General features: G+C 70.0%; 361 protein-coding genes and 9 pseudogenes. 213 read left to right on the top strand and 157 right to left on the bottom strand.

Features of this window, described 5'->3' with window-relative positions; genetic code table 11:
• Window positions 1-83: 83 nt before the first annotated feature.
• Together ACWFRJ_RS01850 and ACWFRJ_RS01845 are read right to left on the bottom strand one after the other, a co-directional pair.
• Complete coding sequence (locus ACWFRJ_RS01850) at window positions 84-722, bottom strand: SRPBCC family protein (RefSeq protein WP_453524066.1); 639 nt, start codon at window positions 720-722, stop codon at window positions 84-86.
• Between the two features lie 77 nt (window positions 723-799).
• Window positions 800-1,162, bottom strand: a complete 363-nt coding sequence (locus ACWFRJ_RS01845) for a hypothetical protein (protein ID WP_453524063.1) — start codon at window positions 1,160-1,162, stop codon at window positions 800-802.
• Between the two features lie 150 nt (window positions 1,163-1,312).
• Here ACWFRJ_RS01845 and ACWFRJ_RS01840 point away from each other — a divergent pair, with 150 nt between their 5' ends.
• The gene (locus ACWFRJ_RS01840) at window positions 1,313-2,011 is read left to right on the top strand and encodes a TetR/AcrR family transcriptional regulator (protein ID WP_453524056.1); all 699 of its coding nucleotides are present in this window, start codon (window positions 1,313-1,315) and stop codon (window positions 2,009-2,011) included.
• On the opposite strand, the gene ACWFRJ_RS01835 is transcribed toward ACWFRJ_RS01840, so the two are convergent.
• Window positions 2,008-2,880: a helix-turn-helix domain-containing protein gene (locus ACWFRJ_RS01835; protein ID WP_453524053.1), complete on the bottom strand. Its 873-nt coding sequence runs from the start codon at window positions 2,878-2,880 to the stop codon at window positions 2,008-2,010. The two genes, ACWFRJ_RS01840 and ACWFRJ_RS01835, sit on opposite strands and share 4 nt — an antisense overlap.
• Window positions 2,881-2,978: 98 nt before the next feature.
• Here ACWFRJ_RS01835 and ACWFRJ_RS01830 point away from each other — a divergent pair, with 98 nt between their 5' ends.
• Together ACWFRJ_RS01830 and ACWFRJ_RS01825 are read left to right on the top strand one after the other, a co-directional pair.
• On the top strand, window positions 2,979-3,749 hold the full coding sequence (locus tag ACWFRJ_RS01830) for an NAD(P)H-dependent oxidoreductase (protein WP_453524050.1): 771 nt from the start codon (window positions 2,979-2,981) through the stop codon (window positions 3,747-3,749).
• Window positions 3,750-3,887: 138 nt separating this feature from the next.
• Window positions 3,888-5,078 carry a D-alanyl-D-alanine carboxypeptidase family protein gene (locus tag ACWFRJ_RS01825; RefSeq protein WP_453524047.1) on the top strand — a complete coding sequence of 397 codons (1,191 nt, stop codon included), beginning with the start codon at window positions 3,888-3,890 and terminating at the stop codon, window positions 5,076-5,078.
• On the opposite strand, the gene ACWFRJ_RS01820 is transcribed toward ACWFRJ_RS01825, so the two are convergent.
• Together ACWFRJ_RS01820 and ACWFRJ_RS01815 are read right to left on the bottom strand one after the other, a co-directional pair.
• Window positions 5,054-5,788 (bottom strand): siderophore-interacting protein, encoded by a 735-nt coding sequence (locus tag ACWFRJ_RS01820; protein WP_453524044.1) that lies wholly within the window; start codon window positions 5,786-5,788, stop codon window positions 5,054-5,056. The two genes, ACWFRJ_RS01825 and ACWFRJ_RS01820, sit on opposite strands and share 25 nt — an antisense overlap.
• Before the next feature lie 99 nt (window positions 5,789-5,887).
• Window positions 5,888-6,301: an SsgA family sporulation/cell division regulator gene (locus tag ACWFRJ_RS01815; RefSeq protein ID WP_453524041.1), complete on the bottom strand. Its 414-nt coding sequence runs from the start codon at window positions 6,299-6,301 to the stop codon at window positions 5,888-5,890.
• A 221-nt stretch (window positions 6,302-6,522) separates the two neighbouring features.
• Here ACWFRJ_RS01815 and ACWFRJ_RS01810 point away from each other — a divergent pair, with 221 nt between their 5' ends.
• The 3 genes from ACWFRJ_RS01810 to ACWFRJ_RS01800 all read left to right on the top strand — a co-directional run bounded on the left by ACWFRJ_RS01810 (window position 6,523) and on the right by ACWFRJ_RS01800 (window position 9,970).
• Complete coding sequence (locus ACWFRJ_RS01810; protein ID WP_453524038.1) at window positions 6,523-8,064, top strand: ATP-dependent DNA ligase; 1,542 nt, start codon at window positions 6,523-6,525, stop codon at window positions 8,062-8,064.
• A 108-nt stretch (window positions 8,065-8,172) separates the two neighbouring features.
• Entirely contained in the window at window positions 8,173-8,658 is a 486-nt protein-coding gene (locus ACWFRJ_RS01805; RefSeq protein WP_453524036.1) for a cation:proton antiporter regulatory subunit, read from the top strand.
• A gap of 4 nt (window positions 8,659-8,662) precedes the next feature.
• On the top strand, window positions 8,663-9,970 hold the full coding sequence (locus ACWFRJ_RS01800) for a cation:proton antiporter (RefSeq protein ID WP_453524033.1): 1,308 nt from the start codon (window positions 8,663-8,665) through the stop codon (window positions 9,968-9,970).
• Window positions 9,971-10,040: 70 nt separating this feature from the next.
• Here ACWFRJ_RS01800 and ACWFRJ_RS01795 read toward each other — a convergent pair whose 3' ends face one another.
• The 6 genes from ACWFRJ_RS01795 to ACWFRJ_RS01770 form a co-directional block, all read right to left on the bottom strand.
• Entirely contained in the window at window positions 10,041-11,906 is a 1,866-nt protein-coding gene (locus ACWFRJ_RS01795) for a gamma-glutamyltransferase family protein (protein WP_453524030.1), read from the bottom strand.
• 11 nt (window positions 11,907-11,917) lie between these two features.
• Window positions 11,918-12,976 carry an ABC transporter ATP-binding protein gene (locus ACWFRJ_RS01790; protein ID WP_453524027.1) on the bottom strand — a complete coding sequence of 353 codons (1,059 nt, stop codon included), beginning with the start codon at window positions 12,974-12,976 and terminating at the stop codon, window positions 11,918-11,920.
• On the bottom strand, window positions 12,973-13,998 hold the full coding sequence (locus ACWFRJ_RS01785; RefSeq protein ID WP_453524024.1) for an ABC transporter ATP-binding protein: 1,026 nt from the start codon (window positions 13,996-13,998) through the stop codon (window positions 12,973-12,975). Before ACWFRJ_RS01785 ends, ACWFRJ_RS01790 begins: the two co-directional genes overlap by 4 nt.
• Window positions 13,995-14,867 (bottom strand): ABC transporter permease, encoded by an 873-nt coding sequence (locus ACWFRJ_RS01780; RefSeq protein ID WP_453525040.1) that lies wholly within the window; start codon window positions 14,865-14,867, stop codon window positions 13,995-13,997. The genes ACWFRJ_RS01785 and ACWFRJ_RS01780 overlap by 4 nt, the downstream gene beginning before the upstream one ends.
• An 8-nt stretch (window positions 14,868-14,875) precedes the next feature.
• A complete protein-coding gene (locus tag ACWFRJ_RS01775; RefSeq protein ID WP_453525039.1) occupies window positions 14,876-15,829 on the bottom strand; it encodes an ABC transporter permease in 954 nt (317 codons plus the stop codon).
• Between the two features lie 71 nt (window positions 15,830-15,900).
• Entirely contained in the window at window positions 15,901-17,511 is a 1,611-nt protein-coding gene (locus ACWFRJ_RS01770) for an ABC transporter substrate-binding protein (protein ID WP_453524022.1), read from the bottom strand.
• Window positions 17,512-17,781: 270 nt separating this feature from the next.
• Here ACWFRJ_RS01770 and ACWFRJ_RS01765 point away from each other — a divergent pair, with 270 nt between their 5' ends.
• The 3 genes from ACWFRJ_RS01765 to ACWFRJ_RS01755 all read left to right on the top strand — a co-directional run bounded on the left by ACWFRJ_RS01765 (window position 17,782) and on the right by ACWFRJ_RS01755 (window position 21,351).
• Window positions 17,782-18,195: a VOC family protein gene (locus ACWFRJ_RS01765; protein ID WP_453524019.1), complete on the top strand. Its 414-nt coding sequence runs from the start codon at window positions 17,782-17,784 to the stop codon at window positions 18,193-18,195.
• 93 nt (window positions 18,196-18,288) lie between these two features.
• Window positions 18,289-19,815 (top strand): MFS transporter, encoded by a 1,527-nt coding sequence (locus ACWFRJ_RS01760; protein WP_453524016.1) that lies wholly within the window; start codon window positions 18,289-18,291, stop codon window positions 19,813-19,815.
• A gap of 12 nt (window positions 19,816-19,827) precedes the next feature.
• Window positions 19,828-21,351 carry an MFS transporter gene (locus ACWFRJ_RS01755; RefSeq protein ID WP_453524013.1) on the top strand — a complete coding sequence of 508 codons (1,524 nt, stop codon included), beginning with the start codon at window positions 19,828-19,830 and terminating at the stop codon, window positions 21,349-21,351.
• Between the two features lie 8 nt (window positions 21,352-21,359).
• Here the strand turns inward: ACWFRJ_RS01755 and ACWFRJ_RS01750 are convergent, their stop codons facing one another.
• Window positions 21,360-21,836, bottom strand: a complete 477-nt coding sequence (locus ACWFRJ_RS01750; RefSeq protein ID WP_453524010.1) for a GNAT family N-acetyltransferase — start codon at window positions 21,834-21,836, stop codon at window positions 21,360-21,362.
• Window positions 21,837-22,013: 177 nt separating this feature from the next.
• Here ACWFRJ_RS01750 and hemC point away from each other — a divergent pair, with 177 nt between their 5' ends.
• A complete protein-coding gene (gene hemC, locus ACWFRJ_RS01745; RefSeq protein ID WP_453524007.1) occupies window positions 22,014-22,949 on the top strand; it encodes a hydroxymethylbilane synthase in 936 nt (311 codons plus the stop codon).
• Between the two features lie 42 nt (window positions 22,950-22,991).
• On the opposite strand, the gene ACWFRJ_RS01740 is transcribed toward hemC, so the two are convergent.
• Entirely contained in the window at window positions 22,992-23,750 is a 759-nt protein-coding gene (locus ACWFRJ_RS01740) for a DeoR/GlpR family DNA-binding transcription regulator (RefSeq protein ID WP_453524004.1), read from the bottom strand.
• Between the two features lie 270 nt (window positions 23,751-24,020).
• Between ACWFRJ_RS01740 and ACWFRJ_RS01735 the strand changes: the two genes are divergently transcribed.
• The 10 genes from ACWFRJ_RS01735 to ACWFRJ_RS01690 all read left to right on the top strand — a co-directional run bounded on the left by ACWFRJ_RS01735 (window position 24,021) and on the right by ACWFRJ_RS01690 (window position 33,901).
• Window positions 24,021-24,842: an endo alpha-1,4 polygalactosaminidase gene (locus ACWFRJ_RS01735; protein WP_453524001.1), complete on the top strand. Its 822-nt coding sequence runs from the start codon at window positions 24,021-24,023 to the stop codon at window positions 24,840-24,842.
• Between the two features lie 81 nt (window positions 24,843-24,923).
• Entirely contained in the window at window positions 24,924-26,252 is a 1,329-nt protein-coding gene (locus tag ACWFRJ_RS01730; protein ID WP_453523998.1) for an ABC transporter substrate-binding protein, read from the top strand.
• A 10-nt stretch (window positions 26,253-26,262) separates the two neighbouring features.
• A complete protein-coding gene (locus tag ACWFRJ_RS01725) occupies window positions 26,263-27,213 on the top strand; it encodes a carbohydrate ABC transporter permease (protein ID WP_453523995.1) in 951 nt (316 codons plus the stop codon).
• Window positions 27,213-28,103 (top strand): carbohydrate ABC transporter permease, encoded by an 891-nt coding sequence (locus ACWFRJ_RS01720; protein ID WP_453523992.1) that lies wholly within the window; start codon window positions 27,213-27,215, stop codon window positions 28,101-28,103. Before ACWFRJ_RS01725 ends, ACWFRJ_RS01720 begins: the two co-directional genes overlap by 1 nt.
• Before the next feature lie 51 nt (window positions 28,104-28,154).
• Window positions 28,155-29,111 (top strand): carbohydrate kinase family protein, encoded by a 957-nt coding sequence (locus ACWFRJ_RS01715; protein WP_453523989.1) that lies wholly within the window; start codon window positions 28,155-28,157, stop codon window positions 29,109-29,111.
• A complete protein-coding gene (melA, locus tag ACWFRJ_RS01710; protein ID WP_453523986.1) occupies window positions 29,108-30,418 on the top strand; it encodes an alpha-galactosidase in 1,311 nt (436 codons plus the stop codon). Before ACWFRJ_RS01715 ends, melA begins: the two co-directional genes overlap by 4 nt.
• Before the next feature lie 55 nt (window positions 30,419-30,473).
• Entirely contained in the window at window positions 30,474-31,340 is an 867-nt protein-coding gene (locus ACWFRJ_RS01705) for an SIS domain-containing protein (protein WP_453523983.1), read from the top strand.
• 224 nt (window positions 31,341-31,564) lie between these two features.
• Window positions 31,565-32,422: an endo alpha-1,4 polygalactosaminidase gene (locus ACWFRJ_RS01700; RefSeq protein WP_453523980.1), complete on the top strand. Its 858-nt coding sequence runs from the start codon at window positions 31,565-31,567 to the stop codon at window positions 32,420-32,422.
• 185 nt (window positions 32,423-32,607) lie between these two features.
• Window positions 32,608-33,213: a hypothetical protein gene (locus tag ACWFRJ_RS01695; RefSeq protein ID WP_453523977.1), complete on the top strand. Its 606-nt coding sequence runs from the start codon at window positions 32,608-32,610 to the stop codon at window positions 33,211-33,213.
• Between the two features lie 73 nt (window positions 33,214-33,286).
• Entirely contained in the window at window positions 33,287-33,901 is a 615-nt protein-coding gene (locus ACWFRJ_RS01690; RefSeq protein WP_453523974.1) for a hypothetical protein, read from the top strand.
• A 66-nt stretch (window positions 33,902-33,967) separates the two neighbouring features.
• On the opposite strand, the gene ACWFRJ_RS01685 is transcribed toward ACWFRJ_RS01690, so the two are convergent.
• The 5 genes from ACWFRJ_RS01685 to ACWFRJ_RS01665 form a co-directional block, all read right to left on the bottom strand.
• On the bottom strand, window positions 33,968-34,252 hold the full coding sequence (locus ACWFRJ_RS01685; protein ID WP_453523971.1) for a twin-arginine translocase TatA/TatE family subunit: 285 nt from the start codon (window positions 34,250-34,252) through the stop codon (window positions 33,968-33,970).
• Between the two features lie 157 nt (window positions 34,253-34,409).
• A complete protein-coding gene (locus ACWFRJ_RS01680; RefSeq protein ID WP_453523968.1) occupies window positions 34,410-34,988 on the bottom strand; it encodes a TerD family protein in 579 nt (192 codons plus the stop codon).
• 144 nt (window positions 34,989-35,132) lie between these two features.
• Window positions 35,133-35,399: a GlsB/YeaQ/YmgE family stress response membrane protein gene (locus ACWFRJ_RS01675; protein ID WP_383265814.1), complete on the bottom strand. Its 267-nt coding sequence runs from the start codon at window positions 35,397-35,399 to the stop codon at window positions 35,133-35,135.
• 143 nt (window positions 35,400-35,542) lie between these two features.
• Complete coding sequence (locus ACWFRJ_RS01670; RefSeq protein WP_453523965.1) at window positions 35,543-36,571, bottom strand: sporulation protein; 1,029 nt, start codon at window positions 36,569-36,571, stop codon at window positions 35,543-35,545.
• Between the two features lie 260 nt (window positions 36,572-36,831).
• A complete protein-coding gene (locus ACWFRJ_RS01665; RefSeq protein WP_453523962.1) occupies window positions 36,832-37,152 on the bottom strand; it encodes an L-rhamnose mutarotase in 321 nt (106 codons plus the stop codon).
• Window positions 37,153-37,334: 182 nt separating this feature from the next.
• On the opposite strand from ACWFRJ_RS01665, the gene ACWFRJ_RS01660 reads away from it, so the two are divergent.
• Complete coding sequence (locus tag ACWFRJ_RS01660; protein ID WP_453523959.1) at window positions 37,335-37,568, top strand: hypothetical protein; 234 nt, start codon at window positions 37,335-37,337, stop codon at window positions 37,566-37,568.
• A gap of 67 nt (window positions 37,569-37,635) precedes the next feature.
• Here ACWFRJ_RS01660 and ACWFRJ_RS01655 read toward each other — a convergent pair whose 3' ends face one another.
• From ACWFRJ_RS01655 to ACWFRJ_RS01630, 6 genes are all read right to left on the bottom strand, one after another.
• Window positions 37,636-37,794 (bottom strand): hypothetical protein, encoded by a 159-nt coding sequence (locus tag ACWFRJ_RS01655; protein WP_453523956.1) that lies wholly within the window; start codon window positions 37,792-37,794, stop codon window positions 37,636-37,638.
• 225 nt (window positions 37,795-38,019) lie between these two features.
• Window positions 38,020-40,452 (bottom strand): RICIN domain-containing protein, encoded by a 2,433-nt coding sequence (locus ACWFRJ_RS01650; protein WP_453523954.1) that lies wholly within the window; start codon window positions 40,450-40,452, stop codon window positions 38,020-38,022.
• Window positions 40,453-40,660: 208 nt separating this feature from the next.
• On the bottom strand, window positions 40,661-41,875 hold the full coding sequence (gene manD, locus ACWFRJ_RS01645; RefSeq protein WP_453523951.1) for a D-mannonate dehydratase ManD: 1,215 nt from the start codon (window positions 41,873-41,875) through the stop codon (window positions 40,661-40,663).
• Between the two features lie 53 nt (window positions 41,876-41,928).
• Window positions 41,929-42,822, bottom strand: coding sequence for a carbohydrate ABC transporter permease (locus tag ACWFRJ_RS01640; RefSeq protein WP_453523948.1), 894 nt, complete (start codon window positions 42,820-42,822; stop codon window positions 41,929-41,931).
• Window positions 42,819-43,781: a carbohydrate ABC transporter permease gene (locus ACWFRJ_RS01635; protein WP_453523945.1), complete on the bottom strand. Its 963-nt coding sequence runs from the start codon at window positions 43,779-43,781 to the stop codon at window positions 42,819-42,821. Before ACWFRJ_RS01635 ends, ACWFRJ_RS01640 begins: the two co-directional genes overlap by 4 nt.
• Entirely contained in the window at window positions 43,781-44,956 is a 1,176-nt protein-coding gene (locus tag ACWFRJ_RS01630; protein ID WP_453523942.1) for an ABC transporter substrate-binding protein, read from the bottom strand. Before ACWFRJ_RS01630 ends, ACWFRJ_RS01635 begins: the two co-directional genes overlap by 1 nt.
• Here ACWFRJ_RS01630 and ACWFRJ_RS01625 point away from each other — a divergent pair.
• The gene (locus ACWFRJ_RS01625) at window positions 44,955-45,197 is read left to right on the top strand and encodes a hypothetical protein (RefSeq protein WP_453523939.1); all 243 of its coding nucleotides are present in this window, start codon (window positions 44,955-44,957) and stop codon (window positions 45,195-45,197) included. The genes ACWFRJ_RS01630 and ACWFRJ_RS01625 overlap by 2 nt on opposite strands.
• A 122-nt stretch (window positions 45,198-45,319) precedes the next feature.
• On the opposite strand, the gene ACWFRJ_RS01620 is transcribed toward ACWFRJ_RS01625, so the two are convergent.
• The 3 genes from ACWFRJ_RS01620 to ACWFRJ_RS01610 all read right to left on the bottom strand — a co-directional run bounded on the left by ACWFRJ_RS01620 (window position 45,320) and on the right by ACWFRJ_RS01610 (window position 50,582).
• Complete coding sequence (locus ACWFRJ_RS01620) at window positions 45,320-46,144, bottom strand: FadR/GntR family transcriptional regulator (RefSeq protein ID WP_453523936.1); 825 nt, start codon at window positions 46,142-46,144, stop codon at window positions 45,320-45,322.
• Window positions 46,145-46,321: 177 nt separating this feature from the next.
• Window positions 46,322-47,455, bottom strand: coding sequence for an FAD-dependent oxidoreductase (locus ACWFRJ_RS01615; protein ID WP_453523934.1), 1,134 nt, complete (start codon window positions 47,453-47,455; stop codon window positions 46,322-46,324).
• A 166-nt stretch (window positions 47,456-47,621) separates the two neighbouring features.
• Window positions 47,622-50,582, bottom strand: coding sequence for a helix-turn-helix transcriptional regulator (locus ACWFRJ_RS01610; RefSeq protein WP_453523932.1), 2,961 nt, complete (start codon window positions 50,580-50,582; stop codon window positions 47,622-47,624).
• A gap of 97 nt (window positions 50,583-50,679) precedes the next feature.
• Between ACWFRJ_RS01610 and ACWFRJ_RS01605 the strand changes: the two genes are divergently transcribed.
• The 4 genes from ACWFRJ_RS01605 to ACWFRJ_RS01590 all read left to right on the top strand — a co-directional run bounded on the left by ACWFRJ_RS01605 (window position 50,680) and on the right by ACWFRJ_RS01590 (window position 57,322).
• Window positions 50,680-51,369: a HutD/Ves family protein gene (locus ACWFRJ_RS01605; protein WP_453523929.1), complete on the top strand. Its 690-nt coding sequence runs from the start codon at window positions 50,680-50,682 to the stop codon at window positions 51,367-51,369.
• 217 nt (window positions 51,370-51,586) lie between these two features.
• Window positions 51,587-53,959: a SpoIIE family protein phosphatase gene (locus ACWFRJ_RS01600; protein WP_453523926.1), complete on the top strand. Its 2,373-nt coding sequence runs from the start codon at window positions 51,587-51,589 to the stop codon at window positions 53,957-53,959.
• Between the two features lie 101 nt (window positions 53,960-54,060).
• Window positions 54,061-55,143: a polyprenyl synthetase family protein gene (locus ACWFRJ_RS01595; protein ID WP_453523923.1), complete on the top strand. Its 1,083-nt coding sequence runs from the start codon at window positions 54,061-54,063 to the stop codon at window positions 55,141-55,143.
• A gap of 121 nt (window positions 55,144-55,264) precedes the next feature.
• Window positions 55,265-57,322, top strand: coding sequence for a glycoside hydrolase (locus tag ACWFRJ_RS01590; protein WP_453523920.1), 2,058 nt, complete (start codon window positions 55,265-55,267; stop codon window positions 57,320-57,322).
• Window positions 57,323-57,380: 58 nt separating this feature from the next.
• On the opposite strand, the gene ACWFRJ_RS01585 is transcribed toward ACWFRJ_RS01590, so the two are convergent.
• Window positions 57,381-58,013 (bottom strand): TetR/AcrR family transcriptional regulator, encoded by a 633-nt coding sequence (locus ACWFRJ_RS01585; RefSeq protein WP_453523917.1) that lies wholly within the window; start codon window positions 58,011-58,013, stop codon window positions 57,381-57,383.
• Window positions 58,014-58,075: 62 nt separating this feature from the next.
• Here ACWFRJ_RS01585 and ACWFRJ_RS01580 point away from each other — a divergent pair, with 62 nt between their 5' ends.
• From ACWFRJ_RS01580 to ACWFRJ_RS01565, 4 genes are all read left to right on the top strand, one after another.
• Window positions 58,076-58,912: an SDR family oxidoreductase gene (locus tag ACWFRJ_RS01580; RefSeq protein ID WP_453523914.1), complete on the top strand. Its 837-nt coding sequence runs from the start codon at window positions 58,076-58,078 to the stop codon at window positions 58,910-58,912.
• A gap of 200 nt (window positions 58,913-59,112) precedes the next feature.
• Window positions 59,113-60,483, top strand: a complete 1,371-nt coding sequence (locus ACWFRJ_RS01575) for a sensor domain-containing protein (RefSeq protein WP_453523911.1) — start codon at window positions 59,113-59,115, stop codon at window positions 60,481-60,483.
• A gap of 12 nt (window positions 60,484-60,495) precedes the next feature.
• On the top strand, window positions 60,496-61,140 hold the full coding sequence (locus ACWFRJ_RS01570) for a response regulator (RefSeq protein ID WP_453523908.1): 645 nt from the start codon (window positions 60,496-60,498) through the stop codon (window positions 61,138-61,140).
• 169 nt (window positions 61,141-61,309) lie between these two features.
• A complete protein-coding gene (locus ACWFRJ_RS01565) occupies window positions 61,310-62,728 on the top strand; it encodes a PP2C family protein-serine/threonine phosphatase (RefSeq protein WP_453523906.1) in 1,419 nt (472 codons plus the stop codon).
• A 22-nt stretch (window positions 62,729-62,750) separates the two neighbouring features.
• Here ACWFRJ_RS01565 and ACWFRJ_RS01560 read toward each other — a convergent pair whose 3' ends face one another.
• Window positions 62,751-64,250, bottom strand: a complete 1,500-nt coding sequence (locus tag ACWFRJ_RS01560; RefSeq protein ID WP_453523903.1) for a DNA-binding protein NsdB — start codon at window positions 64,248-64,250, stop codon at window positions 62,751-62,753.
• Window positions 64,251-64,484: 234 nt separating this feature from the next.
• On the opposite strand from ACWFRJ_RS01560, the gene ACWFRJ_RS01555 reads away from it, so the two are divergent.
• Complete coding sequence (locus ACWFRJ_RS01555; RefSeq protein ID WP_453523900.1) at window positions 64,485-65,624, top strand: aminoglycoside phosphotransferase family protein; 1,140 nt, start codon at window positions 64,485-64,487, stop codon at window positions 65,622-65,624.
• Window positions 65,625-65,704: 80 nt separating this feature from the next.
• On the opposite strand, the gene ACWFRJ_RS01550 is transcribed toward ACWFRJ_RS01555, so the two are convergent.
• The 6 genes from ACWFRJ_RS01550 to ACWFRJ_RS01525 form a co-directional block, all read right to left on the bottom strand.
• Window positions 65,705-68,782: a ThuA domain-containing protein gene (locus tag ACWFRJ_RS01550; RefSeq protein WP_453525038.1), complete on the bottom strand. Its 3,078-nt coding sequence runs from the start codon at window positions 68,780-68,782 to the stop codon at window positions 65,705-65,707.
• Window positions 68,783-68,926: 144 nt separating this feature from the next.
• Entirely contained in the window at window positions 68,927-69,799 is an 873-nt protein-coding gene (locus tag ACWFRJ_RS01545) for a sugar phosphate isomerase/epimerase family protein (RefSeq protein WP_453523897.1), read from the bottom strand.
• On the bottom strand, window positions 69,796-70,986 hold the full coding sequence (locus tag ACWFRJ_RS01540; protein WP_453525037.1) for a substrate-binding domain-containing protein: 1,191 nt from the start codon (window positions 70,984-70,986) through the stop codon (window positions 69,796-69,798). Before ACWFRJ_RS01540 ends, ACWFRJ_RS01545 begins: the two co-directional genes overlap by 4 nt.
• A gap of 53 nt (window positions 70,987-71,039) precedes the next feature.
• Entirely contained in the window at window positions 71,040-72,050 is a 1,011-nt protein-coding gene (locus tag ACWFRJ_RS01535) for an ABC transporter permease (protein ID WP_453523894.1), read from the bottom strand.
• The gene (locus ACWFRJ_RS01530; protein WP_453525036.1) at window positions 72,047-73,015 is read right to left on the bottom strand and encodes an ABC transporter permease; all 969 of its coding nucleotides are present in this window, start codon (window positions 73,013-73,015) and stop codon (window positions 72,047-72,049) included. The genes ACWFRJ_RS01535 and ACWFRJ_RS01530 overlap by 4 nt, the downstream gene beginning before the upstream one ends.
• 56 nt (window positions 73,016-73,071) lie before the next feature.
• Window positions 73,072-74,568: a sugar ABC transporter ATP-binding protein gene (locus tag ACWFRJ_RS01525; RefSeq protein ID WP_453525035.1), complete on the bottom strand. Its 1,497-nt coding sequence runs from the start codon at window positions 74,566-74,568 to the stop codon at window positions 73,072-73,074.
• Window positions 74,569-74,759: 191 nt separating this feature from the next.
• On the opposite strand from ACWFRJ_RS01525, the gene ACWFRJ_RS01520 reads away from it, so the two are divergent.
• From ACWFRJ_RS01520 to ACWFRJ_RS01510, 3 genes are all read left to right on the top strand, one after another.
• Window positions 74,760-75,953 (top strand): ROK family protein, encoded by a 1,194-nt coding sequence (locus tag ACWFRJ_RS01520; RefSeq protein WP_453523890.1) that lies wholly within the window; start codon window positions 74,760-74,762, stop codon window positions 75,951-75,953.
• 119 nt (window positions 75,954-76,072) lie between these two features.
• Complete coding sequence (locus ACWFRJ_RS01515) at window positions 76,073-76,909, top strand: alpha/beta hydrolase (protein WP_453523887.1); 837 nt, start codon at window positions 76,073-76,075, stop codon at window positions 76,907-76,909.
• 216 nt (window positions 76,910-77,125) lie between these two features.
• Window positions 77,126-79,144, top strand: a complete 2,019-nt coding sequence (locus tag ACWFRJ_RS01510; RefSeq protein ID WP_453523885.1) for an N-acetylmuramoyl-L-alanine amidase — start codon at window positions 77,126-77,128, stop codon at window positions 79,142-79,144.
• A 94-nt stretch (window positions 79,145-79,238) separates the two neighbouring features.
• Here the strand turns inward: ACWFRJ_RS01510 and ACWFRJ_RS01505 are convergent, their stop codons facing one another.
• The 9 genes from ACWFRJ_RS01505 to ACWFRJ_RS01465 form a co-directional block, all read right to left on the bottom strand.
• Window positions 79,239-81,572, bottom strand: a complete 2,334-nt coding sequence (locus ACWFRJ_RS01505) for a glycoside hydrolase family 95 protein (protein WP_453525034.1) — start codon at window positions 81,570-81,572, stop codon at window positions 79,239-79,241.
• A gap of 147 nt (window positions 81,573-81,719) precedes the next feature.
• Window positions 81,720-82,220 carry a hypothetical protein gene (locus ACWFRJ_RS01500; RefSeq protein ID WP_453523883.1) on the bottom strand — a complete coding sequence of 167 codons (501 nt, stop codon included), beginning with the start codon at window positions 82,218-82,220 and terminating at the stop codon, window positions 81,720-81,722.
• Between the two features lie 95 nt (window positions 82,221-82,315).
• Complete coding sequence (locus ACWFRJ_RS01495; RefSeq protein WP_453523880.1) at window positions 82,316-85,207, bottom strand: ATP-binding protein; 2,892 nt, start codon at window positions 85,205-85,207, stop codon at window positions 82,316-82,318.
• A gap of 212 nt (window positions 85,208-85,419) precedes the next feature.
• Entirely contained in the window at window positions 85,420-86,310 is an 891-nt protein-coding gene (locus ACWFRJ_RS01490) for a universal stress protein (protein WP_453523878.1), read from the bottom strand.
• 168 nt (window positions 86,311-86,478) lie between these two features.
• Window positions 86,479-86,742, bottom strand: coding sequence for a DUF397 domain-containing protein (locus tag ACWFRJ_RS01485; RefSeq protein WP_453523875.1), 264 nt, complete (start codon window positions 86,740-86,742; stop codon window positions 86,479-86,481).
• 107 nt (window positions 86,743-86,849) lie between these two features.
• The gene (locus ACWFRJ_RS01480) at window positions 86,850-88,016 is read right to left on the bottom strand and encodes a thiolase domain-containing protein (protein WP_453525033.1); all 1,167 of its coding nucleotides are present in this window, start codon (window positions 88,014-88,016) and stop codon (window positions 86,850-86,852) included.
• Between the two features lie 8 nt (window positions 88,017-88,024).
• Window positions 88,025-89,101, bottom strand: a complete 1,077-nt coding sequence (locus ACWFRJ_RS01475; RefSeq protein ID WP_453523872.1) for a thiolase domain-containing protein — start codon at window positions 89,099-89,101, stop codon at window positions 88,025-88,027.
• Complete coding sequence (locus ACWFRJ_RS01470; protein WP_453523869.1) at window positions 89,102-90,061, bottom strand: Zn-ribbon domain-containing OB-fold protein; 960 nt, start codon at window positions 90,059-90,061, stop codon at window positions 89,102-89,104.
• 108 nt (window positions 90,062-90,169) lie between these two features.
• Window positions 90,170-90,970, bottom strand: coding sequence for a crotonase/enoyl-CoA hydratase family protein (locus tag ACWFRJ_RS01465; RefSeq protein ID WP_453523866.1), 801 nt, complete (start codon window positions 90,968-90,970; stop codon window positions 90,170-90,172).
• Window positions 90,971-91,155: 185 nt separating this feature from the next.
• Between ACWFRJ_RS01465 and ACWFRJ_RS01460 the strand changes: the two genes are divergently transcribed.
• Entirely contained in the window at window positions 91,156-92,772 is a 1,617-nt protein-coding gene (locus ACWFRJ_RS01460; RefSeq protein ID WP_453523863.1) for an acyl-CoA synthetase, read from the top strand.
• Window positions 92,773-92,834: 62 nt separating this feature from the next.
• Here ACWFRJ_RS01460 and ACWFRJ_RS01455 read toward each other — a convergent pair whose 3' ends face one another.
• Window positions 92,835-93,446, bottom strand: a complete 612-nt coding sequence (locus tag ACWFRJ_RS01455; RefSeq protein WP_453523860.1) for a chorismate mutase — start codon at window positions 93,444-93,446, stop codon at window positions 92,835-92,837.
• Window positions 93,447-93,532: 86 nt separating this feature from the next.
• A complete protein-coding gene (locus ACWFRJ_RS01450) occupies window positions 93,533-94,129 on the bottom strand; it encodes a TetR/AcrR family transcriptional regulator (protein WP_453523857.1) in 597 nt (198 codons plus the stop codon).
• A gap of 101 nt (window positions 94,130-94,230) precedes the next feature.
• On the opposite strand from ACWFRJ_RS01450, the gene ACWFRJ_RS01445 reads away from it, so the two are divergent.
• Window positions 94,231-94,941 (top strand): nitroreductase, encoded by a 711-nt coding sequence (locus tag ACWFRJ_RS01445; protein ID WP_453523854.1) that lies wholly within the window; start codon window positions 94,231-94,233, stop codon window positions 94,939-94,941.
• A 196-nt stretch (window positions 94,942-95,137) separates the two neighbouring features.
• The gene (gene paaK / locus ACWFRJ_RS01440) at window positions 95,138-96,424 is read left to right on the top strand and encodes a phenylacetate--CoA ligase PaaK (RefSeq protein WP_453523851.1); all 1,287 of its coding nucleotides are present in this window, start codon (window positions 95,138-95,140) and stop codon (window positions 96,422-96,424) included.
• 24 nt (window positions 96,425-96,448) lie between these two features.
• Here paaK and ACWFRJ_RS01435 read toward each other — a convergent pair whose 3' ends face one another.
• Window positions 96,449-97,951 (bottom strand): acyl-CoA synthetase, encoded by a 1,503-nt coding sequence (locus tag ACWFRJ_RS01435; protein ID WP_453523848.1) that lies wholly within the window; start codon window positions 97,949-97,951, stop codon window positions 96,449-96,451.
• A 151-nt stretch (window positions 97,952-98,102) separates the two neighbouring features.
• Between ACWFRJ_RS01435 and ACWFRJ_RS01430 the strand changes: the two genes are divergently transcribed.
• A complete protein-coding gene (locus ACWFRJ_RS01430) occupies window positions 98,103-100,535 on the top strand; it encodes a penicillin acylase family protein (protein ID WP_453523845.1) in 2,433 nt (810 codons plus the stop codon).
• A 109-nt stretch (window positions 100,536-100,644) separates the two neighbouring features.
• Here the strand turns inward: ACWFRJ_RS01430 and ACWFRJ_RS01425 are convergent, their stop codons facing one another.
• Window positions 100,645-102,210, bottom strand: a complete 1,566-nt coding sequence (locus tag ACWFRJ_RS01425; protein ID WP_453523842.1) for an acyl-CoA synthetase — start codon at window positions 102,208-102,210, stop codon at window positions 100,645-100,647.
• A 48-nt stretch (window positions 102,211-102,258) separates the two neighbouring features.
• On the bottom strand, window positions 102,259-103,362 hold the full coding sequence (locus ACWFRJ_RS01420) for an NAD(P)H-dependent flavin oxidoreductase (RefSeq protein WP_453523839.1): 1,104 nt from the start codon (window positions 103,360-103,362) through the stop codon (window positions 102,259-102,261).
• Between the two features lie 174 nt (window positions 103,363-103,536).
• On the opposite strand from ACWFRJ_RS01420, the gene ACWFRJ_RS01415 reads away from it, so the two are divergent.
• Entirely contained in the window at window positions 103,537-105,360 is a 1,824-nt protein-coding gene (locus ACWFRJ_RS01415) for a serine hydrolase (RefSeq protein ID WP_453523836.1), read from the top strand.
• A 6-nt stretch (window positions 105,361-105,366) separates the two neighbouring features.
• Here the strand turns inward: ACWFRJ_RS01415 and ACWFRJ_RS01410 are convergent, their stop codons facing one another.
• The 7 genes from ACWFRJ_RS01410 to ACWFRJ_RS01380 form a co-directional block, all read right to left on the bottom strand.
• The gene (locus tag ACWFRJ_RS01410; RefSeq protein ID WP_453523833.1) at window positions 105,367-106,917 is read right to left on the bottom strand and encodes a phytoene desaturase family protein; all 1,551 of its coding nucleotides are present in this window, start codon (window positions 106,915-106,917) and stop codon (window positions 105,367-105,369) included.
• Window positions 106,918-106,983: 66 nt separating this feature from the next.
• Window positions 106,984-109,221, bottom strand: a complete 2,238-nt coding sequence (locus ACWFRJ_RS01405; protein WP_453523830.1) for a tetratricopeptide repeat protein — start codon at window positions 109,219-109,221, stop codon at window positions 106,984-106,986.
• Window positions 109,203-110,078 (bottom strand): oxygenase MpaB family protein, encoded by an 876-nt coding sequence (locus tag ACWFRJ_RS01400; RefSeq protein ID WP_453525032.1) that lies wholly within the window; start codon window positions 110,076-110,078, stop codon window positions 109,203-109,205. The genes ACWFRJ_RS01405 and ACWFRJ_RS01400 overlap by 19 nt, the downstream gene beginning before the upstream one ends.
• A 157-nt stretch (window positions 110,079-110,235) precedes the next feature.
• Window positions 110,236-110,895, bottom strand: a complete 660-nt coding sequence (locus tag ACWFRJ_RS01395; protein WP_453523827.1) for a TetR/AcrR family transcriptional regulator — start codon at window positions 110,893-110,895, stop codon at window positions 110,236-110,238.
• Window positions 110,896-110,967: 72 nt separating this feature from the next.
• Window positions 110,968-112,773, bottom strand: coding sequence for a bifunctional sugar phosphate isomerase/epimerase/4-hydroxyphenylpyruvate dioxygenase family protein (locus ACWFRJ_RS01390; protein ID WP_453523824.1), 1,806 nt, complete (start codon window positions 112,771-112,773; stop codon window positions 110,968-110,970).
• A 29-nt stretch (window positions 112,774-112,802) separates the two neighbouring features.
• Entirely contained in the window at window positions 112,803-113,663 is an 861-nt protein-coding gene (locus tag ACWFRJ_RS01385; protein WP_453523821.1) for a shikimate dehydrogenase, read from the bottom strand.
• A 100-nt stretch (window positions 113,664-113,763) separates the two neighbouring features.
• Complete coding sequence (locus ACWFRJ_RS01380; protein ID WP_453523818.1) at window positions 113,764-115,140, bottom strand: MFS transporter; 1,377 nt, start codon at window positions 115,138-115,140, stop codon at window positions 113,764-113,766.
• A gap of 256 nt (window positions 115,141-115,396) precedes the next feature.
• Here ACWFRJ_RS01380 and ACWFRJ_RS01375 point away from each other — a divergent pair, with 256 nt between their 5' ends.
• The 6 genes from ACWFRJ_RS01375 to ACWFRJ_RS01350 all read left to right on the top strand — a co-directional run bounded on the left by ACWFRJ_RS01375 (window position 115,397) and on the right by ACWFRJ_RS01350 (window position 121,194).
• Complete coding sequence (locus tag ACWFRJ_RS01375) at window positions 115,397-116,248, top strand: STAS domain-containing protein (protein WP_453523815.1); 852 nt, start codon at window positions 115,397-115,399, stop codon at window positions 116,246-116,248.
• Window positions 116,245-116,616 carry an STAS domain-containing protein gene (locus tag ACWFRJ_RS01370; protein ID WP_453523812.1) on the top strand — a complete coding sequence of 124 codons (372 nt, stop codon included), beginning with the start codon at window positions 116,245-116,247 and terminating at the stop codon, window positions 116,614-116,616. Before ACWFRJ_RS01375 ends, ACWFRJ_RS01370 begins: the two co-directional genes overlap by 4 nt.
• The gene (locus tag ACWFRJ_RS01365) at window positions 116,613-117,035 is read left to right on the top strand and encodes an ATP-binding protein (RefSeq protein WP_453523809.1); all 423 of its coding nucleotides are present in this window, start codon (window positions 116,613-116,615) and stop codon (window positions 117,033-117,035) included. The genes ACWFRJ_RS01370 and ACWFRJ_RS01365 overlap by 4 nt, the downstream gene beginning before the upstream one ends.
• Window positions 117,023-118,135, top strand: coding sequence for an ATP-binding SpoIIE family protein phosphatase (locus ACWFRJ_RS01360; RefSeq protein ID WP_453523806.1), 1,113 nt, complete (start codon window positions 117,023-117,025; stop codon window positions 118,133-118,135). Before ACWFRJ_RS01365 ends, ACWFRJ_RS01360 begins: the two co-directional genes overlap by 13 nt.
• Before the next feature lie 75 nt (window positions 118,136-118,210).
• A complete protein-coding gene (locus ACWFRJ_RS01355) occupies window positions 118,211-119,587 on the top strand; it encodes a sensor histidine kinase (protein ID WP_453525031.1) in 1,377 nt (458 codons plus the stop codon).
• Complete coding sequence (locus tag ACWFRJ_RS01350; RefSeq protein ID WP_453523803.1) at window positions 119,584-121,194, top strand: SpoIIE family protein phosphatase; 1,611 nt, start codon at window positions 119,584-119,586, stop codon at window positions 121,192-121,194. Before ACWFRJ_RS01355 ends, ACWFRJ_RS01350 begins: the two co-directional genes overlap by 4 nt.
• 38 nt (window positions 121,195-121,232) lie before the next feature.
• On the opposite strand, the gene ACWFRJ_RS01345 is transcribed toward ACWFRJ_RS01350, so the two are convergent.
• On the bottom strand, window positions 121,233-121,550 hold the full coding sequence (locus tag ACWFRJ_RS01345; RefSeq protein ID WP_453523800.1) for an STAS domain-containing protein: 318 nt from the start codon (window positions 121,548-121,550) through the stop codon (window positions 121,233-121,235).
• A 160-nt stretch (window positions 121,551-121,710) separates the two neighbouring features.
• On the opposite strand from ACWFRJ_RS01345, the gene ACWFRJ_RS01340 reads away from it, so the two are divergent.
• The 7 genes from ACWFRJ_RS01340 to drmB all read left to right on the top strand — a co-directional run bounded on the left by ACWFRJ_RS01340 (window position 121,711) and on the right by drmB (window position 135,291).
• Window positions 121,711-122,163, top strand: coding sequence for an ATP-binding protein (locus ACWFRJ_RS01340; protein ID WP_453523798.1), 453 nt, complete (start codon window positions 121,711-121,713; stop codon window positions 122,161-122,163).
• Between the two features lie 382 nt (window positions 122,164-122,545).
• Window positions 122,546-122,617, top strand: a complete 72-nt coding sequence (locus ACWFRJ_RS01335) for a hypothetical protein (protein ID WP_453525030.1) — start codon at window positions 122,546-122,548, stop codon at window positions 122,615-122,617.
• Window positions 122,614-123,018: a hypothetical protein gene (locus tag ACWFRJ_RS01330; RefSeq protein ID WP_453523795.1), complete on the top strand. Its 405-nt coding sequence runs from the start codon at window positions 122,614-122,616 to the stop codon at window positions 123,016-123,018. The genes ACWFRJ_RS01335 and ACWFRJ_RS01330 overlap by 4 nt, the downstream gene beginning before the upstream one ends.
• 388 nt (window positions 123,019-123,406) lie before the next feature.
• A complete protein-coding gene (locus ACWFRJ_RS01325; protein ID WP_453523792.1) occupies window positions 123,407-128,299 on the top strand; it encodes a DEAD/DEAH box helicase in 4,893 nt (1,630 codons plus the stop codon).
• Window positions 128,278-130,203: a UvrD-helicase domain-containing protein gene (locus ACWFRJ_RS01320; protein ID WP_453523789.1), complete on the top strand. Its 1,926-nt coding sequence runs from the start codon at window positions 128,278-128,280 to the stop codon at window positions 130,201-130,203. The genes ACWFRJ_RS01325 and ACWFRJ_RS01320 overlap by 22 nt, the downstream gene beginning before the upstream one ends.
• On the top strand, window positions 130,200-133,451 hold the full coding sequence (locus tag ACWFRJ_RS01315; RefSeq protein ID WP_453523786.1) for a helicase-related protein: 3,252 nt from the start codon (window positions 130,200-130,202) through the stop codon (window positions 133,449-133,451). The genes ACWFRJ_RS01320 and ACWFRJ_RS01315 overlap by 4 nt, the downstream gene beginning before the upstream one ends.
• Window position 133,452: 1 nt before the next feature.
• Entirely contained in the window at window positions 133,453-135,291 is a 1,839-nt protein-coding gene (gene drmB / locus ACWFRJ_RS01310) for a DrmB family protein (protein WP_453523783.1), read from the top strand.
• 462 nt (window positions 135,292-135,753) lie between these two features.
• On the opposite strand, the gene ACWFRJ_RS01305 is transcribed toward drmB, so the two are convergent.
• The 4 genes from ACWFRJ_RS01305 to ACWFRJ_RS01290 form a co-directional block, all read right to left on the bottom strand.
• Window positions 135,754-136,932: an acyl-CoA dehydrogenase family protein gene (locus ACWFRJ_RS01305; protein WP_453523781.1), complete on the bottom strand. Its 1,179-nt coding sequence runs from the start codon at window positions 136,930-136,932 to the stop codon at window positions 135,754-135,756.
• 166 nt (window positions 136,933-137,098) lie between these two features.
• Window positions 137,099-139,318 carry an NADP-dependent isocitrate dehydrogenase gene (locus tag ACWFRJ_RS01300; protein WP_453523778.1) on the bottom strand — a complete coding sequence of 740 codons (2,220 nt, stop codon included), beginning with the start codon at window positions 139,316-139,318 and terminating at the stop codon, window positions 137,099-137,101.
• 142 nt (window positions 139,319-139,460) lie between these two features.
• Window positions 139,461-141,044: a phosphodiester glycosidase family protein gene (locus ACWFRJ_RS01295; RefSeq protein WP_453523776.1), complete on the bottom strand. Its 1,584-nt coding sequence runs from the start codon at window positions 141,042-141,044 to the stop codon at window positions 139,461-139,463.
• 126 nt (window positions 141,045-141,170) lie between these two features.
• Window positions 141,171-141,725 carry a CGNR zinc finger domain-containing protein gene (locus ACWFRJ_RS01290; RefSeq protein ID WP_453523773.1) on the bottom strand — a complete coding sequence of 185 codons (555 nt, stop codon included), beginning with the start codon at window positions 141,723-141,725 and terminating at the stop codon, window positions 141,171-141,173.
• Between the two features lie 26 nt (window positions 141,726-141,751).
• On the opposite strand from ACWFRJ_RS01290, the gene ACWFRJ_RS01285 reads away from it, so the two are divergent.
• The 3 genes from ACWFRJ_RS01285 to ACWFRJ_RS01275 all read left to right on the top strand — a co-directional run bounded on the left by ACWFRJ_RS01285 (window position 141,752) and on the right by ACWFRJ_RS01275 (window position 143,881).
• Entirely contained in the window at window positions 141,752-142,261 is a 510-nt protein-coding gene (locus ACWFRJ_RS01285) for a GNAT family N-acetyltransferase (protein ID WP_453523770.1), read from the top strand.
• The gene (locus tag ACWFRJ_RS01280; protein WP_453523767.1) at window positions 142,258-143,517 is read left to right on the top strand and encodes an MFS transporter; all 1,260 of its coding nucleotides are present in this window, start codon (window positions 142,258-142,260) and stop codon (window positions 143,515-143,517) included. Before ACWFRJ_RS01285 ends, ACWFRJ_RS01280 begins: the two co-directional genes overlap by 4 nt.
• 115 nt (window positions 143,518-143,632) lie before the next feature.
• Window positions 143,633-143,881: a hypothetical protein gene (locus ACWFRJ_RS01275; RefSeq protein WP_453523764.1), complete on the top strand. Its 249-nt coding sequence runs from the start codon at window positions 143,633-143,635 to the stop codon at window positions 143,879-143,881.
• 59 nt (window positions 143,882-143,940) lie between these two features.
• On the opposite strand, the gene ACWFRJ_RS01270 is transcribed toward ACWFRJ_RS01275, so the two are convergent.
• The gene (locus ACWFRJ_RS01270) at window positions 143,941-144,324 is read right to left on the bottom strand and encodes a VOC family protein (RefSeq protein WP_453523761.1); all 384 of its coding nucleotides are present in this window, start codon (window positions 144,322-144,324) and stop codon (window positions 143,941-143,943) included.
• A 418-nt stretch (window positions 144,325-144,742) separates the two neighbouring features.
• Between ACWFRJ_RS01270 and ACWFRJ_RS01265 the strand changes: the two genes are divergently transcribed.
• The 5 genes from ACWFRJ_RS01265 (at window position 144,743) to ACWFRJ_RS01245 (ending at window position 149,395) form a co-directional block, all read left to right on the top strand.
• Complete coding sequence (locus tag ACWFRJ_RS01265) at window positions 144,743-146,626, top strand: sensor histidine kinase (RefSeq protein ID WP_453523758.1); 1,884 nt, start codon at window positions 144,743-144,745, stop codon at window positions 146,624-146,626.
• Between the two features lie 115 nt (window positions 146,627-146,741).
• Complete coding sequence (locus ACWFRJ_RS01260; protein WP_383266029.1) at window positions 146,742-147,161, top strand: roadblock/LC7 domain-containing protein; 420 nt, start codon at window positions 146,742-146,744, stop codon at window positions 147,159-147,161.
• Window positions 147,158-147,520, top strand: a complete 363-nt coding sequence (locus tag ACWFRJ_RS01255; RefSeq protein ID WP_453523755.1) for a DUF742 domain-containing protein — start codon at window positions 147,158-147,160, stop codon at window positions 147,518-147,520. The genes ACWFRJ_RS01260 and ACWFRJ_RS01255 overlap by 4 nt, the downstream gene beginning before the upstream one ends.
• Window positions 147,501-148,115 carry a GTP-binding protein gene (locus ACWFRJ_RS01250; protein ID WP_383266034.1) on the top strand — a complete coding sequence of 205 codons (615 nt, stop codon included), beginning with the start codon at window positions 147,501-147,503 and terminating at the stop codon, window positions 148,113-148,115. Before ACWFRJ_RS01255 ends, ACWFRJ_RS01250 begins: the two co-directional genes overlap by 20 nt.
• Window positions 148,112-149,395, top strand: a complete 1,284-nt coding sequence (locus ACWFRJ_RS01245; RefSeq protein WP_453523752.1) for a cytochrome P450 — start codon at window positions 148,112-148,114, stop codon at window positions 149,393-149,395. Before ACWFRJ_RS01250 ends, ACWFRJ_RS01245 begins: the two co-directional genes overlap by 4 nt.
• A gap of 42 nt (window positions 149,396-149,437) precedes the next feature.
• Here ACWFRJ_RS01245 and ACWFRJ_RS01240 read toward each other — a convergent pair whose 3' ends face one another.
• From ACWFRJ_RS01240 to ACWFRJ_RS01230, 3 genes are all read right to left on the bottom strand, one after another.
• Window positions 149,438-150,664: a cytochrome P450 gene (locus ACWFRJ_RS01240; RefSeq protein WP_453523749.1), complete on the bottom strand. Its 1,227-nt coding sequence runs from the start codon at window positions 150,662-150,664 to the stop codon at window positions 149,438-149,440.
• 183 nt (window positions 150,665-150,847) lie between these two features.
• On the bottom strand, window positions 150,848-151,594 hold the full coding sequence (locus tag ACWFRJ_RS01235) for a chitinase (protein WP_453523746.1): 747 nt from the start codon (window positions 151,592-151,594) through the stop codon (window positions 150,848-150,850).
• A gap of 212 nt (window positions 151,595-151,806) precedes the next feature.
• The gene (locus ACWFRJ_RS01230; RefSeq protein ID WP_453523743.1) at window positions 151,807-152,580 is read right to left on the bottom strand and encodes an aminoglycoside adenylyltransferase family protein; all 774 of its coding nucleotides are present in this window, start codon (window positions 152,578-152,580) and stop codon (window positions 151,807-151,809) included.
• 440 nt (window positions 152,581-153,020) lie between these two features.
• Here ACWFRJ_RS01230 and ACWFRJ_RS01225 point away from each other — a divergent pair, with 440 nt between their 5' ends.
• Together ACWFRJ_RS01225 and ACWFRJ_RS01220 are read left to right on the top strand one after the other, a co-directional pair.
• On the top strand, window positions 153,021-154,493 hold the full coding sequence (locus tag ACWFRJ_RS01225; protein ID WP_453523740.1) for a UDP-N-acetylmuramoyl-L-alanyl-D-glutamate--2,6-diaminopimelate ligase: 1,473 nt from the start codon (window positions 153,021-153,023) through the stop codon (window positions 154,491-154,493).
• Between the two features lie 161 nt (window positions 154,494-154,654).
• Window positions 154,655-156,220, top strand: a complete 1,566-nt coding sequence (locus tag ACWFRJ_RS01220; RefSeq protein ID WP_453523737.1) for a purine-cytosine permease family protein — start codon at window positions 154,655-154,657, stop codon at window positions 156,218-156,220.
• Here ACWFRJ_RS01220 and ACWFRJ_RS01215 read toward each other — a convergent pair.
• Window positions 156,192-156,695 carry an SRPBCC family protein gene (locus ACWFRJ_RS01215; RefSeq protein ID WP_453523734.1) on the bottom strand — a complete coding sequence of 168 codons (504 nt, stop codon included), beginning with the start codon at window positions 156,693-156,695 and terminating at the stop codon, window positions 156,192-156,194. The two genes, ACWFRJ_RS01220 and ACWFRJ_RS01215, sit on opposite strands and share 29 nt — an antisense overlap.
• A 158-nt stretch (window positions 156,696-156,853) precedes the next feature.
• Between ACWFRJ_RS01215 and ACWFRJ_RS01210 the strand changes: the two genes are divergently transcribed.
• Window positions 156,854-158,902: an ATP-binding protein gene (locus tag ACWFRJ_RS01210; RefSeq protein ID WP_453523731.1), complete on the top strand. Its 2,049-nt coding sequence runs from the start codon at window positions 156,854-156,856 to the stop codon at window positions 158,900-158,902.
• Window positions 158,903-158,911: 9 nt separating this feature from the next.
• On the opposite strand, the gene ACWFRJ_RS01205 is transcribed toward ACWFRJ_RS01210, so the two are convergent.
• From ACWFRJ_RS01205 to ACWFRJ_RS01195, 3 genes are read right to left on the bottom strand one after another with little or no spacing between them, the layout of a single operon-like run.
• The gene (locus tag ACWFRJ_RS01205; protein WP_453523728.1) at window positions 158,912-159,262 is read right to left on the bottom strand and encodes an Asp23/Gls24 family envelope stress response protein; all 351 of its coding nucleotides are present in this window, start codon (window positions 159,260-159,262) and stop codon (window positions 158,912-158,914) included.
• Entirely contained in the window at window positions 159,259-159,879 is a 621-nt protein-coding gene (locus ACWFRJ_RS01200; protein ID WP_453523725.1) for an Asp23/Gls24 family envelope stress response protein, read from the bottom strand. Before ACWFRJ_RS01200 ends, ACWFRJ_RS01205 begins: the two co-directional genes overlap by 4 nt.
• A complete protein-coding gene (locus ACWFRJ_RS01195) occupies window positions 159,870-160,343 on the bottom strand; it encodes an RNA polymerase sigma factor (protein WP_453525029.1) in 474 nt (157 codons plus the stop codon). Before ACWFRJ_RS01195 ends, ACWFRJ_RS01200 begins: the two co-directional genes overlap by 10 nt.
• A 302-nt stretch (window positions 160,344-160,645) precedes the next feature.
• Between ACWFRJ_RS01195 and ACWFRJ_RS01190 the strand changes: the two genes are divergently transcribed.
• The 4 genes from ACWFRJ_RS01190 (at window position 160,646) to ACWFRJ_RS01175 (ending at window position 162,989) form a co-directional block, all read left to right on the top strand.
• Complete coding sequence (locus ACWFRJ_RS01190) at window positions 160,646-161,167, top strand: Asp23/Gls24 family envelope stress response protein (protein ID WP_453523722.1); 522 nt, start codon at window positions 160,646-160,648, stop codon at window positions 161,165-161,167.
• A 93-nt stretch (window positions 161,168-161,260) separates the two neighbouring features.
• The gene (locus ACWFRJ_RS01185) at window positions 161,261-161,446 is read left to right on the top strand and encodes a hypothetical protein (protein WP_453523719.1); all 186 of its coding nucleotides are present in this window, start codon (window positions 161,261-161,263) and stop codon (window positions 161,444-161,446) included.
• A complete protein-coding gene (locus tag ACWFRJ_RS01180) occupies window positions 161,443-162,405 on the top strand; it encodes a DUF6286 domain-containing Asp23/Gls24 family envelope stress response protein (RefSeq protein WP_453523716.1) in 963 nt (320 codons plus the stop codon). Before ACWFRJ_RS01185 ends, ACWFRJ_RS01180 begins: the two co-directional genes overlap by 4 nt.
• On the top strand, window positions 162,405-162,989 hold the full coding sequence (locus ACWFRJ_RS01175) for an alkaline shock response membrane anchor protein AmaP (protein WP_453523713.1): 585 nt from the start codon (window positions 162,405-162,407) through the stop codon (window positions 162,987-162,989). Before ACWFRJ_RS01180 ends, ACWFRJ_RS01175 begins: the two co-directional genes overlap by 1 nt.
• Window positions 162,990-163,006: 17 nt before the next feature.
• Here ACWFRJ_RS01175 and ACWFRJ_RS01170 read toward each other — a convergent pair whose 3' ends face one another.
• On the bottom strand, window positions 163,007-163,588 hold the full coding sequence (locus ACWFRJ_RS01170) for a rhodanese-like domain-containing protein (protein ID WP_453523710.1): 582 nt from the start codon (window positions 163,586-163,588) through the stop codon (window positions 163,007-163,009).
• An 81-nt stretch (window positions 163,589-163,669) separates the two neighbouring features.
• Here ACWFRJ_RS01170 and ACWFRJ_RS01165 point away from each other — a divergent pair, with 81 nt between their 5' ends.
• Complete coding sequence (locus ACWFRJ_RS01165) at window positions 163,670-163,948, top strand: metal-sensitive transcriptional regulator (protein WP_453523707.1); 279 nt, start codon at window positions 163,670-163,672, stop codon at window positions 163,946-163,948.
• A gap of 111 nt (window positions 163,949-164,059) precedes the next feature.
• On the opposite strand, the gene ACWFRJ_RS01160 is transcribed toward ACWFRJ_RS01165, so the two are convergent.
• The 6 genes from ACWFRJ_RS01160 to ACWFRJ_RS01135 form a co-directional block, all read right to left on the bottom strand.
• A complete protein-coding gene (locus ACWFRJ_RS01160; protein ID WP_453525028.1) occupies window positions 164,060-164,698 on the bottom strand; it encodes a fasciclin domain-containing protein in 639 nt (212 codons plus the stop codon).
• A gap of 232 nt (window positions 164,699-164,930) precedes the next feature.
• Window positions 164,931-166,298, bottom strand: coding sequence for a cryptochrome/photolyase family protein (locus tag ACWFRJ_RS01155; protein WP_453523704.1), 1,368 nt, complete (start codon window positions 166,296-166,298; stop codon window positions 164,931-164,933).
• A 63-nt stretch (window positions 166,299-166,361) separates the two neighbouring features.
• Complete coding sequence (locus ACWFRJ_RS01150; RefSeq protein WP_453523702.1) at window positions 166,362-167,117, bottom strand: anti-sigma factor; 756 nt, start codon at window positions 167,115-167,117, stop codon at window positions 166,362-166,364.
• Window positions 167,114-167,698, bottom strand: a complete 585-nt coding sequence (locus ACWFRJ_RS01145; RefSeq protein WP_453523699.1) for a sigma-70 family RNA polymerase sigma factor — start codon at window positions 167,696-167,698, stop codon at window positions 167,114-167,116. The genes ACWFRJ_RS01150 and ACWFRJ_RS01145 overlap by 4 nt, the downstream gene beginning before the upstream one ends.
• A 73-nt stretch (window positions 167,699-167,771) precedes the next feature.
• On the bottom strand, window positions 167,772-169,289 hold the full coding sequence (locus ACWFRJ_RS01140) for an SDR family oxidoreductase (RefSeq protein ID WP_453523697.1): 1,518 nt from the start codon (window positions 169,287-169,289) through the stop codon (window positions 167,772-167,774).
• Window positions 169,290-169,379: 90 nt separating this feature from the next.
• The gene (locus ACWFRJ_RS01135; RefSeq protein ID WP_453523694.1) at window positions 169,380-170,384 is read right to left on the bottom strand and encodes a LacI family DNA-binding transcriptional regulator; all 1,005 of its coding nucleotides are present in this window, start codon (window positions 170,382-170,384) and stop codon (window positions 169,380-169,382) included.
• 331 nt (window positions 170,385-170,715) lie between these two features.
• Between ACWFRJ_RS01135 and ACWFRJ_RS01130 the strand changes: the two genes are divergently transcribed.
• The 5 genes from ACWFRJ_RS01130 (at window position 170,716) to ACWFRJ_RS01110 (ending at window position 178,218) form a co-directional block, all read left to right on the top strand.
• Window positions 170,716-171,642 carry a carbohydrate ABC transporter permease gene (locus ACWFRJ_RS01130; protein ID WP_453523691.1) on the top strand — a complete coding sequence of 309 codons (927 nt, stop codon included), beginning with the start codon at window positions 170,716-170,718 and terminating at the stop codon, window positions 171,640-171,642.
• A gap of 4 nt (window positions 171,643-171,646) precedes the next feature.
• Window positions 171,647-172,615, top strand: a complete 969-nt coding sequence (locus tag ACWFRJ_RS01125) for a carbohydrate ABC transporter permease (RefSeq protein WP_453523689.1) — start codon at window positions 171,647-171,649, stop codon at window positions 172,613-172,615.
• Between the two features lie 57 nt (window positions 172,616-172,672).
• Window positions 172,673-174,013, top strand: coding sequence for an ABC transporter substrate-binding protein (locus ACWFRJ_RS01120; RefSeq protein ID WP_453523686.1), 1,341 nt, complete (start codon window positions 172,673-172,675; stop codon window positions 174,011-174,013).
• Between the two features lie 65 nt (window positions 174,014-174,078).
• The gene (locus tag ACWFRJ_RS01115) at window positions 174,079-176,136 is read left to right on the top strand and encodes a beta-galactosidase (protein WP_453523683.1); all 2,058 of its coding nucleotides are present in this window, start codon (window positions 174,079-174,081) and stop codon (window positions 176,134-176,136) included.
• A 54-nt stretch (window positions 176,137-176,190) separates the two neighbouring features.
• Complete coding sequence (locus tag ACWFRJ_RS01110) at window positions 176,191-178,218, top strand: RICIN domain-containing protein (RefSeq protein ID WP_453523681.1); 2,028 nt, start codon at window positions 176,191-176,193, stop codon at window positions 178,216-178,218.
• A gap of 30 nt (window positions 178,219-178,248) precedes the next feature.
• Here ACWFRJ_RS01110 and ACWFRJ_RS01105 read toward each other — a convergent pair whose 3' ends face one another.
• Window positions 178,249-178,695: a MarR family winged helix-turn-helix transcriptional regulator gene (locus tag ACWFRJ_RS01105; protein WP_453525027.1), complete on the bottom strand. Its 447-nt coding sequence runs from the start codon at window positions 178,693-178,695 to the stop codon at window positions 178,249-178,251.
• A 211-nt stretch (window positions 178,696-178,906) separates the two neighbouring features.
• On the opposite strand from ACWFRJ_RS01105, the gene ACWFRJ_RS01100 reads away from it, so the two are divergent.
• The 8 genes and pseudogenes from ACWFRJ_RS01100 to ACWFRJ_RS01065 all read left to right on the top strand — a co-directional run bounded on the left by ACWFRJ_RS01100 (window position 178,907) and on the right by ACWFRJ_RS01065 (window position 184,633).
• Entirely contained in the window at window positions 178,907-180,358 is a 1,452-nt protein-coding gene (locus tag ACWFRJ_RS01100) for an MFS transporter (RefSeq protein ID WP_453523677.1), read from the top strand.
• Between the two features lie 149 nt (window positions 180,359-180,507).
• Complete coding sequence (locus tag ACWFRJ_RS01095; protein ID WP_453523675.1) at window positions 180,508-181,068, top strand: dihydrofolate reductase family protein; 561 nt, start codon at window positions 180,508-180,510, stop codon at window positions 181,066-181,068.
• 94 nt (window positions 181,069-181,162) lie between these two features.
• Window positions 181,163-181,465: pseudogene (locus tag ACWFRJ_RS01090) on the top strand (ABC transporter permease); the annotation flags it as partial.
• Between the two features lie 71 nt (window positions 181,466-181,536).
• The gene (locus ACWFRJ_RS01085) at window positions 181,537-181,689 is read left to right on the top strand and encodes a hypothetical protein (RefSeq protein ID WP_453523672.1); all 153 of its coding nucleotides are present in this window, start codon (window positions 181,537-181,539) and stop codon (window positions 181,687-181,689) included.
• 118 nt (window positions 181,690-181,807) lie between these two features.
• Complete coding sequence (gene sigK, locus ACWFRJ_RS01080) at window positions 181,808-182,392, top strand: ECF RNA polymerase sigma factor SigK (protein ID WP_453525026.1); 585 nt, start codon at window positions 181,808-181,810, stop codon at window positions 182,390-182,392.
• Window positions 182,389-183,138, top strand: a complete 750-nt coding sequence (locus tag ACWFRJ_RS01075; RefSeq protein ID WP_453523670.1) for an anti-sigma factor — start codon at window positions 182,389-182,391, stop codon at window positions 183,136-183,138. Before sigK (ACWFRJ_RS01080) ends, ACWFRJ_RS01075 begins: the two co-directional genes overlap by 4 nt.
• Window positions 183,139-183,293: 155 nt before the next feature.
• Window positions 183,294-184,001 (top strand): M24 family metallopeptidase, encoded by a 708-nt coding sequence (locus ACWFRJ_RS01070; protein ID WP_453523667.1) that lies wholly within the window; start codon window positions 183,294-183,296, stop codon window positions 183,999-184,001.
• The gene (locus ACWFRJ_RS01065) at window positions 183,998-184,633 is read left to right on the top strand and encodes a LysE family translocator (RefSeq protein ID WP_453523665.1); all 636 of its coding nucleotides are present in this window, start codon (window positions 183,998-184,000) and stop codon (window positions 184,631-184,633) included. The genes ACWFRJ_RS01070 and ACWFRJ_RS01065 overlap by 4 nt, the downstream gene beginning before the upstream one ends.
• 41 nt (window positions 184,634-184,674) lie before the next feature.
• Here the strand turns inward: ACWFRJ_RS01065 and ACWFRJ_RS01060 are convergent, their stop codons facing one another.
• Both ACWFRJ_RS01060 and ACWFRJ_RS01055 read right to left on the bottom strand, forming a co-directional pair.
• On the bottom strand, window positions 184,675-184,779 hold the full coding sequence (locus ACWFRJ_RS01060) for a TOBE domain-containing protein (RefSeq protein ID WP_453525025.1): 105 nt from the start codon (window positions 184,777-184,779) through the stop codon (window positions 184,675-184,677).
• 342 nt (window positions 184,780-185,121) lie between these two features.
• Entirely contained in the window at window positions 185,122-185,460 is a 339-nt protein-coding gene (locus ACWFRJ_RS01055; protein WP_453523662.1) for a hypothetical protein, read from the bottom strand.
• 200 nt (window positions 185,461-185,660) lie between these two features.
• Here ACWFRJ_RS01055 and ACWFRJ_RS01050 point away from each other — a divergent pair, with 200 nt between their 5' ends.
• The 3 genes from ACWFRJ_RS01050 to ACWFRJ_RS01040 all read left to right on the top strand — a co-directional run bounded on the left by ACWFRJ_RS01050 (window position 185,661) and on the right by ACWFRJ_RS01040 (window position 191,322).
• Window positions 185,661-186,134 carry a carboxymuconolactone decarboxylase family protein gene (locus ACWFRJ_RS01050; protein WP_453523659.1) on the top strand — a complete coding sequence of 158 codons (474 nt, stop codon included), beginning with the start codon at window positions 185,661-185,663 and terminating at the stop codon, window positions 186,132-186,134.
• 72 nt (window positions 186,135-186,206) lie between these two features.
• Complete coding sequence (locus ACWFRJ_RS01045) at window positions 186,207-187,130, top strand: RNA polymerase sigma-70 factor (protein ID WP_453523657.1); 924 nt, start codon at window positions 186,207-186,209, stop codon at window positions 187,128-187,130.
• A gap of 601 nt (window positions 187,131-187,731) precedes the next feature.
• Window positions 187,732-191,322 carry an NB-ARC domain-containing protein gene (locus ACWFRJ_RS01040; protein ID WP_453523655.1) on the top strand — a complete coding sequence of 1,197 codons (3,591 nt, stop codon included), beginning with the start codon at window positions 187,732-187,734 and terminating at the stop codon, window positions 191,320-191,322.
• A 5-nt stretch (window positions 191,323-191,327) separates the two neighbouring features.
• Here ACWFRJ_RS01040 and ACWFRJ_RS01035 read toward each other — a convergent pair.
• From ACWFRJ_RS01035 to ACWFRJ_RS01025, 3 genes and pseudogenes are all read right to left on the bottom strand, one after another.
• Window positions 191,328-191,498: pseudogene (locus ACWFRJ_RS01035) on the bottom strand (transposase); the annotation flags it as partial.
• Between the two features lie 70 nt (window positions 191,499-191,568).
• On the bottom strand, window positions 191,569-192,309 hold the full coding sequence (locus ACWFRJ_RS01030; protein WP_453523652.1) for a class I SAM-dependent methyltransferase: 741 nt from the start codon (window positions 192,307-192,309) through the stop codon (window positions 191,569-191,571).
• Between the two features lie 300 nt (window positions 192,310-192,609).
• Window positions 192,610-192,717, bottom strand: a pseudogene (locus ACWFRJ_RS01025) (TOBE domain-containing protein); the annotation flags it as partial.
• 241 nt (window positions 192,718-192,958) lie between these two features.
• On the opposite strand from ACWFRJ_RS01025, the gene ACWFRJ_RS01020 reads away from it, so the two are divergent.
• Window positions 192,959-193,990, top strand: a complete 1,032-nt coding sequence (locus ACWFRJ_RS01020; RefSeq protein ID WP_453523649.1) for a DUF4241 domain-containing protein — start codon at window positions 192,959-192,961, stop codon at window positions 193,988-193,990.
• 46 nt (window positions 193,991-194,036) lie between these two features.
• Here ACWFRJ_RS01020 and ACWFRJ_RS01015 read toward each other — a convergent pair whose 3' ends face one another.
• From ACWFRJ_RS01015 to ACWFRJ_RS00975, 9 genes are all read right to left on the bottom strand, one after another.
• Window positions 194,037-194,270 (bottom strand): DUF4158 domain-containing protein, encoded by a 234-nt coding sequence (locus ACWFRJ_RS01015; RefSeq protein ID WP_453523646.1) that lies wholly within the window; start codon window positions 194,268-194,270, stop codon window positions 194,037-194,039.
• A 146-nt stretch (window positions 194,271-194,416) separates the two neighbouring features.
• Window positions 194,417-195,028 (bottom strand): DUF998 domain-containing protein, encoded by a 612-nt coding sequence (locus ACWFRJ_RS01010; RefSeq protein WP_453523644.1) that lies wholly within the window; start codon window positions 195,026-195,028, stop codon window positions 194,417-194,419.
• A 91-nt stretch (window positions 195,029-195,119) separates the two neighbouring features.
• The gene (gene cynS / locus ACWFRJ_RS01005; protein WP_453523638.1) at window positions 195,120-195,563 is read right to left on the bottom strand and encodes a cyanase; all 444 of its coding nucleotides are present in this window, start codon (window positions 195,561-195,563) and stop codon (window positions 195,120-195,122) included.
• 287 nt (window positions 195,564-195,850) lie between these two features.
• Complete coding sequence (locus ACWFRJ_RS01000) at window positions 195,851-196,573, bottom strand: class F sortase (RefSeq protein WP_453523636.1); 723 nt, start codon at window positions 196,571-196,573, stop codon at window positions 195,851-195,853.
• A 54-nt stretch (window positions 196,574-196,627) separates the two neighbouring features.
• The gene (locus ACWFRJ_RS00995) at window positions 196,628-197,458 is read right to left on the bottom strand and encodes a hypothetical protein (RefSeq protein ID WP_453523633.1); all 831 of its coding nucleotides are present in this window, start codon (window positions 197,456-197,458) and stop codon (window positions 196,628-196,630) included.
• Window positions 197,459-198,074: 616 nt separating this feature from the next.
• A complete protein-coding gene (locus ACWFRJ_RS00990; RefSeq protein ID WP_453523630.1) occupies window positions 198,075-198,875 on the bottom strand; it encodes an ABC transporter permease in 801 nt (266 codons plus the stop codon).
• A complete protein-coding gene (locus ACWFRJ_RS00985) occupies window positions 198,872-199,888 on the bottom strand; it encodes an ATP-binding cassette domain-containing protein (RefSeq protein ID WP_453523627.1) in 1,017 nt (338 codons plus the stop codon). Before ACWFRJ_RS00985 ends, ACWFRJ_RS00990 begins: the two co-directional genes overlap by 4 nt.
• A gap of 56 nt (window positions 199,889-199,944) precedes the next feature.
• Window positions 199,945-200,151 carry an MbtH family protein gene (locus ACWFRJ_RS00980; protein ID WP_453523624.1) on the bottom strand — a complete coding sequence of 69 codons (207 nt, stop codon included), beginning with the start codon at window positions 200,149-200,151 and terminating at the stop codon, window positions 199,945-199,947.
• On the bottom strand, window positions 200,148-210,545 hold the full coding sequence (locus tag ACWFRJ_RS00975) for an amino acid adenylation domain-containing protein (protein WP_453523621.1): 10,398 nt from the start codon (window positions 210,543-210,545) through the stop codon (window positions 200,148-200,150). The genes ACWFRJ_RS00980 and ACWFRJ_RS00975 overlap by 4 nt, the downstream gene beginning before the upstream one ends.
• A 329-nt stretch (window positions 210,546-210,874) precedes the next feature.
• Between ACWFRJ_RS00975 and ACWFRJ_RS00970 the strand changes: the two genes are divergently transcribed.
• Window positions 210,875-211,192: a hypothetical protein gene (locus ACWFRJ_RS00970; protein ID WP_453523619.1), complete on the top strand. Its 318-nt coding sequence runs from the start codon at window positions 210,875-210,877 to the stop codon at window positions 211,190-211,192.
• Window positions 211,193-211,267: 75 nt separating this feature from the next.
• Here ACWFRJ_RS00970 and ACWFRJ_RS00965 read toward each other — a convergent pair whose 3' ends face one another.
• Window positions 211,268-211,762, bottom strand: a complete 495-nt coding sequence (locus ACWFRJ_RS00965) for a DUF4383 domain-containing protein (RefSeq protein ID WP_453523617.1) — start codon at window positions 211,760-211,762, stop codon at window positions 211,268-211,270.
• Between the two features lie 350 nt (window positions 211,763-212,112).
• Between ACWFRJ_RS00965 and sigK (ACWFRJ_RS00960) the strand changes: the two genes are divergently transcribed.
• Both sigK (ACWFRJ_RS00960) and ACWFRJ_RS00955 read left to right on the top strand, forming a co-directional pair.
• Window positions 212,113-212,697, top strand: coding sequence for an ECF RNA polymerase sigma factor SigK (gene sigK / locus ACWFRJ_RS00960; protein WP_453523614.1), 585 nt, complete (start codon window positions 212,113-212,115; stop codon window positions 212,695-212,697).
• The gene (locus ACWFRJ_RS00955; RefSeq protein WP_453523611.1) at window positions 212,694-213,443 is read left to right on the top strand and encodes an anti-sigma factor; all 750 of its coding nucleotides are present in this window, start codon (window positions 212,694-212,696) and stop codon (window positions 213,441-213,443) included. Before sigK (ACWFRJ_RS00960) ends, ACWFRJ_RS00955 begins: the two co-directional genes overlap by 4 nt.
• A 71-nt stretch (window positions 213,444-213,514) precedes the next feature.
• On the opposite strand, the gene ACWFRJ_RS00950 is transcribed toward ACWFRJ_RS00955, so the two are convergent.
• Window positions 213,515-214,099, bottom strand: coding sequence for a fasciclin domain-containing protein (locus ACWFRJ_RS00950; RefSeq protein ID WP_453523608.1), 585 nt, complete (start codon window positions 214,097-214,099; stop codon window positions 213,515-213,517).
• A 500-nt stretch (window positions 214,100-214,599) separates the two neighbouring features.
• Here ACWFRJ_RS00950 and ACWFRJ_RS00945 point away from each other — a divergent pair, with 500 nt between their 5' ends.
• The 6 genes from ACWFRJ_RS00945 to ACWFRJ_RS00920 all read left to right on the top strand — a co-directional run bounded on the left by ACWFRJ_RS00945 (window position 214,600) and on the right by ACWFRJ_RS00920 (window position 220,114).
• Window positions 214,600-216,231 carry a molybdopterin-dependent oxidoreductase gene (locus ACWFRJ_RS00945; protein ID WP_453523606.1) on the top strand — a complete coding sequence of 544 codons (1,632 nt, stop codon included), beginning with the start codon at window positions 214,600-214,602 and terminating at the stop codon, window positions 216,229-216,231.
• Window positions 216,232-216,638: 407 nt separating this feature from the next.
• Entirely contained in the window at window positions 216,639-216,764 is a 126-nt protein-coding gene (locus ACWFRJ_RS00940; protein WP_453523604.1) for a hypothetical protein, read from the top strand.
• A gap of 111 nt (window positions 216,765-216,875) precedes the next feature.
• Complete coding sequence (locus tag ACWFRJ_RS00935) at window positions 216,876-217,007, top strand: hypothetical protein (protein ID WP_453523601.1); 132 nt, start codon at window positions 216,876-216,878, stop codon at window positions 217,005-217,007.
• Between the two features lie 1,005 nt (window positions 217,008-218,012).
• Window positions 218,013-219,005 (top strand): dihydroxyacetone kinase subunit DhaK, encoded by a 993-nt coding sequence (dhaK, locus tag ACWFRJ_RS00930; protein WP_453523599.1) that lies wholly within the window; start codon window positions 218,013-218,015, stop codon window positions 219,003-219,005.
• A gap of 97 nt (window positions 219,006-219,102) precedes the next feature.
• Window positions 219,103-219,711 (top strand): dihydroxyacetone kinase subunit DhaL, encoded by a 609-nt coding sequence (gene dhaL / locus ACWFRJ_RS00925; RefSeq protein ID WP_453523596.1) that lies wholly within the window; start codon window positions 219,103-219,105, stop codon window positions 219,709-219,711.
• Window positions 219,704-220,114 (top strand): PTS-dependent dihydroxyacetone kinase phosphotransferase subunit DhaM, encoded by a 411-nt coding sequence (locus tag ACWFRJ_RS00920; RefSeq protein ID WP_453523593.1) that lies wholly within the window; start codon window positions 219,704-219,706, stop codon window positions 220,112-220,114. The genes dhaL and ACWFRJ_RS00920 overlap by 8 nt, the downstream gene beginning before the upstream one ends.
• A 32-nt stretch (window positions 220,115-220,146) precedes the next feature.
• Here ACWFRJ_RS00920 and ACWFRJ_RS00915 read toward each other — a convergent pair whose 3' ends face one another.
• A complete protein-coding gene (locus tag ACWFRJ_RS00915; protein WP_453523591.1) occupies window positions 220,147-220,875 on the bottom strand; it encodes a glycoside hydrolase family 75 protein in 729 nt (242 codons plus the stop codon).
• A gap of 231 nt (window positions 220,876-221,106) precedes the next feature.
• Here ACWFRJ_RS00915 and ACWFRJ_RS00910 point away from each other — a divergent pair, with 231 nt between their 5' ends.
• Both ACWFRJ_RS00910 and ACWFRJ_RS00905 read left to right on the top strand, forming a co-directional pair.
• Complete coding sequence (locus ACWFRJ_RS00910) at window positions 221,107-222,096, top strand: fibronectin type III domain-containing protein (protein WP_453523589.1); 990 nt, start codon at window positions 221,107-221,109, stop codon at window positions 222,094-222,096.
• Between the two features lie 200 nt (window positions 222,097-222,296).
• A complete protein-coding gene (locus tag ACWFRJ_RS00905; protein WP_453523586.1) occupies window positions 222,297-222,806 on the top strand; it encodes a hypothetical protein in 510 nt (169 codons plus the stop codon).
• A 110-nt stretch (window positions 222,807-222,916) separates the two neighbouring features.
• Here the strand turns inward: ACWFRJ_RS00905 and ACWFRJ_RS00900 are convergent, their stop codons facing one another.
• On the bottom strand, window positions 222,917-223,459 hold the full coding sequence (locus ACWFRJ_RS00900) for a PadR family transcriptional regulator (RefSeq protein WP_453523584.1): 543 nt from the start codon (window positions 223,457-223,459) through the stop codon (window positions 222,917-222,919).
• 114 nt (window positions 223,460-223,573) lie between these two features.
• Window positions 223,574-225,595 (bottom strand): oxidoreductase, encoded by a 2,022-nt coding sequence (locus tag ACWFRJ_RS00895; protein ID WP_453523581.1) that lies wholly within the window; start codon window positions 225,593-225,595, stop codon window positions 223,574-223,576.
• 262 nt (window positions 225,596-225,857) lie between these two features.
• On the opposite strand from ACWFRJ_RS00895, the gene ACWFRJ_RS00890 reads away from it, so the two are divergent.
• From ACWFRJ_RS00890 to ACWFRJ_RS00860, 7 genes are all read left to right on the top strand, one after another.
• Window positions 225,858-227,150 (top strand): ABC transporter substrate-binding protein, encoded by a 1,293-nt coding sequence (locus ACWFRJ_RS00890; protein ID WP_453523578.1) that lies wholly within the window; start codon window positions 225,858-225,860, stop codon window positions 227,148-227,150.
• A 43-nt stretch (window positions 227,151-227,193) separates the two neighbouring features.
• The gene (locus ACWFRJ_RS00885; RefSeq protein ID WP_453523575.1) at window positions 227,194-228,126 is read left to right on the top strand and encodes a carbohydrate ABC transporter permease; all 933 of its coding nucleotides are present in this window, start codon (window positions 227,194-227,196) and stop codon (window positions 228,124-228,126) included.
• Between the two features lie 44 nt (window positions 228,127-228,170).
• Window positions 228,171-228,998 carry a carbohydrate ABC transporter permease gene (locus ACWFRJ_RS00880; RefSeq protein WP_383265368.1) on the top strand — a complete coding sequence of 276 codons (828 nt, stop codon included), beginning with the start codon at window positions 228,171-228,173 and terminating at the stop codon, window positions 228,996-228,998.
• Window positions 228,995-230,044 (top strand): LacI family DNA-binding transcriptional regulator, encoded by a 1,050-nt coding sequence (locus tag ACWFRJ_RS00875; protein WP_453523571.1) that lies wholly within the window; start codon window positions 228,995-228,997, stop codon window positions 230,042-230,044. Before ACWFRJ_RS00880 ends, ACWFRJ_RS00875 begins: the two co-directional genes overlap by 4 nt.
• 57 nt (window positions 230,045-230,101) lie before the next feature.
• On the top strand, window positions 230,102-232,036 hold the full coding sequence (locus ACWFRJ_RS00870; protein ID WP_453523568.1) for a glycoside hydrolase 5 family protein: 1,935 nt from the start codon (window positions 230,102-230,104) through the stop codon (window positions 232,034-232,036).
• Window positions 232,033-234,318: a glycoside hydrolase family 3 N-terminal domain-containing protein gene (locus ACWFRJ_RS00865; protein WP_453523565.1), complete on the top strand. Its 2,286-nt coding sequence runs from the start codon at window positions 232,033-232,035 to the stop codon at window positions 234,316-234,318. Before ACWFRJ_RS00870 ends, ACWFRJ_RS00865 begins: the two co-directional genes overlap by 4 nt.
• Before the next feature lie 103 nt (window positions 234,319-234,421).
• Complete coding sequence (locus ACWFRJ_RS00860) at window positions 234,422-234,952, top strand: methylated-DNA--[protein]-cysteine S-methyltransferase (RefSeq protein WP_453523563.1); 531 nt, start codon at window positions 234,422-234,424, stop codon at window positions 234,950-234,952.
• On the opposite strand, the gene ACWFRJ_RS00855 is transcribed toward ACWFRJ_RS00860, so the two are convergent.
• On the bottom strand, window positions 234,949-235,719 hold the full coding sequence (locus ACWFRJ_RS00855; protein ID WP_453523560.1) for an IclR family transcriptional regulator: 771 nt from the start codon (window positions 235,717-235,719) through the stop codon (window positions 234,949-234,951). The two genes, ACWFRJ_RS00860 and ACWFRJ_RS00855, sit on opposite strands and share 4 nt — an antisense overlap.
• A gap of 231 nt (window positions 235,720-235,950) precedes the next feature.
• Here ACWFRJ_RS00855 and ACWFRJ_RS00850 point away from each other — a divergent pair, with 231 nt between their 5' ends.
• The 8 genes and pseudogenes from ACWFRJ_RS00850 to ACWFRJ_RS00815 form a co-directional block, all read left to right on the top strand.
• On the top strand, window positions 235,951-237,111 hold the full coding sequence (locus ACWFRJ_RS00850) for a mandelate racemase/muconate lactonizing enzyme family protein (protein WP_453523558.1): 1,161 nt from the start codon (window positions 235,951-235,953) through the stop codon (window positions 237,109-237,111).
• Window positions 237,108-238,127 (top strand): zinc-dependent alcohol dehydrogenase, encoded by a 1,020-nt coding sequence (locus ACWFRJ_RS00845; RefSeq protein ID WP_453523555.1) that lies wholly within the window; start codon window positions 237,108-237,110, stop codon window positions 238,125-238,127. The genes ACWFRJ_RS00850 and ACWFRJ_RS00845 overlap by 4 nt, the downstream gene beginning before the upstream one ends.
• Window positions 238,128-238,231: 104 nt before the next feature.
• On the top strand, window positions 238,232-239,200 hold the full coding sequence (locus ACWFRJ_RS00840) for a hypothetical protein (RefSeq protein ID WP_453523553.1): 969 nt from the start codon (window positions 238,232-238,234) through the stop codon (window positions 239,198-239,200).
• A 3-nt stretch (window positions 239,201-239,203) separates the two neighbouring features.
• Entirely contained in the window at window positions 239,204-240,322 is a 1,119-nt protein-coding gene (chvE, locus tag ACWFRJ_RS00835; RefSeq protein WP_453523550.1) for a multiple monosaccharide ABC transporter substrate-binding protein, read from the top strand.
• A gap of 17 nt (window positions 240,323-240,339) precedes the next feature.
• Window positions 240,340-241,878, top strand: a complete 1,539-nt coding sequence (mmsA, locus tag ACWFRJ_RS00830) for a multiple monosaccharide ABC transporter ATP-binding protein (RefSeq protein WP_453525024.1) — start codon at window positions 240,340-240,342, stop codon at window positions 241,876-241,878.
• Between the two features lie 10 nt (window positions 241,879-241,888).
• Window positions 241,889-243,118: a multiple monosaccharide ABC transporter permease gene (gene mmsB / locus ACWFRJ_RS00825; RefSeq protein ID WP_453523548.1), complete on the top strand. Its 1,230-nt coding sequence runs from the start codon at window positions 241,889-241,891 to the stop codon at window positions 243,116-243,118.
• A gap of 33 nt (window positions 243,119-243,151) precedes the next feature.
• Window positions 243,152-244,318, top strand: coding sequence for an aldose epimerase family protein (locus tag ACWFRJ_RS00820; protein ID WP_453523545.1), 1,167 nt, complete (start codon window positions 243,152-243,154; stop codon window positions 244,316-244,318).
• Between the two features lie 75 nt (window positions 244,319-244,393).
• Window positions 244,394-245,398: pseudogene (locus ACWFRJ_RS00815) on the top strand (glycoside hydrolase family 43 protein); the annotation flags it as partial.
• 64 nt (window positions 245,399-245,462) lie between these two features.
• Here ACWFRJ_RS00815 and yicI read toward each other — a convergent pair.
• On the bottom strand, window positions 245,463-247,673 hold the full coding sequence (yicI, locus tag ACWFRJ_RS00810; protein ID WP_453523542.1) for an alpha-xylosidase: 2,211 nt from the start codon (window positions 247,671-247,673) through the stop codon (window positions 245,463-245,465).
• Entirely contained in the window at window positions 247,670-250,648 is a 2,979-nt protein-coding gene (locus ACWFRJ_RS00805; protein ID WP_453523540.1) for a beta-glucosidase, read from the bottom strand. The genes yicI and ACWFRJ_RS00805 overlap by 4 nt, the downstream gene beginning before the upstream one ends.
• Before the next feature lie 204 nt (window positions 250,649-250,852).
• Here ACWFRJ_RS00805 and ACWFRJ_RS00800 point away from each other — a divergent pair, with 204 nt between their 5' ends.
• The 5 genes from ACWFRJ_RS00800 to ACWFRJ_RS00780 are packed head-to-tail and all read left to right on the top strand — an operon-like array spanning window position 250,853 to window position 257,310.
• A complete protein-coding gene (locus ACWFRJ_RS00800; RefSeq protein ID WP_453523538.1) occupies window positions 250,853-252,583 on the top strand; it encodes an extracellular solute-binding protein in 1,731 nt (576 codons plus the stop codon).
• Window position 252,584: 1 nt separating this feature from the next.
• A complete protein-coding gene (locus ACWFRJ_RS00795; RefSeq protein WP_453523536.1) occupies window positions 252,585-253,607 on the top strand; it encodes an ABC transporter permease in 1,023 nt (340 codons plus the stop codon).
• Window positions 253,604-254,530, top strand: a complete 927-nt coding sequence (locus ACWFRJ_RS00790) for a carbohydrate ABC transporter permease (protein WP_453523534.1) — start codon at window positions 253,604-253,606, stop codon at window positions 254,528-254,530. Before ACWFRJ_RS00795 ends, ACWFRJ_RS00790 begins: the two co-directional genes overlap by 4 nt.
• 9 nt (window positions 254,531-254,539) lie before the next feature.
• Window positions 254,540-256,588, top strand: coding sequence for a beta-galactosidase (locus ACWFRJ_RS00785; protein ID WP_453523531.1), 2,049 nt, complete (start codon window positions 254,540-254,542; stop codon window positions 256,586-256,588).
• An 8-nt stretch (window positions 256,589-256,596) separates the two neighbouring features.
• On the top strand, window positions 256,597-257,310 hold the full coding sequence (locus ACWFRJ_RS00780; RefSeq protein ID WP_453523528.1) for a glycoside hydrolase family 12 protein: 714 nt from the start codon (window positions 256,597-256,599) through the stop codon (window positions 257,308-257,310).
• Window positions 257,311-257,450: 140 nt separating this feature from the next.
• Here ACWFRJ_RS00780 and ACWFRJ_RS00775 read toward each other — a convergent pair whose 3' ends face one another.
• The 3 genes from ACWFRJ_RS00775 to ACWFRJ_RS00765 all read right to left on the bottom strand — a co-directional run bounded on the left by ACWFRJ_RS00775 (window position 257,451) and on the right by ACWFRJ_RS00765 (window position 259,016).
• On the bottom strand, window positions 257,451-258,077 hold the full coding sequence (locus ACWFRJ_RS00775; RefSeq protein WP_453523526.1) for a hypothetical protein: 627 nt from the start codon (window positions 258,075-258,077) through the stop codon (window positions 257,451-257,453).
• Window positions 258,023-258,436: a DUF6192 family protein gene (locus tag ACWFRJ_RS00770; RefSeq protein ID WP_453523524.1), complete on the bottom strand. Its 414-nt coding sequence runs from the start codon at window positions 258,434-258,436 to the stop codon at window positions 258,023-258,025. Before ACWFRJ_RS00770 ends, ACWFRJ_RS00775 begins: the two co-directional genes overlap by 55 nt.
• Window positions 258,437-258,698: 262 nt before the next feature.
• The gene (locus tag ACWFRJ_RS00765; protein ID WP_453523521.1) at window positions 258,699-259,016 is read right to left on the bottom strand and encodes a hypothetical protein; all 318 of its coding nucleotides are present in this window, start codon (window positions 259,014-259,016) and stop codon (window positions 258,699-258,701) included.
• A gap of 364 nt (window positions 259,017-259,380) precedes the next feature.
• Here ACWFRJ_RS00765 and ACWFRJ_RS00760 point away from each other — a divergent pair, with 364 nt between their 5' ends.
• Window positions 259,381-262,065, top strand: a complete 2,685-nt coding sequence (locus ACWFRJ_RS00760; protein ID WP_453523519.1) for an nSTAND1 domain-containing NTPase — start codon at window positions 259,381-259,383, stop codon at window positions 262,063-262,065.
• Between the two features lie 181 nt (window positions 262,066-262,246).
• Here ACWFRJ_RS00760 and ACWFRJ_RS00755 read toward each other — a convergent pair.
• A pseudogene (locus ACWFRJ_RS00755) lies at window positions 262,247-262,361 on the bottom strand (exo-rhamnogalacturonan lyase family protein); the annotation flags it as partial.
• A gap of 83 nt (window positions 262,362-262,444) precedes the next feature.
• Here ACWFRJ_RS00755 and ACWFRJ_RS00750 point away from each other — a divergent pair.
• The 14 genes and pseudogenes from ACWFRJ_RS00750 to ACWFRJ_RS00685 form a co-directional block, all read left to right on the top strand.
• Window positions 262,445-262,972, top strand: a pseudogene (locus tag ACWFRJ_RS00750) (IS607 family transposase); the annotation flags it as partial.
• Window positions 262,965-263,133, top strand: a pseudogene (locus ACWFRJ_RS00745) (IS200/IS605 family accessory protein TnpB-related protein); the annotation flags it as partial. The pseudogenes ACWFRJ_RS00750 and ACWFRJ_RS00745, both read left to right, overlap by 8 nt.
• 368 nt (window positions 263,134-263,501) lie before the next feature.
• Window positions 263,502-264,146 (top strand): GntR family transcriptional regulator, encoded by a 645-nt coding sequence (locus ACWFRJ_RS00740; protein ID WP_453523517.1) that lies wholly within the window; start codon window positions 263,502-263,504, stop codon window positions 264,144-264,146.
• Entirely contained in the window at window positions 264,143-265,069 is a 927-nt protein-coding gene (locus tag ACWFRJ_RS00735; protein WP_453523514.1) for a dihydrodipicolinate synthase family protein, read from the top strand. The genes ACWFRJ_RS00740 and ACWFRJ_RS00735 overlap by 4 nt, the downstream gene beginning before the upstream one ends.
• Window positions 265,066-266,781, top strand: coding sequence for an L-arabinonate dehydratase (araD, locus tag ACWFRJ_RS00730; RefSeq protein ID WP_453523511.1), 1,716 nt, complete (start codon window positions 265,066-265,068; stop codon window positions 266,779-266,781). The genes ACWFRJ_RS00735 and araD overlap by 4 nt, the downstream gene beginning before the upstream one ends.
• Before the next feature lie 116 nt (window positions 266,782-266,897).
• Window positions 266,898-267,854, top strand: coding sequence for a carbohydrate ABC transporter permease (locus ACWFRJ_RS00725; protein WP_453523509.1), 957 nt, complete (start codon window positions 266,898-266,900; stop codon window positions 267,852-267,854).
• A 32-nt stretch (window positions 267,855-267,886) separates the two neighbouring features.
• Entirely contained in the window at window positions 267,887-268,762 is an 876-nt protein-coding gene (locus ACWFRJ_RS00720; protein ID WP_453525023.1) for a carbohydrate ABC transporter permease, read from the top strand.
• Window positions 268,759-270,030: a Gfo/Idh/MocA family protein gene (locus tag ACWFRJ_RS00715; protein ID WP_453523507.1), complete on the top strand. Its 1,272-nt coding sequence runs from the start codon at window positions 268,759-268,761 to the stop codon at window positions 270,028-270,030. Before ACWFRJ_RS00720 ends, ACWFRJ_RS00715 begins: the two co-directional genes overlap by 4 nt.
• A gap of 7 nt (window positions 270,031-270,037) precedes the next feature.
• Window positions 270,038-270,892, top strand: coding sequence for a DUF6807 domain-containing protein (locus ACWFRJ_RS00710; RefSeq protein WP_453523505.1), 855 nt, complete (start codon window positions 270,038-270,040; stop codon window positions 270,890-270,892).
• Window positions 270,889-272,439 (top strand): family 43 glycosylhydrolase, encoded by a 1,551-nt coding sequence (locus ACWFRJ_RS00705; RefSeq protein WP_453523502.1) that lies wholly within the window; start codon window positions 270,889-270,891, stop codon window positions 272,437-272,439. Before ACWFRJ_RS00710 ends, ACWFRJ_RS00705 begins: the two co-directional genes overlap by 4 nt.
• Window positions 272,440-272,540: 101 nt before the next feature.
• The gene (locus tag ACWFRJ_RS00700; RefSeq protein WP_453523500.1) at window positions 272,541-273,896 is read left to right on the top strand and encodes an ABC transporter substrate-binding protein; all 1,356 of its coding nucleotides are present in this window, start codon (window positions 272,541-272,543) and stop codon (window positions 273,894-273,896) included.
• A complete protein-coding gene (locus ACWFRJ_RS00695; RefSeq protein WP_453523498.1) occupies window positions 273,893-274,714 on the top strand; it encodes a rhamnogalacturonan acetylesterase in 822 nt (273 codons plus the stop codon). Before ACWFRJ_RS00700 ends, ACWFRJ_RS00695 begins: the two co-directional genes overlap by 4 nt.
• 25 nt (window positions 274,715-274,739) lie before the next feature.
• Entirely contained in the window at window positions 274,740-276,014 is a 1,275-nt protein-coding gene (locus ACWFRJ_RS00690; RefSeq protein ID WP_453523496.1) for a pectate lyase family protein, read from the top strand.
• On the top strand, window positions 276,014-277,114 hold the full coding sequence (locus ACWFRJ_RS00685; RefSeq protein WP_453523494.1) for a pectinesterase family protein: 1,101 nt from the start codon (window positions 276,014-276,016) through the stop codon (window positions 277,112-277,114). Before ACWFRJ_RS00690 ends, ACWFRJ_RS00685 begins: the two co-directional genes overlap by 1 nt.
• 66 nt (window positions 277,115-277,180) lie before the next feature.
• Here the strand turns inward: ACWFRJ_RS00685 and ACWFRJ_RS00680 are convergent, their stop codons facing one another.
• The 4 genes from ACWFRJ_RS00680 to ACWFRJ_RS00665 all read right to left on the bottom strand — a co-directional run bounded on the left by ACWFRJ_RS00680 (window position 277,181) and on the right by ACWFRJ_RS00665 (window position 281,428).
• Window positions 277,181-278,023 carry a pectate lyase gene (locus ACWFRJ_RS00680; RefSeq protein ID WP_453523491.1) on the bottom strand — a complete coding sequence of 281 codons (843 nt, stop codon included), beginning with the start codon at window positions 278,021-278,023 and terminating at the stop codon, window positions 277,181-277,183.
• A 116-nt stretch (window positions 278,024-278,139) separates the two neighbouring features.
• Window positions 278,140-279,015 carry a hypothetical protein gene (locus ACWFRJ_RS00675; protein ID WP_453523489.1) on the bottom strand — a complete coding sequence of 292 codons (876 nt, stop codon included), beginning with the start codon at window positions 279,013-279,015 and terminating at the stop codon, window positions 278,140-278,142.
• Window positions 279,015-279,548 carry a SigE family RNA polymerase sigma factor gene (locus ACWFRJ_RS00670; protein ID WP_453523486.1) on the bottom strand — a complete coding sequence of 178 codons (534 nt, stop codon included), beginning with the start codon at window positions 279,546-279,548 and terminating at the stop codon, window positions 279,015-279,017. The genes ACWFRJ_RS00675 and ACWFRJ_RS00670 overlap by 1 nt, the downstream gene beginning before the upstream one ends.
• A 161-nt stretch (window positions 279,549-279,709) precedes the next feature.
• On the bottom strand, window positions 279,710-281,428 hold the full coding sequence (locus tag ACWFRJ_RS00665; RefSeq protein WP_453523483.1) for an RNA polymerase sigma factor: 1,719 nt from the start codon (window positions 281,426-281,428) through the stop codon (window positions 279,710-279,712).
• Window positions 281,429-281,648: 220 nt separating this feature from the next.
• Here ACWFRJ_RS00665 and ACWFRJ_RS00660 point away from each other — a divergent pair, with 220 nt between their 5' ends.
• From ACWFRJ_RS00660 to ACWFRJ_RS00645, 4 genes are all read left to right on the top strand, one after another.
• Window positions 281,649-283,550: a rhamnogalacturonan lyase gene (locus ACWFRJ_RS00660; protein WP_453523481.1), complete on the top strand. Its 1,902-nt coding sequence runs from the start codon at window positions 281,649-281,651 to the stop codon at window positions 283,548-283,550.
• Window positions 283,551-284,219: 669 nt separating this feature from the next.
• Window positions 284,220-285,116, top strand: coding sequence for an alpha/beta hydrolase (locus ACWFRJ_RS00655; RefSeq protein ID WP_453523478.1), 897 nt, complete (start codon window positions 284,220-284,222; stop codon window positions 285,114-285,116).
• A gap of 32 nt (window positions 285,117-285,148) precedes the next feature.
• On the top strand, window positions 285,149-285,619 hold the full coding sequence (locus ACWFRJ_RS00650; RefSeq protein ID WP_453523475.1) for a nuclear transport factor 2 family protein: 471 nt from the start codon (window positions 285,149-285,151) through the stop codon (window positions 285,617-285,619).
• The gene (locus ACWFRJ_RS00645) at window positions 285,616-287,019 is read left to right on the top strand and encodes an MFS transporter (RefSeq protein ID WP_453523473.1); all 1,404 of its coding nucleotides are present in this window, start codon (window positions 285,616-285,618) and stop codon (window positions 287,017-287,019) included. Before ACWFRJ_RS00650 ends, ACWFRJ_RS00645 begins: the two co-directional genes overlap by 4 nt.
• On the opposite strand, the gene ACWFRJ_RS00640 is transcribed toward ACWFRJ_RS00645, so the two are convergent.
• The 5 genes and pseudogenes from ACWFRJ_RS00640 to ACWFRJ_RS00620 form a co-directional block, all read right to left on the bottom strand.
• On the bottom strand, window positions 286,984-287,916 hold the full coding sequence (locus ACWFRJ_RS00640; RefSeq protein ID WP_453523470.1) for a LysR family transcriptional regulator: 933 nt from the start codon (window positions 287,914-287,916) through the stop codon (window positions 286,984-286,986). The genes ACWFRJ_RS00645 and ACWFRJ_RS00640 overlap by 36 nt on opposite strands.
• 283 nt (window positions 287,917-288,199) lie before the next feature.
• Entirely contained in the window at window positions 288,200-289,432 is a 1,233-nt protein-coding gene (locus tag ACWFRJ_RS00635; RefSeq protein WP_453523468.1) for an alginate lyase family protein, read from the bottom strand.
• Window positions 289,433-289,527: 95 nt separating this feature from the next.
• On the bottom strand, window positions 289,528-290,547 hold the full coding sequence (locus ACWFRJ_RS00630) for a LacI family DNA-binding transcriptional regulator (RefSeq protein WP_453523465.1): 1,020 nt from the start codon (window positions 290,545-290,547) through the stop codon (window positions 289,528-289,530).
• Window positions 290,548-290,683: 136 nt separating this feature from the next.
• Window positions 290,684-293,008, bottom strand: coding sequence for a xyloglucanase (locus ACWFRJ_RS00625; protein ID WP_453523462.1), 2,325 nt, complete (start codon window positions 293,006-293,008; stop codon window positions 290,684-290,686).
• Window positions 293,005-294,888, bottom strand: a pseudogene (locus ACWFRJ_RS00620) (glycoside hydrolase family 48 protein); the annotation flags it as partial. The gene ACWFRJ_RS00625 and the pseudogene ACWFRJ_RS00620, both read right to left, overlap by 4 nt.
• A 488-nt stretch (window positions 294,889-295,376) precedes the next feature.
• Between ACWFRJ_RS00620 and ACWFRJ_RS00615 the strand changes: the two are divergent.
• From ACWFRJ_RS00615 to ACWFRJ_RS00605, 3 genes are all read left to right on the top strand, one after another.
• Complete coding sequence (locus ACWFRJ_RS00615) at window positions 295,377-296,513, top strand: glycoside hydrolase family 5 protein (protein ID WP_453523460.1); 1,137 nt, start codon at window positions 295,377-295,379, stop codon at window positions 296,511-296,513.
• 55 nt (window positions 296,514-296,568) lie between these two features.
• Window positions 296,569-297,948 carry a glycoside hydrolase family 6 protein gene (locus ACWFRJ_RS00610; protein WP_453523458.1) on the top strand — a complete coding sequence of 460 codons (1,380 nt, stop codon included), beginning with the start codon at window positions 296,569-296,571 and terminating at the stop codon, window positions 297,946-297,948.
• A 65-nt stretch (window positions 297,949-298,013) separates the two neighbouring features.
• A complete protein-coding gene (locus ACWFRJ_RS00605) occupies window positions 298,014-298,997 on the top strand; it encodes an arabinan endo-1,5-alpha-L-arabinosidase (protein ID WP_453523456.1) in 984 nt (327 codons plus the stop codon).
• 17 nt (window positions 298,998-299,014) lie between these two features.
• Here the strand turns inward: ACWFRJ_RS00605 and arfA are convergent, their stop codons facing one another.
• Genes arfA through ACWFRJ_RS00585 form a run of 4 tightly spaced genes read right to left on the bottom strand, consistent with a single transcriptional unit; the run spans window position 299,015 to window position 303,724 of the window.
• Window positions 299,015-300,532 carry an arabinosylfuranosidase ArfA gene (arfA, locus tag ACWFRJ_RS00600; RefSeq protein WP_453523453.1) on the bottom strand — a complete coding sequence of 506 codons (1,518 nt, stop codon included), beginning with the start codon at window positions 300,530-300,532 and terminating at the stop codon, window positions 299,015-299,017.
• Between the two features lie 35 nt (window positions 300,533-300,567).
• Complete coding sequence (locus ACWFRJ_RS00595) at window positions 300,568-301,431, bottom strand: carbohydrate ABC transporter permease (RefSeq protein WP_453523451.1); 864 nt, start codon at window positions 301,429-301,431, stop codon at window positions 300,568-300,570.
• Complete coding sequence (locus tag ACWFRJ_RS00590) at window positions 301,428-302,366, bottom strand: carbohydrate ABC transporter permease (protein ID WP_453525022.1); 939 nt, start codon at window positions 302,364-302,366, stop codon at window positions 301,428-301,430. Before ACWFRJ_RS00590 ends, ACWFRJ_RS00595 begins: the two co-directional genes overlap by 4 nt.
• 5 nt (window positions 302,367-302,371) lie before the next feature.
• Window positions 302,372-303,724: an extracellular solute-binding protein gene (locus ACWFRJ_RS00585; RefSeq protein ID WP_453523449.1), complete on the bottom strand. Its 1,353-nt coding sequence runs from the start codon at window positions 303,722-303,724 to the stop codon at window positions 302,372-302,374.
• 278 nt (window positions 303,725-304,002) lie between these two features.
• Here ACWFRJ_RS00585 and ACWFRJ_RS00580 point away from each other — a divergent pair, with 278 nt between their 5' ends.
• The 3 genes from ACWFRJ_RS00580 to ACWFRJ_RS00570 all read left to right on the top strand — a co-directional run bounded on the left by ACWFRJ_RS00580 (window position 304,003) and on the right by ACWFRJ_RS00570 (window position 308,436).
• Window positions 304,003-306,486: an alpha-L-arabinofuranosidase C-terminal domain-containing protein gene (locus ACWFRJ_RS00580; protein WP_453523447.1), complete on the top strand. Its 2,484-nt coding sequence runs from the start codon at window positions 304,003-304,005 to the stop codon at window positions 306,484-306,486.
• A gap of 169 nt (window positions 306,487-306,655) precedes the next feature.
• Window positions 306,656-307,810 (top strand): right-handed parallel beta-helix repeat-containing protein, encoded by a 1,155-nt coding sequence (locus tag ACWFRJ_RS00575; RefSeq protein ID WP_453523445.1) that lies wholly within the window; start codon window positions 306,656-306,658, stop codon window positions 307,808-307,810.
• Window positions 307,811-307,938: 128 nt separating this feature from the next.
• Complete coding sequence (locus tag ACWFRJ_RS00570; RefSeq protein WP_453523443.1) at window positions 307,939-308,436, top strand: peptidylprolyl isomerase; 498 nt, start codon at window positions 307,939-307,941, stop codon at window positions 308,434-308,436.
• An 81-nt stretch (window positions 308,437-308,517) separates the two neighbouring features.
• Here ACWFRJ_RS00570 and ACWFRJ_RS00565 read toward each other — a convergent pair whose 3' ends face one another.
• The 5 genes from ACWFRJ_RS00565 to ACWFRJ_RS00545 form a co-directional block, all read right to left on the bottom strand.
• Complete coding sequence (locus ACWFRJ_RS00565; protein WP_453523441.1) at window positions 308,518-309,174, bottom strand: ThuA domain-containing protein; 657 nt, start codon at window positions 309,172-309,174, stop codon at window positions 308,518-308,520.
• 53 nt (window positions 309,175-309,227) lie between these two features.
• Complete coding sequence (locus ACWFRJ_RS00560; RefSeq protein WP_453523439.1) at window positions 309,228-309,977, bottom strand: DUF2877 domain-containing protein; 750 nt, start codon at window positions 309,975-309,977, stop codon at window positions 309,228-309,230.
• Window positions 309,978-309,988: 11 nt separating this feature from the next.
• On the bottom strand, window positions 309,989-311,575 hold the full coding sequence (locus ACWFRJ_RS00555) for a DUF1116 domain-containing protein (protein ID WP_453523437.1): 1,587 nt from the start codon (window positions 311,573-311,575) through the stop codon (window positions 309,989-309,991).
• 50 nt (window positions 311,576-311,625) lie between these two features.
• Entirely contained in the window at window positions 311,626-313,191 is a 1,566-nt protein-coding gene (gene fdrA, locus ACWFRJ_RS00550) for an acyl-CoA synthetase FdrA (RefSeq protein WP_453523435.1), read from the bottom strand.
• Between the two features lie 107 nt (window positions 313,192-313,298).
• Entirely contained in the window at window positions 313,299-314,873 is a 1,575-nt protein-coding gene (locus ACWFRJ_RS00545; RefSeq protein WP_453523433.1) for a PucR family transcriptional regulator, read from the bottom strand.
• A 170-nt stretch (window positions 314,874-315,043) separates the two neighbouring features.
• On the opposite strand from ACWFRJ_RS00545, the gene ACWFRJ_RS00540 reads away from it, so the two are divergent.
• The 5 genes from ACWFRJ_RS00540 to ACWFRJ_RS00520 all read left to right on the top strand — a co-directional run bounded on the left by ACWFRJ_RS00540 (window position 315,044) and on the right by ACWFRJ_RS00520 (window position 320,300).
• Entirely contained in the window at window positions 315,044-316,069 is a 1,026-nt protein-coding gene (locus ACWFRJ_RS00540) for a carbamate kinase (RefSeq protein ID WP_453523431.1), read from the top strand.
• A complete protein-coding gene (locus ACWFRJ_RS00535) occupies window positions 316,011-317,069 on the top strand; it encodes an acetamidase/formamidase family protein (protein ID WP_453523429.1) in 1,059 nt (352 codons plus the stop codon). The genes ACWFRJ_RS00540 and ACWFRJ_RS00535 overlap by 59 nt, the downstream gene beginning before the upstream one ends.
• 16 nt (window positions 317,070-317,085) lie before the next feature.
• Window positions 317,086-318,339 (top strand): amidohydrolase family protein, encoded by a 1,254-nt coding sequence (locus ACWFRJ_RS00530; protein WP_453523427.1) that lies wholly within the window; start codon window positions 317,086-317,088, stop codon window positions 318,337-318,339.
• A 113-nt stretch (window positions 318,340-318,452) separates the two neighbouring features.
• Complete coding sequence (locus tag ACWFRJ_RS00525; RefSeq protein WP_453523425.1) at window positions 318,453-319,040, top strand: DUF1097 domain-containing protein; 588 nt, start codon at window positions 318,453-318,455, stop codon at window positions 319,038-319,040.
• A 63-nt stretch (window positions 319,041-319,103) separates the two neighbouring features.
• Window positions 319,104-320,300, top strand: coding sequence for a pyridoxal phosphate-dependent aminotransferase (locus tag ACWFRJ_RS00520; protein ID WP_453523423.1), 1,197 nt, complete (start codon window positions 319,104-319,106; stop codon window positions 320,298-320,300).
• Window positions 320,301-320,318: 18 nt separating this feature from the next.
• Here the strand turns inward: ACWFRJ_RS00520 and ACWFRJ_RS00515 are convergent, their stop codons facing one another.
• Window positions 320,319-321,896 carry a glycosyl hydrolase 53 family protein gene (locus ACWFRJ_RS00515; RefSeq protein ID WP_453523421.1) on the bottom strand — a complete coding sequence of 526 codons (1,578 nt, stop codon included), beginning with the start codon at window positions 321,894-321,896 and terminating at the stop codon, window positions 320,319-320,321.
• Window positions 321,897-322,042: 146 nt separating this feature from the next.
• Entirely contained in the window at window positions 322,043-324,064 is a 2,022-nt protein-coding gene (locus tag ACWFRJ_RS00510; protein ID WP_453523419.1) for a beta-galactosidase, read from the bottom strand.
• 226 nt (window positions 324,065-324,290) lie between these two features.
• Here ACWFRJ_RS00510 and ACWFRJ_RS00505 point away from each other — a divergent pair, with 226 nt between their 5' ends.
• From ACWFRJ_RS00505 to ACWFRJ_RS00485, 5 genes are all read left to right on the top strand, one after another.
• Window positions 324,291-325,610, top strand: coding sequence for an ABC transporter substrate-binding protein (locus ACWFRJ_RS00505; RefSeq protein WP_453523417.1), 1,320 nt, complete (start codon window positions 324,291-324,293; stop codon window positions 325,608-325,610).
• Window positions 325,611-325,630: 20 nt separating this feature from the next.
• Window positions 325,631-326,563 carry a carbohydrate ABC transporter permease gene (locus ACWFRJ_RS00500; RefSeq protein WP_453525021.1) on the top strand — a complete coding sequence of 311 codons (933 nt, stop codon included), beginning with the start codon at window positions 325,631-325,633 and terminating at the stop codon, window positions 326,561-326,563.
• On the top strand, window positions 326,560-327,474 hold the full coding sequence (locus tag ACWFRJ_RS00495; RefSeq protein WP_453523415.1) for a carbohydrate ABC transporter permease: 915 nt from the start codon (window positions 326,560-326,562) through the stop codon (window positions 327,472-327,474). Before ACWFRJ_RS00500 ends, ACWFRJ_RS00495 begins: the two co-directional genes overlap by 4 nt.
• Window positions 327,471-328,502: a LacI family DNA-binding transcriptional regulator gene (locus tag ACWFRJ_RS00490; RefSeq protein ID WP_453523413.1), complete on the top strand. Its 1,032-nt coding sequence runs from the start codon at window positions 327,471-327,473 to the stop codon at window positions 328,500-328,502. Before ACWFRJ_RS00495 ends, ACWFRJ_RS00490 begins: the two co-directional genes overlap by 4 nt.
• Before the next feature lie 87 nt (window positions 328,503-328,589).
• Window positions 328,590-329,891 carry an FAD-binding protein gene (locus ACWFRJ_RS00485; protein WP_453523411.1) on the top strand — a complete coding sequence of 434 codons (1,302 nt, stop codon included), beginning with the start codon at window positions 328,590-328,592 and terminating at the stop codon, window positions 329,889-329,891.
• 58 nt (window positions 329,892-329,949) lie between these two features.
• On the opposite strand, the gene ACWFRJ_RS00480 is transcribed toward ACWFRJ_RS00485, so the two are convergent.
• Entirely contained in the window at window positions 329,950-330,864 is a 915-nt protein-coding gene (locus ACWFRJ_RS00480) for a LysR family transcriptional regulator (RefSeq protein WP_453523409.1), read from the bottom strand.
• A 144-nt stretch (window positions 330,865-331,008) separates the two neighbouring features.
• On the opposite strand from ACWFRJ_RS00480, the gene ACWFRJ_RS00475 reads away from it, so the two are divergent.
• The gene (locus tag ACWFRJ_RS00475) at window positions 331,009-331,839 is read left to right on the top strand and encodes an oxidoreductase (protein ID WP_453523407.1); all 831 of its coding nucleotides are present in this window, start codon (window positions 331,009-331,011) and stop codon (window positions 331,837-331,839) included.
• Between the two features lie 31 nt (window positions 331,840-331,870).
• Here ACWFRJ_RS00475 and ACWFRJ_RS00470 read toward each other — a convergent pair whose 3' ends face one another.
• The gene (locus ACWFRJ_RS00470; RefSeq protein ID WP_453523405.1) at window positions 331,871-333,067 is read right to left on the bottom strand and encodes a methyltransferase; all 1,197 of its coding nucleotides are present in this window, start codon (window positions 333,065-333,067) and stop codon (window positions 331,871-331,873) included.
• A gap of 170 nt (window positions 333,068-333,237) precedes the next feature.
• On the opposite strand from ACWFRJ_RS00470, the gene ACWFRJ_RS00465 reads away from it, so the two are divergent.
• Genes ACWFRJ_RS00465 through ACWFRJ_RS00455 form a run of 3 tightly spaced genes read left to right on the top strand, consistent with a single transcriptional unit; the run spans window position 333,238 to window position 337,881 of the window.
• The gene (locus ACWFRJ_RS00465) at window positions 333,238-334,707 is read left to right on the top strand and encodes an aldehyde dehydrogenase family protein (RefSeq protein ID WP_453523403.1); all 1,470 of its coding nucleotides are present in this window, start codon (window positions 333,238-333,240) and stop codon (window positions 334,705-334,707) included.
• A complete protein-coding gene (locus ACWFRJ_RS00460; protein ID WP_453523401.1) occupies window positions 334,704-336,296 on the top strand; it encodes an APC family permease in 1,593 nt (530 codons plus the stop codon). Before ACWFRJ_RS00465 ends, ACWFRJ_RS00460 begins: the two co-directional genes overlap by 4 nt.
• A gap of 22 nt (window positions 336,297-336,318) precedes the next feature.
• Window positions 336,319-337,881 (top strand): GMC family oxidoreductase, encoded by a 1,563-nt coding sequence (locus ACWFRJ_RS00455; RefSeq protein WP_453523399.1) that lies wholly within the window; start codon window positions 336,319-336,321, stop codon window positions 337,879-337,881.
• A gap of 27 nt (window positions 337,882-337,908) precedes the next feature.
• Here ACWFRJ_RS00455 and ACWFRJ_RS00450 read toward each other — a convergent pair whose 3' ends face one another.
• Window positions 337,909-338,382, bottom strand: a complete 474-nt coding sequence (locus ACWFRJ_RS00450; protein WP_453523397.1) for an NUDIX hydrolase — start codon at window positions 338,380-338,382, stop codon at window positions 337,909-337,911.
• 10 nt (window positions 338,383-338,392) lie between these two features.
• Window positions 338,393-340,000 (bottom strand): apolipoprotein N-acyltransferase, encoded by a 1,608-nt coding sequence (lnt, locus tag ACWFRJ_RS00445; RefSeq protein WP_453523395.1) that lies wholly within the window; start codon window positions 339,998-340,000, stop codon window positions 338,393-338,395.
• A gap of 278 nt (window positions 340,001-340,278) precedes the next feature.
• Here lnt and ACWFRJ_RS00440 point away from each other — a divergent pair, with 278 nt between their 5' ends.
• A complete protein-coding gene (locus ACWFRJ_RS00440; RefSeq protein WP_453523394.1) occupies window positions 340,279-341,346 on the top strand; it encodes an O-antigen ligase family protein in 1,068 nt (355 codons plus the stop codon).
• Here the strand turns inward: ACWFRJ_RS00440 and ACWFRJ_RS00435 are convergent.
• Together ACWFRJ_RS00435 and ACWFRJ_RS00430 are read right to left on the bottom strand one after the other, a co-directional pair.
• Window positions 341,303-341,857: a hypothetical protein gene (locus ACWFRJ_RS00435; protein WP_453523392.1), complete on the bottom strand. Its 555-nt coding sequence runs from the start codon at window positions 341,855-341,857 to the stop codon at window positions 341,303-341,305. The genes ACWFRJ_RS00440 and ACWFRJ_RS00435 overlap by 44 nt on opposite strands.
• Before the next feature lie 66 nt (window positions 341,858-341,923).
• A complete protein-coding gene (locus tag ACWFRJ_RS00430) occupies window positions 341,924-342,709 on the bottom strand; it encodes a glutamate racemase (RefSeq protein ID WP_453523390.1) in 786 nt (261 codons plus the stop codon).
• A gap of 58 nt (window positions 342,710-342,767) precedes the next feature.
• On the opposite strand from ACWFRJ_RS00430, the gene ACWFRJ_RS00425 reads away from it, so the two are divergent.
• A complete protein-coding gene (locus ACWFRJ_RS00425) occupies window positions 342,768-343,943 on the top strand; it encodes a glycosyltransferase (protein ID WP_453523388.1) in 1,176 nt (391 codons plus the stop codon).
• A gap of 1 nt (window position 343,944) precedes the next feature.
• Here ACWFRJ_RS00425 and ACWFRJ_RS00420 read toward each other — a convergent pair whose 3' ends face one another.
• Window positions 343,945-345,261: a TerD family protein gene (locus ACWFRJ_RS00420; protein WP_453523387.1), complete on the bottom strand. Its 1,317-nt coding sequence runs from the start codon at window positions 345,259-345,261 to the stop codon at window positions 343,945-343,947.
• A gap of 292 nt (window positions 345,262-345,553) precedes the next feature.
• Here ACWFRJ_RS00420 and ACWFRJ_RS00415 point away from each other — a divergent pair, with 292 nt between their 5' ends.
• The 4 genes from ACWFRJ_RS00415 to ACWFRJ_RS00400 all read left to right on the top strand — a co-directional run bounded on the left by ACWFRJ_RS00415 (window position 345,554) and on the right by ACWFRJ_RS00400 (window position 350,211).
• Window positions 345,554-345,991 carry a DUF6643 family protein gene (locus ACWFRJ_RS00415; protein ID WP_453523385.1) on the top strand — a complete coding sequence of 146 codons (438 nt, stop codon included), beginning with the start codon at window positions 345,554-345,556 and terminating at the stop codon, window positions 345,989-345,991.
• Window positions 345,992-346,037: 46 nt separating this feature from the next.
• Window positions 346,038-346,862, top strand: coding sequence for an MOSC domain-containing protein (locus tag ACWFRJ_RS00410; protein ID WP_453523383.1), 825 nt, complete (start codon window positions 346,038-346,040; stop codon window positions 346,860-346,862).
• A gap of 151 nt (window positions 346,863-347,013) precedes the next feature.
• The gene (locus ACWFRJ_RS00405; RefSeq protein ID WP_453523381.1) at window positions 347,014-347,619 is read left to right on the top strand and encodes an Rv1733c family protein; all 606 of its coding nucleotides are present in this window, start codon (window positions 347,014-347,016) and stop codon (window positions 347,617-347,619) included.
• 174 nt (window positions 347,620-347,793) lie between these two features.
• Window positions 347,794-350,211: a right-handed parallel beta-helix repeat-containing protein gene (locus ACWFRJ_RS00400; RefSeq protein WP_453523379.1), complete on the top strand. Its 2,418-nt coding sequence runs from the start codon at window positions 347,794-347,796 to the stop codon at window positions 350,209-350,211.
• On the opposite strand, the gene ACWFRJ_RS00395 is transcribed toward ACWFRJ_RS00400, so the two are convergent.
• Entirely contained in the window at window positions 350,171-352,573 is a 2,403-nt protein-coding gene (locus tag ACWFRJ_RS00395; RefSeq protein ID WP_453523377.1) for a hypothetical protein, read from the bottom strand. The two genes, ACWFRJ_RS00400 and ACWFRJ_RS00395, sit on opposite strands and share 41 nt — an antisense overlap.
• 170 nt (window positions 352,574-352,743) lie before the next feature.
• Here ACWFRJ_RS00395 and ACWFRJ_RS00390 point away from each other — a divergent pair, with 170 nt between their 5' ends.
• Both ACWFRJ_RS00390 and ACWFRJ_RS00385 read left to right on the top strand, forming a co-directional pair.
• Window positions 352,744-353,637: a DeoR/GlpR family DNA-binding transcription regulator gene (locus ACWFRJ_RS00390; protein ID WP_453523375.1), complete on the top strand. Its 894-nt coding sequence runs from the start codon at window positions 352,744-352,746 to the stop codon at window positions 353,635-353,637.
• A 64-nt stretch (window positions 353,638-353,701) separates the two neighbouring features.
• Complete coding sequence (locus tag ACWFRJ_RS00385; RefSeq protein ID WP_453523374.1) at window positions 353,702-354,190, top strand: SRPBCC family protein; 489 nt, start codon at window positions 353,702-353,704, stop codon at window positions 354,188-354,190.
• A 24-nt stretch (window positions 354,191-354,214) separates the two neighbouring features.
• Here ACWFRJ_RS00385 and ACWFRJ_RS00380 read toward each other — a convergent pair whose 3' ends face one another.
• Window positions 354,215-355,309, bottom strand: coding sequence for a PLP-dependent cysteine synthase family protein (locus tag ACWFRJ_RS00380; RefSeq protein WP_453525020.1), 1,095 nt, complete (start codon window positions 355,307-355,309; stop codon window positions 354,215-354,217).
• Between the two features lie 330 nt (window positions 355,310-355,639).
• On the opposite strand from ACWFRJ_RS00380, the gene ACWFRJ_RS00375 reads away from it, so the two are divergent.
• Together ACWFRJ_RS00375 and ACWFRJ_RS00370 are read left to right on the top strand one after the other, a co-directional pair.
• Entirely contained in the window at window positions 355,640-355,969 is a 330-nt protein-coding gene (locus ACWFRJ_RS00375) for a hypothetical protein (protein ID WP_383265589.1), read from the top strand.
• 202 nt (window positions 355,970-356,171) lie between these two features.
• Window positions 356,172-356,711 carry an ATP-binding protein gene (locus ACWFRJ_RS00370; RefSeq protein ID WP_453523372.1) on the top strand — a complete coding sequence of 180 codons (540 nt, stop codon included), beginning with the start codon at window positions 356,172-356,174 and terminating at the stop codon, window positions 356,709-356,711.
• Between the two features lie 65 nt (window positions 356,712-356,776).
• Here the strand turns inward: ACWFRJ_RS00370 and ACWFRJ_RS00365 are convergent, their stop codons facing one another.
• From ACWFRJ_RS00365 to ACWFRJ_RS00355, 3 genes are read right to left on the bottom strand one after another with little or no spacing between them, the layout of a single operon-like run.
• Window positions 356,777-359,338: an ABC transporter permease gene (locus ACWFRJ_RS00365; RefSeq protein WP_453525019.1), complete on the bottom strand. Its 2,562-nt coding sequence runs from the start codon at window positions 359,336-359,338 to the stop codon at window positions 356,777-356,779.
• 23 nt (window positions 359,339-359,361) lie between these two features.
• A complete protein-coding gene (locus tag ACWFRJ_RS00360) occupies window positions 359,362-360,174 on the bottom strand; it encodes an ABC transporter ATP-binding protein (RefSeq protein ID WP_453523370.1) in 813 nt (270 codons plus the stop codon).
• Window positions 360,171-360,488: an SHOCT domain-containing protein gene (locus ACWFRJ_RS00355; protein ID WP_453523368.1), complete on the bottom strand. Its 318-nt coding sequence runs from the start codon at window positions 360,486-360,488 to the stop codon at window positions 360,171-360,173. The genes ACWFRJ_RS00360 and ACWFRJ_RS00355 overlap by 4 nt, the downstream gene beginning before the upstream one ends.
• A gap of 239 nt (window positions 360,489-360,727) precedes the next feature.
• Here ACWFRJ_RS00355 and ACWFRJ_RS00350 point away from each other — a divergent pair, with 239 nt between their 5' ends.
• The 4 genes from ACWFRJ_RS00350 to ACWFRJ_RS00335 all read left to right on the top strand — a co-directional run bounded on the left by ACWFRJ_RS00350 (window position 360,728) and on the right by ACWFRJ_RS00335 (window position 363,359).
• Window positions 360,728-361,315, top strand: coding sequence for a TetR/AcrR family transcriptional regulator (locus ACWFRJ_RS00350; protein ID WP_453523366.1), 588 nt, complete (start codon window positions 360,728-360,730; stop codon window positions 361,313-361,315).
• A 61-nt stretch (window positions 361,316-361,376) separates the two neighbouring features.
• The gene (locus ACWFRJ_RS00345; RefSeq protein ID WP_453523364.1) at window positions 361,377-361,775 is read left to right on the top strand and encodes a (R)-mandelonitrile lyase; all 399 of its coding nucleotides are present in this window, start codon (window positions 361,377-361,379) and stop codon (window positions 361,773-361,775) included.
• Between the two features lie 19 nt (window positions 361,776-361,794).
• A complete protein-coding gene (locus ACWFRJ_RS00340; protein WP_453523362.1) occupies window positions 361,795-362,397 on the top strand; it encodes a DUF4865 family protein in 603 nt (200 codons plus the stop codon).
• 5 nt (window positions 362,398-362,402) lie between these two features.
• Window positions 362,403-363,359, top strand: coding sequence for a phosphotriesterase family protein (locus ACWFRJ_RS00335; protein ID WP_453525018.1), 957 nt, complete (start codon window positions 362,403-362,405; stop codon window positions 363,357-363,359).
• Between the two features lie 51 nt (window positions 363,360-363,410).
• On the opposite strand, the gene ACWFRJ_RS00330 is transcribed toward ACWFRJ_RS00335, so the two are convergent.
• Window positions 363,411-364,013 carry a TetR/AcrR family transcriptional regulator gene (locus ACWFRJ_RS00330; RefSeq protein WP_453523360.1) on the bottom strand — a complete coding sequence of 201 codons (603 nt, stop codon included), beginning with the start codon at window positions 364,011-364,013 and terminating at the stop codon, window positions 363,411-363,413.
• Window positions 364,014-364,125: 112 nt separating this feature from the next.
• Here ACWFRJ_RS00330 and ACWFRJ_RS00325 point away from each other — a divergent pair, with 112 nt between their 5' ends.
• The 3 genes from ACWFRJ_RS00325 (at window position 364,126) to ACWFRJ_RS00315 (ending at window position 367,500) form a co-directional block, all read left to right on the top strand.
• Complete coding sequence (locus ACWFRJ_RS00325; RefSeq protein ID WP_453523358.1) at window positions 364,126-365,295, top strand: alpha/beta hydrolase family protein; 1,170 nt, start codon at window positions 364,126-364,128, stop codon at window positions 365,293-365,295.
• 234 nt (window positions 365,296-365,529) lie between these two features.
• Window positions 365,530-366,126, top strand: a complete 597-nt coding sequence (locus tag ACWFRJ_RS00320; RefSeq protein WP_453523356.1) for a TetR/AcrR family transcriptional regulator — start codon at window positions 365,530-365,532, stop codon at window positions 366,124-366,126.
• A 159-nt stretch (window positions 366,127-366,285) separates the two neighbouring features.
• Window positions 366,286-367,500, top strand: coding sequence for an MFS transporter (locus tag ACWFRJ_RS00315; protein ID WP_453523354.1), 1,215 nt, complete (start codon window positions 366,286-366,288; stop codon window positions 367,498-367,500).
• Between the two features lie 4 nt (window positions 367,501-367,504).
• Here ACWFRJ_RS00315 and ACWFRJ_RS00310 read toward each other — a convergent pair whose 3' ends face one another.
• Window positions 367,505-368,737 (bottom strand): ROK family protein, encoded by a 1,233-nt coding sequence (locus ACWFRJ_RS00310; protein WP_453523352.1) that lies wholly within the window; start codon window positions 368,735-368,737, stop codon window positions 367,505-367,507.
• Window positions 368,738-368,913: 176 nt separating this feature from the next.
• Here ACWFRJ_RS00310 and ACWFRJ_RS00305 point away from each other — a divergent pair, with 176 nt between their 5' ends.
• The gene (locus ACWFRJ_RS00305; protein WP_453523350.1) at window positions 368,914-370,104 is read left to right on the top strand and encodes an MFS transporter; all 1,191 of its coding nucleotides are present in this window, start codon (window positions 368,914-368,916) and stop codon (window positions 370,102-370,104) included.
• 35 nt (window positions 370,105-370,139) lie between these two features.
• On the opposite strand, the gene ACWFRJ_RS00300 is transcribed toward ACWFRJ_RS00305, so the two are convergent.
• The 3 genes from ACWFRJ_RS00300 to ACWFRJ_RS00290 all read right to left on the bottom strand — a co-directional run bounded on the left by ACWFRJ_RS00300 (window position 370,140) and on the right by ACWFRJ_RS00290 (window position 373,515).
• A complete protein-coding gene (locus ACWFRJ_RS00300; RefSeq protein ID WP_453523348.1) occupies window positions 370,140-371,204 on the bottom strand; it encodes an LLM class flavin-dependent oxidoreductase in 1,065 nt (354 codons plus the stop codon).
• A gap of 121 nt (window positions 371,205-371,325) precedes the next feature.
• Entirely contained in the window at window positions 371,326-372,690 is a 1,365-nt protein-coding gene (locus tag ACWFRJ_RS00295; protein ID WP_453523346.1) for an MFS transporter, read from the bottom strand.
• Window positions 372,691-373,515 (bottom strand): TauD/TfdA dioxygenase family protein, encoded by an 825-nt coding sequence (locus ACWFRJ_RS00290; protein ID WP_453523344.1) that lies wholly within the window; start codon window positions 373,513-373,515, stop codon window positions 372,691-372,693.
• 588 nt (window positions 373,516-374,103) lie between these two features.
• On the opposite strand from ACWFRJ_RS00290, the gene ACWFRJ_RS00285 reads away from it, so the two are divergent.
• The 22 genes from ACWFRJ_RS00285 (at window position 374,104) to ACWFRJ_RS00180 (ending at window position 404,077) form a co-directional block, all read left to right on the top strand.
• Window positions 374,104-375,633, top strand: coding sequence for a CoA transferase (locus tag ACWFRJ_RS00285; protein WP_453523342.1), 1,530 nt, complete (start codon window positions 374,104-374,106; stop codon window positions 375,631-375,633).
• A gap of 697 nt (window positions 375,634-376,330) precedes the next feature.
• The gene (locus ACWFRJ_RS00280) at window positions 376,331-377,809 is read left to right on the top strand and encodes a sugar transferase (protein WP_453523340.1); all 1,479 of its coding nucleotides are present in this window, start codon (window positions 376,331-376,333) and stop codon (window positions 377,807-377,809) included.
• Window positions 377,810-377,882: 73 nt separating this feature from the next.
• Window positions 377,883-379,199, top strand: coding sequence for a nucleotide sugar dehydrogenase (locus tag ACWFRJ_RS00275; RefSeq protein ID WP_453523338.1), 1,317 nt, complete (start codon window positions 377,883-377,885; stop codon window positions 379,197-379,199).
• Window positions 379,189-380,454: a glycosyltransferase family 4 protein gene (locus ACWFRJ_RS00270; RefSeq protein ID WP_453523336.1), complete on the top strand. Its 1,266-nt coding sequence runs from the start codon at window positions 379,189-379,191 to the stop codon at window positions 380,452-380,454. Before ACWFRJ_RS00275 ends, ACWFRJ_RS00270 begins: the two co-directional genes overlap by 11 nt.
• The gene (locus ACWFRJ_RS00265) at window positions 380,451-381,845 is read left to right on the top strand and encodes a Wzz/FepE/Etk N-terminal domain-containing protein (RefSeq protein ID WP_453523334.1); all 1,395 of its coding nucleotides are present in this window, start codon (window positions 380,451-380,453) and stop codon (window positions 381,843-381,845) included. The genes ACWFRJ_RS00270 and ACWFRJ_RS00265 overlap by 4 nt, the downstream gene beginning before the upstream one ends.
• The gene (locus tag ACWFRJ_RS00260) at window positions 381,842-383,368 is read left to right on the top strand and encodes a Wzz/FepE/Etk N-terminal domain-containing protein (RefSeq protein WP_453523332.1); all 1,527 of its coding nucleotides are present in this window, start codon (window positions 381,842-381,844) and stop codon (window positions 383,366-383,368) included. Before ACWFRJ_RS00265 ends, ACWFRJ_RS00260 begins: the two co-directional genes overlap by 4 nt.
• Before the next feature lie 3 nt (window positions 383,369-383,371).
• Window positions 383,372-385,300: an asparagine synthase (glutamine-hydrolyzing) gene (asnB, locus tag ACWFRJ_RS00255; RefSeq protein WP_453523330.1), complete on the top strand. Its 1,929-nt coding sequence runs from the start codon at window positions 383,372-383,374 to the stop codon at window positions 385,298-385,300.
• Between the two features lie 61 nt (window positions 385,301-385,361).
• Window positions 385,362-387,563, top strand: a complete 2,202-nt coding sequence (locus ACWFRJ_RS00250) for a bi-domain-containing oxidoreductase (protein ID WP_453523328.1) — start codon at window positions 385,362-385,364, stop codon at window positions 387,561-387,563.
• Window positions 387,563-389,533, top strand: a complete 1,971-nt coding sequence (locus ACWFRJ_RS00245) for an alginate lyase family protein (RefSeq protein WP_453523326.1) — start codon at window positions 387,563-387,565, stop codon at window positions 389,531-389,533. The genes ACWFRJ_RS00250 and ACWFRJ_RS00245 overlap by 1 nt, the downstream gene beginning before the upstream one ends.
• A gap of 11 nt (window positions 389,534-389,544) precedes the next feature.
• Entirely contained in the window at window positions 389,545-391,068 is a 1,524-nt protein-coding gene (locus tag ACWFRJ_RS00240; protein WP_453523324.1) for a right-handed parallel beta-helix repeat-containing protein, read from the top strand.
• A gap of 1 nt (window position 391,069) precedes the next feature.
• Complete coding sequence (locus ACWFRJ_RS00235; RefSeq protein WP_453523322.1) at window positions 391,070-392,368, top strand: O-antigen ligase family protein; 1,299 nt, start codon at window positions 391,070-391,072, stop codon at window positions 392,366-392,368.
• Between the two features lie 7 nt (window positions 392,369-392,375).
• Entirely contained in the window at window positions 392,376-393,653 is a 1,278-nt protein-coding gene (locus ACWFRJ_RS00230; protein WP_453523320.1) for a glycosyltransferase, read from the top strand.
• Complete coding sequence (locus ACWFRJ_RS00225) at window positions 393,650-394,900, top strand: methyltransferase domain-containing protein (RefSeq protein WP_453523318.1); 1,251 nt, start codon at window positions 393,650-393,652, stop codon at window positions 394,898-394,900. Before ACWFRJ_RS00230 ends, ACWFRJ_RS00225 begins: the two co-directional genes overlap by 4 nt.
• Window positions 394,897-395,691: a glucose-1-phosphate cytidylyltransferase gene (locus ACWFRJ_RS00220; RefSeq protein ID WP_453523316.1), complete on the top strand. Its 795-nt coding sequence runs from the start codon at window positions 394,897-394,899 to the stop codon at window positions 395,689-395,691. The genes ACWFRJ_RS00225 and ACWFRJ_RS00220 overlap by 4 nt, the downstream gene beginning before the upstream one ends.
• Window positions 395,688-396,350, top strand: coding sequence for a PIG-L deacetylase family protein (locus ACWFRJ_RS00215; RefSeq protein ID WP_453523314.1), 663 nt, complete (start codon window positions 395,688-395,690; stop codon window positions 396,348-396,350). The genes ACWFRJ_RS00220 and ACWFRJ_RS00215 overlap by 4 nt, the downstream gene beginning before the upstream one ends.
• Before the next feature lie 3 nt (window positions 396,351-396,353).
• A complete protein-coding gene (locus tag ACWFRJ_RS00210) occupies window positions 396,354-397,379 on the top strand; it encodes an NAD-dependent epimerase/dehydratase family protein (RefSeq protein WP_453523313.1) in 1,026 nt (341 codons plus the stop codon).
• Complete coding sequence (locus tag ACWFRJ_RS00205) at window positions 397,367-398,650, top strand: DUF4910 domain-containing protein (RefSeq protein WP_453523311.1); 1,284 nt, start codon at window positions 397,367-397,369, stop codon at window positions 398,648-398,650. The genes ACWFRJ_RS00210 and ACWFRJ_RS00205 overlap by 13 nt, the downstream gene beginning before the upstream one ends.
• Window positions 398,647-399,930: a hypothetical protein gene (locus ACWFRJ_RS00200; RefSeq protein WP_453523309.1), complete on the top strand. Its 1,284-nt coding sequence runs from the start codon at window positions 398,647-398,649 to the stop codon at window positions 399,928-399,930. The genes ACWFRJ_RS00205 and ACWFRJ_RS00200 overlap by 4 nt, the downstream gene beginning before the upstream one ends.
• Window positions 399,927-400,928, top strand: coding sequence for a glycosyltransferase family 2 protein (locus tag ACWFRJ_RS00195; protein ID WP_453523307.1), 1,002 nt, complete (start codon window positions 399,927-399,929; stop codon window positions 400,926-400,928). The genes ACWFRJ_RS00200 and ACWFRJ_RS00195 overlap by 4 nt, the downstream gene beginning before the upstream one ends.
• Complete coding sequence (locus ACWFRJ_RS00190; protein WP_453523305.1) at window positions 400,925-402,178, top strand: polysaccharide pyruvyl transferase family protein; 1,254 nt, start codon at window positions 400,925-400,927, stop codon at window positions 402,176-402,178. Before ACWFRJ_RS00195 ends, ACWFRJ_RS00190 begins: the two co-directional genes overlap by 4 nt.
• A complete protein-coding gene (rfbC, locus tag ACWFRJ_RS00185; protein WP_453523303.1) occupies window positions 402,175-402,726 on the top strand; it encodes a dTDP-4-dehydrorhamnose 3,5-epimerase in 552 nt (183 codons plus the stop codon). Before ACWFRJ_RS00190 ends, rfbC begins: the two co-directional genes overlap by 4 nt.
• A 7-nt stretch (window positions 402,727-402,733) precedes the next feature.
• Window positions 402,734-404,077, top strand: coding sequence for a glutamate-1-semialdehyde 2,1-aminomutase (locus ACWFRJ_RS00180; protein WP_453523301.1), 1,344 nt, complete (start codon window positions 402,734-402,736; stop codon window positions 404,075-404,077).
• 7 nt (window positions 404,078-404,084) lie between these two features.
• On the opposite strand, the gene ACWFRJ_RS00175 is transcribed toward ACWFRJ_RS00180, so the two are convergent.
• Complete coding sequence (locus ACWFRJ_RS00175) at window positions 404,085-404,783, bottom strand: phosphatase PAP2 family protein (RefSeq protein ID WP_453523300.1); 699 nt, start codon at window positions 404,781-404,783, stop codon at window positions 404,085-404,087.
• Window positions 404,784-405,674: 891 nt separating this feature from the next.
• Between ACWFRJ_RS00175 and ACWFRJ_RS00170 the strand changes: the two genes are divergently transcribed.
• The 7 genes and pseudogenes from ACWFRJ_RS00170 to ACWFRJ_RS00140 all read left to right on the top strand — a co-directional run bounded on the left by ACWFRJ_RS00170 (window position 405,675) and on the right by ACWFRJ_RS00140 (window position 417,160).
• Window positions 405,675-409,754 (top strand): amino acid adenylation domain-containing protein, encoded by a 4,080-nt coding sequence (locus tag ACWFRJ_RS00170; protein WP_453523298.1) that lies wholly within the window; start codon window positions 405,675-405,677, stop codon window positions 409,752-409,754.
• Window positions 409,755-409,767: 13 nt separating this feature from the next.
• Window positions 409,768-410,376 (top strand): serine O-acetyltransferase EpsC, encoded by a 609-nt coding sequence (gene epsC / locus ACWFRJ_RS00165; protein WP_453523296.1) that lies wholly within the window; start codon window positions 409,768-409,770, stop codon window positions 410,374-410,376.
• A gap of 103 nt (window positions 410,377-410,479) precedes the next feature.
• Window positions 410,480-411,364: pseudogene (locus tag ACWFRJ_RS00160) on the top strand (ATP-grasp domain-containing protein); the annotation flags it as partial.
• Window positions 411,365-411,421: 57 nt separating this feature from the next.
• A complete protein-coding gene (locus ACWFRJ_RS00155; RefSeq protein ID WP_453525017.1) occupies window positions 411,422-412,711 on the top strand; it encodes a pyridoxal-phosphate dependent enzyme in 1,290 nt (429 codons plus the stop codon).
• On the top strand, window positions 412,708-415,320 hold the full coding sequence (locus ACWFRJ_RS00150) for an ATP-grasp domain-containing protein (RefSeq protein WP_453523294.1): 2,613 nt from the start codon (window positions 412,708-412,710) through the stop codon (window positions 415,318-415,320). Before ACWFRJ_RS00155 ends, ACWFRJ_RS00150 begins: the two co-directional genes overlap by 4 nt.
• Window positions 415,321-415,328: 8 nt before the next feature.
• On the top strand, window positions 415,329-416,594 hold the full coding sequence (locus ACWFRJ_RS00145) for an MFS transporter (RefSeq protein WP_453523292.1): 1,266 nt from the start codon (window positions 415,329-415,331) through the stop codon (window positions 416,592-416,594).
• 113 nt (window positions 416,595-416,707) lie between these two features.
• Window positions 416,708-417,160, top strand: coding sequence for a cupin domain-containing protein (locus tag ACWFRJ_RS00140; protein ID WP_356253883.1), 453 nt, complete (start codon window positions 416,708-416,710; stop codon window positions 417,158-417,160).
• A gap of 72 nt (window positions 417,161-417,232) precedes the next feature.
• Here ACWFRJ_RS00140 and ACWFRJ_RS00135 read toward each other — a convergent pair whose 3' ends face one another.
• The 3 genes from ACWFRJ_RS00135 to ACWFRJ_RS00125 form a co-directional block, all read right to left on the bottom strand.
• Window positions 417,233-417,724 (bottom strand): nucleoside deaminase, encoded by a 492-nt coding sequence (locus tag ACWFRJ_RS00135; protein ID WP_453525016.1) that lies wholly within the window; start codon window positions 417,722-417,724, stop codon window positions 417,233-417,235.
• A 122-nt stretch (window positions 417,725-417,846) separates the two neighbouring features.
• Window positions 417,847-418,683, bottom strand: a complete 837-nt coding sequence (locus ACWFRJ_RS00130) for a TIGR03619 family F420-dependent LLM class oxidoreductase (RefSeq protein ID WP_453523290.1) — start codon at window positions 418,681-418,683, stop codon at window positions 417,847-417,849.
• A 5-nt stretch (window positions 418,684-418,688) separates the two neighbouring features.
• Window positions 418,689-418,988, bottom strand: coding sequence for a hypothetical protein (locus tag ACWFRJ_RS00125; RefSeq protein WP_453523288.1), 300 nt, complete (start codon window positions 418,986-418,988; stop codon window positions 418,689-418,691).
• 61 nt (window positions 418,989-419,049) lie between these two features.
• Between ACWFRJ_RS00125 and ACWFRJ_RS00120 the strand changes: the two genes are divergently transcribed.
• Entirely contained in the window at window positions 419,050-419,778 is a 729-nt protein-coding gene (locus ACWFRJ_RS00120; protein ID WP_453523286.1) for a maleylpyruvate isomerase family mycothiol-dependent enzyme, read from the top strand.
• A gap of 9 nt (window positions 419,779-419,787) precedes the next feature.
• Here the strand turns inward: ACWFRJ_RS00120 and ACWFRJ_RS00115 are convergent, their stop codons facing one another.
• The 4 genes from ACWFRJ_RS00115 to ACWFRJ_RS00100 form a co-directional block, all read right to left on the bottom strand.
• A complete protein-coding gene (locus ACWFRJ_RS00115; protein ID WP_453523284.1) occupies window positions 419,788-420,198 on the bottom strand; it encodes a MarR family winged helix-turn-helix transcriptional regulator in 411 nt (136 codons plus the stop codon).
• Window positions 420,199-420,291: 93 nt separating this feature from the next.
• Window positions 420,292-420,957, bottom strand: a complete 666-nt coding sequence (locus ACWFRJ_RS00110; RefSeq protein WP_453523282.1) for a response regulator — start codon at window positions 420,955-420,957, stop codon at window positions 420,292-420,294.
• Entirely contained in the window at window positions 420,954-422,219 is a 1,266-nt protein-coding gene (locus ACWFRJ_RS00105) for a sensor histidine kinase (RefSeq protein ID WP_453523280.1), read from the bottom strand. Before ACWFRJ_RS00105 ends, ACWFRJ_RS00110 begins: the two co-directional genes overlap by 4 nt.
• A gap of 53 nt (window positions 422,220-422,272) precedes the next feature.
• Window positions 422,273-422,698, bottom strand: coding sequence for an MMPL family transporter (locus tag ACWFRJ_RS00100; RefSeq protein WP_453523278.1), 426 nt, complete (start codon window positions 422,696-422,698; stop codon window positions 422,273-422,275).
• A gap of 10 nt (window positions 422,699-422,708) precedes the next feature.
• Here ACWFRJ_RS00100 and ACWFRJ_RS00095 point away from each other — a divergent pair, with 10 nt between their 5' ends.
• Window positions 422,709-423,563 (top strand): AfsR/SARP family transcriptional regulator, encoded by an 855-nt coding sequence (locus tag ACWFRJ_RS00095; RefSeq protein WP_453523276.1) that lies wholly within the window; start codon window positions 422,709-422,711, stop codon window positions 423,561-423,563.
• A 9-nt stretch (window positions 423,564-423,572) separates the two neighbouring features.
• Here ACWFRJ_RS00095 and ACWFRJ_RS00090 read toward each other — a convergent pair whose 3' ends face one another.
• A complete protein-coding gene (locus tag ACWFRJ_RS00090) occupies window positions 423,573-424,274 on the bottom strand; it encodes a TetR/AcrR family transcriptional regulator (protein ID WP_453523274.1) in 702 nt (233 codons plus the stop codon).
• A 212-nt stretch (window positions 424,275-424,486) separates the two neighbouring features.
• Here ACWFRJ_RS00090 and ACWFRJ_RS00085 point away from each other — a divergent pair, with 212 nt between their 5' ends.
• On the top strand, window positions 424,487-424,978 hold the full coding sequence (locus ACWFRJ_RS00085; RefSeq protein ID WP_453523272.1) for a nitroreductase family deazaflavin-dependent oxidoreductase: 492 nt from the start codon (window positions 424,487-424,489) through the stop codon (window positions 424,976-424,978).
• Window positions 424,979-425,054: 76 nt separating this feature from the next.
• Here the strand turns inward: ACWFRJ_RS00085 and ACWFRJ_RS00080 are convergent, their stop codons facing one another.
• Complete coding sequence (locus ACWFRJ_RS00080; protein ID WP_453523270.1) at window positions 425,055-426,281, bottom strand: geranylgeranyl reductase family protein; 1,227 nt, start codon at window positions 426,279-426,281, stop codon at window positions 425,055-425,057.
• Between the two features lie 135 nt (window positions 426,282-426,416).
• Here ACWFRJ_RS00080 and ACWFRJ_RS00075 point away from each other — a divergent pair, with 135 nt between their 5' ends.
• Window positions 426,417-427,772 carry a M20/M25/M40 family metallo-hydrolase gene (locus ACWFRJ_RS00075; RefSeq protein WP_453523268.1) on the top strand — a complete coding sequence of 452 codons (1,356 nt, stop codon included), beginning with the start codon at window positions 426,417-426,419 and terminating at the stop codon, window positions 427,770-427,772.
• A gap of 33 nt (window positions 427,773-427,805) precedes the next feature.
• Here the strand turns inward: ACWFRJ_RS00075 and ACWFRJ_RS00070 are convergent, their stop codons facing one another.
• Window positions 427,806-428,849, bottom strand: a complete 1,044-nt coding sequence (locus tag ACWFRJ_RS00070; protein ID WP_453523266.1) for an NUDIX hydrolase — start codon at window positions 428,847-428,849, stop codon at window positions 427,806-427,808.
• Between the two features lie 304 nt (window positions 428,850-429,153).
• Here ACWFRJ_RS00070 and ACWFRJ_RS00065 point away from each other — a divergent pair, with 304 nt between their 5' ends.
• Complete coding sequence (locus tag ACWFRJ_RS00065; protein WP_453523265.1) at window positions 429,154-429,531, top strand: STAS domain-containing protein; 378 nt, start codon at window positions 429,154-429,156, stop codon at window positions 429,529-429,531.
• A 495-nt stretch (window positions 429,532-430,026) separates the two neighbouring features.
• On the opposite strand, the gene ACWFRJ_RS00060 is transcribed toward ACWFRJ_RS00065, so the two are convergent.
• Window positions 430,027-430,377, bottom strand: a complete 351-nt coding sequence (locus ACWFRJ_RS00060; protein ID WP_453523263.1) for a DUF6415 family natural product biosynthesis protein — start codon at window positions 430,375-430,377, stop codon at window positions 430,027-430,029.
• A gap of 429 nt (window positions 430,378-430,806) precedes the next feature.
• Here ACWFRJ_RS00060 and ACWFRJ_RS00055 point away from each other — a divergent pair, with 429 nt between their 5' ends.
• Entirely contained in the window at window positions 430,807-431,001 is a 195-nt protein-coding gene (locus ACWFRJ_RS00055; protein WP_453523261.1) for a hypothetical protein, read from the top strand.
• Between the two features lie 330 nt (window positions 431,002-431,331).
• Here ACWFRJ_RS00055 and ACWFRJ_RS00050 read toward each other — a convergent pair whose 3' ends face one another.
• On the bottom strand, window positions 431,332-432,258 hold the full coding sequence (locus tag ACWFRJ_RS00050) for an NmrA/HSCARG family protein (protein WP_453523259.1): 927 nt from the start codon (window positions 432,256-432,258) through the stop codon (window positions 431,332-431,334).
• A 116-nt stretch (window positions 432,259-432,374) separates the two neighbouring features.
• Between ACWFRJ_RS00050 and ACWFRJ_RS00045 the strand changes: the two genes are divergently transcribed.
• Window positions 432,375-432,932, top strand: a complete 558-nt coding sequence (locus ACWFRJ_RS00045; protein ID WP_453523257.1) for a TetR/AcrR family transcriptional regulator — start codon at window positions 432,375-432,377, stop codon at window positions 432,930-432,932.
• Between the two features lie 240 nt (window positions 432,933-433,172).
• Complete coding sequence (locus ACWFRJ_RS00040) at window positions 433,173-433,298, top strand: hypothetical protein (protein ID WP_453523255.1); 126 nt, start codon at window positions 433,173-433,175, stop codon at window positions 433,296-433,298.
• Window positions 433,299-433,396: 98 nt separating this feature from the next.
• On the opposite strand, the gene ACWFRJ_RS00035 is transcribed toward ACWFRJ_RS00040, so the two are convergent.
• On the bottom strand, window positions 433,397-433,561 hold the full coding sequence (locus ACWFRJ_RS00035; protein ID WP_453523254.1) for a twin-arginine translocation signal domain-containing protein: 165 nt from the start codon (window positions 433,559-433,561) through the stop codon (window positions 433,397-433,399).
• Between the two features lie 265 nt (window positions 433,562-433,826).
• Here ACWFRJ_RS00035 and ACWFRJ_RS00030 point away from each other — a divergent pair, with 265 nt between their 5' ends.
• On the top strand, window positions 433,827-435,878 hold the full coding sequence (locus tag ACWFRJ_RS00030; RefSeq protein ID WP_453523252.1) for an NPCBM/NEW2 domain-containing protein: 2,052 nt from the start codon (window positions 433,827-433,829) through the stop codon (window positions 435,876-435,878).
• A 157-nt stretch (window positions 435,879-436,035) separates the two neighbouring features.
• Here the strand turns inward: ACWFRJ_RS00030 and ACWFRJ_RS00025 are convergent, their stop codons facing one another.
• Window positions 436,036-437,001, bottom strand: coding sequence for an ROK family protein (locus tag ACWFRJ_RS00025; RefSeq protein ID WP_453523250.1), 966 nt, complete (start codon window positions 436,999-437,001; stop codon window positions 436,036-436,038).
• Between the two features lie 229 nt (window positions 437,002-437,230).
• On the opposite strand from ACWFRJ_RS00025, the gene ACWFRJ_RS00020 reads away from it, so the two are divergent.
• The gene (locus tag ACWFRJ_RS00020) at window positions 437,231-438,217 is read left to right on the top strand and encodes a LacI family DNA-binding transcriptional regulator (RefSeq protein WP_453525015.1); all 987 of its coding nucleotides are present in this window, start codon (window positions 437,231-437,233) and stop codon (window positions 438,215-438,217) included.
• A 30-nt stretch (window positions 438,218-438,247) separates the two neighbouring features.
• On the opposite strand, the gene ACWFRJ_RS00015 is transcribed toward ACWFRJ_RS00020, so the two are convergent.
• Window positions 438,248-439,540, bottom strand: a complete 1,293-nt coding sequence (locus ACWFRJ_RS00015) for a DUF6986 family protein (RefSeq protein ID WP_453523248.1) — start codon at window positions 439,538-439,540, stop codon at window positions 438,248-438,250.
• A gap of 230 nt (window positions 439,541-439,770) precedes the next feature.
• On the opposite strand from ACWFRJ_RS00015, the gene ACWFRJ_RS00010 reads away from it, so the two are divergent.
• Window positions 439,771-440,667: an endonuclease/exonuclease/phosphatase family protein gene (locus ACWFRJ_RS00010; RefSeq protein WP_453523246.1), complete on the top strand. Its 897-nt coding sequence runs from the start codon at window positions 439,771-439,773 to the stop codon at window positions 440,665-440,667.
• Between the two features lie 71 nt (window positions 440,668-440,738).
• Here the strand turns inward: ACWFRJ_RS00010 and ACWFRJ_RS00005 are convergent.
• Window positions 440,739-441,104 (bottom strand): electron transfer flavoprotein subunit alpha/FixB family protein (locus tag ACWFRJ_RS00005; RefSeq protein ID WP_453523244.1); only part of this gene is annotated, 366 nt, incomplete at its 5' end.

The following is a 441,104-nucleotide window of genomic DNA, read 5'->3' as shown; positions in this document are numbered from 1 at the left end:
GCTTCTTTCTTAACTCCGGCCGCCCCCCACTCGCGGCGCCACCCGGGGGTGTGCGGGGGGCCCGCGCCTTTGCTGTCCTGCTGTCAGGGGCGAACCCCCGCGCGGGCTTCCGCCGTGGTCTTCAGGGCAGCCAGCCACCCTTCGAGGCCCTCACTGAGGATCTCGGTCGCGGCGGGAACGTTCGCCTCGACCTGCTCTCCGGCGTGGGTCTCCTCGGTGCGCACGAGGACCCCTCCCTTGACCTTGATGAAGTTCCACACGTGGACGCCGTCGATGCGCAGCCCCTCGCCGATCGCGGGGCCCGTCCAGCGGATGCAGGAACCGCGCTCGAGCTGCTTGACGGTCGAGGTGATGTCCAGGCTCGTGGCGGGAGTCGCCGGGTTGGGGGGTATCGGAGTCGTCCACCGGAACGCGGAACCCTTCCGGAAGGGGCCGTGGTCGAGGCGGTCGACGGTCGTGACCGGCTCCTGCCAGGACGGCCAGCGCTCCACGTCGGTCTGCAGCTTCCAGACGGTGCTCAGCGGCGCGTGGATCACGGTCTCGGTCCTGTGGCGCACCAGGGCCTTGCGGTCGACGCCCTCTCCGCGGCAGGTGAGGGACTTGCCGTTGCCGGGGTGCGGGGTGGCTGCGGCGGGAGCGACGGCGGTGCCGAGGATTCCGGCGACGGCGAGCGGGACGGTGAACAGGGCGGCGCGGACGCTGGTGCTGCGGATCCCGGACATGGGGGTTCTCCTGGTCAAATGGGGTGCGGGCGTGGTGGGTCGAGCTTGCCTACGTCGCTGTCGGGTGAGCGGTGGCGTCACCGCGCCGGACGGCTCCGGCGGGCCCGGTGGAGGGTCACGAGCAGCACTGCGGACGCCGCGACGATCAGGCCGACGAAACCGGGGTGCATGTCCTTGGACAGGCTCTGCGCCCCGTCGGGCCGCGTCAGCCAGACGGCGAGCGGGATCGCGAACGTGACGGCGACGAGCGCGGCAGCCCCGCGCACCGCCCGGTCGGGGACGCGACGGAGCGCACCGACCAGCGCGATCACCACCGGCACGCCCGCGACCAGCGCGAACTGACCGACGACCATGACGGGGACCGCCCAGGCGGAGACGGTCACCGACAGCGGGATGTACCGGTCTGTGCGGGTGGGGCGTGACTCGATCGTGATGGCCATCAGGTTCTCCTCGTCCGGCGATGAAAGCTAGATACTCACGCGTTCGTTAGAAGGTATAACGCATCTCGGATCGGGGGGTCAATAGGCTGCGTGATAACCTCTAACGAAACCTTGAAGGTGTAGCCGCATGCATGGGAGAGGTGGCCGACCGTGGCGAAGACGGACGCGAAGTCGGGCGCGACGCCGGGCGCGGAAACGGGCGCGGAAACGGGCGCGAAGACCCCGCGCGAGCGCTATCGCAGCCAGGTGCGCGCGGAGGTCAAGGAGCGCGCGTGGGAGCAGATCGCCACGGCGGGAGCGTCCGCGCTCTCGCTCAACGCGATCGCCAAACAGATGGGCATGAGCGGTCCCGCGCTCTACCGCTACTTCGCCGGTCGCGACGAGCTGATCACCGAACTCATCCGTGACGCCTACCGAAGCCTCGCCGACACCGTCCGCGCGGCCTTCACCGATGGTGCCGACCTCGCCGGACTGGCCCATGTCGTGCGTGCCTGGGCCCTGGAAGACCCGCAGCGGTACTTCCTCATCTACGGCACCCCCGTCCCCGGCTATCACGCGCCCGAGGACATCACCGGCATCTCCAACGAGATCATGACGACGCTGCTCGACGCCTCCACGGCGCTCGCCCCGGACAGCGCCGCGTCACCGTTCGCCGCCCACCTGGAGGACCACCGGGACTGGGCCGCCAGTCACCCCGCCCAAGGCGCGGCCCTCCACCGGGCCCTGTCCTTCTGGACCCGGGTGCACGGCGTCCTGTCCCTGGAACTCTCGGGCCACTTCAGCGGAATGGGCTTCGATCCGGCGCTTCTCTTCGCGGCCGAAGTGGAAGACCTGCTGGCCGGCCTCTAGGCCAACAGGCCACGGGCCAGACCCGCGAGGGCGTCCGCCTCCGCGCTGCCCTCCGCGGCGCTGAACACATGCACCACGAGCCCCGTCTCACCGGGCGCCGCCGGCACGTGCAAGGTCTCGAAGTCCAGGGTGAGCCGTCCGGCCACCGGGTGCCGCAGCTGCTTGCGGCCCGCCGCGCACATCACGACCTCGCCGCTGTCCCAGATCTTCCTGAACTCTGCGCTGTGCGCGGCCAGTTCGGCGATGAGCGCGGCAAGCTCCGCGTCCTCGGGGTAACGCCCCGCCGCCACCCGAAGCTGGCCCACGGCCTCCGCCGCCCTGTCCTCCCATTCGGGGAACACGGCGCGCGACGCGGGGTCGAGGAAGAGGAACCTGGCGTTGTTCCGGTCGCGGCGCCGCGGTTCACCCAGGCCGCCCATCAGCTCGGCGCCGAGGCTGTTCCAGGCCACCACGTCGAGGCGGTGGTCCGTCGCGAACGCCGGAAAGTCGACCATGGAGTCCAGCATCCGCCGCAGCAGGGGACTGACCCGGGCCGTGGGCGCGGGGTCTCGCCGGGCTGCGGCCAGGGTCGCCAGATGACCCCGCTCCGCCGCGTCGAGGCCGAGCGCCCCGGCGAGCGCGTCGAGCACCTCGGGGGACGGCTGGGTGGCCCGGCCCTGTTCGAGGCGTACGTAGTAGTCCACGCTGATCCCGGCGAGCTGGGCCAACTCCTCGCGGCGCAGCCCGCGCACCCGTCGGCGACGGCCGCCTGCGATCCCGACGTGCTCCGGCGCGACGCGCCCCCGGCGGGCACGCAGAAAACCGCCGAGTGCCCGCCTGGTGTCGCCGATCCCGTCGGCGTGCGTCGGTTGGTCCGTACCGTCGTCCATGGGGTCAATTATGCGTGGCCCCGCCAGTACCAGGATTGCCGTTCCGACGGTTGAACAGGGTTCTGGCTACCCTCCCCGGCCTGGGAGAACGTGGCGTCATGAAGAAGATCCTCGTTGTCAGCGCCCATCCGGAACCCCGTTCGCTCAACGCCTCGCTGGCCGCCTTCGCCGTGGAGGAGCTGCGCGCGGCCGGTCACGCGGTACAGGTCTCCGACCTCTACGCGATGAAGTGGAAGGCGACGGTGGACGCCGACGACTTCTCCGGCCACACCGCGGACCGGCGACTGCACGTGATGGCCGCCTCCGAGCAGGACACCCTTGCGGAGCGCCTCTCGCCGGACATCGCGGCGGAGCAGGAGAAAGTGCGCTGGGCGGACGCGGTGATCCTGCAGTTCCCGATGTGGTGGTTCTCGGCGCCCGCGATCCTGAAGGGCTGGATCGACCGGGTGTTCACCGCGGGGTTCGGCTACGGCCCCGCGGTCCCGCCGCCCTACAGCGAGGGCGCCTTGGCGGGACGGCGCGCGCTGGTGTCGGTGACCGTCGGCGCCCGGGAGTCCTCGTTCACCGACCGGGGCATCCACGGCCGCATCGCGGACGTCCTGCACCCCGTGCAGCACGGCCTGTTCTGGTTCACCGGCATGGCGCCGCTCGAACCGTTCGTCGTGTACGAGTCGAACGATCTGCCGGAGGAGCGGTTCGCGGCGGCCGAGCGGGCGTACGGGCGTCGGCTCGACGGGCTCTTCACGGATGAGCCGGTGCCGTTCCGGTCGCTGGTCGGCGGTGACTACGACCACGACATGCGACTCCTTCCGGGCGTGGAGGCGCCGGGGACGAGCGGCGCCGATCTCCACGTCCTGCCGCGCGGCTGATCGGCGGGGCCACTGGGGGTGCTGGGGTCACTTGAAGGCGGACGGCGTACCCAGGCTCGTCCCTCCCCCCGGCGCCCGGTACATCCAGCCGGACCAAGCTGACCTGCGGGCTTCGGGCCGCGCTCATACCGTGGCTGAATGGTCATCAGGTACCTCCCGCGCTCCTCATCCGTCCGCACCGCGGCCCTCGTGGTCGCCGCCCTGGTCCTCCTGCCCACACCCTTCTCGGCCGCGGCAGCCGCGGCCGAGCCCACGCCGCCCAAGCCGGGCCCCGCGTACTCCTCGGACCTCCTCGACCGGCAGGGAGTCCAGGCCCGTCCGGACGCCGGAGCCCCGGCCGTGCCCGGCGACGTCTCCGCGCTCTCCTGGCTGGTGGCCGACGCCCGTTCGGGCGAAGTCCTCGCCGCCCACAACGCGCACCGCCAGCTGCCGCCCGCCTCCACCCTGAAGTCCCTCTTCGCCCTCACCGCGCTGCCGCACCTGGACGCCGTCGCCCGGCACAAGGTCACCCAGAGCGACCTCTCCGGCATCGGTGACGGCAGCAGCCTGGTGGGAGTCGAGGCGGGGCACAGTTACCGCGTCGCCGATCTGTGGCGCGGCGTGTTCCTCAGCTCCGGCAACGACGCCGTGCACGTGCTCGCCAAGCTCAACGGCGGCTGGCAGCAGACCGTCCGTCAGATGCGTGCCAAGGCCCGCACCCTTGGCGCACGCGACACGCATGTGGTCTCTCCGGACGGCTACGACGCGCCGGGGCAGGTCTCATCGGCGTACGACCTCGCGGTCTTCGGCCGGGCGGGGCTCGCGGATCCGGAGTTCGCCCGCTACTGCTCGACCCCGGTCGCCAAGTTCCCGGACGGCGGCTGGTCCCACGCCATCCAGAACACCAACCGGCTGCTCACCGGAGCCGACGGCGTGGCCGGTTACCCCGGTCTGCTCGGCATCAAGAACGGCTACACGAGCAACGCGGGCAACACCCTCATCAGCGCCGCCCAGCGCGGCGGCCGCACCCTCGTCGTGTCGGTGATGAACCCTCAGGCGAGCGGCGGATACCGCGTGTACGAGGAGACCAGGTCGCTCCTCGACTGGGGGTTCAAGGCCGCGGGGCACGTCAGGCCGGTGGGTTCGCTGATCCCCGTGAGTGAGAAGAAGAGCGCGGCGCGGGGTCCCGCGCCCGCCGCCGAGCTCGCCGCCCACGCGGTCGAGACGGACGGCTCGGACTGGACCGCGATCCTTCTCGTCGCCGCGGGTTCGGCGGCCCTGGTGGCCGGTGCGGTGGTGGTGATCCGGCGGCGGGCGGCCCGCGCCTACCGCTTCTCGGGGCGCCAGTAGCCGAGTGCGTGCACGCGGTGCTTCGGGATCGAGAGCTCCTTGCGTACGTACGAGGCGATGGCCCGGGTCGTCGTCGTGTCGCAGGTGATCCATACGTACACGTCGGCAGAGTCCTCGATCAGCGCGGGCAGCGCCGCCTTCACCTCGTCGACGAGGTGGCCGCCCGCGTCACGCCGCTCCACCCGGTGCAGGTCGTGAAGGGCCGGGTCGAAGCTGAGGCCGAGGTCGTGGTCCGAGGCGTGCTGCGTCTCGAGCCAGATCGTCGCCGGTACGTCGGGCATGGCGGTCAGGAGCGAGGTGACGGCCGGGACCGCTGCCGTGTCCCCGATCACCAGGAGCCGTGCGGGCAGCGGATCGGGCACGTCGAAGCCGGTGCCCTGCAGGGTGGCGTCGATCCTGTCCCCCGGCCCCGCCTTGCGCGCCCAGTCGCTCGCGCGGCCGTCGTGCAGGGCGAACTCGAGGCTGAACGTCCCGGCGGCGGGATCGGGGTCGACCAGGGTGTACGCGCGCTGATGATGACTGCCGTCGGCCTGGTCGAACCACAGGCGCACCCACATCGTCGGATGCACCCCGGTCAGCGCGAGCATGCCGCCGTCCGTGAGATGCAGGCGCCTGTAGTGCTCGGTGACGTCCTCGGCCCCGGTCACGGTGAACGCGAAGTCCTTGCCGCGGAACAGCTTGAGGACGACTCCCTCCCAGCCATGACCCATCGGACTCCCCTCCCCTGAGCGGCCGGAAGCCGCTCAACACGATTAAGTTAGGGCAGCCTAACCTAATATCGTGCGGGCGAGTGCCTGCGTGCGCCCCAGTCAGACTCCGCGCAGCAGACGGGCGAGATCCTGATCCAGGTCGAGCCCCGCCTCCTCACGCCCCGCGCCCACGACGGCGTACGCACGGAGCAGGAATCTCCGCAGCACGGCTCTGTCGAACTGCACCAGGGCGAGCCCCTGCGGCGCGCGGAACTCGAGAACCGTGCGCGCCCGCCCGCAGGGCCAGATGTGCACGTCCCCGGTGCCCACAGGGGTGCGCAGACCCTCTTCGAGCAGCTGACGGGCGAAGATCCAGGTGACCTCCGCACCGTCGAGCGAGGCCTCGGACGGGAAGGCGATCTGGACGGCGAGCGGGTCGTCCGACGCGTAGCGCAGGGTCACGGACAGCGCACGCTCGCGTCCTTCGGGGGTGATCAGGCAGGCGCGAGCAGGCTGCTCAAGGGTGACGGCCATGATCGGACTCCTCTTCTGCCGCAGCTGCCGCTGCTCGCTCTGCTTTCTTCCGTGCCTGTACGAGTCCGCGGCGAGGGGTTTCATTACGCGACACGCGGGCCGAATTCTGTGACCTGCGCCACTCCGGCCTCCGATGGGCAGAGTCCGGGGTGGATTCTCCCGTGCGGCGAAGCCGCTAATAGAGCAGCCAGGAAGAGGCGGGATCGGGGAAGGAAGAACTCATGCTCCTAGCCCGCCTGGCCCACGTGTCCGCCACCGTGGCCACCACCCCCGCCCGCTCCCAGAAGATCACCCTCCTCGCCGACCTCTTCCGCTCGGCCACCCCTGCCGACGCCCCCATCGTCATCCCCTACCTCGCGGGTCGCCTCCCTCAGGGGAGGCTGGGTATCGGGTGGAGCCTCCTGAAGGATCCGCCCCCGGCCGCCGTAGAGCCCACCCTCACCGTCCAGGCCACGGACGCCGCTCTCACCGCCGTCGGCGCTCTCTCCGGCCAGGGATCGCAGGGCGAACGGAGGCGGCTCGTAGGTGAGTTGATGGGCGCGGCCACCGCCGAAGAGCAGCGGTTCCTCATCGGCCTGCTCACCGGCGAAGTACGGCAGGGCGCACTCGACGCCATCGCCGTGGAAGGCCTCGCCCGGGCCACCGAGGCCCCGCCGGCCGCCGTGCGGCGCGCGGTGATGCTGGCAGGGGCGGTGACTCCCGTCGCCGAGGCCCTTCTCGCGAGGGGAGCCGGCGCCGTGGAGGAGTTCCGGCTCAGCGTCGGGCGGCCCGTACTCCCGATGCTCGCGCACGGCGCGGGCTCCGTCACCGAAGGAGTCGGCAAATTGGACGGCCCGTGCGCCGTCGAGGAGAAGCTGGACGGCATCCGCGTCCAGGTGCACCGCGACGGGGACGAGGTCCGCGTCTACACCCGCACCCTCGACGACATCACCGATCGGCTTCCCGAACTCACCGCCGCCGCACGCGAACTGGACGGTGAGGCCTTCATTCTCGACGGGGAAGTCATCGCGCTCGACGACGACGGCAGACCCCGCCCCTTCCAGGAGATCGCCGGACGCGTCGGATCCCGGGTGGATGTCGCCACCGCCGCCGCCGGGCTCCCCGTCTCCCCCGTCTTCTTCGACGTCCTGTACGACGGCGGGCAGGACCTCCTCGACCTGCCCCTCACCGAGCGGCACGGTCACCTGGCGCGACTCGTGCCCGAGCCGATGCGGGTGCGGCGCACCGTCGTCACCGACCCCGCCGACGAGACGGAGCTCCGCGCCGCCGAGGAGTTCTTCGCCGACACACTGCGCCGCGGCCACGAGGGGGTCGTGCTCAAGGCCCTCGACGCGCCGTACATCGCCGGTCGCCGTGGGGCGAGCTGGCTGAAGGTCAAGCCCGTGCACACCCTGGACCTCGTGGTCCTTGCCGCCGAGTGGGGGCACGGGCGGCGCACCGGCAAGCTCTCCAACCTCCACCTGGGCGCCCGGCGCGCTGATGGGACGTACGCCATGCTCGGGAAGACCTTCAAGGGCATGACCGATGTGATGCTCGCCTGGCAGACCGAGCGACTGCGTGAGCTCGCAGTCAGCGACGACGGCTTCCTGGTGACCGTACGCCCGGAGCTCGTCGTCGAGATCGCCTACGACGGGCTGCAGAAGTCCACCCGCTACCCGGCCGGCGTCACACTCCGCTTCGCCCGTGTCGTCCGCTACCGCGAGGACAAATCGCCCGAGGAGGCCGATTCCGTCGAGACGGTGCTGGCGGAACGTCAACTCTGATCTCGACGCAGCACCTCTACCACCAAGTTCAGGCAAAGGACGGGCCGATAGGGTGACCTTAACGCCGTATTGACGCCCATCAGCCAATCAGCAACTAGGGGAAGAGCTGTGTCCGCTTCACGTCTCAGCCAGACGCCACTCCCAGGCATCGGTATCCGGTACGACCTGACCACCCGGGAACAACGCCAGATCTCGGTCGTCGCGCACCGGGACGGCGCGCGCACCCTCAGCGCCTACCGCGCCGACGACCCCGACGAGTGCGCGCTCTCGCTGCGTCTGAGTTCCGGTGAGGCTGACGCGCTGATCGACGCGCTGATGCCCTCGCACCACAGCCCGAACCTCCTGCACACCACCGATCTCGGTCTCGTCGCCGAACGCATCGAAGTCTCCGGCACCTCGCACTGGAACGGGCGGGTGCTCGGTGAGACCCAGATGCGTACCGAGACCGGCGCCTCGATCGTCGCGGTCCTTCGCCGGGCCGAAGCCATTCCTTCGCCCACGCCGGCCTTCCGGCTCGCGGGCGGGGACACGCTCATCGTGATCGGCACCCGCGAGGGTGTGGAGAGCGCCGCCGCGATACTCGGGCGGGAGTGATTCGATGCACTCCGCAGTCCTTCTGATCGAATTCGGCGCGATCATCCTCGCGCTCGGGCTGCTCGGCAGGTTCGCCGGGCGGTTCCGTTTCTCCCCGATCCCCCTCTACCTTCTCGCCGGACTCGCGTTCGGCGAGGGCGGCCTTCTGCCGCTCGGCGCCAGTGAGGAGTTCGTCGCGATCGGCGCCGAGATCGGCGTCATCATGCTGCTCCTCATGCTGGGGCTCGAATACACCGCGAGCGATCTGGTCAGCAACCTCAAGACCCAGTACCCGGCCGGTCTCGTCGACATGGGGCTCAACGCCGTGCCGGGCGCGATCGCCGCGCTGCTCATGGGATGGGGGCCTGTGGCGGCGGTGGTCCTCGCGGGTGTCACCTGGATCTCGTCGTCCGGGGTCATCGCGAAGGTCCTCGGCGACCTGGGCCGCCTCGGCAACCGCGAGACGCCCGTCATCCTCAGCATCCTGGTCCTCGAAGACCTGGCCATGGCGGTGTATCTGCCCATCATCACCGCCCTGTTGGCCGGTGTCGGCTGGGCCGCGGGCGGCCTCACCCTGGCCATCGCGCTCGGGGCCGCCGGTCTCGTGCTGTTCCTCGCCGTGCGCTACGGCCGCGTGATCTCGCGCTTCGTGTCGAGCGACGACCCCGAGAAGCTGCTCCTGGTCGTCCTCGGTCTGACCATCCTGGTCGCGGGCATCGCGCAGCAGCTCCAGGTCTCCGCCGCCGTGGGAGCGTTCCTGGTCGGTATCGCCCTGTCCGGCGAGGCCGCCGAGGGGGCGCACAGCCTCCTCGCGCCGCTGCGGGACCTGTTCGCTGCCATCTTCTTCGTCTTCTTCGGCCTGCACACGGATCCCGCGAGCATCCCGCCGGTGCTCCTTCCCGCGCTCCTGCTAGCCGTCGTGACGGCGTGCACGAAGATCGCCACCGGGTACTTCGCGGCTCGACGCGCCAAGGTCTCCGTCAAGGGACGGTGGCGGGCTGGTGGTGCGCTTGTGGCACGCGGTGAGTTCTCCATCGTCATCGCGGGTCTGGCCGTCACCGCGGGCATCGAGCCGCGGCTCGGCCCGCTGGCCACGGCGTACGTCCTGATCCTCGTGATCGTCGGCCCGCTGACCGCACGCTTCGTGCAGCCGGTGGCCGCGATGGTGAGCGGCGCCGCGGCGCGCCGCAAGGAGGCCGCCGCCGCGGTGGCACTGCCTGCCCCGCGGGAGCCGGAGCGGTCCTCGGAGGAGCGGTCCTCGGAGGAGCGGTCCTCGGAGGAGCGGTCCTCCCAGGAGTCGCTCGACGAACAGAACACCAGCGGCCGCTCCTGACCGCTGCCGCCCGTGGCGCACAGCGCCGCCCGGCGCGCCCGCCCCGCAGGATCTGCGGGGCGGGCGAGGCTCAGCGCCCCACCGCGTACCCCTGCATCCCGCGTGGATTGGCCGCCGCCGAGAGCACCCCGGTGCGCGGATCGCGCGCCACCGCGCACAGCCGCCCCTCCGACCAGGGCTCGCCGACCGTCACGTCGTGCCCGCGCCGCATCAGCTCCTCGATGACGGCCTCGTCCATGCGGGACTCGACGGTGACGCTCCCGGGGCGCATGCCGCGTGGGTAGAAGGAGCCGGGGAAGCTGTCGTTGTGCCAGTTCGGGGCGTCGATGGCGCCCTGGAGGTCGAGTCCTCCGCGTACGGAGCCGCGCAGCGCGACCGCCAGGAAGAAGTGCACCTGCCACTGGTCCTGCTGGTCGCCGCCGGGTGTACCGAACGCCATCACCGGTACGCCGTCCTTGAGCGCGAGCGACGGGGTGAGAGTGGTGCGCGGACGGCGGCCCGGCGTGAGGGAGTTGGGCAGGCCCTCCTCCAGCCACGCCATCTGGAGGCGGGTGCCGAGCGGGAAGCCCAGTTCGGGGACGACGGGGTTGGACTGCAGCCAGCCGCCGCTCGGCGTGGCCGCGACCATGTTGCCCCAGCGGTCGACGATGTCCAGGTGACAGGTGTCGCCGCGGGTGGCGCCGTCCGCGGAGACGGCCGGTTCGCCGGGCACGGGTGAGGTGCCGCTCTTGGCGACGGTCGGCTCGCCCGCGCCCGCTCCGGGCAGGCCGAGGGCGTCGAAGCCGGGCTCTCCGTCGGCCACGGCGCGGGCGTGGGCGGAGATCTTCGCGGTGCGCCCGCCGGGGCTTCCGGGGCGCAGCTCGTGCGACGCCTTCTCGCCGATGAGCGTGCGCCGCTCCTCGTTGTACGCCGAGGAAAGCAGGTCGGCGACAGGGACCGTGCCGTCGCCTTCCGCATCCCCGTACCAGGCCTCACGGTCGGCCATGGCGAGCTTGCAGCCCTCGATCAGCAGGTGCACATAGTCTGCCGAGCCGTACGCGGGCAGGTCGGCGAGCGCGGAGGGGAGCAGGGACAGCTGCTGGAGGAAGGCGGGCCCCTGACTCCAGCCGCCCGCCTTGCACAGCGTCCAGCCGTTCCAGTCGTACGTCGCCGGGGCCTCGTAGCTCGCCTCCCAACCGGCCAGGTCGGCGGCCGTCAGCGTGCCGGTGTGCCGGGATCCGCTGGTGTCCATCGTGGGGACGGCAGTCTGGCGTATCAGGGCCTCGGCGATGAACCCTTCGCTCCAGATCTTCCGCGCTGCCTCGATCTGTTCGACGCGCGAGCCGTTCCCTGCCGCATCGGCCTCATCGATCACGCGACGCCAGGTCGCGGCGAGCGCCGGGTTGCGCAGGAGTTCGCCGGGGCGCGGCGAGTTGCCGCCGGGCAGGTAGACCTCGGCCGACGACGGCCATTCGGTCTCGAAGAGTTCGCGTACGGTCTCGACGGTCTCGCCGACGCGCTCCACGGGCGCGTGGCCGTCAGCGGCGTACCCGATGGCGTACTTGAGGACGTCGGCGAGGGACTTGGTCCCGTGATCGCGCAGGAGCACCATCCACGCGTCGAAGGCGCCAGGTACGGCGGCCGCGAGCGGTCCTGTGCCCGGAACCAGTTCGAGGCCGAGCGAGCGGTAGTGGTCCACGGTCGCCCCTGCGGGCGCACCGCCCTGCCCGCACAGGACCCGCACCTGGCCGTCGGCGGGCGCCAGGATGATCGGCACCTCGCCCGCCGGGCCGTTGAGGTGCGGCTCGACGACGTGCAGGACGAAGCCCGCGGCGACGGCCGCGTCGTAGGCGTTGCCGCCGTCCTCCAGGACGGCCATCGCCGACTGCGAGGCGAGCCAGTGGGTGGAGGACACCATGCCGAAGGTGCCTTGGAGGGTCGGCCTAGTGGTGAACACGAGAGCTGCTCCTAGCGTGCGGTGCGGGTACTGGGGATCGTACGGAGGGTCTGGGCGGCTGCCGCGTCCGGAGCCGTTCCGTCGGCGGCGACCAGGTGGCAGGAGACTTCGCGCCCGCCGTCACCGTCGCCCTCTCCGCCTACGTCGCCGGGAAGCACGCGCAGCTCGGGCACCTCGACCCGGCAGCGGTCGACGGCCAGCGGGCAGCGCGTGTGGAAACGGCACCCCGGCGGCGGTGCGAGCGGGCTCGGCAGTTCGCCGCTGAGGACGATGCGCTCGCGGGTGCGCTGCACCGCCGGGTCGGGCACGGGGGCGGCGGACAGGAGTGCCTGCGTATAGGGGTGTTTGGGGTCGGCGAACAGCTCGACGGTCGGCGCCTGTTCGACGATCTGTCCCAGGTACATGACCGCGATGCGATCGGCGAGGAACTCCACTGCGGCCAGATCGTGCGTGATGAACAAGCAGCCGAAGCCGCGGTCCCGCTGCAGATCGGCGAGGAGGTTGAGGACCGAGGCCTGGACGGAGACGTCGAGGGCGGAGGTGGGCTCGTCGGCCACCAGGAGATCCGGGTCGACGGAGAGCGCGCGGGCGATGGAGATGCGTTGCCGCTGCCCGCCGGAGAGTTCGTGCGGATGCCGGTCGGCGTGCTCGGGCCGCAGGCCGACCTGGGCGAGGAGTTCCGCCACGCGCGCGCGTGCCGCGTCCCCCTTGGCGATGCCGTGCAGGCGCAGGGGTTCGGCGATGATCTGCCCTACGGTCATGCGCGGGTCGAGCGAGGACGAGGGGTCCTGGAAGACGAGGTGGAAGTCCTTGCGCAGGGGCCGCAGGGCACGCCGCGAAAGGCGGGTCACATCCGTGCCGTTGATGCGGACGGTGCCCCCGGTGGGTTCGTCCAGCCGTACGGCGCACCGCCCCACCGTCGACTTGCCGCTCCCCGACTCCCCCACGAGGCCTACGACTTCGCCCTTGCCGACAGTGAGCGTGACACCGTCGGCTGCGCGCACGATACCGCCGTGGCCCGCGAAGTGCCGCGCCAAGCCGGTCAGTTCAAGAACGGGCGTCGGGGTCACTTTCCGGCCTCCTGGGTGGTGGGCGTGAGCGCGGGGGTGTCCTGCGGGTGCCAGCAGGCCGCCCGGTGCGCGGCATCGGCTCCGGCGCTCAGGGAGACGGCCTTGAAGCCTGGCCTGCTCGTCGTGCACCGGTCGTCGGCGTGGGCGCAGCGCGGCGCGAAGGTGCAGGCGTCCGGCTGCGCGTCGAGGCTCGGCACCAGGCCGGGGATCTCGGGCAGGCGCCGCTTGCCCTCACCTCCCGGGCGAAGGACCGCGCTCAGCAGACCCCGGGTGTAGGGGTGGCGCGGCTCGGCGAACAGCTCGTGCACGGGGGCCTGCTCGACGGGGCGTCCCGCGTACATGACCAGGACGCGGTCGGCGGCGTCGGCGACCACGCCGAGGTCGTGGGTGATCAGCACGATCGCGGTGCCGAGCCGTTCGCGCAGGGACTGCAGGACTTCGAGGATGCCCGCCTGGACGGTGACGTCGAGCGCGGTGGTCGGCTCGTCGGCGATCAGTACGGACGGGTCGCAGGCGACCGCGATGGCGATCATGACGCGCTGCCGCATGCCGCCACTGAGCTGATGCGGGTATTCGTCGACGCGCTGGGCGGGGGCAGGGATGCCCACCAGGTCGAGGAGTTCGACGGCACGCGCGCGTGCCTGCTTCTTGGACAGGCCCTGGTGGCGGCGGACCACCTCGCCTATCTGCCGACCGATGGTCAGGACCGGGTTCAGTGAGGTCATCGGCTCCTGGAAGATCATGGCGATGTCCTTGCCACGGACCTTCCCGAGCTCCTTCTCGCTCGCGCCCGCGATCTCGGCGCCTCCGAGCCTGATCGACCCGTCGATGTGCGCGGTGGGCGGCAGGAGTCCCATCACGGCCATCGCCGTGACGGACTTGCCGCACCCCGACTCGCCGACCACCGCGAGCACTTCGCCCGGTGCGACGTCGTACGAGAGGTGGTCGACGGCGTGCACGGTGCGGGTGTCGGAGCGGAAGGAGACCGACAGGTCGCGCACGCTCAGTACCGGCTCGGTCATCGGGTGGCTCCTCGGGGGTCGAGGACGTCCCGCAGGCCGTCGCCGAGCAGATTGAACGCCAGGGTGGCCGCGACGACGGCGAGTCCGGGGAAGACCGCCATCCACGGCGCGGGTGCGAGGAAGGACTGGGCACCGGAGAGCATCACGCCGAGCGACGCGTCCGGTGGCTGCACGCCGAGGCCGAGGAAGCTGAGCAGCGCCTCACCGATGATCGCGGCCGGGATGCCGACGGTCGCCTGGACGGTCAGCGCGGAGGTGGCGTTGGGCAGGATGTGCCGGAAGAGCACGGTGGCGTCGCCGCCTCCGTTGGCGACGGCGGCGGCCACGTAGTCGACGTGTCTCAGCCGCAGGGTCTCCGCGCGGGTGATGCGGATGACGGCCGGGATCTGCGAGATCCCGATCGCGATGGTCGCGTTGGTGAGCGAGGGGCCGAGCACCGCGGCGAGCCCGACGGCGAGCACCAGGAACGGGAACGCGAGCATGGTGTCGGTGAGCCGCGAGACCACGCTGTCGGTGAACTTGCCGTAGTACCCCGCGAGAAGCCCGAGCGGTACGCCGACGACGAAGGCGAGGGCCACCGCCACCACACCGACCTGCATGGACGCCCGCGCCCCGTACACGACGCGGGAGAGCTGGTCGCGGCCGAGGTCGTCGGTGCCGAGCCAGTGCGACCAGCCGGGCGCGGCAAGGGCGTTGGCGAAGTCGGGGCGCGCGGGATCGTAGGGAGCGACCAGCGGCGCGAAGAGCGCCGCGAGGACGAACACGGCGGCGATGATGCCACCGGTCATGGCGAGCCGGTTCTTGCGCAGGGCGCGCAGCTTGCCACTGCCCGCGCTCGCGGAACGTATCCGCCCCAGCGTTGTGAGCACCGCTGTCGTCACCGGGCACCTCCGAGCCGGATGCGCGGGTCGATGACCGAATACGCCACGTCGACCAGCAGATTGATGAGGATGTACGCGGCGGACGTGCAGAGCACCACGCCTTGCAGGGTCGCGTAGTCGCGGGTGAAGACGGCGTCGATGGTGAGCTTGCCGAAGCCCGGCAGGACGAAGATCTGCTCGGTGACGACAGCCCCGGAGATGAGGTGGCCGAGCTGGAGACCGAGCACGGTCACGACGGTGACCAGGGAGTTGCGCAACGCGTGCCCGCCGATGACCTCGCGCCGCGAGAGGCCCTTGGCCCGCGCGGTGCGCACGTAGTCGGCGGAGAGCGAGTCGAGCATCGCCGCCCGCGTCTGGCGCATCACGACGGCCGCGAGACCCGAGCCGAGGACGATCGAGGGCAGCACCATGCGGCGCAGGTTGTCGAGCGGGTCGGTGGCGAACGGCACGTATCCGGAGGCCGAGAAGACCGGCACGGCGATGGCGAATCCGAGGACGAGGACGATGCCGAGCCAGAAGGTGGGGATGGAGAGCCCGAGGAGGGCGAGGGCGTTGGCAAGCCATTCCTCCGGCTTGCCGCGCCGCACAGCGGCGACGATGCCCGCGCCGATGCCGACCACGACCGCGAGGAGCAGGGAGAGGGCGGCCAGTTCGAGGGTGATGGGCAGGGCGGCGGTGATCGCGTCGGCGACGGGCAGGCCGGTGCGTGAGGAGGTGCCGAGGTCGCCGGTGACGGCGTGCCCGATGAACCGCCCGTACTGGACGACGATGTTGTCGTCCAGGCCGTAGCTCGCACGGATCGCGGCGAGCGCCTCAGGGGTGCGCTCCTCACCGGCGAGCGCGAGCGCCGGGTCGCCGGGCAGGGCGCGGATACCGGCGAAGACGACCATGCTGACCAGGACGAGTGTGATGAGGGACTGGCGGACCCGGGTCACCAGATAGGACGCCATGGGGCTGAGGCGCACCGGGCTCGGCCGTGCGGCGCGCAGGCGCAGCGGGTTCATCCGTGAAGAGTTCAGGCTCATCGGGTGTACCCCGCAGTCGTGACGCGGACCAGGCCGTCGCTGTAGACGCGGACGCCTGCGACGTCCTTGCCCGCGACGACGTAGTTCTTCTGCCGGTAGAGGTAGATGAGCCCACGCCGTTCACGGGCGCGCTGGGTCAACTCGGCATAGATCTCGGCGCGTTCCTTCGGGTCGGCCTCGGTGCGACCACGCTCGACGAGCCGGTCGATCGCCGGGTCCGAGAGGCCGTAGGCGTTCATCGCGCCGCGTGTCTGGAGGAAGCTGGCGATGTTGCCGTCCGGGTCGAGCCGCCCCGACCAGCCGCTGAGGAAGGCGTCGTAGTGGCCGGAGTCGGTCTCCTCCAGCATCGTCGCGTACTCGGTGGGGCGGAGCGTGACGGCGAACCCCGCTTCCTTGGCCATGGCCTGGATGACCTGGCCGAGCCGGCTGAACTCCGGCGCCGTGGACACCTTCAACTCGATGCGGACGGGGGTCTTCACCCCGGCCTCCTTGAGGAGTTGCCTGGCCTTGGCGACGTCGCGCTCGGGACAGGCCGACGCCTTGACGCCGGGGGCGATGGCGGACTCGGGCGATACGGGACCGCAGGCGGGCTCGTACATGCCCTGGAAGACGACCTTGTTGATGACATCCCGGTCGATGGCGAGCTCGAAGGCCTCCCGGACCCGCGGTTCACGCGCGAGAGGCGTGTCGATGCGCCCCGGCTTCTCCCCGAGGCCCTTGACGTTGCCGACGTTGAGGCCGATGCCCTGGTAGCCGAGCGAGGGTGAGCTGAAGAGCTGGAGCCCCGGCTCGGTCAGGGCGCTGCGTACGTCGACGGGTGTCATCTGGTCGCCGACCTGGATGTCGCCGGAACGCAGGTTGGCCAGGCGGACGTTGCCGTCGGGTATCGGCTTGTAGATCACCTTGTCGAGGTGGACCTGGTCGGCCGCGTAGTAGTTCGGGTCCTTGGCGAGCACGATGCGGTCGCCGCCGACGCGCTCCACGTACTTGAACGGGCCCACGCAGGACGGGTGGTTGGTGAAGTTCTTGCCGTACTTCTTGAGCGCGGCCGGTGACATCACCATGCCGGAGCGGTCCGCGAGGACGGCCGGGAGGGGGACGTAGGCCTGCTTGAGCGTGAGCTTCACCGTGTACGGCCCGGTCGCCTCCGCGTCGGCGAGCGGCGCGAGTTCGGTGGCGCGCGCCGAGCCCGCGAGGTCGCGGTGTCTCAGCAGCGAGGTGACGGCGGCGGCCGCGTCCAGCTTCGTGCCGTCGCTGAACTTCACGCCCTTACGTACGCCGAAGGTGACGGTGCGGCCGTCCTTCGACGTCTTGGGCAGGGCGGTGGCCAGCTGCGGGATCACGGTCCCGTGCTCGTCGATGTCGTAGAGCTTCTCGCACATCCCGGCGAAGACGGTGCGGCCCACGAGGGTCTGCGCGAGGGTCGGATCGAGCTTGTCCGGGTCGGAGAGGAGGGCGACGGTCAGGGTTCCACCGTCGCGCACGGGACGGTCGTCGGTCATGCGCTCGGCGCCGACCTCGGTGGCCGATGACTGCAAGGAGCCGCAGCCCGCCGTTGTGGACATCACCAGGGCAACTGCCGCCAGGGCAACCGTTTTTCGGCGCACGGGTAGGTACCTCCGCCAGGGTGGTTCCGGGCTGATCGTGGACGATCAAGGAATACGGCAGAACGTATTTCGCATACAGTCCGCACACAAGAGGTCCGTCCGGATGCCGGACCGGATTCGATGAAGATTGAATAACCGGATGCGACAAATGGCATGACGTGCCCCATGCCCGCACCCCTCGCCCGACGCGGCCCAGCTCGCCGGGCCGTTGTCAGTGCGCCGCGCTACTCTCCGCGCAACTGACCGTTCACCCCGTTCTGGGAGGTTTTCATGGCCTCGCGCCTCAACCCGTATCTCAGCTTCGGCGGCGATGCCCGCCAGGCTCTGGAGTTCTACAGGGAGGTCTTCGGCGGCGAGCTTGCCCTCAACACCTTCGGCGAAGCCGGCCAGCAGGGCACGCCGGTCGCCGACAAGATCATGCACGGCATGCTGGAAGCGCCGAACGGCTTCACCCTGATGGGCGCCGACACCCCGCCGGGTATGGAGCACGACCCGGGCAACAACTTCTCGGTGAGCATCAGCGGGGACGACGAAGCCGAGCTGCGCGGCTACTGGGAGAAGCTCTCCGCCGACGGCTCGGTGGCCGTGGCGCTGGAGAAGCAGATGTGGGGCGACGTCTTCGGCATGTGTACGGACCGCTTCGGCATCCCCTGGATGGTCAACATCAGCGAGCCGCAGAGCTGACCGCCGGGCACCGGGCTCCGGTCGCGGGCTCCGAGCAGCGCATCTACGGTGTGACAGGGATGTCTTGTGTGATGGGGGCGTCTGGAGGCACCGATGGACCGCTCGCCCGCGCCGGACCCCTTCGATGCGGTGGATACCGCAGGATCCAGCGCCTCCGCTCCCCCACAGCCGAGCGGCGGGCGCCACGAGCACCGCTGGCTGATCCTCGGTGTCGTGGGCATCGCCCAGCTCATGGTGGTCCTCGACGCCACGATCGTGAACATCGCACTGCCATCGGCCCAGCGGGACCTCGGGTTCAGCGACGGCAACCGCCAGTGGATCGTCACCGCGTACGCACTCGCCTTCGGCAGCCTGCTGCTCCTCGGCGGCCGCATCGCCGACCTGGTGGGCCGCAAAGTGGTCTTCCTCGCCGGTCTCGCCGGCTTCGCGCTCGCCTCGGCCCTCGGCGGCGCGGCGACGAGCTTCACCATGCTGGTGGTGGCCCGCGCCCTCCAGGGCGTCTTCGGCGCCCTCCTCGCGCCCGCCGCGCTCTCCCTGCTCACCACGACGTTCACCGACCCCAAGGAACGGGCCAAGGCGTTCGGCATCTACGGCGCCATCGCGGGCGCGGGCGGCGCGGTCGGCCTTCTCCTTGGCGGCGTACTGACCGAGTATCTGGACTGGCGCTGGTGCCTGTACGTGAACCTGATCTTCGCGGTGCTCGCCATGCTCGGCGGCGCCCGGCTGCTCCAGGGCGGCAGGCCCGCCGACCGGCCCAAGCTCGATGTCCCGGGCACCGTGCTGGTCTCCGCGGGCCTCTTCTGCATCGTCTACGGCTTCTCCAACGCCGAATCGCACGCCTGGGGCGACGTACAGACCTGGGGATTCCTGGTGGTCGGCGCCGTCCTGGTGGCCGCCTTCGCCTGGTGGCAGACGCGGGCCGCGCATCCGCTGCTTCCGCTGCGGGTGGTGCTCGACCGTGACCGTGCCGCGTCGTTCCTCGCCATGTTCATCTCGGGCGCCGGCATGTTCGGTGTCTTCCTGTTCCTGACGTACTACCTCCAGCAGATCCTCGGCTACACGCCGGTCAAGACAGGGCTCGCGTTCCTGCCGATGGTCGCCGTGATGGTGGTCATCTCGGTCGTCACGACCAACTCGCTCGTGCCGCGGTTCGGCGCGCGGCCGATCGTGCCCCTCGGCATGGGCCTCGCGGCGGCCTCGATGGCCTGGCTCACCGCCCTCGACGTGCACAGCACCTACGCGGCGCACGTACTGCCGCCGCTGCTCGTCGCCGGTCTCGGCCTCGGTCTGGTCTTCGCCCCGGCGATGAGCATGGCGACCGCGGGCGTCGCCGCGCATGACGCGGGTGTGGCGTCGGCGATGGTCAACACCAGCCAGCAGGTGGGTGGTTCGATCGGCACGGCCCTGCTCAACTCCCTCGCGACCAGCGCCGCGGCCAACTACCTCGTGGGCAAGCAGCCGACGCCGGAGGTACAGGCCCAGTCGGCGATGGAGAGCTACTCGACCGCGTACTGGTGGTCGGCGGTCTTCTTCGCGGTCGGACTCCTCGTTACGGTCGTGCTGTACCGCCGGGGAGCTCCGGTCCACTCGGACGCGGACGGTGGAGCGGTGCACATGTAGGACGGTGGGGCGATGACATCGGTATCGGAGGCGGCCGAGAAGGACAGCGGCGACGGCGGTGTCGCGCTGGCGTCCGTGCGGGGCCGCTGGGTGCTCGCCTGTGCCGTACTCGCGTCCGGCATGGCGATGCTGGACGGCACGGTGGTCAACGTCGCCCTGCCCACGCTCGGCCGTGACCTGGACACCTCGATCGCGTCCCTCCAGTGGGTCGTCAGCGCCTACATGCTCACGCTCTCGGCCCTGCTGCTGCTCGGCGGGGCGCTCGGCGACCGCATCGGGCGGCGGCGCACCCTGGTCATCGGCGTCGTGTGGTTCGCCGTCGCCTCCGCCCTGTGCGGGCTCGCGCAGAACGTGGGGATGCTCATCGCGGCACGGGCCTTGCAGGGCATCGGCGGTGCGCTGCTCACGCCGGGTTCGCTCGCCCTGGTGCGTACGTCGTTCCGGCCGCAGGACCAGGCGCGTGCGGTGGGCGCGTGGTCGGGGCTCGGCGGGGTCGCGGGCGCGATCGGGCCCTTCCTGGGCGGCTGGCTGATCGACGGTCCCGGCTGGCGGTGGATCTTCCTGATCAATGTGCCGCTGGCCGCGCTCGTGCTCTTCGCCGTCCGTCATGTGCCGGAGAGCCGGGCCGAGGGCGCCACGGAGAAGCCGTTCGACGTGACGGGGGCGTGCCTGGCGGCGCTGTTCCTGGCGGGCATCAGCTTCTCGCTCATCGGTGCGTCGGGCGACTCGTCGAAGGCGGCGGCACTCCTGCCGGGGCTCGGCGGACTCGCGGCGGGCATCGCCTTCGTCATGGTCGAGCACCGCCGCCGCAACCCGATGCTGCCGCTCTCCCTCTTCCGCTCCCGCCTGTTCAGCGCGGCCAACGTCATGACGCTGTGCCTGTACGCGGCCATCGGCGGGCTTCTGTTCATGCTGCCGGTGCAGTTGCAGACGACGCTCGGCTACGACGCACTGCAGGCGGGCACGGCGACGCTGCCGATCACGGTCCTGATGCTGCTGCTCTCGGCCGCCGCGGGCGACCTCTCGCGGCGGATCGGGCCCACGCTGCCGCTGGTCGCGGGCCCGTTGATCGCGGGCGCAGGAGCGCTCCTGATGCTGCGGATCGAGCCCGGTGCCTCGTACGTCACGGCGGTCCTGCCCGCGGTCGTGGTCCTCGGCCTGGGGATGGCCGTTTTCGTGGCTCCGCTGACGGCGACGGTCCTCGCCTCGGTCGACGCCGGGCGCGCGGGCCTGGCGAGCGGCGTCAACAACACCGCGGCGCGGGTCGCGCAGATGCTCGTCGTCGCCGCGCTGCCGCTTGCGGTGGGCCTCTCCGGGACGGCGTACGCGGATCCGGACGCGCTGAACACGGCGTTCGGCAAGGCGGCGCTGGGCTGCGCGGGCCTGTTCGTCCTGGCGGCGGCGACGGCGGCGGTCTTCATCCGCCCGCGTCCGGACTCCTGGCACGAGGAAACGGGGAACAGGCCGCGCTGCAAGTCTCACCTGGGCGTCAACGCACCGCCGTTGGAGCCGGGGAAGGACTGTGCCGGGGGATAAGACACCTGTCAGACCATGGCGTCGGGCGCGTCACGCACGAAGAGAGTCACCGACACGCTCTCCTTGAAGCCGTTGCGCCGCATCAGCGCCGCGGACGCGGTGTTGCGTGACTCGACGTCCGTCACGACGGCGGTGGCACCGGCGGCCGTCAGCGTCGCGCAACAGGCCTGCACCAGATGGCTCGCGACCCCCTGCCCCTGGTAGGCGGGGGCGCTGGCGATCCACTCCAGGTTCCCCCAGTCCGTACGCTGATCGAATCCCATCGAGCCGAGGACGAACCCGGCGAGAGAGTCACCGTCGAGCGCCACCCAGCAGGAGGACGCGTCGGCGTCCATGTGCCCGGCGATCGCCGAGAGGGACCAGGACGTGTACGGCTTCACCGAGGTGTCGTACAGCTCGCGGCCCAGAGCGAGGACGTCGGCCAGATGGGTGGCAGCCATCCGTTCGAGGACGATCGGGGACTGCTGGTGGACGGCGGCGGACATGGGACCTCCCAGGGGACTGACGCCGGGACCTGCGCAGACGCGGGCACGGTGGCCGACTGCCTCTCACGCTATGAGGGCCGGGGGCATGGCGCACGCCGGGACCGACCGTTACCAGAGGCAGGGCCGACCGAGGAGCCCTTTACCAGGCTTCTGTTGCGAGCGCCTATCGTGGGGCGCATGTCCGCTCCTGAGCTGATCCGCATCGTCTCCCGTTCCTCCCCCATGGCACTTGCCCAGGTGGAGCGCGTACGCGCCGAACTCGCCGCACTGCACCCCGGTATCCGCACCGAGGTCGTGCCGGTCACGACCTCCGGCGACCGCTGGATGGGGGACCTCGCGAAGCTCGGCGGCAAGGGCGCGTTCACCAAGGAGGTCGACGCGGCGCTGCTCGCGGGCGAGGCCGATCTCGCGGTGCACTGCGTCAAGGACGTACCGGCGGACCGGCCGCTTCCCGCGGGCACCACCTTCGCCGCGTTCCTCAAGCGGGACGACATCCGCGACGCGCTCATCCACCCCGGCGGGCTCACCCTGGACGAGCTGCCCGCGGGAACCCGCATCGGTACGTCCTCGGTGCGCCGCATCGCCCAGCTCGCCATTTCGCACCCGGAGTTGGAGTGCGTGCCGATGCGCGGGAACGCCGGGCGCCGGATGGAGAAGCTGGCCGCGGGCGACGCGGACGCACTGCTGCTCGCGGTGTCGGGGCTCGAACGCATCGACCGTATGGACGTGGCCACCGAGGTCCTGTCGGTGGAGACGATGTGCCCGCCGATCGGCGCGGGAATCCTGGCGCTCCAGTGCCGCGAGGACGACACCGAGACCATCGACGCCGTGTCGGGGCTCGGCGACCCCGAGGCCTGGCGTGAGGCGACCGCCGAGCGCATGTTCCTGCATGTGCTGCAGGGGCACTGCAACTCCCCCATTGCCGGGTACGCGCGCTGCGAGCGGGGCGGCGATCTCTCGCTGCGCGCCCGCGTCTTCACCCCGGACGGCAAGACGGTCCTCAACGCCCACGAGTGGGCGGGTCCGCTCGATCCGGCGACGCTCGGCACGTCCGTGGCGGTGACGCTGCTTCGCCAGGGCGCCCGCGAACTGATCGACTCCATCGCGCACTGACGGCGCCCGTAAGGCGACTCGCACGACGACTCACCCAGCGGCTCATACGACCGTGACCTGCACGCCGACAGCGGCGATCGCGTCGAGTTCGTCCCCGGGCGCCCCGGCGTCGGTGACAAGGGTGTGCACCCCGACCGTCGGGCAGATCTTGGCGAACGTCGCCCTGCCGATCTTGGTGTGGTCGGCGACGACGACGGTGCGGCTGCTGTGCCCCGCGAAGGCGCGGTCGGTGGCCGCCTCCAACTGGTCGTGCGTGGTGCACCCGTGGGCGGCGCTGATGCCGTCCACGCCGAGGAACGCGATGTCCGTGTGGTGGTCGGCGAGGGTCTTCTCGGCGATGGGCCCGACCAGTTCGTAGCTCTCGCTGCGGGCGGTGCCGCCGACCACGATCAGGGTGACCGTCGGGCGCAGGACGAGGGCCGCCGCGATGTTGACGGCGTTGGTGACGATCGTGACGGGCCCGCGGTCGGCGAGCAGCCGGGCCACCTCCGTGGTGGTGCTGCCGCCGGTGAGACCGACCACGGCACCGGCGGGGACCAGGTCGGCGGCGGCCTGGGCGATGGCCTGTTTCTGCGGGGAGCGCTGGTCGACCCGGTGCTGAAGCGGCACCTCGATGCTCAGACCGCCGAGGACCGCGCCGCCGTGCGTGCGCTCGAGCAGCCGCTGCTCGCTCAGCTGCGCCAGGTCACGGCGCACGGTGGCCTGCGAGACCCCGAGCAGCCCTGCCAACTGCTGCACGTCCGCGCTGCCCTGGGCAGAGACGTGCTCAAGTATCCGCGCATGGCGGTCGCTTCTCAGCACGGGGCGAGCATAGTCCCCCATCTGCGTTCCGAGCAGAGTCTCGCAGAATTACTGCGCGTTTCTGCGCGATTTCACCAAGTGCTCCTCAGTCCGCTTCTCTTGACATGACTGAAGCTGCTCGATTAACTCCCTGGCACGCCGATGTCGAGCACTCGGCGCAGAGGTACGCCTAGCCGGTAGTTGGCCTCGGCCATGAGCCCGGACTAAGTCGCCAGGACCCTTTCGCGTGTCCGAGGCGGGGACGTGCCCTCAGATATCTGGAGCTCTGAGATGAGCCTCAACCGTGTTACGCGCAGGGGTATCGCCGCGTCAGCGGCCCTCACCGCCACCGCTGCCGCCTGCCTCCTCGCCCTCCCTTCGACGGCGTCCGCAGGCCCGTCCGATGTCGCGCTGCCGCCGGCTCATGCCGGGTTCGACTACCAGATAGGCGGCGCGTACACGCCTCCTTCAGGGGTCAAGGTCGTCAGCCGGGACCGTTCGGACGCCCCCGCGTCCGGCCTCTACAACATCTGTTACCTCAACGCCTTCCAGGCCCAGCCCGGGGCCGAGGGGGACTGGGACGACGATCTGCTGCTTCGGGACGCCGGCGGCGACGTCGTGTACGACGGCGACTGGGGCGAGGCCGTCCTGGACATCCGCACCGCCGACAAGCGCAAGCGGATCGCCGCCAAGGTCGGCGGCTGGATCGACGGCTGCGCCGACAAGGGCTTCCAGGCGATCGAGCCGGACAACTACGACACCTTCACCCGCTTCCCGGACCTGCTTACGGCCTCCCAGGCCAAGTCTTTCGTCAAGCTGCTCTCCGCACGCGCCCACGAGCAGGGCCTGGCCGCCGCGCAGAAGAACACCCCGCAGCTGGCCGACGCGCGCGACGAGACCGGTCTCGACTTCGCCGTCGCCGAGGAGTGCGGCGTGTACGACGAGTGCGGGGACTACACCTCCGCGTTCGGCGACGACGTCGTGGTCATCGAGTACTCGGCCGACGGTCTGCGCAAGGCCTGCGCGGGCTGGGGCGACAAGCTGAGCATCGTGCGCCGCGACGTCGACGTGTCGCCCGCGGGCAGCAGCGGATACGTCCGCAAGACCTGCTGACCCACGCCCTCCCCGCCGTGTGACGTCCCGTCCCACGGCCTTCCCGCGCCGCGGGCGCACCGATCCCCCCTGGAGGTAGTGATGGCTGCAGTACCCCGAGCGCCGGGAGAACCGTCGCGGCGCAGTCTGCTGCGTGCGGGTGGCGCGGCGGCGTTCGTGGCGGGGGGAGGTGCGCTCGCGGGCTGCGGCACGGGGTCCGCGGACGGGGTCGGCCCCGACGGGCGGGTGACCATTCAGCTGTGGCACGGCCAGACGGACTCCGCCGCCAAGGTCCTCAAGGGCCTTGTCGAGCGGTTCCACCGCTCCCATCCGGACATCAACGTCGACATGGGCGGCGGCGTGCTCGCCGACGCCATGCTGCAGAAGATCACGGCGGCGCTCGCCTCCGGCTCGTACCCCGATATCGCCTACGTCTTCGGCTCCGACCTGGCCAGCGTCGCCCGCAGCCCCGAGGTCGTCGACCTGACCTCGCAGGTGAGCGAGGGCCCGACGCCGTGGCGCAATTTCTGGGCGCCGGCCCGGCAGGCCGTCACCATCAACGGCCGGGTCAGGGCGGTGCCCGCGGTTCTTGACTGTCTCGCCGTGGTCTGCAATAAGAAGCTGTTCGCCGAGGCCGGGATCGATCTGCCCGAGGCGGGCTGGACCTGGGAGGAGTTCACCGAGACCGCGCGCCGCCTGACCGATGCCTCCAAGGGACGGTTCGGCACCGGCTGGCCCGGCACCGGGGACGAGGACACCGTGTGGCGCATGTGGCCGATGGTGTGGGACCTGGGTGGCGACGTGATCGGCGACGACGGGCACAGCATCGGCTTCGCGAAGGAGGGCGTGCGCGCCCTTGAGGTCGTACGGGACCTGGTGCGCGACAAGAGCGTCTACGTCGACCCCAAGCCGGGCAGCGAGCAGATGTACCGGGTCTTCCTGTCGGGCCGGATGGGCATGGTGGCGACCGGGCCCTGGCAGCTGCCGGACATCACCCAGGCCAAGGTCGACTACCACGTGGTGCCCCTGCCCAGCTTCAGCCGTCGCCCCGCGACCATCTCGGGCCCCGACACCTGGACGGTGTTCGACAACGGTACGGCCCGCAAGGCCGCGGCCCGCACCTTCGTCACCTGGCTCAACCAGCCCGGCCAGGACAGCCGGTGGGCCGTCGAGGCGGGCAGCCTTCCGCTGAGCCGCCGCAGCCAGGACCGCCCGGCCTGGCGCGAGCACACCGAGCAGATGCCGGGGCTTCCGGTGTGGACCAAGGCGCTCGCCTCCGCGCGCGTACGTCCGGTGCACCCGGCCTACCCCCGTATCTCCCAGTCCCTCGGGCAGGCGGTCGTCTCCGTGCTGCTCGGCCGCAAGAGCCCCGCCGACGCGGTGCGTTCCTGCGCGAGCGAGGCCAACGCCGCCCTCTTGATACCGCGTTGAGGACACCGACATGCCATCAGTTCCCCGCCCACTGACCCTGCCCCCGGACCCGGAAGGCCAACGCGCCCTGCGCCGCAGGCGCCGCGGTGAGACCGCCACCGCCTGGGCGTTCATCTCCCCTTCGGTGCTCGTCATCCTCGGCCTGAGCGTCCTGCCGGTCGTGTGGTCCCTGCTCCTTTCCTTCCAGGCCAACGACCTGGTGACGCCTAGCCGTTGGGTGGGCCTCGACAACTACCGGGCCCTCGCCCAGGACCCGAACTTCAGCCAGGCCGTGCGCAATACCCTGCTCTACACGGTCCTGTACGTGCCCCTGAGCATCGTCATCGGACTCGCCCTCGCCCTCGCCCTGAACCGGCGGATCCGTTTCGTCGGCCTGTACCGCACCCTGTTCTTCGTGCCGTTCGTCATCTCGGCCACCGCCCAGGGCGTGCTGTTCTCGTTCATCCTCGACCCGGACTTCGGGGCGGCCAACTCCGTGCTCCACCGCCTGGGGCTCTCGCCCCAGGGCTTCCTCACCGACTCCTCGCAGGCGCTGTTCGTGCTGGTGGCCATCACCCTGTGGAGCGGCACCGGCCTGTGCACCGTCATCTACCTGGCCGCGCTGCAGGACGTCGACCAGTCACTGGTCGAGGCGGGCCGCCTGGACGGCGCGGGGCGGTGGCAGCTGCTGCGGCACGTGACGCTGCCGACGCTCGCCCCGGTCAGCACGTTCCTGCTCCTGTGGCAGACCATCCAGGCCCTTCAGGTCTTCGACCTGGTCTATGTGACCACCAAGGGCGGCCCTCTCGGCTCCACGACGGTGATCGTCTACTTCATCTGGGAGCAGGCCTTCAAGAACTTCACCGCCGGGTACGGGGCGGCATCGGCCTACGTCCTCGCGCTCGCCCTGTTCGTCGTGGCCGCCGTGCTGCGCGTGGCCCGCGGCCGTGAGCGCACCCCTCGTACGAAAGCAGCCGCCTGATGACCGCGACCACCACCGCGCCCGAGGCCACCGCGCGCCGGGCCGCCGAACCCGCCGCTCTGCCGCACCGCAGATTCCGCCTGCCCTTCAACGGCTGGCACATGGTGCTCGCGCCGCTTGCGCTGCTCTTCGCGGTGCCGCTGATCTGGCTGCTTCTCAGCTCGGTGATGAGCGACGCGGAGATCAACAGGTTCCCGCCCGCGCTGTGGCCCTCGCGCATCGACTTCGGCGGCTACAGCTATGTGCTCGGCAACGCCATGTTCCCGCGCTGGCTGCTGAACTCGGCGATCGTCTCCGGCATCGCGGTCACATCGAACCTCGTCTTCGGCGCCCTTGGCGGGTACGCGTTCGCCCGGATGCGCTTTCGTGGTTCGCGGGCCCTGCTCGTCCTGATGCTGGCCACGATGGCGGTGCCCTTCCAGCTGACGATGATCCCCACCTTCCTGGTGATGAAGAAGCTGGGCCTCATCGACACCCTCGGCGCTCTGATCGTGCCGTCCCTCGTCACGCCGTTCGCGGTGTTCCTGCTGCGGCAGTTCTTCCTCTCCCTGCCAAGGGAGCTGGAGGAGGCCGCCTGGATCGACGGGTGTTCGAGGCTGCGGGTCCTCTGGTCGATCGTGCTGCCGCTCGCACGGCCCGCGCTCGCCACGGTGGCCGTACTGACCTTCCTCACCACGTGGAACGACCTGACCTGGCCGCTGATCGCGATCAACCACGACACCCAGTACACGCTGCAGCTGGGTCTCACCACCTTCCAGGGGCAGCACCACACCCGCTGGTCCGCGGTGATGGCGGGCAACGTGATCACCGTGCTTCCGGTCCTGATCGCGTTCCTCTTCGCACAGAAGGCCTTCATCCGCTCCGTCACCTCCAGCGGCCTCAAGGGCTGACCGGCCTCCGCCCCTCTCCCCCGCACGATCCGAAGGAACTCAAGGAACTCGATGCCGTACTCGTACGACCTCCTCGTCATCGGGGACGCCAACCCCGATGTGATTCTGGGCCCGCTGAGTGGCCCGCTCGCCTTCGGCCAGCACGAGCAACTCGTCGACGCCGGGTCCCTCACCCTCGGCGGCTCGGCCGCGATCATGGCCTGCGGGGCCGCGCGCCTGGGACTGAAGGTGGCCTTCGCGGGGCGCGTCGGCGACGACGACGCCGGGCGCTACATGCGCGACGCGCTCACCGCCCGAGGAGTCGACACCCGCCACCTGAAGGTGGACGCCTCCCTGCCGACCCCGCTCACCGTCGTGCTCACCCAGGACGACGACCGCGCCATCCTCACCTCCCCGGGCACCCTGAACGCCGTCAGCGGCGACGACGTACCCGCGGAGCTCCTCACCGACGCCCGGCACGTGCACGCCGCCTCGTACTTCCTGCAGCCCCGTCTCGCCGCCGATCTGCCCCAGCTCCTGAGCACCGCGCGCCACAACGGCGCGAGCACGTCCCTGGACACCCAGGACGACCCGTCGGGGCGGTGGGACCCGGCTGCGCTCGCAGCCGTCCTCGCCCAGACCGACGTCCTGCTGCCCAACGCCCAGGAAGCCCTCCAACTCGCCAAAACGCCGTCCGGCAGTCCGGAGCAGGCGGCCGAACTGCTCGCCGCCCAGGTCCCCCTGGTGGTCGTCAAGAACGGTGCCGCGGGCGCCCTGTGCCACAACGGCCAGTCGCTCCTTACCGCTCCGGGCCTCCCCATGACTCCCAAGGACACCGTCGGCGCCGGAGACAGCTTCGACGCCGGTTTTGTCGCCGCCCTCCTCGACGGGCAGACCCCGCAGGAGGCACTGCGGTTCGCCGTCGTATGCGGGTCCCTGTCGACCCGCGCCCACGGCGGCACCCGAGCCCAGCCCACACGGGACGAAGTCCTCGCCCACACCACTCACAGCGGAGCGCACGCCTCATGAACCACCCCAAGATCACCTTCATCGGCGCAGGCAGCGTCGTCTTCACCCAAGGCCTGCTCGCCGACCTGTTCGCCTTCCCCGAGCTCAAGGGCGCCCACATCGCCCTGCACGACATCGACTCCGAACGCCTTGCCACCGCGCAGGCCGCGGCCGAGTACATCGCCGACCACCTGGGCGCGCACGCCACCATCTCCAGCCACTCGGACCGCCGCCAGGCCCTCGCGGGCTCGGACTTCGTCATCAACATCGTGCAGGTCGGCATGGGCGAGGCCACCCGTACCGACTTCGACGTCCCCGCCGCCCACGGGGTGCGTCAGACCATCGGCGACACCCTCGGCGTCGGCGGCATCTTCCGCGCCCTTCGCACCTTCCCGCTCCTGAAGGCGCTCGGCGAGGACATCGCCGAGGTGTGCCCCGACGCCTGGCTCCTGAACTACACCAACCCCATGGCCATGAACATCCAGTACCTCACCGAGGCCACAGGACTGACCAAGGTGGTGGGCCTGTGCCACTCGGTGTACTGGACCATGCGTGACCTGGCCGAGCTGGTGGGCGTCCCGTACGAGGAGGTCACCTACCGGGCGGCGGGCGTCAACCACCAGGCGTGGGTCCTTCGCTTCGAGCACCAGGGCAAGGACCTCTACCCCCGGCTCGACGAACTGATCGCCAAGGACGAGCAGTTGCGGCGCCGGGTCCGCGTCGACATGTACCGGCGGCTCGGCTACTACCCCACCGAGACCAGCGAGCACTCCTCCGAGTACGTCCCCTGGTACCTGCACCACGACAGCGAGATCGAGCGCCTGCGCCTGCCGATCGGCGCCTACCTCGGCATCGTCGACGAGAACGTCGCCGCCTACCACCAGACCCGGGACGCCCTTGCCGCGGGCGAACCGCTCACCGTCGAGGGCACCATGGAGTACGCCCCTCAGATCATCCACAGCATCGTGACCGGCACCCCGCGCACCGTCTACGGCAACGTGCCCAACCACGGCCTGATCGACAACCTGCCGAGCCACGGGGTGGTAGAAGTCCCCTGCCTCGTCGACGCCTCCGGCATCCAGCCCACCCGCGCGGGTTCCCTGCCCCCGCAGCTCGCCGCGCTCAACCGCACCTACCTGAGCATGAACGACCTGGTCGTCCGCGCCGCCATCGACGACGAGCCGCGCCACATCAGGCACGCGGCGATGACCGACCCGGCCACCGCGGCGGCGCTTCCCGTGGAGCAGATCTGGCGGCTGTGCGACGCCATGGTCCTCGCCCACGGGGACCGGCTCCAGCCCTCCCTGCGCCAGCTGCTCGGCGACTGACCGGCCGTCGGCGACCTCCACTCATTCCATCCCCCGGATCGAGAAAGCACCCTCAATGTCACTGACAAGCCGGGAAATCGACACACAGCCGCAGTGCTGGGAGTCCGCGCTGGAGCAACTCCCCGAATACGCGCAGGCGCTGCCCGCCAAGGGCGAGCGGGTCGCCGTGATCGGCTGCGGTACGTCGCTGTTCATGGCGCAGGCCTACGCCCATCTGCGGGAGAGCCTGGGGCACGGCCCCACCGACGCGTTCCCCGCATCCGCGGCCTGGCTGCACCGCCCCTACGACCGCATCCTGGCCCTGACCCGGTCCGGCACCACCACCGAGATCCTCACCGCCCTCGCGGCGGCACCCTCCGCCACGCGGGTCACCACCCTCACCGCGGTACCCCGGTCACCTGCCGCGCTCGCCGCCGACGACGTGATCATCCTCGACCACGCCGACGAGCAGTCCGTCGTACAGACCCGCTATCCGACCACGCAACTGGCGCTCATGATGGCCCACCTCGGCCACGACCTCGGTCAGGCGCTGACCGACGTGACCACGGCCCTGAGCACACCGCTGGATCCGCGGCTGCTCGCCGCTGAGCAGATCACCTTCCTCGGCGAGGGCTGGCACACCGGGCTCGCGCACGAGGCGGCGCTCAAGGTGCGGGAGGCCGCCGCCCATTGGACCGAGTCCTACTCCCTCATGGAGTACCGCCACGGCCCCATCGCTGTGGCCGGTCCCGGGCGGGCCGTGTGGAGCCTGTCCCCGCTGCCCGCGGAGCTCACCGCGCAGATCGAGGCCACCGGCGCGTATCTGCGTGCCCCGGAGCTCGACCCGCTCGCGGAACTGGTGCTCGCCCAGCGTCTTGCCGAGGACTCGGGACGCAACCCCGACCAGCCGGCCCACCTGACCCGCTCCGTCGTCCTGGCCTGACTGGCCTGACTGGCCTGACCTGCGGCCCATGACCCCGTGAGCGGTCACTCGCGGCGGCCGGCCTCCCCGGGCCGACCGCCGCGACCTCGGTATCCGGTTCGGCCGATATACGACGTAAGATCGACATCGCAACACATTTCCGCACGGTCTTCCCGAACGAAGGCCGCGCGCACCGTGCTCAAGGGCGACAGCCCTGCCGTTGCCGCCCCGAACGAAAGCCCTCCATGCGCCGCCCGTACCGCCCGCACCGCCCGCACCCCGGCCTCCTCGCCGCCTGCGCCGCCGCCCTCTTCCTGACCGGCGCCTGCGCCACCGACGACGGCAAGGACACCTCGGCCGCCGCCACGGACCGGGCGGACCACGTACGCCCGCCCAAGGCCGACGCCGTCTTCGACTACCAACTCGGCGGCCCCTACGCGCCCGACGACGCCGTACAGGCGGTCTCCCGCGACCGCTCGGCCAAGCCCGCCAAGGGCCTGTACAACGTGTGCTACGTCAACGCCTTCCAGACCCAGCCGGGCGAAGCCATCGACTGGTGGAAGAAGAAGCACCCCGAGCTGCTCCTCAAGGACGACGACGGCTCCCTGGTGATCGACGACGACTGGGAGGAGCCGCTCCTTGACATCTCCACGCCCGGCAAGCGCCGGGAGTTGATGAACATCGTCGGGCCGTGGATCGACGGCTGCGCGAAGTCGGGCTACGACGCCGTCGAGCCCGACAACCTCGACTCCTACGAGCGTTCCGACGATCTCCTCACGACGAAACACGCCGCCGCCTTCGCCAAGTTGCTCGCCGAGCGGGCCCACGGCCGCGGCCTGGCGATCGCGCAGAAGAACACCACCGACCTCCTTCCTGAGCGCGGCCGCATCGGGTTCGACTTCGCCGTCGTCGAGGAGTGCGCGGCGTACAAGGAGTGCGGCGACTTCGCCGACGCCTACGACGACAAGGTCTTCGCCGTCGAGTACACGCGGGGGGACTTCCGCACCGCCTGCGACGGCTGGGGCTCCGACCTGTCCATCACGCTGCGCGACCGCGACGTCCGCCCCGAGGGCACGAAGGGCTACGTCTTCGATCAGTGCTGACGGCGCTTCTCCGCTCCTGCCCGTTTCCCCCTTCGGCGTGCCCGAAGGGGGCATTCGGCGTGCCCGAGTTGGCTCAAACTGCCTTATAGGCCACGGAATTCGGGATTCCAGCCGCAGACGCGGACCGGAGCCACTATCCAGGAAGGTGATGTGCTCACGCCAAGCTAGAAGAAAGGGGTAACCGTATGGCGATACGGACCACGCATCGCACCCGTCTAGCGGGGGCCACGCTCGCCGTCACCACCGGACTGATCTGCACCCTGTCGGCGCAGCCGGCCGGGGCGGCCGATGAACCGGCCGCGCGCCACTGCGTCCTGGACGCGACCACCGGAGAGCAGCGCTGCTTCGGCACGTTCGACGAAGCCATCGACCGCGCCACCGACGGACGCGTCACCGACGCACCGGCCACCCCACGGGCCGCCGTCACCTCGTCCGCGTTCCGCGCGGCCATGTCAAAGGCAGCCATGTCAAAGACCGCGGCGAAGAAGGACACCGCGGCGGCCGGGGACGTCGTCCAGGGCACGTTCTTCAGCGATCCCGGCTACTCGGGTGACACGCTCACCATCAGCGGCCCCTCGCTGTGCGAGAAGGACGGCTGGGTCAACTGGCAGTACGACCTCGGCGACGACTGGAAGAACCGCATCTCCTCCGTACAGCCCTGGGGCAACTGCGCGATCTGGCTCTACCCGGAGCCCAACCTCGGCGGCGACCGCGACGGACCGTTCGACGAGAACACCGCCGACGTCGGCCAGCTGATGAACGACCGCACCCAGTCCATCGGCTTCAGCTAGAGCGGGCGCTGCCACGCTCTGGCGCACGCCGTACCCCCCACCAGCATCACCTTCCCCCCACTGGAGATCACACATGATCACCCGTACCCGTCTCACCGTCCTGTTCGCGGCGATGGCCACCGCGGGCGGCATGGCCCTCGCGCCCGCCGCGCAGGCCGACGAAGAGGCCCCCACCATCCGCGAGCTGCTCGACAAGTGCGACAACGGCACCGACTCGTGCGTCTTCCACCCCGACGGACCCGGCACCGACTCGATGGGCGAGGCGCACCAGGTGGGTGACAGTGCCTACAACTGCACCCCTGACCTGCAGCGCTCCAGCATCTCCTGGGCCGACACGACCGGCGAGTCCAACAGTGTCGGGGTCTCGCTCAGCGCGGAGTACGGCTTCGCCGAGGTCTTCAAGGTGAGCATCGAGACCTCCTACGGACACACCTGGGAGAGCTCGCACACCGAGACCGACACCACCAACGTCGATGTCCGCCCCGGCGAGGTCGGCTGGGTCACGCGCGAGTCCCAGCTGCAGCGTGTCAAGGGCACCTACGAGCTGCACTTCGAGGACAAGTTCCACGGGCACTACATCTGGTACGCCCCCTTCGACGCGACGGGCCCCAAGCCTGACGCGCCGAGCACCAAGACACAGCACACCCGCCAGATGACGGACCAGGAGAAGGCCGAGCACTGCGGCTGACGCACCACTCCAGAGCCTCTCCCGGCCCGGACCGGGAGAGGCTCCCGTCGTGAGCGCCGGGAACGCCTAGCGCTGCTGGTCCTGCGAGTGAGGCCGTACGGAGTCCGGCTTCGGCACCGTGTGGGCGGTGGGCGCGATGACCTCACCGTGAATGACATGGGGTTCAGATGCCGACTCCCCGGCGGCCTTCCCCTCCTTCTCCTTCTCCTCCTCGCCCTTCATCGCCTTGGCCTCGGCCTTGAGGATGCGGGCCGACTTGCCTGCGGAACGGGCCAGTTCAGGGAGCTTCTTGGCGCCGAGGACGAGTATGACGACGATGAGGATGATGGCGATTTCGCTCAGTCCGAACACTTCGGTCCTGTCTGCGTCTGGGCCCGTGCCGGGTGCGGCGCGAGCAAGGAGGAACCCCGCCGCCCGCATGCGATTGGGTGGTCATGCGGGCGACGGGGGTCTGTGGACGTCGCCGGACGGCTGGGTCCGCGACGTCAGGTGCCGGAGGCGGGCACGGTCAGACGTCGACGCCGAAGTCGGAGGCGATGCCCGACAGGCCGGACGCGTAGCCCTGGCCCACGGCACGGAACTTCCACTCCTCCGCGCCGTTGCGGTAGAGCTCGCCGAAGATCATTGCCGTCTCGGTGGCAGCGTCCTCGGACAGGTCGTAGCGGGCGAGTTCCGCTCCGCCGTCCTGGTTGACCACGCGGATGAAGGCGTTGCGGACCTGGCCGAAGCTCTGGCCGCGGTTCTCGGCGTCGTGAATGGACACCGGGAAGACGATTTTCGCGACCTCGGCGGGCACTGCCGCGAGGTTCACCTTGACGGCCTCGTCGTCGCCCTCGCCCTCACCGGTGAGGTTGTCACCGGTGTGCTCGACCGAACCGTCCGGGCTCTTGAGGTTGTTGTAGAAGATGAAGTGCCCGCTGGAGGGCACCTTCCCGGACTCGTCCACCAACAGGGCGGAGGCATCGAGGTCGTAATCGGTGCCCGTGGTGGTCCGCACGTCCCAGCCCAGGCCGACCACTACGGCCGTGAGGCCCGGGGCCTCCTTGCTGAGCGAGACGTTGCCACCCTTGGCCAGGGAAACTCCCACTGCTCTCCTCCTCGAGGTCTCCGGTCCGCGCCCGCGACGCCGATCCGCCTTGAAACTACAGCACTGTAGAGACAACGGGGGCGGGCTCCGCGAGTCCGCCGTACCGAATCAGCCACGCGCGACGTCGGGAACGCCGACCGTGCGTCACTTGCGCGAGTTGCCGAACAGGAGCCGGTAGCCGATGAGCAGCACGAGCGCTCCGGCGATGGCAGATCCCCACGTGGTGAGGTCGAAGAACTGCCGCTCCACCGGCCGGTCGAGGAACCGCGCCGACAGCCAGCCCCCGACGAAGGCACCGGCGATTCCGATGACCGTCGTGCCGATGAGTCCGCCCGGATCACGGCCGGGCAGCACGGCCTTGGCTATCGCGCCGGCCAGCAGCCCGAGAATGATCCACCCGATGACACCCATGGGTCTTGTCTCCTTCTTGTCTCCGTCGTTCCTCGCCCGTTGCGCAGGGAGGTGTGCCGGAGCAGCGTAACTTCTACGCGTCTGTAGAAGATGTGAACGTGGTGGAGTTCGCAGGCCGCGGACCAGGCGGCTTCCCGACGCGCCTACCCCTCGTCCCCCTCTTCCTCTTCCTCGTCACCCTCGAAGAAGTCGCCTACCTCGTCGACGACTTCGGCCGCGACCATCCCGCCGACCACACCGACCGCGAGCCCCGCCGCACCCGCGGCGACGACGGTGCCCATACCGGGGCCCGAGCGACGGTGACCGTCGTGGTCGTGATGGTCGTTGTGGTGGCCGCCCTGGCCGTGAGCCGAGTCGTAGGGGCCCCCGTGTCCGTACGAGGAGTGCGCGGCGCGGGACCCCCGATGCTCGACCAGCTGTTTGATCCAGCCGTCGACCAGCGCGTTCCAGTCCTGGTGCCCGACCCCGTCCTGACCGACGGTGAAGCGGGTGACGGCGTCGTGGCCGCCCGAGAAGAGACCGCCTCGCTTGTCAGCCTCCAGGATCACGTCCATGCCGCCCGGGTAGCTCAGGAAGGTCAACTCGATCTCGTTGACCGCGTGGGCGTACTGGGAGGACGGGGTGAGTTCGATCTCCTGGTAGAAGGGGAGTTGCTGTCCGGTCCCTGCGATGTGGCCGTACTCGAGGTCGGCGGACCTGAAGCCGAAACCGAGCTGTCCCAGCGCCTCCAGGATCGCCTCCTGCACGGGCAGAGGACCCACCGCGAGCGCGTCCAGGTCACCCTTGTCCTTCGCGCCCGCGACCGACAGCTCCGTGCGCACCCCGAGGACGATGCCGAGCCCCTGGCCGTACAGCTCCGTGATCGGCGTCTCCCACGGCAGCGTCACGCTGAACGGGACGCCGCGCTCCTCGCCTTCAGCGAGACGGAACCCGCCGCCCACGGTGAACCGGTCGAAGACGACGGTGCCTTCACTCTCCCCGTCCTCCTGCTCGACCTCGGCCCGGGCAACCAGCTCCAGGGTGATGTGCTCGATGTCGAAGTCGGCGCTGCCACCCTTGAGTTGGACGTGCCCGTTGAGGTCGCCGCCGGGCAGGACCGAACCCGGATCGAGGACCGTATCGACCGTGGGCCCGCCCACGCCGAGCGAGCCGAGCAGCCGTTTGAACACCATCGTGGCGTTCACCCCTTACGTGCGTGTGATTCTCGTACTGAGGAAGTACCGAGGAATGCCGATGAAGTGCTGAGCAATGCGGGAGGCACACGGCAGGGGACGCGGAAGCGCTCGAAGCAGCCGCGAACACCCTCGCATTTCTACAAGCGAGTAGAAGCATAGGGCTGCCGGGCCTGCTCCAGGCGGCATCGCGGGAGGTGTGGCGGGAAAGCTCAGGAAGAGGCGGAAAGCCTTCCGCTCGAATCGCCCCATACGGGCAGCTAGGCGAGGTGGAAGACCTCGGTGAGGGAGCGCATCGACTCGTCGGGGCCGCGCCCGTCAAGGCCCTCGAAGTAGCCCGCCATCTCGGCCTGCCAGCGGGCGTTGACGTCGGTCCGTGCCATGGCTTCCTGCGCGGCGGCGAAGTCCGGGGTTTCCAGGTACCCGACGAGGAGGCCGTCCTCGCGCAGGAACAGCGAGTAGTTGTGCCATCCGGCGGCGGAGAGCGCTTCGCGCATTTCCGGCCACACGTGTTCGTGGCGCTCTCGGTACTCGTCCAGCCGGTCCGGGCGAACCTTCAGCAGGAAACAGACCCGTTGCACGAGCGATGGCCCCTCTCAGCCCACGCGGCACGACCAGCGCGACAGGCCCTCGCACTGAAAGGATTCACTCCAATGCGCCGCAAGCTACGGTCGTCCCGCGGCGGATGTCAATCGCGTTCGGCGCCGATCGGCCCTGTGACATCGGGCCTAAGGTGGGGCGCATGAGGGATCAGGGGGCGGAAATGACGCGTGGAGTGTGTCCCGGCTGCGGGGGCGGCGAGGTGTACGAGGGGCAGGCCCACTACGGCCAGGCCAACCCGAACGTGCGCCTGAAGTTCGGGGCGATCCGCGGACGGACCGTCCCGGTGTCGGCGCTGGTCTGCGCGGACTGCGGGCACCTGGAGTGGCGTCTCGCCCTCGACGCGGACGCCAGGGACGACGTACGACGGCACTTCACCCGCGTACAGCCTGAGTAGCCCCCGGTGCCGCGCCACCCACCTGTCGGCGGCGCGGCACCGAAGGGCTCAGTACCTGTCGTACTGGTCAGTCCAGGACCAGGTCGCCGAAGTGCACCACGGTGGCTTCCTCGTGGACGACGTTCAGAGCGTCGTCCACGGGTCCGTCGGCGGCGGCGATCCCTGAGCCGCCGAGGACGGCGATGGCGGCCAGGACCGTGGCGATGACAGCTGTGCGCAAGCGCATGGGGCAATCCTTTGCTCGTGGTTACGGAGATCGAAAGAAGGCCTATCCAGCCCGCTCGGACCGCACACGGGCTCCGGACCAAGCCCACTCGTCTGCAGGTGTCTCATGCCGCCGGTCGTGTTCGAGCGCGCGGAAGGGGAACCCGTATGGACGACAACACTCTCCTGGCAGAGCAGATGGCCTACGCGAAGCCCCCGCCGCGTGCCCGGATGTGAGCTTCTGAACTCACACCAACCGCCACAGATGATCCGCCGTGCCGTTGTCCTCGAACTGCACGACCTGCGCGCTGTTGGCCGTCGACATGCCGTCCACCCCGAGGACCTTGCCGCTGTGCCGGTTGCGGAGCAGGAACCAGCCGTCCCCCTTGTCGACCTTCTCCCAGCGCAGATGCTCGGCGCCGCTGTCGGTGAACTGAACGGACCTGGCAGAGTTGGCCGTTGACGCTCCTTCGATGCCGAGTGCCTTGCCGCTGTACCCGTTGCGCAGGGTGTACCGGCCCTCGCCCCGGTCGATGAGCTGCCACGCGTGGTCGCCCGTACCGGAGTTGTCGAACTGGACCACGCGGCCGCCGTCGTCCAGGGACATGCCGTCGACCGCGAGGACCTTGCCGCTGTGCCGGTTCTCGATCCGGCGGTAGGGCGGCTCGGGCGTCCAGGGGCGGCCGTCCGGGGTCGCCGTGGGGAACGCGGTGACGCGCAGGCGTGCCGCGCCCATCGGGATGAGCGTCACCTCCTCCTTCGCGCCGGTGGCACGGGCCGGGCTCGCCTGGAGCGGGGCCACCACGTGCTCGTCGTCCGCGACCCATTCCGCCAGGCGCCGGGCGCGGGCACGGATGCGTACCGGGACGCCCTCGTGCGTGAACGGGTCGCCGGTCAGCGGTCCGGAGTCGGCGGTGAAGGAGAGGTCGTTCCCGGGGGCGGGGGCGAGCGCGTAGTTCCACGGGGTGGTCGCGTGCACCGCTTGGTGGGGGAAGGCGTCCGTGCCCGCGTACCGCTCGTAGGACTCGCCGATGCGCAGGGAGTACGTGAGGGGGCCGCGGTCGATGCTGATCGCCCCGCTCTTCCAGGTGCGTACCTTCGTGCTCTGCGGCAGCTTCAACGTGACGCGGTCCCCGCCCCGCCAAGTCCGCTCGACCTCGGCGAAGGCCGGTCCGTGCGGGGCCTTCAACCTGGCACCATTGACGGAGAGTTGGGGGCTCTCGCACCAGCCGGGTATACGCAGCCGCAGCGGGAAGCGCACCGGCTTGTCCATGGTGAGAGTGAGGGTGACCGTCTCCTTGAAGGGGTAGTCGGTGTCCTCCGTGACCGTGACGGAGGTGGCGTCGGCCCCGACTTTCGCCGTGACCCGGCACGGCGCGTACATCGCCGCCGCCAGGCCGCGGTCCGGGGTTGCGAGCCACAGCTCCTCGGTGAAGTACGGCCAGCCCATGCCGTAGTTGTGCGGGCAGCAGCGGTACTGGTCGACGCCGGTCTGGAACGACTGCATCGCGAAGCCGTTCTGGAACTGCCCCTGCGTCTTACGGGTGTTGTCGAGGTCGACGCTGTTGGCGCCGGTGACGTAGTGGATGCCCTTTCCGGCGGGGTCGGTCGCCGCGGGCAGCATGTTGAAGGCAAGCTCCTCGCACAGGTCGGCCCAGACCGGGTCTCCGGTGATGCGGGTGAGGAGCTCATGGCTGGCCATGAACTCGACGGTGCCGCAGGTCTCGAAACCCTGACGGGGGTCGCCGAAGCCGGGGCGCGCGTTCTCGTCCCCCGCGAAGCCGCCGCCGGGGAACTGTCCGTACGTCCCGATCGCGGTCGCGTAGTTGCGGTACGTCGCCCGGGTGTGGGCCGCATCGCCGGAGCGCAGGGCGTACTGGGCGGGCTCGCGGAAGCCCTGGGCCACATTGACGTTGTGCCAGTCGGCGACGCCGCCTGCCCAGTCCACGCCGTGCTTGTGCATCTTGTCGGCGAGGTCGAGCAGGAAGCTCTCCCGGGTGCGGTTGTAGGCCCAGAAGGCGACGTCGAGCCCGTCGCCCCAGCGCTTGGAGACCCAGCTGGAGTCGAAGGCCCCGGGGCCCTGCGCGTTCATGAAGCGCATGAAACGCAGGACGAACGGCATGATCCGTTGGTCGCCGGTGAACTCCTCGTGCGAGCGCAGCGCCTGAAGGAGCGGCAGATAGGGCCAGAAGTCCGGGCCGCCGTTCAGTTGGGTGCGCAGTCTTCTCGGGCCGAAGAACCCGTCCGCTTCCTGGGTGGCGATGATCGCGTCGATCCACCGGCGGCTCTCCGCGAGGGCGGTGCGGTCCCCGGTGAGGGCGGCGAGGTCGACGTATCCCCGCAGCCAGTACGTCACTTCCTCCCACCCTTCCTTGTCCGGATGGACCCAGCCGGAGTCGTCGAAGGCGAGGAAGTGCGAGATCTCCGCGTACCGCCCGAACAGGCCGCCGAGCAGGAGGTCGAGCTGTCCGCGCAGCCAGCCGCGCGCGGTGACGCTGCCCACCGGAAGCTTCTGGAACGCGGTGGGGGCCAGCGGCGCGGCGTTCGGGCCGTACAGACCGCCGCGCGCCGGGGTCGCCGCCCATGCGGCGGGGCCGGTGACGGCGGTCAGGCCACCGGCCGCGCCGAGGGTGATCGCGCCGGATCGCTGGAGGAAGTGGCGTCGGCCGAGCTGCGTCATGAGTAGGTACCGTCCCGTCGTCGTCCGTGTGCGCTGGTGGCTGCCGTGCAGGGCGCTTTACAACGTTGGAAAACTGAGGCGTACGAAATCCCTGTCGCGCGCTAAATGACACGCGGCAACAGGGCAGTTGGCATCTCAGCACCGAGTGACGGGATTGTCCAGAGGGAGGGGAGGGAGGGACGGGGTCAGCCGTCCCTCCCCCGTGTGCTCACCAGTCGTGGACGGTTCCGTCCTGCAGTCGGTTGACCGGCAGATAGGCCGCTTCGTAGGGGTGGGCGGCGGCGAGCTCCTCGTCCAGTTCCACGCCGATGCCGGGAGCCTCGCCCGGGTGCAGGTGGCCGTCCGTGAACGTGTAGGCGTGCCGGAAGACCTCATCGGTGAGGCGGGTGTGGCCCGAGTACTCCTGGATCCCGAAGTTGTGCACGGCCAGGTCCAGGTGCAGGGCCGCGGCCATCCCCACCGGGGAGATGTCCTCGGGGCCGTGCACCGCGCTCTTGATCTGGTACTGCGCCGCGAAGTCGAAGAGCTTGCGCAGCGGCGTGACACCTCCGAAGTGAGTGACCGCGGAACGTACGTAGTCGATCAACTGCTCGGTGATCAGGGCCTGGTAGTCGTGCACGGTGTTGAAGACCTCGCCGATGGCCAGCGGCGTCGAGGTGCGCCGGCGCACCAGTCGAAGGGCCTCCTGGTTCTCGGCCGGAGTGCAGTCCTCCAGCCAGAACGGCCGGTACGGTTCCAGGTCCTTGCCGAGCCTGGCGGCCTGGATCGGGCTCAGCCGGTGGTGTGCGTCGTGGAGCAGCGGGAGCTCGGGGCCGAACTCCGCGCGGACCGCCTCGAAGACGGTGGGCGTGTGGCGCAGGTAGGCGTCGGTGTCCCAGTCCTCCACGAGGGGGTGGGCCTGCTGGTGCAGGACGGGTTCGCCGCCGTCGTCGGTGCTGTGCACGCCGTACACGGCCTTCAGACCGGGGATCCCTGACTGGATGCGCACCGCGGGGTACCCCTCGGCGAGCCTCGCCCGCACGGAGTCGAGCAGTTCGGGGATGTCGCGGCCGTTCGCGTGCCCGTAGGTGCGGATGCGCTCGCGGCTCGCGCCGCCGAGGAGCTGGTAGAGCGGCAGGCCCGCGGCCTTCGCCTTGATGTCCCACAGGGCGACGTCGACGGCGGCGATCGCGGCCATGGTGACGGGGCCGCGCCGCCAGTAGGCCCCCCGGTACAGGTACTGCCAGGTGTCCTCGATCCGGTGCGGGTCACGGCCGATGAGCAGGGGCGCGACGTGGTCGGTCAGATAGCTGACCACGGCGAGTTCCCGGCCGTTGAGGGTGGCGTCGCCGAGTCCGGTGAGGCCGTCGTCGGTCGTCAGCTTCAGGGTGACGAAGTTGCGGCCCGGGCTTGTGACGACGACCTTCGCGTCGACGATCTTCATACAGGTGCTCTTTCCGGTGCGATGCGGATATGTGGGCTGGCGGGGCTTGCTGCTCAGCCCTTGGTGGCACCCGAGGTCAGGCCTGCCACCAGGTACTTCTGTCCGACGACGGCGGCGATGACGACGGGGACGGTGATGAGGGTCGCGGCGGCCATGAGGCCGCCCCAGTCGGTGCTGGCGTACGAGATGAAGTTGAAGAGGGTCACCGGCACGGTCTGCGTGCGGTCGTCGGCGAAGACCAGCGCGAACATGAAGTTGTTCCAGCTGAAGACGAACGCGAGGAGCGAGGCGGTTGCGGTGCCGGGTGCGGCCAGGGGCAGAGAGATGCGCCAGAAGGCGCCGAACGCGCTCAGGCCGTCGGTGCGGGCGGCTTCTTCTAGTTCGACCGGAAGCCCGGCGAAGAAGCTGATCATGATCCACATGATCAGCGGCACGGAGACGAACATGTGGCTGAGCACGAGGACCGTGTAGGAGCCGACGAGCCCCATCTGCGCGAACAGGTAGTACCAGGGCACGAGCAGCGAGATCGCGGGAACGATGCGTGCGACGAGGATGAGCGAACCGGTGCGGTGCATGCCGAACCGGCCCACGGCCCACGCTGCGGGCACGGCGATGACGGCGGAGAGCACCGTGGACACCACACCCACAAGCAGGGAGTTGCCCATCGAGCGGACGATCTGCCCGGCTTCGACGATGCTGCGGAAGTTGTCGAGGGTGGGTTTGAACCACAGGCCCACGCTCGGGTCGGTCACCTGCACATTGGTCTTGAACGCGGCGGCGAACATCCATACGAGGGGCAGCGCGAAGATCAGGGTGACAAGGGCGATGGCCGTGCCGCGCAGCCATGTCCACTTCCTGCGCCCGCGGGCGGCGGGCGTGCCGGGCGGCCGGGTCGCGGAGGTGCTCGGCGGGCTGGTCGCGGGGGTGGGGGTGACGGTGGAACTCATGCGTTCTTCCTTCCGCCGCGGCGGCGCAGCAGGACCACGACACCGATGATGAACAGCGTGAACAGGACCAGGACGGCGGCGGCAAGGCCGTACTCCTGGTAGTCGAAGGTGAGTCCGTAGGCGTAGACGTTGAGGGTCTCCGCCTCGAAGTCGGAGCCGCCGCCCGCGCCCTTGGTGGCGTAGAGGATGTCGAAGGTCTTGAGCGCGTCGACGGCGCGCAGGACGAGGGCCGTGGCGAGGGTGGGGCCGAGCATCGGCAGGATGACGTAGCGGAAGCGCTGCCAGGCACTCGCGCCGTCGACGAGCGCGGCCTCCTCGGGCTCCTCGGGAAGAGTGGTCAGGCCCGCGAGCAGGAGAAGCGTCATCATCGGCGTCCACTGCCACACGTCGATGAGCATCAGCATCGGCAGTGACTGGCTCACCGAGCCGAGGAACTCCTGGCGGGGCAGTCCGATGCCCTCCAGCAGGTGGTTGGCGATGCCGTTGGTGGGGTCGAGGATCAGCAGCCACAGGACGCCGATCGCGACGGGGGTGGCGAGCAGCGGGATGATCAGGACGGTGCGCACAAGGCGCATGCCCCGGAACGGCTTGCGCATGAGCATCGCGAGCGCGAGGCCCAGGACCGTCTCAAGGACCACGGCGCCGACGGTGAAGACGAGGGTGCGGCGCGCGGCGGGCCAGAAACGGCGGGAGTCGCCAAGGGCGTCGATGAAGTTCTGCAGGCCGATATGGCGCTTGTCGGCGTTCACCGCGCCGAACGCGTCGGTCAGGCTCAGGTCGAGCGTGAAGGCGAGGGGGAAGACGATCATCAGGCCGACGAAGAGCAGTGCCGGGGCGAGCATCGCCCATTTCAGCCGCCGGTTGGCCTGCTCGAAGGTGCGCGGCGGCCGGGTGCGGCGCGCGTCCTTTCCCGGGGGCGGGGTGTCGGCGCGGGCCGGGGAGACCTCGGTGGCGGCCATCAGGACTCCTTGTGGCGGTTGTCGCGTACGAGGAAATCGGCGAACTCCGCGTCCGCGTCGCGCATGACGGGCCGCACGGACTCGCCGAGGATCGACGCGACCAGCGGACGGCCGACGATGTCCCTGGCCCGGCCGACCTGGAGGACCCGCGGCCGGTCGTAGCCGAGGCCGCGTTCGGCGTTGAGCCGCATCGACTCGGCGAGATCCTTCGGGAAGGCGGCGAGGGTCCGGGGGTCGGCCCATACGGAGCTGCGGGCGCCCGGGATGCCGTCGGACTGGAGAGCCGCGGACATCTCAGGGCCCGCGGCCCACTTGAGGAACTCCCAGGCGTCGTCGCGCAGGAGGGAGAACTTGTTGATGCCCAGGCTCCAGGAGGGGATGTTGTGCGGCTTGGCACCGGCCGGGCCCGCGGGGAAGGGGGCGAAGCCGACGGACTCGCGTACGCCCTTGGTCGCGACCTTCGGATCGAGGAAGCTGCTGTAGATCGCGTCGGCGTCTATGTAGAACGCGGCCTTGCCCTGCGCGAAGATCGGCATGGCCTGTTCGAGGCTCATGTTGGTCGCTCCCGGCGGTCCCGCTCTGTTCAGGAGCCCGCCGTAGTACTCGTAGGCGGCCAGGGCCTGACGGCTGCCGATGCCCGACTTGCCGTCGACGAGGAAATCGCCGCCGTGCGAGTACAGGAAGCTGGACCACTGGGACACGGCGCCGCTGCGCTGACCGCGGCCGACGTAGCCGTAGAACCCCTTCTTCTTCTGAGTGAGTTCCAGTGCGGACGACATCAGGGCGTCCAGGGTGCGCGGCGGGCCCTCGACGAGGTCCTTCCGGTAGTAGAGCGTGGGGCGTTCGGTCACCACCGGGACGCTCAGCACCTTGCCCTGCGCCACGGAGGCCTCGCGCGGCGCCTTCTGGAAGTCCGCCCAGGCGAACTCCTTGTCGCCCTCGACCAGGTCGGTGAGATCGGCGAGCCAGTCGTTGTGCGCGAAGACCAGCTGCTCCTGGAGCGCGCGCACCATCATGACGTCCACGTCGGTGCCCGACGCGTTGAGCTTGACGTTGTAACTGCTCGACAGCTGGTCGGCGGTGAGCAGGGTCATCGAGACCCGGCGTCCGATCCGCTCCTCGAACTCCTTCGTCCGCTGCTTGATCGCCTGCGACCACACGTGGTTGATCGCCATGATCCGCAAGGGGCTGCTCGCCGAGGGTGTGCCGCTCTGCGGCGAACAGGCGCTCGCCGCGCCCACACCGACGGCTCCCGCCGCCCCTGCGGTCAGCCTGCCGAAGGAGCGCCTGCTCAACAGCTGGCTGCTCGTGGACATCGTTGTCCTCGTCTCTGTGATGGGCGTTTCGGTGTGCGCCCCGATGGGTTTCTACGTCTCCCGAACCACTGGTCCAACTGGTAGGACCAGTTGGATCTGACGGGACCGTAGCAGGATGCGATCGCTCCCGAACAGCCCCTGAGGCAAAGATCCACACAACAGAACGGTCACGCCGGACCGGGCCTCACCCGGGGCGCCGATCCGCTCACTACGAGGGGGCTGCTACTCCCCCGCCCTGCCGCCCGCCCGCCGGACCTCCGCCTGCCCGAGCAGCGTCTCGATGTGGTTGCGCGCCATGATGTCCACCTGCACATCGAGGTCCGCCCCGTACGTACGCAGGCCGAGCCTCAGGTGCTCCCGCATCCGCACGGCCGCGAGTTCCTCGTCCCGCGCCTCGATCGCCTCGAAGATCTCCGGGTGATGCGGCACCCCGGGCTCCCCGATCGAGGGGTCCGAGTTCGAGCGGAGCATCATCTCGAACATCATCCCGCTGATCGACGACAGCATGATCCGCAGTACGGGATTCTTGCTCGCCACCGCGATCGCGTCATGGAACTCCATGTCCGCCTGCGCCTTGACCACGACGTCCGTGGCCGACTCCAGGGCGTCGCACGCGCCGCGCATCACCGCGATGTCCTCGTCCGTGGCCCGCCTGGTCGCCAGTTGGACCATCTCGACCTCCAACGGAAGCCGCGCCTCGATGAGTTGACGGACGGTGGGGCGCCCGGCGCGGTACAGCGCGTCGTACCCCCTAGCCTGCCCCGAGCTCTGCTCACGCACGAAGGAACCACGCCCCGGCGCGACCTCGATGAGGTGCTGTGCCTCAAGGCGCCGCAGCACCTCCCGCACGACATTGCGGCTGGAGCCGAACTGGGCCGCCAGCTCGCGCTCGGAAGGCAGCTTGGCCCCGACCGCGATCTCACCGGTACGGATCTCGTGTTCCAGCTGGCGTGCGATCCGCTCCGTCAGCAGGCCGCGCTCGGCGGGATCGGAAAGACGACCCGGCTGGGCGGAATCCGGCGACGGCGAGGGAGCGGACGGCTGCATGGTCGCAGCGTACAACCCGGCCCAAAGCCTTGATCACCGCGCGGGGTCGCCGGGGGTACGGCCCTCCACACGCCGCCGGGGTACGCACATCGGGGGTACGGCCCTCGTCACACCGGAGGTACGGCCCTCGCGCGCGTCGCGTGCGGCTGAGGGCCGTGCCGATGTCGCCGGACCGACCTACTGCCCCAGCTCCGTGAGCATCTTGAGCATGGCCTGGGATGTGCCGTCCTCGGGGTCGATCCCCTGGTCCATCTCCATGCCTTCGAAAGTGACGGGTTCGGCGCTGCGGGCGTACATGGCCTCCTCGTGCTCGGCGAGCGCGGCCTCGATGTCGTCGGGGCGCGCGGCCAGGATCCTGCCGAGTTCGGCGCCGTCGAACATCGCCAGGTTGGCGCCTTCGCCGTTCGGGGCCACCAGGTGGGCGGCGTCACCGAGCAGGGTCACCCCCGCCACCCGGTCCCACCGATGCCCGTGCGGCAGAGCGAAGAGGGGGCGCAGGACCGGCGCGATGTCGCCGTCGGTGATCAGCGCGGTGAGCTCCGGCGCCCAGCCGTCGAACTCCTGCGCGATCCGCGCCGACGCGGCGGAGGCATCGGCGAAATCGATGTCGGCGAACCATTCCAGCGGCTCGACAAGACCCACGTAGGCGTGCAGAGTGTCACCCCTCTCCCGGTGGGCGAAGAGCTCCCTGCCCGACGCGGTCGCGACCATCGCCCCGCCGCCGACCACCTTCGCGGCGGCGGGGTGCCGGGTGTCTGCCTCGAACAGGTAGGTCTCGACGACCGACTTGCCCGTGTACTCGGGTATGGCGGTGGAGAGCAACGGGCGGACCCTTGACCACGCGCCGTCCGCGCCGACCAACAAACCGGTGACGACGGTGCTGCCGTCGGCGAACGTCACCTCGTGGCGCCCTTCGCCGACGGTACGGGTGCCGCTGGCCTTGCACCCGAACCGCACGGTACCGGCGGGAAGCGAGTCGAGCAGGACCTGTCGCAGCTCGCCGCGCTGCACCTCGGGGCGTTCCCCCGTGCCGTCGTCGGCCTTGTCGAACAGGAGGGTCCCGTCCGGGTCGAGCACCCGCAGGGCTTGGCGGCCCTCCAGAACGAGGCCACGGAACTCGTCCATCACGTCGGCGGCTTCGAGGGCGAGTTGTCCGTTGTAGTCGTGGATGTCGAGCATGCCGCCCTGCGAACGCGCCGCCGGGGAGGGCTCCGCCTCGTAGACCGTGACCGGGATTCCGTGGAGGTGCAGGACCCGGGCCAGGGTGAGTCCGCCGAGCCCGGCACCGATGATCGTGACGGGGGTGTGCATGGTGGCTCCTCGGGGTCGAGGCCGCCGGTGATCTCCGGCGGCCGTTTCCGCGAAGGTGCCAGGACCCACCGACAGGCCACCGACAGCGGAGCTACAGCTCTCGACAGGCGACCGACACCCACCGTCATGGCTCCGGCGACGGGAACGGGAACAGGAACGGGCGGAGTCAGTCCGAAGGCGTCGGCTCCGCAGTGATCAGTCCCTGCCGGTAGGCGACACCCACCGCCTCCGTACGGCTCGCCGCCCCCAGTTTGGCAAGGATGTTGGAGACGTGGACGCTGGCCGTCTTGGGGCTGATGAACAGCCCCTCGCCGATCTGCCGGTTGCTGCGGCCGAGGGCGAGCAGGCGCAACACGTCCTGCTCACGCGCCGTAAGGACCGCGGCACGGTCCCTGGCCGGTACCGCCAACCTGCCACGGCGCACCAGAGCGTCAAGACGCTCGCGCAAGAGGGTGGCGCCGAGCCGGTCGGCCTCCTGGCGCACCGCGTCGACCTCGGCAGTCGCCTCATCGCGACGGTCGGCCGCGAGGAGGGCCTCAGCGAGACGCAGTCGGCACCGCGCACGTTCATAGGCGTCGCCGTACGCGAAGGCGGTCAGCGCCTTCTCCCAGGCCGCCACATCAGGACCGGACACGGCTCGTGTCCATTCGGCCTCGAGACGAGCCAACCACGCCTGTCCCTCCGGCCCTTGTGGCATGCCGTCCTCGCCGCGCGCGGCCGAGGCCCGCGCCTGTTCCACGAGTTCGGCAGCGGTGTCCGCCCTGCGCTTCGCCCCCTCCTCGTCACCGCGCATACGCAGCTCGGCCGCCGAGTCGGCGACCGCGGACAGCGCCAGAGCGGCGAGCCGGACCGTGGCGTCGGGCAACGTGCCCGTCTCGTCGGAGAGGGACTCGATGGTGTGGCGCATCGCCCGCACCGCCTCGTCCGGGTCCCCGCGCAGCGCGGCGGCGTCGATCCGCACGATGCCGGCGACCAGCGCGTTCTTCCAGTCGAAGTGCCCCTCGAGCAACGCTCGGGCGCGCTCGACCGCGCTGAAATCGCCGCGCGCCAGTGCCACGTAAAGGCCGGGCCCCGCCGTGAAGCCGCCCGCGCCGGAGTACGCCGCGGCGTCCTCGGCCGCGCCGCGCGCGCACTCGTCCCAGTGGCCGAGCGTGTACTGCACAAGGAGCCGCAGATACCGCATCTCCAGCGAATACGGCGAGGACAGCAGCCCGGAACGGCGGGCCCGGTCAAGACCCTCCGCCAACCACGGCAGGCCTTCCTCCAGCTCACCGGATTCGACGCTGCCCATGGCCAAGTTGAACAAGGCGCGCATTTCCACATGTGCGTTGCCCGCCCGCAGCGCCAGCTCCCGCGCCTCTTTCAGCTGCTCCCTGCCCCCCGGGGTGCGACGGTTGCTGTCCGCGTGGACCATCATGGAGATCAGGAGGTCGGCCCGCGCGTCGTCGACCCCCAGTTCAGTGGCGACACGCAGAGCCTGGTGGCCGACCCGTCGCGCGGTCTCGTCCTCTTCGCTCTGGCGCGCGGTGACCATCATGTACGTGGCCGCCGCCCACACCCATGTCGCCGAAGGGGGTTCGGCGGGGATCAGGGCGAGAGCCTCACTGCTGTGCGCGATGGCGGCCGACAGGTTGTCGACGCTCAGCAGGTTCCCGGCGAGCGTGTAGCGGACGCGGGCCGCGAGCTCCAAGTCGGCGTCCTGACCGAGACCGGCAAGCGCGGACCGCGTGAGCGAGACGGCGCGGTGCAGTTCCCCGGCGTGGGCGGCCGCCGCCGACGCACGCAGCGTGAGCGTCACGGAGTCGGTACCGGCGGGCCGACCGGAGGCACTGACCGTCGACCACAGGTCGAGGGCCGCTTCGATGTGCCGCAGCTCCTCGGCGGGGGCGCCTACGCGCTGGGCGTGGTCGGCGGCCTCAAGGGAGGCGGCGAGCGCCTCGGGCAGGTCGTGGTTCTCGCGGAAGTGGTGGGCGCGCTCGGCCGCGCTGCCGGACTGGCGGCCACGCTCTGCGAGCAGACGCGCGAACACGCCGTGCAACCGGGCCCGTTCACCCGGCAGGAGATCGGCGTAGACCGCCTCCCGCGCGAGCGCGTGCCGGAAGGAGTACGTGTCACCGTCACCGGGGACGAGCAACTGCCGCTCCGCCACCTCGCGAAGGACCGCCTCAAGCTCCTTCTCGGGCAGCCCGACGGCGTCCCGCAGCAGATCGTGACTGACCCGGCGCCCGGCGACGGCCGCGGTACGCAGCACCTGCTGGGCGGTCTCGGACAGCTGCTCGACCCGGATGAGCAGGACGTCGGCCAGACCGCTGGGCACGCCACCGGCCGGAGTGTCCGTGGCCGCGACCAGCTCCTCCGCGTAGAAGGCATTGCCCTCGGCGCGCTCGACGATCCGGCGGATGGTGGCGTCCGGCAGAGAATCGTCCCGCAGGGAGCGCACGAGGCGGGCCACATCCGTGTCGGGCAGCGGTTGAAGTTCAAGCCGCTCCACGGCGGGCAGCCGCACCAGCTCGGCAAGCAGGGGACGCAGCGGGTGGCGGCGGTGCAGGTCGTCCGCACGGTACGAGGCGAACACCGCGAGCCGGTGGTCGTTCGAGCCGCCGGTCGGCCGCTTGAGCACACCTCGGCTGAGCAGGAACCGCAGCAGGTCGCGGGATGACTGGTCGGCCCAGTGCAGGTCCTCGATGACCAGCAACAGCGGGGCGATGTCCGTGAGATCGGCCAGCAGAGCGGCGATGTCCTCGAAGAGCCTCAGCCGCCTGTTCACGTCCCCCACGGCGTCCGTACCGCCGCCGAGCAGCCGCTCCGTCACCGGATGACCGCTGAGGACCGGGGCGAACCGCTCGTCCGCGGCCAGTGCGCCGAGGATCTCGGTGAACGGCAGATACGGCAGGCCCACGTCGCCGAGGTCGACACAGTGTCCGATGAGCACGCTCATCCCGGCCGCGGCGGCTCGTCCGGCGACCTCGTCGAGCGCCCTCGTCTTGCCGACCCCGGCGTCCCCGGAGATCAGCACCGCGCGTGCCTCGCCGGCGCGGGCTCGCTCCAGTACGTCAGCGAGACGGTCGAGTTCGTCTTCCCGACCGATGAGTTGGCTGGTGAACTGGGTATGCGACACGTTCCACATCCTGGCACACGAGTTCGGTACGCCTCCGTGGCCGACAGTCGCTGCACGTAGGCTGGCCCGGACTCGATGATCACGTGCCTGAAGGAGGCTGCGTCGGATGGGCCGGGATGTTCTGCCCTGGAGTGTTCTGCCCTGGAGCGAGTACCGCAGCATGCCGTGGAAGAACGGCGGCGGTACGACCCGGGAGGTCGCGTCGGGCACCGTGGAGGTCTCGGGCACCGTGGAGAGCGCGTCGGGCACCGTGCGGGCGTCCCCTTCTTCCTCTTCGTCCCCCTCCTCGGCAGAGCCCGTGGACGGCTTCGACTGGCGGGTGAGTGTCGCGGACGTGAACGCGGGAGGCGCCTTCTCCCTCTTTCCCGGGATCGACCGCGTGATCACGCCGGTCGAGGGCGAAGGCATGGTGCTGACCGTGGACGGGGCATCGCAGCCGGTCGAGCCGCTCAGCCCCTTCGCCTTCTCCGGCGACGCGGCGACGGACTGCCGTCTTGAGGCGGGCGCGGTGCGCAACATGAACGTGATGACCCGCAGGGGCCGGGCGACGGCACAGGTACGGATCGTCACCGTCTCCGCAGCCAGGGAGACGGAGATGACGTGCGCCCCGGGCGAGACCCTGCTCGTCATGGCCACCACCGAGGGAATCACCGTCGGTGGACCTGACGGACCGGAGACCGCGCTCGGCCGTCTCGACTGCGTACGTCTCGACTGCGTACGCCATGAGGGCCCGGGGGCCCTGACGCTGCGGGGCGACGGTGCGGTGGCCGGGATCAGGATCGCCTCGGCGCTCTGACGGCGGGGCCCTTGGAGCCTGCTGGTGGAGCCTTTCGGCGAGGTCTTCCGGTCGGTGAGGTCTTCCGGGAGGCCGCCCCAGCGGCGTCGGGGCGGCCCGAAGGGCTTGTTATTAGCGGTGGCGACGACGCCACGCTTCCGTTGCGTGGTGTACCGCGGTTGTGCCTCCCCCGGGGACGGCGGATTCTGTAGAGGATGAACGGGGCTGATGTGGCGCCATGACTGCATGGAACGCGGAGCAGAGCACCGACTTTCGTGGTCCCCTCCACGTCACCAGGGCGGCCACGGCGGTCGTCGACGCCCAGGACACGGTCATCGGATGGAGCCTCGCGGCGGAGCGGCTCCTCGGCTACCGGCCGCAGGAGATCGTCGGCCGACCCGTGACCACGTTCCTGTCACCCGGCCCGACGCACTCCGCTCTCCCCCTCCCTCCCCAGCTCCAGGGGAACGAGATCCGAGTGGCCCGGCACCGGGACGGGCGTGAGCTGATCGTCGCCACCGCCACATGTCCCCTGCCTGGCGTCGGCACGGCGACGCGTGTCCTCGTCGCGGCGGAGCTGAAGGATCTCCGGCTGTGGGAGTCCCGCCTCGCCCTGTTGCACGGCCTGGCCACCCAGTCACCCCTCGGCCTAGCCATCTACGACACCGAACTGCGCCTGACCTGGTGCAACGCGGCGTACGAACGGGAGATCGGACGCCCTTTCGCCGAGTTCCGCGGCTATCGGGCAGATCAGCTGTACTCCGAGGGAAAGTTCGTGACCAAGGGGCATCCGCCCACGCTCGACGCGGTCATGCACCACGTACTGGATACCGGAGAGCCATTCCTGGACCTGCACTTCCAGGGTCGGCCGCCCAGCGACCCGGAGACGGACCACATCTGGTCCTGCGCCTACTACCGGCTCCAGGACGCCGACGGACACGTGTTCGGAGTGTGCGAGGACGCGTTCGACATCTCCGATCGCTACAAGGCCCAGCGGCGCCTCGCCCTGCTCGTCGAGGCGGGACGCGGAATCGGGAACACCCTCGATGTGGTGGTCACGGCCGAGAAGATCACCGAGGTGGCGGTACCGGAGTTCGCCGCCACGGTGACGGTCGACCTCGCGGGGGCGGTACTGGACGGCGGGGTCCCGGCCACCGGCGGCTCGGCGGCGATGTCTCTCGTACGGGTCGCCCGCTCCTCGGCCGAGGAGCCTCCCCCGCCCCTCGTGCACCAACCGCCCGTGGAGTACCCGTCCGGTTCACCACAGGATCGCAGCCTCTCCTCGGGCGGGCTCGTGCTCGACGACAAGACCTTGGTCGTGCCGCTGCGGGCCGGGAACAGCACCCTGGGAATCGTCACCTTCATTCGCGGCGCCGGTTCGGCCGCCTTCGACAGCGGCGAGGTGGCACTGGCCGACGAGTTGGTCGCCCGTACGGCCGTGTCCATCGACAACGCCCGCCGCTTCACCCGTGAGCGCACCGCGTCGCTGGCCCTCCAGCGCCAACTCCTCCCGCAGCACGTGCCGGAGCAGTCGGCGGTCGACCTGGCCCACCGCTACCTGCCCACGGACGACGTGACAGGGGTCGGCGGCGACTGGTTCGACGTCATCCCGCTGTCCGGGACCCGGGTCGGACTCGTGGTCGGGGACGTGGTCGGCCACGGCCTGCAGGCCGCCGCCACCATGGGCCGGCTGCGTACGACGGTGCGTGCGTTCGCCCAGTTGGACATGGATCCCGTCGAACTCCTCTCCCGGGTCGACGACCTGGTGGCGCAGTCGGCGGAGGAGCAACGGGGCGAGCCGGGATCACCCGAAGGCACCTACGCCGATGTGACCACGGGGGCGACCTGTCTCTACGCGGTCTACGACCCGGTCTCACGGCGCTGCGTCATGGCCAGGGCCGGGCACCTGCCGCCTGCGGTCGTCGACCCGGACGGCGTTCTCTCCTTCCCGGACCTGCCCGCGGGACCGCCCCTGGGCCTGGGCGGTCTGCCGTTCGAGTCGATGGAGATCGAGCTGCCGGTGGGCAGCCTCCTCGCGCTCTTCACCGACGGCCTGGTGGAGGCCCGCGACCGCGACATCGACCACGGGCTGGACACTCTGGGACGCGTACTCAGCGACCGGCAGGCGTCGCTCGAAGAACTCTGCGACCGGGCCGTGGCGGAACTCCTGCCGGGCGGATCGACCGCCGACGACACCGCCCTGCTGCTCGTCCGTACCCGCGAACTCGACCCGTCGCAGGTCACCGAGTGGGAGCTGCCCGCTGAACCGGTCACCGCGGGCCGTGCACGGGACCTTGCCACCGGGCAGCTGCACCACTGGGGCCTCGATGAGCTGGCGTTCGCGACCGAGCTCGTCGTCAGCGAGCTGGTGACCAACGCGGTCAGGTACGCCGAAGGGCCGATCCAGGTACGCCTCATCCGTGACCGTACTCTCCTGTGCGAGGTCGCGGACACGGGCCACACCTCACCGCACCTGCGCCACAGCGGCGAGGACGACGAAGGCGGGCGCGGCCTGTTCATCGTCGCGCAGCTCGTCCAGAGATGGGGAACGCGCTACACCCGCTCCGGCAAGACCATCTGGACCGAACAGGCCTTCCCTACGACGGGTTGAGACGGCCGGTCCGCACCCCGGCCCGGCCCGTCAGTGGGACCTCCCCCGTCGAATGGGAAGCTGGCCCTCGCGACCCTGAGGAAAGGCCGGCCCGACCGACCATGAACAGCAGCAGCACTGTCAGCGCCCTGGAGCGTGCCGCCGGTCATCGAAAGCGCTTCGATGCGGCCTTCGAGAAGTATTTCGCCGAACTGGCCGGTGACCTGGGCGGCGCACAGCTGGGACGCTTCGCGCCCCGGTGTCTGGAACTCCTCGCCCAGTTGTCGCTGCGCGGCGGTAAACGGATCCGGATCGCCCTCCTCTACGAGGCGGCAGGGCTCGTCGACGCGGACGAGCCGGTGGGGTTGGCAGAGGCCGCGCTGAGTCTTGAGCTGCTCCACAGCCACGCGCTCATCCTCGACGACATCATGGACGACTCGCCGATGCGCCGCGGTGGCCCATCGACGTACCACGCCTGCCGCCAGGACCTGCCGGACAATCCGCAGGCCGCGCTGGGTCTTGCCATGATGACCGGTGATCTCGCCGGTTTCCTGGCCCTGCGCGTCCTGGTGCGCGCCGACCTGCCCGCCGAGCGCAAGCAGGCCATGCTCGACGTCCAGCTCGGCGTGACGACCGACACCGTCATCGGGCAGGTCCTCGACCTCGAGCGCGACGTGCATCCCACAGCCGATGACGGGATGTTGGAGACAGTGTGCGAGTACAAGACCTCGCGCTACACCGTTCTGGCTCCCCTGCGTCTGGGCCTGCTGGCCGCGGGGCAGGACCTGGCACCGTACGAGGAGAGCCTTCACCGTTACGCCCGGCTCACCGGTCTCAGCGGCCAGATACGCGACGACTACCTCGACCTCTTCGGCGATCCCGCCCTCACCGGCAAACCCAGGGGCGCCGATCTGCGGGCCGGCCGCCTCACCTACCTGACCCGCGAGCTTCTCGCCGCCACCGGCGAAGACGAACACGACACGGTCAAAGCCGCTCTGGGCGACCCCCACTGCACACCACAGACCATCGACCGCATCCGTGACATCGCCCACCGCCGCCACGTCCACACCCGCCTGCAGGCCACCATCGACCAGTACGCCGACGCCGCCACAGCCGAAGCCACCTCCTGGCACCGGCACTGGAACGAAGAAGCCGTCACCTTCTTCGAACAACTCCCCCTGTGGAACACCCGCCGAACCCGATGACCCCTCAGTGCGCTGCCGCCGGCACAGCGGCGCACCGAGCAGGGCGGTGGCGGTGCCCACATGGGCACCGCCCGGCGCGACTCTTAGAACCTTCTTACACGCACCCCCGATGCTCTCCCCCGTGAACTACGTGAAGAGGAACAGCAGTCAGACCCAGCAGGCCCGGCACGGTGACGTCGCGGGCGCGCGGCGTCGGCGCCGTGTCCGTACGTACGGCATCGCCGTGGCCGTCGTGCTGACCGCCACCTCGGCGTCGGCCGGATACCTGGCCATGGCCGAGCCGCCCGCAGCTTCGGGTACGCCGGACAAGCCGCCCCGGGTGCACGGCAGCACGGTCGACCTCAGCGTGCGTGGCGGCGTCGCACGCGTGGACACCGCGTCCCTGCGCGTCACGGGACGCACCGGCGACGGGGCCTCGCTCCCGGTCTCCGGCGCGGCGGGGCAGCGGCTCGGCAAGCCGGGCAAGGTGACCGTGAACGGCGACACGGCCCGCTGGTCGTACCCGGGCAAAAAACTCACCGTCACGGCGCGGAGCGATCACGGCCGACTGCGCATGACGGTGCACTCCGACGCCGACCAGAAGCTGTCCTGGCCCAGCACCGCGCCGAGCGCCGGTGGAGCCCTTCAGATCCCGCGCGGCGAGGGGCTGAACGTCCCGGTCGACGACACCTTCTGGAACTCCGCCGATGCGGGTCTGGGGGACACGGAGGCCGAACTCGCCGGCGGCCTCACCCTTCCGGCCTGGGGCTACACCCAGGGCAGGCACGGCGTCAGCTACATCGTGCCGGAGGAGGTCGGCACTTCCCTCGGCTTCGCCTCGAAGGACGGCCGGATCGGCTCCACGGCGCGGCACGAGTTCTCGCAGCGGGAGCAGACCCGCGACTACACGGTGCACTTCTCCCTCACGGGCCCCTCCCCCGTCTCCTCCGCCACCAACTACCGTGCCTATCTCGACGAGCACGGCAAGGTGCGCTCCTTGAAGCAGAAGATCAAGGAGAACCCCGAGGTCGAGCGGCTGCTCGGGGCCGTGCACGCCTACACCTGGGGCGACGCCCGCAGCGCGAAGGGCGTGAACGAGCTGCACAAGCTCGGCGTCTCCCGGCTCTGGCTCGGTTACGACGCCGACGAGCAGCCGATGGACAAGCAGGCCGTGCGGGCCGCGCAACGGCACGGCTATCTGGTCGGCCCGTACGACTCCTACGCCAACGGCCAGCCCTCCGGGAGCGCCGACAACCCCTCCTCGAAGTGGCCCGGCTCGGTCTACCCGGACTTCTGCGTACGGAACTGGAAGGGCGAGATCAAGGAAGGCTTCGGTGGCCGGGGCTGCTACCTCAGCTCCCAGGCGTTCAAGCAGGCCGAGCGTGGCAAGCACTACTTGGCTGACCGGGCGGAGAAGATGACGGCCAACGGCGCCGACAGCTACTTCCTGGACGTCGACGCGGCGGGCGAACTGTTCACCGACAGCAGTATGAGCCACCGCATGAACAAGAAGCAGGACCGCGCCAACCGCCTGGAGCGCATGCGGAAGCTCGCCTCCGACGACAAGTTCGTCCTCGGCTCCGAGTCCGCCGGTGCCTGGGCCGCCCCCGTGCTCGCGTTCAACCATGGCGGGCAGACGCCGGTCGCGGACGGCTTGTGGAAGCTGGAGAAGGACAAGGAGAAGTGGGGCGGCTACGTCCCGCAGGGCGAGCCTGCGGTCTTCTTCAAGGAGGTCGAGCTGCCGTCCGCGCTGGCGAAAGCGATGTACGACCCGCGCTACCGCGTCCCCCTGTACGAAACCGCGCTGCACGGCTCCGTCATCAACACCGACCGCTGGGAGCTGCCGTACAACAAGCTCCCGGACCAGAAGACCGACCGGGCGTTGATGTCCGCCCTCTACAACACCCCGCTCAACTTCACGCTCGGAAAGACGAACCTGCGGTCCACGGGCAAGGAGATGGCAGCGCTCCAGCGGTACTTGGCACCCCTGCACAAGGCCGTCGGCACCGAACGGATGACCGGCTACCAGCGGCTCACCGGTGACGGGACGGTGCAGCGGACGGAGTTCGGCGACGGAGACCTGACCGTGACCGCCAACTTCGGTAAGAAGACATACGGTTCGCTGCCCGGCGGTTGTGTGGATGCCGAGCTCGACGGCGAGACGAAGGCGCAGCGCCTGTGCCCCGCAGGGCTGAACTGAGGGGTTCGCGGACGAGGGGCGAGCCCCATCGATTACTGCGTGGGATCGCGGCGCAACGCTACCGGTGGGCGTCCTTGCCCCGTGGAAGGCCAAGCGGGGCGAGTCCGTTCATGAGAACGGTCAAGAGTCCCTCGGCTCGCTCCGGCGCCTGCGCGGACCTGCCTGTGAGCAGGAGGTAGAGGGCAGATCCGATCATGGCGTCGACCACCGCGTCGATGTCGGTGTCAGCACGGAACTCGCCCGATTCCACGCCGGTGCGCAGCAGGTCCGCGATGGCGGCGTGCTGGTCGCGGGTGTGGTGGCGGTACAGGGACTCGGCGTCCTGGGGACTCTCCGCGGCCGCCGCGGTCAGGGCGAGGACGAGGGCGGCGCTGCGCGAGTCGGTGCAGGCCTGCGCGTGGGACCGGAACCACCTGCTGATCGTCGAGCGGGCCTCGCCCGGCCGGGCCGTCGGTACGCAGCTGTCCGGGGCGGCGGCGAGGTAGCTGTGCCGGGTGACTTCGCCGACCAGAGCGGCTTTGGAGGACCAGCGTCGATACACGGTGGGTTTGCCGACGCCGGCTTCCGCGGCGACCTTCTCCATCGACAGACCCGCGTAACCGTCTTGAAGGAGCAGCTTCTCCGCGGCGTTCAGGATGCTCCGATCCGTGTCCGTCTTCCGGGGCCGTCCTCGGCGCTGCGTCTCGCTCACATCCTCAGCTTACAAGCGCTACGGTAGTTTACGTAACGACACGTAACGTAATTGGAGGAACCATGAACGCGAACGTGGTGGTCGTCATCGGCGTGGGCGGGATGGGTCGGGCCATCGCACAGCGCCAGGGCAACGGGAACACGTTGGTCCTGGCCGACTTCGACGAGAAGACCCTTTCCGCCGTCGCGGACGATCTGCGGGGACACGGCCATGCCGTGGTCGCCCACACCGTGGACGTGTCCTCGCGCGACTCGGTGGCGGAGCTGGCACAGGCCGCGGCCCGGACCGGCCGCGTCACCCAGGTCGCACACACGGCAGGGCTCTCCCCCGTCCAGTCGTCCGCCGAGGCGATCCTCAAGGTGGATCTGCTCGGCACAGCACTGGTCCTGGAGGAATTCGGCCAGGTCATAGCCCACGGCGGCGCGGGAGTGGCCATCGCCAGCATGGCCGGCCACATGCTGGCACCCGGCACCCTGTCCTCGGAACAGGTTCAGGCCCTGACGCACACACCTGCCGACGAACTGCTGGACCTGCCCTTCCTGGACCTGCAGGCCCTGGGCCCGCAAGGCGCCTACACCCTTTCCAAGTACGCCAACCAGCTCCGGGTCCGGGCCGCGAGCGCCGGCTGGGGTGCACAGGGAGCACGGGTCAACTCCATCAGCCCCGGCGTCATCTCCACGCCGATGGGGCGGCAGGAGCTCGCCGGGGAGAGCGGGCAGATCATGCGGGCCATGATCGAGGCATCCGGAACCGGCCGTGTGGGCACGGCCGATGACATCGCGGCCGCCGCAGCCTTCCTCCTGGGCCCCGACGCCGCGTTCATCACCGGCAACGACCTGCTCGTCGACGGCGGGGTCATTGCCGCACTCAGCTCCGGGCGCCTCACCCCCAAGGCATAGGGCGAGCCCGATACAGGCTCTCGGGCCGGGTGCTGAAGTGCCTCCCACGGCCGGGGCTTGGCGAACGCCCGGCTTCTGGGGGAAAACCCCCAGGCCAGACGGAGGAAATCCGCGTTCCGGTGTGCCCTCGCGGAGACCTAATGTGGCGTTGTCCGACCCCACCAGGTCTGCGACAGGACGGCATGACGGCAGGAGACGTGATGATCGAGGCCCAAGGGCTCACCGGGCGAGGCGCGCAAGGAGGAGGCACGCCAGGAGCGCGTGCCCTCGTGCGGGCCGTGGGGCGTGCCCCGTTCGCCCGGCGGGCCTGGGCCGAGGCCGTGTACTGCTTGATCGGGTTCCCGCTGGGCCTCGCGGGCGGGGTGCTGCTCGCGGTGGCGCTCGCCCTGGGGGCGGGGTTCACGGTGACGGTCGTCCTCGTCGTGGTCGGGGCGCTCCTGCTCATCGCGGGGCTCCAGTTGGCCCGGGCGCTGGGGGCACTGCACCGTCGCCTCGCCGACCGGCTCCTGGGAGATCGGACACCCGCGCCGCCGCCACTGCGTCCGAGCGGTCGGCTGGTCAGCCGCCTCGACGCCCGCCTGTGGGACGAGACCGGCTGGCGCTCGGCGGCCTACGTCCTGGCGAAGCTGCCGGTCAGCTGTCTGGGGGCGTACGCCGTCTTCTGGTGGCTCGCCGGTCTCGTCAACCTCACCGCGCCACTGCGGTGGGCGGTTTTCGGGCAGCAACCCGAGCCGGGTTCCCCGGAGGGCATGCCGGTACTCACGCCGATGCCCTTCGGCGGACTGGAGGCGGACACGTTCGCCGGTACGTTCCTCGCGGTCGCCATCGGTGTCGGCATCCTGCTGTGCGCGCCCTGGGTCACCCACCTGGTGACCGAGGCCGACCGCTGGCTGATCGGCGCCCTGCTCGGACCCGGCAAACTGACCGATCGGGTACGCGACTTGGAGGAGACGCGGGCGCTCGCTGTGGACGACTCGGTGGCGCTGCTCAGACGCGTCGAGCGCGATCTGCACGACGGGGCCCAGGTCCGCCTCGTCGCGGTGGCGATGAGCCTCGACATGATCAGACAGCGGCTTGACGAGAGCGAGGGCGAGGGCGACGCCGCCCGGCTCCGTCAGCTCGTCGACGTCGCACACCACAACGCCACCGAGGCCCTCACCGAACTGCGCGATCTGGCGCGAGGGATCCACCCCCCGGTCCTCGACGACGGTCTGCCGGACGCGCTCGCCACGCTGACCGCGCGCAGCAGCGTCCCCGTCGACCTGGTGACGGAGATACCCGAGCGTCCGACCCCGGCGATCGAGACCATCGCGTACTTCTGCGCCGCCGAACTGCTCGCGAACGTCATCAAGCACAGCGGGGCCCGGCGGGCGGCCATCACGGTGGCCCAGTTGGACGACCGGCTTCTCCTCCAGGTCGGGGACGACGGGTGCGGCGGTGCGGACGCCGGCGCGGGCAGCGGCCTGACGGGACTCATACAGCGCGTACGTACGGTCGATGGGCGGATGAATGTCGAAAGTCCCGATGGCGGTCCCACAGCGGTCACCGTCGAGCTGCCGCTGCACGCGTGAGAGCATGCCGCCATGCGCGTCGTGATCGCCGAGGATGCCGCTGTACTGCGGGAGTTGCTGGGCCAGATGCTCGCGGAGCGCGGGCATGAGATCTGTGCGTCCGTGAGCGACGCGGACGCCCTGCGCGCCGCCGTCGCCGAGCACCGTCCGGACGTCACGGTGACCGACATCCGGATGCCGCCGACGCACACGGACGAAGGGCTCCGCGCGGCCATCGACATCCGCCGTGACCATCCGGGCACGGGAGTGCTGCTCTTCTCCCAGTATGTGGAGACGAAGTACGCCACGCGCCTGCTCGCCGCGGGTTCGGCGGGTGTCGGTTACCTGCTCAAGGACCGGGTCGCGAACATCGCGGAGTTCACCGACGCCCTGGAGCGGGTGGCCGCGGGCGGTACGGCGCTCGACCCCGAGGTCGTCACGCAGCTGGCCGGGGCCGGTCGCCGTGCGGAGGAGCTCGCGCCTCTCACCGAGCGTGAGCGGCAGGTCCTCTCACTGATGGCCGAAGGGCGCTCCAACGCGGCGATCGCGCAGAGTCTCGTCGTCTCCGCGGGCACCGTCGAGAAGCACGTGGCCGCCGTCTTCGACAAGCTCGGACTGCCCGCGTCACATGACCACAACCGCCGTGTTCTGGCTGTTGTCCGCTACTTGCGCGGGTGATCGGGACCGCGTTTCCGGAACGAACGCCTCCGAAGGACATAGGCATATGTCAGAAGCACCACCGCGTCGTGTGTTGCCAAATCCCTTACGGGGCACCCCCGGCTGTGCGAAAGTCATTACCGGTCCATCCCGCCCGTTTGGTCGCACCGCATCCTCAACGGAGCACCTCATGCCGTCCCATGTCTTCGCGGACCGCCCTTCCGCCCAGCCGCCCGAGCGCGGCTCGGTCGAAGCGCTGATCACGCAGACGCGTCGGCTCCGCGGTGAGGTCGACGCCGTGCGCCGTGACGCCGGGGCCGACCGCGGCGACCGGGGCCGCTGGCAGCGTGCCCTGTGTGACCTGGCTGTTCATCAGCTCAACGACCTGGACGACCACCTCGCGCAGTTGAGGGACGGCCCCGTGCAGGCGGACGTGGCGCCCACGGCTCCCGCCGTGCCCGCGCCGCTCGAACCGCAGCACGGCTCACTGCTCAGCCGCGTCGGCAGCGCGGAGTGGAACCTCCTGAACGACGAGGCGAGTTGGTCGGGCGAGCTGTACCACATCCTCGGGCGGGACTCGGGAGCTCCCCCACTCTCCCTCGACGAGCTGCCCTCCCTGGTGCACGTCGACGACCAGCCGATGCTGACGGCCATGGTCACGGACTGCCTGATCGACGGCAAGCCGATCGACGGCGAGTTCCGTATCGTGCGCCCCGACAGCGACGTACGACAGGTGCACATGATGGGCGAGCCCGTGCTCGCCGCTGACGGCAGCACCGCCTCGATGTGGGCGGTGCTGCGGGACGTCAGCGAACTGCGCCGCAGCCAGCGAGTGGTGCGCGAGACCCGTGACTCGTTGCAGCGCCAGCGGCACATCGCGCAGACGGAGCACCGGCTCGCGGTCGAACTGCAGGAGGCTGTGCTGCCGCCGTGGCGCGGCTCCCTGCGGTTCCCGCACGGCGGACCCGCGGCCCTCGATCTCGCCGCGCACTACCTCCCTTCCTCGACGAGCTCACTGATCGGCGGCGACTGGTACGACGCGATGGAGCTGCCCGACGGCCAGTTCCTCCTCAGCGTCGGCGACCTCACGGGCCACGGCGTGACCGTCACGTCCGGCATGGCGATGCTCCTCGGCGCGGTGCGCGGCATGGCGGTGGCCGGAGTCCGGCCGGGCCAACTGATGGGCTGGCTCAACCAGTTACTGGACACCACCACGCAACCCGCCCTCGGCAGCGCCGTCTGCTGCCAGTACACCCCCACCACCCGCACCCTCACCTGGGCGCAGGCGGGACACCCCGCCCCGCTGCTGTTCCGCGACGGGACGGGGCGCGCGCTGACCCCACCGGGCGGCGTGATCCTCGGGGCGACCTCCGGAGCCACCTACGAGCAGACCGAAGTGCAACTCGAGCCCGGCGACCTGCTGTTGCTGCACACCGATGGTCTGGTTCCCCGGCGCGCCAGGGACGCGGCCACGAGCCGGCTGCTCGCGCTCGCGCCTCGCTTCTCGGAGACGCGGGGTGCGCAGGACTGTGTGCGGTTGGTCGTCGAAGAGTTCGGCGTGGCCCCGCGCGAGGACGACGCCTGCCTGCTGATCGCTCGGATCAACTGAGCCTGTACGAATACGACTACGACTAGGCCTGTGCCCGGCTGCCACCTCCGGTCTTGGCCGCCGCCTTCGGCAGGGCCATCTTGATCTCTTCACGCAGGTCCTGGATCTTCGGATAGCCCGAGTACTGAGCCGTCAGGCGGTACATCTCGCGCAGCCGGTCCCAGGTGCGGTGCGAGGAGTTCGACCCCATCGACACCAGCGCCAACCGTGCGTACCGATCGGCCTGTTCAGGATCGTCGGCGATGAAGCAGGCCGATGCCAGCGAGATGTAGTCGAAGATCTGCGAGCGGTCGCGGCCCTTGGACCGCAGTTCGATCGCTTCCCTCGCGTGGCGCTGGGCGGTGTTGGCGGCGGTCGCGTCGTGATCGGCGAGGGTGCGGTAGGCCAGGGCCTGCATGCCGTGCATGTCCGCCTCGTCGAACATCTGCATCCAACTGGGCGGTGGCACGTCTCCCTTGTCGGAGACGAACAGGTCCTCCGCGATGCCGAGCGTGCGGCGCATCGCCTGGCCCTTGCCCATCGACGCCTGTGCCCAGGCCTCGATGGTGTAGAGCATGGCCTGCGTGCGCGGCAGCATCTCCTCGCCCGAGCCCGACTGGGCGAGCTTCATCAGGTCGAGGGCGTCGTCGGGCCGCCCCAGGTGCACCATCTGGCGCGCCGCCCGGGACAGGGCCTCGCCCGCACGCGGCCGGTCGCCTCCTTCGCGGGCCGCGTGCGTGGCGATCACGAAGTACTTCTGTGCCGTGGGTTCCAGGCCGACGTCGTGCGACATCCAGCCCGCGAGGACGGCGAGGTTGGCAGCGACGCCCCACAGGCGGCGCTGGAGATGGTCGGGGTGTCGGTAGGCGAGCATGCCGCCCACTTCGTTGAGCTGGCCCACCACAGCCTTGCGCTGCAGCCCGCCACCGCGGGACGCGTCCCAGGCCCGGAACACCTCGACGGAGGTTTCCAGTTCCTCGATCTCCTGTGACCCGATGGGGGCGGCCTCATAGCGGTCGAACCCAGCGGGGTCGGCGTGCAGGGGATGGTCGGTTCGGGGAGCGTCGGCAACGAGGGCAGGGTCGGTGCGCAGCCAGTCGTGCATGGCGCTGCTGAGTGCGGAGCCGGCGGCGAGCGCGGCACCCGCGCCCACCAAGCCGCGTCGGTTGAGCATGAGGTCCATTCCCGTGAATTCGGTGAGGACCGCGGCTGTCCGTTCGGGCGCCCACGGCACGCCGTCGGGGTGCTCCACACTCCCGTCGCCACGCCGTTTCCCCATGCGCCCGTGCCGGACCAGACCAAGATCCTCAATGGTCACGACACGGCCGAGACGCTCGGTGAACAGAGCCGCCAAAACTCGGGGTACGGGATCGCGGGGGATTTCTCCCATATCGATCCAACGCCGGACCCGCGAGGTATCGGTGGCCAGCTGCGGGTGGCCCATGGCCGCCGCCTGCCGGTTCACCAGTCTCGCGAGTTCCCCCTTGGACCAGCCTGCCAGGCCGAAATGGTCCGACAGTCGGGTGTTGGGTTGTCCGTTCACGTCAAGCCCCCAGGTTCTCGGCTGAGTTGACAGTAACCCTCTGTCAGTTGCGGGGCGACTATTCGCCAGGGTTCGCCAGGGTGCGCCACATGGTGTGCCAGGGGACGGCGGGTGTCAGGTAGGAATGCGCCACCCCGACCCGGCCCACCGCGGGACATTCCCCAGGGTGCTTCCAAGGAAGCCGGGGCGGGAGGCGCAGCAATTCGCAGGCACACGAAGGGATCTGTATCGCCCATGTACACAGCATCGTCCTCCGTGTCCGCCCCGCCCCGGCCGCTGCACAGCCGACAGCCGGGCAGCGGCCCGTATCTGGAGCCCGCGCGCCCCGCGGCCGGGTCGCTCGGCACCGGCCGAACGCGACGCGTTCCGGGGCCCGGCACGCAACCGCTCAGCGGGAGACTCGACTTGTCCGGCCCCCAAGGGGCGCAACTGCGCACCGCGATCGCCTCGGTGCACCGCATCTGTCCGGAGTTCAATCCGGTCCAGGTGCTCCGCCGCAGCGGACGGACCGTCCTGCTCGTCGGAACGACAGGACGCAGCACCGCGATCGCCAAATGTTTACTCGACCACTCGCCGGTGTGGACCGAGCGGATCCAGCACGAGATAGCGGCCTACCGCTCGTTCGTCCGGCACCGTCCTCCGGTCAGGGCCCCGCGTCTGATCGCCGCGGACCCCGAGGACTGCACGCTGGTGATCGAGCGTATGCAGGGACGCGTCGCCGCGCTGTCCCGCCATCCCGTGGAGCCACCGCCGCGCGCCGACGTTCGCCTTGCGCTCAACGCGATCCGCCACCTCAACCGGTGGCGTCCGCCGCAGGAGCTGTTCGGCAGGCCCATGGACTACGGCAAGCGGATCTCCCGCTTCCATGAGCTCGGTCTGCTCACCGACCGGGACATGGGCGACCTTCAGAAGCTTCTGCACGGCATCGCGCACTCGGCCGGGCAGCACGGCACCTGGCAGTTCTGTCACGGCGACGCGCTGCTTTCGAACATCCTCCTCTCCCCCGCGGGCCCGGTGTTCGTGGACTGGGAGCACGCCGGCTGGTATCTCCCGGGCTATGACCTGGCGACGCTGTGGTCGGTGCTCGGTGACGCGCCGGTGGCGCGGCGCGAGATCAGCCAGCTGGCGCAGGAGCAGGGACCGGCGGCGCGTGACGCGTTCCTGGTCAACCTGATGCTGGTGCTCACGCGAGAGATCCGTACGTACGAGATGGCCGTGCAGCGAACGATGCACGACTCGGCTCCGATGGCACCGGGTCCGGCCCACCCCGGTGCCGCGCCGTCCGGCGAGGAACAGCGGCTGCTGCTGAGGCGGCTGCACGACGACTGCCAGCTGGCCCGTCGGGCCGTGCGCGCGGCGGTCGGTACTCGCTGACGGGGGAAGAAGGTCCGCAGTGCGCCAATGGACAGCAGCGCACTGCGGACCTTCACATGCCTCCGGCGACTTCCAGGTGACTATGACGTAGTGAACTGCACCGCGTCTACGTCAAAGGAATTGTCCTGCGGCGACTTGAAGACCAGATACAGCTTGTGGGTGCCTGCAAGGGCTTCGACCGGCACGTCCGGCGTGGCCTGGTAGGTGTCCCAGCCTCCGGTGTTGGGGACGGGTGTCGTGGCGAGCAGCTTGCCGTCGGGGGCGCCCGCGCGCAGTTCGATGGAGCCGACGCCGTAGGGCGAGGACAGCTTGTAGCTGACCTTGCTGACGCCTTCGACGCTCATCGGGCTGTACGCGATCCAGTCGCCGTTGCTGATGTCGCCGATGCGCTTGCCGTTCTCGGCGCCCTCCTGGGAGACGATGCGGGTTCCTGACTGGTCGTCGTGGTACTCGGCCTGCTTGTGCTTGGGGTGCATGACGGAGCGGCCGTAGCCGGTGAGGGCGCTGACGCCGTCGCCGCCCTTGTCGGTGTACTTCGCGTTGAGGACGTAGGTGAGGTCGGCGCCCTCGGGGTGGCCGCCCAGGTCACCGGTGTCCACGGTCCCCTCGCAGCCGGGGATGTCGGTGGTGGGGTGCTCGTGGTCGTCGTGCCCGAGTGCCGGGTTGACGGTGACCTTGGAGCAGTCGATCGTGCCGTCCTCGGGGTCGGTGACCGTGACCTTGTAGGGGATCTTGTCTCCGAACTCGATGAGCTTGCCGTCGACCGGGGTCTCGATCTTCACCTTGGGTGCCGTGTTGCCCGCCGTGACGGGCAAGTTGGCGTAGCCGGACTTGCCGGTGGAGTCGGTGATCTTCAGCTGGGCGTTGAAGTCGCCCTTGGTGTCGTACGTGTGGGAGGGGTTGGCCTCGGTCGAGTCATAGGTGCCGTCCCCGTCGAAGTCCCAGGCGAAGGTGAGCGGATCGCCGTCCGGGTCCTTGCTGCCCTCGCTGGAGAAGTCGACCTTCAGCGGGACCGGGCCGTTGGTGGCGGACGCCTTGGCCTGGGCGAGCGGGGTGCGCTGGCCCTGGGCGTAGTCGATGCGGTAGAGCCCGGAGTCGTTGTTGCCGCCGCCGAACTCGCTGCCCCACTCCAGGACGTACAGCGATCCGTCGGGCCCGAAGGTCATGTCCATGGGCTTGGCGAACTTCGCCGACTTCAGGAAGTCGTTGATCTTGAGGAGCTTCCCGTCCTTGTCGAAGCGGATCTCCTTGACCGAGTCGCGAGCCCACTCGTAGAAGAAGCTCGCGCCCTCGAAGTAGGCGGGGAACTTGGTCTTGGAGGGGTTCTTGGGGTCGTAGTGGTAGACGGGGCCGCTCATCGGCGCCGAGCCGCCCGCGCCCATCTCCGGGAACTCCTTGGACTCGCCGTATCCGTACCAGATCTCGGGCTGCTGGAGACCAGGCAGGTCCTTCAGGCCGGTGTTGTTCGGCGAGGGGTTGGTCGGCTTGGCGCAGTCGAACTTGGCGCCGACTTCCTTGGTGTCGGGGTCGTAAGGGGCGTACGCCTGGTTGTTGCCGTGGCAGAACGGCCAGCCGAAGTTGCCCGCCTTCTTGATGACGTTGTACTCGACGAGGCCTTCCGGGCCGCGGTTGGTCTCGGGGGCGCCACGGTCGGGGCCGTAGTCGGAGGCGTGCACGTAGCCCGTCTTGGGGTCGACGGTGAAGCGGAAGGGGTTGCGGAAGCCCATCGCGTAGATCTCGGGGCGGGTCTTGGCCTTGCCCTTGGCGAAGAGGTTGCCCTTGGGGATGGTGTAGCCGCCCTTGTCCGTGGGCTTGATGCGCAGGATCTTGCCGCGCAGGTCATTGGTGTTGCCCGCGGTGCGGGCGGCGTCCAGCATCTGCTTGCCCGGGCGCCAGTCGAGGGGGGCGTACCCCTGCCAGTTGGGGTCGAGGTTGGGCGGGGTGTCGTCGCCGACGCCGAGGTAGAGCGTGCCGTTCGGGCCGAACTCGACGGCGCCGCCGGTGTGGCCGGGCTCGGGGAAGGTGCGGTCGCGGTAGGCGGGGACGTCGAGGAGCTTCTTCTCGCTGGCGAGGTCGAGGGTGTTGTCCTTCTTGACCGTGAAGCGGGAGAGGCGGTTGACGTCGTCCTTCGCGCCCGCCGGGGCGTAGTAGAGGTAGATCCAGCGGTTGGTGGCGAACTTCGGGTCGAGTTCCATGCCGACGAGGCCGTCCTCGCCGCCGGTGTAGACGTCGAGCTTGCCGGCCGTGGAGGTGGAGTGGCTCTTCGGGTCGAAGATCTTCACCTCGCCGCTGCGCTGGACGTAGAAGACCTTGCCGTCCTTGGCGACGTCCAGTTCCATCGGGTCGGCGGTGTTGTCGTCGAGCGCGGTCTTCTCGTAGCCGGACCAGACCGTGCCGCCGCAGTCTCCCGGCTGGTTGCCCGCGGCCCACTTGATGCCGCCGAGCACGTGCTCGCGGAAGGCGGGCTCGGTGTAGGAGGCCTTGTCGTGGCCCATGGCGGTGGCCCAGACCTTGCCGCCCTCGGCGTTGCGGCACCAGGAGATGGGGTGGTCGGCGCCCATCTTGGAGCCGCCGGGGTCGTACGTCGTCTCGTCGGCGGTGACCAGGACGTGCACGTCACCGCGCGGGTTCTTGTCGAAGTTGTACCACTCCTCCGGGCGCTCCCAGCGCTCGGGAAGACCCTTGGTGGAGGGGTGCGCACGGTCGGCGACCTTGGCGGTGCCCTTCAGGACGCCCGGTGAGTGGGCGGGCATGTGGGCACCCGCGTTGATCAGGTCGTCCCACCAGGGGAAGGAGTCCTCGACGCCCATGTCCAGGGTGTTGTGCAGCGCGACGACGCCCTTGCCGCTCTTCACGTACTTCTTCATGGCGTCGCGCTGGGCTTCGGTGTCCCAGACCATGCCGGAGTTCTGCAGCATGATGATGACGTCGAAGTCCTTGAGCTTCTCGTCGTCGAAGACCGTCGCGTCGGCGGTCTCGACGACCTCGAAGTTGTTCGCGGCTGCCTGCTCCTTGACCATCTGGACGCCGGCCGGGATGGAGTCGTGGACGTAGCCGACGGCTTTGGTGAAGAGCAGCGCGCGGAAGGCGGGTGCCTTGTCGGCGGCGCTCGACGTGGCGGGCAGGAACCCGACGGCGAGCAGCAGCGCCGCCACCATGGCGATCACCGCTCTTCGTAAGCCTCTCGCGTCACGCAGCCTTCTGTCACGCGCATGACAGTCCATGGGGTGGTCCTCTCTCTGCGGGTCTGCTGGGAAGGACGGACGGACGTGCGGGATTGCCGGATGTCGGAGGGTCGGACGTCAGAGGGCGGCCAGGGTTCGGCGCAGGAAGCCGAGCCCGTCGGTCGCGAGCGCGTCCTGGGTGGGCGCGAGGGGCCGCCAGACGGAGGCGGCGACGGCGATGGCGTCGTTGTGGGCCGTGAACGACTCGATGCAGAGCGCGCCCCGGTAGCCGGACTCACCCAGGGCACGCAGGAAGCCGGGCCAGTCGAGGTGGTCGGCGCCGGGGGCGCCGCGGTCGTTGGCGCACACCTGGACGTGCGCGATGCGGCCAGCCGCCGTACGGACCGCTTCGGGCAGGGAGTGCTCCTCGATGTTCTGGTGGTACGTGTCCAGGGCGATGCCGATCGACTCCTCGGGCAGGCCCGCAAGGCCCTCCAGGGTCTGGGCGACGGTGTTGAAGAGGCTCGTCTCGTAGCGGTTGAGGGGCTCGACGGCGATGCGGACTCCGGCGCGTGCCGCGTACGCGACGACCGGGGCGATGTGCTCGCGCCACTCCTCGTACGCCGCCGCCCGCGCCGCCGGGTCCATCCGCCAGGTCCGGCCGACCGCCGCGTACACGGGGCCCGCGACCACGGGGGCGCCGATCGCGTGGGCCGCGTCGACACAGCGGCGGAGGTAGTCCTGGGTGGTGCGCAGCGTGCCCTCGTCCGCACGGACCAGGTCGCGCCCGTCGGCCATGACGGCGACGACGGCCGCGGGCGTCAGACCGGAGGCGTCGAGGTGCTTGGCCGCGGCGGCGGGGTCCCAGTCGTCGGCCTGCTCCAGGGGCAGTTCCACGGCGTCGAAGCCCCAGGCCGCCAGGCGCGGCAGCGTCTCGCCGAGCACCTCGGTGGTGACCGGCGAGTGCCAGATCCACGGGTTCGCGCCCAACTGCCAGTCCGTGTACGTCACTTCTTGCCTCCCCAGTCTCCCGGGAAGCCCGGCATCTTCTGGCAGCCGCACATCGCGTAGTGCAGCGGCGGCATGCCCTCCTGGAGGTACTCGTCGAGGTTGTCCTGCGTGACCGTGGGCTGGGGCAGCTTCCACTCCTTGGGGACTTCCTTGCCGTCCAGGATGCGCAGGGCCGCGATGACCGGCGTGCGCCACTGGAAGGTCGGATAGGTGGGCGCGATCGCGGTGAGCTTCTTGTCCTTCCACGCCTGGAGGAAGTCCTGCTGGTCCTCGCCGGTGATCGGCGGTACGTCGACGCCCGCGTCCTCGAAGGCCTCGACGGCGGCGACGGCCGTGGCCCCCGAGTCCATCCAGACTCCGTCGATGGAGCCGTGCCGGGAGATCGCGTCGGCGACGATCGACTTGGTCTTGGCGGGGTCGCCGTCGGTGAACTTGGCGTCCACGACGTCGAGTTCGCTCTTGTCGAAGGCGAGCTTCGCCGCGGACCAGCGGGTCTCAAGGACGTCCACGCCGGGCGAGATGCGCAGGGCGAGGATCTTGCCCTTGGGCTTGACCTTGTCGACGAGGAAGTCGGCGGCGACCGCGCCGTAGCCGTATCCGCCGATGGGGTTGACGAAGGTGACCGCGCAGTCGCTCTCCACACCGCGGTCGAAGACGATCACGGGAAGCTTGCCGCAGGCCTCCTTGACCGCGGGGGTGAGGGTGGCGGTGGTGTTCGGCGAGACGATGAGCGCGTCGCAGTCCTTGTTGCCCGCGAGCTCCTGGATGTCGGAGATCTGCTTGTCGTCCTTGCCCTGGGCGTCAAGAACGGTGAAGTCGCTGATCTCCTTGTGGAGCTTCACCTCGGCCTTCATGTTCTTCAGGCCTACCTGGCGCCAGGGGTTGAAGACACCGGCATTGGAGAAGCAGAGGTGGGTGCCGCCCGAGCCCTTCTTCTTGTACTGGGCGGTGTCGGTCATCTCCGGTTCGAGCATCTGCTCCCAGGGCTTGGCTTCCGGGCCCTGCGCCGTCTCCTTGCCGAGCTTCAACTGGCGCTCGTACTCCGCCTGTTCGAAGAACTTCGAAGGCTTGTCGCCGTCCTTGTCGGACCCGGCGGTCTGCGAGGCCCCTGCGGGTGAGTCCGGCGGTGTGTCGCTGGAACAGGAGGTGAGCAGGGCGCCCGCGAGGAGTGCGGCGGCAGCGGGCACGAGCGTGCGACCGCGCCGCTGCCGCGTGCGTCCGCGGTTCGGCTTGATGTGCGTCACGAGGGTCTGCCTCCTGAGGAGTGGGTACGACGGCGGCGCAGCCGGGACCAGTCGGCGGCCCCGAGCCCGACCGCGGCGATGACGATGACGCCCTGGACGGTGGACTCCAGGGCGCCGGATACGCCCTGCAGGTTGAGCAGCGTGAACAGTGCCTGCAGCGAGAAGGCGCCCGCCATCGCGGCGACCACGCTGCCCCGGCCTCCGCCGAGGGCGACCCCGCCGAGGACCACGGCGGTGATCGCCTCGAACTCGTAGCCGCGGCCCGCCTGCGCGGAGACCCCGGAGAAGCCGCCGACGAGCACCGCGGCGAGCGCCGCCGCCGCCCCTGACAGGACGAAGGCGATGACGCGGGCGCGGTGCACGCGGACTCCCGCGAGGGCGGCGGCGCGTTCGCTGTCGCCGGTCGCGATCAACGTACGGCCGAAGTCGGAGCGCATGAGCAGCACGGCGACACAGCCCGCGACGAGGCAGGCGAGGACCGCCCAGGGCAGCCAGCCCATGGCGGTGCCGCGCCCCATCTGGCGGAACCCTTGCGAGAGTTGCCCGTGCGGGGAGCCGCCCGTCCAGAAGAAGACGGCACCCTCCAGGATCAGCATCATGCCGAGCGTGGTGATGAACGAAGGCACTCTGAGGCGCGTGGTGATCAGTCCGCTGATGAGGCCGGTGACCGCCCCGGCGAGCAGCAGTCCCGCCGCGATGAGCGGCCAGGGAGCCTCCGGGAACGAGCCGTAGACCTCTGCCGCCGCGACGACGCCCGCGGTGACGATCGCCCCGACGGACAGGTCGAACTCCCCGCAGACGATGACCAGATACTGCCCGGCGGCCAGGATCACCAGGGGCGCGGCGCGTTTGACGAAGGCGAGGAAGCGGTCGGGCTCGTAGAAACCGGGGTCGGTGGCGGCGAGCGCGACGAGCAAAACGATGAGCAGGACATAGACGGGGGCGCCGGTACCGAGGGAACGTACGACTCGCTTGTAGGGAGCGGCGATCGCCGTACTGCTGCTCATGCGGGCCTCCTGCTGCCGCGTCGGGCGTAGATCGCGACGGCGGCGATGATGACGACGCCGCGTACGACGTTCTTGAAGAACGGGTCGACGCCGAGCTGGTTGAAGACGGAGTCGAGCACGGCCAGCACGAGGACCCCGCCGAGCGTGCCCGCCACTCCCCCGCGCCCGCCCGCGAGGACGGTGCCGCCGAGCACGACGGCGGCGATCGACTCCAGGTCGTAGCGGGCCTCGGTACCGGCCCAGGGGGCGCCCGCGCCAAGCCGTGAGGCGAGGAAGAGAGCAGCGGCGCCTACGCACAGCGAGCACAGGACGTGGGCGGCGATGATCGTGCGCCGGGTGCGCACGCCCGAGAGCCGGGCCGCGTGTTCGTCGCCGCCCGTCGCGTACAGGTGGTGCCCGAAGCGGGTGCGGCGGGTGATCAGCCACATCGCGGCCGCGACGGCGGCGAGCAGGAACAGCGAGACGGGGATCGGGCCCATCCGGTCGTAGCCCAGATGCTGGAAGGAGGCGGGGACCTTGCCCGCCGGGCCGGTGTAGTTGTCCTCGATCCAGCCGCGCAGGATGAACGCGGTGCCCAGCGTCGCGATGAACGCGTTGACCTTGAGCCCGGTGACGATGAGGCCGTTGGCGAGCCCGACGGCCGCCGAAAGGGCGAGGACGGCGAGCACCGCCGTGACGACGCTGCCGTCCTCCATGGTGGTGGCGGCGACGAGCGTGCCGAGGCTGATCAGGTACGCCACGGACAGGTCGAGGGAGCCGGTGAGGATGACGGCGGTCTGCCCCACGGCGACCAGGCCGAGGGCGACGCAGTTCTGCAGGATGCCGACGACGTTCGAGAGTGTGAGAAAGTCGCCGCCGCGTGCGGCGACCACGATCCAGCCGAGGGCGGTGACGGCCCCGGCCGCCAGCCAGACGCCGACGGCGGGGTCGGTGAGCCTGCCGCGGCTCGGGACACGGGTCTTCACGGCGGGCGGTGGGGCGACGGTGGTACCGGTAGTGCCGGTGGTGCCTGTAGTACCGCTCACGCGGCGGGCTCCTCTCCGGACGGTTCGCTGGGGACACTGGTGGCGAGCCGCATCACGTCCTCCTCGGCCGCGCCCGCCGGCAGTTCACCGGCGATGCGGCCTTCGGACATGACGAGGATCCGGTCGCTCATGCCGATGAGTTCGGGCAGTTCGGAGGAGACGATCAGGACGGCGATGCCCTCGCGGGCCAGCTCGCGGACGAGGGTGTGGATGGCGGCCTTGGCGCCCACGTCGACGCCCCGGGTCGGCTCGTCGAAGAGCAGGACGCGGGGGCGGGCGGCCAGCCACTTGGCGATGACGACCTTCTGCTGGTTGCCGCCGGAGAGGTAGCGGGCCTCCTGGTCCTCGCCGCGTGACTGGAGGCGTACCCGCTCCAGGAGCGCGGTGAGTTCCCGGGCGGCGGGCGGTTCGCCCCGGGCCGGTACGGCGCGCGTCACGAGGAGGGCGTTGTCGCGCACGGACTGGCGCAGGGCGAGCCCTTCGGCCTTGCGGTCCTCGGTCACCAGGGCGATTCCGGCGCGGATGGCCTGGCGCGGCCCGGTGGGTCGCAGGGCTTCGCCGCTCACCGTCATGGTCCCGCGGGTGAACGGTGCCGCTCCGAACAGGGCCCGCGCCAGGGACGTACGGCCTGAGCCCTCCAGGCCCGCGATGCCGGTGACTTCTCCGGCGCGCAGGGTCAGGCCGATGCCGTGGAGCCGGTCGTTGCCGCCGTCGGCGACCGTGAGGCGTACCTCGCCGATGTCGTCGGGGTCGGCGCGCGGCGGGTAGTAGGCGCTGAGCTCCCGGCCCACCATGGCGCGTACGACCTGGTCGGTGTCCGTGTCGGTGGTGCGCACGGTCGTGACGTGGCGGCCGTCCTTCAGGACCGTGATCCGCTGCGAGAGTTCGAAGACCTCACGCAGGCGGTGCGAGATGTACAGAATGCCGAGGCCACGGGCCGCGAGGCGGCGTACGAGGTCGTGCAGGAGGCCCGCCTCGTGGTCGGCGAGCGGCGCCGTCGGTTCGTCCATGACCAGGACGCGCACGTCGGACGCGAGCGCCTTGACGATCTCGACGGTCTGCTGCCTGGCGACGGACAGATCGCGGATGTACGTGCGTGGCGTGATGCCCGATACGCCGACCTCGGCGAGGAGTTCCGCCGTGCGGGTCTCCATCGCGCGGCGGTCGACGAGGCCGTAGCGCGTCGGCTCGCGGCCGAGGAAGACGTTCTCGGCGACGGTGCGGTGCGCGAGCAGCGCGAACTCCTGGTGGATGATGCCGATCCCGGCGGCCTGGGCCTGCGCGGGGTGGCTGAAGGAATGCTCCGTTCCGTCGAGCACGATGCTGCCCTCGTCCGGGACGTGTTCGCCCGCGAGGACCTTCATCAACGTGGACTTGCCCGCGCCGTTCTCGCCGACGAGGGCGTGCACCTCGCCCGCGGCCAGGTCGAGTGATACGCCGTGCAGCACACGCACTCCGAGAAAGCTCTTGGAAACCCCGCGCATCGCCAACATCTCTTGCGTCGCCTTCATCGCCTGCACCCTCGGCTCCCTCGGCAGCGGTCTGCAGAGCAATGTGATGAGGGAACTTTGACCTGTCAAGGGCTCAAGCAGCTTTCACTGCAAGCAAGTTGACGGTCAGTTATGTCGATTGCCGAACACCATCAGCCTTGTGAGCAGCGAAAGTCGTCCCTATGGTGGCTGCCATGTCTGGAGCGCCGGATCACCCGGTTTCCCTGCCGTCCTCACCCGGCGAAGTCCTCGCCCTGCTCCGTACGGGGGCGGTGGAGACGCGTGCCGACATCGCCCGTGTGACCGGGCTCGCGCGGTCGACGGTGTCTCAGCGGGTGGACGCGCTGATCGCGCACGGCTTCCTCACCGAGGAGGCGGACGGCGGATCGACGGGCGGCCGGCCACCGCGCCGCCTCCGCCTGCGTACACGTGAACACGCCGTGGTGGGAGTCGACTTGGGCGCCTCGCACTGCCGGGTCGCCCTGATGGACATCGGCGGCGAGATGCTCGCCCTGCGCGAGGACCCCCTGTCCATCGCGGACGGCCCGCGGGAGGTGCTCGGCCACGTCGAGCGGACGCTGCACGCCCTGCTCGACGAGGCCGGGCGCGAGACCGCGTCGCTGCAGTCCATCGGGGTCGGGGTGCCGGGGCCCGTGGAGTTCTCGACGGGCCGCCCGGTGGATCCGCCGATCATGCCGGGCTGGCACCAGTTCCCCATCCCGGAGTTCTTCGCCGAGCGGTTCGGCCCGCGGGCCCTCGTCGACAACGACGTGAACGTGATGGCGCTCGCCGAGCAGCGCCGCGCCTTCCCAGACACGCGCTATCTGCTCTACATCAAGGTGGGCACGGGCATCGGCTGCGGCATCGTCGCCGACGGCCGGCTGCACCGGGGCGCGCAGGGCAGCGCGGGCGACATCGGGCACATCCGGGTCGGCGACATCGAGGAGCCCTGCCGGTGCGGCAACTCGGGCTGCCTGGAGGCGGTCGCGGGCGGTGCGGCCATCGCCCGCAAACTGTCCGGTCTCGGTCTCGACGCGACTTCGGGCAGCGATGTGGTGCGCCTGGTGAAGTCCGGCAACCGCGACGCCGTACGCATGGTGCGCGAGGCGGGCCGCGCGGTGGGCGAAGTCCTCGCGGGCCTGGTCAACTTCTTCAACCCGGACACGGTGGTGGTCGGCGGCGCGCTGGCCGCCGTCCACGACCAACTCCTCGCGGGCGTACGGGAAGCGGTGTACCGCCGCTCGCATCCGCTGGCCACCCATGTGCTCCGGATCGAGCCGAGCCGCACCGGCGAGAACGCGGCGGCGATCGGTGCGGGCATCCTCGCGGTGGAGCACGCGCTGTCTCCGCGACAGGTGGACCGGGCCTTGGCGGGCGCTGCGCGCTGAAGGGCGCCGGCCACGGCGCGCACATCCCGGTCCATGGAGACCGGACAAGCACCGCGCAACACCGGCCATACCGCCGACTACGCTATGCGTCACGGCACTTGCGCCCATAACTTCAGGCTATGTCCCTCAATGACACCGAGCAGATCGACCGCGCCAACGCCGCCACCGAGCGCGTTCCTGTCGTGTTCGTGCACGGTCTGTGGATGCTGCCCAGCAGCTGGGACCTGTGGACGGCCCACTTCGACGCGGCCGGATATGTGTCCATCGCCCTGTCCTGGCCCGGCGATCCGGAAACGGTCGCCGAGGCGAGGCAGCGTCCCGACGCCCTCGCGGGCAAGACCGTCGGGATGGTCGCGGATCACCTGGCGGGACTGATCGACGGCCTGGAGCGCAAACCGGCCGTCATCGGGCACTCCGTCGGAGGGCTGCTCACGCAGATCCTCGCGGGGCGCGGTCTCTCGGCCGCCTCGGTGGCCATCGACCCCGTGCCGTTCCGCGGCATCATGGCACTGCCCCTGTCGACGCTGCGCTCCCTGCGCCCGATCATCGGCAACCCGGCCAACCGCAAGCGCGCGCTGCCGCTGACCTTCGAGCAGTTCCGCTACGCCTACGCCAACGCCGTCAGCGAGCAGGAAGCCAAGGAGCTCTACGAGAGGTACGCGGTCCCTGCCCCGTGCGCGCCGCCGTTCCAGGCGGCCATGGCCAACATCAACCCCCGGACGGAGATGAAGGTCGACTGCCACAACCCCCGGCGCGGCCCCCTCCTGATCATCTCGGGCGAGAAGGACAACGCCGTGCCCTGGGCGCTCGCCAACGGCGCCTACAAGAAGCAGCGGGAGAATTCCGGCGTCACCGAGATCACGGAGATGGCCGATCGCGACCACGCACTGACGATCGACAGTCGCTGGGAGGAGGTCGCGGACACCGCACTGACCTTCGTACGCCGCTTCGTCTGAACCCCAGGTCGGCGTGGTGCTCGCGGCGCTCATTGGTCCAATCCAGTGACGCGTCGCAGGCCGTACGGCCTCCCGGGGCGAAACCCGCCGGTAGCGGCGCTGACATGCGAAGACCCGTCTCCTGGGCATGATTGACGGATCGTCGGGGAGCCGGTACCACTGACGCACGCCCGGCCCCGCACGCCCCATCACGCTTCATCGTCCCAGGAGGCTGCATTGCGAGGATCCGCCACCGCCCGCACCCCTGCCGCGCGCAGACGCGCCGCCAGGACCGCGGGTGCCCTTGTCTCCGCCGGTCTGCTGCTTCCGCTGCTCGGTGCCGCCCCGTCCGCCTCACCCTCCTCGTCGCCGGGTGCACCCGCCCGGGCGTCGTCGGGCGGGCTGCAGGGTGCCTTCGCGGACGCCGCCGCCGAATATCGCGTACCGCAGAGCGTGCTGCTCGGAGTGTCCTATCTGCAGTCCCGCTGGGACGCGCACGGCGGCGCGCCGAGCGTCACCGGCGGCTACGGCCCGATGCACCTGACCGACGCACGCACCGCAATCGCCGGAGCCCCGCACCACAGTGAGGGCGTGGAGGACCCGCGCGGCGACGCGTCGCGGGGCGTCCTCAAGCCGAAGGAGTTCACGGCCAAGGTGCCGAAGGACTCCCAACTGCCCGCCAGGCTCAAGACGTTGCCCCGGGCCGCCGAGCTCAGCGGACTCTCCGCCGAGCGTCTTCGCACCGATCCGGCCGACAACGTACGCGGTGGCGCCGCCCTGCTCGCCGCCGCGCAGAAGAAGCTCGGCAAGCCGCTGAGCGAGAACCCCGCCGACTGGTACGGCGCGATCGCCCGCTTCTCCGGCGCCGACGACCAGGCCACCGCGGCGACGTACGCCAATGACGTCTTCGCCGTCATCCACGACGGCCAGGAGCGCACCACCGACGCCGGGCAGCACATGGCTCTCCCCGCGGTCAGCGGGCTGAAGCCGGATGCCGCGCAGGTGCGGAGCATGGGCCTTCGGAAGGCCCCCAAGCGCGAGACCGAGTGCCCCTCCACCGTGTCGTGCGAGTGGATCCCGGCGCCGTACGAGGAGTTCAAGGACCCGAACGGCAACGACGACTACGGCAACCACGACCTGGGGAACCGGCCCAAGACCCAGAGCATCGACACCATCGTCATCCACGACACCGAGGGACGCTGGGAAGGCGTCCTCAACCTGGTGCAGGACCCGACGTACGTGTCCTGGCAGTACACCCTGCGCTCCACCGACGGCCACATCGCCCAGCACGTGAAGGCCAAGGACGTCGCCTGGCACGCCGGCAACTGGTACGTGAACTCCAAGTCGATCGGCCTGGAGCACGAGGGCTTCCTGACGGCGCCCGACACCTGGTACACGGAGGCGATGTACCGCTCGTCGGCGCGCCTGGTGAAGTACCTGTCGAAGAAGTACGGCATTCCGCTGGACCGCCAGCACATCATCGGCCACGACAACGTCCCGGGCACGCTGCCGTCGACGATCTCGGGCATGCACACCGACCCCGGCCCCTACTGGGACTGGCAGCACTACTTCACGCTGATGGGCAAGCCGTTCAAGCGGACGGCGGGCCCGAACGGCGGTCTGGTGACGGTGGCGCCCACGTACTCCAAGAACCGTCCTGAGTACACGGGCTGCGTCAAGGCGGGCGAGAAGTGCGTGCCGCACGGTTCGGCCGCGGTACGTGTCCACACCGAGCCGCGTGACGACGCGCCGCTCATCAAGGACATCGGCCTGCGGCCCGGTGGCGGCGATTCGACGATCGACGTGAACGACGTCGGCGCCCGCCTGTCCACCGGCCAGCAGTACGCGGTGGCCGACCGCGAGGGCGACTGGACCGCCGTCTGGTACCTGGGCCAGAAGGCCTGGTTCAAGAACCCGAAGAAGCAGCCGACCGCCGTCGACGCGAAGGGGCTCGTGGTGACGCCGAAGGGCGACGCCAAGGAGGTCCCGGTGTACGGGCGCGCCTACCCGGAGAAGGAGGCGTACCCGGCGGGCGTCCCCGTACAGGCGGTCACGCCGCTGCCGTACAAGCTCCTCGCGGGCCAGAAGTACGCGATCGGCGACAAGGTGCCGGGGGAGTACTTCTACTCACCGACGTTCGACACCACGCCGCACAAGGTGGTGCGCGGCAAGGACACGTACTACGAGGTCCAGTTCGGGCACCGTGTGGCGTATGTCCGGGCGGCCGATGTGCAGGTCGTGAGGTCGGGCTCCTAGAGCTCTTGGAGCTCCTGTAGCCGCCGAGTACGGTCGGGGCCGGGTCCGCGTGGGTGCGGGCCCGGCCCTGGCACGTGTGCCGGCACAGAAGAACTCAGTCGAAGACGTACCGCTGCCCCGCCCGCGCCTTGAAGGTCTTCTCGCCGCCCTTCAACAGCGCGCTGCGCACGGTGAGTTCACGCGTGCGCGACGCGGTGAGCACGATGCGTGTGGCGCGTCCGCCCGACCACGCGATGTCGAGCCGTGCCCCGCCGCGCGCCCGCAGGCCGCTCACCGACCCCTCGGGCCAGCTCGCGGGCAGCGCGGGCAGCACCTCGATGACGTCGAACTGGCTCTGCAGGAGCATCTCCACAATGCCTGAGGTCGCGCCGAAGTTGCCGTCGATCTGGAACGGCGGGTGAGTGTCCCAGAGGTTGGGCAGCGTCGAGGACTTGAGCTGCTCGCCGAGCATCTTGTGCGCGTGGTCTCCGTCGCGCAGACGCGCCCAGAAGTTGACCTTCCATGCCTTGGACCAGCCGGTTCCGCCGTCGCCGCGCGCGGTCAGGGACACTTTCGCGGCGTCGGCCCACTTGCTGCCCGGCTTGATCTGGCGTCCGGGGTGCAGGGCGTAGAGGTGGGAGACGTGCCGGTGGTCGTCGGCCTTGTCGTCCAGGTCGGCCTTCCACTCCTGGAGCTGTCCCCAGGAACCGACGCGCAGGCCGGGGTCGAGCTTGCCGAGGGTCTTCTCGAGATCGGCGCGGAACGCGGCCGAGTCACCGAGGACGCGGGCGGCTTCCAGGGTGTTGGTGAGCAGGTCGTGGACGATCTGCTGGGCCATGGAATCACCCGCGGTGAAGTCGCCGTGCTCGGGCGAGTAGCTGGGGGTGACGACGAGGGTGCCGTCGCGCGGGTCGGTGCGGAGGTTGTCGAGCCAGAACTCTGCGGCCTCCTTCATCGCCGGGTAGGCGGTGGAGCGGAGGTACTCGGTGGAGCCGCCGAAGCGGTAGTGCTCGTAGAGCTGCGCGGTGAGCCAGGCGGCGGCCTCGGGGAACCAGAAGGCGGTCGACCAGTCGTGCACGCCGGTGAAGCCGTAGGGGTTGGTCTCGTTGTGCACCACCCAGCCGCGCGATCCGAACATTTCCTTCGCGGTGCGTCGCCCCGGCGCGCGCAGTGCCTCGACGAAGCGGTCGTACGGCGCCGTGGTCTCGGCGAGGTTGGCTGCCTCGGCGAGCCAGTAGTTCATCTGGAGGTTGATGTTGGTGTGGTAGTCGGCCGACCAGGGCGGGGTGGTGCTGTTGTTCCACACGCCCTGGAGGTTGGCGGGCAGCGAGCCCGCGCGGGACGAGGCGATGAGGAGGTAGCGCCCGTACTGGAAGAAGAGGGCTTCGAGGGCGCGGTCGGCGGCGCTCGCCCCTCCCCCGTACCCCTTGAGCAGCTGGTCGGTCGGGACGTCGGCGGGTGCGCTCTGGCCGATGTCGAGGGCGACCCGGCCGAACAGGTCGCCGTGGTCGCGCAGATGGCGGGCGCGGAGCGCGCCGTGGCCGCGAGCGACGGCTTCGTCCACGGTGCGGGTGACGAGCGTGTGCGGGTCCTCGCCCCGGTAGTCGGGGTAGGTGTCGGCGTAGTCGGTTCCCGCGGCGAGCGCGAACCAGAGGTGGTCGGCGCCGCTGACGGTGATGCTGCCGTCCGCGTTCGCCGTGCGTGTGCCGCCTTGGTGCACGACGCGCAGCTGTGTCTCGAACTTCAGCCCGTTGTCGGCGAGTTCGCCGCGTACGACGATCCGGTCGCCGTCGGCCTTCGCGGTGAAGTCGGTACGGGGCGAGGTGTGGCGCAGGGTGCAGGTGACGCTCGCGGGGCGGTCGGCGCCGATGCGCCCGACGAGCACACCGTCGGGGAACGAGGCGAAGAACTCCCGCTCGTGGCGGACCTGTTGGTGGGTGTACGTGACGGTCGCGAGGCCTCTGCGGAGGTCGAGGGCGCGGCGGTACGTGGCGTCGGGCGCGTCCGGAGCGCCTGCCATGTCGAGGTGCAGATCGCCGAAGGTCTGGTGGGCGCCGTAGCCGCGGCGGGGCTGGCCGAGCTCGGCCGCTACCGCATCGGGCGCGAGGCTGCCCTTCTCGTCCAGTTCCTTGCGGACCGCGTCGAGGGTGCCGGGCCTGGCCTCGCGCCAGTCGCCGTGGTCGTAGCCCTCTTGGGAGCCCGGGCCGCCGGTCCACAGCGTCTTCTCGTTGAACTGGAGCCGCTCGGAGGCGAGGGTTCCGAAGACCATGGCGCCCAGGGCGCCATTGCCGATGGGGAGGGCCTCGCGCTCCCAGTCGGCGGCGGGCGCCGCGTACCAGAGCAGCGATTCATCGGATGTATCGCGTGGCCGCTCGGCGGCGGCCGAGACACCGGCGAGCGCGCCTCCGCCCGATGCAAGGGCGGCTGCGCCACCGACGGCGGACTTCATCGTGGTTCTTCGCGAGATCCCGGGAGTCATGACCGGTCACGTTAAAAGTCCGATGACTGACCTGGCAAGGCACATGACAAAACCCACCCCCTCAGCAGAGCGTCAGCAGAGGAGGTGGGTACGTGGCCCGCAGCAGTCCCGGGTGGGTCAGCCCTGCTGGAAGAGCTCGGCGGGCAGCGGCTTCAGCAGGGCGTACAGATCGTCGGTGATCGGCCGGTCCCAGGCGGCGATGGTCACCAGGACGCCGTCGCTGCGGTCGAACTGCACGCAGGAGATGCGGCTTTCGGAGAGCTTGAGGCGGCGCACGATGAGGAGGTTGTCGCCCTGCATCACCGGCATGTCCTCGGTGGTGACGACCGTGACTTCTTCGTCGTTCTCCAGCGCGAGCAGCAGCTGGGCCACCTCGAAGGGCACCTCGTCGTCGGCGATCTCACGCGCCGGGGAACCCTCGGGCAGATTGCCGATGATCATCGCGGGGCCGCGCCCGCCGAAGAGGTCGTAGCGCAGGAAGACGCCCTGGCAGCTGCCGTCGGGGGCGGGCAGCAGACCCGCGCCGAGGTTGCCGGGCCAGTCACCCGGGTCCATGGCGAGGACATCGAAGTCCGGGCCGGCGGGGGTGGCGGCGCTGCGGCGGCGGAGGAAGGACATGCGCCAATGGTACGTGGCCCGCGGTGCTTGTCGGCGCGGGGGCGGCGCCGGTCCGCGCGCGCGGGTCGCGCGGCGGGCCGGTGTTCAGCGCGAGGTCAGCGGGGGTGGTGGGGCGTGAGTGCGGCGGCGAGACCGGAGTGATCCGTTCCGACTTTCCGGTACACGGCGGACAGCAGCCGGACGACGGCCGGCTCGTCGGTGTGCAGTTCCTCGGCGATACGGACGGCCGACTCGCCGCGGACGGCGAGCCCCGCGGCGACACGCTCACGCGCGGTGAGCTCGTCCGTCTCGGTGCTGTGCAGCAGACGGGGGCGCAGGCCGGCCGCAGCCAGCTCGTCGCGGGCCCGCTCGACCAGGCCGTCGGCACCGCACTGGACGGCCGCTTCGAGCCCCCTGTAGAGGGGATCGGCGGCATCCTTGGGGCGGCCGACACGGCGCAGTTCGGCGCCGAGACAGACCAGCGCGCAGGCGAGTTCGTACGCCGCCGGTGACCGCTCCAGGTGGCTGACGGACTCCTCCAGGAGCTTGATCCGTACGGAGCCCGACGCGACGTCGGCGGTGATCCGCAGCGCCTGCCCGATCGCCGACGCGGTGGCGAACCTGCGGGCGCGCCGGACCGCCTCGTACGCGGTGGCGAGCGCGCGCTCGGGGGCGTCGTCGGCCTCGGCGAGCGCGAGGTGGAGCTGCCAGGGGCACCAGGCGGGGTTGCGCATGCCGCGCGGGTCGAGTCGGCGGCCCGCCGCGGCGAGCTCGGCCGCCGCGTCCTTGGTGAGTCCGCGGGCCAGGAGCAGTTCGCCGTGCACGGCCTGCGCGTCGGGGAAGACGACGGCCGCGGGGAACGGCGCTCCGAAGCCGTACTCATCGGCGGTGCGTGCGGCCTCGGCGACGCGGCCACGGGCCAGCAGGATCTCGACGAGGATGCCGACGGCGTACCAGTGCGCGGGTGTTCCCGGCCCGACCCGCTCGGCGATCCGCAGCCCGGCCCGTACGAAGTCCTCGGCTTCGGCGAGGCGTCCGCGGCGGAAACGGATGTACGCGAGAAGCGTGTATCCGAACGAGAGATGGGCGCCGCGCCAGCCCTGGCTCTCGAAGTCGGCGATCCCGGCGGAGAACAGTTCCTCCGCCCGCCCGGGCCGGTCGGCGTAGAGGAAGGTGAGCGCGACCAGGACGGGGACTTCGAAGCCCCTGCCTTCCTCCGCCCAGCCGAGCCCGCCGACCAGGGCGCGCTCGGCGTGCCGGACGGCAATCTCGGCGGGTTCGGCGCGCAGCATCGCGTCCCAGGCGCGGAGCCCGATGATGTACCGCTCGGTGAGATCGCGTCCTGGCAGCCGCTCGGCGAGCCGGGCCAGGCGCCGTGAACGGGCGGGCGAGTCCGGCTCGTCGGCCCGGAAGGCGTCCCACATGAACTGCTCGGCCTGCATCCGGATCCGTACCCGTGGCTCGGTGGTCACGCGGATCTCGCGGGCGAGGGTGTCGGAGGCCTCGCCCAGGCGGTCGGAGTGGGCGAGGACCTGGGAGAGGCGGTAGACGATGCCGTGGCGCAGGGCGGGGTCGGTGATGGGCTCCTCGAGTGCGGCGCGCAGGTGGTTGACGGTCGTCGCCGGTTCGGTGAGGAGGGACGCGCAGCCGAGTTCGTAGAGGACCGCGGCCCGGTCCTCCCAGGGCGGGGGTTCGCGCAGGGCGCGGGCGAGATAGCGGCGGGCGGCGTCGGGGGCGCCCGCGCGGACGGTCTCGCGGGCCGCGGCGCGCAGTTGCTGCACGGCCCAGGTGTCGCCGTCGGGATGGACTTCGAGGAGGTGGCGTGCGGCGGCGGAAGCGCCGAGCCCCGCGTTGACCACGGACCAGGCGGCCTGGCCGTGCAGGGCGACGCGTACGCCGCAGGGGATGGCGCGGTAGACGGCGGTGGCGATCAGCGGGTGCACGAACTCCAGGGTGTGGACGCCGGTCAGGACGCGGGCGCGGCGCAGCCGGTCGGTGCAGTCGGCGGTCTCCCGCTCGCCGATGCCCGCGACGGACGCGGCCAGTGCCGGGGAGATCGAGGTGCCCAGGACGGCGCAGGCCCAGGCGAACCGGACGGTCGAGGTGCCGAGCCGCTCCATACGGGCGACGAGTCCGCTGCCCTTGACGGCGGCGGCGAGGTCGCGCAGCAGATGGGCTCCGGCCTCGTCGGGGGTCAGACCGCGGTCGCTCACCTTCGCGGTCAGTTCCACGGCCTCGAACGGGTTGCCCGCGGTGACCGCCCAGCATTCACGGCAGAACGCGTCGTCGGCGCGGGCGCCGAGTTCGTCGCGCACGAGGCGGGCGACGGCGGTGGCGCTGAGCGGTTCGAGTCCGATGGGGCGCTGCCCGGCGCGGCCGGGCAGGCCTCTGAACTCCTCTGCCTGGGCAGGTAGTTCCTCGGGTCGGTAGGCGACGACGAGCAGCAGCGGCAGGGCTTCCGCGCGGGGAGCGAAGGCGGAGAGCCAGCTCAGCGACTCGGCGTCGGCCCAGTGCGCGTCATCGATCACGACCACCAACGGGGCGCGCTGCACGGCGAGATGGGTGAGCACCCAGTCGAGCCCGTCGCGCAGCCCCTGCGGGTCGGGCGGTGCGTCGTCCGGCGGGGCGCAGAGGCCGAGGGCGGGGCCGACGATGGCGTACCAGCTGCCCAGTACCTCGCGCAGTTCCGCGTCGGGGACGGAGGCGAGCAGTGGCTGCACCAGCTGCCGGGCCACGTGGAAGGCGACCCGCTGCTCCTGGTCGCTGCCGCGCGCCGGCGCCACGGTGCAGCCTTTGGCGGCGGCACGGCGTCGCGTCTCGGCCAGGAGAGAGGTCTTGCCGAGGCCCGCGGGCCCCGCGAAGGCGATGAGCGCGCCTCGGGGCCTGTCAGCGGATTCGGAGCCGTCGCGGGTCAGACCGCACAGCTCGCTCAACGCCTCGTCGACAGCGGCGAGTTCACTCTCGCGCTCGAAGAGGGTCCGCTTACCGTTGGTGCCCTGATGCACCATGGGACACCCCCCGCCCAGGTGGTGCGCCGAGCGTTTCCTGCGGCGCATGCCTTGGCCTTCAGCCACTTCAGATTACGCCCGTGGGAACCACCGGGAGCCGATTCGGCCACAGCGGTGCGGTTGGCTGGTGCATCTTGACGCACCCGCGCAGGCACCCACGCAGGCACTCACGCACGCGCGCACTTCAGCCTCCGCCAACTCGAAGCCGCGGGTCAAACGGCTGGCGGCACCACCGCCACCGCGCCCTTCGCGTGCAGCAGCACCGCATTGGTCACCGACCCCAGCAGCCTCCCCAGCAACCTCCGGTTCCGGTGCCGTCCCACCACCACGAGCTCCGCGTCCCGCGACGCCTCGACCAGGAGCGCCGCCGCGTCCCCCGGCAGGATCTCCCGCTCGACGTTCACCTTCGGATACCGCTCCTGGAAGGGCGCCAGCTGCTCCGCCGCGAGCTCTGTGTACTGTGCCGCGCTCGCCGCGTCCGCTTCCGCCGAGGTCACGAAGTCGCCGGTGGCCGTGTAGACGAGTACGGGCCCGGGATAGGCACAGACGACACGGAGCTTCGCGCCCCGCAGCGCCGCTTCCGCGAAGGCGAGACCGATGGTGTCCTCGTGCGGCGAGAGCGCGTCGAGCCCCAGCACCACGCACGGTTCGGCGCCCGCCGTGAGCTCATCGCCCGGCCTCACCACCACCACGGGGCACGCCGCATCCCGCGCGCACGCAAGCCCGTTCGACCCGAGCAGCAGACTCGCGAAGCCGCCCCGTCCGCGCGAACCGACGACCAGGAGCTGCGCCTCGTCGCCGAGCCGTGGGATGTCGGGACCGGGGGCGCCGTCCACGACCTCGATCGTCAGCGGATGCAGCTCCGCCCGCCCCTCCAGGGCCGCGCGCACACGGTCGGCCACCGGGTCGGCGTCGAGGCCGTGCCCGACGGATGGCATGTACGGACCGTCGGCCAACGGCATCGCGTACTGCCGCACATGCACGATCCGCAGGGGCGCCTGCCGCAGCCGGGCCGCGGTCAGTGCCCATTCCAGAGCGTGGTCGCTGCCCGCCGATCCGTCGACGGCCACCACCACAGGCCGGGCGGGCGCTTGGGAACTCATGGCTTCCTCGTCTCCGGCGCATGGCCAGGGTCGACCGGCTCTGCTGTCGGCCCCAGTCTCGTTCAGGAGACGAGCCGCGAGCAGAGTCCAAAGTCACCAGGTCAGCACGGATCACGTCGCGAGCGGCCGCGACAGCCGGAGACGAGGGTCCACAACGCCCCGCACGGCCTACGTCAGATCGAACTCCCCGGCACGCGCGCCGTGCACGAACGCTCCCCACTCCGCCGGGGTGAAGATCAGGGACGGGCTCTCGGGTCGCCCGGAGTTGCGCATCGCGATGAATCCCTCGACAAAGGCGATCTCCACATCACCCCGCCCCTCGCTGCCCGATTGCCAGTCCGCTGTGCTGAGGTCGAGCTCCGGCTTGTCCCAGCCCGCGAGCGGGCTCTGCTGACCTGCGAGCGGATGTTGCTGAATGGTGCCTTCGGCCACGTCCGTGCTCCTCCCGATGCGTCGTCCGGCCGACAGCCTAGCTTTCGGTTCCGGTGCCGGACAGGGCGCGGAAGGAGTACTGCCGCCTGTCCGGCACGGGGAATCCGTCAGGTTGTGGGCGGTTCTGCTCCGACCAGCCACATGGAGAAGAACTGCGAGCCGCCTCCGTAAGCGTGTCCGAGCGCCCTGCGGGCCCCGTCGATCTGGTGCTCGCCCGCTTGGCCGCGCACCTGAAGTGCCGCTTCGGCGAAGCGGATCATGCCCGAGGCGCCGATGGGATTGGTGGAGAGAACACCGCCCGACATGTTGACGGGCAGGTCGCCGTCCAGCTCGGTGACGCCCGACTCGGTCAGCTTCCAGCCCTCGCCCTCCTCGGCGAAGCCCAGGTTTTCCAGCCACATCGGCTCGTACCAGGAGAACGGCACGTACATCTCGACGGCGTCGATGTCGCGCCGCGGATCCGTGACGCCCGCCTGCCGGTAGACGTCGGCCGCGCAGTCCTTGCCCGCCTGCGGCGACACGAAGTCCTTGCCCGCGAAGAGCGTCGGCTCACTGCGCATGGCGCCGCCGTGCATCCAGGCGGGCGGCCGAGGCGAACGGGCCGCGCCCGTACGGTCGGTGAGGATCATCGCGCAGGCCCCGTCGGACGACGGGCAGGTCTCGGAGTAGCGGATCGGGTCCCAGAGCATGGGCGATGCCTGGACCTTCTCCAGGGTGATGTCCTGCTCGTGCAGGTGGGCGTACGGATTCTTCAAGGCATTCCGGCGGTCCTTGTACGCAACGAGCGAGCCGACCGCGTCGGGGGCGCCGGTGCGCCGCATGTACGCACGCACGTGCGGGGCGAAGAAACCGCCCGCGCCCGCGAGGAGCGGCTGCTGGAAGGGGATGGGGAGCGAGAGCCCCCACATCGCGTTGGATTCCGACTGCTTTTCGAAGGCGAGGGTCAGGACGGTGCCGTGGACGCGGCCCGCGACCAGGTTCGCGGCGACAAGGGCCGTGGAGCCTCCGACGGAGCCCGCCGTGTGGACGCGCAGCATGGGCTTGCCCACCGCGCCGAGCGCGTCGGCGAGGTACAGCTCGGGCATCATGACGCCCTCGAAGAAGTCCGGCGCCTTGCCGATGACGACCGCGTCGATGTCGGCCCAGGTCAACTCGGCGTCGGACAGGGCGGCTTGGGCGGCCTCGCGGACGAGCCCTGCGATCGAGACGTCACGCCGGGCGGCGACGTGCTTGGTCTGGCCGATTCCGACGACGGCCACGGGCTCCTTGCCCACCTCACTCATCACGCATCTCCTTCAAGGACGGCGACCAGGTTCTGCTGGAGGCAGGGACCGGACGTGGCGTGTGCGAGTGCCCGGTCCGACTCGCCCCGGTGGATGCGCGCCGCGGCCTCACCGAGCCGGATCAGACCGGCGGCCATGACGGGGTTCGCGGCGAGCGCGCCCCCTGACGGGTTCACCGTGACGTCGTCGCCCAGCTTGAGCGCCTTGCGCAGGACGACCTCCTGGGAGGTGAACGGCGCGTGCAACTCGGCGGTGTCCACAGGCCGTTCGAAGGCGCCTGCCCGCTCCGCTGCCAGACGGCTCGACGGCGAGTCGGTGAGGTCGCGCACGCCGAGGCTGTGCGCCTCGATGCGGTGGTCGATCCCGCGGATCCACGCGGGCCGCTCGCACAGCTCGCGCGCCCGGTCCCCCGCAGCGAGGATCACGGCGGCGGCCCCGTCACCGATGGGCGGGCAGTCTGCGGTACGCAGGGGACGTACGACGTAATCCCCCTGCGGAACCGAACCCCTCAGCTGCGCATGGGAGTTGGCGGAGGCGTCCTGACGGCTGCGCGACGCCACCCCGGCCAGCGCGGGTTCGTCGGTGTCCCCCGCGTCGATCAGGGCCTGCGCCTGGAGGGCGGCCAGGGCGACCGAGTCCGGCCACAGGGGCGCCACGTAGTACGGGTCGAGCTGCCGGGTCAGGACGTCACGCACCGAGCCGGGGGACGACTTTCCGTAGGAGTACACGAGCGCGGTGTCGGCGTCGCCGGTGAGCAGCTTCGTCCACGCCTCGTACAGCGCCCAGGCCCCGTCCATCTCGACGTGCGACTCGGAGATCGGCGGCCAGGCACCGACCCCGTCGAGCGCCATGGTGAAGGAGAAGGCGCGCCCCGCGAGATAGTCCGAGGACCCGGAGCAGGTGAAGCCGATGTCGCTGGTCTTCAGGCCGGTGGCGGCGAGGACCTCGTGCAGCACCGGCATGAGCATCTCCACCTCGGAGAGCTCGTCGGTGGAGCGCAAATGATCGGTCTGCCCGAAGGCCACGATGGCGATGTCCCGGACGGGCCGCATCACGGACGGCTTCGCGGAGGGCATTTACACCATCTCCTTGTACGTGTCGTAGTCGGCGTCCGGCTCACCCGTGGGCCGGTAGTGATCGGGGAAGCGGGCGCCCTCGGTCCACACCGGTTCGACGCGCAGGCCCATCCGCACCTGGTCGTAGGGGATGCCCGCGATACGGGCGTGCAGGGCGAGGTCGGCGCCGTCGAGGGCGATGTGCGCGTAGACGTAGGGCACTTCGATGTCGAGGTTCTTCGCCTTGATGTTGACGATGCAGTACGTGGTGACGGTGCCGCGCGGCCCGACCTCCACGCGCTCGGCGGTGGCGACGCCGCAGGTGGGGCAGGCGCCGCGGGGCGGGACGTAGACCTTGCGGCAGGAGGGGCAGCGCTCGCCGACGGTCTTCCGGTCGGAGAGCGCCTTGATGTACGCGGTCTGGGCGCGGCCCGGCGCGTAGGAGTAGTCGAGGCGGGCCGCGGCGACGATGCCGGTGACCGGGTCGCTGAACTCACCGCCGTGCGGACCGAATTCGCTCCCCTCCGGTCCGTCGTACGCTTCGAAGCAGGCGATGTCGGTGATGGCGCCGGTGCGTTCGGCGGCCCAGCGGATCCGGACGCGCATGCCGGTCCTGACGGCGTCGGGATCCGGCGCGTCCAGGGCGTGCAGCAGGGCGGTGTCGGCGCCGTCGAGCTTCACCAGGACCCAGGCGAAGGGCGTCTCCAGGGGCTGCCCCCTGCGGGGTTCGTGGTTCCAGGCCCAGGTGGTGACGGTTCCGGTGGCGCCGACCTCGACCAGGTCACGTATCTCTTCGGCGGTCACGGGGTCGTACTCGACGGGCGGCACGAGTGTCCTGCCGTCCTCGGCCTTCACACCGAGCACGGTGCGTTCACGCAGCCCGGTCAGAAACGCGCTCTGCACGGGCCCGAGGGACCGGGTGAAGGGAAACTCAAGAACCAGGGGCGCACGCAGCACTTCGGGGGAGGGAGCGGATGCCATGAGCAGAACTCCGTTTCTGAGCGAGAGGAGGGCGCCCCGAGGGGGCGCCCCAAAGGGGCGCGGGGAACTGCGCGACCAGCCCCCACCGGCCGGCAGGCGGATGTCGGCCTAGGCCCGCCGGAACTCGGGGTCACGTTTCTCCGCAAAGGCTCTGGAGCCCTCCTTCGCATCGGCGGTGTCAAAGATCGGCCACCCCCGCTTCAGCTCCGCCGCGAGCCCGTCCGTCTCGGACATCTCCGCGGCCTCGTACACGGACGCCTTCACCGCCTCGACGGCGAGTGGCCCGCAGGCGTTGATCTGCTCGGCGATGGAGAGGGCCTTCTCCAGGGCGGTGCCGTCCGGGACGACATGGCCGACGAGGCCGATCGACGCGGCCTCGGCCGCCGAGTAGGGGCGCCCGGTGAGCAGCATCTCCAGGGCGTGCGTACGGGGGATCTGGCGCGGGAGGCGCACGGTCGAGCCGCCGATCGGGAACAGGCCGCGCTTGACCTCGAAGAGGCCGAAGGTCGCGGACTCGCCCGCGACGCGGATGTCCGTGCCCTGGAGGATCTCCGTGCCACCGGCGACGCAGTACCCCTCGACGGCGGCGATGACGGGTTTGCGCGGGCGGTGGTGGCGCAGCATCGCCTTCCAGTGCAGATCGGGGTCGGCCTTCATCCGGTCCCGGTACTGCTCACCGTCCATCCCCTTGCCCGCGAGGGCCTTGAGATCCATGCCCGCGCAGAACGCGCCGCCCGCTCCGGTGAGCACGACGGAGCGGATCGCGTCGTCCTCGTCGGCGGCCACCCATCCGTCGTAGAGGCCCACCAGCATCGGCAGCGAGAGCGCGTTCTTCGCCTCCGGCCTGTTGAGCGTGAGTATCAGTGTGGCGCCTTCGCGCTGCACAGCGAGATGTTCCGTCCCACCCATAGCCGTGCTACCTCCCTGACCGCCTGCTGTCGGCTTCGGACCTGGAACAGGTTGCAGTAGGCGGGGAGCCAGTTCAATAGTTTTCTGACAGTCAGTCAGATTTCTTGAACGAGGACCCTTCACACTTGTGGGTGCCTCTGCTCTGATGACCGCCAGAAGAGATGACGCCGGGGTCAGGAGGAGCGGTGGAGTACAACCTTGCCGACCTGTTCGAATCGGTCGTCGACGTGGTCCCCGACCGCGAGGCGCTCGTGTACATCGATCACCCCGGAACCGGGGCGGAAAGCAGGCTGACGTACGCCGAGCTCGACCGGGCCGCCAACCGCCTCGCGCACCACCTGATCGACAGCGGTCTGAAGCCCGGCGAACATCTGGGGCTCCATCTCTACAACGGCGTCGAGTACTTGCAGACGGTGCTCGCCTGCCTGAAGGCACGCATCGTCCCGGTCAACGTCAACTACCGCTACGTGGAAGAGGAGTTGGTCTACCTCTACCGTGACGCGGACCTCGCCGCGCTCGTCTTCGACGCGGAGTTCACCGAGCGGGTCGCCGCCGCGCAGCCGCGCACCCAGAAGCTCCGGCATCTGGTGCGGGTGGGAACTCCGCCCGCCGACGCCCCCGCCCTTGACGTGGTCGCCTTCGCCCGGGCGGAGGCTGCGGGTTCACCGGATCGCGGGTTCGCGGCGCGCTCGGCCGACGACCTGTTCATCATCTACACCGGCGGCACCACGGGTATGCCCAAAGGCGTCATGTGGCGTCAGGAGGACCTGTTCTTCGCCGGGCTCTTCGGCGGCGAGCCCGCGGGTGAGCCGGTCAAGCGGCCCCAGGAACTGGCGGAGCGCGTCGCCGCGGGCGGCCCCGGCATCACGTTCTTCCCCACTCCCCCGCTGATGCACGGCACGTCGACGCTGACGTCGTTCATCGCCTTCAACTACGGCCAGCGGGTGGCCATTCACCGCAAGTACGTCCCTGAAGAGGTGCTCCGCACGATCGAACGGGAGAAGGTCTCCAGCGTCTCGCTGGTCGGCGACGCGATGCTCAGGCCCCTCATCGACGCCCTGCACGGACCGCTCAAGGGCACCGACCTGTCCTCGCTCTTCAGCGTCTCGTCCTCCGGGGCGATCATGTCGGAGACGGTGCGTGCCCAGTTCCAGGAGCTCGCGCCGAGCGTGCTCCTCCTGAACAACTTCGGCTCGTCCGAGTCCGGCTCCAACGGCAAGGCGACGGAGGACTCGGGCCCGGAGAAGGGCTTCCGTCTGGAGGTCAACGAACGTACGCAGGTGGTGGATCAGGTCACGCACGAGCCGGTGGCGGTGGGCGAGATCGGCCGTCTGGCCCAGCGCGGCCATGTGCCGCTCGGCTACTACAACGACCCGGCGAAGACCGCCGAGACCTTCTTCCAGAAGGGCGACGAGCGGTGGGTGCTGCTCGGGGACATGGCCACCGTCGACGAGGGCGGCATCGTCACCGTCCTCGGCCGGGGCTCGCAGTGCATCAACACCGGGGGCGAGAAGGTGTATCCGGAGGAGGTCGAGCAGGCTCTGAAGTCGCATCCGGACGTGTACGACGCGCTGGTCACCGGCGTCCCCGACGAGCGCTGGGGCAACCGCGTCGCCGCGGTCGTCCAACTCCGTGACGGGGCGGCTCCGTTGGACCTCGAAGCCATCCAGACCCACTGCCGTACCCGCCTTGCCGGTTACAAGATCCCGCGTGCCGCGGTCTTCACCCCGGAGATCCAGCGCTCACCGAGCGGCAAGGCGGACTACAGGTGGGCGAAGTCGGTGGCGGCGAAGGGCAACTGAGAGGCGGTAACGGGTGGGCGGGCGGGAAGAGTCCGCCGCGAAGCGGCGACCGGAAGAGACCGTCACCCCGCACAAACAGACGGCAACGCCCGCCCCAAAGCCACGGTGTGCACCACATCAAGCTGCCGCTCATGGCGAACCCGCAGACCGGCCACGGCCAACAGCCCACGGCAAGAGGGTGCGGAGCGCGCCGACGGAGAGTCGGCGATCCCCCGCACCAACTCCCCGTTCACCCGGTTGATCTCCTTGCGCACCTCCGCGAGGTCAGGCCGCTCCTCCGGCGTCGGCGCCTGCGCCGGATCCGCGTCCCACCGCCGGTGCAGCTCCCGCTGCACGACCTTGTTGGCCTCGATCTGGTCCCGGAAGATCCGCACGGTCGCCTCGGGATCGGCACCCAACTCCCGCGCCTGCCGGGCGACATCGTCCAGAACCTGCTGCTCACGGGCAGGGTCGTCGATGGGGCTTTCGGTACCGTACTTCGCGGCGGCGACAAGGTCGGCGGTGGCCAGGCGCTGGGCGGCGAGGTCGACCAACGGGTGGAGCCGGGCGTACGGCCCCGCGGAGGCGACGGACGCCGGGGCAGCGGCAACGGCACCGGCCGCTGCCCCGGCGAGCAGAGCCACCGCCACGGCTCCAGTGGTGAGCAGACGCCCTGCGGACGAAGTAATTCGCACAGTGATTCCCCTGATCGACCTGGCGCACGGCAGCGGCCGGCGACCGCCGCCCATCGTACGATCACCCGCCGGAGAGGCCCTGTTCCTCAGCTCGCGGCCGGGAGAGCACGGTCGAGCAGGACCTCTGCCGCAGCTCGCGCGTACCGGCCGTAGTCCGCTTCGTTCAGCACCATCGCGCGGCTGGCCGCCCCGTCCGCGAGGGTGACCAGTTGTTCGGCGAGTGCGGCGGGTTCCCGGCAGCCAAGCTCCTTCACCGATGCGGTGACCAGCTGAACCATCCGCAGCTTCTGTTCGCGTGCGTACGAGTGGACCGCGCTCTCGGGGTCGGGGAACTCCGCGGCGGCATCGATGAACGGGCATCCGCGCACCGGAGCCATGTCCGCCGCAGGCTGGTCGAACAGTCCGAGGATCCGTTCCCGCGGCGAAATGTCCTCGCAGGTCAGCACGCTCTCCAGAGTGGCGCCCGACGACGCGAGTTCCTGGAGGTGGGCGACGACCAGGTCGCTCTTGGTCCGAAAGTGCGCGTAGAGCGTGCGCTTGGAGACAGGGGCCTGCTCGGCGATCTGTTCCATACCGGTCGCGTTGATCCCCTGGACCGCGAACAGCTGGGCGGCGGCGACCAGGATGCGCTCCCGTCCCCCACGTCCTCCCCGCTTTCGAGGTGCGGTAGCCGTCGTGTCCATGAGGCAAGTATACGTGCGCGTTTACTTCGGCGGGATCGACGGGCTAAGGTCATCTCATGTAAACGATCCCGTTTACTTAAGCCGTCACCGAGGAGCACTCCATGAGCAGGCCGACCCCCACCACCCTCACCACCCCCACCGAGCTGAGCGGCTGCGCGGAGAAGCTGATACGCGGCCGTCACGCGACACGCGCGTTCCGTCCGGACGCCGTGCCCGCGGACACGATGCGGGCGATCTTCTCGCTGGCCGGCACCGCGCCGTCCAACTCCAACGCCCAGCCGTGGCAGGTGGAGGTGGTGAGCGGCGCGGCGCGCGAGCGCCTGGCGAACGCCCTGGAGGCGGCCCACGCCGAGAAGCGCGTCTCGGCGGACCTTCCGTACTCCGAGGACATGTACGCGCAGGTGCACAAGGCGCGCCGTGCCACATTCGGAGCCGAGCTGTACGGAGCGCTGGACATAGGCCCTGAAGACCACGCCGCACGTGCGGCCTACGACGCGGAGAGCCTGCGCTTCTACGGCGCGCCGCACGCGGCGTTCCTGTTCGTCGACGGAGACGGCGCGACACGCCTTGCCGCCGACGTCGGCGCCTACATGCAGACCCTGCTCCTGGCGATGACCGCGTACGGCGTGGACACTTGCCCGCAGGGACTCCTGAGCTTCTACGCCGACACGGTGCGAGGCGAGCTCGGCGTCACCGGAGGCAAGCTGCTCGTGGGCATCTCCTTCGGCTATGCCGATGAGACCGCGCCGGTGAACCGCGTGACGACCGAACGCGCCGCGCTGGAGGCGACCACGACCTTCCACGACCGGTGACGAGCACGAAGCGGAATCACGGCCGGGTCGCCACGCGGCCCGCACGGCACAGGACAATGTCGTTCGACCGTAGCGCCCCAGCTCAAGCGGCCGTGCGCGATCTCTTGACGGCCGCTCCCAGGGCTGGATTACTGAGCTCGACAGAAGATCCACGACCGAATGATCGGTCGCCCGTTTGGGACGGGAGAAACTCCATATGACGGCGATGCTGGACCCCGCGGAGCGCCTCGGGCGCGAGGAGCTGGAAGCGCTGCAGTTGGAGCGCCTGCAAGACACCCTGCTGCACGCTTACGAGAACGTGCCCTTCTACCGGGCGGCGTTCGACAAAGCGGGCCTGCGCCCCGAGGACTGCCGGACGCTCGGCGACCTGGCTCGCTTCCCGTTCACGGCCAAGACCGATCTGCGGGACAACTACCCCTTCGGGATGTTCGCTGTCGAGCAGTCGGAGGTACGGCGCCTGCACGCGTCCAGCGGCACGACGGGCCGGCCCACGGTCGTCGGTTACACCGAGCAGGACCTGTCGATGTGGGCGGACGTCGTGGCCCGCTCGATCCGCGCGGCAGGGGGACGCCCCGGGCACAAGGTCCATGTGGCGTACGGCTACGGCCTGTTCACCGGCGGCCTCGGCGCGCACTACGGGGCCGAGCGTCTTGGCTGCACGGTGATTCCCGCATCCGGCGGCATGACGGCGCGCCAGGTCCAGCTGATCCAGGACTTCCGCCCCGAGATCATCATGGTGACCCCCTCGTACATGCTGACGCTCCTGGAGGAGTTCGAGCGCCAGGGAGTCGACCCGCGCACCACGTCCCTCAAGGTCGGCATCTTCGGCGCCGAGCCGTGGACGGAGGAGATGCGCCGCGAGATCGAGGAGCGGTTCGCGATCGACGCCGTCGACATCTACGGGCTCTCCGAGGTCATCGGCCCCGGAGTCGCCCAGGAGTGCGTGGAGACCAAGGACGGCCTGCACATCTGGGAGGACCACTTCTATCCGGAGGTGGTGGACCCGATCACCGGCGAGGTGCTCCCGGACGGCGAGCGCGGCGAGCTGGTCTTCACCTCCCTCACCAAGGAGGCCATGCCCGTCATCCGCTACCGCACCCGCGACCTGACCCGCCTCCTGCCCGGCACCGCACGGACCTTCCGCCGGATGGAGAAGATCACGGGCCGCTCGGACGACATGGTGATCCTGCGCGGCGTGAACCTCTTTCCCACGCAAGTGGAGGAGATCGTCCTGCGGACCCCGGGAGTCGCGCCGTACTTCCAGCTGCGCCTGACCCGCGAGGGCCGCATGGACGCGCTGACGGTCCGGGCCGAGTCCCGCGCGGACACGACTCCCGAGCGGCGCGCTGCGGCGGCCCGGGAGATCGCGTCGGCGGTGAAGGACGGCATCGGCGTCTCGGTGGCGGTCGAGATCGTCGATCCGGAGACGATCGAGCGGTCGGTGGGCAAGTTCAAGCGGATCGTGGACCTGCGCGAGAAGTAACTCCTACGACGCGGGAACTTGGAGCTACGACGCGCTGAACCGGTCCCGCAGCTCGCGCTTGAGGATCTTCCCGCTCGCGTTGCGCGGCAGCTCGTCCACGAAGAGGACCCGTTTGGGCGCCTTGAAGTGGGCGAGCTTCTCGCGCGCGTGGTCGATGAGTTCGGCTTCGGTGACGTCTCCGCTGCGTACGACGACGGCGGTGACCGCCTCGATCCAGCGCTCGTCCGGCAGGCCGATCACTGCCGTCTCCGCGACCCGCTCGTGGGTGTAGAGCGCGTCCTCGACCTGGCGCGACGCGACGAGGACACCGCCGGAGTTGATGACGTCCTTCACCCGGTCGACGACCGTGAAGTAGCCGTCCTCGTCCCGCACGGCGAGGTCCCCGGAGTGGAACCAGCCGCCACGGAACGCCTCCTCGGTCTCCTCGGGCTTGTCCCAGTAGCCCTCGCACAACTGCGGTGACCGGTAGACGACCTCGCCCTGCGTGCCGTCGGGCACCTCGAGGCCGCGCTCGTCGACGATCCGCGCCTCGACGAACAGGACGGGGCGTCCGCAGGAGTCCATCCGCCCCTCGTGCTCGTCGGGCCCGAGGACCGTGGCGAGGGGGCCGATCTCGCTCTGCCCGAAGCAGTTGTAGAAGCCGAGCGACGGCAGCCGTGCGCGCAGCCGCTCCAGGACGGGCACGGGCATGATCGACGCGCCGTAGTAGGCCTTGCGCAGGGCGCCGAGGTCACGGGTCGCGAAGCCGGGGTGGTTCGAGAGGCCGATCCATACGGTCGGCGGCGCGAAGAGGCTGTCGGCGCGGCCCGCCTCGACAAGGTCGAAGATGCGTTCGGCGTCGGGTGCGTCGATGATCGTGTTCTCGGCGCCCACAGCCAAGTACGGCAGCAGGAAGACGTGCATCTGCGCCGAGTGGTAGAGCGGCAGCGCGTGGACGGGCTTGTCCGTCTCCTTGAGGTCGAGGGCGGTGATGGCACTGACGTACTCGTGCACGAGGGCGCGGTGCGTCATCATCGCGCCCTTGGGGAGGGCGGTGGTGCCGGAGGTGTAGAGCAGCTGGGCCAGGTCGTCCGCACCCGGCTCCGCACCGTCGTCGTACGCCGGTGCGGCCGAGAGCCGCGCGAGCAGTGAGTCGTCCGCGTCGCGCAGGGCGAGAACGCGTACGTCGCCGGGGAGGCGCGGGGCGAGATCCGGATCGGCGAGTACCAGGGAGCTGCCCGACTGGCCCACGATGTACGCCAGGTCGTCGCCGACGAGGTTCTGGTTGACCGGCACATGGACCAGGCCCGCCCGCGAGCAGGCCAGGAAGCCGATGAGATAGGCGTCCGAGTTGTGGGCGTAGGCGCCGACACGGTCGCCGTGGCCGAGACCCGCCTCGCGCAGCACCTGGGCCCCGCGCGAAACGGCCGAGTCCAGTTCCGCGTAAGTCCAAGCCCGCTCGCCGTAGCGCAGAGCCACTCGCCCCGGCACGCGCCGCGCGCTCCGCCGAAGGACCCCGTCGACCGTATTGCTGCGTACACCTGTCATGGCGTGATCCTGAGCCGCACGCGTCACGCCGGTCAAGGCTCCGGACGGGGCACGAACCGGACACGAACTGGGCCCGTTCCGGTACTCGATCAAGTGACATACCGGTTGGTACGCTCAACCGCCCCTTCGATCACACCAGTTGGGAGGCACCATGCGTACCCGTATCAGACGCCTGACGGCCCTGGGAATCAGTCTGTTGACCGCCGCGGCGTTTCTGCCGTCGTCCGCCGCCACGGCGGGCGCGGCACAAGCGCGCGGCGACGCCCGCCCGTCGGGCGGCGGCCTGTCCGCCACCGTCCGCTACACCCAGTACGGCATTCCGCACATCCTCGCCAAGGACTACGAGAACCTCGGCTTCGGCACCGGCTGGGCGCAGGCCACCGACCAGGTGTGCACCCTCGCCGAGGGCTACGCCACCGTGCGCGGCGAGCGCTCACGCTACTTCGGCGCCGACGGCAAGCCCGACGGCTCGCTGTCATCGGCGACCACGAACCTCTCCAGCGACCTCTACTTCGGCGGCGTCCGCGACACGCACACGGTGGAGAAGCTTCTCGAGCAGCCCGCCCCCGCAGGGCCGAGCGCCACGTCGAAGAAGCTGATGCGCGGCTTCGCGGCCGGCTACAACGCCTGGCTGAAGCAGAACCGCGTCACCGACCCGGCCTGCGAGGGCGCCAAGTGGCTGCGCCCGATCACCGCTCTGGACGTGGCCCGGCAGGGCTTCGCCGTCCAGGTTCTGGGCGGTCAGGGGCGCGGCATAGACGGCATCACCGCGGCGCGGCCGCCGAGCGCGACCGCCCCGGACCGCGCACCTGACCCCGAGCGCACCGCGAAGGAGGCGCGCAAGCTCTTCTCGGCCGACGAGGCCGTCATGGGTTCCAACGCCGTCGCGTTCAGCGGGAGGACCACCGCGAACGGCAAGGGCCTGCTGCTCGGCAATCCGCACTACCCCTGGCAGGGTGGCCGCCGCTTCTGGCAGTCGCAGCAGACCATCCCCGGTGAGCTGAACGTCTCGGGCGGTTCCCTGGTCGGTACGAGCGTCGTCAACATCGGCTTCAACGGCGATGTGGCGTGGAGTCACACGGTGGCGTCCGGCGTGACCCTCAACCTGCATCAGCTCACACTGGATCCGGCCGACCCCACCACCTACCTGGTGGACGGCAAGCCGGAGAAGATGACGAAGCGGACGGTCGAGGTGCCGGTCAAGAACGGCGCTCCGGTGACCCGCACGCAGTGGTGGACGCGGTACGGTCCGGTCACCACCGACCTCGGCGCCCAGCTCCCGCTGCCCTGGTCGGCGAAGACCGCGTACGCCCTGAACGACCCCAACGCCACGAACATGCGCGGCAGCGACACCGACCTCGGCTTCGGCAAGGCCCGCTCCACCGACGGCATCCTGAAGGCCCTGCGCGACACCCAGGGCCTCCCCTGGGTCAACACCGTGGCCGCCGACCGCAAGGGCCACTCGCTCCTCAGCCAGTCCCAGGTCCTTCCCCGCATCACCGACGACCTGGCCGAGCGCTGCTCCACCGGTCTGGGCAAGGTGACGTACCCGGCGTCGGGCGTGGCCGTGCTCGACGGCTCGCGGAGCGACTGCGCGCTCGGCTCGGACAAGGACGCTGTCCAGCCCGGCGTCTTCGGCCCGTCGAAGATGCCCACCCTCAGAGACGCCCCGTACGCGGAGAACTCCAACGACAGCGCCTGGCTCACCAACGCCGAGCAGCCGATCACGGGCTACGAGCGGGTCTTCGGCACGATCGGCACGCAGCGCTCCATGCGGACGCGCGGCGCCGTCGAGGATGTCGCCAAGATGGCGAAGAAGGGCGGCCTGACGGTCAAGGACCTCCAGAAGCAGCAGTTCGCGAACAGGGCGCCCGCGGGCGACCTGGCCGCCGCCGACGCGGCACGCGCGTGTGCCGCGCTGCCCGGCGGCGCCGCGACCGGCAGCGACGGGCGGTCCGTCGACGTACGCAAGGCCTGTGCCGTCCTCAAGGCCTGGGATCGCAGCATGAACACGGACAGCAGGGGGGCGCTGCTCTTCGACCGGTTCTGGCGCAAGCTCGTCGTCGCCGTGCCGAACGCCCAGCTGTGGAAGGTGCCGTTCTCCGCCACGGACCCGGTGCGTACCCCGAACACCCTCAACACGGCCGCGCCGGGCTTCGCGACCGCGCTCGCCGACGCGGTGACCGAGCTGAGCGGGGCGGGCATCGCGCTCGACGCGCCGCTGGGCAGGAACCAGTTCGTCGTACGCGGCTCGGAGCGGCTGCCGGTCTCCGGCGGCACGGAGTCGATCGGCGTGTGGAACAAGGTCGAGCCGGTCTGGGACGCGAAGGGCGGCGGCTACACCGAGGTCGCGCACGGGTCGAGCCACATCCAGGCGGTCGGCTGGGACAAGGGGCGCTGCCCGCAGGCGCGCACGCTTCTCACCTACTCGCAGTCGTCGAATCCGAACTCGCCGCACTATCGCGATCAGACGCGGTTGTACTCCGATGAACGCTGGGTCACTTCTCGGTTCTGCGAGGCGGATATTCTGCGTGATCCTGGGCTGAAGGTGGTCAAGGTGCGGGGGGCTGCCGTGCCGCGTTGACTGACACAGGGCCACCCGCGTCGAGCTCGACGCGGGTGGCCCTGCTTCGTGTTGTTCCTGCGGGCCGGTGGGGGCTTGTCGCGCAGTTCCCCGCGCCCCTGAGGGCGCTTTACAGCGTCCGCTCCCGTCCCTCCCAGTAAGGCTCCCGCAGCCGTCGCTTGTAGAGCTTTCCGTTCGGGTCGCGTGGCATGGTCTCGATGAAGTCGACGCTCTTGGGGCGCTTGTAGCCCGCGAGTTGGCGCTCGCAGTGGTCGAGGATGTCGGCGGCGAGCGCGTCGCCCGCCGTGTGGCCGTCCGCCACCTCCACGACCGCCTTGACCTGCTCGCCCCACTCGTCGTGCGGGATGCCGAACGCGGCGGCGTCCGCGACGGCGGGGTGGGTGAGCAGCGCGGACTCGATCTCCGCGGGGTAGATGTTGACACCGCCCGAGATGATCATGTCGATCTTGCGGTCGCGGAGGTAGAGGTAGCCGTCCTCGTCGAGGTAGCCGAGGTCGCCGACCGTGAAGAAGTCGCCGATGCGGTTCTTCTTCGTCTTGGACTCGTCCTTGTGGTACGAGAACCCGCCGGTGCTCATCTTCATGTAGACGGTGCCGAGTTCACCCGGAGCCAGCCGATTGCCGTCGTCGTCGAAGACGGCGAGTTCGCTGATGGGCCACGCCTTGCCGACGGTGCCGGGCCGCTTCAGCCAGTCCTGCGCGGTGGCGAAGGAGCCGCCGCCCTCGCTGGCCGCGTAGTACTCCTCGACGCACTCGCCCCACCACTCGATCATCGCCCGTTTGACGTGGTCGGGGCAGGGCGCGGCGCCGTGGATGGCGTGGCGCATCGACGACACGTCGTACGCCGCCTTCGTCGCGTCCGACAGCGCGAGGAGGCGGTGGAACTGGGTGGGCACCATGTGGGTGTGCGTGCACTTGTACGTGTCGATGAGGCGGAGCATCTCCTCGGGCGTCCACTTGTCCATCAGGACCAGGGGGTGGCCGATGTGCAGGGCGGCGCCCGCGAACTGGAGGACCGCGGTGTGGTAGAGCGGCGAGCAGACGAGGTGCACGTTGCCGTCGAAGGGCTTGACGCCGAAGATGCCGAGGAAGCCGCCTAGGTAGGACTCCTCGGGGAGCTTCCCCGACAGCGGGCGCCGGATGCCGCGCGGGCGTCCCGTGGTGCCCGAGGTGTAGTTCATGACCCAGCCGAGGGTGCGTTGGCCGGGCGCGGACTCCGGTTGTCCGGCGAGGAGTTCGGCGTACGGGCGGAAGCCGGAAACCTCACCCACCGAGTAACGGTGGGTGGCCGGGAGCTTCGCCTCGTCGGCGGCGTGGGTCGCCGCCTGCGCGAACCGCTCGTGCGCGATGAGCACCTTGGCCCCGGAGTCGGCGACGATCCAGGCGATCTCGGGTCCGACCAGGTGGTGGTTGACCGGGACGAGATAGAGACCGGCCTGCGAGGCCGCCAGATACGCGGTGAGGAGCTCGACGCCGTTGGGCAGCACGACGGCGAAGGCGTCACCGCGTTCGAGGCCCGCGGCGCGCAGCCCGTGGACGAGCTGGTTGGTCGCCGCGTGCAGGCGCCGCGCGGTCCACTCCTCGCCGTCAGGTGCGATCAGTACCGTGCGGTCCGGGTCCGCTTCGGCCTGCGCCCAGAAACCGTTGGGGGGCGTACTGCCCGGCGTACTGCTCATAAGGACCTCTCCTCCGTCGTCTCGTCAGTCGCGACCGGCGTCGTCTCGTCAGTCGCGTCCGGCTATGCGGTTCACACGGTCGATGGCGCGCTCGAAACCGCGGGTCAGCTCGTCGAAGACCACCTGGACGCTGCGTTCGCTGTTCATCCGGCCGACGATCTGCCCGACCGGCGTGCCGAGCAGCGCCTGGACCTCGTACTTCTGGATGCGCGAGACCGCCTCGGCGACCAGAAGCCCTTGCAGCGGCATGGGCAGCGTGCCGGGTCCGTCCGGGTCGTCCCAGGCGTCGGTCCATTCGGTGCGCAGCTGGCGTGCGGGTTTGCCCGTGAGGGCGCGCGAGCGGACCGTGTCGCCCGAGCCCGCCGCCAGGAGCTTCTCGGTGAGCGCCCGCGAGTGCATGTCGGCCTCTGTCGTGGTGAGCCAGAGAGAGCCGAGCCACACGCCCTGCGCGCCGAGCGCGAACGCCGCCGCGATCTGGTCGCCGCTCCCGATGCCGCCCGCCGCGAGCACCGGCAGCGGCGCCACGGCCTCGACGGCTTCCGGTGTCAGGACCATGGAGGCGATCTCGCCGGTGTGGCCGCCCGCCTCGTAGCCCTGCGCGACGACGATGTCGATGCCCGCGTCCGCGTGCTTCTGCGCATGCCGGGCGCTGCCCGCGAGCGCGGCGACCAGTACGTCGTGGTCGTGGGCGCGCTGGATGACGTCGGCGGGCGGTGAACCGAGCGCGTTGGCGAGCAGCTTGATCGGATATCCGAAGGCGACGTCGAGCTGGTTGCGGGCGACCTGCTCCATCCATCCGGTGATGCGCCAGCCGGAAGCTTCGCCTTCGGCCAGTTCGGGTACGCCGTACTTACCGAGGGTGTCCTTGACGAACTGCCGGTGGCCTTCGGGGATCATCGCCTCGACATCGGACTCGCTCACCCCCTCGACCTTCTTCGCGGGCATCACGACATCGAGTCCGTAGGGCCGGTCATCGACGTGCTCCTGCATCCAGTCGAGATCCCGGGCCAGCTCTTCGGGCGCCGTGTAGCGGACCGCGCCGAGCACACCGAATCCGCCCGCCCTGCTGATGGCGGCCGCCACCGCCGGGAAGGGCGTGAAGCCGAAGATGGCGTGCTCGATCCCCAGTTTCCTGCTCAGGTCTGTCTGCATGGCCGCAGGATGCCGCAGCCGTCCGGACGACGGAAGAGATTTTCTGATGCAGTGTCAGATCTTTGCCGGGCGCCCGTGGTTGACAGGACTCTGCGCTGACATGAAAGTTTCAGCAGTTTCTTGTGATCCCGAAAGATAATTTCAGTGCGGGAGAGTTTCAGGAGGGGAACGGTCATGGCCGAGGACAGCGGGGCGGCGGACAGAGCGGGCGGCGGTCTCAGCCGACGCCAACTGGGCGCGCGGGTAGTGGCATTGGGCGGCGCGCTGGCCCTTGTCCCGTTCCCGGCGGGTCCTGCCGCAGCGGCGGCGGGCTCTGCCGCGACGGGCTCCGCGACCGGCGCCGGGCGTCCGACGCTGCGTCCCGGCACCCCCGAGCGTGCCGGGCTGCTCGCCGGGCATCTGCGGCAACTGGTCGCCGACGCCGAGAAGTTCCTCGACCCCTCGCCCAAGCACCCCTGGTACGCGGGCGCCGTCCTGCTCGCGGGCCGCGGCGGCACGGTCGCGCTGCACCAGCCCATCGGCAAGGCGGTGCGCTATGCGGCGTACGACGAGAAGACCGACACCGGAACCGAGCTGCCGGCCGACCGGCAGATCGCGATGGCCAAGGACACCGTCTTCGATCTCGCCTCGGTCTCCAAGCTGTTCACCTCACTGCTCGCGGTGCAGCAGATCGAGCGCGGCAAGCTGGAGCTCGAGGCGAAGGTCGCCACGTACCTCCCCGACTTCGGGGGCGCCGGCAAACAGGACGTCACCGTCCGCCAGCTCCTCACCCACACCTCGGGATTCCGCGCCTGGATCCCCCTGTACAAGGAGCCCACGCGCGAGGGCCAACTGCGCCTCATCTGGCAGGAGGCGCTCCTCAACCCGCCGGGCACCAAGTATCTGTACTCCGACCTGAACCTGATCTCCCTCCAGCTGGTCCTCGAAGAAATCACGGGCCGCCGTCTGGACGCACTGCTCCACGACGAGATCACCGCTCCGCTCGGAATGCACCGCACCCGCTACAACCCGCCCGCCGCCTGGCAGCCGAAGATCGCCGCCACCGAGGACGCCCGGCTGCCCTGGTCGGGCCTTGACCGCGGCATGGTGTGGGGCGAGGTGCACGACGAGAACGCCTTCGGCCTCGGCGGGATCGCGGGGCACGCGGGCGTCTTCTCCTGCGCCTGGGACCTCGCGATCCTCGGGCGCACGCTGCTCAACGGCGGGGTCTACGGCCACGCCCGCATCCTCTCCGAGAAGTCCGTGAAGCTGATGTTCACCGACTTCAACACCGCCTTCCCCGGCGACGAGCACGGCCTGGGCTTCGAGCTCTACCAGCACTGGTACATGGGCGCGATGGCGACGCCGCGCACCGCGGGCCACACGGGATTCACCGGCACGTCCCTCGTCCTGGACCCGACGACCGACTCCTTCCTCGTCGTCCTCGGCAACTCCGTCCACCCGGTGCGCAGTTGGCGCTCCGGCTCGGCGCCCCGGGTGGCGACGGCGAACCGTATGGCACGCGCCGTTCCGGTACGTCCCACGCACGGGCGCACCGCGTGGTTCTCCGGCATGGCGAACGCGGCATCCGCCACCCTCACCCTGCCGCCGCTCACCCTCACCACGGACCGGGCGACGCTGCGGTGCGAGCTGTGGTGGGACACAGAGCCTGGCTCCGACCAGCTGTCCCTGGAGGCCTCGCGCGACGACGGCGCGACGTGGCAGCCGGTGCCTTTCACGACGCGGCACAGGGGCTCGGATCCTCGCCCGCACCCCGACGGCACCGCTTCCGGCTGGTCGGGGCGCGTCTGGCACCGGCTCACCGCGGACCTCTCGCAGCTGCGGGGCGAGCGGGTGCGCCTTCGCTGGCGGTACGCGACGGATCAGCTCTACGTGGGGCGTGGCGCGTACGCCGACGGGCTGCGGGTCGAGGACGGCCGCCGTACGGTCTTCGACGAGGCGCGGCCCGCCGACGCGGCGCGCATCGAGGCGGTGGGGTGGGCTCCCTCGGCCGACTGAGGCCCGCTACTCCCCCAGCGCGGCCATCGCCGCGTTGTGCCCGGGGATGCCGCTGACCCCGCCGCCGCGCACGGCGCCCGCCCCGCACAGCAGAACGTTCGCGTGCCGCGTCTCCACGCCCCAGCGCCCGGTGTCGTCCTGGGCGTAGGGGAAGGCGAGGTCGCGGTGGAAGATGTTGCCGCCGGGCAGACGCAGGTCGCGTTCCAGGTCGAGCGGGGTCTTGGCCTCGATGCAGGGGCTGCCGTCCGCGTCGGTGGCCAGGCAGTCGGCGAGGGGCTCGGCCAGGTGGGCGTCCAGCTGCGCCAGGGTCGACTTGAGCAGTTCGGCCCGTACGGCGTCGTTGTCGTGGGCGAAGAGACGCGCGGGCGTGTGCAGTCCGAAGAGCGTGAGGGTCTGGAAGCCGCGCTCGACGAGGTCGGGGGCGAGGATGCTGGGGTCCGTGAGGGAGTGGCAGTAGATCTCGGACGGTGGTGCGGAGGGCAGCTCTCCGGCCGCGGCCTGGACGTACGCGGTTGCCAGCTCCCCGTATCCCTCGCCGATGTGGAAGGTCCCGGCGAAGGCCTCGTGCGGGTCCACCGAGGTGTCGCGCAGTCTCGGCAGGCGTTCGAGCAGCATGTTGACCTTGAGCTGGGCGCCCTCGGCAGGGTCGGGGGGCGTGTCGCCGACGAGGGCGGCGAGCTCCTGCGGCGAGGCGTTGACCAGGACGTGCCGTGCGGCGACGGTGGCTTCGCGCTCGGGCGTGCGGTACGTGACCTCGGCGCTCTGTCCGTCCGACTCGATGTGGATGACCTCGTGGTCGGTGGCGAGTTCGGCGCCCGCCGCGCGGGCAGCCTGGGCGAGGGCGCCGGTGAGCGCGCCCATGCCGCCGACGGGCACGTTCCAGTCGCCGGTGCCGCCGCCGATGACGTGGTAGAGGAAGCAGCGGTTCTGGCGCAGGGACAAGTCGTGGGCGTCGGCGAACGTGCCGATGAGGGCGTCGGTGAGCACCACTCCGCGCACCAGGTCGTCCTGAAACCGCTCCTCGATGGCGGCGCCGATGGGCTCTTCGAACAGCGTCCGCCAGGCGGTCTCGTCACCGACCCGCTCGCGCAGTGCGTCGCGCGTGGGCAGGGGTTCGGTGAGCGTGGGGAACACCCGCCCCGCGACCTCACCCGTCATGGCGTAGAACTCCCGCCAGGCCTCGTACTCCCGCGGGCCGCCGGTGAGCCGTTCGAACGCGTCCCTGGTGCGCGCTTCGCCGCCGCCCACGAGCAGTCCGGCCGGACGCCCGTCGCGCTCGGTCGGGGTGTAGGAGGAGACCGTGCGGGTGCGCACTCTGAAGTCCAGGTCGAGGTCCCTGACGATCTTCCGCGGCAGGAGGCTGACCAGGTACGAGTAGCGCGAGAGCCGGGCGTCGACACCGGCGAAGGGGCGGCTGGAGACGGCGGCGCCACCGGTGCCCGAGAGACGCTCCAGGAGCAGGACGGAGCGTCCGGCGCGGGCGAGATAGGCGGCGGCGACGAGTCCGTTGTGACCACCGCCGACGATGACGGCGTCGTATCGATCGCGAGGAGTCATAGCCCTTACTAACACGAGCCCCCGCCGCGTGGTGCGATTGTCGGACCCCCGGCCCCTTCGGCGCCGTCAGCGCCCGCCGGACGCCCGCTGCTGGCGCAGCGCCGCAACCCGCCGGTAGAGCTCGACCGCCTCGGTGCCGCGGCCCAGCTGCTCCAGGCAGTGCGCCTCGTCGTTGCGGCTGGCCAGGGCGTCGGGGTGATCGGCGCCGAGTACCTGTTCGCGGGCTGCGGCGACGCGGCGGTACTCGGTGAGGGCGTCGGCCCAGCGGCCGAGCCAGCCCAGGCCCACGGCCACCTCGCGGCGGCTGACCAGGGTGTCCGGGTGGTCGCCGCCCAGGACGCGTTCGCGGATCGCGCAGACGTCACGGGCCTCGGCGAGGGCTTCCTCCCAGCGGCCCTGGCGGCCGAGGTTGACGCCGAGGCCGTGCCGGGCGCGCAGGGTCTCGGGGTCGGAGGGGCCGTTCACACGGGTGCGGTCGTCGATCAGGTCGCGGTACAGCTCCAGGGCCTCACCGCTGCGGCCGAGGCGGCCGAGGCTGATCCCCACCTCGTAGCGCGCGGCGAGGGTGTCGGGGTGGTCGCCGCCGAGCGCCCGGCCGCGCGCGTCGGCGACCTCGCGATACGTCTGGAGCGCCTCGGGCCAGCGCCCCAACTGGCCGAGGGCGTAGGCGACTTCGTAGCGCGTGACGAGGGTGTCGGGGTGGGTGGCGCCCAGGACGCGCGCGCGGGCCGTCGCCACCTCGCGGGCCAGTTGGTAGGAGTCCTCCAGGCGGCCGAGCCTGCTGAGGTTGTACGCCAGGTTGTGGCGGCAGCGCAGGGTGTCGGGGTGATCGGCGCCCGCGGTGCGCTCCCGCACGGCGAGAACCGCCGTGTACGTCTGGTGGGCCTCGAAGTGCCGCCCCAACTGCCCCAGTACGTACGCCATTTCCTGGCGGGCGGCGAGCGTGTCGGGGTGCTCGGTGCCGAGCGTGCGTTCCCTGCCCTGCGCGACGCGCCCGTACTCCCGCAGGGCGTCGGCCGCCCGTCCGGTGCGGCTGAGGGTGAACCCCACTTCGTAACGGCTTGCGAGCGTGTCCGGATGATCGGGGCCAAGGGCGTGCTCCCGCTCGGCGGCCACCGCGCGGTGCACCTCGCCCGCCTCGGCCCAACGGCCCAGGCGCCCCAGGCTCAGGCCCGCGTTGTGCCTGCTGACGAGGGTGGCGACCACCTCTGGTGACGGCGTGGGCCGTTCGGGCTGGCGCGGCGCCGCGGCCCGGCGTGCGTCGGTGCGCGGGATCCACTCGCCGGTCAGGCCCGCCGCCGCGTCGGGCGGTGTCGTGCGCAGCGCGGGCGCGCCGTTCGCCTTGTGCCCGGTCGTCATGCCGCGGGTCCACGAGGGGAGGCGCGGCTCGCGCGAGGGCGGCTGCTCCGGGCGGCGCGCGGGCGGGGTGACGACGGTCGGGACGTACGAGGGGACGGTGCGGCCCGCGACGATGCGGCGCCCCAGCTCGCGGGCGTCGTCGGGACGCTCGTCGGGTTCCTTGGCGAGCAGGTCGAGGACGATCTTCTCGAAGTACTCGGGGAGTTCGTCGCGGTGCGTGCGCGGCGGCTCGGGCTGCGTGTCGCGGTGGCCGACGAGTACGGCCCAGGCGTCCTCCAGATCGAAGGGCGGCGCCCCCGTGGCGATCTCGTACAGGACGCACCCGAAGGAGTAGAGGTCACTGCGCTGGTCGACCTGGGCGCCGCTGATCTGCTCGGGCGACATGTAGTGCGGTGTGCCCATCGCGATGCCCGTGCCGGTCAGGCGCGAGGTGAAGCCGATGTCGTGGCCGAGCCGTGCGATGCCGAAGTCGCAGATCTTCACCGTGCCGTCGTTGAGCCGCATGATGTTCGCGGGCTTCAGGTCCCGGTGCACGATGCCCTGTTCATGGGTGTATGCGAGCGCGGCGGCGACCTGGTCGGCGATCTCCACGACGTCCGGAACGGGCAGCGGATGCTGTTTGTTGTCCTCGAGGAGCTGACTGAGGTTGCGCCCTTCGAGCAGTTCCATGACCAGATACAGGACGCCGTCGTGCTCCCCGAAGTCGTGTACGACGGTGACGCCGCGGTGCTGCAGCGCCGCCGCCACGCGCGCCTCGCGCCGGAACCTCTCGCGCAGGACGCGCGTGAAGGACTGATCGTGCTGCGGTCCCATCGGCTTGAGGCACTTCACGGCGACCCTGCGCCCGAGGGACTCGTCGCGCGCACGCCACACCTCGCCCATGCCGCCGCGCCCGATCAGGTCCAGCAGCCGGTACCGGCCCTGGATCAGCCTGGTGTCCGCCATCTCCCGCCGTCGCCCCCGTTGCCTCGCTTCGCCCTCCCCGGCCTGTCCAGTATGGCTGCCCGTCTGTCGAGTTTGTACGGGGCAGGCCGCGCGCCGGGGCCGAGCCTGGCCATGGCCCGCAGAATGTGTTTCGGGGGAAGTTGCCAGCGTATACGCGCGGGGACGGTGCGCAGGATGGTGCCCGTGGTGACAAGGCGCCGGGTCACGGTGGCGGGCGGCGGGGCCGTCCTGCCGTACAGCTCGTGGGCGTAGGGCGGCAGCGAGGCGTACGCCAGATTCGCCACGCGCCGCCACAGCAGGGCGCGCGCCGGAACCAACAGGGGGTGGGTCGGGGGGCGTTGGAGGAAGTCGTCGACATCGCGCGCCTCGGGCCCGGCGGCCAGTTCGGGCCGCACCCGCTCGAAGTACGCGGCGAGTTCGGCGCCCGACGCCGGTACGTCGGCGGGGTCGAGGCCGACGAGGCGGGCGCTCTCCCGGTGTTCGTCGACATACCGGTCGGCGAGCTCGTCGGTCAGGCGGAATCCGGACCGGCGTGCGACGTGGAGATAGGAGTCGATCTCGGCGCAGTGCACCCAGAGCAGCAGCTCGGGCTCGTCTACGCCGTACCGCTCCCCCGTGTCGGGGTCGGTGGCCTTGAGCATCGTGTGGATCTTCCGCACCCGCGCGCCCGCCTGCTCGGCGACTTCGGTCGTGCCGTACGTGGTGGTGCCCACGAAGCTCGCGGTACGCATGAGGCGGCCCCAGGCGTCTTTTCGGAAGTCGGAGTTCTGCATGACGCCGCGGACCGCGCGGGGGTGCAGGGCCTGGAGATACAGGGCGCGGATCCCCGCGACCCACATCATCGGGTCGCCGTGCATCTGCCAGGTCACGGACGAGGGACCGAAGAGCCCCGGGTCCCCGGCCACCGGCTCTCCCGCAACCGGGTCTCCCGCCGCCGGATGCCCCGATGAGGATGTCTCGCGCATACAACCACCTCCTCATCGCAGGCTACGCCGCAGCCGCCGGCCCCGACGGTCAGCGAACGGTGGTCAGGTACGAGATGACCATGTCCCCCAGCATCGTCCGGTAGTGCTCGCGGCGAGGTGCCTCGGTGAGGTCGCGGCCGAAGAGCGCGTGGAACGTGTGCCGGTTGGAGACCCGGAAGAAGCAGAACGAGCTGATCATCGCGTGCAGGTCCACGGCGTCCACCTCGGCGGTGAACACGCCCTGCTCGCGCCCGGCTTCGAGGATCGAGGCGATGATGTCGATCGCGGGAGAGCTGAGGGAGGCCAGAATCGGCGAGGCACCGATGTGCTTCGCCTCGTGGATGTTCTCGATGCTGACGAGGCGGATGAAGTCCGGGTGTGCCTCGTGGTGGTCGAAGGTGACCTCGGCGAGGCGGCGGATGGCGGACACCGGGTCGAGATGCCCGACGTCGAGCTGCTGCTCCTCCTGCCGGATGACCGTGTACGCCCGCTCGAGGACCGCGGTGAACAGCTGGTCCTTGCTGCCGAAGTAGTAGTAGATCATCCGCTTCGTGGTCCGCATACGGGCGGCGATCTCGTCCACCCTGGCCCCCGCGTATCCCATGCGGGCGAACTCCTCGGTCGCCACATCGAGGATCTCCCCCTGGGTACGGGCCGCGTCCCGGGTTCGCTTGGCGGGCGGGGACGACGGGGGGACGGCGGCGGCCATGCGGCTCCTCAGGGCGGACTTTCCGGCGCCGGTCAGTCTAATGCTGGTGAAGATGACGGCTGGAGATGACGGCTAATGCTGGTGAAGGTGCTGGGCGGCGAGCCGTACGGCGGCGTTCTGGGCCCCGTATCCCCGGTAGCCGTCCGTGCGCTGCACCAACTCGAAGAAGACCCGGCCGACGGTGGCGGTGTAGCAGTGCAGGAACTCGCCGTTCTCGTCACGGTCGTAGAGGATGCCGAGCTCCGCCAGCGTGGCCAGGCGCTCCGGATCCAGCTCGTGGCGGGCGTCGAGGTCGTCGTAGTAGTTGGCGGGGATCGGCAGCAGGCCCGCGCCGCCTTCCCGTACGCGCCGGGCGACTCCGACGATGTCGTCCGTCGCGAGGGCGATGTGCTGGAGGCGGGCGGCGTCGGCGTCCGGCGCCGGAGCGATGTTGAGGACGATGCGCACACCGCCGTCGGGCGACGCCACGGCCCGGCTGCGTACGAGTCCGTAGGGGTCCGCCAGGTCGAGGCTGTCGTCCGCCTCCAGGCCGAGGACCCCCCGATGGAACAGCGATGCCTCGTCGAACTGGTGCCAGGGCTGGGTGAGGGCGATGTGGTCGATGCGGCGGATGGCCTCGGACGGTTCTTTCCGCTCCCGCGACGGGGCGCGCGACGGTACGTCGGTGAAGTCACCGGTCCAGCTGGGGTGGTCGGGCTGCTCCGTGCGGCAGAAGAAGACCTCCGTGCCGTCGGGTGCGGCAACCGCGTCGAGCGGTGCGTCGAGCGACGCCCTGCGGCGCGGCACCACGGGTGCGAGCACCGCCTCGGCGCGCCGTGCGGCTCGGTCCGGGTCGGGGGTCTCCACGCCGATGGCAGTCAGTTCCGGACCCTGACGACGGCTGCTGACACCGGTGTTGAGCAGAATCCGGGCCTCCCCCTGCTGCCACAGCTCGACCGGCTTCCAGGTGTGCCGTGCGGTGTGGGCGAAGCCGAGAGCCCCGAGCACTCCGCGCAGCGGTTCGGTGTCGGCCGCGGTCAACTCGGCGAAGGCGAAGCCGGAGGGCACCGCCGCGGTGGGGAGCGCGGACAGACCGGCCGACTCCTCCAGCAGGAGCAGCGAGCGGAGCGCGTCGACGGCGGTGGAGGCCGCCCCCGCCTGCCGGAAGACGTCGTTGAACACTTCGAGCGACAGGGGCCCTTGGTACCCGGCCCGTACCGTCGCGGCCACCAGAGGGGCGAGATCGAAGCCGCCCTGGCCGGGGAAGCAGCGGTAGTGCCTGCTCCACTGCAGGACGTCCATGGCCATGAGCGGCGCGTCCGCCAGTTGCAGGAAGAAGATCTTCTCGCCGGGGATGTCCGCGATGCCCTTGGGGTCGGAATCACGGGAGAGGATGTGGAAGCTGTCGAGGCAGGTGCCGAGGGCAGGATGGTCCGCCTGTTCGACGATGCGCCAGGCATGGTCGTACGTGCTGACATGCCGGCCCCAGGCAAGCGCCTCGTAGGCGATACGGATGCCGTGGTCCGCCGCTCGGTCGGCGAGGAGTCGTAGCTGCTCGGCGGCGAGCGCGTCGTCGTCGACCGCGTCGGGGGCGACGCTGGAGCAGACGAGGAGCAGGTCAGCACCGAGGCGCTCCATCACGGCGAACTTGCGTTCCGCGCGCCGCAGATTGCGGGCGAGGATATCGGCGGGGACGGCCTCGAAGTCTCGGAACGGCTGGTAGAGGTCGATGCCCAGGCCAAGATCCGCGCAGCGCAGCCGTACCTCCTCGGGGCTGAGCGGGCCGCCGAGCAGATCGTTCTCGAAGATCTCCACACCGTCGAATCCGGCGGTGGCGATGGCGGTGAGCTTCTCGGACAGCGGACCGCTGAGCGAGACAGTGGCGATCGATTTACGCATGGTGTCCTCCTGTCGGGCCGACAGCTGTGTCAGGCCGGGGAAGCGGCCAGATCGCCGAAGTCGGCGAGCATCGGTCCGGTGTGCGGTTCGAGTCCGGTGAAGAGCCGGAAGGCGTCGGCCGCCTGGAAGACGGCCATGCCGCCGCCGTCGAGGGTGCGGCAGCCGATGGCGCGGGCCTCGCGCAACAGCTCGGTCTCCAGCGGCCGGTAGACGACTTCGGCCACCCAGAGGCCGGGCCTGAGCAGATCGACCGGCAGGGGCAGGCCCGGGTGGGCGACCATGCCGGTCGGTGTGGCGTGGACCAGGCCGTCCGCGACGGCGAGGAGCTCGGGCGTCGCACCGCTCGGCGCGGACACCGCACGGCCGGGCCCGAAGCGCGCGGTGAGCGCGGTGGCGAGAGCGGCGGCACGGGCCGGGTCGGTGTCGACCAGGGTGACCCGGTCGACACCGAGGTTGAGCAGGGCGTGCGCCACGGCGGCGCCCGCCCCGCCCGCGCCGAGCTGTACGACGTCACCGGTCGGTGCGTCGGCAAGGCCCCGGGCGAAGGACTGGGCGAATCCGGTGGCATCGGTGTTGTGCCCGACGGCGCGTCCGCCCCTGAAGACGACGGTGTTCACGGCGCCGAGCTCGGCGGCCTCGGGGGCGAGCTCGTCCAGGTGCTCGATGACCAGCTGCTTGCAGGGGTGGGTGATGTTCAGCCCGTCGAAGCCGAGTCGGTGGGCGGCGTGCACCAGTTCGCCGACGGCCTCGGGCGCGACGCCGAGCACGTCGATGTCGAGCGTGCGGTAGACGAGGCGCACTCCGTGCCGGTCCGCCTCGCGTTCGTGCAGGGCGGGGCTCAGGGAGGGGCCGATACCGGAGCCGATCAGGCCGGTGAGGTAAGAGGTCATCACGAGTTCCTGTAGGTCAGCCAGGGCAGCTTGGCACGGTTGATCACGATGTCGCGGTGGGCGCGACGGGCGCGACGGGTGCGGAGGGCTCCGCAGGGCTTCAGAGGGCGGCGGCTTCGGGCTCCGCCGTCGGCGTCTTCGTGTCCCCGGTGCGCACGCCAAGATCGGCCGTGGGTACCCGGTGTGTCTCACGCCCGGTGGCCACGGCGATCGCGCAGATCGCGCAGAAGGCGGCGGTGAACATCGCGACGCCGAGCCAGTTGTCACCGTCGGGGCCCGCGATCTGTGCCGCGAAGGTCACCGCGAAACCGGCGACGGCGAACCCGATCTGGGTGCCGACGGCCATGCCCGAGAGGCGGACCCTGGCGGGGAACATCTCGCCGTAGAACGAGGGCCAGATGCCGTTGGCCGCGCTGTAGACGACTCCGAAGAGGAGCAGTCCCGTCGCGAAGACCAGCGGGTAGCTGCCGGTCGAGATCGCCCACAGGTAGGCGAAGATCATCACCCCGCTGCCGAGTGCCCCGATGAGGAAGACGGGCTTGCGGCCGATCCGGTCCGAGAGCCTGGCCCAGAGCGGGATGGCGAGCAGGGCCACCGCGTTGGCGCTGCCCGCGACCCAGAGCATGCCCGTCTTGTCGAGGCCGACCGCGTCGCTCGTGGCGTACGAGAGGGCCCAGACGGAGAAGATCGTGCTGACCGTCGCGATCAGTGCCGCCGCGACCACCCGCAGCACGTCGGCCCAGTGGTTGCTGAGCAGTTCCGCCAGCGGCATCTTGGCCACGTTCCTGTCGGCCGAGACCTGCTGGAAGACGGGGGTCTCCTCCAGGGTGCGGCGGATGACGTATCCGGCGACGGCGACGACGGCGCTCAGCAGGAACGGAATGCGCCAACCCCAGCTGTACAGCTGGTCGTCCGGCAGTGCGGCTACCGGCAGGAACACCAGGGTCGCGAGGAGCTGACCGGCCTGGGTCCCGTTGAGGGTGAAGCTCGTGTAGTAGCCGCGCCGGTCCTCCGGCGCGTGTTCGAGGGTCATCGCGTTCGCGCTTGCCTGCTCTCCGGCCGCGGACAGGCCCTGGAACACCCGCATCAGCACGAGCAGCACCGGAGCGACGGTGCCGACCTGCGCGTACGTGGGCAGACAGCCGATGAGGAAGGTGGAGAGGCCCATCAGGATCAGCGTCCAGACCATGATCTTGCGACGGCCGAGCCGGTCACCGAAGTGGCCGAGAACCAGGGCCCCGAGGGGGCGGGCCGCGTACGCGACGCCGAAGGTCGCGAGGGAGATCAGGGTGGCGGTGGCCGGGTCGTCCGGGTCGAAGAAGACCTTGGGGAAGACCAGGGCCGCGGCGCTGCCGTAGATGAAGAAGTCGTAGTACTCGAGCGCGCTGCCGATCCAGGCGGCGAAGGCGGCCTTGCGTGGCCTGCCCTGGGGCGGTGGCGTGGCCGATGCCTGGTCGGCCTGCGGGTGAGCGGACACGTGAACTCCTCGGGGACGGAACGGGCGGCGAGCGGTGCGCACCCGGCACGTGCTGTAGTTAACGCACTAGATAGTTAATTAACGTGGATGTGATGCTCACCCGCTCCTCGGGCCGTGTCAATACATCACGCCGTAACAGACGGCCAGCGACACGCAACCCGTACCGGTGAGCTTCGCCGGATCGGCTCACTCGCCATATGCCCATGCCCTACGCTGCGGCGCGAGGTCAAATAGGACAAATGTGGGGAGGAGTCACGTGACTGAGCAGGACAGTGCGGGCGAGCTGCTGGGGTTGCTGTCGGTCAAAGGTCGGGACGTGACTGGGGAATGGGTACAGCAGGTCTCGGGCACGCTGAAAGGCCGAGTGAGTGTCGCCGAACTGGGCCGTGAGCTGAGCGAGTTGCACGAAGCGCTGATGCAGGCACTGAGCCAGGGTGCCGCCGACGTGCACGGGGAACAGATGTCTGAAGTGCGGGCCCTCCTGACGGAGTTGTCGAGAAACAGGGCACGGCAGGGTTTCTCGCCCACGGAGACGGCGGTGAGCGTGTTCGCGCTGAAGCAGGTCCTCGAGCCGGTGCTCCAGGACGGGTCCACCGAGGAGATCCGTGCCTTCGGGCGCCTCAGCCGCGTACTGGACGGCCTTGGCCTGTTCACGATCGAGACGTACACACGGACCCGTGAGGAGCTCATCTCCGCGCAGGCCGAACAGCTGATGGAACTGTCCACGCCCGTGGTGCGGGTGTGGGACGGCGTCGTCGCCGTGCCCCTGGTGGGCACGTTGGACTCGGCGCGGACCCAGGTCGTCATGGAGAAGCTGCTCCAGGCGCTGGTGGACACCGGTTCCGAGCAGGCCATCATCGACATCACCGGCGTACCGGCGGTGGACACACAGGTGGCTCAGCATCTGTTGAAGACCATCGTCGCGGCCCGTCTCATGGGGGCCGAATGCACCATCTCCGGTATCCGCCCGCAGATCGCGCAGACGATCGTGGCGCTCGGCATCGAGTTCGAGGGCATCGTCACCAAGGCGAGCCTCGCGGACGCGCTCAAGCTGGCCCTGAAGAGGTCGGGCGTCGAGCTGGTCGCCCGCAAGGCAGGGCAGCTGTGACCGAGCGGGTACCGATCCTGCGGATCGGCGAGGTGTTGGTGGTGTCCATCCAGTTCGACCTGGAGGATCAGACCGTCCTTCAGTTGCAGGAGGACCTGGCCGAGCAGATCGTGAACCGCTCCGCCCGGGGCGTCATCATCGACATCACGGCGCTGGAGATCGTCGACTCCTTCGTCGGGCGCATGCTGGCGACGATCGCGGACATCTCCCGCATGCTCGACGCCGAGACCGTTGTGGTCGGTATGCGGCCCGCCGTCGCCATCACGCTCGTCGAACTCGGACTTTCGCTGGGCGGAGTGAGTACGGCTCTCGACCTCGAGAAGGGACTGGCGCGGCTCAGGCGCTCCTCATTTGTGAGCGAGGCGTGACAGCGCCCTGGCTGCCCGGTGAGGCGCCTCAGGTCTGCTCCATCACGCACAACAGGGACGTGGTGAGCATCAGGCAGACCATCCGCGTCCTGGCGCAGCGGTGCCGTCTCTCCCTCGTGGACCAGACGAAAATGATCACGGCAGCGAGCGAGCTCGCGCGCAACACCCTTGTCTACGGGGGTGGTGGATCCGTCAGGACGGGGGTCGTCGCAAAGGACGGCCGCCAGGGAATCGCGGCGATCTTCGAGGACGGTGGACCCGGCATCGAGGACGTGGGTCTGGCGATGACGGACGGCTGGACCTCGGGGTCCGGTCTTGGCCTTGGACTCAGTGGCGCCCGCCGCCTCGTCGACGAGTTCGAACTCATGACAGAGGTCGGCGCGGGCACCACGGTCACCATCATCAAGTGGGCCCGTTGAACACCCGGACCATCCTGACCAGCAGGGACATGAGCTGGTTCCGGGACGGCCCCTCCCTGTCGACCGCGGCGCGCGGAGCGGCGGCCGCGCTGGCCCGAAGAATCGGCCTCGACACTCATCGTGCCGCGGAAGTCGCCCTCGCCGTCACCGAGGCCGCCACCAACATCCAGCGACATGCCACGGACGGTGCGCTGCTGCTCCGGACGCTGCACACGCGGGACGAGGCCGCGGTCGAGTTCGTCACCGTCGACTCGGGACCCGGCATGGTCGACGTGCCCGCCTCGCTGGCCGACGGATCCTCCAGCGTCGGCACACTCGGCATCGGACTCGGAGCCGTGGCCAGACTGGCCGACCACTTCGACGTCCACTCCGTGCCCGGCAGGGGGACGGTCATGGCGGCGCAGTTCTGGTCCCGCCGTACGGACGGCGAGGGAGCGACGGCGGCCCGGTCGGCCGGGCGGCAGTGCGTCTCCGGTATGACACGGCCGATCAGTGGTGAGATCACCTGTGGGGACGCCTGGAGTGCCCGACTCGACACAGATACAGCCACGGCCACAGACACCGGCACCAGCACCAGCACCGGCACCAGCACCGGCCACCCCGCCGTTCTCGTCATGATGTGCGACGGCCTGGGCCACGGCCCACTGGCGGCCCGTGCCAGCGCGGCGGCCGTAGAGGCGTTCCATGACACTCCCGCCACCGATCCGGAAGGGATCATGAGAGCGGTCCACCGCGCTCTTCGGGGAACCCGGGGCGGCGCGGCCGCGGTCGCCAGGATCGAACCGGCGGCACGACGGGTGCAGTACTGCGGCGTCGGCAACATCAGCGGCTTCCTCATCGGTCACGACACCCGCAGGACTCTCCTCTCGGTGCCCGGCATCGTCGGAGCGAACATGCGCCGCCTGCGGACCTTCGAGGAACCGCTGCCCGAAGGCGGCGCCCTGGCCATGCATTCCGACGGACTCACCGAGCGGTGGGATCACACGGTTCTCCCCGGGCTGCTTCACCACGCGCCGCTCGTCATGGCCGGGCACCTGCTGCGTGAAGCCGGTGTGCGCCGGGACGACGCCAGCGTGGTGGTGGTGAAGGGAGTCTGGTGAACAGCGAAGGGCGGGACGGACGTGCCTGCTGACTCTCCCCGGCCGGTCCGCGGGACCCGAGTCGCGGGCCGCGGGCTGCGGGCCGCGGCTTCCCTCGGCCTTGCCTCGGCGCAGGACGTGTTCCGGCTCAGACGCGGCGCGCAGCGGGCTGCCGCGGCACTCGGTCTGGAACATCAGGACCAGGTCCGCCTCGCCACCGCGCTGAGTGAGCTGGGCCGGGACCGCGTCGGCTGCGGCGCGGTCACCGTCTCCTTCCGTTCCGAGTCCGGTGAGCAGCCCGCTCTCGTCGTGGCGCTCGAATGGGGCAGTGGTCCTGAGCCGACGCCCGAGACCCTGCAACTGGTCTCCAGACTCGTCGTGATCGCGTACGGGCCCCACGGAGCGCACGGCCGCGTCACCATCCGCCAGCCGCTGCCGGTGAACCACCTCACGGTCACCGAGATGGACGAGCGCCTGGCCAAGGCCCTGGGCCAGGACGATCCGGCCACGGAGGCCGACTTCCTCAGGGCCCAGACGCGCGACCTGATCGCGACGCTGGAGGAGACGCGGGCCCAGCGGGAAGAACTGCGCCAGCTCAACAAGGAGCTCGAGGAGACCAACCAGGGAGTGCTCGCCCTCTACACCGAGCTCGCCAAGGAACTCGAGACCACCAACATCGGTGTGCTCGCCCTGCATTCGGAGCTGGACGAGAAGTCCCGGCAGCTCAGGGAGGCGAGCGAGGCGAAGACGCGGTTCTGGACCAACATCAGCCACGAACTGCGCGCACCGATCAATTCCGTCGTCGCCCTGACCCGCCTGTTGCTCGACCCCGGTTCGGAGCCGGTGTCGCCCGAACAACGACAGCAGATCACGTTGATCGAGGCGTCGGGGCAGACGATCCTGTCCCTCGTCAGCGATCTGCTGGACGTCGTCAAAGCCGAATCGGGTCTGCTCGACGTCCAGCGCGCCCCGGTCGACCTGCGGCTGCTCGTGACCCAGCTGAGCGCCACTTTCGAGGGCACCTACGGAGACAAGGGCGTCCCCCTCGTCACCCCGGACCTGAGGGATCTCCCCACAGTGATCACGGACGAGAAACTCCTGACCCACGTCCTGCGCAACCTGATGTCCAACGCCTGCAAGTTCACCGACGAGGGTGAGGTGCGGCTGGACATCGGCATGAGCGATGACCGGTCGTCGCCGTCGTTACGCGTCACGATCACCGACACGGGAGTCGGTATCCCGGCAGCGGAACTCAGCCGTGTCTTCGAGGAGTTCTACCAGGTCAGAGGCCCTCATCAGAGTGGGCACGCGGGGACCGGGCTCGGGCTGCCCTATGCCCGCACCCTCACCGAACTCCTCGGGGGCACTCTCGAACTCACCAGCACTCCCGGAGTCGGCACACGCGTGGAGGTGCTCGTCCCGGTGCACGGACCGGACAGTCGCGGCGAGGAAACCGGCGGAGGCGCGCAGTGACCGACAGCTCTCAGGACGCCGCTCCCGCCACCATCCTGGTCGTCGAGGACAGCGAGACCAACCTGTACCTCCTGACCAGCTGGCTGGAGCGTGCGGGGCACGTCGTGATCGGCGCGGAGAACGCGGGCGACGGCCTCAGACATCTCGCCACGGACGGCCTCCCGCTGCCGGAGATCGCCATCGTGGACGTGCGCCTGCCGGACATGAACGGCTTCGAGCTGAGCGAGAAGATCAAGAGCAACGCCCGCACGGCCGCCCTGCCCGTCATTCACATCTCCGCGTCGGCCGTCAGCGCCGAGGATCACGCCGAAGGGCTCGAGCGAGGCGCGGACGCCTACCTCAACCAGCCGCTCGACCCCGGCGAGTTGCTCGCCACGGTCACGGCCACGCTGCGCTACGCCAGAGCGCGGCGCCGGGCGGAGCGGCTCACGCAGCGGCTCCTCACCCTCAACCAGGCGACCATGTCCGTCTACAGCGCCATCGGCTTCCACTCGTTCGCCTCCGCGGCCACCGGGGGCGCCGCCCGTCTGCTGTCGTCCCCGGCCAGCGCGGTCTTCCTCTCGCCCGAAGGGCAGGCGGTCCACAGCACGAGCGACGGCGCGGACGCGACGACCCGGACGTACGCGGCGCGGGCGGACGTACTCGACCGGCTGCTCCAGCAGAGCCTGGGCGCGGGGACCGGTGCGACGGTCGCCCGGATCTCACGGGGACAGTGGCAGGCACTGCTCAGCGCGGACCACCTCGGCGGGAACATCGCCATGGCGGTGGCGCGGACCAAGCGCGGACGCCCCCCTGTCTGCCTCGCCGTCCCCGCCGACGCGCTCGCCGGGACGGATGACGAGCATCTTCTCCAACAGCTGGCCCACGCCTGCGCGCTGGCCCTCGAAGCGCTGAGAACGTACAACGAGGAACACACGCTCGCCCTCGCGCTGCAACGCTCTTTCCTGCCGAGCGACCTGCCCACCGTCGACGGCATCGACCTGGCCTTCCGCTATCTGCCCGCCTCCGAGAACGCGGAGATCGGCGGCGATTTCTACGAGGCGATCCCCACCGCCGACGGCCTGTTGCTGGCGATAGGCGATGTCCTCGGCCACTCGCTCGGCGCGGCCACCGTGATGGGCGAGTTGCGCCACGCGCTGCGCGCCTACGCCATTGAGGGACACCCGCCGCAGCAGGTGCTGGGCCACCTCGAAACTCTCCTGGCCCACTCACAACCGACCGTGACGGCCACCCTCTGCCTGGTCCTCGTCGAGCCCGGGGGACGGCGTCTGCAGGTCGCCAACGCCGGTCACATCCCGCCGCTCGTCATCAGCCCGGAAGGCGACGCGCGCTTCCACACTCCGCACGGACCGATACTCGGACTGCGTGCGCTCCACCCCGCCCCGACGGCCCTGTCCACGCCACCGGGCACCCGGCTGCTGCTCGTCACCGACGGCCTGGTCGAGGTGCGCAACACGTCGCTGAACACCACGCTCGACGCCTTCATGGAGGAGGTCCTGGCAGGCCCGGCCGGACTGCAGGACCTCAGCGACCATCTCCTGGACATGTTCGGGAGGGGCAAGGACGACGACATCGCGTTGCTCGCCGCGGATCTGCACGGATCATGAACGGCCGGGGCCTGGCTGACGAGGGGGTGGCGCAGGGGTCATCTGTCGAGGGCTTCGCCGAGTGTGGGGCAGATGTCGATGAGGGTGTCGATACCGACGATCTCCAAGGTCCGGGCCACGGACTCCGAGGGAGCGGCCAGACGCAGCCGGCCGCCTGCCTCGGCGAGAGCGCGGTGGCCGGCGATGAAGACGTTGATGCCGCTGGAGTCGATGAAAGTGACCCGTCGCAGATCGATGACGACGCGGGTACCGGGCGCGCCGACGGCTTCGAGCGCTTGGCGTACGTGGACACTGGTGTCCAGGTCGATCTCACCGGCGAGCGTCAGAACCGTGACGTCGTCGAGAGGCGTGGACACGACTGAGAACTGATCAGTCTGCCGGGCTCGTTCACTGCCAGCCATTCGTTCCTCAGCCATGCTGACGATGCTTGCACATTCGGAGCCTCGTGTGTCGTGCCGACGGTAACGTACACATGATGCCCGGTCAGTCGGGGAGTACGTACGGAAAGGCGGGGCCGTGGGTGACGACGGCACGGCGCCGGACGAACCGGCCGCGGAGACTGCCGAGTTCGCCTTCGAACTGGACGGGACCGGCACGTGCATTGCTCAGGCGCGGCATCTGGCCGCCGGTTTCCTGGCCCGGATGCGGGCCGATCACGGCCTCACGGTCTCGCGGCGCGCCACGGATCTGACGCAGCTGGTCATCAGCGAGTTAGTGACCAACTCCCTGAAGTACGCGCCCGGTCCGGTCCTGGTGAACCTGCGGATCACCGACGGGGCGGTCGAGGTGGCGGTGCGGGACTCCGGTCGTGTCCTGCCGAGTGCCCGCGCCGCCGACACGGGCCGGGTGGGGCAGCACGGCCTTGAGATCGTGCTGGCCGTGGCCCAGCGTTTCGAGGCGCGCAAGGAGACGGGCGGCAAGAGCATCACCGTCAGCATCGCCCTGCGCGACAACCTGAGCAGCACCTGATCCCCGTGACGCGGTGTGACCGGGCTCGCTAGTTGACACCAGGCCACGTTCACGACCTGCACTGACGCCAAGTAGCTTCAGCAGCCGGAGCCGCCGAATCAGCGAAATGGTTGGCACTTTGGTACAGCGCCGGTCATGAGGCGTGTCACCGTATCGGGGCCAGAAATCTTTGGCGAAGACAGCCTTGATGTGAACGTGGCAGCCACATTGCCTTGTAGCCAGCCGTGCGCCGGCCCCTCTCGGGAACCCTCAACAGCGGGCAGACGCAGTGACTGGAGGAGAATAAGGGCGTCAAAGTGACCATGGCGCAGAACACCACCGCGCTGACCGCGGTGCTCCGCCCAGGCCGGACGAGATCCAGGCCACCCAGAAGGCGGCCCACTTGCTGGGGCGCTGGCTACCCAGCACGGGCAGCCTCAGTACCGTCATGACACTGCTAGGAGTCCGGCCTTGACGTTCCAGATCAGCGCCATCTCGATCTACAACGAAGTTGGCCATATCCGCATCGTCCCTTTCAAGAACGGCAAGCTCAACATCATCACCAGCGACTCGCGGCGCGGAAAGAGTGCTCTGCTCAACATCGTCGACTACTGCCTGGCCAGCAAGGACTACGTCATCAAAGGCACGGCCCTGCGCAACTTCGCCCAGGTCTTCGCCGTCACGCCTATCAAGGATCAGCAACAGGTGTTCGTCGCACAGCCCGCCCCAACGGGCAAGGCTGCCACCGCGACCACGATGTGCATCGTCTCCCAAGCCCTTGAGGCACCGCAGCCGCAGCGCTCCGAACTGACCTTCTCCACGCCGCTCGACATCGCCAGGGATGTCCTGTCGGACAGTCGGCCATCGTGCAACTAATCGATCGACTGCTTCCCGATCCCGTCAACCCATCCCTGCGGCACCATAGTTCAGGGGAACCAAAAACACTCAGTGAACTTCGAATTTTGTGATTGCGGCAACGAAATCCATCTCGATTTGCAAATTTGCGACTGATCAGGGAAGCCGCGTCCACGCGAGCGAGTGCACTCAAGGCAAAGGCAAAAGTGCATAGACTACGTGAACTTCACATACCGTTGGATTTAACTATCAACTTGAAACAATAATCAACTACCGGCAACTCTGACTTATAGTCACAAGTTAGCCGATCGGGGTCAATTTAACCCCCTACGAGTCCACGTCTGCCATCGGCGGCCATTGTCAATGGTCCTTGCTCGAATCGAATCGCATGGCTAAGGTGTGCTCTGATATGGGAAACCAGCCACTTCACGGCCGGTTCCGTAAGCCCGGGGGGGCCGTCGCACATATACGCCGCACTGCGCTTTTCTGTCGCCGTGTCAGCGATAGGGAACGCTTTTCGAGTCGAGCCTTCTCACGGGTTATCACGTCCGGCATCGGAGGCTGCTTTTCCCATGCGATCGGGGTATTTTCTTTCATGTCTGATTTCGAGCCCGAGGCGGGCGGCGTCGTCAAGGTGGTCGAGGATCTGTCGCAACGGGTTCTCAACGTCTACCGGGCCGACCCCGGCCACATCCTGGAGCACGCGAACAACGAGCGGCGCATCACGCAGGGTGGCTACGGCGAACGTCAGATCTACGAACTCGTTCAGAACGGCGCGGACGAGAACATGGAGCGCCAGCCCGGCGTCGTGCGCACGATCCATGTCCTTCTCACCGACAGGCACCTGTACTGCGCCAACACCGGTACACCGATGACCCCGGGCGGCGCCGACACGATCCTGCGCATGGCCGTGTCGCTGAAACGGACCGGGAAGATCGGACGCTTCGGGGTCGGCGTCAAGTCGGTATTGAGCGTATCGGACACCCCTCGCTTCTACAGCGCGTCCGGCTCGTTCGGCTTCGACAAGGAATGGTCGGCCCGTGTCATCCGGGAAACGGTCCCGGCCCACTCCGGGCTGGATCCCACCCCGGTGCTGCGGATGGCACAGCCTCTGGACCTGGCGGTGGAGCGTCTGCGTGACGAGCGACTCGACGAGCTGATGATGTGGGCCTCGACGACGGTGGTGCTCCCACTGCACGAGGGAGCCGAGGACCGGCTGGGGCGGGACATTGTCAACTTCCCCTCACATTTCATGCTTTTCTCGCCCCACGTGGACCGCCTTGTCCTGGAGGACACTCGTGCCGGCCACGAGGTGCGCCGGGAGATCACACAAGAGGCGCGGGGCGTCGAGCACCGTGTCGTGGAGCAGCGCGACGGTGCTACACGCAGCAACGAGCGCTGGTTCGTCTTCAGCATCGACCACGAGCCCAGCGCGACCGCCGCACGGACGGCGGGAGAACTGCACGATCGGCCTGTTGTCACCATCTCCTGGGCGGTCCCTGACAAGGGGGTCCCGCAGCGCGCGAAGCGTGGGACGTTCTGGGCCTACTTCCCGACCAACTACGACACGACTTTGACTGGCCTTCTCAACGCGCCGTGGAAGACCCCCGAGGATCGCCAGAATCTGACCAAGAGCGATTTCAACGAGGAGTTGGTGACCAGGGCCGCGGAGCTCGTGGTCGACTCGATCCCCGATCTGTACGAGGAGAAGGACCCAGGGGCCTTCTTGACCCTGCTCACGGCGCGTGGTCGTGAGGCCTCCCAGTGGGGCGACGAGATGCTCAGCCAAAGGGTACTGCGGGCGGCCGCCCGTCGGGCCTCCCTGCCGGATCAGGACGGGATTCTCCGACTCCCCGGAAAGCTGCGGCTGCATCCGGAGAATCTCGCGCCAGCCTGGCTCGAACGGTGGGCGTCCCACCCGGGGCGTCCGAAGGACTGGTGCCACCACAGTGTGGAGGGGCGCGACAGGCGATCGAGGGCGAGAGACATCCTCGACCAGGCAGGCGTCGTCGTGTCCTCGCTGCGCAACTGGCTGGAGGCACTGGTCTCGGACCGCAGTGTGGAAGGCGCCAAGTGCGCGCTGGCGCTGGCGGCCTCCATCGTCAAGACCGGCAATTCGGCTCAGGCGACCGAGGCGCGCAGCGCGAAGATACTGCTCACCGAAGGCGGCGAATTCCGTTCCCCTTCCCAGGGCACGGTGTTTCGTCGTCACGATGACGTGCGGCTCGCCCACGAGACGACGGAGTACCTGCACGACGCCATCGGGCAGGACCCCGAGACCGTCCAGGCGTTGCGGATCCTGGGAGTGGAGGAGGCCAACGCGGCCGGACGTCTGCGGGCCGCCGTCACAGCAGGCTTCGACCGGTATCGGAACAACGACTGGGAGGGCTTCTGGACGCTGACACGCACCGTCGAGCGCGACGAGGTGGTCGAGGTCGTCAAGAAGCGCCACCCCGCACCGCAAGGGGTGCTCAAGGTGCGCACCGCCACCGGCCAGTTCCGCCTTGTGCGCAACTGCATCCTGCCGGGACCCGTCGTGCCCGAGGACGGACTGCGCGATGCCGCAGTCCTGATCGATCCGGCCTTCCACGCGCCCGACACGGACGTACTCAAGGTGCTCGGCGCGGTGGACCGTCCGGTGCCCCGGATGAACCCTCGCTCGGATTCTTGGTTCGACGACTACAGCGTGGTCATGTACAACCAGTTCTGCGCGGCTCTTCCGCCCCACAGTTCCCGTCCTCGGTCGTCCTCAGTGAGCCTGATGGGTCAAGATCCCGCCGGTCCTCTGCACCTTCTGACAGAGCTGTCCGATCAAGGCAAGGCCGCTTTCGTGCGCGAGCTGCCCGACCCCGGGCTCGTGCCCGATTGGAGATGCTCCCGAACGACTGGTCAGGGGGGCGAACTGCGCGTCGAGTCGCCTCTGATCTGGATGCTCCGCGAGCGGGGCATGCTGGCCACCTCTCTGGGCGTGAGGCGGTCGAATGCCGCGGTGAGTCCCGAGCTGGAGGTGGACGCCAGGTTCCTGCCCGTCGCCGAGGTCGCCGTCGCCCACGCACGTGCGCTGCGGCTGCCCTCCAGGGTCGAGAACGTGCCCGCCGCCTTGTGGAACGAACTGGCTCTGCGCGCGGATGCGGGCACCGACATCGGATTCGTCGGAAGCGCCTACGTGTTTCTCGCAGGTTCGGGCCCTTCGGACAAGTTCGGAGACGAAGCACGCCTGTTCCGGTGCAAGGTGGGCGAGGACTGGGTGCTGAAGCGGCGCGAGAGTATCGCCGTCACGTTCGAGCAGGGCCAATTCGAGGTGCTGCTGCGTGAGCGTGTACCGACGCTCCTCGTCCCCGCCGAGACCGACGCCCAACTCCTCATCGACAGGTTCCGTTTCCGCAACCCGTCCGATCTTTTGGTGGAAGAAATCCACGACGTGCCGCTCACCGAACCGGTGTCCCTGACGGACGTCTTTCCTCGGCTGCGTCAGGTGCTTCCTCGAGGAGCGGCCTGGAAACTGGCGCACTGCTCCGAGCTGGTCAGGATCGTCCGTGGCCCCGAAGGCAGACGGGAGCAGGCACTGACCGAGACGCTCGACGGATATACGGTGCTGCTGTGCGGCGAACGTGACGACGAGTCGACACTGGGGGCCGTCGATCGGCTCCTGGGGCTGCGGCTGGGAGCCGACGGGTGCCGGGAGCTCCTGCGCCAGCAGGCGCGGGACCGGGACGACAAGAAGTTGGTGATGGTCCGCCAGGAGACCGATCCGACCAGAAAGCTGCTGCTGGCCATCGGGGAGGACCGGCTGGCGGCCGAGCTGCCGCCGGGACTGGCGCTGGCCGACGCGCAACTGCGCGAGATACCGGTCGACGGCCTGCGAGCGGCCGAACTGCTGATCGCCGCGCACGGGGAAGACATCCTGCGTTTCCTGGCACCTGCGCTGGCCGACGCGGGCTTCGATGTGCCGCGCACCTGGACGAGCGGTTCGGCGGCACAACATTTCGTGCGCACCTACGGCTTCCCGCAGGCCTGGGCCGGTGACCCGCAGACCTCCAGCAGCCCCAAGCCGTACGAGACGGTCCCGGGACCGCGAAAGCCGCTGAAGCTGCACCTCTACCAGGAAGCGCTCGTGCAGCGCATGTACGAACACCTCGCCCAGAACGAGGAGAAGCGGGCCATGCTGCAGATCCCCACCGGGTCGGGCAAGACACGGATCGCCGCCGAGGCCGGTGTCCGCGCGCTGCGCGAGGGTCTGCTCGACGGCCCGATCCTGTGGATCTCCCAGAGCCAGGAGCTGGCCGAGCAGGCCATCGAGACCTGGGCCTACGTCTGGCAGACTGTGGGTACGGACAAGCCGCTGCGCATCACCCGTCTATGGGGCGGCATCCAGGACGCCGTCCCCGTCGTCGACGGGCCGCAGGTGGTCGTCGCCATCGACGACACGGCCGTCAAGCGGCTCCCGAAGGAGGACTACGGCTGGCTGCGCGAGTGCGCCCTCGTCATCGTCGACGAGGCTCACTTCGCCGTGCCGAAGACCTACACACGGATCCTGGACGCTCTTGGCATCGACCAGCATCGGACCTCGCGCCATCTGATCGGTCTGACGGCCACCGCCTTCCGCGGGGACAACGACGACGAGACGCGCGCACTGGTCTCCCGTTTCGGACGCAAGCGCCTGGACTTCGGGGTGTTCGACAATGACGAGGCCTATGGGCACCTGCAGGCCTTGAAGGTCCTGGCCAAGGTCGAACACGAGGAACTTCTCGGCGGTTCCTACACGCTGACGGCTCAGCAGGTGGCCGAGACGCGCAGCACGAACGCGATGACGCTGCCGATCGAGGTCGTCACCCGTCTCGCCCAGGACGTCGAACGCACCCGGCGGATCGTGGACAGGATCGGGGCACTGCCCGCCGACTGGCCGATCCTGGTCTTCGCCACCTCGGTGGAGCACGCCCAGGTCCTTGCCGCACTGCTGCAGGATCGCGGTATCACGGCGGCCTCGATCGACGGGGGGACGCCGCCGAGCATCAGACGGCGCCGCATCGCCGCGTTCAAGGACAAGAAGATCAGGGTCCTGACCAACTACCGGGTGCTGACGCAGGGGTTCGACGCCCCTGCTGTGCGTGCCGTCGTGGTTGCCCGCCCCACGTTCAGCCCCAATACCTACATCCAGATGATCGGCCGGGGTCTGCGCGGCGAGCTCAACGGAGGCAAGGAGTCCTGCCTGATCCTCAATGTTGCCGACAATATCGAGAACTTCGGTCGTGGACTTGCCTACACGCGCATGGAGCACCTGTGGCACAGGACGAACCGGTGACCGGGTCCATAACCGCAACGGTGGAACTCACCGACGCTCAGCGTCGCGTCGTGCAGGAGTCGGCGCACTGCAAGGCGCTGGTCACCGCGGGCGCCGGAACCGGCAAAACCTTGACGCTGGTCCGGCGGATCGAGCATCTGGTCTCGGAAGGTCTCGCCGGCGGGGACCTGCTTGTGCTGGCCTTCTCGCGCGCCGCCTCGGCCGAGGTGCGCGATCGCCTGCACGTGTTGGGCGGCAGGTCCCGGCACGTGCGGGTGTCGACGTTCGACGCCTGGGCTCTGAGTCTGCTGCGTGAGGCCGCGCACGACGAGAACTGGCACGCCCGGTCCTTCGACGAACGCATCGGTGCGGCCATCGAACTCGTCGAGGACGAGAGCAGGGCCCCCCAGTCGCTGGACGGGGTCCGCCACGTCGTCGTCGACGAGGTCCAGGACCTGGTTGGTGATCGACGACGGCTCGTGCAGGCCTTCCTGGAAGCCTACGAGTGCGGATTCACCGTGGTCGGCGACGTTGCCCAGGCCATCTACGGATTCCAGGTCAAGGACCCCCAGAAGCGGGCAGGCGAGACGGGCAGGTTCTTCTCCTGGCTGCGCGGGCGGTTCGCGGACGAACTCGTGGAGTTCACCCTTAAGGAGAATTTCAGGGCCGCTTCCTACGAGGCCGCCTGTGCCCGCCCCTACGAGACCGCGGTGCGCGCCTGTTCCATCCGTGCGCAGGCCGACATGGTGCACGAGCAGCTGCGCACAGAGTTGGCCGCGAAGCTGGACTTCGGAGACCTGCAGGTCCCCTACCTGCGCGCCTCGCTGTGCGAGGCAGAGGTGAGTACTGCCGTCCTGTGCGCCAACAACGGCGACGCGCTGGTGATCTCGCGATGGTTGGCCGATCTGGGCATCAATCACCGCGTCCGCAGAGGTGCCGAGGATCACGCCGTGCCCGGGTGGGTGGCCCAGGTCATGTCCCACCTGCCCGACACCGTTTCGATCTCTCAGGACCAGTTCGTCGAAGCCTGGCAGGCTCTGACACAAGCACCCGATCCCGACCAGAGCCGCGGCGCATGGCAGCTGCTCCTGCAGGCGGCGGGCGACCGCAATGGGCGTGCCGTCGAGCCGAGGCGCCTGCGTGAAGCCGTTGCCCGCGGGAATCTGCCGGACAGCCTCGTGGCAGCGCAGTCGGGCGGGCCGGTCGTTTCCACGTTCCACCGGGCCAAGGGTCTGGAGTTCGATCGGGTGCTCGTCGTCGACCCGGGCCCGTTGGAGGACGAGCACGAGCAGGTGGACGCCGACCACTGCGACGCGGCCCGGGCTCTCTACGTCGCGATGACCCGTGCCCGTCACGAGCTGTACCGCTTGCAGCCTCCCGAGGAACACCTCACCCGTCGTCGCGGATTCCGGCTGGTCCGCAAGGTCAAGAGCACGCAGCGGTGGGGACGCTACGACTACAAGGCGAGCCAGCGGCTGGGGCTTTCGTTTCTGGGTGGGGACGTACATCGTGGCCATCCCGCAGGACTCGAACAGCTCGCCTGCGATCCACGACAGATCCAGGAGTACCTGGCAGCCAAGGTCCTTCCGGGCGACCCGGTGGTCTGGACGCGGCTGGACGACGTGCCCGCGGCCCACGAGGACCGAACGGCGCCCGGTTACGCCGTACTGCACGACGAACAGATCGTCGCTGTCGCCTCCGAAGCCTTCCGTCGCGACCTCTACCGCTTCATGCAGCAATGGCATGCGCATCGGCCGGCGGCCTGGCCCGGCCGCATCACCGGGACGCGGATCGACCTCGTCGAGACCGTCACCGGCGAGGATGCGGCGGCCGCCCGCGCCGGTCTGGGCTCCTGCGGGCTCTGGCTCGCACCGCGGCCGATGGGGCTCGGCCGGTTCCACTACGACCGCAAGGACGACGCATGACGGACGATCACGCGCAGCACTATCGGCTGCGTGGACAGTTGGCGCAGCAACTGAAGTCGGATCTGCTGGGCCCGCACGGAAAGCATCACCAGGACGTCGAGACCCTCGACGACTGGCCCGTGAACACCTACTCCACCGGCGTTCTGTTCCCCCGCGTCGTGGACCCCGCACAGCAAGAACATCCGGAACCGGACCCAGACGCCGCGGTGCAGGACCTCGACGATGCCGACTCCACCGTGGCGGTGGACGAGACCCCCGACGGGGGCATCGTGCTCGCGAGGGTCTCCCGCCCCTCGGCGACCGGTCTCACCTTCGCCGTCGCCCCCGCGCGCAGTCGTCAAGTGCTCGTGCAGGCGTTCGCCGCTGTGTACGAGCCGGTGGACGCCGCGGGTCGACCGGCCGTGCCCGAGCGTGCCGAACAGCGCAGCACCTGGCAACCCGACGTGCGCTGGCGTCGCCGTTCCCTGCAGCTTTCCGTCACGCCGGTAGACGTCCTGGACTCGCCCGGCAAGGATGTTGAGCTCGCCGACGGCCTGTCCCTGCACCTGCGGGTCCGTCCCCCTCGCGGAGACCGCGGCACGATCGCGGTGACCGCCACCCTAATGAACACCCACACCGTGGAGCAGCAGGAGATCAAGGATCCCAAGTGCTTCTTCCAGGTGGGCTTGCGGATCACGGTCCCGGACCGGGTCCCGGCGCTGGTCGAGCGTCCCACGGTCCGTGATCTCGACGACGAGAGTAGGCTCGCGCTGCTCCTGCATCGTCATGCTCCGACCTTCGCCGTCGGCCACGGCTGTGCCGCGGACTGGTCCTGGTCCCCCTCACCGGTAGATCGGCCCGAGCGGCACACCTCGCCTGCGGGAGTCGCCAGCGTGTGGACGGAGCACGTCCCCGTGAGCGAGGTTCTTCTGTCCGACTCGAACTCCTCCGTACCCATGGAACTCCTGCAGATGCAGCACTTCGCCCAGGCGTCGAAGCACGAGTTGATCGGATCTCTTCGCACGTTCGTCGCCCTGTATGGAGAGTGGATCAAGGACCGTACGGCGGACGCGGATCTCCTGCGTGAGGGGATCTACGGCGATCCCGCATACCTACGCCTGGCGCAGGAGCAGCTGGAGCACTGCCGCACCGCAGGGCAGCGCATGAGCGCGGGGATCGACCTGCTGGAACGCGATCCCGATGCGCTTGAGGCGTTTCGGCTGGCCAACCGTGTCATGGCGGTGCAGCGCGGCAGAGGTCAGTGGATCAAACGGGAGCGGGCCGGTGTGCCCTCGCCCGAAGGCGCGTGGAGGCCGTTCCAGCTCGGGTTCGTGCTGCTGTGCCTGAACGGCACCGTGGACGCGGCCCACCCCGACCGGGACGTCGCCGACCTCCTGTGGTTCCCCACCGGAGGCGGTAAGACGGAGGCCTACCTCGGGTTGATCGCCTTCACTGTCTTCCATCGCCGTCTGCGCCACGGTGCGGCAGGCGCCGGCGTGAGCGTGCTGATGCGCTACACCCTGCGTCTGCTGACCCTGCAGCAGTTCGAACGGGCGGCCCTGCTGATCTGCGCGATGGAGCGCGTGCGTGCCGAGCAACCCGAGCGTCTGGGGCAGGAGCAGATCTCCATCGGCATGTGGGTGGGCAAGGCCGCAACACCCAACAGGCTCAAGAACGCCGACAAGGCACTGAAAAAACTGGCGCGAGGCGAGAAGCTCCAGGAGGAGAACCCCGTCCAGCTCAAGAACTGCCCCTGGTGCGGCACTCCTTTATTGGTCCGCAACCATACGATCGACCTGGTCGAGAAGCACATGGTCATACGGTGTGACAACCGGGCGTGCGATTTCTCCGCCGGGCTGCCCGTGCACGTCGTGGACACGGAGCTCTACCGGGTGCGCCCGACGCTCGTGATCGCCACCGCCGACAAGTTCGCTCGCATCGCCTGGCGCGAGGACGTCGCGGCCCTGTTCAACCGGGACGAGGACCGACTCTGGCAGAGCGCTCCCCCGCCCGAGCTCGTCATCCAGGACGAACTGCACCTGATCTCCGGCCCGTTGGGAACCCTCGCCGGTCTCTACGAAGCGGCCGTGGACATCGCGTGTGCCCGCCCGAAGATCATCGCTTCCACCGCGACGATCCGCCGCGCCCAAGAGCAAGGGCAGGCCCTCTTCGGCAGGGGAGTGGCGCAATTCCCGCCGTCCGGCCTGGACGCCCGCGATTCTTGGTTCGCCGTCGAGGCGCCCGCGGCAAGGAGGCCCTCACGCCTCTATGTCGGCCTTCTGGCGCCCGGTCTCTCCCAGGCGACCCTCCTCATCCGTGCTTACGCGTCCCTGCTCCACAACGCCAAGCACCTCCCGTGCCCGGACGAGGGCGTAAGAGACGCCTACTGGACGCTGCTGGGATACTTCAACAGTCTGCGTCTGCTCGGCGCTGCCGAGCTGCAGGTCAACGCCGACGTCAACGAACGGCTGCGGACGCTCGCTGCGCGTGACGGGGTGGAGCCTCGCCAGGTCCTGCCGACCGAGATCACCAGCCGCGTTGCCTCCAGCGACCTTCCTGCACTGCTCGGTGCCCTCGGGAGATCTCTGCGAACCGGGTCGGCGTTGGACGTGCCGCTGGCGACCAACATCATCTCCGTCGGTGTCGACTTCGACCGCCTGGGCCTGATGGCCGTGACGGGGCAACCGCAGACGACGGCCGAGTACATCCAGGCCACCAGTCGTGTCGGTCGCGCCCACCCCGGTCTCGTCGTCACCCTGTTCAACGCGGCACGATCCAGGGACCTCTCCCAATACGAGAACTTCGTCAGCTACCACTCGGCCCTCTACCGCCAGGTCGAATCGACCAGCGTGACGCCGTTCGCCGCCCGTGCTCGCGACAGGGCCCTGCATGCTGCGTTTCTTGGCCTTGCCCGCCTCCTGTATCCGCAGATCCGGGACAACACGGGCGCCAAGGACGTGAACGCATTCGCATCCCAACTGGATTCGGTCCGTGAGCAGTTGGTCAGGCGTATCCGCCACGTCTCGCCTGCCGAGGCAGACCACGCGGATGCAGAGATCCGCGCTTTCGTCGGCCAGTGGCGTCAACTCGTCGAGACCAACGAAAAGCTGGAGTACGAGGCCGCCTTCACGTTCAAGGCCACCCCCCGCCGCAGGCCGGACCTCGCCCTGCTCCGCACCCACGAGGACCACGACCTCACCAAGGCCCGTCCCACCCTGTGGAGCCTGCGCGACGTCGATGTCGAGTCCCATCTGTACCTGGAGAACTGACATGCCTCGCAGAAGCACCCCCGGCACCACTCCCCCCGGCGACGAGCGCAAGCGCCCTTCCGTGGGCTCTGTCCGGCGGGCCCAACAAATCACGACGTACGGCGTGGGTGGTCTGCTCGCGGTGGCCGATCAGTCCTACATCGTCAGTGGTCTGGACACCTGGGACGTCACGGGCGAACCCGACCTCCGGGACCAGCGCCTGGAACCGATGCTGCACGTCGATGGGTTCAGACGACCTCCCGCAGCGCGCGTCGCCACCGGACGTGGCGTGCGCGTACGTCGTTTCCCCGACACCTATGCGTGCCCCCAGTGCAAGGCGCTCAAGGCGTTCCGCAACCTGAGCGCGGGAGAGGGCGACAACCGTTGCGTGCACTGCGCGACCCTGCTGACGCCCTCGCGCTTCATGGTGGCCTGTGAAGACGGGCACCTCGACGAGTTCCCCTACGAGGCCTGGGTCCACGCCGACCCGGAACACAAGGACACACACCCCCGTACCTGCTCGCAAGCCACTGGCGAACTGACCTTGGAGACCGACGGTCGCACCGCCAGTCTGCGCAGCATCGTCATCAGCTGCAGCTGCGGACGGAAAGCCTCGATGGAGGGTGCCTTCGGCAAGGCTGCTCTGCGCCGCCTGGGCCTTCGCTGCCGCGGCACCCGCCCGTGGCTGGGCCGCCACGCCACGGAGCGCGGATGCAAGCACCCCTTGCGGACCCTCCAGCGCGGTTCCTCGGCTGCCTGGTTCGCCGACCTGCGCTCGGCCCTGTCGATCCCGCCGTGGCACACGGAACTGATGGAACTCGTCGAGGCTCACCGCAGACACCTCGTCGGCAGGAGCGACGAGCGCATCGCGGAGTTCGCACAGGACGAAGGCTGGCTGACTCCGGTCGGGTACTCCGCCTCCCAGGTACTGCGCACCGTCCGCACCCTGGAGAACGCAGTCCACCCCGAATTCACGGAGGACGACGAGGACGAGATCCGATTCGCCGCGAGCGAGCCGCTCCGGCAGGAGGAGTACGAGCAGCTTTCCAAGATCACCGAGGACACGCCCGAGAACAAGCACTTCGTGTGCGAGCCTCCCGAGGACGCGGAGCGATCGGATGTCCCGGGTGTCGACCGGGTGATGTTGGTCAAGCGGCTTCGCGAGGTTCGGGTCCTCACCGGCTTCACCCGGATCCGCCCTCCACAGGGCTCGAAGGCCGACCGTGATCGAATCGGTCGCCTGAGCAAGAATGCCGACCTTGGCTGGCTCCCGGCCGTCGACGTCATCGGCGAGGGCGTCTTCCTCACCCTGGACCAGGAACGACTCCGCCAGTGGGAGTCCACAGTGCTGCGTATCGACTCCGACCGGACCGAGCGCATGCGAGCCGCGCACACGAACCTGCTGCGGGAACAGGCGTGGGAGAACCCGCGCTCGCCGCTGACGTCACGCTACGTCCTCCTGCACACCTTGGCGCACGCACTGATCAACGAGTGGAGCCTGGACTGCGGCTACCCCGCGGCGTCCCTGCGAGAACGCCTCTATGTCGACGACGACATGTGCGGGGTCCTCCTCTACACCGCAACCAGCGACTCCGCAGGAAGCCTGGGCGGCATCGTCGCGCGAGGAGAGATCGCGGAACTGTCGAGGAGCCTGTCGTTCGCCTTGGAACGTGCCGCCTGGTGCTCCTGCGACCCTCTGTGCATGGAGGCCGACGCCAACGGTGTCGGCGGACTCAACCTGGCCGCCTGCCACGCATGCCTCCTACTGCCCGAGACAAGCTGCGAAATGAACAACACGTTCCTCGATCGTGCACACCTCGTCGGATCACCCACCAAGGACTTCCCCGGCTATTTCGACTGAGCCGGCCACACACGGCAAGCCACCGGACAGACATTGTCGGCAGCGTGTGCAACGTCCCACCCCACCGGTCATACCTCGGCGAACGCGATGTCGGACCGTCCATGGCGCGCCGTGGCTCGCCTCGGTCTTAGCCGACGTCGCTCGAGCGCTGCGCCCCTGCAGACTCCGGAGCGCAGCAGGGCGCGAGCGTGTGCCGACCGGATAGGCGGTTCCTGCACGTGATCGGGCCGTCCTCCTCGTGCTCTAGAGCCCGCCGTGGCCTCGCGGTCGTCTTCCTCACCGACGTCCCCGACGAAGCACTGCCCAACGCCTACGACTGGTTCGCGTCAGGCACCGTGCATCCTTGACCTCTAGAAAGGCTGCGATCGCCTAGCTCGTTGTCCACCATGCGGGCGCACGCAGCGGAACGAGTTTGGGAATGTGGCACGCCCGCAGGTTCTCGACGTGAAATCCACAGCGGCGTCAGCGGCGCACGCGCGGCATCCCGAGGCCGATCCAGGAGATGATCTCGCGCTGGATCTCATTGTTGCCGCCGCCGAAGGTGAAGATGACGGCGCTGCGGTAGCCGCGTTCCAGTTCGCCGTGGAGCACGGCGCCCGCGGAGCCCTCCTTGAGCGATCCCGCCGAGCCGACCACCTCCATGAGCCAGGCGTACGCGTCCCTGCGCGCCTCGGAGCCGTAGACCTTCACGGCGGAGGCGTCCTGGGGGGTGAGGGTGCCCTCCTGGACGGCGTTCACCATCTGCCAGTTGAGGAGTTTCATCGCGTCCAGCTTGGTGTGCGTCCTGGCCAGGCGCTGGCGGACCCAGCCCAGGTCGATGACGCGGCGGCCGTCGGCGAGCTTGGTGTCGGCGGCCCAGCGCTGCACGTTGTGGAAGGCGCGGATGGCCATGGTGCCGTGTGCGGCGAGCGTGACGCGTTCGTGGTTGAGCTGGTTGGTGATGAGCCGCCAGCCCTTGTTCTCCTCGCCGACGCGGCGTGAGACGGGGACGCGGATGTCCTCGTAGTAGCTGGCCGTGGTGTCGTGCGAGGCGAGAGTGTTGATGAGGGTGCAGGAGTAACCCGGGTCGGACGTCGGCACGAGGAGCATGGTGATGCCCTTGTGGGCGGGGGCGTCCGGATCGGTGCGGACGGCGAGCCAGACCCAGTCGGCGGTGTCGCCGTTGGTGGTCCAGATCTTCTGGCCGTTGACGACGTACTCGTCGCCCTCCCTGACCGCCTTCGTCTTGAGCGCGGCGAGGTCGGTCCCCGCGTCCGGCTCGCTGTAGCCGATCGCGAAGTCGAGTTCACCGGAGAGGATCTTCGGCAGGAAGTACGCCTTCTGCTCGTCGGTGCCGAACTGCATCAGGGTCGGGCCGACGGTGTTCAGCGCCATCAGGGGCAGCGGCACGCCGGCCTGCGCGGCCTCGTCGAAGAAGATGAACTGCTCCATCGGCGAGAGCCCGCGCCCGCCGAACTCCTCGGGCCAGCCGACACCGAGCCAGCCGTCGGCGCCGAGCCTGCGGATGGTCTCCCGGTAGAACCGCTTCTGCGCGGCGGGATCGGCGTACCGGGCGTACGCGTTGTCAGGCACAAGATCGGCGAAGTAGGTGCGCAGCTCGGTGCGCAACTGCCGCTGCTCAGGCGTGTATTCGAGGTGCACGGCCCCTCCTGCTTCGCTGACTACCCGGGCTCGGGCTTGACGGCGCACACAGTAGAACGCGTTTCAGTAATAGGGAATGGCGGTGACACAGGTCCGCCCCGGCAGCAGACATCGCTACCGGGGTGGACCTGTGTCAGCCGAAGTGCACTCGGCCGACGTAGTTCACTCAGCCGAGAAGGTCGAGCGCCTTGTTCAGCGTCGCCGACGGGCGCATCACGGAGGCCGCCTTCGCCGGGTCGGGCTGGTAGTAGCCACCGATGTCGGCGGGCGAGCCCTGGACCGCGTTCAGCTCGTCGACGATGGTCTGCTCCTGCTCGACCAGCGTCTTGGCCAGCGGGGCGAACTCCTTGGCGAGCTCGGCGTCCGCGGTCTGCTTGGCCAGCTCCTGGGCCCAGTACGTGGCCAGGTAGAAGTGGCTGCCGCGGTTGTCGATGCCGCCGATACGGCGGGTCGGCGACTTGTCCTTCTCCAGGAAGGTCGCCGTCGCGCGGTCGAGGGTGTCGGCAAGGACCTGCGCGCTCGCGTTGTTCGTGGTCTGCGCGAGGTGCTCGAAGCTGGAGGCCAGGGCGAGGAACTCACCCAGGCTGTCCCAGCGCAGGTAGTCCTCGCGGACCAGCTGCTGGACGTGCTTGGGGGCGGAGCCGCCCGCGCCCGTCTCGAAGAGGCCGCCGCCGTTCATGAGCGGGACGATGGAGAGCATCTTGGCGCTGGTGCCGAGCTCGAGGATCGGGAACAGGTCCGTCAGGTAGTCACGCAGCACGTTGCCGGTGACCGAGATGGTGTCCTCGCCGCGGCGGATGCGCTCCAGGGAGAACGCGGTGGCGTCCACCGGCGACAGGATCTCGATCTGGAGGCCATCGGTGTCGTGCTCGGGCAGGTACGCCTTGACCTTCTCGATGAGCTGCGCGTCGTGCGCGCGGGTCTCGTCGAGCCAGAACACGGCGGGCGAGCCGGTCGCGCGGGCACGGTTGACGGCCAGCTTGACCCAGTCGCGGATCGGGGCGTCCTTGGCCTGGCACATCCGGAAGATGTCGCCCGCGGCGACGGCCTGCTCCAGGACGACGTCGCCGGCCGCGTTCAGGACGCGCACCGTACCGGGCGCGGCGAGCTCGAAGGTCTTGTCGTGGCTGCCGTACTCCTCGGCCTTCTGCGCCATGAGGCCGACGTTGGGCACCGAGCCCATCGTCGCCGGGTCGAAGGCGCCGTTGACGCGGCAGTCGTCGATGACGGCCTGGTACACGCCGGAGTAGCTGGAGTCGGGCAGGACCGCGAGGGTGTCGTGCTCGCCGCCGTCCGGGCCCCACATGTGGCCGGACGTACGGATCATCGCGGGCATCGAGGCGTCGACGATGACGTCGGAGGGCACGTGCAGGTTCGTGATGCCCTTGTCGGAGTCGACCATCGCGAGCTCGGGGCCCTCGGCCAGCTCGGCGTCGAAGGACGCCTTGATCTGCTCGCCGTCGGGCAGCGCGCCGAGGCCGTTGAGGATCCCGCCGAGACCGTCGTTCGGGGTGAGGCCCGCGGCGGCGAGCGTCTCGCCGTACGCGGCGAACGTCTTCGGGAAGAAGGCGCGCACGACGTGGCCGAAGATGATCGGGTCGGAGACCTTCATCATCGTGGCCTTCAGGTGCACCGAGAACAGCACGCCGTCGGCCTTGGCCTTCGCGATCTGCGCGGTGAGGAACTCACGCAGCGGACCGACGCGAAGGACGGAGGCGTCGACGACCTCGCCCGCGAGAACCGGTACGGACTCGCGCAGCACGGTGGTGGCGCCGTCCTCGCCGGTGAACTCGATGCGCAGCGTGGCGGCCTCGGAGATGACCGCGGACTTCTCCGTGGAGCGGAAGTCGTCGACGCCCATGGTGGCGACGTTCGTCTTCGAGTCGGCCGTCCAGGCGCCCATGCGGTGCGGGTGCGCCTTGGCGTAGTTCTTCACCGAGGCGGGGGCGCGGCGGTCGGAGTTGCCCTCGCGCAGGACCGGGTTGACGGCGCTGCCCTTGACCTTGTCGTACCGGGCGCCGATGTCCTTCTCGGCGTCGGTCTTCGGGTCGTCCGGGTAGTTCGGCAGTGCGTAGCCCTGCGACTGGAGCTCGGCGACGGCCGCCTTCAGCTGCGGGATGGAGGCCGAGATGTTCGGCAGCTTGATGATGTTCGCGCCGGGCGTCTTGGCCAGCTCGCCGAGCTCGGCGAGGGCGTCATCGATGCGCTGGCTCTCCTCGAGGAACTCGGGGAAGAGCGCGATGATGCGCCCCGCCAGGGAGATGTCACGGCTCTCCACAGTGACCCCGGCCGTCGAGGCGTAGGCCCTGACCACCGGCAAGAACGAATACGTCGCGAGGGCCGGGGCCTCGTCGGTCTGGGTGTAGATGATGGTCGAGTCAGTCACCGGGTGCTCCGCTCCACGTCTGCAACATTGCTCGACATCAAGATATCTCGTGACCGCCCCGACCCACGAGGCGGCCCCGATTCCGTACGTCACATTCCGTAGCGACCGTCACGTTCCGTAGCGAATCACGTGCGCGGCGCCGTCAGCGCGTGAGCAGCAGCGCGTCGCCCACCGCGCGCTCGGTACCGTCCGACGGCGAGTTGATCACCTTGCCGTTGACCGCCATGGTGACGGAACCGCCGCCGTCCAGGGCCATGGCGCGCACCGCCCCGAGCGACTTCATCAGCTCCGCACCCTCGCCGAGGCCGAACCCGTCGCTGTACCCGGGCTGCCTGCCGTCCGCGCCGACCAGGAGCATGCGACCCTGCCGGTCCACACCCAGGAGCATGCGCGGGTTGCGCTTGATGCCCCAGGTGTACGCGAAGGACGGGTCACCGGCACGCTCTATTCCGTCGGCGGCGTAGTTCACCGCGACCTTGCCGTCGCGCACCAGCTCGGGGCCGCCGTTGACGATGTCGTCGTGCGGGCCCAGTTTCAGCTCCCGGCCGCGCTCGTCCAGGATCCGCTGCGACACCTTGACGGCACCGCCCGGCTTCGCGTGCGTACGCAGCCAGGAGGCACCGGAGCCGATGCCCGCGAGGACGCTGCCGCCTTCCGGCACGGCGCCGCCGCGCGGACGCACCACCTGTAGGTGCCCGCTCGCGTCGAGGACCGCCTCCACCCCGTCGCCCGCCGGAGTGTCCGCGCCGAGTTCGTCGGTGAACTTCACGATCTCGTCGGGGTCGGTGCAGGTCACGTCGTGCTGCGGCCGCTGGGTCGGGGCGTCGCCGCCGACACCGCCGCAGTTGCGCACCAGGCCCGGAACGCGGTTGACGCCGTCCACGACCTCGGACGCGCCGCCCGCGCGGACCCGGAGCTCCGTGCTGAGCTTCGCGAACGTCGGACGCAGGCCGTCGCCGCGCAGCACCGCCGCGATCCGCCCTCCGGTGGCCGCGCTCTGCAGTTCCCCGTCGTAGGCGGCGATACCGGCGGCCGCGCCCGGCACACCGTCCTTGCCCTCCATGACGAAGAAGCCCGCGTTGACACCGAGCAGGGCGTCGTCGCGCGCGGCCATCCCGCTCACCGTCTCCCGGCCCGCGACACCCTTTCCGTACGTTCCCTTCAGCGCACCGCGGTAGCGCTTCGGGTCGACGATCGCTACCTTGACCCGGGCGGTTCCGGTGCCGGGCACGCCGTCGGCGCCGGTCCACTCGCTCACGGCGTCGAACCCGGCGGCGGTCAGGGCCTTGCGCTCGGCGTCGGCATCGGTCTGCGCGCCGTACTCCCCCACCCGGACCCGCACCCCGATCACCCCGTGCCGGTCGGAGCCCCGCGGCCACGCGACGGGCTCGACGCGCGCGCTGAACCCGGCGCCGCGCACCCGCCCCGCCAGCGCGTCCGCGTCCTTCTCTGCGGCGAGGTGAGCGCCGTTCGCGCGCACGGTGACCGTCCAGTGGTCGCTACCGGGACGGCCCGAGACGCTCCCCTGGTACAAGTCGGCCCCGGAGGCGAGGCGGTCGTGCCGCCAGTCGGCGATCGGCCGGGGAACAGAGGCAGTTGGAGCGGCGGCGGCCGCGATGTCGCCGTAGCGGTCGACGACGACACCGGGGGCGAGAAGTCCCGTCGCGGCGACGGCGACCACCGAAACCTTCACGGCGGCTCTGAACGGACGGCGTACGAGGGTCACGGGAGCTCCTGGGTCGCGTTGGTACACCGCAGCGAACGCGAGCGCGCGGACGGCGATCGATCCCAGGAGTGAATACCAGAAGTCCGGCCGGAAAACAGGGTCAGGCCCCCTTGTCCGGGGCCGGATTCAGCCCCCTTGACCCTCCTCTCGCCCCTCCCCCGGTCCTGTGGAGCGCGCGCGGTGCCGGCGGACCGCGTCGCGGTTGGCGCACCGCTGGGAGCAGTAGCGCTGCCGCCCGGTGCGGGAGGTGTCGGCGAAGATCGTGGCGCATTCGGTCACGTCGCACCGCCGGAGCCTGTGCATCCCCCGGCCCGCCAGGTGCAGGGCCGTGCCGACGGAGATCAGCTGGAACAGCAGGGCGCCCAGCGGCTGCCGGTCGTCGCGGTAGTGCAGGTGCCAGCCCGAGCCCGCGTGGTCGGTGAGGCGCGGATGGGCGGCGGATGCCGCAAGCATCCGGTTGAGCAGCTCGGCGCGCTCGTCCTCGCCGTCCGCGTCGACGACCTTCTCCCACGCCGCCAGTGCGTCCAGGGTGCGGTCGAGGTCCTCCGGCGTGACGGGCCGTTCCAGGACGAGCCCGGCGGCGCGGCAGCGCTCAGCGAGATCACCGGCGCTCTCCGGGCGCCGGTTGGCGAGGTCGGCGGCCAGGTTCACGACCTCCTCGCCGTAAGGGTTGAGATGCATAAGACCATTACATCAGGCTGACCGGCATGCCACAACGCACCGGTGACCACACCGACATACGGCAGGCGGCGCAGGCCGACGTCGCGGAACTCGTACGCCTGCGGGCGCTGCTGTTCGAGACCCTCGGCGGCGAATACTTCAACCCGTCATCAGGAGGATCGGGAGAACCGGGGGACAGCAGCTGGCGGGACGCCCTGGCCGTGGTCCTGAAGGGCCAGTTGGACACGGAGGGCATGCGGATCCTCGTCGTGGACGGCGGCGAGGGTCTCGCCGCGTGCGCCATCGGCTCGGTCGAGCAGCGGCTGCCGGGGCCGCACCTTCGCAATGGCCGGGTCGGGCTCGTGATCGGCGTGGTCACCGACCCGGCGCACCGGCGGCGCGGGCACAGCCGCTCGCTCATACGGGGCCTGCTCGACTGGTTCCGGGAACGTGAGGTGGCCCGCGTGGACTTGTACGCCTCCACCGAGGGCGAACCGCTCTATCGAGACCTCGGCTTCGTCGACCATCCCGATCCCGCCCTGTACCGGCGCCCGTGACGGCGCCCACGACGGCCGTCGAAAGCCGGGCGCACAGCGCGTGGCGGTACCGGTGGGTCGTCCTCGGCATCGCCACCTTCACCCAGGCCGCTTCCGGCTTCTTCGTGCAGGGCATCGGGGCGATGGGCATCCACCTGCAGCGCGACCTGCACCTGAGCACGGCCCAGTTGGGTCTGCTGGTCTCCGCGGCCCAGCTGGTTCCCCTGGTCGGGCTGCTGGTGGCCGGGGAGCTGCTCGACCGCTGCGACGAGCGCTGGGTCGTCGGGGCGGGCGCCGGTGTCGTCGCCGCGGGACTGCTCATCGGAAGCGCGGCGCCGGGTTACGTGTCCCTGCTCCTCGTGCTGCTGCTCGTCGGCGCGGGATACAGCACCGTGCAGCCCGGCGGCAGCAAATCGGTGGCGGCCTGGTTCGACGCCTCCCAGCGGGGTTTCGCGATGGGCGTCCGTCAGGCGGGCCTTCCGCTCGGCGCCGCACTCGCCTCGGCCGCGCTGCCTTTCGTGGCGGAGGCGTTCGGCTGGCGGGCAACGCTCGTGGCCGGTGGGCTCGTCGCACTCCTGGGGGCCGCCGCCTTCATGGGCTTCTACCGCAGGCCGCCCGTCCCCGCCGCTCCTCCCCGCAAGGGCGGGGCGCGCGCCTCGCTCAGGTCGCGGCTCGGCGAGCGGCTCCGGATGGTCCGCGAGCCGTACATGGCGCAGATCATGCTCTCCGGGACGAGTCTCCTCTCGGTGCAGTGCGGCGTGGGCATCCTGACGGTGCTGCATCTGCACGAGACGGCGTCCGTCGGAGCAGGCCCGGCGGCCCTCGTCCTGGTGGCGGTTCAGGGTGCGGGCGTCGTCGGCCGGATCGCCCTGGCGGCCCGGAGCGACCGCGGCGGGTCGGGGCGGCGGGGCTCGCTCGTCCTCTGTATGGCGGCCGTGCTCATGGGCATGGCCGTGCTGATGACGCCCCTTGGCCGCTCACCGGCGATCGCCTGCTGCGCGCTCCTCTGGCTCGGCTTCTTCGGGTTCGGCTGGTACGGCCCCTGGGTCACCCACGTGACCGAATCGGCGCCGCCGGAGAGGGTGGGGTTCGCTCTGGGCCTGGCCATGTCCGTCAACCAGATCGCCATCGTGGTGATGCCACCCCTGCTCGGCCTGCTCAAGGACCTCGCCGACAGCTTCGTACCGGCCTGGGGGCTGCTTGCGGCGATGACCGCCGTCGCCCTGGCCTCCTCGGCCCGCTCGTGTGGCCGAGACGGCGTCCGCGGTCAACCGTGAACCCGTACGAGGTGTACGAGGTGTTGGCGCGACGTCGGCGGGTAACCGGGCCACCGCGCCCGGAATCCGCCGTGAGTACGCGCGGAACGAAGTGGCGAGGAACTGGAGGAACACCGTGAGCGAGGAACTGCCCGAGACCCGGGGTGAGGACGAGACGCCCGTACCGAGGGATCCGCCCGATCAGCAGGCGACGGACGAGGACGACCACTGGGAGCCGGACGACGAGTCGGCCACCACCGGCAACGCCCCGGACGCCGACGACGACGTACCGGACACGGACGAGGCGGGCACCGGCCGGCGCGGCGCACCGCACACGGGTGGCGTGCGCCAGGACCAGCCGGTGCCGGACGAGCCCTCCGGCTGAGCCCTGCTGGGCTCTGCTGAGCTCTGCGGGGCTTCGATCAATCGGCGATCAGTCGGTGATCAGTCGGCCGACACCGCCAGGGTGAACGAGTGCCCCGCCGGGTCGCTGTAGGTCCGGGTGTCCCTGGGTCCTGAGTTGTCCTTGGTGTCCACGGGCCGGGCGCCCAGGCCTATGGCCTCGCGCTCCGCCTCGTCCATGTCCCCGCGGGCCACCAGGATCCTCAGATGCGCCTGCTGCGAGTCCTCCGGCTTGGGCCAGCTCGGAGGCGCGTATCCGTAGTCCCGGTGGACCGCCAGGCGGATGCCCTGCCCGTCGGAGACCTCGACGTAGTCGGGATCGCTGCTCAGGCCTGCCGTGCCTCCGAGCAACCCCGCGTAGAACTCCGCGAGCTCCTCGGGCTGCGCACAGTCCAGGACGAGAACGGTGGTCTTCTTTACAGCCATGGGGTTCCTCATCTGTCCGCTGCCGTCGGCCATAGCGGGTGGCCGACGTTGCGGCCGACCACCCGGCGGCTGCCCGAGTGCCCCGCCCCGCCCGCCTCAATCGGCGTCGACCCGCCTCTGGTAGGAACTGACGGGGCGCCGAGAGGTCGACGGTCGTCCGATCCGCCGTATGATCATGGTCGTAGAGCCGAACTCCACTACCACGGAGCCATGTTCGAGGGGCGAGAACGCGACGGAGTCCTCTCATGAGGGGACTATTCCGGTTCTCTGTCCTGCGCGCCTCGCGGGTTGACTAGCATGGCGCGGAGCGTGGCCCGGAAGATCGCCGTCCTCTTTGGCGTTTCCGCCGGGCCGGCGGCCGATGCGTAGTCGGTCGGCTCGTTGCTTACCTGCACTCAAAGGACCGAGGAACCGCTGAATGCCCGTGCCTGCTCCTCCCAGCCCGCACCGAATAGCGAAGGCGCGGCAGCGCGCGTCGGCCGCACCTCTGATCGTCCTCGTGGTGACCGCCGCGGCCGGCGCGGCCGCCTGCGTCATGGCGCCGGACAACGCCCGCGTCTGGACCGTGGCTTCGGTCGTGGCCGGCTGGCTCTGTCTGACGATCGCGCTCGTGACCGGTTCGCTGCTCGTCAGGCGGGTCCGCGCGGCTGCCGCCGCGGACCACGCCGAGGCCAGTGCCCTCAAGGCCCAGCTGGCTCGCCAGGGCGCCGAGTCCGCGCATCTGGTGAACGTCACGCTGCCGACCGTCGTGAAGCGGCTGCGCGACGGATCCGGCGCGGCCGAGACCCTGGCGCAGACGGCGCCGCCGTCGGATCCGCAACTGCGTCAGGTGATGCAGGTGTTCGCGTCCGTGGTGGAGGAAACGGTACGCCACGCCGCCGCCGTCGAGTCCGGACGCGATCAGGCCCAGAGTCAACTGGCGCAGGCCGCAGCGGAGTTGGAGCAGTTGACGACGGTGACGCTGCCCGCCGCGATCGAGCGGCTGCGCGAGGGCTCGTCCGCGGACACGGTCCTCGCCGGGCTCGACTGGCCGCGCAATCCCCTGCTGCGGCTGCCCGCCGAGTCGTTCGTACGGGAGATCGCCTACAGCGAGCGGCGCGCCGCAGCCGCGCAGGCCGCCTCCGCCAAGGCGCTGAGCCGCGTGCAGGCCAAGTCCGTGGGCATGCTGGCCGACCTGCGTGACATGCAGGAGCGGCACGGCGTCGAGGTCTTCGGCGACCTGCTCCGCCTCGACCACAGCACCTCCCAGCTGGGTCTCATGACCGACCGTCTCGCCCTCCTGATGGGCGGCCGCTCCAGCCGCGCCTGGAACAAGCCGATCGTCATGGAGAGCATCCTGCGGGGTGCGGTGGGCCGGATCTCCGCGTACCAGCGCGTGCGGCTGCACTGCTCGACGACCGTGGCGATCGCCGGGTTCGCGGCGGAGGGCGTCATGCACGCGCTCGCCGAGCTCATGGACAACGCGGCGAACTTCTCCCCGCCCATCGACGAGGTGCACGTCTATGTGGAGGAGCGCAGCGCCGGGATCGTCGTGACGATCGAGGACAGCGGCCTGAAGATGGCCGACGCGGCGATGCGCCGCGCGGAGGAGTCGGTCTCCGGACATGTGACGGACCTGGCCTCGCTGCAGGGCACCCGCCTCGGCCTCGCCGTGGTCGGACGCCTTGCCGCCAAGTACGGCATGAGCATCAACTTCCGTCCCTCGTCGCGCGGCGGCACGGGCGTCGTCGTGCTCCTGCCCATTCAGCTCCTGGCCCAGCAGCGCGACCCCGCTCCGCAGCAGCTCGCCCCCCGGAGCGTCGAGCCGACGCCCCCGCCGGTCCCGGAAGCACCCGCACCCGCACCCGCACCCGCACCCGCACCGGTGACCATCGAGGCCCCGGCTGCCCCGATCGCCCCGCCCGCCCCTGAGTTCCCTGCCGCCCCGGAGCCGCCCGCGGCCCCGCTTCCGCCCGTGGCCCCGCTGCCTCCCGTGGCTCCCCTGCCGCCCGCGGCCGGTGCGGACGCCGTCCCCCGCCAGGCGCACGCCGGCCCCTCCGCCACGACCAACGGCCTGCCCGTGCGCGCCCCTGGCCGCACCATGGCCGAGGCGGAGCGTGAGCGGCAGCAGCGCAGGGCAGCTTCGGATGCCGCCTCGTCGGCCGGGTCCGGGACGCTCTCCGGCGAGGCGGGTCTTCCGCCGCGTGACGCCGGTTCCCGCTTCGGTGCCTTCCACCGTGCGCGGCGGGCGACGGGCGACGTGCCCGGCTCCCCCGCGGAACCCGATTTCCCCGCCGATTCCGGGCCGCCGCCCGCCGAGTAGACCGAAGCCTCCCGCACGGCGCCCGGGCTCTGGCGCCCCCCTTCCCCGCTCGAGATCGTGAGATTGGAGGGACGGGCAGGTGACCGGAGACCCGGCGCATCTCGCCCCACCTACCATGCAGACCACTGACAACAGCCTGACCTGGCTCCTGCAGAGCCTCCTCAAGCGCACCCCCGGTACGCGGCACGCCCTGGTGCTCTCGCGGGACGGCCTGAAGCTGTGCTGGAGCGAGCATCTGACGCTCGACCAGGCTGACCAGCTGGCGGCGATCTGCTCCGGCATCCAGGCGCTGGCCCAAGGTGCCTCCATGGAGTTCGGCGACGGAACCGGCGGCGTCCGGCACTCCATGACCGAATTCCACGGCGGGTTGCTCTTCATCGTCGAAGCCGGCCAGGGGGCGCACCTGGCGGTCGTGGCGGAAGACGGCGCGGACCCCGGTGTGGTGGGCCATCAGATGACCGAACTGGTCGAGCAGATCGGTGAGCACCTGCGCGCCGAACCGCGTGGTCAGACCGAGGGAAGCGGCTCCTCGTGACGCCGCGCAAGCCGGTGGACATCGGTGACCCGGACCGCCTCTACACGGTCACCGGTGGCCGCAGCCGCGCCGACGACGATTCGTTCGACCTGGTCACTCTCGTGGTGAGCGAGTGCGAGCCCACTGCGGGGATGCAGTCGGAGCACGTACGGATCCTCGAACTGTGCCGGCATCCGACGGCCGTGGTGGAGATCGCCGCGGAGATGAAACTGCCGATCACGGTGGTGCGGATCCTGCTGGGTGACCTGCTCGCCATGAGCCGGATCACCGCCCGCCATCCCCGCGCGGCCGGTTCGGTCGCCTCGATCCCCGATTCCGCCCTTCTCAAGGAGGTGCTCCATGGGCTCCGCAACATCTGAGCTGCCCTCCCGTACGCCCCTGTCCGATACTGCCGAGACCGGCCTGAAGATAGTCGTCGTCGGCGGCTTCGGGGTCGGCAAGACCACGCTGGTCCGGTCGGTCAGCGAGATCCGGCCGCTGAACACCGAAGAGGTGATGACGCAGGCCGGCATAGGTGTCGACGAGACGTCCGACGTGGCCGCGAAGACCACGACGACGGTGGCGTTCGACTTCGGCCGGATCAGTCTCAACGAGCGTGTGGTGCTCTATCTGTTCGGCGCGCCCGGGCAGGAGCGCTTCTGGTTCCTGTGGGACCGGCTCTTCTCCGGCACGCTCGGCGCTGTCGTCCTGGTCGACACGCGGCGGATGGACGACTCCTGGTACGCCATCGACCGTCTCGAGCACCACAAGACGCCGTTCGTGGTGGCCGTCAACCGGTTCGACGACGACGGCGCATCGCACTCCCTCGAAGAGATCCGCCAGGCCCTCGCGCTGCCCGACCATGTGCCCCTGATCGACTGCGACGCACGGGTGAGGTCGTCGGGCAAGGACGTCCTGATCACCCTCGTGGACCACCTGTACGCGCTGGCCATGGCCCAGGAGATGACACCGTGACCGAGCCGATCGGATCCCCTTTCGAGCAGAGCGCTCCGCCGGGATGCCCCGCCCACGCGGGCGGGGGCGGGGACGCGGGCTCGGTGCGCCTGGGCGGTCTCGAGTACCAGCAGACGCCCTCGCAGCTCTACCGCAGTCTCCGCAAGGAGCACGGGGCTGTCGCGCCGGTGCTCCTCGACGGGGACGTGCCCGCCTGGCTGGTGCTCGGCTACTCCGAGGTCAGCTATGTGACGGGACACGACGAGCTGTTCGCCCGTGACTCGCGCCGCTGGAACCAGTGGGAGAACATTCCCGCCGACTGGCCGCTGATGCCGTTCGTCGGCTACCAGCCGTCGGTCCTGTTCACCGAGGGCGCGGAGCACCAGCGGCGGGCCGGGGTGATCACGGAGGCCCTGGAGGGGGTCGACCAGTTCGAACTCGCGCGGGACAGCGCCCGGATCGCCGACCGGCTCATCGCCGCGTTCGCCGGCAGCGGCCAGGCGGAGCTGATGGACGCGTACGCGCACGCGCTGCCCATGATCGCCGCGGTGCAGATGTGCGGCATGCCGGACGCCAGTACGGACACGCAGCAGCTCGTGGAGGATCTGCGGATCTCGCTCGACGCGCACGAGGGCGACGACCCCGTGGCGGCGTACACGCGCGTCGGTGAGCGCATCCAGCTCCTGGTCAAGGAGAAGCGGGAGAGGCCGGGCGCCGACATCACCTCGCGGATGCTGCAGCACGCGGCGGGCCTGACCGACGAGGAGATCGTCCAGGACCTGATCTCCGTCATCGCCGCGGCGCAGCAGCCGACGGCCAACTGGATCTGCAACACGCTGCGGTTGATGCTGACCGACGAGCGGTTCGCGCTGAACGTGTCCGGTGGGCGGCTGAGCGTGGGCGAGGCGCTCAACGAGGTGCTGTGGCTCGACACCCCGACGCAGAACTTCATCGGCCGCTGGGCGGTGCGCGACACGCAGCTCGGGGGGCGGCAGATCCGGGCGGGCGACTGTCTGGTGCTCGGCCTCGCCGCGGCCAACACCGACCCGCAGATCTGGCCGGAGTCGCATGTCGGCCCGGAGAACTCCGCACATCTCTCCTTCAGCCACGGCGAGCACCGCTGCCCCTACCCGGCTCCGCTGCTCGCCGACGTCATCGCGAGGACCGCGGTCGAGACGCTCCTCGAGCGGCTGCCCGACCTCGTCCTCGCGGTGGAGCCGCACGAGTTGGCCTGGCGCCCGTCCATCTGGATGCGCGGTCTGACGTCGCTTCCGGTGCAGTTCACGCCGGTGGCGCACTGAACCGGCGCCGGGGCGCCGCCTTCGGGCGGCGCCCCGGTGAGGTCAGGCGGTGACCGGAGTGAACTGCACCGGAAGCGACTGCGGTCCGCGGGTGAAAACTCCCTGCTCGACGGGGTCGAAGCCGTCCGCGAGCCGCACGTCGGGCATCGCGTCGAGGAGTTGGTCGACGCCGATCTCCACCTCGGCCTTGGCAAGCAGGGCGCCCACGCAGAAGTGCCTGCCGAGGGCGAAGGAGAGATGGTCGGCGGCGGCGGAGAACGCGGTCGTCGTGGTCAGGTCGTCCCGGAAGATGTCGAAGCGGTCCGGCTCGCGGTAGCGCTTCTCGTCGCGGTTGGCCGAGCCGATCAGGCAGGTGACGGTGGCACCGGCGGGGATCGTGCCCCCGCTGACCTCCACGTCGGTCGCCGACTGCCGCATGATCATGTGGACCGGCGGCGTGTGGCGCAGGGTCTCGGCGAAGGCGCGGGCTATCAGGGTGCGGTCCTGCCGGACAGCTTCGAGCTGCTCGGGGTGGGTCAGGAGGTTGGCGAAGATGCTGGCGATCGCCTTGTCGGTGGTCTCGCCGCCCGCGGCGAGGAGCAGGCTGCAGAAGGCCTTGATGTCCTCGTCGCTCATCCGTACGCCGTCCACCTCGGCGGCGCACAGCGTGGAGAGCAGGTCGTCGCCGAGGTTGTCGCGGCGCTGCCGGATGATCGGGATCATGTAGTCGGCGAACTCGACGCGGGTGCGTTCACCCGCCGCCGCGACCTCGGCGTCGCCCGCCAGGTTGCCGAGGAAGGCGATGACGGTGGTGTACCAGCCGTGGAAGCGCGCGTGGTCGGACTTGTCGAGGCCGAGCATGTCGGCGATCACGTTGACGGGGAAGCGGGTGGCGTAGCCCCCGACCAGGTCGACGCTGCCGGTGTGCCGGAAGGTGTCGATGAGTTCGCGGGAGTTGCGCTCGATGACCGGCAGGAATTTCTCCTGGAGGTCGCTGCCGCGGAACGCCGGTGCGACGAGTGCGCGGCGCACGGAGTGCTCACGGCCGCTGAGCTGGAGGATCGTCTTGCCGTGGACGGGCTCGATCTGCCAGTCGTAGTTGTCCGTGGTGAACTGCGAGCTCTTGTCCTTGAACACGCGCTCGACGTCCTCGTACCGCGAGACGATCCAGCTCTGTGTCGGCTCGTGCCAGAAGAGCGGCGCGTTCTCCCGCATCACCTGATATGCGGGATACGGGTCCTTGGCGAACTCGGGCGAGAGGATGTCGGGGACCTGCTGCGCGGTGGACATTGAGCTCCTAGGGCAGAAATCAAACAACGCTCACCAGGCTATTGATCGCTTCCTGACCCAACCAGTCCCCCCAGGGCGATCGTTGAGCGCTACACTAATGTTGGCTGAAAATCACCCCTCGCCCCGCCGTGTCGAAGACGGCGGGGCGAGGGGGAGCAGCGACACCCGGTCGCCCGGGTGGCCTCAGCAGCTGAGCTTGTCGCCCGTGGCGACGCCGAGGATCCCGGTGAACTGGGTGTAGTTGTTGATCCGGCTCTGTACCTGCTCGGGGTTCTTCCCGTCGCATTCCAGGCTGCCGTTGATGCTGCGGATCGTCTCGCCGAATCCCGCGCTGTTGACCATCGCGTTGTGCGGCGTCATCGTGCCCGGACCGTTCTGCGTGTTCCAGTACCAGAGGCCGGTCTTCCACGCCACGGCCGCGTCGCTCTGGACGAGGTCGGGGTTGTTCAGAAGGTCGATCTTCAGGGCGTCGCCCGCCGCCTTGTAGTTGAAGTTCCAGCTGAGCTGGATCGGGCCGCGCCCGTAGTACTTGTCGTTGCCCGCCGGGCAGCCGTAGGGCTGGGAACTGTCGCAGTAGTGCGGGTAGTTGGCGGTGTTCTGCTCGACGACGTGGACCAGGCCGCCCGTCTCGTGACTGACGTTCGCCAGGAAGGCCGCCGCCTCCTGCTTGCGTACGGTGTCGCTGCCGGTCCCGGTGAATTCGGGGTAGGCGCTGAGCGCCTCCTTCAACCCGCTGTAGCTGTAGAAGGAGTTCCGGTTCGGGAACATCTGGTTGAACTGGGACTCGCTGACGGGGAATTCCGCCGCGGCCCGCTTCCCCGGCTCCGCCTTCGGCGCCTTCTCGGCGGAGGCGTTGGGTGCGAGGGTCAGGAGGGTGAGCGCGGCGACGGATGCGGTCGCGGTCAGCGCGGCGAGTACACGAGGACGCATGGGGGATCACTCCTTGGGCCGCCGGTGCGTGCGCGACCGACCGCCGGGTGGTGGGGGATGCGGTGGGGGGATGCGCGGTCAGGGAGCGCGCCGGAACACCCGAACTGCGGCTTTCCGGAACGCCTCCCGCCGTTGGACTAGACCATACCGAGTGACGCATTCACGTCAAGAGGTCGTCGCATAAGGGCAGTTGAGAGGGGTCTCCGGGCCTCTCAGGCCGCGCTCTTCCCGCCCAACTCCTCGATCACTCCTACGACATACGCGGCATACGGACCCACCAGAGGCCGCAGCTCTCCCCAGCGTTCCCCCTCCCCCGCCCCCGCGACGTACACGCTCCGCGCGTGGGCGAGCACGGGCCGGTGGACCGCCGGGATCCGGGCAAGCGCCCAGTCGGCCGCCGCGTCCTTGGACGTCACGGCTCCGGTCGCCAGAGTCATCCAGATACGGGCCAGCGTCAGGACGACGTTGCGCGTGTCCGACGCGAGCTCCGCGAGCAGATCCGGCACCCCGGCGACGATCGCACGTGCAAGGTCCTTCGGGGGCACGGGAGCAAGAACCTCACCCGGCGGCGGCCCGGACAGGGGTGTGTCCGCGAGCAGCACCATGGTGATCAGGGGCGCGAGATCGGGGCTGAGCTCCGGCGACGGCAGGTGCCCGCGCTCGTACTCCTCCCGCAGCCACTCCCCGTACTGGAACTCGCAGCGCGGCGGGTAGGTCCAGGGCACGACCTCGCGCCGGACGACGATCGTCAGCTCGACGGGGCGCACCTCGTCTCCCCGGGACGGCCAGGCGGAGAGGCCGAGCAGCCCCTCGACGAGCTGCCTGCGCCGCCCGGCCGTCACGGGCTGTTCCACGACGGCGAACACGTCGATGTCGCTGTGCGGCCGCAGCCCGCCGAGCAGGGCGGAGCCGTACAGATAGACGCCGATGACGTCCGCGCCGAGCGTCTCGCGCACCAGGTGAACGGTGTCGTCGGTCTGAGTCACTGAGGCCCTTTCCCTCGTACGTCACTCGTACATCCCTCGTGCATCCTTCGTACGTCCCACATGCGGCAGGGCGGTGCGGCAGCGGAGGACGAACCCGGTCATGAGCGTAGGAACGGGGGCCGCCACGGGACCAGCGAGTTTCCGACACGTCTGCCGTGATCCTTCGCGGACGTACACTGAAGCGGTGTCGGGCAGGTTCCTGCTCCGCCCGACCACCTGTGTTCAGCCCTTCACGACCCGGATCCGGTCCTCTGCGACCAGTCGTGCGGCGCACAGGTAGCGTCCTCGGCCGTCTTGGCCCTTCGGCCCGCACGCAGATATCCCCCCTGTGGGGCCCCGCTCGCCTTACGCGCATCACCGCGGATTCCGGCTCGTCGTCGCCCTTGCCTCTCAGGCCGGGCGTGCGCGGTGTGCCGCAAGCCGCCTTCGAGGGGACTGTTGTGAAGCTCAGCGCACTGCTCGACGGGCACGACCACCACGTTCTGCACGGTGACCCGGGAGTACCGGTCACCGCGGGAATGACCTTCGACCCCGGGCAAGTGACGTCCGGCTCGCTGTACGTCGCCGTACCCGGCCACGAGGAGGGCGGGCCAGGTGGCATCGGCTTGGCTCTGGAACGGGGAGCCGTGGCGGTCCTGGCCGAGGACGGCGCGCTGCCGGCCGCGCGGCCCGACGGGCAGGTGTGTGTGGTGCGGGTGACCGACGCACGGGCCGCCGCCTCGCTGGTCGCCTCCCGGTACTACGGCGATCCCGGCCGCGCGATGGACGTCGTGGCGATCACGGGCACGAACGGCAAGACGTCCGTCTCGTACATGGTCGAGTCGGTGCTCAGGCTGGCCGAGGGCGCGCAGGTGGGGGTGATCGGCACCTCGGGAAGCCGGATCGGCACGGAGCGGATACCCATGCCCCGGTCGGTGCTGAGCACTCCCGAGTCACCGGATCTGCACTACCTTCTCGGCCACATGCGCGACCGGGGCACGAGCAGCGTGGTGCTCGAAGCCACGTCCATGGGCCTCCTCGAGCGGCGCCTGGACCATGTGCCCGTCGCCATCGGTGTCTTCACCAATCTCACCCAGGACCACCTGGACGACCACGGGACCATGGAGCACTACAAGGACGCCAAGCTGCGCCTCTTCGGAGGGCTGTGCGACCGCGCGGTGGTCAACGCCGACGACCCCGTCAGCGCCGAGATCCAGGCCCTGATGCCGGGTGCGGTGACCACGTACGGCCTTGACTCACCGGCCGACTACCGGGCGAGCGACCTGATCGTGGACGCTGCGGGCACCCGCTTCACGCTCCACCACGACGGCCGCAAGTACCCTGCCGCGATCCCGATACCGGGCCGCTTCTCGGTGTCCAACGCGCTGGCCACCCTCGCGGCCTGCCATCTGCTCGGGCATGAACTGCCCGCCCTCGTCGAGGCCCTGGACCGGATGCCGCCCACTCCGGGACGGCTCGAACGCTTCACCACGGCGGGGGGTGTCCACGTGATCGTCGACTACGCGCACTCGCCGGACTCCCTTGAGAAGGTCCTCGCCACGATCCGCGGCTTCGTGACCGGGGCACTGATCACCGTCTTCGGCTGCGGCGGCGACCGGGACGTCACCAAGCGCCCCCTGATGGGCGAGATCGCGGGCCTCCACTCCGATCTGTGCGTCCTGACATCGGACAACCCGCGCAACGAAGACCCCGAGAGCATCCTGGACCAGATCGTTCCCGGTCTGACGTCCACCGGTACGCCCTTCCATCGGGTGGCCGACCGCCGTGCCGCGATCTCACGCGCGTTGTCCGCCGCGCGGCGGGGCGACATCGTGCTCGTCGCGGGCAGGGGCAGCGAGCCGCACCAGATCGTCGGCGATCGGTTCATCTCCTTCGACGACATGACCGTGGTCCGCGAACTCGCCGCGCTGTAGGGGCGTTCGCGGCAGCGAATGTGCGATTCGTCCATCGCGTCGGCGCGTGCAGTGCGAATCGGGCACTGGCGTGACGGGGCGCACGGCGTTTACGGTCCCTGCGTTCCGCACGCCACCGCACCACCTCGTACGTCGTGGTGCCGTAATCCAGGGAGCTGCCTGTGCCCAAGGAGTCATCGCCTTCCGTCACCGAGGTCGAGACGCACGGAGTCGAACGCATCCCGGACGCGGACCGCACGGCCGGGCCTCTCGACCTGTTCCGGCTCGCGTTCGGCGGCGCCAACACGTTCGCCACCTGCGTGCTCGGCGCGTTCCCGATCCTCTTCGGCCTCTCCTTCTGGCAGGGGCTCGCGGCGATGCTGCTCGGACTGTTCATCGGCTCCCTGCTGCTCGCCCCGATGGCGGTGTTCGGTCCGCGCAACGGCACGAACAACGCCGTCTCGTCGTCGGCGCATCTGGGCGTGCACGGCAGGATCGTCGGCTCCTTCCTCTCCCTGCTCACCGCCGTGGCGTTCTTCTCCCTGTCGGTGTGGAGCTCGGGTGACGCGCTCATCGGCGGGGCGCACCGGCTGCTCGGGGTGCCGGAGAGCGACGTGGCCTACGGCTGCGCGTACGCCGTGTTCGCCGCGCTCGTCCTTGCCGTGTGCGTCTACGGGTTCCGCTTCATGCTGCTCGTCAACAAGATCGCGGTGGTGGCGGCGACCCTGCTGTTCGTCCTCGGCCTCGTCGCCTTCGCGGGGGACTTCGATCCCTCGTACGCGGGGATCTTCACTTCGGGCGCCGACCAGGCCACCCAGGACCTGTTCTGGCCGTCCTTCATCGGCGCCGCCCTGATCGTGCTCTCCAACCCGGTCTCCTTCGGCGCCTTCCTGGGCGACTGGGCGCGCTACATCCCGGCCGAGACGCCCCGCCGCAAGGTGATGGGCGCTGCCTTCCTCTCGCAGGTCGCGACGGTGCTTCCGTTCGGCTTCGGCCTGGCGACCGCGGCGATCATCGCCGAGCAGGCGCCCAAGTACATGGACCCGGCCGCGCCCAACTTCGTCGGCGGGCTGCTCGCGATCGCGCCCGGCTGGTACTTCCTGCCGGTCTGCCTGATCGCGCTGATCGGCGGCATGTCGACCGGGACCACCGCGCTGTACGGCACCGGCCTGGACTTCTCCTCGGTCTTCCCGCGGCTCGGCCGTGTCCAGGCCACCGTCCTGATCGGCGTCCTGTCCATCACGTTCATCTTCGTGGGCCGCTTCGGCTTCAACCTGGTCCAGGCGATCTCCACCTTCGCCACGATGATCATCACCTGCACGGTGCCGTGGATGATCGTCATGATGCTCGGCTACGTCACCCGGCGCGGCTGGTACGACCCCGAGGCGCTGCAGGTCTTCACGCGCCGGCAGCACGGCGGCCGCTACTGGTTCGCGCGCGGCTGGAACTGGCGCGGCATGGCGGCCTGGTGGACCGGCGCGGTGACCGGCGTCCTTTTCACCAACATTCCCGGTCAGTTCGTCGGTCCGCTCGGCGACCTCGTGAACGGCACCGACATCAGCCTCCCGCTGGGCGCGGCCGTCGCGGCGGTGCTCTACCTCGCCCTGCTCGCGGCCTTTCCTGAGCCGCGCGCGGTGTACGGACCCGAGGGGCCGCACTGGGTGCGGGCGGCCGATACGCCGATCGCTCCGATCACGGGGCCGCCGAACGGCGACGCGGTCAGCCCGCCGTCTCGAACTCCCGCTTGAGGTTCTTCAGCGTCCGGTCGATGTTGCCGACCTGAAAGACGGCGAAGGTCTTTCCACCCGTGGCGAGGCGGTCGAAGGCGTTGGCCACGAAGGTCGGCCAGGAGCGCCTGTCGTCCGTCCACGTCTCGGTCACCTTGGTCGCACCGTCACTGTCCTCGAACCGGTACTCCCAGGTGGCGATCGGGGCCCGCAGCCGGGGGCGCTTCAGCCCGATCGCGTGAACGCGGAAGGCGAAGCGCCTCCCCTGCTCCGCCTCCGTCACCGTGCAGCGCGTGGTCCAGCGGAACGGGCCGCGCTTGTTGTGCCCCTCGAACACCAGGCCGACAGCGGCGGGCACTTCGTCTCCGGGGACGGTCGCCCCGAGGTTCTCGGGACTCCAGCGCCCCATCAGAGCGGGCTGGCTGACCTGCTCGTACACCGCCTGCGGTGACGCCTCGACCAGGATGCTTCGGGACACTGTGAACGTGCGGGTCATGACAACTCCGATCCTCGACCCGCGACCTTACTCATCAGTAGCATGAATGTCAGCCCCCACCGCCCGCGCCGTCGGGTGTCGCACACGCCGATGAGGGAGGCGCCCCCCTTTCGTGCACCTGGTCCTCCGTGGCTCCGCGACTGGTGGAGACTGTCCTGATGGTGGGCAATGTTCCGGAGGAGACGGACCGTTTCGTGGGGCGGGCCGTCGAACGGCAGACTCTGGCTTCGACCCTGGTGACGCATCGGCTGACCACGCTCACCGGCACGGGCGGCGTGGGCAAGACGCGCCTTGCCGTGCACACCCTGCACTCCCTGACCGACCAGGACATCGCGGTGCTCGGCGACGTGTGCTGGGCCGACCTCGGCGCGCTGCCGGACGACCGGTTGCTGATCCCGACCGTGGCCGACGCCGTGGACCTGGCCGACCACACGCCGGGCATGCCGATCGACGCCCTCTGCGACTGGTTGTCCGACAGGCCGCGGCTGCTCGTGCTCGACTCCTGCGAGCACCTCGTCGAAGCCTGCCGGAGTCTGGTCACCGACCTGCTCACGGCGTGTCCGCGGCTCACCGTCCTGATCACCAGCAGGCAGCCGCTCGACGTACGCGGCGAGACGCTCCTGGGCCTGGAGCCGCTGCCGTGCCACAGCGACGCGCTCGCCCTGCTCCTCGAACGCGCCGCGGCCGTCGCGCCCGGGGCCCGCACGGACCAGCCGGGGCACCGGGAGGACGCGGCGGAGATCTGCAGGCTCCTCGACGGACTTCCGCTCGCGCTCGAACTCGCCTCGGCCCAGCTGGCGCATCACTCCCCGCGCCAGCTCGCCGCCCGGCTCCGCTCGCACCAGGGCGAGTTGCAGGCGGCGGCGCCCATCTGGCCGCGGCGGCACCGGACTCTGCGTACGGCCATCGGCTGGAGCCACGAGCTGTGCGAGCCGTTGGAGCGGCTGCTGTGGGCGAGGCTCTCGGTCTTCCGCGGCTCCTTCGACGACGACTCCGTACGGGGCGTCTGCGCGGGAGGGCCGCTCGCCCCCGACACCATCCCTGTCGCGCTCGCGGGCCTGATCGCCAAGTCCGTGGTCGGCCAGGACACGAGCGGCCGCTACCGCCTGCTCGACACCGTGCGCGAGTACGGGGCGATGTGGCTGGCCGAGCTCCGGGAGCAGGACGCCGCCGCGGCCCGGCACGCCGACCACTTCGTCCACCTTGCCCGCCTGGCCGACGAGGGCTGGCTGGGTACGGAACAGGTCACGTGGTACCGGCGCATCACCAGGTCACACACCGACCTGTGCGCCGCCCTCGACCACCTCGCCGCGGTCGAACCCGAGCGCGCCCTCGAACTCATCGGCCGGATCGCCTTCTTCTGGAGCTGCTGCGGCCATCTGCGCGAGGCCCGGAGCTACTTGGGGCAGGCACTCCTGCTGTGCGACACCGAAAGCCCGGCACGCGCGAGGGCCCGCTGGGCGCTCGGCGTGGTCGTCCTGCTGCAGGGCAGTCACGACCAGGCGGCCGAGATCGGCGAGGAGTGCGCGCGGACCGCGGCCCGTGACGGCGACGTGGAGGGGCGGATCGCCGCGGCCTACCTCCTCGGCATCACCCACCTGCTTTCCGGCGAACCCCACGCAGCCCTGGACGTGGCCGATTCCGCGCTCCGGCAGACCGCGGGCCCGGTCTTCGCCTCGCCCTCGGTGCTCCGCTGTCACCTGGTACGGATCTTCGCCCTCACCGGGCTCGGACGCCTCGACGAAGCGGCGGCGCGAGCCGCATCGCTACGGGAGGACTGCGCCGCGAGGGACGAGTGCTGGACCCGCGCCTACACCGACTACCAGCTCGCCCTGATCGCCCTGGCCCAGGACGATCCGGCACGGGCCGCCGAGCACGCCCGCGCGATGCTGGACGGCAAGCGCCGCCTGGGCGACAGCTTCGGCATCGCGCTTGGCATGGACGTGCTCGCCGCGGCGGCGGCCGCACTCGGCCAGGGGGAGACCTCCGCCATGCTGTCGGGAACGGGCCAGACCTACTGGCGTTCCGTGGGACACGGGCAGCGCGGCACGCCCGAACTGCGCGATGTCCGCGACGTGTCCAGGGACCGCGCCCGCGCGGCCGTCGGAATCCAGATCTTCGAGCACGCGTTCCGCCGCGGCGCGGAGGCGGATCCGCGGGCCGTACTGGCGCTGGCCGTGGAGGGACGGCTGTTGGGCCAGGCGTGAGCGGAGTCCTCAGACGAGTCCGGTGACCGTGACGGCGATCCCTGCCGGGGCGACCTGCTCCCCGGAGACCCGCTCGACGGCCTTCGCGGCAGCCGAGCGCACCTCGCGTGTCACATCTAGGGCCCGCCGTCCTCGATGCAGGACGACGTAGACCTCCACGCTCCAGTCCTGGGTGTCCTTGCGCCGCCGCACCTGCACTCCGGCGGAGCCCTTCGGGGTACTGGGGAGCCCCCGTCTCAACAAGGCCGAAGAGCGCAGGAGATCCACAAGGCCCGGCCGCAGGAAGGCCACCCCTGGAGTGTCGAGGACCGCCTCTGTGACGGCATCCGCCAGCACACGGGAAACGTCCGATGCGTTCACTGCCGCCACCCTTCCATGCTGTCGTCCCCCGCGTCGTCGGCATCGTCGACGACGTCGGTGATCGTGACGTCCACGACCGCGATCCGCATGCCGAGTTCGCCGTCCGCCGCTTCGAGCACCCGGCTTCGCACCCGGTCCGCGACCTCCGGCAGGTGCCGCGTGAGCGGGACCTGCACCTCGACGCGGATCCTGACAGGACCTCGCGCGAGGCGTCCCTCGGGCGCCGAGGACTCGGGGTCCTCCAGCGGATCGATACGGCAGCTGCCCGCGCGCACGCCGGGCAGCGACTCGGCCGCCGCCCGGACCGTTCTGGCCGCGGCGGCCTCCACGATCCACGCGTCCTCGTCCTCGTCCCCGAGCGGCAGCGTCCTGCCCGGCCGCAGTTCAAGGCGCACCACGTCCATGACACGGCCGGTGAGCGCGGAGGTGTCCGGCTCCCGGGGCGCCGTGTCGCGTGCCTCCGTGACGATCCCCTCGAGATGACGCAGGGCGTCCACCGCCTGCGCGCAGTGCGGGCAGCTCTCGGCGTGCGGATCGGGCACACCCGCTTCCCACAGTTCCCATACCTGCGACAACTCGCGGCCGCACGGCAGCAGTTCATCCTCGTTCATCGCCATGCGGCCATCGCCTCCGTCAGATAGCGCCGCGCTCTGAAGACCCGGCCGCGGACCGCCTCCGGACTGATACCGACCGTCTCGGCGATGGACTCGTAGGACGCTCCGTCCAGTTCGCGCAGCACCCAGCACACCCGCTGTTCCGGCGAGAGCCCCTCCATCGCCCGTGCCAGGTCCTCCACGGCTGCGTGCGCCTCGGCCGCCCGCGCGGGCGAGAACGCGTGCTCAGGCGCGGGCGGTTCGGGCAGACCGTCCAGGGCCACGACGGGCCGCCGCGAACGCAGGACGTTCAGGCAGCGGTTGGTGACGATGCGGTAGACCCACGTACCGAACTGCGCGTCCCCGCGAAACTCCGGCAGCTTGCGCCAGGCGCTGACGAAGGACTCCTGCACGGCGTCCTCCGCCTCCTGACGGCTCCCGAGCAGGCGGGTGGCAAGGCGCAGCGCTATGGGCGCGTGCCGGTTCATGAGAGCTTCGAAGGCTTCCTCGTCGCCCTCCGCGGCCCGCACCGCGAGCAGCGCGTCCTCACGTCTCGACGACGCGTCCGCTTCCTCGGGTGTTCCGCCCCGGTCGCCCGGCACACGCGGCTCCTCTCACTTCAATCGTGCTGGTACGACACACGAAAAGCCCTCCGCGTTACGCGGCCAGGGAACGCTACATGCCGGAGGAAGAAATTCTCGCGAGGCGCGTAACAGACCTGCGGGACCCGGGTCGGAGCAGGAGAAGAGCCAATCAGTGACGATGAACCAGACGACGAGGAGATGCCATCATGGCGACGCAGGACCTCACTTCGAACGCGGCCGTATCCGGCAGCACCGAGAAGGACCTCACCGGCGGGGCACGCACGAGCGCCCTCGGAGCCACCACCGTCACGGGCGCCACGGGCGCGACCGAGCCCGCGGCGACGCGGGGCAAGACGTCCATCGCCGATGTCGTGGTCGTGAAGATCGCAGGAATGGCCACTCGCGAGATTCCCGGCGTGTTCGACATGGGCGGCGGTCTTTCCCGCACCATCGGCGCCGTACGCGACCGTGTGCCCGGCGGACGCCCGAACGTCGGCCGCGGGGTGAAGGTCGAGGTCGGCGAGCGGCAGACGGCCATCGACCTCGACATCGTCGTCGAGTACGGCGTGCCCATCACGGACGTCGCCCACGACGTGCGCGAGAACGTCATCTCGGCGGTGGAGCGCATCACCGGCCTCGAGGTCGTCGAGGTGAACGTCGCCGTCAACGACGTCCACCTGCCCGAGGACGACACCGCGGACGCCGGCGGCGAGACGCGCGTCGAGTAGCGCACCGTCCTCCTCGTGAGACATCCCCGTAAGACATCCCCGTAGGACGTCTCCGTAAGACGTCCCCCTTCTGTCTGTGGTGTGAGGTGAGTGGTGAGCACAGCTCTGGTCGGTCTGATGGCGGGCATGGCCCTGGGATTCGCCGGGTGGTTCGGCGGCTTCGGCGCGTTCCTTCTGGTCGCGGCGCTCGGCGCGGTCGGCTTCGTCCTCGGCCGCCTCGTCGACGAAGGCACGGACATCCGCGCCTTCCTCGGCGGGCGTGACCGGGAGCGGCGATGACCACGCCCCCGGCGGAGCGCGGCACGACGACCGTCGCGGACCGCGCGGTGCGCCGCATCGCGGAACGCGCCGCGACGGAGGCGCTGGCACCCGGCGCGGTGGAGGTGAGCCGGGGGTCGGCGGCCGTACGCGGCCGCCGGGCCCAGGTCGGTGTCACCGTGACCCTGCCCTATCCCGCCGTGCTCGACGAGGCGGGCGAGCGCGTACGGTCGCACGTCGCCGAGCGCACCGCCCGGCTCACCGGTCTGACCGTGCCATCGGCGCGGATCCGCGTCCGGGGCCTGTCCCGCGGGGAGCGGTCCGCCGGGCAGGCCACACCACCGGTCGCCGCCGAGGCCGTGGAAACGGTGGGGGGCCGTACACACCGTCCGTGGTCCGGGCGCCGTCTGCCGGTCGCGGTCCTTGCCCTCGCCGCCGCCTTGGCCTGCGGAGTGCTGCTGTACGACGTGGTGTCCGTACACGCGGCCGGGCGCGCTCCCGCGCGGTGGCGGGTCCAGGCGATGGAGTGGCTTGCCACGCACGGTCCGGACAGCGCCACGGCTTCGGGCGTCCTCGCCGCGATCGCCGTGTTCGCGCTCGGCGTGTGGCTCCTCGTCCTCGCCGTCACGCCGGGCCGACGCGGTCTTCTTCCGTTGAAGCCGCCGGAGCCGGGCGTGCGCGCGGTCCTGGAACGGCGGGCGGTCGCGGTGTTCCTGCGGGACGCCGTGAGCGACGTGCCCGGCGTCGGCCAGGTCAAGGTCAAGGTCGGCCGCCGTACGGCACGGGTGCGCGCCGGTCTCGAGTTCGGTGAACCGGACGGTACGCGGCGGGCGGTGACCGAGGCCGCGGAGGCGGCGATTGCCGAGCTCGGCCTCGCCAGGCCGCTGCGGCTGCGCGTGCGGCTGAAGACGGCACCCACCTGGCGCGCCCCGGCCGCACCTGAACGTGAGCCCGCCACGACGGAGAGGAGCACCCCCTGATGAGCCGACTCCGTAGCAGCACGAACCGCTCGACTCTGCTCTGCGCGGCGACAGTTCTCCTGGTCGCGGGAGCCGCCCTTGCTTCCGCGGCCGCTCCCGTCCGCGAGCGGATGCCGTCGGCCCTCCCCCGTATCGGCGCCGACCGGGTGTGGCTCGACCAGGAGATGCTCGGCCGCTGGCGTGATCACGGCTGGTGGCCGCCCGTCGTGATCGCCGCCCTTGCCGTCGGGACCGTCCTGTTCCTCTGCTGGACCGTCGCCCAGGTCCGCACCGGACGGCTGCGCGAACTCCCGCTCGGGCACGCGGGCGTCACCCTCTCGGCGACCGCGCTGGCCTCGGCGATGGCCGAACGGGCCGAGGCCGTCGACGGCGTGGCCCGCGCCCACGTACGTCTCCTCGGACGCCCCCGTCGGCTGCGGGCCCGCATCACGCTGACCCTGGCCCCGGACGCCTCACCGGAAGCGGTGCTGCGCGAGGTCGCCCGGGGCGCCGTCGCCGAGGCGCGCGCGGCGGCGGAGCCCCGCGTCCTGGAGGCGGACGTGCGCCTCACCACCCGGCCGCACAGGACGCGCCGCATCCACTGAGTGTCTGCTGGACGCCCTCAGGACTGCAGGGCGTCCAGCGTGGTGCGCAGGTCCGTGGCGCGCGGGCGGTTGTGGGGAAGCCTGGAGAGCACGGCGGCCATGCCGCAGGTGTCGGTGGCGGCGGAGAAGACGAGGCCCGCGCCGATACCTGCGGCCAGCCAGTGCGCGGGCCGGAAGCGGGTTCCGGCGGCGAGGCCCAGGACGACCAGGGAACCGGCGGCGAGACGGACCTGGCGCTCCATCGCCCAGGCCCTCGGCGCGCCTTCGGAGGGCTGCAGCGGGTGGCCCTGCGCGACCCATGCGGTGGTGCCGCCGGCGAGGGTGGCGGCCGGGATGTCGGCGTCGGCCAGCTCGGCGCCCGCGGTGGCGGAGCGGTTCCCGGAGGCGCAGACCATCAGGAGCTCACCGCGGGCGGCGGCGGCCTTCAGCTCGGGCAGCGCCGTGCGCAGGTGGTCGAGGGGGATGTTGTGGGCTCCGGGGAGGTGCCCTGAGGCGTACTCGCCCGGGGTGCGGACGTCGATGACGGTGTAGCGGTCAAGACGGTCGGCAGCCTGGGCGGGGGCCAGGTCCGTGGGGGTCAGATCGGTGGGGGGAGTCATGTGGAGCTGTCCTTTCGTTGAATCAAGGCTCTCACTCCCGCAGGCTACAATACCCCCAGGGGTATTTATGGAGGTGGCAGCGTGCAGCTGGAGATGGCGGCCGACGAGCTGAAGTCGGTGCTCAACCGCCTGCGCCGGGCGCAGGGCCAGATCGCAGGCATCATCAAGATGATCGAGGACGGCAGGGACTGCGAGGACGTGATCACGCAGTTGGCCGCGGTCTCCCGCGCGCTTGACAGGGCCGGGTTCGCGATCATCGCGACGGGACTCCAGCACTGCATGGCCGAGGGTGAGCAGGCGGCGGGCGACCGGGACCTGATGCGGGCCCGTCTGGAGAAGCTGTTCCTCTCCTTGGCCTGAGCGCACTGACCCGCACTGCCGCACACTGACCGCACCGACCGCACTGACCGCCGAAAGCCCCCGTCGCCCGTACAGGACTGCGGAGGCTTTCGGCGGAGGTGGTGTCGTCCGTCAGCTCTTCGGCATCAGGACGGTGTCGACGATGTGGACCGTGGCATTGGCCGTCGGGACGTTGCCGCAGACGATGTTCGACGTGTCGTTGACCTTGAACTTCTCGCCGGAGCCCGCAGTGGTGAGCTTGCTCTTCTCCAGCGTCTCGTAGGAGCCGTTCGCCAGGTCCTTGGGCGCCAGCTTCTGGCCCACCACGTGGTAGGTGAGGACCTTGGTGAGCATGGCCTTGTCGTTCAGGACCTTGTCCAGGTCCGCCTTCGGGATCTTCGCGAAGGCCTCATTGGTCGGCGCGAACACCGTGATGTTCTTGGCGTTGTTCAGCGTGTCGACGAGACCGGCCTTCTTGACCGCGGTGACCAGGGTCGACAGGTCCGGGTTGTTCGACGCGGCGGTGGCGACCGGGTCCTTCGCCATGCCGTCGAAGCTGCCCTTGCCGTCCTTGGGCACCGAGGCACAGGCCGGACCGAACGGCCCGTCCTTGGCCATGGAGTCGTCCGACTTGGACGCCTTCGCGCTGGGCGTGGAGTCCGCGGCCTTGCTGTCCTTGCCACTGCTGTCCGAGCACGCCGTCAGGGCGATCGGCAGCATCGCCGTGGCGGCGACGGCGACCGCGGTGCGGCGGATTCGGGTGGAGTACATGGACATGGTGCTCTCCTTGCGTCGTTGCATGCGTGGGGTGGCCTGGAGCAGGCGGCCTGCCTTGAACAGGCAGCTTCAGGGCGATGGAGCCATCGCCCAGTGCCGTCCCCACGTCTTCCGTTCTTCGCTCACATGGGGAATTCGTCGCGGGGCGCGCCGGGGATTGGTCTCGGATCCACATTCACCCGATCCGGCACACCCGCCCCTCTCGCTGACAGGCGTCCCACAGCGCTCAGGCGCCGCGCGCCTGCTCGAAGCGGGCCCGGCCCTCCGCGAGGTCGACGATCGGACCGGGATAGTCGACATCCGCCCGGTCCTGGCCCGTGAGCTTCCACGGCTCGTGGATGTACCGGTTTTGGACATCGGCGAGTTCGGGCAGCCAGCGGCGTACGTAGCTGCCGCGCGGGTCGAAACGCTTGCCCTGGATCACGGGGTTGAGGACCCGGTTGGGTCTGGTGTCGGTCCCGGTGCCCGCCGCCCACTGCCAGTTCAGCTGGTTGTTGGCGACATCGCCGTCCACCAGGAGGCTCAGGAAGTGCTGGGCGCCCACCCGCCAGTCGACGTAGAGCGTCTTGGTGAGGAAGCTCGCCACCACAAGGCGCGCCCTGTTGTGCATCCAGCCCTCATGGCTCAGCTGTCGCATCGCCGCGTCCACGAAGGGGTAGCCCGTGCGCCCCTCGGTCCAGGCGGCGATCTCCTTCTTGTTCGTACGCCATCGGTCACCGCGCGGGCGGTAGTTCTCGGCGGCGGCGTCCGGGCGGGCGGCGAGGACCTGGTGGTGGAAGTCCCGCCAGGCCAGCTGCCGTACGAACGCCTGCGCCCCGGACGAGCCCTCGCGGGACGCCCCGTGGATGACTTCGGTCGCCGACAGGGTGCCGAAGTGCAGGTGGGGCGAGAGCCGCGAGGTGGCATCCCCCGCGACATCGTCCTGCCCGTCCTCGTACTCCGTGATGTCCCCGGACAGCCAGGCCCGCAGCCGTCGGCGTCCGGCGCTCTCGCCGCCCGCGTCGAGTCCCGGCGAGATGCCGGTGATCTTCGCGCGCGGCAGCACGCTGTCCGATGCCACGTCGGGGACCCGCACCTTGCGTGGGGCGGCTACGACGTCCCGTGCGCCCGCTTCCGACCAGCGCCGGTGGTACGGGGTGAACACGGCGTAGTGGTCCTTGCCCGCCGGGAGCAACTCCCCCGGGGCGACGGCCGTGATGACCGCGTCGTGCACGACAAGGCCGCAGTCGGTGTCCTCAAGGTCCTCAAGGGCGGTCCGCAGCCGCTCCTCGCGCCGCGTCGCGTACCGGCTCACCCCGCCCGCGACGTGCACCCCCACCGCCCCGGTCTCCTTCACCACCCGGCAGACCTGGTCGACCACGTCACCGCTGCGGACCACGAGCCGACCGCCGCGCACCCGCAACCCCGAGTCCAGATCCTCCAGGCAGTCGGCGAGAAAGGCACGCCGGTTGGGCACGTCGAACCCCGCGGCCCGTACCCCGTCGTCGTACACGAACAGCGGGACGATCATCTCCGCGTCGCGCATCGCGGCACGCAGTGCCGGATTGTCGTGCAGGCGCAGATCCGAGGTGAACAGGACGATCGATACGGTCACTTTCTGCGGCTCCTCATGCTGTTGTCGCAATGCTGTTGTCGCAGCTCCTGATGGAGCGGCTGCTCACGCCTTGGGGAAGTTCATCAGTGCCACGGGGTCAGACGTCGGCTCGTCCGAACCGCCCGTCGGCTCCACGGTGATGCCGATGCCGGAGGCCTTGTCCACCGGTCCTTCCAGCAGCACTGCTTCGGTACTGCGGGCCGGGTTCATGAGACCGGCCGACCGCATCGTCCCGTCGTCGTTGAACCACAGTTGGTAGACCTTGCCCGACGGCGGCTCGGGCATCTTGGCCGCCACGAAGGCGGCTTGGTTGAGGCTCTTGGCCACCACGACCGTGCCGGTCGCACCGTCGGAGAGCCGCCCGGTGGAGGCCTTGGCGTCCGGCGCGGCGAGCACCTGTGCCAGCTTCTCGGACTGCTGCTGCGCCTCCTGCGCCCGGTTCCCCGCCTCGTCGGCCCGCTGGTGCTGCCACACGGCGATCCCGCCGAAGCCCGCGGCGGCGGCAAGGCACGCGGCGAGGGCGAAGCGGGACAGCTGCCGTCCGCGGCCGCTGCCACCGGCGCTCTTGCCCGGCGCGGGCGTGGGCGGCGGCAGTTGGCGGACCGTGGCGACCCGCCGCAGCACCTCGGCCTTCATGTGGGCCGGAGGGGCGACCGACACGGCACGGGCGAGCCGCCCTGCTGTCGCTGCCAATTCGCTCACCTCCTGGGCGCAGGCCTCGCAGACCTCCAGATGCCGCTCGAACTCCGTGCGCTCCTCGTCCGAGAGCGCGTGCAGGACGTACGCGCCCGTCATCGTGTGCAGATCGGCGGCGCTCATGCGTTCACCCCCAGGCAGTCGCGCAGGCGGATGAGGCCGTCGCGCAGCCGGGTCTTGACCGTCCCCAGGGGTACGGAGAGAAGCTCGCCGACCTCCCGGTATGTCAGCCCCCGGTAGTAGGCGAGGGTCACCGACTGCCGTTGCAGTTCGGTCAGATTGCGCAGACAGCGGCGCACCTGTTCGCGCTCCAGGCGGGACTCCACCTGTTCGCTCACCTCGTCGAAGGCCGGTGTGCGTTCGAGCAGCGCCGCCTTGTGGTCGCGCTCGGTCGACGCCTGTACGGAACGCACGCGGTCGACCGCTCTGCGATGCGCCATCGTGAGGACCCAGTTCATGACACTCCCCCGGTCAGGCCGGTAGCGCGCGGCGGAACGCCACACCTCCACGAGCACCTCCTGGGCGACCTCTTCGGACTGGGCGGGATCGCGCAGCACCGTGCGCACAACACCCAGGACCGGAGAGCACACCCCGTCGTACAGCGAGGCGAAAGCCTGCTGATCGCCGCGGGCCACCCGGCCGAGCAGCTCGGCCAGATCGGGGCCCGCCGAAGGGGCCCCGCTGATGTGCACTACTTCGTTCACCCGGTGATCCTCCTGGACGCTGGTCGCCTTCAGAGGTGATTCGGAGCCGGTGCGTCGCCGGATTGCCGGTGGGTCACGTTTTCTGTGCGGTTTTGGCGGTGCGCTGTTCGGCCGTACGTGTGATGTTGCGCGCCATGCCGCCGAAGACGAGCGCGTGGAACGGCGAGACGCTCCACCAGTACGCGTGGCCGAGGAGGCCGCGCGGGTGGAAGAGCGCCCGCTGCCGGTAGCGGGTGCGCCCCTGGTCGTCCTGTTCCGCGGACATCTCCAGCCAGGCGAGGCCAGGAAGGCGCATCTCGGCGCGCAGCCGCAGCAGCCGTCCCGGTTCGATCTCCTCGACCCGCCAGAAGTCCAGTGAGTCCCCCACCCGCAGCCGCTGGGCGTCCCGGCGGCCCCGCCTGAGGCCGACTCCGCCGACGAGCCGGTCCAGCCAGCCGCGCACGGCCCAGGCGAGCGGGAAGGAGTACCAGCCGTTGTCGCCTCCCACTCCTTCCACCACGCTCCACAGGGCCTCCGGCGAGGCGTTCACGGTCTCTTCCCGCCGGTCGGTGTAGAGGCTGCCGCCGGCCCAGTCGGGGTCGGTGGGCAGCGGGTCGCTGGGGGCGCCGGGCAGCGAGGCGGACGACCACCGGGTGCTGACCTGGGCGTCCTTCACGCGTTCGAGGGCCAGTGCGAGCGCCTTGTCGAAGCTGATCGGGACGCCGGGTGCGTCGGGTGCGTACCGCGCGATGTCGTGCTCGTGGCAGACGACCTCGTACCGCAGCGACTCCGCGAGCGGCCGGGCGATCGAGGCCGGCACGGGGGTGATCAGGCCGACCCAGTGGCTGGAGAGACCCGGGCTCATCATGGGAACCGGCAGGATGAGGCGGTGGGGCAGCTTCGCCACGGTCGCGTACCGGGTCATCATGTCGCGGTAGGTGACGACGTCGGGGCCGCCGATGTCGAAGGTCCGGTTGACCTCGTCGGGCATGGTGGCGCTGCCCACGAGGTAGCGCAGGACGTCACGGACGGCGATCGGCTGGATCCGGGTGCGCACCCAGCTCGGCGTGACCATGACCGGCAGGCGCTCGGTGAGGTAGCGCAGCATCTCGAAGGACGCGGATCCTGAGCCGATGATCACGGCGGCGCGGAGCACGGTGGTCGGTACGCCGGACTCCATGAGGATCCGGCCCACTTCGGCCCGTGAGCGCAGATGCGGCGAAAGCTCCTGTTCAGGGACGCCCTCGGGGGTGAGCCCTCCCAGGTACACGATGCGCCGGACGCCCGCGGCGCGGGCCTGCTCGGCGAAGATCTGGGCCGCCTCGCGGTCCTTCTCCTCGAAGCCGGACCCGGTGCCGAGCGCGTGGATGAGGTAGTACGCCACGTCGATGTCCCGCATGGCAGCGCCGACCGAATCTGCGTCGGACGCGTCGCCCCCCACCACCTCGGCCCGCCCGGCCCAGGGGTAGTCGCGCAGCTTGCCCGGCGTGCGGGCGAGGCAGCGCACCTGGTGCCCCGCGTCGAGCAGCTCGGGGACGAGACGCCCTCCGATGTAACCGGTCGCCCCCGTCACCAGGCAGCGCAGCCCCTGCGCGTCTTCGCCGCTTTCCATGCGCACCTCTTTGGCCTCGAACGATGTCGTCGCCCTCCCACCTTCCCCCGGTTGCGGGGTGCAGCGCGCGATCAGCGGACGCGATGAGGGTCAGCGCGAAGAGGGTCGGCCCGAAGGTGGCGGTGCGGTGCTCTGCCGCCGCACGAGCCGCGTGGGCACCAGCGTGGTGCCGCGCTCCGGCGTGCTCTGCTGCATCTGCCGCAGGACCCCCTCGACACAGCGGCGCCCCACTTCGGCGAAGTCCTGGTGGACGGTCGTCAGGGGCGGCAGGAAGGAGCCGGACTCGGGGATGTCGTCGAAGCCGATGACACTGACGTCGTCCGGCACCTTGCGGCCGCGCTCGTGCAGGGCGCGCAGCAGGCCGAGGGCCATCTGGTCATTGGCGGCGAACACCGCCGTGCACTCCTCCTGGTCCGCGATGCCGAGCCCGGCCCGGTATCCGGACTCCGCCGACCAGTCGCCGCGTACGAGCGGCGGCGGTTCGCACCCGGCGTCCACGAGCGTCGCCCGCCAGGCGTCGGCACGGCGTTGCGCGGCATAGGAGTCCTCGGGTCCGGCCAGGTGCCATACGGTCCGGTGTCCGAGGTCGAGCAGGTGCCGTACGGCGTCGCGGGTGCCGCCCGCCTGGTCGGTGTCGACCACGGTGTAGCGGTTTCCCGCGTCCGAGTCGGCCACGACGACCTGGACATGGGGCGGCAGGGAGAGGGCCGCCGCGTCGAGCAGGTGCACTTCCATGATGACGATGACGGCGTCGACGGCGAGCTCCCCGAGGCGCGAGAAGGCGCCCCGCACCTCGTCCTGCGTGGGAACGGCGACGGGGAGCAGGGTGACGGCGTACCCCTCCTGTGCCGCGGAGGTGGCGATGGCGTCGATGGTGCGTACGTTGCCCGTGGTGGAGAGGGTGAAGGTGATCAGGCCGATCGTGCGGAACTCGCCGCGTTTGAGGGCACGGGCCGCGCTGTTGGGCCGGTAGCCGAGTTCCTTCATCGCCGCGAGCACCTGCTGCCGGGTCTCATCGGTGACGCCCGAATACCCGTTGGAGACACGGGAGACGGTCTGCGAGGAGACGCCCGCGAGCGCGGCCACGTCGGCCATGGACGCGCTCTGCCCGCGGCGCGCGGCCCGTTCCCCTGGGGCGCCGTTCGCCGGGGTTCTGTCTGTTGCTTCCACTGTCTCCCTCGCCGCGTGAATCAGCTGTCCCGGACGGCCATTCGTCCGTGATCCCGAACGGCTTCGACCGTCTTCTCGGACGACCCTTGACCGTCGCCATCGAGGCAGTGTAGACATTCCGCCACTGAATGTTTACGTAAACATAACACCCTGCGGAGCTCGGCATACGCCCTTGTCACACCGCCGTGTTGGCACATGTTTACGCAAACATCGCGGCATGTGACGCCGGTTCCGAGATGGACGAGCGAGGAACGACATGACGACGCTTCACCTGCGAGGAGCCGCGGAGCGGCGCACCTCCCGACCACCGGCACCGCACAACCGTCGTTCCTGGACGGGCTGGGGGTTCATCGGCCCCTTCGTCGCGGTCTTCGCCCTGGTCTTCCTTGCTCCCCTCGCCTACTCGGTCTACCTCAGCCTCTTCCGTGACCAACTCATCGGCGGCACCACGTTCGTGGGCCTCGACAACTACCAACAGGCGTTGAGCGACGGCCAGTTCTGGGCGTCCCTCGGGCGGGTCTCGCTGTTCCTCGCGGTCCAGGTCCCGATCATGCTGGGCATCGCCCTGCTCGTGGCACTCGCCCTGGACAGCGGCCGCCTGTACGGCAAGGACTTCTTCCGGATCTCGGTCTTCCTGCCCTATGCCGTGCCCGCCGTGGTGGCCTCGCTGATGTGGGGCTTCATGTACGGCACGCGCTTCGGGCTCGTGGGCGACATCAACGACGCCCTGGGCGTCTCGCTGCCCGATCCGCTCTCGCCCTCGCTGGTCCTCGCGTCGATCGGCAACATCGTCACCTGGGAGTTCGTGGGCTACAACATGCTGATCTTCTACTCCGCGCTGCGCGTCGTCCCGCACTCCCTGTACGAGGCCGCGGAGATCGACGGCGCCGGTCAGATCCGCGTCATCACGGCCATCAAACTCCCCGCGATCCGCGGCGCCATGGTCATCGCGACGATCTTCTCGATCATCGGCAGCTTCCAGCTCTTCAACGAGCCGAGCATCCTGCAGAACCTGGCGCGCAACTCCATCACCACCGACTACACCCCGAACCTCTACACGTACTCGCTGTCCTTCGCGGGCCAGCAGCAGAACTACTCCGCGACGGTCGCCATCGTCATGGGCCTGATCACGATGGTCATCGCCTACGCCGTCCAGCTGCGCGGCATGCGCAAGGGAGCGTGACCCGATGACCGGACCGAGCAGCCCCGTCACCACCGCTTCCACAACCGTTCCCGCGCCCGCCCGCGCTCCGGGCGCCGCACCCCGTCTGCGCACACCCCGCGTCCGCGCGTCCCGCCCTCACAGCGCGGGCCGTCCGCGGCGCAGTGTGCTGCTCACCGTGCTCACCGGTCTCGTCCTGCTCTACAGCCTGGTACCGCTGCTGTGGCTGGTCATCAGCGCCACCAAGACCCAGGAGGGGCTCGCCGGTTCGTTCGGCCTCTGGTTCGGCGGGGACTTCGCCCTGTGGGACAACATCAGCACGACTTTCACGTACAACGACGGTGTCTTCACGCGCTGGCTCCTCAACACCCTTCTGTACGTGGTCGTCGGGGCCGGGGGCGCCACCTTCCTCGCGGTTCTGGGCGGCTACGCCCTAGCGAAGTTCGACTTCCTCGGCAAGCGCGCCGTCTTCGCCGTCGTCATCGGCGCGGTCGCCGTGCCCGGTACGGCTCTGGCGGTGCCCACCTTCCTGATGTTCAGCAAGATGGGCCTGACGGACACCCCCTGGGCGGTCATCATCCCCTCGCTCATCTCGCCCTTCGGCCTCTACCTGATGTGGGTCTTCGCCACCGAGGCCGTCCCCACCGAGCTGATGGAGGCCGCCCGCATCGACGGGGCGAGCGAGCTGCGCACCTTCTTCCAGGTCGCCCTGCCTCTGCTCGCGCCCGGCACCGTGACCGTCCTGCTGTTCACGATGGTCGCGACCTGGAACAACTACTTCCTGCCGCTGATCATGCTCAAGGACCCGGACTGGTACCCGCTCACCCTGGGCCTGAACAGCTGGAACGCCCAGGCCGCGACGGCGGGCGGCGATCCCGTCTTCCACCTGGTGATCACCGGTTCTCTGATCACCGTCCTGCCCCTGATCGCCGCGTTCCTGCTGCTCCAGAAGTACTGGCAGTCCGGACTCGCCGCCGGAAGCGTCAAAGAGTAATACCTGCACGCCAGTTGCCCCACCCCTTGTCGACCACGAAGAAGTGGAAGCATCCCCATGCCCCAGAACTCCCGCCGCCTGCTGCGCGGCATAGGTCTCGTCTGTGCCCTGGCCCTCGGGGCGACCGCCTGCGGCGGCTCCGACGACGACAGCTCCGGCCAGAAGCAGGTCTCGGCCGCGGACATCAAGGCGGCCCTGAAGAAGGGCGGCAAGGTCAAGGTGTGGGCGTGGGAGCCCACCCTCAAGAAGGTCGTGGCCGACTTCGAGAAGGAAAACCCCGCCGTCGACGTCGAGTTGGTCAACGCGGGCACCAACAAGGACCAGTACACGGCTCTGCAGAACGCCATCTCGGCGAAGAAGGGCGTCCCCGATGTCGCGCAGGTCGAGTACTACGCCCTGAGCCAGTACGCCCTGACCAAGTCCATCACCGACCTGACCCCCTTCGGCGCGGACAAGCTCAAGGACTCGTACTCTCCCGGTCCGTGGAACGCGGTGAAGTCCGGTGAGGGTGTCTACGCCCTGCCGATGGACTCCGGCCCCATGGCCCTCTTCTACAACAAGAAGGTCTTCGACAAGCACAAGATCAAGGTGCCGACGACCTGGGACGAGTACCTCCAGGCCGCCCGCAAGCTGCACAAGGCCGACCCGAAGGCGTACATCACCAGCGACACGGGCGAGGCGGGCCTCACGACGAGCTTGTTGTGGCAGGCCGGTTCGCGCCCGTACAAGGTCGACGGCACCAAGGTGGGCATCGACTTCTCCGACAAGGGCGCCGTCGCCTACACCGAGACCTGGCAGAAGCTGATCGACGAGAAGCTGGTCGCGTCGATCAACCCCTGGACCGACGAGTGGTACAAGGCCTTCGGTGACGGCACCGTCGCGACCCTGCCCGCCGGTGCCTGGATGCCCGCCAACTTCGCCTCCGGCGTGAAGGAGGCCTCCGGCGACTGGCGCGCGGCTCCGTTGCCGCAGTGGACCGCGGGCGACAAGGCGAGCGCCGAGAACGGCGGCAGCTCGCTGGCCCTGCCCGAGCTGGGCAAGAACAAGGAACTCGCGTACGCGTTCGTCGAGTACGCCAACTCCGGCAAGGGCGTACAGACCCGCATCTCGGAGGGCGCCTTCCCGGCGACCACCAAGGACCTTCGGTCCAAGGAGTTCCAGAACACCGAGTTCCCGTACTTCGGCGGCCAGAAGGCCAACAAGGTCTTCGCCGAGTCCGCGGCGAACGTGGCCGACGACTGGAAGTACCTGCCCTACCAGGTGTACGCCAACTCGATCTTCAACGACACCGCGGGCAAGGCCTACGTCTCCGGCACTCCCCTGTCGAAGGGCCTGAAGTCCTGGCAGGACGCCTCCGTCAAGTACGGCAACGAGCAGGGCTTCAGCGTCCAGAAGTGACGCGGCCCAGCTGACCGCGCCCCGCACATCACAGGAAATCCGCGCACCACTCCGGAAGGACCACCATGCCCCCCACCCTCCCGTCCCGGCTGCTGCGCGGACCGGACGGTGACGTCACGCCCCGGCTCGCGTACGGCGCCGACTACAACCCCGAGCAGTGGCCGCGCGCGGTCTGGGAGGAGGACGTCCGGCTGATGCGCGAGGCCGGCGTCAACATCGTCTCGGTGGGGATCTTCTCCTGGGCCCGCATCCAACCGGCCGCGGACACCTGGGACTTCGCGTGGCTCGACGAGGTCATGGACCTCCTGCACGCGGGCGGCATCGGGGTCGATCTTGCCACCGCCACCGCGTCCCCGCCGCCCTGGCTCACCGCCGCGCACCCGGAGATCCTTCCGGTGACCGCGTCCGGTGAGACGGTGTGGCCGGGGGCGCGGCAGCACTGGCGGCCGACATCCCCCGTCTTCAGGGAGCACGCGCTGCGCCTGGTGCGCGAGATGGCCCTGCGCTACGCCGACCACCCGGCGCTGGTGGCCTGGCACGTCTCGAACGAGCTCGGCTGCCACAACATCTACGACTACTCCGACGACGCGGCCCGCGCCTTCCGCGGCTGGCTGCGCACCCGCTACACCACCCTCGACGGCCTCAACCACGCCTGGGGCACGGCATTCTGGGCGCAGCGATACAGCGACTGGGAGCAGATCCTGCCGCCGCGGCTCGCCGCGTCGCACCCCAACCCCACCCAGCAGCTGGACTTCAAGCGGTTCTCGTCGGACGCGCTGAAGGAGTATCTGCGGGCGGAGCGTGACGTCCTGCGCGAGCTCACCCCCGAGGTGCCCGTCACGACGAACTTCATGGTGATGGGCGGCACCAAGGGCATGGACTACGCCGACTGGGCGGGCGAGATCGACTTCGTCTCGAACGACCACTACGTCGTGCCGGGGCCGCAGGCACGTGACGAGCTGTCCTTCTCCGCCAACCTCACCAGCTCCATCGCGGGCCACCGCCCGTGGTTCCTCATGGAGCACTCCACCAGTGCCGTCAACTGGCAGCCCGTCAACGTGGCCAAGCGCGAGGGCGACCTCGCCCGCGACTCCTTGCTGCACGTCGCGCACGGCGCCGATGCCGTGTGCTTCTTCCAGTGGCGTCAGTCGGCGGCCGGTGCCGAGAAGTACCACTCGGCGATGGTGCCGCACGCCGGAGCCGACAGCGAGTTGTTCCGTGCGGTGACCGGTCTGGGGCAGACCCTGAAGGCGCTCTCGCCCGTCGCGGGGGCCGGGCGCGAGGCGGCGCGGGTGGCCGTCCTCTTCGACTGGGACTCGTGGTGGGCCAGCGAGCAGGACTCCCACCCCACTTCCCGCCTCGACTACCACCAGGAGGCCCTCGACTGGTACTCCGCGCTTCTCGCCCTCGGCATCCGCGCCGACGTCGTGACCACGCGGAACGACATCGCCCCGTACGACGTCCTGATCGCGCCCGTGCTTCACGTGGTCCCCGAGGCGCTCGCCAAGGACCTCACGCGTTATGTCGAGGGCGGCGGCCATCTGGTCACCACCTACTTCTCCGGCATCGTCGACGAGAACGACCACATCTGGCTCGGCGGATATCCCGGAGCGCTGCGCGACCTGCTCGGCATCCGTGTCGAGGAGTTCGGGCCGCTGCTCGAAGACGACACGGTCGCGCTGGACAACGCCACCACCGGCACGGTGTGGACCGACCGGATCGACGTCACCGGGCCGGAGGTGGAGGTGCTCGCGCGGTACAGCACCGGCGCCTACGCCGAGCGTCCCGCCGTCACCCGCCGTGCGGCGGGGCGGGGTTCGGCGGCGTACGTCTCCACGCGGCTCGGCAGGGACGGCCTGACCACTCTGCTGCCGCAGCTCCTCGACCCGGCCGGTGTCGACAGCGAACTGCCCGCCCCCGCACGCGGACGCGTCGAGCTCGCCGTACGCCGCGATGCCGAGAGCCGCTACCTGTTCCTGGTCAACCGGACGGACGACACCGTGCCACTGCCCGGACTGGCCGGAGACGTCCTCGTCGGCGGCACCCAGGACGCCGCCGACGGCGCTCTCGTCCTGCCGCCCAGGGAAGTCGCCGTCCTGCGACAGACCACCAGCAACCCCTGAGACACCGCCCCCTCCTGTACAGCGCCACCCCGTCACCTACGTTGGGAGCACACGTTGGTATCCCGTACCCGCACGAGACGACTCGTCGGCATCACCGCCCTGGCCACCGGGGCGGCGCTGCTCACCGCGCCGCCGCAGCAGGCCGCCGCGGCCTCCACCGCCGTCACCGTCCGGCCCGACCCCTCCTACCGGCACGAGAAGTTCGAGGGCTGGGGCACGAGCCTGGTCTGGTTCGCCAACGCAACCGGCGACTATCCCAAGGAGATACGCGAGAAGCTGGCCCGGCTCCTCTTCGGCGACGACGGCCTCGCCCTGAACATCGCCCGCTACAACATCGGCGGCGGCAACGCCCCTGACGTCAAGGACTATCTGCGTCCCGGCGGCGCGGTGGAGGGCTGGTGGAAGGCCCCGGCGGGCACCACACGCGAGGACACCGACTGGTGGAGCGCCGCGGACAAGGCCGACTGGAACCCGAAGGCCGACGCCACCCAGCGCTGGTGGGTCGACCGGATCAAGAAGGACGTCGACCACTGGGAGACGTTCAGCAACTCGCCGCCCTGGTTCATGACCGAGAGCGGATACGTCTCGGGCAACTTCGACGCGGGCACCGACCAGCTCAAGACCGATTCCGTCGACGATCTCGCCTCCTACCTGGTGGGCGCGACCGAGCGGCTCGAAAAGGCCCACGGCATCAAGGTCGACACCCTCGACCCGTTCAACGAACCGAACACCAACTACTGGGGCACCACCCTGGGCGAGGACGGCGAGCCGGTCGGCGGTCGCCAAGAAGGGGCGCACATCGGCCCCGAGCTCCAGCAGAAGGTGATCAAGGCCCTTGATCCGGCGCTCGCGAAATCCAGGACCGGCGCGGAGATCTCCGCGATGGACGAGACCAACCCCACGACCTTCACGCGGAACTGGAACACCTACCCGCAGGAGGTGCGGGACGCCGTCGGCCAGATGAACGTCCACACCTACGGCACCGACGGACGCACCAGCGTGCGCGACCTGGCCAAGGCGGCGGACAAGCCGCTGTGGATGAGCGAGGTCGAGGGCGACTGGGGCGACGGGCAGGACTTCGACGACATGCGGCCGGGCCTCGGCATGGCCCAGCGGATGGTCGACGACCTGCGTGAACTGGAGCCGAAGGCCTGGGTGTTCTGGCAGCCCGTCGAGGACTACGACAACATGAAGCCGGGCGGCGAGTCCGCCAAGGGCGGCAACTGGGGCAGCATCCAGCTGCCGTTCAGCTGCACCTCCGAGGACACCCTCGAGACCTGCCCGATCCGTACGAACACCAAGTTCGACACGGCCCGCAACTTCACCCACTTCATCAAGCCCGGCGACCGGCTCGTCAAGGTCGACGACACCTCCAGTGCCGCCGCCGTGTCCCGGAAGGGCGACGCGGCGACGGTCGTCCACGTCAACAGCACGACCGCCGCGCGTACGGTCACGGTGGACCTGTCCAAGTTCGACCGCGTGCGCGGCTCGGCCACCGTGACGCCCGTCGTGACCAGCGCCGAGGGCAAGCTCGAACGGCACGCTCCCCTCGCCGTCAGCGGCAAGAAGGCCACCTTCGATGTGCCCGCCCAGTCGGTGACCTCGTTCCTCGTCAAGGGTGTCTCGGGGGTCGCGAAGGACGCCGCCCTGCTGCAGAAGGGGCACACGTACGAACTGACGGGCGCCCAGAGCGGCAAGGACCTCACCGTCGCCGACAACGGCACCGGCCTCGTCATCAAGACCGCCGCGGACACGGCAGGGCAGCAGTGGCGGCTGCGGCAGCTCAGCGGTGACACCGGCAACCAGCGCCGGTACGTGTTCACCGACCGGGCGGAGGGAAAGCGCCTTGCCGTACGTGACGGCGCCCCGGTGGTCGAGCCCGATACCGGCCCGCGCGGCAAGGCCGCCCAGTGGATCATGTCCACGACCGGTGACGGCACCTGGACCCTCGTCAACGCGGCCACGGGACGGCTCCTGGAGGTCGGCGGCCAGGCCACGCACGACGGAGCCGCCGTCACGACGTGGACACCGAACTCCGGCGCCAACCAGCGCTGGAAGGTGTCAGATGTGACGGTTTCTTAAGGCATCTACTCGTCAATTCTGGAGCCCTCGTCAGTTCACCGCTGACGAGGGCTTCTTCCGTGCACGCGGCCAGGGCATGCCGTAAAGCCGCTCGATGCCCGCGTTGAAGCGCTGGAGGTAGTCGGCGAACGCCGCGATGTCCTCCTCCGGCCAGTCGGTCATGATGCGGCCCAGGCTCTCGACGATGTAGGCGCGTTCCTCGTCGAGGCGCTGTTCGCCCTCCTCGGTGATGCGGAACTTGCGGGCCATGCCGCCCTCGGGGTCGGGGATGCGCTCGACGAGACCCGCGCGCATGGCGGACGCCGTCTGCCGGTTGAGCGTGGACACGTCGAGGCCGAAGGCGTCGCCGAGCTGGCCGATCGACATCGGGCCCTGCGTACGGATGCGGCTGAGCAGGATGTAGGCGCTGCGGTCGAGGAGACCACCGGCCCTGCGCCCTTTGCTCTTGTGCAGATGCATGTAGCGACCCAGCAGCATCTGCTCGAACTCCACCCGGTCCGCCGCCTGCTCCGCCCTGCTCACGTGACATCCCTCCGCGTCGTGCCTCCCGCAAATTCCGTGCGCCCACTATATGCATCAACCATGCAATGTGGCTGAGCCATGTAGTGTGTACTATGCACATTGCGTCCTCCGACACGTGGGGACCTTGCCGATGTTTCGTAGAGATGTTTCGTAGAGGAGCTCCAACATGGACGGCCCCCAGCCGACCGCTCGATCAGGCGCAGTCGTCGCCACGCTCGCCTTGGCGGGCACTGTTGCCGCGGTCATGCAGACGCTGGTGACCCCGTTGATCGCGGAGATGCCGCAGATCCTGGACACCAGCGCGTCGAACGCGGCATGGGTGGTCACCGTCACCCTGCTCGTCGCCGGCGTGTGTGTGCCGGTCTCCGGGCGCCTCGGCGACCTGTTCGGCAAGCGGCGCATGCTGCTCGTCTGCGCCGTGCCGCTCGTCATCGGCTCGGTCGTCTGTGCGCTCGCCTCGTCCGTCGTGCCGATGATCGTCGGGCGCGGTCTGCAGGGCATGGGCATGGGCATGGTGCCCCTCGGCATCGCGCTGCTGCGCGACGTCGTCCCGACGGAGAAGCTGAGCGGCTCCATCGCCCTGGTCAGTGCGTCCATGGGCATCGGCGGCGCCATCGGCCTGCCCCTGGCCGCGGCCGTGGCCCAGTACGCGGACTGGAGGGTGCTGTTCTGGGGTGCCGCCGGTCTCGCCCTGATGATCGGCACTCTGATCTTCTTCGTGGTCCCGGACGTCCCCGCCGGTGCCAAGGGCCAGCGTTTCGACGCGCCGGGCGCCATCGGCCTCGCCATCGGTCTGGTCTCGCTGCTGCTCGGCATCAGCAAGGGCGGCGACTGGGGCTGGGCATCGGGCAGCACGCTCGGCCTGCTCGCCCTCGCGGTCGTCTCGCTCGCCGTGTGGGGATTCTACGAACTGCGTACCCGTGACCCCCTGGTCGACCTGCGGACCACCGCACGCCCCCGCGTGCTGTTCACCAACGCCGCCTCGATCCTCATCGGTGTCGGCATGTACGCCTTCATGCTGATCGCGCCGCAGCTGCTCCAGTTCCCCGAGGCCACCGGTTACGGCCTGGGCCAGTCGATGCTTGCGGCAGGCCTGTGGATGGCGCCCGGCGGCGTGATGATGATGCTCATCTCCCCGCTCGGCGGCAAGCTCATCAATGCACGCGGCCCCAAGTTCGCCCTGATCTGCGGCGCCCTCGTGATGGCGGTCGGCTACGGCATCGCACTGCCGCTCATGGGCACCGCCTGGGGCCTGATGATCGTCGGCATCGTGATCAACAGCGGCGTCGCCCTCGCCTACGGATCCATGCCCGCTCTGATCATGAGCGCGGTTCCCGTCTCCGAGACGGCGGCGGCCAACGGCTTCAACACCCTGATGCGCTCGCTCGGCACCACCATCGGGTCGGCGGTGATCGGTGTCGTCCTGGCGCAGATGACAATGACCCTGGGCGGCCACACCCTCGCTTCCGAGGACGGTTTCCGCACCGGCCTCCTGATCGGCTGTGGTGTGGCACTCGTATCGGCCGCCGTCGCGAGCCTCATCCCGGCTCTGCGCGGCAGCAACGACACCACGCCCGAGGAAGCGGCGCCGACCGAGCAGGCACCCGCCCGCGCCTGAGCCGGACGTTCCCTTCAGACCGGCCGGGGTCCCGCGATACGCGGGGCCCCGGCCGCTGCTCGTGGCCGGGGAGATGAGTTCGGGGCGTCCGTCCGGTCCACCTGTGCAGCGGGCGCTGTAGCGCCGGCACATCAGCGAAGGAGCTCCGGATGTTCGACCTCGAACCGCAACAGGCCACCGGCAAGGTTCTCTTCCACTTCAGCATGTCGCTGGACGGGTTCGTGGCGGGCCCGAACCATGCCATGGACTGGCTGGCCGGGGTCACCGGCCGCGACGGCGTGGAAGAGGAGTACATCGAGACCACCGGCGCGGTCCTTGGCGGGCGGAACGGATGGGACCACGACCCGAGCGCCCGGCCCTACAGCGAGGACTGGAGCGGCCAGATCTTCGTCCTCACCCATCACCCCGAGGACGCCACGCCCGCCGACGGCGTCACGTTCCTGAACTGCGACGTGGCAGAGGCCGTACGCATCGGCCTGGAGGCCGCCGACGGCAAGAACCTCGAAGTCCTCTCCCCCACGATCGGCCGCCAACTGCTCGAACGTGGCTTGATCGATGAAATCGACCTGCACATCGCCCCCGTCCTGCTCGGTGACGGCATCCGGCTCTTCGACAACCCCGGCGGCAAGCCGATCCGGCTGCGACACGCCCACGGCTCACAGCCCTTCGCCGAGGTCGATGTGCGCTTCCGCACCGTCGCAGGAGCGTAGGAACCGCGGCGCCCTCACCGAGCCGACTGAAGCGATGACCTCAACTGCTGCTCAACGAGGCCAGGTTCGGCCCCTTGCGCCGGTGAGGGCGGCGTTCGCCTTCTCCATGTCCTGGGTGGGAGCAGCGATCGGGCTCCTCGCACGCAGCGTGGAAGTGGCACAGAGCGCCGGCCTCATCTGGCTCTTCCCCGTCACCTTCGTCTCGTCGGCCTTCGTCTCGACACACACCATGCCGGGACCGCTGCGCGCCGTGGCGGAATGGAACCCGGTCTCGGCGACCGCGACAGCCGTACGCCGGCTCTTCGGAAATCCACCCCCTGCTGGAATGCCGACCGGCAGCGCTTGGCCCTTCATGCTCGTCGCCCTGACCCGCTTTCGCCGAGTGACCCTGGGATGAGAAGGGAGCAGGCACCAATCCGGTAATCGCGGTCGCTACGAATTACTCGTGGACAGGGAGGTGACGGCGAGATGACGGACGAAGAGTTCGACGAACTGATGGCTCAGGCCCGCGGGGAGATACGGGCGAAGAGCTTTGGTCCGCCCCCTCCCCAGAACAAGCGGGAGGACGACTCCTACGCCGAACGGGCGCGGCACACAGAATTCGGAGCCTGCGCCCACTGAACTTCAAATCCACTATTGATTCGTCACCAATCCGCACGGCTGTCGGCAACGAATCAATAACGCGACATCGAATCGTCCGTTCTTGGTCTGCCCGCCGCGGGGCGGCGATGATGTCGGCATGAAGCATGCGGTGTTCATCGGCGGCAACCCGGACGACAAGCCGGATCTTGCCGCATTGATGCGACAGATCACCGGCGGCGACGAACAGACTTTCGGCCGACTGTACGAGTCGGTCGCCGGACCCGTCTTCGGGATCGTGCGGGCGGTGGTCCGCGATGTGGCGCAGTCCGAGGAAGTGACACAGGAAGTGCTGGTGGAAGTGTGGCGTCACGCCGCCGACTATCGGCCGGAACGGGGATCAGTGATGAACTGGCTGCTGACGCTTGCGCACCGGCGGGCGGTGGACCGCGTCCGCTCGGTCGTGGCCGCCACCGCGCGTGAGGAGCGTGCCGCCCTGCGCGACCGGCTGCCGGAATTCGACGTGACCGCGGCGGAGGTCGAGGCCCGCCAGGAACGCGAGGATGTCGTGCGCTGCCTGGAAACGCTCACTGAACTCCAACGAGAGTCGATCACTCTGGCCTACTACCAGGGCCTGACCTACCGAGAAGTGGCCGAGCGCCTTTCCGCGTCCCTTGGCACGGTCAAGACACGCATGCGGGACGGGCTGATCCGGCTCCGCGACTGCCTGGGGGTGACGACATGAGCGCGACCGACCCGCACACTCTGGCCGGAGCGTACGCACTCGACGCCCTGGAACCCGACGAGCGCGTCACTTTCGAGGAGCATCCCGCCGTGTGCGCGGAGTGCCGCCAGGACGTGGCGGAGTTCGCCGCGACGGCCGGCCGCATGGCCCGCGCCGTCGGCGTCAACTCGCCTACCGCGCTCAAGCAGGCCGTACTCCGGCAGATCACCGACGTCCGCCAGGAGCCGCCGCGCACAGTGCCCGAGGCGCACGTCGCACCATCGCCCCGGAACACGGTGTGGCTTCGCCGGTTCATACTGGCCGCCTGCCTGGCCGCCGCAGCCTTGGGCGGCGTGGCCACCTGGCAGCACCAGGAAGCGGAGCAGGCACGCGAGCAGGCCGGCCGGGTCCAGGCCGGCGCCGATCAAGTGGCGGCCGTACTCACCGCCGACGACGCGCGAACCCACGCCACGGTCCTGCCCGACGACGCCCGGGGGGTCGTCGTAACCTCGGCCAGCCAGAACCGCGCCGTCTTCACCACGTCCGGCCTCGACGCCCCGCCCGAGGGAAAGGTCTACGAACTCTGGTTCGACGACCATGGCACCATGCGTCCGGCGGGACTCCTCGACAGCGACCGGAGCAGTCAGGTCACCCTCATGGACGGCACGATCGGCCAGGCCTCGGGCATGGGCATCACCGTCGAACCCTCAGGGGGTTCCAAGACTCCGACCCTGCCGCCAGTCGGCCTGATCGACTTCCCCGCGTGACAGCCGGGCCGTGTGTCAGCGGCCGCGGCGACATACAAGCGCACAGACGCTTTAAACCAGGCAGATAGGCGGTTTGAAGTCGATTAGGCTTGCAGATGCGATATCTGCCCGCCTCTGTGCGGGTCACGGCACCGCAGGGGAAATGGGGGTTCGACGTGACGGACACATCAGCAGGGCCGGAGGAGGCTCAGCGCGTCGCGGGTCTGGTGGCGGCGCAGGAGAAGGCGATCGCGCTGTTCGCGGAGGCGGAGGCGCGCGGCCTTGTCGCGCCGGGTGTCGGGGAGCGGGAGGCGAGCGACCGGATCCGGGATCTGGCCAACGACATGTTCGGCACGACCAAGCACTGGCACAAGCGGATCATCCGCTCCGGGCCCAACACCCTGCTCCCCTACCGGGACAATCCGCCGGACCGGATCATCAGCGAGGACGACATCGCCTTCGCCGACTTCGGACCCATCTTCGAGGAGTACGAGGCGGACTTCGGCCGTACGTACGTCTTCGGCGACGACCCGGACAAGCACCGGCTGCTGCACGACCTGCCGCGCGTCTTCGACGCCGGACGCGCCGCGTTCGCCGCCGATCCGCACATCACGGGCAAGCAGCTGCACGCCGAGGTCGAGCGCCTGGCTGCCGACGCGGGCTGGGAGATCGGCATCTGGCACGCCGGGCACCTCGTAGGGGAGTTCCCCCACGAGACCAACGACGGGGCGAAGTCCGAGTCCTACATCACCCCCGACAACGACAACCCGCTGCGCCGTACCGACCGCTCGGGCCGGGTCTGCCACTGGATCCTGGAACTCCACTTCGTCGACAGGCGGCGCGGATTCGGCGGCTTCTACGAACAGTTGCTGGACCTGGCGTGACCGGCGCGGTGCTGGGGTTCACCCTCTTCGCCCTGGTGGTGACCGTGGTACCGGGGCCCGATCTGCTGCTTGTGCTGCGCAATTGCCTGCGGGGCGGACGCAGAGCCGGGACGGCGACCGCGATCGGCGCCGCGCTGGGATCGCTGGTGTGGGCGGTGGCGGCGGCCGTCGGGCTCGCCGCGGCGCTGCAGCGGTGGGACGCGGCTTTCATGACGGTCCGGCTGGCCGGTGCGGTGTACTTGATGGTCCTGGGCGTACAGGCGCTGCGGGCACTGCGCACCAGTGCCTCCGGCGGCCCGTCCATGGCACCCGGGCCGCAGACGGTGTCGCCGTCGCGGGCGTTCGGTCAGGGCGTGGCGAGCTGCTTGCTCAACCCGAAGGTCGGGATCTTCTTCGTGGCGGTGGCCCCGCAGTTTCTGCCCGAGGGCCACTCGGTCCTTGCCACCACACTGCTGTTCGGCGCCGTCGACGCGGTGATCGCCGCTGGGTGGCTGCTGCTGGTCGCGTTCGGCGCGGACCGGTTCATGGCCTGGCTGCGGCGACCGCGTGTGGCCCGCCGACTCGAAGCCACGGCAGGCGGCGCGCTGGTCACCCTGGGAGTGGTCACGGCCGTGGAAGCCGCCCGCGCGTAGAAGCTCGCGCGGGGAAGCAGGGATGCCGAGGGCCTGCTGGATCAGACGGCGAGGGAGACGCCGGTCGACTTGATCAGGGCGACGACGGAGGAGCCGGAGGCCAGCTTCAGATCGGCGACGGTTTCCCCGGTGACGGCAGCGGTCAGTACGCATGCGCCTGGCCTTTCCCGTTGGGATCGTCGCAGTCAGGTGGGACGTCTGTACCACCACCGGCATGGACTGCGACCACGACGCTTGTCAGGCTCGGCTTGGACGCGCGCTCTACCACCAAAGTGCCCTTCCAGGGGCGGTTCGTGTGAACGGGCCCTTTCGGCCTAGCCGACCCTGACCAGGATGTACGTAGGGTGTGGATCCTCTGAAGTGACGGCCCGGCGCGCAGCGAGATCCGGGCCAGCGCGAACGCGATCTGGGTCGTGTTCCTGATTTGTGAACTGCACTGGTCAGCACAGGCATTCGCGCTCGTGATGAGCGTCGGCGCGAGCGGGCCACTATGTCCAGGCGACGGCCACCACGACTGCGGCGGCCGTGGAGGTGCCCACACCGTAGAACGCCCACGCCTTCCGGTTGCGCATGCCCACCAGCGCGACCGCCGCCACCAGGGCGTCCAGGGCCAGCTTCACCCACATCTTCGCGTCGATCACCGGCAGGTCCAGCGACATGCGGGTCCATATCAGCCCGGCACCCGTGACCAGCTGGACACCCGCGCTGGTGACCATGTAGCCGCCTGTCACCGGGTCCTTGCTCCGCAGCTGGTAGAACAGCCCGCCCAGGATCGCTGCGAAGCCGAAGAGGTGAAAGACGAGGAACACATACCGAAGGGTCTCCATGCCAGTGGCCTTCCTAGGGCGAGCGGACGAAGGGAAGAACCTTGATCAAGGCTTCCGGGCACGGGACGAGGCGGCCGCCCGACCTGTGACATCCCCGGGGCGGAAAGGCGGGGTGACGTGCGTCACTTCGCACCGTGTCACAGGCGTGGGGGCCGCCTCGTCCCAGGGGTTGACCGCAGACCGATCCTGAGGAGCACACGATGGACGCACGACTGAACTACTTCGCCGAGGCGAACGCCGGCAACGTCCTCAATCACGTCATGGCGGCAGGACGGGCGCTGAAGGAGACGGCGCTGCCCGCGGCGGTGCAGGAGCTGGTGGCGCTGCGGGTGAGCCAGATCAACGGCTGCGCGGCCTGCATCGACATGCACACCAAGGACGCGGCCGCAGCCGGCGAGGACACGGTGCGGCTGAACCTGGTCGCGGCCTGGCCGGAGGCGACCGTCTTCACCGAGGCCGAACGCGCGGCGCTGGCCCTGGCGGAGCAGGGCACCCGGACCGCAGACGCGGCCACCGGCGTCGACGACGAGGTGTGGCAGCGGGCCACCCGACACTACGACGAGCAGCAGCTCACCGCCCTCGTGATGCTGGTGTCGTTCATGAACATGGCGAACCGGTTGAATGTCATCACCCGCCAGCCGGGCGGCGGGTACGAGGCCGGCCGATTTCACTGAACCGCCCCGTTCCCACACTGCCGGTGCCAAGATCGAGAAAGCTCAGGGCATCGATCGATCAGGGGTACAGGTGTGAGCAAGGTTGAGGAATTCCAGGAGCTGCGGCCGCTGCTGTTCTCGATCGCCTATCGGATCCTGGGCAGTGTCGGCGAGGCGGAGGACGCGGTCCAGGAGGCATGGCTGCGCTACGACGCCTCGACCACCCGGCCGGTGTCGGCCAAGGCGTTCCTGTCGACCACGGTGACCCGCATCGCCATCGACGTGCTGCGCTCCGCCCGGGTGCGGCGCGAGGAGTACCTCGGGCCGTGGCTGCCCGAGCCGCTGCTGGAGGACCCCTACCAGGACCCGGCTCGCGCGACGGAGCTCGCCGACTCTGTCTCGATGGCGGCACTGCTGCTCCTGGAACGCCTTAGCCCGCTGGAGCGGTCGGTGTTCGTGCTACGGGAGGTCTTCGCCTTCGGCTTCGACGAGATCGCCGAGACGGTCGGGCGCTCGGAGTCGGCCTGCCGGCAACTGCTGGTGCGGGCGCGCCGCCACATGCACGAGGGCCGGCCTCGCTTCGAGGCCGACCGGGACGAGCAGCGGGAGCTGGCGCAGAGGTTCTTCGAGGCCATGGCCCGCGGGGAGGTGGACGCGCTGCAAAGCCTGCTCGCCGCCGACGTCCAGCTTGTCGGCGACGGCGGAGGCAAGGCCCCGCAGCTGGCCCGGGCGGTGGCCGGCGCCGAGAATGTGGCCCGACTGCTGGCCACCGTGCACCCGCTGATGACCCGCACCGGCATCACCTGCGAGCCGCGCGACATCAACGGCCAGCCGGGCGCGCTGTTCCGCGACCGCGACGGCAACGTCCTGCACATCTTCGCCCTCGACGTCCTCGGTGGACGGATCCAGACCATCCACTCCGTCATCAACCCCGACAAACTCGCCCACCTCGGCCCGGTCGCCGACGCCTGGGCCGTGGACCGCGAGGTGCGGCAGAACCGCAGGCAGACACGCTGACCCTCGGCGCACAGCGGCCGCATCGAAGCGTTCTTCGCAGTCGTCAACGCCACGAACCCGCCACCCGACCAAGGCGCCTGAGGGCGTCAAGTCCGTGTCTGACAGAGGCCGCAGTCGAGTCAGGTGAGGACGCCCCGGCGGACGAGGCAGACGAGTCGGCTGCGAGTGAGCTTCACAGTGGCTTCGCCACTCGGCCGTGCCGGGGTCCCCGGTCACCGACACCTGCCCCAGACAGCTGCAGCCGTCAGCGCACACGCTAAAGAGCGACACCAGAACCTACAGAAACAGACTTGGGTGCGGATCCTGGTCCCTACTGCGACGAGCCGTCATCGCCAACGTCGTGTTCACCGACCGGGCCCGGCTGGAGCAAGCTGTCCGCAGGGGCATGCGCGAACTCCAGCACGCTCCACACCTCATCAACGGCTGCTTGACCGGCACCGGTCTACCACTAGATCCGGCATGCCCCGGATCCGACAACTCTCCGGGAAAGGCCAGTGACAGAGCACTACTAGGTGTGGCCGTGTGACCGACGGGGAACTCCTCGGTACGCCAGGTCGTCGCCTTTACTGAGGGACGGCATCGAGGGGTGCGGTTGAGAACGATGACGCTGCAGGCAGCGGGGCTACTCGCCCTGGCCGTGACGAGCGCCGTAGTGGTCACGCTGCTGGGTCTGGCGACCAACCAGGCGTCCTCGCAGGAGCGTTGGCCAGGGCCGCTGGACGTGCTGAGGGAGTATCCCTGGGCCGCGGGCGCGCTGCTCACCGTGATCGGGGTACTGCTGAGCCTCCTGCTCCAACGGCTGACGAGCCGGTGGACCCCGACCGGGCCGCCGATACCGGCGGTGCCACCCGTACCGGAGTGGGTGGTCGCGCGCTCGGAGTCCCTCGATGTGATCAAGGCGTTGTGCCGGCGGGCACGAGGGACGATCGGCATCACCACCGCGCTGCGGGGAGCCGGTGGATTCGGGAAGACGACGCTGGCCGAGATGGCGTGCGCGGACCCCAAGGTCCGCAGACGGTTCCGGGGGCGGATCTTCGTTGTGACGATCGGGCGCGAGGTGCGCGGTCGTGAAGCCCTGGCCGCCAAGGTCGCCGAGGTCACCAGGTTCGTCACCGGGGACACCACCACGTTCGACGACCCCGGACTGGCCGGGGCCCACCTGGGCCGGCTCCTGGACGAGCAGCCACGGACCCTGCTGGTGCTGGACGACATCTGGGAAGGCGAACAACTCGAGCCGTTCCTGCACGGTGGACGCGACGTCGTACGCCTGGTCACGACCTGCGTCCCCAAAGCCCTGCCCGGCGACGCCCATCAAGTACGGGTCGACGCCATGTCCGACAACCAAGCCCGCGCAGCGCTGACCTGGGGACTCCCGGAACTGCCCCGGGCCACGACCGAGCTGATCCTCGCCGTGACGGGAGGATGGCCCCTCCTGCTCCGGCTGGCCAATCGCCTCATCGCCGCCGACCTGGAGACGGGGGCCGACCCGGCGGACGCGACACGCGACGTGCTGGAGCGGCTGCGGGCCCACGGCCCGGTCGGCGTCGATCCGACGGTCCCGCTCGATGTCGACGACCCCAAGGAGCGACGCAAGGCCGTCCGGGCGACCGTGGAGGCTGCCACACGTCTGCTTACCCCCGAGGACACACGGCGTTTCATCGAACTGGGTGTGTTCGCCGAAGACGAAAGCATCCCGGTCGCACTGGTCGCACGCCTCTGGCACGGAGAGCACGACGGAAGCCGCGCCCGTGAACTGATCCGCACGCTGGCGAACCTGTCCCTGCTGACCCTGCACAGCGAAGGCAGTGGATTCGTCTCACTGCACGACGTCGTCCGTGACTACTTGCAGCGACAACTGACCGATAGACAACTGAGCCTCGTGCACGGCAAGCTCACGCGCGCCATGGCCCTGGACCTGGCGCCGGGCGAACCGCTGGTGGCGGATGATCCGTCGCCCGAGACGAGCTGGTGGGAAACACCGTACGGCTACGCGCTCGATCACTTGATCGCCCACTTGATCGCTGCCGACCGTTCCGAACTGGCCGGCACGGTCGCCCAGGACCTGCGGTGGATCGAACGCCGGTTGTACCAGCGCGGCCCGGTGGCGCCGTACAGCGATCTCGCCCAGTTGGGCACCCGCGAGGCAGCACAACGTGTCCGGGAGCTGTCCCGCGTCGCGCACCTGCTCACACCCACCACCCCCGAGTGCGCGCTGAAGCACGTCCTCTACAGCAGGCTCGGGCACCGCTCGGCCTGGCGTGGTCAGGTCGCCGCGCTGGTCCGCGACCGGACGGGACCGGGGCTTGCGCAACGGTGGGAGCCACCGGACCTGGCCGACGGCCTCCTGCGCAGCTCGCTGATCCATCCCGGTCCGGTCACCGCACTCGCCGTGGCCCCCGATGACGCGTGGCTGGTCGGCGGCTGTGCGGACGGCAGCCTCCACGTGTGGGAGACACGTACCTGGAGTCGTCTGGCCACGGTGCGGGCGCACACGGACCGGGTGGCTGCCATCTCCGTGGCGTCGAACGGCTCCTGGCTGGTGACGGGAAGCGCGGATGGGACCGCGAAGAAGTGGGAAACGGCGACCTGGACGTGCGCGGGAACGTTCTCCGGCCACGACAAGGCGCTGACCGCTCTCGCACTCTCCCCCGACGACAGTCTGCTGGTCACCGGCAGTGCGGATCGCACGCTCAGAACCTGGAACCCGGATGACGGCTCCTGCACCGCCAAGCTCAAGCACCACGCGTGGCCGATCAAAGGGATCTCCTTCCACCCGGACGGCTCTCACTTCTTCTCCACCTGCCACAAAGAGGTGGTGCGGTGGATGACCGGCACGTCCCGGCGCAGCACCCCCGTCTCCACCGATGAAGTCCATGTCGGTCCTGTCGCCGTGGCCCGTAATCACGGGGTCGTCCTGTCCACGGGTAGCGGACTGTACTTGGTGCGCCGTCCCACCCATCGTGCAGTGCCCGCATTGAACGGCAGGCACGCGCAACTCATCGTGGATGCGGGGCCGGTGACGGCTCTCGCCGTTTCCGACGACGGCGACCTCATCGCCATCGCGGGCCCTACCGGCGCGACTCAGATCCGAAGCTTCAGCAACGGCTCCCGGCTCTTCGCGACCGGGCACCTGGGAGCGGTGAACGACGTGGCCTTCGCCCATTCGGACTCGTGGTTCATGACCGCGGGGTCGGACGGGACGGTCAGAACGTGGGACCTACGGGACGAGAGACCGCGCACCGTGCCGTCGGAGGGCAGTAGGGTCACGATTCCGCGATCCGCCCTCAGCGCCTCCGTATCCGCAGGCGGTGAGCGCCTCGCAGTCATCAGCACGGTCGGGACCCTGACGGTGCGAAGACCTCCCGTGGAGCCGGGCACCGGCCGGAAGACGGAGCTGCCGCTCTACGATCGGAACGAGCCCTTCCGGCACGGCTACGAACCGTTCGCGGCCCTGTCCCCGGATGGCACGCTCATCGCCGTGTGCGAGGAGGGAACGTGGACGACCCCGGGCAACGGCACAGCCCACATACGGTTGTTCGACATGTCAGGAGGGCGGCTGCACCGGTACCGGTACCAGTGGTACGAAGCAACGATCACCGCCGTCGCCGTAACGCCCGACCGCACGATCGCCGCCGGTACCGCGGACGGCAGAGTCATGTTCTGGGCGCCCGGAGCTCCGGAGGACACGTCTCTGGCCGTGCCCGGTCACCGGGGGAAGGTGACCACTGCGGCCTCGGCACCGGACGGCAGTTGGATCGTGACAGGCGGTGCTGACGCACAGATCAAGGTCTGGGACGTCGCATCTCGAAAGCCGCGCAGGGTCGCCCGGCACCCGGCCGCGGTGACGAGCACGGCGATCGCCTCGGACGGCACCTGGCTCGCCAGCGGAGACCTGCACGGGACCGTCTGCGTCCTGGACATGACCCGGGGCACCGTCACGGGAACCTTCCGCGCCGATTCGGGCCCGGTGAAGAGCATCGCCATCTCTCCGGACGGGGTATGGATCAGCGTCGTGTCCTCACCACGAACCATCGAAGTCTGGCACAGGGCAACATGCAGACGCGCAACGATGATGCGTACGGAGGCACCGTTGCTCACCTGCTCCTGGACCGGCGGTAACGATCTCGGCCTGGTCGCCTGCAGCACGCGGGGTCTGCACGGTTTCGCTTTCCTGCCCCCGCCGACCGCGTAGGTGCTGACCGTGACCAGGAGGCGGTCGAAGGTGCTGCCGACGGCCCAGCGGGCGAACCGTACGTGGCCGGTCTGCCAGGGGCCTAACCGCTCGGGCAGGCCCCTCCAGGGCAAGCCGGTGCGGAACTTGAACACGATGCCCTCAAGAACCTGTCAGTGATCACGCCACCGCCCACGCCGCGTCTGTTGAGCAGCCCCTGGGGCCTGTCCGGCGAGGGGATGCCTTCACGTCTCGGCGCGGCGGAACTTACGGTTTGTGGGTTACCCAGAGCAGCTCCGCCGGCCAGCGGTGCGCCCAGTCGGGTGGGTCGGTTTCGTTGTAGCCGTTGGGTGTTCCGCGTTCGGGCCGCGGCTCGATGAGGTCGTCGATGATGAGACCCGCGCCGCGCAGGACCCTGACCCAGTCGCCGTAGGTGAGCTGATAGCTGGTCGCGCCGTCGTCTTCGGCGATGGTGTTAAGTCCGAAGTAGTCCTGCTGCAGCGTCGTGGTCACGCGGCTGGCTGCTTCGTCGTAGCAGGCTTCGAACCATGGACTGGCGACGTTGAACACCAGGCGCCCGCCTCGGCCCAGGACGCGTGCGGCCTGCGGGACGGCCAGGTGCGGGGGCGCCCAGCTGAGCCCACCGAAGTCGCAGAACACCAGGTCGAAGCTGTCGGCGGCGAAGGGCAGGTGTTCGGCGGCGCCTTGCACCAGCGGGTAGCGGGCGGCACCCATCGCGCGGGTCGCTGCGGCGAGTTGGGCTTCGGACAGGTCGAGCCCGACCACGGTGGCGCCTTCGGCGGCAAGCGCCCTGGACCACTGGCCGGCGCCGCAGCCGAGTTCGAGGACGCGCTTGCCGGTGACGTCGCCCAGGGCGTGCAGGTGCGCGTCGGGGATGGAGTACATGCCCCACAGCCGGGGTGTCGCGCCGATCTGCGGGTCGTGCTCGTGCTGGTAGGCGCTGCTGATCTGGTTCCAGAGCCGCCGGTTGGCGGGGATGCTGTCCACCTGCCGACTCCAGCACTGCCTGCCGGGGACGGTCAACACGATTAGGGCACCGGCCCGCCCTCGCCTCGATCCGGCCCTGGCTCGGCCCATGATCCGCCGGACAAGCCCTAGTCGTGGAACGCTCCTTCACCACCACGGAACTCGCCCACCGGGCAGGGGCCTCCGTCCAGAACATCGCCGGGCCCGCACCCCGACAGGGGGTGCGGGCCCGCAAGCTGCGCCAGACGGTGCCGGGTCAGGCAGTGGCGAGGGAGATCTCAGTCGACTTGATCAGCGCGAAGGCGGAGGAGCCGGAGGCGAGATCTGGTTGCGGATGGAGGCACCCTGGACCGGGCCGGTAGCCAGGGAGACCTCGGTGGACTTGACGAGGATCCGCACCTCGGAGCCTTCTGCGAGGCCGAGGTCCTTGGGGTGGATTCCCGCGCAGGGGTGCCCACGTTCCCGCCCTTGAGCGTCGGCGCTGACGCGAACGCACGCATCACCGATGGGGCCCGCCGAACCGACTGTGTTTCGTCACCTGGGGCGGCCCATTTCGTCGGTAACCCCAGGTTGCTGGCCTCCCATAATCCTGTGTGTCACACCTCAGGTCCACCCGTCGAGCGCCACTGCTCGGGGGTGGCTGGTGCCACGGGGGGGGAGATGTGCGGCTGTGATCTTCGACAGTCTTGATGTGTCGTACGGCGAGATGTGGGGTTCCTATCGGGGAATGACCCATCCGGACCCGATGTCGCGCGCGCTCGCGGCACGCAAGCATGCTGCCGGGGTGGATTACGCGGTTCTGCTGTCCGCGCGGGAGCGACCGCTGGCACTGGTCGAATACTGGCCGCGCCGGATGTGGCGTGTGTATCTGTTCGACGACAGGTCCTGGCGCATGCAGATGATCGACCTCAAGCCGCACAGCACGGGGATGTTGTTGGCTCACCGGAACATCCGATGGCAGTTTTCCAGCGAGCAGGACCACTCGTACGGGAAGTGGGATGTTCAGGAGACCACGACTGTCTCGGCCGACGGGCAGGTCGAGGTGAGGTCCGAGTTCGCCGGGCCGAGGGAAGCGTCGACGGAGCCACTGCACGCTCGAACATCCGGCCCGTCGAGCGTCCCCGTGCGGCGGTTCGCGGCGCCCGTCGAAAGCTTCCTCTGCCCCGTACCGGAATTCGGCGACTGGCAGGTGTTCGCACCGTTCCTCGCCCAGCAGGGCCACGAGCCCGCCACGGCCGTGACGTTCCTGGACATCCCGCCCCGCGAGTGGGAAATGGCCCTCCGGCCCGACGAGGACCTGGGGCTGCTCGGCGAGGGCCAATTCTACGGGGTTGGCGTGGATACCGGCACAGTGGCTTTCATGGATGCGGCTCGGACGGTGATCGAAGACCAGCTGGACGAGGACCTGTTCATACCCCTCGACAGACATTTCACCGTCGAACTGGCCAGCACGGAGCCCGAGCCGAACCTCATCACCTTCCGTGCCGGCCAGGGCGACGGGGCCTACCCCGTCTGGATCGGCCGCACCGATGCCGGACAAGTTGGCTGCGTCGTCGTCGACTTCCAGCTCCATTCCGCCGACGCGGGAGAAGCTCGACAACTCGATCACCAACTTCGGCCTGGTGGACGCCTTCCCGGAGGACGTCAAGGAAGCTCGCCAGCGGTACTACGCATCGACGTAGCCGTGCCCTACAACGGTTGAACATCCCTGGTTGCCTTGCGGCCCGCATCTGGACCTGGCCCACCCCTCACCCCGGCACGGCATCCCCTCCCGGTACCTTCACCTGCTGGCCCACGTACGCCACCGCGGGCGCCGGTACTTCTCCTGCATTCTCAGGGAACCGCGCCTCGGCCTCGAAGAACTTCAGTAGCAGGGCGAAGCCCAGCCGATTCGCCCCAGTCTTGTTCCGCAGCCGCACAACTTCGTCCTCAAGAAGCGTCCAGACCTCGATTAGGTCCTCTGGCTCCCACTCCTGCCGCACCGGCGCCTCCGCGCCTCACAACTTGGATCTCCACATCGTGGCGATCACCGGTCTCAACTGGACACGAAGCACTAACGGCAGCTTCACGAGTACAGGGTCGCGCCGCAGTGCGCTCACTGCCGTGAACAGCGAGTATGGAACAACCGTCAAGTGTGCAGAACGCGCACGGCGAGCAGCGTCTGCCAGGTCAAGCCGATCGTGAGTGAGACGCGCTGGATCAGTCCGCCCAGACCCACCCAGCGTCGATGCTGGCTGAACGCGGCACTGGCCAGCGCCATCGTGGTTGCGAAGAGCACACCGCTGGCGATCGAGTAGAGGGCCCATCCCGGCGAGTTGGGCAGGGCGAAGACGAAACAGGCCACGGCAAGGGCGAGGAATCCGATGAGGGAGAACAGGTCGTGCAGAGCCCCTGCGCGGGTGGGGCGCTGAAGCTGCTGAGGGGTGCCGACGGGATAACCGCTCACCGGATCCGTGCGGAAGGCACCTGCGCCCAGCAGGCCGAGAGCCCATACACCGATCAGCAGTGCACCCCAGCGGGAAGGCCCAGTACGCCACAGGCCCACGGCGAAGATCAGTGTCAGCGAGCCCGTGACGAAGAAGTTGACGGTCTGCGTCCACCCGGCGCGGCCGAGAGCGAGCGAACTGACGGGATGACGGAACGGCTTGTAGTCCACACGGCTGGCGCCTTCCAGCAGGTACGCGATGGTGAAGAGTGGGCCGGCGGCCATCCCGCAGGCAAGCAGTGTCTGATTACCCATCCCGTCAACCTATGTTGACAGGATGGGCGTGTCAATGCTCGTTGACATCGGGATGAACGCAGCCTGCCCGGAACCCCGCGCGGAGCGCTGATTACCACTGGTACGGCAGGTACTTCCCGTCGAGAGTGATGACAACCCGGTCGCCCGCAGGGTCGGGAACACGCTGGACGTCGAGCCGGAAGTTGATCGCGCTCATGATGCCGTCGCCGCACTGCTCGTGTATCAGCTCCTTGATGGTCGGACCGTAGACCTGGATGACCTCGTAGAGCCGGTAGATCGTGGGATCCACGGGCACGGCCGCGTCCAGGGCGCCCCGGGTCGGCTGGAGCTGGAAAGCGAGGGCGGCGTCGTCGCCGAGTTCGAGCAGTGCCGCCGCCGTTGCCGCCTCGTCCTTGCCCATCGGGTGCTGGCCGAGCAGGGCGGCCGTGGTCCAGGCCGGCGGCTTGCCGACCGCTTCGGCCAGTTGCGCCCACGTCACTCCGGTCTTCACCTTGGCCTCACGTACGGCTTCGGCGGCTTCCTGCTTGCTCAGCATGTGCATCTCCCTTGACGACAGTGGTCCTGGTGACACGTTCACACCAACGGACACTGCCCATCGCCACGACCGGTCAGGCATCGCAGGCAAGTGGAGGGATCAAGAGGGAGGACGCGTCAACTGTGTCCGCCCAGTTGCTGGTCGCTTCCGGGATCATCAGCCGCCCGTCCGGCGGCCGCGGACGAAGCGTGGCGCGCAGGTGGCTTGCACAGGATGGTGTTCTCGCTCGCCAGATCCTTGGGGTGCCGTGAATTGGCCGACCAGCACTAAGAGCTCGTAACAGGATCTCAGTGAGGTGTGCTGGTGCGGCCGGATCCGGTGAGGGTCGCGTAGACGATGATGTTGTCGGAGTAGCGCCGGTCCGCCTTCGAGTAGTCGCCCGCGCAGGTGATCAGCCGGAGACCGGCGTGATCGAGGTTGCGGTAGACCTCGACTGTGGGGAACCGGTCCTTGGGGTACTGCGCCACCCGGTCGACGGTGAATTGCGCAGTGACGCCGTCCTCGCGTCGCACGCCGATGGTGTCTCCCTTCTTGAGCTTGGCGAGCCTGAAGAAGACCGAGGGCGTTCCGTTCCACGTCACATGGCCCGCTATGACGGCGGGACCCCTCGCTCCGGGCGTGGGGCCGGGCCGGTACCAGCCCGCCTTCGCGGGGTCGCGAGGCGTCTCCATCGCCTTCTGTTCGTCAAGCCCCAGGTCCTCGAGCGACGAGGACACTTTGATGGACGGAATGGACACCCGTACGGGATCGGACGGCGGCAACGGCCGTCGAGCAGCCCGCTCCCCCGTGCCGTCCTCCTGTGATGGCGCAGTGGTGCGGCCGGACGCGGAGGACGGTCCGCCCCCCGCGTCCGGACGCCCGGGCGGGGCTGGCTCTTGCCTGCCGATGCCGACCACCAGCAGGAGCCCGCCGACGAGGACCAGGACGAGCGCTCCCACGGCCAGGCCGACGCGCCGCCGCTGCGGGTCTCGCGCGAGGCCGTCCTGCCCCGACTGCCGCTCTTCGTCCATGGTTCGTCCCGCCTCCGCATACCGTGTCGTGGGCCCGCTCCGAGCGCGATCGCGTCAGCTGTTGTCGCCCACCGGCCGACGGCTGGACATGGTGCGGCGCACGGCGAAGAGACCACCGGCGGCCAGCAGGGCGGCCGTGCCGCCCGCTATCAGCCCCGGGGACTCCATGCCCTGCGTACTGCCGGAACCCGTTTCGACGCCGCCGACGGGCATGGAGCCCACTGCTGCTCCCTTGACCATTCCGCAGTCGGCGGGAGCGGTGGCCTCCTGGGGCAACTTGGGGTCGAGTTCGCTCTTGCCCTTGCCGAAGTCGTACTCATTGTTGTTGTTCGGGTCGATGCCGTGCTGCACGACGTGCAGATCCTTGATGTGGTCGGCCACGTCCTGGGACACGGTGATCGTCCGCGAGTAGGACAGGGTGCCGTCCTCCTTCGCGGTCGGCATCCGCTTCACGTCCAGGCCGCTCTTCTTGGACGTGTCGCCCTTGGTGGTCAGGGAGATGTTGATGTCCCCGTACGAAGGAAGGCCTTCGGCGGTCGTGACGATGCCGTCGCCGTTCTTGTCCGCGCCTGCGTCAGGGCAGTGGAAGTCGTGCCCGTCCGTCGAGCCGTGGATGTGCTGCGCGTGCGGCTGGCCGGGCACCAAACCCTTGGCCTCGATCTTCACCGTCAGCTTGGTGCCGTCCAGGCTGAGCAGGGCGGTGCCCTGTGAGCCCGACTTGTTCAGTGCTTCGAGGTTGATCTGGTAGGTCTGACCGGCCGCTCCTGACTTCGAGGCTCCGGAGTGGTGTCCGTCGTGGGCGAGCGCGGGCGTCGCCGCGGCCAGGGAGAGCGCCGCAGGCAGGGCCAGCAACGCTGATATTCGGGCGGTGCGCTGAGCTGTCACGATCCAGCATCCCCTTCCGATGACCTCAACTGCTGCTCAACGAGGTCAAGTTCGGTCACTTGTGCCGGTGATTCGGAGCGGACTCGAGCGCGGATTGGTCATGCGTGAGGTTCGAGAGGTCGGCAGGTGCTCGGGGCGGAACGACGTCGGCACCAATCCAAGAGAGCCCCGGACTCCGAATCAGCGCGTGAGCGCAGAGAGCAGCGAGGCAAGGGGGCACCGTGGACGCTTCTGTGTCAGTCCGTGAGCTGGCTGTTGCCGGCCCCAAGGTGTGGATCGCCGTACGCGGCCGCCTCGACGCACGGTCCCTGGCCGCTCTGTGCAACGAACTGGTCGAACGATCCCGTTGCGGACAAAGGGAGTTGTACCTCGACCTCTCAGAAGTGACGTGTACGGTCGACCTCGTAGTGCGTGTCCCTGGGCATCTGCCGCTCGCGGAGGGCACGCACCTCCATCTCATCGAGGCCGACTGCCTGAGGGCGGCAACGTCAAACGGCCCGTTGTGGACCTTGCATCACGACCGTGCCTCCGCCTGGACCGCATGGTCGCAGGCAGAACCCCCGGGTACCGAGCACTCCTGCGATCGGCCGGGCTGAGGGCCACCGCCCGAGTGTTCTCACCCGAGAGTCACCCGGCGAAAGCGCCTCAGCGTAAGCAGCATGAAAGCGAAGGTGATCAGGCACGCGCAGGAGAGCGCGTAGGGCAGGGCGTGGGCAACGGGCCATGCGTCGCTCACAGGGACACCGCTGGGCGCCGGGTTGCCGAACAACTCACGCACGGCCGTCGCCGTGGCCGAGACCGGGTTCCACTCCGCCACCGTCCGCAGCGGTCCCGGCATCGTGTGCGTCGACACGAACGCCGACGACACGAAGGTCACCGGGAAGAGCCACAGCAGGCCCGCGCTCTGTGCCACCTCCACGCTGCGGGCCATCAGCCCGATGGCCGCGCCGACCCACGACATGGCGAAGGCGAAGAGCAGGATGAGCAGATAGCCGAGCACTGCGTCGCCGGCGGAAGCGCCGATGCGCCACCCCACCAGCAGCCCGCACAGGGAGGTGACGACCAGCGTCACGGTGCTCATCAGCAGGTCGGACATCGTGCGGCCCAGCAGCACGGCCATCCTGGGTACGGGCAGCGACCGGAGGCGGTCGACGATGCCCTTGTCCATGTCGTTGGCCAGGCCAAGGGCGGTGAACGCCGAGTTGAAGGTGACGGCCTGCGCGAAGATTCCGCCCATGAGGAACGTCCGGTAGTCCGCCCCGCCGAGGCTGCCCCCGAAGACATAGGCCAGCAGCAGGACGAACATCACGGGCTGCACCAAAGCGGCGATCACCGAGCCCGGGGTGCGGCGCAGGTTCAGCAGGTTGCGCCAGGCGACGATGGACGAGTCGCGGGCCAGCCGCCGTACCGCCTTCATCGTCCCGCCTCCGCCGCGCCCGCGCCGAGGCTCTCCTCGGCCGCCGCCGGTCCGCGGGGCTCCCTGGTCTGTCCGGTCAGGGACAAGAAGACGTCGTCGAGAGTGGGCGGCGCGAGTGCCACTTCCCGTACGGCGACGCCGGCCAGGCGCAAGGAGCCCAAGGCGTATTCCAGGCTCTGCGCCCCGTGCTCGGCGGCGACGGTGAAGCGGCCCGTACGGGAATCCAGGACCGGCGTGTGTGCGCCCAGGGCGTTCAGGATCTCGGCTGCTGTCGTCCGCGCCTGGGGGTCCGCGACGGTCAGCGACAGCCGTTCGCCGCCGATCCGGCCCTTGAGTTCGGACGCGGAACCCCGGGCGACCACGCTGCCGTGCTCGATGACCACGATGGTGTCGGCCAGTTGATCGGCTTCCTCCAGGTACTGGGTGGTGAGCAGGACCGTCGTACCGCCGTCGACGAGTTCCTGGATGGACGCCCAGGTGTCGGCCCGGCTGCGCGGGTCGAGCCCTGTGGTCGGCTCGTCGAGGACGACCACAGGCGGGCGGGCGACGAGCGCGCCCGCCAGGTCGAGGCGCCGGCGCATACCACCGGAATAGGTCCCGCTGGGCCGGTCCGCGGCGTCTTCGAGACGGAAGCTTTCGAGCAGCAACCCCGCCCTGCGCCGGGCGGCGTGCCGTCCCATCCCGTACAGGCGGGCGACCAAATAGAGGTTCTCGCGCCCCGTCAGCTTCTCGTCGACGGCCGCGTACTGGCCGGACAGGCCGAGGTTGCGCCGGACACTCTCGGGATCTTTGCGCACGTCGTGCCCGGCCACCCATGCCTGCCCGCCGTCCGGTCTGAGCAGCGTCGACAGCACGCGCACCGTGGTGGTCTTGCCCGCGCCGTTGGGGCCGAGAACCCCCAGCACGGTGCCGGGCGCCGCCTCCAGGTCCACGCCCGCCAGGGCCTGTTTGTCCCCGAAGCGCTTGGTGAGCCCTTCGGTGCGTATCGCCACGCTGTTCTGCTGCTGCGTCATCGCTGCCTTTCGTCGCACCGTGCGTCGCGTTGTGATCTGAGGAACGAGGACCTGGATCAGGCCACGGCGACGCGGGCGCTGCGGGGTGTGAGGTCCGTCCAGTGCACTTCCACGTAGTCCAGGCAGGCGGCGTGGGCGGCGGGGCCGAACACGGCCTCCCACCCGGCGGGGATGTCGGCGAAGGACGGCCACAGGGCGTGCTGGTCCTCCTCGTTGACGAGGACGCGGTGCTGGGTCTGCGGGTCGTCGAAGGGGTTCGTCATGCGTTGTCTCCTTGTGCGGTGTGGTGACCGGCGCGTAGGGCGGCGGCCAGTGTGGTGCCGATCTGCGCCCGCGCATCGGGCTGCATCATCTGGGCGTGCGCGCACGCCACGTCGTGGTTCTCGATGTGTCCGTCGATGTACGGCGCCCACAGTTCGAGTCCGAAGGCCTCGCGCGGGCGGCCTTCGGCGGCGGTGAAGAACAGGACGGGGCCCCGGAACGTGCGGGGGGTGTACGTGCGCATCAGCCGTGCCTGGCCGGCGAAGTTGTCCACCATCGTCTCGATGGTGGCCGGTTCGAGAGAGCCGAGCGGGCTGCCGCTCCGGCGAAAGGCGTCGCGTACGGCGGTCGCCTCGACCTCACCGTTGCCTTCGAGCACCTCCTCCCCCACGCCGATGTTGGACAGCAACGCCCGGAACACGGTGTCGCGGCTCGCACTGTCCAGGTCGTCGAGCGGCGCGATCGGGAAAGCGTCGAGGATGGTCAGCAGCGCGACCTTCTCACCGGCCTCCTGGAGCTGTACCGCGACCTCCTGCACGAGGTTGCCGCCGAAGGACCAGCCGAAGAGGTGGTAGGGCCCGTGCGGCTGCACGGTGCGCAGCTCGGCGACGTACACGGCCGCCATGGCCTCCATGCTGTCCGGGAAGGGCGCCGTGCCGTCGAGATTGGGGGTCTGCAGGCCGTACACCGGCTGGTCGGGGTCGAGGTGGGGCAGCAGTCCTCCGTACGACCAGGCCAGTCCCCCGGCCGGGTGGACGCAGAACAGCGGAGGGCGTTCTCCTGCGGTGCGCAGCGGCAGCAGTGTCGCCAGCGGATTGTCCTCGGCGTCGTCGAGGAGGCGTTCGGCGAGCGCGGCGACGGTCGGCGCCTCGAAGAGGCTGCGGATGCTGACCTCGACGCCCAGGGCGGTGCGGATACGGCCGATGAGCCGAGTCGCGAGCAGGGAGTGACCGCCCAGTGCGAAGAAGTCGTCGTCGATCAGGGCCTGTTCGACACCGAGCACCTCCGCGAAGAGGGTGCACAGCACGTCCTCGCGGGGGTTGCGAGGCCCTCTGCCCGCGGTGTCGGCTCGAGCGGAGGGCGCCGGGTCGGGCAGGGCTTTGCGGTCCAGCTTGCCGCTGGGGGTGAGCGGGATGCGGTCCAGGCTCTGGCAGCTGGTGGGGACCATGTACGCGGGGAGGTTGCGGCCCGCGTGGGCCTGTATCCCGGCTAGGTCGCCCGGCGCTTCGGACAGCACCAGGTAGGCGGCGAGCCGGGTCCCCGCCGGGCCGCCGTCGTGTGCGATCACGGCTGCCTGGACGACGTCGGGGTGCGCTTCGAGCACGGCCGCGACCTCGTCGGGCTCGACCCTGAAGCCACGCACCTTGACCTGGCCGTCGGAGCGCCCGGCGAATTCCAGCGCGCCGTCCCGGCCGTACCGTGCTCGGTCGCCGGTGCGGTACATCCGCGCTCCGGCCGGGCCGTTGGGGTCGGGTACGAAGCCGCGCGCCGTCTCGGCCGGACGGCCGTGGTAGCCGAGTGCGAGGCTGTCGCCGGCGAGATACAGGTCGCCGACGACCCCCACGGGCACGGGGCGCAGCCGCGCGTCCAGCAGATAGGCACGGGTGCCGGTGACCGGCGTGCCCAGCACGGGACGGTCGGTGTCGGCCAGTGGGGCGACAAGGGTGTCGACGGTGGCCTCCGTGGGCCCGTAGAAGTTCCAGCACCGCACGTCTGGCACCTCGCGCAGTGCGTTCCAGAGCGCCTGCGGGACGGCTTCGCCGCCCAGGACGAGGACCGAGGGACGGTGCCGCGGACCCGGCGCGAACAGACCGGCGTCCAGCAGTTGGCGTACGTGGGTCGGGGTCGACTCCAGGACGTCGAGGCGCTGGTCGCGCACCGCGTCGACGAGGGCTTCCGAGTCGCGCCTTGTCAGGTCGTCGAGCACGTGCAACTGATGTCCGTCGATCATCCACAGCACGGGGTCGAGCGAGGCGTCGAAGGAGAGGGCGGCGGTCAGGGCGACCTGCAGCCGCCGTTCTCCGCTCGCGCGCACCGCAGGGCCGAAGACCTGCCGCCGATGGTGCTCAAGGAGCCGGGCCAGCGAGCCGTGCCCGACGAGTACCCCCTTGGGCCGCCCGGTGGATCCCGAGGTGTGGATGAGGTACGCCGCCGAGCCCGGGGCGGGAGAGACGGTGGGGGCGGGGATGTGCGGCGCCGTCAGGAAGCGGGCCGATTCGGTGCTGTCGAGCACCAGTTGGGGCCACGTGGCCCCGACCCGGTGGGCCGTGGCACCGGCGGTGACGACGAACCGGGGCCCGGCATCGTCGAGGACCGCGTCGATCCGTCCCTGGGGCAGGGAGTCGTCGATGGGCGCGTAGACGCAGCCGGCCTTGAGCACGCCCAGCAGGGTCGCGATGGAGTCGACGGACCGGGGCAGCAGTACGGCCACCACGTCGCCGGAGCGCGCACCGGTTTCCCCGAGCAGGGCCGCGATGCGCTCTGAGCGGGCGTCGAGCTCCGAGAACGAGATCCGGCCGTCGGGCGCGGTGACCGCGATGTCACCGCTGCGGGCGGCGGCGACGGTCTCGGCGAACCGGTCCAGGACGCTCGCCGGACCGGAGGCGGGCTCACTCTCGTGGCCGGGGGCCAGCAGTCGCGCCTGTTCGTCCTCGTCGATCAGGGCGAGGTCGGCGACCCTGATGTCCGGTTGGCCGACGGCCAGGTCGAGAAGCCGCAGGAACCACTGCGTGATGCGGTGCGCCGTGTCCTGGTCGAATAGGTCCCGGCTGAACTCCAGGGTCGCGTCGAGGGTTTCCTCGCCGGGCGCCGCTCCGGTCCGCTCGGTGAACCCGAAGGAGAGGTCGAACTTGGCTCCTCCGGTGTCGACGCCCTCCATCCGCGCCCGCAGGCCCGGCAGGTCCAGGCGGGGTGGCCGGGTGTTGTTCAGGGTGAGCATCACCTGGAAGAGGGGATGGCGGGCCAGGGAGCGCGTGGGCTGCAATGCCTCCACGAGGCGCTCGAACGGCAGCTCTTGGTGGGCGTAGGCAGCCAGATCGGTCTCTCGCGCATGGGCCAACAGCTCCCTGAACGTCATCTCGGGTTGTACGCCGGTGCGCAGGACGAGCGTGTTGACGAAGAAGCCGACGAGCGGTTCGAGTACCTCGTCCGTCCGCCCGGCCACCGGGGTGCCGATGGTGATGTCCTCCCCGGCCCCCGTGCGGTGCAGGAGGGCCGTCAGTGCCGCGTGCAGGACCATGAACGTGCTCGTGGCGGACGTCCTGGCCAGCCGGCCGACGGCCGCGGCGGTGTCCGCGGGCACCTGGAAGGTCACTACGCCGCCCGCTCCGGTGGAGACGGCGGGCCGGGGCCGGTCGGCGGGCAGCGGCGTCTCCTGCGGCGCTCCGGACATCTGCGTCGTCCAGTAGGCCAGTTGACCGGCGGACAGCGAGGCCGGGTCGGCCGGGTCGCCGAGCAGCTCGCGCTGCCACAGGGCGTAGTCCGTGTACTGGACCGGCAGGCCCGTCCAGCTCGGGGAACGCCCGGAGGTCCGCGCCGCGTAGGCCCCGGCGACGTCCTGGGCCAGCGGGCCCATCGACCATCCGTCGGCCGCGATGTGATGCACCGTGATCAGCAGAGTGTGCCGGTCCTCAGCGAGGCGGAACAGCTCGGCCCTCAGTGGTATCTCCCGCTCCAGGTCGAACGGCTGTCCGCTCGCCGCTCGCAGGGCCTGCGCGAGAGCCTGCTCCTCCAGGACGGTCACCGGCATGCCGGGGCGCGCGTCACCGGAGCCGAGCACGGCCTGGAAGGGTTCACCGCCGCTGACCTTGACGAGGGTGCGCAGGCTCTCGTGCCGGGCCACCACGTCGGCGAGCGCCCCGTGCAGTGCCCTGGAGTCCAGGGCTCCGTCCAGCCGCACCGCGACCGAGATGTGGTATGCGGCGGCCTGCGGGTCCAGCTGGTGCAGGAACCAGAGCCGCTGCTGCGCGGGAGACAGCGGGGGCAGGGCGGGTCTGGGTGCCCTGCGCAGCGCGGGGCGCGCCGTACCCGCTTCGTCCAGTCGCTCGGCGAGCGCCGCCGGGGTGGTGGACTCGAAGAGGGTACGGACCGGCAACTCGACGCCGAACGCCGAACGGATCCGGCCGACGAGGCGCGTGGCAAGGAGCGAATGCCCGCCCAGTTCGAAGAAGTCGTCACCGCGCCCGACCTGTTCGTGCCCGAGGCTCTCCGCGAACAGGGCGCACAAGATCTCCTCCGGTGCGGACCGCGGCGGGTCGGTGTCGGTCGCCGCGTCCCCGGCACTGGAGGAGGCGTCCGCTGCCGTGGGCAACGAGGCGAAGTCCACCTTGCCGTGCGCGGTGAGGGGCAGCTCGGTCACAGGGACGACCGCCGTCGGCACCATGTAAGCGGGAAGCCGGTCGGCCAGGTAGGCCCGCAGGGTGCGGGTGGACAGTTCCTGGCCGTCGCGGGTGACGACCCAGCACACGAGCCGCCCCTCGCCGCGCGCGTCCGCCTGGACGGCGACCGCCGAGTGCGCCACATCGAGGTGCCCGGTGAGCACCGTCCCGATCTCGCCGGTCTCTACGCGAAAGCCCCGTACCTTGACCTGTCCGTCGACGCGCCCCACGTATTCGAGGCGGCCCTCTCTGCGCCGGACGAGATCGCCCGTGCGGTACATCCGGGTCCCCGGGACGCCGTAGGGGTCGGGCAGGAAGCGATCCGCCGTGGCGGAGGGCCGGTTCTCGTAACCGCGGGCCAGGCCTGCGCCCGAGAGGTAGAGCTCACCGGTGGCTCCCGGGGCGACCGGGCGCAGTCGCTCGTCGAGTACGCGGGCACGGGTGCCCGTGACGGGACGGCCCAGGTGGGGGCGGGTACCGGCGGTGACACGGCCCATCACGCTGTCGACCGTGGTCTCGGTGGGCCCGTACAGGTTCCACACCGCTACGTCCTGGAGCGTCGAAAGCTCCTGCCACAGCGACTCGTTCACGGCTTCACCGCCGAGCGCGAGGACACGAGGGCGGGACGGTCCCGGGGCGAGCAGGCCGCAGGCCCGCAGCTGTTCGAGGAAGGACGGGGTGGTCTCGACGACATCGATCGCGCTGCGGTGCACGAGAGAGGTGAGCGCCTCCGGGTCGCGGCGCGTCGCGTCGTCCACCAGGTGCAGTTCGTGTCCGGCGACCATCCACAGGAGTGGATCCCAGGAGGCGTCGAAGGTCATGGCCGCGGTGAGCGCGACCCGCAGCGGCAGGCCGTTGTTATCGGCCTCGGCGGGCCCCATCAGCTTCTCGCGGTGGCTGGCGAAGAGGTTCGCCAGGGACCGGTGCTCGACGACGACGCCCTTGGGGAGGCCCGTGGACCCCGAGGTGTAGAGCACGTATGCGGCGTCCTGGGCACGCGGTGCTTCGGGCGTCGTTCCCCCGTCCGGGCGCCACACCGCCGGGTCGTCGAGGAGCAGACTGGCCGGCGCCGTCGGCAGCGCGTCGCGTGTGTCGGCCGTGGTGAGCAGCAGCCGAGGGGCGGCGGTGTCGAGGATCAGCTGGTTGCGGGTACGGGGATGCGAGGGGTCGATCGGTACGTAAACGGCTCCGGCGCGCAGCACTCCGAACAGCGCCACGATGTGCAGCGACGTACGGGGCAGGGCCACCGCGACCCGGTCGCCGCTGCCGACTCCCGAGTCCCGCAGCACACGGGCCAGTTGCTCGCTGCGGGCCAGCAGGTCCCCGAAACTGAGGCGGCCGTCGGAGGCGACCACGGCAGTACGGCCGGGCTGGACGGCGGCGCGGGTGGTGAGCTCGTCGACCACCGTCCGGCCCTCACCCGACGCTGCCTGGTGAGCGAGGTTCGCCCCGGTCACCGGCTGGGAGACCCGGGGCAGCTCGTCCAGGGCCGCGTCGTGCTGGTCGGGCGTGAGGAAATCGGCGTCGGCCGTGGGGCGGTCGGGGTCGGCGAGGGCCGCCCGCAGCAGGCGCGTGAAGTGCTCGGCGAAGCGCTCGGCCGTACTGCGGTCGAAGAGGTCCTCGCTGAACTCCAGCTCACCGACGAGACCGGCCGGAGCCCCCTCCTTGTCGTGCTCTTCGGTCAGGTCCCAGGCGAGGTCGAACTTGGCCCCCAAGCGGCCGATGGCGGCCTCGTGGCTGACGCTGAGACCCGCCAGTTCGGGGCGCGGCGCGGGGGTGTTGTTGAGGCTGAGCATGATCTGGAAGAGGGGATGGCGGGAGAGGGAGCGTGTGGGCGACAGCTCCTCCACGACGCGCTCGAAGGGAGTGTCCTGGAGGGCGTACGCCGCGAGGTCGGCACGCCGTACCCGCTCCACCAGTTCGCGCAGGCCGGGCGCTCCGGACGTATCGGCCCTGAGGACCAGTGTGTTGACGAAGAAGCCCACCATGTCGGCGAGGGAGTCGTCGGTGCGGCCCGCCACCGGCGTACCGATCGCGATGTCGTCGCCCGCGCCGAGCCGTGCCATGAGGGCGGCCAGCGCCGCGTGCAGCACCATGAATGTGCTGGCCCCGCAGTCGGCCGCGAGCCGCATCAGCGCGCGGTGCGCGGCGGCGTCGATCCGCACGGACACCGCCCCGCCGCGGCCAGAAGCCCGCGTGGGGCGGGAACGGTCGACGGGGAAGGTCACCTCCTCCGGGAGCCCTTCGAGGAGCTGCGCCCAGCGGGCGAGCTGGCGTCCGGCGAGGCTGTCACTGCTTCGTGGGTCGCCGAGCAGGTCGCGCTGCCACAGGGCATAGTCGGCGTACTGCACGGGAAGGGCGTCCCATCGCGGGGCCTCACCCCGGGTGCGCGCCGCGTAGGCGGTGCCCAGGTCGCGCAGGAGCGGACCCATCGACCAGCCGTCCGCCGCAATGTGATGCAGCGTCAGTACGAGCAGGTGCTCGTCCGGGCCGGCAGGGAACAGCTGCGCGCGCAGCGGCAGTTCACGGCTGAGGGCGAAGGGCGTGCGGTCGGGTTCGCCGGGCAGGCAGCCGTCCGGCATCACCACGAGTGCCGGGCGGGCGGCCTCCGGGGCCAGGATGCGCTGGTGAGGGCCCTCCTCGTCCACGGCGAAGAGGGTTCGCAGGCTCTCGTGCCGCCCCATCAGGTCGGCGAGCGCGTCGGCGAGCGCTTCGCGGTCCAGGGGGCCCGAAAGCCTCAGAGCAACCGGCAGATGGTAGGAGGCGCCGGCATCGCCCAGCTCGTCCAGCAGCCACAGCCGCTGCTGCCCGAACGACAGCGGCAGCCGCTCGGGGCGCGGCGAAGCAGCAGCGACGGGCGGACGCGCCGTCGGGATGGTGTCCAGGATGGCGACGAGACCGGCCGGGGTCGGCGACTCGAAGAGGGCACTGATCGGCATTTCGACGCCGAAGGCACCGCGTATCCGGCTCACCAGACGGGTCGCCAGCAGCGAATGCCCGCCCAGCAGGAAGAAGTTGTCGTCCCGCCCGGCCCGTGACACGTCCAGGCACTCGGCGAAGACCGCACACATCAACTCCTCGTCGGGGGTGCGCGGTGCGCCGCCCCGGGCCGCGACCGGGGTGGCCTGCGGCAGGCGGGCGGTGTCGAGCTTGCCGTTCGGGGTGAGCGGCAGTCGGGGCACCGTCGCCCACGCGGTGGGCACCATGTGCTCGGGAAGCAGACCGGCCAGGGCGTCCCGTACGTCCGCGACGTCGGCTGCCCCGGCCGGGCCGTCGGTCACCAGATACGCGGCCAGCCGTTGCGTTTCGTCCCGGGATCCGGTCAGGGCGACCGCTGCCTCGGTGACACCCGGCAGGCTCCGCAGCGCGGACTCGATCTCGCCGGTCTCCACGCGGTAGCCGCGTACCTTGATCTGGCGGTCGCTGCGCCCCAGGAACTCCAGCGTGCCGCTCTCGCTCCAGCGGGCGAGGTCCCCCGTGCGGTACATCCGGCCGCCCGGCGCCCCGAACGGATCCGGCAGGAACCGCTCCGAAGTCATTCCCGGACGCCCGGAGTAGCCGCGCGCCAGGCCCTCCCCGGACAGGTACAGCTCGCCGACCGCACCCAGCGGCAGCGGATGCAGCGACGGGTCGAGCACGTAGGCCCCGGCGCCGGCGACCGGGCGGCCGATGACCGGGGTAGCGCCCGTGATCCGGGTGGTCACCGCGTCGACTGTGGTCTCGGTCGGGCCGTAGTAGTTGAAGACCAGCAGGCCGGACTGGGCGGCGAGTTCGTTCCACAGCGCTTCGTCGACGGCTTCTCCGCCGAGGGCGATCACCAGGGGCCGGTGCCGTGGTGAGTCGAGCAGCCCGGCGGTGAGCATCTGCCGCAGGTAGGTGGGGGTGGTCTCGATGGCGTCGATGCGCTGCTCGACGAGGAAGTCCACCAGGGCTTCGGGATCGCGCCGGATGTCGTCGTCGACGATGTGCAGTTCATGGCCCGCGACCATCCACAGCACCGGGTCCCACGAGGCGTCGAAGGAGGTGGCCGCGGTCAGGGCCACCCGCAGCCGGCGGCCCAGCGTCCGCTCGGCCAGCATGTGGCTTTCCTGCCGGTGGTGTACGAGCAGGTTGCTCAGGGAGCGGTGCTCCACGACGACGCCCTTGGGCCTGCCGGTGGAACCGGATGTGTAGATGACGTACGCCGCGTCCTGGGGACCGGGTCCGCGCGGCTCGGCCACGGCAGGCTCCAGGCCCGCCAGGGCCGGGTCCACCACGCAGAGAGTGCTCTGCGGGTCCATGGCGCTCGCGGTCTCCACCGTGGCGACGAGCGCGATCGGCTGCGAGTCCTCGATCATGAAGGCGATGCGGTCGGCGGGGTACGAGGGGTCGAGCGGCAGATACGCGGCGCCCGTCCGCATGACCGCGAGCATCGCCACCACCAGATCCGTGCAGCGCGGCAGGCCCACGGCCACCCGGGTTCCCGGCCCGGCCCCCCTGGCGGCCAGCACCCGGGCAAGAGTGTCGACCTGCGCGTCGAGTTCCCTGAAGGTGAGCCGGTTGTGGCCGCAGACCACGGCGCTGGCCGTGGGCGTGATCCGTGCCTGTCCGGCGAGCTGCTCGGGGAGAGTGGCCGGGTTGTGCCCTGCGGCCTCGACGACGGTGGGGTCCGAGGCGCCAAGACCGAGGATCTGGAGCCGTTCGTCGTCACCGACGACGTGCAGGCTGCCGATCGTCCGTTCCGGGTCTTCCGCGAACGCCACGATCAGACGGCACAGCCGCTCGTGATGGGCAGCCAGTTCCTGGGGCGTATAGAGGCCGGGGTTGCCGAGCAGGTCGACATGGATCCCTCCGTCGGCGTACGAGGCATGCACCGCGAGGGCCATGTCCTCCACCGGGCCGATGGACAGGTTGTGCAGTGTGGCCTTGTTCGGTCCGAAACTGAGCCGGTCGTCGAACGCCAGAACGTTGACCGAGGGTCCTGTCAACGAGACGTCCGCACCCGTCAGGCCAAGGTCGTGGCGCAGGCTCTCCGACGGATAGCGCTGGTGCGCCAGGACCTCGCGGGCCTGAGCGGACGCATGCTTGGCCACGTCTGCGACCCGGTCGGACGGGGATATGCGCAGCCGCATCGGCAGGACGTTGCTGAGCATGCTCGGCGTGGCACGGGCCAGCGGGGTGCGTCGCCCGGTCACCGGCAGTCCCAGTACGACCTCCCCGAGCCCTCGGCTGCGGTGGAGGTAGACCGCCATGGCCGCCATGAACAGCGTCGGCCACCCGGCGCCCGCCCGCCTGGCCGCCGCGCGCAGCCGCTCGGCGTCCGTAGCCGCGAACTCCCGGCGTACCCGCAACGACCCGTGTCCAGGGGCGCGCCTCTCTTCAGACAGGCCAGTGGGCGTAGGGGCGTCGGCCAGATAGTCCGCCCAGAACGCGCCGTCGGCGCCGTGCTTTCCGGAGGTCCGGTACGTCTCCTCCTCCTCGATCAGCGCCGCCAGAGCGGGGTCGGGCCCGGTCCCCTGATCGGCTGCGGCCTGAGTCGAAAAGCCGGTGTAGACCTCGGCTATGCGTGCGAGGGCGAGCGCGGCGCCGTAGCCGTCGAGCGCAAGATGGTGCACCTGCTGGTGGAACAGATGGCGTTCCTCGCTCAGGCGGTAGAGCGTCATGCGCACGAGTGGTCCGGTGGCGATGTCCACCGGCCGGCCCAGGCAGTCCTCCATACGCCGCAGCGCCTCGGCGTGCGGATCGTCGTGACGCGACAGATCGACCAGCGGAACCTCGATGCCCGCAGTCGGATGAACCCGCTGAAAGGGAATGCCCTCGCGCTCGCCGAAAGTCAGCCGCAGCGCTTCCTGCTCATCCGCGACCCGGCGCACGGCGGCCTGCAGGCGCACGGGGTCCATGCGGCCCCGAATGTCCGCGTACTCGGCCACGTTGTACGACGGATTCCGCGCGTCCATCCGCTGGGCGAACCAGAGACCGCGTTGAGCCGCGGTCAGCGGATACGTGGGGAGAATAGTCCCGTCGTACGGTGTGTCACTCACGCGTTCTCACCTCTGTAGAGACCACCGGAAGCCGATCGGCATCGCGGTTGCGAATATGCGCCACGACGCACCCATGCATGGCCACGGGTCCAGATAGTCGCCGTTGCCCCCAATGGGCCGTCACATCAGTGTTTCGGAGTCACAAAGCAACCGGATTGGCGGCGTGACGCACGACACATCCATGTAGGGCGAGTTCCGAACTTCACAGGCGCACACAAGTCAAAAGGCAATGTTTTTGAGCCAGTCACCAATCTGCGCGGCGCGGCGCTCCGAAGATCCCGTGTCTGAGTTCAGTCGAAGCGAGACCCACGAGACCACTTGGAGCGTCCATGAACATCCCCGTCACCGTGCTGCGTTGGGGAGCCGCGACTGCGGCCGCCGGCGCACTGCTGTTGTCGACCGCTACTGTCGCCGGAGCCACCGAGGTGCGTGAGCCGACCGCGCCGAAGACGCAGTCGATACGGCCGGACCAGCCGCGCGAAGCGTCTCCGGCCGCCGCCTACGCCTACCGGGGCATCCAGGGCGGCAATCTGTGCCTGCTGTCGCGCTGCTCGGTCGGCGGCCACGATTCCGGGGACAATGCCGGGCCGAGCAACACCCAGGGCTTCAACCTCTGCCTGCTGGCGGTCTGCGGCGTCCGCCCCTGAGGCCGGTTCCCCGCTCAGCGGTGCTCCGGAGGCCGGCTATCGGCCTCCGGAGCAGCCAGCCTTCTGCCGGGCCGGTTAATTCCGTGAGCGCCAATACGGGTTGTCGTGGGGGAGGCTTCCGCTGACCCTGCCGTACATGCCGCCGACCATTAGCAGCAGCCCGACGGCGAAACTGAACAGCACGTTCTGCATGCGGAAGTTGAGGAAGTTGTAGCTGCTGTCGAGGGTGAACAGGCTCGCAAAGCCTGCGATGAGGAAGGCGACACCTGCCACCATGTTCACCGTGGAAGCTGCATTCCCGCCGCGGACAGAAACGGCCAGCAGCAGCGCACCCATCGCAATGGACAGGACACTCAAGGCGCCGTTCGTGCTGAGTCCCAGAGTGGTATGGCTGCCGGTGTCGAAGAAGCCAATACGGTGGACGAGCCCAAGGACGCCGAAAGCCAGCAGAAACAGGCCCATAATTCCTGCGGTGACGCGGTAGACCTGACTGAGACGGTGATCGACGGGCAGATGCTCATCGAGTTTCACGTGCCGGACAGAAGACGGTCGGGCGTGGATGACAGTCATGGCAGTGACCTCCTTGCCCCGAGTGCGACGATGCGGATCAGCAGCCAGAGGCGCTGCCTGAGCGGTTGCGTCCTCCACCAAGAATTCGATTCCAGAGTGAGGCGCGGATTGGAGCGATGTGAACAAAATTCACTATTGGAATTCGATCCGCCCTGAGCCTTGCCGTCACCGAACGCGACACATTGACCACTCCGACTCCGCTCCCGCTCCGGTGACGGCATGCCTCCGTCGCCGCACTTTCACCTCACCCCCTCCTGCACCAATCCGAACAGCCACTGGCAACGAATCAATAACGCGACCTGAAAGGCCCCGCTCGGGAGGCATGCCCCTCGGTCGGCGATGATGTCGGCATGAGGCAATCGGTGTTCATCGGCGGAAACCCGGCCGACAAGCCAGATCTGGCCGCGCTGATGAAGCAAGTAGCCGAAGGCGACGAGGCGGCATTCGGGCGGCTGTACGAGTCGGTGGCGGGCCCCGTCTTCGGCGTGGTGAGGGCTGTCGTCCGCGACGTCGCGCAGTCCGAGGAAGTGACACAGGAAGTGCTGGTGGAAGTGTGGCGTCACGCTGCCGACTACCGGCCGGAACGGGGACCGGTAATGAATTGGGTGCTCACGCTGGCCCATCGGCGCGCGGTGGACCGCGTCCGCTCGGTGGTGGCCTCCGCCGCTCGCGAGGAACGGGTGGCGCTGCGGGACCGCATGCCCGAGTTCGACGTTACCGAGGCAGAGGTCGAGGCTCGTCAGGAACGCGAAGACGTCGTGCGCTGCCTTGAGTCGCTCACCGACATCCAGCGCGAGTCGATCACATTGGCCTACTATCAGGGATTGACGTACCGCGAGGTGGCCGAACGGTTGTCCACGTCCCTGGGCACGGTCAAGACCCGTATGAGGGACGGTCTGATCCGCCTCCGCGACTGCCTGGGGGTGGCCACATGAGCTCGCCTGAACCGCACACCCTGGCCGGAGCATACGCACTCGATGCGCTGGACTCCGATGAACGTGCAGCCTTCGAAAAGCATCTGGCCCAGTGCACTGACTGCCGCCACGAGGTGGCGGAATTCGCCGCGACGGCGGGTCGGCTGGCCCTTGCCGCAAGCGTCACTCCGCCTCCGGCACTCAAACAGGCGGTGTTGAGTCAGATCCCCAACGTCCGCCAGGAACCGCCGCGTCCGGCGCACGAGACAGACAGCACGCCCACGCCCCGGAGCACAACGTGGCTTCGCAACTTCATGCTGGCCGCCTGTCTGGCAGCTGCGGCCCTTGGCGGCGTGGCGACCTGGCAGCATCAAGAAGCCCAGCAGGCACGCGCGCAGGCGAGTCAGGCCCGGGCCGGTGCCGATCAGGTGGCGTCCGTGCTCGCCGCCGGTGACGCGCGCACGCACGCTGCCTCTCTGTCCGACGGCGCCCGCGGCGCAGTGGTGACTTCGGCCAGCCAGAACCGTGCGGTCTTCACGGCGTCCGGCCTCGATGCCCCGCCCAAGGACAAGGTCTACGAACTCTGGTTCAACGACGAAGGCACCATGCGCCCGGCGGGACTCCTCAATCGCGACAAGAGCAACCAGGTCACCCTCATGGAAGGCGACATCGACAGGGCCACCGGGATCGGCATCACCGTCGAGCCTGCCGGAGGCTCCAAGACGCCGACGCTGCCACCGGTCGGATTGATCGACTTCCCCGCATGACCACGGAGGTGACCGAGGGCGCGGTCCGGTCCGTCCCGGGCCGCGCCCCTTGCCAGTTCAGTTGCTGATGCCTACTTCTTCGGCATCAAGACGGTGTCGACGAGGTTGACGGTGGCGTTGGAGGTCTTCACGTCGCCGCACACGATGTTGGCCGAGTCGTTGACCTTGTACTTCATGTCCGACCCGGAGGTGGTGAGAGTGCTGCCCTCCAGTGTCTTGAACGTGCCGTCCTTGAGCTTGTCCGTAGGGATCTTCTCGCCCACGACGTGGTAGGTCAGGACCTTCGTCAACTGGGCCTTGTCGGCGAGCAGTTTGTCCAAGTCGGCCTTGGGGATCTTCTCGAAGGCGGCGTTGGTCGGCGCGAAAACGGTGATGTTCTTGGCGTTGTTGAGGGTGTCCACGAGTCCGGCCTTCTTCACGGCCGTCACCAGGGTGGACAGTTCCGGGTTGTTGGACGCGGCCGTGGCGACGGGGTCGTCGGCCATGCCATCGGCGCTGCCCTCGCCCTCCTTGGGCAGGGATGAGCATGCAGGCCCGTAGGCTTTTTCGGCTGTGCTGGGTGCAGCGCTTGCTACTGCCGGACCGATGATGCCCAGGGAGAGGGTCAGGGCAGCAGCGGACGCCACTGAGGCGCGGGAAAGAGCGGTGGTGTTCATGGGAGGTTCCTCCCGGAGAGGGTCCGGGCGGTGTCGTCGCGCCCGGAGATACGGGGGCGTGAGCGACGGGCCTCACGCCATGCCCGGACGCCGATTTCCCCCAGAGAAGAACTGTTCCGACCGGGATCCAGACTTTGCTCTGACAGCCTAGCCAGGTGACGTATGCGACGCATGTGCAGCGTGTTGGCCAGCGAAAACGCGCCCTATTGCCGTCGCTGCACCCCCTTGTGCACGTGCCTTTCGATTCGCCGCAGAACATGTCTTCAGCATCAATCCGGCCACCCGCCTGAGCCATCGCCAGGACATCCCCTCCCCCAAAAAGAATGCGCCCCGTTGATGCCTCGTTCGCGGCATCCCACACCCAGGAGCGTGGCCAGGTCTCCAAACGTTTGGTTTCCACACGCCAGGGGCTACACCAGCAACGGTCAGCCAGGCTCAGCTTCGGGAGAGGTGAAGCACTGGGCGCTGGGGCATGCGGGTGGGGAACTGGTTTCGTCGGCATGCCAACATGGGGAGGCAGGTACTTCTGGGGTCGAATCGAGCCCGTGACGACATCTGCGAAACTCTGGGTGCGCCTGCCGCTGGGCGCGTTGAGCGGGCTGCTGGCGGGGTTCTCGGCGCTCGCCGTCGCCGAGTTGGTTTCTGCCGCGGTCCGACCCGAAGCGGGGCCGATCATCGCGGTCGGCGGAGCTGCCATCGACCGCACCCCCACACCCGTCAAGGACTGGGCAATCCGCCACTTCGGCGAAAACGACAAGTTGGTCCTGCAGCTCGGGATCCTGGGGACGTTGGCCTTGCTCGCCGTGGTTCTGGGCATCGTGGCCTTGCGGTACCAGCGAGTCGGCGCGGCGGGGGTGCTGCTGTTCGGTGTGATCGGCGGGGCCGCCGCCCTGACACGGCCCGATTCATCGGGGTTCGCCGACGCGCTGCCCTCAGTAGCAGGCGCGGTGGTGGGAGCTGCACTGCTCTACTTCCTCATCGGGAGACTGACCGCCCACAGTCGGCCCCGGCGATCAGATCCGGGCCTGGACCAAGGCCCCAGGTGGGATCGCCGCGGGTTCGTGATCACAGCTTCCGCGGCAGCAGCCGCCTCCGTCGGCGTGGGTGCGCTGGGCCGTCACCTCAACGGCAATGCGGCACAAGCGGCGATCGAATCCCGCAAGTCGGTGCGACTGCCCGCTCCCGCGTCCCCGGCACGGACCCTGCCCGCCGGCACGCAGCTCAAGGTTCCGGGCATCAGCTCGTTCAGAACCTCCAACAAGGCGTTCTACCGTGTCGACACCGCCCTGGTGGTGCCCAAGGTAAACGCGAACACCTGGCGTCTGCGCATCCACGGAAAGGGCGTCTCCCGCCCGCTCACCCTCACCTTCGACGACCTGCTCCGACGTGAACTGATCGAGCGTGAGATCACGCTGACGTGTGTGTCGAACGAGGTCGGTGGCCCCTATGTCGGCAACGCACGGTGGCTTGGCGCGCGATTGGCCGACATCCTGTCCGACGCCGGCGTGCGCCCTCCGTCCAAAGGCGGACCTGCCGACCAGCTCGTCGCACGCTCCGTGGACGGCATGACGCTGGGCACCCCCGTCGAGACCGTCATGGACGGCCGTGACGCGATGCTCGTGGTGGGGATGAACGGGGAGGCGCTGCCATTCACCCACGGCTTTCCCGTCCGGATGCTCGTACCCGGTCTCTACGGGTACGTCTCGGCGTGCAAGTGGATCCAGGACATCGAGCTCACCACCTTCGACGACTACGACCCGTACTGGGTCAAGCGATCCTGGGCCCGGAAGGCGCCGATCAAGACCCAGAGCCGTATCGACACCCCAAAGCCGCTGGCACGGATCAAGGACGGCACGGTGATGGTCGCCGGGGTGGCCTGGGCCCAGCACCGCGGCATCGACCGTGTCCAGGTACGCATCGACGACGGCCCCTGGGAGAACGCCAAACTCGCGGTCGAAGCCAACATCGACACCTGGCGTCAGTGGTCCTACGCCTGGAGGACGACTCCCGGGAGCCACAGCGTGACCGTCCGCGCCACCGAACGTGGCGGCCAGGTCCAGACCGAGAAGCGGACCGGCACCGTCCCCGATGGGGCCAGCGGCTGGCCGTCTGTCGTCGTCACCGTCGACTGATGCGAGGGGATCCTGCTGGGGTCCCCCTGGCAGGCACCGCCGTACGTCATTTCCTGCGTTCCAAGAGCCAGTACGTCCGCGTCGTAGTGTGCGGGGCCGAGGATCTGGCCGGGTGCTGTCGCTGGAAGCGGCGGATCGGCCGGACCGCGCATTCCCGGGTCCGCTGGACGACTGAGCGTCTCTTCCATCGGCCTTCCCGGATTAGTTCACTGGCCGAGGCTGCAGCTTCGAAGTGCTCATGGAGTGTGGCCGTGAGTTCCTGGTCCAGGACAGTAGGCTCTGCACGTCCTACCAGCCGAAGCCGGCCGAATTTGGCTCGTGACCGTGCTCGGGTACTGGGAGCTGACGACCCCGAGACCCTCCACGCTCGGTACTGGCATGCTTTCTGCACGGCTGAGGCGGGTGACGTGACAGCCGCGAGCGAGCTGTACGCCGATCTGGTTCGCGACCGGAGTCGCGTACTCGGCCCCGACCACCCCGGCACCCTGCATACGAAGCACCAGCACGCCCGCTACACGGCTACGGCAGGATGACGAGGCTAGGACTTGTCCAGGCCGCGTATCGAGTACGCCAGCAGGATTTCGCTGTCTGACCTGCGGGTTTCATTGGGCGGCTGAGACGGCGAAAGGGGGCGGTCACTCGGCATGAGCGCCCCATTCGTCGTGCACCGACTATCTTCCACGGGCGGCCGACGGGGCGCGGTGCGCGGGGAGAGCCTGGGCCTGGCTTACGACGACTTGGACCTCGCCCTCGCATCGCTCCTGATGCGGGCGTGACCTTTGACGACACTGCGTAGACCGAGTTGGACAGATTCGTAGAGATGGGTGGCTTCTCCTGAAGGGTTCGACAGAAGGGCAGAAAAGTGAAGCAATCCAGTGATAACGGCGGCTACGAATTACCCGTACACAGGGAGGTGATGGCGAGATGACGGACGAAGAGTTCGACGAACGGATGGCTCAAGCCCGTGGGGAAATCCGAGCGAGGATCTTTGCCCCGCCCCCTCCCCAGTACGAGCGGGACGACGACACCTATGCCGAACGGGCGCGGCACACAGAATTCGAGGCCTGCGCCCACTGAACAACACCCCGGCGAGTCGCGCCTCTCCCCTGAACGCCACTCCGGCCGTCCCTGGAACGCCTCACGACCTACCCAGTCAGGTCCTTAGTAGAGGCATGCCACCTTCTTCAACCGCACGCGTTCGGTCGCACCTAGGGCTATCGGACAGGCAGTGCGGTTGGGCATGACGGGCGAACTGGATCACTGGCAAGCCGCAGCCGCCCGCCCGCCGCAGAGGCGGAGTCCACACATCCCGGTGGCCGAGCCCGACCTGCCGACGGCCAGTGAGGCACGTCGGTAGCGTGCGCACGCCTGATCGCAGAGCCTGGGGCGGCGCCATGCGCACGGGACTCAAGTACGCAACTGTGCGAGCCGTGGTGTTCCGAGCCATCAAACAGGGCAGCCGCACCTACGCGACGCCTCACCGCTCCTCAGCTGGCCGGAGACAGCAGAAAGACTTTCACTCGAACAGTTCGACCACAGCCCGTGCCGCTTGGTGCCGTTCCCTCGATAATGACCTCAGGTTCGCAAATCTCAGCAACGCCCAGTCGACCCACCGGGGACATGATGCACCGTCAGGAAGGTCAGCAATAGGTCAGCATCAGCCCCGCCGGTCCCCGCCCCGGACCGCCAAGAATCGCCAAGATCGATAACTAGACACACTTGGCCTGACCTGCAAAGACACAGGCCAGAGGCTTAGCTGCTAATCTCATCAGGAGGTACAGATGAAGATGCTGATCAACGTCGCGGAGACCGTCGTGGCGGACGCGCTGCGGGGCATGGCGGCCGCGCATCCCGACCTGACGATCGACGTCGAGAATCGCGTGATCGTACGCAGGGACGCTCCGGTCGAGGGGAAGGTGGCCCTCGTCTCCGGCGGAGGGTCGGGGCATGAGCCGCTGCACGGCGGGTTCGTGGGGCCGGGGATGCTGTCGGCCGCCTGTCCCGGTGAGGTGTTCACCTCGCCCGTGCCGGATCAGATGGTGCGGGCCGCCGCCGCCGTGGACAGCGGGGCGGGGGTGCTCTTCGTCGTGAAGAACTACACGGGGGACGTCCTCAACTTCGACATGGCCGCCGAGCTCGCCGAGGACGAGGGCATTCAGGTCGCCAAGGTGCTCGTCAATGACGACGTCGCCGTCACCGACAGTCTGTTCACGGCCGGGCGGCGCGGCACCGGGGCGACTCTCTACGTCGAGAAGATCGCGGGCGCGGCGGCCGAAGAGGGCATGCCGCTCGAGCGGGTCGAGGCGATCGCGCGGCAGGTGAACGAGAACGCGCGGAGTTTCGGGGTCGCCCTGAGCGCTTGTTCCACGCCTGCCAAGGGCAGCCCCACCTTCGATCTGCCCAGCGGCGAGCTGGAGCTCGGCGTCGGCATTCACGGCGAGCCCGGTCGCGAGCGGCGCCCGATGATGACGTCCAGCGAGATCGCGGACTACGCCGTGGACGCCGTACTCCAGGATCTCAACCCTCGTAACCCCGTGCTCGTGCTCGTCAACGGCATGGGGGCCACTCCCCTGCTCGAGCTGTACGGCTTCAACGCCGAGGTCCAGCGCGTTCTCGCCGAGCGTGGTGTCGTCGTGGCGCACACTCTCGTCGGCGACTATGTGACCTCGCTGGACATGGCCGGGGCCTCAGTCACCCTGTGTCAGGTCGACGAGGAGCTGCTGCGGCTCTGGAACGCTCCGGTGCGTACGGCCGGGCTCCGCTGGGGTAGTTGATACCCCGGCCGTCATCACGTACGGCCGTCATCACGTACGAGATACCCAACTGTTCTCTCGCGACTGTTCTATCGCGTCTATCGCGCAAGGAGTTTCCGTGCTCGACTCCGCATTCTTCCGCCGGTGGCTGGCCTCGTCCGCCGCACTCGTCGACCGGGAGGCGTCGCGGCTCACCGAGCTGGACTCGCCGATCGGCGATGCCGACCACGGCAGCAACCTGCAGCGTGGGTTCACCGCCGTGGCGGCCACTCTGGAGAAGGAGGCGCCCGCGACTCCCGGGGCCGTACTGACCCTGGCGGGGCGGCAGTTGATCTCCACCGTGGGGGGTGCGTCGGGGCCGCTCTACGGGACGTTGCTCCGGCGTACCGGCAAGGCCCTCGGTGACGCCGCCGAGGTCAGCGAGCAGGAGTTCGCCGACGCACTGCGCGCAGGCGTCGACGCGGTCAGCGCGCTCGGTGGCGCCGCGCCCGGCGACAAGACCATGCTGGACGCCCTGGTCCCCGCGGTCGACGCGCTCGCGGAGTCCTTCGGCGCGGCGCGCGACGCCGCCAACGAAGGCGCGCTCGCCACGACGCCGCTGCAGGCACGCAAGGGGCGGGCCAGTTATCTGGGCGAGCGCAGCATCGGGCACCAGGATCCCGGTGCGACCTCCTCCGCGCTCCTCTTCGACGCGCTCGCGCAGACCGCGGAGGCCGGAAATGAGTGACGACAAGCTGGTGGGCATCGTCCTGGTCTCGCACAGCGGAGCCGTCGCCGAATCCGTCGCCGCACTGGCCACGGGGCTCGCGGGCGGCGGGGCGACCGCGCCCGTGGCCCCGGCCGGCGGCACCGAGGACGGCGGCCTCGGCACCAGCTCGGAGCTCATCGCCCAGGCCGCCGCGAAGGTGGACCGGGGCGCGGGCATCGCGATCCTCACCGACCTGGGCAGCGCGGTCCTCACCGTGAAGACGCTGCTCGCCGACGGCGACGAGCTCCCGGACGGCGCCCGCCTGGTGGACGCCCCGTTCGTGGAAGGCGCGGTCGCGGCGATGGTGACCGCTTCGGCGGGCGCCGACGTCGACGCGGTGGAGGCCGCGGCGGCTGAGGCGTACACCTACCGGAAGGTCTGACCCCTACCAGCAGGTCTGACAAACCCCGCCGGTCAGTTCTGACGGAGGAACTGCCGGGCCAGCGCGTCACCCTGGGTGACCGCGGCCCGGTGGCTTTCGATCGGGGATGCCTTGGGACCGTCGAAGACGATGTACGTGACGTCCGCATCGGTGCCGCCCGATCTGGGGTCGGGGCTGATGCCGAGCGACTTCGCCGCCGCGTACGACGCCTCGCCGATGAGGTCGGTGGGGCCCGTGTCGCCGACGACGGCGTACAGAACCTTGCCGTCGTGGATCACGGCGGCCACCGAACCGCCCGTGATGCCGTGCTCCGAGTGGTTCCAGCGGCGGCTCGCGCCCGGCACGACGATGTACGGCAGGCGCTCCGCGCTCAGCTGACGGCCGTTGGACTCCTGGAACGCCGTCGCGTTCAGGAACAGCGGGTCCGTGCGCCGGTTGCAGGCCTTGCTCCGGCGGCCGTCGCAGTCGATGTCCATGTCGGCCTTCCAGAACACCGCACCCCGCTTGCCGCAGACGGGGATGTCCGCGCGAGCGCCGTCGTCCGCGCGGTACTTGCCGCGCGAGACCTGTTTACAGGATCCGACCTTGGCGAGGAGCGCGTCAGCGCGCACGGATCCCTCCTGGACGACCGAACTCCCTTCTGACTGCGCCGACTTGTGGTTCGGTTCGCTCTCCTTCGGAAACGCCGAAGCGGGCAGTGACGCGGGGGCGATCAGGGCGGCTCCGGCGGCGACGGCGAGCGCCGCATTCTTGGTACGCACGTGAAAGGTCCTTTCCTGAGCAGAAACTGACAGCCGGTCGGACGAATCGGATGAACCGGATGAACGGAGGCCGAAAGACCGAGGCACCTGACCAGACATCCCAATCTGTCTCGGGTCGTACACCTCGGCCGCCGCTCAGGGCCCGGACGGCGCACGCACACCCCTTGATGTGCACCCGACACCTGTGTCAAATAGGTCCGGACCAATGCCGCCCGAACGGAAGGCACGACCGTGCGACGGACCCCCCACCTGGCTGCCCTCCTGACCGTCACCGCCTGCGCCCTCAGCGCCTGCACCCTCACCGCCTGCGCCTGGGGCGGCGACCAGGACGCGAAGGACGTACAGCCCCCGACCGTCCCCCGGGGCGTCACCGTCCAGGCGGGCAGCGCCACCACCGCCCACGTCATGTGGAACCAGGCCACGGACAACACCGCGGTCACCGGTTACGACGTGTATCGGGGCGCCACCAGGGTCAAGCGCGTGCCGGGCGGCAAGCACATGGTGGACGTCGTCGGCCTGAAGCCCTCCACGGCCTACAGCTTCACCGTCCGCGCCCGCGACGCCGAGGGGAACGTCGGCCCGGCCAGCAAGAAGCTGACGGTGACCACGCCCGCCGCAGCCACCGCCGACCGGAAGCCGCCCTCACGGCCCGGCTCTCCCCGGGGCGCAGCCGAGGGGAGCCGGGCGGTGAAGCTGTCCTGGGGCGCTTCGAAGGACGACCAGGGCGTCGCGTCGTACGAGATCTATCAGGGCACATCGAAGATCCACAGTGTGGGCGGCGGCGAGCGCGAGACCCTTGTCACCGGGCTGCGTCCCGGCACGGCCTACCGCTTCACCGTCAAGGCGCTCGACGCGGCCGACAACGCGTCGCCCGCCAGCCGCGCCGTCCGCCTCACCACCGCGAAGGGGCAGGACGACGGGCGGGCCACGGCGCCGACGGACTTCCGCGCGAAGATCCGGCGCGCCGACGGGGCGTACTACATCGACCTGGCGTGGACGCCGCCGCACACCGGCGGCGCGGTGGCGGAGTATCAGATCCACCTCGACGGCAAGACCGCCACCTCGCTGGTGTTCGGCGGTACAGCGCCCGTGAAGAAGGCCAAGCACAGCTTCTACGTGGGCAAAGAACCGGGTGACAGCCACCGCGTGAAGCTGCGGGCCAAGCTCCCCGACGGGACGTGGGGCGGCTACTCCGCCGAACGGACGGTCACCACCGGCTGACCGGACGCTCCTACTCACCTGACACCCGTGACGGCGGATCAGCTGTCGGCCGTACGAAGGATTCCGTCACCTGCCCGGTGGCTGTCCGCATGCGGCCCTGGCGGATGGCACGTTGGCTCGTCGTCAGGTAGCACGGGCGCTCCCCGACCCTCGGCGGCGCATGGGATGTACCGCCTCCCGTGCCGCCGGAGGGCAGACTCATGCGTACCACTCAGATATTCGTCCGCTCCGGCCTGACCATCGCCGCTGCGGCCGCGCTACCGCTCGCACTGACCGCTCCGTCGGCGTCCGCCGCCGGAGGGATCACGGTGAGCGCCACGGGATCGACGGTCACGGTCACCACGGCGGCCTGCACCGACGGCGGCAAGGCCGCGCTGATGAGCAACGGCCAGGCCAGCTTCGCCCAAGGAAGGCAAGTGGACCTGACGGGCGGCAGCGCCTCCTGGCAGAACGTCGCCACCGGCATCCATACAGTGGCCGTGGTCTGCGAGGACGGCACTGCGGCCGGTTCTCAGACGGTCACCGTCGGGACCACGCCGACCACCTCGTCCACGATGGCGCCCGCGCGCGGCGTCCAGGGCGGGCTCGGCGGCGGCAGCGAGGACCGGGGCACGCTCACGCTCGTCGCGGGCGGGGCCCTCGTGGTCCTGGCCGCCGGCGGTTCAGGCGCCTGGTACCTGCGTCGCCGCAGCATGCCGCACCGGCTCTGAGCCAGGGTAAGAGCCAGAGCCACGAGGAAAGTGCGGCTGCCGCCGGTCCCGACTCACATCGGGTCGGCGGCAACCGTCACGTGCACGACCGTCGCGACCGTCACGACCATTCAGGCCTTCGGCGCCCCGAGCTCCTCCAACGTCCGCTCGAGCCACTGCGTCCAGAACGTCTCCAGGTCGATCCCGGCCCGCAGCACCACATGCCTCAGCCGGTCCTCGACCGCATCGTCGCCGCCCGGCGGGAAGTCCCGCTTCTCGATCTCCTCGTACTCGGCCAACTGCTCCCGGTGCAGGGCGAGATGACGATGAAGATCCTCCTCGATGCCGTCCGTGCCGACGACCGCCGCCGCCCTCAGGCGCAGCAGCAGCGTGTCCCGCAGCGGCTTGGGATCCTGGCTCGCCGCCGTCCAGCGGGCCAGTTCGGCGCGGCCCGCTGGCAGGACCTCGTACTCCTTCTTCTGCCCGCGGGTGGCCTGCTGCCGCTCAAGGGCGCGGATGGCACCCTCCCGCTCCAGTTTCCCCAGCTCGCGGTAGATCTGCTGGTGCGTGGCCGACCAGAAGTAGCCGATCGACTTGTCGAACCTGCGGGTCAGCTCAAGCCCCGACGAAGGCTTCTCCAGCAGGGCGGTGAGGATCGCGTGCGGCAGTGACATGGCGGCCATCCTAGGTACGGCGGCCTGTGACACCGGGCGCCCGGTGTCACAGGCCGACCGATGTCACAGGCCGACCGGTGTCACAGGCTGCCCGGTGTCACAAGCCGCCCGGTGTCACAGCGCCGCGGCCAGCTCCGTGCCCTGCTTGATGGCGCGCTTGGCGTCCAGCTCGGCCGCCACGTCCGCGCCCCCGATGAGGTGCGCGCTGTGTCCGGCGGCGAGCAGCTCCTCGTACAGGTCGCGGCGCGGGTCCTGGCCGGAGCAGAGGACGACTGTGTCGACGGGGATGACCGTGGAACGCCCGTCGACAGTGATGTGCAGGCCCGCGTCGTCGATGAGGTCGTAGCTCGCACCGGCGACCATGGTGACGCCTCGGTGGCGCAGCTCCGTGCGGTGGATCCAGCCCGTGGTCTTGCCGAGGCCCTGGCCGACCTTGGACGTCTTGCGCTGCAGGAGGTGCACGGAGCGCGGCGGGGCCGGGCGGTCGGGCGCGGTCAGGCCGCCGCGGTCCTTGTAGTCCATGTCGACGCCCCACTGACGGAAGTACGTCACCGGGTCCAGGCTCGCCTTCTCGCCACTGTCGGTGAGGTACTCGGCGACGTCGAAGCCGATGCCGCCCGCGCCGATGATCGCGACCCGCTCCCCCACGGGCGCGCTGTCGCGCAGCACGTCGAGGTAGCCGACCACGCTGGGGTGGTCGATGCCGGGGATCTCGGGGGTACGGGGCGTGACTCCGGTGGCGACGACCACCTCGTCGTACGAAGCCTTCGCCAGCTCTGCCGCGGTGGCCCGGGTGTTCAACTGGATCTCCACGCCGTGCAGTTCGAGCTGGGTGCGGTAGTAGCGCAGCGTCTCGTCGAACTCCTCCTTGCCGGGCACCTTGCGGGCGACATTGAGCTGTCCGCCGATCTCGGACGCCGCGTCGATGAGCGTGACGTCATGGCCGCGCTCGGCCGCCGACACCGCGAAGGCGAGCCCGGCCGGGCCCGCGCCGACGACGGCCACACGCTTCTTGTGGCGGGTCGGCGTAAGGACGAGCTCCGTCTCGTGGCAGGCGCGCGGGTTCACCAGGCAGGAGGTGATCTGCAGGTTGAAGGTGTGGTCGAGGCAGGCCTGGTTGCAGCCGATGCAGGTGTTGATGGCATCGGGCTGCTCGGCTTTCGCCTTGGCGACGAAGTCAGGGTCGGCGAGCAGCGGGCGGGCGAGGGACACCATGTCGGCGGCGCCGTCGGCGAGCAACTGCTCTGCGATCTCGGGGGTGTTGATGCGGTTGGTGGTGACGAGCGGCACGGAGACCTGGCCCATGACCTTCTTCGTGGCGAAGGCGTACGCGCCGCGCGGCACCGATGTCGCGATGGTGGGGATGCGCGCCTCGTGCCAGCCGATGCCGGTGTTGATGATCGTGGCGCCTGCGGCCTCGATCTCCTTGGCGAGGTGGACGACCTCTTCGAGGGTCGAGCCGCCGGGGACCAGGTCCAGCATGGAGAGGCGGTAGATGAGGATGAAGTCCGCGCCGACGCGCTCGCGTGTGCGCCGGACGATCTCGACGGGGAAGCGGATGCGGTTCTCGTAGGCGCCGCCCCAGCGGTCCTCGCGGTGGTTGGTGGGGGCCGCGATGAACTCGTTGATCAAGTAGCCCTCGGAGCCCATGACTTCGACGCCGTCGTAGCCCGCGAGCTTGGCCAACTCGGCGGCGCGCACGAAGTCCTCGATGGTCTGCTCGACCTCGTCGTCTTCGAGAGCGCGGGGAACGAAGGGGCTGATCGGCGCCTTGATCGCGCTCGGCGCGACCAGGCCCTCGTGGTACGCGTACCGCCCGAAGTGCAGGATCTGCATGGCGATCTTGCCGCCCGCGGCGTGCACCGCGTCCGTGACGCCCGCGTGCTTCTGCGCCTCCGCCTCGGTGGTCAGCTTGGCGCCACCGTCCCAGGGGCGGCCGAGCTCGTTCGGGGCGATGCCACCGGTGACGATGAGGCCGACACCGCCGCGCGCACGGGTCGCGTAGAACTCCGCCATCCGCTCGAAACCGTTCGGCGCCTCTTCCAGGCCCACGTGCATGGATCCCATCAGGACCCGGTTGGGCAGGGTGGTGAAGCCCAGGTCGAGCGGGTTGAGCAGGTTCGGGTAGCGGCTCATGCGGGCCCTCCGTACGGGGTGTGTCGTCAGGACAGTTCTAGAGGACGCCGATCCCTTGTGCAACTAGTTGCATAAAGACGTGGCGGGCGCCACTTCGGCACGGCACACTCCGAGCGGTGACCGTTATGACTGTTTCGCCGGAAGATTCACCGTGCGCAACAGGGGATTGACCATTCAACGAAGCACTCCTACGCTCCTGTCACCCCCGCAGGTATATCGATTAACCCCTGGTTGTCATCGTCCTGGTTGGAGACATCCCGCTGTGCGCTCAACGATGAGTCGGCGCGGCTTCCTCGCCGCAGGTTCAGGCCTGGCCGCCGCCACCACCCTGCCCGCCCTCGCCGGCTGTTCCACGCTGGCGTCGGCGGATTCCGATCCCGACACGCTCGTGGTGCACAGCCAGCTCGGCACCACCGCCCCGGGTTCGCCCACCTATCTGTCCGCCCTGAACACCTTCCGGGACGAGAACCCCGGCCTGAAGGTGAAGAACCTTGTCAACGGCGACGACCTCGCGCAGGTCTACGAGACCTCGCGGCTCGCCCGCAAGGAGCCGGACGTCGTCATGGTCAACCTCTACGACAAGACGCTGGCCTGGACCGATGTCGGAGCGACCGTCGACGTCAAGGGATATATGGACGACTGGGGGCTGCGAAAGCGCGTCCTGCCCGTCGCCCTCGACGCCTGGACCGACGCCAAGGGGCGGCTGCAGGCCTTCCCGTACTTCGCCACCAACTGGCCCGTCGCCTACAACACCGCGCTGCTCGACAAGGCCGGTGTCGACGCGATCCCGACCACCGGCGACCAGCTGATCTCCGCCGCCCGCAGGCTCCGCGCCAAGGGCATCGCCCCGGTGACCGTCGGCGGCAACGACTGGACGGGCCAGAAGCTGCTCGCCCAGATCATCCAGACCTTCCTCACCCCCGAGGAGGCGGAGAAGGTGTTCCGGAGCGGCGACTTCAGCGGCAGCAGGGGCGCCCGCGAGGGCATCGAGTACTTCGCCGCGCTGCGAGACGCGGGCGTCTTCGCCGACAAGGCGCAGGGCCTGACCTCCGACACGATGACGACGCAGTTCAACACGGGCGCCGCCGCCATCCAGTCCGCCATGTCGTCGGCGCTCGCCAAGGTCCCGGAGAACATCGCCCGGCACACCGAGGTCGGTGGCTGGCCGCTCGCGCCGGACGCCGCGCACGACAAGCCGACGATCCTGCGGACGTACACCCTCATCGGTTTCTGGATCAGCCCGAACGGCACGAAGAAGCTGGACTCCGTCGAGAAGTTCCTGCGCTTCATGTACCGCCCGGACACCGTGTCGCGCTTCATCAAGGAGAGCGGACGCGACATGGCCCTGCGCTCGGACACGCTCAGCACCGACTTCCCGCTGGTCGCCGATGCGCAGAAGCTCGGCAACGACGTCAGCCAGGCCCTGCTGCCCGACATCTACATCCCGCCGGCCGCGACACAGCCGCTGATCACCGCGACCAGTACGGCGTTCACCCGTGGCACGAGCCCCGCCAAGGTGCGCTCCGTGCTCGAAGCCGCGTACCGCACCGCATGAGCCGCCCGCCCGAGCCGCCCGAGCCTTCTGGGAGTCACCCGAGATGACGACAACGATGTCGACGCCGGGCGGGACCGAGGTCCGCCCCGCACCGTCGAAGCCACCCGTCCGCAAGCGCCGCCGTGAGGGCGGCACGATCCTCGCCGTCCCCGCCCTGGTCTGGTACCTGGTCTTCATGGTCGGCCCGATGATCGCGATCTTCGTGATCGCGGCCCTGCACTGGCCGGGCATGCTGCAGCCCGTCTCGTTCGCCGGGTGGGACAACGTCCGTACGGTCTTCGACGACCCGGTGTTCTGGGACGCCGTGCGCAATACCGCGGTCCAGCTCGCCGTCGCGCTGCCGATCATGATCGTGTGCGCGTACATGCTGGGCTACTACGTGGCGCAGAAGCCGCCGGGTCACAAGGTCCTGCGCTATCTCCTCTTCATCCCCGGCCTGATCTCCACCCCGGCCAAGGCGATGGTCTTCTACGCGGCGCTCTCCCCCGACGGCCTGGTCAACGGGGCGCTGAAGTCGGTGGGTCTCGGCTCGGTGACCGACGCCTGGCTTGCCTCTCCCTCGACGGCGCTCGCCTGTCTGATCGTGCTCGACATCTGGGGCGGCATCGGCTTCACGGCTGTCCTGTTCGCCGCGCGGCTCGGCAGCGTGCCCGAGGAGATCGGCGAGGCGGCGCAGCTGGACGGCGCCGGGCACTGGCGGACGATGTGGGGCGTGCACTTCCCGGTCATCCGCGACTACGTGGGTGTGGTGACGATGCTCCAGTTCCTCTGGACGTTCTTCGGCTCCGCCCAGCATGTCCTGCTCCTTACGCAGGGCGGGCCCGGCAGCTCGTCGACGACGCTGTCGTTCCTCGTCTATCAGAAGGCGTTCATCGCGGCCGACCTCGGCTACAGCCAGACCGTCGGCGTGATCCTCTTCCTGGTCGGCCTCGTCGGTCTGCTCACCATCCGCCGCGCGTTCCGCCAGAACTACTGACGCCGCACGACCCCCGACAAGACCCCCGATCGGAGCCGGTCACCTTGAAGCACGGAAAGTCCTGGCTGCCCGCGCACATCCTGGCGTGGGCGTACGCGGCGCTGCTCGTCGTCCCCCTCTACTACCTGCTCGCGTCCGCCTTCAAGACGAACGAGCAGATCTTCGCGAGCCCCTTCTCGCTTCCCACCTCACTGTCCTTCGGCAACTTCGGTACGGCCTTCGAGAGCGCCGATCTGGGGCTCGCGGTCGTCAACTCGGCCCTGGTGACGTTCTTCTCGCTCGCGCTGACACTGGCCCTCGCGATTCCGGCGGCGTTCGCGATCGCCCGCGCGACGGGCCCGCTCGGGGCCTTCGTGGAGAAGGTCTTCTCCCTTGGCTTCCTGATCCCGACGTTCGCCGCGCTCTTCCCGACGTTCCTGCTCGCGGCGGCGACGGGTCTGTTCCACACGCGCCTGTTCATGGTGCTCTTCCTGCCCGCCACCGCGATGCCGCTGTCCGTCGTCATCCTGGTGCAGTTCATGCGGACCATCCCCAAGGAGATGGAGGAGGCGGCGCGCATCGACGGCGCGTCGACGTTCGGGGTCCTGCGGCACGTCTATACGCCGATGTGCATGCCCGGCATCGCGACGGTGCTGCTCCTGAACTTCCTCACCTTCTGGAACGAGTACCTGTACTCGCTCGTCATCATCGGCCCCGACCCGTCCCAGCGCACCGTGCAGGTCGCGCTGCCCACCCTCAAGTCCCTGACGGGGACGGATTACGGGGTCCTGACCGCCGGTACGGTACTGACTCTCGTACCGGTATGGGCCGTCTACACGGTGTTGCAGAAGCGGATGCAGCAGGCCCTCGTCAGTGGGGCGGTGAAGATGTGAACGGGTCGGACACATCCCGAAGGGACAGCGGCGCGCGACCGACGATCAAGGCGGTCGCCGCGGCGGCCGGGGTCTCCACGGCCGCCGTCTCGCAGGCCTTCAACGCCAAGGGCCGCATCTCCGAGGCCACCCGGCGCCGCATCCTGGACGCCGCCGCCGAGCTCGGCTGGTCACCGAGCGCGACGGCGACGGCGCTGCGCAGCGCGCGTACCCGCACGCTCGCCCTCGTGGTGCGCCGCCCCACGGACGTGCTCGGCGCGGACCCGCACTTCAGCGAGCTGATCACCGGTCTTGAGGGCGAACTGGCGCCGCGCGGCTACGGCCTGCTGCTCCATCTGGTCACGGACGTGGCCGAGGAGAGCGCGCTGTACGAACGCCTCGCCGCCGAGGGCCGCGTCGACGGCGCCGTCCTGACCGACGCCCGCGCCGACGATCCGCGCCCGCCGCTCCTGCGGGGCCTGGGCCTGCCCGCCGTACTGCTCGGCGCGCCCCACCCGGACGCGCCCGTGCCCACCGTGGGCCTCGGCAACCAGGGCGCCGGCATACACGAAGCCGTCGACCACCTCATGGAGCTCGGCCACCGGCGCATCGCCTATGTGTCGGGGCCCGGCGAGCTGCTGCACACGGGACTGCGCCGCGCGGTCTTCGAAGAGACCTTGCTGCTCAAGGGACTTGAACCCGCCGCCGTACTGAGCACCGACTTCTCCGAGGCGGCGGCCGTCGCCGCGACCGAGCAACTGCTCGGCATGGCGGAGCGTCCCACCGCCGTCATGTACGCCAATGACTCCATGGCGGTGTGCGGCATCGGCGCGGCCCAGCGCGCGGGCCTTCGCGTCCCCGACCAGCTGTCCGTCGTCGGCTACGACAATCTCCCGATCGGCCGCTGGCTGCACCCGCGTCTGACGACCGTCGACCAGCAGGTGCAGCGGGTCGGCGCGGCCGCCGCGCGTGCGCTGCTCGTGCAGTGCGGCGAGGACGTGCCGCTCCTGGCCCTGGATGACCGACCACGGCTTGTGGTCCGCGAGTCGACGGGCCCCGCCGACTGACTGCCACGCCCTTTTGAGTACCTCTTCACCCCCGTACGGAAAGACCTGAGTACCCCCATGCGACGCCACAGCACACACCTCACCCATGACTCCGCCGTCCTGCCCTGGATCGGCGCCAACTTCTGGTCCCGCACGGGCGGTCCGCTGATGTGGCGGAACTACGACCCGAAGACGGTCCGCGAGGAGCTGTCCGTGCTGCGTGAGCACGGCCTGACGATGACCCGCTCGTTCTTCTACTGGCCGGACTTCCACCCCGAGCCGCACCGCGTCGACGAGGAACTGTGCGAGCGCTTCCGCGACTTCCTCGACGCGCACACCGAACTGGGAATGGGCACGGTGCCCACCTTCATCGTCGGGCACATGTCGGGCGAGAACTGGGACCCGGCGTGGCGCGGGGACCGCGACCTCTACGAGGACGTGTGGCTCGTCGGCCGACAGGCGTGGTTCGTCTCGCAGATGACGCGCCGCTTCAAGGACCACGCGGCGATCACGGGGTGGCTCATCACCAATGAGATGCCGGGCTACGGCCGCATCTACCAGGTGGATCCGCCGTCGAGCGATGTCGTCACCGCCTGGGCGCAGTTCATGTGCGACGCGGTGCGCGCGGCGGGCGGCACGCAGCCGGTGTCGCTCGGCGACGGCGCCTGGGGCATCGAGGTGACGGGCCGCGACAACGGCTTCTCGCTGCGGGACACCGCCGAGTACGTCGACTTCGTGGGCCCGCACGTCTACCGCTCCGACACGGATCGCGTACGTCAGCACTACCGCGCCGCGTTCGAGTGCGAGCTTGCGGGCGTCACCGAGCAGCCGGTGATTCTCGAGGAGTTCGGGCTCTCGACGGACACCGTGTCGGCCCAGAACGCGGGCATCTACTACCGCCAGACGCTCCACAACTCCCTCCTCGGCGGTGCGACGGGGTGGATGGCCTGGAACAACACCGACTACGACGACCTGTGGGACCAGTCGCCCTACGACCACCACCCCTTCGAGATGCACTTCGGCATCACGGACAGCACCGGCGCCCCGAAGACTCCACTCGTCGAGATAGCCGCGTTCTCCGAGATCCTGGGACAGGTCGACTTCGCGCGCTGCCGCCGCTCGGACGCGGACGCGGCGCTCGTCGTGCCCGCGTTCCTGGAGCGCGGCTACCCCTACAGCCGCCCTGCCGACCGTCCGCTGATCTTCACGTCTCTCCATCAGGGGTACGTCGCCGCGCGCGGGGCCGATCTCCCGGTGGCTCTCACGCGGGAGGCGGACGGTCTTCCCGGGGACGCGGCGCTGTATCTCCTGCCGTCAACGCGGCAGTTCACCACCCGGACGCGGCGCGATCTTGAGCGGCGGGCGCGCGAGGGCGCCACCGTGTACCTGTCGTTCTGCTCCGGCGAGCACCCCGGCACGCGCGGCCCGTGGTTCGACGACCTGGACGGGCTCTTCGGCGTCGAACTCCAGCTCACCTACGGGGTGGCCGAACCCATCGAGGACGACGTACTCGAGCTGACCTTCACCGAGGAGTTCGGCGGTATCGCGGCGGGCGAGACGCTGCGCTTCCCCGTCGCGGGCAACGAGGACAGCCGCGCCTACCTGCCGGTCGTCCCGACGGAAGCGCGCGTCGTGGCCAAGGACGCACACGGCCGCCCGGCGCTCCTCGTCAACGAGACGGGCCGTGGCCGCACGGTCCTTGCCACCTACCCCCTTGAGCACATGGCCGCACGCACGGCCCGCGTCAACCCGGAGCAGACGCACCGCCTCTACGCGGCCCTCGCCCACCTCGCGGGCGTGCGGCGGCCGGTGACGGTCGACAGCCCCTACGTCTCGGCGGACGTCCTGGTGCACGAGGACGGGCGCCGGTTCGTGTGGCTGGTCAGCCAGGCGGACGAGGAGCTGGCGGTCCGTCCGGCGGTGGACGGTTCGCTGCACGACCTGGTGACGGGAGAGGCGGTGGAGGAGGTGCGGCTCGTCCCGTTCGGCGTGCGCGTCCTCGAACAGCGATGAGCGCGCCGCTGTACCAGGAGGCGGGCGCTCCGGTCGCCGAGCGGGTGCGTGACCTGCTCTCGCGGATGACGCTCACCGAGAAGGTGGGCCAGGTCAACCAGCGGATGTACGGCTGGGATGCCTATGAGCGGACGCCCGAGGGCCACCGTCTGACGGACGCCTTCCGCGCCGAGGTCGCCGCGTTCGACGGCATGGGCGCGCTGTACGGATTGCAGCGCGCCGACCCCTGGTCGGGTGTCACGTTCGCGGACGGCATCACCGCTGCGGACGCGGCGCGGGTCGCCAACTCGGTGCAGCGGCATGCCATTTCGAGCACGCGGCTCGGCATTCCGGTCCTGCTCGTCGAGGAGGTCCCGCACGGCCATCAGGCCCTGGACGGCACGATCCTTCCGGTGAATCTGGCGGTGGGCGCGAGCTGGGATCCGGAACTGTACGAGGCCGCGGCGGCAGCTGCGGCCGGCGAGCTGCGCGCCCGGGGCGGTCATGTCGCCCTCGTCTCGGCGCTCGATCTGGTGCGGGATCCGCGCTGGGGGCGTGCGGAGGAGTGCTTCGGCGAGGACCCGTATCTGGCGGCGCGCTTCACGCAGGCGCTGGTGCGGGGCATGCAGGGTGACGACGCCGCCTTCGCCCCCGACCGGGCTGCGGTCGTGCTCAAGCACTTCGCCGGGCAGGGCGCGACGATCGGCGGCCGCAACAGCGCGGCCACCGAGCTGGGCCCGCGCGAACTCCACGAGATCCACCTGGTGGCGGCGCGGGCCGGGGTCCGCGCCGGAGCGGCGGGCGTGATGGCCGCGTACAACGAGTACGACGGTCTGCCCTGCGCGGCCAACCGTGAGCTGCTCACCGGTCTGCTGCGCGAGCAGTGGGGGTTCACCGGCCTGGTCATGGCCGACGGGTGCGCCCTTGACCGACTCGTGCGTCTTGCCGGTGACCCGGTGGCGGCGGGCGCGCTCGCTCTGGGCGCGGGGACGGATCTGAGTCTGTGGGACGCCTCGTTCCCCCGGCTCGCGGAGGCGGTGGAGCGGGGTCTGGTCTCCGAGCACGTCCTGGACGCGGCGGTGGCCCGCGTTCTCGCGCTGAAGTTCCGTCTGGGGCTTTTCGAGCGGCCTTACGTCGACGAGGACCTCGCGCACTCCCCCGCCCTGGGAGAGTTGAGCGAGCGCCTGGCCCGCGAGTCCGTCGTCCTGCTGAGCAATGACGGGGCCACGCTCCCCTTGGCGGACCCGTCCCGCATCGCCGTCATCGGCCCCAACGCCGATTCACTCCCCCAGCAGCTCGGCGACTACACCGCGCCGCAGCGCCCCGGCACCGGGCTCACCGTCCTCGACGGCATCAGGGCGGTGGTGCCGCCGGGCAGCGAGGTGACGTACGCGCGGGGCTGCGAGCTGGTCGGCGGCGACCGCACCGGGGTCGCGGAGGCCGTGGCTCTTGCGGCCGGTGCCGACACGGCCGTCCTCGTGCTCGGTGGGTCGAGCGCGCGGGAGGCCGATACCCGCTTCGACAGCAATGGGGCCGCCGTCGTGACCTCGGGTACCCCGGCGGGCATGACGTGCGGCGAGGGCGTCGACCTCGCCGACCTGAGCCTTCCGGAGGCGCAGTTGGCGCTGCTCGATGCCGTGGCCGCCACCGGTACCCCTGTCGTCGTGGTCCTCGTCCAGGGTCGGCCGCACGCCGTGCCGGAGCTGTCCGGGCGGGCCCGTGCGGTGCTCTCGGCCTGGTATCCGGGGCCGTGGGGAGGGCGGGCCGTCGCCGATGTGCTCTTCGGGCGGGCGGATCCCGTGGGGCGGCTGCCCGTCTCCGTACCGCGCTCGGCCGCCCAGCTCCCGGTCTTCTACAACGCCAAGGATCACGGCTACCGGGGTTACGTGGACCAACCGGCCACCGCCCTGCACGCCTTCGGCCACGGCCTGTCCTACACGACCGTCGAATACGGGGAGCCCCGGCTCTCCCGCACTCAGGCTCCGGTCTCGGATCCGACGCTCACCTGCACGGTCTCCGTGACGAACACGGGAGCGCGTGCCGTCCTTGAGACCGTGCAGCTCTATGTGCGCCGGGTCTCGGGGTCGAGCTCCTGGCCGCGCGTCCGTGAGCTGCGGGGCTTCGCCCGCCTCGACCTGGCCCCCGGTGAACACGCCGAGGTCGTCTTCGTCGTCGATGCGGATACTCTGGCCTCGCTGGACCGCGCTCTGGAGTACGTCGTCGAGCCCGGCGAGCTGCTGCTTGAGACCGGGCCCTCATCCGACCGGACGAGCGGCGCCCGCCTGACCCTGACGCCCTCGTGAACACTACGAGCGCCACGTCCGAATCCCGCCAGCCGCGCGCCCCCGCAGCCCGCAGAATTAAGGGTGTCACCGGGATCAGTGACCGGGAAAGAGGGAGCATCTGATGACCAAGGTCATGGCGAAGGCCGTCTACACGACCGTCGAGAGCCCGCTGGGCGAGCTGCTGCTGGTCGGCGAGGAGTCGGCCACCGCGAACGGCGGCACGGCGCTGGCCTCACTGTCCATGCCGGGGCAGAAGGGCGGCGCCGTCGTCCAGGACGGGTGGGTGCGCGACGACGAGGCCTTCGCCGTGATCGCCGGGCAGCTGCGCTCGTACTTCGCGGGGACACGTCAGCACTTCGACGTCGAGTACGTCAGCGGCGTCGGCACCGACTTCCAGCAGCGGGTCTGGCACTCCCTCGACACCCTCCCGTACGGCACGACCACCTCGTACGGGAAGCTCGCCGCGCAGCTGGGCCTCTCGCGGGCGGCGGTCCGCGCCCTGGGCACGGCGATCGGGCGCAACCCCCTGCTGGTAGTCCGCCCCTGCCACCGGGTCATCGGCGCCGACGGCTCGCTGACCGGGTACGCGGGCGGACTCGAGGCCAAGCAGCAGCTCCTCGACCTGGAGTCGCGGAGCCAGTTGACGAACTAGCACCCGCCCCGGTGGCCCAGGCGCTCCGAGAGATCGCCCGCGCCCTTCGCGGCCAACTCGGCGAGTTCGTTCTCGCGCTCCTCGCTCCAGCGGATCATCGGCACGGAGATGGAGAGCGCCGCGACGACCTGGCCCGCGCTGTCGCGGACCGGCGCGGCCACGCAGCTCACGTCCGGGTTGGACTCGCGGTGTTCGGCCGCGACCCCGCGCTCCCGGATACCGGCGAGCGCGGCGAGCAGCGCGTCCTGCTCCGTGATGCTGTTCTCGGTCATCGCCACGAGCTCCCGCCCCGCAAGGCGGCTTTCGAGCTCGGCCGGCGGCAGCGAGGCCAGCAGCATCTTGCCGACCGACGTGCAGTGCGCGGGCAGTTTGCGGCCCGCCGCGGAGACCATGCGCACCGCGTGCGTGGAGTCCACCTTGGCGATGTAGATGACGTCCGTGCCCTCGAGGACCGCCACATGGACGGTCTCGTCGCAGGTCTCCGCGACCTCGCGGGCCACCTGCTGGCCCTCCGCGGCCAGGTCGAGCTGCTCCGCGTACCGGCTGCCGAGCTGGTAGGCGCGTACCCCGAGGCGGTAGCGGCCTGTCTGGTCCGGTATCTGGACAAGGTACGAGCGGGCGGCAAGGGTGGTGAGCAGCTCGTGCACCGTGGTGCGCGGCAGCTGGAGTCTGCGGGTCACCTCGGGGGCGGACAGCGTCCCGTCGCCCTCCAGGAACAGCTCCAGTATGTCCAGTGCTCTGGTCACCGCAGGAACCAGTCGTCCCATGGTCGGCCTCCCACCCCGTGCGTCCGAAGTTGTGTCCGAAACTTCGGTCAACGATCGATATGACGAACACAGGCTAGACGCTGCGACGTTCCGCGCGCAACGGCCTGAGGGTCCGCTGTGGACTCAAGACCGTTTTGCTCGACCCATTGACACCCTGCCGCCTGCGTGAATACGGTCACGCCAACATTTCGAACGTGTGACGAAATACCGAACAACCAAGGGGCAACTGCCTTGCGTATTACGGGAATCAGCACGCACGTGGTGGGAACGCCGTGGCGCAATCTCACCTACGTCCAGGTCCACACCGACGAAGGCCTCACCGGCGTCGGCGAGACCCGCATGCTCGGCCGCACCGACGCCCTGGTCGGCTACCTCCAAGAGGCGGCGGCCAACCACATTGTGGGCTCCGATCCGTTCGCGGTCGAGGACCTCGTGCGGAAGATGAAGTACGGCGACTACGGCCGGGCCGGCGAGATCGTCATGTCGGGCATCGCCTGCGTGGAGATGGCCTGCTGGGACATCAAGGGCAAGGCCCTGGGCGTACCGGTCTGGCAGCTGCTCGGCGGGAAGGTGACCGACAAGGTCAAGGCGTACGCGAACGGCTGGTACACCACCGAGCGCACTCCGGAGGCGTACCACAAGGCCGCCACGGCCGTCGTCGAGCGGGGCTACCGCGCCCTGAAGATCGACCCGTTCGGGACGGGGCACTTCGAGCTCGACCAGGCGGGCACGAACTACGCGGTCTCGCTGATCGAGGCGGTGCGGGACGCGATCGGCCCGGACGCCGAGCTGATGCTGGAGATGCACGGCCGGTTCAGCCCGTCCACGGCGGTGCGCCTGGCGCGGGAGATGGCACCGTTCAAGCCCGCCTGGCTCGAGGAGCCGGTGCCGCCGGAGAACCTCAAGGCCCTGGAGAAGGTCGCCGCCAAGGTGGACATGCCGATCGCCACCGGTGAGCGCATCCACGACCGCATCGAGTTCCGCGAGCTGTTCGAGTCGCAGGCCGCCGACATCATCCAGCCCGACCTCGGCCACATCGGCGGCATCCTGGAGACCCGCAAGCTCGCCGCGACCGCCGAGACGCACTACACGCTGATCGCCCCGCACAACGTCGGCGGCTCCGTGCTCACCGCGGCCTCGCTGCAACTCGCCGCCTGCACACCGAACTTCAAGATCCTGGAGCACTTCAACGACTTCGCGGACGCGGAGATCAAGAAGGTGGTCAAGGGCGCTCCGCAGGTGGTCGACGGCTACTTCGAGGTGTCGCACGAGCCGGGCCTCGGCGTCGAGCTCGACACCGACGCGGCGGCCGAGTTCCCGCAGCAGCAGGCCCGGTTCGACCTGTGGGCCGAGGGCTGGGAGAAGCGCGCCCCCAAGGCGGCCCGCAAGTGAGCGCCGACTCACGCGCCATCGTCATCGACCGTCCCGGCGCGCACCGGCTCACGGTCGGCGCGCGGCCCGAGCCGGGACCCGGCGAGGTCCTGGTCAAGGTGGCCGCCGCCGGGATCTGCATGAGCGACCGCGAGGTGTACGACGGTCACCGGGACGCCGCCTATGTGCGCTATCCCGTGATCCCCGGACACGAGTGGTCCGGCACCGTCGAGGCCACCGGCGAAGGCGTCGACCCGGCGCTCGTCGGGCACAAGACCGTCGCCGAGGGGTTCCGCGCCTGCGGCACCTGCGAGCGGTGCCGGTGCGGGGAGACGAGCCTGTGCGGCGGCGGGTACGCCGAGACGGGGTTCACCGAGCCCGGCGCCTTCGCCGACCACGTGGTCGTCCCCGCCCGCCTGCTGCATCTCCTGCACCCGGACGCGGACCTCGCCGCCGCCGCTCTCCTCGAACCCGCCGCGGTGATCGCCGGCGCGGTGCGGACGGGGCGGCCACGGCCTGGCGAGCGGATCGCGGTGGTCGGCGCAGGCACCCTCGGGATGCTCGCGGTGCAGTTGCTCGCCGCCTCGTCGCCCGGCGAGCTCGTGGTGATCGACCCACGTGCCGAACGCGGCAGGCAGGCGCTCGAGTTCGGGGTGAGCGAGAGCCTGACGCCCGCCGAGGCGGAGGCCTACCACGGCCGTTTCGACCTGGTCGTGGAGACGGCGGGCGCACCGAGCACGGCCGCCTCCTCCTGTCTGCTCGCGCGCAGGGGCGGCCGGGTCGTACTGACCGGCATGTTCACACCCGGCGCGGTCGGCATCGATCCGGTGCATCTCTCGCTGAGCCAGCTGGAGGTGCGCAGCGTCTTCGGCGCGCCGTCCAGTGCCTGGTCGGACGCCGTCAGGGCGTTCGGGCTCGGACTGCTCGACCCCGCCCCGCTCATCACGCACGAGTTCCCCCTTGAGCAGTTCGGGGAGGCCGTCGCGCTGGTCGGCGGGGGCGACCCGAAGACCGGGAAGGTGCTCCTGCGCCCCTGAGAAGCACCTGACATGCCCCTGATACGTACCGCCGTACACACACCGCGAACCGACCGACGTACGACATGTCGAACACAGCAGAATTCACCGCGTATGGGAGTCCCGTGACCAGCCCGTCAGCACCCCGCCGCCCCGGCGTCGACGCCCTAGCCCGCATCGGGCACCCCGTACCCGCCATCGATCCGGCCGACGCGTCGCCGCACGCGTTCCCCGACGGCGGCACCTGGCGCACCGAGATCCCCTCCGTGGAGGGCCCCGAAGCGCTGGCCGTCGTCCTCAAGGAGAGCTCGCGCCTCGATGTGCCGATCCACCGGATCAGCCAGGGCAGCGGCATCTGGATGCTCTCCGACATCGAGATCACCGAGATGGTGGAGGCCTGCGCCGAGCGGGACATCGAGCTCTGCCTGTTCACAGGGCCGCGCGGCACCTGGGACATCGGCGCCGCGACCCGCACGGACTCCGGCGGCGCGGGGCTTCGCTCGCGCGGCCATGACGCGCTCGCCGGCTGCGTCGAGGACGCCGTGCGCGCCACGGAGCTGGGGGTGCGCTGCCTGCTCGTCGCCGACGAGGGCGTGCTGTGGACGCTGCACCGGCTGCGCGTGGCCGGTGTGCTCCCCGCCGACACCACGTTCAAGGTGTCGGCCCTGATCGGCCCGGTCAACCCGGCCTCGTACGCGGTCTACGAGCGGCTCGGCGCCGACTCCCTGAACATCCCCTCCGACCTCACCCTGGCCCACCTCACGGAGATCCGCCGGGCCAGCCGCGCCCCGATGGACCTGTACGTCGAGGCGCCCGACGACCTCGGCGGCTACGTCCGGACGTACGAGGCGGCCGAGCTGATCCGGCGCGGCGCCCCGCTCTACCTCAAGTTCGGCCTGAGCAAGTCCCCCGGCATCTATCCCTACGGCGCCCAGCTGCGCGACCACACCCTGGCCACCGCCCGCGAGCGGGTCCGTCGCGGACGCCTCACCCTCGATCTGCTCGCCCGGCACGGCGCTGACGGCGGGATGTCGCCGCTCGGCGCACACCTGCCCGGCGAGCTCCAGCGCTTCCCCGTCCCGGAAGGGGACTGATCCATGAGAACCCGAATATCCCGCATGCGACTCACCGCCGCTGTGGCCACCGTCGTCATGATCGGCTCGCTGGCGGCCTGCGGCCAGGAGGCCAAGGGCGGCAGCCGCTACAAACCGGACGAGGGCAAGGGCAGCACCATCGGCCTCGCGATGCCGACCAAGTCCTCCGAGCGGTGGATCGCCGACGGCAACAACATGGCCGAGCAGTTCCAGAAGGCCGGATACAAGACCGATCTGCAGTACGGCGACGACAAGGTCGAGAACCAGATCGCCCAGCTGGAGAACATGATCACCAAGGGGCGCAGTCTCCTGGTGGTCGCCGCCATCGACGGCTCCGCGCTCACCGAGGTCCTGCAGCGCGCCAGCGACGCGGGCATCCCCGTGATCTCGTACGACCGCCTCATCCTCGGCACGGAGAGCGTCGACTACTACGCGTCGTTCGACAACGAGCGCGTCGGCCGCCTCGAAGCCCAGTACATCGTCGAGAAGCTGAAGCTCGGCAAGCCGGAGAAGGGCGGCGACACGAAGAACATCGAGCTGTTCGCGGGCTCGCCGGACGACAACAACACCAAGTACTTCTGGACCGGCGCCATGAAGGTGCTCGAGCCGTACTTCAAGAGCGGCCAGCTCACCGTCCGCAGCAAGCAGACGAAGATGAACCAGGCCACCACACTGCGCTGGGACGGCGGCACCGCGCAGAAGCGCATGGACGACCTGATCAGCAAGAACTACGGCTCCGCGAAGGTCGACGCGGTCCTCTCGCCGTACGACGGGATCTCGATCGGGATCATCTCCGCGCTGAAGAGCGCCGGTTACGGCTCCAAGAGCGACCCCCTGCCGGTGATCACGGGCCAGGACGCGGAGCTCGCGTCGGTGAAGTCCATCATCCGGGGCGAGCAGACGCAGACGGTGTTCAAGGACACCCGCAAGCTGGCGGCGCAGACGGTGTCCATGGGTGACGCGGTCCTGAACGACAAGAAGCCGAAGGTCAACAACACCAAGGACTACGACAACGGCAAGAAGATCGTGCCGTCCTTCCTGCTCGACCCGGTCAGTATCGACAAGTCCAACACCCAACTCCTGGTGGACGAGGGTTACTTCAAGGCTGGGCAGCTCACGTGAGTGCGCCGGTGCTGGAGATGCGCAACATCACCAAGACGTTCCCCGGCGTCAAGGCGCTCTCCGATGTGAATCTGACCGTGGGCCCCGGGGAGATCCACGCGATCTGCGGCGAGAACGGCGCGGGCAAGTCGACGCTGATGAAGGTCCTCAGCGGCGTCCACGAGCACGGCAGTTACGACGGCGAGATCCACTTCGAGGGCAAGCAGATGGCCTTCAAGGACATCCGCGCCAGCGAGAAGCACGGCATCGTGATCATCCATCAGGAGCTGGCGCTCGTCCCGTATCTGTCCATCGCCGAGAACATCTTCCTGGGCAACGAACAGAGCACCCGGGGCTTCATCGACTGGAACGACACGCTGCGCAGGGCGAGCGCGCTGCTCAAGCGGGTCGGTCTGAGCGAGAAGCCGCAGACTCCGGTGGCCGACATCGGCGTGGGCAAGCAGCAGCTCGTGGAGATCGCCAAGGCCCTGTCGAAGGAGGTGAAGCTGCTCATCCTGGACGAGCCGACGGCCGCGCTCAACGACGAGGACAGCGCCAAGCTGCTCGATCTCATCCTGGAGCTGCGCGATCAGGGCATCGCCTGCATCATCATCTCGCACAAGCTGAACGAGATCAGGGCCATCACCGACTCGGTGACGATCCTGCGCGACGGGCAGACCATCGAGACCCTGACGGTCCGTGAGAGCCCGGACGCCGAACCGCAGTTGTCGGAGGACCGCATCATCCGCGGCATGGTCGGCCGCGACCTCGACAACCGCTTCCCCGACCGCACGCCCTATGAGGGCGAGGACGCGGGATCACTCGCCCTGTCCGTACAGGGCTGGACGGTGCGGCATCCGGTCGACCATCAGCGCAAGGTCGTCGACGACGTGTCGGTGACCGTGCGGCGCGGCGAGATCGTCGGCATCGCGGGCCTGATGGGCGCGGGGCGAACAGAGCTCGCGATGTCCGTCTTCGGGCGTTCGTACGGCCAGTACGTCGCCGGTACGGTCTCCGTCGGCGGGCGCGAGGTCGTGACGAAGAACGTGCCCGCCGCGGTCGACGCCGGGATCGCGTACGTCACCGAGGACCGCAAGCAGTACGGCCTGAACCTCATCGACAACATCAACCGCAACATCTCCCTGGCCTCGCTCTCGGGCATGCGGCGGGGGGGCGGGTTCGTCGACGAGCACCAGGAACGCTCCGTCTCCGAGCGCTACCGCAAGTCGATGAACATCAAGGCGCCCACCGTCTTCGAGCAGGTGGGCCGGCTCTCCGGCGGCAATCAGCAGAAGGTCGTCCTGAGCAAGTGGATCCACGCCGATCCCGAGATCCTCATCCTCGACGAGCCGACGCGCGGCATCGACATCGGCGCCAAGTACGAGATCTACACCGTCATCGACAAGCTGGCGGCCTCGGGCAAGGCGGTGCTCTTCATCTCCTCCGAACTGCCCGAGCTGCTCGGGATGTGCGACCGGATCTACACGATGGCCGAGGGCAGGCTGACCGGCGAGGTCGACCGCGCGGACGCCACCCAGGAACTCCTGATGCGCCACATGACCAAGAACAGAAGCTGAGGCATCCGCCATGACCACCACGACCACGCCACCGAGTGACACGTCGTCCACGCCGTCCGCCAAGGATTCCACGCGTGCTCTGCTGCTGCAGAGCGTGCGCTCCAACATGCGCCAGTACGGCATGCTCGTCGCCCTGGCCTTCATCGTCATCCTGTTCCAGATCTGGACCGACGGCACGCTCCTCCTGCCGAACAACGTCTCCAACCTGATCCAGCAGAACGGCTACATCCTCATTCTGGCCATCGGCATGATGATTGTGATCATCGCCGGTCATATCGATTTGTCCGTCGGCTCATTGGTCGCCTTCGTGGGCGCCATGTCGGCGGTGATGATGGTCAAACACGACATGCCCTGGGTGCTCGCACTCGTGCTCTCGCTCCTCATCGGCGCGGTCGCGGGGGCGTGGCAGGGCTTCTTCATCGCCTACGTGGGCATCCCGTCGTTCATCGTGACCCTGGCCGGCATGCTGCTCTTCCGCGGCCTGACGCAGATCGTCCTTGAAGGCCAGTCGCTCTCCCCGTTCCCCGAGGGCTTCCAGAACATCGCCAAGGGCTTCATCCCCGAGATGGGCCCGTACACGCAGTACCACAATCCGACCCTTGTGCTCGGCTTCGTGACGGTCGCGTTCCTGCTCTTCCGCGAATGGCGCAGCCGCAAGCAGCAGCTCGCCTACGAACTCGACGTCATGCCGACGGGCCTGTGGGCAGCGAAGCTGGTGGCGATCTCCGCCGCCGTCATCGCCTTCACGCTGACCCTCGCGAGCTTCCACGGCGTACCCGTGGTCCTTCTCATCATGTGCGGCCTGCTCATCGCCCTCGGCTATGTGATGCGCAACGCGGTCGTGGGGCGCCACATCTACGCCCTCGGCGGCAACAAGGCGGCGGCGAAGCTCTCCGGCGTCAAGGACAAGCGCGTCACCTTCCTGATCTTCGTCAACATGGGTGTGCTCGCGGCGCTCGCGGGCTGTGTGTACGCCGCCCGTCTCAACGCGGGCACCCCGCAGGCGGGCCTGAACTTCGAACTCGAGGCGATCGCGGCCTCGTTCATCGGCGGCGCGTCGATGAGCGGCGGCGTCGGCACGGTGATGGGCGCCGTGATCGGTGGCCTGGTCCTCGGCGTGCTCAACAACGGCATGTCCCTGGTCAACATCGGCACCGACTACCAGCAGGTCATCAAGGGGCTCGTACTGCTCGCCGCCGTCGGGTTCGACGTCTGGAACAAGCGCAAGGTCGGTCGTTAGTCCTCTCCTCACCTCCCCTGTCAGGAGCCGCACATGGAAACGAGCAGACGCACCGTCCTTGCCTCGGCCGCCGCCGTCGGTCTCACCGCCGCCGTCGCGGGCACCTCGTACGCGGCGGAGTCCGCCCGCGTCCCGGAGGGCGGGAAGCCCGTGAAGGAACTCTTCGGCAAGCTGGCCGACGGCACCAAGGTGTACCGCTGGTCGCTCGCCAACGGCGGGACCCGCATGAAGGTCCTCTCGTACGGCGGCATCGTGCAGTCCCTCGAACTCCCGGACCGGCACGGCCGGTACACCAACGTCTCCCTCGGCTACGACACCATCGAGGCGTACGTCGCCGGAACCACCTTCTTCGGCGCGACGATCGGCCGCTACGGCAACCGCATCGCCAAGGGCCGCTTCACCCTGGACGGCAAGACACACCAGCTCTCCGTGAACGACGGCGAGAACAGCCTGCACGGCGGGGCCAAGGGCTTCAACACGCGGGTGTGGGACGTGGAGCCGTTCAAGGACTCCTCCGGCGTGGGTCTGCGCCTGCACCACACGAGCGTGGACGGCGAGATGGGCTATCCGGGAACGCTGCGGGTGACCGTGACGTACACGCTCACCTCGCGCGGCGACTGGCGCATCGACTACGCGGCGACCACGGACAAGGCCACCGTGGTCAACCTGACGAACCACACATACTACAACCTCGCGGGCGAGGGCAGCGGCGACATCCTGGACCATGAACTGGCCCTGGCCGCTGCCCGGTTCACTCCCACCGACGCCGGTCTCATCCCGACGGGTGAGCTCGCCAAGGTGGCGGGCACGCCCTTCGACTTCCGGCGCGCGAAGGCGGTCGGCGAGGACATCCGGGTCTCGCACGAGCAGCTGGTGACGGCCAAGGGCTTCGACCACAACTGGGTCCTGGACAAGGGCATCACGAAGCGCCCCGAGCACTTCGCGACGCTGCGGGACCCGGAGTCGGGGCGCACCCTGAAGGTCGCCACGACCGAGCCGGGTGTGCAGTTCTACTCCGGGAACTTCCTGGACGGCACCCTCACCGGGCCTTCGGGGCGCACCTACCGGCAGGGCGACGGTCTGTGCCTGGAGACGCAGCACTTCCCGGACTCCCCCAACCAGCCGAAGTTCCCCTCGACGGTGCTGCGGCCCGGCCAGACCTACCGGTCGAGCACGGTGCACAGCTTCTCGGCGCGCTGAGCGGCGCCCCGGCCTTCGAGAGGACACATCTTGCGCCCGAGAATCCCGAGAATCCTGATCCCGCTGCTTGCTCTGATGGCGGGCCTGCTCGCCGCCCCGGGCGCTTCCGCGCACCCGGGTACGGCTCCGGCGAAGGCAGAGCAGAAGTACGCGGGCTACCTCTTCAGCTATTTCACCGGTGAGGGCACCGCGGACGGCGAGCAGATCCGCATGGCGCTCAGCCGCGGCAACGATCCCACGCGGTATCAGAAGCTGAACGGCGGCAAGCCCGTGCTCACCTCGCAGCTCGGCACCAAGGGGCTGCGCGACCCGTTCATCATCCGGTCGCCGAAGGGCGACAAGTTCTTTCAGATCGCCACCGATCTGCGGATGTACGGCGGGAGCGGCGGCAGCTGGGACCAGGTGCAGCGCACCGGCAGCAAGTCGGTCATGGTGTGGGAGTCCACCGACCTGATCCACTGGACCGACCAGCGCCTGGTGAAGGTCGCCCCGGACACGGCGGGCAACACCTGGGCCCCGGAGGCGTACTACGACGAGAAGCTGAAGGCGTACGTCGTCTTCTGGGCGTCCAAGGTCTACGGCGCCGACGACCCTGGCCACACCGGGTCGACGTACAACAAGATGCTGTACGCGACGACGAAGGACTTCCGCACCTTCAGCAAGCCCAAGGTCTGGAACGACCCGGGTTACTCGGTGATCGACTCCACGGTGGTCAAGGACGGCAGCGACTACTACCGCTTCACCAAGGACGAGCGCGATCCCGCGTCCGGCACTCCCTGCTCGAAGTTCATCACCGCGGAGAAGTCGAGGAACCTGACGGACACGTCGTACGACTTCGTGGCCGACTGCATCGGAAAGGGTGTGATCGACCGGGGCGAGGGTCCTGCGGTGTTCAGGTCGAACACCGGGGACAAGTGGTACATGCTCATCGACGAGTTCGGCGGGCGCGGCTATGTCCTCTTCGAGACGACGGACCTCGCGTCGGGCAAGTGGACCGAGACGAAGGACGCGGGTCTGCCCGCGGGTGCCCGGCACGGCACGGTTCTGCCGGTGACGCAGGCGGAGTACGACCGGCTGCTCGGCACCTGACACAGCGCTGCGGCACGGCCCGGGGGACCGGTCCGTGCCGCAGCGCTGTACTGCTCTACACCGGCCGCACCCGGAAGCTGGATGCGGCACCCTCCGAGGTGACCCGGACCTCCTCGCCGTCCCGTACCGCGCGGAAGACGGCCGCGGGCCTGCCGTCGAGATCGGGCACGGTGATCTCGGCTCCGTCCGTGTCCGGCGTGACCAGGAGGGTGAGGTCTTGGAGCCAGTCACCGTCCGGGCGCTGGTCGTCGGCGCCCAGCGGGAGCAGGGCGCCGGGGCGTACGTACAGGGGGAGGCTGTCGAAGCCGTGGGTCTCGACGCGCCATGCGGGGCCCTGGACGCTCTCGCCGGTCAGCAGGTGGGTCCAGGTGCCTTCGGGGACGTAGAACTCGACGTCTCCCTCGGCGGTGAAGACGGGGGCGACCAGGAGGTCGGGGCCGAGCATGTACTGACGGTCCAGGGTGCGGCAGGCGGGGTCGTCCGGGAAGTCCAGGAGCATGGGGCGCATGACGGGGACGCCTGTGCGGTGGGCCTCGACTGCGGCGGCGTACAGGTAGGGCATGAGGCGGTGCTTGAGCAGCGTGAACTTCCGTGCCACGTCGACCGCCTCCTCACCGAACGCCCACGGCACCCGGTAGGAGACGTTGCCGTGCAGGCGGCTGTGCGAGGAGAGCAGGCCGAAGGCGAGCCAGCGTTTGAAGACCGCCGGGTCGGGTGTGCCCTCGAAGCCGCCGATGTCGTGGCTCCAGAACCCGAAGCCGGAGAGCGAGAGGGAGAGGCCGCCGCGCAGCGACTCGGCCATCGCGCCGAGCGAGGCGAAGCAGTCGCCGCCCCAGTGCACGGGGAACTGCTGGCCGCCGGCCGTCGCGGAGCGGGCGAAGAGGACCGCCTGGCCTGGGCCGCGTTCCTTCTCCAGTAGTTCGAAGACCGTGCTGTTGTAGAGCTGGGCGTAGTAGTTGTGCATGCGCTCGGGGTCCGAGCCGTCGTGCCAGACGACGTCCGTGGGCACGCGTTCGCCGAAGTCGGCCTTGAAGCAGTCGACGCCCTGGTCGAGCAGGGTGCGCAGGAGACCGGCGTACCACTCGCGTGCGGCCGGATTCGTGAAGTCCACCAGCGCCATTCCCGGCTGCCAGAGGTCCCACTGCCAGATGTCGCCGTTCGGGCGCCGGACGAGATACCCCTGGGCTGCGGCCTCGGCGAAGAGTTCGGACTTCTGCGCGATGTACGGGTTGATCCACACGCTGACCTTCAGGCCGCGCTCGCGGAGTCTGCGCAGCATGCCCTCCGGGTCGGGGAAGACCTCCGGGTCCCAGCGGAAGTCGCTCCACTGGTACTCGCGCATCCAGAAGCAGTCGAAGTGGAAGACGCCGAGCGGGATGTCACGCTCCGCCATGCCGTCCACGAAGGCGGAGACGGTCTCCTCGTCGTAGGGCGTGCAGAAGGAGGTCGTCAGCCACAGGCCGAACGACCAGGCGGGCGGCAGCGCGGGGCGGCCGGTGAGGCCGGTGTAGCGGCGCAGGACGTCCTTGGGCGTGGGGCCCGCGATGACGTAGTACTCGATCGACTGGTCCTCGACGCTGAACTGGACCTGGCCGACGGACTCGGAGCCGATCTCGTAGGAGACCTTTCCGGGGTGGTTGACGAAGACGCCGTAGCCGCGCGAGGAGAGGTGGAAGGGGATGTTCTTGTAGGCCTGCTCGCTGCTGGTGCCTCCGTCGGCCTGCCAGATGTCGACGTTCTGGCCGTTCTTGATGTACGGGGTGAAGCGTTCGCCGAGGCCGTAGATGTACTCCCCTACGTCCAGAGCGAGTTGGCCGATCATGTGGTGGCTGCCGTCGGGCGCGGTGGCGAAGCCGGTGCCCCTGCGCTCGACGGCCGTGAGGCGTTGCCCGTCGGCGTCGAGGAACTCCAGGCCCCAGGGCCTGTCGGTGTCCAGGCGCACGGTGAGCGGTCCGCTGGTGAGTTCGGTGACGCTTCCTTCGCGCTTGAGGATCCCCGCGCCCTCGGTGGCGGACAGGCCGAACTCCGTTCCGTTCGCTGCTTTTCCCGCGTGGTGCGTCGCCCGGACGCCGATGACGCCGTCGGCGGGCGAGAAGCATTCGACGGTGACGAGCGGGGTGTTGAGGGTGTCGCCGCGCTCGCGGACGCGGTGGACGGCGGCGTACGCCGTGAACCGTCCGTCGCCTTCCCTGATGTCCCGCACGTCGGTCGCGAACGAGGCGCGCACCCCGTCGCGCATCAGCCAGAAACCGTCGGTGAACTTCATGCGGTCTCCTTCTGTTGTGCGGTGGCGGTGAAGGTGACCCGTGCGAGCCGCAGAGGGCCGCGCAACCGCACACGCAGATCGCGTACTCCGGACACGGTGAAGCCGGAGGTGCGCAGGGTGTAGTCGTACACGCCGCCGGTCGCCGGGACGGTCACGGTGGTGGCGGTGCTGCCCGCGATGAGGTCGACGGCCCCCGCTCCTGAGGCCTCGACCGAGACGCCACAGACACCGTCGCCGAAGTCGCAGTCACGGAAGAGAAGTTCACCCGTGTCGCCGTCCACCGCGCGCACGGCGTCGCCGCTCGTCCTGGAACGGTCGACCATCTCGGTGCCGTGCTGTTCGTCGTAGCCGGACGCCGCGATACCGGACTCCCGGACCGGCCTCGCGCCGATCGGGTCGCCCTCGACGTCGACGGTCGCCGCGAGCCGGATGTCGCTGCTCGACGCTCCGGCAAGCACCTCGTACGCGCCCGGCGGCACGGCCCAGCGGTCGTGCCGCATGTCCCAGAACGCCAGCCCGGAAAGCGGTAGTTGGAACTCCAGACGGCACGCGGCCCCGGCTGCGAGGTGCACGCGGCGGTGTGCGGCCAGCTGCCGGTGCGGCAGAGCGAGGGCCGCGGCGGCTTCCCGGGGTGCCCGGGTGTAGAGCTGGGCCACCTCGTCCGCGTCGCGAGGCCCGGTGTTGGTGACGGTGACAGCGACCCGGAGCGCCTCTCCCTCGCGGACGGCCACCAGGTCCTCGTACGCGAAGGAGGAGTAGCCGAGGCCGTGCCCGAACGGGTAGAGCGGGGTGCCGTCGAAGTAGAGGTAGGTCTGGCGTGAGCCGATGACGTCGTAGTCGAGCAGGTCCGGGAGGTCGGTGTCGGCCGCGTACCAGGTCTGCGGGAGGCGTCCGGCCGGGGATACGTCACCCGCGAGGACCCGGGCGAGCGCGGTGCCCGCGGACTGTCCGCCGTGCGCGGTCCACAGGAGTGCGGGCAGTTGGGCGTGCGCGTCGGCGACCGCGTACGGATAGGCGGAGACCAGGGCGAGCGCCGTGCGGGGGTTGGCGGCTCGGGCCGCGCGCCACAGCCGCTCCTGGTGGGGCGGCAGGGCGAGGGTCGTGCGGTCCTCGGTCTCGCGGCCGTTGATGTGCGGGTCGTTCCCGGCGACGACGATCACGGCGTCGGCATCGGCGGCGGCGCGGGCCACCGCGTCCTCGCCGCGCTCCAGGAACTCGACGGTGAAGACCTGCGGCTCCTCGGCAACCTTCACGCCGTCTGCGGCGACAGAGACGTACCCACCCGTCCCCTTGTGCTCGATGAGGTAGCCGTCCCCGTGGCCGACCAGCGCGAACGTCTCCTGTACGACCCAGCCGCCGGGCTGGTCCGCGGACGCACGCACGAAACCGTCGTCGGCGACCGAGAGGTAGCGGCCGTCGGGGGCGCGCAGCGTCCACGTGCCGCATCCCCAGTCCACGAGGGCGAACTCGGTCGGCTCGGGGCCGCAGGTCAGCGGCGCCAGATCGGTGCGGCCGGTGAGCAGGGCCGGGTCCAGGGCGATCTCGGCGTCTTGTACGTGACCGTTCTCGTCGGAGTCCGGCACGCGCAGCCATCCCGCCGCGCACTTCAGGCGTACCCGGTCCGCGCCTTCGGTGAAGGTGACGCGGTCGGTGCCGAACCGCTCGCGCAGTCCGTCGAGCGGTGTGCTGCGGCGGATCAGGGTTCCGCTGTACCAGTCGGTCTTGCACTCGTCGGCGAGAAGTCCGACGACCGCGATCCGCGTGCCTTCGGGCAGCGGGAGCAGGCCGTCGTTCTTGAGCAGGACGACGGCCTGCTCGGCGGCCTCCTGGGTGAGTGCGCGGTGTCCGGGGGTGTCGAAGGCGTGCGTGGCCGGGTCCGCGTACGGCCCCTGACCGGGGTCGAACTCGCCGAGCCGGAAGCGGACGGACAGCTGACGGCGTACGGCCGTGTTGATGTCGCCCTCGGTCAACAGGCCCTGTTCCAGGGCTCGTTGGATGCGTCCGGTGATGATGCTCGCGTCGGTGCCGTGGTCGGTGAAGCTGTCCACGCCCGCTACGAGCGCTGCCGCTGTCGCCTCCTCGTGGGTGTCGAAGTACTTCTCGGAGTCGACGAGGTTGCTGGGCGCTCCCGCGTCCGAGCAGACGAGCAGGTCCTGGTCGGTCCAGGTGCGCAGATGCTCGCGCAGGTACGGCGAGAGATGGTTCGGGCGGCCGTTTACCAGGTTGTACGCGGGCATCACCCCGGCCACGGTGCCCGCTTCGACGGCCGCGCGGAAGGCCCGCAGGTCGTACTCGTGAAGGACGCGCGGGCGCACGGACGCCGACGAAGTGTCCCGGAGTGTCTCATTGTTGTGGGCCAGCCAGTGCTTGAGCACGGGGGCCGTGCGCCAGTGGTCCGGGTGGTCGCCGCGCAGGCCGCGGGTGTAGGCGACGGCGATGGCGGAGGTGAGGCGGGGGTCCTCGGAATAGCCTTCCTCGTTCCTGCCCCACAGCGGGTGGCGCAGGAGATTCACCGTCGGCGCCCAGAGGTTGAGGCCGACGCGGTCGTCCCGTGCGCGCATGGCGCGCGTCTCCGCGGCGACGGCTTCGCCGACTCTGCGCACGAGGTCGTCGTTCCAGGTGGCGCCGAGCCCCACGGCCTGCGGGAAGACGGTGGCGGGGCCCATCCAGGCGACGCCGTGCAGGGCTTCTTGTCCGGTGCGGAACGGAGCGATGCCGAGCCGTTCGACGGCGGGCGTGAACTGGTGCAGGAGCGCGATGCGTTCGCCGGTGGTCAGCCGGGACAGCAGATCGTCCACGCGCTGGTCCAGGGGCAGTTCGGGGTCGCGGAAGGGCAGCGTCTGCGGGTCTTGGAGCGGCTGTGGGCTTGCGATCACGTGCGGATCCCCTTGGCGAGCGGCGGGCGGCGAGCGGCGGGCACGGAGGAACAGATCGTTCTTCGAAGCGCTTCGATGCTCAGTGCCAGTGACGCCCATGTCAAGGCAACAGACCACCAACACCCCTCACTCCACGCATTCTTGGCGCAAACACGGAACTCCCCGAGTCGTCGGAGGAATTCAGAACCGAGTCTTGTGACGACCCAAGCCTTCACTTAACCTCGCAGCAACATCGAAGCGCTTCGAATGCCGACCGGCGGTAACCGCCGTGTGTCTGGGCACGCGCCACGAAGGGTTGACGCAATGACGCCGAACTCCCTCTCCACAAGATCCACCGGCTCTACAGGCTCCACCGGGTCCTCCGGCTCCACCGGCTCCACCGGCTCCCGTTCGAGCCGGAGGACCTTTCTCGCCTCCTCCGGTCTCGCCGCGCTAGTCGTGGCCGGCGGGGCCCCACTGCTCACGGCCTGCGGAGGCAGCGGGTCGAAGAACGAGGGCACCACGACGGGGAAGAAGCTGAAGGACCTGCTCCCCGCGTACACCGCGTCGGAGCTCGCAGCCCCGGACATCCCCGCCAAGAACGGCTCGGCGGCGGGCTTCACCAAGGCGCTGCCCGCCGATCAGCTGAAGGTGTCGGTGCCGAAGAAGCTCGGCAAGGGCGGCGAGTTCACCGTCATGGCGCCGATCTGGGGGAACGTGCCCAAGCAGGGCAACCCCTACTGGACGGCGATGGACGAGGCAGCCGGGGTTCGCGTCAAGTGGCAGAACCAGCAGGGCGATACGTACGGCCAGAAGCTGGGCGCGGTCCTCGCCTCCAGCGGCGTCCCGGACGCCGTGGTCGTACCCGGCTGGGAGCTGACCGGCAAGATACCGAGCGCCATCGCCAACAAGTTCGCCGACCTCGGCCCCTACTTGAGCGGTGACAAGGTCGAGGAGTACCCGAACCTCGCCGCGATCCCCACCGGAGCCTGGCAGCGCTCCATCTTCGGCGGGAAGCTGCGCGGCCTGCCGATGCCCGCCGCCACCACGCCGAACATCGCGCCGTTCTACCGCACCGACCTCTTCAAGAAGGAGGGGATCGAGGCGCCCACGAGCGCCCAGGAGTTCTACGACCTGTGCAAGCAGCTCAACGCGCCCAAGAGCAAGGTGTGGGCGTGCGGCGACATGACCTGGGCGGCCTGGGGCATCTTCGGGGTGCTGCCCGAGAAGCCGTACTACTGGAAGCTCGTCGGCGGCAAGCTCGTCAACCGCTACGAGACCGACGAGTACCTGGAAGCCCTGGAGTGGTCGCGCAAGCTCTACTCGGCGGGCTTCGTCCACCCCGACGCGAAGGCCGAGACGGGCAGCATCGGCGACCTGTGCGCTGCGGGCAAGGTCTGGATGTACTGCCAGGACCTGTCCGACTGGTACGGCAAGGCGGCCGTGCAGCGCGTGGACAACAAGAAGTTCCGCATGGAGGCGTTCGACTACTTCGCCGCCGACGGCGGTGCGCCCACGCTGTACGCGCGTCCGCCGGCCGACATCTGGACGTTCATCAGCGAGAAGGCCGACGAGAAGACCATCCGGGACATCCTCGCCCTCGCCAACTTCACGGCCGCTCCCTACGGTTCGAAGGAGCAGCGCCTGCGCATGTACGGCGTCGAGGGTGTCCACCACACGTTCAAGGACGGGGTCCTCACCAAGAACGGCAAGGGCAACAACGAGGTCTTCTCGACGTACGAGTACCTCGCGTCGCCCGCGCCCTTCGTCGCCTATCCCGATCTGCCGGACGTCACCGAGGGCATGGTCGGGTGGCAGCAGCGGCAGGGCGCGCACACGAAGAAGCCGCTCTTCCACGGCATGATGATCATCGAGCCGACCCGGTACACCGAGCTGAACGCCGAGTTCGAGGACCTGGAGAAGGACATCGTGCGCGGCCGCAAGAAGGTCAGCGACATGCAGCGGGCGGCGTCGGACTGGAAGTCGGGCGGCGGCGACAAGCTGCGCGACTGGTACAAGAAGCTGCTTGACGAGACCGGCGACGCGGCGTCCTGACATGGCCCAGAGCACGACTCACGCGCGCGACACCACCGCCGAGCGGACGCCCACGACACCCGCCGAAGCCGCGCCCCCGCCGAAGAAGGCACCCGCCCGCGTCCCGCTGCGCCACCGGCTTCGCCGCGACCGCGTCCTGCTCCTGATGGTGCTGCCCGCGCTGCTGCTCCTGCTCGTCTTCAACTACGTACCGCTGATCGGCAATGTCGTCGCCTTCCAGGACTACGACCCCTACATCGCCGACAACGCGTTCCAGGCGATGACGCAGAGCCCCTGGATCGGCGTCGAGCACTTCCGGCACATGGTCGAGGACCGGCTGTTCTGGCAGGCGGTGAGGAACACCTTCGCGATCTTCGCGATCCAGCTGACGCTGTTCTTCCCGCTGCCGATCGCGCTCGCGCTGTTCGTCAACAGCTTCGTGCGGCCGAGGGTGCGGGCGATCGCCCAGGCGATCCTGTACCTGCCGCACTTCTTCTCCTGGGTCCTTGTCATCACGGTCTTCCAGCAGATGTTCGGCGGGGCGGGGCTCGTCGCCCAGGTCCTGCGGGACCACGGGCACGAGGGCTTCGACCTGATGACCGACCCGGGTCTCTTCAAGTTCCTCGTCACCTTCGAGATGGTCTGGAAGGACGCGGGCTGGGGCGTCATCGTCTTCCTCGCCGCGCTGGCCGCGGTCAGCCCCGACCTGTACGAGGCATCGGCGATGGACGGCGCCAACCGCTGGCGGCGCATGTGGCACATCCAGCTGCCCGCGCTGCGTCCGGTGGTGGCTCTGCTGCTCGTCCTCCAGGTCGGCAACGCGCTCACGGTCGGCTTCGAGCAGATCCTGCTCCAGCGCACCGCCGTGGGACCCACGGCATCCGAGGTCCTCGACACCTATGTGTGGAACACAGGCCTGGACAACGGCAACTTCGGTTACGGCGCCGCCATCGGCATCGTCAAGGGCGTCTTCGGCCTCCTGATGGTGCTCGGGGCCAACAAGGCCGCCCACCTCATGGGCGAGCAGGGGGTCTACAAGCGATGAGCGTGCTGAACTTCGGCATCGAGCCGGGCAGCAGGTCAGGTCTGCGCCCGGTGTGGGAGGAGCCCCCGACCCGGGCCGGGCTCGCCACCAAGGGCGTGACGCTGACCCTGGTCTGCCTCGCGGTCCTCTTCCCCGTGTGGGTGGTGGTCGTCACCAGCCTCTCCTCGGTCGGGACGATCACCGAGACGGGCGGCCTCGTGGTGATCCCCCGTGGCGTCACGTTCGTCCACTACCAGGAGCTGCTCGGGGGCGGCCAGGTGTCGCGGGCCGCGCTGGTCAGCGTGCTCGTGACGGTCGTCGGCACGCTGTTCAGCATGGTGGTGTCCGTCCTGTGCGCGTACGGTCTCTCGCGCCCTGGGTCGGTACTGCACCGCCCGATCCTCCTGGTCATCGTCGCCACGATGTTCTTCGGCGCCGGGCTCATCCCCACGTATCTGGTGGTGCAGGGCCTCGGCCTCACGGACTCCTATCTGTCGCTGATCCTGCCGAGCGCCCTGAACGTCTTCAACATCCTCGTCCTGCGGGCGTTCTTCATGGGCACGGCGCAGGAGCTGATCGAGAGCGCCCGCATCGACGGGGCCGGGGACCTGCGCATCCTGCTGCGGATCGTCATGCCCCTGTCCCGCGCGGTGATCGCGGTCATCACTCTCTTCTACGCGGTCGGCTACTGGAGCGCGTGGTTCAACGCGTCGATCTACCTCAGCGACCCGGACATGATGCCGCTGCAGAACGTCATGCAGCAGCTCGTGATCAAACAGCAGAAGCCGACGGGCCTTGCCCAGGCGATCAACACGGGGCACCTGTCGCCGCTCGCCATCCAGATGGCCGTGATGGTCCTGGCACTTCTGCCGGTCGCCGTCCTCTCGCCGTTCGTGCAGCGGCATTTCAAGCAGGGCATGCTCACCGGCGCAGTGAAGGGCTGACCCACCGATATGCCATCCCTCGACGACACCACCCGCGGCCGGATCCTGTTCGGCGGCGACTACAACCCCGAGCAGTGGCCCGAGGAGGTCTGGCTCGACGACGTACGTCTGATGCGCGAGGCGTCGGTCAACTCCGTCACCCTCGGCGTCTTCTCCTGGGCGAAGATCGAACCCCGTCCCGGGGAGCGGGAGTTCGGCTGGCTGGACCGGCTCATGGATCTGCTGCACGAGAACGGCATCGGTGTCGTCCTTGCGACGCCGACCTCCGCTCCCCCGCCGTGGCTCGGCCGCCTGTACCCCGAGACGCTGCCCAGGGACGAGAACGGCCAGGTGGAGTGGTGGGGCTCGCGTCAGCACTTCGCGCACTCCAGCGCCGTCTACCGCAGGTTCGCCGCAGCCGTCACCGAGGACCTGGCGGCCCGGTACGCACGCCACCCCGCGCTCACCATGTGGCACATCAACAACGAATACTGCACCTACGACTGGGGCGACGAGGCGGCGGTCGCGTTCCGTCGCTGGCTCAGGGCGAAGTACGCCTCGGTCGACGCGCTCAACTCGGCCTGGGGCAGCGCATTCTGGGGGCAGGTCTACGACAACTGGGCGGAGATCCTGCCGCCCCGCCGCGCCCACTATCTGAAGAACCCCGCCCAGGTCCTGGACTTCAAGCGCTTCACGTCCGACTCGCTGCTCGAGTGCTACCGCGCCGAGCGTGACATCGTCGCCGCGCACACGCCGCACCTGCCGGTGACCACCAACTTCATGCCGCTGTGGTCGGGGCAGGACGCGTGGAAGTGGGCCGCGCACGAGGACGTCGTCTCCGTCGACATCTATCCCGACCCCAGGGACCCGCTCGGGGCCCAACAGGGCGCGCTGGTGCAGGACATGACGCGCTCCCAGGCGCGGGGCGGTCCGTGGATGCTGATGGAGCAGGCGGCGGGTCCGGTGAACTGGCGTGGCGTGAACCATCCCAAGCCGCGCGGCCTTAACCGCCTCTGGTCCTGGCAGGCGGTGGCACGCGGCGCGGACGCCGTCTGCTACTTCCAGTGGCGCCAGTCCCGGCAGGGCGCGGAGAAGTTCCACTCCGGGATGCTCAGCCACGCGGGCGAGCACGGCCGCACCTTCCAGGAGGTCAAGGAGCTCGGCGCCGAGTTCGCGGCGGTCGGCCCCGAAGTGGCGGGCACGCGCGTCGCGGCCGACGTGGCCGTCCTGCAGGACTGGGACTCCTGGTGGGCGAGTCAGCAGGAGGGCCGCCCCTCGTCCCTGGTCGACCACGCGGAGGTCCTCCGCGCCTGGCACCGCGCCCTGTGGGAGACGAACACCGCCGTCGACTTCGCCCACCCCGAGCACGACCTGACCCCGTACCGCCTGGTCGTCGTACCGCACCTCTATCTCCTCACCGACACCGCGATCGACAACCTCCTGTCGTACGTACGCGACGGGGGCACCCTCGTCTGCGGCTTCCTCACCGGTGTGGCCGACGCGGACGACCGGGTGCGGCCCGGCGGCATGGACGCCCGCCTCCGCGCGCTGTTCGGCATCCGCACGGTGCACGAGTGGTGGCCCCTTGAGGCCGGGGAGAGCGTGGACTGCGGCGATTTCACCGGCACGCTCTGGTCGGAGGAGCTCAAGGCCGACGACGGCGCCGAGACGGTCGCCGCGTACCAGGGCGGCGAGCTCGACGGTCTTCCGGCGGTCCTTCGCCGCGACCGCGCCTGGTATCTGTCCACGCTCCCCGAACCCGGGGCCCTGCGCGACCTGCTCGCGCGCGTGGCCGCCGAAGCAGGCGTACGGCCTTCGCTCGCAGACCTCCCCCGCGGAGTGGAGGCCGTACGCCGCGGCGATCTTCTGTTCCTCCTGCACCACGGCCTGCGCGACGGCCGAGAGCAGGTGACCGTGCCCGTGCCGGGCAGGCACCTCGATCTGCTGACCGGCAGGAAGACCGAGGGCGCGATCACCCTCGGCCGCCACGGCGTGGCCGTCCTGCGCCGCGCCGACGACGACCGCGGGTCCACCCCGGACCCGCGGCACTCCTCGCCCCACCCTGGAGACGACACATGACACGACCCATGACACGACACCCCCGCCGCACCCTGACCCGACTGCTGCTCGCCCCCACGCTGGCGGCCGGCGCCGTGCTCGGGATGGCCTCGGCCCCCGCCCAGGCCGCCGTCTGGAGCTCCTGCGACCAGTGGGGCAACACCAGCCTCAACGGCTACACCCTCTACAACAACATCTGGGGCTCGGGCGCGGGCAGCCAGTGCATATCGGCGGACTCCGGCACGAAGTGGAGCGTGCACGCCAACCACCCCAACACCAGCGGCATCAAGTCCTACCCCAACTCCAAGAAGGTCATCGGCAAGCCGGTCGACTCGCTCTCCTCACTGAAGAGCTCGTACAACGTCAAGGTCCCCTCGGCAGGCGACTACAACTCGTCGTACGACATCTGGGACACCGACTACGACTACGAGATCATGCTCTGGGTCAACTACAACGGGAACGTCGGCCCCCTCGGCACCGCCCAGGGCACCGTCAGCCTGGGCGGCCACACCTGGGCGGTCTACAAGGGCAGCAACGGGGCCAACGAGGTCTTCTCGTTCCTGCGCACCTCGGACTCCTCGTCCGGGACCGTCGACGTCCTGCCGATCCTCAAGTGGATCAAGAACACCAAGGGCTGGATGGGCAACGAGACCATCGGCGACGTGCAGTTCGGCTACGAGATCAGCGGCTCGGCAGGCGGTCTCGACTTCACCACCAACTCCCTTACCGTGTCCGGTAGTTAGAACCTGTTTCTCATCTGAATGCGCTGGTCAGTGGCTCGCGGACGTTCATGATTGTTGGTGGCGCGGGGATCGCCGTCACGGTGCCGGCGATCCGCCGCGGTTTGGGCCTGGGGCGGTAGGCCGGGTCACGGAGGCGCTCGTCAGGCGGCGTTCTGCACTGGCTGGAGCTCGTGGGAGGCGGCTGACAACCGGTCGAGCCGCCGGGACATCAGGTGAACAGCGCTCCAGACCAGGTGCGCTTCCGTGTGGATGATCAAGCGTTCGCAGTCCCGGCAGTTTCGACGTGCCCGCATCAACCAGGCGATCGGCCTCTCCACCACCCAGCCTCTCGGTAGCAACACGAATCCCTTCTGTTCGACGGGGCGACGCACGATCCGCAGGGCGATGCGGAGCTCGGCGGCGGCCCAGTCGACCAGGTCGCCGGCGTAGGCGCTGTCGGTGACGTCGGCCGGGGTGACCACGAGATCGACCAGCAGCCGAGGCTCCTTCTGGCGGTGCGCGGCCAGGGTGCCGGCCAGGAAGTTCTCGACCCGGCGGTGCTCGATGGCGAAGAACGCGCGCTCGTAGCGGATCCAGACCTCGGGCAGGTCAGCGACCCGGTAGCCGTCGATGCGATCCCAGGTGACCGGGGCAAGGCCCTGGTCCGCGGCGATCGCGCGCAGGTGCCGGATCCCGGTGTAGCACTGCGAGCGGGTGCGCTCGGTGGCGTGCGTCAGCTGCCCGATCCGCAGGCCCGCCGGGCGTACCTCCAACAGCGCGGCCAGCACGGCGTCGGCGTGAACGTGGGCAGGCAAACCCGCCCCACGGCCTGCTCACCGCCGCGCAGCAGCGCCGCCGTCTCCTCGGCCAGGCCCACTTCCCCGGTCTCGCGTTCGGAGTGACGGTAGTGCCGGCCGCGCAGGCCCGGCACGATCCGTCCGGCTGCGGCCACGAACTGCGCGCAGACCGCCACCAGGTCGACGAACTCGGCGCTGTGCTCGGTGCGGTCCAGTTCGGGGGTGATGTTGCGGACGTTGTCCAGGGACCGCTGGAAGCGGTCGAACTGGGCCTCGTTGACGATGTGGTGATCTACGCCGAGCTCGTGGCCGAGTCGAAAGTGCTGGTCGAGTCCGAGCGGGACGCGCATTTCAAACTAGGTGACAACGCTTTGGAGATCCTGGAACGCACCGGTAGGACCCGCGCCACCCGGCGGCTGGTCAGCCAGCTCGGCTATCAGGTCACTTTGCAACCCGCCGAAGCAGCCTGACCAGCCTCGGGGTATTTGCCTTCCACGAATTTTCGTATCAGGACAAGCTAACTCTCGAATGCGGGTAGCCCGGACACCCAGCCCGTCGTCGAATCCGAGCACTCGCCGAACGGTCCATTCGTCAAGGGCCGCCCAGGGGCGACTACGGCCTGCAGCCTACGCCGTCGGCGTACACAGAGTTGTCGATGAACCAGGTGGCGCCCAAATGGTAGTTCGTGTAGGCCGCCACGCACTGGTAACTCTCTGACCCAAACCAAGTAGTGGTCTTGATCAGGTGGTGGAAGTTTCCGCAGTTTCGCCACACGGCGTTACCGTGGCCGTCGTTGTCGTTATATCCGCACACCAGAGCGGCGGGACGTGCTTCTCCCTCCGGTGCGGCGTGAGCCGTGCCGGAGAGCAGCAGAGGGCTCGTGGCCGCGAGCGCTAACAGCGCTCCGACGAGTCCGTGTTTTTTGAACATCCATTTCCTCCTTGGTGGGCAGGGAGGCCATCGGTGGACATCACTACTTGGTGAGAGAGCCTGGGTCTGCGGTGTTCCCCGTGGCCTTGCGATATCCAGTTCAGCGGACGCCGGGTTGTTCAGCAGTCCCCTTCCATTGCTGTGAACAATCGCGTCACTCCTGCTGAGGGGGCGTGGATCCGCTTGTGGGCGCCGTTTCGCCTGCTTAACGTAAACGCCGCACGACTGGGGCCAATCGTGGAACGGGGATGAGCACATGGGGCGTAGTGAGGCTCCGATGAATCCGGATGACGGGCCGATACAGCGGTTCGCGTCTGAGTTACGCAAGTTGCGCCAGGAGGCCGGCAGGCCGACCTACCGGGCGATGGCGAGGCAGGTCGCGTATTCGGTGACGGCCCTGTCTCAGGCGGCTGCCGGGCGGCGGTTGCCGTCACTGCCGCTCACGCTCGCCTACGCACAGGTCTGTGGTGGCGACGTGACGGAGTGGGAGCGGCGCTGGCACGAGGCGGCTGGGAAGGCGGCGCAGCGGCCGGCGCAGGACGACGCCGATCCGCCGTACCGGGGCCTGGCGCGCTTCGAGCTGGGCGACGCAGCGCTGTTCTTCGGCCGTGATCACCTTGTGGACCGGCTAGTCGACCTTGCCACGGCGCACCGGTTCACGGCCGTCTTCGGGCCCTCCGGGAGCGGGAAGTCGTCGCTGCTGCGTGCCGGACTGATCCCCCGGCTGCGGAACGCGGACCGGTCCAGCCTGAGCCTGGCGGCCGTACGGATCCTCACACCTGGTGAGCACCCGATGAGGGCTCACGGCGAGCGCCTCGCCGCCGCACCGCACGGGGACGGCGACACCTGGCTGATCGTCGACCAGTTCGAGGAGCTGTACACGCTCTGTACCGACCCGGCCGAGCGGACCGCTTTCATCGACCGGCTCCTGATGGCGCGGAAACCCGGCAGCGGACTACGGGTGATCGTCGCGGTGCGGGCAGACTTCCTCAGCCGCTGCACCGAGCACGCCGGGCTCACCGCCGCGTTGCAGGACGCCACCTTACTGAGCGGCCCGATGAGCTCCGAGGAGTTACGGGCGGCGATAGTGAAGCCGGCTGCGGCCGCCGGACTGATCGTGGAACGGGCCCTGACCGCTCGGATCCTCACTGAGGTCAACGGGGAACCCGGTGCCCTGCCACTGATGTCGCACGCACTGCTGGAAACCTGGCGCCACCGCAGGGGCCGCACCCTGACCGAGGTCAGTTACGAGGAAGCGGGCGGGCTGCACGGCTCCATCTCCCGTACCGCCGAGGATGTATACACCCGGCTCACCGATGCCCAGGCGGTCCTGGCCCGCCGCGTCCTGCTACGTCTGATCAGCCCCGGTGACGGCGCCCCCGACACCCGCCGCCCCGCCGACCGCGCCGAACTCGACCTCGCCGACGACCCCCAGGACACCACCGCAGTCCTGGAGAGCTTGGTACGAGCCCGGTTGCTCACCCTCTCCGAAGGTACCGTCGATCTAGCTCACGAGGCCCTGATCACGGCCTGGCCCCGGCTGCGCGGCTGGATCGCGCGGGACCGTGAGGCGCTGCGCGTCCACCGCCGCCTCACCGAGGCGACCGACGTGTGGGAGTCGCTGGATCGGGACCCCAGCGCCCTATACCGGGGCACGCGGCTGGATCTGGCCCGCGACCTGGCTGGGCTGACCTCGCGGGAACGAGCGTTCCTCGACGCGAGCACCGCCGCCGAGGCTGCGGAAGCGACGCGTGGACGCCGTCGAGTGCGCCGACTTCGCCAACTCGTCGCGCTCCTGGCTGTCCTGTTCATCTCCGCGAGCGCAGCGACCGTGTACGCCATACACGTCGAAGGCAAGGTTGCCCAGCAGCGCAATGCGGCCCTCGCCCAGAGAGCCGCCGGGGAGGCGGTGGGACTCCGACTGCTCAGGCCCTCACTCGCCGCCCAGCTCGGCCTCGCCGCATACCGGCTCGCGCCTGAGCACTCCACCCGGGATGCACTGCTCAGCACCATGGCCACCACCCTCAGCGGCCACACCCAGGTCGTCAGCTCGGCGGCGGTCAGCCCGGACGGTCGCACGCTCGCCACCAGCAGCTTCGACCGCACCATCCGCCTGTGGAACATCACCGACCCGCGTCGCCCCGTCGGACTGGCCACATTCACCGGCCACGCCGACACCATCGCCATGGTCGCCTTCAGCCCTGACGGCCACACTCTGGCCACAGGCGGCCGCGATCACACGATCCGCCTGTGGAACATCACCGACCCCCACTACCCAACCCCGTACGGCCCGCCCCTCACCGGCCACACCGACACCGTCTTCTCCGTGGCCTTCAGCCCTGACGGCAAGACCCTGGCCAGCGGCAGCTACGACCACACGATCCGGCTGTGGGACGTCACCGATGCCGCCCGTCCCGTCCGCCTGGCCGAACTGACCGGGCACACCCTCAACGTCAAACCCGTGGCCTTCAGCCCCGACGGCCGCGCCCTGGCCTCCGGCAGCGACGACCGGACCGTACGGCTGTGGAACGTCACCGACCCCCGGCACCCCGCCCAACTCGCTGTCCTCACCGGCCACAAGGACTTCGTCGACGCACTCGCGTTCAGTCCGGACGGCAGGGCCCTGGCCTCCGGCAGCGACGACCGGACGGTACGGCTGTGGAACGTCACCGACCTCCGCGACCCATCCCCCTCCGACGTCCTGCGCGGCCACGACGACGTCATCAGCGGGATCGCATTCAGCCCGGACGGCAGGACCCTTGCCACCAGCAGCTACGACCGCTCGGTCCGCTTATGGAACCTGGGCCGCGCCGGCCGTCCCGCCTCCCTCCCCGTCCTCACCGGGCACCTCGGCGCCGTCCAGTCTGTGGCGTTCACCCCGGACGGCGGCAGGATCATCACTGCGGGCGCCGACCACACCGCACAGATCTGGGACACCGACACGCAGACCGCCGTCTCCCACGCCTGCGCCCAGGCCCACCCCACGATCACCCGAGCCGAATGGTCCCGATACTTTCCAGGACTGGAGTACCGGCCGCCCTGCGGCTGAACACCGTGAGGTGAACCGCTCCAGGCTCGGCGGCGCCTCTCAGCCCCGGAGAGCGGTTCACCTCGTCCTCGTTCGCTACGTCGTCCACCCCTCATGCGACGCCCCCGGTCGACGTTCCGACATGGACGCTTCAGGAACAGGCGTTTAGCCAGGGAGCTCGTCGCCGACCAGGGCGAGGTTCGGCGGCGTACGCGTCCTGGCGGGAGTGCCCCTGGAAGAGCAGCAGGCTCCCGAAGTCCTTGCCGTAGCGCTCCTTCTGCTCGACCTTGGTGGCGGTTGAAGTAGCGGCAGTAGTCGAGTTGTCCCAGGTGAACTCGGAGCCGGCGATCTCGGCGGCCACGGCCGACTTGGGCTTGATCCGGGCGACCTTCTTCGGGCATACCGCTGGTTTCATGAGGGCACCTTGCCGGTGCCCGCGCACCGGGTGGGACCGCGCACGATCCTGGTGAACATCGACGCGTATGCCTCACCCCCGGTGACTGGTGGTGTCGGCGTGTATGCCCGCGTCTCCTCACACGACCAGAAGAGCGATCTGGAGCGGCAGACCGCACGGTTGTCGGCGTGGGCCGTGCAGGCCGGTCACCAGGTCGTCCGGATCGAATCCGAGATCGCCTCGGGCATGAACGGTGCTCGTACGAAGGCGTGTCGCCTGCTGGCTGATCCGGCGGTGACCGCCGTGGTGGTGGAGCACAAGGACCGCCTCGGCCGCATGAACGTCGAACTGATCGAGGCCGCTCTGTCCGCCACCGGCCGCCGCCTGGTGGTCCTCGATGACGATGAGGTCGAGGACGACCTGGTAGGGGACATGATGGAGGTCCTGACGTCGTTCTGCGCCCGCCTGTACGGGCGCCGGTCGGCGAAGAGCCGAGCCAGGAAGGCGCTGGAGGCGGCGGCTGCCGATGAGTAAGAAGCAGCTTCGCACCATCAACGCCCCGTTCGTCGCGCTCGGCCCGTCCGGAGTCGCGATCCGCGACCCCGGGGCACCTCACCACCGAGGACGACCAGGTGTTGCGCCTGGTCGGCGAACACCTCGGACACCTTGCCTCGGCCGATCTCAAGGCCCGGTGCACGGTCGTCGGAGCCCCACCACGCGTACCGGATGGTGACGGTCCCGTCCCCCGACCCGCTTCCGCCGCCGCATCCCGCCGGGGTCAGTCCGAAGGCCGCCAACGAGGCGCCGGCCAGCGCTTGCCGGGACAAGGTAGGGAGCCGGGACGGGTACGTCAACGGTTCGGACAGGAACCGTCGAAGCGCTTCGAGTCCGCCCGGCCCAACTCCGAGATCTCGAACGGGTTTTCCTGCGCGAAACATTGACGTGGGCCTGTCGGCGCCCTACTTTCATCGCGTCGTACTTCGTACGTCATATATGAGACGCGATACGCGATGGCTGCACGCACGATGGCTGCACGACGGCCGCACGACGACTGAGAGCATCGATGAACTTTGCGCCCCACCCCATCCCCTCGCGCACGCAGTACGTGCTCGAGGCGGTCAAGCACCGCATCCTCACCGGGCAGCTGGCCCCAGGTCAGCCACTCGTCGAGACCGAACTCGCCGCCCAGTTCGCGGTCTCCAAGACGCCCGTACGGGAAGCGCTGAAGACACTCGCCGGGACCGGGCTCGTCGTCATGAGCCAGTACAAGGGCGCCACCGTGCGCACGGTGGACGCGGCCATGGCGCAGGAGGTCTACGACGTACGCCTCCTGCTCGAACCGGAGGCCCTGCGGCGCACCGTCAGGTCCGGCGCCCTCCTGGAGGAGGCGCGCGACGCCCTGGAGCGGGCCGACACCGCGGCGGACGCGGCCGAACGCTCGCTTGCCAACCGCGAGTTCCACCGCGCGCTCTACGTTCCGTGCGGCAACCCGCTGCTCTCCCGCATGCTCGACGACGTGCGCGACCAGGCGGCCCTGGTCTCCGCCGTCGCCTGGGCGACCCTGCCCTCCTGGGAGCGGGAGGCGGCCGAGCACCGGGAGATCCTGCGGCTCGCGCTCGCGGGGGAAGCAGACGCGGCTGCCCGCGGACTCCATGACCACATCGCCTCGTTCGTGCAGCGGGCGTTCCCGGAGGGGGAGCTTTCATGACCGGACCCGGACACCACTCCAGTTTCGCCGAGCTTCGTTCCGCCCTCGCCGATGTCGTCGCGATCCCGGTGACCCCCTTCGCCGAGGACGGCTCCGTGGAGCGTGACACCTACCGCGCCCTGGTGCGACGCCTCGTCGACGGCGGCGTGCGCACGCTGACCCCGAACGGCAACACGGGCGAGTTCTACGCTCTGAGCCCCGACGAGCGGCGCCTGGTCACCGAGTTGACCATGGAGGTGGCGAACGGGAACGGCGCCACCGTGCTCGTCGGCGTCGGACATGACCTGCCGACCGCGATCGGCGCCGCACGGCACGCGCGGGACACCGGTGCGCACATGGTGATGGTGCATCAGCCGGTGCATCCGTACGTGTCCCAGGACGGCTGGGTCGACTACCACCGTGCCGTCGCCGATGCTGTGCCCGAACTCGGTGTCGTGCCGTACATCCGCAATCCGCGCCTCACCGGTCAATGCCTCGCGGATCTGGGTGAGTTGTGCCCTAATGTGATCGGCGCGAAGTACGCGACGCCGGACGCCGCCGCCTTCGCCGCGTTCGCGCGGGACGCGGGCCTCGAACGCTTCGTGTGGGTGGCGGGGCTCGCCGAGCTGTACGCCCCCGCGTACTGGGCCGTCGGCGCCACCGGCTTCACGTCGGGCCTGGTCAATGTCGCACCCGAGGTGTCGCTCCGCATGCTGGAAGCCCTGCGGGCGGGTGACTATCCGGCGGCCATGGACGTCTGGGAGCGCATCCGCCGCTTCGAGGAGCTGCGCGCCGCCGACAGTTCCGCCGACAACGTCACCGTCGTCAAGGAGGCCCTCGCCGCGCTCGGCCTGTGCCGCCGCGAGGTGCGCCCGCCGAGCCGGGTCCTGCCCGACGAGCGGCGCGACGAGATAGCGGCGCTCGTGAAGGCGTGGGCGATATGAGGCCCGACGAACTGCGCAGCCACCAGTGGTACGGCACGGACGGCCTGAGGTCCTTCAGTCACCGGGCCCGCACCCGGCAGCTCGGCTATCTGCCCGAGGAGCACCTGGGCAAGCCCGTCATCGCGGTCCTCAACACCTGGTCCGACATCAATCCCTGTCACGTGCATCTGCGCGACCGCGCCCAGGCGGTCAAGCGCGGGGTGTGGCAGGCGGGCGGCTTCCCCCTCGAATTCCCCGTCTCCACGCTCTCGGAGACCTTCCAGAAGCCCACCCCGATGCTCTACCGCAACCTCCTCGCCATGGAGACCGAGGAGCTGCTCAGGTCCTACCCGGTGGACGGCGCCGTGCTGCTCGGCGGCTGCGACAAGACGACGCCCGCCCTGCTCATGGGCGCGGCCAGCGTCGACCTGCCGACCGTGTTCGTGCCGGCCGGGCCCATGCTCCCGGGGCACTGGCGCAACGAGGTGCTCGGTTCCGGCACCGACATGTGGAAGTACTGGGACGACAAGCGCGCCGGTCTCATCGGCGACTGCGAGCTGGCGGAGCTGGAGAACGGCCTCGCCCGCTCCCCCGGCCACTGCATGACCATGGGTACGGCGTCGACGCTGACCGCCGCCGCCGAGGCACTCGGCGTGACGATGCCCGGCGCCTCCTCGATCCCCGCGGTGGACTCAGGGCACGACCGGATGGCGGCCGCGTCCGGGATGCGGATCGTCGAACTCGTACACCAGGAACTGAAGTTGTCCGAGTTCCTGACAGCGGAGGCGTACGAGGACGCGGTCGCCACCGTCCTCGCGCTCGGCGGGTCCACCAACGCCGTGATCCATCTGATCGCCATGGCGGGCCGCAGCGGCGTACGGCTCACGCTCGACGACTTCGACCGGATCGCGCGGACCGTGCCGGTCCTGGCCAACCTGCGCCCCGGCGGGCAGTACCTCATGGAGGACTTCCACTTCGCGGGCGGACTCCCGGCGTTCCTCGCCCAGTTGACCGACGTACTCCATCTGGACCGCCCCACCGTCGCCCACGACACCCTGCGGGAGCAGCTCGCGGGCGCCGTCGTGCACAATCCCGAGGTCATCCGCCCCCGCGAGAAGCCTCTCGCCGACGAGGGCGGCGTGGCCGTGCTTCGCGGGAACCTCTGTCCGGACGGCGCCGTCATCAAGCACATCGCAGCCGAGCCGCACCTGCTGCGGCACACAGGGCCCGCGGTCGTCTTCGACGACTACCGCCAGATGCAGCGCACCATCAACGACCCCGAGCTCGGCATCACCGCCGACCACGTCCTCGTGCTGCGCGGCTCGGGCCCCAAGGGCGGTCCCGGCATGCCCGAGTACGGGATGCTGCCGATCCCCGATCATCTGCTGAAGCAGGGGGTGCGCGACATGGTGCGGATCTCCGACGCGCGGATGAGCGGCACGTCGTACGGGGCGTGTGTGCTGCACGTGGCTCCCGAGTCGTACGTCGGCGGGCCGCTCGCCCTCGTCCGTACGGGAGACCTGATCACCCTGGACGTCGAGGCGCGCTCGCTCCATCTCGACGTAGCAGAGGAAGAGTTGGAGCGGCGCCGGGCCGCGTGGACGCCGCCGCCCGCGCGGTACGGACGTGGCTACGGCGCGCTCTACAGCGAGCAGATCACCCAGGCCGACACCGGCTGTGACTTCGCGTTCCTGGCCCGCGAGGGCGAGGTCCCCGACCCGTACGTGGGCTGAGCCCTCCAGGCCGCTCCCCTCATTGCCCGTCTTCCTTTGTACGAGATTTCGAACAACGTCTGCGAAGCGCTTCATCTCGCCGACTGTGTGCCGCCCATGAGAACGGAGAAGCAGACATGGCCTCAGCCGTGGCGAAAGCGCCACCGCAGCCACCGCCCCGGCGCCGCACACCGGGTGCGCACCGGCGCCGAACGGGAGCGACCCCGCGCCGCCTCCCGTATCTGCTGATCGCGCCGGCCGGGCTCCTGATGGTGGGCTTCATCGCCTACCCGGTCATCAGCGTCTTCTACTACAGCCTGCGCAATTACAACCCCACCAAGCCCTGGCGCAACGGCTTCGCGGGATTCGACAACTTCGTCACCGCGTTCACCAAGGACCCGCAGTTCTGGCAGACGCTCGGCTTCAGCCTGCAGTGGGTGGTCGTCGAGGTCGTCCTGCAACTGCTCCTCGGCCTGGGACTCGCCCTGATCGTCAACCAGACCTTCATCGGCCGTGCGATGGCCCGCGCCATGGTCTTCTCGCCGTGGGCCGTCTCCGGCGTGCTCACCTCGACGATCTGGCTCCTCATCTTCAACTCCCAGACGGGCATCACCCGTTACCTCGCGGACATGGGGATCGGCTCGTACGGAACGTCCTGGCTCTCGGACACCAGCACCGTCTTCCCGGCCGTCGTCGTCGCCGAACTCTGGCGCGGCGTACCCTTCTTCGCGATCCTCATCCTCGCCGACCTGCAGTCCGTGTCGAAGGATCTGTACGAGGCCGCCGAGGTGGACGGCGCGAGCCGCTTCCGGCAGTTCTTCCACATCACGCTGCCGCACCTGAAGGACGCGATCATCCTCTCCACGCTGCTCCGCGCGGTCTGGGAGTTCAACAACGTCGACCTGCTCTACACCCTCACCGGCGGCGGACCCGCGGGCGAGACGACGACCCTGCCCCTGCGCATCGCGTCCATCGCCGTCGACTCGCACGACTTCGGCTACGCCTCCGCGCTGACCTCCATCGCGTTCGTGATCCTCCTCTTCTGCTCGATGGTCTATCTGCGGCTGAGCAAGTTCGGAGGTCAGGACAAGTGAGCACCACGCAGCACCTGAACAGGGAAGCCGACATGGCGGGCACCACCGCCCCCACCGAGCCCCGCGCCGACGGCCCGCGCACGCCCAAGCGGCGCCCCTGGGACGAGGCCCCCCGCTGGCAGATCTACCTCCCGCTCGGCCTCTACCTCCTCTTCACCCTCATCCCCTTCTACTGGATGCTGCTCTTCGCGATCCGCCCTGCGGGCTCGACCTCGCTGCTCCCCTGGCCGATCACGTTCGAGCACTTCGACAAGGTGTGGACGGAGCGCAGCTTCGCTCTCTTCTTCCAGAACAGCCTCATCGTCGGCCTCCTGTCGATGCTGATGACGACGCTCGTCGCCCTCGCGGGCGGCTACGCACTCGCCCGCTTCGACTTCAAGATCAAGCGCGGTTTCATGCTGGCGCTGCTGTGCTCGCAGTTCATCCCCGGCGCGCTGATGCTGGTGCCGCTCTTCCAGATCTTCGCCAATCTCCAGATGATCAACTCGCTCGGCAGCGTCATCATCGCCGAGGCCGTCTTCCAGCTGCCGCTCTCGATGATCCTGATCAGCGGATTCATCAAGAATGTGCCGTACTCCCTGGAGGAGGCAGCCTGGGTCGACGGCTGCGGACGCTTCCGCGCCTTCTGCGCCGTCGTCCTGCCCCTCCTGCGGCCGGGTCTGATCGCGGTCGGCTCCTTCGCCTTCGTGCACAGCTGGAACCACTTCCTGTTCGCCCTGATGTTCCTCTCCAACCAGGACAAGCAGACGATCCCGGTCGGCCTCGCCACCCTGATGGGCGCCGACAGCGTCGACCTCGGCGCACTCGCGGCGGGTGGCGTCATCGCCGCCCTGCCCGTGGTGATCGTGTTCGCGTTCATCCAGAAGTGGCTTGTCACGGGGTTCAGCGCCGGGGCGGTGAAGGGGTGAGCAGCCTCGCCCTTCAGCGGGGGGACGCCCCGCTGCCGCTCGTCCTCGCCGGGGCGCGCGGGCACGGCAGATGGCACCTGGAGAACATCCGCCGGCTCCAACAGGACGGTCTCGTACGGCTCGTGGGGATCTGCGAGCTCGAGCCGCTGACCGGTGCCGAGCTCGACGCGGTGCCGGGCGAGCCCGCCCAGTCCCCGGACTTCGCCGCTCTGCTCGACTCCACATCGGCCGCCGTCGCCGTCATCTGTACACCCATCCCCACCCACGCCGACCTGGCCGTCGCCGCCACCGCGCGGGGCGTGCACCTGCTCCTGGAGAAGCCGCCCGCCCCTTCGTACGCCGACTTCCGGCGGATCACCGACGCGGTGGCCGCAGCGGGCGTGGCCTGCCAGGTCGGTTTCCAGTCGCTCGGCTCGCACGCCGTGCCCGCCATCCGCGCCCTGGTCGCCGACGGCGTGATCGGTGAGCCGATGGGTGTCGGCGCGGCCGGTGCCTGGGCGCGCGACGAGGCCTACTACCGGCGCGCGCCCTGGGCGGGACGGCGCCGTCTGAACGGCGTGGACGTCGTGGACGGGGTCCTGACCAACCCCCTCGCCCACGCCGTCGCCACGGCCCTGGCGGTCGACGGGTCCTTGGGAGCGGAGGACGTCACGCGGGTGGACACGGAGCTGTTCCGCGCCAATGCCATCGAGTCCGACGACACTTCGTTCGTGGGGATCACGACGGCGCGCGGCGGCCGTATCGGGGTCGCCGCGACCCTCTGCGCCGAGCGTCCCGACGAGCCGTACGTCATCGTCCACGGCACCAAGGGCCGCATCACGTTCTGGTACAAGCAGGACCGGGTGCTCGTGCAGCGCGCCGGGCACGGGCCGGAGGAGGTCCTTCACGGGCGGACGGACCTCCTCGAGAACCTCGTCGAGCATCTCGCGGGCCGTGCGGAGCTGCTGGTGCCGCCCGCGTCGACGGGCGCCTTCATGAAGGTCGTCGAGTCGATCCGCCTCGCGCCAGATCCGCACCCGCTGCCGGTCGAGGCCTGGCGCAGTGTGCCCGGCGAGCACGAAGGCGTACGGCGCCGGGTCGTGCACGGCATCGACGGGCTCGTGGCGGCGAGCGCCGACACGCTGTGCGGCTTCGCGGAGCTCGGCACGTTCTGGGCGCTGCCCGACGAGCAGTCGCCCGCAGCCCGGTCAGCCCCTGCCACCCAGGCCGCCCCCAGCGCCGAGCCCTCCACCTCTCGCACCCCCACCGCCGAGACCCCACCGAGGTGAGAACGCCATGAACAGAACCGCGACCGACTCCGCGCTCATGCTGCGCTGCTCGGGCCGCCCCGTAGGCCGCTACGTCATCCACCCCTCGGCCGATGCACGGCTCGCGCCCCGCCCCTACCTCCACCCCGTCCGCACCTTCGGCGGCCTCCCCGTCACCGAGTCCGGCCCGGCCGACCACCCGCACCACCTCGGCGTGGGTGTCGCCGTGCCCGACGCGGCGGGCCGCAACTTCTGGGGCGGGCGCACCTACGTACGCGACCAGGGGCCGACCGAGCTCGACAACCACGGCGAGCAGCGCCACCTGGAGTTCAAGCTGCGCGACCCGGACGGGTTCGTCGAGGAGATCTGCTGGCTCGACGGGGAGTGCGAGCTGCTGCGCGAGCGGCGGACCGTCGCCGTCACGCCCCTCACCACGTCCGCCTGGGCCCTCGACTTCACGTTCTCCCTCACCAACCCGGCCGACGCGGAGATCTCCATCGGCAGCCCCGCCACCAACGGCCGCCCCGGCGCCGCCTACGGAGGCTTCTTCTGGCGTGCCCCCAAGGAGACGCAGGCCCCCCAGGTGTTCACGGCGGACGCGGACGGCGAAGCCGCCGTCCATGGCGCCACGGCCGACTGGCTCGCCCTCGCGGGCCAGGGCTGGACCCTCGTCTTCGCCGGGGCGACGCCCGATACGCGGCGCGACCCGTGGTTCGTGCGGACCGCGGAGTATCCGGGTGTCGGCTCCTCGCTCGCGCACGCGCGGCGCCTGCCGATCGGCCCCGGGGAGACCGTCGTACGCCGTGTCATCACCGTCGTCGCCGACGGCCGCCCGAGCCGGGCCGAGGCCGCCGGGCTCGTCCGCAAGGCGGTGACCGCGTGAACGCGACCCGCGCGCACTCCCCTCACAGTCTTGGCGACCTCGGCGACGGGACCTACCGCAACCCAGTCCTCGCCGCCGACTGGTCCGACCCCGACGTCGTCCGCGTCGGCGACGACTTCTACCTCACCGCGTCCAGCTTCGGGCGCGCCCCGGGGCTGCCGCTGCTCCACTCCCGCGACCTAGTGAACTGGACCCTGATCGGGCACGCACTCGAACGCCTGGAACCCGCCGAGTCGTTCGCCGCACCACGGTACGACTGCGGGGTGTGGGCGCCGTCGATCCGGCACCACGAGGGGCGATTCTGGATCTTCTGGGGCGACCCCGACCATGGCATCTTCCAGGTCAACTCGCCCGATATTCGCGGGCCTTGGAGTGCCCCGCACCTCGTCAAGGCGGGCAAGGGGCTCATCGACGCCTGCCCCCTGTGGGACGAGGAGCGCGGCGACGCGTATCTCGTGCACGCCTGGGCCAAGTCGCGCTCCGGCGTCAAGAACCGGCTCACCGGTCATCGTATGAGCCCCGACGGCCGTGAACTCCTCGACGAGGGAGCGGTGTTGGTCGACGGCGACCGGCTGCCCGGCTGGTTCACGCTGGAAGGGCCCAAGCTCTACCGTCACGACGGCTGGTTCTGGATCCTCGCTCCGGCCGGCGGGGTGGCGACCGGCTGGCAGGGCGCCTTACGCTCACGGACGTTCCACGGTCCCTACGAGGAGCGGATCGTCCTGGAGCAGGGCGACACCGACGTCAACGGCCCCCATCAGGGCGGCTGGGTGCGCACCCCGTCCGGTGACGACTGGTTCCTGCACTTCCAGCAGCGCGGCGCCTACGGACGTGTCGTCCACCTCCAGCCGCTGCGATGGGACACGGACGGCTGGCCGGTGATCGGGGACGGCGGCGCCCCCGTCGACGTACACAAGAAGCCCGACCTGTCCCCGCAGCCCGTGTCGGCGCCCGCCACCGACGACGACTTCCCCGGCGGACGCCACGGCCGCCAGTGGCAGTGGTCCGCCAACCCCCTTGACGGCTGGGCGACTTCGCACGCGGCGGACGGTCTGCGCCTCGCCTGCGTACGGTCCGCGGACGCCCACGACCTGCGCCGCCTGCCGCACGTCCTGACCCAGCGTCTTCCGCTCACGCCGTGCACCGTCGAGGTGGACCTGCGCCTTGACGGCAGCGCGGCCGACGCGAGGGCCGGACTCGCCGTGCTCGGTGACGCCTTCAACTGGATCGGCCTCGAACGCGACGGCGACGGAGTGGTCCGCCTCGTCCACCGGTTCGCCGAGTCCGTCGCCGAGCGGGAGCGCGACGCGGAGCATCCGCGCCCCGCGCCCGACGGCACCGCGCGGCTGCGGATCGACATCACGGACGGCGCGCGCTGCCGCTTCTCGGCGGACACCGGCGACGGCTTCCTGCCATCAGGTCAGGTCTTCACCGCGACGCCGTGGCGGTGGGTGGGCGCGCTGCTCGGCCTGTTCGCCACGGCCCCGGCAGGACGGAACGGCGCCGGGACGGCCCTGTTCACGCACTTCCGGATCACCACTCACTGACTCTGCCCAGGTCGCCGACGGCGATCGCCCCCTGACCCCACAGCACCAGCACCTGGCACCTCGCACCACCCGACCCGCACATCTGAAGAAGAGAGCCGACCATGAACATCACCACCCGAAGAAGCAGCAGAAGCAGAAGCCGTCGCGCGGTGGCCGCCGTCGCCTTCACCGCCGCGTTCGCGCTGGCCGCCACCGCCTGTGGCGACGACGGCAGCGGGTCCGGCGGGGACAAGGGCAAGGAGGGGTCCGGGAAGGGCGAGATCACCTTCTGGGACAACAACGGCGGTGTCCGTACCGACGTCTGGAAGGAGATCATCAAGGACTTCGAGGCGCAGAACCCGGACATCCACGTCAAGTACGTGCCGATCCCCGCGGAGAGCGTCCAGTCCAAGTACGACACCGCCATCCAGGGCGGCGGCCTTCCCGACGTCGGCGGCGTCGGCGCCGCGATGCTCGCGGGGATCTCCGCGCAGAACGCCCTCGAGCCGCTGGACGACCGGCTGAACGGGAGCTCCCTGAAGGGCAAGCTGAACCCGGGCATGGTCGACAGCGTCCGGGCGGCGGGCGGCGGCAACCGGCTCTTCACGGTGCCTACGTCGGCGAGCAACGGCGTGCTGTACTACCGCACCGACCTGTTCAAGTCCGCGGGCCTCGACGCCCCCACCAACTGGAGCAAGTTCTACGCGGCGGCGAAGAAGCTCACCGCCAAGGGCGACAACAAGTTCGGTTACACCATTCGCGGCGGCGAGGGTTCCATCGCCCAGGCGCTCGACGCGGCCTACGGCCAGTCCGGCATCGGTTCGTTCTGGGACGGCGACAAGACCACGGTCAACGACCCTAAGAACGTGGAGGCGTTGAAGAAGTACGTCGCGCTCTACAAGAACAACACCCCCGCGGCCGACGTCAACAACGACTTCAAGAAGATGAACGCCCAGTGGGACGCGGGCCAGATCGGCATGCTCAGCCACAACCTCGGCTCCTACACGGACCATGTGAAGGCGCTCGGTGAGGGCAAGTTCCGTGGCCTGCCCAACCCGACGACCGATGCGGGCATACGCGTCCAGGTCTCCAACCCGGTCGACGGGATCGGCCTGTTCAAGTCCAGCAGGAAGAAGGCGGCGGCCTGGAAGTTCATCGAGTTCGCGGCCTCGCACAAGTCCAACAGCGAGTGGAACAAGTCGGCGGGCGCCATCCCCGCCAACACCGCGGCCTCCAAGGACGCCTGGGTGAACGAGGCCGAGCCCACGAAGCTGGCCGCCGCGGCGCTCAACGACGGCTCCCTGAAGATCGTGCAGCTGCCGTACTACCTGCCTGACTGGAACACCATCAGCAAGGCCGACAACGAGCCGAACTACCAGAAGGTCCTGCTCGGCAAGATGTCCGCGAAGGACTTCCTCGACACTCTCGCCGAGCAGCTCAACAAGGCTCAGGCCGAGTGGAACGAACAGAACAAGTGACAGCGCGCCCCGCGCACGGCGTCGGCCGACGCCGTGCGGTCGCGGCCCTCGCGAGCCTTCCGCTCGCGGTGGCCGCGGCCCCGGCCGCTCTCGCCCGCTCATCAGGGGCCGCTCCCGTCAGCACGCTCTACATCGCCGGGGACTCCACCGCCGCGCAGAAGTACGCCGACGCGGCGCCCGAGACCGGCTGGGGCATGGCCCTTCCCTTCTTCCTCCACGACCGCCGCCTGCGGGTCGCCAACCACGCGCTGAACGGCCGGAGTTCGAAGAGCTTCGTCGACGAGGGCAGCCTCGCCGTGATCCTGGAGGCGATCGGGCCCGGCGACCGCCTCCTCGTCCAGTTCGCGCACAACGACGAGAAGAGCGCCGATCCGACGCGCTACACCGAGCCCTGGTCCACGTATCAGGAGTATGTGAAGCAGTACGTCGACGGGGCTCGGTCCCGTGGTGCGCGGCCGGTGCTGGCGACCGCCGTCGAGCGCAGGAAGTTCGACGCGGACGGTACAGCGCTGCCCACCCACGGCGACTACCCGGCGGCGATGCGGGCCCTCGCCGAGGCCGAAGGCGTGCCACTGCTCGACATCGAGGCCCTGTCGCTCGCCCTGTGGCAGAAGCTCGGCGTCGAGGAGACCAAGGCGTACTTCAACTGGACCGCCACCGAGCAGGACAACACGCACTTCAATCCGCCGGGCGCGATCGCCGTGGCACGGCTGGTGGCGGCCGAGCTGCTGCACCGCGAAGTGCTCGCACCACGGGACGTGCGCCGGCTGGACGCCGCGATACCCGATTCCTGGATCACCTGGCCGGAAGGACCGTGAAGACGTGAAGAAGAGGACGACGAGGATGCCTGTACGCAGATCTCTCACCCTGCTCGCGGGGTGCACCGCGCTTGTCGTGGCCGTCACGAGCGCACCCGCGTCTGCCGCGGGGGCACGCGACGTGCTGCCGCGCGGCGACGGCTGGGCGTCCGCCGACGGCGGGACCACCGGCGGCGCGCGGGCCGATGCCGCGCACACCTACACGGTCACCACCTGGGAGGAGCTGCGCGCCGCGCTCGCGGCCGACCCGGGCACTCCCCGGATCATCAAGGTCAAGGGCACGCTGAACGCCACGGCCGATGGCTGCGCCGCGTTCGAGGCCGATGGCTACGACTTCGACCAGTACCTCGCCGACTACGACCCCGCGGTGTGGGGGTACGACACGCCGGTCAGCGGCGCGCAGGAGGACCTGCGGGCGGCGTCGGCGACCCGGCAGGGCGCGGCGATCAAGGCGTACGTCCCCGCCGACACGACCATCGTGGGCATCGGCAAGAGCGCAGGGATCGTCGGCGGCAGCCTGCAGATCCAGGGCGTGGACAACGTGGTCGTCCGTAACCTCACCCTGGAGAGCCCGCTCGACTGCTTCCCGCAGTGGGATCCCACGGACGGGGACACGGGGGCCTGGAACTCCGAGTACGACAGCATGGTCGTCTACGGCTCGACGCATGTGTGGGTGGACCACAACACGTTCACCGACGGCGAGCACCCCGACAGTTCGCTGCCGTCCTACTACGGCGAGATCTACCAGCAGCACGACGGCGAACTGGACGTCGTACGCGGCGCCGACCTGGTCACCGTCTCCTGGAACGTCTTCGCCGACCACGACAAGACCCTGATGATCGGCAACAGCGACAGCGCGGGCGCCACCGACCGGGGCAAGCTGCGGGTCACCCTGCACCACAACGTTTTCAGGGACATCGTCGAGCGGGCGCCGCGTGTCCGCTTCGGGCAGGTCGACACGTACAACAACCACTACGTGGTCCCCGCGGGCGGCTATCAGTACTCCTTCGGCATCGGTCAGGAGTCCCAACTCGTCGCGCAGAACAACGCGTTCACCCTCCCGGTCGGGGTCGGTGCGGGGAAGATCCTCAAGAAGTGGAAGGAGGCGCCGGTCACCGCCGACGCCAATTACGTCAACGGCAAGCGCGTCGATCTCATCGCCGTCCACAACGCGGAGATCCCGGAGGAGACCCTCCAGTCGGGTGCGGGCTGGACGCCGAGCCTGCGGACGCGGGTGGACGACCCGCGCAAGCTGCCGGGACTGCTCAAGCGTGACGCGGGCGCGGGCAGGGTCCGCTGATGCCCTCGCACCGCTCTCCCCTATCCTTCAGCCGACGTACGTTGCTCACCACGGGCGCGGGTGCCGGCGCCGCCCTTGCCCTCGGCACCGCGCTCCCCGCCCGCGCCGCCGGACCCCGCCCCACCCGTCGGACGCTCTACGTCGACCCGGCGGGCCGCGGCGACCACACCACCGTCCAGGCCGCCGTGAACGCCGCTTCCGGCAGCGCCTTGACGCTGGTCATCGCCCCGGGCACGTACCGCGAGACGGTGACCGTGCCCGAGACGAGTGCCGGGCTCACGCTCATCGGCGCGAGCGGCGACCCGCGCGACACGGTCATCGTGTACGACAACGCAGCGGGCACCCCGAAGCCCGACGGGTCCGGCACCTACGGCACCAGCGGCTCGGCCACCACGACCGTGCGAGCCGCCGGTTTCACCGCGCACGCCCTCACGTTCGCCAACGACTGGCTGCGGGCGGACCACCCCGACTACACCGGCACCCAGGCCGTCGCCCTCAAGGTGACGGGCGACCGCTCGGCGTTCTTCGGCTGCCGATTCCTGGGCCACCAGGACACCCTCTACGCCGACACCGCGGACCTGGGTGCCTTCGCCCGCCAGTACTTCCGCGACTGCTACGTGGAGGGTGACGTCGACTTCGTCTTCGGCCGTGCCACCGCGGTCTTCGAGCGCTGCCGCTTCCACACGCTCACCCGGAGCGACCTGGCAGCGGCTCCGTACGGCTTCGTCTTCGCGCCGTCCACCGCCGTCGCCAACCCGCGCGGCTACCTGGTCACCCGCAGCCGGGTGACGAGCGGCGCGCCGGACGCGTACTACAAGCTGGCCCGCCCCTGGGTCCCCAGCTCGGACACGACGGCCCGCCCCATGCTGACGGTGCGCGAGACCCGCCTGGGGCACGGCATCGACGCGGTGGCCCCGTACGCGAACATGCGGGACGCCTATCCGTGGCAGGACCAGCGGTTCGCGGAGTACCGCAACACGGGCCCGGGGGCAGCCGTCACGGTGCCTCCGAACCGTCCCCAACTCAGCCGCGCCCAGGCCGGGTCCGCGACTCGCGCCGCCTATCTGACGGACTGGACACCTACACGTAAGAACCGCTGACACGCTGACACAGCGAGCCACCAGTGACCGGCCGGTCGGTCACTGGTGGCCCGGGTATGAGGGCTGCTACTGGTAGCTGATGTCCGACGCGCTGTACTTGCAGTACGTGCCGTCGGCGCCGCTGCCCGTCTCGACGGGCTCGGCGCCCGAGGAGTTGCCCGTGTAGCGGACACAGGGCTTGATCTTCTTGCTGCTGTCGCCGTGGATGCGGACCTTGCTCAGGGTCGCGGTGTCGCCGTAGTTGGTGTTGATGCCGACCAGGGACTTGCCGGGCGCGGTCACGTCCACGTCGTTGATGGTGATCGTGCGCTTGTACTGCTTGGAGCAGTTGCCGCAGGAGCGGACCAGCTTGCCGAAGTCCGATACCTGGAATCCGGAGATGTTCAGCTTGCCCGCGCCGTTGAACTGGAGGACCTTGTCGTCGGCCTTCTTCGCGCCGCCGCCGGTCACGTTGTACACGGAGCTGGTCGAGGTGCCCTTGAAGCTGGCCGCGTCCTCGCCGACGTCCTCCCACCACACGTTCTGGATGGTGCAGCTGCCCGAGCAGTGCACGCCGTCGGCGGCGGGCTTGCCGATCACGACGTTCTTCAGGACCGCGCCGTCCTTCAGCTTGAAGATCGGGTCCTGGCCCTCTTCCTGGCCGTCGCCGCCGAGGTCTCCGCTGCCGTAGAAGCGCTGGAGTCCGCCGTCGTAGGTGCCGGACACCTCGATGGTCTTGGTGACGGCCTTGTCGCCGGTGGGGGTGGGCCAGGCGGCCGCCGCGGTCGCTGCTCCCGCCGGGGAGAGCAGCACGTTGGCGCCCAGGGTGGCGCCGGTAAGGAGGAGGGCGCCGCCCGCCGCGCCCACGACGCGGCGGCGGGTGAGGCGGCGCTTGCTGCTCTTGCGCAGTTCGGCTCGTTGCGTGGTCATGGGGACCGCTCTTTCGCTGGGGGGATGACCTTGCGTCTGCTGGTCTCCGCCCGGATGCGGAAGGTTGCCGCCCTGCCGAAAATTTCTCCGGCGGCGGCCTGGGAAGCGCCTGCGAACTAGGAAGTGCGGGCGAAGTCGCCGCGCACCGCCGCCTTTTGGCCCGACGCGGTCGCCTCCGCCGCGTACGTGTCCTCGCCCGCGTCCCTGCCGCCCTCGGCGTGGTTGTACTGGCCCGCGAAGACGTGCTCCCCCGCGGGGACGGTCCTGCCCGCCTTCAGCGTCCAGCGGTAGACCAGCTCACCGCCCTGCTCGCGTACGGAGACGGTGAAGTCGTCGGCGGGCAGGGAACGCCAGTTGCCCGCGTCGGCGACACCGCCGGTCTGCGCGACACTCAGTTCGACGGTGAGCGCGGTGAGGGATTTACCGGTCTTGAAGGTGAGAGTGCTCTGCGCCCAGAAGTCGTTGCTCTGCGGGTCGATGGAGCCGTCGCTCCAGAGGTAGCCGTCCTCGACGCTCTTGGCGTCCGGCGCCACGCGCCCGGTGGAGGGCGGGGGTTGGGACTTCTTCGGCGGCCGGTCCGCGTCCTGGTCCGTGCCCCTGTCCGGCGTGCCCTTGGTGGCCTTGCCCGACGGGTGCGTGGGCTCGGCGGGTGAACTCGGCTTGGCGTTCTCGTCGTCCGGCGCGGAGGCGGAGGGGCTCGGCGCGGACGGCGATTCGGGGGCGGCGGGTGTGCCCACGGTGCGGGGCGGCGGATCGCCGCCCTGGACGACGGAGGCGACGGCGTATCCGCCGAGCGCGAAGACTCCGGCCACGGCGGCCGTCGCGCCGGCTATCCGCAGCCAGGGGGCGGGCCGTGGCAGCCTGCCGCGGGACGGGACACCGGGGTCGACGGCGTCGCGCTCCATGCCGCGCTCGATCCGGGCGAGCATCCGTTCCCTGTCGGGTCGGTGCTCGGCCGCGGCATCGTGCAGGTGCTTGCGTACGTCGTCCATCACTGCCTCCCTCCCACGAGTTGAGACGCGGCCAGTTCCCCGAGGAGCCGTTGCAGCTCCGCCATTCCCTTGGACGTCTGGCTCTTCACCGTACCGACCGATATGCCGAGCGTGAGCGCGGTGTCCTTCTCCGACAGGTCGAAGGCGTGCCGCAGGACCACACAGGCCCGCTTACGGAACGGCAGCGTACGCAACGCCTCCTGGACATCGACGACCGCGGGTACGTCCGGGTCGTCGACGCCCTCCGTCCGCTGCCCCCAGAACAGGGCCACACGGCGGCGCTCCCGGACGGCGCTGCGGATGCGGGTGCGCGCCATGTTGGCGACGACGCCACGGGCGTACGCGGCCGGATGGTCGGCGGCGCGCACCCGGTCCCAGCGGTGCCAGAGAGCGACCAGGGCGTCCGCCGCCAGGTCGTCGGCGGCGTCCTTCTCACCGGTCAACATGTGGGCGAGGCGCGCCAGTTCGGCGTAGTGCCGCTCGAAGAAATCATGGAACTCCGCGGCGGCTGCGTCGTCGACGGCTGTCCCCACGGGTGACCTCTTTCCTGTGCCTGCGCGGCTCTGCACGCGCGCTGGTGGCCCCGTGCCGCCGAAGCGCGGTGCGCGAGCATAGCAACGTCTGTGCGATACATCGAACAACGTCCGGGATTCCAGGCAGGTCTGAGCCAAGGCCCGAGCCAGGCGGTATGGGGTCATCCGGCCCGGTTCACGTACTGCGGGACCGGTGCCGCGTCGGTGCCGGTGTCCCGTACGTAGCCGTAGCGCACCACCCCTCGTGCGGGGTCAGGGGGTTGGGTGATGTCGCCGGTCACCGTAGCCCGGTCCGTCGGCTGGACGATGAGGTTGTAGTCGGCGCCACGCTCGTTCTGACGGAAAGTCACTTCGCCGTCCACATAGTAAAACTCGTTCTGCCACATCTGCTGAGCGCCCTCGGGCAGCACGGTGAACCCGGTGTCCGGTGAGCCCATCCAGGTGTGCGGCCGGTCGGTCGCCGTCGGTATCTGGTCGTCCATGCGCCGCCCGCCGCCGGAGGCGACATGGAAGAGCTTGCCCTTCAGGCCGGTCCAGGTGGGCATGACAAGGGCACCTGCTCGTTCACCGGGCATGATCTGCCAGCGGACCAGCGCGTAGCCGCGCCCGCGCAGGGTGACGGTGTCGCCTCGGTGCACCATCACCGCCTTCGGCCCCGCCGAGCTGGTCAGGCCGGTCTCCGGGCGGTGCGGCAGGGGGCCGGGGCGGGCCGACGGGTCGGGGGCGGGCTCGGCCTTGTCGATGACGCTGCCGTAACGGGGCGCGGGCTTCTTCGACTTGGGCTTGGGCTTGGCGGCGGGCTTCTTGGGTGTGCGGCTCGGCCTCGGGGATGCGGCGGGCGGCGTGGTCGCCGGAGTGGTGGACGCGCTCGTCTTCGGGGTCGGGGCTGCCGCGTGGGGCGGGCGCGATGGGTCCTGGTGGTCGTGGACCACGTAGGCGCCGCCCGCGACGAGGGTGAGACCTGCCGTGGCGGCGACCGCGGGCTTGCCGAGCAGTTGGAGGATGTGGCCGGTCAGGCCTACCGGGTCGGCGGCAGCGGCCTGTCCCCCGACGGCCGCCCCCGTGGCCGCCTGAGCCGTGCCACCGCCGAGCACTTCCGCCAGCGCGTGCAGCGCGAACCCCGCCGGGATCGGCACCAGCGCGAGGCCGGCGAGGAGCCGCTCCGCCGGTACGGTGTCGTCAGCCGTGCCACCGCACCACGGACAGCCGCGCAGATGCCTCAGGATGCGCTTGCGCCACACCGACCCCGGACGCCCGTCCCACTCCGCGGCGGCCTCGGCGAGCGCGGCGCACCTCGGCTGTGCGTCGAGGGCACGTACGAGGGAACGGGCCGTTTCCAGGCGCTCCTTGAGCCGCTGCACCCGTACCGCCGTGTGCTGCCGGGTCAGGCCGAGCGCCTCGGCGAGGTCGGGCCTGCTGAGCGAGCCCGCGACCTCCAGCCACCACAGCGAGAGCAGTTCCCGGTCCTCCGGGTCGAGCCACCGGGTGGCATCGGCGACCTCGCGGCGCTGCCCCTCGAGGCCGAGGCGCAGCACGGTCAGGCCCGCGAAGTCGCCGTCGGGGTCGGCCGGTTCGTGCTCCAGGGCCGATGCGGGCACGGCCTGCCGGGACCGGGCGGCGCGCGCCCGGTCCCGTATCCGGTGCATGGCGATGGCCACGAGCCAGGACCGGAAGCCGTCCGGGTCGCGGAGTTCGGCGATGGAGCGGACCACGCGCAGCATGGTGTCCTGCACGATGTCGTCGACGTCCGGATGGCCGTCGAGCGCCCGGCCGACGATGTTGTAGACCAGCGGCAGATGCGCGGTGAGCAGCTCGTCGAGTGCGTGCCGGTCACCGGCGCGCGCGGCCTCGGCCAGACCGCGTGTCCGGGGCTCTTCCACCGCTGTTCCACTCCTTCGGGTCCCTCTGTCCGGCCCCCCGTCGGCGGGCCGGGAACTGTACCTGACCAGGCCATGAGGGGAGACGTACGGAGGGCGCCGCGGATAACAGAAAATTTCCGGGCGACGGAGTCATACAGATGGAGCCGTACAGGCGGCAACCTTTCGCGCGCCCCGCGGCGACACAGCCGAGGCACTGTCCCTCTCCCCGCAGGAGCGCCCCATGCCCGAGCACCCGTACACCGAACCCCGCCGCCGCAGGGGCAAAAGAGCACGGCGCACCCGCGGCCGGGTCCTGCTCACCGCCGTCGTCGCGGGCGCCCTCGCCGCCGGTGGGCTCATCGCCCTGTCGTCCACCTCGTCGGCGGCGACCACCCGCCAGGCCGAGGCGCTCGACCGGGGCGTGGTCAGCGTGCACACCGACGCCGGGAACCTGGTCAGCTGGCGCTGGCTCGGCACCGATGACGACGAGGTGGCCTTCAACGTCTACCGCGGGGGTACGAAGGTCAACTCCTCGCCGGTCACCGGCTCGACGAACTACTTCCACGCGGGCGCGCCGAACAGTGCCGACTACACCGTGCGCGCGGTGGTCGACGGCGCCGAGCAGGGCGACTCCGTGCACGCGGTGCAGTTCCGCGCCGGATACAAGGACGTGCCGATCACGCCGCCCGCAGGGGGCACGACCCCGGACGGCGTGGCGTACACCTACGAGGCGAACGACGCGTCCGTCGGTGACCTCGACGGGGACGGCGCCCTGGACTTCGTACTGAAGTGGCAGCCCACCAACGCCAAGGACAACTCCCAGTCCGGCTACACCGGCAACACGGTCATCGACGGCATCAAGCTGGACGGCACCCGGCTGTGGCGGATCGACCTGGGCCGCAACATCCGCTCGGGCGCGCACTACACGCAGTTCCAGGTGTACGACTACGACGGTGACGGCAGGGCCGAGGTCGCCCTGAAGACGGCGGACGGCACGAAGGACGGCGCGGGCACGGTGATCGGCAGCTCGTCCGCCGACCACCGCAACTCCAGCGGCTACGTCCTGGCCGGGCCCGAGTACCTGACCATGTTCGACGGCCGCTCCGGCGCCGCACTCGACACGGTGGACTACGTCCCGGCGCGCGGCACCGTCTCCAGCTGGGGCGACAGTTACGGCAACCGTGTCGACCGCTTCCTCGCCGGAACCGCCTACCTCGACGGCAGCAGGCCCTCCCTGATCATGGCGCGCGGCTACTACACGCGGTCCGTCATCGCCGCCTGGGACTGGCGGAACGGAGCCTTCACCCGGCGCTGGACCTTCGACACCAACTCGTCGACGAACACCGGCAAGGGGTACGACGGTCAGGGCAACCACAGTCTGTCGGTCGCGGACGTCGACGCCGACGGCAAGGACGAGATCGTCTACGGCGCGATGACCGTCGACGACAACGGCAGCGGGCTGTGGACGACGAAGCTCGGGCACGGCGACGCCGGGCACGTCGGCGATCTCGATCCCTCGCGCGCGGGCCTGGAGTACTTCAAGGTGTCCGAGGACAGTTCCAAGCCTGGCTCCTGGATGGCCGACGCCCGCACGGGGCAGCGCCTGTGGACCACGGCGTCCGGCTCCGACAACGGCCGGGGCGTGTCCGCCGACATCTACGCGGGTTCCCCCGGCGCCGAGTCGTGGTCCGCGGCGGACAGCACCCTGCGTTCGCCGTCCGGGGCGTCGGTCGGCCGCGAGCCGTCCAGCGTCAACTTCGTGAACTGGTGGGACGGCGACACCACCCGCGAGCTCCTCGACGGCACCCGGATCGACAAGTACGGCACGGGCGGCGAGACCCGTCTGCTCACCGGGGCGTCCGTCGCGTCCAACAACGGCACGAAGGCGACCCCCGCGCTCTCCGGCGACATCCTCGGCGACTGGCGCGAGGAGGTCGTGTGGCGCACCGCGGACAACAAGGCGCTGCGGATCTACTCCACCCCGCACGAGACGAACACGAAGATCACCACGCTGCTCCACGACATCCAGTACCGCACGGCGCTTGCCTGGCAAAATACGGCCTACAACCAGCCCCCGCACCCGAGCTTCTTCATCGGCTCCGGCATGGCGAAGGCACCGCGTCCGGTGGTGTCCACCCCCTGAGCTGGGCATATAGCCTTCCGAACTGACGCGGCAGGGCGGCTGCGCGAGGGGCTCGCGCGGCCGCCGACCTCATGATTTCAGAGCGCTGGGGATGCTCTGGGGAGATCTGTTGTTCAGCGTCTTGTGCTGCTGGCCTTGCGTGTTGACGTGTGCTTACGGCAGGGGCGTCTGACCTGCGCGGTGCCGGGTCGGGCGTACGCGCGGGTGGCGAGGCTGTACGCATCCCCGAGATGTTCCGCCTTCACCGCCGCGCCCAGCACATCTGTGAAGTGCACGAGCACCCGATGTCCTGCACCCCAGCTGTCCGGCCCTGCGCATCCACGACGGCGTGTTCTGCGCGGCCTCCGGCGCAGGCTGACCGATGAAGGACTGCGGGCTGTCACCACCGGCAGCAATACAAGCGGGCTCAGACCGGCCGTCATTCAGACCGGCCGTCATGAGGCAAGAGGGGCACGTGTTCCGGTTCCTGATTCCGGGAGTCGTCGACCGGCAGGATGGTTTAGCCCTGCTCAACCTGCCCTTACACCTTGGGCGTTGTTCGAGGAGATCTCGGATGTCAGCGTGGATGCGCTGGTGGATGAGGTGCGCCGGGCGCCGCGCGCTCATCCGTCGGCTCTCTCGGCGGTCGATCCCGGCACGCCGCACATCTGCCTTCCAAGGAGTCCTGCCATGCCCCTGCGTGAAAAGGTGCGTTTCGTCAGCGATGCGGCCAAACTCACCGGCCACCTCTTTCTGCCCGATACCGCCGGCCCCGACGCCGCGCCGGTACAGGGCGTCGTGGTTGCCGGAACATGGACCAGCGTCAAGGAGCAGATGGCCGACCGGTACGCCGAGGAGCTGGCCCGGCGCGGCTATGCGGCGCTGGCGTTCGACTTCACCGGATACGGCGAGTCCGAGGGCGAGCCGCGCGACTACGAGTCGCCGGAGCTGAAGGCCCGTGATCTCCACGCCGCCGCGGACTTCCTGACCGGCCATCCGGCGGTGGACGGCGGGCGACTGGGCGCGTTGGGGGTGTGCGCCGGGGCGATGTACGCGAGCGCGTTCGCCGTCGAGGACGCACGGGTGGGGTCGTTGGCACTGGTGGCGCCGTGGCTGCACGACCGCCGTATCTGCGAGGAGAACTACGGCGGGGCGGAGGGCATTGCCGCGAAGAAGGCGGCGGCGGACGCGGCTCGGCGGCGGTACGAGGCGAGCGGGGAAGTCGCTTATGTGCCGGCGGTCAGCGGCAGCGATCCGGACGCGGCCATGCCCTTCGACATCGACTTCTACCTCAACCCGGAACGCGGCGGGATCCCGCAGTGGCCCAACCGTTATGCCGTGATGGCCTGGTCCGAGTGGCTGGACTTCGACGCCGTCGCGCTCGCCGCGAAAGTGACCGTGCCCGCGTTGCTCGTGCACAGCGAGGACGCCGCCATCCCGGACGGCGCCCGCCGCTTCCACGACAACCTCATGGGAGAGCGGAACATCCTTTGGACCGAAGGCGTCCAGTTCGACTTCTACGACCAGGCGCCACAGGTCGGCCTTGCCGCGGACGCGGCGGCCGAGCACTTCGCCCGCACCCTGTGAACACCCCCACTGCCGACAGGAGAACACCTGCTATGCCCGAGCTACTTGAGGCCAAGCACGAGGCCAAGCGCATCGTCGCCGAGACCTGCACCCGCATGGCCGTGCACGCGGACCGCCGCGAATGGATGCAGCTGCGTGGCCTGTTCGCCGACAAGGTGCTGCTCGACTACACCAGTCTGAACGGCGGCGAGCCGGCCCAGCTCACCCCGCAGGAGATCGTCGACGCCTGGGCGGCCACGCTCGGCGGCTACGACGCCACCCACCACCTGCTCGCCAATCAGCTCGTCGAGCTCGAAGGAGACCGTGCCGTGTGCACGGCTTCCTTCCAGGCCACCCACCGCCTGGCCACCGCCCACGGGGCGCCGCTGTGGACGCTCGGCGGCGCATACCGGTGGGAGCTGGCCCGGACCGGCGATCGCTGGTTGATCGACACCGTGGTGATGACCGCGACCTGGGGCGACGGCAACAGGGACCTTCCCGCGCAGGCAGCCGGCCGACGATGACCTCCTCCGCTCCTACGCCTCTTGCCGTGTCGCCGCCATCCGCCGCCCGTGGCGGATCCGCGGTGGTGCTCGGCGCGGCCCTGTTGGGCTTCTTCCTCATCTCGCTGGACGCGTTGATCGTCACCGTCGCGCTGCCCGACATCGGACGCAGCCTCGGCACCGGCATGTCCGGCCTGCAGTGGGTGGTGGACGGATACACGCTGATGTTCGCCGCTTTGATGCTGTCCGCGGGCGCGCTGTCCGATCGCATTGGGGCACGGCGGGCCTTCGGCGCCGGCCTTGTGCTGTTCGCGCTGGCCTCGGCGGCGTGCGGCCTCGCGCCCGGGCTCGGCGTGCTGGTGGCCGCGCGGCTGGTACAGGGTGCCGCGGCGGCCGTGATGATGCCCGCGTCCCTCGCTCTGGTCCGGCAGAACTTCCCTGATCAGGCCCAGCGGGCGCGGGCGATCGCGATATGGACCGTGGGCGGCGCGGTCGCGGTGGCGGCCGGTCCCGTGCTCGGCGGGGCGCTCACCGCGTCCGTCGGCTGGCGGTGGATCTTCTTCGTCAACCTGCCGGCCGGTGTGCTGGCCCTCGCGCTGCTCACGCGGGTGCCGGCCTCACCGCGGCTGCCCGCGCGTCTCGACCTTGTCGGGCAGGTGACGGCGGTGTTGGCGATGGGTGGGCTGACGTACGGCGTCATCGAGGGCGGCGCGGAGGGATTCGGCAGACCGGCCGTGGTGGCGTCGCTGCTGGTGGCCGGGGCCTGCGCAATCGGCTTCCTCGCCGCGCAGGCCCGAGGCGCATCCCCCATGCTGCCGCTGGCGCTGTTCCGGTCCCGGGTGGTGGCGGTGTCCCTGCTGGTGGGATTCATGCTCAACGCCACTTACTACGGCGGGGTGTTCGTCTTCAGTCTCTATCTGCAGCAGGAGCGTGGGCAGTCCGCGCTGCACGCGGGCCTGATGTTCATTCCGATGACGGCCCTGGTCGCTGTGGTGAACCTGGGCTCGGCGAAGCTGGCCGCCCGGTTCGGCCCGCGACTGCCGATAGTGGCGGGGCAGGTGGTAGGCGCTGCCGGACTGGTGGCGCTGACCTCGGTCGGCGCGCACACCGACGTGTGGACGGTGGCGCTGCTGATGGTGCCGGTCGGACTCGGCGGCGCGCTGGCGGTGCCCGCGCTGACCGCGATGCTGCTCGATGCCGTGCCCGCGGAGCGGGCGGGCACCGCGGGCGCGGTGCTCAACACCGCCCGCCAGGTCGGCGGGGCCATCGCGGTGGCGGTGTACGGTGCGCTGCTGACAGCCGCGGATACGTTCCTGGCCGGGATGCGGTGGAGCGTACTGCTCGCGGCGGCCGGGCTCGCCCTGACAGTGGGGGCAACGCTGACGCTACAGCGGGCCGGTCTGCGGGCTACGGCCGTATAGGGACTCGCTGGTCGGCTGCGGGGCGAGGTCGAGGACCGTGCGGATGAGCGCTTGAAGCCCGGCTGCTCGGCCCTCGTCCCGCCACATCAGCGCGTACTCGACGGGTATCGCGTCGGCGAACGGAACGTAGGCGATGTCCGGCCAGGCGTGGTACTGCCCCACTCTGACGGTAGCGACCGTAGCCCCTTCGCCTGCGCTGACCAGCGACAGCACCCCCTCCCAGTCGGATGCGGTCGGGCCATGCTCGATAGCCTTCCCCTGCGGCGTACGACGCGGGAAGAATGCCTCGTGCCACGCGCGGGACACGCCGAGTGCCGTGATCAGAGGAAGCAGGGCGAGGTCCTCCAGCGACACCCATTCACGCGCCGCCAGAGGGTGGGCTGCGGGCACCACGAGGGCACGACGCTCGCTGAACAGCACCGGTCCCACGACGACGCCGGGCTCTTCGACAGGCGTCTCGGCGATCACCAGGTCGACGTCCTTCTGGCGCAGTGCCCTGATCGGGGTGCTGTACGTCGACCCCTGGAGCTCGACCGAGCAGAGGGGATGACGGGTTGAGAAGGCCTCCGCTGCTTGCGCGAGGAGCTTGCCGGACCACGGGGCGGTGAAGCCGACGCGCAACACCCCACGGATGTCCGCGCAGGCGGCCGCGGCGTCGGCGAGAGCCCGCTGAATCTGCTGGTACGCGGGGAGCAGGTCATCGCGGAGCTGCCGGCCGACCGGGGTGAGCTCCACGCGGCGACTGCTGCGTTCGAAGAGCGCGCCGCCGATACGACGCTCCAGCGCCTTGATCGTCTGGCTGACCCGGCCGGGCGAGACGTGCAGACGCTCCGCAGTCCGGGCGAAATGCAGCTCCTCGGCCAACGCCAGAAGCGTCTCGATCTCGTACCGCTCCACCAGACCTCCACCACGCCACGCCACACGCTCCGCTGCCACCTGGCGCGACAGTCGCCCTCATGGAGCGGATGCACGAAGACCTCGCGCGAGTCGGGTCATCCGAGCTTGGCACACGGAGGTCAGAACGTTCGAGCTGGCGCACAGCGTAGAGGAACATGCTCCTCGCCCCCTCGCCCTCGTACGGAGGAAGCCGCGGAATCCCCCACCGAACGTCGTGCCGCGAAGCGGCACAGCATCCGGTGAGGGGAGGCCGGATTCCTCGGGCCTCTGCCCGAGGAGCATGTCATTTCGCGTACAGCAGCGTCCCGAAGCCCAGCTGGTCGAACCCGCCGCTGTTGGGACCGTAGTCACCGCCGCCGCCCTCCGGACGCGCCTTCTCCGCGAGGGCGGTGATGTAGGGCACGGAGAGCCTGCGTCGGCGCGCGTAGTGGAAGTGGAGGAGGTCCCACACCGGCCGTGCCTGGCCGCGGCCCGCCTCGGAGATGACGGTCTGCTCGCGGTAGGCGCAGTTCTGGCCCGTGCCCCAGGTGTACTTGGTGAACGGCACGTCCTGGCCCAGGTTGTACTTGGCGACGTACTGGGCGGCCTTCATGAACCGGTCGTCGTCGTGGCCGTAGAGGTCGTCGCCCTGGTTCCAGGCCATCTCGCAGATCGCGCCCATCAGGCCCATGCCCATCACGGTGTGGCCCTGGTCGCGGCCCGACTCCTGCCACTGGGCGAGGCCTTCGGCGTCGTACACGAAGGGGACAGCCTTTTTGAGGGCGCCGTTGCCCTCGCCGTTCTTGAAGTACTCCACCGCACGGTCGTAGTTGGGCTTGTCGTCGCACAGGATGCCGATCGCCATGACCGACGCCATGGTGCACAGGTCCCAGTTGGCCCAGTAGTTGGTGATGCAGGCGCCGTTGTGGTTCTTCAGGAAGTCGTCGTTGAGAGGGTGGAAGACGTTGAGCAGCATCGTCTTGAACCGGTCGAGGTCGAACCCGCTGTAGCCGCGCATGAGTTCGGCGGCGTTGGCGAACTGGTAGCCGTAGATCCCGGCGGCCAGGAAGCGGTCGGCGTTGCCCGTCACCTGGGTGAGCGTGGCCGACCAGGCGTTGAGGATGTCGCGCGCGGTGTCGCCGTGCGCGGCAGAGCCGCTGATCCGCCAGCGCAGGGCGTTCTGGTAGGCGGCGTGGATGTCTCGGTAGAGGGTGGGGTAGTTCTGGCCCGTGCCGCCGCGGATGATGACATCCCGGGGACTGGCCTTCCAGGTGGCCGCGGAGAGCGCGTTGGCGGTCAGCTTCTGCCAGCCGGGTGTCCAGGGCGCGGCGCCCGCGGCGACCCTCACCTTGGCGCGGTTGAGGTCACCCGCGTTGTGCAGCATGCCGGGGTGGGCGAAGGCCGTGGGGGCTGCGTCCGCCTTCTCGTCGGTGAGGGCGATGGTGGCGGCGCCACCGACCGCGCCCGCGGCGACGAGACCGCCGGAGGCCTTGAGCATGCCGCGACGGCTGAACCGATGCCTGTTGTCCTGACCCATGGGGAGGGCTCCTTGAAACGTACGAGGGGTGCGTTCACCAAGGAGACGCGGCAGGTGGCCGCCGATAACAGAAACCGCCGGGCTCGGGCCTCCCGTCAGCCCTTTGCGGTACCCGGACCTGGGCCCGAGCTGGCTCGGACCGTCAACTCCGGCGCGATCAGCGCGACTTCATCGACACCCTGACCCCGGAGCTTCGCGACGACGCGCTCCACCGCCTGCCGCCCCATCTCCTGTGCGGGGATGGCGACGGAGGTGAGGCGCACCGAGGCCTGGGTGGCGACCTGGTCGGGGCAGATCGCGATGACGGAGACGTCCTCCGGGATGGCGCGGCCCTGCTGGCGCAGAAGGCTCAGGAGGGGCTCCACCGCCGACTCGTTCTGCACGACGAACCCCGTGGTGCCGGGGCGCTCGTCGAAGATCCGGGACAGGGTCGCGGCCAGCGCGTCGTACGTCCCCTCGCAGGGCCGGTGCAGCACCCGCAGGCCGAGCTCCCGGGCCCGTGTGCGCAGCCCGTCCAGGGTGCGCTCGGCGAACCCGGTGTGCCGCTCGTACACGGCGGGCGCCTCGCCGATGACGGCGATGTCCCGGTGGCCGAGCCCGGAGAGGTGCTCGACGCACTGTGCGCCGGTCGCCACGAAGTCGAGGTCCACGCAGGTCAGGCCCGTGGGGTCGGCGGGGAGGCCGATGAGGACGGCGGGCCGGGCGATCTCGCGGATCAGCGGCAGGCGCTCGTCGTGCAGCTCCACGTCCATCAGGATCATCGCGTCGGCGAGCGCGCTGCCCTCGATGCGGCGGACAGCCTCGGGTCCCTCCTCGCCGGTCAGGAGCAGCACGTCGTACCCGTGGGTGCGTGCGGTGGTGGCGACGGCGATGGCTATCTCCATCATCACCGGCACGTACATGTCGGTGCGCAGCGGCACCATCAGCGCGATGATGTTGGACTTGCTGCTGGCCAGGGCGCGGGCGCCGGCGTTCGGGTGGTAGCCGAGCTCGCGGATGGACTGTTCGACGCGGTCCTTGGTGGAGGCGGAGATGGACCGCTTGCCGCTGAGTACGTAGCTCACCGTGCTGGCCGAGACTCCGGCGTGGTGGGCGACCTCGGCAAGGGTGACCATTCAGCTCTCCCGGACAGATCGACGGATCGACAGATCGTGAGGCGGTGGCGAAGCGCTTCGACTTGGGGCCACCTCGACCCTAGAGGGACACCCATGTGCTGTCCATAGGCATGTCGAAGCGCTTCGACTGACCGCGTCAGCCGCGGGAGTTGAAGTCCCCGTACACAATGCCACGGCCGTTCGTGGACACGTACACCCGCCCGTAGATCCGGGGATCACCGGTGATGGCGGCGCCGGTCCAGCCCCACTGGTGGGCGTCGTCGTTCACGCGCACCCAGCTCTCCCCGGCGTCGGTGGAGCGGAAGATGCCGCGCACGCCGTCGATCTTCGCGCTGGTGTAGAGCGTCTGGTGGTCCGAGCCGGGCGCGGCCTTGCCGAAGCCGATCGTGTCGGCCTCCTCGACGCCCTGGACGCGGGTGAAGCTCGCACCGGAGTCCGTCGAGTGCCACAGGCCGTACGTTCCCCCGGCCTTTCCGCCCGCGAGCCAGATGTCACCCTTGGAGCCGGGTAGGGCCTTGAAGCGCGCCGCACCCTCGGCGGGCAACCCGGTGGAGGTCTTCGCGGTGAAGGTCGCCCCGCCGTCCGTGCTGACGTAGAACGTCCCGGACTTGAAGCCGTAGAACGTCTTCGGGTCTGCCCGGTCGGACTCGACGACCGCGCCCTGCGGGATGCCCGTGGACGCCGTCCATGTCGCGCCCCGGTCGCCGCTGGTGTGCACGCCCGTGCCGTCCGGGCTCCACACGAAGCGGCTGCCGTCGGCGGACGCGGCGACCGTGCCGCCGCCGGAGACCCCTGAGGGCTCTTTGCCCGCTGACCAGGTGGCGCCGTTGTCACGGGAGAAGCCGATGCGCGGCCCGCTGTCGAGCTGACCGGCCCGCACCACCGTGTCCGGGTCGGACTCGGCGTGGTCGAGGCTCGTCGTGGTGGTGAAGTTGGGCTCGGTGTACATCAGGGGCGGCACCTTGGTGACGTCCGTGTGCCGGAAGCCGCCGATGTCGCCGAGCGCGCTGAGCAGCGGCGCGCCTGAGGACGGTGCCGCGAGATCGTTGACGGCCGTCTCCTCCAGGCCCTTCACCATCGGGGTGACGGTGAACTTGCCGCCGCTGTCCCACTGCCGGAGGTTCCCGGTGCCGTAGACGGTGGCCCCGGTGCCATACATCATCCGGTCGGAGTCGAACGGGTCGATCTCCAGGGCCTCGGTCATCCAGCCCAGTTTCGGGGCCTGTTCGGGCGGCGCCGGGTTCGCTCCCCACGACAGCCACGGCACGGAGGAGACGTCCATGGTGTAGCGGTTGGTGCGTTCGGGATAGGCGGCGTAGCTCCAGGCGCCGGTCCAGCTTCCACCGCTGTCGGTGGAGCGGAAGATCTGGGTGTCCGGGAACCACGAGCTGTAGCCGGTGACCATGACGGTGCCGGGATGCTGCCGGTCGATGCTCAGTCCGCTGTAGCCGTAGTACGTGTCGGCGTCGGTGGCGGGGCTGATGTTCTTCCACTCGCCGGTGCGGGTCGCGTACCGCCACACCTGGCCCTTGCCGCCGTCGTAGGGGCCGCCCTTGTCGCTGTAGGCGAGGTAGAGGTAGCCGTTCTCGGCGTCGAGCACGCCCTTGTGGGCGAGGTGTCCGGTGGGCTGACCCGCGAGGCGGGTCCAGGTGGTGCCCGCGTCCGTCGAGCGGTAGACGGCGTTCTCCTTGTCGGCGACGCCCACATAGACGGTCTTGGTGCGCGAGCCGGAGGCGCCCGTGGACTCGTCGAAGGTGACCCAGGCGATGCCCTGGTTGTCGGAGGCGTAGCCGGTTGAATCACCCGGATCCTGCTGGTAGTTGCCGGGGTTGGGGAACGCGGTCACCTCCGACCAGGTGGCGCCGGAGTCGGTGGAGCGCCACAGGCCGTGGCCGCTGGGCGCCCCGAGGTACAGGACGCGATTGTCGTGCGGGTCGACGGCGAGGCGTTCGCCCATCCCACGGCCCGGCATGTTGCCGCCGAGCTTGAAGGGCAGGTCGGCCTTCTTCCAGGTCCTGCCCCGGTCGGCCGAGCGCAGGACGGCGCCCTTACCGGGGTCCCAGTCGTTGGTGTACGTGCCGACAGCGGCGTACACCTTGTTCGGCTCGACGGTGTCGGACGCGATGCTGACGACCCCGGTGTGGCCCCAGTCGTCCCAGCCCACGGAGTCGAGCAGCGGGGTCCATGTCTGGGTCTTCTCCTGCCAGCGGTAGGCGCCGCCGATGTCGGTGCGGGCGTACGCGAGGTTCTTCTCGGCCCGGTTGAAGACGATGCCGGGGACGAAACCGCCGCCGTCGACGCGGACGTTCTTCCAGGTGTACGACGCGGTCGGGGCCTTCTCCTTGGCGTCGTCGGCACTGGTGTCGTCGGCACCGGAGGACGGGGCGGCCACAAGCAGCAGACCCGGGATCAGACAGAGGGCGCCGAGCAGCTTCCCGCCCCGTCTGGGAGGGGCACTCACTGCGACCCCGACCCCGGTTCGAGGAGCTCCGCGTACGCCCCCATGGCGAGCGCGATGTCCGCCTGCGCCCAGAAGCGGTGGTAGGTGAACTGCGGGGGCGCTCCCCCGGCGAGATAGGCCTCGACCTTCGGCCAGTCGGGGTCGTCGCGGTAGAAGGAGCGGATGGAGGTGAAGTCGGATCCGGAGTTGATGGTGTCGCCGTTGGGCATGGTGCCGGTCCAGCCGTTCGGGACGTACACCCCGTCGTCAAACCGGTTGTAGTCGGCGCGGGTCTCGGGCACGGCGATGCCGAGGGGGTCCTGGTAGTGCTTCCACATGCCGTCGAGGAGCGCCTTGGCCGTGGTGGCGGCCTGGGTGTGGCTGGTGGCGGCGGCGTAGTACGTGAGGGTCTTGGCGTAGGCGGCGGCCACGCCCACGTCATTGGTGCGGTCGACGACGGAGACGTGAAGTCCCGTGTTGGCGCCTGGACTTGACGGGGTCCAGGTGTCGGGCCGGCCGGACCACTTGAGCGTGGAGGGGAAAGTGTAGGTGCCGTCGGCGGCGATCTTCGTCTCGGAGAGCGCCCACTTCACCCACTTGTCCATGACGGTCTTCGCGGCGGGGTCGTCGGTCTCGTGGAGGTACTCGGCGACACGCTCCATCGACCAGGCCTGGAAGCCGAACCACTGGTTGGACGGCGGGTCGTGGTAGACGGGCTTCTCGTCGTAGGCCATGCCGTAGAAGGTGGGGGTACCGGCCGGGGGCTTGGCGTAGTGGCCCTGCCAGCTGTTGGTGGCGCCGCCCGCGATGGCGCCTTCGGCGGACTGCAGCCAGCGGTAGAACTCGATCTGCCGGGTCAGGCTCTTGGTCCAGTCCGCCTTGCCCGACGCCGACTTGGGGGCCAGCGGGGCGTACGCGCTGAGGGCGAAGGCGGCCAGGGGGTTCTGGTAGCCGCCGTGGCTGTGGCTCGATCCGATGCGCCAGGCCCAGCCCGCGGATGTGTCGGTGGCGCCGCCCCAGGCGTAGTACCAGGACAGCAGGTAGTGCGAGCTGTTCTTGCCGCTGCCCGGCGCGCAGCCTGACGGGTCGGTGCAGTTGCCGATGGTCTTGAAGTACTTGTCGAACAGGGCGTAGCGCAGGTAGTCGCCCATCTTGGCCGCCTTGGCGACCGTCGCCGCGACAGCGGACGCCTTGCCCTGGGCCGATGCCCAGACGTGGGCCCAGTAGGCGGCCTGGACGGCGCGGGCGTCGGCGTCGGGGGCGTTGGTGTACTTCCACTGCTTGGCGTAGGAGGCATCACCGGTGAACAGGTCGAGGTAGCCGTTCCTGCCGCCGTGCTGGAACTCGTCGCGGGTGGGGTGCGGGACGGTCTCCCAGACCGACTCCTGGGGGCCGCGCTGGAAGGTGTTGATGTAGACGGGGCCCGTGGCGTCGCCGCCGTAGCCGTACACGTTGTCGACGTCCTGAAGCCAGTGCATGCCGTAGATGTCGTCGGTGCCGTACGCGCTCTTCAGCTCGGCGGCGATCGGGTCGGCGCCGGCCTGGATCGCGGGGTCGAGACGGGCCGGGTACTGCGAGGGCTCGTCGTGTTCGGGGGCGTACGTGGCTGGTTTTGCCGCATTGTAGAAACTGTTCGTCGGCTGGTCCGCATGGGTCGGGATCATGAATTTCTCCATGGTTTCCCAGGCCGCGTTGAAACGGGTCCAGTCGCCGCTGACCTTGCCGTACATGGCTTGCAGCCAGAGCAGATAGCTGTACGCCTCGGATGTCGTCTCGTGCCCGTGGTCGGGGGCTTCGACAATGAGGGTTTCGACGGAGTGGTACGGAATACCGTCCGGCGAGAAATAGCCGTTCGCGGAATCGGTGATCTTCGCGTAGAGGTCGAGGAACCGCTGTTCGTACTCGGTGGCCGCGGTCGCCGCGTGGGCGCTGTGAGCTGCGGGGTTGAGCGCCACGGCGATGGGTGCGAGGGCGACTCCGGCGCCTAGCGTGAGCAGGTTGCGGCGGCTGATTTCCGGTCTGGAGGGGCCGGAGCGGGGGGAATCGGGGGAATGGGGGAATGCAGACATGCCGGGATGACTCCTGACAGCTCGATGGTGGGGGCGAGCTCCGCTCGGGGAGCTGGGAAAACAGTGGGAGGACCAGCGGGAATCGAGGGGGATGACCAGTGGGAGCACCAGCGAGAGCACCAGTGGGAGCGCTCCCAAAGTTCAGCCGAATCGCCGCGATGTCAAGAGCCGTCACACGAAAGGGAGTTGTCGAATGAATTCGACAGCGGCGATCGAAAGAATCTGAGAAAACCGCCAACCTTTCTGTTCTCGGCGGCGACTTCCTGCTAGCTTCCACGGCACCAGTGGGAGCGATTCCGGTTCAATCCGAGGAGTCGCTCATGCCCCGACCCCCGCGTCTGCTCCGCATATTGGCCGTCCTCGCGGGCGCCGTCCTCATCGCCGCCGGACTCGCGCTGCCCTCCGCCCTGCCGACGGCGGGCGCCGCGCCTGCCATGGCGGCACCACCCCCGGTGCTGCACGCCGACGGCAACCGGCTCGTCGACGCCCGAGGCGCGACGCACCGGCTGCTCGGCGTCAACCGCTCCGGCGGCGAGTTCGCCTGCGTCCAGGGCTACGGCATCTTCGACGGCCCCGTCGACGACGCCTCCGTGCAGGCCATCGCGGACTGGAAGGCCAACACCGTACGCATCCCGCTCAACGAGGAGTGCTGGCTGGGAACAGACAACATCGACCCGCGCTACGCGGGCGCCAACTACACATCCGCCATCAAGGATCTGGTCCGGCGCGTCCAGGCCCACGGCATGACCCCGATCGTCGAACTGCACTGGTCATACGGCCAGTACACCGGCAACTCGGCGGGCTGCCCGGACGTGCACGCCAGCTGCCAGAAGCCGATGCCGAACGCGCGGTACACCCCGGCGTTCTGGAAGTCGGTGGCCACCACCTTCAAGGACGATCCGGCGGTCGTACTCGACCTGTTCAACGAGCCCTATCCGGACCGTGCGACGCCCACCACCGAGCAGGCCTGGGACTGCTGGCGGGACGGCGGCACCTGCCCCGGCATCGGCTACGAGGTCGCCGGCATGCAGGACCTGCTCGACGCGGTGCGCGGGACGGGCGCGAAGAATCTCGTGCTCGCGGCGGGCATCGCGTACTCGAACGACCTCAGCGGCTGGCTGGAGCACGCGCCGAAGGACCCGGCGGGCAATCTCGCCGCGGCCTGGCACGTCTACAACTTCAACACCTGCTCCACCACGAGCTGCTTCGATGCCACGCTCGCGCCGGTCGCCGCGAAAGTCCCGCTCGTGGCGGGCGAGATCGGCGAGAACACCTGCTCCCACGGCTTCATCGACTCCGTCATGAAGTGGCTCGACGCGCACCAGGCCTCGTACCTCGGCTGGACCTGGAACACCTGGGACTGCTCGTCGGGCCCCTCCCTGATCAGTTCCTACGACGGCACGCCCACGGCGTTCGGCGCTGGTCTCCGCGACCATCTGGCCGCGCTCGCCGGCTGACCGTCCAGCTCCCCACAGACCCGTCCACCCCCACCCCCGAAGGGACCGCCCCATCATGAGCCGCACGCACACCAGGCACCGCAGATCCCGCACCCTCTTCCTGGCCGCACTCGCCACCGTCCTCGCCACGACCGGCGGCACCGCGCTCGCCGTGAGCGACGGCGCGGGCAGCACGACCGCCCAGGCAGCGGCGGCGCGCGTCGACAATCCGTACGCGGGCGCCAAGCCCTACGTGAACCCCGAGTGGTCGGCGAAGGCAGCCGCCGAGCCGGGCGGCAGCGCCATCGCGAAGCAGCCCACAGGCGTCTGGCTGGACCGGATCGCCGCGATCGAGGGCGCCGGCGACTCGATGGGCCTGCGCGACCACCTCGACGAGGCGGTCAAGCAGGGCGCGGGCGTCATCCAGTTGGTCATCTACAACCTGCCGGGCCGGGACTGCTCCGCACTCGCCTCCAACGGCGAGCTCGGCCCCACCGAGATCGGCAAGTACCAGAGCGACTACATCGACCCCATCGCCGCGATCCTCGCCGACTCGAAGTACGCGAACCTGCGCATCGTCACGACCGTCGAGATCGACTCGCTGCCCAACCTGGTCACCAACACCGGCAGCCGCCCCACCGCGACACCCGAGTGCGACGTGATGAAGGCCAACGGCAACTACGTGAAGGGCGTCGGCTACGCCCTGCGCAAGCTCGGCGCCGTCCCGAACGTCTACAACTACGTGGACGCGGGCCACCACGGCTGGATCGGCTGGGACGACAACTTCGCCGCGTCCGCCCAGGTCATGTACCAGGCGGCGACCACCGACGGCGGCAGCGTCGACAACGTGCACGGCTTCATCACCAACACGGCCAACTACAGCGCCCTGAAGGAGAACAACTTCAAGATCGGCGACACCGTCAACGGCCGGTCGGTCCGCGAGTCCAAGTGGGTCGACTGGAACCGCTCCGTCGACGAACTCTCCTACGCCCAGTCGTTCCGCAACCAGCTCGTCTCCACCGGCTTCAGGTCCGGCATCGGCATGCTCATCGACACCTCGCGCAACGGCTGGGGCGGATCCGCGCGGCCCGCGGGGCCCGGCGCCACCACGGACGTGAACACCTATGTGGAGGGCGGCCGTTACGACCGGCGCATCCACATCGGCAACTGGTGCAACCAGTCGGGTGCGGGACTCGGCGAGCGGCCGAAGACCGCGCCGGAGGCCGGCATCGACGCCTATGTGTGGATCAAGCCGCCGGGCGAGTCCGACGGGTCGAGCAAGGAGATCCCGAACGACGAGGGCAAGGGCTTCGACCGCATGTGTGACCCGACGTACGGAGGCAACCCCCGCAACGGCAACAACCCGTCCGGCGCGCTCGCGAACGCGCCGATCTCCGGGAAGTGGTTCTCGGCCCAGTTCCAGGAGCTCCTGAAGAACGCGTATCCGGCGCTGTAGCGCACCCCTTCGGGGCCCGAGCCCGGTTCGGGCCGGGCCCCGTCCTAGGAGACTAGGAAACCCAAGTGAGCCGCACCGCCCGCCCCTTTCGGCACAGAGCCCTCGTCGCGCTGCCCGCCGCCGCGCTGCTCGCCCTCATCCCGAGCAGCGCCACCGCCTACCCCAATCCCGGCCAGGTCACCGGCGACATCGTCGTGCACGACCCGACCCTGGCCCGCACCTCGTCGGGCAAGTACCTGCTCTACTCGACCGGCGACGGCCTGCAACTGCGTACCTCCACCGACCGGATCACCTTCGGCCGCAACGGCTCCGCCTTCCCCACCCGGCCGGGCTGGTGGAGCAACTACAACTCCACGGGTGACGTCTGGGCGCCCGACATCTCCTACCACGGCGGCAAGTACCTGATGTACTACTCCGTCTCGTCGTTCGGCTCGAACAAGTCGGCCATCGGCCTCGCGGCCTCCACCACGGGCGAGCCCGGCTCCTGGACCGACTACGGCGCCGTGTACACCTCCACCACCTCCAGCGACTACAACGCCATCGACCCGAATCTCTTCGTGGACGACGACGGCAAGTGGTGGCTGTCCTTCGGCTCCTGGTGGACCGGGATCAAGATGATCAGGGTCGACCCCGCGACGGGCAAGCAGTACGCGGGCGACACCGCCCGGCGTTCCCTCGCCTCGCGCCCCACCGGCACCAAGGCCGTCGAAGCGCCCTACATCGTCAAGCGGGGCGGCTACTACTACCTCTTCGCCTCGTACGACACGTGCTGCGCGGGCATTAGCTCCACGTACAAGATCAAGGTGGGCCGCTCCTCCACTGTCACCGGGCCGTACGTCGACAAGAACGGTGTCGGCATGCTGAACAACGGCGGCACGCCGGTCCAGGAGAGCCACGGCCGCTACATCGGCCCCGGCGGTCAGTCGGTCATGAAGGACGCCGACGGTGACCTGCTCGTCTACCACTACTACGACGGCCAGGACAACGGCACTCCGAAGCTCGGCGTGAACCTCCTGAACTGGAGCTCCGGATGGCCCGTCGCCTACTGACCCGGGGCGGCAAGGACTCAGCCAAGCCGGATCACGTTCCATGACAGCGGCTCCAGGACGGCGCTCAGCGTGCCGTCCTGGAGCCCTGTCCCGCTGACGCCGTGCGGGGTGACGCGCTCCGGCTCCGCGAGGGTGTTGCGGGCGTCCGGGTCCGCGTCGGACAGCGCACTGTGCTCGATGACGGTGGTCAACTCCAGCTCCTGGAGGGCGACTTCGAGCGAGAGCGGTTCGCTCTGGCTGCGGTTGACCGCGAAGACCGTGACGGTGCCGTCATCGGCGCGGACGGCCGTCGCGTGCAGCAGGGGCACATCGCCGAACTTCCGCGTCTCGTGCGCGGATGACTCCACGCGTACGTCGAGGACCTGGCCTCGGCCGTACCGCGAGGCCTGCGCGAAGGGGAAGAAGGACGTCTGGCGCCAGGCGGGGCCGCCCGGCTCGGTCATGATCGGCGCGATGACGTTGACCAGCTGGGCCAGGCACGCGACGGCCACCCGGTCGGCGTGCCGCAGGAGGGCGATCAGGAGCGAGCCGACGACGACCGCGTCGGTGACGGTGTAGTTGTCCTCCAGGAGGCGTGGCGCCTGTGGCCAGTCGCGCAGGCTCTCCTCGACCTCGGGGTGCGGCCGGGACTGGTACCAGACGTTCCACTCGTCGAACGACAGGTTGATCTTCTTCTTGGACTTCAGGCGGGCGCCCACGTGGTCGCAGGTGGCGACGACGTTCTCGATGAAGGACTCCATGTCGACGGCTGAGGCCAGGAACGAGTCCCGGTCGCCGTCGGTCTCTTCGTAGTAGGCGTGCAGGGAGATGTGGTCGACGAGGTCGTAGGTCTCGGCGAGTACGGTGGCCTCCCACTCGGCGAAGGTCGCCATTGACTGGCCGGAGCTGCCGCAGGCGACCAGCTCGACGTCCGGGTCGATCTGGCGCATCGCGCGGGCGGTCTCGGCGGCCAGGCGCCCGTACTCCTGCGCGGTCTTGTGGCCGGTCTGCCACGGCCCGTCCATCTCGTTGCCCAGGCACCACAGGCGGATGCCGAAGGGGTTCTTGTCGCCGTGCGCGGCGCGCAGGTCGGACAGGGCGGTGCCGGAGGGGTGGTTGGCGTACTCCTGGAGTTCGAGGGCCTCCTCGACGCCCCGCGTGCCGAGGTTCACCGCCATCATCGGTTCGGCCTGCGGGCCGATCTTGCGCAGGAAGGCGATGTACTCGGAGAGCCCGAAGCGGTTGGTCTCCGTGGAGTGCCAGGCCAGGTCGAGGCGGCGCGGGCGCTCGTCGGCGGGGCCGACGGAGTCCTCCCACTTGTACCCCGAGACGAAGTTCCCGCCGGGGTAGCGCACGGCCGTCACGCCGAGTTCGCGGATCAGGCCGAGCACGTCGGTGCGCAGCCCCGCCTCGTCGGCCGAGGGGTGGCCCGGTTCGTGGATGCCCGTGTAGACGCATCGGCCGAGGTGCTCGACGAAGGAGCCGAAGAGCCGGGGGTCCACGTCACCGACGGCGAAGGCGGGGTCGAGCGTGAAGCGGGCGGAGCGGGGGGCCATGGAGAACCTTTCAACGGGGCTTCTGGGCGGGGGACTTACTGGCCGGCCAGGCCCGTGTGGGCCACGCCGCTGATGATCTGCCGCTGGAAGAAGACGAAGACGACGACCAGGGGCAGGCCCGCCATCAGGCCGCCCGCCATGAGCTGCGCCCACTGGATGCCGTAGGAGTTCATGACGGTCGCGATGCCGTTCGGCATGGTCATCAGGTCGGGGTTGTTGGTCACCATGTAGGGCCACAGGAAGTTGTTCCAGGACGCGATGAACGTGAAGATCCCGACGGCGGAGAGCGAGGGCCGGGACAGCGGCAGGACGATGGTGAAGAAGACCCTCCAGCGTCCCGCCCCATCGATGTACGCGGCCTCCTCCAGTTCGTGCGGGATCGACTGGAAGAACTTGTAGAGGATGTAGACCATCGCGGCGGGCGCGCACTGCGGCAGGATCATGCCCCAGTAGGTGTCGACCATCCCCATGGACTGCACGGTCGTGAAGAGCGGGACGCCGAGCACGGCGGGCGACACCATCAGGCCCGCCATCACCAGGCCGAGCAGCGCGTTCTTGCCCCGGAACTCGGTGCGCGCGAAGCCGTACCCGGCGAGCGCGCTGACGAACACCACGATGAAGGTGACGCAGACCGAGACGACGAGTGAGTTCACGAACCAGTTGGTGATGTTGCCGCTCTCGAAGAGCGCCCTCCACGCCTGGCCCGTCCACTCCTCGGGCACCCAGTGGGTGGGCACCTCGACGGCCTCGGTCTCCGACTTCAGCGAGGTGAACAGGGCCCACAGGAGCGGCGTCATCCACAGCGCGGAGACGAGGACGCCGAGCGCGGTGAGCACGATCTGGCTCGGGGTCCACTTCTTCTTGCCGCTGTTCTTCCGTACGACGACGGTCGTGCTCATCGCACGCCCTCCTCACGCTTGCGCAGGAGCCACATCCGGCCGAGGGCGACGGCCGCGATGAGCACGAAGAAGATGATGGAGATCGCGGAGGCGTAGCCCACGCGGTAGGCGGTGAAGCCCTCTTCGAGCGTGTACTGGACGAAGGTCCGGGTGCTTTCCTCAGGTCCCGGCCCGAAGTCCTGCATGACCACGGCCTGGTCGAAGACCTGGAGCGAGGCGAGGATCTGCAGCGTGATCACGAGGCCGGTGATGTTGCGCAGCATCGGCAGGGTGATGTGCGCCATCCGCTGCCAGGCACCGGCGCCGTCGAGCTCGGCGGCCTCGTACAGATGCTTCGGGATGTTCTGCAGCGCCGCGAGGAAGAGCAGGAAGCTGAAGCCGACCGTCCACCACAGGGTGGTGATCACGACGGCGAGCATGGCAGTGGACTTCTGGGTCAGCCAGGGCGTGTCGAGGCCGAAGACGTGGTTGATCATTCCGGTGCCGGGGTTGAAGAGCCACTGCCACAGGTTGCCCGCGACCGTCGACGGCAGCAGGAAGGGAGCGAAGAAGCAGAGCCGCCACAGCCACTTGGCGCGCTCGATGTGGTGGGCGAGCATCGCGAGGAGGAACGCGAGGACGACGATGCAGGGCACGACGAGCAGGGTGAAGTACGCGCTGTGGCCCAGGGAGTCCCACATGAGCGGGTTGTCGAAGGCCTCGCGGTAGTTGTCGAGGCCGACGAAGCGTTCGCCGGTGCCGGAGATGTTGGCGTCGGTGAAGCTCAGCCAGAGGCCGCGGCCGATCGGGAGCAGCACGAACAGCGCGAAGAGGACCAGGAACGGGGCGACGAACCAGCCGCCGTGCTGGACGCGTCGGGTGAGGCGTGTCCGCAGCGAGTCGGCGTCCGCCACCGGGGCGGGCCGTACGGCGGCCGGTGCGACCGCGGTGTCGATGGCGCTCACGCGGCGGGCCCTCCCTCGGTGGCGGATCTGCCTTCCATCGGGTTCTTCATGGCGACCAGCTTTTCGAGTACGCCCTTCATGCGGCGGGCCGTGGCGTCGGGCTTGGCGGAGCCGACGTTGGAGGAGGCGATGACGGGGCCGATGCGCTGGGCGAGGAGCCCGGTGGATCCCGCGAACCAGGCGGGTGGTTCGACGGCCATGTGGTCCATCGCCGAGACGTACTCCGACTGCGGCTTCAGTGCCATGTACTTCTTGTCGTCGAGCGTCGGCAGATAGGCGGGGATGTGGCCGCCGCGCGCCCAGGCCGTGGCGTTCTTGACGACGTACGCGGCCAGTTGGTGCGCGCCCTCATTGGTGGCGCCGCCGCGCTGCGACTGGTGCGGCAGGACGAAGCAGTGCGACTCGGTGTGCGTGGCGGGCTCGCCGAAGACGGGTGGCAGCGGGGTCGCGCCGTACGTGAGTTTCGCGCCGCTGAAGACCGGCACCGACCAGTTGCCCTCCCAGGTGAAGGCGGAGCCGTTGACGAAGGACTCGCCGTCGGCGATGCCGATCGCCGTGGAGTAGCCGTCGGTCAGGTGCCGGCGCAGGAATTCCAGGACCTGGGTGGCCTTGTCGGTGTCGAGGGTGACGTCCCTGCCGTCGGCGCTGAGGCAGGTGCCGCCGAGCTGGGTGTAGAACGAGAGGAAGAACCACCAGGAGAAGTTCGGTTCGTCGGCCTTGATGCCGATGGTGTGCACGTCTCCCTTGACCGCCTTCTTGGCGGCCTTCAGCGCCTTGAACCAGTCCTCGGTCGAGGTGACCTTCGCCAGATCACCGTTCGCGCCGAGCAGTCCCGCCTTCTCGCACACGTCCTTGCGGTAGAAGCAGAGCTGGGCGTGGATGTCGAGGGGAAGGCCGTAGAGCTTGCCGTCGACCACGGCGCGCTTCCAGAGCACCGGGTTGAAGTCCGCCTCGCGCACCCCGTACTTGGCGAGCAGCCGCACGTCCCAGGGGTCGAGCAGCTGTCCGGGCGCAAAGCCGGGGATGCGGCCCAAATGCATCACCGCGAGGTCGGGGGCGCGGTTCCCGGACGCCGCCATGGCGAGCTTGGTGTAGTACGGGTTGCCCCACTGGAGGGTCGAGTCCTTGACGTCGACCTGGGGGTTCGCGGCGCGGAAGGCGTCAAGCATCGCGATCATGTTGGCGCCGTCGCCGCCGGAGAACAGATTCCAGTAGCGGACCCGCACGTCCGCGTCCGACGCAATCGCCGACGCACTGCGATTCGCGGCGGCGAGTCCGAAGCTGCCCGCGACGGCGAGCGCTCCGATGGAGCCGAGCACACCTCGTCGGCTCGGGAGGGGTGGTGGCATTGCGGCTCACTTCTGTCCGATATCTCGAATGGTGCTCGCAACTTCGAACGGACCGTAAGGTCGAACTCCGGGCGCGTCAACGGTTCCGACAGAGCCGGAAGTGAAGTCCCTTGAATTCTCAGGGAGTTGTTCGAGATCACGAACCCCGGGACGCACCTCGGCCACTTCCTGCGCAATGCGTTGACGGGCCGCCCTCCGCATACCTAAGTTGCCGTTCGACCTGCTGATCAGCATTCGATATCCCGAACATGCACGAAAACACGAGGACTGGGGTACGCATGGCACGCAGACGATGGAGACTCGGGCTGACCCTGGGAGCCCTGCTCGCCGGAACGCTCGCCGCGGGACCCACCGCCGCGGCCGAACCCACCGACTACACGATCGACGTCGACCCGTCCCGCACCGGCGCGAAGATCGACGACTCGATGTACGGCGTCTTCTACGAGGACATCAACCGCGCGGCGGACGGCGGCCTCTACGCCGAGCTCGTCCAGAACCGCTCCTTCGAGTACAGCACCGCCGACAACTCCTCCTACCAGCCGCTGACTTCGTGGGACACGGCCGGTTCCGCGGAGGTGGTGAACGACGACGGCCGCCTCAACGCCCGGAACCGCAACTACCTCTCGCTGGGCGGCGGTTCATCCGTCACCAACACCGGCTACAACACCGGTCTCGCGGTCGACAAGGGCAAGCACTACGACTTCTCGGTCTGGGCCCGCACCGTCGGCACCCAGAAGGCTCCGCTGACCCTCGGCCTGCGCGACGCATCCGGCGACCTCGCCCCGGCCCGCCGTGTCACCGCGCACGGCGGCTGGGCGAAGTACAAGGCCTCGTTCACCGCCGGGCGCACCTCCGCGACCGGCCGGCTCACGGTCGCGTCGGACGCACCCGTCGCGCTCGACGAGGTCTCCCTCTTCCCCCGGGACACCTACAAGGGCCGCGCGAACGGCCTGCGCAAGGATCTCGCCCAGAAGATCGCCGACCTCGAGCCCGGCTTCCTGCGCTTCCCCGGCGGCTGTCTGGTCAACACCGGCTCCCACGAGGCGTACGACGAGAAGTCCGGCTGGCAGCGCAAGCGCTCCTACCAGTGGAAGGACACCATCGGCCCGGTGGAGGAGCGGGCCACCAACGCCAACTTCTGGGGCTACAACCAGAGTTACGGTCTCGGCTACTACGAGTACTTCCAGTTCGCCGAGGACACCGGCGCCATGCCACTGCCCGTCGTGCCCGCCCTGGTGACCGGCTGCGGCCAGAACAAGGCGACCGACGACCCGGCGCTCCTCAAGCGGCACGTCCAGGACACCCTTGACCTCATCGAGTTCGCCAACGGCCCCGCGACGAGCGAGTGGGGCAAGAAGCGGGCGGCGATGGGCCACCCCAAGCCCTTCCACCTGACCCACCTGGAGGTCGGCAACGAGGAGAACCTCCCCGAGGAGTTCTTCGCCCGCTTCAAGGAGTTCCGCGCGGCCATCGAGGCGAAGCACCCGGACATCACCGTCATCTCCAACTCCGGCCCGGACGACAGTGGTTCGACCTTCGACAAGGCCTGGCAGCTCAACCGTGACGCCGACGTCGCCATGGTCGACGAGCACTACTACAACAGCCCGCAGTGGTTCCTGGAGAACAACGACCGCTACGACTCCTACGACCGCACGGGCCCGAAGGTCTTCCTCGGCGAGTACGCGTCGCAGGGCAACAAGTTCTCCAACGCCCTGTCCGAGGCCGCCTTCATGACGGGCCTCGAACGCAACGCCGATGTGGTCAAGCTCGCCTCGTACGCCCCGCTGCTCGCCAACGAGGACTACGTGCAGTGGAAGCCGAACATGATCTGGTACGACAACGACCAGTCATGGGGCTCGGCCAACTACGAGACGCAGAAGCTCTTCATGCAGAACGTCGGCGACGAGGTCGTGCCGTCCACGGCATCCGGCACCCCCGCCACGTCCGGTCCCATCACCGGCGCCATCGGCCTGTCCACCTGGGCGACCAGCGCAGCGTACGACGATGTGAAGGTCACCGGCGAGGACGGTAGGACGCTCCTGTCCGACGACTTCTCCGGCGGTGACGGCCGGTGGAGCAAGGCGGCCGACAAGGGCACCTGGGCCGTTCAGGACGGCGCGTACGTGCAGTCCGACGAGGCCGCCGAGAACACCCTGGTCACGGCGGGCGACAAGAGCTGGCAGAACTACGACCTGAACGTGAGGGCCACCAAGAAGTCCGGCAAGGAGGGCTTCATGGTCGCCTTCGGGGTCAAGGACTCCGGCAACCACTACTGGTGGAACCTGGGCGGCTGGAACAACAGTCAGTCGGCCGTCGAGAAGTCCGTCGACGGCGCGAAGCAGACCATGGTCCAGGACACGACGACCATCGAGACGGGACGCGGCTACGACCTGCGTGTGGAAGTGCGCGGCCGTCAGGTGACGCTCTTCCTCGACGGCAAGAAGTGGGGCTCCTTCACGGACGACAAGCCCGCCGAGCCGTTCCGCCAGGTCGTCACCCGGGACAAGGCCACCGGTGACCTCATCGTCAAGGTCGTCAACGCGCAGGGCTCCGATGCCCGCACCAAGGTCGGCATCGGCTCGGGCACGCGGGTCGGGCGGACCGCGAAGGTGACCACGCTCGCCGCGGACCCGGCTGCGGAGAACACGAAGGACGCGGCGCCGGTCAGGCCGGTGGCCTCGACGTTCAAGGGCGTGTCCGACACGTTCTCGTACACGTTCCCGGCGAACTCGATCACTTTCATGAGGATCAGGACCGACTGACGCATCGAGGAGCTGGTCGAGGAACTGGTCGAGGAGTCGGCTGAGAAAGATCCTTCCGCGCGGCAACCTTTCCGGCGCGCGGCGGGGACAAGGGGGTGGCGGCCGCCCGGAGGGCAAGGGGTTCCCGGGCCGCCGCCGCACCACACCCCCTAGGAGAGGAACGTCTGCTGTGAGCAGCGGCACCGGACGCCACCGCAGGACCCGCACGATCACCGTCGCCGCCGCCGTCGCCGTGGCGGCGGGCGCGGGGGGCGTCTGTCTGGGTCTGGCCCCGGACGACGCGGACGCCGCGAGCGGCAATGTCGTCGTGTCGACCTCCGCGGCGCTCGAGTCCGCGGTGGCGAACGCGTCGGCGGGGACCACGATCCAGGTGCGGGGCGGCACGTACTACCCGGCCAAGACCCTGAAGTCGACGGCGGACGGCAGCGCCGCCGCGCGGATCACACTCACCGCGTACGGCAGCGAGAAGGTGAAGATCGACGGTTCGAAGCTCGCCGCGGGCTCCTGGCTCGCCGGGATCTACGGTGATCACTGGACGGTGCAGAATCTGACCTTCCAGAACTCCCCCGCCCAGGGCTTCGTCGCCACCTCGTCCGTCGGTGGCATCTTCAAGAACATGGTCACCGCCGACAACGGCGACTCCGGGTTCACCCTGCGCGGCGACGGCACGACCGACAACCTGGTGCAGAACCTCGACAGCCACGACAACTACGACGCCGCCACGCACGGCCAGAACGCCGACGGCCTCGCCGTGAAGTTCGGCTCGGGCACCGGCAACAAGATCACCGGGGCCCGTCTGTTCAACAACGCAGACGACGGCATGGACCTGTGGCAGTACGCATCGCCCGTCACCGTCGAGCACTCCTGGGCCTTCGGCAACGGCAAGAACCGGTGGAACGACTCCGCCTGGGAGGGCAACGGCAACGGGTTCAAGCTGGGCGGCGGCGGTGCGAGCGCCGCGCACCTGGTGAACAACAACGCGGCCTGGGACAACACGCTCCACGGCTTCACCGAGAACTCCAATCCGGGCGCGATCAACCTCAACCGCAACACCGCGTACGCCAACAAGGAGACCGGCTTCTACTTCGCGACGGGCAAGGGCCGCCTGGCCCGCAACCTCGCCGTCGGCAACGGCACGGGCCTGGCGAAACTCGGCTCCGGCACGGTCTCGGCAGGAAACAACTGGGACAGCGGTGTCGCGACCCCGGCCTTCCGGTCCAAGGACGCCACCACGGTGTACGGCGCCCGCCAGGCGGGCGGCGCCCTGCCCGCGACGACGTTCCTGACGACGGGCAGCACCGACATCGGCTCGACCATGGACTGATCATGGACTGAGCGTCGATGGCATCATGCCTGGTCACCGGGGTTGCAGGAAGATCACGCAAGGCTCGCGGAGGGCTCATCGGGGGTTCGGTTGGCGGGTGGGGACAGGGCAATGACAGGATGAGGACCATGACAATCAAGGCTTATTTCGACATCACCATCGACGGCAAGCCCGAGGGCCGCATCACGTTCGACCTCTTCGAGGACGTCGTGCCGAAGACCGCGGAGAACTTCCGCGCGCTCGCCACCGGCGAGAAGGGCTTCGGCTACGCCGGCTCGACGTTCCACCGCGTCATTCCGAACTTCATGCTCCAGGGCGGCGACTTCACCGCCGGCAACGGCACGGGCGGCAAGAGCATCTACGGCGAGAAGTTCGCCGACGAGAACTTCCAGCTCAAGCACACCAAGCCCGGCCAGCTGTCGATGGCCAACGCGGGCCCCAACACCAACGGCTCGCAGTTCTTCATCACCACGATCGCCACGACCTGGCTCGACGGCAAGCACGTCGTCTTCGGTGAGGTCGCGGACGAGGAGAGCCTGGCCCTCGTCAAGAAGATCGAGAGCTTCGGCTCGCAGTCCGGCGCCACCAAGGCCGAGATCGCCATCTCCGCCTCCGGCACCCTCTAGGACCTCGCGTGTAGGACCTGGCATGAGCCCCCGCCTCGTGAGGCGGGGGCTCCCCCATGCCCGGTCGCCCTGTCCACCCCCTCAGCCGAGCCCGGTCACATACCGCAGGCCGCCGAGCAGGTGGGCGCGGAAGACCGGGTCCGCGTAGGCCTCGTCCGCGTGGCCGAGCGCCGTGTAGAACATCGGGCCCCCCTCGCGCTCGTGGCACCACACCAGGGGGTGGTCGGCGCCCATGCCTCCTCCTTCGTACGAGGATTCGTCGGCGGACGCCAGGACCCGCACCGCACCCCGGGGCGAGGCCCGGAAGTCGTACCACTCGTCGGTGAAATCCCAGGTGGCGGCGAGGTGCGTGGTGGCGGGGTGGGCGTGGTCCTCGACGGTCAGGCGGCCCGGCTGGTATTCGGGATGGCGGGCGAAGCGCGCGCCGAGGAGCTCGCCGTAGTACGGCCAGTCGTACTCGGTGCAGGCGGCGGCGTGGACACCCATGAAGCCACCGCCCGCCGACCGGTGTGCGCGCAGCGCCTCCCGTCCGGCGGGAGTGAGGACGTCGCCGCTGGTGGAGAGGAAGACGATCGCCGCGTAGCCGGACAGGTCCTGCTCGAAGGCGGCCGGATCCTCGGTCGCGTCGGCGGAGCAGCCGACCCCGGCTGCGAGCTCGCGCAGGGCGGCGACTCCGGCGGGGATCGACGCGTGCCGGTAGGCGGTCGTTCGGCTGTAGATCAGCAGACGGGGGCTCATGGACCCCGATCGTAGAAGCCGGTACCGGTGCCGCGGATCGGCGCGCACCGGCGTCATCGGGCGAGGCCTGTCGCGATTCCCCGGGCCAGGTCCGCTCCCGAGTGGTGGCCGACGGCCAGCAGGGGTGCGAGGTCCAGTGGCTCGTCCCTGCCCAACCCACGGATCACGTCGGCCACTTGGGGGACGCATTCGCCGCGTACCGCATGCCGCAGAAGCGCCGCCGACACCAGAGGCGTCCGGGCCTCGGCACCCCTCACCGCGGCCGCCAGAGCACCGACCGGGCGGCCCGTGGCGTGCCGGGCCAGGAGGGCGCCACAGAGGATGTCGTCGCCGGAGGGCGTGAGCCCCGGGCCGCGGCCGATGAGGGCGCGGCCCGCTTCGAGGACCCGGTTGGTCTCGTCGGCGCGCAGGGCCTCCCGTAGCTCCGCCTCGCACCGGGGGAAGCCGCCGCCCGCCCCGGCGCGCTCCACCTCGGCACGGCGGGCTTCGCGCACGGCCGTGGTGAGAAGGTCCTGGGCGCGGGGTGGCGCCCAGGACCCGTCCGTCTCGACGCGCCAGGCCCCGCCGAACTCCACCCGTCCGGCGCCGAACCGGGCAGGCATCCCCGGACGCACCCCCGTCCACCCGGGTCCTGGCTCTGCCAGGACGACCGCGTTGGGCACTCTGATCGCGTCCGGGTCGACCACCGCGACTGCGGGCAGCTCCGGGTCCCCCGTGGCGAGGTACACGGCGAACCGGGTGCGGGCGGCCACACGTCCGGGGCGCGGCGGGCCGTGCACGAGGTCGGCGACCGCCTCGCTCACCGCTCCGACGATCACGCGGGCGGCTCGTCGAACGCTTCGAGCGCTCCCGTGAAGCAGCGCATCGGCGCCACCGTCAGACCGGCGCCGATCTGTCCGATGCCGGGCTCGCGGTGGGAGATCCCCGTGGTGATGACGGGTTCGAGGCCGGTGTCGACGACCTTGCGGATGTCGATGCCGACGGGGCTGCCGACGAAGTCGAGACCCGGCAGCTGGTAGTCGCGGTGCCTGCCGACCGTGAGGGTGGCCATCTCCCGGCTGATGCGGCGGGCCCGCTCGGGGGTGCCGCCGACGAAGCCGACGATCGCGGGCGCGGCGGCGATCGCGAAGCCGCCGAGGCCGTGCACCTCCGCGATGGCGCTGTCGCCGATGTCCGGATTGGCGTCGTCGGGCCCGTACCCGGCGAAGTACAGACCGTCCACGGAAGCGGCGGGGGCCCGGAACCAGGTGTCGCCGAGGCCGCTGACCCGGATGCCGACGTCGACGCCGTTGCGGGCGAAGGCGGTCACGAGGGTCGAGTGCCGCACGCCGTGTCCTGCCATCATGGCCAACTTGCTCGCGGCCATGGAGAAGTTGAGGAACCAGTAGTTGTTCCCGCTGAGGAAGTTGAGCGCCTCGACCCCGCCCAGTTCCGCGAAGTGGGCGAGACCGGAGGCCAGTTCCCGGGTGAGCAGAGCGCTGGCCGCGGTGTTGCGGCTGTGGCACTCGTCGCCCATCTGAAGCGCCTGCGCGGTGACCGTCCGCAGGTTGACCGGCTCGTCGCGTGCGCGGATCGCGGCACGCAGGCTCGGCCCCAGACGCTCCCCCATCCACCGCAGCCGCGTCATCACGTCCTCGCCGAGCGCCCCGTAGCGCAGGCAACGCCCTTGCCCCTCATTGAGGTTGGAGTAGGCGCGGCGGCCGGTGGACGCGTCCTCGACCACCAGGAGAGGCATGGACCGCGAGATGATCCCGGCCATCGGCCCGACGGCGTCGTGATGGTGGCACGGCTCGAAGCGGATCTCCCCGCGCGCGGCCTGCCGCTCGGCCTCCTCGGGCGTGTCGGCCCACCCTTCGAGCAGCGCCGCACCCGTGACGGCGGCACGCATGGGGCCACACATGCGCTCGTACGAGATGGGGGGCCCGGCATGCAACAACAGCCGCTCCTGCTGAAGCCGAGAAATCACCTCCCCTGCGGGCGCGACGTCCACCAGCAGCGGCTGCACCGCGAGGACCGCTTCCAGGGCTCGGGCGTTGGCCGTCTCGATCACCGGCTGCGCGGTGAGCCTGGCCAACTTGCCCCCGAGCTCCACATCCCCTGCGGCGGGCGGCCGCCAGTCGACGGCGTACACCGTGGCACCGGAGTCCCGCGCGGGCCGCGCGAATCCGTCCACACCGACGGCGACCACACGCGGCGGCGCGGCGAGCAGAGCGCGGGGAGCGCCCGGCCGGGGCCTGAGGCCGGTCTCCCCGGGGGCCAGGGGCACCCCGGGCTGCTCGACCGACTCAGCAGAACCTGCCGATCCGGTGGAGGCCGTCGAGGCGACCGTCTCGGTCGGCCGAGCCGCACCGCTCACGCAGGCTGCCCCGTTCACCCCGACCGTCCCGTTCAGCTCACCCATACCAGTCACCCCGCTCAGCTCTCCCACTCCGCCGCTTCCGATCACCCCGCTCATACGCCCTCTCCGATCCGCACTCCGGCCGGTTCCGCGGCCCGCGCGAGTGAACGCGCCGCCACCTGCGCGGCGGTCGTCCCGCTGTCCACGACCACCACGCCCGCTTCCCTCAACGTCCGCTCCTGCAAGGCGAGTTGCTGGGTATCCCGATCCGTCCCCACCACGAATGCCAGCACGGCGGGGCGCTCACCCTCGTGCGCTGTCAGCCCCCGGGCCACCTCCCCCGCGGGATCCTCCGCCGCTCCGTGGCCGAGTACCACGTCGAGGATCACCGCGGCCGTTGTCGGGTCGTCCAAAGCCGCCCGCAAGTAGGCGGTACGCACCGCGGGGTCGATCATCGGGTGCGGTCGGCCCGCCGTGTACGCGTCGTCGCCCAGGTCGAGCACCAGATGTCCGTCGGGCAGCCGCGGCGCCCCGCCCGGTACGTGGTCGGTGGCGTCGCGCCCTATGTCGCCGAGGGCGGAACGCAGCAGCCACTCCGCCTCGTACGCGAAGGTGCCGCCCGCGTACAGGCCGCGGATCCACCGGCGTGGCGCACGGAGGGCGGGGAGCTCGGGCGGCGCGTCGGAGGCCACCTGGTGACCGAGTGTCAGCGTGGCCGCCACCCGTGCCGTCTCGTGCAGGGTGGGGGTCAGTGTCACCCCGGGTGGTGCGGTGTCGCCGCCTTCCCGGCCGAGGAAGCAGGCGACCACCGGCTTCCCGATCCCCGCGGCCCGCTCCAGGACCCGCGCCGCGACCTCGGGCGCGGGCGGCTTGGACACCAGCACGACGATCTCCGTGGCCGGATCGGCGGCGAGAGCGTCCAGCGCGCCCAGCATCGACAGGCCTCCCACTTCGGCGCTCAGGTCCCGGCTGCCGGTGCCGATGAGGTGGCTGACGCCCACGCCCATCGCGTGCAGCAGGCACGACACCTGCTGAAGACCGGTACCGGAGGCCCCGGCGATTCCCACGCCGCCTCGGCGCACGGCGTTGGCGAAGCCCAGCGGGATGCCGTCGATCAGCGACGTACCGCAGTCCGGCCCCATGACCAGAAGGCCTCTGGCCGAAGCCTCCTGTTTGAGCATCAGCTCGTCCGCCACGGAGACGTGATCGCTGAAGACGAAGGCATGCATTCCCCGGCGCAGGGCCTTGAGCGCCTCGGCCGTGGCGTACGCGCCCGGCGTGGAGATCAGCGCCAGGTCGGCATCGGTGGGAGCGCCCGCCAGGGAACGCAGCGCCAGGTCCTCTTCGGGACGGGCGGAATCCGCCCCGTCGGCCCCTTCGGCCCCGTCGGCTTCCGTGAGCGCGGCCACCGCGTCCGCCAGCGCGGCATCACCGTGGCCGTCATCGTCATTGTCACCCTCACCGGAACAGCTGACCGCGACGATCAGGTCGTTCGGCCCGGCCTTTCGGCCCTCGCCGGTCAGCATGCCCGCGCGGTCGAGCACCTCCTGGTTGGCCGGAGTGCCCATCACCAGGCTCGCGGTCAGGACGTCCGGCCGTTCGGCGAGTCGTGCGGCCACCCTCATCAGGGCGACCGAATCGGCGTACAGATCCTTGTGAACGGCGTTTCGCAGCACCATGCGACCGACTGTAGGGAGCACGACCCGCCCGGCGGCATGGCTCCTGATGCCAGCATCGACCGGGGGTTCACCGGCATCAGGTGACAGTGACCCGCGGTCCCGGCGGATCAGCCGCGGTCACGGGCGGCCAGCATCCGGCGCGCGTGGACGGCGAGTTCGGTCTGCAGTCGGCTCATCGGGTGGCGTTCGAGGCCTCCGGTGAGGCGTTCGATCTGGCGCAGGCGGTAGCGCAGCGTGTTGTAGTGGACGTGCAGGCGAGCGGCCACCGTGACGCCGTTGCGGTCGTGCAGCAGATAGGCGCTGAGGGTCTCGACGAGGCAGCCGTCGTGTCGGAGGTCGTAGTCGAGGAGCGGGCCGAGGGCCTCGTCGACGAGGCGGCGCAGTTCGCCGTCGGGCAGCTGGCCGAGGAGGCGGTAGACGCCGAGTTCGGTGTAGCCGCGTACGAAGTCGGGGCCGTGCACCTCACGGCCCAGGGTCAGGGTCTCCACGGCTTCCTCGTAGCTGTGGTGGAAGTCCGTGAAGTCCTCGCGGACCGTGCCCGCGGCGACCACGACGTCCCAGGCCGGCCGGGCGGCGGCGATGGTGGCGTGCACGGCACGGCAGCGGCCGGTGAGCGATTCGCCCGGTTCGATGAGCATGGCGAGGCCGCTCTGGGTGCCCCAGATGACGGCGTCGGCGCCCACCGCGCCGCGCACCAGCGGCAAGAGACGCTCCTCCAGGGAGAGTTCGCCGACCGGCGCGCCGCCTGAAGGATCGTGGATCTCGACGAGAACGGCGGACCGCGGCACATGCGGGTTCCAGCCCATGGCGGCGGCGCGGCGCACGGTCTCCGCACGGTCGCGCGGCGGCCGGGACACCAGTTCCATCAGCATCAGCGCGCGGTAGCGCTGCTCCCGGCTGGTGACGGCCCGTTCCTGGGCGGCGACGGTGGCCGCGACGGTGGTGGCGTGTTCGAGGGCGACCTGCTGGTGGGCATCCCCTCGTCCGGATTCGGCGGTGGTCCACAGTCCGACGCTGCCCGCGGGGGCACCGTCGACATGGATGGTGCGGGCCGCGGCGGGCGGGCTCTCGGCGGGCGGCGCACCGGCCGACGCGACGATCGAGCCGTGCTCGTCGAGCACGGCGGCCGCACAGCCGGAGAGTTCGAACAGGACGTTCATCAGCTCCTGGTAGGAGCCGCCGCTCAGCGCGACCCGGGTCAGCCGCTCGTGGATGGCGCGGGAGCGTTCGAGCTCCAGGGCCTGGCGGTTCAGTACGGTGCCGATGACCTCGGAGAGGATGTCGTTGAACATCACAGCTCCCGGCAGCTCCACGATGGGGAAGCCGAGTTCGTCGGCCGCCGCCAGCATCTTCGGGGGCAGTTCGGGGAGGTAGGGTCCGACCTTCACGCCGAGTCCGGCAAGGCCGCGCTCGGCGAGGACCGGCACGAGCGCGCACAGCGCGTCGGCGTCGTCGCGCACCGCGTAGGCGGTGGTGAGGAGGAGTTCCCCGCCGCGCATCCAGCGGACGATGTCGGGCACTTCCATGATGTTGACCACGCGGATGCGGCGGCTGTCTCCACGCGCCCCGGCGACCAGGCGCGCGCCGCCGAGGCAGGGCAGGGCCAGGGCCTCGCGCACGGTCAGTCCCGCCCCGGGTGCGGGCGGGGCGTCCTGCGCGGAACCGATGCCGGATATCGTCATGCCCAGTCACTATGCGTCGGCTCGGTGCCATGGGTAATACCCGCGGCGTAACTTCCGTGTTTCCCGCCGCTCACCTTCACTCCCCTTGTCGCCGGGTGTCAGTCGGCGCCGCGTCCTGCTGGCATCACCTGCCCATGACCCGCCGGGATCGCCGCCCCTACGGTTTCGCCATGACTCCACCAACCGCGCACCGTACGGCGGTGATCGCCATCGGAGGCAACGCGCTGCTGCGGGGTGGCGGTCACGCCACCATCGCCGAACAGTTCGACGCCGCCCGACGTCTCGCCGTCCCGATCGCCGCACTGGCCGGCACCGGACGGCGGATCGTGGTCACCCATGGCAACGGCCCTCAGGTCGGCTTCATCAAGCGCCGCTCGGACCTGGTGGCGGAGCTGGCACCCGAACTCCCGCCGCTCGACCTGGACATGTGCGTGGCGGACTCGCAGGGCAGCATCGGCTACATCCTGGCGAGCGCTCTCGGCGGAGCGCTGCCCGCCGAGCGGGTCACGGCGCTCGTCACCCACACCCTGGTGGACCCCGCCGACCCGGCGTTCGCCCGGCCGACCAAACCGATCGGCGGGTTCTACCCGCGGGACGTGGCGCAGGCCCTGGCCGCCGAGCACGGCTGGAGCGTCGCCGAGGACGCGGGGCGCGGGTGGCGCCGGGTGGTGCCGTCACCCCGGCCGCGCCGCGTCCTGGAGACGGAGGCGGTGCGCACGCTGTCCGCGGCAGGGTTCACGGTGATCGCCGGGGGCGGCGGCGGGATACCGCTCGTGAAAGGTTCCGACGGCGGCCTCAGGGGCGTGGAGGCCGTCATCGACAAGGACCTCACGTCGGCTCTGCTCGCCGGGGCGCTCGGCGCGGAGCTGCTCGTCATCACGACAGGGGTGGACCGGGTCGCCGTCGACTTCGGGCGACCCACCCAGCGGTTCCTGGACCGCATCGACGTGGGTGAGGCCCAACTACTCCTAGAAGCCGGGCAGTTCCCCGAGGGCAGCATGGGCCCCAAGATCCGCGCCGCCCTGGAGTTCCTGGCCGACGGGCCCGGCCGCGAGGTCCTGATCACCTCGCCGGAGGGGCTCGCGACGGCACTCGACGGCGAGGGCGGCACCTGGATCACGACGGAAGGAGACACTGATGCTGCTGGAATCGGGGCAGGGCCCCATCGACGGCGCGCACTACATCGAAGCCGGTGAACAGAACGTCCTGTGGGGCCGTCTGCCGTGCCGCGAGACCAAGGCGGTCCTCACCGTCGACTCCGGTGACACCGTCACCTTCGACACGGTCTCGCACGAGGGCATCCTGGAGGACCAGGGCCGTGATCCGGTCGCGTTCTTCGGCGCGTACGGCGTTCCGGAACGCGAGGTCCTGCGCGACGCACGGGAGTTGGCCGCGTCCGCCCTCGCCCGTGACCCGGCTGCCGACGGGCCCCACGTCGTCCTCGGCCCCGTTCATGTCCGCTCGGCGCAACCGGGCGACCTCCTCAAGGTGGAGATCCTCACCCTGTACCGCCGGGCCGATTACGGGATCGTCTCCACCCGGCACGGGCGCGGCGCGCTGCCGGGCGAGTTCGCCCGCGAAGGACCCGAGTTCACCTTCTGCCGAGCCGGGACGGGCGGCGCGGGAAAGGCCGACACGGGTTCGATCGCGTACGGCCGGGGCCGCAGTGTCCGCTTCCCGCTCGCCCCCTTCCTCGGCATCCTCGGCGTGGCCACCGACTCCGACACGACGGCGCACACCGTGCCGCCCGGCGCACACGGCGGCAACCTCGACATCCGCCATCTGGTCACCGGCAGCGCGCTCTACCTGCCCGTGCAGACCGAGGGCGCGGGCTTCCACACCGGCGATCCGCACTATGCGCAGGGCAACGGCGAGGTCGCGCTCACCGCGTTCGAGGCGCCGCTGCGGGCCACGGTCCGCCTCACGGTCGTCAAGCGGGCGGCGACGGACCTGGTGGCCCGGCCCTTCGGCGAGACCGACACGCACTGGATCCCCGTCGGCCTGCACGAGGACCTGGACGAGGCGATGCGAGACGCGGTCCGCGCGGCCCTCGACTTCCTCACCCAGCGCTTCGGGATGGGGCGGCACGCCGCGTACGCGTATCTCAGCGCCGCCGCCGACTTCGAGATCTCCCAGGTAGTGGACCAGGTCAAGGGCGTGCATTGTCTGATCCGCAAGTCCGACTTCGAGACCTGACCCTGGAGCGGCACCCATGGCTGATCTGATCCTGCTCGACGCGCGCGTCGAGGACGCGACCCACCCCTGCGACATCGTCGTCACCGACGGCCGTGTCAGCGACATCGGCGACGCGCCACCGGGCCTGACCTCCGATCTGGAGATCGACTGTGCGGGCCGCGTCGTCATCCCGGCCTTCGTCGAACCGCACCTCCACCTCGACAAGGCACTCCTGGACAGCGTGCGCCCCAACCCGGACGGCACCCTCGCCGGGGCGATCTCCGTCACCGGCGCGCTCAAGGCGGGCTTCACGCGTGACGACGTACGCGACCGGGCGCGCCACGTCATCGAGTCGGCCGTCCTCAACGGCACCACCGTCATCCGTGCGCACCCCGACGTCGATCCGATCGCCGGTCTGCTCGGCGTCGAGGTGCTCCTGGAGCTGCGCGCCCAGTATGCGCACGCCCTCGATCTGCAGATCGTGGCGTTCCCCCAGGAGGGCGTCCTGCGCTCGCCGGGGACCGGGAAGCTGCTCCGTGCGGCGCTGGCGGCGGGGGCCGACGTCATCGGGGGCTGCACGTACAACGAGGCCACGCTCGACGACTGCCGCGCCCAGGTCCAGCTGGTCCTCGACCTGGCGGTCGAGCACGGTGTGCCGGCCGATCTGCACGCCGACTTCGGCGACGACGCGTCCGACCCCCGCTACGCCCTGGCCGAGTTCATCGCCGCGCAGACCGCGCGGCGCGGGCTCGGCGGCCGGGTCACGCTCGGCCACATGACCTCGCTCGCGGGTCGTCCGCCCGCCGAACGGGGCCGCGCGATGGCGGCGCTCGCCGACGCGGGCGTGGCCGTGGTGCCGCTGCCCGCCACCGATCTGCATCTGGGCGGGAGGAACGACAAGGCCGCGATCCGCCGAGGCGTCGCGCCGGTGCGCGAGCTGTGGGACGCGGGCGTACTCACCGCCTGCTCCTCCAACAACATCCGCAATGCTTTCACCCCGTACGGCAGCGCCGATCAGCTCGACACCGCGCTGCTGCTCGCCCAGACCGGGCACCTGGCGGGCCCGCACGACCTGGGCCGGGTGCTGCGGATGGTGACCCACGATGCGGCCCACGTCGTGGGGATCGGCGACGACTACGGCGTACGGCTCGGGGCCCGCGCCGATCTCCTGGTCCTGGACACCACGTCGTACGACGACATCGTCCTCGACCGCCCCGAACGGGCGTACGTCATCAAGGCCGGAAGGGTGGTGGCGCGCTCGACCCGGACCCGCGAACTGCTCGGCCCCTGACCCTGCCCCTCCCCTTTCGGCCTGCCCGCTGGGCCCGCCTGCCGCACCCGCACTCGCACCCGCACCCGCACGGCTTTGCGCACCTTCCCTCCCCTCCCACCCAAGGAGCCCTCATGCGCGAACGCCTCCCCCATGAAATCGTCGCCTCCGTACTCGCCGGACTCACGGCGTTCATCGGCGGCAACGCCCTCCATCTGCCGCCCTGGGCGATCTTCATCAGCTGGGCGGGGACCTTCCTGCTCGGCGGTCCGACTCTCGTCAACGCCAAGCGGCTGTGGCTCGCGATGCCCGCGGGCTCGACGTTCGCGCTGATCATCGTGCTCATCGAGGAGCACGCGGCGACGGCACTCGGCGAGAGCCAGTTCGCCCGCAACTGCATGCAGGCGCTGGTGATCCTGGTCATCAACAGCGCGCTGATGTACGCGGGCCGGCTCAAGGCGCTGTCCCTGATCCCCGGCATGTTCTTCGGCTTCGCGAGCTACTTCGCCACGTTCTTCGGCGGCTTCGGCTACGACCCGGGCAATCCGTGGTCCGCGTGGGTCTGCGTCGTCGCGATGAACGCCCTCGGGCCGGTCTTCGCGTATCTGTCGATGAAGCTGACCTTCCCGGTCGAGGAGGCCGAGGACGGCAAGGAGGTGAAGGAGACCACGGCCGCGACGGCCGCAGCGCCCCTCGGTCAACCCTCCAGTCCCACTGGTTGAGCATGCGCACGCCCGCGTACGTATGTACGGGAGACACCACCCTCCCCTATCCGGAGGCCTCCCATGGCAGACGCGGGCAACGTCACCGCTCTCTTCCGTGCGTCCACCGCACACACCCCCTCGTACTCCGCGCTGAACAGGGCGGCGGCGGACAGCGGGCAGCCGCTCGTCGACTTCTGCATCCCGTGCAATCCGTACTTCCCGACGCCCGAGATGTACGAGGAGCTCGGCGGCCGGCTGCGGGACATCCTCACGTACTACCCGAGCGGCGCGGACACCATCGCGGCCGAGCTCAGCGCCGTGCTCGGGCTCAATCCGCAGACCGTCGTGATGGGCAACGGGTCGACCGAACTCATCACCTGGATCGACCACTTGCTGGTGCGCGACGCACTCGCCGTGCCCGTGCCGACGTTCGGGCGGTGGACGGATCAGTCGATGGAGACCGGCAAGCGCGTGGACATGTTCCTGCTTCCGGAGGCCGACGGCTTCGCACTCGATCCCCTTGCCTACGTCGACTTCGTACGCGCCCGCGGCTCTCGTACGGCAGTCATCTGCAACCCCAACAACCCGGACGGAGGCATGCTCCCGCGCCGCTCCGTGCTCGCGCTGCTCGACGCGCTGCGGGACCTCGACCTGGTCGTAGTAGACGAGTCGTTTCTCGAGTTCGCCGACGCGGGACCGGAGTCGAGCGTCGCCGACGAGGCGGTTCTGCGGCCCAATGTCATAGTGCTGCGCAGTCTCGGCAAGAACTTCGGCCTGCACGGCGTGCGCTTCGGCTATCTCGTCGCCAATCCCGGCCTCGCGGGCAGAGTGCGCGCCGCGCTGCCGAAGTGGAACCTCAACTCCTTCGCGGAGACGGTGGTGTTCATGCTCAAGCAGCACCGCCACGCCTACGACCTGAGCCTGCGTCAGGTGCGCCGTGACCGGCAGGAGATGATCTGGCACCTCGGCCGGCTCCCCGGACTCACCAGCTATCCCTCGCAGGGGAACTTCGTGTACGTGCGGCTGCCCGACGGCGTAGACGGAGCGGTCCTGCGCGACCGGCTCCTCGCGGAGCACGGCATCCTGGTCCGCGAGTGCGGCAACAAGATCGGCAGCTCAAGCCGTTTCCTGCGCCTGGTGGTCCGGCCGCCGGTCGACGTACAGCACCTGGTGAGCGGTCTCGAACAGGCGCTGTACGCGACCGGGGACGCCGGACTCCTGCCGGTCCCCTACGGCACGGGGAACCCCGCGGTGGACCGCCTGGTGATGCGGGCCTGAGTCATGCGAGCGGCCGAGTCATCGGTGCGCGAAGCCGCTCATCGCCTCCGTGGGCAGGCCGTCGTAGTCGAAGAGCGCCTGGTTCTCCCAGGCGTTGCCCGTCGAGGGGTCCGTCGGGTCCCAGCCGTTGCCCTCGACGGCGGTCCAGGTGGCGTCCCACCAGAAGACGCCGAGGCCGCGGCGGGACGGGACCGCCTCGACGACGCTCTGGATGTCGCGGAACCAGGCCACCTGGCCCGCCTCGGTCGCGGGGTAGCCGCCGACGAGTTCCTCGGACTTGTCGATGACGTTCTCCCAGTCGTCGTCGCTGTCCAGGCGGAAGGGGTAGGCCGTCTCGGCGACGTAGAGGGGCTTGGCGTAGCGCGCCACGAGGTCGTCCATGTTGGCCTGGAGGTCGGAGAGGGCTCCGTGCCAGTAGCCGTAGAAGGACAGGCCGATCACGTCGAAGGGCACCTTGCGGGAGACCGCGTTGTCGAACCACGTGCGGTACAGGGCGTTGTCGCCGCCGTTGGCGAGGTGAAGGGCGACAAGAGTGCTCGACGAGACGGCCTTCGCGGCCGTGGCCCCCGCTGTCAGAAGTCCGGCCAGCTGCGCCCAGTCGGAGGTCGATCCTGTGGGCCACAGCATGCCCCCGTTGAGCTCGTTGCCGATCTGCACCATGTCGGCGGTGGTGCCTTGCGCCTTGAGCGCGTTCAGGACGTCGTACGTGTGGTCGTGGACGTCGGTCTTCAACCGGTCGTAGGAGTGTCCGGCCCAGGCCGACGGGATCGTCTGGGCGCCCGGGTCGGTCCAGGTGTCGGAGTAGTGGAAGTCGACGAGGAGCTTCATGCCCCGCGCCTTGACTCGCTTGGCCACGGCCAGGACGCGGGCCTTGTCGCAGTAGCCGTCGGCCGGGTCGACCCACACTCGGAGGCGGGCGTAGTTCATCCCGGCGGACTTGAGCACGGCGAGGGCGTCGGCCGTGGCGCCAGAGCCGGTGCGGTAGACGCCGCCGAAGTCCTCGCTCTTCTTGAGTGAGGAGATGTCAGCACCCTTGATGGGCAGGCCTGTTGAGCCGGGTGTGAGCGTGATGTCGTCGAAGTTCGCCCAGTTCCCCGCGTTCGCGTCGGAGTACAGGCGGACGGTGCACGCGTTGCCGGTCACCGTGACGGAGGTGACGAGGCGGATCCACGCGCCGTTCGGGGTGGGCGGCAGGTCGGTGCGCTGTTCGGCGGAGCCGCTCTTGAGGGCCAGGTAGGCCGCGTTCTGCCCGCCGCTGGAACGTACCCAGGCGGTGAGCGTGTACGTGCCGTTGGTGAGGCCGGTGAGGTACTGGTAGGTCTCCACCTTGTACGCCGACGCCGACCAGTGCGACAGGCGTTGGCCGCCGGTACGACCGCCCGCCTCCGCGAAGGAAGCGGCGGCGGTGCCGTAGGTGCTCCAGCCCGTGATGCCGCTCTCGAATCCCCCGTTGGTGAGGGTGGACGCGGCGCTCGCCGAACGGGCGGGCAGGGCCATGACGGCTGCGCCGCCGAGCGCCGCCGTCAGGACGGCTCTGCGGGTGGCGCTCGAGCCTCTTTCCGGTATTCCGATTCCGGGTGTTCCGTTTCCGTGCATCGTCGATGTCCCTTCGACTTCGCGGTACGTGGAGTGGGGGGGAGGGGGTGAGAAGGGTGGTGGCGCCGCGCCCGAAGCGATCGGCGCGACGCCACCGGGCCGGGTGGGGTCCCCCACGGACCCGCCCAGCGTCTGGGGGGGGCGGGTCAGCCGTCGAGGCGTACGACCCGCACCGCGCCCGCGGGCACCGCGAGGCGGCCCGCGGCGCGCTCGCCGGTGAGGAGCTCGGTGCCGTGGGCGTCGAGCGGCACTTTGGCGTCGGACTCGGAGTGGTTGATGGCGAAGACGTAGGTCCCGGTGTCGCCCTGCCGGGTCACCACCTCGACGTCACGCGGGAGTTCGGGCCGCTCGGTGACACCCGCGTCCGCGCAGGCGGCGGCGAGCAGCGTGTCGAGATCACGTGCGGTCAGCCGTGTGGAGACGTACCAGGCGGTGCCCTCGCCGAGTTGGTTCCGGGTGACGGCGGGGCGCCCGGCGGCCAGGCCGTCCGCGTACGTCCACACGGCCTCGGCGCCGCGCTCCACGACGAACTCGGTCCAGACGTCCCCGGTGAGTTCGGCGCCGTCGGAGCCCGTGATGCGCACCGACTGGCCGTCGAGCAGCGGCGAGAACTCCTCGACGGTGAGGCCGAGCACGTCGCGCAGGGCGCCGGGGCAGGGCCCGGGGTGCACGGCGTCGTGCTCGTCGACGATGCCGGAGAAGTAGGAGACGAGGAGGGTGCCGCCCTGGGCCACGTAGTTCTTGAGGTTGAGCGCGGCGGCCTCCGTCGCCAGATACAGCGCGGGGACCACGACCAGGGGGTATGCCGAAAAATCGGCCTCCGGGTGGGCGAAGTCGACGGTGAGATGGCGGTCGTAGAGGGCCTCGTAGAACGTGTCGGCGCGCTCCCGTGCGTCGTGGTCCTCGCTGGGCCGCCACTGCAGGGTCTGCGCCCACCAGGAGTGCCAGTCCCACAGCATCGCCACGTCGGCGACGGTCCGCGTGCCCTTCAGTGACGTCAACTCGCCTACGGAGGAACCGAGTTCCACGACCTCGCGCCACACCCGCGATTCCGTCCCGGCGTGCGGCAGCATCGCCGAGTGGAACTTCTCCGCGCCGCGCCGCGACTGCCGCCATTGGAAGAACATGGCGCCCTCGGAGCCGCGCGCGACATGGGCGAGGGAGTTGCGGGCCATCTGCCCCGGCGCCTTCGCGGGGTTGCGGGGCTGCCAGTTGACGCCGGACGTGGAGTGCTCCAGGAGCAGCCAGGGTGCGCCGCCCGCGACGGAGCGGGTGAGGTCGGCGGACATGGCGAGGTTGACGTGGGTGCGGCGGCCGTCGGTGATCAGATAGTGGTCGTTGGTGACGAGGTCGACCTCGCGGCCCCAGGCCCAGTAGTCCAAGGAGTCGCACTGGCTGAGCGCGGTCATGAAGTTGGTGGTGACGGGGGCGCCGGGGGCCAGGCGGTGCAGGATGTCGCGTTCGCGCACGAAGTTCTCGCGCAGGGTCGCGTCGGCGAATCTGCGGTAGTCAAGGGCCTGGGCCGGGTTGCCGACCGTGGGGGTCGCGCGCGGCGGCTCGATCTCCTCGAAGGAGCCGTAGCGCTGACCCCAGAAGGTGGTGCCCCACGCCTCGTTGACCGCCTCCACGCTCCCGTACGCCTCTTGGAGCCAGCGCCGGAAGTGGACGGCGCACGACGGGCAGTAGCAGGCGGAGACCGGTACCCCGAACTCGTTGTGGACGTGCCACATCGCGAGCGCCGGATGCCCGGCGTACCGGCGGGCGAGCTGCTCGGTGATGGCGGAGGACGCCTCGCGGTAGGCGGCGTTGCTGTGGCAGATGGCGCCGCGTGAGCCGAACTCGTAGCGGACGCCATCGGCGGTGACGGGCAGGGCCTCGGGGTGTGCGCGGTAGAACCAGGCGGGCGGCGCGACCGTCGGGGTGCCGAGGTCGGCGCGGATGCCGTTCTCGTGCAGGAGGTCGAGGATCCGGTCGAGCCAGCCGAACTCGTAGATCCCCGGAGACGGTTCGAGCAGGGCCCAGGAGAAGATGCCGACGCTCACCATCGTGACGCCCGCCTCGCGCATCAGCGCCACGTCCTCGCGCCAGACGGATTCCGGCCACTGCTCGGGGTTGTAGTCCCCACCGAAGGCGAGCCCGGTCAGGCCCGTGGGGGTGTTCTCCGGCATGGATCTCTCCCGAGTCATCGATCAGTTGGAAGCCCAGTGGGAAGCATCAGTCTGGAACATCAAATGGGAACGTGCACACACACTTTCGCGGTGCCGAGTTCAACATAACCGCACAGCAACAACCATTGACAAGTGTCCTGGATGTTTCTCTACTGTGAACGCTCACAGATGCGTGGCAGGCCGCTCGACGCAGTCGGCACAGCCACCCGGTAAGGGGAGACCATCCATGCCGTTCACGAAGCACCGCCGCTTCTACGCCACTTCGCTCGCCCTCGCCCTCGGCGCCGTCACCCTCACCGCGTGCGGCTCGTCGGACGACGAGAGCCAGGCGGAGTCGGGCCCCGCCTCCCTGACGTACTGGGCCTGGACGCCCGGCATGGACAAGGTCGTCGATCTGTGGAACAAGGGCCCCGGCAAGAAGGAACAGATCAAGGTCACGGTCAAGAAGCAGGCGTCAGGGGACACCCTCGTCACCAAGATCCTCACTGCCCACAAGGCCAAGAAGGCCCCCGACCTGGTCCAGGCCGAGTACCAGGCGCTGCCGACCCTGGTCAGCAACGACGCGCTCGCCGACATATCCGGTGAAGTGGGCGAGGCGAAGGGCGAGTTCCCCGAGGGGGTCTGGCAGCAGACGACGCTCGGCTCCGACGCGGTGTACGCGGTGCCGCAGGACTCGGGGCCGATGATGTTCTACTACCGCGCGGACCTCTTCAAGAAGTACGGCCTCAAGGTCCCCACCACGTGGGAGGAGTTCGCCGAGACGGCCCGCGCGCTGAAGAAGAAGGCACCGGACAAGGACCTCACCACCTTCTCCGCGAACGACTCCGGGCTCTTCGCGGGCCTCGCCCAGCAGGCCGGCGCCAAGTGGTGGACGACCAAGGGCGAGAAGTGGAAGGTCGGCATCGACGACGACGCCACGCGCAAGGTCGCCGACTTCTGGGGCGGCCTGGTCGAGGAGGGCGCCATCGACAACCAGCCGATGTACACCCCCGCCTGGAACAAGGCCCTCAACACCGGCAAGCAGATCGCCTGGGTGAGCGCCGTATGGGCGCCCGGCACCCTCACCACGGCCGCCCCCGACACCAAGAACAAGTGGGCCATGGCACCGCTGCCGCAGTGGTCGAAGGGCGAGAACACCACCGGCAGCTGGGGCGGCTCTTCGACCGCCGTCACCACCGACAGCGACCACAAGGGCGCCGCGGCCAAGTTCGCCGCCTGGCTGAACACCGACCCGAAGGCCCTGGACGCGCTCGCGAAGGAAGGCGGCATCTACCCCGCCGCCACCGCCGCCCAGACCAGCGGCGCCTTCACCGAGCCCCCGGCCTTCTTCGCGGGACAGAAGGACTTCTACCCGCAGGCAGCCGAGATCGCGAAGACCGCCGCGCCCGGCGCCTGGGGCCCGAACGTGAACGTCGCGTACACCTCGTTCAGGGACGCCTTCGGCTCGGCCGCCAAGAACAAGTCCGACTTCGGCGGCGCCCTGGACACCATGCAGGACACCACCGTGGCCGACCTGAAGAAGCAGGGCTTCGGAGTCGCGCCGTGACCCGTGCACGCCCCGGCGGCGTGGACTCCGCACGCCCGCGCCGCCGCACCTCGTACGGGGTCAAGAGCGCCCCGTACGCGTTCCTGCTCCCCGCCACCCTGCTGTTCGCGCTCTTCTTCGCGCTGCCCATCGGGTACGCGCTCTGGCTCAGCCTCCACAAGGTCGAGGTGGAGGGCCTGGGCCTCGGCAAGGACGCCCGGCACGAGGTGTGGGCGGGGATCGGCAACTACACCGACGCCCTCACCGACTCCGAACTCCTGCACGGAGCGCTGCGCGTCCTTGGCTACGGCGCCATCGTCATCCCGGTGATGCTCGGCCTCGCCCTGCTCTTCGCGCTGCTCCTGGACACCGAGCGGGTGCGTCTGACCCCGTTCACACGCCTCGCGATCTTCCTGCCGTACGCCGTGCCCGGGGTCATCGCCGCGCTCCTGTGGGGGTTCCTCTACCTCCAGGACGTCAGCCCGTTCTTCTTCGTCCTCGACAAGCTGGGTCTGCCGCAGCCCGATCTGCTCGACGGCGGACCGCTCTATCTCGCGCTCTCCAACATCGCGGTATGGGGCGGCACCGGCTTCAACATGATCGTCATCTACACCTCGCTGCGGGCCATTCCCGCCGAGGTCCACGAGGCGGCGAAGCTGGACGGCTGCTCACAGCTGCAGATAGCCCTGCGGATCAAGATCCCGATGGTGGCGCCCTCACTGGTGCTCACCTTCTTCTTCTCGATCATCGCGACGCTCCAGGTGTTCAGCGAGCCCACCACCCTCAAGCCGCTCACCAACTCCGTCTCCACCACGTGGAGTCCGCTGATGAAGGTGTACCAGGACGCCTTCGGCAAGGGTGACATCAACTCGGCCGCCGCCACCGCCGTGATCATCGCTGTCGCCACGCTCGTCCTGTCCTTCGGGTTCCTGCGCGCCGCGAACTCCCGCACCAAGAAGGAGGCGACCCGATGAGTTCGCCGAGCTCGCTCGCCGTCCGCAAGGCCCCGCCCGCCGCGGGCACCACCCCCGGCACCGCGCAGGGCCCGCCACCGCCCCGTCGCATCGCCGTCTTTCCGACAGCCGTGCTCGTGCTCGGCGCGCTGTACTGCCTGCTGCCCGTGCTCTGGGTGGTGATCGCCTCCACCAAGTCGGGGCGCGAACTCTTCTCCACGTTCACGTTCTGGCCCGGCAGCGGCTTCGCGGACAACGTCACGGACCTGTCCGCCTACCGGGACGGCATCTACTGGCGGTGGATGGGCAACTCCGCCCTCTACGCCGGTCTCGGCGCACTCCTGTCCACGGCCGTCTCCGCGGTCAGCGGCTACGCCCTCGCGGTCTACCGCTTCCGAGGCCGCGAGAGCGTGTTCAACATCCTCATGGCGGGCGTCCTGATGCCGCCGGTGATCCTGGCCGTGCCGCAGTACCTACTGCTCGCGAAAGCCGACCTCACCGATTCGTACGCCTCGGTCCTCATGCCGCTCATCCTCTCCCCCTACGGCGTCTACCTCGCCCGGATCTACGCCTCCGCTGCCGTGCCCGGCGATGTCGTGGAGGCGGGGCGGATGGACGGCGCGAGCGAGTGGCGGATCTTCACCCGGATCGCCCTTCCGATGATGGTGCCAGGGCTTGTGACGGTGTTCCTGTTCCAGTTCGTGGCGGTGTGGAACAACTTCCTGCTCCCCTACATCATGCTCAGCGACGACGAGAAGTTCCCCATCACGCTCGGCCTGTTCACGCTCCTGGAGCAGGGCTCCAACACCCCGGCGCTCTACACCCTCGTGATCACCGGCGCACTCCTGGCCGTTCTGCCGCTCATCGCCCTCTTCCTGGTCATCCAGCGCTTCTGGAGCCTCGACCTGCTGTCCGGAGCCGTAAAGTCGTGACCATGAACGCAACGGGGGGCAGGCGCAGGCCGCCGACGATCCACGACGTGGCCCGCGAGGCAGGTGTCTCGCGCGGCACGGTGTCCCGCGTCCTGAACGGCGGACACTATGTGAGCCCCTCCGCCGAGGAGGCCGTCAACGCGGCCATCCGCAAGACCGGCTACGTCGTCAACAGGCACGCCCGCTCGCTGATAACGGGACGCTCCGACTCCGTGGGCTTCCTCCTCACCGAACCGCAGGAGCGCTTCTTCGAGGACCCCAACTTCAATGTGCTGCTGCGGGGCTGTACGCAGGCGCTCGCCGCGCACGACATCCCGCTGCTCCTGATGCTGGCGGGTACCCCGGACGAGCGGCGCCGCATCATGCGCTACATCACCGCGGGCCACGTCGACGGGGTACTCCTGGTCTCCAGCCACTCAGGTGACCCCGTCGCGGACGAGCTGCGGGAGGCCGGGGTTCCCCTGGTGGCGTGCGGGAAGCCGATCGGCCAGGCCTCCAAGATGAGCTACGTCGCCGCGGACGACCGGGACGGCGCCCGCGACATGGTGCGCCATCTCCTCTCCCTCGGGCGGCGCCGCGTCGGCACGGTGACCGGGCCGCTCGACACCCCCGGCGGTGTGGAACGGCTCGCGGGCTACCGGGAGGTCCTGGCCGAGGAGGGCATCGCGGTCGACGAGCGGCTCATCGCGTCCGGCGACTACAGCCGGGCGGGCGGTGAGGCCGCCGCGACCCGGCTGCTCGCCCAAGCACCCGATCTGGACGCCGTGTTCGTGGCGTCGGACCTCATGGCGCAGGGCGTCCTGACCGCCCTCGACCGCGCGGAGCGCCGCGTCCCCGAGGACATCGCGGTCGGCGGCTTCGACGACTCGCCCGCCGCCCTGACCGCCCGCCCCGCGCTGACGACGGTCCGCCAGCCCTGGGACCGCATCAGCGCCGAGATGGTGCGGGTACTGCTCGCGCAGATCGGCGGCGACGACCCGGCCGCGGTCATTCTGCCGACGGAGCTCGTGATCCGCGGATCGGCCTGACGTACGAAGACCCGGCCTGACGTACAAGGACGAGGCGGCGGGGAGGTCTTGCGATGCCCCCCGCCGCCATGAGGGAGGAACCCGAACATGACCGACGCTGTGACCGCGGGCCAGGACGGTGCCGCGACCGCCGTGACCAACTGGGCGGGGAACATCACCTTCTCCGCCCGTGAGCTGCAACGGCCCGCGTCGCAGGCAGCCCTGCGGTCCCTCGTCGCGGGCAGCCGCCAGGTGCGGGTGCTGGGCAGCGGCCACTCCTTCAACCGGATCGCCGACGTGGACGGCGAAACGGCAGACGCCGCGCTGCTGTCGCTCGCCGCCCTTGAGCCGTCCATCGACGTGGACACCACGGCGCGCACCGTACGTGTGGCGGGCGGCGTGCGGTATGCCGAACTCGCCCAGCAGGTCGCCTCGCACGGACTCGCCCTGCCCAACATGGCCTCGCTGCCGCACATCTCGGTGGCCGGATCGGTCGCCACCGGGACGCACGGCTCGGGCAACGGCAACCAGTCCCTCGCGGAGGTCGTGCGCTCGGTGGAGCTGGTGACCGCCGACGGGGAGACGTGCGTACTGAGCCGCGGCGACGACGGTTTCGACGGCGCCGTGGTCTCGCTCGGCGCGCTCGGCGTGGTCATCGCCCTCACCCTCGACCTGGAGCCGCTCTACACGGTGAGCCAGCACGTCTTCGGTGAACTCACGCTTGCGGAGCTCGACTTCGAGGCGGTGACGTCGGCGGCGTACAGCGTGAGTCTGTTCACGGACTGGCGCGGGCCGCGCTTCAACCAGGTGTGGCTCAAGCAGCGCGACGATGCCGCCGTCGACTTCCCGTGGGCGGCGCCCGTGAACGAGCCCCGGCATCCGGTGCCGGGCATGCCGGCCGTCAACTGCACCGAGCAGCTGGGAGTTCCGGGGTCGTGGCACGAGCGACTTCCCCATTTCCGGGCGGAGTTCACGCCGAGCAGCGGGGCCGAGCTCCAGTCGGAGTATCTGCTGCCGCGCGAGCACGCCCTCGCCGCGCTGCACGCCCTGGACGCCCTCAGGGAGCAGGTGGCGCCCGTCCTCCAGGTCTGCGAGGTGCGCACCGTCGCCGCCGACACCCAGTGGCTGAGCCCCGCCCACGGCCGGGACACCGTGGCGTTCCACTTCACCTGGGTGCCGGACGCGGCGACCGTGCTCCCGGTGGTCGCGCTCGTCGAGGAGCGCCTCGCGCCGTTCGCGCCCCGGCCGCACTGGGGCAAGGTGTTCGGCGCGGACCCCGCCGATCTCGGCGACCGCTATCCGCACGCCGCCGATTTCGCGGCCCTTGCCCAACACCTCGACCCGCAGGGGAAGTTCCGCAACACGTTCGTGCGCTCCTTCGTACGTCCCTTCCTGCGACCCGCTGACTGACTCGTACTGCTTGGTCGTGTCGTTGCTGGTGAAGACCGGGGCCGGCGATGTCCGCGGGCTACTGCTCCGCCCGTCCCAGCGCATCGCCGCACGCCTTGATGTACGCGCTCACCAGTGGGCGGCGGTCGTCGCCCGCGCGCCAGGCCAGGGCGAACCGGCTCGGCGTGATCCCGCGGACCGGGCGCGTGACGACGCCGCCGAGGGTGATCAGGGGCGCGTTGCCCGCGGCCACCAGGCAGACGCCACGGCCGTCCACAAGCGCCTCGTACGTCTCGTCGGTACTGGCGATCTCCGCGCCGATGCGGGGCGGGCGGTCCGCGCGGGCGTCCAGGGCCAGCCAGTAGTCCCGCAGCGCGCCCGCCCCCTCGGGCAGCGCGAGGAAGGGTTCGTCGGCCAGATCGGCGAAGTCGACCTCGTCCAGGGCCGCGAGGCGGTGCATGTCGGGCAGGGCGACATGACGCGGCTCCTCTGCGACCACCACCCACTCGTAGCGCTCCAGGTCGGGAAGCGGCAGCCAGATGAAGGCCACGTCCGCCGTGCCGTCCGCGAGGCCCGCGCTCGCGTCCTCCCAGCTCACCTGCCGCAGCCGGATCGTGGCTGCCGGGTGGGCCTCGCTGAAACGGGAGCGCACCGCCGGGAGGAGCCCGCCGCGGGCCGGTCTCGTACTCATGCCCACGAGGAGCGTGGACCGCTCCTCGGCCTTCGCACGCTCCACCGCCTGCGCGCCCGACTGCCAGCTCTCGAGCACCTGTTGGGCGTGCGGCAGAAGAGCCGCGCCCACAGAAGTGAGCCGCACGCCGCGATGGTCCCGGACGAACAACTCCGCGCCCAACTGCCGTTCCAGCGCCCGTATCTGCTTGCTCAGCGCGGGCTGCGAGACGAAGAGCAGCTCGGCGGCCCGCGTGAAGTGCAACTCCCGCGCCACCGCGACGAAGTAACGCAGATCCCTGCTGTGCACGTCCCTGCTGTGCACGTGCCCGCCGTGTACGCCACTGCCGTGAAGGTCCATAACCATCAGCTATCACGTCAGGTCTTGGACGGGCCACCCGATTCGGCCGCAGGATGATCCACGTAGCCGGGAACGGATGAACCGGCCGCCATCCAAAGGGAGTTCAAGATGTCGAAGGTATGGCTCGTGACGGGCGCGAACAGCGGCTTCGGCCGGGCGATCACCGAGGCGGCCGTCGCGGCGGGCGGCGTGGTCGTGGCCACCGCCCGCAATGCCTCGTCCCTGGCCGACCTGGTCGCCGCCCACCCCGACCAGGTCGAGGCGCTCACCCTGGACGTGACCGACACGGCCGGCATAGAGGCCGCCGTACGCGACGTCACCGACCGGCACGGCCGCATCGACGTCCTGGTGAACAACGCGGGCCGCAGCCACGTCGGCGCCCTGGAAGAGGACTCGGACGCCGCCCTGCGCGCCCTGTTCGAGGTGCATGTCTTCGGCCCGGCCGCGCTGACCCGCGCCGTCCTTCCCCACATGCGGGCGCGGCGTTCGGGAGCGATCGTGCAGATGAGCAGCATGGGCGGGCAGATGTCGTTCGCGGGGTTCTCCGCGTACAGCGGCACGAAGTTCGCCCTCGAGGGGATGTCGGAGGCGCTGGCCCAGGAGGTGGGGCCGCTGGGCATCAAGGTCCTGGTCGTGGAGCCGGGCGCCTTCCGCACCAACCTGTTCGGCAACACCAGCGCCAGCCCCGTCGAGATCCCGGACTACGCGTCGACGGCGGGCGCCACCCGCACGATGGTCGGGGGCGGCGACGGTGAGCAGCCCGGCGACCCGGCGAAGGCCGCCGCCGCGATCATCACCGCGCTCGACGCCGACGACACTCCGCTGCGTCTGCCGCTTGGTGACGACTCCGTGGACGCGGTCATCGGTCACCTCGACGCGGTCCGCACGGAGATCGCCGCGTGGGAGAAGGTGACGCGGGCGACCGCCTTCGACGCCTGAGGCATCGCCTCAGGCATCCGCTGAGGCCGCGTCAGCGGTCGCGCTTGACCGCCCGCAGGACCACGAACTTGGGGTTCCCCGCGACGACTTGGGAGTTGCCGAAGAGCTTCCGCAGCTTCACGTGGTAGTCGAGGTGGCGGTTGCCGACGACCCAGAGTTCGCCGCCGGGGCGCAGCGCGGCGCGTGCTCCGCTGAACATCCGCCAGGCGGTCGCACCGGAGGTCGCCTGGTGGGTGTGGAACGGCGGGTTGTTCAGGACGAGGTCCACCGTCCCCGCGGGCACGTCCGCCAGCGCGTCGCCCGCGACGAACTCCGCCCGCGCGGAGTCGGCGGCGTTCGCGCGGAAGGTGTCCTGTGCCGAGGCGACGGCGGGGTACGACTCGTCGATGAAGGTGACGGTGGCCTCGGGGTTCGCGACGGCGGCGGCCGTGCCGACCACGCCGTTGCCGCAGCCCAGGTCCACGATGTGCGCGGCTCCCCTGCCGGTCGGCAGGTGCTGCAGGAGGAAGCGGGTGCCGATGTCGAGGCGCTCGGCGCAGAACACGCCCGCGTGGTTGACGGCGGTAAGACCCGCGCCCGCCCCGGAGTCGGCATCGAGGACATAGCTGCGCGGCCAGGGGCTGGGTCCCGCGTCGCGCTCCGGATCCGGCGTGCTGAAGATGAGCCGCGCCTTCTGCCGGGCGAGGGACGTCCGGGTGGGGCCGATGATCCGCTCGAACAGGTCGAGCGTCGAGGTGTGGATCTCGGTGACCATTCCGGTGCCGACGACGACCGTACCCGCGTGCACGGCGGGCGCGAGCCGGTGCAGCTGGTCCTCCAGGAGCGCGAGGCTCTTCGGCACGCGGATCAGCAGGACGTCGATCCGGCTCGGCGGCGCGTCGACGGTCGTCGAGATCCGCACCGCGTCCGGCGCGAACCCGGCGCGTGCCACGTTGGCCCGCGTCGCCTCGCGCGCGAGGAACGAGTCGGTGATCAGCGTCGGCCGGTGTCCGGCGAGCACGGTGGTCAGCGCGCCCCAGCGGTCGCCGACGACGGCCACGGAGCCGGAGAGGTCGACGGGCTTGGCCCCCTCCGCCGTCCTGTCCTTCTCGTCCTTCTCGTCCGTCTCGCCCGCGAGATGCCGCAGGAGGTAGGCGTCGGCGGCGGACCAGGCGCGCAGCGGGTCGCGGGGGTCCTCGGGGAATCGTGTGAGGTCGTACGCGCCCCATGACGTGCTCAGCTGGTTCATCGTGCCCTCAGGCTAACGGAGTGCTGGGCCGACGATCTTCACGGCACCTCATCCCGGGGGGCGTAGGGGGGTGAATGCGCCGAATAGCGGCTCTTGCGGTGCGAGCGCGGCCCGCTCTCCTTAGCGTCCTTTCGTGGAGCACCCGCGCATTCCACCCCCGAGGAGCCGTCATGCCGGAGCTTTTCATCGGCGGAACATGGACCACTGCCCAGGACGGGCAGGTACGGGAGATCCGCTGCCCCGCGGACAACACCCTGGTCGCGACCGTCGACGAAGCCGGGCCGAAGGACGCGGCGGCGGCGATCGCCGCCGCGCGTGAGGCCTTCGACCGCGGGCCGTGGCCCGGCACCCCGGCGGCCGAACGCGGACGCCTGCTGCTGCGCGTCGCCGACCTCCTCGAACGCGACAAGGACGCACTCGCCCGCGCCGAATCCCTGGACACCGGGAAGCGGCTCGTGGAGAGCGAGTACGACATGGACGACATCGCGAACTGCTTCCGCTACTTCGGCAACCTGACGGCGGCGGGCGGCACCGACCGCGTCGTCGACGCGGGCAGCTCCGAGGTGGACAGCCGGGTGGTGCACGAGCCGGTCGGGGTGTGCGCCCTGATCACTCCGTGGAACTATCCGCTGCTTCAGACCGCCTGGAAGGTCGCCCCGGCGCTCGGCGCGGGCAACACCTTCGTCCTCAAGCCCAGCGAGCTGACCCCGCACACCTGCATCATCCTGATGCGGCTGCTCACCGAGGCCGGGCTGCCCGACGGCGTCGCCAACCTGATCCTCGGGGCGGGCCCCAGCGCGGGTGCGCCGCTCAGCGAGGACCCCCGGGTCGACATGGTGTCGTTCACCGGCGGCCTCGCCACCGGGCGGCGCATCATGGCCGCCGCGGCCCCCACGGTGAAGAAGGTCGCCCTGGAACTCGGCGGCAAGAATCCGAACATCGTCTTCGCCGACGCCGACTTCGAGACAGCGGTCGACTACGCCCTGATGGCGATCTTCCTGCACTCGGGCCAGGTCTGTTCGGCCGGTGCGCGGCTTCTCGTCGAGGACTCGCTGCACGACACGTTCGTCGACGAAGTGGTCGACCGCGCCCGGCAGATCCGGCTCGGCGGGCCCTTCGACGACAACGCCCGCACGGGTCCGCTGATCTCCGCCGCGCACCGCGACAAGGTCGAGGCGTACGTGGCGGCGGGCATCACCGAGGGCGCGGTCCTGCGCTGCGGCGGCGCGCGCCCCGACGACCCGGCGCTGAAGGACGGCTACTACTACCCGCCCACCGTGCTCGACGAGTGCACGCCCGGCATGTCCGTGGTCACCGACGAGTCGTTCGGCCCGGTCCTCACCGTCGAGCGGTTCAGGACCGAGGACGAGGCGATCGCGCTCGCCAACGACACCGTCTACGGGCTCGCGGGCGCCGTCTGGACCGAGGACACCGGCAAGGGCCAGCGCGTGGCGGCCAAGATGCGCGCCGGAACCGTCTGGATCAACGACTTCCACCCCTACGTGCCGCAGGCGGAGTGGGGCGGCATGAAGCAGTCCGGCTTCGGCCGCGAACTGGGCCCGGCGGGACTTGCCGAGTACCAGGAGGCCAAGCACGTCTGGCGCAACCTGGCAGCGACACCGCAGAGGTGGTTCGAATGAGCAGGGATCCCGGCAAGGCATCCGAGGCAGCCGACGCCGCCCACCAGCAGGGCCAGGACGACGACGCCGCGCTCGGCAAGCTCGGCTACCGCCCCGAGCTCAAGCGCACCCTGGGCAATTTCCACACCTTCGCCGCCGGGATCAGCTACATCTCGATCCTGACCGGCACCTTCCAGCTCTTCTACTTCGGCGTCAGCTTCGGCGGCCCCGCCTACTGGTGGTCGTGGCCGATGGTCTTCCTGGGCCAGCTGATGGTGGCTCTCTGCTTCTGTGAGCTTGCCGCCCGCTTCCCGGTCGCGGGGTCCGTCTACAACTGGGCCAAGCAGCTCGGCGGCCCGCACGTCGGCTGGCTCGGCGGCTGGATGATGCTGACGGCCACCATGGTGTCGCTCGCCGCGGTCGCGCTCGCCTACCAGATCACGCTGCCGCAGATCTCCGACGTGTTCCAGTTCATCGGGGACGGCAGCGGGGACACCGATGCGGCCAAGAACGCCGTGCTTCTCGGTTCCGTGCTGATCCTGTTCACCACCCTGGTCAACGCCTTCGGCGTCAAGCTGATGGCACGGATCAACTCCGCGGGCGTCCTGATCGAGCTGATCGCGGCCGTCGCCCTGATCGTGCTCCTCGCCGCGCACATCACCCGCGGCCCCAGCGCCATCACGGAGACCGGCGGCCTGGGCAAGGGCCAGGACCTCGGCTACCTGGGTGCCTTCCTGACCGCCTCGCTGGCATCGGCGTACGTGATGTACGGCTTCGACACCGCGTCCTCGCTGGGCGAGGAGTCCCTCGACCCGAGCCGCAACGCCCCGCGGGCGATCCTGCGGGCGCTCGTCTTCTCCTTCCTCATCGGCGGGCTCATCCTGCTGTTCGCACTCCTGGCCGTGCCGGATCTGCACGCCAAGGAACTGTCCGTGGACGGCCTGCAGTACGTGGTCCTGAGCACGCTCGGTGACACGATCGGCGAGATCGTGCTGTGGTGCGTGGTCATCGCCATCACCGTCTGCGAGCTCGCCGTGCAGGCCGCCGGCATCCGCCTCGCGTTCGCCATGGCCCGCGACGGCTGTCTGCCCGCTTCCTCGTTCCTCGCCAAGGTCAGCCCGCGCTTCAAGACGCCCGTCCTGCCCGCGATCATCATCGGGCTCGTCGGCGTCGGCATCCTCGTCATCAACATCAACCAGCCGCAGATCTTCTCGGTGATCACCAGCATCGCGATCATCATGATCTACGTGGCCTATCTCCTTGTCACCCTGCCGATGCTGATCAGGCGGCTGCGCGGTCAGTGGGAGCCCGCCGAGGGCAAGTTCTCGCTCGGCAAGTTCGGTCTGCCGATCAACATCGTCGCCGTGCTCTGGGGCGCGGCCATGTCCCTCAACCTGGCCTGGCCCCGCGCCGAGGTCTACAACGCGACCGGACCGCAGCACTGGTACCTGCGCTGGGGCGCGTTCCTCTTCATCGGCATCGTCGCGTGCGGCGGCTTCGCCTACTACTGGTTCGTGCAGCGGCACAAGGCGGGCGTGCTCGCCGAGCACCGCTTCGAGGAGCCTCCCGTCGACCCCACCACTCCCCCGTCGCCCCCGGCCGCCCCCTGAACCCCGCTGATCTGGAGTCACCATGCCCGCAGAGAGTCCCCAGGCCGAGTTCGACTATGTGGTGGTCGGCGGCGGCACGGCAGGCGCCGTCGTCGCCGCGCGGCTTACCGAGGACCCGGACGTCACCGTCTGCGTGCTCGAGGCAGGACCCTCGGACGTCGGCGACGACAACATCCTCCAACTGACCAAGTGGATGGCCCTGTTGGAGTCCGGTTACGACTGGGACTATCCGGTGGAGCCGCAGGAGAACGGCAACAGCTTCATGCGGCACGCCCGCGCCAAGGTGCTCGGCGGCTGTTCGTCGCACAACTCCTGCATCGCCTTCTGGGCCCCCGCCGAGGACCTCGACGAGTGGGGCTCCCTGGGCTGCACGGGCTGGAGCGCCGCGGACTGCTTCCCCCTCTACCAGCGCCTGGAGACCAACGACGCGCCCGGCGACCACCACGGCCGTTCGGGCCCGGTGAACATCATGAGCGTCCCGCCCAACGACCCGTGCGGATCGGCCCTGTTGGAGGCGTGCGCGGCGGCGGGCATCCCCACCACTCCGTTCAACACCGGCACGACGGTCAAGCGCGGCGCCCACTGGTTCCAGATCAACTCCCGCCCTGACGGCACGCGTTCGTCCGCCTCGGTGTCGTATCTGCACCCGATCCTCGGCAAGCGGCCCAACCTCGAGGTGCGTACGGGACTACAGGCCAAGCGGCTGCTTTTCGACGAGGGGCAGCGCTGTACGGGCGTCGAGTACCTGGAGCCCGACACCGTGCACAGCGGCAGCGTCTCGGCGCGCCGCGAGGTGATCGTGTCCTGCGGGGCCATCGACTCGCCGAAGCTCCTGATGCTGTCGGGGATCGGTCCTGCCGGGCATCTGCGGGAGTGCGGCGTGGACGTGCGGGTGGACTCCCCCGGAGTCGGCGCCCACCTCCAGGACCACCCCGAGGGCGTGATCATGTGGGAGGCGAAACAGCCCATGGTCACCGCCTCCACCCAGTGGTGGGAGATCGGCATCTTCGCGGACACCGAGCCGGGCCTGGACCGCCCTGACCTGATGTTCCACTACGGCTCTGTGCCCTTCGACATGAACACCTACCGGCGCGGCTATCCGACCACCGACAACGCCTTCTGCCTCACCCCGAACGTCACCAGGGCCCGCTCGATGGGCACGGTGCGGCTGCGCACCCGCGACTTCCGGGACAAGCCGAAGGTCGACCCGCGCTACTTCACCGACGACCACGACATCCGCGTGATGACGTACGGGCTCCGGCTCGCCCGCGAGATCGCGGCGCAGGCCCCGATGGCGGGCTGGGCGGGCGCCGAACTCGCTCCGGGCCCCGACGCCACGACCGACGACGAGCTGTTCGCCTACATCCGCCAGACCCACAACACCGTCTACCACCCGGCGGGCACCGTACGGATGGGCGCGAGCGACGACGCGGACTCGCCGCTCGACCCTCAGCTGCGCGTCAAGGGCGTCACCGGTCTGCGCGTCGCCGACGCGTCGGTCATGCCGTTCCTGCCCGCGGTCAACCCGTGCATCACGACGATGATGATCGGCGAGAAGTGCGCGGACATGCTCAAGGCGACCTGAGCCGGGCGACGCGGGCCGCGCCGGGGATCACGTCCGGTCGAACCAGGTCGGCTGTTCCTCCGCCGCGGCCTGCTTGATCCGGAAGAGGCCGAACTCGTGCAGGTCGGGCAGCTGGTCAAGGGCGAACCAGCCCACTTCGAGCGACTCGTCGTCATTGACCCTGGCCTCGCCGCCGACGGCGCGGCAGCGCAGGGTGATGTCCATGAACTGGCAGATGTCGCCGTTGGGGTACGTCACCGGCTCCAGGGCCTCGACGAGCACCACGCGCTCGGGCACGCAGTGCACCGCGGTCTCCTCGAACACCTCGCGCACGGCACACGCGGCGGGCTGCTCCCCCGGGTCCGGCATGCCGCCGATGACCGACCACTTGCCGTTGTCGGAGCGGCGGCCCAGGAGCACTCTGCCCTCGTCGTCGAAGACGATGGCGGTGACCCCGGGGAGCCACAACAGCTGGTGGCCCGCGTCGGCCCGGATCGTGTGGATGAAGTCAGGTGTAGCCATGCAGTCGACCCTAACGGGCGCGCTTGGCCCGTACGGCGCCCGTCACCGCCCAGGCGAGAGAACCGGCGGCGATCAGTACGAGGATGCCCTCGGACAGGGTGCCGAACCGGGTGGCCGGGGTCTGCGAGGAACGCAGCGGCACCTCCTCGACGAGTGAGTCGGCGGTGAACCACTTCGTCTTCTGGGAGACCCTGCCGTCCGGCATGATGATCGCGCTGACGCCGCTGGTCACCGGGACGGTGACGGTGCGGCTGTGCTCGACGGCGCGGATCCGCGACATGGCAAGCTGCTGGTACGTCATCTCGCTGCGGTCGAACGTCGCGTTGTTGCTGGGTACCGAGATCAGCTGAGCGCCGTGGGTGACGGTGTCGCGCACGGCCCAGTCGAACGCGGCCTCGTAGCAGGTGGCGAGGCCCACCTTCGTGCCCGCCATGGTGAAGACACCGGGCTTCGTGCCGCGGCTGAAGTCCTGGCGCACCATGCCGACATCGCTGCTGAAGAAGCCGACGACGGAACGCAGCGGGATGTACTCGCCGAAGGGCTGGATCTGCCGCTTGTCGTAGGTGTCCGTGGGGCCCTTCTTCGGGTCCCACAGGATCTGCTCGTTGAAGAGCTTGCCGTCCTTGGTCAGGACGACTCCGCCCACCGAGATGGGGGCACCGATCGCCTTGACCGCGCGCTCGATCGCCGCGTGGGCGTCCGGGTTGGTGAACGGGTCGATGTCGGAGGAGTTCTCCGGCCACAGGACGAAGTCCGGCTGCTTCGCCTTGCCCGCCTTCACCCGGTCCGCGAGCCGCTCGGTCTCGCGCACATGGTGGTCGAGCACGGCGCGGCGCTGGGCGTTGAACTCCAAGCCCGCCTGCGGGACGTTGCCCTGGATCGCGGCGACGGTCGCGGTGCCGTCCTCTGCGTCGTCGCTGACCAGCGGACGCGCGGCGAAGGCGCCGACGACCGGGACGAGCACGCTGAGCAGAGCAGCTGCCGCCGCACCACGGCGTACGGTGCCGGTGCCCCGCATGTCGCGCGCCTGACGGACGATCTCGTACAGGCCGAAGCCGCACAGGACGACCGCGAACCCGAGGACGGGAGTGCCGCCGAGCGCGGCGAGGGGCAGGAAGACGCCGTCCGCCTGCCCGAAGGCGATCTTCCCCCAGGGGAATCCGCTGAACGGCACGCGCGCGCGTGCCGCCTCACCGGCGGTCCACAGAGCCGCCGCCCAGAACGGAAAGCCGGGCAGCCGCGAGACGACGGTGATGCCCGCTCCCACGAGGGCGACGAACATCGCTTCGATGGCGGCGAGCGCCAGCCAGGGCCCCGGGCCGACCTCCACTCCGGTCCACACCAGGAGCGGGAGCAGGAAGCCCAGGCCGAAGAGGTAGCCGAGCCCGAGGCCCGCCTTCCAGCTGCGGCCGTGCAGGCACCAGGCGAACACCGCGAAGGCGGGCAGGGCGAGCCACCACAGGGTGCGTGGCGGAAAGCTGATGTACAGGAGCACTCCGGAGAGTGCCGCCGCGGCAGCCGGGACGAGCGCTCGCAGGGCGCGGGCCTTGCGCGAGGCGGGCGCGGTACGCGGTCCGAGCTGCTCCGACTCGTCTGCGGAGGTGGTGGTGGCGGTCACTCGGGGAGTGTACGGCGCGTCACTTGGACACGGACAGGACGGTCGTGCCTGCCCGCCGCCGGAGGCTCCGTCCAGGCGATGTCACTGCGATGTCACTGCGATGACCCGGCGATGTTCCGGCGCTGTTCCGGCGATTGACGGATCGTTCCTGCGCAAAACGTCCACATCTCACCATTCAACGACTACGGTGTGCCCAAGTCTCTGACCTGCGGCCGGATCGAGCCACAGCGTTCGGGGCCCGTCACACAGCGGGGGGCGACGGGGTGGGGACAACGGGGATGGCCGCGACGGCCGAGCCACCGGGGGCGTACGAACGGCGCAGCGCGTCCGACGCGACGGGCGTCGCGCTGCTCGGCGCGTGCGCCGCCTGGACCTTGATCAGCGCCGGAACGCACGGCGGTCAGCCCGAGGGCGTGCTCCTCGCGGTGCTCGCCGTGGCCGCCGGGTACGCGGGCGGGCGGATCTGCGGGGCGCTCCTGCCGGTCGCCGCGCCCTGCGCCGGCGCGCTGGCCGGAATCGGTCTCGCGGCGGCGGCCCCGCACCTCTCGCCGGGCCCCGTCGCCGCGGCGCCCCTTGGCCACACCGGCGCCGCGGCCGCGCTCCTGATCCTGGCGTCGGGGGCTGCCTGCACCGCGGCGTGGGCGGCTCGCAGGCCCTCGACACGGCTCGCGATGCGTCTGCTCGCCGTGGGCATCGTGGTGGCCGCCGTGGTGCTCGGCTCGATGGCCGGTGTCGTCGCGAGCACCGGGATCCTGCTCTGTTCGCTGGCGACCGCCCTGATGCGGGGCAGGGTCACCGGCCTCGTCGGTCTCGCTCTGGCCACGGCGGTGGTGACCGGTCTGACCTGGGCGATCGCCGATGACGCACTCCCGGAGGGGCTGAGCGCGGCCCTGGAGGGCCAGCTCGACGGGCACCGGGTCGAGCTGTGGCACGACGCGCTCGCGCTCGCGGGCCGGGAACCGGCGCTCGGCGTGGGCCCCGGCCGGTTCGCGGACTCCAGCCCCACGGTGGCCCAGAATCTCCTCACGGACGGCAGGCCCCATTCGGCGCCGTTGCAGCAAGCGGCCGAGCAGGGCCTGGCGGGTGTGGTCCTGCTCGCGGCGGTGTTCTGCTGGCTCCTGTACGCCCTGTACCGCTCACCGCGCTCCACCCAGGTCGTCCTGTCGGCGGGCGCGGCCCTGACGGCCCTTGCCGCCGTCGCCTCGGTGGGCAACGCGCTGAGCGTCACGGCGGTGACGACGGGCGCGGGCTACCTCGCGGGCATCGCCACGGCGCGACCGCTGGGCGACGAACCGGCGCCGGTCAGGCCGCCGGGCGCTTCGCCAGGGACAGCCGATCCCGGATGATCTTCACGGCCGCTTCGGCGTCGTCGACGGTGACCGTGAACTTGCGGCCGTCGCCCAGGCTGAGCACCAGGCCCTCGCCACGCCTGACCACGACGGCGGTACCGAGCTCGGGCCGCGAGCGGTAGCCCCAGCCGCCCCACTGCCTGGGGCTGACGGCCTGCGCGAAGTCGGCGCCCACCACGTGGGAGAGCAGGATGCGGCGGCGCGGCAGGCCCATGTGACCGCAGCGCACTTCCAGGGAGTCCTTGTCGACCTTCACCGCGACATGGACGAAGGCGAGGGTGCCGAAGAGGATCAGCAGTCCGGCGGCGACACACCCCACGACGGCCATGGCCAGGGCCGCGATCCCGGACGTCCACATGTTGTCGACGGCCAGCTCGATGCCCAGTGCCAGGCAGAGGGCGCCGGCGAGCGCCAGCAGCCACTGCACGCGGTTGGTCGCGCTACCGGTCCAGACTTCCGGCGGGGCGTCGGCTGTGCTGCCCCGCTCGCCGTGAGTGTGGTCCCTCATGCGTCAGAGACTACTCACGTTCCGCTGCGAAGGCATCGCGTCGCAGAGCGTTACTGCGCCGGGCGGTCAGCGCGCGGGACTGACCGCCGAGAGCAGCCTTCCTTCGGCGTACGTGTGGGCGGCGACGGGCAGCTCGGCGGCGCGACCGCTCAGGATCACCGTCAGGCCGCCCTCCGTACCGTTGTCCGGGTCGGCGAGCTCGCCGGTCCTGCGGAGCGCCTGGGCGGCGACCGCTCCGGCGGAGCCGTGCAGGACGAGGGGCGCAAGACCGGGCTGCTGGAGGGCCGCGCGGATGCGCTCCCCGACCAGTTCGTAATGGGTGCAGCCCAGGACGACGGCACTTACATCGCGCGGAGTGAGGGCCGCCGCCGCGGCGACCGCCTTGTCGATGGCGGCCTCGTCGGCGTACTGCACGGCGTCCGCGAGGCCGGGGCAGGGCACCTCGGTGACGCCGACGCCGCCGGCGAACTCCTCGATGAGGCCGCGCTGGTAGGGGCTTCCGGTGGTGGCGGGGGTGGCCCAGATGGCGATGGGGCCGCCGCCCGCCGCGGCCGGCTTGATCGCCGGTACGGTCCCGATGACGGGCAGGGCGGGTTCGAACCGGGCGCGCAGGGCGGGCAGGGCGTGCACGGACGAGGTGTTGCAGGCCACGATCAGCGCGTCGGGCCGGTGTGCGGCGGCCGCCTCGGCAATGGAGAGCGAGCGCTGGATGACGTCCTCGGCCGAGCGGGGGCCCCAGGGCAGACCGTCGGGGTCCGACGAGAGGACGAGATCGGCGTCCGGCCGCAGCCGACGTACCGCCACCGCGGCGGGGAGCAGGCCGATACCGGAGTCTATGAGCGCGATCTTCACCCGGTCACCATAGTCGATCGGCCTCCCGCGTCCGGTGCCGTGGGGCAGACTGCGGCGGATGAGCGCCGTTGTGTGGACCGCCGCCGGATCGCTTGTCGCCTGGCTGTGGCTGCTGTTGGGACAAGGCTTCTTCTGGCGCACGGACCTGCGTCTGCCGACACGCCGCGAACCGGACACCTGGCCCTCGGTCTGCGTCGTCGTCCCCGCCCGTGACGAGGCCGCCGTGCTGCCCGAGAGCCTCCCCTCGCTCCTTGCCCAGGACTACCCGGGGCAGGCCGAGATCTTCCTTGTCGACGACGGGAGTTCGGACGGCACGGGGCAGCTGGCCCGCGCGCTGGCCGACCGGTACGGGGGTCTGCCGCTGACCGTAGGTTCGCCGGGTGAGCCGCCGCAGGGCTGGACCGGCAAGCTCTGGGCCGTGCGGCACGGCATCGGCCAGGCACGCGCGCGTGGACCCCGGTATCTGCTCCTGACCGACGCGGACATCGCCCATGAGCCGGACAGCCTGCGGGAGTTGGTCGCGGCGGCGGAGACGGCCGGTCTCGACCTTGTCTCGCTGATGGCCCGGCTGCGGGTCGCGAGCATGTGGGAGCGGCTCGTCGTCCCGGCGTTCGTCTACTTCTTCGCGCAGCTCTATCCGTTCCGGTGGATCGCCGAGAAGGGCTCGCGCACGGCCGCGGCAGCCGGTGGATGTGTCCTGGTGAGCGCGGAGGCCGCCGAACGCGCGGGGATCCCGGACTCCATCCGGCACGCGGTGATCGACGACGTGTCCCTCGCCAGGGCCGTGAAGCGCTCGGGCGGCCACATCTGGCTGGGGCTCGCGGAGCGCGTCGACAGCGTGCGCCCCTACCCCGGGCTCGGCGACCTCTGGCGGATGGTCTCGCGCAGCGCCTATGCCCAGCTGCGGCACAACCCCCTGGTCCTGCTCGGTACGGTCCTGGGGCTCGCCCTGATCTATCTGGCGCCCCCCATCGCGCTGATCGTCGGCCTGGTCACCGGGCACGCGGCACCCGCGCTGCTCGGTGGGCTCGCGTGGCTCGTGATGACGGCGACGTACATCCCGATGCTGCGCTACTACCGGCAGACGCTCTGGCTCGCGCCCCTCCTGCCGTTCACCGCGTTCCTCTATCTCCTCATGACGGTGGATTCGGCGGTGCAGCACTACAGGGGGCGCGGAGCAGCGTGGAAGGGGCGGACCTACGCCCGCCCCGATCCCGCTCCCGAGCAGCGCTGAATCACTTCCTGCCGGGCGTCCAGTTCATGCCCCAGCCGTACGCGTGGTCGATGGTGCGCTGCGGGCTCACACCGCGCTCGGGCACCAGGTAGCGGGCCTCTCGCTGGACGAAGAGGTCGCCGTTGTTGTTCGTGAGCAGCGCGAGCGCGCAGACCGTGGAGGGCACCGTGCACTCGTCGAGCGAGAAGTCGATGGAGGCGCCGTGCTGCGGCTGCAGGGTCACTGTGGCGTTCAGGTCGGCGAAGCTGCGCGCGCCTTCGTAGATCGTCACGAAGATGACGATGCGCTTGAAGTCCTTGATGTGGTCGAGGTTGACCGTGAGGTTCTCGCCGCTTGCCACGGCGCCGGTGCGGTCGTCGCCGTCGAGCAGCAGGTACGGGGCCTGGTCCAGGGAGCCGAAGGCGTTGCCGAGTGCCTGGACGACGCCCTTGCGGCCGTCGGCCAGTTCGTACAGGGCGCACAGGTCCAGGTCGAGGTCCGCGTGCATGGCCACGGCCCGGCCGAGCTTGCTTGCCCAGCCCTTGAACTGCTTGCGCACCTCCCAGTTGAGGTTCACGCGCATCGCCCCGGATGTGCCGCCCTGCTTCGTCAGCGAGACGGACGGTGCGTCCTTGGTGAGCGTGACTTTGGAAAGGCGCACCGGCTGGGTGGCGGCGGGCGCGGCAGCGGGGGCCTGCGGGGGCGGCGGCGGGGCCTGGACGGGGGCTGCCGGAGCTGCCGGAGCCACCGGGGCCGCGGGGGGCTGCACCGCGGCCGGTGCGGGCGGCGCCGCCTGCTGCGGCTCGTCCACCGAGATCCCGTAATCCGTGGCAAGCCCCTGGAGGCCGCTGCCATAGCCCTGTCCGACGGCGCGGAACTTCCACGCCCCCTGGCGGCGGTAGAGCTCGCCGAGGACGAACGCCGTCTCCACGGTCGCGTCCTCGCTGTCGTAGCGCGCGATCTCGGCGCCGTTCGCCGCGTCGACGACCCGGATGAAGAGTCCGGGAACCTGCCCGAAGGCGCCGCCGTCCGTCGAGGCCGCGAGCACCACGGTCTCGATGGCGGGCTCCACGCGCGCGAGGTCCACCACGAGCGCGTCGCTCACCCGGCCGCCCTCGGTCTTCTTGCCCTCGTGGCGCACCGCGCCCGAGGAGTGGACCGCCTGGTTGTAGAAGATGAAGTCGTCGTCCGAGCGGACCTTCCCGGAAGCGGCGAGCAGCAGGGCCGACGCGTCGGCGTCCGGCACTCCGGCTCCCGCGGTCCACCCCAACTCGACGCGCACGGCAGGTGCCGGCACAGGAACATTCGATCCTTTAGACATTGTCATGTCCGCCCCCATCGCAAGTGGTCACGTCCGGCCCGGCCGCCGTCCCGTTCATGACCAACCTATTACCCGGACCGCCGAGAGGCCCAAGCCCACCGCCGAGACCCCTCGTGCGACCTCCGCGTCAATCGCGCGTCAACCGCCGGTAACCCGGACGGAGCGCGGCTTTTACACGATCTATACGCCGCCTTGCGACCGATTTCTCCCAAGTTCGCTCAGATTGAGGAAGCCAAGTCACTACCGACGCGTAAAACAACCCTCTTATCGGTCTCCCCAACCAGCACATCAAGGGCTTAACTTATGTGTCATGACCTCCCCCCGCTCCACCTATGGCGGCGGTTACTATTCCGCGCCGTCCTTCCCGGACACTCCGATCTACGACTCCCTTGTCGCCGAGCGGGGTACTCCTCAGATCGCCCCGATCCGGGTCCCTTCCGCGTACGACACGGGTAGTCACCTGCCCGCGCTCCCGGCCGCCCCGATCGCCGCGCTGCCGGCCGCCCCGTCGCACCACAACCCGGCGTACGGCTACGCGCAGCAGCCCGCACCGCTGCAGCAGGCGCCCGCGCCGTACATCCCGCAGCAGCCTTCGCCGCCGCGTGGCTACCCGGGACCCCAGCAGCAACAGCAGCAGCAACAGCGCCCCCCGGCCGGAACGGGCTACGAGGCCATGCGCCCCGCGTCGCCCCGCCCCGCCCCGGCGACGTACGAGGATCCGTACAACCGCCCTTACCGCGGCTACTGATTCGCCCGCACGGGTCCCTGTCAGTGGCTGCTGGCAGGATGACCGTATGCCGAATCCAGCGCTGCACTCGATCCACTATTACCCGCTCAAGGCGGTCGGGGGACACGCTCCGCGTGAGGCCGTCGTCGAGCCCTGGGGACTCGCGGGTGACCGACGGTGGGTGCTGATCGACGGCGAGGGACGGGTCATCACGCAACGGCCGCATCCGCGGCTCGCGTTGGCTGCCGCCGAGCTCATGCCCGGCGGCGGCATACGCATGTCCGCGCCCGGCAGGGAACCGCTGACGGTCGCCGTGCCGCCCTCCGGCGAGACCGTCACGGTGGGGATCTGGAAGGACGAGGTCGAGGCCGAGCCCGCCGACGCGGCGGCGCACGCGTGGTTCAGCGCCTATCTCGACACGGACGTCCGGCTCGTCCACCTCGACGACCCCGCGACCCGGCGGCCCATCGATCCCGCGTACGGCAAGGCAGGCGAAACCGTCTCCTTCGCCGACGGGTATCCGCTGCTTCTGACCACGCTCTCCTCCCTCGACGCCCTGAACTCGCTCATCGCGCAGGGTGATCACTCCGACGAGGGGCCGCTCCCGATGAACCGTTTCCGGCCGAACGTGGTCGTGGACGGTACGCCTCCCTGGGCCGAGGACGACTGGTCGCGCGTCGCGATCGGCGACGTCGTCTTCCGGGTCGCCAAGACGTGCGGTCGCTGCGTCGTGACCACCACCGACCAGCACAGCGCGGAGCGCGGCAAGGAGCCGCTGCGGACGCTCGCCAAGCACCGCCGCTTCGGTGACCAGCTGGTCTTCGGCCAGAATCTGGTGCCGGAAACGACCGGATCGGTCCGGATCGGCGACCCGTTCACCGTCCTCGATTGAAGGCCCCGGCTCGGGGAACTCGAAGGCCGGGCCCGGTCGTTGAGTGTGGTTGGGTGGGGATGAGAAGGGTGATTTCCCTCTCTCTTCTTCCCGCCGACGCGTGGGCCGTGCCGTTCGCGGTTATGACGGACGCGGAAGGGGGTGCAGGACTGTGCGAGCACTCGTCGGGCTCTGGCGCTGGCGACACAATCCGCTGCGCAGGAAGACCGACCTCGTCGAGGCCTGGGTGGCCTGCGTGGCCGTGCTGCTCATCGCCGTCGCGGCGCCGCTCGCCGGATTCACGATCGGCGGACTGACGCAGGACGCCCTGCGGCAGTCGGTGCGGGAGCAGCACGCGATGCGTCACGAAGTGGCCGGGACCGTGGTCAAGAAGCTCGCGAGCCCCCCGGTCGACCCCGATCCCGAGACCTCGTCCGCGCGTGACAGACACAGCCGTGTGCTGGCCCGGTGGACGGCTCCGGACGGCACGGCGCACTCCGGCGCGGTGCTCGCCGACCTCAGGTCCCCCGACCGGGGCGACCACTTCCGGCTCTGGACGGACAAGCACGGCCAGGTGGTCGGCCGCCCGCTGGACGACGCGACCGCGACCACGCACGCGACCCTTGCCGGATTCGGCGTCGCGCTCGCGGCCGCCGGACTCGTCGAGGGGGCGAGGCGACTCGTCGTCTGGCGGATCGTCCTGCGTCGCTACGACCGCTGGGACCAGGCCTGGGACAAGGCGGGACCGGACTGGGGACGGACCGGCACCGGCTCCTGAGCCGCCGATACCGCCTCCGGGGCCGGTGAGAGACCGGCGATGACCAGGTGAGAGCCTGGCGATCGGGTCAACTCGCCCTCGCCGCGCGCGCTACGGTGGACCGGCCGAACTCTTCGGCGCCTTGCGCGAGGTCGTGAGGTCCCGCGTACGACCAGGTGGGGGCAGAGCAACTCCATGGCACAGGGCACGGTCCAGGTGACGCACACCGGTACCTCGCGATGGCGGCGCCGCACGGGCGACTACGCATCGCTCGCTGCCGCCTTGGAGGCCGCGAGCGACGGGGACGTGCTCACCGTCGCCCCCGGCACGTACCGCGAGAACCTCGTCGTCCAGCGGGCGGTGACGCTGCGCGGCCCCGAAGGCTCCCCCGGCTCCGTGCGCATCGCGCCCTTGGACGGGGTGCCGCTCACTGTCCGGTCGTCCGCCCTGGTGCAGGACCTGCTCGTCGAGGGGCAGGACTCGGCGGCGCCCGCGCTGCTCGTCGAGGACGGTGCGCCCGAACTCGTCGACGTGCGCGTGGTGACGCGTTCCGCGTCCGGCATAGAGGTGCGCGGCGGAGCGCGCCCGACCGTGCGGCGCTGCACGGTCGACAACCCCGGCGGCATCGGCATCGCCGTGCTCGACGGCGGGGGCGGTGTCTTCGAGGAGTGCGAGATCGTCTCGGCCGGGCAGTCGGGCGTCGCCGTGCGCGGCGGCGCGCACCCCCGGCTTGAGCGCTGCCGGGTGCATCACGCTTCCGGCGCGGGGCTCTCGGTGACCGGTGAGCACTCGGGACTCGAGGCGATCGGCTGCGAGGTGTACGAGGTCAAGGGCTCGGGCGTGCAGATCACCGCGCGGGCCTCGGCGCATCTGACGGACTGCGACGTGCACCGCACGACGTCGGACGGCGTCACGCTCGACACGGACGCCGTGCTCACGCTCGCCGACTGCCGGATCCACGACATCCCGGAGAACGCGATCGATCTGCGTTCCCGCTCGGTCCTCACCCTGACGCGTTCCACGGTGCGCCAGTTCGGGCGCAACGGCCTTTCGGTGTGGGACCCGGGCACGCGCGTGGACGCCAACCAGTGCGAGATCCACGACAGCACGGGCGACTACCCCGCGGTGTGGGTCAGCGACGGCGCGACGGCCGTCCTGGAGTCGTGCCGGGTGCACGACGTGCCGGACGCGCTGTTCGTCCTGGACCGCGGCTCGCGCGCCGACGTCGTCGACAGCGACCTCTCCCAGGTGCGCAACACGGCGGTGTCCGTGAGCGACGGCGCGACGGCGCAGCTGGACGACTGCCGCATCCGCGATGCCGCCACCGGCGCGTGGTTCCGCGACCACGGCAGCGGCGGCACCCTGGCCAACTGCACGGTCGACGGCGTACAGACCGGCGTCATCGTCACCAAGGGCGCCGACCCCACCATCGAGCGCTGCACGGTCACTTCGCCCGCGGAGGCCGGCTTCTACGTCTCGGCGGGCGGTCGCGGCAGCCTGCAGGGCTGCCGGGTGACCGACAGCGGCGGGTACGGCTTCCACGTCATCGACGGATGTCGTACGACGCTGAAGAAGTGCCGCACCGAGCGGTGCGCGCGCGGCGGCTTCGAGTTCGCCGAGGACGGGCCGCTCGTCGAGGACTGCACCAGCGACGAGAGCGGCGGAGTGCGGGGCGCGGCGTCCGCGGCGCAGGAGCCAGCCCCGCAGACGGCCACGCAGTCCGTCGGCCTGCTCGGCGCGATCCCCGGGCAGCGCGTCACGGACCCGGCGGCCGAGAAGAAGACGGCCCCCGAGCCGGCGTCCCGCTCGTCGAAGGACGTGCTCGGTGAACTCGACAAGCTGGTCGGCCTGGACAGCGTCAAGCGCGAGGTGCGCGCCCTCACCGACATGATCGAGGTCGGGCGCCGCAGGCAGCTCGCGGGGCTCAAGGCCGCGTCCGCGCGCCGCCATCTGGTGTTCACCGGTTCCCCCGGCACCGGCAAGACGACCGTGGCGCGGCTCTACGGCGAGATCCTGGCGTCGCTCGGCGTCCTTCAGAGCGGGCATCTCGTCGAGGTGTCGCGGGTCGATCTGGTGGGCGAGCACATCGGGTCGACGGCGATCCGCACGCAGGAGGCGTTCGACCGGGCGCGCGGCGGTGTGCTGTTCATCGACGAGGCGTACGCGCTCTCGCCCGAGGACTCCGGGCGGGACTTCGGCCGGGAGGCCATCGACACGCTGGTGAAGCTGATGGAGGACCACCGCGAGGCGGTGGTCGTGATCGTCGCGGGATACACGGCGGAGATGGAGCGGTTCCTTTCCGTCAATCCCGGTGTGGCGTCGCGCTTCTCACGGACCATCACCTTCGGGGACTACGCCCCCGAGGAGCTGCTCCACATCGTCGAGCAGCAGGCCGAGGAGCACGAGTACCGCCTCGACACGGGGACGGGCGAGGCCCTCCTGAAGTACTTCACGGCGCTTCCGAAGGGTCCCGCGTTCGGCAACGGCCGCACCGCACGCCAGACGTTCGAGGCGATGGTGGAGCGGCACGCGGGGCGCGTCGCGCAATTCGAGGAGCCGAGCACGGACGACCTCACCCTGCTGTATCCGGAAGATCTGCCCGAGCTGCCCTGACCATGCGCGGGGCGGGCACGGCGGGCTTGAGCCTGGCCAGCAGCCGGGCGCGCTCCTCGGCGAAGGCCGGGTCGGCCTGGTAGTCGGAGTGGCCCAGGATCGGCGCGGGCAGCGGGTGCGCCTCCGTGCGGCCGTAGACCAGGGGGTCCTTGAGGGGGTCGTGGTCGACCCGTGGTCCGTCACCGTCGGGCTCCACCCGGACGGGGCCGCCGATCGGGTCGGTGGTGCGGTACAGGTTGCGCCAGCAGTCGACCTCGCGGTGCAGCGAGCTGAGGGCGGCCGGGCCGAAGTGGGCCGGGAACCAGCGGCCGTAGAGACGCTCCAGAGGTGAGCCGTACGTGAGGAGGGCGACCCTCTTGCGGACGGAGGGCCACAGCTGCCAGGCGGCAGCGGCGGCCAGGACGCTGCCCTGGGAGTGTCCTGAGATGACGAGCCTGCCGCCCGTGGCGCGCGTCGCGCGGGTCCAGGTGTGCATGCGCCAGGTGAGGTCGGGGACCGCGCGCTCGGCGTAGCAGGGCGGGGCGAAGGGGTGGGCGGCGCGGGGCCAGAACGTGCCGACGTCCCACAGGATGCCGATGGTGCGGCGTGCGGAGGGGTCGCGATAGGCGCGGCGGCCCCAGGTCACGAACAGTATGAAGCCGAAGCCGATCAGCCAGGAGCCCAGTGCCTGCGAGGTCTCGGCGGCTCCTTCGAAGAAGAGCGGCAGACCCTGCGCGGCTTCGCTGGGCACTTCCCCGCTCACCCAGGCGCCGACGAGCGCCCCGGCACCGAGCAGCAGCGTGACCCCTGAGGTGATGCCCACGAGCAGCGGGGCCCGGTCGGTGAGGGCGGCACGCGCGCGCGTGCCCGCGATGCGGCGGCTGCGTGCCGCGTCCTCGGGCTCGCCCGGGTAGTCGCGCGGCACGTTCGGCCGGTCGCGGCGGGCCCGCTGCCAGGTGCGGACGCCGAGCCAGCCGCAGAGTGCCGCGACGACCACGAGGAGGGGCGGGATCACGGACGCCTGCCAGGTGAGCAGCACGGGCGGGCCGTCTATGGTGCCGCCGGATCCGGGTGCCCCGGCGCCGTCGAGCCAGTCGGCGACGCGCTGGGCGCCGCCTCCCGACATCACGCCGCCGAGGGCGCAGGACAGCATGGCGACGGCGGGTCCTGCGAAGCCCCGCATCGCGGTGCGGGGGTCGGGGGCCGTGCGGTAGAGCGCGCGGGCGACCACCGCGAGGGCGATGACCAGGAGCCCTTGGACCAGGGCGATCCCGCCGAAGGTCGCGTTGCCCGGCAGTCTGCCCTCGGAGGTCCAGTCGGGGCGTGACCATCCGGCGTACAGGAGGGTCAGGACGAGCAGGGTGAGCGCGCCCAGGGGCAGTCGGCGGATCAGCTTCTCGTCGAGGTGCTGGTCGAGTCTGTTCTCGCTGCGGCCCCTGCGCCAGACCACCAGGACGACGATGCCCCCGCCCAGGACGAGCGCCGCGTCGAGGATCCAGCCGAGGGCGTCGAGCAGCGGGGACCCGCCGGAGCTGCGGTCGTGGCGTGCGGCCGATGTGCCGACCGCTGCGGCCACCGTCAGGAATCCGGCGGCCGTGTGCGCGGCCCGAAGGCGGGCCACAAGACGGCGCCCGTACCAGAATCCGGGCCTGCCGAGCGCGCCGGTCCGTCCGGCGTCCTCCTCCGGGTCGGCCTGGTGGGGCAGCGGCGTCTGGGATTCGTACGCGCTCCAGGTGCGCTGCGAGAGGTACCAGAGAAGTCCGGTGAGCGCGGCGGGCACCAGCGCGGCGAGTGCGAGGCGGCGCCCCGGCTGGCTCCACCAGCCGCCGTGCCCGGAGGCGTCGGTGGCGAGGAAGCCGAGCCAGGAGCGCTCGGCGGCGCACTTGGGGGTGCCCGCGCACTGCCAGGCCGTCAGGTCGATGGCGACCTCGCAGGCGGCGGCGACGAGCAGGACGGTGAGGGTGAGTCCGATGAGGCGGACCAGGAGGCCGTACGTACGGACCGTCTTCTTCATGCGCCGCGATGTGGGACGCATCCAGTGGGCGAGGTTGACCACCATGAACGGAAGCAGCAGGAGCCACAGGGCCCGCGAGCCGTTCCCCGAGGTCAGATTGCACCAGACGTACGCCTCGGGGATCGGCTTGCCCCGGTAGTCGTCCGGACGCTTCTCCGCGTCGGCGTCCTCGGTGCGGCGGAAGACGGCCGCCGTGTCGTCGCCGGAGACCCGGACGGTGCTCGGATCGCCCAGCATTCTCTCGGGTGTGGTGCCCCCGACTCCGTGGACGAGGAGTTCGAGAGCCGTCTCTTCTCTGTTGTCAGCTGCCACGGTTCCGCTTCCCCCGATTACGCGCGTACTCCCCCGAATATGCGCTTGGTCAGGCATGGAGGTTCTCCACTCATGGCCCCCTCCACACCCGTCATCACGTAATCTCCCCGTTCCGGGTGAACGCACGCTCTCGGGCGGTGGGCCGCCTGTCGGTGGCGCATGCGAGGATGAGTCAGCGCATTTGACGGGCGCGACGGGTGTGACGAGGCAGAAGGGCCGTGACGGACGTGAGTGAGAATCAGAACCTCCTCGCGGAGCAGCGCCGCGCCCTGATCCTCGATGAGGTACGCCGTCGGGGCGGGGTCCGCGTCAATGAACTGACCCGCAAGCTGGGTGTGTCGGACATGACGGTCCGCCGCGATCTCGACGCGCTCGCGCGCCAGGGCGTCCTGGCGAAGGTGCACGGCGGCGCTGTCCCGGTGGTCGAGGCGAGCACGCACGAGCCGGGGTTCGAGGCCAAGTCGGGTCTGGAACTGAACGCCAAGGAGGACATCGCGCGCACCGCGGCCTCCCTGGTGGCGCCCGGCACGGCGATCGCGCTCTCCGGCGGCACGACGACGTATGCGCTTGCCCACCATCTTCTGGATGTGCCGGACCTGACGGTGGTGACGAACTCGGTGCGGGTCGCTGACGTCTTCCACTCCGCGCAGCGCACCTCGGGGCGGCGGCAGGGTGCGGCCACCGTGGTCCTCACGGGCGGCGTGCGCACCCCGTCGGACTCATTGGTCGGCCCGGTCGCCGACCAGGCGATCGACGCGCTGCACTTCGACGTGCTCTTCCTGGGTGTGCACGGCATATCGGCGGAGGCCGGTCTCTCCACGCCGAACCTCGCGGAGGCGGAGACCAACCGGCGTCTCGTGCACTCGGCGCGGCGGGTCATCGTGGTCGCCGACCACACCAAGTGGGGGACGGTGGGCCTCAGTTCGTTCGCCACCCTCGAGCAGGTCGACACGCTCGTGACGGACGCCGGGCTGCCCTCGGAGGCGCGGGGGGAGATCTCCGAGCATCTGCGGCACCTGGTGGTCACCGGCGAGTCCGACGAGCCGGGACCGGGCGAGCAGGACGAACACGGCGAGAGCGTCGGTTACGCGGAGAACGCCGGGAGCACCGCAGACATCTGACGGCACGCCAGCTATGGTGTCGGTGGCCGTTCAACCACCCGATTCTCCTTGGGGGCTGAGTGACATGGCACGCCGACTGAGGCCCGTGGGGCTCGAGTTCGCCGAATCCGCTCCGTTGCGTCTGGTCTTCGCCCGTGAGGTGAGTGCGTCACCGGAGACGGTGTACCGCGCTCTCGCCGACGACACGGCCGACTGGCCCGAGTGGTTCACGGCGGTCACCCTGTGCCGTCCCACCGACGGCACGGACGACGGCAAGGGCCGCGAGGTCAGGCTCAAGGGCGGCACACGCTTCTGGGAGACGGTCGTGGCGGCAGAGCCGGCACAGCGGTACGCCTACCGCGTCGACGAGTCGAACGCCCCGGGCCTGCGCGCCCTGCTCGAAGAGTGGCGGCTCACCCCGGCCGGGACAGGCACCCGCGTGCAGTGGACCTTCGCCGCGGACGGCGCCGCACCCTTCCGCTTCGCCCTGAAGTTCGGCAGGGCGGGCCTGGGCCGGGCCTTCCGCGATGCCGTCACGGCCCTCGACCGACGCCTTGCCGCGGCCAACGCCTGAGTCCCACAGGGAACTTGAGGGGTTCTACGTCCAGGCGCCGGTCGCGAGGAGCTTCTCGATCGAAGCCGCGTAACCCGTGATGTCCAGCCCCTGTTCGGCCAGCCACGCGTCCGAGTAGTACTTGTCCAGATAGCGGTCACCCGGGTCGCAGAGGAGCGTGACGACGCTGCCCGTGCGGCCCGCGGCCACCATCTCGGCGACGATCTTCAAGGAACTCCACAGTCCGGTTCCGGTGGAGCCGCCCGCCTTGCGGCCGATCGCCTGCTCCAGGGCGCGTACGGCGGCGACGCTCGCCGCGTCCGGCACCTTCATCATGCGGTCGATCGCGCCGGGCACGAAGCTCGGCTCCATCCGGGGCCTGCCGATGCCTTCGATGCGGGAGCCGCAGTCGCTGGTGGCGTCCGGGTCATGGCGGGTCCAGCCGTCGAAGAAGCAGGAGTTCTCCGGGTCGGCGACGCAGAGCCGGGTGTCGTACTGCATGTAGTGGACGTAACGGGCGATGGTCGCCGACGTGCCGCCCGTGCCCGCCGTGGCGACGATCCACGCGGGTTCCGGATAGCGCTCCAACCTCATCTGCTGGTAGATCGATTCGGCGATGTTGTTGTTGCCGCGCCAGTCCGTGGCCCGTTCCGCGTAGGTGAACTGGTCCATGTAGTGGCCGCCGGTCTCGACGGCGAGGGCGGCCGATTCGGCGTACATCATGCGGGAGTCGTCCACGAAGTGACATCGGCCGCCGTGGAATTCGATCAGACGGCACTTCTCGGCACTGGTCGTGCGGGGCATCACCGCGATGAAGGGCACCCCGATCAGCTTGGCGAAGTACGCCTCGGAGACGGCTGTCGAACCGCTGGAGGCCTCGATGACCGGCCGCCCCGGCCGGATCCACCCGTTGCAGAGTCCGTAGAGGAAGAGCGAGCGGGCCAGACGGTGCTTGAGGCTGCCGGTCGGGTGGGTGGACTCGTCCTTGAGATACAGGTCGATGCCCCACTGTTCCGGCAGCGGGAAGCGCAGCAGGTGCGTGTCGGCGGAACGGTTGGCGTCGGCCTGGACCTTGCGTACGGCTTCTTTGAGCCAGACCCGGTACTCCGCGTCGCTGCGGTCCACGTCGAGCGTGGTCATCGGCTCATCGGCTTGTTCCTGCTGTGTGGTGCTCACCGCGCGGCTCCTTGGCGTCAACCTGGCCGCGCTCCGAGCGGGCCCGACGCCTCGATGATAAACACCTTCCGCACGCTTCTCACCTGCATAAACACACCTTTGAGCACCTCAAAGGCACACCTGGCTCAGTAGGCTGAAACAGAGGCACGGCACACTGGACAGTGGACGGCGTCCATTTGTGACCACGTCTTCATACGCACTGGTGCTCGCCGCCGGGTGCGTGCAGACTGCACCGCACGGGACGGCGGTCCCGTACCGAACGACCACTCGAATCGCTCAAGGGGGCGGAACGTCATGGCGGAGCCGGATTTCACGGCCACAGGCGTGCAGATCGGACGACGGCTACGCTCCCTCACCCGGGCGGGTCAAATCCGCATCACCGACGGCAGGTTCGAGCTCCTGACCAGTTACGGCCGGGAGATCGACAGCGCCCCGGTCCAGAGCGTGCGCGCCGGCAAACCGTGGTTCGCCGCCGACGACCGGGCCCTCGCCGAACTGAACGGCACGCGTTACCGGCTCACCCTCGCCGATCACGACCCGGCCCCGGGCAAATCGGGGCCGCCCACGGTACGCAGGTTCATCGACGCGGTACGCAGGGCCGGAGGCCACAGGGCACGCGCCTGAGGGCCCACACGCTTTTGGCAGGTGCGGCGCGAGTTGCATGCCCGCACCCCCTGAGTCATTCTGGTTTCACATCACTCTGGGTTCACCGGCGATGACGCTGCGAACCAGCCCGCCGGCTACTGACAGCAGCCGGCAGACCCCGCGGCCGCTGCTGGATCCGATCGTCGCCTTCTTCCGGACCGCAATTCGGGGAGTCGCACCCGTGATCAGCCAGCCAAGCAGGTATTGCACGGTAGAGCTTCAGGCGCTGCCGTCGCGGATCGGCCAGGTCCGCAGAATCGTATCGGCGCAGTTGCGCTACTGGCATCTCGATCCCTTGATAGACCAGGCCGCGCTCGGTGTGACCGAGCTCCTGACCAACGTGCACCGGCACGCACAGCCGGACAAGGTGTGCACCGTGGAGATCGAGCTGCTGCTCGACCGCCTCACGGTCTCCGTGCACGACCACGACCCCCGCCTTCCCGAGGTGCACGACGCGGATCCGTTCGCGACCTGTGGCCGCGGGCTCGCCATGGTCGCCGCGGTCAGCGAGAGCTGGGGGGTACGCCCCCACGGCGATACGGGCAAGGTCGTCTGGTTCACCCTTCCGGCCCCTACGCCCGCCGTCGCACTGCCGTCCACGTTCCCGGCGTACGGCGCGGCCACGGAGGGACCTTTCGCGGAACTCGGCGCCGGGCGGCAGTCCCTCGCCGACGGGCACGCGCCCGGACATGCTCCCGCCCGGTCGGCCGTTGTCGGCTGACCGGGCGGTGACAGGCCCCGCGGGTGACCGGGCGGTGACACGCTCCGCGGGGCGGGCGTCCTACGTCACTCGGTGGCGATGGCACGCAGCACGTCCAGGCGTGCGGCCCGACGTGCCGGACGCAGACCCGCGAGGGCTCCCGCCGCCAGGCCCACCAGGACGACCACCGCCAGTTGCACGGGCGGCACCGCGAACGCGAAGGCACTGCTCGTCGCGCCGTCCGCCGCCTTGACGAGCACCCAGCCGAGGAAGCCGCCGAGCGCGAGGCCACCGGCCGTGCCGAAGGCCGCGACAAGTACCGACTCCCAGCGGACCATGGCCCGCAGCTGCGCCCTGGTCTGCCCGACGGCCCGCAACAGGCCCAGCTCACGGGTCCGTTCGTGGATCGCGAGGGTCAGCGTGTTGGCGATGCCGAGCAGGGCGATCAGGACGGCAAGCGCGAGCAGGGCGTAGACCAGCGTCAGCATCATGTCGATACCGCCCGCGGCGGACTGCGCGTACTCATCGCGGGTCTGCACATCCGGATTGCCGTACTTCTGCGCGACTTCGGAGACCGCGGCCTTGCCGTCGTCCGCGCTCACGCCGTCCTTGAGGGATACGGAGACGAGGCTGTCGGCGTCCTGCATGCGGTGCGGCGCCCAGGCCTCGCGGGCGATGACGTAGTCCCCCGCGAGCTCCGACCTGCCGTACAGCGCGCGGACCGTGAAGGTGGCCTTCTTGCCGTCGGCGAAGGCGAGTTCGGCCTTGGAGCCGACCCTCAGGTTCTGCTTCCCGGCCTCCGCGCGGGTGATCGCGATGCCGTTCGTCCCGAGGCCGTCAAGGGACCCCTCGACCTTGCCGAGGTCGAAGGACTTGGCGAAGGGGCCCGGGTCCGTGACCGTCAGGGCTCGCCCCTTCCCGTCGACCTCTGCCGCGCCCTTGCCGAGTCCGACCGCGGTCGCGACCTCGGGCCGCTCGGCGAGCGCGGGGGCCAGCTTGGGACTGAGTCCACTGCCGCCCGCACCGAAGCCCGGGGTGCTGATGGCCAGGTCACCGGCGAAGGAGCGGTTCACCGTCTGGTCCATGGTCGCCTTCAGCGAGGCGCCGAAGACCGTGAAGAGCGAGACGACGGCGACACCGATCATCAGGGCGCTCGCGGTGGCGGCGGTCCGCTTGGGGCTGCGCAGGGCGTTGCGCCGGGCGAGTCCGCCCGTGACGCCGCGCAGCCGGTCGAGGGGCCCGCCGAGAATGCGTACCGCCCGCGAGGACGCGACAGGTCCGAGTACGACGAACGCGGCGAGCGCGAGGACCGCCCCGGCCCCTGCCAGCCACACGGACGGGCTGACGAGCACACCGGTGAGTGAGAGGCCCACGGCCGCGAGCGCGAGGCCCGTGCCCACCATGGCGCGGGGGCGCGATGCCCCGGAATGGTCGACCGCCGTCTCGCGCAGGGCGGCCAGGGGTGCGGTCTGCCCGGCGCGGACTGCGGGCAGCAGGGCGGAACCCAGGCAGACCACGATGCCGACGGCCAGGGGCAGCAGCAGCGACAGGGCGCTGATCACCAAGTCGCCCTCGGGGAAGGGGAATCCGATGGCGGGGAAGAGAGCCTGCAGCCCGGCCGCGATCCCGATGCCGCCCGCGAGGCCCGCGGCGGACGCCACCACGGCGACCACGCCGGCCTCGACCAGGGTGGCGGCGGTGACTTGCCTGCGCGAGGCGCCGAGTGCGCGCAGCAGGGCGTTCTCGCGGGTGCGCTGGGCGACGACGATCGCGAAGGTGTTGTGGATGCTGAAGGTGGCGACGAGGAGGGCGACGCCGGAGAAGACGAGCAGGAAGCTGGTGAAGAGCGTCAGGAACTGGCCGGAGACGTTGTCGGTGTTCTCCGCCGCCGACGCCTCGCCGGTGATCGCCTCAACTCCCTTGGGGAGTACGGGACTCAGCGCGTCGACGAGTTTCTGCTCACTCACGCCCGGCCCGGCCCGCACCTGGATGGACGAGGCCTCGCCGGGCTTCGGCGTCAGATACTTCTCCGCGTCGGCCAGTGTCATGCCGGTGAAGGTGGTCTGCGCCATGCCGTCCTCGCCGCCGAAGGTAGCGAGGCCCACGATCGTCACCTTGACGGGGTCGGGGGTGCGCAGCGTGGCCGTGTCGCCGATCTTCAGGTCACCGGCTTCGGCGGCGCCCCGGTTGACGACGACCTCGCCGGACTTGGCGGGGGCGCGGCCTTCGGCCAGCTGGTAGGCGTTCAGCTCGCTGTCGTCGATCCAGTTGCCTGCGAGGGTGGGCGGGCCTTTGCCGCCGATGGGCTTGCTGTCCTTGCCGAGGAGCTGGCCCGCGCCCTGAACGGCGGGCGCGGCGGCGGCGACGCCGTCGGTCCGCTCGATCTTCTCCACGAGCGAGGTCCTGACGGGCTGCCGGGTGCCCTGACTGTCGTCGGGGGTGGTGATGGTGTCGGCGCTGCGGACGACGGCGTCGGTGCCGCTCGTCGCGTTGCCGAACATCGTGTCGAAGCTGCCGCGCAAGGTGTCGCCCATGACGAGCGTGCCCGCCAGGAAGGCGACACCGAGCATGACCGCGAGGAACGTACCGGCGAAGCGCCGCTTGTGGCCGCGCAGCGAGGAGAGGCTGATGCGGGTGGACGCTCTCAGGGAACTCATCGCCCTCAGGGAGCTCATGACGGTGCCCCCTCGGTACCGAGTGCGGCCGGGGCCGACGCGTCGAAGGCCTTCAGCCGGTCGAGGACCTTGTCCGCGGTCGGGTCCGCCATCCGGTCCACCAGGCGGCCGTCGGCCAGGAAGACCACCTCGTCGGCGTGGGCGGCGGCCACCGGGTCATGGGTGACCATGACGACCGTACGATCCATCTGCCGCACCGCTCGGCCGAGGAGACGCAGGACCTCCTCGCCGGAGCGCGAGTCGAGGTTGCCGGTCGGTTCGTCGGCGAATACGACGTCGGGGCGGCCCGCGAACGCCCGTGCCACGGCGACGCGTTGCTGCTGTCCACCGGAGAGTTCGGCGGGCCGGTGGTGGAGGCGGTCGCGCAGTCCGACCACATCGATGAGGGCGTCGATCCACTCGACTGACGCCCTGTCACCATGGCTCCCTGCGAGGTCCATCGGGAGCGTGATGTTCTCGGCCACGGTCAGCGTCGGCACCAGGTTGAAGGCCTGGAAGACGAAGCCGATACGGTCGCGGCGCAGCAGCGTGAGGCGGCGGTCGTCGAGCGCGCCCAACTCGGTGTCGCCGATATGGGCGGATCCCGAGGTGAGGGTGTCCAGGCCCGCGGCGCAGTGCATCAGGGTGGACTTGCCCGAGCCCGACGGGCCCATGATCGCGGTGAAGCGCCCGGCGGGAAAGCCGACGCTCACCCCGTCCAGGGCCCGTACGGCGGTGTCACCCTTGCCGTAGACCTTCACGGCCTCGGTGACGCGGGCGGCGTCGAGGGTGGTCGTGCCGTGGTGTCCGCGTCCGGTTGCGATAGTCATGCCGCGCCGCCCTTGGAGGTGCGTCCGAACTCCTCGTTCAGGACGGAGAGGCGCCGCCAGTACTCGTCCTCGTCGATCTCGCCGGAGGCGAAACGACGGCCGAGCACGGCGATGGGGGACTTCTCGTCGATGCGTACGTTCCGCTCGTTCCGATCATTCCGTTCGGCACCCTCCCGTTGCCACGGTGCGCGGCGGCCCCGCCACACGGTGCGGCGCAGGAGGGTGATGCCGCCGATCACGACGGCGGCCCAGATGAACGGGAAGAACAGGATCCACGGGCCGGGCCCGCCGTCGAAGTGAGCCAGGGTGTTCATGGTGTCCATCTCCTCGGGGTGATTTTCGCGGTGTCTTGAGCGACGTCTGCGGTTCTTGAGCGACGCCTTGAGCGATGTCTTGAGACTCGCGCTCCGAGGGGGTCCCGGTCGTCGTACGGCCAGCGGCAGTGCGAGTACCACGGCGGGAGTACGTGGGGGCTGCGGGGCTGCTCCCGGCGAGGTCGGGCCGGGGCTTGGCACCGGCAGCCGCGACCGCCTAGACCTCTGTACCTACTAGTATGTACAGTAGGTTCATGAGCACCCCGGAGCGTCTGATCGAGTCCACCCGCGAACTGCTGTGGGAGCGCGGTTACGTCGGCACGAGCCCCAAGGCGATCCAGCAGCGCGCGGGTGCCGGGCAGGGCAGCATGTACCACCACTTCACCGGGAAGCCCGACCTCGCACTCGCCGCGATCCGGCGCACGGCGGACGAGATGCGTGCCACGGCCGAGGGCATCCTCGGCGGCACCGGATCGGCGTACGAACGCATCGAGGCCTACCTGCTGCGCGAGCGCGACGTACTGCGCGGTTGCCCGGTCGGGCGGTTGACGATGGACCCGGACATCATCGCGAGCGACGAGCTGCGCGCGCCCGTCACCGAGACGCTCGACTGGCTGCGGGACAGGATCGCCGGGATCGTCGAAGAGGGTAGGGAGCGGGGCGAGTTCGCGCTCTCGCTCGACGCGCAGGCGATCGCGGCGACGGTCGTCGCGACGGTCCAGGGCGGCTATGTACTGGCCCGGGCTTCGGGGTCACCGGCGGCTTTCGACACGAGCGTACGAGGGTTGCTCGCGCTCCTGTTCGCCGCGACCACTCCTCCCGCGTAAAGGACTTCGCCCACGAGAGAGCCTCCGCCTCTCCCCGCCTCCGCAAAGGACTTGAAGAGCAGTGCACATCACGCGCAACCGCCCTGACACCCAGGCAGGCCCCGCCGAGAACTTCACCGGCACGGTGTGGCTGGACGAGATCGCCGCGCCACCGTCGCCCTCCCGGCTGCGGATGTTCAACGTCCACTTCGCCCCGGGGGCGCACACCGCCTGGCACCGCCACCCGCACGGCCAGGTCCTGCACGTCCTCGAGGGCGAGGGGCTTGTGCAGCGCAAGGGAGGCGAGACGGAGACGATCCGCGCGGGCGACACCGTCTGGATCGAGCCGGACGAATGGCACTGGCACGGCGCGGGACCCCGCACCTTCATGACGCATCTGGCGGTCGTCGAGGCAATGGACGACGGCACGACCACGCACTGGGACGCGCACGTGAGCGCGGACGAGTACCCGGCGACTTGAGCTCGAGGAGCGCACCACCATGCACGCGATGCAGTATGAGATCACACTTCCGTCCGACTACGACATGGGCATCATCCGCGACCGGGTGGCGACCAGAGGCCATCTGCTGGACGACTTTCCGGGCCTCGGCGCCAAGGCGTATCTGATCCGCGAGCGCGGCATCGACGAATCCCCCGTGAACCAGTACGCGCCCTTCTATCTCTGGAACACCCCCGAAGGAATGAACTCCTTCCTCTGGGGCCCCGGATTCCAGGGCATCGTCGACGACTTCGGGCGACCGGAGGTGCAGCACTGGACGGGCCTGGCGTACGCGAACGGAGCTGGAGCGGGCGCGTCCACGAGCGCAACGAGGGCCGCAAAGTCCGCGATACGACGCCGCATACGCGTTCCTGCCTCCACCCACGTGGGCGGCCTGGCGGAGGAACTTGCGGACGAGACACGCCAGTTGATGCATCGGAAGGGTGCGATCTACGCAGCGGCAGCCATCGACCCCCGCACGTGGGAGGCGCTGCTCTTCTCCGTCTGGGACCACGAATCACCCAAGGGACAGGGAGACGTGTTCCAGGTGCTGCATGTGTCCGCTCCGGAGCAGGCGCTGCTCCCCGAGGATCGGCAGTGGTGAGCACAGTGGACATCTCCCGCAACGACAACGCGGTCCACACAGTCCACACGGTCCAGACAGTCCGCACTGTCCTCGGCGACATCGCGCCCGAGGACCTCGGAACCTGTGACGCCCATGACCACCTTTTCCTGACGAGTCCTCAACTCCCGGGCCAGGAAATGAACTCGGCCACCTCTGCGGCGCAGGAGCTGTCGGCCTTCCGGTCGGCCGGAGGCGAGAGCCTGGTCCAGTGGACGCCGCACGGGATGGGACGCCATGCGGGGGAACTGCCCGAGCTGTCCCGTACATCGGGCGTACGAATCGTCGCCGCAACCGGCCTCCACCAAGCAGCCAACTACACGCCGGAGCTGCTGAACCGCCTCCGAACCGAGGGGCTCGCAGACCTCTTCGTCAGGGAGTTGACCGAGGGCATCGCCGACACGGGTGTTCGGGCCGGGTTGATCAAAGTCGCGGGCGGCTTCCACGGCCTGGACGCACACGCCCGCTGGACGATGGACGCGGCGGCCGAGGCCCACCACGCGACGGGCGCGTCCATCGCCGTCCACCTGGAACTCGGCACCGGCGCACTGGACGTACTCGACTTGCTGTGCGGAGAGTTGGACGTACCGTCCGACCGCCTGATCATCGGCCACCTGAACCGCTCCCCCGACCTCGCGATCCACCACCAGGTCGCCGATTCCGGCGCATTCATCGCGTTCGACGGCCCCTCTCGTTCCCATCACGCCACGGACTGGCGCATGCCGGAAGCCGTACAGACCCTGGCGGAGGCGGGCTTCGCCGACCAACTGCTCCTGGGCGGCGACACGACAACGGCCGGGGCACGCGCGGTGAACGGCGGCCCCGGGCTTCCGCACCTACTGCGCAGAGTCCGGCCACGGCTCGAACTCGCGGCAGGCAAAGACGTGGTGGAGCGGATGCTGACGGTAAATCCGGGGCGGGCGTTCGCGGTGGAGTGGGCGTAGGGGGGGGAAGGTGCCGGTCAGCGAGGGGAGCACGGGATCACCGCCAGGTGACTAGAGGGCGGCAGCTTTCAGCGCGGCCTCGATCACACGGGCGAGTCTGTCCAGGTACTCGTCACTGCGGTCCCCCTCCATGATCAGCAGGCGGAAGCCCAACGGTGCCATCAGGAGGTCCGCGGCCAGTTCCTGGTCCAGCAGGACCGGGAGTTCGCCCCGGTCGATCGCGGCCTGCAGCATGGCGTGCGCCACCGCCCGGCGCGGTGCCCCCACGCCCGTGTGAATCACATCCGCGAGCGCGCCCGTGCGGCGGCTCTGCGCGAGCAGTTCGGGGCCGATGCTGCTCACCACCGGGTTGGTGAGCTGGCTGCGGAGGGTGCCGAGGAACTCGCGCAGATCGGTGTACAGGGCTCCGGTGTCCGGAGTCGGAGGCAGCGCGCCCTTCACCGCTTCCCGAACCAGTTCGGCGAGCATCTCCTGCTTCGATGCCCAGCGTCGGTACAGCGCGGCCTTGCCCACGCCGGCGCGCCGGGCGACCGCCTCCATAGACATGCGCTCGTAGCCGCTCTCCGCGAGTTCGGCGAAGGCCGCCTCGGCGATCGCCTCGGTCACCCGCTCCCGCAGGGCCGCGCCGCCGGTTGCCCTGCGTTCTGCTGCCATCCGCCCAGCATAAAGGAACGGAACCGGTGCGTTCCGTTCCACGGTGAGCTAGCATCGCCTTCAGCGAATGGAACGGCACCGTTCCGTTCCGCTTCAATAGGAGGCGCTGACGATGAAATTCCTCTACGACAACGAGTCCTTCTCCTTCGAGGCATTGAGGGCTGCCGGTTACGCCACGTACGGCGGCGCCGAGCTCGGCGAAGTCCTGGTGACCTGCCGCCTGATTCCGGACGGGGACGAAGAGGCATGGTCGGCCCAGTGGGCCGCGACGGCGGCGCGGGTCGAGCGCATCGGCCGGGACGCGCTGGCCGCCGGACATCGGGTGAGTGCGCGGGAGGCCCTGCTGCGGGCCTCGAACTACTACCGGACCGCCGACTTCTACCGGCGCGCGGACCCGGCGAACGACACCGAGTCCGCGCGACTGGCGAAGGCGTCCCGGCGGACCTTCGCGGACGCGGCCGCCCTGCTCGACATCCCTGCCCGTGCCGTGCGCATCCCTTACGAGGACACCACCTTGCCGGGCTATCTGTTCCTCGCGGACGACTCGGGTGAGCCGCGCCCGACCGTGCTCTACCACGGCGGTTACGACTCCACCCTGGAAGAGGCCTACTTCGCGCTGGCCGCAGGAGCCCTGCGGCGGGGCTTCCACGTCCTCGCCTTCGACGGTCCCGGCCAGGGAAGCACCGTGCGCGAGCAGGGCCTGCACTTCCGGCCGGACTGGGAGGCCGTGGCCACCCCGGTCGTCGAGTTCGCGCTCACCCTGCCCGAGGTGGACACGGACCGGCTCGCGCTCATCGGCACCAGCCTCGGCGGGTACCTCGCCGCACGGGCGGTCGCCTTCGAGCACCGCATCGCCGCATGCGTACTGCACGACGGCGTGTACGACGTCCACCCCACATTCGAGGCAGTCGCCCGGACCGCTGCCGAAACCCCCGGCGGCTGGGCAGCCGTGATGGCGCAGAGCACCTCGGCGCGCTGGATGATCCACAACGGCCTGTGGACCCTCGGGACCTCCGATGCCGACGAACTCGTCGAGGCATCCAAGGCCTACACCATGGAGGGACTCGCGGAGCGGATCACGTGTCCGATGCTCGTTCTGGAGGCGGAGAACGACCAGTTCTTCACCGGCCAGCCGCAGCGCATCTTCGACGCGCTGACCTGCCCGAAGGAACTGATCGCCTTCCCCGAGGCAGAGGGCGGCGGCGAACACTGCCACGAAGGCGCGGTCGCCCTGTGGCACCAGCGCACTTTCGACTGGCTGGACACACTGTTCGCCACGTGAGCGGCCTTGCACTTGCCGGAACCTCAGCGCGGGCCGAGGCCTGGCCGCAGTGGAGGGAAACACCATTGCGGCCAGGCCGGTCTTCCGAACGCCTCGCGCGAGGACACTGCCACCCAGGGCTCACGCGAGGACACTGCCACCCGGGGGCCCGGTCGAGGTGGTTGACCAGGACTTAAGAGGTAACACTGAATTTTCGTATTGCACTGGCCGTTCCAAAACAGGTAGCGTACCGACATGGCCCGACCGAGAACCTTCGACGAGGAACGGGCCCTGGACGCGGCGATGCGCGCCTTCTGGGCGAATGGCTACGAGGCCACCTCGACCCAGGATCTGTGCAACGCCACCGGCCTGGGCCGCAGCAGCATCTACAACACCTTCAGCAGCAAGCACGAGCTGTTCCAACGGGCCCTGGCCCGCTACATGGACTCCATGACGTCCGCCCAGGTCGCGATCCTGGAGGACACCGAGCGCCCCCCGATGGAGCGTATTCGCGCCCTGTTCACCCGAGTCGTCGACTCCGAGTTCGAGTGCCGCGAGGACGGGCACAGCATCGGCTGCCTGACCGTCAACACGACCGTGGAACTCGCCGGGCGCGACCCCGAGGCAGCCGAAATGCTCGCCCGCGACCTCGCGGTGCGGCTGACCGCGATCAGTGCCGTCATCCGCGCGGGGCAGAGCGGTGGCGGCATCACCTCCACGCGTGACGCGACCGACCTGGCCCGCTTCCTGAACGCCATCATCGGCGGTATGCGGATCTCGGCGCAGGGCGGCGCCGATCGAGCCACGCTGACGGCCATCGCCGAGACCGCCCTGGACGCGCTGAACCGCTGACGTTCCGATGCGCTGACTTTCCGATGCGCCGACGTTCCGACGCGCTGACTCTCACCAGCCGACCCGGCCTTTCCCCGCACCGCACAGCCCCGCCCCGACCCGACCGGCTTCCGCACGCCCTAATTTTGTACTGCTCAGTCCATAACTAGAGGAGCCCCCATGCCCCGCGCCGTCTATCTCCTGGCCCTCGGCATCTTCGCCATGGTGACCAGCGAGTTCGTGGTCGCCGGTCTGATGCCGCAGATGGCCGACGGACTCGACGCCACGATCCCGGAGATCGGTTACCTGATCACCGCCTTCGCCGCAGCGATGGCCTTCGGCGGGCCCGTCCTCACCATCGCCCTGCTGAGAATGCGTCAGAAGTCAGCTCTGATAGTCCTGTTCGGCGTCTTCCTGGCAGGCAACGTCCTCGCCGCCCTCGCCCCGGACTACCGCACCATGCTGGTGGCCCGCGTCATCACCGGTATCGCGTCGCAGGCCTTCTTCGGCGTCTCCATCTCCCTGTGCGCACGGCTGACCCGTCCCGAAGTGCGGGGCAGGGCCATCGCGGTGGCCCTCAACGGGCTGATGCTGGGCACGCTCCTCGGCCTGCCGCTCTCCACCGTCATCGGTGAACACCTGGGCTGGCGCGCCGCGTTCTGGGCCATCACCGTCCTGACCGTCCTCGCCGCGCTCGCCACCCTCGTCGGAGTGCCGCGCATGGAGAGCACCGACGACGACGGTGGCGACCTCCGCCAGGAGCTGGGCGCCTTCCGCAGCCCCCGGCTCTGGCTGACCCTCACCACAAGCACTTTCGTCATCGGCGCCACGTTCTCCGCCTTCAGCTACCTCAACCCGATCCTCACCGAGGTCACCGGCTTCTCCACCGGCACCGTCCCCCTGCTGCTGATCGCGTACGGAGCGGCAACCGTCGTCGGCAACACCATCGTCGGCCGACTCGCCGACAAGTACGCCGTCCCGGTGCTGCTCACCGGCCTGCTGCTCAATCTGGCGTTCCTCGCGGGCTTCGCCGTGTTCGCCCAACTGAGCTTCGCAGCCGTGGTGTTGATGATGGGTATCGGCCTGGTCGGGGTCACCATGAACCCGGCCCTGGTGACCCGCGTCCAGCGCACGGGCAACGCCCGGCCGCTGGTCAACACCGTCCACACCTCGTTCATCACCCTCGGTATCATCATCGCGACGTCCGTCGGCGGACCCGCCATCGATACGTTCGGACTGCGGGCGCCGCTCTGGATCGGCGCCGCCCTCGCCGCACTCGGCCTCGTCACGCTGCTGCCCGACCTGAAGCGGCTGCGCGGCGACCGAACCGGCCACGCCACGACGGACGTTGAGCATCAGAGCCCGGAAGCCGCGAAGGAGTGCGCCCGCGTCTAGGGCCCTAGCCCAGCACCCCGAGGGGGTCGTCGAGCACCGGCTGCCAGGCCAGCTCGGCGGCTCCCACCAGGCTGTTGTGGTCCAGCGTGCACGCCAGGATCGGTACGCCGCCGCTGCGCCCCCACAGGCTCCGGTCGGCGACGACGGCACGCAGCCGCTCGGGATCCGCCTCCAGGAGCGCGCGGTGCAGGCCACCCAGGATGATGCGGTCCGGGTTGAGGATGTTCACCAGGCCCGCGAGTCCCAGGCCGAGGCGGTCGATCAGTTCCTCCGCGGCCGAGCGGACCGCGGGGTCCCCGCCCCGGTCGCTGAGCAGTTCGCGGGCCTGCTGCAACAGCCCCTCGGGGCCCGGCTCGCGACCCGCCGCCGTAAGGAAGGCCAGTGGGTCCGTCTCGACGTCCAGACAGCCCCGGCTCCCGCAGTGGCAGGGGCGGCCCTCCGGATTGACGGTGAGGTGGCCGACCTCCAGTGCGAGGCCCGAACTGCCCGTGTGCAGGCGCCCGTCGAGGACGAGCGCGCCGCCCACCCCCCGGTGTCCGGTCGCGACGCACAGCAGGTCGCGGGCGCCGCGCCCCGCACCGTGCCGGTGTTCGGCAAGGGCAGCGAGGTTGACGTCGTTGGCGGCGAACGCCGGTCCCGCGATGCCCGCGTCCCGTACGCAGTCGGCGAAGATCTGGCGCACCTGCGAGCCCGCGGGCCACGCCAGGTGCAGCGGGTTGAGCGCGGTGCCGTCCGGTTCGGCGACGGCCGACGGCACCGCGAGGCCCGCGCCCACGCACCGCCTGCCGGTCTCCCGCAGCAGTTGCGCACCCGCCTCGATGACGGAGCCGAGCACCTGCGCCGGGTCGGCGTCGATCGTCTCGCAGCCGGGCGCGGTGGCGACGATCCGACCGCCGAGCCCGACGAGCGCGGCCCGGAAGCCGTCGGAGTGCACCTGCGCGGCAAGCGTCACAGGACCGTCGTCCGCGAGGGAGAGTCCGTGCGAGGGGCGGCCCTGGGAGCCCGCGGGCGCGCTCGGCCTCGCGTCGATCCGGATCAGGCCCAGCGCCTCGAGCTCGGCGGCGACGGCGCCCGCCGTGGCGCGGGTGACGCCGAGTTCGGCGGTGAGCACGGCACGGGTCGGGGCACGCCCGGTGTGGATGAGCTCAAGGGCGGGACCGAGCGCGCCGCGCCCGCGCTCCAGGCGCGTACGCGTGGACAGATCCCCCTCGGTACGGGGGGCAGCCTTGCCGTTCATGAGGGCGAGTCTCCCATGATCCGTACGCCGCCTCGGCGTTCAGTCGTCATCTGCTCGTGCACCGCTCTTCCACTGCCCTTCCCCTGCCGTCTCAACGGAACCTTCCGTCCACCGGTGACCGCCGCCTCACAGGAACTGTCTTGTACGCCACGGGCGCGCACCTCTACTCTGCTTTTGTGCCGCTACTAAACAAAACCACGTCCGCAGCGTCGCGGGCCACTCCCCCGAGCCTTGTCCGGCTCCGTGTCGCGCTCACCGTCTTCTTCGCGCTCGACGGCTTCATCTTCGCCGGGTGGGTCGTCCGCATCCCCGCCATCAAGGAACAGACCGGCTCATCAGCCAGCGACCTCGGCCTCGCCCTGCTCGGCGTCTCCGCCGGTGCCGTGATCACGATGACGCTCACCGGACGGCTCTGCCGCCGTTTCGGCAGTCATCCGGTGACCGTGGCCTGCGGGGTGCTGTTGGCGCTGAGCATCGCGCTGCCGCCGCTGACGCATTCGGCACTCGCGCTCGGGCTCGTACTCCTGGTGTTCGGGGCCGCCTACGGCGGGATCAACGTGGCGATGAACAGCGCCGCCGTCGACCTCGTGGCCGCCCTGCGGCGCCCGATCATGCCCAGCTTCCACGCCGCGTTCAGCCTCGGCGGCATGGCCGGTGCCGGGCTCGGCGGGCTCATCGCGGGTTCCCTGTCCCCCACCCGCCATCTGCTCGCCCTCACCGCGATCGGCCTGCTCGTCACCGCCGTCACGGGACGCGCGCTCCTGCGCCTCGAACCGCCCGCGCGACCGAGTGACGCCGACGGCGCGGACAGCACCCCGAAGCGCCTCGACACCCGTACCCGCCGCATAGTGATCGTCTTCGGGCTCATCGCCCTCTGCACCGCTTTCGGCGAAGGCGCACTCGCCGACTGGGGCGCCCTCCACCTCGAACAGGACCTGGCCGCCACCCCCGGCATCGCGGCCGCCGGCTACTCCTGCTTCGCCCTCGCCATGACCATCGGCCGGCTCAGCGGAACCACCCTGCTCGAACGCCTCGGCCAAACCCCCATACTCGTCGCCGGCGGCATCATCGCCGCCGCCGGCATGCTCCTCGGCGCACTCGCCCCCACCGTCTGGCTCGCCCTCATCGGCTTCGCCATCACCGGCCTCGGGCTCGCCAACATCTTCCCCGTAGCCGTCGAACGCGCCGGCGCACTCGCCGGACCCAACGGCGTCGCCACCGCCTCCACACTCGGCTACGGCGGCATGCTCCTCGGACCGCCCGCCATCGGCTTCATGGCCGACTGGTTCACCCTCCCCATCGCCCTCACCAGCGTCGCCGTACTCGCAGCCCTCGCCGCGCTGATCGGACTCACCACCCGCCGATAACGGAAGACGGCCGTTCTCGTACACCCGATGTGGTGTTACCGCAGCCGGGGCAGCAACTGGTCGCCGATGCGGCGGGTCTCCTCCTTGTAGGGCGTGTCGGAGAGCACGAAGTGCGTGACGCCGAGCGCCCGGTAGGCGTTGAGTGCCGCGGCCACGTCGTCGGGCGAACCGACGAGCCACGTGGTCCCGGCTCCCCCACCACCGAACCTGCCCGGCGTGGTGTACAGGCAGGTGTCGAGGACCTCGCCGCGCTCGGCCAGGTCGAGGAGCCGCCGTTGGCCGACCGCTGTCCTGCGGTTGCCCATCCATGTGCCGATCTCGCCGGAGTCGGCCGCCATCTTGGCGACCTTCTCCTCCGCCGCGCGCCACGCCTCCTCGGTGGTGTCGCGCACCACGGTGGTGATCCGCAGCCCGTACTCCAACGGCGCATGGTGGCGCCCCAGTTGCTCGCTCAGGTCCTTCAGGCGTGCGACGCGTTCGGCGATTCCCTCAAGCGGTTCACCCCAGAAGAGCTGCACGTCGGCCTCTGCCGCCGAGACGCGTTCGGCCGCCTCGGACGCGCCGCCGAAGTAGAGCGTCGGGTGCGCCCGCTCGTCGCCGACGTAGGGGCGCGGGCTGACCGTTGAGTCGGTGACGTGGAAGTGGTCGCCCCGGAACGTGACGTTCTCCTCGGTCCACAGGCGCCGTACGAGATGCAGGAACTCCTGGGTACGGGCATAGCGCGCCGTGGGATCGACATTGGTGTCACCGTAGGCGGCCGGGCTGTCCACGCCGCTGACGATGTTGACCAGGACGCGGCCACGGCTGAGCTGGTCGAGCGTGGCGGCCGCGCCGGCGAAGTGAGCGGGCTGCCAGTAACCGGGGCGGACGGCGATCAGGGGCTTGAACGTCGTGGTGCGCGCGGCCAGGGCGGTGGCGACGGTGAAGGTGTCCGGGCGCCCCCATCCGGTGCCGATCAGCGCGCCGCCCCAGCCGTGGTCCTCCGCCGTCCGGGCGAGTTCGGTCGAGTACTCGATGGACCCCCAGCCGGATGTCGTGTCGTCACCGCGGTGACCGGCCTGGACGGTGTTCGGGATGTACCAGAGGAATTCCGGGCTCATCAAAGCTTCCGATCGCTGTAGTGAAGGTGAGTTCCGCCGCCGCGGGCATCGGAGGCCGCCGCGGGCATCGGAGGTGGACGACCGGTCGCGGCCCCGCGCAGCCGTGAAAGGACCAAGGCCGTCAAGAGGAGCCCGGCGCAGACACACGAGGCGAGTGCGTACGCGAAGCGAGGACCGCTGCCTCCCGGCGGCATCGGCGCGGAACGCAGGTACACCGCCGAGACCGCGCTGAGGCAGACCGCTGCCGCGATGCGCTGCGCTGCGCCATCTGCAGGATGCCGCCGGCCACTCCCGCCGCCTCGGCCGGTGCGTGCTGCAGGACCTGGGTCTGGTTGGGCGAGACCGTGAGTCCCGCGGCGGCACCGGCAAGCACCTGCACGGCGGCGCACACCGACGGGAGCGCCGCCGACGGCACGGTGAGTGCGGCCGCCGCCCCTGTCAGTGCGGCGCCGGTGCCCAGGGCGAGGCCGAGGTCCACCGTGCGCGGTCCGATGCGGCGCACCATCCGCCACGCGAGTGCCGAGACGACACCCATCGCGAGCGCCGAGGGGAGGCTGACGGCCGCCGTGAACAGGGCGGAGAGGCCGAGTCCTTCCTGGAGGAAGACGGTGAGCACCAGTGCCGAGGCCAGTGAGGCGCCGAACTGGGCCATGGCGACGGCGGTGCCAAGCAGGTACTGCTTCGACGATCTGAGCGCGGGGTGCAGCAAGGGCCGCCGTCCGCGTCGTGCCCGCAGTCGCTGGTGCATGGTCAGGGTGAGCACCAATGCGCCAAGGAGGGCCGCCCAGAGGAGGGCCTCTCCCCCGCTGTCCGGCGTACGGATGAACGGCACCATCAGCGTCAGCGTGCAGCCGCACGCCAGGGCGAGCCCCAGGACGTCGAGGCGAGGGTCACGGGCGGTGCGCCGGGGCGGGGGCAGCCAACGCGCCGCAAGGACCAGCGTGAGGATCGCGCACGGCGCACTGAGCAAGAGGCAGAATCGCCAGCCCAGTTCGGGGCCGAGGCCCGCGACGAGCACGCCGCCGAGCGGTGGGCCAAGCGCCGTGGCCACACCGGCGGTGACCGCGTACAGGCCAAGCGCACGACCTCGGTCATGGCCGTGGAAGACGTCCTGAAGCGTGCCGATCACCTGGGAGTTGACGAGCCCTGCCGCGAGCCCTTGCACAAGGCGGGCCCCGATCACCGTGCCCGGCCCGCCACCGGTCGCGGCCGCCACCCCCGCGAGGAGGAAGACGGCCACACCGATGAGGAGGAACCGTTTGCGCCCGTGTACGTCGCCCAGGCTGCCGCCGGGTACCAGGGCGAGACCGAAGGCCAGCGAGTAGCCGGCCACGATCCACTGCACGTCCCCGGCACCTGCCGCGAGCGACTGCCGCATGCTCGGCACCGCGATGTTCAGCACCGCCTGGTCAAGCAGAGTCGTCGCACCCGCGGCCAGACAGACCAGCAGGACGCGCCGGGCGGCGCGGTCTTCTCCCGGGAGCATTCAGGAACGCGCCTCCGGCACGGGGCCCGTCTCCGGCTCCACGCCGATGACCTTGCGGTAGACGCGTGCCCCGTCGCCGTAGTCGTCGACGGCGTAGTGCCAGGTGGCGCGGTTGTCCCAGAGGACGAAGTCACCGGGGCGCCAGCCGAAGCGGATCGTGTAGTTCGGCGAGGAGGCGTGCCGCAGGAGGTGGTCGAGCAGAACCTTGCTCTCCGCGGGCGTCACGCCCGTGAGGCCGGTCGCCGATGTGCTGATGAACAGGCCCTTGCGGCCGGTGGCCGGATGCGTCAGGACGACCGGATGTTCGATGGTCGGTCCGCTCGCGGTCTTCTTGCTGCCCTGCGCGTAGTTCTCCGCGTTGCCGTCGTACACCGCGCTCACGGACTCGAGGAGCTGCTTGAACGGCGCCGACAGGTCGTCGTACGCCGCCTGGAGATCCGCCCACAGCGTGTGGCCGCCGAGCTCGGGCACCACCTCGTACGTCAGCGACTCGATGGCGAAGACCGGGTCGCGCCACAGACCGCCGATGTGCCAGGAGCTGGCCTTGCCGGTCTGCCGCACGTTGTACGGGTAGACCAGCGGATTGGCCCGGTCCTTCGCCGCGGTCGGGTGGTCGAAGGGCTCGGCGAAGATCCGTACGGCAGCGACATGCTGGTCAGGGGTCAAGTGCTGGCCGCGGAACACAAGGACCTTGTGGTCCCGGAAGGCCTGCCGCAGTGCTTCGGCGGTGGCCTCGTCGACGGGGGCGGTCAGGTCGACGCCCGTGATCTCCGCGCCGAAGCGCGGTCCTGCCCTGAGGATGTCGAGAGTGGCGACGGTGGTCATGGTCTTCTTCTCCTCCTTGTGCGGTGGTCGAACGCGACGTGCTGAACCGGCCCCTCCAAGAGGTGGGCGGCCGAGATCTACGAAGGTCAGGTCGACGGGGGTCCGCGTACCGCGGAGTGCCGGTGCTGCGCGGAGCGCTGCGTTGCGTTGCGTTGCGGCAGGACGTTGGGGAGGCCTGGCTCGGCGCAGAGGGTGAGGAGTGGTCAGCTACACACCGCGGTGGCGACGCGCATCAGATCGATGGCCCGTCGCTTTCGAAACCGCCGGCAGATCCACATGTCGCCGAAGCTATCCCGGCGCCAAACTCCGTTCAAGACACACGTGTTGAGCGCCACCATGTTGCAACGGCGCCGTCATGGGCCTGCCATGCGCGCGTTACGACTTCCTGGGGTGCCGCTCAGCCAGTCGTCATTACGCGCCACACACATCACATGCGTCACACGCACATCGCGAGTCGCGTTTTGCGTCACCGGCAGCCCGGGATTACGCTTGTGTTGCACTATACAACTAATACGGTCGCGCCCCCGCCGCCGGCAGCCCGCCCTCACCACCCCTCACCACCCTCATCACGCAAAGGCGGCAGCATCCATGAGCGCCGAAGAACTCACCGCCCGCATCCAGCAGGCCATCGCCCACCCGCTCTCCCACGACGAGGGCTTCGACATCCACCAGGCCCTGCGCGAGGTCCTCGCCTCGGCCGGCCTCCGCCCCGAGGACAGCGGCGGAGGGATCGACTTCATCGGCAGCGATCCGGTCGTCCCGAGCATCATGCGTCTGGGCGCCGTCCCCGCCCTGGGCATGACCGCCAAGTCCGTCGCCCTTGCGGCGCTCTGGCGGCAGCGCGGCGGCGAAGGCCAGGACATCTCCATGGACCTGCGCAAGGCCCCGCACCGGCTCTGCCCCTTCTACGACAAGAAGTGGGAACTGCTGGGCGGCTACCCGGGCGGCACCCCGTCGGATCCGGCGAACGCGCTCGGCTTCGACTTCTACCAGGCACGCGACGGCCGCTGGGTCATGCCGCTCAACCCCTACCCGAAGATCAAGAACGCCGTCTACAAGCTCCTGCGCACCTGGCCCGAGAAGCAGGCCGTGGCGGACGCCGTCGCCCAGTGGGACGCCGCCGACCTGGAGCAGGCCGGTGACGAGATCGGTGTGGTGATGCCCATGCTGCGCACCACCGAGGAATTCCTCAGGGAACCGGTGTACGAGCACATCGCCCGGGAACCGCTCATCAAGATCGAGAAGATCGGCGACAGCGAGCCCGAACCCCTGACCTCCGCCGCCGACCAGCCGCTCTCGGGCGTACGCGCCCTGGGCATGGGCCACATCATCGCGGGCGCCGGGGTCGGCCGCGACCTCGCCCAGCACGGTGCGGACGTGCTCAACATCTGGCGGCCGGGCGAGCTGGAGCACGACTCCACGTACAACAGCGCCAACGTCGGCGTCCGCTCCACCACCATCGACCCGTACGGTCCCGAAGGGCAGGCGCGGATCCACCAACTGCTGCGTGGCGCCGACCTCTTCTACGCCAACCGCCGCCCCGGCTACCTGGAGAAGATCGGCCTGAGCGCCGAACAGGCCGCGGCGATCCGCCCCGGCATCATCCACGTCAGCCTCTCCCTGGCCGGTGAGACCGGCCCGTGGGCGCACCGCGTCGGCTTCGACCAGACCGCCGGGGCGCTCAGCGGCATCATGCTGATGGAGGGCGATGACGGTGTCACGGCCGGGCCGACCAGCACGCCGGGCCTGCCGTACATCAGTGTCGTCAACGACTACGTCCTGTCCTGGCTCGCCACCACCGGCGCGCTCGCCGCCCTGATGCGCCGCGCCACCGACGGCGGCAGCTACCGCGTCACCCTCAACCTCACCCGCATCGCCGCCTGGATCCTCAGCCTCGGCGTCTTCGACCGGACCTACGCCCAGGAGACCGCCCTCGACCCCGACCCCGGCTCCCCGCACGCCTACCTCGACCCGGACACCTTCAGCGCCGACACCCCCTGCGGCCACTACCAGGGCGTGACCGACCAGGTGATCATGTCCAGGACCCCCGGCCGCTTCCGCGACATCCTGGTCCCCCGGGGCAGCGGCGCCCCCGTCTGGCTTCCCCGGCACAGCTGACCGACAGCCGAGGACGCGGAAATTCGTTTTGGACGCGGACAACCGTTCGGGCCAACTCCCCCTGTCCGCAGGCCGCTTGTACCACAACTGCAGGAGTCCGGGCTTCCGGAGGGGTCAGCATGGCCTGTTTCCGGCCTAGTTATCAGCGCCTGAACGCCCTGGAGTTGCCGGTTCCGACGGGCCGGAGACAGCCCATCGTCACAGCTCACAGGGCACGCCTTCGTCGCCGAGCCACCCGTGCGCCGTCACTGATCGATCGACCCAGTCTCAACAGTTCAGCACAAATTCCACACAGACCCTCTACACGCTGATCCCGATGGTCTAAATTGACCGTGCTTCAGCAGTTCGGACATGAAGCGACGAATGATGATCTATGGGTCCGGCGTCGGGAAAGCCAGCAATCGTGTCCCCGGCACCAGACGTGGGGGTGATCATTTCTTGAAGCCCGAACGGGGGCCTTGGGGGTGGGGAACACCCAAGGGTTTCGACGGGTTCTCGCGCACCTGGGGGGCCTGGCAGAACATGCGAGTCCGCTGTCGCCAGGGCGGGTTGTTCGAGTAACGCTGAAGTAGCCGGGATGTCATGCGCGGGAGGCGGGGGCGTCCCGTGGGGGAACAGTGCGGTGCGGGGGGCGGGGGCCTTCCGCGAAACAGTGTTCGGCGAACACGTCGAACCACTGGCGACCTGGGGGGGTTCTGTGCAGCAGGGGGAGTTAGCGAGCCCATTTCCGTCGGCGCGCGGGCGTCTGACGAACGGGACAATCGGCCGGCCCGCTACCAACTGGGAACAGCGGTATCGCCGCGCCGTGATCACCAGCGATACCGTCACCACCGCCTTTGTGGTGATGGCGATCGGCAACTTCTTCGGGGCCAGGGACGCGGCCAACTGGCACGAGAAGTGGACGATTCTCGCCTTCGGCACCGAATTCCTCGTACTCGGCGCGCTCGCGGTGAGCCGGGCGTGGGCTCCAGCCGTACTCGGCCAGGGCGCCGAGGAATTCCGCAGACTCGGCCGCTCGCTTTTCACCGCGGTCGTCGTACTCGCGCTTGGAGGGATCGCTCTCACCTCGCGCAACATCAAGCTCTGGATCTTCGTCGCGATCCCCGCGATCGCGCTCGTCACCATGACCGCGCGGTATCTGCTGCGTCTTTGGCTGCACAAGCAGCGCAAGGAAGGCAGGTGCCTGCGACCGGTGCTCGCCGCCGGGAGCCTGGCCACCGTGCACGACCTGATCACCCGGACCCGCAAGTTCCCGCACCTCGGCTGGCAAGTGGACGCCGTGTGCACGACGGACGGACTCGGGCTCGACGGTGACCAACTGGACGGAGTGCCGGTCGTCGGCCAGTTGACGGACGTCGCGGGCCACGTCCGCCGCGACGGCTACCGTGTCGTCGCGGTCACGCCGGACCCGCACTGGTCACCGGACCGGCTGCAGCGCCTGGCCTGGAACCTCGAAGGCAGCGACGCCGAGATGATCGTGGCCCCCGTGCTCATGGAGGTCGCGGGACCGCGACTGCACGTCGACGCGGTGCTCGGAATCCCGCTCCTGCGGGTCAGCATGCCGACCTTCACCGGGGGCCGCCGGGCGATCAAAGGGATCGTCGACCGTCTGGGCGCGGTGATCCTGCTGGTCCTCTTCGCGCCGCTGATGGTGCTCGTCGCGCTGCTCGTCCTGGCGGAGAGCCGGGGCGGGGCGCTGTACCGCCAGCGCAGAGTCGGCAAGGACGGCCACGAGTTCACCATCTTCAAGTTCCGCACCATGTCCGCCGGGGCCGACGCGGCACGCGCCGCGCTGGCCGGCCGCAACGAGGGTGCGGGGCTGCTGTTCAAGCTCCGCCGGGACCCGCGGGTGACCCGGGTGGGAGCAGTCCTTCGCCGGTACTCGATCGACGAGCTCCCGCAGCTTTTCAACGTACTCACCGGATCGATGTCGCTCGTCGGTCCGCGGCCTCCGTTGCCGGAGGAGTCCGCCGCTTACGACCCGGACATCCGGCGGCGGCTGCTCGTCAAGCCCGGGCTCACCGGGCTGTGGCAGATCAGCGGACGCAGCGACCTGCCGTGGGAAGAGGCGGTCCGCCTCGACCTGCGGTACGTGGAGGACTGGTCGCTCGCCCTGGACACAGTGATCTTGTGGAAGACGCTGCGTGCGGTGCTCTACGGCCAAGGGGCCTATTGATGCGGGGAGTTCGGCGTTCGGCCGGTATGGGGAGGGCAGGCCGCAAGGGCCTGCCCGGGGGGAGAGACAGGGCATGAGAGTCAGCGTTTTCGGGCTCGGCTACGTGGGCTGTGTGTCGGCCGCGTGCCTGGCCAGCATGGGTCACGAGGTCATCGGGGTGGACGTCAACCAGGTGAAGGTCGACCTGGTCAACGACGGCAAGGCGCCGGTGGTCGAGGAGCGGATCGGCGAGATGATCGCCGAGGTGGTGCGGACCGGGGCGTTACGCGCCACCGGCGACGTCCGCGAGGCGATCATGGACAGCGAGGTGTCGCTGATCTGCGTGGGCACACCGTCGGAGCCCAACGGCAGCCTGTGCACCACGTACTTGGAGCGCGTCACCGAGGAGATAGGCGACGCGCTGGCCGAGCGGGGTGGGCGGCAGACCGTCGTGTTCCGCAGCACCATGCTGCCGGGCACCTGCCTGAACCTGCTCGTGCCGATCCTGGAGAAGCACGTCGGCGGCACCGCCGGGGTGGACTTCGGGGTCGCGGTCAATCCGGAGTTCCTGCGCGAGGGCACGAGCGTGCGGGACTTCTTCGACCCGCCCAAGACCGTCGTCGGCGAGATCGACCCGGCGAGCGGCGACGCGGTGGCGGCGCTGTACGACAGCTTGCCCGGCGAGGTGTTCCGGGTGCCGATCCCGACGGCCGAGGCGATCAAGTACGCGGACAACGCGTTCCACGGCCTCAAGATCGGCTTCGCGAACGAGCTGGGCGCGGTGTGCCAGGCGCTCGGGGTGGACTCGCACCAGGTGATGGACGTCTTCCTGGCCGACCGCAAGCTGAACATCAGCCCCGCCTACCTGCGACCCGGCTTCGCCTTCGGTGGCTCCTGCCTGCCCAAGGACTTGCGCAGCCTGGTCCACGCGGCGCAGCGGGCCGACATCTCGGTGCCCATCCTCTCCCACGTACTGCCCTCCAACGCCGACCATCTGCAGCGCGCGGTGGAGCTGGTCGAGCGCACCGGCAAGCGCCGAGTGGGCTTGTTCGGTCTCTCCTTCAAACCAGGCACCGACGACCTGCGCGAAAGCCCGCTCGTCGAGCTGGCGGAGAGGCTCTTCGGCAAGGGGTACGACCTGCGGATCTACGACCCCAACGTGAACCTCTCCCGGCTGCTCGGCGCGAACCGCGAGTACATCGAGACCCGTCTTCCGCACCTGGCGCAGCTGCTCGCCGACTCCGTCGACGAGGTGCTCGAGCACTCCGAGGTGTGCCTGGTCGGGACCAAGGAGCCTGCCGTCCTTTCGGCACTGCCCCATGGCGAAAGCCCGGTGATCGTCGACCTCATCCATCTTCCCGACGCCGAGACGCGCCGGACCGAACCGGGGTACGTGGGCCTTGCTTGGTAACGCAACAGGCGGCGACCGGTCGAACCGGCGCGCGCTGATCCTGGTGGAGAACCTGTCGGTGCCGTTCGACCGACGGGTGTGGCAGGAGTGCACGACTCTGCGCGACGCGGGCTGGAACGTGCACGTCATCTGTCCCCAAGGCAGTAAGCGGGACACGGAGGCGGAGGCAGAGATCGACGGGGTGGCCATCCACCGCTACCCGTTGCGCGCGGCCACCGGAGGACCCGCCGGCTATCTGCGGGAGTACGGATCGGCGTTGTGGCACACGGTCCGCCTGGCCCGGAAGGTCGGCCCGGTCGACGTGGTCCACGCCTGCAACCCGCCCGACCTGCTGTTCCTTCCGGCACTGTGGATGAAGCGGCGCGGCGCGCGGTTCATCTTCGACCAGCACGACCTGGTGCCCGAGCTGTACCTCTCCCGGTTCGACCGCGGCGAGGACCTGCTCTACCGCGCCGTGTGCGCGCTCGAGCGGATGACCTACCGGGCCGCGGACATCGTGCTCGCCACGAACGAGAGCTACCGGGACGTCGCGGTACGCCGTGGCGGCAAGCGGCCTCAGGACGTCTTCGTGGTGCGCAGCGCGCCCCAGACGGACCGGTTCCAACCGGTGCCGCCCGAGCCGGAGTTGAAGCGCGGCAAGCCTCATCTGCTGTGCTACCTCGGCGTGATGGGCCCTCAGGACGGTGTCGACTACGCCTTGCGGGCCCTCGCGAAACTGCGCGACGAGCTCGGGCGGACCGACTGGCATGCGGTGTTCGTGGGCTCGGGCGACGCCTTCGACGCGATGGTGGAGCTGTCCAAGAAGCTTGGGCTCTCCGAGCAGGTGGAGTTCACCGGGCGCATTCCGGACGCCGACCTGGTGCGCTACCTGTCCACCGCGGACGTGTGCCTCTCCCCCGACCCGCGCAACCCGCTCAACGACGTGTCGACCATGAACAAGGTCCTCGAGTACATGGCGATGGGCCGGCCGATCGTCTCGTTCGACCTCCGGGAGGCACGGGTCTCGGCCGGTGACGCCGCGGTGTACGCGCCCGCCAACGACGAGGCCGCGTTCGCCGAGCTCATCACGCTGCTCCTGGACGATCCGGAGAAGCGGGCCCGGATGGGCAAGATCGGCCAGGAGCGGATCGGCGGACAGCTCTCCTGGCAGAACTCCCAAGCCTCGCTGCTCGCCGCCTACGCCGTTGCCTGCCGTGAGCGCACCGCGGTGTCGGCGGGTGGCCCGGTCCGGACGGGGAGGAGGCCGCGCCGTTGAGCGAGGACCCGATACGCCTGGCCACGATCGGGCGTATTCTCCATCGGCGCTGGCGGCTTCTCACCACCCTCGTGGTGGTGGGAGCGCTCGTCGGCTACGGCACCTCGGTGCTGTTCCCTCCGCGCTACACGGCGTCGGCAGCGGTACTTCTGCCGGGGCAGTGGGAGGAGCGCGAGCTGCTGACCCAGGCGCAGATCGCGACCAGTTCGGAGGTGGTCGACCGCACGGCCGCCTCGCTCAACTGGTCGGGCGGCGGAGCCGAGTTGCGGGATCGCGTGAGCGCCAAGGCCACCGAGGGAAACATCATCAACATCTCGGGGACGGCCGAAACGCCGAAGCGCGCGCAGCAGCTCTCCGACCGCATGGCCAAGGAATTCGTCGCGTTCGCCACGCGGATCGCGAGCGGCAGCGCCGCCCCCGAAGCGACCACGAAGCCCGAGGCACTGCGGAAGAAGGTGGCGGAGACCAACCGCCGCATCACCGACCTGGCCGACGCGGCCGATCCGGGGCAGTCCGTGGAGAGCGTGGAGGCCCGTACCTCGCTCGAGAAGTTGCGCACCTCCCTGGAGGAGGCCATGCAGAAGCTGGAGCAGGCCGACCCGGCGAGCGACAAGGGTGGCATGGTCGTCATGGGTCCCGCGGCCCTGCCGACCGCCGAGGCGCCGCCGACCAGAATGCAGCTCATCGCCGGCGGGGCGCTGCTGTTCTTCCTGTTCGCGGTCATCGGCCATCTCGCCGCCGCACGGGCGAATCGCCGGCTGCGCACCGAACCGGAGATCGCCGCGGCGCTGGGCTCTGCGCTCATCGGCACCGTCGATGTGCTTGATGAACGGCGTGCGCACCGGCCGCAGGACAGTGGCCCGCGGGCTCGGATCCGTCACTTCCTGCGCCTCGACACCCGATGGGACATACCGGCCCCGCAGGCGTCCGGCGACGAGGCCGGGAGACGGATCCGCTACCGGCGGGTGTGCGCCCGTCTCCGGACCCAGCTGCCGGCCGCCCGGCAACTGCTGGTCGTCGTACCGGACGGCGACGAGGTCGCCCGCCGGGCCGCCGCGCAGCTGGTGGCCGAGGCGACGAGCGAGCCCTCCCCCGGCTCTTCGAGCAGGGGATACCCCGTACTGCGGGTGGTGGACGTCTCGGTGTCCCAGCCGGTGCTGCCGGACCGCGACACCGAGTCCGGCGCCCTGGTCGTGCTCAGCGCGGGCAGCTGGACGGCGGGAGAGCTCGCCGGTATCGCCGGGGCGTGTGCGGACGGCAGGCACGAGGTCGTCGGCATCGTCATCGCCGGCGCGGTCCGGGCCCGTACGACGCAGTCGACCGGCCATTCCGCGGACAGCGCCGCTCCGGCGCTCGCGGTTCACGGCCACGCGACAGGAGATTCGGTGTGACGACGAGCACGACTGCGGAGTCGTCGACAACCTCTCCGCTCCTCGACCTTCAGGCACTGGTGGTGGCGGTGCGCAGGCGCCGCCGCTTCTGGTGCTCCCTGGCGCTGCTGGGGCTCCTTGCCGGCGCGGCGTTGGCGGTTCTGCGTCCCGCGCCGCCGAGCGCGGCGGCCAAAGTTCTTGTCGCGCATCAGGAGGACCAGCCGAACGACACCGGAACGCTGATCCGTACCGACGTGGAGCTGCTGCAGACCACGCGGATCGCCGACAAGGCCCTGAAGTCCCTCAACTCCCCCGAACGCCCCGAAGACTTCATGCGGGACTACCGGGGGGCCGGCTTGACCAACAACCTGCTGCAGATCGATGCGACGGGTGACAGCGACAAGGAAGCGGTGGCCAGGGTCAAGGCACTCGCGGACGCGTTCATCGCGGATCACGTGAAGCGGATGCAGGACGCCGCGAAGGCCGATGCCAAGGCCCTGCGCGACCAGCGTGACCGCATGCGGGACGACCTCGCCCAGGTCAACAAGTCGATCGGCGGCAGAAAGCCGGAGAGCGACCCGCAGGGATCGGCGAACACCGAGTCGCTCTTCGCCCGCCGGGCCGAACTCACCTCGCGGATCGCCGACTTCGACCAGCGCGCCGAGGAGGCGAGCATGGGCGCGCCCCGGCTCATCGCCGGCACGCAGATCGTGGACGCCCCGCGCGCGGTGGAGCACTCCCTGCCCATGACCGCCCTCACGAACGCCGGGATCGGGGCCGTCCTCGGGCTCGTCATCGGGCTCGCGGTGGCCGCGGTGGGCTCGGTGGTCAGGGACCGCCCCGTGCTGCGCCGGGAGATCGCAGTGAACCTGGGCGCCTCGGTCATCGCGGAGCTGCGCCGCGCACCTCACCGGTCGGTGGGCCTTTGGCATCCCCGGCGGACCCGGGCGGAACGCGAACGGCTCATCGCGACCCTGGCCCGTACCGTGCGCGGCTCCGCGGAATCGGTGTCGCTCCTCGAACTGGGCTGTGCGCGCAGCACGAGCGTGATCGCCCTGGACCTCGCAAGAGCGCTGGCGGCGGAGGGCCCTGTGGTCGTCGTCGACGGTCTGCCGGCCCTGGAGCGCGCCGGCCGCCGCCAGAAGGCGGGAGGCCCGGACGTGGTCAGCGTCGACGGTGCCGCGGCCGTGCCGCGTCAGGTGCGCCGGCTCGGTGTCGGCTCGGTCTCGCCCGGCACGGCGTGGACCGGCCTCCAGGACCTCGGTACCCAGACCGTGCTCGTCGTGCGGGCCGGGCACGGCAGCACCGCATGGCTGCACACCGTGGCGCGGCAACTCGGAGACCTGCTCGTCCCGGTGATCGGTGTGGTGCTCATAGACCCCGATCCGCGGGACAGGACCGACGGCACCCTGTGGGACGGGCTGCACACCGCGCTGCGCGGCCACAACGAACGTCTTGCCCGGCAGGACGGGACAGGCCGGCTCCTGACGGAGCCGCCGTCATGGCCCGTACGGGTCCCGGACAGCGACCAGGAAGCGCGGTAGAACATGTGTGGCATCGCAGGCACTTACCGATGGCCGGACGGGAAGGCCGTGACCGACCGGCTCACCGAAACCCTCGCTCACCGTGGTCCGGACGGGGCGGGCCGGTACAGCCACCCCGCCGGTGAGGGTGAAGTACACCTGGGACACCGCAGGTTGGCGATCATCGACCTGTCCGAGACCGGCGCCCAGCCGATGGTCTCGGACGGCCTCGCCCTCACGTACAACGGCGAGCTGTACAACGCGCCCGAGCTGCGCGCCGAGTTGGAGGCGGCCGGGGTGCGCTTCCGCGGCACCTCCGACACCGAGGTGCTCCTCGAGGCCTGGCGGCGCTGGGGCACGGACTGCCTGCCCAAGCTGCGCGGCATGTTCGCGTTCGGGATCTTCGACGAGCGAACCGGTGAACTGGTGCTCGCCCGGGACCAGTTGGGCATCAAGCCGCTTTTCCTGCTGCGGCGCGGTACGGGCCTGGTGTTCGCCTCCGAGCTCAAGGCGCTCGCCGCCGTGACCGGCGGGTCGCTCGAGGTGGACCATGCGGCGCTTGTGGCCTCGCTCCTCTACTACTGGGTGCCGGACTCGCGCTGCGCGTTCCGCGAGGCGGAGAAGCTGCCGCCGGGGAGCTGGCTGCGGTGCAAGGCGGACGGCCGGGTGGAGCGCGGCCAGTACTGGAACCTCCGGGACGTCGCCGCCGAGGGCCGCGAGCGCGCCCGTAGCGGCGAACAGCCGGACCTGGCGGCCATCGTCGAGGAGTCGAACCGGCGTCACCTGCTCTCCGACGTACCCGTGGCGACCTTCCTCTCCGGCGGCCTCGACTCCAGCTACCTGACCGCGCTCGCGGCCCGCCACCAGCCCGGGATCTCCGCCTACACGATCGGATTCCGCGCCGAGGACGCCAAGTTCGAGGCGATGCCGGACGATCTGCGCTATGCCCGGCAGGTGGCCGAGCAGTTCGGCGTCGACCTGCGTGAGATCGAGATCGCTCCGAACGTGCTCGACCTGCTGCCCCAGATGACGTACAGCCTGGACGAGCCGATCGGCGATCCCGCCGCGATCAACACCTTCCTGATCTGCTCGGCCGCCCGGGATGCCGGGGTCAAGGTGATGCTCTCGGGGATGGGTGCCGACGAGCTGTTCGCCGGGTACCGCAAGCACCTGGCCAACGTGCTCGCGCTGCGCTACCAGCGCATCCCCGGGCCCCTGCGGCGTGGCCTGTCGTCGACCGTGGACCGGCTGCCGGTCGCCACGGCCCGCCGGGGGTACCGCTCGGTGCGCTTCGCGAAGCGGTTCCTCTCCTTCGCCGACCTGCCGGAGGAGACCGCGTTCCGGCGCAGCTACACCATGTACGACCAGGACGAGCTGCTCGCCCTGGTCAACCCGGACCTGGCCGGGACGGTCGACGACGTGCTGACCGAGCACGCGGACATCTACCAGGACAACGACCTCGACGACTTCGTCAACCGCATGTGCCTGGGCGACGCCCGGATGTTCCTGCCGGGCCTGAACCTCGCCTACACGGACCGCTCCAGCATGGCCGCGTCGACCGAGGTGCGGGTGCCGTACGTGGACGTCGAAGTGGTCAAGGCGGCGTTCGCCGTGCCCGGCGATCGCAAGATCGTCGGACGGCAGGGCAAGGCCGTCCTCAAGGAGGCGGCCACCTCGATCCTGCCCAAGGAGATCGTCTACCGGCCCAAGGGCCTGTTCAGCGCCCCGCTGCGCGCCTGGATGAGCCGGGATCTCGCGCCCCTTGTGCGCGAGGTGGTGAACGACGGTGTGCTCGTCAATTCCGGGATCCTGCGCCGCGACGCGCTTGCGCGCATGGTCGCCGAGGACGCCGCCGGGCAGCGGGACTTCTCCAAGCATCTGTGGCACGTACTGACCCTTGAGTACTGGTATCGCGGCGCGACCTCTGGCTCCGGCCAGAGCCAAGCAGCCTGACGGTGTGGATGGCATGAACGGCGTGAACGGCGTGGACAGCGTGGAAACAAGAGGAGCTCGGGTGAAACAGGTTGTGCAGAACTACAAGAGCGGCGAACTGGCGCTGCTCGACGTGCCGGTGCCGGGGTGCAAGCCGAACGGTGTCCTGGTCCGCAGCGCCTACTCGCTGATCTCCACCGGAACCGAGCTCATGAAGGTGTCCGAGGCCGGCATGTCGATGGTGGGCAAGGCCCGCTCCCGCCCTGACCAGGTGGCCAAGGTCATGCAGAGCGTGGCCACCAACGGGGTGCCCGCCACCTACCGCAAGGTGATGGGCAAGCTGGACTCCTACACGCCGCTCGGCTACTCGCTGTGCGGGGTGGTGGAGCAGGTCGGCACCGGGATCGACGACGTGAAGGTCGGCGACCTCGTGGCCTGCGCCGGCAATGAGCACGCGTTGCACGCCGAGCTGAACTGGGTGCCGAAGAACCTCTACACCCCGGTGCCGGAAGGCCTCGCGCCCCGGCACGCGGCCTTCGGCACCGTCGGGTCGATCGCGATGCAGGGCGTCCGCCAGGGCGAGCCGCAGCTCGGAGAGGTGGCCCTCGTCATCGGCCTCGGGCTGATCGGGCAGCTGGTCGTGCAGCTCCTCACCGCATCGGGAGTCCGCGTCGTCGGGGTCGACCCCGACCCGACGCGCTGCGAGCTCGCCGAGCGCCTGGGCGCGGCGGCCTGCGGCGATCCCGCTTCCGCGGCCGTGGAGAGTTACGTCGCCGAGCTCACCGGCGGTCACGGTGTGGACCAGGTGTATCTGGCCGCGGGCGGCGGCAGCAATCAGCCCGTCGAGCTGGCCGCCCGGCTGAGCCGGGACCGGGGCCGGGTCGTCGACATCGGCAAGTGCCGCCTGGACCTGCCGTGGAACGCCTACTACGAGAAGGAACTCGACGTCCGGTTCTCCCGTTCGTACGGCCCCGGGCGCTACGACCCGGAGTACGAGCTCGAGGGGCGGGACTACCCGATCGGCTACGTGCGCTGGACCGAGCGCCGCAATCTGGCGTGCTTCCTCGATCTGGCGGCCCGCGGCCGCGTCGACGTGGAGCCCCTGATCTCCCACATCGCCGACTTCGATGACGCCGTCGAGACGTACCAGCGTCTGAAGGACGGCGACTTGAAGGCCGTGGCCGTGCTGTTCCGCTACCCCGAGCAGGTGGCGGAAGCGGGAGAAGCGGTCGCCCCTGAGGTCGCTGTGCCCGCGGTGCGACGCGGCGACCGGGCGTCCACACCGGCTCGGTCCACCCCGGCCCGGTCCGCCAAGGCGCCGGTGCGCCTCGCGTTCGTCGGCGCGGGAAACTACGCGACGTCGATGCTCCTTCCGCACCTGGCGCAGCGCGACGGCGTCGAGCTGTCGACCGTCGTCACCACGACGGCGCTGTCCGCGGCCAACGCGCAGCGGAAGTTCGGCTTCGCCAGGTCGACCACCGATCTCGACTCCGTGCTCGGCGACTCGTCCATCGACGCGGTGTTCGTGGTCACCCGGCACAGTTCGCACGCCGAACTGACGCGCAAGGCGCTGCTCGCCGGCAAGTCGGTGTTCGTGGAGAAGCCCCTGGCCCTCACCGAGGACGACCTCGCCGGTGTGCTCGCGGCGGTGGAGGAGTCCGGCAACGACCGGCTGCAGGTGGGCTTCAACCGCCGGTTCGCGCCGCTCCTTCGGGAGGCCAAGGCGCGGTTCGGCGCCCGGACCGGTCCGGCGAGCCTCCGCTACCTGATCAACGCGGGCCAGCTCGGGCACGGCAGCTGGTACCTCCAGCAAGGCACCGAGGGCTCGCGGTTCGCCGGTGAGGGCGGGCACTTCATCGACACGGCGAGCTGGCTGCTGGAGGCCGACCCGGTCTCGGTGTACGCGGTCGCCTCGTCCGGCAACGAGGACCTCCAGGTCGTGCTGCGCTACCCGGACGGGTCCACGGCCACCATCAGCTACGTCACCACCGGCGCGCCAGGCTTCCCCAAGGAGACCCTCGACCTTGTCGCGGACGGCAAGGTGCTGCGGCTCGACGACTTCGTCCGTTCGTCGGTGTACGGCCGCAAGCGGTGGGTGAGTTCGCGGCTGCCGAAGGCCCGGGACAAGGGCCAGAACGCCGAGCTCGCCGCGTTCATCAGGGCCGTACGGACAGGCGGGCCGATGCCGGTGCCGCTGGAGTCCCTCGTCGCCACCACGGCGGCCACCCTCGCCGTACAGGCCGGCCTGGCCGGCGGCGTGCCGGTGACGTTGGCGGGGGCGTAATGACGGTGAACTCGCTGAGTCCGGGCTGGTACCTGCGACGCCTTTCCCGGATGGAACCGCGGGAGATCGGCGGCCGGGTGGGCGACGCGGTGCGCAGACGGCAGTGGCGGCGGTCGGCGCCGCCCGACTGCCCGCGCGTGAGCGGCGCCCGGTTCACGGCGGTACTGCCCGCCGGGACGTTCGCCGCGGTGCCGCCGGACGCTGCGAAACGCCTTATCGCCGAGGCGGACCGGCTGATGGAGGGGCACGCCGAGTACTTCGGGGTGCCCCGCGACGACCTGGCAGATCCGGACTGGTGGTACGACCCGAAGACCGGCCGCCGGGCGCCATGGGGCTACGCCTTCGACGTGCCGTACCGCGACGAGAACGCGGTCGGGGACATCAAGCAGATCTGGGAGCCGTCCCGGCATCAGTACCTCACCGTGCTCGCCGCCGCCTACGCGATCACTGGGGACGAGCGGTACGCCGAGCGCGTGGCCGCGCACCTGCGGTCGTGGTGGACGGCCAACCCGCCGCTGCGCGGCGTGCACTGGATCAGCGGCATCGAACTGGGCATCCGCCTCCTGTCCTGGGTGTGGATCCGCCGACTGCTCGACGGCTGGTCGGGCGCGGCGGGCCTCTTCGAGGACAACCCGGTGGCGCAGAACCAGATCTGGCACCACCAGCGCTGGCTCGCCGCGTTCCCCAGCCGGGGGTCCTCGGCGAACAACCACGTCATCGCCGAAGCCGCCGGGCAGTTGGCGGCGTCCTGCGCGTTCGACTGGTTCCCGTCATCGGCGCGCTGGCGGGCCGATGCGCTGCGCTCCCTCGAGCGGCATCTGCGGAGCAACACCTTCCCCTCCGGCCTCAACCGCGAGCTGGCCACCGAGTATCACGGGCTTGTCCTCGAACTCGGCCTTGCCGCGGTGGCCGAGGCGGATGCCGCGGGCGTGCCGGTCCCCGCGTCCGTCCATCTGGTGCTGCTGCGGATGACCGACGCGCTCGCGGCCGTCGTGGACAACCGGCTGCGTCCGCCGCGCCAGGGGGACGCGGACGACGGGCACGGTCTGATCGTGGACGGCGCGGGCACCGACCGCTGGGCCTCGCTCCTCGCCACCGGGGACGCCGTGTTCGGCCGCCTCACCTGGTGGCCGGCGGTGACCGGCGCCGATGTGCGCACCCCGCTGCTCGCCGCGCTCATCCGGCCGTATCCGGACAAGGGGACGGCACCGGCCGTGGCCCGCCCGGCGAGCCGACCGGCTCACTTCGCCGACGCGGGCATGACCATCCTGCGCGGTCCGGGGGAGATCTGGTGCCGCTGCGACGGCGGTCCGCACGGTTTCCTGTCCATCGCCGCGCACGCCCACGCGGACGCGCTGTCCGTGGAGGTCCGGCACGACGGGGTCGACGTGCTCGCCGACCCGGGGACGTTCTGCTACCACGGGCAGCCCCAGTGGCGGCAGTACTTCCGCTCGACCCTCGGCCACAACACCCTGCAACTGGACGACGGCGACCAGTCCGTCTCCGGCGGCCCGTTCCTGTGGACCCGGCATGCCCAGAGCCGTGTCCTGGTCGCGGACACGTCCGACGAGGACGTGGCCCGCTGGTGCGGCGAGCACGACGGTTACCAGGACTCCGTGCACCGCCGCCGGGTGGAACTGGGCGCCGTGGCGCAGGAGTTGCGGGTGGTCGACGAGATGCGCGGCCCCGGCCGGGCCGTGCGCCTGGCGTTCCACCTCGGCCCGGCGATCACCGCGGACCTGGAGAAGAACCGGGCCGTGCTCACCTGGGCCCGGGACGGCGAGGAGCGCTCCGCGGTGCTCGACCTGCCCGGACAACTGAACTGGCGGGCGCATCGCGGCGAGAGCGACCCGCCGCTCGGCTGGTACTCCCCCGGCTTCGGACGCAAGGAGCCCGCCACCACGCTGGTCGGCACCGGTTTCGCCGACCGCACCAAGGAGTTCACGACCGTACTCAGGTTCCAGGGCTAAGGAGGGGACGCGTGGGGATCAAGTGGCGGAACTGGGCGTTGCCCGTGGTGGCTCTTGCCTTGTTGGCGACCGGCTGTGACAGCGCGTCGAGCGACCGGGCCGAGCCGACCGTCGCGCCGTCCAAGTCCGCGGCCCGATCCGTGGCCCGGGTCTGCGCCAACCCCGCGACCGGTCCCTCGAAGGCGCCGGCGGGCGCGGTGAAGGTCGATCCCGCGAAGGTCGGTGACCTGGCCGCGAAGACCAAGAGCAGCCCTCCGCACACCACGTTCTGGCTGCGACCGGGCAAGCACAGGCTCGACCCGGATCGCTATGCCCAGGTCATCCCCAAGAAGGGGAACCGCTACATCGGCGCGCCGGGCGCGGTGCTCGACGGCCGGAAGAAGAACGCGTACGCGTTCAGCGGCAGTGCCCCCGACGTCACCATCAGCCATCTGACCGTGCAGCGATTCGTGTCTCCGCCGGACGAGGGCGTGGTCAACCACGAGTCGGCCGACGGGTGGGTGATAGAGCACGCGACGATCCAGAAGAACTCCGGCGCCGGGCTGATGGCCGGTGCCCACCAGCGGGTCCGCGCGAACTGCCTTCGCGACAACGGACAGTACGGAATGAACGCGTACAAGGCCGGTAACTCCATCCGCGGCCTCGTGGTCGAGGACAACGAGATCGTGGGCAACAACACCGGCGACTGGGAGCGGCGCAAGCCGGGCTGCGGCTGCACCGGAGGCGTCAAGTTCTGGGCCGTCGACGGCGCCGAGATACGCGGCAACTGGGTGCACGGCAACCACGGAACCGGGTTGTGGGCGGACACCAACAACAACGACTTCCGCATCGAGAAGAACGTGATCGAGGCCAACGACGGCGCCGCGCTGATCTACGAGATCAGCTACAACGCGGTCATCCGCGACAACACGATCCGGCGGAACAACTGGGTCGAGGGCCGCAGGGCCGCCGACCGCGACGACGACTTCCCGTACGCGACCGTCTACGTGTCCGAGGCCGGGGGCGAACCACGGGTCAGAGCCCGCACGGACAAGATCGAGATCTACCGGAACGTGCTGGAGAACAACTGGAACGGCATCACCCTGTGGGAGAACGCCGACCGGTTCTGCAACAGCCCGGCCAACACCTCGTCCGGAGACTGCACGCTGCTGGTGAAGGACAAGGACCGCTGCGCGAAGCCCTCGATAGCCAAGGCGCCCCTCAAGGCCGACTGCCGGTGGAAGACCCAGCGGGTGGACATCCACGACAACCGCTTCGTCCTGGACAAGTCCGTCGTCAAGTGCACGGAGCGGTGCGACCGCATGGCGGTCCTCGGCAACTACGGGACCTATCCGGACTGGTCGCCGTACAAGGGCGAAGGGGTGGCTGAGGCGATCACCCTCAAGCAGCACAACCGCTGGCACGACAACGTCTATCTCGGTGCCTGGCAGTTCGTCGCCCACGACCCGAGCCGGGTGCTCGACTCCGGGCAGTGGCAGCGCGCGCCGTACGAGCAGGACGCGGACAGCACCTTCTCACCACGGGCCGGTGGTTGAGATGAGCTGGGATCTGAGGAGCCGTGGGCTGCCCGGCGGACCGGACACGGCGGGTACCCGGCTCGGCACCGGACTGCGCTCTGTCGGCACGCCGAAGAGCGTCGGGATCGTCTGGGCGTTGCTTGGCCTCAACACGCTCGGCTCCGCCGGGGCGAAGACCATCGTGCCGCTGCCCCGCTCCCTCATCCAGCTGGTCACCATGGGCGCGCTGGTCGCCGCGTTCGCGCTGGCGCTCGCCATCAATCTCCGGCTGCGCATCAGAGCCAGCGCCTTCGTGCTCCTGCTCACCCTGCTCCTCGTGCCGAGCGTGATCTCCAGCGCGCACCTGGACGTCGGGTTCGGGGCACTGTTCCGCTGCACCCGCCTTGCTCTCTTCGTCGGCACGCTGTGGCTGCTCAGCCGATGGTGGGACGGCAGCCTGACGTTCGTCCAGAGCCACATCCGGATGTACTTCGCGGTGCTCGTGTCGGTGGCCGCCGGCCTGCTCGTCTCGCCGGGCGCGGCGATGCCCGAGCTGTACGGCGGGCGTCTCGTCGGCGCGTTGTGGCCGCTCACCCCGCCGCAGATCGGACAGTACGCCGCGGTGATCATCGGGCTCACCGTGCTGCTCGTACTGGGCCGCCGGATCGACAGGTCGAGCGCGGTCCTCGTCATCGTGCCCTCACTCGTCCTGCTCGCGATGACCCATACCCGCACTGCCACTCTCGGCCTGATCGTCGGGTTGACGCTGGCGATCGGCTCGCTGATCCTGACCAGCGCCGCCGCCCGCCGGTTCTTCACCTGGACGGTGCTGATCGCCGTGGTGGCCGCGGTGGGGTTCGCCTCCGCGCTGCAGACGTGGTTCCTGCGCGGGCAGAGCCAGGAGAACTTCAGCAGTCTCACCGGTCGGGCCAAGGTCTGGGACGCGCTCCTCTCGGCGCCCCGGACGACCGCGGAGCAGATGTTCGGCGTGGGCCTCGGCGACAAGTCGTTCGGCGGTCTGCCGATCGACAACAGCTGGCTGGCCGTCTACAACGAGCAGGGTCTGATCGGCATCGTCCTCGTGGCCTTGATCATCATCGTGCTCGGCGGTGTCGCGTTGCTGCGGCCACCGTCGCTGCCGAGGGCCTGCGCGATCTTCCTGATCAGTTACGTCGCGATGTCGTCGTACACCGAGGCCGGCCTCGGCGACGCCTCGCCCTATCTGCTGCATCTGGCCCTGGCCGCCTCGCTCCTGGCGGTCCCCGCCACGGCCACGAACCTGCCGAAGCCCGCCACCCCTCGACGACGTGTCCCGCGCTGGGCCCAGGACCGGAAGTGATCTGACCATGCACATCCTTGTGGTGCACAACCGCTACTCCTCGGCGCAGCCGAGTGGGGAGAACGTCGTCGTCGACGAGGAGGTGGGGCTGCTGCGCGCGGCCGGCCACCGGGTCGAGTTGTTCGAGCGGCGCAGCGACGACATCGCCGCCCGTTCCCTCCTGTCCAAGGCCGCGGTGCCGTTGCTCGTGCCGTGGAACCCTGCGGTCCGCTCGGAGCTCGCCGCCCGGCTGCGCACCTCACGCCCTGACGTGGTGCACGTCCACAACGTCTTCCCGCTCCTGTCGCCCGCGGTGCTCGCGGCCTGCGCCGACGCCGGCGTGCCCGTCGTGGCCACGCTGCACAACTACACCCAGGTCTGCCCGCCCGGCACGCTGCACCGGGACGGTCGGCCGTGCACCGAGTGCGTCGGCTCCGCGACGTCGCTGCCCGCCGTCCGGCACGGCTGCTACCGCAACTCCCGCCTCGCGACGGTGCCGCTCGCGGTCAGTCTTTCGGTCAACCGGCGGCGGTGGTGGTCCGGTGTGGAGCGGTTCTTCTGCATCTCCGCGGCGCAGCGCGACGTCCTTGTGCGGTCCGGCATGCCTCCCGAGCGCCTCATGGTCAAGCACAACTTCGTGCCCGACACCGGCGCCCGCCGATCGGGCGCGGGTGAGCATGTGCTCTTCCTCGGCCGACTGGCGGAGGCCAAGGGTGTGCAGCTGCTCATGACCGCGTGGGACGCGCTCGCCGCGGACGGCGGTGTGGGCGTGCCGCTCGTGATCGCGGGCGCGGGGCCGTTGGCGGACGAGGTGACCGCCTGGGCTGCGGGCCGGGAGGACGTGCGGTACGTCGGCCTGCTCGACCCGGCCCAGTGCAGGCAGGCCGTCGCGCGGGCGGTCACCGTGGTGGCTCCCTCGATGGCTCTTGAGACGTTCGGCCTGGTCGTCGCGGAGGCGATGGCGGCGGGGGTCCCGGCCGTCGCCGCCGGTCACGGCTCCTTCGTGGAACTCATCGAGGACGGGGTGGCCGGGCTGCTGCACGAGCCGGGCGACCCCGCGTCGCTCGCGTCCTGCGTGCGCCGGATCACGGCCGATCCGGCCCGCAACCAGGAGATGGGCCAGGCGGCCCGGCGCCGTTACGAGCGGGACTTCAGCCCGGCCGTCGGTCTTGAGCGCCTGGTGGAGGGGTACCGCACCGCGATCGCGGTGCGGTACGGCGGCGGGGAGAGCCCGCCGCCGGTAGGGGAAGAAAGCACTGGCTCGCGACGGGGCACCCGCGCGAGCGGAAATGGGGGAAGTAGATGACACGATGCCGACTCTGCGGCTCGGCGGCGATGGGGAGCGTCGTCGATCTGGGGGCGACCCCGCCGTGCGAGAGTTTCCTCGCCGCTGACCAACTGGACAAGCCTGAACCGGCGTACCCGCTGCACCTTCGGGTCTGCACCGAGTGCTGGCTCGCGCAGATCCCTCCGCTGATCACGCCCGAGGAGACGTTCAGCGAGTACGCGTACTTCTCCTCCTTCTCGACGTCCTGGGTGGAGCACGCGCGCACCTTCGTCGCCGACGCCGTACAGCGGGTGGGGCTCGGCCCCGACGGCTTCGTGGTCGAGGTCGCCAGCAACGACGGATACCTGCTGAAGCACGTGGTGGACCGGGGGATCCGCTGCCTCGGCGTCGAGCCGTCGGTGAACGTCGGCGCGGCGGCACGGGACGCGGGCGTGCCCACGCTCACGGAGTTCCTGTCCCCCGACACCGGCTCGGCCGTCCGCGCCGAGCACGGCCCGGCCGATCTGGTCGTGGCCAACAACGTGTACGCGCACATCCCCGACGTGGTCGGGTTCACCGAGGGTCTGCGTGCCCTGGTCGCCGACGACGGCTGGGTCTCCATCGAGGTGCAGCACCTGCTGACCCTGATCGAGGAGAACCAGTACGACACGATCTACCACGAGCACTTCCAGTACTACACGGTCGCCTCCGCGATCCGGGCCCTCGCGAGCGGCGGACTCGCCTTGGTGGACGTCGAGTTGCTGCCCACGCACGGCGGCTCCATCCGGCTGTGGGCCCGGCCGACCGAGGTGGCAGGCGAGCCGTCCCAGCGGGTGGCCGAGGTGCTCGACAGGGAGAAGGCCGCCGGGCTTCAGGATCATTCGGGGTACACCGAGTTCTCCGCACGGGTGGCCAAGGTGCGCCGGGACCTCCTGCGGTTCCTCATCGAAGCGGCCGAGCGCGGCGAGACGGTCGTCGGCTACGGCGCCCCGGGCAAGGGCAACACCCTGCTCAACCACTGCGGCATCCGGCCCGACCTGCTGCCGTACACGGTCGACCGGAACCCCTACAAGCACGGCAGGTTCACCCCGGGTACCCGCATCCCGATCCTGCCGCCCGAGCAGATCGCCGTCGACAAGCCGGACTACGTGCTCGTCCTGCCGTGGAATCTGCGGGCCGAGCTGGTCGAGCAGCTGTCCTTCGTGCACGACTGGGGCGGCCGTCTTGTCTTTCCCATCCCGGAACTGAGCATTGTCGAGGCCACGTCTGGAGAGGGCACAGCATGAAGGTCGTACTGTTCTGCGGCGGTTACGGGATGCGGATGCGCAGCGGCGCCGCCGACGACGTGCCCAAGCCGATGGCGATGGTCGGCCCACGTCCGCTGATCTGGCACGTCATGCGCTACTACGCGCACTTCGGGCACACGGAGTTCATCCTGTGCCTCGGATACGGCGCCCATCACATCAAGGACTTCTTCCTCAACTACGAGGAGACGACGTCCAACGACTTCGTGCTGCGGGGCGGGCGGCCCGAGCTGCTCTCCACCGACATCTCGGACTGGACGATCACGTTCGCGCAGACCGGCATCGAGTCACCGATCGGGGAGCGGCTGCGCCGGGTGCGCCACCACCTGGACGGCGACGAGATGTTCCTCGCCAACTACGCCGACGTGCTCACCGACGCCCCCCTACCGGAGATGATCGAGCGGTTCGCCAGGCGCGACGCGGGCGCGTCGATGATGGTGGTGCCGCCGCAGTCCTCGTTCCACTGCGTGGAGCTGGGCGAGGACGGTCTGGTGGGAGGCATCACCGCGGTGAGCGACATGCCGCTGTGGGAGAACGGCGGCTACTTCGTGCTCCGCCAGGAGGTCTTCGACCACATACCGGAGAACGGTGACCTGGTCGCCGACGGATGTGGCCGACTGGCCAAGCAGGGACGCCTGGTGGCGCACCAGCACCGCGGCTTCTGGAAGCCGACCGACACCGTGAAGGAGCGGGCCGCGCTCGACGACGCCTACACCCGGGGCGACCGCCCGTGGGCCGTGTGGGAACGCGACACCGTCGGGGTGCGGGCGTGATCCGGCTCGGGGCCGGACCCCTGAGACGCATCGTCGCGGTGGGTGCGCACTGCGACGACATCGCCATCGGCGCGGGCGGCACACTCCTGTCGATGTGCCTGGCGCACCCGGGCCTCCGCGTCGACGCCCTTGTTCTCACCGGCGGTGGCAGCGACCGGGAGCAGGAGGAGCAGGCCGCGCTCGCCGCCTTCTGCCCTGGGGCCGATCTGCGCCTGACCGTCCTGAAGTTGGCGGACGGCCGACTGCCCGCGCAGTGGGAGGAGGCCAAGGCCGCGGTCGAGGAGCTGCGCGCGCAGACCGACCCGGATCTCGTGCTCGCCCCGCGCACCGATGACGCGCACCAGGACCACCGCGGCCTGGCGCAGCTGATACCCACCGCGTTCCGCGACCACCTCGTGCTCGGCTACGAGATCGTCAAGTGGGACGGCGATCTCGGCCGTCCGACGTCGTACCAGCCGCTGTCGCCCGAGATCGCGGAACAGAAGGTGCGGCTGCTGCAGGAGCACTATCCCTCGCAGCGGCACCGGCCTTGGTACGACCGTGAGGCCTTCCTCGGTCTCGCACGCATCCGCGGGATCGAATGCCACGCGCGCTACGCCGAGGCGTTCGCCGTCACCAAGCTCACGCTCAATCTCGACACTTTCGACCTGGGGGAATGAACCTTGCGCGTACTGCTCACCGGACACCAGGGGTATCTGGGCACCGTGATGGCCCCGGTCCTCGCGGCCGCCGGGCACGAAGTCGTCGGCCTTGACGCCGGTCTGTTCGCGGACTGCGTCCTTGGCCCGCAGCCCGCGGACCCGTCCGGACACCGGGTGGACCTTCGCGACGTCACGGCCGAACACGTGGCCGGGGTGGACGCCGTGATCCACCTGGCCGCGCTCTCCAACGACCCACTGGGATCGCTCGCGCCGGATCTCACGTACGACATCAACCACCACGCGTCCGTACGCCTTGCCCGCCTCGCCCACGACGCGGGAGTACGGCGCTTCCTGTACGCGTCGACGTGCTCGGTCTACGGCGCCGCGGGCGGTGACGACCTGGTGACCGAGGACGCCCCGCTGCGCCCGGTGACTCCGTACGCGGAGTCCAAGGTGCGGGTCGAGGACGACCTGCACGCGCTCGCCGACGGCGACTTCAGCCCGGTGTTCATGCGCAACGCCACCGCCTTCGGCTACTCGCCCCGGCTGCGCGCCGACATCGTCCTGAACAACCTGGTGGGCCACGCGCTCCTGTCCGGCGAGGTGTTGGTGCTCTCCGACGGCACCCCCTGGCGCCCGCTGGTGCACGCCGCCGACATCGCCCAGGCCTTCACCGCCGCGCTGACCGCGCCGCGCGAAGCCGTGCACGACCGGGCGTTCAACATCGGCAGCGAGATCAACAACGTCACGGTCGCCGAGATCGCCGAACAGGTCGCCGATGCGGTGTCCGGCGCGAAGGTGCGGATCACCGGGGAGAACGGTGCCGATCCGCGCTCCTACCGGGTGGACTTCGCCCGGTTCCGTACGGCGATCCCCGGCTTCGACTGCGAGTGGACGGTCAAGCAGGGCGCGCTCGAACTCGCCGACGCCTACCGGAAACACGGGCTGACCCGCGAGGACTTCGAGCGACGCTTCACCCGCCTCGCCGTGCTGCGCTCGGCGTCCGAGGCAGGGGCCGTCGACGACACCCTGCGGTGGCGCCGATGACCGCGGCGGGCGAGGAGATGCACGCGCTGGTGGAGCGGCTTTACCCGCTGTGCCGGAGCATCACGGGGGACGGTGTGCGCGCCACCCTGGAGATCATCGGCGAGTACGTTCCGCTGCAGGTGCACGAGGTGCCGACCGGGACGCAGGTGCTCGACTGGACGGTGCCTCAGGAGTGGAACATCCGGGACGCGTACGTTGCCGACGCCGACGGCAATCGTGTCGTCGACTTCGCCGCGTCCAGCCTGCACGTGCTCGGTTACAGCGTGCCGGTGTCGGCCACCATGCCGCTCGCCGTGCTCCGCGCGCACCTGCACACCCTGCCGGACCACCCGAACTGGGTTCCGTACCGCACCAGTTACTACAAGCCGGACTGGGGGTTCTGCCTGGCCCAGGAAACACTGGACGGGCTGCCGGACGGCGAGTACGAGGTGCGTATCGACTCCACACTCGCCGACGGCCACCTCACCTACGCCGAGCACGTGGTGCCGGGGCAGGTCCCCGACGAGGTGATCGTCTCCTGCCACGTCTGCCACCCGTCGCTGGCCAACGACAATCTGGCCGGTGTCGCGGTGGCGACGTTCCTGGCCCGGGAGCTGGCCGAGAAGACGCCGTACTACACCTACCGGTTCATCTTCGCGCCCGGCACCATCGGGGCGATCACCTGGCTGGCCCGCAACAAGGAGCGGGTGGAGCGGGTCAAGCACGGCGTCGTCCTTGCCTGCGCCGGCGACTCGGGCCAGCTGACGTACAAGCAGAGCAGGCGCGGCGACGCGGAGATCGACCGGGTGATGCGACATGTCCTTACCGCGTCCGAACGCCCGCACCGCGTAAAGGAGTTCACTCCGTACGGCTACGACGAGCGGCAGTACTGCTCGCCCGGGTTCGATCTCGGCGTGGGCTCGCTCAGCAGGACCCCGTACGCCGAATATCCGGAGTACCACACCTCGGCGGACAACCCGGACTTCGTCTCCCCGGAGGCGATGGCGGACACCCTCTCCGTCTGCCGCGAGGCGTTCGACGTCCTCGACCGCAACCGGAGCTACCTCAACCTCAGCCCCTACGGCGAACCGCAGCTGGGACGACGCGGGTTGTACGACGCGGTCGGCGGACGCAGCGACGCGAAGCAGGCCCAGATGGCCATGCTCTGGGTGCTCAACCTCTCCGACGGCGAGCACAGCCTCCTCGACGTCGCCGAGCGGTCCGGGCTGCCCTTCGACACCGTCGCCGTCGCGGCCGGCGCCCTGCAGGGTGCCGGGCTGATCAAGGCATGACGCCGATGGCCACCGAGGGGGAGAAGCGGACCGCCAAGCGGGCCATGGTCGGCCGCCTCTCCTGGGGCCTCGCCGACCAAGCGGCCTCCAGCATCTCCAACTTCGCGGTGGGCATCTACGTGGCACGCTCGCTCGGCGTGACCGCGTTCGGCGTGTTCAGCCTGGCCTGGGTGACCTACGGCGTGGTGCTCAACGTCTCCCGCGGCCTTGCCACCGACCCGCTCGTGGTGCGCTTCAGCGGGGCGCCGACCGCGTCCTGGCGCTCGGCGGTGGCACGGTCGTCGGGTGCCGCGCTCGGCGTGGGTGCCGCACTCGGCGCACTGTGTCTGCTGGTCGGGCTCGGCCTCGGGGGCCGTGTGGGGCCCGCGTTCGCCTGCCTCGGCGTCGTCCTGCCCGCACTGCTGCTGCAGGACGCATGGCGGTTCGCCTTCTTCGCCGCGGGCACCGGCAAGAAGGCGTTCGTCAACGACGTCGTGTGGGGCGTCGCGCTCGTCCCCGCCATGGTGGTGGCGGCCCGCGTGGGCACCGTGGCCGCCTTCGTGCTCGCCTGGGGCGCGTCCGCCGCGGTGGCCGCGGTGTACGGCTGCTTCCAGTCCGGTATCCGGCCCCAGTTGGCCGGGGCGCGCACGTGGCTTCGCGAGCACCGCGACCTCGGCTACCGGTACCTGGTCGAGAACGTCAGCAACAGCGGCGCGAGCCAGCTACGGGCGTACGGGCTCGGCGCGATCGTCGGGGTCGGCGCGGTGGGTGCGGTCCGGGGCGCCGAGCTCCTGCTCGGTCCGTTCCTCGCCGTGCTGATGGGGCTCTCGCTGGTCACCGTCGCGGAGGCGGCGCGGGTGCTGCGGCAGGCCCCGCACCGCCTCGGCACGTTCTGCCTCGTCCTCGGCGGCGGGCAGGCCGCTGCCGCGCTGGCCTGGGGCTCGGCGCTGCTCCTTGTGCCGGACCGGGCAGGCGAGTTCGTGCTCGGCGGCGTCTGGCCTTCCGCCTCGGAGCTCATCCTGCCCGCCACGCTCGGCGTCGTGGGCGCAGGTCTCGGCACCGGCGCGGCGGCCGGGCTGCGCGCGCTCGCCGCCGCCAAGCGCAGCCTGCGCTGTCAACTGTTCGCCTCCGCCTGCTACGTCGGCGGCGGGCTCGGCGGTGCGGCCGTGGCCGGCACGGCCGGCTCGGCCTGGGGCGTCGCCGCCGCGACCGTCTGCAGCTCGGCCGTGTGGTGGCAGCAGCTGCGGTCCGCCCTGCGCGAGCGCCACCACCACTCCATCCCCGAAGTGAGGACGCAATGACCGCCCAACCCCGGCTGAGCATCGGCCTGCCCGTCTACAACGGCGAGGAGTACCTCGCCGAGGCGCTCGACGCCCTGCTCGGCCAGACCTACGAGGACTTCGAGCTGGTCATCTCCGACAACGCCTCGACCGACGGGACCCAGGAGATCTGCCGCGAGTACGCCGCGAAGGACTCACGCATCCGGTACATCCGGCTGCCCCGGAACATCGGTGCCGCGCCGAACCACAACTACGTGTTCACCCAGTGCCGGGGCGAGCTGTTCAAGTGGGCGTCGCACGACGACCTCTACGCCCGGGACCTGCTGCGACGCTGTGTGGAGGCCCTGGACGAGCGTCCGGAGGTGATCCTCGCGCACGCCGACCAGGCGGTCATCGACGGCGACGGCAAGGTGACGGTCCCCTACGAGTACACGCTCGCCACCCACTCGCCAAACGCACCCAAGCGCTTCCGCAGCATGCTGTTCGAGCCCGGCGGCGACGACTTCTACGGGGTGATGCGGGCCGACGTGCTGCGCCGGGTGAAGCCGCACGACAGCTATCACCACGCGGACCGCACGTTCGTCGCCGAGATCGGCCTGCACGGGCCCTTCCACCAGGTGCCGGAGCTGCTGTACTTCCGCCGCGACCACCCCACCCGCGCCGAGCGGGCCAACCCGTCCAAGCGGTCCCGGTGCGTCAACCTGGACCCGCGCCGGGCGGGCCCGCTGCACCCGACGCCCCGGCTGCTCGCCGAGTACGTCCTGGGCTTCGTCTCGGCGATCCGGCGGGCGCCTTTGTCCGCGGCCGACCGGCGCGCGTGCTACCGCCACCTGGCCGCGTGGATGACCAGCCGGGTCAGGCCGGGCGCCGGCGAGCGGGTCGAGGACCGCGCCCCGGTCGACCCGGCCCAGCTCACCGTCTCCGTCGACGACCTCGTCGCCGGACGTGAGGGTCGTGGAGGTCGTGAGGGTCGTGAAGGTCGTGAGGGTCGTGAAGGTCGTGAAGGGAGGACGGCATGAAGTCCGCGGACGAATCCCCGGTGCGCGTAGGGGTGTTCGGCCTGCTCGGCTCCGGCAACCTCGGCAACGACGGGTCCCTTGAGGCCGTGCTCGGCTACCTCCGCGCCGAGCACCCGGACGCGGTCGTGGACGCGCTGTGCGGCGGGCCCGAGGCCGTCTCGACCCGGTACCGGATCCCCGCGACCCGGCTGCACTGGTACCGCGGGGAGTACCGGACCGCGTCACGTGCGGGCGCGATCGCGGGGAAGGGCCTCGGCAAACTCGTCGACGTCTTCCGCACCGCTGCCTGGGTGCGCCGGCACGACGTGGTGATCGTGCCGGGCATGGGCGTCCTGGAGGCCACGCTGCCGCTGCGGCCGTGGGGCTTCCCGTACTCGCTGTTCCTGCTCTGCGCGTCAGGGCGCCTCGTTGGCACCCGGGTGGCGCTCGTCGGCGTCGGCGCCGCCGCGATCGGCGACCGGGCGACCCGGGCCCTGGTGCGCTGGTCGGCGCGGCTCGCCACCTACCGGTCGTACCGGGACACCCTGTCCCGCGACGCGATGCGGGCGATGGGCGTGGACACCGCGCGCGACGAGGTCTACCCGGACCTCGCCTTCGCCCTGCCGGCGCTGCCTACGAACGCGCCCTCGGATCCGCCGGTCCCGGTCTGCGTCGGCGTCATGGACTTCCACGGCGGCAACGACGACCGTGCCCGGGCCGATGAGATCCACCGGCGCTACCTCGACGGGACGACCCGGTTCGTCCGCGCCCTTGTCGAGGACGGCAGGCCGGTCCGGCTGCTCACCGGCGACGAGTGCGATGCGCCGGTGGTCGCCGCGATCCTCGACGCGGTGGACTCGCCGCTGGTCACCGCCGCCGAGGCGTCCTCGCTCGCCGACCTGATGAAGGAGACGGCGACTGCCGGCGCCGTGGTGGCGACCCGGTACCACAACCTGATCTGCGCGCTGAAGGTCGGCACTCCGACGCTCGCGCTCAGCTACGCGGCGAAGAGCGACGCGCTCATGACGCAGATGGGTCTTGCCGCGTACTGCCACCCGGCCCGCGAGGTCGACGCCGACCGGCTGCTCGAGCAGTTCCGGGAACTGGAGGGGCGATCGGCGGAGCTGCGGCGCACCCTCGCCGAGCGGAACCTGGACGCCACCCGGCGCCTTGAGCACCAGTTCACCGCCTTGACCGCGGCCCTGTTCCCGACGGCCCCCGCGAGCAACCCCACGCACACCCACGCACACGCCCTGCGGGAGACACGATGAGAGCGACCGAAGTCCCGGCGATCGACGGGGCGTACCTGTTCGAACCGACGCCGTACGCCGACGAACGCGGCTTCTTCTGCCGCACCTTCGACGCCGACGTGATCCGCTCGGTGGGCCTCGACCCCGACGCCTTCATCCAGGACAGCCTGTCCCGCTCGGCCCGGGGCGTGCTGCGCGGCCTGCACCTGCGCTCCGGAGCCGGTGAGGCCAAGCTGGTGCGGTGCTCGTACGGGAAGGTCTTCGACGTCGTCGTGGACCTGCGGCCGGAATCGCCGACCTACCGCAACGTGGCCTCCTTCGAGCTGTCCGGCGAGACGCAGGTGACCCTGTACATCCCGGCGGGTTGCGCGCACGGCTTCCAGGCGCTGACCGAGACCGCCGACACCTCGTACCGCATCGACCGCCCGCACGATCCGGCCGAGGACGTGACGATCGCCTTCGACGATCCGGAGCTCGCCATTCCCTGGCCGCTGCCGGTCGTGTCGATGTCCGAGCGGGACCGCAAGGCGCCGAGCCTCGCCGAGGTCCTGAAGCAGAAAGAGAGCTGAAGTCAGCGTGGACGTTGAAGAGACCGAAGGGACCGAAGGGTTCCCGCTGCCCCGGTCGCGCAAGGCGAACGAGCGGCTGCACGCCATGATCCCCGGGGGCGCGCACACGTACGCCAAGGGCGACGACCAGTACCCCGAGAACCTGGCCCCGGTCATCAGCCACGGCCGCGGTGCCCATGTGTGGGACATCGACGACAACCGCTACATCGAGTACGGGTCGGGGCTGCGGTCGGTGAGCCTCGGCCACGCCCACCCACGCGTGCTCGAGGCGGTGCGGCGGGAACTCGACCGCGGCAGCAACTTCGTACGGCCCTCCATCGTGGAGGTCCAGGCCGCCGAACGCTTCCTGGCCACGGTGCCGACGGCCGAGATGGTGAAGTTCGCGAAGAACGGCTCCGACGTCACCACCGCCGCGGTACGACTCGCCCGCGCTGTCACCGGGCGCCCGCGGGTGGCCATCTGCGGCGACCATCCGTTCTTCTCCGTCGACGACTGGTTCATCGGCACCACGCCGATGTCCGCCGGTATTCCGACGGCGACCACCGAGCTCACCGTGGCGTTCCCGTACGGGGATCTGGCCGCCACGGAGGAACTGCTCACCCGGTACGAGGGCGAGATCGCCTGCCTGATCCTCGAACCCGCCGGTCACACCGAACCGGCGCCCGGGTACCTGGAGGGCCTACGCGAACTAGCCGACCGGCACGGCTGCGTACTGATCTTCGATGAGATGATCACCGGCCTGCGCTGGTCCGAGGCGGGCGCCCAGGGCCTGTACGGCGTCGTCCCCGACCTCTCCACGTTCGGCAAGGCGCTGGGCAACGGCTTCGCCGTCTCCGCGCTTGCCGGGCGCCGCGACCTGATGGAGTGGGGCGGGCTCCGTCACTCCGGCGACCGGGTGTTCCTGCTGTCCACCACACACGGTGCGGAGACACACTCCCTGGCAGCCGCGATGGCCGTGCAGACCACCTACGTGGAGGAGGGCGTCACCGCACGGCTGCACGCCCTCGGCGAGCGGTTGGCCGCCGGTGTCCGCGCGGCCGCGAGCGGCATGGGCGTCGGCGACAACATCGTCGTAAAGGGCCGGGCCAGCAACCTGGTCTTCGCCACCCTCGACGAGAACGGGCAGCCGTCGCAGCAGTACCGCACCCTGTTCCTGCGCCAGCTCATCGCCGGCGGGGTGCTCGCCCCGTCGTTCGTGGTGAGCAGCGCGCTCGACGACGCCGACATCGAGCGCACCGTCGACGTGGTGGCCCAGGCATGTGCGGTGTACCGGAAGGCACTTGACGCCACTGACCCCACCCCCTGGCTGGCCGGGCGGCCGGTCAAGCCCGTGTTCCGCCGCTTGGCATGACGTGACCTCAGCGGCGCTCTCGTAGGCTGACGCCAGCCACCCGGCCGGTGTCAGCCACCCGGTCGACCAGCCACGCGATGGCCGGTACCACCACAAGGGCGGTGCACCAGCCGCCGAGGACATCGGTCGGGTAGTGCGCGCTCAGAGCGACCTGCGCCCAGCCCATGGCGGCGCCGGCAACCAGCGCCGCGCCGAGCACGAGTGACGTACCCGCTGTCCTGCCGAGGCCGAGCCCGCCGGTCGCGAGCAGCGCCACCGCGAGGGCGAGCGCGGTGGCGAAGGCGGTGTGCCCGCTCGGGTAGGACAGGTTGTCGGCGCCGTGGATGGTGCGTCCCACCAGGGACTTGAGCAGCGTTCCCGTCACCACGGTGACGCCGACCCCGGCGACGACGAACACCGCCGCGCGAGGGCGCCGAAGCAGCAGGCAGACCGTCACGGCGACCACCATCAGAATCGCCGCTCCGGCAGGCTCACCCAGGAAGTCCGTGGCAAGAGCGACGCGCCGCCACGGCGGCCCCACGCTGTCCGCCGTCGGCTGGACGAACCACCTGTCCACCCTGCCGGACTGGCTGTGACCTGCGTACAGGACCCCGAGCACGACGACCGTCAGTGTGGCGAGGGCCGCGATCAGCGCGAACGGCGCGCGCAGCGCCGGGGGCAGCGCCGGGGGCTCCGGCTTCGGCTCCGGCCGGCAGATGCGATGCACCTACCCCTCCCGTCAGATTTGTTGACGCCATATCACCCACCGCCACCCTAACCGGTCGGCTTGAACGAGGTGCGTGATGTGAGTGGTCGGGCGGCGCAAACTGGGCAGGAACCGCCGGGACTTGAGGGTGAGCACGGGGGTCTGGCCGCTCGCCGGGGGCAGCACCCAGGGGACCTGTAGTTGATGCGTGTACTGAGTGAAGAGTGACCGGAGAGAACGGCACCGAATGAAGAGTCAACCCCTATTTCCAGCCAATTGACCGCCACTTTCCGGAACCTGGTATCTGTAAAGTCGGCGGCCTGTTTCGCCTGCACCCGCACGCCCGGCACTCACCAATAGAGCGTAAACCGGATGTCGATCGGCCATTCATAACCATGCAGTCAGGCCATATCCCGAGTTCTGCGACGAAATTAAGGTTTTACAAGGGGTGTTCTCAGGATTTACAGTGAGCGCCTACTAAAGACGACTCGCCGGTATCAGAAATTCACGGTCGGCCCCCTTAGGCCCGTACCGTTCGACCACAGACCGGCCGGTCAAAACGGGGAGAGTGTAAAGACATGTTCTGTAAAGGCATGTTCGAAAAATTCCTTGAGGTGACCCAGCTCATCGTTCCGCGATGCTGAGGCCTTCCGAGCGCTGACGGGGCGCCGCGCACGGTCGCGAATTCCCTCACACCCTTTCACTTCCAGCCCTCCCTGGCTACTTCCATGCCCAGGTCGACGGCTGACGGCTGACGGTCGATGCCTGCTGCCAATTCGGCATGCCCCCTTCCGACCCGGCCTCACCATGCTCCAGTAAAGCATTTCCAATGACGCAATCAAAAGGTTACGGATTCCAGGTCAGAAAATGATGACGAAACCCACGGGGCCCAAGGAATTATCCCTGTCAGACATGCTGCGCGCGGCCGTACTCGCCCAGCCCGACCGGACCGCCGTCTCCTGCGGCGCGGAGAGACTGACCTTCGAGGAGCTCGGTGAGCTGAGCGGAAATATGGCGGACCGCCTGCGGCACCTCGGCACGGCGGCGAATGAACCTGTCGGCATATTCATGGAGCCCTCCGTCGACCTCATGGTGAGCGTCTGGGGCGTCCTGCACGCGGGCGCGGCCTATCTGCCGCTGTCGCCCGAGTATCCGGACGAGCGCGTGCGCTACATGGTCGCCGACTCACAGACCAAGGTCATCCTGACGGACGAGTCCCTGGTCTCCCGCCTTGCCGCGATGACACCACCGGAGACGAAGATCGTCGCGGTCGACCGGACCAACACCCGTGCCGCTGGGGGTCGTTCACCGGTCGCCCCCGCGCGTGTTCGGGGTGACGACCTCGCCTACGTCATCTACACCTCCGGCAGCACCGGCAACCCGAAGGGCATCGGGATCGAGCAGCACAGCATCGTCCATCAGATGCGCTGGCTGGCCGACGAACAGGGTCTCGACCGGACGAGGACGGTGCTGCAGAAGACGCCGCTGAGTTTCGACGCGGCCCAGTGGGAGATCCTCGCACCGGCCTGCGGCGCCGGTGTGGTGATGAGCGAACCGGGGGTCTACGCCGACCCCGGCGGACTCGTCGACCTGATCCTGGCGAACCGGGTGACCACCCTCCAGGGCGTGCCGACCCTGCTGCAGGCGCTCGCCGACACCGGACGGCTTTCCGACTGCACCTCGCTCACCCAGGTCTTCAGCGGCGGTGAAGCGCTCACCAAGAGCCTGGCGATCGAGCTGCTCGACGCGCTGCCGGACTGCCAACTGACCAACCTGTACGGCCCGAGCGAGTGCACCATCAACGCCTCGTCCCACCTCGTGGAGCCCAAGGCCGTCCAGCACGGTCCGGACCACATACCCATCGGCCGGCCGGTGCGCGGCATGAGCTTCCACATCCTCGACACCGTTCGGCAGCCGGTCGCGCCCGGCGAGTCCGGGGAACTGTACATAGCGGGGCCCCAGTTGGCCCGCGGATACCTGAACAACCCCGAACTGACCGCCGAACGGTTCGTCACAAGGCCGTTCTCCGGCGATTCCTGCGCCACCCGCCTCTACCGCACCGGCGACCTGGCCCGGTGGAACGACGACGGCACCGTGCAGTTCCTCGGCCGCACCGACAGCCAGGTCAAACTGCGCGGCTTCCGTGTCGAGCTGGACGAGATCAAGGTCTCCGTCGAGAAGCACGACTGGGTCAAGTCCGCCGCCGTACTGGTCCGCGACGATCCGCGGACCGGCGCCAATCTCGTGGCCTTCGTCGAACTCGACCCCGAACGGGCCGCGTTGATGGACCAGGGCAATCACGGCGCCCACCACCAGTCCAAGCAGAGCAAGCTCCAGCTCAAAGCGCAGTTGGGCAATCTGGGGACCCGTCAGGACAAGGGACTCTCCTCCGTCGAGCTGCCCGGACGGACGGCGACGGCCCGGCAGCGGCGCACGGTGTTCGCCCGCAAGACGTACCGGTTCTACGAAGGCGGCCACGTCACCCGGGACGACATTCTGGCCCTGCTCGCCCGACCGAAACCGAAACCGGCACCGGCACCGGCACCGGCACAGCGACCGGCCGCGCCTCGCGACCCGGACACCCTCACTCTGGCCGAACTCGGCTCCCTGCTGCGCCACTTCGGCCAGTTCCCCAGCGCGGAACGGCTGCTGCCCAAGTACGGGTACGCCTCGCCCGGCTCCCTGTACGCCACCCAGCTGTACCTGGAACTGTCCGGCATCGCAGGACTGGAGGCGGGCCACTACTACTACCACCCGATCGACCACCGGCTCACGCTGATCAGCCGCGCGCCCGTCGCCGGGCCCAGGCTTCGGGTCCACTTCATCGGGCGCCGGTCGGCCATCGAACCCGTCTACCAGAACAACATCCAGGAGGTCCTCCGGTTCGAATCCGGACACATGGTGGGCCTGTTCGACCATGTGCTCCCCGAGTACGGGCTCCGCGTCGGCGCCCGCGCGGACGAGCCCGGGATCAAACACGTCCTGCGCTGCCCGGACGAGGACTTCTACCTGGCCACGTACGAGGTGGAGACGGCCGCCGCCCCGGCTGTGCCCGACCCGGTCGAGCTGTACGTACAGGCTCATCCCGGCCGGATCGCCGATCTGGCCGAGGGCCAGTACCGGTACCACGACGGGGATCTGGTGCGGGTGTCCGACGGCCTGATCCGCAAGCAGGACGTCATCGCCATCAACCAGGAGGTCTACGCACGGTCGAGCTTCGGGATCAGCATGATCGGCGGCGCGACCGAGCCGTGGCAGCGCTACGTCGACCTCGGCCGGGAGTTGCAGCGCCTCCAGATGAACGACCTCGGTCTTGGCCTCATGTCCTCCGGCTACAGCTCGGAGACCGGCAATCCCCTGTCGTCGGCCCGGCGCATCGCGGAACTCCTGGGCTCAGGACCGGAGGGCCCGAAGACCGCCGACAGCCCCGGCACGGCCTCCTACTTCGCCGTCGGCGGCCGGGTCAGCGCGGAGCAACGGCTCAGCGAGGGCATGAAGGAGGACTCCGTCCACATGCGGGGTCCTGCCGAGATCGTCAAGGACAACCTGGCCGAATCCCTGCCGCCGTACATGGTGCCCAACCGGGTCACCGTCCTGAACTCCTTTCCGCTCACGCCCAACGGCAAGATCGACCACCAGGCCCTGCGCGACCTCGACAAGGCTGCCGTCGATGACATCGACGCGCCGGTCGTCCCGCCGCGCACGCCCACCGAGGAGGCGATCGCCGCACTGTGGCGCAAGGTCCTTCGCCAGGAGCGGGTCTCGATCCGGGACAACTTCTTCGCCGTCGGCGGCCACTCGCTGACCGCGGTCAACCTGGTCGGCAGGATCAACCGGGAGCTGGGCAGTTCCCTGCCGCTCCAGGTGCTTTTCGACGCGCCGACCGTCGCCGGTCTCGCCCGGCTCGTCGACCGTACGCCCACCACCGCGCTGTCCCGCCTGGTGCGGCTGCGCGGGACGGACTGCGGGCGGCCGGTCTTCTGCTGGCCGGGCCTAGGCGGCTATCCCATGAGCCTGCGGCTCCTCGCCGGTCGCCTTGATCTCGACCGGCCGTTCCTCGGTGTCCAGGCCTACGGCATCAACCCGGGCGAGAGCGCGTACCCGACGTTCGACGAGATGGTCGCCAAGGACATCGAGCTCGTCCGGCAGGTCCAGCCGACCGGGCCGTACACGCTGTGGGGCTACTCCTTCGGGGCCCGGGTCGCCTTCGCGGTGGCACGGCACCTGGAGCAGGCCGGGGAAGAGGTCGACGAGGTGATCCTCCTGGCGCCCGGCAAGCCACCCGTGGAAACCGGCGAAGGAGCGCCCACCGAGGCGACGGTCGGCTTCACCGACCCCACCTTCGTCTCGATCCTCTACTCCGTGTTCGCCGGGAACCTCGAGCCGTCGGCGGTCGCCGAATGCCTGGCGTCGACGCACGACGAGGAGTCCTTCGTCGCGTTCGTCTGCGGCCTGTTCGAGTATCTGGAACGCGATCTGGTGCGCCGGATCGTCGGCGTGGTGCGGCAGACGTTCCTGTTCGAGTACGCCCCTCATGAACTGGCCGGGAACAGGGTCAAGGCACCGGTCACGGTGCTCCGGGCCGCGGGCGACCAGGACTCCTTCATCGACCGCGACCACGGCCGCAGCCACGGCCGCGCACTGTCGAGCACGCCTCCCAGGATCAGCCGGCTGCGGGCCGACCACTACGCGCTGCTGCGCGCGAACGGGGTGGACGAACTCGTCACCGCCGTTCGGGCCGCACGCCTCACCCGAAAGGTCATCCAAGTGCCCCACGTCAACATCAAGCACTTCCCGGACAACCTCGAAGAGACCCAGATATCGGCCCTGGTGGACGCGATCACCAGCGCGGTCAGGACCGCCTTCTCGGTCGACGAGGGCGCTGTCTCGATCGCCCTCGAACCCGTGACTCAGGACGTGTGGAACGAGCGGGTCTACATCCCGGAGATCGTCGAAGACCCCGGGCATCTCGTCAAAACCCCGAACTACTGAGGCGGAGGACCTCATGCGCAAGATGATCACCAGGGTGCGGCAGGACCTCGCCATGATCGTCGAGAGGGACCCGTCGATCCGCACCCGCGCGGAAGCGCTGCTCCACCCCGCACTGCCGGCCCTGTGGGCCCACCGGACGGCGCACGTCCTCTACACCCGCGGACACCGTCAACTCGCCCGGCTCATCGCCTACTTGGCGCGCGCGGTGACGGGAGGCATCGAGATCCATCCGGGTGCGCGACTCGGCCGGCGCGTGTTCATCGACCACGGGGCCGCCGTGGTCATCGGGGAGACCGCCGAGATCGGTGACGACGTCACGATCTTCCACCAGGTCACGCTCGGCGCGGTCGGCTGGTGGCGGGACGGGCGGCGCGAGCCCGGCGCCCGGCGGCACCCGGTCGTCGGCGACCGGGTGGTGCTCGGCACCAACGCGATCGTCCTCGGTCCGGTCACCGTCGGCGACGACGCACTGATCGGCGCCGGTTCGCTCGTCCTTGGCGATGTGCCGCCCCGGGCCCGCGTGACGGCTCCCGCGGCCGGTGTCGTCGTACCGCTGTCGGCCGCGGAGCGCGCGGAGTCGGAGCAGCTCCTTCGCACCCTGGCCACCTCCGGGTGCTGGTGAAAGGTGCCGGTGACGGCCCGCTCCCCCGCCCGCAGCGCACGCCCATCTCGCTGAATCCCCCATCTCGCCCCGGCCACGAGCCGGAACCTCAACGGAGGAACAAATGATTCACGTCGGAGTCCTGGAGAGCAATCTCTCCGGTTCCGGCTTCGAGGGCCTGCAGATCATCAAGGAACTCGACTGCCGCGTCACCTTCTTCACCCGCGACCTTGAACGCTACCTCGAAGTGCCGGGCGGTCCCGCCTACTTCGAGCGCTACGTCGACGAGATCGTCCGGTGCGAGACGAACGTCTTCGATGAGCTCCTGCCGTACGTCCACGAGGCCGGAGCCGAGCACCCCTTCGACGCTTTCCTCACCCTGGCCGAGTACGACGTGGTCGTGGCCGCCGAGGTCGCGGTCCACCTCGGGCTCCCCACGGTCAGCGTCGACGGAGTCGCCACCGCACGCAACAAGGCGCTGATGCGCCGCCGCTGCGCCGAACTCGGCGTCCCTATACCGGCGTTCCGCACGGTGGGCACGCCCGCGGAGGCGGCGACGGCCGCGGCGGAGATCGGCCTGCCCTGTGTGGTGAAACCGGCCGACGAGACCAGCAGTGCCGACGTCCGCCTCGTGGACACCGCGGAGCAGGCCGCCGAGCACGTCGCTCTGATCCGGTCCCGCGCGGAGAACACGCGTGGCCAGGCCCGTCACCACGAGCTGATGGTCGAGGAGTATCTGAGCGGCCCCGAGGTCAGTGTGGAGGTGCTTGCCGACGGTGACCGGTACGAGGTGTTCGGGGTGACCGACAAGTCGGTCGTCGGTCTCGGCTACTTCGTCGAGCTGGCCCACACCTTCCCTTCCAGTCTGCCAGGGCCGCTCGTCCGCGCCTGCGGCGATCTGGCCGTGGAGTCGCTGCGCGCCGTCGGGTTCGACCTGGGCATGGCCCATGTCGAGGTCAAGGTGACCGCGTCAGGGCCCAAGCTCATCGAGATCAACCCGAGGCCCGCCGGGGGAAAGATCACCTACCTGGTCGACCGCGCTCTGGGCATCAAGTCCCTTGAGCTGGTGGCCCGTCAGTACCTCGGCCAGCCGCTGCCGGTCCCGGTCCTTCCGCTACGGCCGGTCGGCGGCGCCGCCATCCGCTATCTGACCGCGCAGCCCGGCCGGGTGGTGTCGGTCACCGGCCATGAGCGGGCCGCCGCGCTGCCCGGCGTCGAGGAGGTCGTCGTCAAGCCCAAGCCGGGTTCCGTGGTGCGGGAGTTGCGCCGCAACGGCGACCGCGCCGGTCATGTGCTCGTGGTCGCCGAGACCGCCGAGCTCGCGGCGCGCACCGCGGAGGCCGCCGTCCAGGAGATCGGCATCCGGACCGAGCCGGTCTCCCGGCGTCCGGTCGCGGACTCGCTCGTCGATCTGATCGGCGGTACTCCGCTCCTGAGGCTGCCGATGGACCGGATCGTGGACGGCGCCCCCGCCGACGCCGACGTACTGGCGAAACTCGAGCTGTTCAACCCCTGGTCGAGCAGCAAGGACAGGGCCGCCCTGACGATGCTGCGCGGCGCGGAGAAGCAAGGGCTTCTCGCCCCGGGCGGCGGCACCGTGATCGAGGCGACCTCCGGCAACACCGGAATCTCCCTCGCCGCGCTCGCGGCCAACCGCGGCTACCGCTGCGTCATCGTGCTGCCGGACAACGCGACCCGCGAACGGGTGGCGATGCTGCACTCGCTCGGCGCCGAAGTGGTGCGGACCCCGCACTCGGGCGGCTATCAGGCGGCGGTCGACAAGGCCGAGGAACTCCACCGGCGGACCCCCGGGTCGTGGTTCTGCCGCCAGCACGACAACCCGGACAACACGCGGGCGCACTACGAGACGACAGGACCCGAGATCTGGAACGACGCCGGTGGGCGGATCGACGTGTTCGTCTGCGGAGTGGGAACCGGCGGCACGCTCAGCGGCGCGGGGCGCTATCTGCGCGAGAGCCACCCCGCCGTGCGGATCGTGGCGGTGGAGCCCGCGGGCTCGCCGCTGCTGTCCGGCGGCAAGCCCGGCACGCACGGCATCCCGGGCTTCAACGGCGGCTTCATCGCGCCGACCACGCAGCAGAGCCTCATCGACGAGGTGATCACGGTCTCCGACACGGATGCCATGGACACCACCCGGCGGCTCGCGCGGCACGTCGGCCTGCTGGCGGGTGTCTCGGGCGGCGCGGTCGTCCACGCGTCCGCCGCCCTGGCCGCCCGTCCGCAGTACCGGGGCCGACGCATCGTGACCCTCCTGCCCGACACCGGCGAGCGGTATCTGAGCCTGCTGGGCCGCGAGACCGCGCCGGAGCCAGTGGTGTCGGGCGGTGCCCGATGACGGCGCCCGCACCCACCGCTGCACTGCCCGCCGACGACCGGCCGCGCCTGCTGATGGTGATGCCCTACCGCCAGTTCGTACGGAAGGCGCAGGCCGAAGGGTTCTGGGTCGGCGCGATCTGGGATCCGCGGCTCGAGACGCCGGACTATCTCGACGACGTACGCGACCTGGCGGATCTGTTCGTGACGGCGGACTTCCGGGACCTGGAGCTGCTGCGGCGCACCATCCGCGAGGTGGCCCTGGAACACCGCGCCTCGGTGATCTACCACATCGGCAGAGAGGAGACGATGGTCGCCGCCCACGAGGTGGCCGAGGAGCTGCGCGCCGAGGTCAACCCGGCCGCGGCGGTCCATTTCCTCGCCGACAAGCACGCGATGCGGGACCTGCTCGCACGGCACGGGCTCTCCCCCGTGGCCTTCGAAGCGGCACCGACCCGGCACGAAGTACCGGCCGCCGTCGAGCGGATCGGCCGCCCGGCCGTCGTCAAGCCGGTCGCACTCGCCGGCAGCCGGGGCGTGTTCCTGTGGCAGGAGGCGCGGGACCGGGCGGCCTGGACGGAACTCGTCGACGGGTACGGCTATGAAGGACCGTTCCTGGTCGAGGAGTATCTGCGCGGTCCCGAGTACAGCGTGGAGACGCTGAGCCGGGACGGCAGGCACCAAGTCGTCGGCATCACCGAGAAGTTGCTTGGAGCACCGCCGCTGTTCGTGGAGGTGGGGCACGTCCACCCGGCGCCGCTGCCCCAGGACCGTAAGCACGCCATCGAGGAACTGACCGTCCGGTTCCTCACCTTGTGCGGGTACCGGTCAGGACCCGCGCACACCGAGGTGATCTGGACGGAGCGCGGCCCGCGCATCGTCGAGTCGCAGGCCAGGCTCGGCGGTGACCGGATACCGCGCCTCGTCGAGCTGGCCTGCGGCCTCGACATCGAGCAGGCGATCTTCGCGGGCCTTGCGGGCACACCGGCCGATGTACCGGAGCCGACGGCGACGGCGGCCGTGCGCTTCTTCACCTTCCCGCCAGGCCGCGTCGATGGATGTCGCGGCCTGGAGAAGGTGCAAAAGCTGCCGTACGTCGACGAGTTGGCCCTGCGCCTTCGCCCCGGCGACACCGTGCCGGAGGTCCGCGACTCCAAGGGCCGGCACGGGCACGTCATCGTCTCCGGTGCCACGCCCGATCAGGCCCGGAGCCGGTGCGCCGAGGTGCTCGCCGCCATCGAGCTGATCATCGACGGGACGCCCGTACGAGCGGACGGCCGTGTCGTACTCCCTACCGACGGCCAGGAGGTCGCCATGACACACCAAGAGGTGGCCACCATGACCACCCCCGGCACCGGCTCGCAGGTGGTGTTCGTCGGCTACAACGCGGCCTACTTGCGCGCCATCGACGGGAGTGTTCCGAGCGGGTCCGTCGTGGTCATCGAGGAACCCGACATCATCCGCAAACGGGAACTGCGGGACGCGGCGGCATGCTTCGGCTGCCTGGACCGGATCGTCCCGGCGAGCTATCAGCAGTCGGCCGGGGCCCTTGATCTCGCGGCCGACCTCGAGGCCGAGCGCCCGGTGGCCGCGGTCGTCCCCGGCCTGGAGTACGCGGTGCCCGCGGCGGCAGCGCTTGCCGAGAAGCTCGGTCTTCCGGGCGCGACCGAACAGGCCGCGCAGGCACTGCGGGACAAGGTCCGGCTACGTGAGGTCTGCGACGCGGGTGGCGTACGCGGCCCGCGCTGGCGCGAGGTGTACGGACCCGAGGACATCCTCGACTTCGCCGGTGACGGCCCCGTGGTGGTCAAGCCGGCCAACCGCCAGGCCAGCGTGGGCGTACAGCTCCTCGACTCGGTCGACGCGGTCACCGCGGCACGGGCCTGGGAGCGCACCTCCTCCGCCGCCGAGTACGAGCAGGTGCCCGACCGGCACCTCACGTGGCGGTTCCTGGCCGAGGAGCGCCTGCGGGGGCCCGAGTACAGCGTCGAGGCGCTTGTGCGGCAGGGCGAGATCATCTTCCACAACATCACGGCCAAGACGGTGATCCCCGGGCCGTACCCGGTGGAGGTGGGTCACCTGCTGCCCGCTCCGCTCGGCCAGGAGACGCGGGCCGCGTTCGAGACGGCCATGCGGGCGCTCGTCGCGGCGACCGGGTATCGCACCGGGATCCTGCACGCCGAGTGGATCCTGACCGAGTCAGGACCGGCGCTCGTGGAATGCGCGGGACGCTGCCCCGGCGACTACTTGATCGACCTGAACGACCTCGCGTACGGCACGCGGATCAGGCTGACCCTCATCGACCTGCTGGCAGGACGGCCGGTCACCCTGCCCAGTACCGCACGGCTGACCTCGGCGATCCGGTTCCTGGCCGCCGAGCCGGGCACCGTGACGGAGGTCGCGGGGACGGACGCGGCGAGGGCCCTGCCCGGTGTCCGGGCCGTGGAGGTCGATGTCGAGACCGGCCAGGAGGTCCGGCCGTGGGCATCCTCCTGGGACCGCGCCGGGCACGTCATCGCGACCGGTCCTGACGCGGACACCACGCGCCGACGCGTCCTGGACGCGGACGCCGCCATCCGCATCACCACGGATCCCCTTCCCGCCACGGACTCCCGCCCCACCACGGATTGAGGAAGCTGATGTCTGTTCTGTGGCAGCGCGTCCGCGGCTGGCGCGGGTCCGTCCCCGGAGGGCCGGTCGGCATACGACTGTCCGTGATGGCGATGATCGACGCCGTCGGCACCGGCGCCTTCCTGGCCGTCTCCGTCCCCTTCATCACCCGCTCCGTCGGTCTGTCGGTGGGCGCTCTCGGTCTCGGCCTGACCCTGTCCGCCGCGATCGCGCTGATCACGGCGGTCCCGATCGGCGTCCTCGCCGACCGGATCGGACCGAAGAGGGTCCTTGTCGGGGTGAGCCTGTGGCGTTGCGCCTGCTTCGTGCTCTACCCGTTCGTCCAGAACCTGTGGCAGTTCCTGACGGTGGTGTGCCTGCTCGGCCTGGTCGACAAGGCGGCGGCACCGATGGAACAGGCCCTGGTCGGACAGGTGACGGCGACCGACGACCGGGTCAGGGTGGTCGCGGTCCTGCGGTCGCTGCGCAACGTCGGCTTCACCGTCGGCGCCCTCCTTGGCGGTGTCGGTCTACTGATCGGCACCCGGGCGGGTTACGGAGCGATCCTGCTGCTCAACGCCGTCTCGTTCGCCGTTCTGGCGACCCTCGCCTACCGGCTGCCGGTGCTCAGCACACCGGCGAAGAGCCTGCGACGCCGCTTCTCGGTCGATGCGCTGCGCGACGGACCGTTCCTGTCGTTCACCGGGATCAACGCGGTGCTCACCATGCACATGACCCTGCTGAGCATCGGCATCCCGCTGTGGATCGTCGAACACACCGAGGTCCCGGCCGCGGTGATCTCACCCCTTGTGGCGGTCAACACCGTGCTCGCTGTCGCGCTGCAGGTACGCGCCAGCAGGGGCACCGACACCATCGCAGGGTCGGCGCGGGGGTTGGTGCGGGCCGGCATCTCCCTCGCGGCCTGCTGCCTGCTGCTCGTCGCGGCGCCGAAGCCGCCGGTCGTCCTTGGCGTCGTCGTACTGCTGCTCGCCATGGTCGCGCTGACCGGCGGGGAGCTGTTCCAGTCGGCGGGCGGCTGGGGCGGATCGTATCTGCTCGCGGCGCCCGGCCAGGAGGGCGTCTATCTCTCGGTCTTCTGGCTCGGCGTGGCCGTCCAGCAGATCGCGGCACCGGTCCTGATCGGCGTGATCGTCACGACCGGCACCACCGGATGGGTCGCCCTGGCCGCGCTGTTCGCCGTCTGCGGCTTCGCGGCGCCCGTCATCGGCCGGTGGGCGCAGTCACGGGCGGACAGTCGCCCGCGGCAGGACCCGGCCCTGGCCGAGGCCGCGTGATCGCCCCCGTCCACCAGACCGGTGGGCGGGTCGTCAACTTGCACACCACCTCTTGAACATCACCCCGAGCATCACCACGAACATCACCACGAACATCACCCGAGGAGAGAAAAATGTCCGTTCCGCTGTACGTCCCCGCCGGTGAAGGCGAATACGTCGACATCCGCGACACGAAGAGGACGTACCTGAAGCTCACCACGCCCGACTCCAACGGGGAGTTCGGCTTCTTCGAGCACCACATGGCTCCGGAGGCGAAGGGCGCGGCCCCCCACATACACAAGCAGTCCACCGAGATGTTCTACGTGGTCAAGGGCGAGATCGAGTTCACCATCGGCGACCGCAAGGTGGTAGGTGAGCCGGGCGCGTTCGCGTACGTCCCCAAGGGTGAGCCGCACGGCTTCACGAACCGGGGCACCGAGGACGCCACCCTACTGATCATGTTCTACCCGATCTACGACCGCGAGGACTACTTCCGCGGCCTGGGACGCCTGACGGCGAACGGGCGCAACCCCAGCATGGAGGAGCTGCGGGAGCACATGGCGAAGTACGACCAGTTCATGGTCTGACGCCGCGAGCGTACGGGACGGTGGTGGGGCCCGGCAGCGAACCACGCTGCCGGGCCCGCCGCTGTCCCGCCGTCAGTCGTCCACGCCCTTCCCTGTACGGAAACGCCACTGCAACTCACGCACCTGCTCGGCGAGTTCGGGCACCGGGCCGGCCACTTCAACACCCGGCACGACGTCTCGCACGGTCAACGGGCTCAGGGGCGAGGTGACGGGCACACCCCACTCGGTCTTCCAGTCCCTCGCCTGCTGGGACGAGCTGGCGTACACGATGCGGCCGAGGCCGACCCACCCGTGCGCGGCAGCGCACATCGGGCAGTGCTCACCCGAGGTGTACACGGTCGCCGCGGCCCGCTCCTCGGGGGTCAGATGGGCCGCGGCCCACCGGGCGAGTGCGAACTCCGGGTGCGCCGTCGGGTCCCCCGTGGTGGACTCGCGGTTGCGGTCCTCGGCCCTGATCCTGCCGTCCGCGTCGACGAGCACGGACCCGAACGGCCAGTCTCCGTCTTCGGTCGCCTCGGCCGCCAGTTCGATGCAGCGGCGCAGGTAGGGCAGATCGGCTTCGATGACGGCGCCGGTCCCGGGGAGGTCGTGGTCGTGGTCCTGATCCTGGTCCTGGTCCTGGGGTGCCACTGGCTGCTCCGTCTCTGTGGAGGTGCCTCTGTAGAGGTGCCGGAGAGGTGCCCCGGCTACGTCCGGTGGGCGGCCACTGTGGCCAGCGCCTGCCAGGCCGCCTCGGGCCGCAGAGTCTCGTTCGGATCGCCGTGGTACGGGTCGAGCAGCACGGTGTCGGCACCGGCCAGGCGCAGTTCGTCGATGTCCTCGAAGAGCTGCTCGACGGTGCCTTCCCCGGCTCGGCGATCCGGGTGGTCGACCGGCTTCTCCGTGAGTCCGAGACGAATTCGCGGCGCCAGAGCGGGCACGGGCCGATCGAGCCGGGCGGAAATTCCCTTCAGTCGCACCAACGCGTCCCTGAACCAGGGCATCGTGAACCGCAGCGGATGCCACGGAGCGCCGAAACGCACGGCCCTGCGCATGGCCGCGTCGCTGTTTCCACCGATCCAGATCGGAATCTGCCCGGATCGATAGTCGGCTTCGTTCTCCCATGCGGCGCGCAGCGTCCGCAGATGGTCGTCGGTCAGCGCGCCACGTCGCTCGAAGGGGACGCCGAGCGCCTCGAACTCCTCCCGGGCCCAGCCGACCCCGACACCCAGAATCAGTCGGCCGCCGCTGAGTTGATGCAGGTTGGCGGCCATGCGGGCGACCAGCAGAGGGTGCCGGTAGGGGGTGATGAGAACGGTCGTCCCCAGTTTGATCCCGGTCGTGATTCCGGCCATCCAGGCGAGCGTGGTGAAGGGCTCGTAAAAGGGAGCGGGATACTGCTCGGCGACATCCGGCGTGATCGCCACGTGATCGGACATCATCAGCAGATCGAAGCCGAGCCCCTCCACGGTTCCGGCCCAACGAGCGAGGTGATCGGGGTTCGCCCCGGGCCCGAAGTTGGGGACGTTCACGCCTATCCGCATGGGTGTCACCCTAGCAATGGCGGTCTCCCAACTGCCTTACCAAGGCGCCTAGTTACCCGCAAGAGACGGCAGGAAGCGAGGAGTGCGGTCCTCGATCGCGCCCAGCCCTGGATGTAGGCGTCGAGCGAGGGGCGCTCGCCCCAGATCGCGGCCGCTGCGGCGAAGGAGTACTTCAGTGACGTACGGACGTCGTCGCCGCCGACCTCGTTCACCAGCGGGAGCATCGGGCGGAAGTCCTCGTAGATCAGGAGTACCCAGACGCGCGCCGCCTCGGCGAGCGGCGGCAGGTCGTCACCCGCGTGCACGCACTCAAGTAGCCGACGCCCAAGCGCATGCGAGCGCGCTCCATCCGGCACAATCTCCCGCATGGAGATTGCCGAGCACATCGAAGTCCTCGAAGCCGAAGGCCAGTTGCTGGCCCGCGCCGCCGAAGCGTCCGGCACTGGCGCCAAGGTGCCGACCTGTCCCGACTGGACCGTCCGCGATCTGCTGCGGCACACGGGGGCGGTGCATGTGTGGGCCGCGGCGCTCGTCGCCGAAGGGCACACCTCGCCGCGGCCCGTGGGCGACCCGCCGGACCTGGACGGCGCCGCGTTGATCGACTGGTACCGGCGGGCGCACGGCGACCTGGTCGCCACGCTGCGTGCCGCGGCGCCCGACGTGCGGTGTTGGGCGTTCCTGCCCGCGCCGTCCCCGCTCGCCTTCTGGGCACGGCGGCAGGCGAACGAGACGGCGATCCACCGCGTGGACGCCGAGTCCGCGCGCGGTGGTGCGCCGTCCCCGGTCGGTACGGAGTTCGCGGCGGACGGGATCGACGAGCTGCTGCGGGGTTTTCACGCGCGCTCACGCAGCAGGGTGCGTACGCAGGAGCCGCGGGTGCTTCGCGTGCGGGCGACCGACGCGGACGCCGTGTGGACCGTACGCCTCTCGCAGGAGCCGGCCGCCACGGAGCGGGGCGACGACGGACCGGCCGACTGCGAGCTGTCGGGCCCCGCGGAGCACCTCTACCTCGCGCTGTGGAACCGCGGGCCGCTCCCGCACGTCACCGGCGACACCGCGCTGAGTGCGCTGTGGAGCGAGACGTCGGGCGTGTGAGTCGACCGGCTACGCGGAGGCGGTCCCCACCAGCATCCGCTCGAGGACCGCGCGCTGGAGCGGCCGCACCTGCGCGTGCAACCGGCGTCCCTTGTCGGTGAGTACGACCCGCACCCCGCGCCGGTCCTCGCTGCACATCGCGCGCTCCACGAGACCGTCCTTCTCGAGGCGGCCGATGAGACGGGACAGCGCGCTCTGGCTCAGATGGATTCGGCCCGCGATGTCCTGCACGCGGTAGCCGCAGTCGCCGTCGCCGTCGGCCGCGGCGCCCTCGGACAGTACGTCGAGCACTTCGAAGTCGCTCGCGCCGAGCCCGTGTTCACGCAGGGCGTTGTCGAGTTCACACAGGGTGCGCGCGTGCACCGCGAGAATGTCGCGCCATTGGTCCACGAGCCCTTGCTCGGCCTTCTTCGCCGCCATGACATCGCACGGTAGCAGAGAATGCCCCGTTCATTGCGTCGGCATTAAATGCACGCGCATTCAATGTATGTGCATGCGTCGCCGGTCGGCTCGTCAGCCCAGCCAGCCGGGGCGCACCAAGCCCGACTCGTAGGCAAGGACGACCAGCTGGGCGCGGTCGCGGGCGCCCAGCTTCACCATGGTGCGGCTGACGTGCGTCTTCGCGGTCAGCGGGCTGACGAACAGACGGCGGGCGATCTCCTCGTTCGACAGGCCGATGCCGACGAGTGCCATCACCTCCCGCTCCCGTTCGGTCAGTTCGCTCAGCGTCTCGGCGTCCGCGGGCTCCTTGGAGCGGGCCGCGAACTCGGCGATGAGGCGGCGCGTCACGCCGGGCGAGAGCAGCGCGTCGCCGTCGACGACCGCGCGGACGGCGCGCAGCAGTTCCTCGGGCTCGGTGTCCTTGACGAGGAAGCCCGACGCCCCGGAACGGATCGCCTCGAAGACGTACTCGTCCAGCTCGAAGGTGGTCAGCATGACCACCTTGACGTCACCGAGGTCCGGCTCCTCGGTGATCCTGCGGGTCGCGGCGAGCCCGTCGAGCAGCGGCATGCGGATGTCCATCAGGACGACGTCGGGGCGCAGTTCGCGCACCAGGCGCACCGCCTCCTCGCCGTCCGCCGCCTCCCCCGCGACCTCGATGTCCCGCTGGGCGCCGAGCAGCGCCTTGAAACCGGCCCTCACCAACGACTGGTCGTCGGCGAGCAGTACGCGGATCACTGGTCCTCCTGAAGTGCCGTGCGGGTGGGCAGTACCGCGGTGACCCTGAATCCCCCGTCCGGGCGCGAGCCCGCCTCGATCGTGCCATTCAGGGCGGCGGCGCGCTCACGCATCCCGGCGAGACCGTTCCCGCTGCCGCCCGCGTCCGCGCCGGTGGCGGGGCCGTCGTCGTCCACGCGCAGGGTGAGCTCCGCGCCCTCGTACCGCACGAGCACGCGCGCGTGGCGCGATCCGGAGTGCCGTACGACGTTGGTCAGGGCCTCCTGGACGATGCGGAAGGCGGCGAGATCCACGCCGGGCGCCAGCTTCCTGCACCTCCCCCGGGTGTCGACGTCGACGGTGAGTCCCGTACCGGCGGCCTGCTGCACGAGCTCGGGCAGCCGGTCGAGCCCGGGAGCGGGGGCGCGGGGCGCGTCACCGGGCGTACGCAGAGTGTCGAGCACCTGGCGGACCTCCCCCAGCGCCTCCTTGCTCGCGGCCTTGATGGTGGTCAGTGCCGTACGGGCCTGCTCGGGGTCGGAGTCGAGCAGCGCGAGGCCGACGCCCGCCTGGACGTTGATCACGGAGATGCTGTGCGCGAGGACGTCGTGCAGCTCGCGCGCCATGCGCAGGCGCTCCTCGTCGGCCCGCCGCTTGGCGGCCTGCGCGCGCTCCGCGCTCTCCTTCAGCCACTGCTCACGCTTTACGCGAGCCAGTTCGGACACGGCGATGATGGCGACGACCCAGACGGCGACGATGATCTCCTCGCCCCAGGTCCTCGGCGCGTCGCCGTCCGGCGGCAGCCACCGGTAGAGCCAGTGCGCGACCAGCAGATGCCCCGCCCACAGCATCGCGACGGCGCCCCACGCCGCGCGCCGGTACCCCGCGACGACCGCGGCGAAGCAGCCGACGGCGACGGTGAGCAGGACCGGGCCGTACGCGTACCCGGCGCCGAGATAGACCAGCGCGGTCCCCGCCGTGAAGTACGCGACCGTGAGCGGGAAGCGGTGGCGCAGCAGGAGCGAGGCCGTGCCCGCGAGCAGAAGCAGTCGGCCCGGGATGTCCAGGTCAACGCGGTCGAGCTGGCCATGGGCCGCGTACTTCGAGCCGATCTGCACGAACACGGTGATCGCGAGGGTCGTCAGCCAGGGCAGCCTCCGTACGTCCCCCGCTTCCCCCACGGCGGACCGCCGGTTCCACCAGGGCGGCCCGTGCCGCCACATCGGCGGTCCGCCCCAGGGCAGGGACGGACCGCCGCGCCCGTGTTCGCGCTGCTCGTCCATGGCGGCAACGCTAGACCGCGCGGTGGGCGGCGGGCGTCAGCCGGACGTGGCGATCACGCGTACTCCCGCTGGAGTACCTCGGGAGCGTCACCGTGCTCCGTGCCTTCGTGGCCTTCGTGACCTTCGTGCAGACCGAAGCGGCGGTGCGGCCGGCGCAGCGGACCGGGCGCCCACCAGTTGGCGCGGCCCGCGAGCCGCATGGCGACGGGCAGCAGGACTACACGGATGAGGGTGGCGTCCACGAGGATCGTCAGGGCGGTGCCGACGCCGAGTTCCTTGAGGAAGACGACGCCCCCGGTCGCGTACGTGAGGAACGAGAGCGCGAGGGTCCCGGCCGCCGTGGTGATCAGCGGAGCGCTCCGCCGGATCCCGGTGGCCACCGCCGCTTCCGTGTCGCCCACCCGCTCGTACTCCTCCTTGATCCGGGCCAGCATGAACACCTCGTAGTCCATCGACAGGCCGTAGGCGACGCAGAACATCAGCACCGGGATGCTCAGCTCGATGGACCCGGTGTGCGTGAAGCCGAGGGCCTGCCGTGCTCTGCGGGCGCTCCACGCGGTGGCCCCAGCGGGCGAGCGCGGCGGGCCGCCGAAGCAGCGCGCGGTTCTCGCGGTACTGCTCCTCCAGGAGGGGCGGCCCCTCTCGTACGAGGGTCTCGTCGACGCGGTGTGGGGCGACGAACCCCCGGTTCATGTACGCAACCTCGTGCAGAAGTACGTCTCCGGGGTGCGGCGCGCATTCGCGTCGGCGGACACGGCGGTGCTGGCGGGGCCTGTGGGGACAGCGGGCGCGGCGGGGCCGGCACTCACGTGGACCGGCAGCGGATATCGGCTCTCCGGCGCCGCGGCCGACGACCTGCGGGAGCGGCGGCAGTTGGTCGACGCGGCCCTCGCGGCGCGTGACGCGGGGAAGTTGCGGCACGCGGGCGAACTCATCGACCGGGCCGAGGCGTTGTGGCGCGGCGAGTTCGCGGAGGGGCTCAACGCGCCTTATCTGGCGGCGGAACGGCTCCGGTGGCGCGAGAAGCGGCTCACCGTCCTGGAGGCCAGGATCGCCGGGGAGATCGAACTCGGCCGCTCCTTCGAGTACGTCCACGAACTCATCAGGCTCGTCGCCGCGCACCCCCTGCGCGAGCGCCCGGTCGAGCTTCTGATGAACGCCCTTTACCGCACCGGCCGTTCCTCGGACGTTCTGCTCGCCTTCGAGGACGCCCGGCACCGGATCGCCGACGCCATGGGCGCGGATCCGGGCCCCGCGCTGCGGCCCCTGCACGAGCGGATACTGCGCCAGGACCCGGAACTCCTCACGACGGCGCGGACGCCCGCTCCGGTGTCGGCGGCGTGAGCGGGCGGGCTACTTCTGCTCCAATAGTCCGACGCCGTGGGCCAGTTGCGTGGCCGCGTACGAGAAGAACGCCGAACGATCCTCGACGACGCGGTTGAACTGCCCGAACACCTCGAAGCCCACGAGCCCGAACAACTGGGCCCACGCCGCGACCATCGCCATGACCACCGCGGGCGGCAGATCGGGCGCGAGATCCGCGGCCATCCGCTCGGCCTCGGCACGAAGCTTGCCCGGCAGCGGCTGCACGGCGACACCACGCCCCTGGTGGGCGTCGCGCACGATCCCGATGAGCAGCTGCCCGACGCGACCCGCGGATTCGATCGTGGAGTCGGGCGCGCTGTAGCCCGGGACGGGCGAGCCGTAGATGAGGGCGTACTCGTGGGGATGCGCGAGCGCCCAGGACCGTACGGCCTCGCACGCGACCGTCCAGCGCCGCACGGGATCGGCGGACGACGCGACCTCGGCGTGGGCGTCCTCGGCGGCGGCGCCGAGGGAGTCGTAGGCGTCGATGATGAGCGCGGTCAGGAGTTCGTCGCGGCTGGGGAAGTAGCGGTAGAGGGCGGAGGACACCATGCCGAGCTCGCGGGCCACGGCGCGCAGGGAGAGCTTGGCGGCGCCGTCGGCCGCCAGCTGCTTGCGCGCCTCGTCCTTGATGGCGGCGGTGACTTCGACTCGGGCGCGGGCCCTGGCTCCGCTGGTAGCGCTGTTCATGCAGGCAGTGTGCCATGAGATCGGAGCAGTGCGCCGAAACGAGAGCGGTGCACTGGAAGGAGAGCGGTGCGCCGAGGGGAGAGCGATGCGCCAGACAGAGATCGGCGAACACTTTCGAGAGCGCTGCTCTTGCAATGGAGCACCGCTCTCGTGCACACTGCTCTTAAGCGAGAGCAGTGCTCTCGGAAACTCTCCCGACATCGGCGGTCACCATGTCTGCGTCCTCCTCCACCTCCATCCCCACCTCCACGCCCGCCTCCACCCCGTACTACCTCAAGGGCAGCCGTCTCAACGTGCGGTTCAACAGCATGGTCGGCTGGCTGGCGCGGCGCGGCGTCAGCCTGATGGGGTCGGCCGAGCTCTCCGTACGCGGACGCAAGAGCGGCCAGATGCAGCGGGTTCCGGTCAACCCGTTCACGTACCAAGGCGGCCAGTACCTGATCTCGGCCCGTGGGCACTCTCAGTGGGTGCGCAACATGCGCGTGGCGGGCGGTGGCGAGCTGCGCGTCGGCCGGAAGGTCCACGCCTTCACGGTCGAGGAGGTCCCGGACGCCGAGAAGCTGCCGGTGCTGCGCGGCTACCTGAAGAAGTGGGGCTGGGAGGTCGACCAGTACTTCCAGGGCGTCACAGCCAAGTCCACGGACGCGGAGATCGAGGCGGCCGCGAGCGACCACCCCGTCTTCCGCGTCACCCTCACGAAGTGAGGCCGTCGCTGAGCGAGGCCACCACGGAGTGGGGCCGCCGGCCGCCGCGGGCAGACGACCACCGGACCTACCGGACCTACCGGTCCATCGTGTTCAGCGCCCGTCCCGCCAGCGGATGGTTCCGCACCAGCTCGCCGAGCGTCGTCGAGCCACGGGTGATCCTCGCGAACGCGTTCCACGCGGGCCTGATCCCGGTGATCGCCGCGTGCAGCATGCCCGGACGGCGCTCGAAGGCCTTGAGCATGCGCCGTCCGACGCTCATCTCGACGCCGAGTCCCGCCTTGATGGCGAAGGCGTAGTTCAGGGCCTGGCGGCGGGCGTCGACCGCGTCGTGCGCCTCGCCGATCCGCACCGCCCACTCCCCCGCGAGCCGCCCCGAGCGCAGCGCGAAGGAGATGCCTTCGCGGGTCCACGGCTCTAGGAGACCCGCCGCGTCACCGCACACCACGACCCGGCCGCGCGAGAGCGGCGAGTCGTCGCTGCGGCAGCGCGTCAGATGACCGGAGGAGATGCTCGGCTCGAAGCCCGCGAGCCCGAGGCGGGCGATGAAGTCCTCCAAGTACCGCTTGGTGGCCGAGCCTTCGCCGCGCGCGGAGATGACACCGACCGTGAGGGTGTCGCCCTTGGGGAACACCCATCCGTAACTGCCCGGCATCGGGCCCCAGTCGATGAGCACGCGGCCCGCCCAGTCCTCGGCGACGCTCTGCGGCACCGGGATCTCGGCCTCCAGACCGAGGTCCACCTGGTCCAGCTTCACACCGACATGTGCCCCTATGCGGCTCGCACTGCCGTCGGCTCCGACGACCGCGCGGGCGAGCACCGTCTCGCCGCCCTGAAGGACCACGGCGACCGTCCGCCGGTCGGGCACCGCGGAGCCGTGCTGCTCCACGCGCGCGACGGTGACGCCGGTGCGCACCTCGGCGCCCGCCTTCTGTGCGTGCTCGACCAGTTGCTGGTCGAACTCGGGGCGGTTGATGAGCCCGAAGAGCATCTGCTTCGAGCGGCGGGTGCGGGCGAACTTGCCGTCCAGGGAGAACGTCACCGCGTGCACCCGGTCCCTGAAGGGCAGTTCGAACCCGGGCGGGAGCGCGTCGCGCGAGGGGCCGATGATGCCGCCGCCACACGTCTTGTACCGGGGCAGTTCGGCTTTCTCCAGGACGAGGACGCTGCGTCCCGCGACGGCTGCCGCATACGCCGCCGACGCCCCTGCGGGCCCTGCTCCCACCACGACGACGTCCCACACGTACTGCGCGTCATCCGCCGGTACGTACTGCGCGTCGTCCGCTGAGTTCTCGCTGCTCACGTTGGTCTACCGCTCCCGATCCAGCTGTTGGCCGCGCTTTCCAAGGCATCCTACGGCGGGCACCTCCGGCACCCTCCTGTGGGAGGATCACAACACCCACATACGTATAACGTCGCACCTACGAGGAGCGTGCCCATGTCGCCGAATCCGATCGCCGAGACCGTCGCCTCACTCATGCCGAAGGCGAAGGCGGAGCTCACTGAACTGGTGGCCTTCAAGTCGGTGGCGGACTTCGACCAGTTCCCCAAGAGCGAGAGCGCCGCCGCCGCGAACTGGGTGGCGGACGCGCTGCGCGCCGAGGGGTTCCAGGACGTGGCCCTGCTCGACACCCCGGACGGCACACAGTCGGTCTACGGCCTCCTTCCGGGCCCCGAGGGCGCCCCCACCGTGCTGCTCTACGCGCACTACGACGTGCAGCCGCCGCTCGACGAGGCGGCGTGGACCACCCCGCCGTTCGAGCTGACGGAGCGCGAAGGACGCTGGTACGGACGCGGGAGCGCCGACTGCAAGGGCGGGGTCCTCATGCACCTGCTCGCGCTGCGCGCCCTGAAGGCGAACGGCGGTGTCCCGGTGAGCGTCAAGGTGATCGCCGAGGGCTCCGAGGAGCAGGGCACGGGCGGCCTCGAGCGGTACGCCGAGGAGCACCCGGGCCTTCTGACGGCCGACACGATCGTCATCGGCGACGCGGGCAACTTCCGGGTGGGCCTTCCGACGGTCACCGCGACGCTGCGCGGCATGACTCTCCTTCGCGTGCGCGTCGACACCCTTGAGGGCAACCTGCACTCCGGACAGTTCGGCGGCGCGGCGCCGGACGCGCTCGCCGCGCTGGTGCGGGTGCTCGACTCGCTGCGCGCGGATGACGGCTCGACCACGGTCGACGGGCTCACGGGCGACGAGGTCTGGGACGGGCTTCAGTACGAAGAGGCCGACTTCCGCAAGGACGCCAAGGTCCTCGACGGTGTCCAGTTGATCGGCAAGGGCACGGTCGCCGACCGCATCTGGGCGCGCCCGGCGGTCACGGTGCTCGGCATCGACTGCCCGCCGGTGGTCGGCGCGACGCCGTCCGTGCAGGCGGGCGCGCGGGCGCTGGTCAGCCTCCGGGTGCCGCCGGGCGTGGACGCGGCCGAGGCCACCAAGCTCCTTCAGGCGCACCTGGAGGCGCACACCCCGTGGGGCGCGCAGGTGACCACCGAGCAGATCGGGCAGGGCCAGCCGTTCCGCGCGGACACCACGAGCCCGGCGTACGCGGCCATGGCGGAGGCGATGGGTGAGGCGTACCCGGGCGAGGAGATGCAGTACGCGGGACAGGGCGGCTCGATCCCGCTGTGCAACACCCTCGCCGCGCTCTACCCCCGGGCGGAGATCCTGCTGATCGGCCTGAGCGAGCCGGAGGCCCAGATCCACGCGGTCGACGAAAGCGTGTCGCCCCAGGAGTTGGAGCGGCTCTCGGTCGCGGAGGCGCTGTTCCTCCAGAAGTACGCGGCGAGCTGAGCCACCGGGCGGGGTCCCCGCTGATTCCCGTGGTCACTGGTTGCCGACGGGGATCCCGGCCTCCAGGTACAGGGCGACCCCGCGCTCCCGCGCGCGCAGCGCCCAGCGAAGGCGCTCGTAGCGTACGGAGGGCAGCAGCCCGGCCGCCTCCTCCTCGGTGACGAAGCGGCAGTCGCGGAGTTCGGGGCCCGGCAGCAGCATCTGCCGGGCCGCACCGCTGTCGAGCCTCCCGCCGTCGAAGAGGAACCGCATCCCTCCGTAGCCGGGCGGCACGGGCGGCTCCCAGTCGACGACAAGGAGCCGGGGGGCGTCGGCGAGTTGGATGCCGGTCTCCTCGGCCACCTCGCGCATGCCCGCGCGCGCGGGCGCCTCACCCGGTTCGACGACGCCGCCGGGGAACTCCCAGCCGGCCTTGTACGTCGGGTCGACGAGCAGCACCCGGCCCCGCTCGTCGAAGAGCAGGACCCCCGCCGCGAGCGTCTCCGCGGTGGGCTGCGGGGTCTGCACGATGTCGCAGACGGACGCGGCCCCGGTGCGTACGGCGTCGGCGATGCGCTCGGCGGTCTCGCAGGGGGTCAGCGCGCCGGTGTCGATGCGGTGGGCGTCGGTGCCGAGCCAGCCCGCGAGCGCGGCGCGGTACGGCTCGATGTGGTCGAACGACCACTGCCGTACGCGCATCTCTCCGTCCGGGAGATCGGGGACCGGGCGTTCGGATATTCGTTCCCGCAGGATCGTTTCATCCTGGGTCAGGACGACGTGGCGTACGGCGATTCTGCACGAGGCGAGGCCGCCGAAGATCTCGTCGCGGTAGTCCTGCCGCAGCAGGGTCATGGGCACCACCAGTACGCCACCGACCTCGGCGAGCAGGGCCGCCGCGGTGTCCACGACGAGCCGCCGCCAGATCGGCAGATCCTGGAAGTCGCTCACCTCGGCGAGGCGTTTGGGCGGCAGCAGGTGCGGCAGTCCACCGCCGATGACCTCGGGGTCGAAGAGCGTGCTGTTCGGGATCAGCTCGATCAGTTCCTGTGCGGCGCTGGTCTTGCCCGCACCGAACGCGCCGTTGATCCAGACGATCACGGTTCCCCCTCTTCCGTCGGCCTTCTGTGGCTTGCCCGGAACACCATGCTGCGGAAACCAGCCCCTGATGAGGCCGTCAAAGGCCGGATCGCAAGACGCCATCCAATGTCAAGCGGTTCGCTTTCACTTCACCCCATCGGGTGGCAGTCGCCGCGCATGAATCGTTCCCTCACTCCAGGGCACGCTCTCCACCGCTAGCGTGATCCGCCAGGCGCCCCAGCCCCTGGTGACCTCATGAATCCGGCTCTCCCGATGCACCCCGATGCCGCGTGGATCCGGCCGAACGTCGCCACTGGGGGGACACGTGCAACTCGATGCCCTGAACGAATTCGCCTTCGAGGACTCCGACCAGCAGCCCCACGTGTACGACCACCACGGCGCGGTCGTCATCGAACTGCGCGGTGAGGTCGACCTGCTGGCCTACCAGCGGATGGCACCGCTCATCGACCCCATCACCGGTGGCACCGCGCCTACCGTGGTCATCGACCTGACGCGGACCACGTTCTTCGACTGCTCCGGAATCGCCATGCTGGCCCGCGCGCACCGCCGCACGACGGCACGTGGCGCCCGCCTGTCCGTGGTCTGCACCCACCGCCTGACGCTCCGCATCCTGCGTCTCACCGGCCTCACTCCCACTCTGTTACCGGTTCCCACCCTGGCGAAAGCGCTGGAGGAGGAGTGAGCCCGCGGCAGGGTCACCACGGGCTCTCCGGAGTGCTGCAGGGTCCAGGCAGCTTCATGAGAGTGCCCCGCACATTCCACTGTCGGGAGTGTGCGCACCGCGTGCATATATGCACTCCGTTCGCACCCCGTGTGAACTCGCCTCCCCACGCGCCTCCCCACTCGGCTCCCCACACGCCTCACCGTCGCCGCGCCGCGGACCGGTCGGCGCGGGCACGGTGGGGCCACCTGGTTCTGGTGTAGGCGTGGAAGTGGTCGCCGGCATGGTCTTGCTCGAGGGTGCAGTGAAGGACGTCACCAGGCCTCTCGTCCCAGCACAGGCCGGGAATGTCACGCACGTACTTCGGGGCTTTCACGCGGAGCGCTCCGTCTGCCGGGGATTGTCGGTGGCCACGCTCCGACGATCTCAATCCCGCCGTCCGGTGCGGGATATGACAGCCCATGACACGGAGCGGGTCATGCGGACGGACGCCATCACGCCCACTCGTCACACCGGTCAGGACTGGCCGCCGCCCGTCACGTAGTTGCTGAGTTCGTTCAGGCGTCGGCCGAGTTCGGCGACGGCCATCGACGCGGCGAGCGGATTGCCGCTCAGATCGTCGGCGAGCGCGTTGCGGGTCGCGTCGACGGCGCGCCGCCTGCCGTACCAGTCGGTCGTACCGCGGTTCATCCCGTCGGCCTGGGCCTGCACCGCCGGCGTGAGGCGGGCGAGTTCGGTCCGCAGCTGTTCGTTCAGCTTGGCGAGGCGCTCGCGAGGAGGCAGCTTCCGGCAGACTCCCAGCGACTCGTCGATGAGGGCGGTCAGTTCCTCGCCGCTGATGTGGCGGTGCTCCGTAGGCTGGTACATGTCGACGCTCCGGGGATTTTGCATGCCGGTCAGCACTCTCTGGCCCGACAGGTGAAATAGGAGTGATGGGTGAGATGGGCACACTCGTCTCGCCAGGTGGAGCAAGTCGACTTGGCGTTCGATCATGAGCTGAGAACCGATATCTGCCCAGGTCGCGGCAGGTGTACGCGGCCACGGTGGAACGGATTGCCGACGGCTCGTACCCGCCCTGCGAGCGGCCGCCGTCGGTGGTGGATGTGTGCGGTGGATTCGGGATCTCCAGATGACGGCGCGGCGTGTTCTGAAGGAACTTCGCTCCGAAGGGCTCGCGGAGATGCAGCCGCGTCGGACTTTCGCGCCCGAGGTGCCGCAGCCGTGATCGCGTGATCGTCATATGCCGTTCTCGCCGCATCCTCGGCCGCACCGAACGCGGCACCTAGACTGAACGACATGCCTCCCACTCCACCCTCGCCTGGTACCGCACGCTCTGCGGCCGTGGTGAACGACGAGATCAGGGAGCTCCTCGTCCAGACGGGCGGCTGGCTGTACGGGCAGACGCGGGCCCGGTATCAGGGACTCGTCGCCGAGTGGACGACCGTCTCGCAGGCGGAGTCGACGCCTGCGGAGATCGTGGAGGCGGCGTAACTACCGCTCGCGGCTGTCGAGCCCTTGGGGCCCTTCCTCCGTGCCCTTGTGGGGTGTTCGCCGTTTCTGTTTCGGGGCCGGCCACATGCTTCTCACAGCGGCTTGGGTCGAGCAGCAGGGGACCGTGGAGGTTTCGCCCGGCGTCCTTGGCCTGTTCGACTGCTTGGGTGCTGCAGAGTACGGCCCCGTCGATGACGTCGTACTCTCCTGGCCGCAGCCACCGTGCGCGTGTGCAGGATCGCGATATGCCCACTTCAAAGAGTGCAAGCACCGGCCAGGGGCGGCAAGAGGGCGTATGCGAGGAGAAGTTGCCGGGGGCACCGTGCCGCGTCAGGGGGTGGGCCGCATGTACTCCTGCGTCCATTCCTCGAAGCTGGTGAGTGGGATGCCGAGGTCTTTCGCGTACTGCGGGCGGCCCGGCTGTCCAGCCACGTTCAGCCACTCGTGGGAGGCGCCCATCGCCGGCATTCCGGCTGCGACGGCCTCCTCCTCGGTCATGTCCGGCGCGGACAGTTGCGTACCCAGAGCGCGGGAGAGGGTCTCGGCGATCTCCTTCATCGACAGGTAGTCGCTCGCCAACTCCAGCTCGATCCCGTCCAGTCGCTCCGGCGCGGTGATGGCTGCGGCGGCGGCCCTGCCGATGTCGTCCACCGCGACCAGGGACAGCCGGGTCTCGGGTTTCAGGACGCTCACCAGGCCGCCCTCGATGCCGCGCGGGAACAGGAACGCCATGGACGGGAGGAAGTTCTCCATGAAGAAGGCCGGCTTGAGGAGCGTCCAGTGGGGGAAGCCGGCCGCGCGGACCCGGTCCTGGATCGCGCTCTTGGCGCCCAGGGTCGGTTCCATCGGAGCCCAGCGGCCTTCGGCCCAGCCGGGAGTTTCGGTGTGCTGGCCGGCACCGGAGACGGACGTGTGCACGAACTGTGGCACTCCGGCGGCCTTCGCGCCCTCGATGAGGTTGACGCCCTGGGCCACCTCCCCTTCGAAATCGAAGCCTTCCGCGGTGATGCCGGGCATCTGCACGGAGAAGACGGCGCGGGCGCCCTCGGCGGCCCGGATCACGGAATCGCGGTCGTGGAGATCGCCGGTGATCAGTTCGGCGCCGAGTTCCTCGATGGCCTTGGCCCGGTCGGTGGCCGGGTCACGCACCAGGGCGCGGACCGGAACGCCTGCCGCGAGCAGCGCGCGGGCGGTGGCCCCGCCCTGCCTGCCGGTAGCGCCGGTGACCAGGACGGGTGCGGTTGTGGCTGTGGACATGGCTGTGGACATGGGGCTCCTCGGGAGGTAACCGTTTATTAAACGGCGGGGCCCGCCGCTTACGTTCCGGTACGATACGGCGGGGTCCGCCGTTTAGCAATCCTGGAGGTCACGTCATGTCCGAGCAGCACCAGCGTGCGGACGCCCGGCGCAACTACGCCCGCATCCTCGCCGTGGCCGAGGAGGAGGTCGCTACCCACGGTGGCAACGCCTCCCTGGAACAGATCGCCCGCACCGCGGGGGTCGGCTCGGCGACCGTGCGCCGACACTTCCCCACACGCCGCGCGCTGTTGGAGGCGGTCTCCCAGAAACGGATCGAGGCTCTGTGCGTCCGCGCCCACGACCTGACCGACAACGGCGACAGCCGGAACGCGCTCCTGGAATGGCTGAGTGACGTCGTCGCCTACTCCGTCTCCGCCAGGGGGCTTGCGGCCGCGCTGGCCTACGACGGCCCGATACACGAGAACAGCTGCTCGGCGGCGCTGGAAGAGGCCGCAGCCCCTTTGTTGCGCCGCGCCGTGCAGGACGGCGCGGCACCGAAGGGCGTCACTGTCGCCGAGCTGATCACACTGATCGTCGGCATCGTCCTGGCCACGGAGCACTATCCCGACCCCGCGGCCCAGGCGGACAGGCTGTTCCGGCTGGCCGTGGCGGGACTGAGTCCACAGAGCTGAACAAGGCACACATCGGGAGTCCGGCATCCGGCATCGGACATAGGGCACCCGGCAGAACCGAGTTCGAAGCGGCTCCGGTCCGCACGAGGGCCACGACGTGGAGTGCGTTCACGGCCGATTGACTCTGCCGCTATGTCACGATGAAGAGAGGCAGACGACAAAAGGGGCAGGAGTGGACGACCCGAACGCCGACTACTGGACGGTCGCGGACATCACCGACGGCCGGCGGTGGCGCCCGTGATGCCGCTCGCCCTGTATCTCCCCGGAGCGGGCACCCTTCCGCGCTGGCTGCAGATCGCGGTCGGCGTCCTGGTCATCGGCTCGATGGCCGCCCGCATCTGGTTGTTCCTCCGCCGCCGGAAGTGACCGCCCTGTCCGATGACGGGCGAGCTGTCGCCGATCACAGCATGGAGTCGGCGTACGGCCACATCACGTGCCTCTGCGCATAGTTCACCCGGGCGGGTCTACTTGCTCGCCCCCCCCGCGCGACGAGGCGGGTGGCCGTCCAGCCCTTGTGCGCGCCAGCGTTGATGAATTCGGCGCGTCCTTGCGCCGGCCGCGTGCAGGGCCGGAAGGGTGACCGCTCCGGCTCCGGCGGCCGCACCACGTAGGACATTCCGCCGGGACATCCGATGTCCTGACATGCTTTGAGGCGTGGCAGGACCCATGAACGATGACTGCGCCATGCCCCCTCCTCGGGGGTGCAACCGAACACAAACGAACGCAAGGATGGGATATAGCTCTCAACTGCCCACACCGTCAAGGGTTTTGGCGCCAAGTGCTCGAACCGCTACGGCCCCTCTTCCAACAGAGTCCAACACGGCCTACCGTAAGCGCGCGCCTCTGACACGTACATGCAGTCCCCCAACTCTGCGAGTACGGAGGAATGTAACGATGCGTCACCTCTCACCCCTCACAACGCGTCGAAGAGTCATCGGGTCGCTGGCTGCCGCACTGCTGTGTGCCGCAGGGCTCGCCGCACCGGCGGCGGCACGTGACACGGGCGGCACGAGCCAGACGGACGGCGTGAGCGGGACGACCCCCGGTGCGAAGCTCCCCGGTGGCCTCGCCCTCACCCCGCCCATGGGCTTCAACAACTGGAACTCGACCCACTGCAGAGCCGAGTTCGACGAGGCGATGGTCAAGGGGATCGCGGACCTCTTCGTCGAGAAGGGCCTCAAGGACGCCGGCTATCAGTACGTCAATCTCGACGACTGCTGGGCACTGCCCGAGCGGGACGCGAACGGCAAGCTGGTGCCCGACCCCAAGCGATTCCCCAACGGCATCAAGGCAGTTGCCGACTATGTGCACGGCAAGGGGCTGAAGCTCGGCATCTACACCAGCGCCGGGACGAAGACCTGTAGCGACATCGGTTTCCCCGGCGCGCTCGGCCATGAGGGCAGCGACGCACAACAGTTCGCGGACTGGGGCGTCGACTACCTCAAGTACGACAACTGCAACAACCAAGGCGTCGACGCCAAGAAGCGGTACATCGCGATGCGCGACGCGCTCAGGGCCACCGGGCGCCCCATCGTCTACAGCCTCTGCGAGTGGGGCGAGAACAAACCCTGGGAGTGGGCGTCCGACGTAGGGCACCTGTGGCGCACCACCGGCGACATCAGCGACAACTGGAGCTCGATGCTCTCGATCATGAAGCAGAACCTGCCGCTCGACGAGCACGCGGGCCCGGGCCGCTGGAACGACCCGGACATGCTCGAGGTCGGCAACGGCGGCATGACGGACACCGAGTACCGCACGCACTTCTCGATGTGGTCGATCATGGCCTCGCCGCTGCTCATCGGCTCCGACCTGCGCAAGGCCACGCCCGAGACCTTCGAGATCATCGGCAACAAGGAAGTCATCGCCGTCGACCAGGACCCCCTGGGCAAACAGGGCAAGGTCCTTTCGTCGGACGGCGGCCGCTGGGTCGTCGCCAAGGAGATGAAGGACGGCAGCCGGACGGTCGCGCTCTTCAACGAGACGGGCACCGCCCGGTCGATCGCCACATCGGCGAAGGACGTCGGGCTCCCGGACGCCGACGGCTACACCCTGCGGGACCTGTGGCAGCACAAGAGCTACAACACGGCGGGAAGGATCTCGGCGACCGTCCCGGCGCACGGCACCGTGCTGCTGCGCGTCGCGGCGGACGACAAATGGGCCAAGAACTCGCCTGCCGTCGAACTCGGCCTGGGAGGCGACGCGTTGGTGGAGCCGGGCAAGTCCGAGGAGCTGACGTCGAAGGTCACCAACCTCGGCCGCACCTCCGCGCAGACGGTGTCCGCCACCTTCACGGGGCCCTCCGGATGGCGGATCCGGGCGACCTCGCCCTCGACCGTGAACTCCCTGCGTACGGGCAAGTCGTTGAGTACGTCGTGGTCGGTGACCGCACCTCAGGGCGCGGCTCCGGGAGCGTACGACCTGACGCTTCTGACCACCTACCGCTCCCCCGGCGGCACCCGCGCCGAGAACGTGCTGCCGCTGACGGCCCATGTCGTCGTGGCGCCACCCCCGGGCGACTCGGCCGTGAGCGACCTGCCGTGGATGTCGGCGGTCAACGGCTGGGGCCCCGTCGAGAAGGACACCAGCAACGGCGAGAGCGCCGCGGGTGACGGCAATCCGATCACCATCGGCGGGGTGGTACACGCCAAGGGGCTCGGGGTGCACGCCGACAGCGCCGTCGAGTACTACACCGGCGGATCCTGCGAGAAGCTCGCCGCGCGGGTGGGCGTCGACGACGAGAAGGACCCCAAGGGAACGGTCACCTTCGAGATCTGGGCCGACGGCGAGAAGGCCGCGTCGACCGGCGTCCTCACCAACGCCGATGCCGCGCAGAGCCTTTCGGCCGACGTGACCGGCGCCCAGGTCGTACGCCTCGTCGTCACGGACGGCGGCGACGGCGGGGACTCCGACCACGCGGACTGGGCTGAGCCGGTACTCAGCTGCTGACCTGAGCTGCGGGGAACGTCAACTGCGGTCCGGGCGAGAGCAGTTCAGCCCGGACCGCAGTTGACAGTCACCTTCCCGCAGCCGCCTCCCCGTAGTCGCCTTCCCGCAGTCGCCTCCCCGCAGCCACTTCCCCGGAAGGAGGAACGACCGGAATCCGTCAACTCCCCACAACAGGACGCAAGTCCGCCGCACTCGCCTCCTGGCTGAGCGCCGCCGCCGCTGCCCCCACCAACCCCGCGTCCGTCCCCATCAAGGCCGGGCCCACGGTCAGATGACGTACGAACGAAAGCGTGGCGTACTCCCGCAGGGACCGGCGCAGCGGATCGAAGAGCACGTTCCCCGCCTTCGCCACCCCGCCCCCGATCACGGCGATGTCGATCTCGACGAGCGTCGCCGTGGCGGCGATCCCCGCGGCGAGCGCCTTGGCCGCCCGCTCGAAGGAGGCGACGGCGACCGGGTCCCCGGCGCGTGCGGCGAGGGCCACCGCTGCGGCGGACGTATCGCCGTCGGGCCCCGGACGCCAGCCGCCCTCCACCGCGCGCCGCGCGATGTTCGGCCCGCTCGCTATGCGCTCCACGCAGCCGCGCGCGCCGCACGGGCAGGGATCGCCGTCCAGGTCGACGCTGATGTGCCCGATGTGCCCCGCGTTCCCGGTGGGGCCCGGGTGCAGCTTGCCCCCGAGGATCAGTCCGCCGCCGACTCCCGTGGAAACCACCATGCACAGCGCGTTGTCGTGCCCGCGGGCCGCGCCCTGCCAGTGCTCGGCCGCCGTCATCGCGACGCCGTCCCCGACGAGCTCGACCGGCAGTCCTCCGGTGGCCGCGCGCACCCGCTCGACCAGCGGGTAGCCGCGCCAGCCAGGGACGTTGACGGGGCTGACCGTCCCCGCCGACGCGTCGACGGGGCCCGCGCTGCCGATGCCGACCGCACGCGCCCTGCCCCACAGCGGGGAACGCGTGAGCTCGCCGATGACCTCCTCGACCGCCCGCATCACGGTGTCGCCGTCCTCGCGCGCGGGCGTGGGCCGCTGGGCGCGCAGCAGGATCCGGCCGCGGCCGTCCACCAGGGCGCCGGCGATCTTGGTGCCGCCGATGTCGAGTGCGGCGACGAGGTCCGTGTGCATCAGTGTCAGATCTCCAGGTGAAAGGGCAGGCCACCCTTTTTGTGAAGGGGCAGGCCGGAGAATGCGATGGACAGTCTCTCTCGCATCTGACAACGTTGTCCAGGTTCTATGCTCGACGCCACATCACTTACGCACCACTTTCAGCTCACCATCGTCGACGACAGGACAGCGCACCGTGGCCGAGACCACCAGCCGACGACCCGAACCCCGCTACGGCAACCGTCCGACCATGAAGGACGTCGCGGCCCGCGCCGGAGTCGGCCTCAAGACGGTCTCCCGCGTGGTGAACGGCGAGCCGGGCGTCACCCCGGACACCGAACGCCGCGTCCAGGAGGCCATCGACGCCCTGGGCTTCCGCCGCAACGACAGCGCGCGCGTCCTGCGCAAGGGCCGCACGGCCAGTATCGGCCTCGTGCTCGAAGACCTCGCCGACCCCTTCTACGGGCCGCTCAGCCGCGCAGTGGAGGAAGTGGCCCGCGCGCACGGCGCGCTCCTCATCAACGGTTCGAGTGCCGAAGACCCGGACCGCGAGCAGGAGTTGGTGCTCGCGCTGTGCGCACGCAGGGTCGACGGTCTTGTCGTCATCCCGGCCGGTGACGACCACCGCTATCTGGAGCCGGAGATCGCCGCCGGTGTCGCCACGGTCTTCGTCGACCGTCCCCCGGGGAAGATCGACGCCGATGTCGTGCTCTCCGACAGCTTCGGCGGCGCGCGTGACGGCGTCGCCCATCTGATCGCCCACGGCCACCGCCGTATCGGCTTCATCGGCGACCAGCCGCGCATCCACACCGCCATAGAGCGCCTGCGCGGCTACCGCGCGGCCATGGAGGACGCCGGCATCCCCGTCGAGGACGGGTGGATGTCCCTGGGCCTCACCGCCCCGGACCGCGTCGACCAGGCCACCAAGACGATGCTGGGCGGCCCGGACCCCGTCACGGCGATCTTCGCGGGCAACAACCGTGTGACGGTGACGGTCGTCCGTGTCCTCGCCGGGCTCGACCGCCCCGTGGCCCTCGTCGGCTTCGACGACATCGAGCTCGCGGACCTGCTCCAGCCGGGCGTGACCGTCGTGGCGCAGGACGCCGCACAGCTGGGCAGGACCGCGGCGGAGCGCCTGTTCCGTCAGCTCGACGGCGCCTCCGACGCCCCGGAGCGCATCGAACTCCCGACGCGCCTCATCAAGCGCGGCTCCGGCGAACTGCCGCCCGCGGGCTGACGCTTGGCGGCGCGTCGGGAGTGGTGCCCGTTACTTGGCGGAGGGCGTGAGGTCGCCGCGGCGCGGGCCAGAGAAGCTCTGCAGGCGAGCCAGCGTCAGGCCGGTGAGCCGGGTGACCTCGCCCGCGTCGAGGGCGCCGCAGTCCAGGCCGCGAAGCAGGTATCCGGCGAGTGCCTTGGCCGACGCCGGCTCGTCCGCCACGTCGCCGCCCTCGCGGTGGGCGGCGTACGCGGACAGGCGCGCGGCGGCCTGCTCGAAGCCCTCGCGGTAGAACGCGAACACGGCGGCGTAGCGGGTGGGGATGTGGCCGGGGTGCATGTCCCAGCCCTGGTAGTAGGCGCGGGCCAGGGCGCGGCGCGTGAGGCCGAAGTGCAGCCGCCAGGCGTCGTGGACCTTCTCGGTGGTCCCGATGGGCAGGATGTTGGTGGAGCCGTCCGACACCCGTACGCCGGTGCCCGCCGCCGCGACCTGCATGATCGCCTTGGCGTGGTCGGCGGCCGGGTGGTCGCTCGTCTGGTAGGCGGCGCTGACACCGAGGCAGGCGCTGTAGTCGAAGGTGCCGTAGTGAAGGCCTGTGGCGCGGCCCTCGGCGGCGCCGATCATGCGGGCCACGGTGGCGGTGCCGTCGGCGGCGAGGATGGACTGGCTGGTCTCGATCTGGATCTCGAAGCCGATCCGCCCCGCCTCCAGGCCACGCGCCTTCTCGAACTCCTCCAAGAGCCGCACCATCGCGGTGACCTGCTCGGGGTAGGTCACCTTGGGCAGCGTCAGGACGAGGCCGTCCGGCAGGCCGCCCGCCTCCATGAGGCCGGACAGGAAGATGTCGAGGGTGCGGATGGCGCGGTCGCGCACCGCCTCCTCCATGCACTTCATACGGATGCCCATGTACGGGGCCGCCGTGCCGTTCTTGTAGGCATCGGCGACGAGGCGGGCCGCGCGGGCGGCGTCCTGGTCCTCGTCAGCGCCCTTGTAGCCGTCCTCGAAGTCGATGCGCAGGTCCTCGATCGGCTCGCGCTCCAGCTTGGCGCGCACGCGGTCGTAGACGGGCACCGCAAGGTCGTCGGCGAGGCCGAGGACGGCCGCGAAGGACGCGGCGTCCGGGGCGTGCTCGTCGAGGGCCTTCAGCGCCTGGTCGCCCCACGTACGGATGGTGTCGGCGCCGAAGAGCTCACCGGGTACGTACACGGTGTGGACCGGCTGGCGGGTGCCCGGGTCGCCGGGGTAGCGGCGCGCGAGCTCCGCGTCCACCGGGGCGAGGGAAGCGCTGATGCCCTCGCCGACCGCGCCCGCGAGACTCGTTGCCACCTTCTCTTGCTGACCCATTCCTGCACCCTCCACACGCTCGGGACCACACACTCAGGACTACTCCGAATTACTCAGAGTTTCCGCTTCACGGAATCAACAATCCGTATGGCGAAGTTATCCGTCGACCTTCCCGCTGGTCAACACCCTCTCGTCTGCCGGACCCCGTCCGTTCACCCCTGTCTCAGATCCTGCTTCCGCACTCGCGTTCCCGCACCTCATCCTGACCGTCATCCCTTGAAGGAGATCGCGTGCCGAACGACACCCGAGTAACGCGCCGCCTCGGCCTGCAGACCGCGCTCGCCGCGGTGGCAGTGCCCTTGTTCACCACAGCGCTGGCCGCGTCGCCCGCCCGCGCGGTGGAACGGGCGGGGCGCCGCCTGGAGGTCATGTCGTTCAACCTCCGCTACGCGGGCACCACGCCGCCCAACACCTGGGCCGACCGCCGCCCGGTGACCCGGGAACTGCTCCGCCGCGCGCGCCCTCATGTCATCGGCACCCAGGAAGGCCTCTACCACCAGGTACGGGACATCGCCGAGGACCTGGGCCCGCACTACGACTGGATCGGCACCGGCCGCGCGGGCGGCAGCCGCGACGAGTTCATGACCGTCTTCTACGACACCCGCAGACTCGCGCCGGTCGAGTACGACCACTTCTGGCTCTCCGAGACGCCGGACGTCATCGGATCGAACACCTGGGGCGGCGGCTCCATCCGCATGGTCACCCGGGTCCGCTTCCACGACCTGCGCACGGACACCGAGTTCTACGTCCTCAATACCCACCTCGACAACGCCAGTCAGTACGCACGCACGCGCGCCGCGAGTCTGATCTGCGAACGGATCGCCGCCCTCGACCCGTCCCTGCCGCTCCTGGTCACGGGTGACTTCAACGTCGCGGCCCACAAGAACCAGGTCTACGACACGATGCTGGGCGCCGGTCTCGTCGACACGTGGGACGCGGCGGCCGAGCGCAGCAAGGCGTACGCCACCTTCCACGGCTACAAGCCGCTGGTGCCGGACGGCGACCGGATCGACTGGATCCTGGCGACGCCCGAGGTGCGGGTCCACTCGGCGGCCATCAACACGTTCGCGCTGGGCGGGCAGTTCCCGAGCGACCATCTGCCGGTGCAGGCGAGTCTGACCCTGTGACGCGGCGAGGCCCTCACCCCGTGCTGCGCGGGTGAGGGCCTCGTACGGTCCGATGCTCGGTCCGATCGGGGTCAGCCCTTGCGGGTGTTGACCTCTTCGGTGAGGGCGGGGACGACGTCGAAGAGGTCGCCGACGACGCCGTAGTCGACCAGCTCGAAGATCGGGGCCTCGGCGTCCTTGTTGATGGCCACGATGGTCTTGGAGGTCTGCATGCCCGCCCGGTGCTGGATCGCGCCGGAGATGCCCGAGGCGATGTACAGCTGCGGCGAGACACTCTTGCCGGTCTGGCCGACCTGGTTGGAGTGCGGGTACCAGCCCGCGTCCACCGCGGCCCGCGAGGCACCCACGGCCGCCCCCAGGGAGTCGGCGAGGGACTCGATGAGGTGGAAGTTCTCCGCCCCGTTCACGCCCCGGCCGCCGGAGACCACGATGGCCGC

The organism is Streptomyces sp. NPDC055239 (genome assembly GCF_053606205.1).
The sequence above is the reverse complement of the archived record's forward strand: the minus strand, read 5'-3'. Positions and strand labels throughout refer to the sequence as shown.

Coding starts and splice junctions, on each gene's coding strand:
- ACWFRJ_RS00855 (WP_453523560.1), bottom strand. CDS start 235,719: ATGGGACGACTGGTTCCTGCGGTGACCAGAGCACTGGACATACTGGAG.
- ACWFRJ_RS00330 (WP_453523360.1), bottom strand. CDS start 364,013: ATGGCAGCAGAACGCAGGGCAACCGGCGGCGCGGCCCTGCGGGAGCGG.
- ACWFRJ_RS00105 (WP_453523280.1), bottom strand. CDS start 422,219: ATGGACGAGCAGCGCGAACACGGGCGCGGCGGTCCGTCCCTGCCCTGG.
- ACWFRJ_RS01765 (WP_453524019.1), top strand. CDS start 17,782: ATGGCCTCGCGCCTCAACCCGTATCTCAGCTTCGGCGGCGATGCCCGC.
- ACWFRJ_RS01410 (WP_453523833.1), bottom strand. CDS start 106,917: ATGACTCCTCGCGATCGATACGACGCCGTCATCGTCGGCGGTGGTCAC.
- paaK (WP_453523851.1), top strand. CDS start 95,138: ATGACGGCGATGCTGGACCCCGCGGAGCGCCTCGGGCGCGAGGAGCTG.
- ACWFRJ_RS00720 (WP_453525023.1), top strand. CDS start 267,887: ATGGCGGGCACCACCGCCCCCACCGAGCCCCGCGCCGACGGCCCGCGC.
- ACWFRJ_RS01160 (WP_453525028.1), bottom strand. CDS start 164,698: ATGTACTCCACCCGAATCCGCCGCACCGCGGTCGCCGTCGCCGCCACG.
- ACWFRJ_RS00920 (WP_453523593.1), top strand. CDS start 219,704: ATGAGTGACGACAAGCTGGTGGGCATCGTCCTGGTCTCGCACAGCGGA.
- ACWFRJ_RS01630 (WP_453523942.1), bottom strand. CDS start 44,956: ATGGCGATCAACCACGTGTGGTCGCAGGCGATCAAGCAGCGGACGAAG.
- ACWFRJ_RS01400 (WP_453525032.1), bottom strand. CDS start 110,078: ATGCACGGCGACCCGATGATGTGGGTCGCGGGGATCCGCGCCCTGTAT.
- ACWFRJ_RS01690 (WP_453523974.1), top strand. CDS start 33,287: ATGATCACCCGTACCCGTCTCACCGTCCTGTTCGCGGCGATGGCCACC.
- ACWFRJ_RS01085 (WP_453523672.1), top strand. CDS start 181,537: ATGACGGACGAAGAGTTCGACGAACTGATGGCTCAGGCCCGCGGGGAG.
- ACWFRJ_RS00130 (WP_453523290.1), bottom strand. CDS start 418,683: ATGCGGATAGGCGTGAACGTCCCCAACTTCGGGCCCGGGGCGAACCCC.
- ACWFRJ_RS00955 (WP_453523611.1), top strand. CDS start 212,694: ATGAGCTCGCCTGAACCGCACACCCTGGCCGGAGCATACGCACTCGAT.
- ACWFRJ_RS01135 (WP_453523694.1), bottom strand. CDS start 170,384: ATGGCCGACGTGGCCGCGCTCGCGGGCGTCTCCTCGCAGACCGTCTCC.
- ACWFRJ_RS00805 (WP_453523540.1), bottom strand. CDS start 250,648: ATGGGCGTCACTGGCACTGAGCATCGAAGCGCTTCGAAGAACGATCTG.
- ACWFRJ_RS01725 (WP_453523995.1), top strand. CDS start 26,263: ATGCCATCAGTTCCCCGCCCACTGACCCTGCCCCCGGACCCGGAAGGC.
- ACWFRJ_RS00230 (WP_453523320.1), top strand. CDS start 392,376: ATGCACATCCTTGTGGTGCACAACCGCTACTCCTCGGCGCAGCCGAGT.
- ACWFRJ_RS01735 (WP_453524001.1), top strand. CDS start 24,021: ATGAGCCTCAACCGTGTTACGCGCAGGGGTATCGCCGCGTCAGCGGCC.
- hemC (WP_453524007.1), top strand. CDS start 22,014: ATGTCCGCTCCTGAGCTGATCCGCATCGTCTCCCGTTCCTCCCCCATG.
- ACWFRJ_RS00470 (WP_453523405.1), bottom strand. CDS start 333,067: ATGAACCAGCTGAGCACGTCATGGGGCGCGTACGACCTCACACGATTC.
- ACWFRJ_RS00100 (WP_453523278.1), bottom strand. CDS start 422,698: ATGTTCTGCGTCGCCTACGGCCTGTCGATGGACTACGAGGTGTTCATG.
- ACWFRJ_RS01470 (WP_453523869.1), bottom strand. CDS start 90,061: ATGGCATCCGCTCCCTCCCCCGAAGTGCTGCGTGCGCCCCTGGTTCTT.
- ACWFRJ_RS00935 (WP_453523601.1), top strand. CDS start 216,876: ATGAGCGCCCCATTCGTCGTGCACCGACTATCTTCCACGGGCGGCCGA.
- ACWFRJ_RS01580 (WP_453523914.1), top strand. CDS start 58,076: ATGAACGCGAACGTGGTGGTCGTCATCGGCGTGGGCGGGATGGGTCGG.
- ACWFRJ_RS00905 (WP_453523586.1), top strand. CDS start 222,297: ATGCGTACCACTCAGATATTCGTCCGCTCCGGCCTGACCATCGCCGCT.
- ACWFRJ_RS00725 (WP_453523509.1), top strand. CDS start 266,898: ATGGCCTCAGCCGTGGCGAAAGCGCCACCGCAGCCACCGCCCCGGCGC.
- ACWFRJ_RS01385 (WP_453523821.1), bottom strand. CDS start 113,663: ATGACCTCTTACCTCACCGGCCTGATCGGCTCCGGTATCGGCCCCTCC.
- ACWFRJ_RS00035 (WP_453523254.1), bottom strand. CDS start 433,561: ATGTCCCGGCGGAATGTCCTACGTGGTGCGGCCGCCGGAGCCGGAGCG.
- ACWFRJ_RS01050 (WP_453523659.1), top strand. CDS start 185,661: ATGGACGCACGACTGAACTACTTCGCCGAGGCGAACGCCGGCAACGTC.
- ACWFRJ_RS01785 (WP_453524024.1), bottom strand. CDS start 13,998: ATGACCGAGCCGGTACTGAGCGTGCGCGACCTGTCGGTCTCCTTCCGC.
- ACWFRJ_RS00310 (WP_453523352.1), bottom strand. CDS start 368,737: ATGAACGGCAAGGCTGCCCCCCGTACCGAGGGGGATCTGTCCACGCGT.
- ACWFRJ_RS01465 (WP_453523866.1), bottom strand. CDS start 90,970: ATGGGTGGGACGGAACATCTCGCTGTGCAGCGCGAAGGCGCCACACTG.
- ACWFRJ_RS00895 (WP_453523581.1), bottom strand. CDS start 225,595: ATGAGCCGCTACCCGAACCTGCTCAACCCGCTCGACCTGGGCTTCACC.
- ACWFRJ_RS01815 (WP_453524041.1), bottom strand. CDS start 6,301: ATGGCCGTCACCCTTGAGCAGCCTGCTCGCGCCTGCCTGATCACCCCC.
- ACWFRJ_RS00415 (WP_453523385.1), top strand. CDS start 345,554: ATGACCTCCCCCCGCTCCACCTATGGCGGCGGTTACTATTCCGCGCCG.
- ACWFRJ_RS01650 (WP_453523954.1), bottom strand. CDS start 40,452: ATGACGCAGCTCGGCCGACGCCACTTCCTCCAGCGATCCGGCGCGATC.
- ACWFRJ_RS01265 (WP_453523758.1), top strand. CDS start 144,743: ATGCCCGTGCCTGCTCCTCCCAGCCCGCACCGAATAGCGAAGGCGCGG.
- ACWFRJ_RS01625 (WP_453523939.1), top strand. CDS start 44,955: ATGATCCGCAAGGGGCTGCTCGCCGAGGGTGTGCCGCTCTGCGGCGAA.
- ACWFRJ_RS01500 (WP_453523883.1), bottom strand. CDS start 82,220: ATGTCCTTCCTCCGCCGCCGCAGCGCCGCCACCCCCGCCGGCCCGGAC.
- ACWFRJ_RS01750 (WP_453524010.1), bottom strand. CDS start 21,836: ATGTCCGCCGCCGTCCACCAGCAGTCCCCGATCGTCCTCGAACGGATG.
- manD (WP_453523951.1), bottom strand. CDS start 41,875: ATGAAGATCGTCGACGCGAAGGTCGTCGTCACAAGCCCGGGCCGCAAC.
- ACWFRJ_RS01695 (WP_453523977.1), top strand. CDS start 32,608: ATGGCGATACGGACCACGCATCGCACCCGTCTAGCGGGGGCCACGCTC.
- ACWFRJ_RS00685 (WP_453523494.1), top strand. CDS start 276,014: ATGCCCTCGCACCGCTCTCCCCTATCCTTCAGCCGACGTACGTTGCTC.
- ACWFRJ_RS00195 (WP_453523307.1), top strand. CDS start 399,927: ATGACCGCCCAACCCCGGCTGAGCATCGGCCTGCCCGTCTACAACGGC.
- ACWFRJ_RS01210 (WP_453523731.1), top strand. CDS start 156,854: ATGGTGGGCAATGTTCCGGAGGAGACGGACCGTTTCGTGGGGCGGGCC.
- dhaK (WP_453523599.1), top strand. CDS start 218,013: ATGAAGATGCTGATCAACGTCGCGGAGACCGTCGTGGCGGACGCGCTG.
- ACWFRJ_RS00820 (WP_453523545.1), top strand. CDS start 243,152: ATGGAAACGAGCAGACGCACCGTCCTTGCCTCGGCCGCCGCCGTCGGT.
- ACWFRJ_RS00615 (WP_453523460.1), top strand. CDS start 295,377: ATGCCCCGACCCCCGCGTCTGCTCCGCATATTGGCCGTCCTCGCGGGC.
- ACWFRJ_RS01115 (WP_453523683.1), top strand. CDS start 174,079: ATGCCCCCCACCCTCCCGTCCCGGCTGCTGCGCGGACCGGACGGTGAC.
- mmsA (WP_453525024.1), top strand. CDS start 240,340: ATGCGCAACATCACCAAGACGTTCCCCGGCGTCAAGGCGCTCTCCGAT.
- ACWFRJ_RS01675 (WP_383265814.1), bottom strand. CDS start 35,399: ATGGGTGTCATCGGGTGGATCATTCTCGGGCTGCTGGCCGGCGCGATA.
- ACWFRJ_RS01605 (WP_453523929.1), top strand. CDS start 50,680: ATGGGCCGGGATGTTCTGCCCTGGAGTGTTCTGCCCTGGAGCGAGTAC.
- arfA (WP_453523453.1), bottom strand. CDS start 300,532: ATGGCCCCCCGCTCCGCCCGCTTCACGCTCGACCCCGCCTTCGCCGTC.
- ACWFRJ_RS01180 (WP_453523716.1), top strand. CDS start 161,443: ATGACCACGCCCCCGGCGGAGCGCGGCACGACGACCGTCGCGGACCGC.
- drmB (WP_453523783.1), top strand. CDS start 133,453: ATGCCTCGCAGAAGCACCCCCGGCACCACTCCCCCCGGCGACGAGCGC.
- ACWFRJ_RS00650 (WP_453523475.1), top strand. CDS start 285,149: ATGCCCGAGCTACTTGAGGCCAAGCACGAGGCCAAGCGCATCGTCGCC.
- ACWFRJ_RS00060 (WP_453523263.1), bottom strand. CDS start 430,377: ATGTACCAGCCTACGGAGCACCGCCACATCAGCGGCGAGGAACTGACC.
- ACWFRJ_RS00475 (WP_453523407.1), top strand. CDS start 331,009: ATGTCGAAGGTATGGCTCGTGACGGGCGCGAACAGCGGCTTCGGCCGG.
- ACWFRJ_RS01515 (WP_453523887.1), top strand. CDS start 76,073: ATGTCCCTCAATGACACCGAGCAGATCGACCGCGCCAACGCCGCCACC.
- asnB (WP_453523330.1), top strand. CDS start 383,372: ATGTGTGGCATCGCAGGCACTTACCGATGGCCGGACGGGAAGGCCGTG.
- ACWFRJ_RS00655 (WP_453523478.1), top strand. CDS start 284,220: ATGCCCCTGCGTGAAAAGGTGCGTTTCGTCAGCGATGCGGCCAAACTC.
- ACWFRJ_RS01660 (WP_453523959.1), top strand. CDS start 37,335: ATGACGCGTGGAGTGTGTCCCGGCTGCGGGGGCGGCGAGGTGTACGAG.
- ACWFRJ_RS00275 (WP_453523338.1), top strand. CDS start 377,883: ATGAGAGTCAGCGTTTTCGGGCTCGGCTACGTGGGCTGTGTGTCGGCC.
- cynS (WP_453523638.1), bottom strand. CDS start 195,563: ATGCTGAGCAAGCAGGAAGCCGCCGAAGCCGTACGTGAGGCCAAGGTG.
- ACWFRJ_RS00950 (WP_453523608.1), bottom strand. CDS start 214,099: ATGAACACCACCGCTCTTTCCCGCGCCTCAGTGGCGTCCGCTGCTGCC.
- ACWFRJ_RS00700 (WP_453523500.1), top strand. CDS start 272,541: ATGAACATCACCACCCGAAGAAGCAGCAGAAGCAGAAGCCGTCGCGCG.
- mmsB (WP_453523548.1), top strand. CDS start 241,889: ATGACCACCACGACCACGCCACCGAGTGACACGTCGTCCACGCCGTCC.
- ACWFRJ_RS01850 (WP_453524066.1), bottom strand. CDS start 722: ATGTCCGGGATCCGCAGCACCAGCGTCCGCGCCGCCCTGTTCACCGTC.
- ACWFRJ_RS00580 (WP_453523447.1), top strand. CDS start 304,003: ATGGCACGCAGACGATGGAGACTCGGGCTGACCCTGGGAGCCCTGCTC.
- ACWFRJ_RS01705 (WP_453523983.1), top strand. CDS start 30,474: ATGTCACTGACAAGCCGGGAAATCGACACACAGCCGCAGTGCTGGGAG.
- ACWFRJ_RS00360 (WP_453523370.1), bottom strand. CDS start 360,174: ATGACTATCGCAACCGGACGCGGACACCACGGCACGACCACCCTCGAC.
- ACWFRJ_RS00780 (WP_453523528.1), top strand. CDS start 256,597: ATGACACGACACCCCCGCCGCACCCTGACCCGACTGCTGCTCGCCCCC.
- ACWFRJ_RS01730 (WP_453523998.1), top strand. CDS start 24,924: ATGGCTGCAGTACCCCGAGCGCCGGGAGAACCGTCGCGGCGCAGTCTG.
- ACWFRJ_RS01315 (WP_453523786.1), top strand. CDS start 130,200: ATGACGGACGATCACGCGCAGCACTATCGGCTGCGTGGACAGTTGGCG.
- ACWFRJ_RS00485 (WP_453523411.1), top strand. CDS start 328,590: ATGACCGACGCTGTGACCGCGGGCCAGGACGGTGCCGCGACCGCCGTG.
- ACWFRJ_RS00870 (WP_453523568.1), top strand. CDS start 230,102: ATGCGACGCCACAGCACACACCTCACCCATGACTCCGCCGTCCTGCCC.
- ACWFRJ_RS00630 (WP_453523465.1), bottom strand. CDS start 290,547: ATGGTCACCCTTGCCGAGGTCGCCCACCACGCCGGAGTCTCGGCCAGC.
- ACWFRJ_RS00505 (WP_453523417.1), top strand. CDS start 324,291: ATGCCGTTCACGAAGCACCGCCGCTTCTACGCCACTTCGCTCGCCCTC.
- ACWFRJ_RS00020 (WP_453525015.1), top strand. CDS start 437,231: ATGAAGGACGTCGCGGCCCGCGCCGGAGTCGGCCTCAAGACGGTCTCC.
- ACWFRJ_RS00055 (WP_453523261.1), top strand. CDS start 430,807: ATGCCTCCCACTCCACCCTCGCCTGGTACCGCACGCTCTGCGGCCGTG.
- ACWFRJ_RS00300 (WP_453523348.1), bottom strand. CDS start 371,204: ATGAGCCCGGAATTCCTCTGGTACATCCCGAACACCGTCCAGGCCGGT.
- ACWFRJ_RS01575 (WP_453523911.1), top strand. CDS start 59,113: ATGATCGAGGCCCAAGGGCTCACCGGGCGAGGCGCGCAAGGAGGAGGC.
- ACWFRJ_RS00040 (WP_453523255.1), top strand. CDS start 433,173: ATGCCGCTCGCCCTGTATCTCCCCGGAGCGGGCACCCTTCCGCGCTGG.
- ACWFRJ_RS00785 (WP_453523531.1), top strand. CDS start 254,540: ATGCCATCCCTCGACGACACCACCCGCGGCCGGATCCTGTTCGGCGGC.
- ACWFRJ_RS01170 (WP_453523710.1), bottom strand. CDS start 163,588: ATGACTCCCCCCACCGATCTGACCCCCACGGACCTGGCCCCCGCCCAG.
- ACWFRJ_RS01495 (WP_453523880.1), bottom strand. CDS start 85,207: ATGGTGCATCAGGGCACCAACGGTAAGCGGACCCTCTTCGAGCGCGAG.
- ACWFRJ_RS01830 (WP_453524050.1), top strand. CDS start 2,979: ATGAAGAAGATCCTCGTTGTCAGCGCCCATCCGGAACCCCGTTCGCTC.
- ACWFRJ_RS00030 (WP_453523252.1), top strand. CDS start 433,827: ATGCGTCACCTCTCACCCCTCACAACGCGTCGAAGAGTCATCGGGTCG.
- ACWFRJ_RS01040 (WP_453523655.1), top strand. CDS start 187,732: ATGACGCTGCAGGCAGCGGGGCTACTCGCCCTGGCCGTGACGAGCGCC.
- ACWFRJ_RS01415 (WP_453523836.1), top strand. CDS start 103,537: ATGGCCGAGGACAGCGGGGCGGCGGACAGAGCGGGCGGCGGTCTCAGC.
- ACWFRJ_RS01325 (WP_453523792.1), top strand. CDS start 123,407: ATGGGAAACCAGCCACTTCACGGCCGGTTCCGTAAGCCCGGGGGGGCC.
- ACWFRJ_RS01535 (WP_453523894.1), bottom strand. CDS start 72,050: ATGAGCAGCAGTACGGCGATCGCCGCTCCCTACAAGCGAGTCGTACGT.
- ACWFRJ_RS00340 (WP_453523362.1), top strand. CDS start 361,795: ATGCACGCGATGCAGTATGAGATCACACTTCCGTCCGACTACGACATG.
- ACWFRJ_RS00740 (WP_453523517.1), top strand. CDS start 263,502: ATGAACTTTGCGCCCCACCCCATCCCCTCGCGCACGCAGTACGTGCTC.
- ACWFRJ_RS00395 (WP_453523377.1), bottom strand. CDS start 352,573: ATGCCTGACCAAGCGCATATTCGGGGGAGTACGCGCGTAATCGGGGGA.
- ACWFRJ_RS01755 (WP_453524013.1), top strand. CDS start 19,828: ATGACATCGGTATCGGAGGCGGCCGAGAAGGACAGCGGCGACGGCGGT.
- ACWFRJ_RS01520 (WP_453523890.1), top strand. CDS start 74,760: ATGTCTGGAGCGCCGGATCACCCGGTTTCCCTGCCGTCCTCACCCGGC.
- ACWFRJ_RS01760 (WP_453524016.1), top strand. CDS start 18,289: ATGGACCGCTCGCCCGCGCCGGACCCCTTCGATGCGGTGGATACCGCA.
- ACWFRJ_RS00675 (WP_453523489.1), bottom strand. CDS start 279,015: ATGGACGACGTACGCAAGCACCTGCACGATGCCGCGGCCGAGCACCGA.
- ACWFRJ_RS00520 (WP_453523423.1), top strand. CDS start 319,104: ATGGCAGACGCGGGCAACGTCACCGCTCTCTTCCGTGCGTCCACCGCA.
- ACWFRJ_RS01215 (WP_453523734.1), bottom strand. CDS start 156,695: ATGACCCGCACGTTCACAGTGTCCCGAAGCATCCTGGTCGAGGCGTCA.
- ACWFRJ_RS00770 (WP_453523524.1), bottom strand. CDS start 258,436: ATGCGCGTCCCGCTCGGACTCGACCAGCACTTTCGACTCGGCCACGAG.
- ACWFRJ_RS00570 (WP_453523443.1), top strand. CDS start 307,939: ATGACAATCAAGGCTTATTTCGACATCACCATCGACGGCAAGCCCGAG.
- ACWFRJ_RS00380 (WP_453525020.1), bottom strand. CDS start 355,309: ATGACCACGCTCGACGTGGACCGCAGCGACGCGGAGTACCGGGTCTGG.
- epsC (WP_453523296.1), top strand. CDS start 409,768: ATGCGCAAGATGATCACCAGGGTGCGGCAGGACCTCGCCATGATCGTC.
- ACWFRJ_RS00645 (WP_453523473.1), top strand. CDS start 285,616: ATGACCTCCTCCGCTCCTACGCCTCTTGCCGTGTCGCCGCCATCCGCC.
- ACWFRJ_RS00025 (WP_453523250.1), bottom strand. CDS start 437,001: ATGCACACGGACCTCGTCGCCGCACTCGACATCGGCGGCACCAAGATC.
- ACWFRJ_RS00680 (WP_453523491.1), bottom strand. CDS start 278,023: ATGACCACGCAACGAGCCGAACTGCGCAAGAGCAGCAAGCGCCGCCTC.
- ACWFRJ_RS00510 (WP_453523419.1), bottom strand. CDS start 324,064: ATGCCGGAGAACACCCCCACGGGCCTGACCGGGCTCGCCTTCGGTGGG.
- ACWFRJ_RS01120 (WP_453523686.1), top strand. CDS start 172,673: ATGCCCCAGAACTCCCGCCGCCTGCTGCGCGGCATAGGTCTCGTCTGT.
- ACWFRJ_RS00400 (WP_453523379.1), top strand. CDS start 347,794: ATGGCACAGGGCACGGTCCAGGTGACGCACACCGGTACCTCGCGATGG.
- ACWFRJ_RS00045 (WP_453523257.1), top strand. CDS start 432,375: ATGTCCGAGCAGCACCAGCGTGCGGACGCCCGGCGCAACTACGCCCGC.
- ACWFRJ_RS00710 (WP_453523505.1), top strand. CDS start 270,038: ATGAACAGAACCGCGACCGACTCCGCGCTCATGCTGCGCTGCTCGGGC.
- ACWFRJ_RS00690 (WP_453523496.1), top strand. CDS start 274,740: ATGCCTGTACGCAGATCTCTCACCCTGCTCGCGGGGTGCACCGCGCTT.
- ACWFRJ_RS00190 (WP_453523305.1), top strand. CDS start 400,925: ATGAAGTCCGCGGACGAATCCCCGGTGCGCGTAGGGGTGTTCGGCCTG.
- ACWFRJ_RS01405 (WP_453523830.1), bottom strand. CDS start 109,221: ATGGCGGACACCAGGCTGATCCAGGGCCGGTACCGGCTGCTGGACCTG.
- ACWFRJ_RS01720 (WP_453523992.1), top strand. CDS start 27,213: ATGACCGCGACCACCACCGCGCCCGAGGCCACCGCGCGCCGGGCCGCC.
- ACWFRJ_RS00150 (WP_453523294.1), top strand. CDS start 412,708: ATGACGGCGCCCGCACCCACCGCTGCACTGCCCGCCGACGACCGGCCG.
- ACWFRJ_RS01555 (WP_453523900.1), top strand. CDS start 64,485: ATGTACACAGCATCGTCCTCCGTGTCCGCCCCGCCCCGGCCGCTGCAC.
- ACWFRJ_RS00900 (WP_453523584.1), bottom strand. CDS start 223,459: ATGTCACTGCCGCACGCGATCCTCACCGCCCTGCTGGAGAAGCCTTCG.
- ACWFRJ_RS01125 (WP_453523689.1), top strand. CDS start 171,647: ATGACCGGACCGAGCAGCCCCGTCACCACCGCTTCCACAACCGTTCCC.
- ACWFRJ_RS01715 (WP_453523989.1), top strand. CDS start 28,155: ATGCCGTACTCGTACGACCTCCTCGTCATCGGGGACGCCAACCCCGAT.
- ACWFRJ_RS01570 (WP_453523908.1), top strand. CDS start 60,496: ATGCGCGTCGTGATCGCCGAGGATGCCGCTGTACTGCGGGAGTTGCTG.
- ACWFRJ_RS00145 (WP_453523292.1), top strand. CDS start 415,329: ATGTCTGTTCTGTGGCAGCGCGTCCGCGGCTGGCGCGGGTCCGTCCCC.
- ACWFRJ_RS01620 (WP_453523936.1), bottom strand. CDS start 46,144: ATGCAGCCGTCCGCTCCCTCGCCGTCGCCGGATTCCGCCCAGCCGGGT.
- ACWFRJ_RS01150 (WP_453523702.1), bottom strand. CDS start 167,117: ATGAGCGCCGCCGATCTGCACACGATGACGGGCGCGTACGTCCTGCAC.
- ACWFRJ_RS00290 (WP_453523344.1), bottom strand. CDS start 373,515: ATGACCACCGTCGCCACTCTCGACATCCTCAGGGCAGGACCGCGCTTC.
- ACWFRJ_RS01475 (WP_453523872.1), bottom strand. CDS start 89,101: ATGCCCTCCGCGAAGCCGTCCGTGATGCGGCCCGTCCGGGACATCGCC.
- ACWFRJ_RS01130 (WP_453523691.1), top strand. CDS start 170,716: ATGACGACGCTTCACCTGCGAGGAGCCGCGGAGCGGCGCACCTCCCGA.
- ACWFRJ_RS00050 (WP_453523259.1), bottom strand. CDS start 432,258: ATGTCCACAGCCACAACCGCACCCGTCCTGGTCACCGGCGCTACCGGC.
- ACWFRJ_RS01010 (WP_453523644.1), bottom strand. CDS start 195,028: ATGGGTAATCAGACACTGCTTGCCTGCGGGATGGCCGCCGGCCCACTC.
- ACWFRJ_RS00635 (WP_453523468.1), bottom strand. CDS start 289,432: ATGGGTCAGGACAACAGGCATCGGTTCAGCCGTCGCGGCATGCTCAAG.
- ACWFRJ_RS01505 (WP_453525034.1), bottom strand. CDS start 81,572: ATGAAGTCCGCCGTCGGTGGCGCAGCCGCCCTTGCATCGGGCGGAGGC.
- rfbC (WP_453523303.1), top strand. CDS start 402,175: ATGAGAGCGACCGAAGTCCCGGCGATCGACGGGGCGTACCTGTTCGAA.
- ACWFRJ_RS01635 (WP_453523945.1), bottom strand. CDS start 43,781: ATGGCCGCCACCGAGGTCTCCCCGGCCCGCGCCGACACCCCGCCCCCG.
- ACWFRJ_RS00790 (WP_453523534.1), top strand. CDS start 253,604: ATGAGCGTGCTGAACTTCGGCATCGAGCCGGGCAGCAGGTCAGGTCTG.
- ACWFRJ_RS00965 (WP_453523617.1), bottom strand. CDS start 211,762: ATGACTGTCATCCACGCCCGACCGTCTTCTGTCCGGCACGTGAAACTC.
- ACWFRJ_RS00435 (WP_453523392.1), bottom strand. CDS start 341,857: ATGAGGGACCACACTCACGGCGAGCGGGGCAGCACAGCCGACGCCCCG.
- ACWFRJ_RS01615 (WP_453523934.1), bottom strand. CDS start 47,455: ATGCACACCCCCGTCACGATCATCGGTGCCGGGCTCGGCGGACTCACC.
- ACWFRJ_RS00235 (WP_453523322.1), top strand. CDS start 391,070: ATGAGCTGGGATCTGAGGAGCCGTGGGCTGCCCGGCGGACCGGACACG.
- ACWFRJ_RS00540 (WP_453523431.1), top strand. CDS start 315,044: ATGACTCCACCAACCGCGCACCGTACGGCGGTGATCGCCATCGGAGGC.
- ACWFRJ_RS00945 (WP_453523606.1), top strand. CDS start 214,600: ATGCCAACATGGGGAGGCAGGTACTTCTGGGGTCGAATCGAGCCCGTG.
- ACWFRJ_RS00555 (WP_453523437.1), bottom strand. CDS start 311,575: ATGGGTGAGCTGAACGGGACGGTCGGGGTGAACGGGGCAGCCTGCGTG.
- ACWFRJ_RS01810 (WP_453524038.1), top strand. CDS start 6,523: ATGCTCCTAGCCCGCCTGGCCCACGTGTCCGCCACCGTGGCCACCACC.
- ACWFRJ_RS01640 (WP_453523948.1), bottom strand. CDS start 42,822: ATGAGTTCCACCGTCACCCCCACCCCCGCGACCAGCCCGCCGAGCACC.
- ACWFRJ_RS00115 (WP_453523284.1), bottom strand. CDS start 420,198: ATGGCGGCGAAGAAGGCCGAGCAAGGGCTCGTGGACCAATGGCGCGAC.
- ACWFRJ_RS00800 (WP_453523538.1), top strand. CDS start 250,853: ATGACGCCGAACTCCCTCTCCACAAGATCCACCGGCTCTACAGGCTCC.
- ACWFRJ_RS01445 (WP_453523854.1), top strand. CDS start 94,231: ATGAGCAGGCCGACCCCCACCACCCTCACCACCCCCACCGAGCTGAGC.
- ACWFRJ_RS01420 (WP_453523839.1), bottom strand. CDS start 103,362: ATGCAGACAGACCTGAGCAGGAAACTGGGGATCGAGCACGCCATCTTC.
- ACWFRJ_RS00735 (WP_453523514.1), top strand. CDS start 264,143: ATGACCGGACCCGGACACCACTCCAGTTTCGCCGAGCTTCGTTCCGCC.
- fdrA (WP_453523435.1), bottom strand. CDS start 313,191: ATGGTGCTGCGAAACGCCGTTCACAAGGATCTGTACGCCGATTCGGTC.
- ACWFRJ_RS01490 (WP_453523878.1), bottom strand. CDS start 86,310: ATGAGTTCCCAAGCGCCCGCCCGGCCTGTGGTGGTGGCCGTCGACGGA.
- ACWFRJ_RS00220 (WP_453523316.1), top strand. CDS start 394,897: ATGAAGGTCGTACTGTTCTGCGGCGGTTACGGGATGCGGATGCGCAGC.
- ACWFRJ_RS01595 (WP_453523923.1), top strand. CDS start 54,061: ATGAACAGCAGCAGCACTGTCAGCGCCCTGGAGCGTGCCGCCGGTCAT.
- ACWFRJ_RS01845 (WP_453524063.1), bottom strand. CDS start 1,162: ATGGCCATCACGATCGAGTCACGCCCCACCCGCACAGACCGGTACATC.
- ACWFRJ_RS01425 (WP_453523842.1), bottom strand. CDS start 102,210: ATGAGCAGTACGCCGGGCAGTACGCCCCCCAACGGTTTCTGGGCGCAG.
- ACWFRJ_RS00295 (WP_453523346.1), bottom strand. CDS start 372,690: ATGCTCCCGGGAGAAGACCGCGCCGCCCGGCGCGTCCTGCTGGTCTGT.
- ACWFRJ_RS01775 (WP_453525039.1), bottom strand. CDS start 15,829: ATGGCGTCCTATCTGGTGACCCGGGTCCGCCAGTCCCTCATCACACTC.
- ACWFRJ_RS01600 (WP_453523926.1), top strand. CDS start 51,587: ATGACTGCATGGAACGCGGAGCAGAGCACCGACTTTCGTGGTCCCCTC.
- ACWFRJ_RS01395 (WP_453523827.1), bottom strand. CDS start 110,895: ATGGCCGCCGCCGTCCCCCCGTCGTCCCCGCCCGCCAAGCGAACCCGG.
- ACWFRJ_RS01240 (WP_453523749.1), bottom strand. CDS start 150,664: ATGTCCACCGCGCAGCAGGTCCCCGACATCCTCTCGCCCGAGTTCGCC.
- ACWFRJ_RS00990 (WP_453523630.1), bottom strand. CDS start 198,875: ATGAAGGCGGTACGGCGGCTGGCCCGCGACTCGTCCATCGTCGCCTGG.
- ACWFRJ_RS01235 (WP_453523746.1), bottom strand. CDS start 151,594: ATGCGTCCTCGTGTACTCGCCGCGCTGACCGCGACCGCATCCGTCGCC.
- ACWFRJ_RS00535 (WP_453523429.1), top strand. CDS start 316,011: ATGCTGCTGGAATCGGGGCAGGGCCCCATCGACGGCGCGCACTACATC.
- ACWFRJ_RS01260 (WP_383266029.1), top strand. CDS start 146,742: ATGCAGACCACTGACAACAGCCTGACCTGGCTCCTGCAGAGCCTCCTC.
- ACWFRJ_RS01175 (WP_453523713.1), top strand. CDS start 162,405: ATGAGCCGACTCCGTAGCAGCACGAACCGCTCGACTCTGCTCTGCGCG.
- ACWFRJ_RS01655 (WP_453523956.1), bottom strand. CDS start 37,794: ATGCGCTTGCGCACAGCTGTCATCGCCACGGTCCTGGCCGCCATCGCC.
- ACWFRJ_RS00515 (WP_453523421.1), bottom strand. CDS start 321,896: ATGCACGGAAACGGAACACCCGGAATCGGAATACCGGAAAGAGGCTCG.
- ACWFRJ_RS00285 (WP_453523342.1), top strand. CDS start 374,104: ATGAGCGCCGAAGAACTCACCGCCCGCATCCAGCAGGCCATCGCCCAC.
- melA (WP_453523986.1), top strand. CDS start 29,108: ATGAACCACCCCAAGATCACCTTCATCGGCGCAGGCAGCGTCGTCTTC.
- ACWFRJ_RS00565 (WP_453523441.1), bottom strand. CDS start 309,174: ATGAGCCCCCGTCTGCTGATCTACAGCCGAACGACCGCCTACCGGCAC.
- ACWFRJ_RS01200 (WP_453523725.1), bottom strand. CDS start 159,879: ATGGCGATGAACGAGGATGAACTGCTGCCGTGCGGCCGCGAGTTGTCG.
- ACWFRJ_RS01610 (WP_453523932.1), bottom strand. CDS start 50,582: ATGTGGAACGTGTCGCATACCCAGTTCACCAGCCAACTCATCGGTCGG.
- ACWFRJ_RS00525 (WP_453523425.1), top strand. CDS start 318,453: ATGCGCGAACGCCTCCCCCATGAAATCGTCGCCTCCGTACTCGCCGGA.
- ACWFRJ_RS01390 (WP_453523824.1), bottom strand. CDS start 112,773: ATGCGTAAATCGATCGCCACTGTCTCGCTCAGCGGTCCGCTGTCCGAG.
- ACWFRJ_RS00795 (WP_453523536.1), top strand. CDS start 252,585: ATGGCCCAGAGCACGACTCACGCGCGCGACACCACCGCCGAGCGGACG.
- yicI (WP_453523542.1), bottom strand. CDS start 247,673: ATGAAGTTCACCGACGGTTTCTGGCTGATGCGCGACGGGGTGCGCGCC.
- ACWFRJ_RS00350 (WP_453523366.1), top strand. CDS start 360,728: ATGTACAGTAGGTTCATGAGCACCCCGGAGCGTCTGATCGAGTCCACC.
- ACWFRJ_RS01700 (WP_453523980.1), top strand. CDS start 31,565: ATGCGCCGCCCGTACCGCCCGCACCGCCCGCACCCCGGCCTCCTCGCC.
- ACWFRJ_RS01140 (WP_453523697.1), bottom strand. CDS start 169,289: ATGGAAAGCGGCGAAGACGCGCAGGGGCTGCGCTGCCTGGTGACGGGG.
- ACWFRJ_RS01100 (WP_453523677.1), top strand. CDS start 178,907: ATGGACGGCCCCCAGCCGACCGCTCGATCAGGCGCAGTCGTCGCCACG.
- ACWFRJ_RS00355 (WP_453523368.1), bottom strand. CDS start 360,488: ATGAACACCCTGGCTCACTTCGACGGCGGGCCCGGCCCGTGGATCCTG.
- ACWFRJ_RS01190 (WP_453523722.1), top strand. CDS start 160,646: ATGGCGACGCAGGACCTCACTTCGAACGCGGCCGTATCCGGCAGCACC.
- araD (WP_453523511.1), top strand. CDS start 265,066: ATGAGGCCCGACGAACTGCGCAGCCACCAGTGGTACGGCACGGACGGC.
- ACWFRJ_RS00530 (WP_453523427.1), top strand. CDS start 317,086: ATGGCTGATCTGATCCTGCTCGACGCGCGCGTCGAGGACGCGACCCAC.
- ACWFRJ_RS01450 (WP_453523857.1), bottom strand. CDS start 94,129: ATGGACACGACGGCTACCGCACCTCGAAAGCGGGGAGGACGTGGGGGA.
- ACWFRJ_RS00140 (WP_356253883.1), top strand. CDS start 416,708: ATGTCCGTTCCGCTGTACGTCCCCGCCGGTGAAGGCGAATACGTCGAC.
- ACWFRJ_RS01820 (WP_453524044.1), bottom strand. CDS start 5,788: ATGGGTCATGGCTGGGAGGGAGTCGTCCTCAAGCTGTTCCGCGGCAAG.
- ACWFRJ_RS00425 (WP_453523388.1), top strand. CDS start 342,768: ATGAGCGCCGTTGTGTGGACCGCCGCCGGATCGCTTGTCGCCTGGCTG.
- ACWFRJ_RS00015 (WP_453523248.1), bottom strand. CDS start 439,540: ATGGGTCAGCAAGAGAAGGTGGCAACGAGTCTCGCGGGCGCGGTCGGC.
- ACWFRJ_RS00245 (WP_453523326.1), top strand. CDS start 387,563: ATGACGGTGAACTCGCTGAGTCCGGGCTGGTACCTGCGACGCCTTTCC.
- ACWFRJ_RS00325 (WP_453523358.1), top strand. CDS start 364,126: ATGAAATTCCTCTACGACAACGAGTCCTTCTCCTTCGAGGCATTGAGG.
- ACWFRJ_RS01075 (WP_453523670.1), top strand. CDS start 182,389: ATGAGCGCGACCGACCCGCACACTCTGGCCGGAGCGTACGCACTCGAC.
- ACWFRJ_RS00885 (WP_453523575.1), top strand. CDS start 227,194: ATGACGACAACGATGTCGACGCCGGGCGGGACCGAGGTCCGCCCCGCA.
- ACWFRJ_RS00545 (WP_453523433.1), bottom strand. CDS start 314,873: ATGACGATATCCGGCATCGGTTCCGCGCAGGACGCCCCGCCCGCACCC.
- ACWFRJ_RS00315 (WP_453523354.1), top strand. CDS start 366,286: ATGCCCCGCGCCGTCTATCTCCTGGCCCTCGGCATCTTCGCCATGGTG.
- ACWFRJ_RS01270 (WP_453523761.1), bottom strand. CDS start 144,324: ATGGCTGTAAAGAAGACCACCGTTCTCGTCCTGGACTGTGCGCAGCCC.
- ACWFRJ_RS01285 (WP_453523770.1), top strand. CDS start 141,752: ATGCCACAACGCACCGGTGACCACACCGACATACGGCAGGCGGCGCAG.
- ACWFRJ_RS00410 (WP_453523383.1), top strand. CDS start 346,038: ATGCCGAATCCAGCGCTGCACTCGATCCACTATTACCCGCTCAAGGCG.
- chvE (WP_453523550.1), top strand. CDS start 239,204: ATGAGAACCCGAATATCCCGCATGCGACTCACCGCCGCTGTGGCCACC.
- ACWFRJ_RS01835 (WP_453524053.1), bottom strand. CDS start 2,880: ATGGACGACGGTACGGACCAACCGACGCACGCCGACGGGATCGGCGAC.
- ACWFRJ_RS00440 (WP_453523394.1), top strand. CDS start 340,279: ATGGCCGCGACGGCCGAGCCACCGGGGGCGTACGAACGGCGCAGCGCG.
- ACWFRJ_RS00095 (WP_453523276.1), top strand. CDS start 422,709: ATGCTCAGCTCGATGGACCCGGTGTGCGTGAAGCCGAGGGCCTGCCGT.
- ACWFRJ_RS00460 (WP_453523401.1), top strand. CDS start 334,704: ATGAGCAGGGATCCCGGCAAGGCATCCGAGGCAGCCGACGCCGCCCAC.
- ACWFRJ_RS00450 (WP_453523397.1), bottom strand. CDS start 338,382: ATGGCTACACCTGACTTCATCCACACGATCCGGGCCGACGCGGGCCAC.
- ACWFRJ_RS00420 (WP_453523387.1), bottom strand. CDS start 345,261: ATGGGGGCGGACATGACAATGTCTAAAGGATCGAATGTTCCTGTGCCG.
- ACWFRJ_RS00495 (WP_453523415.1), top strand. CDS start 326,560: ATGAGTTCGCCGAGCTCGCTCGCCGTCCGCAAGGCCCCGCCCGCCGCG.
- ACWFRJ_RS01430 (WP_453523845.1), top strand. CDS start 98,103: ATGCGTACCCGTATCAGACGCCTGACGGCCCTGGGAATCAGTCTGTTG.
- ACWFRJ_RS00860 (WP_453523563.1), top strand. CDS start 234,422: ATGACCAAGGTCATGGCGAAGGCCGTCTACACGACCGTCGAGAGCCCG.
- ACWFRJ_RS00085 (WP_453523272.1), top strand. CDS start 424,487: ATGTCTGCGTCCTCCTCCACCTCCATCCCCACCTCCACGCCCGCCTCC.
- ACWFRJ_RS00120 (WP_453523286.1), top strand. CDS start 419,050: ATGGAGATTGCCGAGCACATCGAAGTCCTCGAAGCCGAAGGCCAGTTG.
- ACWFRJ_RS00385 (WP_453523374.1), top strand. CDS start 353,702: ATGGCACGCCGACTGAGGCCCGTGGGGCTCGAGTTCGCCGAATCCGCT.
- ACWFRJ_RS00660 (WP_453523481.1), top strand. CDS start 281,649: ATGCCCGAGCACCCGTACACCGAACCCCGCCGCCGCAGGGGCAAAAGA.
- ACWFRJ_RS00980 (WP_453523624.1), bottom strand. CDS start 200,151: ATGACGAACCCCTTCGACGACCCGCAGACCCAGCACCGCGTCCTCGTC.
- ACWFRJ_RS01290 (WP_453523773.1), bottom strand. CDS start 141,725: ATGCATCTCAACCCTTACGGCGAGGAGGTCGTGAACCTGGCCGCCGAC.
- ACWFRJ_RS01105 (WP_453525027.1), bottom strand. CDS start 178,695: ATGCTGCTGGGTCGCTACATGCATCTGCACAAGAGCAAAGGGCGCAGG.
- ACWFRJ_RS00090 (WP_453523274.1), bottom strand. CDS start 424,274: ATGAACAGCGCTACCAGCGGAGCCAGGGCCCGCGCCCGAGTCGAAGTC.
- ACWFRJ_RS01195 (WP_453525029.1), bottom strand. CDS start 160,343: ATGAACCGGCACGCGCCCATAGCGCTGCGCCTTGCCACCCGCCTGCTC.
- ACWFRJ_RS01670 (WP_453523965.1), bottom strand. CDS start 36,571: ATGGTGTTCAAACGGCTGCTCGGCTCGCTCGGCGTGGGCGGGCCCACG.
- ACWFRJ_RS00865 (WP_453523565.1), top strand. CDS start 232,033: ATGAGCGCGCCGCTGTACCAGGAGGCGGGCGCTCCGGTCGCCGAGCGG.
- ACWFRJ_RS01800 (WP_453524033.1), top strand. CDS start 8,663: ATGCACTCCGCAGTCCTTCTGATCGAATTCGGCGCGATCATCCTCGCG.
- sigK (WP_453523614.1), top strand. CDS start 212,113: ATGAGGCAATCGGTGTTCATCGGCGGAAACCCGGCCGACAAGCCAGAT.
- sigK (WP_453525026.1), top strand. CDS start 181,808: ATGAAGCATGCGGTGTTCATCGGCGGCAACCCGGACGACAAGCCGGAT.
- ACWFRJ_RS00225 (WP_453523318.1), top strand. CDS start 393,650: ATGACACGATGCCGACTCTGCGGCTCGGCGGCGATGGGGAGCGTCGTC.
- ACWFRJ_RS00595 (WP_453523451.1), bottom strand. CDS start 301,431: ATGAGCACGACCGTCGTCGTACGGAAGAACAGCGGCAAGAAGAAGTGG.
- ACWFRJ_RS00455 (WP_453523399.1), top strand. CDS start 336,319: ATGCCCGCAGAGAGTCCCCAGGCCGAGTTCGACTATGTGGTGGTCGGC.
- ACWFRJ_RS01825 (WP_453524047.1), top strand. CDS start 3,888: ATGGTCATCAGGTACCTCCCGCGCTCCTCATCCGTCCGCACCGCGGCC.
- ACWFRJ_RS00200 (WP_453523309.1), top strand. CDS start 398,647: ATGACGCCGATGGCCACCGAGGGGGAGAAGCGGACCGCCAAGCGGGCC.
- ACWFRJ_RS01565 (WP_453523906.1), top strand. CDS start 61,310: ATGCCGTCCCATGTCTTCGCGGACCGCCCTTCCGCCCAGCCGCCCGAG.
- ACWFRJ_RS00320 (WP_453523356.1), top strand. CDS start 365,530: ATGGCCCGACCGAGAACCTTCGACGAGGAACGGGCCCTGGACGCGGCG.
- ACWFRJ_RS00985 (WP_453523627.1), bottom strand. CDS start 199,888: ATGACGCAGCAGCAGAACAGCGTGGCGATACGCACCGAAGGGCTCACC.
- ACWFRJ_RS01250 (WP_383266034.1), top strand. CDS start 147,501: ATGGGCTCCGCAACATCTGAGCTGCCCTCCCGTACGCCCCTGTCCGAT.
- ACWFRJ_RS01435 (WP_453523848.1), bottom strand. CDS start 97,951: ATGACAGGTGTACGCAGCAATACGGTCGACGGGGTCCTTCGGCGGAGC.
- ACWFRJ_RS00765 (WP_453523521.1), bottom strand. CDS start 259,016: ATGTTCAAAAAACACGGACTCGTCGGAGCGCTGTTAGCGCTCGCGGCC.
- ACWFRJ_RS00170 (WP_453523298.1), top strand. CDS start 405,675: ATGCTGCGCGCGGCCGTACTCGCCCAGCCCGACCGGACCGCCGTCTCC.
- ACWFRJ_RS00375 (WP_383265589.1), top strand. CDS start 355,640: ATGGCGGAGCCGGATTTCACGGCCACAGGCGTGCAGATCGGACGACGG.
- ACWFRJ_RS00610 (WP_453523458.1), top strand. CDS start 296,569: ATGAGCCGCACGCACACCAGGCACCGCAGATCCCGCACCCTCTTCCTG.
- ACWFRJ_RS01055 (WP_453523662.1), bottom strand. CDS start 185,460: ATGGAGACCCTTCGGTATGTGTTCCTCGTCTTTCACCTCTTCGGCTTC.
- ACWFRJ_RS00970 (WP_453523619.1), top strand. CDS start 210,875: ATGAACATCCCCGTCACCGTGCTGCGTTGGGGAGCCGCGACTGCGGCC.
- ACWFRJ_RS01525 (WP_453525035.1), bottom strand. CDS start 74,568: ATGTTGGCGATGCGCGGGGTTTCCAAGAGCTTTCTCGGAGTGCGTGTG.
- ACWFRJ_RS01550 (WP_453525038.1), bottom strand. CDS start 68,782: ATGGTGGCGGCGCTGCTGCTCGCCGTCGGGTTCCTGCCCGCCACGTCG.
- ACWFRJ_RS01095 (WP_453523675.1), top strand. CDS start 180,508: ATGTTCGACCTCGAACCGCAACAGGCCACCGGCAAGGTTCTCTTCCAC.
- ACWFRJ_RS01000 (WP_453523636.1), bottom strand. CDS start 196,573: ATGGACGAAGAGCGGCAGTCGGGGCAGGACGGCCTCGCGCGAGACCCG.
- ACWFRJ_RS00760 (WP_453523519.1), top strand. CDS start 259,381: ATGGCGAGGCAGGTCGCGTATTCGGTGACGGCCCTGTCTCAGGCGGCT.
- ACWFRJ_RS00585 (WP_453523449.1), bottom strand. CDS start 303,724: ATGCCACCACCCCTCCCGAGCCGACGAGGTGTGCTCGGCTCCATCGGA.
- ACWFRJ_RS00465 (WP_453523403.1), top strand. CDS start 333,238: ATGCCGGAGCTTTTCATCGGCGGAACATGGACCACTGCCCAGGACGGG.
- ACWFRJ_RS00075 (WP_453523268.1), top strand. CDS start 426,417: ATGTCGCCGAATCCGATCGCCGAGACCGTCGCCTCACTCATGCCGAAG.